The sequence below is a fragment of the Pseudomonas sp. VMV1 genome (genome assembly GCF_056790235.1).
Genome location: NZ_JBXGSE010000003.1, coordinates 1 through 451,718, shown reverse-complemented (window position 1 = coordinate 451,718; position 451,718 = coordinate 1). Strand labels below are relative to the sequence as shown.

General features: G+C 64.4%; 414 protein-coding genes, 3 tRNA genes and 7 pseudogenes. 192 read left to right on the top strand and 232 right to left on the bottom strand.

Annotation, left to right across the window (positions count from 1 at the left end; genetic code table 11):
• The first annotated feature begins 171 nt into the window (after positions 1-171).
• Entirely contained in the window at positions 172-1,269 is a 1,098-nt protein-coding gene (locus ACUCV0_RS12145; RefSeq protein WP_059313043.1) for an FAD-binding oxidoreductase, read from the top strand.
• Positions 1,270-1,396: 127 nt separating this feature from the next.
• Here ACUCV0_RS12145 and ACUCV0_RS12140 read toward each other — a convergent pair whose 3' ends face one another.
• The 8 genes from ACUCV0_RS12140 to ACUCV0_RS12105 form a co-directional block, all read right to left on the bottom strand.
• Complete coding sequence (locus tag ACUCV0_RS12140) at positions 1,397-2,509, bottom strand: hybrid sensor histidine kinase/response regulator (RefSeq protein WP_271653506.1); 1,113 nt, start codon at positions 2,507-2,509, stop codon at positions 1,397-1,399.
• Positions 2,502-4,259, bottom strand: coding sequence for an ATP-binding protein (locus ACUCV0_RS12135; RefSeq protein WP_059313045.1), 1,758 nt, complete (start codon positions 4,257-4,259; stop codon positions 2,502-2,504). Before ACUCV0_RS12135 ends, ACUCV0_RS12140 begins: the two co-directional genes overlap by 8 nt.
• Entirely contained in the window at positions 4,252-5,232 is a 981-nt protein-coding gene (locus tag ACUCV0_RS12130; RefSeq protein WP_059313046.1) for a SpoIIE family protein phosphatase, read from the bottom strand. Before ACUCV0_RS12130 ends, ACUCV0_RS12135 begins: the two co-directional genes overlap by 8 nt.
• Entirely contained in the window at positions 5,229-5,582 is a 354-nt protein-coding gene (locus ACUCV0_RS12125) for an ATP-binding protein (protein WP_059313047.1), read from the bottom strand. Before ACUCV0_RS12125 ends, ACUCV0_RS12130 begins: the two co-directional genes overlap by 4 nt.
• A gap of 4 nt (positions 5,583-5,586) precedes the next feature.
• Positions 5,587-6,009 carry an STAS domain-containing protein gene (locus ACUCV0_RS12120; RefSeq protein WP_271655885.1) on the bottom strand — a complete coding sequence of 141 codons (423 nt, stop codon included), beginning with the start codon at positions 6,007-6,009 and terminating at the stop codon, positions 5,587-5,589.
• Positions 6,010-6,022: 13 nt separating this feature from the next.
• Positions 6,023-6,862, bottom strand: a complete 840-nt coding sequence (locus ACUCV0_RS12115; RefSeq protein WP_482212803.1) for an STAS domain-containing protein — start codon at positions 6,860-6,862, stop codon at positions 6,023-6,025.
• Between the two features lie 112 nt (positions 6,863-6,974).
• A complete protein-coding gene (locus tag ACUCV0_RS12110; protein ID WP_007160186.1) occupies positions 6,975-7,238 on the bottom strand; it encodes a PepSY domain-containing protein in 264 nt (87 codons plus the stop codon).
• Between the two features lie 75 nt (positions 7,239-7,313).
• Positions 7,314-8,279, bottom strand: a complete 966-nt coding sequence (locus ACUCV0_RS12105; RefSeq protein WP_323149000.1) for a CHAD domain-containing protein — start codon at positions 8,277-8,279, stop codon at positions 7,314-7,316.
• A gap of 197 nt (positions 8,280-8,476) precedes the next feature.
• Between ACUCV0_RS12105 and pap the strand changes: the two genes are divergently transcribed.
• Positions 8,477-9,961, top strand: a complete 1,485-nt coding sequence (gene pap / locus ACUCV0_RS12100; protein ID WP_059313051.1) for a polyphosphate:AMP phosphotransferase — start codon at positions 8,477-8,479, stop codon at positions 9,959-9,961.
• A 430-nt stretch (positions 9,962-10,391) separates the two neighbouring features.
• Here pap and ACUCV0_RS12095 read toward each other — a convergent pair whose 3' ends face one another.
• Positions 10,392-10,601: a cold-shock protein gene (locus tag ACUCV0_RS12095; protein ID WP_007160189.1), complete on the bottom strand. Its 210-nt coding sequence runs from the start codon at positions 10,599-10,601 to the stop codon at positions 10,392-10,394.
• A 267-nt stretch (positions 10,602-10,868) separates the two neighbouring features.
• On the opposite strand from ACUCV0_RS12095, the gene ACUCV0_RS12090 reads away from it, so the two are divergent.
• The 4 genes and pseudogenes from ACUCV0_RS12090 (at position 10,869) to ACUCV0_RS12075 (ending at position 17,119) form a co-directional block, all read left to right on the top strand.
• The gene (locus tag ACUCV0_RS12090; protein WP_482212802.1) at positions 10,869-14,375 is read left to right on the top strand and encodes an acyl-[ACP]--phospholipid O-acyltransferase; all 3,507 of its coding nucleotides are present in this window, start codon (positions 10,869-10,871) and stop codon (positions 14,373-14,375) included.
• A gap of 48 nt (positions 14,376-14,423) precedes the next feature.
• Positions 14,424-15,158 (top strand): annotated as a pseudogene (locus tag ACUCV0_RS12085) (MCP four helix bundle domain-containing protein); the annotation flags it as partial.
• A gap of 33 nt (positions 15,159-15,191) precedes the next feature.
• Positions 15,192-16,064, top strand: coding sequence for a methyl-accepting chemotaxis protein (locus ACUCV0_RS12080; protein ID WP_423815120.1), 873 nt, complete (start codon positions 15,192-15,194; stop codon positions 16,062-16,064).
• 59 nt (positions 16,065-16,123) lie between these two features.
• Complete coding sequence (locus tag ACUCV0_RS12075; protein ID WP_482212801.1) at positions 16,124-17,119, top strand: 2-hydroxyacid dehydrogenase; 996 nt, start codon at positions 16,124-16,126, stop codon at positions 17,117-17,119.
• Here ACUCV0_RS12075 and ACUCV0_RS12070 read toward each other — a convergent pair.
• From ACUCV0_RS12070 to ACUCV0_RS12040, 7 genes are all read right to left on the bottom strand, one after another.
• Positions 17,116-18,540, bottom strand: a complete 1,425-nt coding sequence (locus ACUCV0_RS12070) for an MFS transporter (protein ID WP_313649272.1) — start codon at positions 18,538-18,540, stop codon at positions 17,116-17,118. The two genes, ACUCV0_RS12075 and ACUCV0_RS12070, sit on opposite strands and share 4 nt — an antisense overlap.
• 139 nt (positions 18,541-18,679) lie before the next feature.
• Positions 18,680-19,630 (bottom strand): sugar-binding domain-containing protein, encoded by a 951-nt coding sequence (locus tag ACUCV0_RS12065; RefSeq protein WP_313649271.1) that lies wholly within the window; start codon positions 19,628-19,630, stop codon positions 18,680-18,682.
• A gap of 325 nt (positions 19,631-19,955) precedes the next feature.
• The gene (locus ACUCV0_RS12060; RefSeq protein ID WP_271653515.1) at positions 19,956-20,756 is read right to left on the bottom strand and encodes an SDR family oxidoreductase; all 801 of its coding nucleotides are present in this window, start codon (positions 20,754-20,756) and stop codon (positions 19,956-19,958) included.
• A gap of 54 nt (positions 20,757-20,810) precedes the next feature.
• Positions 20,811-21,575, bottom strand: coding sequence for an SDR family oxidoreductase (locus ACUCV0_RS12055; protein ID WP_271653516.1), 765 nt, complete (start codon positions 21,573-21,575; stop codon positions 20,811-20,813).
• Between the two features lie 14 nt (positions 21,576-21,589).
• Complete coding sequence (locus ACUCV0_RS12050) at positions 21,590-23,095, bottom strand: sugar ABC transporter ATP-binding protein (RefSeq protein ID WP_271653517.1); 1,506 nt, start codon at positions 23,093-23,095, stop codon at positions 21,590-21,592.
• A gap of 102 nt (positions 23,096-23,197) precedes the next feature.
• Positions 23,198-24,130: a substrate-binding domain-containing protein gene (locus ACUCV0_RS12045; protein WP_313649269.1), complete on the bottom strand. Its 933-nt coding sequence runs from the start codon at positions 24,128-24,130 to the stop codon at positions 23,198-23,200.
• A gap of 56 nt (positions 24,131-24,186) precedes the next feature.
• Positions 24,187-25,182 carry an ABC transporter permease gene (locus ACUCV0_RS12040; protein WP_434775396.1) on the bottom strand — a complete coding sequence of 332 codons (996 nt, stop codon included), beginning with the start codon at positions 25,180-25,182 and terminating at the stop codon, positions 24,187-24,189.
• Positions 25,183-25,518: 336 nt separating this feature from the next.
• On the opposite strand from ACUCV0_RS12040, the gene ACUCV0_RS12035 reads away from it, so the two are divergent.
• The 3 genes from ACUCV0_RS12035 to ACUCV0_RS12025 are packed head-to-tail and all read left to right on the top strand — an operon-like array spanning position 25,519 to position 28,814.
• Entirely contained in the window at positions 25,519-26,355 is an 837-nt protein-coding gene (locus ACUCV0_RS12035) for a transketolase (RefSeq protein ID WP_482212800.1), read from the top strand.
• Positions 26,345-27,301, top strand: coding sequence for a transketolase C-terminal domain-containing protein (locus tag ACUCV0_RS12030; protein WP_313649268.1), 957 nt, complete (start codon positions 26,345-26,347; stop codon positions 27,299-27,301). Before ACUCV0_RS12035 ends, ACUCV0_RS12030 begins: the two co-directional genes overlap by 11 nt.
• 40 nt (positions 27,302-27,341) lie before the next feature.
• Complete coding sequence (locus ACUCV0_RS12025; protein WP_482212799.1) at positions 27,342-28,814, top strand: FGGY family carbohydrate kinase; 1,473 nt, start codon at positions 27,342-27,344, stop codon at positions 28,812-28,814.
• A 515-nt stretch (positions 28,815-29,329) separates the two neighbouring features.
• Here ACUCV0_RS12025 and ACUCV0_RS12020 read toward each other — a convergent pair.
• The 3 genes and pseudogenes from ACUCV0_RS12020 to algB all read right to left on the bottom strand — a co-directional run.
• Positions 29,330-29,638 (bottom strand): annotated as a pseudogene (locus ACUCV0_RS12020) (sensor histidine kinase); the annotation flags it as partial.
• 165 nt (positions 29,639-29,803) lie between these two features.
• Positions 29,804-31,120 (bottom strand): annotated as a pseudogene (locus tag ACUCV0_RS12015) (KinB sensor domain-containing domain); the annotation flags it as partial.
• The gene (algB, locus tag ACUCV0_RS12010; protein WP_482212798.1) at positions 31,117-32,466 is read right to left on the bottom strand and encodes a sigma-54-dependent response regulator transcription factor AlgB; all 1,350 of its coding nucleotides are present in this window, start codon (positions 32,464-32,466) and stop codon (positions 31,117-31,119) included. The pseudogene ACUCV0_RS12015 and the gene algB, both read right to left, overlap by 4 nt.
• 442 nt (positions 32,467-32,908) lie before the next feature.
• On the opposite strand from algB, the gene ACUCV0_RS12005 reads away from it, so the two are divergent.
• Genes ACUCV0_RS12005 through ACUCV0_RS11995 form a run of 3 tightly spaced genes read left to right on the top strand, consistent with a single transcriptional unit; the run spans position 32,909 to position 33,589 of the window.
• On the top strand, positions 32,909-33,163 hold the full coding sequence (locus ACUCV0_RS12005; RefSeq protein WP_007160204.1) for a hypothetical protein: 255 nt from the start codon (positions 32,909-32,911) through the stop codon (positions 33,161-33,163).
• Between the two features lie 10 nt (positions 33,164-33,173).
• Positions 33,174-33,398, top strand: a complete 225-nt coding sequence (locus tag ACUCV0_RS12000; RefSeq protein WP_174523120.1) for a hypothetical protein — start codon at positions 33,174-33,176, stop codon at positions 33,396-33,398.
• 29 nt (positions 33,399-33,427) lie between these two features.
• The gene (locus tag ACUCV0_RS11995; RefSeq protein WP_007160206.1) at positions 33,428-33,589 is read left to right on the top strand and encodes a DUF1328 domain-containing protein; all 162 of its coding nucleotides are present in this window, start codon (positions 33,428-33,430) and stop codon (positions 33,587-33,589) included.
• A gap of 315 nt (positions 33,590-33,904) precedes the next feature.
• Here the strand turns inward: ACUCV0_RS11995 and ACUCV0_RS11990 are convergent, their stop codons facing one another.
• Genes ACUCV0_RS11990 through ACUCV0_RS11975 form a run of 4 tightly spaced genes read right to left on the bottom strand, consistent with a single transcriptional unit; the run spans position 33,905 to position 38,660 of the window.
• Positions 33,905-34,804, bottom strand: coding sequence for an efflux RND transporter periplasmic adaptor subunit (locus tag ACUCV0_RS11990; protein WP_482212797.1), 900 nt, complete (start codon positions 34,802-34,804; stop codon positions 33,905-33,907).
• Between the two features lie 10 nt (positions 34,805-34,814).
• Positions 34,815-35,015, bottom strand: coding sequence for a DUF1656 domain-containing protein (locus ACUCV0_RS11985; protein ID WP_007160208.1), 201 nt, complete (start codon positions 35,013-35,015; stop codon positions 34,815-34,817).
• Positions 35,005-37,161: an FUSC family protein gene (locus ACUCV0_RS11980; RefSeq protein ID WP_059313069.1), complete on the bottom strand. Its 2,157-nt coding sequence runs from the start codon at positions 37,159-37,161 to the stop codon at positions 35,005-35,007. Before ACUCV0_RS11980 ends, ACUCV0_RS11985 begins: the two co-directional genes overlap by 11 nt.
• Entirely contained in the window at positions 37,158-38,660 is a 1,503-nt protein-coding gene (locus tag ACUCV0_RS11975) for an efflux transporter outer membrane subunit (protein ID WP_482212796.1), read from the bottom strand. Before ACUCV0_RS11975 ends, ACUCV0_RS11980 begins: the two co-directional genes overlap by 4 nt.
• 243 nt (positions 38,661-38,903) lie before the next feature.
• Here ACUCV0_RS11975 and ACUCV0_RS11970 point away from each other — a divergent pair, with 243 nt between their 5' ends.
• Both ACUCV0_RS11970 and ACUCV0_RS11965 read left to right on the top strand, forming a co-directional pair.
• Positions 38,904-39,857 carry a LysR family transcriptional regulator gene (locus ACUCV0_RS11970; RefSeq protein ID WP_059313070.1) on the top strand — a complete coding sequence of 318 codons (954 nt, stop codon included), beginning with the start codon at positions 38,904-38,906 and terminating at the stop codon, positions 39,855-39,857.
• A gap of 242 nt (positions 39,858-40,099) precedes the next feature.
• Positions 40,100-41,089, top strand: coding sequence for a DMT family transporter (locus ACUCV0_RS11965; RefSeq protein ID WP_059313071.1), 990 nt, complete (start codon positions 40,100-40,102; stop codon positions 41,087-41,089).
• On the opposite strand, the gene ubiA is transcribed toward ACUCV0_RS11965, so the two are convergent.
• The 3 genes from ubiA to ACUCV0_RS11950 are packed head-to-tail and all read right to left on the bottom strand — an operon-like array spanning position 41,074 to position 43,207.
• Positions 41,074-42,021 (bottom strand): 4-hydroxybenzoate octaprenyltransferase, encoded by a 948-nt coding sequence (gene ubiA / locus ACUCV0_RS11960; RefSeq protein WP_059313072.1) that lies wholly within the window; start codon positions 42,019-42,021, stop codon positions 41,074-41,076. The genes ACUCV0_RS11965 and ubiA overlap by 16 nt on opposite strands.
• Before the next feature lie 30 nt (positions 42,022-42,051).
• Positions 42,052-42,654 carry a chorismate--pyruvate lyase family protein gene (locus tag ACUCV0_RS11955; protein ID WP_482212795.1) on the bottom strand — a complete coding sequence of 201 codons (603 nt, stop codon included), beginning with the start codon at positions 42,652-42,654 and terminating at the stop codon, positions 42,052-42,054.
• On the bottom strand, positions 42,638-43,207 hold the full coding sequence (locus tag ACUCV0_RS11950) for a DUF2780 domain-containing protein (RefSeq protein WP_482212794.1): 570 nt from the start codon (positions 43,205-43,207) through the stop codon (positions 42,638-42,640). Before ACUCV0_RS11950 ends, ACUCV0_RS11955 begins: the two co-directional genes overlap by 17 nt.
• A 127-nt stretch (positions 43,208-43,334) precedes the next feature.
• On the opposite strand from ACUCV0_RS11950, the gene ACUCV0_RS11945 reads away from it, so the two are divergent.
• Positions 43,335-44,564, top strand: coding sequence for a nucleoside recognition domain-containing protein (locus ACUCV0_RS11945; RefSeq protein WP_482212793.1), 1,230 nt, complete (start codon positions 43,335-43,337; stop codon positions 44,562-44,564).
• Here ACUCV0_RS11945 and ACUCV0_RS11940 read toward each other — a convergent pair.
• Entirely contained in the window at positions 44,546-45,214 is a 669-nt protein-coding gene (locus tag ACUCV0_RS11940; protein WP_482212792.1) for a hypothetical protein, read from the bottom strand. The two genes, ACUCV0_RS11945 and ACUCV0_RS11940, sit on opposite strands and share 19 nt — an antisense overlap.
• Positions 45,215-45,361: 147 nt before the next feature.
• Between ACUCV0_RS11940 and ACUCV0_RS11935 the strand changes: the two genes are divergently transcribed.
• Positions 45,362-45,592 (top strand): DUF1161 domain-containing protein, encoded by a 231-nt coding sequence (locus ACUCV0_RS11935; RefSeq protein WP_059313076.1) that lies wholly within the window; start codon positions 45,362-45,364, stop codon positions 45,590-45,592.
• A 103-nt stretch (positions 45,593-45,695) separates the two neighbouring features.
• A complete protein-coding gene (locus tag ACUCV0_RS11930; RefSeq protein ID WP_167348545.1) occupies positions 45,696-45,872 on the top strand; it encodes a hypothetical protein in 177 nt (58 codons plus the stop codon).
• 46 nt (positions 45,873-45,918) lie between these two features.
• Here the strand turns inward: ACUCV0_RS11930 and ACUCV0_RS11925 are convergent, their stop codons facing one another.
• On the bottom strand, positions 45,919-46,350 hold the full coding sequence (locus ACUCV0_RS11925) for a PA0061/PA0062 family lipoprotein (protein WP_482212791.1): 432 nt from the start codon (positions 46,348-46,350) through the stop codon (positions 45,919-45,921).
• A 34-nt stretch (positions 46,351-46,384) separates the two neighbouring features.
• Positions 46,385-46,807, bottom strand: coding sequence for a PA0061/PA0062 family lipoprotein (locus ACUCV0_RS11920; protein ID WP_271653532.1), 423 nt, complete (start codon positions 46,805-46,807; stop codon positions 46,385-46,387).
• On the opposite strand from ACUCV0_RS11920, the gene ACUCV0_RS11915 reads away from it, so the two are divergent.
• Positions 46,806-47,930 (top strand): aminopeptidase, encoded by a 1,125-nt coding sequence (locus tag ACUCV0_RS11915; protein WP_482212790.1) that lies wholly within the window; start codon positions 46,806-46,808, stop codon positions 47,928-47,930. The genes ACUCV0_RS11920 and ACUCV0_RS11915 overlap by 2 nt on opposite strands.
• Here the strand turns inward: ACUCV0_RS11915 and ACUCV0_RS11910 are convergent.
• From ACUCV0_RS11910 to ACUCV0_RS11900, 3 genes are read right to left on the bottom strand one after another with little or no spacing between them, the layout of a single operon-like run.
• Positions 47,927-48,271, bottom strand: coding sequence for a hypothetical protein (locus tag ACUCV0_RS11910; protein ID WP_482212789.1), 345 nt, complete (start codon positions 48,269-48,271; stop codon positions 47,927-47,929). The genes ACUCV0_RS11915 and ACUCV0_RS11910 overlap by 4 nt on opposite strands.
• A complete protein-coding gene (locus ACUCV0_RS11905) occupies positions 48,223-49,272 on the bottom strand; it encodes an MFS transporter (protein WP_482212788.1) in 1,050 nt (349 codons plus the stop codon). The genes ACUCV0_RS11910 and ACUCV0_RS11905 overlap by 49 nt, the downstream gene beginning before the upstream one ends.
• A complete protein-coding gene (locus tag ACUCV0_RS11900) occupies positions 49,269-50,063 on the bottom strand; it encodes a siderophore-interacting protein (protein ID WP_313649507.1) in 795 nt (264 codons plus the stop codon). The genes ACUCV0_RS11905 and ACUCV0_RS11900 overlap by 4 nt, the downstream gene beginning before the upstream one ends.
• A gap of 54 nt (positions 50,064-50,117) precedes the next feature.
• On the opposite strand from ACUCV0_RS11900, the gene ACUCV0_RS11895 reads away from it, so the two are divergent.
• The 3 genes from ACUCV0_RS11895 (at position 50,118) to ACUCV0_RS11885 (ending at position 51,268) form a co-directional block, all read left to right on the top strand.
• Positions 50,118-50,534, top strand: a complete 417-nt coding sequence (locus ACUCV0_RS11895) for a MarR family transcriptional regulator (protein ID WP_313649508.1) — start codon at positions 50,118-50,120, stop codon at positions 50,532-50,534.
• 65 nt (positions 50,535-50,599) lie between these two features.
• Positions 50,600-50,833, top strand: a complete 234-nt coding sequence (locus ACUCV0_RS11890) for a hypothetical protein (protein ID WP_482212787.1) — start codon at positions 50,600-50,602, stop codon at positions 50,831-50,833.
• A gap of 162 nt (positions 50,834-50,995) precedes the next feature.
• Positions 50,996-51,268, top strand: coding sequence for a cupin (locus ACUCV0_RS11885; RefSeq protein ID WP_313649509.1), 273 nt, complete (start codon positions 50,996-50,998; stop codon positions 51,266-51,268).
• 9 nt (positions 51,269-51,277) lie between these two features.
• Here ACUCV0_RS11885 and ACUCV0_RS11880 read toward each other — a convergent pair whose 3' ends face one another.
• Positions 51,278-51,406, bottom strand: coding sequence for a hypothetical protein (locus tag ACUCV0_RS11880; RefSeq protein ID WP_260175707.1), 129 nt, complete (start codon positions 51,404-51,406; stop codon positions 51,278-51,280).
• Positions 51,407-51,522: 116 nt separating this feature from the next.
• Positions 51,523-51,951: an OsmC family protein gene (locus ACUCV0_RS11875; RefSeq protein WP_017641568.1), complete on the bottom strand. Its 429-nt coding sequence runs from the start codon at positions 51,949-51,951 to the stop codon at positions 51,523-51,525.
• 119 nt (positions 51,952-52,070) lie between these two features.
• Between ACUCV0_RS11875 and ACUCV0_RS11870 the strand changes: the two genes are divergently transcribed.
• Positions 52,071-53,051 (top strand): aldo/keto reductase, encoded by a 981-nt coding sequence (locus ACUCV0_RS11870; protein ID WP_313649511.1) that lies wholly within the window; start codon positions 52,071-52,073, stop codon positions 53,049-53,051.
• A gap of 198 nt (positions 53,052-53,249) precedes the next feature.
• On the opposite strand, the gene ACUCV0_RS11865 is transcribed toward ACUCV0_RS11870, so the two are convergent.
• Complete coding sequence (locus tag ACUCV0_RS11865) at positions 53,250-53,852, bottom strand: NAD(P)H-dependent oxidoreductase (protein WP_313649512.1); 603 nt, start codon at positions 53,850-53,852, stop codon at positions 53,250-53,252.
• A 110-nt stretch (positions 53,853-53,962) separates the two neighbouring features.
• On the opposite strand from ACUCV0_RS11865, the gene ACUCV0_RS11860 reads away from it, so the two are divergent.
• Positions 53,963-54,871, top strand: coding sequence for a LysR family transcriptional regulator (locus ACUCV0_RS11860; RefSeq protein WP_160922183.1), 909 nt, complete (start codon positions 53,963-53,965; stop codon positions 54,869-54,871).
• On the opposite strand, the gene ACUCV0_RS11855 is transcribed toward ACUCV0_RS11860, so the two are convergent.
• From ACUCV0_RS11855 to ACUCV0_RS11845, 3 genes are all read right to left on the bottom strand, one after another.
• Entirely contained in the window at positions 54,868-55,452 is a 585-nt protein-coding gene (locus ACUCV0_RS11855; protein WP_482212786.1) for a LysE family translocator, read from the bottom strand. The two genes, ACUCV0_RS11860 and ACUCV0_RS11855, sit on opposite strands and share 4 nt — an antisense overlap.
• A gap of 45 nt (positions 55,453-55,497) precedes the next feature.
• Positions 55,498-56,337 carry an AraC family transcriptional regulator gene (locus ACUCV0_RS11850; protein WP_482212785.1) on the bottom strand — a complete coding sequence of 280 codons (840 nt, stop codon included), beginning with the start codon at positions 56,335-56,337 and terminating at the stop codon, positions 55,498-55,500.
• A 74-nt stretch (positions 56,338-56,411) separates the two neighbouring features.
• Positions 56,412-57,308 carry a LysR family transcriptional regulator gene (locus ACUCV0_RS11845; RefSeq protein WP_271653544.1) on the bottom strand — a complete coding sequence of 299 codons (897 nt, stop codon included), beginning with the start codon at positions 57,306-57,308 and terminating at the stop codon, positions 56,412-56,414.
• A 105-nt stretch (positions 57,309-57,413) separates the two neighbouring features.
• On the opposite strand from ACUCV0_RS11845, the gene ACUCV0_RS11840 reads away from it, so the two are divergent.
• The 3 genes from ACUCV0_RS11840 (at position 57,414) to ACUCV0_RS11830 (ending at position 60,275) form a co-directional block, all read left to right on the top strand.
• Positions 57,414-58,499 (top strand): tartrate dehydrogenase, encoded by a 1,086-nt coding sequence (locus ACUCV0_RS11840; protein ID WP_482212784.1) that lies wholly within the window; start codon positions 57,414-57,416, stop codon positions 58,497-58,499.
• A gap of 1 nt (position 58,500) precedes the next feature.
• The gene (locus ACUCV0_RS11835; protein ID WP_482212783.1) at positions 58,501-59,379 is read left to right on the top strand and encodes an alpha/beta fold hydrolase; all 879 of its coding nucleotides are present in this window, start codon (positions 58,501-58,503) and stop codon (positions 59,377-59,379) included.
• 104 nt (positions 59,380-59,483) lie between these two features.
• Positions 59,484-60,275: a phosphatase PAP2 family protein gene (locus ACUCV0_RS11830; RefSeq protein ID WP_482212782.1), complete on the top strand. Its 792-nt coding sequence runs from the start codon at positions 59,484-59,486 to the stop codon at positions 60,273-60,275.
• 6 nt (positions 60,276-60,281) lie between these two features.
• Here the strand turns inward: ACUCV0_RS11830 and ACUCV0_RS11825 are convergent, their stop codons facing one another.
• The 6 genes from ACUCV0_RS11825 to choX form a co-directional block, all read right to left on the bottom strand.
• Entirely contained in the window at positions 60,282-60,533 is a 252-nt protein-coding gene (locus tag ACUCV0_RS11825) for a hypothetical protein (RefSeq protein ID WP_093253588.1), read from the bottom strand.
• 266 nt (positions 60,534-60,799) lie between these two features.
• Positions 60,800-61,789: an alpha/beta hydrolase gene (locus ACUCV0_RS11820; RefSeq protein WP_482212781.1), complete on the bottom strand. Its 990-nt coding sequence runs from the start codon at positions 61,787-61,789 to the stop codon at positions 60,800-60,802.
• Positions 61,786-62,256 (bottom strand): thioesterase family protein, encoded by a 471-nt coding sequence (locus tag ACUCV0_RS11815; protein ID WP_482212780.1) that lies wholly within the window; start codon positions 62,254-62,256, stop codon positions 61,786-61,788. The genes ACUCV0_RS11820 and ACUCV0_RS11815 overlap by 4 nt, the downstream gene beginning before the upstream one ends.
• An 8-nt stretch (positions 62,257-62,264) precedes the next feature.
• The gene (locus tag ACUCV0_RS11810) at positions 62,265-63,209 is read right to left on the bottom strand and encodes an L-carnitine dehydrogenase (RefSeq protein WP_482212779.1); all 945 of its coding nucleotides are present in this window, start codon (positions 63,207-63,209) and stop codon (positions 62,265-62,267) included.
• A complete protein-coding gene (cdhC, locus tag ACUCV0_RS11805) occupies positions 63,206-64,093 on the bottom strand; it encodes a 3-dehydrocarnitine:acetyl-CoA trimethylamine transferase CdhC (RefSeq protein WP_017641584.1) in 888 nt (295 codons plus the stop codon). The genes ACUCV0_RS11810 and cdhC overlap by 4 nt, the downstream gene beginning before the upstream one ends.
• Before the next feature lie 19 nt (positions 64,094-64,112).
• Positions 64,113-65,045, bottom strand: a complete 933-nt coding sequence (gene choX, locus ACUCV0_RS11800) for a choline ABC transporter substrate-binding protein (protein WP_482212778.1) — start codon at positions 65,043-65,045, stop codon at positions 64,113-64,115.
• A 155-nt stretch (positions 65,046-65,200) separates the two neighbouring features.
• Between choX and ACUCV0_RS11795 the strand changes: the two genes are divergently transcribed.
• The 7 genes from ACUCV0_RS11795 to etfB all read left to right on the top strand — a co-directional run bounded on the left by ACUCV0_RS11795 (position 65,201) and on the right by etfB (position 74,430).
• The gene (locus ACUCV0_RS11795; protein ID WP_482212777.1) at positions 65,201-66,184 is read left to right on the top strand and encodes a GlxA family transcriptional regulator; all 984 of its coding nucleotides are present in this window, start codon (positions 65,201-65,203) and stop codon (positions 66,182-66,184) included.
• Positions 66,185-66,315: 131 nt separating this feature from the next.
• On the top strand, positions 66,316-67,293 hold the full coding sequence (locus ACUCV0_RS11790) for a dipeptidase (protein ID WP_058791813.1): 978 nt from the start codon (positions 66,316-66,318) through the stop codon (positions 67,291-67,293).
• Positions 67,294-67,381: 88 nt separating this feature from the next.
• Complete coding sequence (locus ACUCV0_RS11785; protein ID WP_059313100.1) at positions 67,382-67,912, top strand: DUF5943 domain-containing protein; 531 nt, start codon at positions 67,382-67,384, stop codon at positions 67,910-67,912.
• Between the two features lie 105 nt (positions 67,913-68,017).
• Entirely contained in the window at positions 68,018-70,078 is a 2,061-nt protein-coding gene (dgcA, locus tag ACUCV0_RS11780) for a dimethylglycine demethylation protein DgcA (RefSeq protein WP_482212776.1), read from the top strand.
• Between the two features lie 165 nt (positions 70,079-70,243).
• The gene (dgcB, locus tag ACUCV0_RS11775) at positions 70,244-72,235 is read left to right on the top strand and encodes a dimethylglycine demethylation protein DgcB (protein WP_482212775.1); all 1,992 of its coding nucleotides are present in this window, start codon (positions 70,244-70,246) and stop codon (positions 72,233-72,235) included.
• A 169-nt stretch (positions 72,236-72,404) separates the two neighbouring features.
• On the top strand, positions 72,405-73,640 hold the full coding sequence (gene etfA / locus ACUCV0_RS11770) for an electron transfer flavoprotein subunit alpha (RefSeq protein WP_482212774.1): 1,236 nt from the start codon (positions 72,405-72,407) through the stop codon (positions 73,638-73,640).
• Positions 73,630-74,430, top strand: coding sequence for an electron transfer flavoprotein subunit beta (gene etfB, locus ACUCV0_RS11765; RefSeq protein ID WP_059313103.1), 801 nt, complete (start codon positions 73,630-73,632; stop codon positions 74,428-74,430). The genes etfA and etfB overlap by 11 nt, the downstream gene beginning before the upstream one ends.
• Before the next feature lie 683 nt (positions 74,431-75,113).
• Here etfB and polA read toward each other — a convergent pair.
• Positions 75,114-77,861, bottom strand: coding sequence for a DNA polymerase I (polA, locus tag ACUCV0_RS11760; RefSeq protein ID WP_482212773.1), 2,748 nt, complete (start codon positions 77,859-77,861; stop codon positions 75,114-75,116).
• A gap of 111 nt (positions 77,862-77,972) precedes the next feature.
• Here polA and ACUCV0_RS11755 point away from each other — a divergent pair, with 111 nt between their 5' ends.
• Positions 77,973-78,263, top strand: a complete 291-nt coding sequence (locus tag ACUCV0_RS11755) for a DUF2782 domain-containing protein (RefSeq protein ID WP_027597317.1) — start codon at positions 77,973-77,975, stop codon at positions 78,261-78,263.
• 62 nt (positions 78,264-78,325) lie between these two features.
• Positions 78,326-79,279: a homoserine kinase gene (locus ACUCV0_RS11750; protein ID WP_434775427.1), complete on the top strand. Its 954-nt coding sequence runs from the start codon at positions 78,326-78,328 to the stop codon at positions 79,277-79,279.
• Between the two features lie 37 nt (positions 79,280-79,316).
• On the opposite strand, the gene ACUCV0_RS11745 is transcribed toward ACUCV0_RS11750, so the two are convergent.
• From ACUCV0_RS11745 to ACUCV0_RS11700, 10 genes are all read right to left on the bottom strand, one after another.
• Positions 79,317-79,649, bottom strand: a complete 333-nt coding sequence (locus ACUCV0_RS11745; RefSeq protein ID WP_482212772.1) for a hypothetical protein — start codon at positions 79,647-79,649, stop codon at positions 79,317-79,319.
• Entirely contained in the window at positions 79,646-80,566 is a 921-nt protein-coding gene (locus tag ACUCV0_RS11740; RefSeq protein ID WP_482212771.1) for a hypothetical protein, read from the bottom strand. The genes ACUCV0_RS11745 and ACUCV0_RS11740 overlap by 4 nt, the downstream gene beginning before the upstream one ends.
• 23 nt (positions 80,567-80,589) lie before the next feature.
• Positions 80,590-81,036 carry a curli fiber surface-exposed nucleator CsgB gene (locus ACUCV0_RS11735; protein ID WP_482212770.1) on the bottom strand — a complete coding sequence of 149 codons (447 nt, stop codon included), beginning with the start codon at positions 81,034-81,036 and terminating at the stop codon, positions 80,590-80,592.
• Between the two features lie 107 nt (positions 81,037-81,143).
• On the bottom strand, positions 81,144-81,983 hold the full coding sequence (locus tag ACUCV0_RS11730) for a CsgG/HfaB family protein (protein WP_017641598.1): 840 nt from the start codon (positions 81,981-81,983) through the stop codon (positions 81,144-81,146).
• 15 nt (positions 81,984-81,998) lie between these two features.
• A complete protein-coding gene (locus tag ACUCV0_RS11725; RefSeq protein ID WP_059313109.1) occupies positions 81,999-82,406 on the bottom strand; it encodes a curli assembly protein CsgF in 408 nt (135 codons plus the stop codon).
• Complete coding sequence (gene csgE, locus ACUCV0_RS11720) at positions 82,403-82,786, bottom strand: curli production assembly/transport protein CsgE (RefSeq protein ID WP_059313110.1); 384 nt, start codon at positions 82,784-82,786, stop codon at positions 82,403-82,405. The genes ACUCV0_RS11725 and csgE overlap by 4 nt, the downstream gene beginning before the upstream one ends.
• Positions 82,783-83,403 carry a helix-turn-helix transcriptional regulator gene (locus ACUCV0_RS11715; protein ID WP_482212769.1) on the bottom strand — a complete coding sequence of 207 codons (621 nt, stop codon included), beginning with the start codon at positions 83,401-83,403 and terminating at the stop codon, positions 82,783-82,785. Before ACUCV0_RS11715 ends, csgE begins: the two co-directional genes overlap by 4 nt.
• 229 nt (positions 83,404-83,632) lie before the next feature.
• Positions 83,633-84,643: an SIS domain-containing protein gene (locus ACUCV0_RS11710; RefSeq protein ID WP_323150283.1), complete on the bottom strand. Its 1,011-nt coding sequence runs from the start codon at positions 84,641-84,643 to the stop codon at positions 83,633-83,635.
• Between the two features lie 100 nt (positions 84,644-84,743).
• Positions 84,744-86,183: a sigma-54-dependent transcriptional regulator gene (locus tag ACUCV0_RS11705; RefSeq protein ID WP_482212768.1), complete on the bottom strand. Its 1,440-nt coding sequence runs from the start codon at positions 86,181-86,183 to the stop codon at positions 84,744-84,746.
• 31 nt (positions 86,184-86,214) lie between these two features.
• Positions 86,215-88,029 (bottom strand): sensor histidine kinase, encoded by a 1,815-nt coding sequence (locus tag ACUCV0_RS11700; protein ID WP_482212767.1) that lies wholly within the window; start codon positions 88,027-88,029, stop codon positions 86,215-86,217.
• A 197-nt stretch (positions 88,030-88,226) separates the two neighbouring features.
• Between ACUCV0_RS11700 and ACUCV0_RS11695 the strand changes: the two genes are divergently transcribed.
• The 4 genes from ACUCV0_RS11695 (at position 88,227) to ACUCV0_RS11680 (ending at position 90,695) form a co-directional block, all read left to right on the top strand.
• The gene (locus ACUCV0_RS11695) at positions 88,227-88,427 is read left to right on the top strand and encodes a hypothetical protein (protein WP_482212766.1); all 201 of its coding nucleotides are present in this window, start codon (positions 88,227-88,229) and stop codon (positions 88,425-88,427) included.
• 70 nt (positions 88,428-88,497) lie between these two features.
• The gene (locus ACUCV0_RS11690) at positions 88,498-88,746 is read left to right on the top strand and encodes a hypothetical protein (RefSeq protein WP_271653564.1); all 249 of its coding nucleotides are present in this window, start codon (positions 88,498-88,500) and stop codon (positions 88,744-88,746) included.
• Between the two features lie 107 nt (positions 88,747-88,853).
• Positions 88,854-90,185, top strand: coding sequence for a 2-oxoadipate dioxygenase/decarboxylase HglS (gene hglS, locus ACUCV0_RS11685; protein WP_482212765.1), 1,332 nt, complete (start codon positions 88,854-88,856; stop codon positions 90,183-90,185).
• A 60-nt stretch (positions 90,186-90,245) separates the two neighbouring features.
• Positions 90,246-90,695, top strand: coding sequence for an AsnC family transcriptional regulator (locus tag ACUCV0_RS11680; protein WP_313649808.1), 450 nt, complete (start codon positions 90,246-90,248; stop codon positions 90,693-90,695).
• Between the two features lie 214 nt (positions 90,696-90,909).
• On the opposite strand, the gene ACUCV0_RS11675 is transcribed toward ACUCV0_RS11680, so the two are convergent.
• The 6 genes from ACUCV0_RS11675 to ACUCV0_RS11650 all read right to left on the bottom strand — a co-directional run bounded on the left by ACUCV0_RS11675 (position 90,910) and on the right by ACUCV0_RS11650 (position 96,270).
• Positions 90,910-91,641 (bottom strand): TraI domain-containing protein, encoded by a 732-nt coding sequence (locus ACUCV0_RS11675; RefSeq protein ID WP_482212764.1) that lies wholly within the window; start codon positions 91,639-91,641, stop codon positions 90,910-90,912.
• An 80-nt stretch (positions 91,642-91,721) separates the two neighbouring features.
• A complete protein-coding gene (locus ACUCV0_RS11670; RefSeq protein ID WP_482212763.1) occupies positions 91,722-93,239 on the bottom strand; it encodes a conjugal transfer protein TraG N-terminal domain-containing protein in 1,518 nt (505 codons plus the stop codon).
• A gap of 13 nt (positions 93,240-93,252) precedes the next feature.
• Positions 93,253-93,600 carry a hypothetical protein gene (locus ACUCV0_RS11665; protein WP_482212762.1) on the bottom strand — a complete coding sequence of 116 codons (348 nt, stop codon included), beginning with the start codon at positions 93,598-93,600 and terminating at the stop codon, positions 93,253-93,255.
• The gene (locus ACUCV0_RS11660) at positions 93,597-94,931 is read right to left on the bottom strand and encodes an integrating conjugative element protein (RefSeq protein WP_482212761.1); all 1,335 of its coding nucleotides are present in this window, start codon (positions 94,929-94,931) and stop codon (positions 93,597-93,599) included. Before ACUCV0_RS11660 ends, ACUCV0_RS11665 begins: the two co-directional genes overlap by 4 nt.
• A 74-nt stretch (positions 94,932-95,005) precedes the next feature.
• Entirely contained in the window at positions 95,006-95,941 is a 936-nt protein-coding gene (locus ACUCV0_RS11655; RefSeq protein WP_482212760.1) for a TIGR03756 family integrating conjugative element protein, read from the bottom strand.
• The gene (locus tag ACUCV0_RS11650; RefSeq protein WP_482212759.1) at positions 95,938-96,270 is read right to left on the bottom strand and encodes a TIGR03757 family integrating conjugative element protein; all 333 of its coding nucleotides are present in this window, start codon (positions 96,268-96,270) and stop codon (positions 95,938-95,940) included. The genes ACUCV0_RS11655 and ACUCV0_RS11650 overlap by 4 nt, the downstream gene beginning before the upstream one ends.
• Positions 96,271-96,693: 423 nt before the next feature.
• Between ACUCV0_RS11650 and ACUCV0_RS11645 the strand changes: the two genes are divergently transcribed.
• Positions 96,694-97,164, top strand: a complete 471-nt coding sequence (locus ACUCV0_RS11645; RefSeq protein ID WP_166655875.1) for an antitoxin Xre/MbcA/ParS toxin-binding domain-containing protein — start codon at positions 96,694-96,696, stop codon at positions 97,162-97,164.
• Positions 97,161-97,664 (top strand): RES family NAD+ phosphorylase, encoded by a 504-nt coding sequence (locus tag ACUCV0_RS11640; RefSeq protein WP_280307770.1) that lies wholly within the window; start codon positions 97,161-97,163, stop codon positions 97,662-97,664. Before ACUCV0_RS11645 ends, ACUCV0_RS11640 begins: the two co-directional genes overlap by 4 nt.
• Positions 97,665-97,931: 267 nt before the next feature.
• On the opposite strand, the gene ACUCV0_RS11635 is transcribed toward ACUCV0_RS11640, so the two are convergent.
• Genes ACUCV0_RS11635 through ACUCV0_RS11595 form a run of 9 tightly spaced genes read right to left on the bottom strand, consistent with a single transcriptional unit; the run spans position 97,932 to position 105,561 of the window.
• Complete coding sequence (locus ACUCV0_RS11635; RefSeq protein ID WP_482212758.1) at positions 97,932-100,799, bottom strand: conjugative transfer ATPase; 2,868 nt, start codon at positions 100,797-100,799, stop codon at positions 97,932-97,934.
• On the bottom strand, positions 100,799-101,227 hold the full coding sequence (locus tag ACUCV0_RS11630) for a TIGR03751 family conjugal transfer lipoprotein (RefSeq protein WP_482212757.1): 429 nt from the start codon (positions 101,225-101,227) through the stop codon (positions 100,799-100,801). The genes ACUCV0_RS11635 and ACUCV0_RS11630 overlap by 1 nt, the downstream gene beginning before the upstream one ends.
• Positions 101,208-102,602: a TIGR03752 family integrating conjugative element protein gene (locus ACUCV0_RS11625; protein ID WP_482212756.1), complete on the bottom strand. Its 1,395-nt coding sequence runs from the start codon at positions 102,600-102,602 to the stop codon at positions 101,208-101,210. The genes ACUCV0_RS11630 and ACUCV0_RS11625 overlap by 20 nt, the downstream gene beginning before the upstream one ends.
• Positions 102,589-103,479, bottom strand: a complete 891-nt coding sequence (locus ACUCV0_RS11620) for a TIGR03749 family integrating conjugative element protein (RefSeq protein ID WP_482212755.1) — start codon at positions 103,477-103,479, stop codon at positions 102,589-102,591. Before ACUCV0_RS11620 ends, ACUCV0_RS11625 begins: the two co-directional genes overlap by 14 nt.
• Entirely contained in the window at positions 103,476-104,144 is a 669-nt protein-coding gene (locus ACUCV0_RS11615) for a PFL_4703 family integrating conjugative element protein (RefSeq protein ID WP_482212754.1), read from the bottom strand. Before ACUCV0_RS11615 ends, ACUCV0_RS11620 begins: the two co-directional genes overlap by 4 nt.
• Complete coding sequence (locus ACUCV0_RS11610; protein WP_482212753.1) at positions 104,141-104,560, bottom strand: TIGR03750 family conjugal transfer protein; 420 nt, start codon at positions 104,558-104,560, stop codon at positions 104,141-104,143. The genes ACUCV0_RS11615 and ACUCV0_RS11610 overlap by 4 nt, the downstream gene beginning before the upstream one ends.
• A gap of 21 nt (positions 104,561-104,581) precedes the next feature.
• Positions 104,582-104,953, bottom strand: a complete 372-nt coding sequence (locus ACUCV0_RS11605) for a TIGR03745 family integrating conjugative element membrane protein (RefSeq protein ID WP_314559867.1) — start codon at positions 104,951-104,953, stop codon at positions 104,582-104,584.
• 12 nt (positions 104,954-104,965) lie between these two features.
• Positions 104,966-105,205, bottom strand: coding sequence for a TIGR03758 family integrating conjugative element protein (locus ACUCV0_RS11600; RefSeq protein ID WP_482212752.1), 240 nt, complete (start codon positions 105,203-105,205; stop codon positions 104,966-104,968).
• A complete protein-coding gene (locus tag ACUCV0_RS11595; protein WP_482212751.1) occupies positions 105,202-105,561 on the bottom strand; it encodes an integrative conjugative element protein, RAQPRD family in 360 nt (119 codons plus the stop codon). Before ACUCV0_RS11595 ends, ACUCV0_RS11600 begins: the two co-directional genes overlap by 4 nt.
• A gap of 504 nt (positions 105,562-106,065) precedes the next feature.
• Between ACUCV0_RS11595 and ACUCV0_RS11590 the strand changes: the two genes are divergently transcribed.
• Positions 106,066-106,323 (top strand): hypothetical protein, encoded by a 258-nt coding sequence (locus ACUCV0_RS11590; protein WP_115946266.1) that lies wholly within the window; start codon positions 106,066-106,068, stop codon positions 106,321-106,323.
• Positions 106,324-106,457: 134 nt separating this feature from the next.
• On the opposite strand, the gene ACUCV0_RS11585 is transcribed toward ACUCV0_RS11590, so the two are convergent.
• Positions 106,458-107,345 (bottom strand): NAD(P)/FAD-dependent oxidoreductase, encoded by an 888-nt coding sequence (locus tag ACUCV0_RS11585; RefSeq protein WP_482212750.1) that lies wholly within the window; start codon positions 107,343-107,345, stop codon positions 106,458-106,460.
• A gap of 118 nt (positions 107,346-107,463) precedes the next feature.
• On the opposite strand from ACUCV0_RS11585, the gene ACUCV0_RS11580 reads away from it, so the two are divergent.
• A complete protein-coding gene (locus ACUCV0_RS11580; RefSeq protein WP_282280848.1) occupies positions 107,464-107,907 on the top strand; it encodes an Rrf2 family transcriptional regulator in 444 nt (147 codons plus the stop codon).
• Positions 107,908-108,175: 268 nt separating this feature from the next.
• Here the strand turns inward: ACUCV0_RS11580 and ACUCV0_RS11575 are convergent, their stop codons facing one another.
• From ACUCV0_RS11575 to hemA, 16 genes and pseudogenes are all read right to left on the bottom strand, one after another.
• Positions 108,176-108,898, bottom strand: a complete 723-nt coding sequence (locus ACUCV0_RS11575) for an IncC plasmid conjugative DNA transfer DtrJ family protein (RefSeq protein ID WP_482212749.1) — start codon at positions 108,896-108,898, stop codon at positions 108,176-108,178.
• Complete coding sequence (traD, locus tag ACUCV0_RS11570) at positions 108,891-110,981, bottom strand: type IV conjugative transfer system coupling protein TraD (RefSeq protein WP_482212748.1); 2,091 nt, start codon at positions 110,979-110,981, stop codon at positions 108,891-108,893. The genes ACUCV0_RS11575 and traD overlap by 8 nt, the downstream gene beginning before the upstream one ends.
• Positions 110,982-110,989: 8 nt before the next feature.
• On the bottom strand, positions 110,990-111,514 hold the full coding sequence (locus ACUCV0_RS11565) for an integrating conjugative element protein (protein ID WP_482212747.1): 525 nt from the start codon (positions 111,512-111,514) through the stop codon (positions 110,990-110,992).
• A complete protein-coding gene (locus ACUCV0_RS11560; RefSeq protein ID WP_482212746.1) occupies positions 111,511-112,110 on the bottom strand; it encodes a transglycosylase SLT domain-containing protein in 600 nt (199 codons plus the stop codon). Before ACUCV0_RS11560 ends, ACUCV0_RS11565 begins: the two co-directional genes overlap by 4 nt.
• Entirely contained in the window at positions 112,095-112,808 is a 714-nt protein-coding gene (locus tag ACUCV0_RS11555) for a TIGR03759 family integrating conjugative element protein (protein ID WP_482212745.1), read from the bottom strand. The genes ACUCV0_RS11560 and ACUCV0_RS11555 overlap by 16 nt, the downstream gene beginning before the upstream one ends.
• Positions 112,805-113,449, bottom strand: coding sequence for a hypothetical protein (locus ACUCV0_RS11550; RefSeq protein ID WP_482212744.1), 645 nt, complete (start codon positions 113,447-113,449; stop codon positions 112,805-112,807). Before ACUCV0_RS11550 ends, ACUCV0_RS11555 begins: the two co-directional genes overlap by 4 nt.
• A 23-nt stretch (positions 113,450-113,472) precedes the next feature.
• Positions 113,473-113,991, bottom strand: coding sequence for a PFGI-1 class ICE element type IV pilus protein PilL2 (pilL2, locus tag ACUCV0_RS11545; RefSeq protein ID WP_482212743.1), 519 nt, complete (start codon positions 113,989-113,991; stop codon positions 113,473-113,475).
• A 510-nt stretch (positions 113,992-114,501) separates the two neighbouring features.
• Positions 114,502-115,722 carry an STY4528 family pathogenicity island replication protein gene (locus ACUCV0_RS11540; RefSeq protein ID WP_482212742.1) on the bottom strand — a complete coding sequence of 407 codons (1,221 nt, stop codon included), beginning with the start codon at positions 115,720-115,722 and terminating at the stop codon, positions 114,502-114,504.
• Between the two features lie 11 nt (positions 115,723-115,733).
• Positions 115,734-116,285, bottom strand: coding sequence for a DUF2857 domain-containing protein (locus ACUCV0_RS11535; RefSeq protein ID WP_482212741.1), 552 nt, complete (start codon positions 116,283-116,285; stop codon positions 115,734-115,736).
• A gap of 533 nt (positions 116,286-116,818) precedes the next feature.
• Positions 116,819-117,883 (bottom strand): annotated as a pseudogene (locus tag ACUCV0_RS11530) (ParB family protein); the annotation flags it as partial.
• A 150-nt stretch (positions 117,884-118,033) separates the two neighbouring features.
• Positions 118,034-118,120: pseudogene (locus ACUCV0_RS11525) on the bottom strand (LysR family transcriptional regulator); the annotation flags it as partial.
• Between the two features lie 16 nt (positions 118,121-118,136).
• The gene (locus ACUCV0_RS11520) at positions 118,137-119,336 is read right to left on the bottom strand and encodes an MFS transporter (protein WP_482212740.1); all 1,200 of its coding nucleotides are present in this window, start codon (positions 119,334-119,336) and stop codon (positions 118,137-118,139) included.
• Between the two features lie 69 nt (positions 119,337-119,405).
• On the bottom strand, positions 119,406-121,262 hold the full coding sequence (gene asnB / locus ACUCV0_RS11515; protein ID WP_482212739.1) for an asparagine synthase (glutamine-hydrolyzing): 1,857 nt from the start codon (positions 121,260-121,262) through the stop codon (positions 119,406-119,408).
• Positions 121,263-121,280: 18 nt separating this feature from the next.
• Positions 121,281-122,351: a Gfo/Idh/MocA family oxidoreductase gene (locus ACUCV0_RS11510; RefSeq protein ID WP_482212738.1), complete on the bottom strand. Its 1,071-nt coding sequence runs from the start codon at positions 122,349-122,351 to the stop codon at positions 121,281-121,283.
• Positions 122,348-122,848 carry an N-acetyltransferase family protein gene (locus ACUCV0_RS11505; protein WP_482212737.1) on the bottom strand — a complete coding sequence of 167 codons (501 nt, stop codon included), beginning with the start codon at positions 122,846-122,848 and terminating at the stop codon, positions 122,348-122,350. Before ACUCV0_RS11505 ends, ACUCV0_RS11510 begins: the two co-directional genes overlap by 4 nt.
• Entirely contained in the window at positions 122,848-124,080 is a 1,233-nt protein-coding gene (gene hemA / locus ACUCV0_RS11500) for a 5-aminolevulinate synthase (RefSeq protein ID WP_482212736.1), read from the bottom strand. The genes ACUCV0_RS11505 and hemA overlap by 1 nt, the downstream gene beginning before the upstream one ends.
• A 153-nt stretch (positions 124,081-124,233) precedes the next feature.
• Here hemA and ACUCV0_RS11495 point away from each other — a divergent pair, with 153 nt between their 5' ends.
• Positions 124,234-125,076 (top strand): helix-turn-helix transcriptional regulator, encoded by an 843-nt coding sequence (locus tag ACUCV0_RS11495; protein ID WP_482212735.1) that lies wholly within the window; start codon positions 124,234-124,236, stop codon positions 125,074-125,076.
• A gap of 971 nt (positions 125,077-126,047) precedes the next feature.
• Here the strand turns inward: ACUCV0_RS11495 and ACUCV0_RS11490 are convergent.
• Positions 126,048-127,616 (bottom strand): cellulase family glycosylhydrolase, encoded by a 1,569-nt coding sequence (locus tag ACUCV0_RS11490; protein ID WP_482212734.1) that lies wholly within the window; start codon positions 127,614-127,616, stop codon positions 126,048-126,050.
• 557 nt (positions 127,617-128,173) lie between these two features.
• Between ACUCV0_RS11490 and ACUCV0_RS11485 the strand changes: the two genes are divergently transcribed.
• From ACUCV0_RS11485 to ACUCV0_RS11455, 7 genes are read left to right on the top strand one after another with little or no spacing between them, the layout of a single operon-like run.
• Complete coding sequence (locus ACUCV0_RS11485; protein ID WP_482212733.1) at positions 128,174-128,968, top strand: ABC transporter permease; 795 nt, start codon at positions 128,174-128,176, stop codon at positions 128,966-128,968.
• On the top strand, positions 128,965-130,182 hold the full coding sequence (locus tag ACUCV0_RS11480) for an ABC transporter ATP-binding protein (protein ID WP_482212732.1): 1,218 nt from the start codon (positions 128,965-128,967) through the stop codon (positions 130,180-130,182). The genes ACUCV0_RS11485 and ACUCV0_RS11480 overlap by 4 nt, the downstream gene beginning before the upstream one ends.
• On the top strand, positions 130,179-131,588 hold the full coding sequence (locus ACUCV0_RS11475; protein ID WP_482212731.1) for a class I SAM-dependent methyltransferase: 1,410 nt from the start codon (positions 130,179-130,181) through the stop codon (positions 131,586-131,588). Before ACUCV0_RS11480 ends, ACUCV0_RS11475 begins: the two co-directional genes overlap by 4 nt.
• Positions 131,588-135,304, top strand: a complete 3,717-nt coding sequence (locus tag ACUCV0_RS11470; RefSeq protein ID WP_482212730.1) for a glycosyltransferase — start codon at positions 131,588-131,590, stop codon at positions 135,302-135,304. Before ACUCV0_RS11475 ends, ACUCV0_RS11470 begins: the two co-directional genes overlap by 1 nt.
• A gap of 57 nt (positions 135,305-135,361) precedes the next feature.
• Entirely contained in the window at positions 135,362-136,393 is a 1,032-nt protein-coding gene (gmd, locus tag ACUCV0_RS11465; RefSeq protein WP_132832635.1) for a GDP-mannose 4,6-dehydratase, read from the top strand.
• A 14-nt stretch (positions 136,394-136,407) separates the two neighbouring features.
• On the top strand, positions 136,408-137,304 hold the full coding sequence (locus ACUCV0_RS11460; protein ID WP_482212729.1) for an NAD-dependent epimerase/dehydratase family protein: 897 nt from the start codon (positions 136,408-136,410) through the stop codon (positions 137,302-137,304).
• A gap of 5 nt (positions 137,305-137,309) precedes the next feature.
• On the top strand, positions 137,310-138,446 hold the full coding sequence (locus ACUCV0_RS11455) for a glycosyltransferase family 4 protein (RefSeq protein ID WP_482212973.1): 1,137 nt from the start codon (positions 137,310-137,312) through the stop codon (positions 138,444-138,446).
• Between the two features lie 8 nt (positions 138,447-138,454).
• On the opposite strand, the gene ACUCV0_RS11450 is transcribed toward ACUCV0_RS11455, so the two are convergent.
• Entirely contained in the window at positions 138,455-139,561 is a 1,107-nt protein-coding gene (locus ACUCV0_RS11450; RefSeq protein WP_482212728.1) for a glycosyltransferase, read from the bottom strand.
• Between the two features lie 322 nt (positions 139,562-139,883).
• Between ACUCV0_RS11450 and ACUCV0_RS11445 the strand changes: the two genes are divergently transcribed.
• The 14 genes from ACUCV0_RS11445 to ACUCV0_RS11380 all read left to right on the top strand — a co-directional run bounded on the left by ACUCV0_RS11445 (position 139,884) and on the right by ACUCV0_RS11380 (position 163,559).
• Complete coding sequence (locus ACUCV0_RS11445) at positions 139,884-140,768, top strand: cell wall-binding repeat 2 family protein (RefSeq protein WP_482212727.1); 885 nt, start codon at positions 139,884-139,886, stop codon at positions 140,766-140,768.
• A 24-nt stretch (positions 140,769-140,792) separates the two neighbouring features.
• On the top strand, positions 140,793-141,905 hold the full coding sequence (locus ACUCV0_RS11440; protein WP_482212726.1) for a DUF4214 domain-containing protein: 1,113 nt from the start codon (positions 140,793-140,795) through the stop codon (positions 141,903-141,905).
• Between the two features lie 107 nt (positions 141,906-142,012).
• Complete coding sequence (locus tag ACUCV0_RS11435) at positions 142,013-144,511, top strand: glycosyltransferase family 2 protein (protein ID WP_482212725.1); 2,499 nt, start codon at positions 142,013-142,015, stop codon at positions 144,509-144,511.
• Positions 144,504-146,879, top strand: coding sequence for a glycosyltransferase family 2 protein (locus ACUCV0_RS11430; protein ID WP_482212724.1), 2,376 nt, complete (start codon positions 144,504-144,506; stop codon positions 146,877-146,879). The genes ACUCV0_RS11435 and ACUCV0_RS11430 overlap by 8 nt, the downstream gene beginning before the upstream one ends.
• A gap of 117 nt (positions 146,880-146,996) precedes the next feature.
• The gene (locus tag ACUCV0_RS11425) at positions 146,997-149,105 is read left to right on the top strand and encodes a hypothetical protein (RefSeq protein WP_482212723.1); all 2,109 of its coding nucleotides are present in this window, start codon (positions 146,997-146,999) and stop codon (positions 149,103-149,105) included.
• A 78-nt stretch (positions 149,106-149,183) separates the two neighbouring features.
• A complete protein-coding gene (locus ACUCV0_RS11420) occupies positions 149,184-152,957 on the top strand; it encodes a glycoside hydrolase family 99-like domain-containing protein (protein WP_482212722.1) in 3,774 nt (1,257 codons plus the stop codon).
• Positions 152,958-152,969: 12 nt separating this feature from the next.
• Positions 152,970-154,325, top strand: a complete 1,356-nt coding sequence (locus tag ACUCV0_RS11415) for an alginate O-acetyltransferase AlgX-related protein (RefSeq protein ID WP_482212721.1) — start codon at positions 152,970-152,972, stop codon at positions 154,323-154,325.
• Positions 154,326-154,383: 58 nt separating this feature from the next.
• Complete coding sequence (locus ACUCV0_RS11410; RefSeq protein ID WP_482212720.1) at positions 154,384-155,202, top strand: class I SAM-dependent methyltransferase; 819 nt, start codon at positions 154,384-154,386, stop codon at positions 155,200-155,202.
• A gap of 132 nt (positions 155,203-155,334) precedes the next feature.
• Complete coding sequence (locus ACUCV0_RS11405; RefSeq protein WP_482212719.1) at positions 155,335-157,101, top strand: type I secretion system permease/ATPase; 1,767 nt, start codon at positions 155,335-155,337, stop codon at positions 157,099-157,101.
• On the top strand, positions 157,098-158,417 hold the full coding sequence (locus ACUCV0_RS11400; RefSeq protein ID WP_482212718.1) for an HlyD family type I secretion periplasmic adaptor subunit: 1,320 nt from the start codon (positions 157,098-157,100) through the stop codon (positions 158,415-158,417). Before ACUCV0_RS11405 ends, ACUCV0_RS11400 begins: the two co-directional genes overlap by 4 nt.
• Positions 158,418-158,424: 7 nt before the next feature.
• Positions 158,425-159,816, top strand: a complete 1,392-nt coding sequence (locus ACUCV0_RS11395) for a TolC family outer membrane protein (RefSeq protein ID WP_482212717.1) — start codon at positions 158,425-158,427, stop codon at positions 159,814-159,816.
• Between the two features lie 171 nt (positions 159,817-159,987).
• Positions 159,988-160,974, top strand: a complete 987-nt coding sequence (locus tag ACUCV0_RS11390; protein ID WP_482212716.1) for a glycosyltransferase family 2 protein — start codon at positions 159,988-159,990, stop codon at positions 160,972-160,974.
• Positions 160,971-161,384 carry a GtrA family protein gene (locus ACUCV0_RS11385; protein WP_482212715.1) on the top strand — a complete coding sequence of 138 codons (414 nt, stop codon included), beginning with the start codon at positions 160,971-160,973 and terminating at the stop codon, positions 161,382-161,384. Before ACUCV0_RS11390 ends, ACUCV0_RS11385 begins: the two co-directional genes overlap by 4 nt.
• Positions 161,385-161,411: 27 nt before the next feature.
• Entirely contained in the window at positions 161,412-163,559 is a 2,148-nt protein-coding gene (locus tag ACUCV0_RS11380; protein ID WP_482212714.1) for a DUF6311 domain-containing protein, read from the top strand.
• A gap of 38 nt (positions 163,560-163,597) precedes the next feature.
• Here the strand turns inward: ACUCV0_RS11380 and ACUCV0_RS11375 are convergent, their stop codons facing one another.
• The 3 genes from ACUCV0_RS11375 to ACUCV0_RS11365 all read right to left on the bottom strand — a co-directional run bounded on the left by ACUCV0_RS11375 (position 163,598) and on the right by ACUCV0_RS11365 (position 167,030).
• Positions 163,598-165,595 (bottom strand): DUF4214 domain-containing protein, encoded by a 1,998-nt coding sequence (locus tag ACUCV0_RS11375; RefSeq protein ID WP_482212713.1) that lies wholly within the window; start codon positions 165,593-165,595, stop codon positions 163,598-163,600.
• Positions 165,596-165,787: 192 nt separating this feature from the next.
• Complete coding sequence (locus tag ACUCV0_RS11370; RefSeq protein WP_482212712.1) at positions 165,788-166,774, bottom strand: acyltransferase family protein; 987 nt, start codon at positions 166,772-166,774, stop codon at positions 165,788-165,790.
• Between the two features lie 180 nt (positions 166,775-166,954).
• A tRNA-Thr gene (locus tag ACUCV0_RS11365) sits at positions 166,955-167,030 on the bottom strand.
• Positions 167,031-167,147: 117 nt separating this feature from the next.
• Between ACUCV0_RS11365 and ACUCV0_RS11360 the strand changes: the two genes are divergently transcribed.
• Positions 167,148-167,492, top strand: a complete 345-nt coding sequence (locus ACUCV0_RS11360) for a hypothetical protein (RefSeq protein ID WP_059313124.1) — start codon at positions 167,148-167,150, stop codon at positions 167,490-167,492.
• 58 nt (positions 167,493-167,550) lie between these two features.
• Here ACUCV0_RS11360 and betA read toward each other — a convergent pair whose 3' ends face one another.
• The 3 genes from betA to betI all read right to left on the bottom strand — a co-directional run bounded on the left by betA (position 167,551) and on the right by betI (position 171,729).
• Positions 167,551-169,293: a choline dehydrogenase gene (gene betA / locus ACUCV0_RS11355; RefSeq protein ID WP_482212711.1), complete on the bottom strand. Its 1,743-nt coding sequence runs from the start codon at positions 169,291-169,293 to the stop codon at positions 167,551-167,553.
• 90 nt (positions 169,294-169,383) lie between these two features.
• Complete coding sequence (betB, locus tag ACUCV0_RS11350) at positions 169,384-170,856, bottom strand: betaine-aldehyde dehydrogenase (RefSeq protein WP_482212710.1); 1,473 nt, start codon at positions 170,854-170,856, stop codon at positions 169,384-169,386.
• A gap of 285 nt (positions 170,857-171,141) precedes the next feature.
• The gene (gene betI / locus ACUCV0_RS11345) at positions 171,142-171,729 is read right to left on the bottom strand and encodes a transcriptional regulator BetI (RefSeq protein ID WP_059313127.1); all 588 of its coding nucleotides are present in this window, start codon (positions 171,727-171,729) and stop codon (positions 171,142-171,144) included.
• 192 nt (positions 171,730-171,921) lie between these two features.
• On the opposite strand from betI, the gene ACUCV0_RS11340 reads away from it, so the two are divergent.
• The 3 genes from ACUCV0_RS11340 (at position 171,922) to ACUCV0_RS11330 (ending at position 175,732) form a co-directional block, all read left to right on the top strand.
• Positions 171,922-172,332: a winged helix-turn-helix transcriptional regulator gene (locus ACUCV0_RS11340; RefSeq protein WP_482212709.1), complete on the top strand. Its 411-nt coding sequence runs from the start codon at positions 171,922-171,924 to the stop codon at positions 172,330-172,332.
• On the top strand, positions 172,316-173,314 hold the full coding sequence (locus ACUCV0_RS11335) for an LLM class flavin-dependent oxidoreductase (protein WP_271653582.1): 999 nt from the start codon (positions 172,316-172,318) through the stop codon (positions 173,312-173,314). Before ACUCV0_RS11340 ends, ACUCV0_RS11335 begins: the two co-directional genes overlap by 17 nt.
• Positions 173,315-173,572: 258 nt before the next feature.
• On the top strand, positions 173,573-175,732 hold the full coding sequence (locus ACUCV0_RS11330; protein ID WP_482212708.1) for an ATP-binding protein: 2,160 nt from the start codon (positions 173,573-173,575) through the stop codon (positions 175,730-175,732).
• Positions 175,733-175,832: 100 nt separating this feature from the next.
• Here the strand turns inward: ACUCV0_RS11330 and nfsB are convergent, their stop codons facing one another.
• Genes nfsB through ACUCV0_RS11315 form a run of 3 tightly spaced genes read right to left on the bottom strand, consistent with a single transcriptional unit; the run spans position 175,833 to position 178,657 of the window.
• Positions 175,833-176,483 (bottom strand): oxygen-insensitive NAD(P)H nitroreductase, encoded by a 651-nt coding sequence (nfsB, locus tag ACUCV0_RS11325; RefSeq protein WP_271653584.1) that lies wholly within the window; start codon positions 176,481-176,483, stop codon positions 175,833-175,835.
• 18 nt (positions 176,484-176,501) lie between these two features.
• A complete protein-coding gene (locus tag ACUCV0_RS11320; RefSeq protein ID WP_482212707.1) occupies positions 176,502-177,650 on the bottom strand; it encodes an L-dopachrome tautomerase-related protein in 1,149 nt (382 codons plus the stop codon).
• Entirely contained in the window at positions 177,650-178,657 is a 1,008-nt protein-coding gene (locus tag ACUCV0_RS11315) for a zinc-binding alcohol dehydrogenase family protein (protein WP_482212706.1), read from the bottom strand. The genes ACUCV0_RS11320 and ACUCV0_RS11315 overlap by 1 nt, the downstream gene beginning before the upstream one ends.
• Positions 178,658-178,761: 104 nt before the next feature.
• Between ACUCV0_RS11315 and ACUCV0_RS11310 the strand changes: the two genes are divergently transcribed.
• Entirely contained in the window at positions 178,762-179,670 is a 909-nt protein-coding gene (locus ACUCV0_RS11310; protein WP_482212705.1) for a LysR family transcriptional regulator, read from the top strand.
• A 47-nt stretch (positions 179,671-179,717) separates the two neighbouring features.
• Here ACUCV0_RS11310 and ACUCV0_RS11305 read toward each other — a convergent pair whose 3' ends face one another.
• Both ACUCV0_RS11305 and ACUCV0_RS11300 read right to left on the bottom strand, forming a co-directional pair.
• Positions 179,718-180,134 (bottom strand): organic hydroperoxide resistance protein, encoded by a 417-nt coding sequence (locus tag ACUCV0_RS11305; RefSeq protein ID WP_313648377.1) that lies wholly within the window; start codon positions 180,132-180,134, stop codon positions 179,718-179,720.
• A 145-nt stretch (positions 180,135-180,279) separates the two neighbouring features.
• Complete coding sequence (locus tag ACUCV0_RS11300) at positions 180,280-180,714, bottom strand: MarR family winged helix-turn-helix transcriptional regulator (protein ID WP_271653589.1); 435 nt, start codon at positions 180,712-180,714, stop codon at positions 180,280-180,282.
• 87 nt (positions 180,715-180,801) lie between these two features.
• Between ACUCV0_RS11300 and ACUCV0_RS11295 the strand changes: the two genes are divergently transcribed.
• Positions 180,802-182,319 carry a sigma-54-dependent transcriptional regulator gene (locus ACUCV0_RS11295; protein ID WP_271653590.1) on the top strand — a complete coding sequence of 506 codons (1,518 nt, stop codon included), beginning with the start codon at positions 180,802-180,804 and terminating at the stop codon, positions 182,317-182,319.
• Positions 182,320-182,337: 18 nt separating this feature from the next.
• Here the strand turns inward: ACUCV0_RS11295 and poxB are convergent, their stop codons facing one another.
• Positions 182,338-184,062 (bottom strand): ubiquinone-dependent pyruvate dehydrogenase, encoded by a 1,725-nt coding sequence (gene poxB / locus ACUCV0_RS11290; RefSeq protein ID WP_271653591.1) that lies wholly within the window; start codon positions 184,060-184,062, stop codon positions 182,338-182,340.
• Positions 184,063-184,354: 292 nt separating this feature from the next.
• Between poxB and vapB the strand changes: the two genes are divergently transcribed.
• The 5 genes from vapB to gcvT all read left to right on the top strand — a co-directional run bounded on the left by vapB (position 184,355) and on the right by gcvT (position 189,898).
• Complete coding sequence (gene vapB, locus ACUCV0_RS11285; RefSeq protein WP_271653592.1) at positions 184,355-184,585, top strand: type II toxin-antitoxin system VapB family antitoxin; 231 nt, start codon at positions 184,355-184,357, stop codon at positions 184,583-184,585.
• Positions 184,585-184,998 carry a type II toxin-antitoxin system tRNA(fMet)-specific endonuclease VapC gene (gene vapC, locus ACUCV0_RS11280; protein WP_323148200.1) on the top strand — a complete coding sequence of 138 codons (414 nt, stop codon included), beginning with the start codon at positions 184,585-184,587 and terminating at the stop codon, positions 184,996-184,998. Before vapB ends, vapC begins: the two co-directional genes overlap by 1 nt.
• Before the next feature lie 301 nt (positions 184,999-185,299).
• Positions 185,300-185,668, top strand: coding sequence for a glycine cleavage system protein GcvH (gene gcvH / locus ACUCV0_RS11275; protein WP_482212704.1), 369 nt, complete (start codon positions 185,300-185,302; stop codon positions 185,666-185,668).
• Positions 185,669-185,675: 7 nt separating this feature from the next.
• Complete coding sequence (gcvP, locus tag ACUCV0_RS11270; RefSeq protein ID WP_482212703.1) at positions 185,676-188,531, top strand: aminomethyl-transferring glycine dehydrogenase; 2,856 nt, start codon at positions 185,676-185,678, stop codon at positions 188,529-188,531.
• A gap of 257 nt (positions 188,532-188,788) precedes the next feature.
• Positions 188,789-189,898 carry a glycine cleavage system aminomethyltransferase GcvT gene (gcvT, locus tag ACUCV0_RS11265; RefSeq protein ID WP_482212702.1) on the top strand — a complete coding sequence of 370 codons (1,110 nt, stop codon included), beginning with the start codon at positions 188,789-188,791 and terminating at the stop codon, positions 189,896-189,898.
• A 143-nt stretch (positions 189,899-190,041) separates the two neighbouring features.
• Here the strand turns inward: gcvT and ACUCV0_RS11260 are convergent, their stop codons facing one another.
• Entirely contained in the window at positions 190,042-190,656 is a 615-nt protein-coding gene (locus ACUCV0_RS11260; protein ID WP_482212701.1) for a glutathione S-transferase, read from the bottom strand.
• Positions 190,657-190,812: 156 nt separating this feature from the next.
• Between ACUCV0_RS11260 and ACUCV0_RS11255 the strand changes: the two genes are divergently transcribed.
• Positions 190,813-191,718 carry a LysR substrate-binding domain-containing protein gene (locus ACUCV0_RS11255; protein ID WP_482212700.1) on the top strand — a complete coding sequence of 302 codons (906 nt, stop codon included), beginning with the start codon at positions 190,813-190,815 and terminating at the stop codon, positions 191,716-191,718.
• Between the two features lie 15 nt (positions 191,719-191,733).
• On the opposite strand, the gene ACUCV0_RS11250 is transcribed toward ACUCV0_RS11255, so the two are convergent.
• Entirely contained in the window at positions 191,734-191,925 is a 192-nt protein-coding gene (locus ACUCV0_RS11250) for a hypothetical protein (RefSeq protein WP_156428920.1), read from the bottom strand.
• Between the two features lie 244 nt (positions 191,926-192,169).
• Here ACUCV0_RS11250 and ACUCV0_RS11245 point away from each other — a divergent pair, with 244 nt between their 5' ends.
• Entirely contained in the window at positions 192,170-194,128 is a 1,959-nt protein-coding gene (locus ACUCV0_RS11245) for a DNA topoisomerase III (protein WP_482212699.1), read from the top strand.
• On the opposite strand, the gene ACUCV0_RS11240 is transcribed toward ACUCV0_RS11245, so the two are convergent.
• From ACUCV0_RS11240 to ACUCV0_RS11220, 5 genes are all read right to left on the bottom strand, one after another.
• Positions 194,115-194,447, bottom strand: coding sequence for an endonuclease domain-containing protein (locus ACUCV0_RS11240; RefSeq protein WP_059313148.1), 333 nt, complete (start codon positions 194,445-194,447; stop codon positions 194,115-194,117). The genes ACUCV0_RS11245 and ACUCV0_RS11240 overlap by 14 nt on opposite strands.
• 728 nt (positions 194,448-195,175) lie before the next feature.
• Positions 195,176-195,484 (bottom strand): hypothetical protein, encoded by a 309-nt coding sequence (locus ACUCV0_RS11235; protein WP_017642364.1) that lies wholly within the window; start codon positions 195,482-195,484, stop codon positions 195,176-195,178.
• Positions 195,485-195,658: 174 nt separating this feature from the next.
• On the bottom strand, positions 195,659-196,966 hold the full coding sequence (locus ACUCV0_RS11230) for an MFS transporter (RefSeq protein WP_059313149.1): 1,308 nt from the start codon (positions 196,964-196,966) through the stop codon (positions 195,659-195,661).
• A gap of 169 nt (positions 196,967-197,135) precedes the next feature.
• The gene (locus ACUCV0_RS11225) at positions 197,136-198,461 is read right to left on the bottom strand and encodes a sigma-54-dependent transcriptional regulator (protein WP_271653599.1); all 1,326 of its coding nucleotides are present in this window, start codon (positions 198,459-198,461) and stop codon (positions 197,136-197,138) included.
• Between the two features lie 124 nt (positions 198,462-198,585).
• Positions 198,586-199,239 (bottom strand): thermostable hemolysin, encoded by a 654-nt coding sequence (locus ACUCV0_RS11220; protein ID WP_482212698.1) that lies wholly within the window; start codon positions 199,237-199,239, stop codon positions 198,586-198,588.
• A 132-nt stretch (positions 199,240-199,371) separates the two neighbouring features.
• Here ACUCV0_RS11220 and ACUCV0_RS11215 point away from each other — a divergent pair, with 132 nt between their 5' ends.
• The gene (locus ACUCV0_RS11215) at positions 199,372-199,587 is read left to right on the top strand and encodes a hypothetical protein (protein WP_059313158.1); all 216 of its coding nucleotides are present in this window, start codon (positions 199,372-199,374) and stop codon (positions 199,585-199,587) included.
• Here ACUCV0_RS11215 and ACUCV0_RS11210 read toward each other — a convergent pair.
• Genes ACUCV0_RS11210 through phoB form a run of 3 tightly spaced genes read right to left on the bottom strand, consistent with a single transcriptional unit; the run spans position 199,584 to position 203,412 of the window.
• Positions 199,584-201,335, bottom strand: a complete 1,752-nt coding sequence (locus ACUCV0_RS11210) for a sensor histidine kinase (RefSeq protein WP_482212697.1) — start codon at positions 201,333-201,335, stop codon at positions 199,584-199,586. The genes ACUCV0_RS11215 and ACUCV0_RS11210 overlap by 4 nt on opposite strands.
• 55 nt (positions 201,336-201,390) lie before the next feature.
• Positions 201,391-202,704 carry a phosphate regulon sensor histidine kinase PhoR gene (phoR, locus tag ACUCV0_RS11205; protein WP_482212696.1) on the bottom strand — a complete coding sequence of 438 codons (1,314 nt, stop codon included), beginning with the start codon at positions 202,702-202,704 and terminating at the stop codon, positions 201,391-201,393.
• 18 nt (positions 202,705-202,722) lie between these two features.
• The gene (phoB, locus tag ACUCV0_RS11200; protein WP_007159925.1) at positions 202,723-203,412 is read right to left on the bottom strand and encodes a phosphate regulon transcriptional regulator PhoB; all 690 of its coding nucleotides are present in this window, start codon (positions 203,410-203,412) and stop codon (positions 202,723-202,725) included.
• 159 nt (positions 203,413-203,571) lie between these two features.
• Between phoB and ACUCV0_RS11195 the strand changes: the two genes are divergently transcribed.
• From ACUCV0_RS11195 to ACUCV0_RS11165, 7 genes are all read left to right on the top strand, one after another.
• Positions 203,572-204,366: an IclR family transcriptional regulator gene (locus ACUCV0_RS11195; RefSeq protein WP_482212695.1), complete on the top strand. Its 795-nt coding sequence runs from the start codon at positions 203,572-203,574 to the stop codon at positions 204,364-204,366.
• Positions 204,363-205,316, top strand: coding sequence for a 2-dehydro-3-deoxygalactonokinase (locus tag ACUCV0_RS11190; protein ID WP_482212694.1), 954 nt, complete (start codon positions 204,363-204,365; stop codon positions 205,314-205,316). Before ACUCV0_RS11195 ends, ACUCV0_RS11190 begins: the two co-directional genes overlap by 4 nt.
• Positions 205,309-205,935, top strand: coding sequence for a 2-dehydro-3-deoxy-6-phosphogalactonate aldolase (locus ACUCV0_RS11185; RefSeq protein WP_271653612.1), 627 nt, complete (start codon positions 205,309-205,311; stop codon positions 205,933-205,935). Before ACUCV0_RS11190 ends, ACUCV0_RS11185 begins: the two co-directional genes overlap by 8 nt.
• 122 nt (positions 205,936-206,057) lie before the next feature.
• Positions 206,058-207,206, top strand: coding sequence for a galactonate dehydratase (gene dgoD / locus ACUCV0_RS11180; RefSeq protein ID WP_017642356.1), 1,149 nt, complete (start codon positions 206,058-206,060; stop codon positions 207,204-207,206).
• Between the two features lie 402 nt (positions 207,207-207,608).
• Complete coding sequence (locus ACUCV0_RS11175) at positions 207,609-208,934, top strand: MFS transporter (protein WP_059313164.1); 1,326 nt, start codon at positions 207,609-207,611, stop codon at positions 208,932-208,934.
• Positions 208,935-209,027: 93 nt separating this feature from the next.
• On the top strand, positions 209,028-210,080 hold the full coding sequence (locus ACUCV0_RS11170; protein WP_017642354.1) for an SMP-30/gluconolactonase/LRE family protein: 1,053 nt from the start codon (positions 209,028-209,030) through the stop codon (positions 210,078-210,080).
• A gap of 109 nt (positions 210,081-210,189) precedes the next feature.
• Entirely contained in the window at positions 210,190-211,590 is a 1,401-nt protein-coding gene (locus tag ACUCV0_RS11165; RefSeq protein WP_059313166.1) for a sugar porter family MFS transporter, read from the top strand.
• Positions 211,591-211,634: 44 nt separating this feature from the next.
• On the opposite strand, the gene ACUCV0_RS11160 is transcribed toward ACUCV0_RS11165, so the two are convergent.
• Complete coding sequence (locus tag ACUCV0_RS11160) at positions 211,635-212,072, bottom strand: YMGG-like glycine zipper-containing protein (protein WP_064309181.1); 438 nt, start codon at positions 212,070-212,072, stop codon at positions 211,635-211,637.
• Positions 212,073-212,304: 232 nt separating this feature from the next.
• Here ACUCV0_RS11160 and ACUCV0_RS11155 point away from each other — a divergent pair, with 232 nt between their 5' ends.
• Positions 212,305-213,513 carry an aldose 1-epimerase family protein gene (locus ACUCV0_RS11155; protein ID WP_482212693.1) on the top strand — a complete coding sequence of 403 codons (1,209 nt, stop codon included), beginning with the start codon at positions 212,305-212,307 and terminating at the stop codon, positions 213,511-213,513.
• 18 nt (positions 213,514-213,531) lie between these two features.
• Here ACUCV0_RS11155 and ACUCV0_RS11150 read toward each other — a convergent pair whose 3' ends face one another.
• A complete protein-coding gene (locus tag ACUCV0_RS11150; protein WP_026083995.1) occupies positions 213,532-213,933 on the bottom strand; it encodes an acyl-CoA thioesterase in 402 nt (133 codons plus the stop codon).
• A gap of 482 nt (positions 213,934-214,415) precedes the next feature.
• Between ACUCV0_RS11150 and ACUCV0_RS11145 the strand changes: the two genes are divergently transcribed.
• From ACUCV0_RS11145 to gltP, 5 genes are all read left to right on the top strand, one after another.
• Positions 214,416-215,729, top strand: coding sequence for an MFS transporter (locus ACUCV0_RS11145; protein WP_059313169.1), 1,314 nt, complete (start codon positions 214,416-214,418; stop codon positions 215,727-215,729).
• A gap of 167 nt (positions 215,730-215,896) precedes the next feature.
• Positions 215,897-217,096 carry a formaldehyde dehydrogenase, glutathione-independent gene (gene fdhA / locus ACUCV0_RS11140; RefSeq protein WP_059313170.1) on the top strand — a complete coding sequence of 400 codons (1,200 nt, stop codon included), beginning with the start codon at positions 215,897-215,899 and terminating at the stop codon, positions 217,094-217,096.
• 144 nt (positions 217,097-217,240) lie between these two features.
• The gene (locus ACUCV0_RS11135) at positions 217,241-217,603 is read left to right on the top strand and encodes a hypothetical protein (protein WP_059313171.1); all 363 of its coding nucleotides are present in this window, start codon (positions 217,241-217,243) and stop codon (positions 217,601-217,603) included.
• A 65-nt stretch (positions 217,604-217,668) separates the two neighbouring features.
• On the top strand, positions 217,669-218,499 hold the full coding sequence (locus ACUCV0_RS11130; RefSeq protein ID WP_059313172.1) for an aldo/keto reductase: 831 nt from the start codon (positions 217,669-217,671) through the stop codon (positions 218,497-218,499).
• Positions 218,500-218,810: 311 nt separating this feature from the next.
• Positions 218,811-220,160 carry a glutamate/aspartate:proton symporter GltP gene (gene gltP / locus ACUCV0_RS11125; RefSeq protein ID WP_133860023.1) on the top strand — a complete coding sequence of 450 codons (1,350 nt, stop codon included), beginning with the start codon at positions 218,811-218,813 and terminating at the stop codon, positions 220,158-220,160.
• Positions 220,161-220,211: 51 nt separating this feature from the next.
• On the opposite strand, the gene ACUCV0_RS11120 is transcribed toward gltP, so the two are convergent.
• Positions 220,212-221,057, bottom strand: coding sequence for an NAD-dependent epimerase/dehydratase family protein (locus ACUCV0_RS11120; protein ID WP_059313174.1), 846 nt, complete (start codon positions 221,055-221,057; stop codon positions 220,212-220,214).
• Between the two features lie 151 nt (positions 221,058-221,208).
• Here ACUCV0_RS11120 and ACUCV0_RS11115 point away from each other — a divergent pair, with 151 nt between their 5' ends.
• The 3 genes from ACUCV0_RS11115 (at position 221,209) to ACUCV0_RS11105 (ending at position 225,683) form a co-directional block, all read left to right on the top strand.
• Positions 221,209-222,141 (top strand): hydrogen peroxide-inducible genes activator, encoded by a 933-nt coding sequence (locus tag ACUCV0_RS11115; RefSeq protein ID WP_059313175.1) that lies wholly within the window; start codon positions 221,209-221,211, stop codon positions 222,139-222,141.
• Complete coding sequence (recG, locus tag ACUCV0_RS11110) at positions 222,138-224,213, top strand: ATP-dependent DNA helicase RecG (RefSeq protein WP_059313176.1); 2,076 nt, start codon at positions 222,138-222,140, stop codon at positions 224,211-224,213. The genes ACUCV0_RS11115 and recG overlap by 4 nt, the downstream gene beginning before the upstream one ends.
• A gap of 75 nt (positions 224,214-224,288) precedes the next feature.
• Entirely contained in the window at positions 224,289-225,683 is a 1,395-nt protein-coding gene (locus ACUCV0_RS11105) for an aminoacyl-tRNA deacylase and HDOD domain-containing protein (RefSeq protein WP_059313177.1), read from the top strand.
• A 98-nt stretch (positions 225,684-225,781) separates the two neighbouring features.
• Here ACUCV0_RS11105 and rpmG read toward each other — a convergent pair whose 3' ends face one another.
• Together rpmG and rpmB are read right to left on the bottom strand one after the other, a co-directional pair.
• Positions 225,782-225,937 (bottom strand): 50S ribosomal protein L33, encoded by a 156-nt coding sequence (gene rpmG, locus ACUCV0_RS11100; RefSeq protein ID WP_007159904.1) that lies wholly within the window; start codon positions 225,935-225,937, stop codon positions 225,782-225,784.
• Between the two features lie 11 nt (positions 225,938-225,948).
• On the bottom strand, positions 225,949-226,185 hold the full coding sequence (gene rpmB / locus ACUCV0_RS11095) for a 50S ribosomal protein L28 (protein WP_007159903.1): 237 nt from the start codon (positions 226,183-226,185) through the stop codon (positions 225,949-225,951).
• Between the two features lie 391 nt (positions 226,186-226,576).
• On the opposite strand from rpmB, the gene ACUCV0_RS11090 reads away from it, so the two are divergent.
• On the top strand, positions 226,577-228,154 hold the full coding sequence (locus tag ACUCV0_RS11090; protein ID WP_482212692.1) for an ABC transporter substrate-binding protein: 1,578 nt from the start codon (positions 226,577-226,579) through the stop codon (positions 228,152-228,154).
• A 49-nt stretch (positions 228,155-228,203) separates the two neighbouring features.
• Here ACUCV0_RS11090 and ACUCV0_RS11085 read toward each other — a convergent pair whose 3' ends face one another.
• The 9 genes from ACUCV0_RS11085 to ACUCV0_RS11045 all read right to left on the bottom strand — a co-directional run bounded on the left by ACUCV0_RS11085 (position 228,204) and on the right by ACUCV0_RS11045 (position 240,346).
• Positions 228,204-228,533, bottom strand: a complete 330-nt coding sequence (locus ACUCV0_RS11085) for a Na+/H+ antiporter subunit G (protein ID WP_482212691.1) — start codon at positions 228,531-228,533, stop codon at positions 228,204-228,206.
• 15 nt (positions 228,534-228,548) lie between these two features.
• Entirely contained in the window at positions 228,549-228,818 is a 270-nt protein-coding gene (locus tag ACUCV0_RS11080) for a K+/H+ antiporter subunit F (protein ID WP_059313179.1), read from the bottom strand.
• Positions 228,803-229,300 carry a Na+/H+ antiporter subunit E gene (locus tag ACUCV0_RS11075; protein WP_271653621.1) on the bottom strand — a complete coding sequence of 166 codons (498 nt, stop codon included), beginning with the start codon at positions 229,298-229,300 and terminating at the stop codon, positions 228,803-228,805. The genes ACUCV0_RS11080 and ACUCV0_RS11075 overlap by 16 nt, the downstream gene beginning before the upstream one ends.
• Entirely contained in the window at positions 229,297-230,796 is a 1,500-nt protein-coding gene (locus ACUCV0_RS11070) for a monovalent cation/H+ antiporter subunit D (protein ID WP_482212690.1), read from the bottom strand. The genes ACUCV0_RS11075 and ACUCV0_RS11070 overlap by 4 nt, the downstream gene beginning before the upstream one ends.
• Positions 230,793-231,122 carry a Na+/H+ antiporter subunit C gene (locus ACUCV0_RS11065; RefSeq protein WP_058791729.1) on the bottom strand — a complete coding sequence of 110 codons (330 nt, stop codon included), beginning with the start codon at positions 231,120-231,122 and terminating at the stop codon, positions 230,793-230,795. Before ACUCV0_RS11065 ends, ACUCV0_RS11070 begins: the two co-directional genes overlap by 4 nt.
• 1 nt (position 231,123) lies before the next feature.
• Positions 231,124-233,931: a monovalent cation/H+ antiporter subunit A gene (locus ACUCV0_RS11060; protein WP_482212689.1), complete on the bottom strand. Its 2,808-nt coding sequence runs from the start codon at positions 233,929-233,931 to the stop codon at positions 231,124-231,126.
• A gap of 431 nt (positions 233,932-234,362) precedes the next feature.
• On the bottom strand, positions 234,363-235,796 hold the full coding sequence (locus ACUCV0_RS11055; protein ID WP_482212688.1) for an efflux transporter outer membrane subunit: 1,434 nt from the start codon (positions 235,794-235,796) through the stop codon (positions 234,363-234,365).
• A complete protein-coding gene (locus tag ACUCV0_RS11050; RefSeq protein WP_482212687.1) occupies positions 235,793-238,969 on the bottom strand; it encodes an efflux RND transporter permease subunit in 3,177 nt (1,058 codons plus the stop codon). The genes ACUCV0_RS11055 and ACUCV0_RS11050 overlap by 4 nt, the downstream gene beginning before the upstream one ends.
• Before the next feature lie 159 nt (positions 238,970-239,128).
• The gene (locus ACUCV0_RS11045; RefSeq protein WP_482212686.1) at positions 239,129-240,346 is read right to left on the bottom strand and encodes an efflux RND transporter periplasmic adaptor subunit; all 1,218 of its coding nucleotides are present in this window, start codon (positions 240,344-240,346) and stop codon (positions 239,129-239,131) included.
• Between the two features lie 280 nt (positions 240,347-240,626).
• On the opposite strand from ACUCV0_RS11045, the gene ACUCV0_RS11040 reads away from it, so the two are divergent.
• Positions 240,627-240,947, top strand: a complete 321-nt coding sequence (locus tag ACUCV0_RS11040) for a hypothetical protein (RefSeq protein WP_482212685.1) — start codon at positions 240,627-240,629, stop codon at positions 240,945-240,947.
• Here the strand turns inward: ACUCV0_RS11040 and ACUCV0_RS11035 are convergent.
• Complete coding sequence (locus tag ACUCV0_RS11035) at positions 240,944-241,864, bottom strand: LysR family transcriptional regulator (RefSeq protein WP_059313187.1); 921 nt, start codon at positions 241,862-241,864, stop codon at positions 240,944-240,946. The genes ACUCV0_RS11040 and ACUCV0_RS11035 overlap by 4 nt on opposite strands.
• Positions 241,865-242,013: 149 nt before the next feature.
• On the opposite strand from ACUCV0_RS11035, the gene ACUCV0_RS11030 reads away from it, so the two are divergent.
• Positions 242,014-243,030, top strand: a complete 1,017-nt coding sequence (locus tag ACUCV0_RS11030) for a zinc-dependent alcohol dehydrogenase family protein (protein ID WP_271653627.1) — start codon at positions 242,014-242,016, stop codon at positions 243,028-243,030.
• 57 nt (positions 243,031-243,087) lie between these two features.
• Here ACUCV0_RS11030 and ACUCV0_RS11025 read toward each other — a convergent pair whose 3' ends face one another.
• Together ACUCV0_RS11025 and ACUCV0_RS11020 are read right to left on the bottom strand one after the other, a co-directional pair.
• Positions 243,088-244,149: an acyltransferase family protein gene (locus ACUCV0_RS11025; RefSeq protein WP_313649520.1), complete on the bottom strand. Its 1,062-nt coding sequence runs from the start codon at positions 244,147-244,149 to the stop codon at positions 243,088-243,090.
• A gap of 300 nt (positions 244,150-244,449) precedes the next feature.
• Positions 244,450-244,746: a YciI family protein gene (locus ACUCV0_RS11020; protein ID WP_027600646.1), complete on the bottom strand. Its 297-nt coding sequence runs from the start codon at positions 244,744-244,746 to the stop codon at positions 244,450-244,452.
• A 195-nt stretch (positions 244,747-244,941) separates the two neighbouring features.
• Between ACUCV0_RS11020 and ACUCV0_RS11015 the strand changes: the two genes are divergently transcribed.
• Positions 244,942-245,898: a sulfonate ABC transporter substrate-binding protein gene (locus ACUCV0_RS11015; protein WP_482212684.1), complete on the top strand. Its 957-nt coding sequence runs from the start codon at positions 244,942-244,944 to the stop codon at positions 245,896-245,898.
• A 5-nt stretch (positions 245,899-245,903) separates the two neighbouring features.
• On the opposite strand, the gene znuB is transcribed toward ACUCV0_RS11015, so the two are convergent.
• Genes znuB through ACUCV0_RS11000 form a run of 3 tightly spaced genes read right to left on the bottom strand, consistent with a single transcriptional unit; the run spans position 245,904 to position 247,934 of the window.
• Positions 245,904-246,689: a zinc ABC transporter permease subunit ZnuB gene (gene znuB, locus ACUCV0_RS11010; RefSeq protein WP_059313191.1), complete on the bottom strand. Its 786-nt coding sequence runs from the start codon at positions 246,687-246,689 to the stop codon at positions 245,904-245,906.
• Positions 246,682-247,452, bottom strand: coding sequence for a zinc ABC transporter ATP-binding protein ZnuC (gene znuC, locus ACUCV0_RS11005; RefSeq protein ID WP_482212683.1), 771 nt, complete (start codon positions 247,450-247,452; stop codon positions 246,682-246,684). Before znuC ends, znuB begins: the two co-directional genes overlap by 8 nt.
• On the bottom strand, positions 247,449-247,934 hold the full coding sequence (locus ACUCV0_RS11000) for a Fur family transcriptional regulator (protein ID WP_059313192.1): 486 nt from the start codon (positions 247,932-247,934) through the stop codon (positions 247,449-247,451). Before ACUCV0_RS11000 ends, znuC begins: the two co-directional genes overlap by 4 nt.
• A gap of 65 nt (positions 247,935-247,999) precedes the next feature.
• Between ACUCV0_RS11000 and znuA the strand changes: the two genes are divergently transcribed.
• From znuA to ACUCV0_RS10980, 4 genes are all read left to right on the top strand, one after another.
• Positions 248,000-249,013 (top strand): zinc ABC transporter substrate-binding protein ZnuA, encoded by a 1,014-nt coding sequence (gene znuA, locus ACUCV0_RS10995; protein ID WP_482212682.1) that lies wholly within the window; start codon positions 248,000-248,002, stop codon positions 249,011-249,013.
• A gap of 517 nt (positions 249,014-249,530) precedes the next feature.
• A complete protein-coding gene (locus tag ACUCV0_RS10990; protein WP_007159882.1) occupies positions 249,531-250,208 on the top strand; it encodes a response regulator transcription factor in 678 nt (225 codons plus the stop codon).
• The gene (locus ACUCV0_RS10985; RefSeq protein ID WP_059313194.1) at positions 250,205-251,599 is read left to right on the top strand and encodes an ATP-binding protein; all 1,395 of its coding nucleotides are present in this window, start codon (positions 250,205-250,207) and stop codon (positions 251,597-251,599) included. Before ACUCV0_RS10990 ends, ACUCV0_RS10985 begins: the two co-directional genes overlap by 4 nt.
• 61 nt (positions 251,600-251,660) lie before the next feature.
• Entirely contained in the window at positions 251,661-252,113 is a 453-nt protein-coding gene (locus ACUCV0_RS10980) for a thioesterase domain-containing protein (RefSeq protein WP_017642321.1), read from the top strand.
• A 252-nt stretch (positions 252,114-252,365) separates the two neighbouring features.
• Here ACUCV0_RS10980 and ACUCV0_RS10975 read toward each other — a convergent pair whose 3' ends face one another.
• A complete protein-coding gene (locus ACUCV0_RS10975) occupies positions 252,366-254,069 on the bottom strand; it encodes a peptidoglycan D,D-transpeptidase FtsI family protein (RefSeq protein WP_271653631.1) in 1,704 nt (567 codons plus the stop codon).
• 129 nt (positions 254,070-254,198) lie between these two features.
• On the opposite strand from ACUCV0_RS10975, the gene ACUCV0_RS10970 reads away from it, so the two are divergent.
• Positions 254,199-254,513 (top strand): YkgJ family cysteine cluster protein, encoded by a 315-nt coding sequence (locus tag ACUCV0_RS10970; protein ID WP_482212681.1) that lies wholly within the window; start codon positions 254,199-254,201, stop codon positions 254,511-254,513.
• Between the two features lie 338 nt (positions 254,514-254,851).
• On the opposite strand, the gene ACUCV0_RS10965 is transcribed toward ACUCV0_RS10970, so the two are convergent.
• Together ACUCV0_RS10965 and ACUCV0_RS10960 are read right to left on the bottom strand one after the other, a co-directional pair.
• The gene (locus tag ACUCV0_RS10965; RefSeq protein WP_059313197.1) at positions 254,852-255,256 is read right to left on the bottom strand and encodes a YkgJ family cysteine cluster protein; all 405 of its coding nucleotides are present in this window, start codon (positions 255,254-255,256) and stop codon (positions 254,852-254,854) included.
• Between the two features lie 3 nt (positions 255,257-255,259).
• Complete coding sequence (locus tag ACUCV0_RS10960; RefSeq protein ID WP_482212680.1) at positions 255,260-255,832, bottom strand: xanthine phosphoribosyltransferase; 573 nt, start codon at positions 255,830-255,832, stop codon at positions 255,260-255,262.
• A 180-nt stretch (positions 255,833-256,012) separates the two neighbouring features.
• Here ACUCV0_RS10960 and ACUCV0_RS10955 point away from each other — a divergent pair, with 180 nt between their 5' ends.
• Positions 256,013-258,070 (top strand): methyl-accepting chemotaxis protein, encoded by a 2,058-nt coding sequence (locus ACUCV0_RS10955; protein WP_482212679.1) that lies wholly within the window; start codon positions 256,013-256,015, stop codon positions 258,068-258,070.
• 52 nt (positions 258,071-258,122) lie between these two features.
• On the opposite strand, the gene ACUCV0_RS10950 is transcribed toward ACUCV0_RS10955, so the two are convergent.
• From ACUCV0_RS10950 to ACUCV0_RS10900, 11 genes are all read right to left on the bottom strand, one after another.
• The gene (locus tag ACUCV0_RS10950; protein ID WP_323149346.1) at positions 258,123-258,389 is read right to left on the bottom strand and encodes a hypothetical protein; all 267 of its coding nucleotides are present in this window, start codon (positions 258,387-258,389) and stop codon (positions 258,123-258,125) included.
• Between the two features lie 89 nt (positions 258,390-258,478).
• Positions 258,479-259,591 carry a curlin gene (locus ACUCV0_RS10945; protein WP_059313201.1) on the bottom strand — a complete coding sequence of 371 codons (1,113 nt, stop codon included), beginning with the start codon at positions 259,589-259,591 and terminating at the stop codon, positions 258,479-258,481.
• A 76-nt stretch (positions 259,592-259,667) separates the two neighbouring features.
• Entirely contained in the window at positions 259,668-260,339 is a 672-nt protein-coding gene (gene bioD / locus ACUCV0_RS10940) for a dethiobiotin synthase (RefSeq protein ID WP_482212678.1), read from the bottom strand.
• A 5-nt stretch (positions 260,340-260,344) separates the two neighbouring features.
• Entirely contained in the window at positions 260,345-261,142 is a 798-nt protein-coding gene (gene bioC, locus ACUCV0_RS10935; RefSeq protein ID WP_482212972.1) for a malonyl-ACP O-methyltransferase BioC, read from the bottom strand.
• A complete protein-coding gene (locus ACUCV0_RS10930) occupies positions 261,123-261,848 on the bottom strand; it encodes an alpha/beta fold hydrolase (RefSeq protein WP_482212677.1) in 726 nt (241 codons plus the stop codon). The genes bioC and ACUCV0_RS10930 overlap by 20 nt, the downstream gene beginning before the upstream one ends.
• 7 nt (positions 261,849-261,855) lie before the next feature.
• Entirely contained in the window at positions 261,856-263,031 is a 1,176-nt protein-coding gene (gene bioF, locus ACUCV0_RS10925; RefSeq protein ID WP_482212676.1) for an 8-amino-7-oxononanoate synthase, read from the bottom strand.
• Between the two features lie 89 nt (positions 263,032-263,120).
• Complete coding sequence (bioB, locus tag ACUCV0_RS10920; protein WP_007159868.1) at positions 263,121-264,170, bottom strand: biotin synthase BioB; 1,050 nt, start codon at positions 264,168-264,170, stop codon at positions 263,121-263,123.
• Between the two features lie 281 nt (positions 264,171-264,451).
• The gene (locus ACUCV0_RS10915; RefSeq protein ID WP_482212675.1) at positions 264,452-266,002 is read right to left on the bottom strand and encodes a phospholipase D-like domain-containing protein; all 1,551 of its coding nucleotides are present in this window, start codon (positions 266,000-266,002) and stop codon (positions 264,452-264,454) included.
• Entirely contained in the window at positions 265,999-267,279 is a 1,281-nt protein-coding gene (locus tag ACUCV0_RS10910; RefSeq protein WP_482212674.1) for an NAD(P)/FAD-dependent oxidoreductase, read from the bottom strand. Before ACUCV0_RS10910 ends, ACUCV0_RS10915 begins: the two co-directional genes overlap by 4 nt.
• Before the next feature lie 189 nt (positions 267,280-267,468).
• On the bottom strand, positions 267,469-268,278 hold the full coding sequence (locus tag ACUCV0_RS10905) for a class I SAM-dependent methyltransferase (protein ID WP_482212673.1): 810 nt from the start codon (positions 268,276-268,278) through the stop codon (positions 267,469-267,471).
• Between the two features lie 71 nt (positions 268,279-268,349).
• Complete coding sequence (locus tag ACUCV0_RS10900) at positions 268,350-268,838, bottom strand: Lrp/AsnC ligand binding domain-containing protein (RefSeq protein WP_007159864.1); 489 nt, start codon at positions 268,836-268,838, stop codon at positions 268,350-268,352.
• 157 nt (positions 268,839-268,995) lie between these two features.
• Here ACUCV0_RS10900 and dadA point away from each other — a divergent pair, with 157 nt between their 5' ends.
• The 4 genes from dadA (at position 268,996) to ACUCV0_RS10880 (ending at position 272,521) form a co-directional block, all read left to right on the top strand.
• On the top strand, positions 268,996-270,294 hold the full coding sequence (dadA, locus tag ACUCV0_RS10895) for a D-amino acid dehydrogenase (protein WP_482212672.1): 1,299 nt from the start codon (positions 268,996-268,998) through the stop codon (positions 270,292-270,294).
• Entirely contained in the window at positions 270,269-270,625 is a 357-nt protein-coding gene (locus tag ACUCV0_RS10890; protein WP_482212671.1) for a RidA family protein, read from the top strand. The genes dadA and ACUCV0_RS10890 overlap by 26 nt, the downstream gene beginning before the upstream one ends.
• A 91-nt stretch (positions 270,626-270,716) precedes the next feature.
• Positions 270,717-271,787, top strand: coding sequence for an alanine racemase (gene alr, locus ACUCV0_RS10885; RefSeq protein WP_482212670.1), 1,071 nt, complete (start codon positions 270,717-270,719; stop codon positions 271,785-271,787).
• A gap of 179 nt (positions 271,788-271,966) precedes the next feature.
• On the top strand, positions 271,967-272,521 hold the full coding sequence (locus tag ACUCV0_RS10880; protein WP_482212669.1) for a cupin domain-containing protein: 555 nt from the start codon (positions 271,967-271,969) through the stop codon (positions 272,519-272,521).
• Between the two features lie 253 nt (positions 272,522-272,774).
• Here ACUCV0_RS10880 and ACUCV0_RS10875 read toward each other — a convergent pair whose 3' ends face one another.
• Complete coding sequence (locus tag ACUCV0_RS10875) at positions 272,775-273,326, bottom strand: DinB family protein (protein WP_482212668.1); 552 nt, start codon at positions 273,324-273,326, stop codon at positions 272,775-272,777.
• 148 nt (positions 273,327-273,474) lie between these two features.
• On the opposite strand from ACUCV0_RS10875, the gene ACUCV0_RS10870 reads away from it, so the two are divergent.
• The 3 genes from ACUCV0_RS10870 to ACUCV0_RS10860 all read left to right on the top strand — a co-directional run bounded on the left by ACUCV0_RS10870 (position 273,475) and on the right by ACUCV0_RS10860 (position 279,134).
• Positions 273,475-274,458, top strand: a complete 984-nt coding sequence (locus ACUCV0_RS10870; protein ID WP_454252305.1) for a glycosyl hydrolase 53 family protein — start codon at positions 273,475-273,477, stop codon at positions 274,456-274,458.
• A gap of 282 nt (positions 274,459-274,740) precedes the next feature.
• Positions 274,741-277,353 carry a cellulase family glycosylhydrolase gene (locus ACUCV0_RS10865; protein WP_482212667.1) on the top strand — a complete coding sequence of 871 codons (2,613 nt, stop codon included), beginning with the start codon at positions 274,741-274,743 and terminating at the stop codon, positions 277,351-277,353.
• Between the two features lie 839 nt (positions 277,354-278,192).
• Positions 278,193-279,134, top strand: coding sequence for a 2-keto-3-deoxygluconate permease (locus ACUCV0_RS10860; protein WP_482212666.1), 942 nt, complete (start codon positions 278,193-278,195; stop codon positions 279,132-279,134).
• 227 nt (positions 279,135-279,361) lie between these two features.
• Here ACUCV0_RS10860 and rep read toward each other — a convergent pair whose 3' ends face one another.
• A complete protein-coding gene (rep, locus tag ACUCV0_RS10855) occupies positions 279,362-281,374 on the bottom strand; it encodes a DNA helicase Rep (protein WP_271653646.1) in 2,013 nt (670 codons plus the stop codon).
• A gap of 59 nt (positions 281,375-281,433) precedes the next feature.
• Entirely contained in the window at positions 281,434-282,126 is a 693-nt protein-coding gene (locus tag ACUCV0_RS10850; RefSeq protein ID WP_482212665.1) for a hypothetical protein, read from the bottom strand.
• Positions 282,127-282,301: 175 nt separating this feature from the next.
• Between ACUCV0_RS10850 and ACUCV0_RS10845 the strand changes: the two genes are divergently transcribed.
• Positions 282,302-282,886 (top strand): flavin reductase family protein, encoded by a 585-nt coding sequence (locus tag ACUCV0_RS10845; protein ID WP_059313219.1) that lies wholly within the window; start codon positions 282,302-282,304, stop codon positions 282,884-282,886.
• Between the two features lie 39 nt (positions 282,887-282,925).
• Here the strand turns inward: ACUCV0_RS10845 and ACUCV0_RS10840 are convergent, their stop codons facing one another.
• From ACUCV0_RS10840 to ACUCV0_RS10815, 6 genes and pseudogenes are all read right to left on the bottom strand, one after another.
• Complete coding sequence (locus tag ACUCV0_RS10840) at positions 282,926-283,651, bottom strand: methyl-accepting chemotaxis protein (RefSeq protein WP_482212971.1); 726 nt, start codon at positions 283,649-283,651, stop codon at positions 282,926-282,928.
• Positions 283,625-284,770 (bottom strand): annotated as a pseudogene (locus tag ACUCV0_RS10835) (methyl-accepting chemotaxis protein); the annotation flags it as partial. The pseudogene ACUCV0_RS10835 and the gene ACUCV0_RS10840, both read right to left, overlap by 27 nt.
• 215 nt (positions 284,771-284,985) lie before the next feature.
• Entirely contained in the window at positions 284,986-285,315 is a 330-nt protein-coding gene (locus ACUCV0_RS10830) for an Arc family DNA-binding protein (RefSeq protein WP_059313221.1), read from the bottom strand.
• Positions 285,316-285,346: 31 nt separating this feature from the next.
• Entirely contained in the window at positions 285,347-285,988 is a 642-nt protein-coding gene (locus tag ACUCV0_RS10825) for a LysE family translocator (protein ID WP_059313222.1), read from the bottom strand.
• A gap of 1 nt (position 285,989) precedes the next feature.
• A complete protein-coding gene (locus tag ACUCV0_RS10820; RefSeq protein ID WP_271653649.1) occupies positions 285,990-286,760 on the bottom strand; it encodes a 2OG-Fe(II) oxygenase family protein in 771 nt (256 codons plus the stop codon).
• Positions 286,761-286,795: 35 nt separating this feature from the next.
• Positions 286,796-287,434 (bottom strand): alanyl-tRNA editing protein, encoded by a 639-nt coding sequence (locus ACUCV0_RS10815; RefSeq protein ID WP_059313224.1) that lies wholly within the window; start codon positions 287,432-287,434, stop codon positions 286,796-286,798.
• A gap of 92 nt (positions 287,435-287,526) precedes the next feature.
• Here ACUCV0_RS10815 and ACUCV0_RS10810 point away from each other — a divergent pair, with 92 nt between their 5' ends.
• The 3 genes from ACUCV0_RS10810 (at position 287,527) to ACUCV0_RS10800 (ending at position 290,677) form a co-directional block, all read left to right on the top strand.
• Positions 287,527-288,510 (top strand): LysR family transcriptional regulator, encoded by a 984-nt coding sequence (locus ACUCV0_RS10810; RefSeq protein ID WP_271653650.1) that lies wholly within the window; start codon positions 287,527-287,529, stop codon positions 288,508-288,510.
• A gap of 199 nt (positions 288,511-288,709) precedes the next feature.
• Positions 288,710-290,110, top strand: coding sequence for a sugar porter family MFS transporter (locus tag ACUCV0_RS10805; RefSeq protein ID WP_271653651.1), 1,401 nt, complete (start codon positions 288,710-288,712; stop codon positions 290,108-290,110).
• Between the two features lie 78 nt (positions 290,111-290,188).
• Entirely contained in the window at positions 290,189-290,677 is a 489-nt protein-coding gene (locus ACUCV0_RS10800; protein ID WP_482212664.1) for a UPF0158 family protein, read from the top strand.
• A gap of 84 nt (positions 290,678-290,761) precedes the next feature.
• Here ACUCV0_RS10800 and ACUCV0_RS10795 read toward each other — a convergent pair whose 3' ends face one another.
• From ACUCV0_RS10795 to ACUCV0_RS10775, 5 genes are all read right to left on the bottom strand, one after another.
• A complete protein-coding gene (locus ACUCV0_RS10795; protein ID WP_482212663.1) occupies positions 290,762-291,286 on the bottom strand; it encodes a glycine cleavage system transcriptional repressor in 525 nt (174 codons plus the stop codon).
• Between the two features lie 59 nt (positions 291,287-291,345).
• Complete coding sequence (locus tag ACUCV0_RS10790; RefSeq protein ID WP_482212662.1) at positions 291,346-292,404, bottom strand: HAD family hydrolase; 1,059 nt, start codon at positions 292,402-292,404, stop codon at positions 291,346-291,348.
• A 136-nt stretch (positions 292,405-292,540) separates the two neighbouring features.
• A complete protein-coding gene (gene tcuC, locus ACUCV0_RS10785) occupies positions 292,541-293,821 on the bottom strand; it encodes an MFS transporter (protein ID WP_059313231.1) in 1,281 nt (426 codons plus the stop codon).
• Between the two features lie 219 nt (positions 293,822-294,040).
• Positions 294,041-295,774 (bottom strand): OPT/YSL family transporter, encoded by a 1,734-nt coding sequence (locus ACUCV0_RS10780; protein ID WP_482212661.1) that lies wholly within the window; start codon positions 295,772-295,774, stop codon positions 294,041-294,043.
• 72 nt (positions 295,775-295,846) lie between these two features.
• Positions 295,847-296,761 carry a LysR family transcriptional regulator gene (locus ACUCV0_RS10775; RefSeq protein ID WP_271653655.1) on the bottom strand — a complete coding sequence of 305 codons (915 nt, stop codon included), beginning with the start codon at positions 296,759-296,761 and terminating at the stop codon, positions 295,847-295,849.
• A 112-nt stretch (positions 296,762-296,873) separates the two neighbouring features.
• On the opposite strand from ACUCV0_RS10775, the gene ACUCV0_RS10770 reads away from it, so the two are divergent.
• Together ACUCV0_RS10770 and ACUCV0_RS10765 are read left to right on the top strand one after the other, a co-directional pair.
• The gene (locus ACUCV0_RS10770) at positions 296,874-297,854 is read left to right on the top strand and encodes an aldo/keto reductase (RefSeq protein WP_482212660.1); all 981 of its coding nucleotides are present in this window, start codon (positions 296,874-296,876) and stop codon (positions 297,852-297,854) included.
• A gap of 65 nt (positions 297,855-297,919) precedes the next feature.
• A complete protein-coding gene (locus ACUCV0_RS10765; protein WP_167348550.1) occupies positions 297,920-298,072 on the top strand; it encodes a hypothetical protein in 153 nt (50 codons plus the stop codon).
• A 99-nt stretch (positions 298,073-298,171) separates the two neighbouring features.
• On the opposite strand, the gene ACUCV0_RS10760 is transcribed toward ACUCV0_RS10765, so the two are convergent.
• From ACUCV0_RS10760 to ACUCV0_RS10750, 3 genes are read right to left on the bottom strand one after another with little or no spacing between them, the layout of a single operon-like run.
• A complete protein-coding gene (locus ACUCV0_RS10760) occupies positions 298,172-299,152 on the bottom strand; it encodes a DUF3618 domain-containing protein (protein ID WP_482212659.1) in 981 nt (326 codons plus the stop codon).
• On the bottom strand, positions 299,149-299,562 hold the full coding sequence (locus ACUCV0_RS10755; RefSeq protein ID WP_059313235.1) for a phage holin family protein: 414 nt from the start codon (positions 299,560-299,562) through the stop codon (positions 299,149-299,151). Before ACUCV0_RS10755 ends, ACUCV0_RS10760 begins: the two co-directional genes overlap by 4 nt.
• On the bottom strand, positions 299,559-300,272 hold the full coding sequence (locus tag ACUCV0_RS10750) for a hypothetical protein (protein WP_271653658.1): 714 nt from the start codon (positions 300,270-300,272) through the stop codon (positions 299,559-299,561). Before ACUCV0_RS10750 ends, ACUCV0_RS10755 begins: the two co-directional genes overlap by 4 nt.
• 372 nt (positions 300,273-300,644) lie before the next feature.
• Between ACUCV0_RS10750 and ACUCV0_RS10745 the strand changes: the two genes are divergently transcribed.
• Positions 300,645-301,175, top strand: a complete 531-nt coding sequence (locus ACUCV0_RS10745) for a Dps family protein (protein WP_059313236.1) — start codon at positions 300,645-300,647, stop codon at positions 301,173-301,175.
• On the opposite strand, the gene ACUCV0_RS10740 is transcribed toward ACUCV0_RS10745, so the two are convergent.
• Positions 301,157-302,410 carry a XylR family transcriptional regulator gene (locus ACUCV0_RS10740; RefSeq protein WP_482212658.1) on the bottom strand — a complete coding sequence of 418 codons (1,254 nt, stop codon included), beginning with the start codon at positions 302,408-302,410 and terminating at the stop codon, positions 301,157-301,159. The genes ACUCV0_RS10745 and ACUCV0_RS10740 overlap by 19 nt on opposite strands.
• A 184-nt stretch (positions 302,411-302,594) precedes the next feature.
• Between ACUCV0_RS10740 and xylA the strand changes: the two genes are divergently transcribed.
• The 4 genes from xylA (at position 302,595) to ACUCV0_RS10720 (ending at position 307,786) form a co-directional block, all read left to right on the top strand.
• The gene (xylA, locus tag ACUCV0_RS10735) at positions 302,595-303,911 is read left to right on the top strand and encodes a xylose isomerase (RefSeq protein ID WP_482212657.1); all 1,317 of its coding nucleotides are present in this window, start codon (positions 302,595-302,597) and stop codon (positions 303,909-303,911) included.
• A gap of 117 nt (positions 303,912-304,028) precedes the next feature.
• Positions 304,029-305,030: a D-xylose ABC transporter substrate-binding protein gene (xylF, locus tag ACUCV0_RS10730; protein ID WP_059313239.1), complete on the top strand. Its 1,002-nt coding sequence runs from the start codon at positions 304,029-304,031 to the stop codon at positions 305,028-305,030.
• Positions 305,031-305,093: 63 nt separating this feature from the next.
• Positions 305,094-306,650, top strand: a complete 1,557-nt coding sequence (gene xylG, locus ACUCV0_RS10725; RefSeq protein ID WP_271653661.1) for a D-xylose ABC transporter ATP-binding protein — start codon at positions 305,094-305,096, stop codon at positions 306,648-306,650.
• Positions 306,650-307,786 carry a sugar ABC transporter permease gene (locus tag ACUCV0_RS10720; RefSeq protein WP_482212656.1) on the top strand — a complete coding sequence of 379 codons (1,137 nt, stop codon included), beginning with the start codon at positions 306,650-306,652 and terminating at the stop codon, positions 307,784-307,786. The genes xylG and ACUCV0_RS10720 overlap by 1 nt, the downstream gene beginning before the upstream one ends.
• 267 nt (positions 307,787-308,053) lie before the next feature.
• On the opposite strand, the gene ACUCV0_RS10715 is transcribed toward ACUCV0_RS10720, so the two are convergent.
• A complete protein-coding gene (locus ACUCV0_RS10715; protein WP_271653662.1) occupies positions 308,054-308,338 on the bottom strand; it encodes a hypothetical protein in 285 nt (94 codons plus the stop codon).
• 269 nt (positions 308,339-308,607) lie between these two features.
• On the opposite strand from ACUCV0_RS10715, the gene ACUCV0_RS10710 reads away from it, so the two are divergent.
• Both ACUCV0_RS10710 and ACUCV0_RS10705 read left to right on the top strand, forming a co-directional pair.
• Positions 308,608-309,927 carry a Na+/H+ antiporter family protein gene (locus ACUCV0_RS10710; protein ID WP_482212655.1) on the top strand — a complete coding sequence of 440 codons (1,320 nt, stop codon included), beginning with the start codon at positions 308,608-308,610 and terminating at the stop codon, positions 309,925-309,927.
• Positions 309,928-309,996: 69 nt separating this feature from the next.
• Positions 309,997-310,938: a GNAT family N-acetyltransferase gene (locus ACUCV0_RS10705; protein ID WP_482212654.1), complete on the top strand. Its 942-nt coding sequence runs from the start codon at positions 309,997-309,999 to the stop codon at positions 310,936-310,938.
• Here ACUCV0_RS10705 and ACUCV0_RS10700 read toward each other — a convergent pair.
• The 5 genes from ACUCV0_RS10700 to ACUCV0_RS10680 form a co-directional block, all read right to left on the bottom strand.
• The gene (locus tag ACUCV0_RS10700; protein ID WP_482212653.1) at positions 310,935-311,165 is read right to left on the bottom strand and encodes a DUF2934 domain-containing protein; all 231 of its coding nucleotides are present in this window, start codon (positions 311,163-311,165) and stop codon (positions 310,935-310,937) included. The two genes, ACUCV0_RS10705 and ACUCV0_RS10700, sit on opposite strands and share 4 nt — an antisense overlap.
• A gap of 177 nt (positions 311,166-311,342) precedes the next feature.
• Positions 311,343-312,170, bottom strand: a complete 828-nt coding sequence (locus ACUCV0_RS10695) for a helix-turn-helix domain-containing protein (protein WP_482212652.1) — start codon at positions 312,168-312,170, stop codon at positions 311,343-311,345.
• Positions 312,171-312,232: 62 nt separating this feature from the next.
• On the bottom strand, positions 312,233-312,544 hold the full coding sequence (locus tag ACUCV0_RS10690; protein ID WP_313649661.1) for an AzlD domain-containing protein: 312 nt from the start codon (positions 312,542-312,544) through the stop codon (positions 312,233-312,235).
• A complete protein-coding gene (locus ACUCV0_RS10685; protein WP_482212651.1) occupies positions 312,541-313,233 on the bottom strand; it encodes an AzlC family ABC transporter permease in 693 nt (230 codons plus the stop codon). The genes ACUCV0_RS10690 and ACUCV0_RS10685 overlap by 4 nt, the downstream gene beginning before the upstream one ends.
• 81 nt (positions 313,234-313,314) lie before the next feature.
• Positions 313,315-314,073 (bottom strand): ParA family protein, encoded by a 759-nt coding sequence (locus ACUCV0_RS10680; protein WP_482212970.1) that lies wholly within the window; start codon positions 314,071-314,073, stop codon positions 313,315-313,317.
• A 229-nt stretch (positions 314,074-314,302) separates the two neighbouring features.
• Between ACUCV0_RS10680 and ACUCV0_RS10675 the strand changes: the two genes are divergently transcribed.
• Both ACUCV0_RS10675 and ACUCV0_RS10670 read left to right on the top strand, forming a co-directional pair.
• On the top strand, positions 314,303-315,097 hold the full coding sequence (locus ACUCV0_RS10675) for an OBAP family protein (RefSeq protein WP_271653669.1): 795 nt from the start codon (positions 314,303-314,305) through the stop codon (positions 315,095-315,097).
• A gap of 42 nt (positions 315,098-315,139) precedes the next feature.
• Positions 315,140-315,694: a GNAT family N-acetyltransferase gene (locus ACUCV0_RS10670; RefSeq protein ID WP_482212650.1), complete on the top strand. Its 555-nt coding sequence runs from the start codon at positions 315,140-315,142 to the stop codon at positions 315,692-315,694.
• Here the strand turns inward: ACUCV0_RS10670 and ACUCV0_RS10665 are convergent.
• Both ACUCV0_RS10665 and ACUCV0_RS10660 read right to left on the bottom strand, forming a co-directional pair.
• The gene (locus ACUCV0_RS10665; RefSeq protein ID WP_482212649.1) at positions 315,691-316,740 is read right to left on the bottom strand and encodes a double zinc ribbon domain-containing protein; all 1,050 of its coding nucleotides are present in this window, start codon (positions 316,738-316,740) and stop codon (positions 315,691-315,693) included. The two genes, ACUCV0_RS10670 and ACUCV0_RS10665, sit on opposite strands and share 4 nt — an antisense overlap.
• Before the next feature lie 54 nt (positions 316,741-316,794).
• Positions 316,795-317,640 carry an EamA family transporter gene (locus ACUCV0_RS10660; RefSeq protein ID WP_482212648.1) on the bottom strand — a complete coding sequence of 282 codons (846 nt, stop codon included), beginning with the start codon at positions 317,638-317,640 and terminating at the stop codon, positions 316,795-316,797.
• 127 nt (positions 317,641-317,767) lie between these two features.
• Here ACUCV0_RS10660 and ACUCV0_RS10655 point away from each other — a divergent pair, with 127 nt between their 5' ends.
• Positions 317,768-318,457, top strand: coding sequence for a YoaK family protein (locus ACUCV0_RS10655; RefSeq protein WP_482212647.1), 690 nt, complete (start codon positions 317,768-317,770; stop codon positions 318,455-318,457).
• A complete protein-coding gene (locus ACUCV0_RS10650) occupies positions 318,454-320,085 on the top strand; it encodes an ATP-binding response regulator (protein WP_434775577.1) in 1,632 nt (543 codons plus the stop codon). The genes ACUCV0_RS10655 and ACUCV0_RS10650 overlap by 4 nt, the downstream gene beginning before the upstream one ends.
• Here the strand turns inward: ACUCV0_RS10650 and ACUCV0_RS10645 are convergent.
• Together ACUCV0_RS10645 and ACUCV0_RS10640 are read right to left on the bottom strand one after the other, a co-directional pair.
• Entirely contained in the window at positions 320,078-320,719 is a 642-nt protein-coding gene (locus tag ACUCV0_RS10645; RefSeq protein ID WP_434775578.1) for a LuxR C-terminal-related transcriptional regulator, read from the bottom strand. The two genes, ACUCV0_RS10650 and ACUCV0_RS10645, sit on opposite strands and share 8 nt — an antisense overlap.
• A gap of 57 nt (positions 320,720-320,776) precedes the next feature.
• A complete protein-coding gene (locus ACUCV0_RS10640) occupies positions 320,777-322,165 on the bottom strand; it encodes a NorM family multidrug efflux MATE transporter (RefSeq protein WP_434775579.1) in 1,389 nt (462 codons plus the stop codon).
• A gap of 116 nt (positions 322,166-322,281) precedes the next feature.
• On the opposite strand from ACUCV0_RS10640, the gene ACUCV0_RS10635 reads away from it, so the two are divergent.
• The 3 genes from ACUCV0_RS10635 to ACUCV0_RS10625 all read left to right on the top strand — a co-directional run bounded on the left by ACUCV0_RS10635 (position 322,282) and on the right by ACUCV0_RS10625 (position 325,661).
• Positions 322,282-323,211, top strand: coding sequence for a LysR substrate-binding domain-containing protein (locus ACUCV0_RS10635; protein ID WP_434775580.1), 930 nt, complete (start codon positions 322,282-322,284; stop codon positions 323,209-323,211).
• 159 nt (positions 323,212-323,370) lie between these two features.
• Positions 323,371-325,341 (top strand): methyl-accepting chemotaxis protein, encoded by a 1,971-nt coding sequence (locus ACUCV0_RS10630; RefSeq protein ID WP_482212646.1) that lies wholly within the window; start codon positions 323,371-323,373, stop codon positions 325,339-325,341.
• 128 nt (positions 325,342-325,469) lie between these two features.
• Positions 325,470-325,661: a hypothetical protein gene (locus ACUCV0_RS10625; protein WP_482212645.1), complete on the top strand. Its 192-nt coding sequence runs from the start codon at positions 325,470-325,472 to the stop codon at positions 325,659-325,661.
• On the opposite strand, the gene ACUCV0_RS10620 is transcribed toward ACUCV0_RS10625, so the two are convergent.
• Positions 325,658-327,148: a YifB family Mg chelatase-like AAA ATPase gene (locus ACUCV0_RS10620; protein WP_482212644.1), complete on the bottom strand. Its 1,491-nt coding sequence runs from the start codon at positions 327,146-327,148 to the stop codon at positions 325,658-325,660. The genes ACUCV0_RS10625 and ACUCV0_RS10620 overlap by 4 nt on opposite strands.
• 62 nt (positions 327,149-327,210) lie before the next feature.
• Positions 327,211-327,510 (bottom strand): accessory factor UbiK family protein, encoded by a 300-nt coding sequence (locus ACUCV0_RS10615; RefSeq protein ID WP_482212643.1) that lies wholly within the window; start codon positions 327,508-327,510, stop codon positions 327,211-327,213.
• A gap of 390 nt (positions 327,511-327,900) precedes the next feature.
• Between ACUCV0_RS10615 and glnK the strand changes: the two genes are divergently transcribed.
• The 4 genes from glnK (at position 327,901) to sutA (ending at position 330,623) form a co-directional block, all read left to right on the top strand.
• Positions 327,901-328,239: a P-II family nitrogen regulator gene (gene glnK / locus ACUCV0_RS10610; protein ID WP_003096476.1), complete on the top strand. Its 339-nt coding sequence runs from the start codon at positions 327,901-327,903 to the stop codon at positions 328,237-328,239.
• Positions 328,240-328,287: 48 nt separating this feature from the next.
• The gene (locus tag ACUCV0_RS10605) at positions 328,288-329,628 is read left to right on the top strand and encodes an ammonium transporter (RefSeq protein WP_059313262.1); all 1,341 of its coding nucleotides are present in this window, start codon (positions 328,288-328,290) and stop codon (positions 329,626-329,628) included.
• A 172-nt stretch (positions 329,629-329,800) separates the two neighbouring features.
• Complete coding sequence (locus ACUCV0_RS10600) at positions 329,801-330,220, top strand: secondary thiamine-phosphate synthase enzyme YjbQ (RefSeq protein ID WP_059313263.1); 420 nt, start codon at positions 329,801-329,803, stop codon at positions 330,218-330,220.
• A gap of 70 nt (positions 330,221-330,290) precedes the next feature.
• On the top strand, positions 330,291-330,623 hold the full coding sequence (gene sutA, locus ACUCV0_RS10595; protein WP_059313264.1) for a transcriptional regulator SutA: 333 nt from the start codon (positions 330,291-330,293) through the stop codon (positions 330,621-330,623).
• 810 nt (positions 330,624-331,433) lie between these two features.
• Here the strand turns inward: sutA and ACUCV0_RS10590 are convergent.
• The gene (locus tag ACUCV0_RS10590; RefSeq protein WP_482212642.1) at positions 331,434-331,646 is read right to left on the bottom strand and encodes a hypothetical protein; all 213 of its coding nucleotides are present in this window, start codon (positions 331,644-331,646) and stop codon (positions 331,434-331,436) included.
• A gap of 304 nt (positions 331,647-331,950) precedes the next feature.
• Here ACUCV0_RS10590 and ACUCV0_RS10585 point away from each other — a divergent pair, with 304 nt between their 5' ends.
• The gene (locus ACUCV0_RS10585) at positions 331,951-332,289 is read left to right on the top strand and encodes a cupin domain-containing protein (protein WP_482212641.1); all 339 of its coding nucleotides are present in this window, start codon (positions 331,951-331,953) and stop codon (positions 332,287-332,289) included.
• Positions 332,290-332,362: 73 nt separating this feature from the next.
• Here the strand turns inward: ACUCV0_RS10585 and ACUCV0_RS10580 are convergent, their stop codons facing one another.
• The 5 genes from ACUCV0_RS10580 to ACUCV0_RS10560 all read right to left on the bottom strand — a co-directional run bounded on the left by ACUCV0_RS10580 (position 332,363) and on the right by ACUCV0_RS10560 (position 336,918).
• Positions 332,363-332,716: a hypothetical protein gene (locus ACUCV0_RS10580; RefSeq protein ID WP_482212640.1), complete on the bottom strand. Its 354-nt coding sequence runs from the start codon at positions 332,714-332,716 to the stop codon at positions 332,363-332,365.
• Positions 332,717-332,998: 282 nt separating this feature from the next.
• Positions 332,999-333,074, bottom strand: a tRNA-Phe gene (locus tag ACUCV0_RS10575).
• Positions 333,075-333,350: 276 nt separating this feature from the next.
• Entirely contained in the window at positions 333,351-333,635 is a 285-nt protein-coding gene (locus ACUCV0_RS10570; RefSeq protein WP_482212639.1) for an oxidative damage protection protein, read from the bottom strand.
• Positions 333,632-334,696, bottom strand: a complete 1,065-nt coding sequence (mutY, locus tag ACUCV0_RS10565; RefSeq protein ID WP_482212638.1) for an A/G-specific adenine glycosylase — start codon at positions 334,694-334,696, stop codon at positions 333,632-333,634. The genes ACUCV0_RS10570 and mutY overlap by 4 nt, the downstream gene beginning before the upstream one ends.
• Positions 334,693-336,918, bottom strand: coding sequence for an AsmA family protein (locus tag ACUCV0_RS10560; protein ID WP_482212637.1), 2,226 nt, complete (start codon positions 336,916-336,918; stop codon positions 334,693-334,695). Before ACUCV0_RS10560 ends, mutY begins: the two co-directional genes overlap by 4 nt.
• Positions 336,919-337,214: 296 nt before the next feature.
• Between ACUCV0_RS10560 and ACUCV0_RS10555 the strand changes: the two genes are divergently transcribed.
• From ACUCV0_RS10555 to ACUCV0_RS10520, 8 genes are all read left to right on the top strand, one after another.
• On the top strand, positions 337,215-338,879 hold the full coding sequence (locus ACUCV0_RS10555; protein WP_271653681.1) for an OFA family MFS transporter: 1,665 nt from the start codon (positions 337,215-337,217) through the stop codon (positions 338,877-338,879).
• A gap of 143 nt (positions 338,880-339,022) precedes the next feature.
• Positions 339,023-339,616 (top strand): imidazoleglycerol-phosphate dehydratase HisB, encoded by a 594-nt coding sequence (gene hisB / locus ACUCV0_RS10550; RefSeq protein WP_058761454.1) that lies wholly within the window; start codon positions 339,023-339,025, stop codon positions 339,614-339,616.
• Positions 339,616-340,254, top strand: coding sequence for an imidazole glycerol phosphate synthase subunit HisH (hisH, locus tag ACUCV0_RS10545; protein ID WP_059313269.1), 639 nt, complete (start codon positions 339,616-339,618; stop codon positions 340,252-340,254). Before hisB ends, hisH begins: the two co-directional genes overlap by 1 nt.
• Positions 340,254-340,511, top strand: a complete 258-nt coding sequence (locus ACUCV0_RS10540) for a DUF2164 domain-containing protein (protein ID WP_059313270.1) — start codon at positions 340,254-340,256, stop codon at positions 340,509-340,511. The genes hisH and ACUCV0_RS10540 overlap by 1 nt, the downstream gene beginning before the upstream one ends.
• Positions 340,512-340,542: 31 nt before the next feature.
• Positions 340,543-341,280 (top strand): 1-(5-phosphoribosyl)-5-[(5-phosphoribosylamino)methylideneamino]imidazole-4-carboxamide isomerase, encoded by a 738-nt coding sequence (gene hisA / locus ACUCV0_RS10535; RefSeq protein WP_027597481.1) that lies wholly within the window; start codon positions 340,543-340,545, stop codon positions 341,278-341,280.
• Between the two features lie 10 nt (positions 341,281-341,290).
• Positions 341,291-342,073, top strand: a complete 783-nt coding sequence (gene hisF / locus ACUCV0_RS10530; RefSeq protein ID WP_007159785.1) for an imidazole glycerol phosphate synthase subunit HisF — start codon at positions 341,291-341,293, stop codon at positions 342,071-342,073.
• A gap of 83 nt (positions 342,074-342,156) precedes the next feature.
• The gene (locus ACUCV0_RS10525; protein ID WP_271655892.1) at positions 342,157-342,864 is read left to right on the top strand and encodes a substrate-binding periplasmic protein; all 708 of its coding nucleotides are present in this window, start codon (positions 342,157-342,159) and stop codon (positions 342,862-342,864) included.
• Positions 342,865-342,913: 49 nt separating this feature from the next.
• Entirely contained in the window at positions 342,914-343,675 is a 762-nt protein-coding gene (locus tag ACUCV0_RS10520; protein WP_059313271.1) for a substrate-binding periplasmic protein, read from the top strand.
• A gap of 24 nt (positions 343,676-343,699) precedes the next feature.
• Here the strand turns inward: ACUCV0_RS10520 and ACUCV0_RS10515 are convergent, their stop codons facing one another.
• The 4 genes from ACUCV0_RS10515 to ACUCV0_RS10500 form a co-directional block, all read right to left on the bottom strand.
• Entirely contained in the window at positions 343,700-344,461 is a 762-nt protein-coding gene (locus tag ACUCV0_RS10515; protein ID WP_482212636.1) for a divergent polysaccharide deacetylase family protein, read from the bottom strand.
• Complete coding sequence (locus tag ACUCV0_RS10510) at positions 344,458-345,801, bottom strand: S41 family peptidase (protein ID WP_059313273.1); 1,344 nt, start codon at positions 345,799-345,801, stop codon at positions 344,458-344,460. Before ACUCV0_RS10510 ends, ACUCV0_RS10515 begins: the two co-directional genes overlap by 4 nt.
• Before the next feature lie 29 nt (positions 345,802-345,830).
• Entirely contained in the window at positions 345,831-347,114 is a 1,284-nt protein-coding gene (locus ACUCV0_RS10505; RefSeq protein WP_271653685.1) for a murein hydrolase activator EnvC family protein, read from the bottom strand.
• Between the two features lie 133 nt (positions 347,115-347,247).
• Positions 347,248-347,859, bottom strand: coding sequence for an NAD(P)-dependent oxidoreductase (locus ACUCV0_RS10500; RefSeq protein ID WP_482212634.1), 612 nt, complete (start codon positions 347,857-347,859; stop codon positions 347,248-347,250).
• A gap of 182 nt (positions 347,860-348,041) precedes the next feature.
• Between ACUCV0_RS10500 and ACUCV0_RS10495 the strand changes: the two genes are divergently transcribed.
• The 3 genes from ACUCV0_RS10495 to secB are packed head-to-tail and all read left to right on the top strand — an operon-like array spanning position 348,042 to position 349,248.
• A complete protein-coding gene (locus ACUCV0_RS10495; protein ID WP_059313276.1) occupies positions 348,042-348,461 on the top strand; it encodes a rhodanese-like domain-containing protein in 420 nt (139 codons plus the stop codon).
• A 40-nt stretch (positions 348,462-348,501) separates the two neighbouring features.
• Complete coding sequence (grxC, locus tag ACUCV0_RS10490; protein ID WP_059313277.1) at positions 348,502-348,756, top strand: glutaredoxin 3; 255 nt, start codon at positions 348,502-348,504, stop codon at positions 348,754-348,756.
• Between the two features lie 27 nt (positions 348,757-348,783).
• Complete coding sequence (secB, locus tag ACUCV0_RS10485; protein ID WP_059313278.1) at positions 348,784-349,248, top strand: protein-export chaperone SecB; 465 nt, start codon at positions 348,784-348,786, stop codon at positions 349,246-349,248.
• A gap of 72 nt (positions 349,249-349,320) precedes the next feature.
• Here secB and rarD read toward each other — a convergent pair whose 3' ends face one another.
• From rarD to ACUCV0_RS10460, 5 genes are all read right to left on the bottom strand, one after another.
• Positions 349,321-350,241, bottom strand: a complete 921-nt coding sequence (rarD, locus tag ACUCV0_RS10480) for an EamA family transporter RarD (protein ID WP_059313279.1) — start codon at positions 350,239-350,241, stop codon at positions 349,321-349,323.
• Between the two features lie 386 nt (positions 350,242-350,627).
• Positions 350,628-351,602, bottom strand: a complete 975-nt coding sequence (locus ACUCV0_RS10475; RefSeq protein WP_059313280.1) for a serine/threonine protein kinase — start codon at positions 351,600-351,602, stop codon at positions 350,628-350,630.
• 110 nt (positions 351,603-351,712) lie between these two features.
• Positions 351,713-353,602, bottom strand: coding sequence for a PhoX family protein (locus tag ACUCV0_RS10470; RefSeq protein ID WP_482212633.1), 1,890 nt, complete (start codon positions 353,600-353,602; stop codon positions 351,713-351,715).
• Positions 353,603-353,668: 66 nt separating this feature from the next.
• The gene (locus ACUCV0_RS10465) at positions 353,669-354,406 is read right to left on the bottom strand and encodes a phosphoribosyltransferase family protein (protein WP_482212632.1); all 738 of its coding nucleotides are present in this window, start codon (positions 354,404-354,406) and stop codon (positions 353,669-353,671) included.
• Between the two features lie 58 nt (positions 354,407-354,464).
• A complete protein-coding gene (locus ACUCV0_RS10460; protein WP_059313282.1) occupies positions 354,465-354,761 on the bottom strand; it encodes a hypothetical protein in 297 nt (98 codons plus the stop codon).
• 112 nt (positions 354,762-354,873) lie between these two features.
• On the opposite strand from ACUCV0_RS10460, the gene ACUCV0_RS10455 reads away from it, so the two are divergent.
• Positions 354,874-355,575 carry an alpha/beta fold hydrolase gene (locus ACUCV0_RS10455; protein WP_482212631.1) on the top strand — a complete coding sequence of 234 codons (702 nt, stop codon included), beginning with the start codon at positions 354,874-354,876 and terminating at the stop codon, positions 355,573-355,575.
• A gap of 69 nt (positions 355,576-355,644) precedes the next feature.
• On the top strand, positions 355,645-356,232 hold the full coding sequence (locus ACUCV0_RS10450) for a cupin domain-containing protein (protein WP_482212630.1): 588 nt from the start codon (positions 355,645-355,647) through the stop codon (positions 356,230-356,232).
• Here ACUCV0_RS10450 and ACUCV0_RS10445 read toward each other — a convergent pair.
• Positions 356,229-356,651, bottom strand: coding sequence for a DUF1810 domain-containing protein (locus tag ACUCV0_RS10445; protein ID WP_434775613.1), 423 nt, complete (start codon positions 356,649-356,651; stop codon positions 356,229-356,231). The two genes, ACUCV0_RS10450 and ACUCV0_RS10445, sit on opposite strands and share 4 nt — an antisense overlap.
• Positions 356,652-356,721: 70 nt before the next feature.
• On the bottom strand, positions 356,722-358,056 hold the full coding sequence (locus ACUCV0_RS10440; RefSeq protein ID WP_323148383.1) for an MFS transporter: 1,335 nt from the start codon (positions 358,054-358,056) through the stop codon (positions 356,722-356,724).
• A 164-nt stretch (positions 358,057-358,220) separates the two neighbouring features.
• Here ACUCV0_RS10440 and ACUCV0_RS10435 point away from each other — a divergent pair, with 164 nt between their 5' ends.
• From ACUCV0_RS10435 to ACUCV0_RS10380, 12 genes are all read left to right on the top strand, one after another.
• Positions 358,221-358,544 (top strand): thioredoxin family protein, encoded by a 324-nt coding sequence (locus ACUCV0_RS10435; RefSeq protein ID WP_482212629.1) that lies wholly within the window; start codon positions 358,221-358,223, stop codon positions 358,542-358,544.
• A 145-nt stretch (positions 358,545-358,689) separates the two neighbouring features.
• Positions 358,690-360,495 carry a phenylacyl-CoA dehydrogenase gene (locus ACUCV0_RS10430; protein ID WP_482212628.1) on the top strand — a complete coding sequence of 602 codons (1,806 nt, stop codon included), beginning with the start codon at positions 358,690-358,692 and terminating at the stop codon, positions 360,493-360,495.
• Between the two features lie 186 nt (positions 360,496-360,681).
• Positions 360,682-362,451, top strand: coding sequence for an acyl-CoA dehydrogenase C-terminal domain-containing protein (locus ACUCV0_RS10425; RefSeq protein ID WP_482212627.1), 1,770 nt, complete (start codon positions 360,682-360,684; stop codon positions 362,449-362,451).
• 359 nt (positions 362,452-362,810) lie between these two features.
• Positions 362,811-362,969 (top strand): YqaE/Pmp3 family membrane protein, encoded by a 159-nt coding sequence (locus ACUCV0_RS10420; protein WP_007159763.1) that lies wholly within the window; start codon positions 362,811-362,813, stop codon positions 362,967-362,969.
• 258 nt (positions 362,970-363,227) lie between these two features.
• Positions 363,228-366,761 carry a response regulator gene (locus ACUCV0_RS10415; RefSeq protein WP_482212626.1) on the top strand — a complete coding sequence of 1,178 codons (3,534 nt, stop codon included), beginning with the start codon at positions 363,228-363,230 and terminating at the stop codon, positions 366,759-366,761.
• A 3-nt stretch (positions 366,762-366,764) separates the two neighbouring features.
• The gene (locus tag ACUCV0_RS10410; RefSeq protein ID WP_482212625.1) at positions 366,765-367,583 is read left to right on the top strand and encodes a CheR family methyltransferase; all 819 of its coding nucleotides are present in this window, start codon (positions 366,765-366,767) and stop codon (positions 367,581-367,583) included.
• A gap of 1 nt (position 367,584) precedes the next feature.
• Positions 367,585-368,172 carry a chemotaxis protein CheB gene (locus ACUCV0_RS10405; RefSeq protein WP_482212624.1) on the top strand — a complete coding sequence of 196 codons (588 nt, stop codon included), beginning with the start codon at positions 367,585-367,587 and terminating at the stop codon, positions 368,170-368,172.
• Positions 368,165-369,361, top strand: a complete 1,197-nt coding sequence (locus ACUCV0_RS10400) for a hybrid sensor histidine kinase/response regulator (protein ID WP_059313292.1) — start codon at positions 368,165-368,167, stop codon at positions 369,359-369,361. The genes ACUCV0_RS10405 and ACUCV0_RS10400 overlap by 8 nt, the downstream gene beginning before the upstream one ends.
• 96 nt (positions 369,362-369,457) lie before the next feature.
• Positions 369,458-370,276, top strand: a complete 819-nt coding sequence (locus tag ACUCV0_RS10395; protein ID WP_059313293.1) for an NAD-dependent epimerase/dehydratase family protein — start codon at positions 369,458-369,460, stop codon at positions 370,274-370,276.
• An 11-nt stretch (positions 370,277-370,287) separates the two neighbouring features.
• Complete coding sequence (locus tag ACUCV0_RS10390) at positions 370,288-371,166, top strand: SMP-30/gluconolactonase/LRE family protein (protein WP_323148976.1); 879 nt, start codon at positions 370,288-370,290, stop codon at positions 371,164-371,166.
• 172 nt (positions 371,167-371,338) lie between these two features.
• Positions 371,339-372,598 (top strand): acyltransferase family protein, encoded by a 1,260-nt coding sequence (locus ACUCV0_RS10385; RefSeq protein ID WP_174523121.1) that lies wholly within the window; start codon positions 371,339-371,341, stop codon positions 372,596-372,598.
• Between the two features lie 58 nt (positions 372,599-372,656).
• On the top strand, positions 372,657-373,238 hold the full coding sequence (locus tag ACUCV0_RS10380) for a DUF4337 domain-containing protein (protein ID WP_482212623.1): 582 nt from the start codon (positions 372,657-372,659) through the stop codon (positions 373,236-373,238).
• Positions 373,239-373,254: 16 nt separating this feature from the next.
• Here ACUCV0_RS10380 and ACUCV0_RS10375 read toward each other — a convergent pair whose 3' ends face one another.
• From ACUCV0_RS10375 to rpsU, 9 genes and pseudogenes are all read right to left on the bottom strand, one after another.
• Complete coding sequence (locus ACUCV0_RS10375) at positions 373,255-374,022, bottom strand: nuclease-related domain-containing protein (protein ID WP_482212622.1); 768 nt, start codon at positions 374,020-374,022, stop codon at positions 373,255-373,257.
• Positions 374,023-374,083: 61 nt separating this feature from the next.
• Positions 374,084-375,631, bottom strand: a complete 1,548-nt coding sequence (locus ACUCV0_RS10370; RefSeq protein WP_482212621.1) for a DNA/RNA helicase domain-containing protein — start codon at positions 375,629-375,631, stop codon at positions 374,084-374,086.
• Between the two features lie 203 nt (positions 375,632-375,834).
• Positions 375,835-376,830, bottom strand: coding sequence for an HNH endonuclease (locus ACUCV0_RS10365; protein WP_482212620.1), 996 nt, complete (start codon positions 376,828-376,830; stop codon positions 375,835-375,837).
• 3 nt (positions 376,831-376,833) lie between these two features.
• The gene (locus ACUCV0_RS10360; protein ID WP_482212619.1) at positions 376,834-377,205 is read right to left on the bottom strand and encodes a nucleotide pyrophosphohydrolase; all 372 of its coding nucleotides are present in this window, start codon (positions 377,203-377,205) and stop codon (positions 376,834-376,836) included.
• Between the two features lie 329 nt (positions 377,206-377,534).
• Positions 377,535-377,879: pseudogene (locus tag ACUCV0_RS10355) on the bottom strand (site-specific integrase); the annotation flags it as partial.
• A 127-nt stretch (positions 377,880-378,006) separates the two neighbouring features.
• Positions 378,007-378,083: transfer RNA gene (locus ACUCV0_RS10350), tRNA-Ile, on the bottom strand.
• 105 nt (positions 378,084-378,188) lie between these two features.
• Positions 378,189-380,042, bottom strand: a complete 1,854-nt coding sequence (gene rpoD / locus ACUCV0_RS10345; protein ID WP_482212618.1) for an RNA polymerase sigma factor RpoD — start codon at positions 380,040-380,042, stop codon at positions 378,189-378,191.
• A gap of 76 nt (positions 380,043-380,118) precedes the next feature.
• A complete protein-coding gene (dnaG, locus tag ACUCV0_RS10340) occupies positions 380,119-382,026 on the bottom strand; it encodes a DNA primase (protein WP_059313298.1) in 1,908 nt (635 codons plus the stop codon).
• 151 nt (positions 382,027-382,177) lie between these two features.
• Positions 382,178-382,393 (bottom strand): 30S ribosomal protein S21, encoded by a 216-nt coding sequence (rpsU, locus tag ACUCV0_RS10335; protein ID WP_007159750.1) that lies wholly within the window; start codon positions 382,391-382,393, stop codon positions 382,178-382,180.
• A 205-nt stretch (positions 382,394-382,598) separates the two neighbouring features.
• Here rpsU and tsaD point away from each other — a divergent pair, with 205 nt between their 5' ends.
• The gene (tsaD, locus tag ACUCV0_RS10330; RefSeq protein ID WP_482212617.1) at positions 382,599-383,624 is read left to right on the top strand and encodes a tRNA (adenosine(37)-N6)-threonylcarbamoyltransferase complex transferase subunit TsaD; all 1,026 of its coding nucleotides are present in this window, start codon (positions 382,599-382,601) and stop codon (positions 383,622-383,624) included.
• Positions 383,625-383,669: 45 nt separating this feature from the next.
• Here the strand turns inward: tsaD and plsY are convergent, their stop codons facing one another.
• Positions 383,670-384,239, bottom strand: a complete 570-nt coding sequence (gene plsY / locus ACUCV0_RS10325) for a glycerol-3-phosphate 1-O-acyltransferase PlsY (protein ID WP_059313300.1) — start codon at positions 384,237-384,239, stop codon at positions 383,670-383,672.
• A gap of 110 nt (positions 384,240-384,349) precedes the next feature.
• On the opposite strand from plsY, the gene folB reads away from it, so the two are divergent.
• The gene (folB, locus tag ACUCV0_RS10320; protein ID WP_059313301.1) at positions 384,350-384,703 is read left to right on the top strand and encodes a dihydroneopterin aldolase; all 354 of its coding nucleotides are present in this window, start codon (positions 384,350-384,352) and stop codon (positions 384,701-384,703) included.
• The gene (gene folK, locus ACUCV0_RS10315; protein ID WP_482212616.1) at positions 384,700-385,233 is read left to right on the top strand and encodes a 2-amino-4-hydroxy-6-hydroxymethyldihydropteridine diphosphokinase; all 534 of its coding nucleotides are present in this window, start codon (positions 384,700-384,702) and stop codon (positions 385,231-385,233) included. The genes folB and folK (ACUCV0_RS10315) overlap by 4 nt, the downstream gene beginning before the upstream one ends.
• Before the next feature lie 129 nt (positions 385,234-385,362).
• Here the strand turns inward: folK (ACUCV0_RS10315) and ACUCV0_RS10310 are convergent, their stop codons facing one another.
• The 11 genes from ACUCV0_RS10310 to ACUCV0_RS10260 all read right to left on the bottom strand — a co-directional run bounded on the left by ACUCV0_RS10310 (position 385,363) and on the right by ACUCV0_RS10260 (position 399,663).
• Positions 385,363-386,490, bottom strand: coding sequence for a multifunctional CCA addition/repair protein (locus ACUCV0_RS10310; protein ID WP_482212615.1), 1,128 nt, complete (start codon positions 386,488-386,490; stop codon positions 385,363-385,365).
• A 52-nt stretch (positions 386,491-386,542) separates the two neighbouring features.
• Positions 386,543-388,084, bottom strand: a complete 1,542-nt coding sequence (locus ACUCV0_RS10305; RefSeq protein ID WP_059313304.1) for a SpoVR family protein — start codon at positions 388,082-388,084, stop codon at positions 386,543-386,545.
• On the bottom strand, positions 388,081-389,352 hold the full coding sequence (locus ACUCV0_RS10300; RefSeq protein WP_059313305.1) for a YeaH/YhbH family protein: 1,272 nt from the start codon (positions 389,350-389,352) through the stop codon (positions 388,081-388,083). The genes ACUCV0_RS10305 and ACUCV0_RS10300 overlap by 4 nt, the downstream gene beginning before the upstream one ends.
• 76 nt (positions 389,353-389,428) lie before the next feature.
• Complete coding sequence (locus tag ACUCV0_RS10295) at positions 389,429-391,351, bottom strand: PrkA family serine protein kinase (protein WP_059313306.1); 1,923 nt, start codon at positions 391,349-391,351, stop codon at positions 389,429-389,431.
• A gap of 364 nt (positions 391,352-391,715) precedes the next feature.
• A complete protein-coding gene (gene glpE, locus ACUCV0_RS10290; RefSeq protein ID WP_271653704.1) occupies positions 391,716-392,045 on the bottom strand; it encodes a thiosulfate sulfurtransferase GlpE in 330 nt (109 codons plus the stop codon).
• Entirely contained in the window at positions 392,042-392,863 is an 822-nt protein-coding gene (locus ACUCV0_RS10285; RefSeq protein WP_059313308.1) for a symmetrical bis(5'-nucleosyl)-tetraphosphatase, read from the bottom strand. Before ACUCV0_RS10285 ends, glpE begins: the two co-directional genes overlap by 4 nt.
• Before the next feature lie 171 nt (positions 392,864-393,034).
• On the bottom strand, positions 393,035-393,421 hold the full coding sequence (gene apaG, locus ACUCV0_RS10280) for a Co2+/Mg2+ efflux protein ApaG (protein ID WP_059313309.1): 387 nt from the start codon (positions 393,419-393,421) through the stop codon (positions 393,035-393,037).
• 35 nt (positions 393,422-393,456) lie between these two features.
• Positions 393,457-394,248, bottom strand: coding sequence for a 16S rRNA (adenine(1518)-N(6)/adenine(1519)-N(6))-dimethyltransferase RsmA (gene rsmA, locus ACUCV0_RS10275; RefSeq protein WP_271653706.1), 792 nt, complete (start codon positions 394,246-394,248; stop codon positions 393,457-393,459).
• 288 nt (positions 394,249-394,536) lie between these two features.
• The gene (pdxA, locus tag ACUCV0_RS10270; RefSeq protein ID WP_482212614.1) at positions 394,537-395,532 is read right to left on the bottom strand and encodes a 4-hydroxythreonine-4-phosphate dehydrogenase PdxA; all 996 of its coding nucleotides are present in this window, start codon (positions 395,530-395,532) and stop codon (positions 394,537-394,539) included.
• Between the two features lie 50 nt (positions 395,533-395,582).
• Positions 395,583-396,878 carry a peptidylprolyl isomerase gene (locus tag ACUCV0_RS10265; RefSeq protein WP_059313312.1) on the bottom strand — a complete coding sequence of 432 codons (1,296 nt, stop codon included), beginning with the start codon at positions 396,876-396,878 and terminating at the stop codon, positions 395,583-395,585.
• Positions 396,859-399,663 (bottom strand): LPS assembly protein LptD, encoded by a 2,805-nt coding sequence (locus ACUCV0_RS10260; protein ID WP_313648045.1) that lies wholly within the window; start codon positions 399,661-399,663, stop codon positions 396,859-396,861. Before ACUCV0_RS10260 ends, ACUCV0_RS10265 begins: the two co-directional genes overlap by 20 nt.
• Before the next feature lie 119 nt (positions 399,664-399,782).
• Between ACUCV0_RS10260 and ACUCV0_RS10255 the strand changes: the two genes are divergently transcribed.
• Genes ACUCV0_RS10255 through ACUCV0_RS10245 form a run of 3 tightly spaced genes read left to right on the top strand, consistent with a single transcriptional unit; the run spans position 399,783 to position 402,228 of the window.
• Positions 399,783-400,805 carry an aminoglycoside phosphotransferase family protein gene (locus tag ACUCV0_RS10255; RefSeq protein ID WP_482212613.1) on the top strand — a complete coding sequence of 341 codons (1,023 nt, stop codon included), beginning with the start codon at positions 399,783-399,785 and terminating at the stop codon, positions 400,803-400,805.
• Positions 400,802-401,467: an N-acetylmuramate alpha-1-phosphate uridylyltransferase MurU gene (gene murU / locus ACUCV0_RS10250; protein ID WP_482212612.1), complete on the top strand. Its 666-nt coding sequence runs from the start codon at positions 400,802-400,804 to the stop codon at positions 401,465-401,467. Before ACUCV0_RS10255 ends, murU begins: the two co-directional genes overlap by 4 nt.
• On the top strand, positions 401,464-402,228 hold the full coding sequence (locus ACUCV0_RS10245; protein WP_482212611.1) for a DnaJ domain-containing protein: 765 nt from the start codon (positions 401,464-401,466) through the stop codon (positions 402,226-402,228). The genes murU and ACUCV0_RS10245 overlap by 4 nt, the downstream gene beginning before the upstream one ends.
• Here the strand turns inward: ACUCV0_RS10245 and ACUCV0_RS10240 are convergent.
• The gene (locus tag ACUCV0_RS10240) at positions 402,203-403,210 is read right to left on the bottom strand and encodes a DUF3530 family protein (protein ID WP_482212610.1); all 1,008 of its coding nucleotides are present in this window, start codon (positions 403,208-403,210) and stop codon (positions 402,203-402,205) included. The two genes, ACUCV0_RS10245 and ACUCV0_RS10240, sit on opposite strands and share 26 nt — an antisense overlap.
• A gap of 136 nt (positions 403,211-403,346) precedes the next feature.
• Between ACUCV0_RS10240 and rpe the strand changes: the two genes are divergently transcribed.
• The 7 genes from rpe to ACUCV0_RS10205 all read left to right on the top strand — a co-directional run bounded on the left by rpe (position 403,347) and on the right by ACUCV0_RS10205 (position 410,954).
• On the top strand, positions 403,347-404,024 hold the full coding sequence (gene rpe, locus ACUCV0_RS10235; RefSeq protein ID WP_482212609.1) for a ribulose-phosphate 3-epimerase: 678 nt from the start codon (positions 403,347-403,349) through the stop codon (positions 404,022-404,024).
• Positions 404,021-404,701 (top strand): phosphoglycolate phosphatase, encoded by a 681-nt coding sequence (locus tag ACUCV0_RS10230; RefSeq protein ID WP_482212608.1) that lies wholly within the window; start codon positions 404,021-404,023, stop codon positions 404,699-404,701. Before rpe ends, ACUCV0_RS10230 begins: the two co-directional genes overlap by 4 nt.
• 242 nt (positions 404,702-404,943) lie before the next feature.
• Entirely contained in the window at positions 404,944-406,422 is a 1,479-nt protein-coding gene (trpE, locus tag ACUCV0_RS10225) for an anthranilate synthase component I (protein ID WP_482212607.1), read from the top strand.
• 10 nt (positions 406,423-406,432) lie between these two features.
• Positions 406,433-407,026: an anthranilate synthase component II gene (locus tag ACUCV0_RS10220; RefSeq protein WP_482212606.1), complete on the top strand. Its 594-nt coding sequence runs from the start codon at positions 406,433-406,435 to the stop codon at positions 407,024-407,026.
• The gene (gene trpD / locus ACUCV0_RS10215; RefSeq protein ID WP_059313320.1) at positions 407,027-408,076 is read left to right on the top strand and encodes an anthranilate phosphoribosyltransferase; all 1,050 of its coding nucleotides are present in this window, start codon (positions 407,027-407,029) and stop codon (positions 408,074-408,076) included. It abuts the gene before it with no gap.
• On the top strand, positions 408,073-408,900 hold the full coding sequence (gene trpC / locus ACUCV0_RS10210) for an indole-3-glycerol phosphate synthase TrpC (protein WP_482212605.1): 828 nt from the start codon (positions 408,073-408,075) through the stop codon (positions 408,898-408,900). Before trpD ends, trpC begins: the two co-directional genes overlap by 4 nt.
• 272 nt (positions 408,901-409,172) lie before the next feature.
• Positions 409,173-410,954 carry a BCCT family transporter gene (locus ACUCV0_RS10205; protein ID WP_482212604.1) on the top strand — a complete coding sequence of 594 codons (1,782 nt, stop codon included), beginning with the start codon at positions 409,173-409,175 and terminating at the stop codon, positions 410,952-410,954.
• Positions 410,955-411,012: 58 nt separating this feature from the next.
• On the opposite strand, the gene crp is transcribed toward ACUCV0_RS10205, so the two are convergent.
• Entirely contained in the window at positions 411,013-411,657 is a 645-nt protein-coding gene (gene crp / locus ACUCV0_RS10200; protein WP_017640369.1) for a cAMP-activated global transcriptional regulator CRP, read from the bottom strand.
• A 209-nt stretch (positions 411,658-411,866) separates the two neighbouring features.
• Here crp and ACUCV0_RS10195 point away from each other — a divergent pair, with 209 nt between their 5' ends.
• Positions 411,867-412,289: an OsmC family protein gene (locus tag ACUCV0_RS10195; protein ID WP_271653717.1), complete on the top strand. Its 423-nt coding sequence runs from the start codon at positions 411,867-411,869 to the stop codon at positions 412,287-412,289.
• Positions 412,290-412,554: 265 nt separating this feature from the next.
• Entirely contained in the window at positions 412,555-413,349 is a 795-nt protein-coding gene (gene speD, locus ACUCV0_RS10190; RefSeq protein WP_482212603.1) for an adenosylmethionine decarboxylase, read from the top strand.
• Between the two features lie 56 nt (positions 413,350-413,405).
• On the opposite strand, the gene ACUCV0_RS10185 is transcribed toward speD, so the two are convergent.
• The 3 genes from ACUCV0_RS10185 to ACUCV0_RS10175 form a co-directional block, all read right to left on the bottom strand.
• On the bottom strand, positions 413,406-414,665 hold the full coding sequence (locus ACUCV0_RS10185) for a cation:proton antiporter (RefSeq protein ID WP_482212602.1): 1,260 nt from the start codon (positions 414,663-414,665) through the stop codon (positions 413,406-413,408).
• A 198-nt stretch (positions 414,666-414,863) separates the two neighbouring features.
• A complete protein-coding gene (locus tag ACUCV0_RS10180; RefSeq protein ID WP_323148442.1) occupies positions 414,864-415,055 on the bottom strand; it encodes a hypothetical protein in 192 nt (63 codons plus the stop codon).
• A gap of 88 nt (positions 415,056-415,143) precedes the next feature.
• Entirely contained in the window at positions 415,144-418,650 is a 3,507-nt protein-coding gene (locus tag ACUCV0_RS10175) for a bifunctional diguanylate cyclase/phosphodiesterase (protein ID WP_482212601.1), read from the bottom strand.
• A 370-nt stretch (positions 418,651-419,020) separates the two neighbouring features.
• Here ACUCV0_RS10175 and ACUCV0_RS10170 point away from each other — a divergent pair, with 370 nt between their 5' ends.
• Positions 419,021-419,380 carry a BON domain-containing protein gene (locus ACUCV0_RS10170; protein ID WP_323148440.1) on the top strand — a complete coding sequence of 120 codons (360 nt, stop codon included), beginning with the start codon at positions 419,021-419,023 and terminating at the stop codon, positions 419,378-419,380.
• A 77-nt stretch (positions 419,381-419,457) separates the two neighbouring features.
• Entirely contained in the window at positions 419,458-419,910 is a 453-nt protein-coding gene (locus tag ACUCV0_RS10165; RefSeq protein WP_271653721.1) for a PA2169 family four-helix-bundle protein, read from the top strand.
• A gap of 54 nt (positions 419,911-419,964) precedes the next feature.
• Here the strand turns inward: ACUCV0_RS10165 and acs are convergent, their stop codons facing one another.
• The 9 genes from acs to ACUCV0_RS10120 all read right to left on the bottom strand — a co-directional run bounded on the left by acs (position 419,965) and on the right by ACUCV0_RS10120 (position 432,894).
• A complete protein-coding gene (gene acs / locus ACUCV0_RS10160; protein WP_482212600.1) occupies positions 419,965-421,908 on the bottom strand; it encodes an acetate--CoA ligase in 1,944 nt (647 codons plus the stop codon).
• Positions 421,909-422,031: 123 nt separating this feature from the next.
• The gene (gene pgi, locus ACUCV0_RS10155) at positions 422,032-423,696 is read right to left on the bottom strand and encodes a glucose-6-phosphate isomerase (protein WP_059313329.1); all 1,665 of its coding nucleotides are present in this window, start codon (positions 423,694-423,696) and stop codon (positions 422,032-422,034) included.
• A 181-nt stretch (positions 423,697-423,877) separates the two neighbouring features.
• Complete coding sequence (gene panC / locus ACUCV0_RS10150) at positions 423,878-424,735, bottom strand: pantoate--beta-alanine ligase (protein ID WP_482212599.1); 858 nt, start codon at positions 424,733-424,735, stop codon at positions 423,878-423,880.
• A complete protein-coding gene (gene panB, locus ACUCV0_RS10145) occupies positions 424,732-425,532 on the bottom strand; it encodes a 3-methyl-2-oxobutanoate hydroxymethyltransferase (protein WP_313648434.1) in 801 nt (266 codons plus the stop codon). The genes panC and panB overlap by 4 nt, the downstream gene beginning before the upstream one ends.
• A 127-nt stretch (positions 425,533-425,659) precedes the next feature.
• Positions 425,660-426,160, bottom strand: coding sequence for a 2-amino-4-hydroxy-6-hydroxymethyldihydropteridine diphosphokinase (gene folK / locus ACUCV0_RS10140; protein ID WP_313648435.1), 501 nt, complete (start codon positions 426,158-426,160; stop codon positions 425,660-425,662).
• A complete protein-coding gene (locus tag ACUCV0_RS10135) occupies positions 426,160-427,551 on the bottom strand; it encodes a polynucleotide adenylyltransferase PcnB (RefSeq protein ID WP_482212598.1) in 1,392 nt (463 codons plus the stop codon). Before ACUCV0_RS10135 ends, folK (ACUCV0_RS10140) begins: the two co-directional genes overlap by 1 nt.
• A gap of 703 nt (positions 427,552-428,254) precedes the next feature.
• A complete protein-coding gene (locus ACUCV0_RS10130; protein ID WP_271653727.1) occupies positions 428,255-429,670 on the bottom strand; it encodes a sigma-54-dependent transcriptional regulator in 1,416 nt (471 codons plus the stop codon).
• A 115-nt stretch (positions 429,671-429,785) separates the two neighbouring features.
• Positions 429,786-432,734 carry a sensor histidine kinase gene (locus ACUCV0_RS10125; protein ID WP_271653728.1) on the bottom strand — a complete coding sequence of 983 codons (2,949 nt, stop codon included), beginning with the start codon at positions 432,732-432,734 and terminating at the stop codon, positions 429,786-429,788.
• Complete coding sequence (locus ACUCV0_RS10120) at positions 432,718-432,894, bottom strand: hypothetical protein (protein WP_007159707.1); 177 nt, start codon at positions 432,892-432,894, stop codon at positions 432,718-432,720. The genes ACUCV0_RS10125 and ACUCV0_RS10120 overlap by 17 nt, the downstream gene beginning before the upstream one ends.
• A gap of 104 nt (positions 432,895-432,998) precedes the next feature.
• Here ACUCV0_RS10120 and ACUCV0_RS10115 point away from each other — a divergent pair, with 104 nt between their 5' ends.
• Positions 432,999-433,415, top strand: a complete 417-nt coding sequence (locus ACUCV0_RS10115; protein ID WP_482212597.1) for a VOC family protein — start codon at positions 432,999-433,001, stop codon at positions 433,413-433,415.
• Here ACUCV0_RS10115 and gluQRS read toward each other — a convergent pair.
• Positions 433,412-434,302: a tRNA glutamyl-Q(34) synthetase GluQRS gene (gene gluQRS / locus ACUCV0_RS10110; protein ID WP_313648438.1), complete on the bottom strand. Its 891-nt coding sequence runs from the start codon at positions 434,300-434,302 to the stop codon at positions 433,412-433,414. The two genes, ACUCV0_RS10115 and gluQRS, sit on opposite strands and share 4 nt — an antisense overlap.
• Positions 434,303-434,370: 68 nt before the next feature.
• Complete coding sequence (gene dksA / locus ACUCV0_RS10105; protein WP_059313338.1) at positions 434,371-434,814, bottom strand: RNA polymerase-binding protein DksA; 444 nt, start codon at positions 434,812-434,814, stop codon at positions 434,371-434,373.
• Between the two features lie 303 nt (positions 434,815-435,117).
• On the opposite strand from dksA, the gene ACUCV0_RS10100 reads away from it, so the two are divergent.
• The 5 genes from ACUCV0_RS10100 to deoA all read left to right on the top strand — a co-directional run bounded on the left by ACUCV0_RS10100 (position 435,118) and on the right by deoA (position 440,173).
• Positions 435,118-436,293, top strand: coding sequence for a pyridoxal phosphate-dependent aminotransferase (locus ACUCV0_RS10100; protein ID WP_482212596.1), 1,176 nt, complete (start codon positions 435,118-435,120; stop codon positions 436,291-436,293).
• Positions 436,290-436,997: a DNA/RNA nuclease SfsA gene (gene sfsA, locus ACUCV0_RS10095; RefSeq protein ID WP_482212595.1), complete on the top strand. Its 708-nt coding sequence runs from the start codon at positions 436,290-436,292 to the stop codon at positions 436,995-436,997. Before ACUCV0_RS10100 ends, sfsA begins: the two co-directional genes overlap by 4 nt.
• 106 nt (positions 436,998-437,103) lie before the next feature.
• The gene (locus ACUCV0_RS10090) at positions 437,104-438,366 is read left to right on the top strand and encodes a NupC/NupG family nucleoside CNT transporter (RefSeq protein ID WP_482212594.1); all 1,263 of its coding nucleotides are present in this window, start codon (positions 437,104-437,106) and stop codon (positions 438,364-438,366) included.
• 71 nt (positions 438,367-438,437) lie between these two features.
• Positions 438,438-438,851, top strand: coding sequence for a cytidine deaminase (locus tag ACUCV0_RS10085; protein WP_482212593.1), 414 nt, complete (start codon positions 438,438-438,440; stop codon positions 438,849-438,851).
• A gap of 11 nt (positions 438,852-438,862) precedes the next feature.
• Positions 438,863-440,173, top strand: a complete 1,311-nt coding sequence (deoA, locus tag ACUCV0_RS10080) for a thymidine phosphorylase (protein WP_482212592.1) — start codon at positions 438,863-438,865, stop codon at positions 440,171-440,173.
• A 180-nt stretch (positions 440,174-440,353) separates the two neighbouring features.
• On the opposite strand, the gene ACUCV0_RS10075 is transcribed toward deoA, so the two are convergent.
• Both ACUCV0_RS10075 and ACUCV0_RS10070 read right to left on the bottom strand, forming a co-directional pair.
• Entirely contained in the window at positions 440,354-441,166 is an 813-nt protein-coding gene (locus ACUCV0_RS10075; RefSeq protein WP_482212591.1) for a cyclic nucleotide-binding domain-containing protein, read from the bottom strand.
• A gap of 130 nt (positions 441,167-441,296) precedes the next feature.
• Positions 441,297-442,844 carry a bifunctional aminoglycoside phosphotransferase/ATP-binding protein gene (locus tag ACUCV0_RS10070; RefSeq protein ID WP_271653736.1) on the bottom strand — a complete coding sequence of 516 codons (1,548 nt, stop codon included), beginning with the start codon at positions 442,842-442,844 and terminating at the stop codon, positions 441,297-441,299.
• Between the two features lie 152 nt (positions 442,845-442,996).
• Between ACUCV0_RS10070 and mrcB the strand changes: the two genes are divergently transcribed.
• From mrcB to ACUCV0_RS10055, 3 genes are read left to right on the top strand one after another with little or no spacing between them, the layout of a single operon-like run.
• Positions 442,997-445,339, top strand: coding sequence for a penicillin-binding protein 1B (mrcB, locus tag ACUCV0_RS10065; protein WP_271653737.1), 2,343 nt, complete (start codon positions 442,997-442,999; stop codon positions 445,337-445,339).
• Positions 445,340-445,350: 11 nt separating this feature from the next.
• Complete coding sequence (locus tag ACUCV0_RS10060; RefSeq protein ID WP_059313347.1) at positions 445,351-446,127, top strand: tetratricopeptide repeat protein; 777 nt, start codon at positions 445,351-445,353, stop codon at positions 446,125-446,127.
• Positions 446,127-446,453: a YqcC family protein gene (locus tag ACUCV0_RS10055; protein WP_059313348.1), complete on the top strand. Its 327-nt coding sequence runs from the start codon at positions 446,127-446,129 to the stop codon at positions 446,451-446,453. Before ACUCV0_RS10060 ends, ACUCV0_RS10055 begins: the two co-directional genes overlap by 1 nt.
• Before the next feature lies 1 nt (position 446,454).
• Here the strand turns inward: ACUCV0_RS10055 and ACUCV0_RS10050 are convergent, their stop codons facing one another.
• Positions 446,455-446,919, bottom strand: a complete 465-nt coding sequence (locus ACUCV0_RS10050; RefSeq protein WP_059313349.1) for a DUF4124 domain-containing protein — start codon at positions 446,917-446,919, stop codon at positions 446,455-446,457.
• 397 nt (positions 446,920-447,316) lie between these two features.
• Between ACUCV0_RS10050 and ACUCV0_RS10045 the strand changes: the two genes are divergently transcribed.
• The 4 genes from ACUCV0_RS10045 to pssA all read left to right on the top strand — a co-directional run bounded on the left by ACUCV0_RS10045 (position 447,317) and on the right by pssA (position 451,597).
• Complete coding sequence (locus tag ACUCV0_RS10045; RefSeq protein ID WP_059313350.1) at positions 447,317-449,041, top strand: acetolactate synthase 3 large subunit; 1,725 nt, start codon at positions 447,317-447,319, stop codon at positions 449,039-449,041.
• 2 nt (positions 449,042-449,043) lie between these two features.
• Positions 449,044-449,535, top strand: a complete 492-nt coding sequence (gene ilvN, locus ACUCV0_RS10040) for an acetolactate synthase small subunit (protein WP_007159690.1) — start codon at positions 449,044-449,046, stop codon at positions 449,533-449,535.
• A gap of 26 nt (positions 449,536-449,561) precedes the next feature.
• Positions 449,562-450,578, top strand: coding sequence for a ketol-acid reductoisomerase (ilvC, locus tag ACUCV0_RS10035; protein WP_007159689.1), 1,017 nt, complete (start codon positions 449,562-449,564; stop codon positions 450,576-450,578).
• Positions 450,579-450,742: 164 nt separating this feature from the next.
• Positions 450,743-451,597: a CDP-diacylglycerol--serine O-phosphatidyltransferase gene (gene pssA / locus ACUCV0_RS10030; protein ID WP_271653739.1), complete on the top strand. Its 855-nt coding sequence runs from the start codon at positions 450,743-450,745 to the stop codon at positions 451,595-451,597.
• Positions 451,598-451,718 lie beyond the last annotated feature (121 nt).

Genomic DNA, 451,718 nt, shown 5'->3' with positions numbered 1-451,718 from the left:
GGAGAGGGCCTTGCTCATGGGCGACATGGCCGACGCTGTTCACGACGCCCCAGCCCTTGCCGTTGCTGGGCCGGTCGCCATCGGCATGTGGATGTCGCGATTGGGAAAGTGGCGGTCGTGGGGCCCTCACAGAATCGCCGCCAATAGCCCCAGTGGCAGTCGAGGTGCGCCATGAACACTTTCATCAACCCTGTTACCACCCAGACCTGGACCAATGGCCGCCATCCCGTGCGCTGCGTCAAGGTGATCCAGGAAACCTGGGACGTGCGCACCTTCTGCTTCACGGCCGAAATTCCGCTGATGTACTTCTTCAAGCCGGGCCAGTTCGTGACCCTGGAACTGGAGATCGATGGCAAGCAGGTGATGCGTTCCTACACCATCTCCAGTTCACCTTCGGTGCCCTACAGCTTCTCCATCACCGTCAAGCGCGTGCCGGGCGGCCTGGTGTCCAACTGGCTGCACGACAACCTCAAGGTCGGTGAGAACCTGGCCGTGCATGGCCCGGTCGGCCTGTTCAACGCCATCGACTACCCGGCCGACAAGGTGCTCTACCTCTCCGGCGGCGTCGGTATCACCCCGGTGATGTCCATGGCGCGCTGGTTCTACGACACCAACGCCAGCGTCGACATGGTCTTCGTACACAGCGCCCGCACCCCGCGCGACATCATCTACCAGGGCGAGCTGGAGCACATGGCTGCCCGGATCGACAACTTCGCCCTGAACCTGGTGTGCGAGCGTACCGAGCACGGCGAATCCTGGGCCGGCTTCCGTGGCTACTTCGATCGCCGCATGCTGGAGCTGATGGCGCCGGACTTCCGCGAGCGCGAGATCTTCTGCTGCGGCCCCACGCCCTACATGAACGCCGTCAAGGCCATGCTCCGCGAGCTGGACTTCGACATGACCCGCTACCACGAGGAATCCTTCGGTGCGACGCCGCCGGAAGCCAAGGTCGAGGCCGCCGAACAGGCCGAAGCCGCCGCCGACCTGCCGCCGATTCCCCTGGAAGCCCAGTGCCTGATCTCCTTCACCGAGAGCGACAAGAGCATCAACATCGGCCCCGGCGAGACCATCCACGGCGCCGCGGCCAAGCTTGGCCTGCACATTCCCAAGGCCTGCGGCATGGGCATCTGCGGGACCTGCAAGGTACTCAAGAAGAGCGGCGAGGTGGTCATGGACCACAATGGTGGCATCACCGAGGAAGATGAAGCCGAAGGCTACATCCTGTCCTGCTGCAGCATTCCGAAGGGGGATGTGCAGATCGAGTTCTGAGGGCAAGGGTAGGTTGGGCTGAGACAGCTTCATTGTCGAAGCCCAACAAGGCAGGGTGCCGTGGTGGTGTTGGGCTTCGCTGCGCTCAGCCCAACCTACAACTAGCGGTACCGCGTCCCGAAAACCGCTAGGCCAGCCGCAACGGCAGGTGCAGGGTGATGATCACCTCGCCCGCGCCGTTGGCGAAGCGCGCCTCGCCACCAAAGCTTTCGCTGAGCGCCTTGACGATGGGCAGGCCCAGACCCCAGCCGCGTTTGTCGCTGCGGGTGGAGATGAAATAGGGCGTGGCCAGATTGGCCAGGACCTCGTCGGGGAACTGGCCGAGGTTGCGCAATTCCAGTACCACCCGCTCCCCGATCCGCTGCTGGCGCACCTGGATCGGCGTACCGCTCTGGCCATGCTTGGCGGCGTTGAGCACCAGGTTGTCGAAGATACGCAGGAAGGCGTACCTGTCCCAGAGCACCTCCAGCTCGGGCGTCTCCAGCCGAAGGTCGAGCGCATTGCTGAATTGCAGGCGCAGATTGGCCGCCGCCTCTTCCAGCAGTGGCCCCAGCACCAGGGGATCGCCGTTGAGGCGGACGCCGCCGCCCAGACTCATGTGACTGATGTCCAGCACGTCGGTGATCATCTGGTTCATCCGCTGCAGATTGTCGTGCAGCGTCTGCAGGAGATCGTCGGTACGCCGCGCCGGACTGCGCTGCATCAGGTTGACCACCATGGTGGCGGCGGTGAGCGGTGAGCGCAGGTCATGGTTGAGCGATCTCATGAAGCGTTCGAGCATGACCTTTTCCGCCTGCAGGTTCTCGCTGCGGGCGATGGCCGAATTGCGCTGCTGCTCCATGTGTCCGACCCGGGAACTGGCCTTGAGCAGGGCACCGACGGTGGCCAGCACCTCTTCCGGACTGATCGGATGGGTCAGATAGGCCTGGGCGCCGGTATTGAAGCCCTGCGCCCGGTCGAGGCCGGACACGAAGGTGGCCGAGATGTTGATGATGGCGGGCAGGCGACCCCAGCCCAGCTTGTGCTCGATGGCCTGGATCAGTTCGAAGCCGGTGGTGTCCGGCAGGTTGACGTCGATGATCACCAGCTCGACCGACGCGTCGATCAGCGCCAGCCCGGCGGTGCCGCTGGCCGCTTCGAGCACCTGGTAGTGCGGCTGACCTTCCAGGATCTTGCGCAGCACATAGCGATTGGCCTCGGTGTCATCGATGATGAGGATACGCCGCACAGGGCTAGTCATCGGTCAGGCTCCGCGCCAGGGCGCAGACTTCGGCGAGCAACCGTTCGGCATGATCGGGGGCGTGCTTGAACAGGATGGCGCGGCAATAGTCCTGCAGCCGCAGGCGACCGGCCTCGTCCAGTGGCTGGGCGGTGTTGATCAGCACCCGGCGATGCATGCTCCAGTCCATGCTGGCGAGCAGGTCTTCGCCGTTGATGTCCGGCAGATCGAGGTCGAGGATGATGATGTCCGGGCGCACGGCATTGAGGCGATCCAAGCTGCTACGGGCGCTGTCGGCCTCCAGCAGGACCGGGTTGAGGCGTTCGAGGGTGCGACGGACCAGATAGCGATCGCCTTCGTTGTCTTCGATCACCAGCACGGTCAGGTTGCTGAGATCCAGCTCCTGTCCGGCCTCCGCGTCACTGACGTAGCGACGGGGCAGCCGCAGGGTGAAGCGACTGCCCCGTCCGACCAGGCTGTCGAGGGACAACTCGCCCTTGAGCAGCACGGCCAGGCGCTGGGCCAGGGGCAGGCCCAGGCCTGTGCCTTCGATATGGGTCAGGTGCGGCGAGCGGATGCGCTCGAACTCCTCGAAGATCTTCTGCTGGTCTTCCTCGGCGATGCCGATCCCGCTGTCTTCCACCAGGAATTCCAGGGTGGCGTCGTCCGGCTGGAACACCTGGATGCGCACCTGCCCCTGGGGGGTGTACTTGAAGGCGTTGGAGATCAGATTGCGCAGCACCTGGAACAGCCGGCTCTCGTCGGTTTCCAGCAGCACCTCCGCCGGCGGCGGGGCGACGCTGAAGCTGACTTGAGGATAGCGCGGCGCCAGGGCCATGGCGAACTGGTCGAGGCGCTCGATGAAGGCGCCCAGCTGGAACGGCTGGGGCACGATGGTCAGGCGGCCGGACTGCACCTCGGCCAGCGCCAGCAACTCGCTGACCAGATTGGCCAGCTCCAGCGCAGCGTCGCTGATGAAGCGTACCTGGCGCTGCTGCTCGGCATTGAGCGCGCCATCCACACCACTGGCGAGCAGCTTGGCGACGTTCTCGATGATGTTGATCGGGGTACGGAATTCATGGGTCATGTTGGAGAAGAAACGCGTCTTCGCCTCGCTGGCCTCCTTGAGTTCCTGGGTAGCTTTTTCCAGTTCCGAATACAGCGCCACCACGCCCTGATTGGTGTTTTCCAGCTCCTTGTTGGTGACCTCCAGCTCCGACTGGCGCAATTGCAGCTCGGTGTTGGTCAGCAGCAGCTCTTCGCTCTGCAGGCGGATCTGCTGATAGGGATCGGGCGGCGTACTGCCTTGCAATTCGACGACCAGGGCGCGTAGCACGTCCTGCTCGGGCCAGGGCCGCGGCGCCTGGTACTTACAGGCGGTGATCCGGGTGCCGGCAGGGGAGGTCTGGAGATCGAACTCGTCGAACAGCCGCTGGGCGCCGCGCAGGCCGATGCCCATGCCGGTGCTGGAGCGATAGCTGCCATCGCGGATGGCCTCCAGCTCGGCGATACCCGGGCCCTGGTCGAGGGCGCGGACCTGTAGCCCACGTAGCCGCTGGTCGTCGCCGCACAGCAGGGCGAAGTCGAAATGGCCGCTGCCCGCGTACTGATGAATGTTGCGCGCCAGCTCCGAGACCGCGGTAGCCAGGCGGATCTGCTCCAGTACCGGCCATTCCAGGGCCGCGGCCAGGCGTTTGGCCGCCTGGCGGCAGTGCACGATGTCCTGCTCGCTGCGCAAGGGAAGGGTCAGCAGGGGCAGGGCGTCAAACATGCTTGAGTACCAAAACGGTGGCATCGTCGGAAAGACGCCGGAAGTCACGATGCAGGAGCGCTGCGATCAGCGCGGGATGGCGCGCCCCGAGCCCGGAGTGCTCGCCCAGGCCGACCTTGGAGGTCAGTCCGTCGGAGTTCAACACCAGCAGGGTGCCTGGCGTCCAAGGGTAGGTGAAGGTCTGGATCCGACCGATCCGGTAGCCCAGGGTGCCATTGTTAGACACCAGACTGCGCGAGGTGTTGCCAAGCAGGCGCCCGGCGATGTTGCCGATGCCACAGAAGCTCACCTGACCCTGATCGGGGTCCAGCTCGGCGAGGGCCAGGGCCGCGCCGCGGGTTTCCATCAGGGCCTGATGCAGATTTTCCATCAGCCGCTGCAGGGGCAGGTGCGTGCCCTGGCGCAGGAACAGCTCCCGCGCCCGGCGACTGGCCGCGGCGGCCTGCTGGCCGTGTCCCAGGCCATCGCATACCAGCAGGCGACGCCCGCTGACCGCCCAGGTGTCGCCACAGACCTGCTCCTCGGGGTGCGGCGTGCAGAGGGCACCATGCTGCAGCCGGGTACTGGGTGCCCCAGCGAGATGAAAGCGCGCCAGCACCACGGTCCCTTGACCCGGTCGCGAGTGGATATCGAAGACATCGGATTGCCGGCGGATCGCTCCGAGACCTGCCCCCAGGGTGGCCGCGGTGCTGTAGTGATCGGTCAGGCAGCGGGCGACGTCGTGCATGCCTGGGCCGCGATCAACCGCCAGGACATCGAGCACGCCTTCGGCGCCCAGCGTCGCGAAAAGCTCGCCGTGACCAGCATGGCGGATCAGGTTATAACCCAGTTCCTGAGCGACGATGGTCAGCCGCCCGAGCAGGGTTTCGTCGGTGGTGACGGTGCCCGCCAGCCGCACCAGGGCGCGCCGCGCGGCATCGACATGGACCGTGCTGGTCACCGGCAGCACCAGGCTGCACGGCTGCTCGTTCATCGCCACTTCCACAATTCGACGGTCGTGCCCTGGCCGGGCTGGCTATCGATATGGAAGTCGTCCACCAGCCGTCGCGAACCGGACAGCCCCAGACCCAGGCCCTTGCCCGAGGTGTAGCCATCGACCATGGCGCGGTCGAGGTCGGCGATGCCCGGACCGTTGTCGCGGATCACCAGACGGATCGCCGGCTTGCCGGCCCGCACCGTCTCCTCGATCAGGCACTCGCCGCCCAGGCCGTAGACCAGGCCATTACGCGCGATCTCGCTGGCCGCGGTGACGATCTTGGTCTGGGAGATCAGCCCCAGACGGATGGCTTCGGCGACCTTGCGCACCTGCTGACGGATCAGCACGATGTCAGTCTCCTGGCGGAGTGGAAGCGTCTGCATCTTCGCCACTCTCTGACTCCTCCAGCGATTCGTCGTCGGCGACCATGGCTTCCAAGCGGCGCATGCCCTTTTCCATGTTCAGCGCCGTGGCGATGCCCTCCAGCGACAGCCCCAGTTCCACCAGGGTGATGGCCACCGCCGGCTGCATGCCGACCACGATCACCTTGGCATCGAGGATGCGCGACACCTGGGCGATATGGGACAGCATCCGGCCAATGAAGGAATCGACGATTTCCAGGGCCGAGATGTCGATGAGCACGCCCTTGGCCTTGTGCCGGACGATCTGCTCGGTGAGGTCTTCCTGCAGGTCCAGCGCCAGCTGGTCGTGCATGTCCACCTGGATGCTCAGCAACAGGAAGGGACCCAGTTTGAGGATGGGAATCCGGTCGATCATGGCGGGCTCCTCAGCGCGCGACCGGGGCGGCCAGGCGCACGCCCTGCTGGCGCAAGGCCAGGCGGAAGGCATCGGCCAGGGACGCCTTGGTGATCACATCGCCCAGTTCCACGCCCAGGTGGACGATGGTGGCGGCGATCTGCGGGCGGATGCCGCTGATGATGCACTGGGCGCCCATCAGCCGTGCGGCGGTCACGGTCTTGAGTAGATGCTGAGCGACCATGGTGTCCACCGTGGGCACACCGGTGATGTCGATGATGGCGATGTCGGATTCGGTCTGGACGATCTTTTCCAGCAGCGACTCCATCACCACCTGGGTGCGGTTGCTGTCCAGCGCGCCGATCAACGGAATGGCCAGGATGCCGTCCCACAGCTCCACCACGGGGGTGGACAGCTCCAGCATGCTTTCCTGCTGCTCGCGGATCACCGTCTCGCGACCCGTCATGTAGCTTTCCATGCTGTACAGGCCGAGGTCGTCGATCAGCCGGGTGGCGGCCCAGATTTCGGCGAGGGGATCGTCACACTCGTTCTGGATCAGGGTGAACAGCGGTTCCTTGAGCGAGAAGACGAAGGTCGCCGTCTGCGAAGGTGTCAGGCCCGCCCGGCTCTGGTCGAAGGAGAAGCGCTCCAGCAGCGCCCGAACCGGCTGCCAGTGCGGCTCGCGCAGGTCCCCGAGACCCTGGGCCGCGGCTACCGTGATCCGCCGCAGGAACTCGGCGGAATTGGCCAGGATGGTGGTTTCGTCGAGCAGGTCGACGCGCATGCCGGCGGCGCGCTGGGCGCCGATCCAGGCGTCGAGCAGCGCCCGCTCGTGGGTGCGCAGCAGCTCGACCAAAGCGGTACTGTACATGGAGGTTCCTAGGTGAAGAAAGGTGGCTCAGGACGGGCCGACCGGACGAAGAGTGTGCGGGAGGAGATGGTAGGGCGAAGGGGACCTGGCCGTCTGGCCAGATCCCGAGAGATCACATGTCCATCTTTTCCTTGGTGATCTTGCCGGTCTTGGCGTCGGCATGGAAGTCGTACTTCATACCATCTTTCTTCATGCCTTCGCCTTCCCACTGACCGTCATCGGCTTCGATCTTGGTGATCGAGGTATAGCCCTGCTCCATGAGCTTGGACTTGACGTCGTTCATGGGCATCCAGTCAGCACCGGGCTGGTCGGCCAGGGCCGCGGTGCTGGCCAGGACGGAACAGGCAAACAGGGAAGCGAGCAGCTTGGATTTCATCGCGCGAGACCTCGTCGTGGTGGTATGTCCTGGCTTGGACCACCACCACGGGCGACAAATCCCCCGAGCAGGCCCTCAGGTACGGGATTCTTCGACCAGATGCGGCAGCAATCCAGCCGGTGCCGCCTTGGATTTGCCCTTGGCCTTGCGGGGTGCATAAGGGTGGCTAGCCAGGCGCCAGAGATCGCGCCAGCGCTCGGCGAGGGTAGTGGGCTTGTCGAGGTAGAGGCGCAGGCCCAGGGAAAAGGCTTTCACCCGCAGGCGCTCGCGTTGCAGGGCCAGGCTTTCGCCGATGGCCTGGCGGGTGTTGCTGGCGCCGAACAGCGTCGGCTCGCTTTCCAGCAGCTGCTGCATCACCGCCAGGTCGTGGTCGTCGCCCAGGTATTCCGAGAGGCGCTTGAGGCTCTTCTGGCGCGTCTTGAATTCCGCCGGCCAGGCCGCGGCGAGCAACTGGGTGTGATACCAGTGATCCTTCACCCGCTTGCGCCAGTCGTGCAGGGTCTCGTCGGTGGGCTTGTCGCGAGCGGTCTTGAGCGCCTGGCGCCCGGCCTTGTAGTTATCTTCCAGTCCTCGGGTGAAGAGGGCGAAGCCCTTTCCGGAGAGCTTCCAGCCGGCTACCTCCTCGCGCAGGGCCGCCAGTTCGTCGAGCAGTTCAGGATGACCGCTGGCCGCGGCGATCTGCTGGTCGGCGCGCTCCTGCAGCCGCTGGCGCACGCGCTTCATGGCGGGCGAGGCGAAACGCTTGCGATCGGACTCGCCCAGCTTGTCCCAGCTCTCCACCAGGGCGGCGCTGTCGCGCAGCGAAGAGAGCTCGCGGCCCAGGTCGCGCAGGCGCCGGTTGCGACTGGCGAAGGCCCGCTTGCCGAGGGCGCCGTGCAGCAGACGCAGCAGGGCACGCAATTCCTTGAGGCGCTTGCGCGTCTCGTGCACTCCCTTGGGGGTCCCGCTCGCCAGCGACGCTTCAGCCTGGACCAGACGATCCGTCACCACTCGGCGGACTTCCTCGTCAGCCGGTTGCCGCGCATCGAAACGAAAGGCCATCGAACTCTCCTCAATAGATAGACTGCAGCACCCGCTAGCGCGGGAGCGTAATGGTGTGAAGACCACTGCAACAGCCGTAGATGCCAAATTTCATTTAATCGTCATATTGCCGTCATGGAAATCCGCGCCGGGCACGGTCTGCTGCAGAGCCGGTCAGAAGGGCTATAGTTGCCCGACCACCTAGCGAGGAGATCCGGATGTTCGAAGCCGCCGAGAACGAACACCTGCTCGACGAGGCCACCTACGATGCCAAGCTGCCCAAGCTGCGCGAGGCACTGCTGGCCGCCCAGTACGAACTCAAGGCGCAGGGGCGTTTCCCGGTGATCGTGCTGATCAATGGCATCGAGGGCGCCGGCAAGGGCGAGACGGTCAAGCTGCTCAACGAGTGGATGGATCCGCGCCTGATCCGGGTCGAGACTTTTCTGCAGCCCACCGTCGAGGAGCGCCAGCATCCGCCTGCCTGGCGTTACTGGCAGCGGCTGCCGGGCAAGGGCCGGACCGGTGTCTTCTTCGGCAACTGGTACAGCCAGATGCTGCATGCGCGGGTCAACAAGGAGCTCAGCCGCTTCGAGCTGGACGCCGCCATCGACCAGGCGGAGCGCTTCGAGCGGATGCTGGCGGACGAAGGCGCGCTGATCCTCAAGTTCTGGTTCCATCTGTCCAAGAGCCAGCTCAAGCAACGTCTGAAGCACCTCAAGAACGATCCCCGCCTAGGTTGGAAGCTCAGTCCGCTGGACTGGCGCCAGGCCCGGGTCTACGACCGCTTCGTCAAGCAGGGCGAACGCGTGGTGCGCCGCACCCATCACGACTACGCCCCCTGGCACGTGGTGCCCGGCTTCGACGAGCGCTTTCGCAGCCTGACCGTCGGCACCGTGCTGCTCAAGGCCTTGCAGCGCGCCCTGGCCAACAAGCCGCGCAAGCAGCGCCGGGCCGCCGCCGTGGTGTCGCCGCCGGTGGATGGTCGCGGTGTGCTGGAGGCCATGGACCTGACCCAGCGCCTGGACAAGGCCGACTACAACGATCAACTGCTCGCCGAACAGGCGCGCCTGGCCCGATTGCTGCGCGACAAGAAGTATCGCCGCCACGCCCTGGTGGCGGCCTTCGAGGGCAATGACGCCGCTGGCAAGGGCAGTGCCATCCGCCGTGTCACCGGCGCCCTGGACCCCCGCCAGTACCGCATCGTCCCGGTCGCCGCGCCCAGCGACGAGGAACTGGCCCAGCCCTATCTCTGGCGCTTCTGGCGGCATATTCCGCGGCAGGGCAACTTCACCATCTTCGATCGTTCCTGGTACGGCCGGGTACTGGTGGAACGGGTGGAAGAGCTGACGCCCATGGCCGATTGGCAGCGCGCCTATGGCGAGATCAACGAATTCGAGGAACAGCTCCACGACGCTGGCATCGTGCTGGCCAAGTTCTGGCTGGCCATCGACCAGGACACCCAGCTGGAGCGTTTCCGCGCTCGCGAGGAAACGCCCTTCAAGCGATTCAAGATCACCGAGGACGACTGGCGCAATCGCGACAAGTGGGACCTCTACAGCCAGGCCGTCAACGACATGGTGGTGCAGACCAGCACGGCTATCGCGCCCTGGACGCTGGTGGAGGCCAACGACAAGCGATTCGCGCGGGTCAAGGTGCTAAGGACACTCAACGAGGCGCTAGAAAGGGCGTATGACAAGGGCTGAGGTAAGCCCGGCTTTCGGTAAAAACGGTTGCTCAGCTCGTTATCGTGCTTTGGGGATACTTTTGTTTCGCCCCGCCGGGCGACTCACTTTTTTCAATCGCGGCTGCGCGCCCCGCACAAAAGTAAGCAAAAACGCTTGCCCCGCCATCCGGCCCCGGTTGCGCCGGGGTCCGCTCTCTCCATCGTCGCTCCAGGGGCCCGCCGCGAAGGGCCTTCCCTGGCCGTCGCGACTCTCGCTGCATCCATGCCGCTTGACCCCTTGCGCAACGATTGCGTTCGCCCTGCTGGAAGGGGCGTTATGCGCGCCTGAGGCTTGGGCGGTTAGGAGGGTATCGTCTTTGTGGCGGAGCGATGGACCATCCTGCAAAACCCAAACCCCAGAAACGAAAAAGCCCCGCCGAAGCGGGGCCTTTCTGCAACCGGATCAGTCGTTAGACGACTTGAACCTGGTCAGCTTGCATACCCTTCTGGCCTTTGACAGCCACGAAAGTGACCTTCTGGCCTTCGCTCAGGCTCTTGAAGCCGGCGCTTTCGATGGAGCGGTAGTGCACGAACAGGTCGGCGCCGCTTTCCGGGGTGATGAAGCCGTAGCCTTTCTCATCGTTGAACCACTTGACGGTGCCATTTTCACGATTGGACATGAGTATCTCCAGGTGTAGGGGGAACAACCACGTTAGCGAGACATTCGCTAGCGGGACTGTAATGCGAGAGTGAGACGAGCCAGGAGATGAAAATGAAGCAACATCAAGCAGGTATCGAGTAACTATTGCAGTAGCAGTGCCCACACCATACTCGCTTTCACGAGCTTGTATAGCCCTGATTCGCATATTTGTTGACCAATGGCGCTGCTTGCGCTGCCAGGGCGTCTCACTCAGGCTACGGATTCCCCTGCTCGAAAGAGACTCCGCATGGACAAGCTGCACCGGATCAAGGGGGCCTGGCCCTACCTGATCGCCGTCTTTCTCAACGCCTTCGTCGATCTTGGCCACAAGATCGTCATCCAGAACACCGTGTTCAAGGTCTATGACGGTTCCACCCAGGTGGTGCTGACCGCCCTGGTCAACGGCATGATGCTGTTGCCCTTCATCCTGCTGTTCAGTCCTTCCGGCCATGTGGCCGATCGCTTCGCCAAGGTCAGGGTATTGCGCCTTGGCGGTTGGGCGGCGGTGGCCATTACCCTCGGCATCACCCTGGCCTATTACGCCGGGCTGTTCGAGCTGGCCTTCGCCATGACGCTCTTGCTGGCCATCCAGGCGACCTTCTATTCGCCGGCCAAGTACGGCTATATCAAGGCGCTGTTCGGCAAGCAGCGGCTGGCCGAGGGCAACGGCCTGGTGCAGGCCAATTCCATCATCGCCATCCTGGCCGGCACCGTGGTCTTCACCGCTTTCTTCCAGCTGCACCTGGGCGAAGACCACGCCACGCCCCACGCCATCCTGCAGGACATCGCCCCGCTGGGCTGGCTGCTGGTGCTTTGCAGCCTGGCCGAGGTGGCGCTGCTCTATCGTCTGCCGATCCTGGAAGAACCCAAGGCGCGGCAGCCGTTCGACTGGCACGCCTATGTGCGGCTGCGCAGTGCCCGACGCAATCTGGCGGTGATCGGCGAGAATCCGGTGATCCGCCTGTCGATCATCGGCCTGGCGGTGTTCTGGTCGGTGGGCCAGGTGCTGCTGGCGAGCTTTCCGGCCTATGCCAAGGATCACCTGGGCATCGACAACGTGCTGCTGTTGCAGGGCATCCTGGCCTGCGCCGGGATCGGCATCGCCATCGGCTCGTCCCTGGCCAGCCGGGCCTCGCGTGGGCGCATCGAGACCGGGCTGATTCCGGTAGGCGCCCTGGGCATCGCCCTTGGCCTGTGGTGGCTGCCGGCGCCCAGTTCGGCCCTGGCGCATGCGCTCAATTTCGTCTTCATCGGCCTGATGGGCGGCCTGTTCATCGTTCCGCTCAATGCCCTGATCCAGTTCCATGCCCGCGAAGACCAGCTCGGTACGGTGCTGGCGGCCAACAACTGGGTGCAGAACGTGGCCATGCTGAGCTTTCTGGTACTCACCGCGGTGATTGCCCTGCTCGGCCTGGACAGTCGCTGGCTGCTCCTGCTGATCGCGGCCGTGGCCATGATCGGCGGGGCCTACACGGTGTGGAAGCTGCCCCAGAGTCTGGTGCGCTTCCTGCTCGGCCTGATGGTCACCCGTCACTACCGCATCCAGGTCCAGGGGCTGCAGAACCTGCCGGCGCAGGGCGGGGTGCTGCTGTTGGGCAACCACATCAGCTGGGTCGACTGGGCCATGGTGCAGATCGCCAGTCCGCGGCCGGTGCGCTTCGTGATGCTCAGGTCGATCTATGAGCGCTGGTACCTGAAGCCCTTCCTCAAGGCGATGGGGTGCCTGCCCATCGCCCAGGGCAGCGGCGCCGGCGCGGCGCTGGAACAGGTGGCTGGCCTGCTGAGTGCGGGGGAGGTGGTCTGCCTGTTCCCCGAAGGCGCCATCAGCCGTACCGGCCAGCTCGGCGAATTCCGCCGTGGCTACGAAAAGGCTTGCGAGCGGGTCGGCCCGGAGGTGCAGATCGTGCCCTTCTACCTGCGCGGCCTCTGGGGCAGCCAGTTCTCGCGTTCTTCGAGCAAGCTCAAGGAGCTGCGCGACAGCCCGCTGCACCGCGAGGTGGTGGTGGCCTTCGGCAGGGCGCTGCCCAAGGACACCCCGGCCGATGTGCTCAAGCGCCGCATCTTCGAATTGTCGATCCGCTCCTGGGAGCGCTATATGCAGGGCCTGCCGTCGCTGGCCGACGCCTGGGTCGCCAGTGTCAAGCGGCGACCCAACGGCCTGGCCCTGGTGGACGACCTGGGGGCGCCGCTCAAGGCCGCCCAGGCGCTCACCGGCGCCGCCTGCCTGGCGCGGCGGATGCGCAAGCGCCCCGATGCAAATCTTGGCCTGCTGCTGCCGACCAGCAGCGGCGGCATGCTGGCCAACATGGCGGTGCTGCTGGCTGGCAAGACGCTGGTCAACCTCAATTACACCGCCACGCCCGAGGCGCTGCGCTCCGGGCTGGATCAGGCCGGTATCCGTACCGTCTACACCTCCAAGCGGTTTCTCGAACGTCTGAAGAAACGCGGCCTGCCGGTGGATGAGTTGCTCAGTGGACGTGAGGTGGTGGATCTGGAGGAGCTTCGCGCCGGTATCGGCAAGGCCGAGTTGCTGGCCAACTGGCTGGCGGTGCGGCTGCTGCCCACCGCCATGCTGCAGGTGCTGGTGAGCCGCGCCCATGACCCCGAGGCCACCGCCGCCATCCTCTTCTCCAGTGGCAGCGAGGGCACGCCCAAGGGGGTGATGCTCAGCCATAGAAACATCATGGCCAACCTCAAGCAGACCTCGGACGTGCTCAACACCCAGGACGACGACGTCTTCATGGCGTCGCTGCCGCTGTTCCACGCCTTTGGTCTCACCGTGACCCAGTTCCTGCCGCTGATCGAAGGGCTGCCGGTGGCCTGCCAGGCCGATCCGACCGACGTGGCCGGCATCGCCAAGGCGGTAGCGACCCACCGCGCCACGGTGCTTTGCGGCACCTCCACCTTCCTGCGACTGTTCGTGCGCAACGCCAAGGTGCATCCGCTGATGCTGGAGAGTTTGCGCATCGTGGTGGCCGGTGCCGAGCGGCTGGATCCGGCGGTACGCGAGGCCTTCAAACTCAAGTTCAATCAGGACATCTACGAGGGGTACGGCGCTACCGAGACCGCCCCGGTGGCCTCGGTCAACCTGCCCGACGCCCTGGACGTCAGCTATCTGCAGGTGCAGCGCGGCGGCAAGCTCGGCACCGTGGGCATGCCCCTGCCGGGAACCGGACTCAAGATCGTCGATCCCCAGACCTTCGCCGAATTGCCCACTGGCGAGGCCGGCATGGTGCTGATCGGCGGGCCGCAGCTGATGCAGGGCTATCTGAACGATCCCGAACGCACCGCCAAGGCCATCCGTGAAATCGACGGCGAGCGCTGGTACGTGACGGGCGACCAGGGCCGGCTGGATGAAGATGGCTTTCTCACCATCGTCGATCGCTATTCGCGCTTCGCCAAGATCGGCGGCGAGATGGTCAGCCTGGGCGCTGTGGAGCAGGCCCTGGCCAAGGCGGTGGCCGATCCGGAGATCGAGCTGCTGGCGGTCAATCTGCCCGATGCCAGGAAGGGTGAGCGCATCGTGGTGCTGCACACCGGTGAGCTGGACGGCGCCACGGTAGAGAAGACCTTGCTGGCCCAGGGGGTGGGTGGACTGCTGTTGCCCTCGGTCTGGCTGGCGGTGGACAGCCTGCCGAAACTGGGCACCGGCAAGGCCGATGTGGCTGGCGCGAAACGCCTGGCGCAGACACTGTTGAGCGATGTGGGACAGGATCAGGAGGTAAATCGTTCGCCAGGTACCAGCGAACCCTAAAGCCTGGCGCCGTTCGGCCGATCATGAGGGGGCTAATCATCTTTTGAGGTGTCTCCGGTGAAGCTACGCTCCCTCAACATCGCCCCGCGCGCCCTGGTCGCCTTTGGCTTCTTCGCCTTGCTGGTGATCGGCCTCGGCCTGTTTTCCCTCGGTCAGAATCGTGTCATCAAGGAGGGCGAGGAGCAGATCGTCGGCAACGTGATTCCCAGCGTCCAGACCATCGGCGAGATTCGCGCCGATCTGCTGAGTCTGCGCATGCACAACCAGGCGTTGATGCTGGCCAGCTCCCAGGCCGAGACCCAGGCCGTGCACCAAAATATCGAGACGGCCAAGGCCGCCCTGGAAAAGCATGTGCGCCAATTCGAAGGCCTGCTGCTCACCGACCGGGGACGTGAGGTCTATAGCCGCATGACCAGCCAGCTGGCCACCTACCTGAACAACCAGGCCCGCTACCTGAAGGCACTGGACGACCAGAATGACACCGAGCTGCTCAAGCTCAGTGGCCAGGACGGCGAGATGGCCCACAGCGGCAACGCCCTGAGCGCCACCGTCAACGAGCTCGCCGGCCTGGTCGATGGCAAGGTCACGCGCCTGGCTGCCGCCTCCATGGCCACCTATCGCACCACCATCGCCATCACTGTGGCCGTGATGCTGGCAGCCCTGGCTGGCACCCTGCTGCTGGCCTGGCGCTTCACCCGCAGCCTCACCGGGCCGCTGGAAAAAGCCCTGGCGGTGGCTGAGCGGATCGCCGCCAACGACCTCAGCCGGTCGGTGGAGCAGGACGGGCGCGACGAACCCGGACGGCTGCTCGCCGCCATGGCGCGGATGCAGGACAACCTGCGCGGGACCCTGGAGCGGCTGACCCTGTCGTCCAACACCCTGGCATCCACCTCCGAGGAGATGTCGGCAGTCACCGAGACCGGCCTGCGCGGCATTCAGCGGCAGAACGACGAACTGGCCCAGGCCGCCACCGCGGTCAACCAGATGACCACCGCCGTAGAGGAGGTGGCGCGCAATGCCTCTGCCGCCAGCGCCGCTGCGCAGGACAGCCGCAGCTCCGCCGATCTGGGGCAGCGCCGGGTCGAGGAGACCCTGACCACCATCCACGCCCTGCACGCGGCCGTGGCCTCCAGCAGCGGCGAGATCGATGGCCTGGCCGCTCAGGTGCAGCGCATCAGCGGGGTGCTCGACGTCATCCGCGGCATCGCCGAGCAGACCAATCTGCTGGCGCTCAACGCTGCCATCGAAGCCGCCCGCGCGGGCGAGGCAGGCCGTGGCTTTGCCGTGGTGGCCGACGAGGTGCGGGCCCTGGCGGCCCGTACCCAGCAGTCCACCGGCGAGATCGAAGACATGATCGGCGCCATCCAGGGCGGCGCGGGCAAGGCGGTGGACGCCATGGCCACCAGCAATCAGCAGGCCGCTGCCTGCCTGGAGGTGGCTGCCGCCGCTGGCGAGGCCCTGGCCGAGATCGGCCGTCACATCGTGCAGATCACCGAACGCAACCTGAGCATCTCCGCCGCCACCGAAGAGCAGGCCCAGGTGGCCCGCGAGGTGGATCGCAACCTCACCAGCATTCGCGACCTGTCCACCCAGAACGCCGCAGGGGCCAGCCAGACCGCTACCGCCAGCACCGACCTGGCCCGCCTGGCCGGTGAGCTGAATGGCGCGGTGCGGCAATTCCGTCTCTGACCGCCAGGCGTGCGTCGGCCATACTTGAGGGCACTCCTGGCCGAACAGAGGTACCCGCGATGCGCCTGACCGTCTTCAGTACCCAGCCCTACGACCGCGACTCCCTGGAGGCGGTCGCCCGGGAGCGCCTGGCAGGGCGGGACGTGACCCTGGTCCACCAGCCGGTCGCCCTGTCGCTGTCCACCGCGATCCTGGCCGAAGGCAGCCAGGCGGTATGTGTCTTCGTCAACGACTGCCTCGACGCCGCCGTGCTGGAAGCCCTCCAGGGCCTGGGCGTACAGGCCGTGCTGCTGCGCTGCGCCGGCTACAACAACCTGGACCTGGCTGCGGCGCGCCGCCTCGGTCTGTTCGTGGCCCGGGTGCCGGCCTATTCGCCCGAAGCCGTGGCCGAACACGCCCTGGCGCTGCTGATGACCCTCAACCGCAAGACCCACCGTGCCTACAACCGGGTACGAGAGGGCAATTTCGCGCTGGACGGCCTGCTTGGCAGCACCCTGAATGGCAAGACCGTAGGGCTGGTCGGCCTCGGCCAGATCGGCCTGGCCACGGCGCGTATCTTCCATGGCCTGGGCTGCCGGGTACTGGGCCATGATCCGCAGCCGCCGGCCGCTTTCGCTGCCTATGGCGATGCCGTAGCGCTGGACGCCCTGCTGAATGAGGCGGATGTCATCAGCCTGCATTGCCCGTTGCTGGAGAGTACCCGCTACCTGATCGACGCCGTGGCCCTGGCGCGGATGAAGCCCGGGGCGGTACTGATCAATACCTCACGGGGCGCCCTGATCGACACCGAGGCGGTGATCCAGGCGCTCAAGCGCCGGCAGCTGGGCGGACTGGCCATTGACGTCTACGAGCAGGAGAGCGAGCTGTTCTTCCAGGATCGCTCCCACGACTACATCGACGATGATCTCTTCGTGCGCCTGATGACCTTTCCCAATGTACTGATCACCGGTCACCAGGGCTTCTTCACCGCCGAGGCCCTGCGCGAGATCGCCCTGGTCACTCTCGGCAACCTGGCAGACTTCCTCGACGGTCACGCCTGCCCCAATGCGCTCTAGCGGGCGATGTCCTCCAGTGCCCGGTTGCGGGTGCGCGGGCCGAACAGGCCAATGGTCAGCACCACGATCAGCATGCTGGCGACGATGAAGGCCAGCACGCCCGGCGTGCCCAGGCGCTCCAGCAGGGCGCCGATCAGCAGGCTGCTGAACACTGTGGACAACCGGCTGAAGGAATAGCAGAAGCCCACCGCCCGGGCGCGGATGGCGGTGGGAAACAGCTCGGCCTGGTAGGAGTGGAAGGCGAAGGTCAGCCAGGCGTTGCAGAAGGTGATGCCCACGCCGCAGAGGATCAGCCCCAGGGCGCCCTGCTGCAGGGCGAACAGGCCACCGAACACCACGGTGCCCAGGGCGGAACCGACGATCTGCCACTTGTTCTCGAAGCGATTGGCGATGCGCACGAACAGCAGCGGGCCCAGCGGATAGGCGAGGGTGATGACGAAGGCGTAGCCCAGGCTGTGGGTCAGGCTCACGCCCTGGCCGGAGAGCAGCGCCGGCAGCCAGTTGCCGAAGCCGAAGAAGCCAATGGCCTGGAACAGGTTGAAGACGATCAGCATCACCACCCGCCGCCGATAGGGTGGCTGCCAGAGGGCGGCGAAGCGGGCGCTTACCGCTCGTTCTTCCACTACCTCTGCAGGTGGCGGCAGCGGCTGGCCGCTATCGGCCTGGCAGGCGGCTTCCAGGCGCTCCACGCCGTGCTCGGCTTCATCCAGCCGCCCCTGTTGCGCCAGCCAGCGTGGCGATTCGGGCAGACGCTGGCGCAGCCACCAGATGAACAGGGCGAAGAGGGCGCTGGACAGCACCACCCAGCGCCAGCCGGAGATGCCCAGTGGCGCCTGGGGCACCAGCCACCAGGACAGCAGCGCCACGGCCGGCACTGACAGGAACTGGATGGCGAAGGCGAACGCGAAGGCCGAGGTACGCATGGCCTTGGGTACCAGCTCCGACAGATAGGCGTCGATGGTGACCAGCTCCAGGCCCAGGCCGATGCCGACCACGAAGCGCAAGGCGATCAGTCCCAGGGCGGTGGTCTGCAGACCCATGGCGAGGGTCGCCAGGGTGTAGCCGACCAGTGCCCAGGTAAAGATCGCCCGGCGCCCATAGCGGTCGGCAATAGGGCTGAGCAGGCTGGCACCGACGAACAGGCCGAGAAAGGTAGCCGCGGCGAAGGCCGCCTGATCGGAGATACCGAATACCCCGGCGGCACCAGTGTGAAAGACGCCGTCGCGCAGCAGACCTGGGCTGATGTAGGCGGTCTGGAACAGATCGTAGAGTTCGAAGAAGCCGCCGATGGACAGGAGCGCGACCAGCCGCCAGAGCGTGCGGGTGGCCGGCAGGCGATCGAGGCGCGCCGACAGGGTGGCAGCTCGGGAAGCGCCGGGCAGGGCGGCGGTGCTGGTGAAAACTGGTTGAGCAGAAGGCATGGGACGCTATCCAGAGAACAGTCGTCCTACAGCTTACGGAGCAACCCCCGCTGAATGTTGCCAAATATTTCCTTTTTACAAGGGGTATTTGGCAGGATCTAGCGCCTGAATGCCTGATTCTGGCAGTAACGTGTGCGGATCAAGGTACCAGCGCCAGTGCGGTGCGCAAGTCGACCACCAATACATCCAGATAGCCGCCCTGCAGGGCGCCACGGATGGCGTTGACCTTGCGCAGGCCGCCGGCGAGGCCGACGACGCGGTCGATCTTCAGCAACTGCGGCAGGCTCACCGAGACCACGGTTTCTTCGCTGTCGTCCAGCACCGGGCGGCCCTGGGCGTCAAAATACCTCAGGCAGATGTCGCCCACTGCGCCCCGCGCGGCGAGCACCTCCAGCATGGCTTCGCCATGGTAGTTGCCGCTGTTGCGTAGCAGCTGCGAGGGCTCCAGCTCGCCGATGCCGACCAGGGCCACGGTAAGTCGGGCGAAGCGCTCGGTGACCTCGCGCACCTCGTCCAGCTGCAGGATGCGCTGACGACTTTCCGGTGAGTGCTCGATGCTCTGCGACGGCAGCAGATAGGCGGGACAGCCCAGCAGATTGGCCAGCTGCTGGGTCAGCAGGGTGGCCTCGAAGGCGCCCTTGTTGCCGACGCCGCCCAGCAGCTGCACCACTTCGGTCGCGCCCTGGCGACTGCTGCCACGGTGCATGTGGCCCACCATGGCGCGGATCGTGGAGCTCCAGGAGGAGATACCGATATGGTCGCGCTCGGTGACGCTGGTTTCCAGGTAGTGGGCGGCGGCCGAGCCGATGGCCTGCTTGATGGCTTCTTCGTCGTCGCCAGTGGGCTCAACCACGATAGCCTGGCGAATACCGTAGCGCTGCTGCAGCTGACGTTCCAGTTCGAGATGGAAGTTGCGCGGCCGCTGTACCGAGATACGGACGATGCCCTCCTTGAGCGCTCGACTCAAGGCGCGGCTGACGAAGGATTGCGATAGGTCGAGCTGAGCGGAGATCTGCGACTGCTTGAGCCCTTCTTCATAGTAGAGCGAGGCGATTTTGGTCAGCAGGCGTTGTTCTTCGAGGTTACTCATCCAGATTCCCGGTACCAGCGGATACGCCGCACTCGCGGCTGCCGGCCCGAACCGAGAGGTCCTCGGGTCGCGACGAACCACCGAAAAGCAGGCACGTACCTGTTAGAAAGGCGCATTTTCCCGCTATTTTTGCTCAGCCTGCCCTTCAGCGCCAAGGCTTTTGCAGCCCAGGCGCTGGAGAAACGTCGCAGGCCTGCTCATTAGCTTGCGAGCGAGTGTCGAACAGAATGAAAAGACCCAAGGAGGCAGCGTTTGTGAAGGGTAAGGTGCATCCGAACGGCCTCTAAGAGCTGTTTGACTGGCCGCAGCCCTTATCAACCGGTGCTCAGGACATGATCAGGCCACCATCCACATTGATGGCCTGGCCGGTGATATAGGCCGCGTCTGCCGAAGCCAGAAAGGCCACCAGGCCGGCCACGTCGGCCGGGGTACCGGCGCGCTTCATGGGGATGTTGCCGACCCATTCGGTCATCAGTTCGCCCTGACCATAGCGCTTTTCCGGGGTGGAGAGGATCTCGCCCCAGACCCGGTCGTTGTAGTCCCACATCTCGCTTTCGATGATGCCTGGGCAGAAGGCATTGACCGTGATGCCATGGCGCGCCAGTTCGTGGGCCAGGCTCTGGGTGATGCCAATGACGCCCATCTTGCTCGCCGCATAGTGAGGCGTGTAGATGAAGCCCTGGCGACCCTGGCCGGAGCTGGTGTTGATCAGCCGCCCGCCATGGCCAGCGGCGACCATGCGCTTGGCCGCTTCGCGGCAGCACAGCCAGACGCCGGTGGTGTTGACCTGCAGGACGCGGTCGAAGTCCTCGCGCGGCATGCGGTCGAAGGCATCGATGGTAATGATGCCGGCGTTTTGCACCGAGACGTCGATGCGCCCGAAGCGGGCTTCGGCCTGGGCATAGAGGTCGGCCACCGCCGCCTCGTCGGTGATGTCCACCACCAGCGGCAGGACCTCGGCGCCGGTATCGGCCACCAGCCGTGCAGCGGTCTCATGCACCCGCTCGGCATTGGACACCAGCACCAGATTGGCACCCTCACGACCGAAGCGTTCGGCGATACCCTCGCCGATGCCCCGGCAACCGCCGGTTATCACTACGGTTTGACCAGCGAAGCGACGTTCCACGTGAAACCTCCTAGAGCGGCTGGCGATCCGGCGCGCGTGATCGCCAGCGGGTTGTTACCAGCAGACGAAACCGCCATCGACGATCAGGTCGACGCCGGTACAGAAGGACGCGGCAGGGCTGCACAGGAAGATCGCTGGGCCGACCATTTCTTCCACCTCGGCCATGCGGCCCAGCGGGGTGGTCTGCTCGAAGATCTTGACCTGGTCGGCCACCTCCGGACGGGTATTCATGGGGGTGGCGGTGTAGCCGGGGCTGATGCAGTTGACCCGGATGCCGCGCTCGGCCCATTCCATGGCCAGGCTCTTGGTCAGGTGGATGACCCCGGCCTTGGAGGTGTTGTAATGGGCCTGCAAGAGGCCACGGTTGACGATGCTGCCGGACATGGAGGCGATGTTGACGATGGCACCCTTGCCGCGCGGCAACATGACCCGCGCCTGGGCCTGGCAGCTGAGCATCACGCCGGTGAGGTTGATGTCGAGCATGCGCTGCCAGCGCTCCAGCTCCAGCTCCTCGGCCGCTTGGGCGTTGGCGATGCCGGCGCTGTTGACGGCCAGGCTCAGGGGGCCGAGTTCGACTTCGGTGCGGGCCACGGCGGCTTCCAGGTCAGCGGCGCTGGTCACCGAGCCTTCCAGGGCCAGGGCGCGGCGGCCATGGGCCTGGATGCGCTCGACGGTGCCGGCAAGGTCGCGGCTACCGGGCAGGTCGAAGCAGGCCACGTTGGCGCCGGCCTCGGCGAGCCCGACGGCGATGGCCTGGCCGATGCCGCTGCCGGCACCGGTGACGAAGGCGGTCTGGCCGCCGAGATCGAAGAGACGCATTGGAGAACTCCTAGTCAGGCGGTAGCCAGTTCCATCACGGCCACGGGTGTGGCCTGTTCACGTTCGAGAATGCCCATCTGCTGGCCACGGCTCATCACCATGACCCGGTGCGACAGGCCGAGTACCTCGTCCAGATCCGAGCTGACCACGATCACCGCCATGCCAGTGGCGGCCAGTTCGGCGATCACCTGGTAGATGGCGGCCCGGGCGCCGACGTCGATGCCGCGGGTGGGCTCGTCAAGGATGAAGACCTTGGGATTGCGCGCCAGCCACTTGGCGATGATCACCTTTTGCTGGTTGCCACCGGAGAGGGCGGCGATGGCCTGCTCCGGCTGACCCTTGACACCGAGGCGCGCCACCGCCTTGCGGGCGAAGGCACGCAGGCCGCTGGGAGAGACCCAGCCACCACCGGAGAGCAGGTCGGTATTGCCATAGATGAGGTTTTCCTCGATGGCATGGTCGACCACCACACCCTGCTGCTTGCGATCCTCGGGGACCAGTACGATGCCGGCGCGGATGGCGTCGAAGGGCGAGGCGAAGCGGCAGGTCTGGCCTTCCAGCGCCAGCTCGCCGGTGACCTGTTCGGCGGCGCCGGCTATGGCGCGGACCAGCTCGGTACGACCGGCGCCGACTACCCCGGCCACGCCAAACACCTCGCCGGCACGCACGCTGAAATCGATGTCCTTGAGCGGCATTTCGCGGCAGCTCAGGCCTTTCACCCGGAGCACCTCGCGGGCGGCGGGCGCCGCCATGGCCGGAAAGATGCGCTCCACGCTGCGCCCGACCATCTCTTCCACCAGTTGCCGCACCGGTACCTGGGCGGTGGCGTGCAGGGCGATCTGGCGCCCGTCGCGCAACACCAGCACCCGGTCGGCGATCCGCGCGATTTCTTCCAGGCGATGGCTGATGTAAATGAAGGAGACGCCTTCGGCCTTGAGCCGCTCGACTTGGGCGAACAGCAGTTCGGTCTCTTCGCCGCCGAGCGCTGCGGTGGGTTCGTCGAGGATCAGCAGGCGCGCCTTGAGGGTCAGCGCCTTGGCGATTTCCACCAGCTGCTGGGCGGCCACGCTGAGGCCGGCCACGGTGCGTGTAGCGGGTACCTTCAGCCCCAGGCGATCCAGCTGCCGCTGGGCCTCGGTCTCCATGAAGGTGCGATCGATGCGGCCGCCGCGCATGGGCAGGCGGCCAACGAACATGTTTTCGGCGATGGTCAGCTCCGGCAGCAGGCGGATCTCCTGGTGGATCAGGCCGATGCCCGCAGCCAGGGCGGCGCCGGGGGAATCCGGAGCGTAGTCCCGACCCAGCCAGGTCATGCGACCACCTGCTTCCGGCGGCACCAGGCCGGCGATGATGGAGGACAGGGTGGACTTGCCAGCGCCGTTCTCGCCGAGCAGGGCCAGGACTTCACCGGGCTGGATGTCGACGTCTACCCCCGCCAGCACCTCGATGCCGGCGTATTTCTTGCCGATGTTTCTCAGGCTGAGGGCGGCGGGCTGTTCCAGGGGCATGACGGCGGACATGGGGCCTCCGAAGGGGGGAGCTGAACCGGTGCCTCCATTGCAAGGCACATAAGGCATGGGCTGGATGCGGCGGGCGCTGCCCGCCACTGGCCAGTCCCACCGTTACGGATGGTTCTCGATGAAGGGGGCGACGTTGTCCTTGGTGGTCAGGATCGCCTCCTGCAACTGCTCCTTGGGCAGCTGCTTGCCTTCCTTGAGCGCTACCGCCGATTCCAGTGCCATGCGACCCATCTTGCGGGTCTGCTGGGTCATGGTGGCGGACAGGGTGCCGGCGGCCACCGCCTTGAGACCGGCCACGTCGCCGTCGAAGCCGACGATGGTCACCGGATGATCGAGGTTGGCCACCTTGACCGCCTGGGCAGCGCCAAGGGCCATGGCGTCGGCGCGACCAAAGAAGACGTTGATGTTGGGATCACGCTGGAGCATGTCCTGAGCCACGGCGAAGCCCTTGTCCTGGGCCCACTCGGCAGGCTGCTGGGCAACCACCTTCAACTCGGGAAACTTGGCCAGGCCTTCGGAAAAGCCCTTGGCGCGATCGTTTTCCGGCGTGGTGCCGATCTGGCCCTGGAGGATGGCTACGCGGCCCTTGCCTTCGGTGACCTTGCCGACGTATTCGGCCAGGGTGCGGGCGGCGGCGACGCTGTCGCTGGCGATGAAGGTGTCACCGGGGGCGTCGGGGGCATTACGGTCCACTGCCACCACCGGGATGCCGGCGGCCTTGGCCGCCTTGACCGGGACGCCGGCGGCGGTAGCGCCGGCCGGAATGTAGATCAGGGCGTCTACCTGGCGGGTGATCAGGTCCTGGATCTGGTTGACCTGGGTCGCCGAGTTGCCCTGGGCGTCCACGGTGATCACCTTGATGCCCTTGGCCTTGCCCTCGGCTTCGACGGCCTGCTTGATCTGGTTGAAGAAGTCGGCCTGCAGGTTGGCCACGGCCAGGCCCACGGTGAGTTCCTTGGCCTGGGCATTGAGGGCACCGGCACAGGTTATGGCGGCGAACAGGGTACCGAGCAATAGCTTCTTGGGGGTCAGCATGGATTGCACTCCGTTGTTATTGTTGTACTGCGGTGTCTACGCGAAGCAGAGCTAACTCAGCGCTGCCCGTTACGGCGGCGCAAGGTGTCCAGGGTGACGGCCAGGGCGATGACGATGCCGATGATCACCTGCTGCACGAAGGGCGAGACCCCCAGCAGATTCAGGCCATTGCGTAGCACGCCGATGATGAGCACGCCCACCAGGGTGCCGCCGACACTGCCCACGCCGCCGCTGAGGCTGGCGCCGCCGATCACCACCGCGGCGATGGCATCCAGCTCCATGGACAGGCCGGCGCTGGGCTGGGATGAATCCAGCCGCGCGGCCATGGCCACCGCGGCCAGCCCGGCCAGGGCACCGCTTAGGGCATAGATCCAGATGGTGAGGGTGCGTACCTTGATGCCCGACAACCGTGCCACCTCGGCGCTGCCGCCCATGGCATAGAGGTTGCGGCCACCGGCGCGAAAGCGCAGGAAGACCCAGGCCACCAGCAGCATCAGCAGGAACAGCCCGACGGTGACCGAGAGGAAGCCGAAGTGCCGCACCGTGGCCAGGTTGGTGAACCAGTCCGGGAAGCCGACGATCTGGCGGCCGTCGGTAAGGATGTTGGCCAGGCCCCGAGCCACCGACATCATGGTCAGGGTGGCGATGAAGGCGGGCAGCCGTGCCTTGGCGATCAACAATCCTGATACCAGGCCGCACACCAGGCCGCCGAGGATGGCGGCAGGAATCGCCAGGCCTAGCGACCAGCCCATGTCCTGGTAGAGCCAGCCCAGCAGCATCATCGCGAAGGCCAGCACCGAGCCCACCGAGAGGTCGATGCCACCGATGACGATGACTAGGGTCATGCCGATGGCCAGGATGCCGAGCACGGTCACCTGGTCGAGGATGTTGAGGGCGTTGCGCAGGGAGAAGAAGTACTCCGAGGCAAAGGAGAACACGGCGATCAGCAGCGCCAGTCCGATCAACGGACCACCGACGTTGCGCGGCAGGCGCAGTGCCAGGCGGGCCAGGGGCTTGGCGGGTGGCGAGGCGGTCGGGGCTTTGGCGTCCACGAGCTTCTCCTGGGGTTATTGTTCTTGTGTATGGCTCGCTTGAATATTTATGCGTGCCTGATTTTTAATTCAGACTCCCCCTGTTCTGGGTGGAAGTCAAGCGGCTTTTCATTGCCGCTTTCTTAACGCGATGGCCTCGGCAATCCCGCATACAGCCGCGCATCCTATCGGCTCCGCCCGACGATAACGTCGCTCCGTCGCTATTGACGGCCCCCTGGATTGAGGTCTAAATGATAAATATATTTTCAGTGACGAATAAATATTCATAAGACGCCCACTGAAACCTTGGCAGGCGTCTGCTCTATCGCAGCTTCGGATACCCGAGGGGGTCGCCTGATGAATCCGTTCCAGTACGACGTCGCGCAGATTCGCGAAAAGGCCCGGCTGATCCGCCGGCGCGTCATCCAGCTCAACGCCGCCTCGCCGGCCGGCGGCCATACCGGGGCCGACCTGTCGGAGACCGACATCCTCGCCACGCTCTATTTCCGGTTGCTCGACGTCGCTCCGGAACGCCTCGCCGATCCTCAGCGCGACATCTATATCCAGAGCAAGGGCCACGGCGTCGGCGGCCTCTACTGCTGCCTGGCCGAAGCTGGCTACTTTCCGCCGGAATGGCTCGACACCTACCAGCACTTCGATTCCCACCTGCCGGGTCATCCGGTGCGGCAGAAGACCCCCGGCATCGAACTCAACACCGGCGCCCTCGGTCATGGCCTGCCGGTAGCCACCGGTATCGCCCTGGCCGCCCAGCGCGACGGCAGTCCGCGCCGCGTCTATGTGCTGACCGGCGATGGCGAGCTGGGCGAGGGCTCCAACTGGGAGTCGGCGCTGACCGCCGCCAAGTATCGGCTGGACAACCTGACGGTGATCGTCGACCACAACCGCCTGCAACTGGCCGGCCCTACCGCCGAGATCCTGCCGCTGGAGCCGCTGCCCGAGAAGTGGCGCGCCTTCGGCTTCCATGTGGTCGAGTGCGACGGCAACGACGTCGCCCAGCTGGTGGAGGCCCTGGAAGCCCTACGCGAACACCGCGGGCAGCCCCAGGTACTGATCGCCAATACCGTGAAAGGCAAGGGGGTTTCCTTTATCGAAGGCAAACCCGAATGGCACCACCGGGTGCCCAAGGGCGACGAGATCGCCGCTGCACTGGAGGAGCTCGACCATGGCCACTGATACCCAGACCCCGGGCGAAGCCCATCTCGCCAGCGTCATGGTCGAGGCCTTCATCGCCGCGGTGGACGCCGGCGTCGACCTGGTGCCGGTGGTGAGCGATTCCACCTCCACGGCCAAGATCGGCCCCTTCGTCAAACGCTTCCCCGAGCGCCTGGTCAACGTCGGCATCGCCGAGCAGACCCTGGTCGGGGTGGCGGCTGGCCTGGGTCTCGCCGGCAAGGTAGCAGTGACCTGCAACGCCGCGCCCTTCCTGATCTCTCGTGCCAACGAGCAGGTCAAGGTGGACGTCTGCTACAACAGGGCCAACGTCAAGATGTTCGGCCTCAACGCCGGGGCCAGCTACGGTCCCCTGGCCAGCACCCACCACAGCCTCGACGACATCGCCGTGATGCGCGGCTTCGGTAATGTGGAAATCTATGCCCCGGCCGATGGCGCCGAGTGCCGGCAGATCGTCGAGCATGCCCTGGCCCATGACGGCCCGGTCTATATCCGCCTGGATGGCAAGGCGCTGCCGGATCTGCACGGACCCGACTATCGCTTCGCCCCCGGTCAGGTGGATGTCTTGCTACCCGGGCATGACGTCAGTCTGGTGGCCCTGGGCTCGGTGGTCCACGAGGCGGTGGAGGCCGCCCGGTTGCTGGCCGAGCAGGGCATCAGCGCCCAGGTGATCAACCTGTCGTCGATCCGTCCGCTGCGGCGCGAGGCGCTGCTCGAAGCCCTCTGCGCCACTCGCACGGGCGTCGTCACGGTGGAAGAGCACAATGCCAACGGCGGGGTGGGCAGCCTGGTGGCCGAGGTCATGGCCGAGGCCGCCCTGGGCGTGCCGCTGATCCGCCTGGGCATCGCCGATGGCGAGTATGCTGCCGCCGGGGCTCGCGGGCCGACCCGCGCCAAACATGGCATCGATGCCGCCGGCATTGTTGCGGCGGTGCAGCGCCTGAGCTGAACCTCAGGCGTGCGGAACTAGAAGAACAACAGGAGCTGCCATGGCCGCCGAGCCGCTGATCCTCGCCCTCGACGAGGGCACCACCAATGCCAAGGCGATCCTGGTGGATCGTGCCGGTCGGGTCGTGGCCCGCGGTTCCCGGCCGCTCACGGTCCAGCATCCGCAGGCGGGTTATGCCGAGCAGGATCCCCTGGCCATCTGGCAGGCCCTGCAGGGTGCCATCGGTGACTGCCTGGCCCAGGTGGACGCACCCCTGGCGGCTATCGCCATCAGCAACCAGCGCGAATCCGCCCTGGCCTGGGAGCGCCGTAGCGGCCAGTTGCTCGGTCCGCTGGTGAGCTGGCAGTGCAAGAGATCCCAGCCGCAGTGCGAGGCCCTGCATGCTGCCGGTCACGGCGAGGCGATCCTGCAGCGCAGCGGTCTGGCGCTGGACCCGATGTTTTCCGCCGGCAAGTGGCGCTGGCTACTCGATCAGATCCCCGACGGCACGGCCCGCGCCGCCGCGGGCGAAATCTGCCTGGGCACCGTGGACAGCTGGCTGCTCTGGCAACTCAGCGGTGGCACGAGCTTTCTCATCGACGCGGCCAATGCGGCCCGTACCCAGTTGCTCGACCTGCGAGGCGGCGACTGGGACCCGCAGCTGCTGAGCCTCTTCGACATTCCCCGGGCGGCGCTGCCGGAGATCCGACCCAGTGCCGGCTACTTTGGCGAGACCCGCGCCCAGGGCCCCCTGCCAGCCGGTCTGCCGATCCTGGCGATGATCGGCGATTCCCATGCGGCCCTGTTCGGTCAGGGCGGTTTCGTCCCGGGCAAGGTCAAGGCCACCCTGGGTACCGGTTCTTCGCTGATGACACCCATCGCCGAGCCGGTGGTGTCCGCCCATGGCCTGGCCACCACCCTGGCCTGGCGCCTGGGGGATACTCCGACCTTTGCCTTGGAAGGCAACATCGTCCACACCGGCGCCGCGGTCGGCTGGACGGCTCGCCTGCTGGGCAGTGCAGGGGACCTGGATGTGCTGGCCGCCGAAGCCGCGGCGCTGCCGGACAACGGTGGCGTCTACTTCGTCCCGGCCCTGGGTGGCCTTGGCGCCCCGCACTGGCGGGCCGAAGCCCGTGGACTGTTCTGCGGTCTGGGTGAGAACTGCGGGCGGGCGCACCTGATGCGCGCGGCCCTGGAAGCCATCGCCTACCAGATCCGCGATGTCTTCGACGCCATGCAGCAGGACAGTCCGACGCCCCTGGAAGAACTCCGGGTGGATGGCGGCGCCACGCGCAACGAATGGCTGCTGCAATTCCAGGCCGATCTCCTGCAGCGTCCGGTGATCTGCAGCCTGTCGCCGGAGGTCTCGGCGCTGGGCGCCGCTCATCTGGCCGGTCATGCCCTCGGCTGGTGGCAGGACGCCGCGGCACTGGGGGATCTGGAACGCCCGCGGCGGCGCTACGAGCCCCGTGCCAATGCCGTGCCCGAGCTGTACGCCGGCTGGCGCCAGGCCCTGGCGCGAACGCTGCTGTAAACAAGGCCGCAGGTTGGGTTGAGGCGGCTCCATTGGCGAAGCTCAACAATGCGGATTCGACCTGGGCACCGTTGGGCTTCGCTGCGCTCAACCCAACCTACGAGCGGGTACGTCGTGCCGAGGGGCGACCTCACCCCAACCCTTTGCCAAAAGGAGAGGGGCTAGACCGTAGGTTGAGGCGGCTCCATCGCCGAAGCCCAACAACGCGGATTCGACCTGGGCACCGTTGGGCTTCGCTGGGCTCAACCCAACCTACGAGCAGGTACGTCGTGCCGAGGGGCGTCCTCACCCCAACCCTTTCCAAAAAGGAGAGGGGGCTAGATCGTAGGTTGGGTCGAGGCGGCTCTATCGTCGAAGCCCAACAACGCGGATTCGATCGGGACACCGTTGGGCTTCGCTGCGCTCAGCCCAACCTACCGGCCACCGTAGCGTGGAAAACGGCGCAGCCTTTTCCACTGGGGCATCGTGACGAGGTGCTGCCTTCACCCCAACCTACGGCCATCCATGGGGGTGGCTCAGGTCGGCAGGGTCATGAAGATCTGGGTGCCCTGACCGGGGCGGGAGACCACGCCGATGCGGCCACCGTGCTGGCGGATGATTTCCTTGCACAGGGCCAGGCCCAAGCCGGCGCCGCCCTTCTGGCTGCCGATCTGTACGAAGGGCTCGAACACCCGGCCCTGCTGGGCATAGGCGATACCTTCACCATTGTCCTGCACCGCCATCAGCAGCTGGTCGTTCTGGCGCAAGGCCTGGATGACGATGCGCCCGCCCGCCGGGGTATGGCGCAGAGCATTGCTCAGCAGGTTGTCGAACACCCGGCCCAGTTGCTTGGGATCCAGGCTGACCCGTGGTAGCGGCGTATGCAGCAACTCGACGGCCAGCTCGACATCGCGCTCGCGGGCCTCGTCGGCATGGCGGCCGCGGGCCTCTTCGAGCAATTCGGCGATTTCGCTCGGCAGCTTTTCCGGGCGCTGCAGGCCGCTCTGGTGACGGGAGTAGTCCAGCAGGTCGTTGATCAGCTGCACCAGCCGATGGGTCTCCTCGTCCACCGTCTGCAGCAGATAGGCCTCGCGTGACTCCGGTGCCACCTTGAGGCGCTCGCGCAGGAGACCGAAGGCCATGTGCATGCCGGTGACCGGGGTGCGCAATTCGTGGGAGGCGCGCAGGACGAACTCGTTGCGTACCCGATCGAAGGCCCGCTGTTCGGTGACATCGCGCAGCACCATGAGCGCACCCACGCTGCGGCCATCGGCGTGGTTCACCGGCGTCAGACTCCAGGCCAGCAGCCGAACCTCGTCGTCGACCCGGATCTCCAGGTCTTCCGGGGCGGCATTCAGCGCGCCACCGGCCAATACCCGCTGCACGCTGGCCTCGATCTCCGGCCGTTCCAGGGCGGCGATCAGGGATTCGCCCAGGTGGTTCTCGTTCCAGCCCAGCTGGCGGCAGGCCACCGGATTGGCGTGCTCGATGTTGCCCTGGGGATCGAGGATCACCAGGCCGTAGTCGATGCTGTCGAGCACCGCCTGCAGGCGCCGCTGCCCGGCCACCAGGGCCTCGACATTGGTCTGGCTGAGGCGGTGCAGGGCCTGGGCCATGTTGCCGAAGCGACGGCTGAGCAGGGTGAATTCGGCGATCTGGGAGGTGGGGAGCTGGACGTCGAAATTGCCCTGGCTGATGCGCTCCGCGGCCTTGGCCAGGCCGTCGATGGGACCGGTGAAGCGCTTGGCGATGCCGTTGGCGGTCACCACCCCGGTGACCAGGATGGCCACGCCGATCAGCGCCAGCAGCATGGCGATGATCACCGCCCGATCATGGGCTTCGTCCTGCATGCGCTCCAGGGTCACCACATAGCTTTTCTGCAGGTCGTAGATCCTATTGCGCAGAGCGTCGAGGGTCTGCTGGAAACCCGGATCGGCGCGCAACTGGTTGTAACCGCCCGGCGGCGACCGCAGGTAATCGGCAAAGCGCTCATAGCGACGCTTGACGTCTTCCAGCACGGCCAGCTGCTCGGGCTTGTGCATCTCGCCCTGGACCAGCTGCAGGTTCTGCTCGAAGCGTTGCTGGGCGGCGACCAGGGATTGCGGATCCGGAGCGCCATCGAGCATCTGGAACAGGCTGTTGCTCAGCTCCTGGCGCATGTTCAGCGTCAGGTTGATGAAGTCCAGGTTGCTGCGGGTCTGGACGCTCTGCTCGCGAGCCAGGTGCAGGACGCTGACCAGTCCCACCAGCAGCCCGATGAGGGCCACGGCGATCAGCGCGGAAATGCTGAGGAAGAGGCGGGTGTGCAGCTTGATCGGCAGTTTCATAGCCCGTACTGCTTACGTTTTCGATAGAGCGTGGAGGCATCGATGCCCAGGGTCCTGGCGGCTTGGTCGAGGGTCTCGCTGGTAGCCATCACCGCAGCGATGTGGGCCCGTTCCAGGGCTTCCAGGCTCAGCGCCTCGCCGACCCGCGGGGCGCTGGCGGCGCCACTGTTGGCCGGGCTGTCACCCATGCCCAGGTGGCTGACGTCCACCAGATCCTGGCCGCAGATGATGCTGGCGCGTTCGATGACGTTGCGCAGCTCACGGACGTTGCCCGGCCAGCCATAGTTGCGCAGGGCTTCCAGGGCCGCCTCGCTGAAGCCGTGGGCAGGACGGTTGTAATCCTTGACGAAGCGGGCGAGGAATCGCTCGGCGAGATCGACGATGTCTTCCTTGCGTTCGCGTAGTGGCGGCAGGGTGAGCACGATGACATTGAGACGATAGAGCAGGTCTTCGCGGAATTCGTTTTCCGCCACCATCTGTTCCAGGTTGCGGTTGGTGGCGGCAAGGATGCGCACGTCGGCACGGCGTGTCACCGGATCGCCAACGCGTTCGTATTCCTTGTCCTGGATGAAGCGCAGCAGCTTGGGCTGCAGGGCCAGGGGGAAGTCACCGATCTCGTCGAGAAAGAGGGTGCCGCCATCGGCCTGGCTGACCCGGCCGAGGGTGCTCTCGCTGGCCCCGGTGAAGGCACCGCGGGTGTGGCCGAACATTTCGCTTTCCATCAGATCGGCGGACAGCGACGGGCAGTTGATGGTGACGAAGGTCTTCTTGGCGCGCCGACTCCAGGCGTGGATGGCCCGGGACAGTTCGCCCTTGCCAGAGCCGGATTCACCGAGGATCAGCACGTTGGCATCGGTGGTGGCGACCTGCCGGGCGGTCTCCAGGATGCTCATCATCGCCGGACTGCGCGAGTCCAGGCCGGCGCTGGACTTGCGCACCTCGCCTTCGAGGGCTTCCAGGCGCGCCGAGAGCTGACGGAATTCGAGCTGCTTGGCCGCGGCCATGCGCAGCTGATCGGGGCTGCAGGGTTTCACCAGGTAGTCGGCGGCGCCGGCCTGCATGGCATCCACGGCGGTATCGATGGCCGAGTGGGCGGTGACGATCACCACCCGCATCCAGGGCGCCTGGATGCGCATCTGCTGCAGGACGTCCAGACCGTTGTCCGCGCCCAGGCGCAGATCGAGAAAGCAGAGATCATAGACCTGCCGCAAGAGCAGGGCCTCGGCCTGGGCCGCGCTGTTGGCCGTGGCGACGCTATAGCCGGCGTCTTCCAGGCAGAAACGAAAGGTACGCAGGATGGCGGCTTCGTCGTCCACGAGCAGGATGCGACCGCTGGTTTGTTCCATGACGGGAGAACTCCGGGCCAAAGGGCCGAAACGCACTAAAGGACAGGGCTGGCAGTTAGTCCATGATACATCGTGCAAGTTGCAATCCGCAGGGCTACTGGATGATCCATTTGCGGTCTTGTAGCCATCGTGCAGATCGCAACCCGAAGGGGCGAGAACAACAAAAAGGCTGTTTTTATGACAGCCCAACGTGCTTTTGCGATGACCGTTGCCGTTGCGCCTGGCAGGGAACAGGCCAGGCGCCCTCCCGTTACCCTCTGGCCATCATGCAAAACGCAATGCGTCAGGCGTTGCACCTTGCAAGGTGCATGTGCGAAGAGCATGGGTTGAAAACATAAGTTATTGTTTTTAAAGGTAAAAACGATTTTTAAAAAGCTGGCACGTAGTCTGCAATCTTCTTGGCAAGCCGGCCTTAGGGCCAACGGACTGCAGGAGAGACCCGATGATCAGCCAGACCCTTCGCAAGCACTTGGTAGGTACTGCGCTCTTCGCTTGCTTCGCTAGCGCCGCCGTCGCTGCCCCCCAGGGCCAGGACGTCAGCCGCGAACAGGCACTCATCGCCTCCACCCGCATTGCTGCCCAGGCCATGGTGCCCGCAGCCAAGCCGCTGGCCAGTCAAGGTCGTGGGGAACTCAAGGCCATCCCGGCACAGTCCAATGGTGACCGCCTGGTGAAGCAGACCCGCTGGGTATTCTGAGGTCATGGCCATGATGTGGATGCTGCTGATGATTCTGTTGTTCGCTGCAGCGGCGGTCGTGAGCATCGGTATGTTGCTCAGTGCTTTGATGATGGGTCGTGCGCTCAATCAGACGCACAACCTCAACGGTTTGGATCTCGATCTGACCGATGTGGAACCACGGATGGCGAGTCTGGATACCCAGGATTTCGCTAATAAAACCAATGCTCGCTGGACAGGTGCTGTCGTCCGCTGAGTGCACTTGCAATACATAGGAGAAACACCATGCTGAGCTGGGCTATCACTTTCCTGATCATCGCGATCATCGCAGGCGTCCTGGGTTTCGGTGGCATCGCCGGTACCGCCACCAGTATCGCCAAGATCTTGTTCGTGCTGTTCCTGGTGCTGTTCGTGGTGTCGTTCTTCATGGGCCGTCGTCGTCCCTGACGCCAGACTCATGAGCGAGACAAGCTGCCGGTCGTGACGACCGGTGGCTGAGGCTCTGTCATCGGATTGCAGCTTTAAGCCGATTCAATGGACATCCTCGAAGTCGTCTCCCAACCGGAGACGCATGGGCCACATGGTCGGGACGCTCTGCAGTAGGGGAGGGTTCCAAGAGTACAGGGAGTACTTTCGCACTCGTAGCGGACTGGGCTGGTTACGACCATACCCCTGAATTCGACCGGTTTCGTCTGTTATCGAAACCTGCCGACGTCAGGGGTATTGTCGTTCTAGGGCCAGTCATCCGAGTTGCGATGGCGCTCAACCCTGCCAGAAGGCATCCCACCAGGACCGTTCGCCCCGAACGTCTTCCAGGACCACCGTGCAGGTGGTTCCAGCCGCGAGCAGCAGGCCCTCCGGTAACGGGTCCAGAGCGATGCGTACCGGTACCCGTTGGGCCAACCGTACCCAGTTGAAGGTGGGATTCACGTCGGCCGTGAGTTCGCGGCTCTGGGGATTGTCACGGTCGTAGATGCCACGGGCGATGCTTTCCACATGGCCATGCAGCGTCTGGCCGCTCATCAGCCGCATCTCGGCGGCCGCGCCCACCCGTACATAGGGCAGCTTGGTCTCTTCGAAATAGCCATAGACCCAGAACGAGTGGGCGTCGATGACGGCCAGCTTGGGCGCGCCAGCAGCGGCGTAGTCACCCTTGAACACCGACAGGTTGGTCACATAGCCGTCGACCGGCGCCAGGACGCGGGTGCGCTTGAGGTTGAGGCGTGCCGATTCCAGCTGGGCCTGGGCCTGGCGCAGATCCGCTTCGGCGGCCAGGGCAGCGGCACTGGCGTCTTCGCGGTTCTCGCGGGAGACCACCAGGCTGTCGATGTCGGCACGGCGCCGGGCATTCTGCTGGCGCATGGCGAGAGTCGCCTTGCGGGCAGCGACCGAGGCCTCGGCCTGATGCACGGCGATTTCGTAGTGCTCTGGATCGATCTGCAGCAGCAGGTCGCCCTTGTTGACCCACTGGTTATCGCGCACGGCGATCTCGGTCACCAGACCCGCCACGTCGGGCGCGATGGTGATGACCTCGGCGCGCACCCGGCCGTCACGGGTCCAGGGATCGTTCATGTAGTGCACCCAGAGCAGCCGCCCGAGGATCAGCGCTAGGCAGACCACCAGCAGGGTAAAGAGCACGCCGAAGAGTTTCTTGAGAATCATGGCAGGAGTCCTAGCGATAGACGCACAGCGCCAGGGCGCAGTAGAGGCAGATGAACAGGGCCAGGCGCAGCAGCGCCGGATGCCAGACGACGTGATAGAGGCCGACCGCGGCCAGCACTCGGTCCAGCGCCCAGGCGAGCAGGGCGGCGACCAGGAACAGCACCGTCACGGTGGGCAGATAGAGGCCATGGAAGGCGATTTCACGGGGCATGGAGGATCTCGTGATAGCGGGCCAGCGGACCCTGGGGATCGAGCAGGGCGCTGCGGATGAAGTGCAGATCGCTCTGCACCTGGCGCAGGGGCGACTCGTCATAGGGCAATTCCGGCGGTTCGACCACGGCCGCGACGGCGGCCAGGGCAGCGTCCACGGCAGCCAGGGCCCGACGCAGGTTTTCCGCTCCGGGCTTGAGGAAGAGGCGCACCAGGGCGCGACCGAGGACGCGGATGGCCTGGCGCCAGGCGCTGTGCTCGGCATAGCGGGGTGCCCCAGGCAGGCGTAGCTGCAGCTGGCGCAGCTCGATCACCGCGTGACCGATTTCCAGTACGCAAAAGGCCCAGCCGATCAGGCGCCGCTGAGCCTCGCCCTGGCCGGCGCTGACGCCATAGGCCTGGTTAAGCAGGTCGCGGGTCTGGCCTTCGAAGGCCGGCGCCAGGTGCGGCAGCGGGGCGCTCACTGCGCGCACCAGCTGCCGACGCAGGTCACGCTCCAGGCGCCGCCATAGCCAGGGGCTGTTGGGCGGCAGCAGCACCGCCGAGACCGCTGCGGTGATCACCATCGACAGCACCACGGCGATGCCGTTGTTGATGAAGGCGTAGGCATCGTAGACCGGCGGATTGTCGGGCAGCGAGGTAAAGCAGAAGAACACCAGGCAGCCCAGGCCATAGCCCATCCAGCCCGGCCGCAGGGAGATCCAAGTGCCGAGCATGAACACTGGCGCCAGGGTCAGCAGCAGCAGCGGTAGACCGGCGATCCAGGGAAAGACGAAGAAGGTCAGGAAGAAGCCCAGCAGGACGCCACCGCTGGCGCCAATGGCCATCTGCAGCGCCGTGCGCTTGGGATCGGGCGAGGCCGAGGCCAGCGCCGAGACGGCGGCGGCGTTGAGCGCCAGCATGCCGCCACTGGGATAGGCGCTGGCGATCCAGAAGGCGCCCAGCACCAACACCAGGAAGGCGCTACGGATGCCAGTGACCGCTGCGCCCAGGGCGTTGGCCTTGGCCACGAAGCGCGGCTTCCACTGCTCGCGACTGTGCCGCGGCGCCGCCAGGGAAGCATGGGTCTGCAGGTAGTCATGCCATTCGCCGGTGAAGCGGAAGAGCAGCTCTACGGCCGTCTCGAAGTCCCGCCGGTCCAGCTCGCTCAGGGGCGGCAGCTCGGCGCGCAGGGCGCGAATGCGCGGTCGCAGGGCCTGGTGCAGGGCGTCCAGCCGGGCGGCGGCGGCGGGCGCGGCGCTGTCGCTGAGGGACTGGCCCCGCCACTCCTCGAAGAGGTCGATCAGCGGTGCCCAGAGGCGTTCCAGCGCCACCAACGGCGCCGCGGCTTCACGCTCGCGCAGCCGCATCAGCAAGCGGCTCAGCGCATGCAGGCGGGTGGTGAGGCCCATGAATTCGGCATTCAGCCGCGCCAGGCGTCCGCTGCGCATGCGCATGTGCGGATCTTCGAAGGCCGAGGCGCTGCGCAGGCTTTCCAGCCCTACCGCCTCGGCGGCCAGACGCACGCCGGCGGCCTCCAGGGTGGCGCGGTCGAGGCGGCCACGCAGCACGTCGGCCGCCAGGCCGGCAAAGCCGCCCATGCGTCTATAGAGGGCCGCGCGCATGGCCGTGGCGCTGGTCTGCGGAAAGACCGCGGCGCTCACCGCGCCGCTGCAGAGCACGCCCAGGGTGATGGCCAGTACCCGCATCACCGCCGACATGAAGGCGGTATCGGCGTTCAGGGCGGCGGGAATGCCGATCAGCGCGGCGGTATAGCCGGCCAGCATGCAGGCATAGCTGCGGAAGTCGCGGTAGCGCGCCGATCCGGCCACGCACAGCCCGATCCACAAGGCCAGAAAGATCAGGAAGGGCACCCGCTCCTGGGCGAACAGGGCGATCAAGACCAGCATCACCGCCAGCCCCAGCAGGGTGCCCATCACCCGGTAGAAGCTCTTGGCCAGAACCTGACCGCTCTGCGGCTGCATGACGATGAAGACGGTGATCACCGCCGAACTCGGATGCGGCAGTTGCAGGCGCATGGCCAGCCACAGGGTCAGGCTGGCGGCGAGCAGCACCTTGGCCTGGTACAGCCAGAGGCTGCCATCGCTGCGCGCCCAGGCGCCCAGGGCCTGGCGCAATGGCGAGTGGGTGGCCGCGTGGGTACTCACCGCGCGGCCCGCTCGACGGCCACGCGGGCCGGCACCAGATCCTGGTCGTCCGGCCCGCGTTCGAGGTCCGCGCCGCCGCCGAGGGCGACCAGGGCGCCGGCCTGGGCGGCCAGGCGCAGGGCGTGTACCTGGGCGGTGACGCGCTGCTGGGCGAACAGCCGGGTCTGGGCGTCGAGCACGTGCAGGTAGTCGGTCAGGCCGCGGCGGAAGGCCTCGCGGGCGATGTCATAGGTGCGCTGGGCCTCCTGGCTGGCCTGGTCGGCGAGGGTGGCCTGCTTGGCGGCCGAGTCGGCCTTGATCAGGGCATCGGAGATGTCCTTGAGCGCATCCACCAGGGTCTGGTTGTAGGCGCTGACCGCCAGGTCGTAGGCCGCCGATTCCGCGCCGAGGCGACTGCGCAGGGCGCCACCGTCGTAGATCGGCAGAGAGAACGCCGGGCCTATGAAGGAGCCGGTCTTGGCGTGAGTCAGCATCTCGCTGAGGCGGCCCAGAGTCAGGAACTGGCCGACGTTGGCCACCAGGTCGATGTTGGGATAGAAGCTGGCCCGGGCCACGTCGACGCCCTTGGCCGCGGCCGCGATCTGCCAGCGACGCGCCACCACATCGGGCCGCTTGCCGACCAGTTCCAGCGGCAGGCGGCTGGGCAGCCGCGGGGCCGCGCCCAGGGTCAGCCGCGGTCGTTGCAGGCGGGCGCCAGCACCCGGGCCCTTGCCGGCCAGGGCGGCCAGTTGGTTGCGATCCAGTGCCAGGGTCTCGTCCAGGGCTTCCAGCTGGCGCTCGGTCTCGGGCAGCAGGGCGCGCGCCTGGCTGACCTCGAACTGGGTGCCGAGACCGCCGTCCAGTTGCCGCTGGGCCAGGTCGGCCAGCTGCCGCTGCTGCTCCAGGGTGGCGGCGAGGATGTCGCGCTGGTCATGGTGCAGAGCGAAGCCGATATAGCTGCGGACGATGTTGCCGGTCAGCTCCAGCTCGGCGGCGCGCACCTCGGCGGCGGCCTGGTGGGCCTGGTCCAGGGCCTGGGCGCTGGCGTCGCGCTCGCGACCCCAGAAGTCCAGCGCATAGCTCAGGCGCAGCTCGGTATTGTTGTTCCAGGTGGTGCGATCGGACAGCTCGCCCGGGCCATAGAAGCCGTCGGTGGGCCAGCTGTAGCGCTTGAAGGCACCCTTGGCCTCCACCTGCAGTGCTTCGCGGGATTCGGCCAGGCCCGCCAGGGATTCGGCGCGGCGCACCCGGGCGGCGGCCGTGGCCAGGCGCGGGTTGTCCGCCAGGGCGCCGGTGATCCAGGCATTCAGCTGGGGATCGCCATAGGCGCGCCACCACTGGCGCTCGGGCCAGGCGGCCTGCCCGGCGGCGGCGCGGATGGCGGCGTCGGTGGCCAGTGCCTGGTCGTCGAGACGCTGCGCCTGGGGGGCATTGTGACCGGTACCGATACAGCCGGCCAGCAGGGTCGCGAGGGCGACCACCGTGAGCGCAGGCCAGACTCTGCAAGAGGAAGGCGACACGTGGGGATCCATTTGCAACAGGGCCATACCCGCGCGGGGCGTCGAGAAGCGCAGCGAGGGTGGCGAGATGAGCTGGAACTGAAGAGGACGCCAGCGAACGGGACGGTCGATGGACGTTACCATTAGGCTGCTAACGATTCTATAAAATTCCAGGGGAGCCGATTAGCGCGCCAACTGGCGAATCTTTGTTTCACATACTGAAATAATATGGAGAATGGCGCTTTTCCAGACTGTCGAGGCGGCATGGACACCCTGCACAACATGCGCGTTTTCGTCGCCGTGGTGGAAAGCGGCAGCTTCACCGGTGCGGCCCAGACGTTGCAGACCACCACCGCCCATGTCTCCCGGGCGGTGGCCCATCTCGAAACCCATCTGCGCACCCGGCTGCTGCACCGCACCACCCGGCGCATCGCCCTGACCGAGGCCGGTCAGCGCTACCTGGCGCGCTGTGAGCAGATCCTCGCCTATGTCGAGGAAGCCGAAGCCGAGGCCGGGCATGCCCAGGCACGCCCGGAAGGGCGGTTGCGGGTGCACAGCATGACCGGCATCGGTCAGCACTACGTGATCCGCGCCATCGCCGGCTATCGCGCCCTGCACCCCGAGGTACGCTTCGACCTGACCATGGCCAACCGTATCCCCGATCTGCTGGAGGAGGGCTTCGACCTGGCCATCGTGGTAGCCGTGGAGCTGCCCGACTCCGGTTTCGTCTCCCAGCAGATCGGCCAGACCTACAGCATCCTCTGCGCCTCGCCTGCCTATCTGCAGGAGCACGGCCAGCCGCAGACCCCGGCGGAGCTGGCCGATCACGCCTGCCTGAGATTCATCAGTCCCGTGGTCTCCTTCGACCGCTGGCACTTCGAGGGTCCCAACGGTCCGGAAACCTTTCGCATCGGCGAGACGCCCTTCCAGGTCAATGTCGGCGACGCCATGACCGAGGCTCTGCGCCAGGGCCTGGGCATCGGCGTGCTGCCGCTCTACTCGGCGGTGGACGGCCTGCGCGACGGCAGCCTGGTACGGGTGCTGCCGGCCTATCGCCTGCAGCGGCTCAACGCCTATGCCCTCTATGCTTCGCGGCAGTACCTGGACGCCAAGATCAGAACCTGGGTCGCCTATCTGCGCGAGGAGATCCCCGGGGCGCTGGAAGCGGACGAAGCCTTCGTACGCGCCGCCAGTAAAGTCGTCGGCCCAGCGCATTGAGATCGGCAGGGTGCTTGGACTAAGCTCGGGAAGACCGCGCCCCATGCGCGGTCATAGTTAGTAGGCTATTGAAATATCGCCCGGTATCGCGGTCCTGAGGGCGACAGGACGGCTTCCTCCCGGCACGCTTGCGTGTCGCCGAGGTCCATGTCCCGAGTCGGTGGCGACGCCGACGGACCGCCGTGCAGGACGGCCGGATCATGCAGGCGGTCAGGGACCGCCGTCAGCGCCACAGGAGTCCAATGAGCGCCACAGCAGGACCCACTTTGAGATTCGCCGACCAGCCGCTCAAGGGCATCGCCCTGATCTGCCTTGCCGTCTGGCTGTTCGCCTCCCACGACGCCCTCTCCAAATACCTCTCCGGCTTCTATCCGGTGGTCATGGTGGTCTGGGCCCGCTATCTGTCCCACACCCTGCTGATGATGGGGATCTTCATCCCGCGCTCGGGCCTGGCGGTGATTCGCACCAAACGCCCGGGATTGCAGGTGCTCAGAGCCCTGTGCCTGATCGGCTGCAGCCTGTTCTTCACCACCGGGCTGCGCTACCTGCCGATGGCCGAAGCCACGGCGGTCAACTTTCTCGCCCCGCTGATGGTGACGGCGCTGTCGGTACCGCTGCTCAAGGAGAGTGTCACCCGCAGCCAGTGGGCGGCGGTGCTGGCGGGCTTCGTCGGGGTGCTGATCATCGTGCGGCCGGGCGGCCAGCTGTTCACCCCGGCGGTGCTGCTGCCGGTCTGCTCGGCGGTGTGCTTCGGCCTCTACCAGCTGCTGACGCGGCTGCTCAGCGGCATCGACAGCCCCACCACCAGCAACTTCCTCACCGGCATCATCAACACTCTGGTGCTGAGCAGCGTGGTGCCCTTCTTCTGGGAGATCCCCACCCTGACCCACGGCTTCATGCTGGCCTTGCTCGGCCTCTTCGGCATGTCGGGCCATCTGCTGCTGACCCAGGCCTTCCGCTATGCGCCGCCAGCGCTGCTGGCACCCTTCAGCTATGGCCAGATCGTCACCGCCGGCATTATCGGCTACCTCGTCTTCGGCCATGTGCCGGACAGCGGCGCGCTGATCGGCATCCTGATCATCTGCGCCAGCGGCCTGGCGGTGGCCTGGCAGCAGAGCCGCAAGGCGTCCAAAGCCAAGAAGGCTCGGGCGGTGCCGGCAGCGCAACCCGAGGCGCTGCCAGAGGTGGTGGCCGATGCCGCCGCGGGCACCCCGGCTCAGCGCAGCCCGTAGTCGGCGATGATCCCGACGAGGATCGCCAGCCCGGCCCAGTGGTTGTGCAGGAAGGCCTTGAAGCACACCAGGGGGTCGCGGTCGCGGGTGACGTGGAATTCCCAGGCGAAGCAGCCGGCCGCCACCACCAGGCCCAGGTAGAAGGGCAGGCCCAGGCCGAAGCGGCCACCGGCCAACGCCAGGCAGAGCAGGGTCAGGCCCTGCAGGGTGGCGATGATCACCCGGTCGGCGTCGCCGAACAGGATGGCGGTGGACTTCACCCCGATCTTGAGATCGTCCTCGCGGTCGGCCATGGCGTAGTAGGTGTCGTAGCCCACCGTCCAGATCACGTTGGCGACGAACAGCAGCCAGGCCGCGGCCGGCAGCTCGCCGGTCTCGGCGGTGAAGGCCATGAGCATGCCCCAGGAAAAGGCCGCACCCAGCACCGCCTGCGGGTAGTAGGTGTATCTCTTCATGAAGGGATAGAGCGCGGCCACGCCGAGGGCGCCGAAAGATAGCCAGACGGTGGTGGCGTTGGTGCAGAGCACCAGGCCGAAGCTGATCAGCACCAGCACGGCAAAGAACAGCAGGGCCTCCTTGGGCGAGATGCGTCCGGTGGCCAGGGGGCGATTCTTGGTGCGGGCGACGTGGCCGTCGAAGTTGCGGTCGGCGAAGTCGTTGATCACGCAGCCGGCCGATCTCATCAGCACCACGCCGAGCACGAAGATCACCAGGTTCTTCAGGCTCGGCACGCCCTCGGCGGCGATCCACAGCGCCCAGAGGGTGGGCCAGAGCAACAGATAGATGCCGATGGGTCGGTCCAGCCGGGTGAGCTGGACGAAGTCGCGGATGCGCTCGCTACGAGGGCGCGTGGCGATGACCCGGGCACTGGGCTCGGGGCCGCGGGGCGCGGCAGGACGGCGATCGAGGGGGCGGGAAGCGTTCTTTTTCATCGGGCGGCTGCTTGGCAAAGGGCCCGGCGATTATAAGGGCCCTGTCGTGTCGCCGCTGCCGTCCTGACGGATCAGCGCCTGTTCGTGTTCGGCATGGGGCCAGAAGGCCGGCAGGAAGACTTCGCCCACCAGGATGGCCAGCAACCCGCGGCTGAACACCGAACGACGCGCCCAGCAGGCCGTGGACGCCGCGCCGTCGGGCAGCCAGGCCAGCGGATAACGGCAGGCTTCCAGGGGGCCGCGGACAAAGGCCGGTGCCTGGAACAGCCAGTGGCCGAGCGGTCGATCACCGAGCGCCGCCAGGTCGAAATCGGCGGCTTCCAGGGCCTTGCGCGCCGCCACGCTGCGGGCAAAGACCCAGGCTTCGCCATCGCCGCGCAGCCAGACCTCACGCACCCAGCCAGGGCTGCTGGGCGGGACGTCCAGCGCCTGGCACTCGTCCGGACGCAATGGTTGCCAGCCCTGGGTGATCACCTCGACGGCGAAGCGTCCGCCCGCGAGGGCGGTGAGTCGCTCGGTGAGGGAGCCGCGGTCGGCGTAGAGCCAGCCGAGAGGCGCCTCCCGGTAATCCGGCGCCTGGCTGGCCGCCGCCTGGGTCAGCCAGCGCGGGGAGCCATCACAGCCCCCAGACATTGCCCAGGGTGCTCAGCAGGGAGGGCTGGGTACCTTGCTTGCCGAGATAACCCAGGATCACCTGGGCGAACTGGCTGGTCATGCCGCTGTTCATGCCCAGGGCATTGAAGGTCTTGTCGACGTCCTGGCGACTGTCGACATTGCCCAGCAGGCTGCCCAGCGGATTCTGCTTGGCGTCCTTGCCACCACCGCCGAGCAGACTGCCCAGGCCACCGAGTTGCGCCAGGCCACCGGTGGCATTGGCGCCGGCCAGCTGGTCCAGCCCTGGCACGGCCTTGGCCAACTGGCGGTAGTCGGTGCCGACCAGCTGGTTCTTGGCCAGGCCCAGCAGGGCACCGGTGCCGCCCACCGCCTGTTGCGGGGTGACGTTGAGCTGGCTGGTCAGCGCCTGCAGCAGGCCCTGCGCCTGGGGCGTGGCGGCCGCCGCGGCGGTGGCCTTGGCGTTGCTATTGCCGTTGGCGCCGTTGTAGGCGTTGACGGCGTCGTTGAGGTTGAAGGCGAACACCGGGCTGGCGGCGAGCACCAGCGGCAGGGCGAGAACGGACAGACGCATGGGCAGACTCCAGCGATTTGCGTGAAAGGTCAGAGGATAACCCGCTGGCGATGACCACAGACTGAACGGCGTCCCTGCGCGGACCCGACGCTGCGGTTATCATCGCCGTTTTGCCGGGAGAACACCGATGCTCAACGGGTTGTGGCTGGGCTTCTTCATCGTCGCCGGGATCAGTGCCTTCGGCCAGTGGCTGGTGGCCGGCAACGCCGGGGTCTTCGCCGCCATGGTGGAGAGCCTGTTCGCCATGGCCAAGCTGTCGGTGGAGGTCATGGTGCTGCTGTTCGGCACCCTGACTCTCTGGCTCGGCATCCTGCGCATCGCCGAGAAGGCCGGGCTGGTGGACGCCCTGTCACGACTGCTCGGGCCGCTGTTCGCCCGGCTGATGCCCGAGGTGCCGCGCGGCCATCCGGCGCTGGGGCTGATCACCCTCAACTTCGCCGCCAACGGCCTGGGCCTGGACAACGCCGCCACGCCCATCGGCCTCAAGGCCATGCGGGCCCTGCAGGAGCTCAACCCCAGCAGCACCACGGCGAGCAATGCGCAGATCCTCTTCCTGGTACTCAACGCCTCCTCGCTGACGTTGTTGCCGGTAACGGTGTTCATGTACCGCGCCCAGCAGGGCGCCACCGATCCGACCCTGGTGTTCCTGCCGATCCTGCTGGCCCACACCTGCGCCAACTTGGTCGGGCTGTTCTCGGTGGCCTTCATGCAGCGGCTGAAACTCTGGGACCCGGTGGTGCTGGCCTGGATCGGCGGGGGCGCCCTGGCCTTTGGCGCCTTCGTCGCCTTTCTCTTCACCCTGACCGCCACGGCGCTGTCCGGGCTGTCGTCGCTGCTCGGCAACCTGACCCTGTTCGGCATCATCCTGGCATTCATGATCCTTGGCGCCTTGCGCAAGGTGCCGGTCTACGAAGCCTTCATCGAAGGTGCCAAGGAGGGTTTCGACGTCGCCAAGTCGCTGTTGCCCTACCTGGTGGCCATGCTCTGCGCGGTGGGCGTGCTACGCGCCTCCGGCGCCCTGGAATTCATCCTCGAAGGCGTTCGCCATGCGGTGACCTTCTTTGGCTGGGACACCCGATTCGTCGAGGCCCTGCCCACCGCCCTGGTCAAGCCCTTCTCCGGCAGCGCCGCCCGCGCCCTGCTGATCGAGACCATGCAGACCCACGGCGTGGACAGCTTTCCGGCCCTGGTGGCGGCCACCATCCAGGGCAGTACCGAGACCACCTTCTATGTGCTGGCGGTGTACTTCGGCGCGGTGGGCATCCAGCGCGCGCGCCATGCGGTGGGCTGCGCCTTGCTGGCGGAATTCACCGGGGTCACGGCGTCGATCCTGATCTGCTACTGGTTCTTCGGCTGAGCCTTGGGTTCCAGGTCGAGCATCCAGTCGTTCTGCACCATGCGTCTTTGACGACGGGAGGTGAGCTGCTGGGTCTGCCAGTCCTCGGCGATCAGGGCGCAGTAGTTGCCGTCGTGCTGCCCGAGGCGAAAGCGCCGGCGCACCCCGATCGGATCGTGATCCGAGCCATAGAAGGCCACCGCACGGATCTCCAGGCCCTCGAACACCCAGCCCTCGGGTGGTCGGTGGCTGTCCATGGTCAGGCCGTTGTGCTCGGCGGCGCGGCGGATCAGGCCCTGGAAGGTGCCGATGTGGGTAAAGTCACCGGTATTGAGCGGCCCCTGGTGGGTCGCCTCGCCCAGCACCAGTTCGGGATCGAAGTCATCCTGACCACTCTCGCGGATGTCTGTGACATCGGTGTAGAGCGTCTCGCGATTGGTCTTGAGGATCACCGTGAGCTGGTTGATGAACACCGGCTCGGCGCTCATGTTCGACAGCAGGCACAGGGCGCCCACGCCCTTGCCGGCGCCCCGGTTGATGATCAGCCGCGGCTGGCGCTGGCGCTTGTAGTTGTTGAGCAGCAATTGGGCATAGAGCACCCAGACGCCCAGGGTGCAGCACTGGGCGAAGAGCGTGAGGACTTGGGAGTTGTCTTTCAACCACTGGAACATAGGGGCACTTCGCTGGAAAGAATGACTATCGGAAAGACCGTTCGGGTTCCAGGTTCCACCGCTTCGCTGACCAATGGGTCGCGCTGAGAACATCGCCACAGCTCGGGCGTCCAAGCCTGAGAGGTCATCATGCCAAGGAAAATCGCCATGCTGCGTCTATCGCTACTCTGCTGTACCGCCCTGTTGAGCACGGCTGCGCTGGCCGAACCCCTCTCCTGCGACCAGCTCAAGGCCGAGATCGAGGTCAAGATCCAGTCCGCCGGGGTGACCGCCTATACCCTCGAAGCGGTACCCAATGCCGAGGTGACCGATCCCAATATGGTGGTGGGCAGCTGCGCCAACGGCACCCACAAGATCCTCTACCAGCGCAACGACTGAACCTCGGGCAGGGCGACAGACCGTTCATCCGCTGGATGCTTGTACAGTTCTCTCTGGCTTAGTACTGTTTGCGCATACAGTATTTAGCCAAGAGGGTAATGCCATGTCGCCGTTCGCTCGGATTCGCCAAGCTCTATCCCTTGTCCAGCCTGCACCGCGCTGGATGGAACGCGAGGATTTCCTGCGCCTGAGTCGCCAGCTGCGCGAGCAGAAAGGGCGCCCTGCACCGGTCCGTGCCCCGAGCCGGGATCAGGACGACTGGCTCAGCGTGCCTGCCTAGGGACTTGCAGCCTGGTCGAGCACGCGTCTTTGCGGGTAGCGGTCGGTTAGAAGGGCGAGCAGATGCCTCGCTCCGAGGTCACCAGCTCACGCTGATCTTCGTAGAGCGTGATCTCGCCCCGGCCGAAGGTGTGCTCGGCCTCCAGTCGATAGCGCCGGCCAGCCTGGAAGTCGCCGTAGTCCAGTTCCAGATAGCACTGGATCTGCAAGGGCTCGTTCCAGCCAAAGCGCGGACCGAAGCCGCCCCCGCCATAGAGTTCGTAGCGATAGCTCACCTTGAGGCTGTGGCTGCCGGGGGTGAGCTGGAAGTAGCGGCCGTCGTCGAGACGTCGACCGTCCTGGGATTCGGCCAGCAGCGAGGCGCCTACCGCGGGTTCGCGCAGCACCAGATCGACCCACGCCTGGTTGGGGTCGACGGGAGGCAGCGGTGTAGTGCAGCCACCGAGCAGCAGCAGAAGAGCCAGCAGGCGCAGACGCATGGACGGCGACTCGCGACAGGGAGATCAGCCGAGTCTACACGTCGCCGCAACGACTGGCATTGCTGCGCGCCACTTCCTGGTTGCGCTCGTCATAGAGGCGCGCCCAGGGCCGCCAGCCGGTCTGGCCGGCCTCCAGGCGATAGCGCTCGCCCGCGGTGAAGGCCTTGTAGTTGAGGGTCACCAGGCAGGTGCGTGCCAGCGGATCGGCCACCTGCGCGCCGATATTGGTGGGCTGCACCTCGAACTGGTAGCGTACCTGCAGATCGTGGCTCCCTGGCCAGACCTGGAAGTAGCGTTTGTCTTCGAGTTCCTTGCGGTCGGCACGCAGGGCTTCCAGCTTGGCCTTGCCGTCGCTGTCCAGATCGATCCAGGCCTGTGCCGGATCCGGTTTGGGCAACGGCCATAGGGAACAGCCACTCAGGAACAGCACAGGCAACAGCAGGCACAGTCTACGCATGACGGCTACAACTCCGGGCAGGGAAGGGCGCGCCACCCAGTCAGGCACCCTGCCTGCGCAACGCGCGGGCCGCTGGCTGGCGCTGCTGTCCCTGGCGATCGGACTGGGCGGTTGTACCTCGGTCGGGTACTACGGTCAGATGGTACAGGGCCAGTGGGTGCTGATCCGTGATCGCGAGCCCATTGCGACGGTCGTCGCCGATCCCGCGCGCCCCGTCGCCCTGCGCGAACGCCTTGCCGCTGCCGCGGCCGCGCGGCGCTTCGCCAGTGCCGAACTGGCCTTGCCGGACAACGCCAGCTATCGCAGTTTCGTCGAACTCAAGCGCCCCTTCGTGCTGTGGAACGTCTTCGCCACCGCCGAGTTTTCCACCCGGCCCACCACCCACTGCTTTCCCGTCGCCGGTTGCGTGGCCTATCGCGGTTACTACCAGGAGGCCGCAGCCCGGGCAGCGGCGCAGGCGTTGCAACGGCAGGGCCAGGACACCTACGTCGGCGGCGTACCGGCCTATTCGACGCTGGGCTGGTTCAGTGATCCGCTGCTAAGCAGCATGCTGCGCTGGGACGATGACCAGGTGGCCGCGACCATCTTCCACGAGCTGGCCCACCAGCGCTTTTACCTGCCGGGCGATACTGCCTTCAATGAATCCTACGCTACCTTCGTCGAGGGGGAAGGGCTGCGGCAATGGCGCGCCAGTCGTGGCCTGCCGCCGCCGGACGCGGGGCGCGAGGCCCGCTACCAGCAATTTCGCGCCCTGCTGCTGACCACCCGCGAAGACCTGGCGCGGCTCTATGCCCAGCCGCGGACGCCCACGGCCAAGCGCGCGGCCAAGGCCCGGCGTTTCGCCCAGTTGCGCGCTGACTATCAGCGCCTGCGCGCCACCCCGGCCTGGCGTGACGAGCGTCGCTTCGATGGCTGGATGAGCCAGCCACTCAACAATGCGCGGCTGGTGCCCTATGGGCTGTACGAACAGTGGGTACCAGCCTTCGCGGCGCTCTATGCACAACACCCGGGCAATTGGCCGGCCTTCTTCCACCGGGTACGGCTATTGGGCGAGCGCCCGGCGGCCGAACGCGAGCAGGCGCTCCAGGCGCTGCTCGGCCAGGCGACAACACCGCAGCCCTAGCGCGGCGCTCGCCAGTTGGACCAGGCAGCGACCAGGCCCAGCCCGGCCGCCAGGGCCAGTCCCAGGCGCGGGGCCAGCCCGGCATCTAGATGCAGCAGCAGCGCCAGGGCCGCGGCGCCCAGTGCCATGCCGGTCTGCCGCGCGGTCGCCTGGACGCCGCCGGTGGCGCCGTTGCGACCGAGCGGGGCAGCGGTCAGCATGATCCTGTTGTTGGGCACCTGGAAAAAGCCGAAGCCGATGCCACCGACGATCAGGCACGGAACCAGCAGCGTGGTGGACTGCTCCAGCGGCATCACCGCGGCAGCCGCCAGGCCCAGGGCGATCCCCAGGCCGCCGAGCATGCACAGTCGCTGGGGGGATAGCGATCGGCCAGGCGCCCGGCCACCTGTGCCGACACGGCCACGGTGAGCGGCCAGGCCAGCATCAGCAGGGCAATCTGCAGGGGTACCAGGCCCAGCTGGTGCTGCAGGTAGAAGGGCAGGGCGAGAAAGCAGAGCATCTGCGCGGCGAAGGAGCAGACCGAGGCCAGCACCGAGTGACGCATGGCGGGCAGCCCCAGCAGATCGACGGGCAGCAACGGCGCCGCCAGCCCGCGTTCGCGACGCACCAGCAGCACCAGACTGGCCGCGGCCAGCAGCAGCAGGACCACTCCCTGCAGGGGCGCGCCGCCAAGACGCTCCAGGCCGCCGATGCCGGCGCAGAACAGCAGGGCGTTGAGCAGCACGCTGACCGGATCGAGACGGCGTTGCGCGCGGGGGCTGTCGGGCAGGTTGCGCACCAGCAGGCCGACCAGGATAGCCAGGGGTACGTTGATCGCGAACAGCCAGGGCCAGCCGCCCAGCGCCAGGATGGCCGCGCCCAGGCTGGGCGCGGCTGCCGAACCCAGGGCCACGCAGAGGGCGTTGATGGCGATGCCGCGACCCAGGCGCGCCCGTGGATAGGACAGCCGCACGATGCCGGCACTGACGCACATGATGGCGGCGGCGCCCACGCCTTGCAGCGCTCGGGCGGTGACCAGGCTGGCAAGATCCGGGGCTAGGGCGCAGCCCAGGGAGGCCAGGCCGAAGATGCCGACGCCGGTGGCGAACACCGGACGCAGGCCCAGCCGCTCGGCCACCGCGGACAACGGAAACAGCAGGGCGACCAGGCTCAGCTGGTAGGCGCTGACGATCCACACCGCCGCAGCGGCGGACACATCCAGGGCCTCGGCGATGCTGGGCAGGGCCAGGTTGGCGATGCCACTGTCCAGCACCGTCATGCTGATGGCCAGGAGCAGGGCGGCAACAGCACGGTAGCGGCGCGGGCGCGGCAGTCCGTCGGCGACGCAGGCAGTGGCGCTCAATCGTCGACCTTCACGTGTTGGTCACTCTCGCCAAGCTTCCAATAGCCGGCCGCCTTCACCCAGTCCCGTGGCAGACCCTTGGCCAGCAGCACCTGGCGTGCGGCGCGTGCCTGCGCAGCCTCACCGGCGATCCAGGCATAGCCTTCGCCCGCGGGCAGCTCCAGGGCTTCCAGCGCCTGCACCAGGGCGTCTGCCCGGGCCTCTCGGTAGACCCAGCGGACCTCGGCGACGGCGGCGGTGGGCAATGCGATTTCCAGGCCGGGGCGGGCCACTTCGGCGATGACCTGCACCTTCACCCCTGCGGCCAGTTGTTCGAGGCGCCGGGCGATGGCGGGGAGGGCGGTCTCGTCACCGGCCAGCAGGTACCAGTCGAAATCCTCCGGTGGCACCAGGGCACCCTTGGGCCCGCCGATGATCAGCTCGGCACCGGGCTGCGCCTGGCGCGCCCAGGTGGTCAGTACACCCGCTTCGTGCAGGAAGAAATCGATGGCCAGTTCGCCGCGGGTGGCATCGTAGTAGCGGGGGGTGTAGTGCCGCCCAGCGAGTTGCTCGGGGCTGGCAGCGCGGATGGGGGTGGCATCGATTGGCACGAAGAGCTTCACGTGTTCGTCGAAGGCGGCGCTCTGGAAGTCGGCCAGGTCGCTGCCACCGAAGGTCAGGCGCAACAGATCGCCGCCGAGCGCTTCGCGGCGGACGACGGTCGCCCAACGTCGCTTGAGGTCGAAGCGCACACGCTGGAAAAGGTGGCGGGCACTGGCATCGCCCTCTTGGCTGTGAAAAGATGTCGCCATTGCGGAGGTACCATTCATTGAGGTTCCTCACTATATTCGAGGTAAGAATCGTTCATGTCAACCGCCGCTGCCATCGCCGAAGCCTTGCTGGATCTGAAACGGCAGATGCGCCAACAACTGGATGAGACGCTCAAGGCGTCCGGTCTTTCCTTCGCCCGCTACAAGGTGCTGATGGTGCTGGAGCGGCTGGGCCCCTGTCGTCCGGGTGAGGTCGCCGAACAGCTGCGCCACGCGCCGCGCACCCTGACCGATGCTTTCGACGCCCTGGAGCGCGATGGCCTGGTGCGTCGCGAACCCCATCCCCAGGACAGGCGCGCCTTGCTGGTCCATCTGACCGAGCAGGGGCGTCAGGCGCTGGCTCATGCCCAGGTGCCTCGTACCCAGGCGCTGGAAGCGGTCTTTGCACCGCTGGACGCAGCGGAGCAGGCGCAACTGCTGGCCTATCTGGAGCGGGTCCGCAGCCGTAGTTGAGCAGCGGGAGAACTCCGTGCGGGTTGGCACGCTCGAAAGAGTGAGCCTACCGAGGAGAGCCTTTCATGAGCGACCAGCGTTCCGATGCCCACTTGGGCAAGACCCCGCCAAACGAACCCGCGCTCGATGAGGCGGGACGTCCGGTGGATGTGGTGAAAAAGGATATGGAGCAGTCGGAAGTGACGCCGACCGATGGCATCGACAAGGTCATCACGCCTACCGATATCAAGACCAAGGAGCAGGAAGCCGAAGAGCTCAAGCGCAAGACCGCCGAGGTCGAACGCAAGCTGGACCGTTGATGCTCCACGTGAAACCTCGGGTTCCCGAGGTTTCACCTTCCTTTCGTTACCTTGGTGGCCATAGCCGGAGTGATGCCGCGCTATAGCAGCGTTGTACTAACTGCTTGGCGGGCGCGTCGCTAGTCTTGGCGCCGTCTATTCCCCTGCCGCAAAGGAGCTTCCATGGGCCAGTCCGCCTTCACCATCCAACTTGCCGAGGAAGGGTTTCAGCCGCCGGTACTGGTCACGCGCGAAGCCCATGGCACTCTGGACGCCCATGCTCATCCTTTCGACGCCAAGGTGCTGGTCATCGAAGGCGAGTTGCGTATTCGGACGGCGGCGGGCGAACGTCATTATGGCGTGGGCGAGATCTTCCAGTTGGCTGCCCATGAGCCGCACTCGGAAGTCTTCGGTGCCCAGGGCGTACGTTATCTGGCGGGGCGACGACCGGCTTAGCGGCCTGGCCTAGCCTTCGCTGTCGTTCTTCTCGATATCCTTGCGCTGGCGGTTGAGGATCACGCAACCGTAGACACCGCCGCCCAGCAGCAACAGGGCGAGGATGGAAAACAGGGTCATGAAGATGGAGTCGTTCATCGTGCTCTCCGAAAGCGGGGTCGGAGCAGTCTAGCGAGTCGCGAAGTTCCCGGCGAACGAGCTCTGGAACAGGGTGTTGCCGATGCCTGGGCGGCACCGGCAGGCACCTGTGACCCTTAACCTTCGAGCGTGGCGTTCAGGTTGATCTTGGCACCCTTGAGCACCTTGGACACCGGGCAGCCTTCCTTCGCCTGATTGGCGATGGTGGTGAACTGCTCCTGGGTGGCACCGGGGATCTTGGCCTTCATGGTCAGATCGATGGTGGTGATCTCGAAGCCGTCGCCGACCTTGTCCAGGGTCACATCCGCCTTGGTCTCGATCCGCTCGGGGGTCAGACCGTTCTGGCCCAGCAGCATGGAGAAGGCCATGGAGAAGCAGCCAGCATGGGCCGCGCCGATCAATTCTTCGGGGTTAGTGCCTGGCGTGCCTTCGAAACGGGTGTTGAAGCCGTAGGCATTGTCCTTGAGCGCGCCGCTCTCGGTGGAGATATGGCCTTTGCCATCCTTCAGACCGCCTTGCCAGACCGCGGAAGCATATTTCTTCATGGAGCATCTCCGGTTGTTAGGTACGAATCCATCTAGAACAAGCCAGCAGCCGGTAAGTTCGTTGCAGTCGATCCGGGACCGCCATGGTCAACTCTTTTCGACCACCCCTGGAGGCCCCCATGAACTACCGCAATCTAGGCCGTACCGGTCTGAAGATATCGCCCCTCTGCCTCGGCTGCATGACCTACGGCGTCCCCGAGCGCGGCAATCACCCCTGGACCCTGCCGGAAGACCAGAGCCAGCCGCTGCTGAAGAAGGCGCTGGATCTCGGCATCAACTTCTTCGACACCGCCAACAGCTACTCCGACGGCACCAGCGAAGAGATCGTCGGCCGCTTCCTCAAGGCCAACGCCGTGCGCGAGGAGATCGTGCTGGCGACCAAGGTGTACTTCCCGCTACGGGATAGGCCCAACGTCGGCGGCCTGTCGCGCAAGGCCATCTTCGCCGCCATCGACGCCAGTCTGCAGCGCCTGGGCACCGACTACGTCGATCTCTACCAGATCCATCGCTGGGACTATCACACGCCCATCGAGGAGACCCTGGAAGCCCTGCACGACGTGGTCAAGGCCGGCAAGGCGCTGCACATCGGCGCCAGCAGCATGTACGCCTGGCAATTCGCCAAGGCACTGCACACCGCCGAACGCCATGGCTGGACTCGCTTCGCCACCATGCAGAATCACCTCAACCTGCTCAATCGCGAAGAGGAGCGGGAGATGCTGCCGCTGTGCCGCGATGCCGGTATTGGCGTGATCCCCTGGAGTCCGCTGGCCCGTGGCCGCCTGACCCGCGACTGGGACGCCAGCACGGCGCGCACCGAAAGCGATGCCTTCGGCAAGACGCTCTATACCGCCAGCGAGGAATCCGACCGGCAGATCGTGGCTGCCGTGGCCCGCATCGCCGAGGCCCGCGGCGTACCGCGCGCCCAGGTGGCGCTAGCCTGGCTGCTGCAGAAGCCGGGCATCGACGCGCCCATCGTCGGCGCCTCCAAGCCGCAGCATCTGGAGGATGCGGTGGCGGCGCTGGAATTGCGCCTGAGCGAAGAAGAGATCGCCGCCCTGGAAGCGCCCTACGTCCCGCATCCGGTAGTGGGATTCAGCTGAGGAGCCGTGTTGCCCTCACCCCGGCCCTCTCCCGAGGGGCGAGGGGGAAGAGCGGGATGGAGTGCTGGCTGAGGTCCAATCCCCCGGACCCTGCGCATCCCCTTTCACTCCTCACTCCTGGGGCTAGGACCAAGTGCGAGGACTGTTCTGCTCCCCTCTCCCTCAGGGAGAGGGGCCGGGGGGTGAGGGCGTCCGGACTCAGGCGTACTGATCGGCGATCTGCCGTTCGGCACTGGCCAGGGCAGCGCCCTTGGCTTCGTCGCCATAGGCCAGGCCTTCGGCGCGAACGATCTGGATGTCGGTGATGCCCAGGAAGGCCAGCAGCAATTTCAGATAGTCCTCATGGGCGATGCCAGTGGGCTTGCCGGCATGGATGCCGCCCGCCGTAGCGACGATGATCGCCTTCTTGTCGCCACACAGGCCTTCCGGACCGGCTTCGCTGTAGCGGAAGGTGGTGCCGGCCACGGTGATGCGGTCGATCCAGGCCTTGAGCTGGGTCGGAATGGTGAAGTTGTACATGGGGGCACCCAACACCAGCACGTCGGCGGCGAGGAATTCCTGCAGGGCGCGAGCATTGCGCTCGGCTTCGTCACGCTGTTCGGCGGTGCGCTGCTCGGCCGGGGTGGCGCCAGCGGCCAGACTGGCACCGGAGAAGTGCCCCAGGGAGTCGTGGGCGAGGTCATGGTAGGTGACCTCCAGACCCGGCGTGGCGGCCTTGAGGGCGGCGACGACCTTGGCGCTCAGGGCGCGGGAAGCGGAGTGATCGCCGAGGATGCTGGAGTCGATGTGCAGGAGTTTCATGGCGGTGGTCCTGTAGGGTCTTGAGAGATGAGCCCAGACTACCGATAAGACGATCAGTTGATTAGTCGCCTAAAATGCGATGCTTCGTCCCATGGATAGGACAATCGCCCATGCAAGACCTCAATGACCTCGCCTATTTCGCCAAGGTGGTGGAGGCCGGTGGCTTCGCCGCGGCCGGCCGCCTGCTGGGCATTCCCAAGTCGCGGCTGTCGCGGCGCATCGCCGAGCTGGAGACGCGTCTGGGCGCCCGCCTGCTGCAGCGCACCACCCGCACCCTGACGCTCACCACCCTGGGTGAGCGCTATCTGGTGCACTGCCAGGCGCTGCTGCGCGAAGCGGAGAGCGCCGCCGAGACCGCCGCCAGCCTGTCCAGCGAGCCGCGGGGGCCGCTGCGGGTATCCTGCCCGGTGGCCCTGGCCCAGCAATACCTTCCCGAGGTGGTGACGCGGTTTCTTACCCGCTATCCCCAGGTGCAGCTGGACATGCTGCTGGTCAACCGGCGGGTGGACATCATCAACGAAGGGGTGGACGTCGCCATGCGCGTGCGGGACGTCGACGACGAAGAACCGGGCCTGGTGGTGCGGCGGCTGCGCCAGGCTTCCGTGGTGCTGGTGGCGGCTCCCGAACTGCTCGCCGGGCGACGGCTGGATACACCGGAGGCCTTGCTGGGCCTGCCCTTGCTGGGCGCGTTGGAGGTGGATCGCAAGGTACACTTGCGTCTCGCAGGACCTCAGGGCGAACGTCGCGAACTGATTTTGGAAGCACGCCTGGGCATCGATGACTTCGGCGTACGCAAGGCCGCCGCCCTGGCGGGTCTCGGCTATACCCTCCTGCCACTGATCTATTGTCAGGCCGAGCTGGCCGAGGGCCGCCTGCAACGCCTGCTGCCGGACTGGTCGATCCCCGGTGGCCATCTCCAGGCCGCCTATGCGCACCGCCGTGGCCAACTGCCGGCGGTGCGCGCCTGGCTGGAGCACCTGGAAGAGAACTTCCGCGATCAGGGCAGTGCGCCGGTCTAGACCACCGTCGCCCAGGCCGAGACGAGCAACAGCGCCGCCATCCCCAGGTTGAAACCACGCCAGGCGCGCTGCGATCTCAGGCTGCGCGCCGCGACCCGGCCGAGCAGCGCCCAGAGGCCCAGACAGGGTACGGACACCAGCAGGAACACCAGGGCCAGGACCAGCACCTGCCGCCAGAGGTCGGCGCCGGGCTCGGCATAGACCGTGACCACCGCCAGCGCCATGCTCCAGCTCTTGGGGTTGAGCACTTGCAGGCCGGCGGTGCCGCCGAAGCCCAGGCGGGCGCTGTCATCCTTGACCGCGGGCGCGCCGGCACGGGCCAGTTGCCAGGCCAGCCAGCTCAGCCAGAGCACGCCGGCCCAGGCCAGGCTGCGCTGCCAGTCGGGATGTCGGGCCAGGGTCTGGCCGAGACCGAAACCCACCACCAGGACCAGGGCCACCGCGCCCAGGCTGCCGCCCAGCACCAGCGGCAGACTGGCCCGGGCGCCGTGGCGAGCGCTGTGGCCGAGGATGAGCACATTGGTCGGCCCGGGGGTGATGGAGGCGACCAGGGCGAACAGCAGGAAGGGCAGCAGGGACATGGGAGACTCCCGGTTTGGAGGAGCCCCAGGGTCGCAAGCCTGCCGCTAGCGGTCTGGAAGATTCGAGCAGCGCGCGCGATAGGCCGCCGGGGTCAGGCCATAGGCGCGGCGAAACCAGCGGCCCAGATGACTCTGGTCGGCGAAGCCCAGGGCCGCGGCGGTCTCTGCCGGCGACAGGCCGTCGGCCAGCAGGCGGCGTGCCCGCGACAACCGCAGCTGCACCAGATAGGCATGCGGTGCCAGACCAAAGGCCGCCTTGAAGGCACGGGTCAGGCGGAATCTGTCCACGCCACAGGCCTGGGCCAGTTCTTCCAGGCCGAGGTCTTCCTGATGATGGGCATGCAGGAAGTCCCGGGCGCGCAGAGCGACCTGGGGCAGGTGCGGATCGCCCGTCTGGGGCGCCCGCCATTGCAGTTGCGGCAAGAGGCGCAGCAACAGGGCGTCCAGGGCGCTCTGGCGGACGATGCGCAGCTCTGGCCGACTCAAGACGTCATGGGCCCAGGCCACCGCGCGGTGCAGTTCGGCCTGGTCCACCAGGGTCCGGGCGAAGCCCGGTTCGCCCAGCGGCCGGGCCTCACCGTGCAGGCCCTGCAGCTCGCGCGCCAGCCACTGGGGATCAAGGTAGAGCATGGAATAGGTGAAGCCCTCGGCTTCCGGCGCCTGGCCGTCGTGCAACTCGCCAGGCTCCAGCAGGAAGACCTGCCCCGGGGTACTCAGGTGGCGCTGGCCACGGCAGTGGAATTGCTGGACGCCCTGCTCGGTGTAGCCCACCAGATAGGCGTCGTGCCAGTGCGGGTCATAGGCATGGCCCTCGAAATGGGCGCGCAGGGTCTCGATGCCGGTGTCGGCGTCCTGTTGCAGCTGGATCCAGTGATCGTCGGCCATGGCGAGAAAAGGGGATCTGCGGGCTTTCCAGTCTAGCTACGGACCCGGCGCCGGTCTGGAAGATTCGTGCAACTTCAGCGACCCAGACGTGCGGGCAGCTCCCGTGCCAGATGGCGGATCAGCTCGGAGAGGCGGCGCGGCACATGGCGCTGTTGGCGGTGCACCGCATAGATGGCCGCTGCTGGCGCCTCGTGATCGGTCAGCAGCGGCACCAGGGCGCCGCTGGCGAGCAGCTCGGCCACGTCCCATTCCGATCTCAGGATCAGCCCATGGCCCTCCAGCGCCAGGCGCACTACCACCTCGCCATCGTTGCTGCTGAGGCTGCCGCGCACCTTCTGGGCGAAATGCTGGCCAGCCTTGGTGAAGCGCCAGACGGCATAGTCGCCCGCGTCCTGGCGCAGCACCAGGCAATTGTGCCGCGCCAGGTCCGCCACGCTTTCCGGCACGCCGGCCCGGGCCAGGTAGGCGGGGGCGGCGCAGAGCAGGCGGCGGTTATCCAGCAGGCGATGGGCGATGACCCGGGCGTCGGGTGGCTCGCCGACACGGATATCCAGGTCGAAGGGCCCTTCCAGCAGGTTCACCGGATGGCTGGAGAGATGCAGGTTGAGCTCCAGCCCGGGATGGCGGCGGGCGAAGTCCGACAGCAGCGGTGCCAGGTGGCGGCGGCCGAAGCCGAAGGTGGCATTGAGATTGAGCACCCCGCTCAGGGGCGCGTCGGGCCGGCCGACTGCGGCCTCCAGGTCTTCCAGCTGGGTCAGCAGCGGACGGGCGCCTTCCAGGTAGCGCAGGCCCTCCGGCGTCAGGTCCAGCCGCCGGGTAGTCCGGCGGATCAATTGCACGCCCAGGCGGCGCTCCAGGGCAGTGAGTCGTTTGCTGACCGCCGCCAGGGACAGCCCCAGCTCCCGGGCAGCGGCGGTCAGGCTGGGGTGGCCGGCCAGGCGGACAAAGAAGGCGAGGTCGTCAGCGGACAAGATTCTTGATCCCAGGTTAAGAATGGCTTTCCCTGAGACGGGATTGTACGCCTCCGGCGCGAGACTACACTGGGTCCATCCCACCCAGACTGCCGGAGAAAAGCCATGCAAGCGTCCAAGCCCTACAAGATCGCGGTCATCGCCGGTGACGGCATCGGCAAGGAAGTCATGCCTGAAGGCATCCGCGTGCTGGACGCCGCTGCCCAGCGCTTCGGCATCGCCTTGCAGTGGGATCACTTCGACTTCGCCAGCGCCGAGTACTACCAGGCCCACGGCAAGATGCTGCCGGACGACTGGTTCGAGACGCTCAAGGACTACGATGCACTCTACTTCGGCGCCGTCGGCTGGCCGGACGTGGTGCCCGACCACATCTCCCTCTGGGGCTCGCTGCTGCAGTTCCGCCGCCGCTTCGACCAGTACGTCAACCTGCGCCCCTGCCGCCTGATGCCTGGCGTCAAGGCGCCCCTGGCCAATCGTCAGCCGGGCGACATCGACTTCTATGTGGTGCGCGAGAACACCGAGGGCGAGTACTCCAGCGTCGGCGGCATCATGTTCGAAGGCACCGAGCGCGAGGTGGTGATCCAGGAAACGGTCATGACCCGCCATGGCACCGACCGCATCCTCAAGTTCGCCTTCGACCTGGCCCAGCAGCGGCCGCGCAAGAAACTGACCTCGGCCACCAAGTCCAATGGCATCGCCATCACCATGCCCTGGTGGGACAAGCGCGTGGAGGAGATGGGCAAGGCCTATCCGGACGTGGCGGTGGACAAGTTCCACATCGACATCCTCACCGCCAACTTCGTCCTGCACCCGGACTGGTTCGACGTGGTGGTCGCCAGCAACCTGTTCGGTGACATCCTTTCCGACCTGGGCCCGGCCTGCACCGGCACCATTGGCATCGCCCCCTCGGCCAACATCAATCCGGAGCGCAATTTCCCCAGCCTGTTCGAGCCGGTGCATGGCTCGGCGCCGGACATCGCTGGCCGGGGCATCGCCAATCCCATCGGCCAGATCTGGTGTGGCGCCATGATGCTCGAACATCTGGGCCATGCCGACGCCGGCGCGGCGGTGGTCGCGGCCATCGAAGCGGTGCTGCGCCAGGGGGCCGAGCAGGCGCCCCTGACCCGTGACCTCGGCGGCCAGGGCACCACCGAAAGCCTGGGTCAGGCCATCGCCGCGGCCCTGGCCTGAGATGGACGGCCTCTTTCCGGGATTCGAGCAGCGGCGGCTGGACGTCGATGGCGTCGAGCTCAATTGCCGCGTCGGCGGCCAGGGCCCGGCGCTGCTCCTGCTCCACGGCCATCCCCAGACCCATGTCATGTGGCACAGGGTGGCGCCGCGGCTGGCCGAGCGTTTCACCCTGGTGGTCGCCGACCTGCGTGGCTATGGCGACAGCGCCAAGCCCGACGCGGGCACGGAGGCCTACAGCAAGCGCACCCTGGCGCGGGACAACGTCGAGCTGATGCGCCTGCTGGGCCACCAGCGCTTCGCGGTGCTGGCCCACGACCGTGGCGCCCGCGTCGCCCATCGCCTGGCGCTGGATCACCCGGAGTCGGTGGAGCGGCTCATGCTGCTGGACATCGCCCCGACCCTGGCCATGTATCGGCAGACCGACGAGGCCTTCGCCCGGGCCTATTGGCACTGGTTCTTCCTGATTCGCCCGGCGCCGTTGCCGGAGCGGCTGATCGAAGCCGATCCGGAAGGCTATCTCAAGGGCGTGATGGGCACGCGCAGCGCGGGCTTGGCGCCCTTTCCACCCGAGGTGCTGGCCGAATACCTGCGCTGCCTGAGCTTGCCTGGCACAGCTCGCGGCATTTGCGAGGATTACCGCGCCAGCGCCGGTATCGACCTGGCGCACGACCAGGCCGATCTGGACACCGGGCGCCGACTGGAGCTGCCGCTGCGGGTGCTCTGGGGCGCCGAAGGCACCGTCGGGCGCTGCTTCGATCCGTTGGCCGAATGGCGTCAGGTGGCCACTCAGGTCAGTGGTCGCGCCCTGCCAGGCGGTCATTACCTGGCGGAAGAAGTGCCGGACCTGGTGCTGGAAGAGGCCCTGTCCTTTCTGGGTTGAATCGGCTGCCGCAAAGGAGTGTTGCGTCTTCTGTCGGTAACAAAGTGTGACGCCATCGAGGTGGAATCGGTCTATTCGTGAAATTTTCGTGAAAAGAGACCTCGATGAACGCTCCACTCTTCACCGCCACCTGGCAGTGGCGCCGACTGGCGCTCTCCCAGGGACTCGCCCTGGGCCTGCTCGTGCTCTGGCTCATTCCCGCCGTTCGGATCCAGTTGCTGGCGTTCGATGCCGGGCTGTTCCATGCCCTCAACGCGCCCCTGGCGCACTCCACCGCCTGGCTCTATCTCTGGACCTTCTTCAGCCTGCGACCGGTGGATGCCCTGGTCGGGCTGGTGCTGCTGGCCTTGCTGGTTCGCGGCGGCTGGGCTTATCCGACCCATCAGGTACGACCGGCGCTGGCGACCTTCATCGGCCTGCTGGTGATCCTGCTGATCGTGCGCACCCTGCTGACCAAGGGCATCGAAGCCTGGGGCCTGCAGCATTCCAGCCCGTCCGACGTGCTCCCGGGCGCCTATCTGCTCAGCGATCGCTTTCCTGGGCTGGAGCATGGTTGGGAATTGAAGGACAGGTCCGGCGCCAGCTTTCCTGGCGACCATGCCTCGGTGCTGCTGCTCTGGGCACTGTTCATGGCGCACTTCACCCGCGGCGGACGCCGCCTGGTGGTGGCCGCGCTGGCGGTGCTGTTCATGCTGCCGCGCCTGGTGGCCGGCGCCCACTGGGGTTCGGATGACTACATCGGCGGCCTGGCGCTGGCCCTGGGCGTCATCAGCCTGGGCCTGCACACGCCGCTGGCCGCCGTCTTCGCCCGCCAGGGTGAGCGCTTGCTGGCACCACCCCTGCGTGGCCTGGGACGGCTACCGGTGCTGGGCCGCCTGAGTCTGCTGCGACCCTAGCATCCGCTAGGCACGCGTCGGGGCCAGGGCCGGCAGCAATTGCTGGTCGATGGCCTGGCGCACCGCCGGCAGCAGCGCCGCGCTGCCGGACAGCAATTCCTGGATCAGCTGGCGCAGGGCCTGGGCACGCTCCTGGTTGAGCCCGGTCACGGCCTGGCGACAGGCTTCGTCCGCGGTTGCCGCGGGCGTCACGTTGAAACCCAGCGCACGCAGGCGGTCGCGGAAGTCGTCCTGGTCGATCAAGTCGGCGATCATCATGGCACTGCCCTCTCAGGTGGAATGCCTGGATTCTCCCATTGGCGTCGCAGACGGCAAGCCGGGCTGGCGTCGCCGCATAGCCCGATGTCGTTTTTGGAAAGCGCCTCGCCGGCCAGCCAGGCAATGTAGGTTTATTACGACGCCCTGCCTGGACAATCTGCCGCAGGGTCAAAACCGACGTTCGCCGTTAGAATGCGCCCTATCCACGATATTTTGCGGTTGTTCGCTTCCAGAGCGAGCAATCCACGGTTACACACTGAGGCCCATCAGGGCGTTTGAACCTCTTCCGTCTCCAGCGGTTGAGGTTTTTTTTTGTCTTTTGACAGGTTGGCCGCGGGTACCAAGCCCAGTTCGCCGCCGAGAAAGCGCTCCAGGGCGCAGCGCAGGGCTTCGGCGCGCCGGCCTTGGGCGCGCAGTGCACCGTGCAGCAGGCCGGCGCCCTCCCACAGCCGACAGGAGTTACCCGCCGCGCGCAGGGCGGCAGCATAGGCGCGGCCGTGGTCAGCCAGAGGATCGCGCCGCGCCACGGCGACCAGGGCGGGTGCCAGCCCGCTGAAAGCGTCAGCCTGCAGCGGCAAGGCGAGGGGATCCCGGCGATCTTCCGGGCGGGGCAGATAGGTATCCAGACAAGCCCGCCAGTCGGTCGCGCTCAGCAGCGGTGCCTGGGCCTGATGGCGCTCGCTGGGCAGCACCCGATCCGTCAGCGCGGGATAGATCAGTACCTGGGCCCGAGGCTGGGCACGACCCTGTTGGCGCAGCGCCAGGCACAGGGCCGCGGCGAGATTGCCGCCGGCACTGTCACCGGCCACCGCCAGCCGGCGCTCGTCCAACCCCAGTGCCTGAGCCTCACGTTGCAGCCAGTCCCAGGCCCGCCGGGCATCGTCCAGGGCCGCAGGATAGGGATGCTCCGGCGCCAGGCGATAGTCCACCAGCAGCACCGCCAGCCCCAGTCGCCGCGTCAGGCGCGCCGCGAGAAAGCCGTGGGAATCCAGGTCGCCGAGCATCCAGCCACCGCCGTGCAGATAGAGCAGGGCGGGGTGGTTGGCGCGGGCGTTCAGTGGCGCCACCAGCCGCAGCGGTACCCCATCGGCACGGTGATCGCTGATCGCCAGCCCCTGGTAGTCCGCTGGCGCCAGGGCCGCGCAGAGCCGGGCATAGGCCTGGCGCTGGACGGTGATGTCCGGATCCTGGGTGGCGAAGGCCTGGCTGGCCGCGACGAAGGCGGCCATGTCCGTGGACAGCGGCGGTGTTCTCATCGCCGGGACGGGGGCAGGCCGATGACCCGCCCGACGTGCTCCGGCCAGGGCTCCTCCCGCTGCGCCGCCAGCCGGGTCGCCAGCCAGTCGTGCACCCGTGGCGCGAAGGGCGCGGAGCGGGGACCGTCCAGGTGGACGTGCAGGAGCAGCTGCTCGGAGGCGGCCAGCAGCTCGGCCTGCCCCTGGTGATGGAGGCCGAAGTGCAGGTGCAGGCGCTTGGCGTCCAGGGCCAGGAACCTCACCCGCACCTCCAGCTGGGCGTCCGCCTTCACCTCGTGGAGGAAGTTGAGGTGGCATTCCAGCGTGAACAGCGAGTGTCCGCTGGCCGCGCGACCGGCGGCGTCCAGGCCCATGGCGTCCATCAGGGCGTCGCTGGCATGGCTGAAGATCAGCAGGTAGTAGGCGTCGCGCAGGTGGCCGTTGTAGTCGACCCACTCGGAGGCGACCGAAGTACGGTGGATGATCATGGCCGCTCCTAATCCAAGATGCCGTGGCGCGCCTTGCACCCGGCGATGGCCGCCTGCACCGCCAGCAGGCAGTCGTCGCGATAGCGCTCCAGCGCCGCCAGTTCCAGGTCGCCCTGCTGGGCCTGGGTCCCCTCGACCACGGCGTCGATCAGGCCGTCGGTCAGCTCCGGAGCTTCCAGGTAGGTCCAGGGCAGCTTCAGCGCCGGGCCGAATTGCTGCATGAAGTGGCGCATGCCCGCCGGCCCGCCGGCCAGGGTGTAGGTAAGGAAGGTGCCCATGAACGACCAGCGCAGGCCGGCGCCGTAGCGGATGGCGTCGTCGATCTCGCCGGTGGTGGCGACCCCGTCGTTGACTAGGTGCAGGGCCTCGCGCCACAGGGCTTCGAGCAGGCGGTCGGCAATGAAGCCAGGCACCTCCTTGCGCACCCGCAGCGGCCGCATGCCCAGCTCGCGATAGAAGGCCTCGGCGCGCGCCAGGTTGGCCGTCGAGGTCTGGCTGCCGCCCACCACCTCCACCAGCGGCAGCAGATAGACCGGATTGAACGGGTGGCCCACCAGGCAGCGCTCGGGGTGCAGGGCTTCGGCATAGAAATCGCTGGGCAGCAGCCCCGAGGTGCTGGAGCAGATCAGGGCGTCGGGTCGCGCCGCACGGCTGACCCGGGCATGCAGTTCGCGCTTGAGCTCCAGGCGTTCGGGGGCGCTTTCCTGGATGACGTCGGCAGTGGCGACCGCGGCGTCCAGATCGGTATGGAACGTCAGGCGGTCCAGGCTGGCACCGGGCGCCAGGCCCTGGGCCTCCAGCGCCGGCCAGGCATTGGCCAGGCGGGTGCGCAGGGCGGCTTCGGCGCCGGGTGCCGGGTCCCAGGCGCGCACCTCCAGGCCGTGGGCCAGGGCCCGGGCGATCCAGCCGGCGCCGATCACGCCGGTCCCAAGGGCGGCGAAGACGTCGCTCATCGCGCACCTCCCAGCTGCATTTTCGTCCGGCCCTCGGCGGGGCTCAGGGCGCGCCCGCCCAGGCGTTCGATGATCTGGATGACCCGCTCCACCAGGCTGCCGTTGGTGGCGTGGACGCCCCGGTCCAGCCAGAGATTGTCTTCCAGGCCGACGCGCACGTTGCCGCCCAGCAGCATGGCCTGGGCGGCCATGGGCATCTGCATCCGGCCGATGCCGAAGCCGGCCCAGCAGGCGCCCGGCGGCAGGTTGTCGACCATGGCCTTCATGGTGGCGGTGTCGGCCGGGGCGCCCCAGGGAATGCCCAGGCACAGCTGGAACAGCGGGTCCTGCAGCAGGCCTTCCTTGAGCAACTGCTTGGCGAACCAGAGATGGCCGGTGTCGAAGATCTCCAGTTCCGCCTTCACTCCCAGTTCGGTGATGCGCCTGGCCCCCGCGCGCAGTTGCGCGGGCGTGGAGACATAGATGAAGTCGCCGTCGCCGAAGTTGAGGGTGCCGCAATCCAGGGTACAGATGTCCGGGCGCAACTCTTCGATGTGCAGCAGGCGGGTGAGGGGACCGACCAGGTCCGAGCCGGGGCCGAAGTCGGTGGGTGTCTCGCCTGGCCCTATCTCCAGGTCACCGCCCATGCCGGCGGTGAGGTTGACGATGATGTCGACGTCCGCCTCGCGGATGCGCTCGACCACCTCGCGATAGAGGGCCACGTCGCGGCTGGGCTTGCCGGTGGCGGGGTCGCGCACATGGGCATGCACCACGGTGGCGCCGGCGCGGGCGGCCTCCAGGGCGGCGGCGGCGATCTCTGCCGGGGTGACGGGAACATGGGGATTGCGGCCTACGGTATCACCGGCACCGGTCAGGGCGCAGGTGACGATGACATCGGTGTTCATGGGGTCTGTCCTTGGGCGATCAGAGCTTGATGGCGGCGGGTTGGCCAGCGCGGGTGGTCACGCCCTGGAGGAAGGCGTCGAGGCGTTGCGGGTTGTTCTTGAGCCAGGCGCGCGCAGCGTCCTTGGGTGCGGTGCGCTCCAGGATGGGGGCCATCACGGCGCTGACCTCGGCGCTGTCCATGTGCAGGTTGGCGAGCAGGCGCTGGACATTGGGGCAGCGCTGCGGATAGTCGGCGGTGGTCACCACCGAGACCGTGGCCTGGCCTTCGTTGGGGCCGAAGACATCCTCGCTGCCGGTCAGGTAGCGCATCTTGATCTGCAGATTCATGGGGTGCGGCTTCCAGCCGAAGAACACGATCCACTCCTTGCGCTTCTCGGCCCGGCGCACGGCGGTGAGCATGCCCGCCTCGCTGGATTCCACCAGCTGGAAGTCCTTGAGGCCGAAGCGATCGGTCTTGATCATTTCGGCGGTGCCGCGATTGGCGCCACTACCCGGCTCGATGCCGTAGATCTTGCCGCCGAGCTTGTCCTTGAAGCGGGCGATGTCGGCAAAGGTCTTCAGGCCGGCCTGGTAGACGTACTCGGGTACCGCGAAGGTGGACTGGGCATCGGCCAGCAACGGCGGGGTCAGCACCTTGACCTGGCCCTTGTCGACGAAGGGCTGCACCACCGGCTGCATGGTGGGCTGCCAGTAGCCGAGGAAGACATCCAGGTTCTTGTCGCCCATGGCCGCCATGATGATCTGTTGCGAGGCGGTGGTCGGCTTGACCCCGTAGCCGAGGCCTTCGAGCATGACCTCGGCCAGGGCGCTGGTGGCGACCACGTCGGTCCAGCCGACGACGCCCAGGCGCACGGTCTGGCAGCTGTCGGGATCGGCGGCGCGGGCGCTGCCTAGGGTGGCGGCGAGGAGGCCGCAGGCGAGGAAGGTGGCATGAAAGGTCTTGTTAGGCATGGCGAACTCCCTGGGTCGGCGGGCCGAGGATGACTGCCGGTGCCTTCTACCCTAGGCGCCTTGCCGGAGCGGCATGCGCAGCCCGACGACCGGAATTTGCACCCTGGCGACCTTCTTGCTTGCCAAAGCGGATCGTTACCGAGGACGCCCCACCCATGCCGCAGTCCTTTGCCTTTCTCCTGCTGCCCGGCTTTTCCGCCCTGGGCTTCATCGCCACCCTGGAACCCCTGCGGGTGGCCAATCGCTTCCGTCCGGGCAGCTATGACTGGCGCATCCTCGGACGTGACGGGGCGGCGGTGACGGCCAGCAACGGCATGTCGGTCAATGTCGACGGCGGCCTGGACGCGCTGGCGCCGGGTACCACCCTGTTCGTGGTGGCCGGTTTCGAGCCCCTGGCCCATTACGACGATGGCCTCGCCGGCTGGCTGCGTCAGGTCGCCCGCCACGGCCATCCCCTGGGCGGCATCGACACCGGCGCCCTGGTGCTGGCCCGTGCCGGGCTGCTGGACGGCCACCGGATCACCCTGCACTGGGAGGCGGTGGCGGCCTTTCGCGAAGCCTGGCCGCAGCTGGCGGTGACCGGCGAGCTGTTCGAGATCGACCGCGGCCGCATCACCTGCGCCGGCGGCACGGCCAGTCTCGATCTGCTGCTGGAGCTGATCGGCCGCAGCCACGGCAGCGAGCTGGCGGTGCAGGTCTCCGAGCAATTCGTGCTGGGCCGCATCCGCCCGCCGCGAGAGCACCAGCGGCTCCAGGTGGCCCAGCGTTATGGCATCGCCAACTCCAAGCTGATCCGCGTGGTGGAGCGCATGGAGCGCCACACCGAGACGCCCCTGGGCACCCTGGAGCTGGCCGCCGGCATCCAGGTGACCCGCCGCCAGCTGGAGCGGCTGTTCCGGCTCTACTTGCAGACGACGCCCTCCACCTTCTATCTGCAGCTGCGTCTGGACCGGGCGCGCCAGCTCCTGCAGCAGGGCGAGGCCAGCGTGCTGGACGTGGCTCTGGCCTGCGGCTTCGAGTCCGCCTCCTATTTCTCCCGCTGCTACCGGCAGCGCTTCGGCCTGAGTCCGCGGGAGGATCGGCCCCGCCGCGAGGGCCGGCTGTCGGCGGACGAGCTCGCCACGGTCGCTGACCGCTAGCGCGCGCTCAGGCCTGACGCTTCTGGTGATACCCCTGTCGTTTTTGCATCCGGTCGGCCGGAACCCCGGGGCTATGCTGGCCTCGAATCGCCGGCACCCGTTCCGGCGCGAGACCTACGCCGGAGCCCGTCATGAATGCCACCGAACTCCACGCCGACAGCATCGTCATCGACGGGCTGATCATCGCCAAGTGGAACCGCGAACTCTTCGAAGACATGCGCAAGGGTGGCCTGACCGCCGCCAACTGCACCGTCTCGGTATGGGAGGGCTTCCAGGCGACGGTCAACAACATCGCCGCCAGCCAGAAGCTGATCCGCGAGTGCAGCGACCTGGTGGTCCAGGTGCGCACCACCGCCGAGATCCGCCAGGCCAAGGCCCAGGGCAAGACCGGCATCCTGTTCGGCTTCCAGAATGCCCATGCCTTCGAAGACCAGATCGGCTACGTCGAGATCTTCAAGCAGCTCGGCGTGGGCATCGTGCAGATGTGCTACAACACCCAGAACCTGGTGGGCACCGGCTGCTACGAGCGTGACGGCGGCCTGTCCGGCTTCGGCCGCGAGATCGTCGCCGAGATGAACCGCGTCGGCATCATGTGCGACCTCTCCCACGTCGGCTCCAAGACCAGCGAGGAAGTCATCCTCGAATCCAAGAAGCCGGTCTGCTACTCCCACTGCCTGCCCTCCGGCCTCAAGGAGCATCCGCGCAACAAGTCGGACGAAGAACTCAAGTTCATCGCCGATCACGGCGGCTTCGTCGGCGTGACCATGTTCGCTCCCTTCCTGGCCAAGGGCATCGACTCGACCATCGACGACTACGCCGAAGCCATCGAGTACGTGATGAACCTGGTCGGCGAAGACTCCATCGGCATCGGCACCGACTTCACCCAGGGCCACGGCCATGACTTCTTCGAGTGGCTGACCCACGACAAGGGTTACGCCCGCCGCCTGACCAACTTCGGCAAGATCGTGAACCCGCTGGGCATCCGCACCGTGGGCGAATTCCCCAACCTGACCGAGACCCTGCTCAAGCGCGGCATGCCCGAGCGCACCGTGCGCAAGGTCATGGGCGAGAACTGGATGCGCATCCTCGGCGAAGTCTGGGGCGAATGATCCCGACGAACCCTTTCCACCCCTTTGTGATCGTCGGGCTTCGCTAGCGCTCAACCCGACCTACGACCCTCTGTTCTGGAGTATCCGCATGGCCAGCCACGCCCCCGAAATGCCCATCCAGGTCGACGACGAAACCGGCGTCTGGACCACCGACGCCCTGCCGATGCTGTACGTACCTCGGCACTTCTTCGTCAACAACCACATGGGCATCGAAGAAGTCCTGGGCGCCGACAAGTACGCCGAGATCCTCTACAAGGCCGGCTACAAGTCGGCCTGGCACTGGTGCGAAAAGGAAGCCGAATGCCATGGCATCAACGGCGCCGCGGTATTCGAGCACTACATGAAACGCCTGTCGCAGCGCGGCTGGGGCCTGTTCGAAACCCAGAAGCTCGACCTGGAAACCGGCTACGCCGAGGTCAAGCTCAAGCATTCCGCCTTCGTCTACGTCTACGGCAAGGTCAATCGCAAGGTGGACTACATGTTCACCGGCTGGTTCTCCGGTGCCATCGACCAGATCCTGGCCGCCAAGGGCAGTGCCATCCGCACCGTCACCGTGCAGGAATACAGCGGCTCCGAAGAAGGCCATGACGACGGCCTGTTCGTCACCCGTCCGAAGTAACGTCACTCCAGCGGGTGGGGGGCGACCCGGTCGCCACCACCCCCGCGACACCCAAGAGCAAGAGCGCGGCTCAAGACCGCGCACCAGCCGATCGAGGAGAAGGTCATGGCCTTCGAAGCAATGTTCCAGCCGATCCAGATCGGCAAGCTCACCATCCGTAACCGCGTGCTCTCCACGGCTCACGCCGAGGTCTACGCCACCGACGGCGGCATGACCACCGACAGATACGTCAAGTATTACGAAGAAAAGGCCAAGGGCGGCATCGGCCTGGCCATCTGCGGGGGCTCCTCGGTGGTCGCCATCGACAGCCCGCAGCACTGGTGGAGTTCGGTCAATCTGGCCACCGACCGCATCATTCCGCACTTCCAGAATCTGGCCGATGCCATGCACAAGCATGGCGCCAAGATCATGATCCAGATTACCCACATGGGGCGCCGCTCGCGCTGGGATGGCGGCCACTGGCCGACCCTGATGTCGCCGTCGGGCATCCGCGAGCCCGTGCACCGCGCCACCTGCAAGACCATCGAGCCGGAAGAGATCTGGCGGGTGATCGGCAACTTCGCCCAGGCCGCGCGCCGGGCCAAGGCCGGTGGCCTGGACGGCGTCGAGCTGTCCGCCGTGCACCAGCACATGATCGACCAGTTCTGGTCGCCGCGCGTCAACAAGCGTACCGACGAGTGGGGCGGTAGCTTTGAGAACCGCATGAGATTCGGCCTGGAGGTGCTCAAGGCCGTACGCGCCGAGGTCGGTGACGACTTCTGCGTCGGCATGCGCATCACCGGGGATGAATTCCACCCGGACGGCCTGTCCCACGACGACATGAAGCAGATCGCCAAGTACTACAGCGACACCGGCATGCTCGACTTCATCGGCGTGGTCGGCTCGGGTTGCGACACCCACAACACCCTGGCCAACGTCATCCCCAACATGACCTATCCGCCGGAGCCCTTCCTGCACCTGGCCGCGGGCATCAAGGAAGTGGTCGATGTCCCGGTGCTGCACGCCCAGAACATCAAGGACCCCAACCAGGCCACCCGCATCCTGGAAGGCGGCTATGTCGACATGGTCGGCATGACCCGTGCGCACATGGCCGACCCGCACCTGATCACCAAGATCAAGATGGGCCAGATCGACCAGATCCGTCAGTGCGTCGGCGCCAACTACTGCATCGACCGCCAGTACAACGGCCTGGACGTGCTGTGCATCCAGAACGCCGCCACCAGCCGCGAATACATGGGCCTGCCGCACATCATCGAGAAGTCCACCGGGCCCAAGCGCAAGGTGGTCGTCGTTGGCGGCGGTCCCGCCGGCATGGAGGCCGCCCGCGTCTCGGCCGAGCGCGGCCATGACGTCACCCTGTTCGAGAAGCAGGAGCAGCTCGGTGGCCAGATCACCCTGGCCTCCCGCGCCCCGCAGCGCGACCAGATCGCCGGCATCACCCGCTGGTACCAGCTGGAGCTGACGCGCCTGGGCATCGACCTGCGCCTGGGCACCGCTGCCGATCCGGCGACCATCCTCGACCTGCGACCGGATATCGTCATCCTGGCCAACGGCGGCCACCCCTTCCTGGAGCAGGTCGATCACTGGCATGCCGCCGAGGGCCTGGTCGTCAGCAGCTGGGACATCCTCTCGGGCAAGGTCGAGCCGGGCAAGAACGTGCTGGTGTACGACACCATCTGCGAATTCACCGGGATGTCCGTGGCCGACTATCTGGCCGACAAGGGCGCCCAGGTGGAAATCGTCACCGACGACATCAAGCCGGGCGTGGCCATCGGCGGGACCACCTTCCCGACCTACTACCGCAGCCTCTATCCCAAGGAAGTGATCATGACCGGCGACCTGATGCTGGAAAAGGTCTACGCCGAGGGCGACAAGAAGATCGCGGTGCTGGAGAACGAATACACCGGCGCCCGCGAGGAGCGCGTGGTCGACCAGGTCGTCATCGAGAACGGCGTACGGCCGGACGAGGGGCTCTACTACGCCCTCAAGGAAGACTCGCGCAACAAGGGCCAGATGGACATCGAGGCGCTGTTCGCCATCGAGCCGCAGCCTGCGCTCGGCGAGGCCGGCAACGGCTACCTGCTCTACCGGATCGGTGACTGCGTGGCCCAGCGCAACACCCACGCCGCCATCTACGACGCCCTGCGCCTGTGCAAGGACTTCTAAGACGGCCTAATCGCTGCTCGAAAATTCGCGGCCATGGGCCGCTCCTACAGGCTCCGAACGTCCCTCGTAGGAGCGGCCCATGGCCGCGATAGCTCACCTTCTGCGGCCCCCGGCGCTTCGCTACCCCGGCCGCGCCTGCGGGGCCCGCCCTGTGAGGATAGATCGATGTTGAACACCATCCTCCCCATCCTGCTCTTCGCCGCCCTGGCCCTCACCGTGATCGGCGCCGTGCGGCGTTTCAGTCTCTGGCGGCAAGGGCGTCCGGCCGAGGTCGACTGGCTCGGCGGGCTGTTGAAGATGCCGCGGCGCTACCTGGTGGATCTGCACCACGTGGTCGACCGCGACAAGTACATCTCCAAGACCCACGTGGCCACTGCTGGCGGCTTCGTCCTGGCTGCCCTGCTGGCCATCCTGGTGCACGGCTTCGGCCTGCACAGCCGCATCCTCGGCTGGGCGCTGCTGGCGGCCACTGCCTGCATGTTCACCGGCGCCCTGTTCGTTGCCAAGCGCCGTCGCGATCCGCCGGCGCGGCTGTCCAAGGGCCCCTGGATGCGTCTGCCCAAGAGCCTGCTGGCCTTTGCCGCAAGCTTCTTCATCGCCACCCTGCCGGTCGCCGGTATCCTCCCGGAAGGCTTTGGCGGCTGGATTCTGGCCGCGGTCCTGGCGGTCGGTGTGGCCTGGGGCGTATCCGAGATGTTCCTCGGCATGACCTGGGGCGGCCCCATCAAGCACGCCTTCGCCGGTGCCCTGCACCTGGCCTGGCACCGTCGCGCCGAGCGCTTCAGCACGCCACACAACGCCAGCGCCGCCCGCTCCAGTGGCCTCAAGGCCCTGAACCTGCACGATCCCAAGGCGCCGCTGGGCGTGGAAAAGCCCGCTGACTTCACCTGGAATCAGCTGCTCGGTTTCGACGCCTGCGTCCAGTGCGGTCGCTGCGAGGCCATGTGCCCGGCCTTCGCCGCCGGCCAGCCGCTCAACCCCAAGAAGCTGATCCAGGACATGGTGGTCGGCCTCAAGGGCGGCAGCGATGCCCATTACTTCGGCTCGCCCTATCCGGGCAAGCCGGTCGGCGAGCACGCGGGTGGTCCGCACCTGCCCATCGTCGCGCGTCAGGGCAAGGCCCTGGTGGACGCCGAGACCCTCTGGTCCTGCACCACCTGCCGTGCCTGCGTCGAGGAATGCCCGATGATGATCGAGCACGTCGATGCCATCGTCGACATGCGCCGTCACCTGACCCTGGAGCGCGGCGAGACGCCGAACAAGGGCGCCGAGGTGCTGGAGAATCTCATCGCCACCGACAACCCCGGCGGCTTCGCCCCCGGTGGTCGCCTGAACTGGGCCGCCGACCTGGACCTGCCGCTGATGAAGGACAAGGGCCAGGCCGAGGTACTGTTCTGGGTTGGCGACGGCGCCTTCGACATGCGCAACCAGCGCACCCTGCGCGCCTTCGTCAAGGTGCTCAAGGCGGCCAAGGTGGACTTCGCCGTGCTCGGCCTGGAAGAGCGCGACAGCGGCGACGTGGCCCGCCGTCTGGGTGACGAGGCCACCTTCCAGCAACTGGCCAAGCGCAACATCGAGACCCTGAGCCAGTATCGCTTCCAGACCATCGTCTCCTGCGATCCCCACAGCTTCCACATGCTCAAGAACGAATACGGCGATCTGGGCGGCCACTACCAGGTGCAGCACCACAGCACCTTCATCGAGACCCTGCTCAGCCGTGGCTCCCTGCATCTCGGGCAGCATGCGCTGGCCGAGCAGGGCGCCACCATCACCTATCACGATCCCTGCTACCTGGGCCGCTACAACGGCGAGTACGAGGCGCCGCGCGCGGTGCTCAAGGCGCTGGGCATCGCGGTCAAGGAGATGGAGCGTTCCGGCTTCCGTTCGCGCTGCTGCGGCGGTGGCGGCGGAGCGCCCATCACCGATATCCCCGGCAAGCAGCGGATTCCCGACATGCGCATGGCCGACATCATGGAAACCGGCGCCGAGCTGGTGGCCGTGGGCTGTCCTCAGTGCACCCTGATGCTGGAAGGCGTGGTCGCCCCGCGTCCGGAGATCAAGGACATCGCCGAGCTGGTGGCCGAAGCCATCGTCGAGGCACCAGTGGACAGCAAGCCGGCCGCCGCGCGGCGGCCGGTGGCGGAGGCCTTGTCGTGAGTGCGACTGGTGGTCCCCTCACCCTGACCCTCTCCCCGGGGGGAGAGGGGATGGCTACCTGCGTCCGGGCAGTCCAGTCGCTTTTCACCCCCTCTCCCCTCAGGGGAGAGGGCTGGGGTGAGGGGGCCACCACGCCCATCGCCCAACATTCCCACACGGAGCGCACAGCATGAGCATCATTCGTCGCGACCCGCGCCGCGAGTGGATCGCGCGCAACCGTCTGCATCCGCTGCACGCAAGTATCGCCAGCAGTGCCGATGCCGAAAGCCGCTGGATGGGCCCCAATGGCCTGGTCCGCAAGAATCCCCACGCCGCTGCCGCCGGCTTCGTTGGCCCCCAGGGCGTCAAGCGTATCGACCGCAGTGGCGCCCAGCAGGGCGGCGGCCGTCGTGGCGCTGCCCAGGCAGTGGAAGAACAGCTGCCCCTGCACCGGATCGCCGAGCCGGCCTTCTACATCGCCGTGGTGCCGGACCTGGTCAGCGGTCGCCTGACCGCCCACGACCGCGACCTGCTGGGCCTGGCCCGGCAGCTGGCCGGCGCCGAGGGCGCGGTGCTGGCGGTGGTCTTTGGTGAGGTCAAGGAAACCGTCTTCGACACCGCCGGGGTGGATCGCCTGCTGCATCTGGAAGGCGAGCAATTCCAGGGCTATGCCCCCGAACAGCGGGTACTCGCGCTGCGCGCGGTCAACAACGAACTGCAGCCGCGCCACTGGCTGCTGCCCGACAGCCGCAGTGGTGGCGGTGAACTGGGTCGGCGCCTCGGCGCGGCCCTGCACGAGCGTCCTGCTACCCGTGTCTGGCAGGTCAAGGACGGCCTGGTCACCGGCCGCGCCGGTGCCGGTCGCCAGGATCTGCAGCAGCCGCTGCCGCGCCTGGTCCTGGCCCTGCCGGAGTGCGCGGAGCCGGTCGGCGAGACCCGCCACGAAGTCATGCCCGTGCAGCTGGAAGGCAACATCGCCCGTCACCTGTCGCGCATCGAGGATCTCGGCCCGGTGGCGGTCGATCCCATGCAGATCCCCCTGGGCGAAGCCGAATTCATTCTCTCCGGCGGCAACGGCATCCGCGACTGGGAGCTGTTCCACAGCACCGCCGCGCTACTGGGTGCCACCGAGGGCGCCTCGCGGGTGGCGGTGGACGATGGCCATATGCCGCGCAACCGCCAGGTCGGCGCCACCGGTACCTGGGTCACCGCCCGGGTCTATCTGGCCGTGGGCATCTCCGGCGCCGTGCAGCACCTGCAGGGCATCGCCAGCTGTGACAAGGTCATCGCCATCAACACCAATCCGGGCTGCGACATGGTCAAGCGTGCCGATCTGTCGGTGATCGGCAACGGTGACGCCATCCTGGCCGCCCTGGCGCGGCTGGTCGAACAACAGCGGGCAGAGGAGTTGCAGGATGTCGCTTGAGCAGAAGCTGCCGTCGCTGGACGGCGTCAATGTCGTGGCCCTGGTCTCCGTTGGTGCTCACCCGACCTCCGGGCGGGCACGGCGGGCGGAACAGGATGCCCGCGCGGTGGAACTCGGCCTGCGCCTGGTCGGCGAACGTCTGCGCGTGCTGCATGCCGGTAACCCCGCCGAAGAGGCCCTGCGCGGCTATCTGGGCATGGGCGTGCCGGCTCTGCACGTGCTGGAACAGCCGGCGGGCGCCGATGCCCTGCCGGCGCTCGGCGATACCCTGCGTGACGTCGGTGCCGGCCTGGTGCTGACGGGCAGCCAGGCGGAAACCGGTGAGGGCTCCGGCCTGTTGCCCTATTTGCTGGCCGAAACCCTCGGCTGGCCCCTGGTGGTCGGCCTCGCCGCGGTGGAAGCCGTGGAAGGCGGCCAGGCGACCGTGCTCCAGGCCCTGCCGCGTGGTCAGCGGCGGCGGCTGCGGGTGCGTCTGCCCTTCGTCGCCAGCGTCGACAGCGCCGCGCCCTCGCCCCGCCAGAGCGCCTTCGGCCCCGCCCGCCGTGGCGAGCTGCAGGTGGAGACCACCGAGGTGGTACAGGACAGCCTGTTCGCAAGCGGCGAACTGCAACCCGCCAAGGCCCGCCCCAAGCGTCTCAAGGTAATCAAGGCCAAGACCGCCGCCGACCGCTTCAAGGCCGCGACGGCCAAGGCCTCGGGCGATGGCGGCCAGGTCCTCAAGGACCTGACCCCGGAAGCGGCAGCAGCCGCCATCTTCAAGGTGTTGCGCGAGGAAGGGGTAGTACGCTGAAGCTGTACCTCGCTCTCCCTCGGGGAGAGGGCACCCTTCGCACCTGAGTTTCAGGTGGAAAAGGCTGCGCCGTTTTCCACGCTACGTGGCTACGGTGCCAAGGCCGCGCTCCGAAATACCCCCTCTCCCTCTGGGAGAGGGCTGGGGTGAGGGAGACCCCGGCACCCAATCCTCACGTGGAAAAGGCTGCGCCGTTTTCCACGCTACGTGGCTACGGTGCCAAGGCCGCGCTCCGAAATACCCCCTCTCCCCCTGGGAGAGGGCTGGGGTGAGGGAGACCCCGGCACCTAATCCTCAGGTGGAAAAGGCTGCGCCGTTTTCCACGCTACGTGGCTACGATGCCAAGGCCGCGCTCCGAAATATCCCCTCTCCCTCTGGGAGAGGGCTGGGGTGAGGGAAACCCCGGCACCCAATCCTCAGGTGGAAAAGGCTGCGCCGCTTTCCACGCTACGTGGCTACGGCGGCCAAGGTCGCGCTCCGAAATACTCCCTCTCCCTCTGGGAGAGGGCTGGGGTGAGGGAAACCCCGGCACCTGAGCCTAAGGTGGAAAAGGCTGCGCCGTTTTCCACACTACGGTGCCTATATCGCGGCCATGGGCATCCGCCGATGCGGTCGCTCCCACAGGTACTTCGAACCGCTGTAGGAGCGGCCCGTGGCCGCGATCAAGCTCAGCCAGGCGACCGTCAGTGCGCCTCATCCCAATTGCCACCTACCCCAGACTCCACCAGCAGCGGCACGTCCAGCTCGCCGGCACCGCTCATCAGCGGTAGCAGGCCTTCGCGCAGGCGCTCCACCTGGTCCTCGCGTACCTCCAGCACCAGTTCGTCGTGTACCTGCAGGATCACCCGGGCGTCCAGCTCAGGGGTCGACTGCAGCCAGGCGTCCACCGCGATCATGGCGCGCTTGATGATGTCCGCCGCGGTGCCCTGCATGGGGGCATTGATCGCCGCCCGCTCGGCTGCCCGACGCAGGCCCTGGTTCTTGGAGTGGATGTCCGGCAGGTACAGCCGGCGACCGTAGAGGGTTTCCACGTAGCCCTGGTCCACCACCTGGGCGCGGGTGCGTTCCATGTAGGCCAGCACGCCGGGATAGCGCTGGAAATAGCGATCGATATAGGCCTGGGCCTCGGCCCGGCCGACGCCGATCTGCTTGGCCAGGCCGAAGGCGCTCATGCCATAGATCAGGCCGAAGTTGATGGCCTTGGCGCGGCGGCGATCCTCGTTGCTGACCTCTTCCAGCGGTACACCCATCACCTCGGCGGCAGTGGCGCGGTGCACGTCCAGGTCGTTCTGGAAGGCGTGCAGCAGGCCTTCGTCCTGGGCCAGGTGGGCCATGATGCGCAGTTCGATCTGCGAATAGTCCGCCGCCAGCAGGCGATAGCCCTGGGGCGCGACGAAGGCCTGGCGGATGCGCCGGCCCTCGGCGGTACGGATCGGGATGTTCTGCAGGTTCGGGTCGCTGGAAGACAGCCGGCCGGTGGCCGTCACCGCCTGGTGATAACTGGTATGGATGCGCCCGGTACGCGGATTGATCTGCTGCGGCAGCTTGTCGGTGTAGGTGCTCTTGAGCTTGCTCATCTGCCGGTACTGCATCAGCACCTTGGGCAGCGGGAAGTCCTGGTCGGCCAGTTCCTGCAACACCGCCTCGGCGGTGGAGGGCTGGCCGGAGGCGGTCTTGCTGACCACCGGCAGGCCCAGCTTGACGAAGAGGATCTCGCCCAGCTGCTTGGGCGAACCCAGGTTGAATTCCTGGCCAGCCAGCTCATAGGCCTCCTTTTCCAGGGCGATCATCTTCTCGCCCAGCTCGCGGCTCTGTACCCCGAGCAGCGCCGAATCCACCAGGGCGCCGTTGCGCTCGATGCGCGCCAGTGCCGGCACCAGCGGTATCTCGATGTCACGCAGCACCCCAGCCAGGCCGGGGATGGCTTCCAGCTTGGGCCAGAGGGTCTCGTGCAGGCGTAGGGTGACGTCGGCATCCTCGGCGGCATAGGGCCCGGCCTGCTCGATGGCGATCTGGTCAAAAGTCAGCTGTTTGGCGCCCTTGCCGGCGATGTCCTCGAAACGGATGGTGCTGTGGCCCAGGTACTTGAGTGCCAGGCTGTCCATGTCGTGACGGGTGGCGGTGGCATCCAGCACATAGGATTCGAGCATGGTGTCGAAGGCGATGCCCTGGATCGTGATGCCGTAGCGGGTCAGCACATTGAGGTCGTACTTGCCGTGCTGCATGACCTTGAGCTTGGCCGGGTCCTCCAGCAGCGGCTTGAGCGCCGCCAGCACCGGCTCCAGTGCGAGCTGGGCTGGCGCGCCCATGTAGCTGTGGGCCAGGGGCACATAGGCGGCCTGGCCCGGCGCCACGGCAAAGGACAGCCCTACCAGCTCGGCGCGCTGGGCGTCGATGCTGGTGGTCTCGGTGTCGAAGGCGAAGCAGTCGGCGGCCTGCAGCCGCGCCAGCCAGGCGTCGAAGTCGGCCTGTTCCAGCACGGTGTCATAGTGGGTTTCCACCTGGGTGGTGGCGGCATCCTCGGCCAGCGGCAGGGGCGCGCCCTGGCGCTTGGTGTCGCGGATCAGGTCATCCAGCCAGGACTTGAATTCCAGCTCCTGGTAGAGCGCCATCAGGGCTTCCACATGGGGCTCGCCGACTTTGAGCTCGTCGAAGGTCAGCTCCAGCGGCACGTCCAGTTTGATGGTGGCCAGCTGGTAGGACAGGTAGGCCTGCTCGCGATGCTGGTCCAGCTTGGCGGCCAGCGACTTGGCGCCGCGCAGGGGCAGGGCGGCCACGGCGTCGAGGTTGGCATAGAGGGTATCCAGGCCACCACCGATGCCATTGAGCAGCCCGGCGGCGGTCTTTTCGCCCACCCCCGGCACTCCGGGGATGTTGTCGATCTTGTCGCCCATCAGCGCCAGGTAGTCGATGATCAGCTCGGGGCCCACGCCAAACTTGGTCTTGACCCCTTCCACGTCCAGCACGCTACCGCTCATGGTGTTGACCAGGGTGACATAGGGGCAGACCAGCTGGGCCATGTCCTTATCGCCGGTGGAGATCACCACCGGGCGCTCGGCGCTGGCGCAATGGCGGGCGAGGGTGCCGATGACGTCGTCGGCCTCCACCCCTTCGATGGCCAGCAGCGGCAGGCCCAGGGCGCGAATACAGGCGTGCAGCGGCTCGACCTGGCCGCGCAGGTCATCGGGCATGGCCGGGCGCTGGGCCTTGTAGTCGGCGAAGAGGGCGTCGCGGAAGGTCGGCCCCTTGGCGTCGAAGACCACCGCGAAGAGGCTGTCCGGATACTGGCGCCGCAGCGAGAGCAGCATGTTGAGCACGCCCTTCACCGCGCCGGTCGGCTTGCCGGTGGAAGTCATCAGCGGCGGCAGGGCGTGGAAGGCGCGATACAGATAGGAGGAACCGTCCACCAGGACGAGAGGGGCGTGGCTCATGGTCTAGACCTTTGTCGTGGCGTGTGCGGCGTCTGTCCGGCCAGTCTCGACGACGGCAAGGCCGGGTTCTAGAATCGACCACTCGCTCCGTTCAAAAGGTCAAAGGTTACCATGGGTGCTCGTCGCTTCCTCTTCGCCGCGTTGCTGCTGGCCCCGCTGGTGCAGGCTGCGGAACCGCTGCCGCCGGGGGAAAAGCCCCTGCCTGACGAGATCAAGGTGATCCGCTACCAGGCCGGCGACCAGACCATCGAGGAGACGCGGATCCGTGGCGTGCTGCAGTCCACCCGGGTCATCCCCAAGCACGGCGCACCCTACGAGCTGGTACCCGCCGATGGCAGCAGCACCGCCGCCAACGACAAGCCGACCCTGCACGTCCCCAGCTGGCGACTGTTCAGCTGGTAGGCGCAGGGCGCCTGGACCGGTAAACTGCGCGCCGCTCGCACACTCTCCCGCCAGGCCTCGTCATGTCCGTCTTCACGCCCCTCGATCGTCCCACCCTCGAAGCCTTTCTCGCGCCCTATGGCCTGGGTCGGCTGCGGGATTTCCGGGGCATCGCCGAGGGCTCGGAAAACACCAACTACTTCATCAGCCTGGAAGGCGGCGAATTCGTCCTGACCCTGGTGGAGCGCGGCCCGGTGGCGGAAATGCCGTTCTTCATCGAGCTGCTCGACGTCCTCCACGACGCCGATCTGCCGGTGCCCTATGCCGTGCGCACCCAGGATGGTCAGGCGCTGCGCCAGCTGGCGGGCAAGCCGGCGCTGCTGCAGCCGCGCCTGGCCGGTCGCCACGAGCGTGCGCCCAATCCCCATCACTGCAGCGAAGTTGGCCACCTGCTGGGGCATCTGCACCGGGCCACCGCCGGCGAGCGGCGCATCGAGCGCGCCAGTGACCGTGGCCTGGCCTGGATGCTGGCCGAAGGCGAGCGCTTGGCGCCGAGCCTGGACGCCACGGCTCAGCCGCTGCTTGAGCGCACCCTGGGGGAAATCCGCAGCCTGCTGGCCGAGCAGCCGCCGTTGCCCGAGGCCAACCTGCACGGCGATCTGTTCCGCGACAACGTGATGTTCGATGGTCCGCAGCTGTCGGGCGTCATCGACTTCTACAACGCCAGTTCCGGCTGGATGCTCTATGACCTCGCCATCACGGTGAACGACTGGTGCTCCACCGCGGATGGCGCGCTGGACCTGCCGCGCGCTCGGGCGCTGCTGGCAGCCTATGCCGCCGACCGCCATTTCACGCCCCGTGAAGCCGAACTGTGGCCGGTGCTCCTGCGAGTCGCCTGCGTGCGTTTCTGGCTGTCCCGGTTGATCGCCGCCCAGGCCTTCGCCGGTCAGGACGTGCTGATTCACGACCCGGCCGAATTCCAGCAGCGCCTGGCGGCGCGCCAGCAGACCCTGCTGGAATTGCCGCTGACCCTGTAAGCCGGGTTCCACGTGGAACCTGTCGGCTGGCCGCTCGCTACAGCTGCAGCCGCCGCTCGATGACCGGCTGCGCCTGCCCTTGGCGTTGCCAGGTCAGGGTCGCGCGGATCAGGCTGCCTGGCGCCGCGCCCAGGCGATTGGCCAGCGGACAGCTGTCGCCCTCGGCGTCACCCGCTTGCCGGGTACGGGCGACGCCAGCGGGTCCATGCAGTTCGACGACCAGCTCATAGCGGAGCGGCGCGCTCTCGTGGACGAAGCACAGCTGGACCCGAGCGCCATCTCCCTGGGCTTGCAGCTCCAACTTGACGCTGGCAGCGACGCCTCCCGCCAGTGGCAGGAGGACAGGCAGCAGCCAGGTAGCGCGGTTCACCGCTGGTTGATGGTGGCGTTGTTGCCGAAGCCGTTCTGCGAGATCCGCGCGCTGTCGTTGTAGCTGTTGAAGTTGGCCGAAGTCTGCAGAATGCTCGCGTGGTTGCTGTTGCCGACCTGGTCGATGGTGGCCGTGCTGTAGGCGCTGGTGGTGTCGAGGCGTGCCTCGTTGCCATTGCCGTTCTGCACGATGCTGGTGGTGTTGCTGTCGCCCTGGACGTTGAAGGTGGCCAGGTTGTCGTCGCCCGTGGAGCTGCCGGTGGTGTGGTTGCCACGGCCCGACTGGTCGACCTTCAGTTCGTTGCGATTGCCATCCTGGGTAAAGGCCAGCTCGTTGAACTTGCCAGACGACGAGGCCGTGATGCTATTGCCCTGACCCCGCTGGGTCAGCTCGGCAGTGCCGCCGGGATAGCCGATCTGGGTCAGCTCCATGCGGTTGTCGCTGCCGACCTGGGTGAGGGTGGCCACGGCGCCGTCGCCGCTCTGGTCGACCCGCACTTGGTTGTTGTCGCCATTCTGGTCCAGGGTCAGCTGGGCGCTGGAGGCCGACTGGACCAGGGTGCCGCTGTTGCTGCCCACCGAGGTGATGGCGGCCTGGTTGCCGAAGCCGTCCTGGGTCAGGGTATGGACGCTGCTGCCGCCTTCCTGGCGCAGGGTCGCCACGTTGCCTTGGGCATAGCCGTAGATATCACCGCCCTGGGTGATGGTGGCGCTGCTGGCGCCGGTCTGGACCACATTGATCTCGTTGCTTTCACCCTGCAGCTGATAGAGGGCCGCGCTGTTGCCGGCGCCGCTCTGGTCCAGGGTGATGGTGCCGCTGTTGCCATTCTGCTGGACGGTGGCGGTGCTGTTCTCGGCGAGGGCGTTACCGGCGACGAGGGCCAGCGTCAGGGCGGCCAGGGGCCTGAGTAGAAACATCTGTCTGATCTCCATGAGGGTCATCAGCGGTACTGCCGTACCACCGTGTTCTGGTTGCTTCCGTACTGGACGATGCGGCTGGACAGACCCGAGCCGTGTTGTTCGATGCGGGCGTTGCCCTGGACGCCGAGCTGAAGGATGTCCGCCTGGTTGCCACTGCCGACCTGCTCGATACGCGCGACGTTGCCGTAGCCGCCTTGCAGGATGACCGCGCTCAGCTCGGAGCCGTCCTGCAGGATCGAGGCCTCCTGGGCCGCGCCGCTCTGGACGATCTGGCCCCTTAGCGCGGTGCCACGCTGGTCGATGAGCGCCTGATTGTTCACGCCGAGTTGACGGATGGCGGCGTCGTGCTGGGCCGCCGGCGCCTGACCCAGATCGCCGGTTTCCATGAGATCGGCGGCCGATGCAGTAGCCGTGAAGCCGAGTGCCAGGGTGAGGATCACGGCCAGGCCGCGGGGTAGGCTGCACATCTCTATCACCGTCATTGCCTGAATTCTCCGTCCGGCATTGTCCGGAGCCGCCTGGCCCATCGCTATCGCTCCAGGGAGCGAAACCCCGGGGGGTGGCGGCTTAATCCCTAGCGCCGGGTCGGCTCCAGGTACTTGGTCAGGGCCGGGTCACGGGGATCGCGTCCGTCCGCCACCAGCCATAGCCGCCGCTCGACGCCCTGGGCAACCAGGTGAGCGACGGCCGCCTCGATGGCCGAGAGCACGCACAGCTGCGCCGGCTCGTTGGTGGTGTAGCCGGACTCGGCTTCGAGCAGCTTCTTGAATTCGATGAATTTGAAGACGCCGGCCTGGCGACCGATGGAATAGATGGTCTTGGAGGTCATGACATTGGCCAGCACCCGGCCGCTGCGGGTATCGATGGCGCGCAGATTGACCGTGACCTGATCCACCCGATACTCCTCGGACAGGCCGATGCCCAGGTAGCGGGCTCCCTCGCCGCCGCTGCGCACATTGGTGTCATAGGCCACCACGCCGCCTTCGAGCAGCAGGTTGGCCGCCTGCAGCGACGGCAGTGCCTGCTGCAGGTTTTCCGGCAGATCCGGCTTGTTCTGGGTGGCGCGGATGATCTTGCGCTCGGTCAGCAGGTTCTGCAGCCCCTCGCGCTCGAGCACCACGAACCAGCCGCTGGCCTGCAGGGCGTCCACCAGCATGCTGCCGGCCCCCTGGGTCACAGCGGTGGAAAAGGAACTGGCCGGGTTGGGCTTGTACTGTCCGGTCTGGTCGCGGAAGCCGTAGACGGCGGCTACCAGCGGTCCCTTGGGTGGCGGCAGCGCCAGCAGGTCGTAGTAGGTGGAGGCGCGCGGCGTCAGGGTTGGGGCGGCGTTCTGCTCGGCGGGCATGGGGTCGCGTACGCAGCCGGTCAGGACGAGAGCAGCGGTCAGGGCCGCCGCCAGGGAAAAGGCGTTCATGGGTGGCGTCCGTGCTCAGGGTTGGTTGAAGCCGTTGACGGAGATTTCCGAAATCTCCCCGGTACCGCGGTCGGTGATCTGCACGGTGAGGTTGCCGGAGTCGTCGACGATGTTGACGATGAACTGGTCGGTGGACAGCGTGCCCGAGTTGCCATCCTTGATGTCGGTCAGCACTTGGGACAGCAGCCGCGATTCCAGCTGGCTGGTGAAGCGCTCCAGCGCCGACTGGCTGTTGGCGCTGCTGCGCAGGTCCGGATCCTTGTGGCGATCCTGGGCGGTGGCGTTGTTCAGCAGGTAGGTGCCATTGAGTGGATTGCCGCCAAAGGACGGATTCACCGGCGAGTAGACCAGCTCGGTCGCCGCGGCCGAGGCGATTCCCAGGGTCCAGAACAGGGGCAGGACCTTCCAGGCGTGCGCGTTCATAATTCGTCCTTATCCATGTCGAAAGTGTCCTGCAGCAGGTTTTCCAGGCGCCGCCGGGTGATGCCCTCGTGAACCTGATCCGCGGCGGCGTAGGCCGCATCCTTGAGTTCGCTGTTGTTCGGCGGAATGAACTGGCGATAGAGCAGCCGCTGCTCGTACTCGACCCAGACCAGGCTGCCCCAGCGCGCCGAGGGCCGTTCGCGCACCACCAGGTTGAAGTCCAGGTCGGTGGTGTCGGTCAGGCGATCGGAAAAGTGGCGATAGAAGTCGTGGCCGAAGCGGGAGATGGTGTTGTCCACCAGCAGTCCCTGGATCAGATCGCCTTCGGCTCGCAGCGGTCCGGCCAGCAGCAGGCCGAACAGCAGCCAGACCGCCTTCATCCCGGCAGGTCCTGCCCGGCATGGAAGCGCAGCGCCGCCTCGGCGCGATTGGCGGCGCCGGTCTTGCGGAGCAGGTTGTGCATGTGGCTCTTGACCGTGTGGGTGCTCAGGCACAGCGCCTGGCCGATGGCGGCGTTGGAGAGTCCCCGGCCGACCAGCCGCAGGATCTCGCGCTCGCGGCGGGTCAGGCCGTCGGCGGCAAGACTGGGTCGCTCGCGGGAACGGCGCAGCAGGTGGGCCAGGACGGCGCGGGGCAGCCAGTCCTCGCCGGCCAGCAGCGCGCCCAGTCCTTGCAGCAGTTGCTCCCGGCTGGCCTGGGGCGCGAACACGCCCTGGATGGCGGGAAAGCGCTCGACCCAGGGCAGCGCCTGTTCGACGCTGGCGTTGAGAAAGGCCACGGTGACCGCCGCTGGCAGGCTGGCCAGCCAGCGTTCGAGCGGCGCCTCGGGCACGCTGCCGAGATCGACCAGCACCAGGCTTGCGTCCCCCGCCTCATCCAGCTCGCGGGCACAGCCCAGCTCGATCCCGTGGCGTTCTTCCAGAAAGGGTTTGAGCAGTTCCGCCAGGAGGACGTTTCCCGTCGTCAGGCGGACCTTGTTCGCAAGTATCGTGCTCATGTCCATATGTGCTGCCTCATCATCCGTTGCGCGAACGCTGAGACAAATCGCCGGGAGCGACAAGAAAAAAGTGACCGATTTCCAGCGACTTACCGGCTCTGTGGACCGCTTGGCAGATTGTTGCCCGGCAGGCACCCACCGACTAGATCGAAAGAGCTAGCTCCAAGGGTGGGGTAGGGCCGGGAGGGCGTCGGCGTCCCATCTTGGGACGCCTGGGTGAAGGGGCGGCTCAGCGAGTCAGGGTGACCTTGCGCAGATGGCGGGGCTGGTCCGGGTCCTGGCCACGCGCCTCGGCCAGCAGCGCGGCCATGCGGTAGAAACTCTGGATCGCCAGCAGGCCGTCCAGGTCCGGGTGGCCGGCGACGGCGAGCGGCAGATCGCGCTCGGCGACGTCGTCCGGGGCCGCCAGCAGCACTCGGGCACCGCGTCCGCGCAGATCTCGCGCCAGCTGCAACAGACCGGGCTGCTCGGGCCCGCGCAGGGCGAAGATCAACAGCGGATAGCCGCGTTCCACCAGCGCCAGGGGGCCATGCTGCAATTCCGCGCCGCTGAAGGCCTCGCCCTGCAGCGCCGAAGTTTCCTTGAGCTTGAGTGCGGCTTCCTGGGCAATGGCGAAGCCGGGACCACGGCCGACCACCATGCAGCGCTCGGCGTCGCGCAGTACGGGCAGCGCGGGCGCCCAGCTCAGTTCGGCTGCCCGGTCCAGGGCTTCCGGCAGGGCCACGCCGGCGGCGAGTAGCGTCTCGTCCTGCTGCCAATGGGCGATCAGGCGGGCGGCGGCGGCCAGGGTAGCGATGAAGCTCTTGGTAGCCGCGACGCTGCGTTCAGGACCGGCCTGCACTCCGATGGCGTGGCGACAGGCCAGCGCCAGGGGGGAATCGATCTCGTTGACCAGGGCGGCGGTGCGGGCGCCATAGCGATCCAGCGCGCTGAGCGTCTCGATCAGATCGGGACTGCGCCCGGACTGGGAAAAGCCCAGGGCGAGCTGGCCTTCGACGCGCAGCGGTGCCTGGCGCAGGGTCACCAGCGAGGGCGGCAGGGACAGCACCGGCAGGCCTAGGTGGGCCATGGCCAGGTAGGCGAAATAGCTGGCGGCGTGGTCCGAGCTGCCGCGGGCCACGGTCAGGGCGAGCTGCGGCGGCTGGGCTCTGAGGTCGTCGGCCAGAGCCGCCAGGGCCTGGTCGATGGTCGCCAGTTGGCGAGTGACCGCCGCACCGCTGGCGGCGGCTTCTTCGAGCATGAGCGAGGTCAAGAGGATCTCCTTGCGCGAACGCCTGTTGCATGACGCCTGATTCCCGCACTCTGCCACTCCTGGACAGGCGCGACCAGCCGACCTTGGCCTAGTCGCCTTCGTCCGCCGCACCGCCGGTGAATTGCAGGTCGTGCTTGCGCAGCTTGTCGGACAGCGTCTTGCGTGGCAGGCCCAGGGCCTCGGCGAGGCTGCGCAGGGAGGCATGGGGTCGGGCCAGTTCACGCTGGATGAGGTCGCGCTCGAAGGCCTCGACCTGCTCGCCCAGCCCGGCGGCCAGGCCGGCCGAGGACGGCGCCGCGACGACCGCTGCCGCGGCGGCCACGGGGGCGGCGCTCATCGGTGCCAGGGGCGCGAAGGCACTGCTGTCCAACGCCAGGTCCAGGCCCAGGGCGAAGCGCTCGGCGGCGTTCTGCAATTCCCGCACGTTACCGGGCCAGCTGTGGGCGATCAGGGCCGCGCGCTGCTCGGCATCGGGCTCGCGCCCCGGGGTGCCATGGCGCTCGGCGGCGGCCCGGGCGAAGTGGTGGAACAGCGGCAGGATGTCTTCGCTGCGCTCGCGCAGGGCGGGGATGCGCAAGGTGGCGACATTGAGCCGGTAATAGAGATCGGCGCGAAAACGGCCCTGGTCGGCGGCCTGGCGCAGGTCTTCCTTTGTCGCGGCGACCACCCGGATATCCAGCGGGATCTGCTGGTTGGACCCGAGTCGCTCGACCTTGCGCTCCTGCAGCAGGCGCAGCAGCTTGACCTGGACGTCCAGGCTCATGCTCTCGATCTCGTCGAGAAAGAGGGTGCCACCGCTGGCGTATTCGAACTTGCCGATGCGGCGCTTCTGGGCGCCGGTGAAGGCGCCCTGTTCGTGACCGAAGAGTTCGCTTTCCACCACGGATTCGGCCAGGGCGCCGGCGTTAATGGCGACGAAGGGGCCGTCGCGGCGATTCGACAGGTCGTGCAGGGCGCGGGCGACCACTTCCTTGCCGGCACCGGTTTCGCCGTGGATCAGCACATCGGCCTGGGTGGCCGCCAGGGCGCCGATCTGATCGCGCAGCCGGGCCATGCCCGGGGTCTGGCCGATCAGCCGGGTCTGCAGTTCATGGCGCTCGGCCAGGGCCAGGCGCAGGCTGCGGTTTTCCAGGACCAGATGGCGAGCCCCCAGCGCACGCCGCACGCTGTCGATCAGGGCGTCGTTGGCGAAGGGCTTCTCCAGGAAATCATAGGCGCCGGCGCGCATGGCCTGCACCGCCAGGGGCACGTCGCCATGGCCGGTGATCAGCACCACCGGCAACTCGGCGTCGCGCTGATGCAACTGGGCCAGCAGCTCCAGGCCGTCGATGCCGGGCATGCGGATGTCACTGACTACCACGCCGGGCCAATCGCGCACTGCGGCCATCTCCAGCTCGCGGGCGTCAGCCAGGGTCGTCACCTTGAAGCCGGCCAGGTCCAGGGTCTGGCTCAGCGCCAGGCGCAGGTGGGCGTCGTCGTCGATCAGCAGGATCTGGCTGGCGGGATCGAAGGGGGGCAGGGCACTCATGACAAAGACCTAAGGTAGAGGGGCTTGGCGGTCATCCGCGGACTTCTTCCTGGGGCACCGAGGCAACCCCCGGCTTGCCGTGCTGCAGGTAGAGGCGTACCTCGGCCCCGCCCTCGGCGTGGTTGGACAGGTGCAGGTGGCCACCCAGGGTCCGCAACAGGTTATCGCAGATCGCCAGGCCCAGGCCGAGCCCCTGGGCGGTGGCCTTGGTGGTGAAGAAGGGTTCGTGGGCACGGGCCAGGGCTTCGCTGGAAAACCCCGGTCCATTGTCTCTCAGGATCAGGGTCACACCGCGCTCATCGAGGCTGGTGGTCAGCCATAGTCTGCGGGCGCTGGTCTTTTCCGCCAGGGCGTCGAGGGCATTGCTCAGCAGGTTGCTGATGATCTGTCGCAGCCGGGTCTCACCGGCCTGCACCCACAGGGGCGCATCGGGCAGGTCGCGAATCAGCTCCACCTGCATGGCGCGGCGGCGGGCGGCGACCATGGCCAGGGCGTCTTCCAGGGCGCCCTGCAAGACCACGCTTTCCGGCGCGCGGCGGGCGCCGCGAGCATAGGCCTTGAGGTGGGCGATGATGTTGGCCATCCGCGTGGTCAGCTCGCCGATCAGCTTAAGGTTGCCACGGGCATCGTCCCGCCGGTCATGGTCGAGCAGCACGACGGCGTTTTCCGTGTAGCTGCGGATGGCCGCCAGGGGCTGGTTGAGTTCGTGACTGATGCTGGCGGACATGGTCCCCAGGGCCGACAGCTTGCCGGCCTGCACGGCTTCGTCCTGGGCGCGCATGAGTTCGCGCTGGGCCTGTTCACGGTCGTGCACCTCCTGCTGCAGGCGCGCGTTGAGCGTCTGCAGGTCACGGGTGCGTTCCTCCACGTTCAGCTCCAGGTCGCGCTTGGCCCGGGCATCCAGCGCCAGGCGCTCGATGAAGTGCCGCCGCCGCAGGGTCATGACCACCAGCAGCAGGAGCAACGCCAGCAGGGTCGCGGCTCCCACGTAAAGGGCGCTGCGTACCTGACGCTCGACCATCTCCCGCGGTGCCAGGATCTGCGCCGTCCAGCCCACCTCGTCGAGATTGCGGGTCTGGGTCAGCCAGTCGTCAGGGACCAGCGTCAGGGGCGCGGGGTTGGTGGTGGGGTAGGGACGGTTGGCATTGACCTGCTCGCGTTGGCGCTCGTCCAGCGGATGGGTCGCGCGAAAGCGCCAGGCGTCGTGGGAGGTGAGGATGACCACGCCGAGGTCGTCGGTGACCAGCAACTGCTCGGGGGCGTTGCCCCAGAGCCTTTCCGCGCTGTCCAGATCGACCTTGACCACCACCACGCCGGTGGCGCGCTCGCCGTCGCGCACCGCGGCGGCGAAATAGTAGCCGCGCTTGCTCGACGTGGTACCGAGGCCGAAGAACCGACCTGGTTGCCCCTGCATGGCCGCCTTGTAATAGGGCCGGAAGGAGAAGTCGCGACCGACGAAGCTGTCTGGCTGGCGATAGTTGGAGCTGGCCAGGCAGGTGCCGTCGCCCTGCATCAGGTAGATGACATCCGCCCCGGTACGCTGCCGGATGTCTTCCAGCATCTGGCTGGCAGCGTCCTGGGCGCTGCCGTCACCCTGGCGCGCCAGGGCGTTACGCAGCACCGGCAGGTCGCCCAGCAGGTCGGGCAGCACCTCGTAGCGCCTCAGGGTGCCGAGCAGGTTGGCGACATAGAGGTCCAGGGTCTGGCCGTTCTGCTCGGCCAATTGCGCCTCGTAGAAATGCTGGGCTGCATAGCGTAGCGGAATCAGCAGCAGCGTCAGGCCTAGGGCCAGTAGCAGCAGGCTGCTCCAGCGGGGGCGCTTGGGAAGGTGAGGGCTCTTGGGCATGCGCGGCAACGGTAGGGGGCGTCCCGGCATTATGCCCAAGCTGGGACCCTGGCGAAGGGGGCGGCAGACTGTTAACGCTTTAGCAGTCGGATGAAATATCTTGTTACTAGTGACCCTGGCTGTGGAAGAGGACACGGTTTTGCCTGGCGAAAGCCGGCTAACTGACGCTGCAATCAGCCACCGAAGGAGTGACTTCCATGAAAAGCACCACCCTCTGCCTGACCCTCGCCGGCCTCCTGGCCACCTCTGCCGCCTTCGCTCAGACGGCGCCGACCGATCCCGCTACGCCGCCCGCGGCTACCACCAGCAGCCCTGCCAAGACCGGCAAGCAGGCTACCACCCACCACAAGAAGGTGGCGCACAAGAAAGCCCACAAGGCCAGCACAGGCGGCAGCTGACCCATGGCGCGGCACCTCCCCGCGCGGGAGGTGCCTAAACGGGAGTGAATCCGTCCAGAGGAGTCCTCCCATGCGCAAGTCCCTGCTGCTTCCCACCTTGATCCTGGGCCTCGGCCTGTCCAGCGCCGCCCTGGCCCAGACCAGCCCGACCAATCCTCCCGCTACCCCCGCGCGTCCCGATCCCACCAGCACCCATGGCATGGAAAAGGCGCCCAGCACCGGTGTGGGCGCGGCCGACAACGGCTCCAGCGGCGGTTCGGGTAGCGATACCGGCGCCGATCACGTCAAGAAGCCAAAGACCCAGCACAAGGATCACTAGGGCTTCCACCCATTCCCCCGGGGAATGATCCGATGAGCAAAGATCGCTTGAGCAGCGCGCGGGGGCGTGTCGAAATCGACGCCTAGCCTGAGCCAGGAGCCGCTCCCATGACCGCCGCGTCGCTGCTTTCCCCGGACCTGATCCGTACCCGCTTTTCCCAGGCCATGTCGGTAATGTACCGCCAGGAGGTACCGCAATACGGCACCCTGCTGGAGCTGGTCGCCGAGGTGAATGCCGGGCAGCCGGGTTTCTCCCGGGATTCTGCGGAGCGTCTGGATCTGGAGCGCCATGGCGCCATCCGTGTCGGCACGACTGACGAGTTGGCCACCCTGCGCCGCCTGTTCGCCGTGATGGGCATGCAGCCGGTCGGCTACTACGACCTCAGCGTGGCGGGTGTCCCGGTGCATTCCACCGCCTTCCGCCCGGTCGAGCCGGCGGCCCTGCAGGCCAATCCCTTTCGCGTCTTCACCTCGCTGCTGCGCCTGGAGCTGATCGAGGACGCCGAGCTGCGCCAGCTGGCTGAAAAGGTCCTGAACGAGCGCCGCATCTTCACCCCGGGTGCGCTGGAGCTGATCGAGCGCGCCGAGGCCCAGGGCGGTCTCACCGACGCGGAGGCCGATGCCTTCGTGCAAGAGGCGCTGGAGACCTTTCGCTGGCACCGCGAGGCCAACGTCGATGCTGGCCTCTACGGGCGCCTGCACGATACCCACCGGCTGATCGCCGACGTGGTCTGCTTCAAGGGCCCGCACATCAATCACCTGACGCCGCGCACCCTCGACATCGATGCCGTCCAGGCTCGCATGCCCGCCCGCGGCATCGCGCCCAAGGAAACCATCGAGGGCCCGCCTCGCCGCCAGTGCCCCATCCTGCTGCGCCAGACCAGCTTCAAGGCGCTGGAAGAACCCATCCTGTTCCAAGGCGAGGTCCAGGGTTCGCACACGGCGCGCTTCGGTGAGATCGAACAGCGCGGCGTGGCCCTCACCCCGGCCGGCCGGCAGCGCTACGACGAACTTCTGCAAGAGGTCCGCCAGCGCAGCAAAACGGCAGGCAGCGACTATGCGACCGTACTGGCCGAGGTGTTCCAGGCACTGCCAGATACGTGGGACGAACTGCGCCGCCAGGGCCTGGCCTGGTTCCGCTATCGTGCCGCCGAGGGCACTGGGTCAGGCGTCGAGACCACGGATACCGAAGCCCTGATCGCCGCCGGCCAGCTCATCGCCGATCCCATTACCTACGAAGACTTCCTGCCGGTCAGTGCCGCGGGCATCTTCCAGTCCAACCTGGGTGCCGGTAGCCAGCAGGAGTACCAGAGCGGCGGCAATCGCGCCGCCTTCGAAGCGGCCCTGGGTGCGCCGGTCCTCGACGAGATGGCGCTGTACGAGCGTCAGCAGCGCGAATCCCTGACAGCTGCCCTGGCTGCCCTTGGCCGCCCCGCCTAGAATGTCGGCTCTCGCGTCGGTGGCCTCTGCCCCCGACGCCCGCCCCTGGCAGGCAGCCTGATGTTCACCAAACTCGATCCGACCGACTGGCAGCTCATCCACCTGCTGCAACAGAACGCCCGCGCTTCCAACGCCACTCTGGCCCGCCAGCTGGGCCTGGCCCGCACCACCGTGGTCACCCGCCTGGCCCGCCTGGAGCGCGACGGCATCATTCAGGGCTACGGCCTGCGCCTGGGCTCCGAACTGGAACAGGCTGCCGTGCGTGCCTACTGCGCCATCAGCGTCCTGCCGCGCAGCACCGCTGGCGTCATCCGCGCTCTGGAAAAGATGGTCGAAGTCGAGGAAGTCTCCTCGGTCAGCGGTCAGTTCGACTACCTGGCCTTCCTGCGCTGCACCACCCACGAAAAGCTAGACGACCTGCTCGACCGCATCGGCAACCTGGACGGGGTGAAGCAGACCCAGACCTCGATCATCTTGAATCGGAAGATTGACCGGCGCAGTGGCACTTAACAACTTTTTCAGGTGGGAATTATTAGCGGTTTGGATAATGGTAGTTCGTGGAAGGTCTGGTTTGTTGTCAACTCATGTAGACGTACCACGACAGTTCACTGCTGGTATCTGCGGTGTTTGTCCTGTAGGCATTTAGCGCCTGGTGAGCGCTAGATTATGGTGCCCAAGGCCACCTGTCTGAATCGTGAAGCGTGCGCGCCGATTAGCGCCCGATTCAACAGGCGGCTTGGTCCATGACCGCCTGTGCGGCCTGAAAGGTCAGGTCGCCCAGGATGCCGGCCTGCGCTTCCTGTCCGCTAATCATGAAAAGCAGGTTCGTCCATAGCGTTTCATAGCCACAGAGCCAAGCGAGCAGGTCTGCATCCAGGACGTGGCTGTACATTAGGGCAGTGGCGGCGCTGTGGAGGCGATAGGGCTGTTCAGGCGGGTAGTAATAGCGGTAGGACCGACGCAGCGGACCCTGCCAGGGGTACCACGGTGTACCATCGTCATGCTCTACAGAGAGATCGACCACCAACTTGCCAAGGTCCTGCAGGAGCGCTGCATAGGCAACGCCCGCCGTCCAGGCTTCAGCTTGCGCTGCCTGCTCCTCGGGCGGCGCACCGATTGGTAGCAAGCAAGCCTGACGCAGACGCAGCGCATAGCAGACCCGGTACAGGGCGTGGTCAAGCATGCCGCCTGCATAGCGGTACGGCCCGTCCAGGGATACTGGAAAGGCCTGGACCAACTCGGCGTAGCGCTGCAGTGGCGTCCGGTACAAGCGATCAAATTGCTCACGGGATACGGCGGTTCGCTGCCAGATCTGGTCCATCAACGTCTGGCGTTCGGGGCGTTCCAGTAATTCCGCGCCGGGTAGAGGGTGATGCAAGCCATCACTCGCTAAGGCTGGGGTATCAGAGGCCGACGATACGGCCGTATGGAAGTGGCGACGCCAACGCATAAACATGGTGAGCGCTCCTGGGGTGTAATAGATCTGAGCCGCTTGCTTGCGGAGTCTGTTTGACGTAATGGCAGGTCCAATGGCCATCAGCGCATCCCCTGCCGAACGGCGTCCGTCCCTCTGGCGCCAGCGCCGCGCGCATCCTGGGTACCGCTCGCCAGGGCCTGAAGGGCCGCGCCGACGCGCAGGCCAACCCAGGTCAACGCGGTCATCCAGAACGTCGGGAAGGCGATGAACATCGTGGCCATGATGAAATTCAGCAAGAGGTCACCGAAGGCGTTGTTCAGGCCGATCAAAGGATCGAAATTTCGGTGCGGACGTCCGGCGCCAAAGCCCCAACCATAGAGGGCGTCCAGGATGGTGCTGTCGAGCCAACGGGCCAGCTGAAACCAGAACTCCACGAAGAAGAGCGCGAACTGCACGGTGCTGAGCGTCAGCGTGGTCTTGAGGTCGTAGGTGCCTATGACCAGCAGCAAGGGAAGGCCAATCACCAGCGCCATTTTTAGCAGCGACAGCACCATCGGCAGTGCCTGACGCACGACGTCCATAGCGGGAAAGAACCCCAGGGATCCCAAGGCCAATCCCGTGTCTCCGGCCAAACGGGCGGCCATGTTAGGCAGCGACATATCCACCTGGCCGCCATAGTCGGTGTAGACCTGACCCTGATTCAGCTTCTGCTGGCGCGGCGCGACGACAGCGCGTATGACCGCATCATCTACGGTCTGCCGGGAAACAAAGCCTGCCCACTGCGCCAAGCGGTTCAGCAGGCCGGCATCAACCTGTGTCAGCAATCGCTCGCGCAGCCCACGTCCTGGATCGGACCACCATTGGCGACAGAGTGGGTAGCCCGCGCCAGTGGGACCCGGTGTCAGGCCTGCATCACGCGTCGCTTCGTAAGGCCAAGCGGCGCGTGGGGTACGCGCCCGGTCAATGTCATAAAAGCCAGGTGAGTTAAGAAAATAGCGAGAGCCGATCCAGGTGACGTCATAGCGCTGATCCGCAGCCAGGCCAGGGCGCTGCATGAACAGCCGGGCGCGCGAGGGGCCGTAGCACTCACGGGTAAAGTCGGCTACTTCCTGCGCGAGCAGTGGATCGGCAATGCGTGTGGCATCAAGCTCCATACGGATCTGCCGCAAGTCAGTGCCGCAGGGAATGGCCGCAATGGCTGCGCCGGTCACAGCCTTTGATAGGGCGTGCACAAAGAACCACCAGACCGGTATCAGGGCCTGCTGCCCGTTGAGTTGGGTATAGCTCAAGGCCCAGCCTGTCTTGGCAGGGGCCGCGACATCGACCTGGCATTGGCGGGAACGGCTCATGTCAAACTGAAGGGTGTTCAGCGATACCGGGATCATGGGAATCGCCGCAAAGGCAATGACGCCGATCGCCAGGAGCATGCGGCTTTCGATGCGCCGGCTGGACAGTAGGCTCTGCTGGCTTTCATCCGTACTGACGGTACGGGCGTGTAGCCATTCCTGGACCACGATCAGCAGAAAGGGCAGCGCAAAGAGACCGCTGGCCAGCAATAGATTCCAGATGCCGTTATGGATAAGCCAGCCGACCAGGGTGAGGTAGTACTCGAGGTAGTCCGTGGTGTAAAGCGTCATGGCGTGGGTGTCCTCACTGCACGGCGTGGGCCCAAAGGCGCCATTCCGCAACCGTCAGCGTCGACAGGGCGAGGCCTTCCAGCAGATACAGGCGTACCACGCCGCGCGATGACCCTTCGCGGGCGCGTACCCGTTGGTGCAGCCCATACCAGCCCCACACCGTGAGGCCATACAGGCACAGCCGCCACAACAACAGGAGCATCGCGTGCGCCTCCAGCCAAGCGGTCCAGACCTGTAGTCGGTCTAGGGAAGGTTGGCCGAATTGCGGTGCCAGGAGGAGCACCACCAGGAGCACCAGCGCGGCCAGTGAGCGACGCCGCAGGCATTGTTTGCGGACCGCACGCCAAATAAGTTGCCTCATGGCGCATCCTCCTGAGGGGCCTGAATCACATCCAGGCGGCGGGGCGCGGCATCACCCTGGAAGATGCCGCTTGAGCGAGCGGCGCGTTCGCGTTGGCGATCGACCACACGCGACGCCGCATTGGTCGTCAGCGTCCTGCGCAGCTCCAGCTCGGTCTTCAGGTTACCGACCTCCTGGGTCAGGGTTTCCTGCTCGGTACGAAGGGTGCGCGTGGCGATCTCATTTGCGGCGACGTTGGGCTCCTTGAGACCGGTCAGCAGCAACCGCTGGAGCAACAGCGCTTGCTCCACGACGCGTGACAAGGCCACCTCGGAGGCAAGACGCTCGCTTAGTACATCTCGGTCCGGCTCATCGCGTAAGGCCTCGATGACACCTCGGGTGACGGGCAATGCGCGGCTACCCGCAGCGGCAAGCTGCTCGGAGGTGGTGGGCGTGGTGCCTGCCACGAGGTCGCGCAGCGCGCGCAGGACCTTGTCGTACTCCTCCTGGATCAGCGGCGTCAGGCCTACGCCGGGTGTGGTTTGGGTCTTGGTGCACTGCGTACAGGTTCTAAGTTCGCGCTCTCCTAAGACTCGATTGGCCCAGGCTGTCGCGGCGTGGGGCGACGGCCAGACCTGACAGATCAACCGGTCGTGGCACTGCGCGGGGTCCAGGTCGGTGGTCTCTTGAGCACTTCGCCCGTTGAGCAGGTTGTAGCCTGCCCGGGTCACATCGCTGATCAGGCGAATTGGGGGTTGATCACGTCCTCCTGCTGGCGCGCCGGCCACCCACGGCACGCCCTGCTGACCCCCGCGCGTTTCAGCCTGCTCGACCGCGGACACTCCGTCGCGACTGGCAAGGGTTTGCTTGAGCGCCATGCCTTCGGCTAGCTGATCCCATCCGGCGCTTCCGCCTGCGAGATCTGCCATGCGACCGGCCAGGGCGCGGCAACTGGCCTTGGAGCGATCAAAGTCCAGGCGCGCCTGCAGGATGCCGTTGGTGAGGAGGTTATACAGGGCAGGATCTGCCCGTTGGATGATGAGCGCGGGCAGTGAGGCCACTGCCCTGGTGGCGTTCTGGATGACGTTGTTCATCAGGCTGTGAAAGCCGTTGGTGACGCCATTGAGCTGATTTTGCACCGTGGTCGACAGGCTCATGTCGCCACAGACCAGGTTGCTGTTCCAGCCAACGCCCACACCCAAGCTCTCCATGTTGCCCGCCGGGCTCATGGACACCGCCCGGCCGCCGCCAATGCTGTAGAACACCTCGTCACTGAAGACCGGTCCGCTGAGGTTGATACCTGTGTTATCCAGGCGAAGTGATTGCGCGCCACTGTTGGTGAGCAGCAGCATGCCTGTGACGAGGTGCAGAGCCCGCCAAAGGCCCATTCGATGAGGAGGGGTCATGGAGATACCTACTGAGATCGCTACAGAAAGTCCTGGCTGCCCAGCAGCACCTGGCCCTGGCGCTCACAGCAGGCATAGGGGCGCCACAACGCCCAGGCGTAGTCGCCCTGCATGGCCTGTGGCCCTGCTTGGTCATGCGGGAACACCACGCAGGTGGACGAAAGCCGAGGCGCCAAGGGCTGCCACCTACCGGTTTGGGCATCGCCCTCTTTGAGCGGGCCGGCGGGCCAGTAACCCCATTGCGGCTGCGCCCGCAGCGGCTGGTAGACGTGGGGCTGTCCCTCGCGTGTGACGATATCGCCTGCGCGCTGGGCGATGACGGCAGCGCCCTTGTAGTCATCGGCTTGATGCACAAAGCCGGTCCGGGGATAGACGGTGCCCCAGAGGTTGGCTTGCGCGCGGGTGCCAATCTCCCGTAGGCCGGGCGACACCGCTTCAGGATAGGCGCGCTCGGGTACGCCATATCGCCAGGCCAGGGTATCGAGGGTGCTGAGCAAATAGGGTTTGAACGGCGTCCCGGCGCCACCGCAGGTGTAGCCAAACTGGCCGGCATACTGACCCAGGGCGGCAGCGCCGGGATGACCGATCACATCCGCATTCTTGAACAGGGCGAGGTTGTTTTCATGCACCTCGGCGCTGGTTCCTGCGCCGCCTGAGCGCGCCATGGCAGTCGCCGGACTCAGCGCACGCAGGGCGTGCCACGGGTTTTCACCGGTGTTCGAATAGCTGGCAACGACGGCGTCCGGAACGTAATGCCTGACCTTGAGCGAGGTGCGGACGCTACAGCCGCCTAAGGTGCAGTAAAGCCAGTAGCAGATGCCGACAACGCGGTACTGCAGGCAGTCGGGTGAGGCCACCGAAGCCACGATCGCCGAGGTATCCAGTGCCAAAGCCGCGGTCGTGCTGGCAAGGGTTCCGGCTAGCAGCACAGGACGCAGGCGAGCAGAACGCTTCATGGCCGGCGGCCCTGCTGGCGTTCGATACGTGCCACGGCCCGGGCCACCTCCGTATCGCCATAGACGACATAACGTTGATCAACCACTACGGCCGGCAGGTGAGTAAGGCCCAGATGCCAGGCCTGTAGGAGGTCTTGGTAGGCATTGGCCAGTTGCGGGGCGAGGGCCGGCGTCTGTTCCAGACGATAGCGAACCCTTTGTTCAGCAGTCGCGAGGTCGGGTGGTAGGTCTCGAGAAAGCTCTCCTTGCAGCCACGAGGCCTCGTCGAGCAGAACGACACGGGCACCTTGAGTCTGGGTAAGTGGATGGTGGCGGTCCGTATAGGCCACAACGTCCACAGCCTCTGCGCGAAGGCAGGCTAGCCCCAGGACCAAGGGTCCCAGACAGGTAGGGCGATACCGGGCATTACGATGGGTCATGGCGGCAGTCGTCTCCAGGCGCGGGGATATGCCTAGTTCAAAAGACGACGAAGCCGAGTACCAGAAAGAATAGAGAAGCGGGCCTTACCGGATTTTTTAGCGACGTTTTTGCTTGAGCGCGCATGCGGCCAGCACCGGAGAACACCCTTTGTGAGCTGCAGTGATCGACGCTCAACGAAAATTCAACTGGCAGCGGGTCTGGACCTCATTGCCCCATGCTGCGTTGTAAGGCTCAAGTGAGCGCCAGGCCAGCGCGCAATCGCTCGTAGGTATAGTGCGTTATGCGCCAAATGGCAGTAATGTATACGCCAAATGACGCTAGAGGGTTTTGTCATGACTACTGTCACCAGCCGGTCGACCAAAGACTACAACCTAGCCAAGCCGACATGGTTTCTCATCCATGTTGATGCTGGCCAGCTTAGTGATTACGACATCTACAAACGCACTACAGAGGGCTTTCACCGTCACGACGTAGATGCATTGATTTCGGCATATCAGCCTCTGGCGCACAAAAAGATCACCAGCCGCATCATTGGCAAATCGATCCGTACGCTGCAACGCCAGAACAGTGCAGGCCGTTCCGAAAGGTTGGATGCTCTTCAAAGCGCTGTCGCGTTCCAGTACGCCAAGGTGCTAGAGGACGCGATCAATGTGTTCGGTGACCAGCAGCTTGCAGAGCAGTGGTTGAGTCGGCCCTGTAAGTATCTCGACGGAGACATTCCTTTAGATGTCATCCATAACCCGATGGGGTTTCAGGCGGTCGAAGATTATCTAGAGCGGATTAAGTACGGGGTCTATCAGTGAATGCTTTGCCTTGGTCGGGAGCGTGGCATGCCTGGCGCCTCGACCGTGCTGAGTTTGCGGACACATGGGACAAAGGAATCGGAGCTCATAAGGTGGGTGGCCGATGGAATCCGCCGGGGCGCCACGTTGTGTACGCGGCTGCGGATCCTGCTACCGCGATCTTGGAAGTCGCGGTCCACACCGGGTTTGACCTGCTGGACATCGTCCCGCATGTGCTGACTTGCTTCACTGTGCTTGATCCAGACCTGATCAAGGTCGTGCAACCCGAGGACGTTCCTAACCCCAATTGGTTAACAGGTGCCCGGCCTTCCCCGAATCAGTGTCAGTTCGGGGACAACCTGTTAGCTAATTGTCCGTTTGTCCTCATCCCCTCCACGGTGTCTCGACACTCGTGGAATCTGCTCATGAGCTGCGATTTGGCAGAAGGCTCATACCGGTTGGAAAGCCAGGAGCGGTTTGGCCTCGATACGAGATTGGTTAAAAAAGTGAGCGAAGAGTAGAAAGATCAAAAGCTTGCTAACGCGAACCCATTACTCTGATTTGCGTTTCGCGTGCTTTCGGGAGGACTTTCCAGCGTGAAACCAGCCTTACGGATATGAAGGACCGCTCCCGCTGACGGTAGATTACCGCCTCGCTTTGATAAATTTGGCCACGCTTGGGTGGAGCATGCAGATTGGGGTATGCGTTTTCTATAAAGCTTATGGCAGTGCGGTGACTGATCATCCCTGCGGATAACGCGCGACATGCTTGCCTGAGCGGCCGCTCGTTCAGTTAGGCTGCGGCCTAGGAGGGTCAAGGAGGGCCGTGGTAATGCCACGCTGCTGGTCAAGCGCCTCTGCCATTTTGAACGCTGCGTCCAACTCGCTGATCCCGTCCTGTTGCATATAGCGGTAGCGCTCAGCTTTTTCTTCCGGGTCGGTCATGGCCAAGGCCAGAACGAGGCTAGGCGGTACCACGCGAAAGAGCGTTTCCATCGACTTGGACAGGATAACCCCTTCGCTAAACTTGCCCGCTTCCTTGCGCGCCGAGCGCATCAAGGCCTTCTGCGCCGGCGTCAGCTCGCGAAAGCGAGCGATCTTCTCGACTTCGTCGGGAGGCATCGACAGGCAGATCCACCACTCGATCATGTTGAGCATGGGTTCGGCCGCTGCTGGCAAGTCGTCCAGATTCTGAGTGGCCAGCCAGAACCAGGCGCCGAGCTTTCGCCACATCTTGGTGATCTTGACCACATAGGGTGCCAGCAGTGGGTTCTTGGTGATGATGTGTCCTTCGTCGGTGACATTGATCAAAGGGCGTCCCAGGAACTGATCGCGCTCAGCCAGGTTGTTCACGGCGTTGATGAGGCTGACGTAGGCCACGGCAAGCTGCGCGCCATAGCCCTCCCGGGCAAAGGTCGCCAGATCCACCAGGGTGATGTCAGCCTCAGGCCACGGGGTGCCAGGGCGATCAAAGAGTTCGCCGTCGCTGCCCTGACAAAACAGGCTCATGGCTTCGGCCATTTCCAAGAGGCGTGCGCGTCGGGGTTCGGGAAGGGCGTCGTCGCGCGCCTGCTCGCGTAACGTGGCGCAGAGATCGCGGGTCAGCACGGGCTGTCCCTGCGCGACACAACGTTCCGCGGTCGCCAACAGGCACTGACGCAGCAGGCTTCGGTCTGCGCGGGTCATGCGTGCGTCCTCGCGTGGATCACCGCCGGTGATCATTAGGCGCGCGATGATCTCCAGTTCGCCCAAGACATCACGTTGCTCATCCGACGCCTCCGAATGCTCACCCTCTGTACTGTCGAGCGCTTCGGTCATGGTTGGTGTGACCAGTCGCCAAGCATCGGCAAAGGGGGCCAGGCTGATGCCGCTGCCCGGTGTGAGGGTTACGCGGTGAACGGACAACCCCAGGCGGGCGGCGAAGTCGGCAAACAGCCCAAAGGAGTTACCGGCCTCGACGATGAATAATCGAGGTCGGTACAGCGCGGTCACCTGCTGCAGCAGGTAATTCAAGGTCGCGCTCTTGCCCGACCCGGTTGGACCGAACAGAAACAGGTGGGCGTTCATCTGGCGATCAAGGCGGCTCAGCGGGTCGAAGGTCACCAGACCCCCACCTCGATTGAAGAAGGTGATGCCGGGATGACCCGTTCCCGTACTACGGCCCCAGACAGGGGCCAGGTTCGCGGCGTGCTGCACGAACATCAACTGGGTATACCAATGCCGGCGGTCGGCCGCAGGATCAAAGACGGCGGGTAGCCAACGAAGGTAGCTGTTAAGCGGCGCCACTTCCGCGTCTTCGCGTACCACCTGCAGGCCTGCCGTCAGCAGCGCGTTGTTAAGTGTGTGGCAGCGTTGGCGCAGACTCTCCATTGCCGGTGCGCGCACATAAAACGCCAGCGCGCCTCGATACAACTTGTGCTGTCCGCCAATCAGGGCCCGGGCCTGCTCGACGTCCTGGCGGGTGTGCAGGGAGGCGAGGGTGTCGCCCACGGCCTTGCGTGCCAGGGTATTGAGCTGCGCTTCCAATCCATCCTGTGGCGTTGCGACCACCGTCAAGCACATCACCGTACCCTCTGGCAGCTGATCCATTACCGCATTGAGGGCCTCACCATGCCGCATCTCACCGCTCAGGTGGCCTGCTTCCGGAGGCTGACGCAGTCGATCAACCACCAAGACGCGATGAGGTTGATCGTCGAAGTACCACACCCCGGTGGTTCGGTCTGAGCGAGGTGGCGTGAAGAAAAGGCGTTGCGCAAAATCGGTCCCGCTGGCCAATTCCAGGGCGTCGGGTGGTGTCGTGTCCGGATAGCGGGTCAGGGCATAGAAGCGTGCCTTGTCGGCGTCGGTATGGCCCAGGTGAGTGGGATCGGGATTGAACCAGCGCAGCAGCCAATCATGGATGGCGGCAGCGTCCAGGCGTGTGCTGGACACACCCGCGCTGGTAAGCGCTGCAGTAAGGCGGTCGCAGGTTGCATTCAGATCCTGCTCAGGCGCTGAGACAGGGCTGCGGCGTGCGGTGGCGGGAAGGCGCCGGTAGACGACCATCCGGGTACGGCGGTGCTGCCCACGCCAGGGCAACTGGGTCACGGTGGTGTCGTCGAACAGTCCGCCAGGCGTGCTGACCGCCTGCAGGTGGCGGGCGGTCAGACGCAGGTAGTAGTCCGTGAAGATGCTGTGACGCGCGAGAGGGCGGACGTAGTCGGACAGTGTGTTGAGGTAAGCCTCGAAGGTGGGCTCGTCCTGGGCATAGAACTGTACGACCCAGGGGCTCTCGTCGTGCTCATCGAGTGTTTCCTGCAGGGCGGTTTCTACGGCGTCGCGCGCTTGCGCGAACCAGTCAGGCTCGCGTCCTTCTGTCGCCAGTGGTTGCAACTCGAAGAAGGCTGCCACCGAGCGGCCATCGTCCAAGAGCATGCACTGCGCGTCAGGCAGGTATTCCACCCACGGCAAAAGATCGACGAACGAGGGCGCCTGGGCGTACAGCCTGTCCTGATCCGCCTGGGTAGCAGGCCGGCGTTTGGACGGGTCCAGGCAGGCGCCCGGGGCGGCCAGCCCGTGCTTGGCTAGCCGCATGACATGGGCCTGCCAGGCATCCGATGACTGCGGATCCGGTGTCGTCTGGCGCAGGCGCGGCCAGCGGAGCCAAGCGCTGCGCATCAGTAGTCCTCCACTCGCTCACCGGGCAGGGCGTAGGGTACGTGTCGATAGAGCGGAAATACTGTGCTGTAGCCTGGTACCGGAACCGACTCCTCGCCGGCCAAATGCGGGAAGACATACATCACCAGGTCAGGGTTGGGCAGGCGGGGAAACTGCTGGTTGAGGGAATGAGCGCGCTGGCGCAGGTCCGCACGCGGGCCGCTGGAGGGAGGCTCATCTCCGACGGACAACGGACGACGCACCTGCTGCCGGGCCTCGCTCAGGCGAGCCTCGGCGCCCTGGACACTGCTCGTGTGGACACGCCAGAGGTCGAGCATGCTGTGATCACCGGGCGGCAGTAGGGTGTCCTTGCTGGCGCAGCCTGCCAGCGCAAGGGTCAGCAGCGGGGTGGCAAGCGAGAGCGTCGTATTAGTCCAAGGGCGCTGCATGGAGTCCTCCGGTCAGGTGATGAACGCGTCGCCCCTGGGGGGCGTAATCCAACGTGCCAGGCCGCTCCAGGTGAACCGCGACCTGGGCGCCGGGTTTGACGTACACCGCCGCGAAGGCTTGGCCATAGAACCGATTGACCCACTGCGACAGGTCTTGCATGCCACTGGCCAGGATTTGGTTGAGCGCCCCCTGTCCGGACGTGCTGGTGGTGCCGAACGTGCCGGCGCCGCTGAAGACGGCATGTGTGCTCTTGTCGGCTGAAAGCAGCGATGCCGCGCCGGCACCTGCGGCGGTGATCAAGGCCTGCGAGCCCAGGTACTGGGCCGCATTGCTACGCCGTTCACCCGCTACGCAGGGAATGCCCTGGTCATCGCTGATCCAACCCAGGGCGTTGTCCGCCGACTCACCTCGCCGGCCCTGGCCGCTGGGCGGGTCATCGTCAGGTAGGGTGCGGATCGTGCCGTCGGTAAAGACAAAAGTCAGGCTGCGGATCTGTCCGCGGACGCAAGACAGGGTCCAGTCGCCGGAGGCCGTTCCGCTAACCACGGCGCCGGCCACGTCGGGTAATTCGATGCCGTTGGCGGTCAGGTTGTCCGGGCCGATCAGCACCTTGAAGGGGTAGGGGTCATTCACCGTGCCATCGACAGGGACCCGTCCGATCAAGGCCGTCATGGCGACCGAGCCCACCAGGGTGGCATTGGCTGGCAAAGTATAGACCGGTTTGGCCGGAGCATCAGGTGCATGGCTTATTCGGTCGTCAGGGACTGCGGCGGGTGGCGACTCAGGGGCTAATCCCAGCTGCAGTGGGTGCGCCTGGCTCTTGCTGGACGCAGCGTCAGGCGGCACATCGCTTGGCTCAATCCAGCGCAGTGGTACTTCAGTCGACGCCTCTTGGGTGGGCTCCAGGCCGAGTCCTACCGGCAGCTCCGTGGCATCGTCCGGTGCGGGGGTGTGCAGGCGCTGCTTGACGTCGTTGAGCAGTTGTTCGGTCTGCTGCCGTTCACGCGCCAGCTGCTCCTGAGCCTGCTGCCGCTGCGCCCGCTCAGCCTGCAGGGCGTGTTCGATTCGCTGATCGACTAGCGCGGTTGCATCCTCTGGACGGCCGGGCGCATGACGTGAGTGCTGCACATCGCGCGTTGCAGTCTCAAGCTCCTGACGCAGCTGCTTGACCTGAGCTACCAGGGTCGCGACGGTGTCCCGAGGGGAGTCGCCTTCAACCCCCAAAGCGGCGCGTTCCTCTTGGGTCAGCGCATGAGCGGTTTCGGGCTCAACATCAGACGTACTGGAGGACCCGGTGCATCGCGTAAGGCCAACGGCAGTCATCATTCCGGCCAGGGGAATGGCCGCCCATTTGAGTAGGCTACTGGTCTTCATCGACATTACCGTGGCGCAGCGCGGGCAAGACAGGAGGGCGAGGTGCGACGTCTGGGAAGGGCGTGACCTTGGGGAGCAAGGCGCCCCGCAGTCCCTGGTGGCGAGTGACGAGATAGACCACTGTGGTGTCGGTGGCCTGACCGGACGGGCCAAGGTCGGGATGCTGGAAGGTGGCAGCCACAAAGTCGCCCTGTAGTGCTTCGGGCACCAACGCGATAGGATGTGCGCTTTGATTGCTCAGGCGAACTGCGGTGACCCGCAGGTGCTGCAGTTGCCAGGCGGCGAGGGCGCGCGCCCTAACCGGTAGCCCCGGCAAAAGGCTGTCCAAGGGCAGCTCTTTCTCCACCGCGGCGGAGCGAATGCCGTCGACTGGCTCAAGGGTGCGTAAGGGTGCATAGAGACGCTGGGCGGCATAGCGGGTCAGGGTCATCGCCAGGGCCGCGTCCGGAGCGCTCTGCGCAGTACCGGCTTCAGGCGTAGTCGGCGCAGGCCGCGACTCTTCGTCTGGCGCATCCAGGACGATACGAATCGGCTCTGCCGCTGGTTGCCCCGATTTTGCCGGCTCCGCGGCGACGTCGAGCAGGATGATCATGCCCGTTTGCACATCCTGTACCTGCAGCCGCGTGGGCGGAAGCACGGTGCTGGCGCGTAGGTACAGCGCGCCGCCGGTGCTTTGGATACGCAAGCGATCACTCAGGGCTGTAGGGACGCCAACGCGCACCTTGCGGTCAAGGAACACGACACGTTCCTGGCCTACCGTGAGCGGCACTGCGAGAGGCAGGCGTTTCCAGTGCAGGATCTGTGTGGCATGACCGGGTGCTGCCACACCGAGCCCAAGGAACAGCGCGGCGAGCAGGGATAGGGGCTGACGAGTCATGTGGCGGCTCCTGGGGCTTGAGCAGGCATCAGGTCCGGATGGGTGTCGATGCGTTGTGGCGGCTGGGCATAGCAGTCCAGCGCAAGGCCGAACGGGTTGTGCTCTGGATCTTGATCCAGCCGTACGACCTTGAGCTGGTAGCGCACCAGCGCCCGCTTGATCTGCTCGCTGCTGTAGTACTCATCCGCCGTCAGATCCAGCGTGACGATCCAGTCGCGAGCCGAGATCACCTTGACCCGGCGCGCGGGATCCTCGCCGTAGCCGCGCCCTGGGATCTCGTAGACGCCCCGGACGCGTAACCGCAGCTCGCCGTTGGCGCGGCGACGCTGATAGTCCTGCTCGAGGAAGGCCTGGCAGGCGGGCGTGAGGTAGGCCGAGAGGGTTTTGAGGTTGCGCGGGTAATCCGCCTCGCCATCGCTGGGCCAGCGTTGTAGCTGCTGCCAGATGTAGAAGGCGAAGGCATAGACGTTTTCGGGCGGTACGTCCCACCAACTTCGCGTGCTGCCTGAACGCAGGTCAGGCGGGATGTGGATGGTCAAATCTCGCGGTGCGCTCCACCAGCCAAGGCCCAGTAGCAATGCCAGTAGGGCCAGGGCACCGGCGGCCAGGCGAAGGGTGCGTATGTGCGTCTGCAGATGCACGATTTCGTGGCGAAAGCGGCTCATGACCAGCGCTCCCCTTCACGCAGGACCGCCCGGGAACGTCGTGTGCTCCAGGTGCCTGAGCGCAGAATCAACCGCTGTGCGCCGACCCAGGCGGCCAGGAGGGGTAGGCGGGTTGCTACCTGCCATTGCAGGTGCCGATGCAGCCAGGTATCAGGTCGTCCGCGCTTGAGGGTCTGCAGCACTCCGCTGCTCAGGTAGAGCCCAACCGCCAAGGTAATGAGGATGCCGGTGGGCAGCACCGCCAGCTGCCCAACCACAACCGCCAGCGGCAGACTCAGCCCTGACCCGATCAACGCAAACAGCGTGGTGGCAAACCAGAGCTCGTCCGCGGTCAGCCCTCGGACAACGGCCGGTTGGCGATTGAGTCGGTGGGGCAGGAACAGAACCTGGCCGTCTTCGGCGCGTACGGTCTCCATGGTGAGGGGCAGCTTCGCGTGTCAGAGCACACCGATGGCGGTGGTCAGCAGCCAGATCCCCACGACCAACAGCATGGCGCCAACGGCCACGGTGAGACCAAATTGCCCCCAGGTGGCGCGACCGGTGTGGATCTCGGAGTAGCGGGTATAGGCGTGGTAGCACACGCCAATAAACATGGACGCCACAACCAGCAGGGCGACCAGCATGACGATGTCGTAGCCGTAGTTTTGCAGGGTTTGCAGGATGCCGGTGCCCTGCCCACGGGTGGGTGCTTCCATCTTGGGCAAGCCAGCGGCGTGGGCGCCTTCAATCAGCCCGATACCACTGACGGTCGTCAGGGATTGAGCAAGACGGCGAGGGCAGATGCGCAGCAGCGACGTAGACACGTTCAGATCCTCCATAGGTCAGGAGAGCAGTAGAAAAATCAGGGCCAGGTACAAGAAGAAAAAACGCACCGCGATACCCAGCAGTTGGCGTTGGGTCATGCGGTGTTCGGCCCAGCTCACGAAGGCCGTGCGCAGGGCCCAGACGCCCCAGAGCTGAAAGACGGCAAAGACCAGGCTCAGCACCACCGTGGAGACGGCAGCAGGGGTGAAGCCACCGCTGGCCTGAAAGGCTGTGCTCTGTGCGGCGGAGAGGGTCATGGCGAGGACGCCTCATGTGGATCGACCTCGCGGGCGTAGTCACCTGCCAGCGGCTGCAGATCCCTGGGCTGGGCCCGAGATGGCGTCAGGTAGTGTTCGATGCCCTGGCGGATGCGCTGCAGGTCTTGCTGCAGGAGGGCATAGTCGAAGTGGTAGCGGGTGCCTGCAGGGGCTGCGTGCGCAGCGGTCTGAACGGCCAGGTGTTCAGTGATCGTCAGCTGCCGGATGACGGCGGCTAGCTGCTCACGTTCAGCGTCACTGTCGCCCGCCTGCGCTTGGGGGGCACTTAGGGCAACCAAGAGCGGTGTGAGGAGGATTGGCCAGTGAGGTAGGGCAGAGCCTTTGCGCGTTGCCATCTTGCTCGCGTCCTGAGCGATTCGATGGCGCGAAGGTGCCGTTTACGGGAGCGTCACGCCGCAGAAAATCCGATTCAGCGCGTACCCGGTTTTTTGTAGACGGCGGCCTCACCGAGAAAGCGGAGCGCACGCCAGCCGGTTTGTTGGTTGCAACCGGTAACCGCGAACGTTAGATTTTGGCTGTCGTGGTCAATCCCGCGACCGGGCGTGAGAACCTGGAAGTTGTCCAAGGCGCGGTAGCGTCATAGTGCTTAGCCAGTATTTGCATGCTGCGCTAATGCTCCTCTATGGCGGGCCGTGTGAGGCAGGCTTTTGCCTGGCCGGTTCCCTTGGACGCCGGATTCTCACCCTTGCACGGTCCGCCTCCTATGCTCGTGAGAAGGCTGGTAGGCGGTTCCTTAACCTGTCCAAGGAGTAAAAGGAAAATGCCTCGTCCTCCTTTCAAGCCCGGGCTCCGCCTGACACATCCGACTACGTGTCTTACCTCTCGCATGGAGGTGCGCCATGACTAGTCGCACTAGCACCATAGTCCCTTTTCCAACGCCTCTGCTTCGAGCGCGCCAGCCAGACTTCGAGTCGGATACGCCGGAAGCCGAAGCTGAGTTGCATGTTTCAGTGCTGAACGATCTGCTTGATCAGTTGGCGTCTGAGTCGGTAGAGAACGGAGAACTTCGTCAGCAACTGCTTGCGTCGATGATGCGCGAGTTGCTTAACGATGTTGTCGTGCTTTACCGCCAAGCCCTGACAGAAGCACGACGTTAACAACCCTCTTGAGCAATAACGCTGCACCTGTCAGATAAGGTAGAGCTGGCAGGTGCGCTACTGTCCTTGCCAAGAAGACAGGTTAATACGTGCTAGTGCTTTGGTAGAAAGCCGGCGGCCTGAAGTTGCTTCGCTCAGCGAAAGATCAACGACTGGTGAGCTGCGCCACCTGTGCGAGCACCGTCGCCGACCGCGATCGCCACGTTACCGGCAGCCACTGCCGCATCTCCGCAGGCAAACACGCCTGCCACGCTGGTTTCCCGCATCTGATCTACTGTCAGGAAATCGCCTAAGGGACCGCTTTCAACGGCAAGACCCAACTGCTTGATCAGGGGGTTGTTCAGATGCGTGCGTGGTTGGACGAACAGTCCTGCAAGCGTAATCACATGACCACTGGCCAGTGTCACTTCCAACCGCTCCCCACCAATAGAAACAACCTGCTCTTGCTCGAGCAAAACGCCACGCTGTGCAAGCTTCTTGCTTTGCTCTGCATCGGGCTGGAAGGCGCCGTTGAGGAACAAGGTTGTTGCTCCCCAATCAGGCAGCATCAGGGCCTGATGGATAGCGAGTGATGAGCTGGCCAGGACACCGATGTTTCCTTTGTCCAGCTCATACCCATGGCAGTAAGGGCAGTGGAAGACCTGTCGCCCCCAGCGCTCAGCCAAGCCAGGAATATCTGGCAGCTCATCGGTGACGCCGGAAGCCAGAATCAGCCGACGGGCATTGAAGGTGAGGCCATCGCTTGTAGCGATAGAGATCACATCGGCCTGTTTCTCTGCTGCAACCGCAGACGCGTCATGCCAGGTGACGGATGGGTAGGCGAGTAGTTGCCGACGTGCTTGGTCAGCAATTGCATCTGGGCTGTTGCCGTCTTGCCCCAAGAACCCATGAGACGTGGCAGCGAATCGATTACGGCGTTGCGCAGCATCAATCACCAACACAGAACGGCGCGCCCTAGCCAGTTGCATGGCAGCGGACACACCGGCGTAGCTGCCACCCACAACGATCACATCGTAGATCATGGAATTTCCCTCTTGAATTTCAGGAAACAACATAAGTTACGTGATGTGCGAAAGTCTAGCTCTTGTAACTTTTCCTGTGTCGAGAGATGCTGGCCGGCTTGAATGAGGCTTTTGAGCTATGAGAAATGACACGCGCCTATCGCGGATGCTGCATACGCTGATTCACATGGCTCGCCATGAACAGCCTGCGACGTCTGACACCTTGGCGCAGATGCTGAGTACCAATCCGGTGGTCGTGCGCAGGACGATGGCCCTGCTCAAGGAGCAGGGGTACGTTCGTTCTGAAAAGGGTCATCGAGGAGGGTGGATGCTGGCAAAGCCCCTTGCACAGATCACACTGCTAGATATCCATCAGGCGCTCGGGTCGTCGTCGATTTTCGCCATAGGTTTGGCGACCGATCATCCTGAATGTCTGGTTGAGCGAGCCGTAAACAATGCGCTGACCGAGGCGTTCGATGCCGCGCAGGCTTTGCTGCTGACGCGCCTGCGAAGTATCACACTGCAGCAGCTAGCGGATGACTTCGAACAGCATGCTGAGCTACTCGAGACGACCAGAGCGTAACGTCTTCATGAGATCCCGGTTGATCCCTAAAGCCCTGTCTGGAAGCAGCTTCTATCCTCAGGTGATGAAGTAAAAGGACCGCTCGTTGGGCGGCTTATCGTGCTTGGTTCGATGAGCGAATAGCTGGAAAACTGCTAAGGCGATATGCGGACTCGCACGATCAAAAGGGCTAAGACACAGAACAGCGTTCCACGTGAAACGTGTCGTAGCCAAGCTGGCGATCATTGCTCTAGAGGTCTTGCTTAGATGGAATAGCCGAAGCTTTTCGTCAGAGATGTTTCTTAAACGACCCAACGGCGATTGCGGCCATCAGGCCTGACAGGATCGCACTCACAATCGCAAAGCTGCCAACGGACACGCTGATGGGCAGCACGAGGTACAAGAATCCTGGCAGCAGCGTGAGTGGGAGGAAGAGGGCCTTCGCGCGGTGATGGAGATAGCCCGATTCACGTTGTACGTTCAAGCGGCGCACGTGCCGTTGGACCAGGCCGTCTACGATACCAACGAGCACACTCAGTATCAGCAAAGGCATAGCCTGAAGCAGCAGTAGGCTCCGTATACCAACGCTCAGCACGCTGTGCCGGGCTGCAGATAAAGCCTCTTTTACCCCTGAGCGTTCTTTTGCCCAAGGCAACCGCGGCGTCTCATGGCCCCGGATGCTGGGTACGGCTTCGAGCCTGCTCTGCAGTTCGATCCATGGGTTAGATAGCGCCGTAAGCTGTACTGAGCGCTTGGTATCTAGCCACGTACAGGAAATCGACTGCCATCGATCCGCCCAGGGTGTGCGGGCGAGATCGCGTCGATCCTGCTCGTAAAGCATTTGCGCATGCTGGCTGCGATTATCCGGCCAAACGAACAGCATGCCAAAGCCTTCCAGTAAGAGCCGAAGGAGCAGCGCGGCGCACAGCAGGCCCAGGACTGTGAAGGGCAGCAACAGAAGCTGAGTAAACCCTCCGTCACGACGCGGCCGGGTGTCTACGGCTTCATTCATGAAGAGATGCCTCCGCAGTCGAAGTCACCGGTGGCTCTGGGACGGTCTGGAGTGGTGCGTCTGGTTCGCCAGATTGCTCAGCCGTCTTGGGGCCGAACGGGTGCTGGCGCAAGGCAGCGGTCAGCGCGCGAAGATCTGCTGGTAAATCATCATCAGCGTCTGGTAGCGGTAAGGGCATGCGCACCTTCCACAGCGCACCGCCTTCAAGCAGCGCAAAGCACTGCCCCTTGGGCAACGCGACGAGATGGACAGGCTCGATGAGAGGCCGGCGGCTGCCCACGAGCTGATCTTGGGTGCTGGAGGTGAAGGCGCTGGCGGCCGCTGGATCAGAGGTGTCGGTGACGCTACTGGATTGCGTGGGTGTATAGACGTCGACCTGCGGGAGTTGGCGGGTTAACAGCTCCGCCGTGGCTGTTTCGCGTACCCGCAGCATGAACAGGTTGTTGAAGTTGCCAATCACCTGGCCGGCCTTGGCGCGATTGCCTAGCCGCGCCTCGATATCCGACAGGGTCTGGGTGTAGGCCGTCACCTGAACGCCAGCGCCGCCGCCCTTGTTGACCAGGGGGATAAACTCATCACCCATCAGTTCGTTGAACTCATCGGCGTGCAGATTAATGGTGGGCTTGGTGCCTGGCTTGCCACCGGGTAATCCGCTGTCGACGCCGAACTTGTAGAGGTGTCCCGCCACCGAAACCAGATCCGCGAACATGGAATTGCCTACGGCTGCGGCGACCTCGGCATCGGACAGGGCATCCAGGCCCACATAAACAATGGCGCGTTGGCGAACGACTTGCATCCAGTCGAAGATCGGCCGCGAATCTTGCAAATCCTCGTAGTCCGGCGAGAGCAACTGGACGATTTTGCCCGTGGTGAGCTTCTCCAGCAGGGGCAGAAGGGAAGCCACGATCTTGTCGAAGAAGCTGCGCTCGTAGCGTACGGCGCTGCGCAGGCCATCGAGCACCGGATCGAAGTGATGCGTATTGGAAAGGTACTGCTCGAGGGCAACGACCCGGATCTCTCGCCCAATCATGTGTCGCGGCAGATTACGGTTGTTCAGTCCCGCCTCAAGCTTGAGGATCGCCTCCCACGCCTCGGGTTCGCGTGTGGCGAAGTAATGTTCGGCGTACTGAATAAACAGCGCATCAATGTTGATGACATAGCGCTGGATCAACCGATAGTCAGGGCGCTGACCTAGCTCCACCAGAGCGCGAGCGATGATGTTGACGAAGCGCCAGGCAAACTCGCGAAAGGCGGCGCTATCGCCTTCACCGGAGAGTTGCCCGGCAAGACGAGTAGCCACCTCGGAGATACGGCCAAAACGGCCGACGGCGTTGTACCGAGCCGAGCTGTCTGGCCAGCCCAGATGGAACACCAAAAACTCCTGCTCACGGCCGGCGCGCTTGGCTTCGGCGTACATCCGCTTGAGCAGATCTGCATCGCCTTTGGGATCGAACACGATGACCACCTCATGCTCGCCCTGCGCATTGCGGCGGCGGATGTCCTGCGCGATGAAGAGCTCGGCCAGCCGCGTCTTGCCGACCCGCGTGGTACCCAGTACCAGCGTATGGCCCACACGCTCGTTCAAGGGTAGGCAGACGTCTTGTTCATCAGGCTCGACGCCATGCAGTCGAGGCAAGCCGCCAATGGCGGCTTGAGCCAGGTGAGCGCGCCGCGAAGGCTGTTTGAAAAGGTGTTGGATAAGGCGTTCGTACCGGCTTGGCTCGACATAGCGGCGGCACTGCGGCAAATAGGTCTCGAGCAAGCGTTGGGTATGCCGCGCCTCCCAGCGAAACCCACGGCCGATGAACAGCGTCTGCGTACTGACCGGTATCGCAGCGCTGGACAAGGTGTAGGCAGGCAGCCGCCGGAGATTGCGTCGGTAGCGCAGGATGCGATGAGCCTGATACAGCCGTGCGGCGCCGAGGCATAGGAATGCCATTGTGGCGAACGAGGCCATTGGGGTCGAGAGCCCCAGCGTTTCGGGGATGAGTGCAACAAGGCCAGCCGCTAGCATGCAGGCGACAACGCTGTAGAACTCCACGGCTGGGCGAAGCCAGCGCTCATAGCCGGTCGGATGGGACATGGCCTGCGCTACCTATCATCCGCCATTGGCAGGAGCAGCACAGGGTAGTGGTGCAGCCCCAGGAGTTGGGCGAGGTCATCCCCCGAGGTTGGAATGAGAGTGAGGTCGGGGGCCAGGCGCCGAAGTTCGGCCAAGGCCGCGGCAGTGTCGACATTAACCACCAGGCCGATAGCCTGCTGCTCCTTCAAACGACGCCGCTGCTGGCGCAGCCAATGACGTGAGTACTCATCATCACCGATGAGAAACAGCGGGCTAAGCCCAGGTGCCTGGAGCGCTCGTGTCGAAGCTTCGCCTGGAGTCAGACTTTGTGACCGCACCGGTAGCATGGCGGCCTCAGCCTCATAAGCATCGGCAGGAAAAGGGGGCACAGTGGCCGTGCGTGGTGAAGCTATCCGCTTGAACGGCTCGAAGTACGGCTGGGTGGACACACCTCCCTCGAGACCTACCACGATGAGTGGGTCCGCCACTGCTTGCAGGGATAGCCATCCCGTACCGAGTACGAACAGCGAGCGTCTTCCGAACCCAGGTCTCACGGCAGCTCTCCCACCTGCAGCCCCTTGGCTACCTGACCCCGTAGGCGATCCAGATGCGCTTGGACGAGGCGCTGATAGCGTGCGGCAAGGGCGCCGCCGGCCGGGCGGTGGTAGCGGCCGATAGCGGCTGGCCAGTCAGGTACAGCTGCACGCTGCTCGACGAGGATTGCAGCGGCAATGGCAAGGTTTAGATAGGGGTCTAGCAAGTCACAAGGACGGCTGACGCGATGGCGGTGGTAACCCAGGTTGATCTGGCCGAGACCCACGTCGATTTTGCGGTCTGGAGTAGTGTCCATGGCCTGAAGCAGGCTGGTGCACGCCGTATGGCGATTGGCAAACCGCTTGGCCTCGCCAGCCACGTTCAGGGTCCAGGGCCACGGCACTGACCGTCCTTGCCAGCGTCGGCCGCTTTCCTGCAGTGCTATGGCGTACAGAACCAGAGAGGGAACGCCGGCTTGCTGGGCTGCAAGCTGATAGGCCGGAGGCGGCAGCTGAGGTTGCGCCCAGGTGGCGACGCTGACCATAGCCGACAACAAAAACGCCAGGCCAGCGAGGACTCGACGGCGCCTTGTTGGCGTGGCTACTGTCGCTGCCATTGTCCATTCACCCGCTGTGCGACGACGGGCAATTCGCCGGCAAGACCTAGTGACTGAAAGCGGCCATTGTCATGGTTGAGGGTGATGGTCCGCTGCTGAACCCGCGTGGGATCCAGGCGCGCCTGACGCGCCCAACGCCGTAGTCGTGCGTCATCGCCTTTACTATCCACCAGGTACAGGTCGAAGGCCCGACCTTGTGCCTGCAACTGCCGGACACGTTCAAGGCAGGGCGGGCAGTCCGCTTTGACGAACACGGAAAGGCGCGCTTCGTCTGCCACGTTGGCGTCCTCGAGCGTGACCCGCTGCAAGTCAGGTGCAAGGCGCTGCCAGGCAGCGTCGTAGGCGCGCTGATAGGTCAGCAGTTTCTCGACGCGTCGGGCCTCGGCTCTGACCTGCAACTCCGCATAGCGCGCACGCTCTTCGTCACTGCGTGCCTCGATACCCAGGGCGGTCAGCGGGTCCAGGTTCGGCGCGTAGATACCTAGCGGCCCCTGCATCAGCTCGCGATAGCGGACCCAGTCACTGGCCTGCAGACCCCAGGCCCGGGCCTGTGCGTCCTCGCTCAGCATGAGTTGGCTGTGTTGGGTATCGCTCCAACGCGTCTGTTCGTGGGAGGCGGGCGCAGGAGATGCCTGAACAGCCTGAAGAGAGCTAAGGATCAGGCTGAGCAACGCGGTAGTGGGTAACCATTGCGTCATCGCGTGTCTCCTCCAGGTAGCGGCAGACGCCGCACCTGGCCATCCACCCGAAATGTCGCGGTGTCCTGGGTCAAGCCGGTGAGCTGCCATTGGCCAAAGGACTCGCCCACGCGGAGCAGCGTGACGGCGTTGAGCCCTTTTTGATGAGCAGGTAACAGGGACAGAAAGGTGTGGCCGCCACGTTGCTCTGCACCGAGTAGCTGAAAGGGCGGTTTGGACGCCTTGGTCTTTGGCGCAGGTCGTGCCGGTGTTTGGCGCTTTTCGCGAGGTGCCGTTGCTTGGTGCATCAGGGTCTGCAACCGAGCTTCAAGTCGGTCAGTGCGTTGTTGCAAGGTCAGCATGTCCGCAGCCTGGGCATGCTTTTCCTGTTGCTGGACAACGGCAGCCAGGCTGGCTTCAAGGTCCTCGCGTACCGCGCTCAGCTCGGTCGGGCTGACCAGGCGCTCTGGCGTTGGCAGGGCATCCAGTCGGGCGCTGAGGGTAACCATGTCCGCCTGCAGTGCATGAAGGTCCGGCTGGTCATCGTGTTGCGCTAGTTGCTGACGCAGGCGCGATTGGCCCATGTGGTCATGCACGATCAGGATGCTGAGTGCGAGTAACCAGGCGGCGCCGCCCAGGCGTTGTAGATGATCAGCACGCATGGCCAGAAAAGACGTTCGCACCCTCACGATGGCCGGCCCTCGGTTGGATGGGTGGGCGCAGGTGCAAAGCACACACGCCGAGCGAGCGAATCAACCTGTAGCGTCCAGGCAGGGCCTGCCAGGGTCTGCAGGGCGTCACGCAGCGGCAGCGGTCCCAACTGCAGGTGTGCGGCCGGCAAGGGCAGCGCATAGAGCAGAGCCGCCTCTTGCGTCTCGCACAGCGAAAAGCCGGAGCGGATCAGCACGTAGCGCAGGGCATCGCCCACGGTACGGTCGGCGCCGGTGGGAATGGAAACGTCCACTACCTGACGCATCAGGTTGCGTTGAGCGAGTTCAGGTCCTTGCTCGACCAGGGTGTAGCGTCCCTGGCGGACAACCAAAACATCCTGTTCCGGTACGGGCGCTGGCGAGCGCACAGGAGGGGTGTCGGACAGCGCGCTTTCTGGGTCGGATGGCAGTGGGGTACAGCCTTGGACCAGTAGGCCTAGGGCCGCCCCTGCGCAGGCGGGTATGAGGCAAGCGGTGGCGTAGGGTGCGCGCATGGAAGACTCCCGAGAAGGCGAGTCGCTACTTTCCAATGCAGAGCCGTCTTGAGGCTGCGATTAAGGCGTACTGGGGCTTAACCCGTTTTCGCTAAGTGTTAGCTAAACGCGTCGGTTGCGAGCCGTGTGATAGCTATCCCCTGGGGATAGCTTCGGGAAAAGCCTCACTGAGCTAGGCGACATTGATCCAAGACGTGTGATTTATCTTGAGTCCCGCCACCTATCCCCAGGGGATAGATCAGGTCCGCGACTGCACGGCAGCCCATGCAGGAAGCCAAGATAGTGAGAGGTCTACATCCAGCATGAGTCCTGAAGCTATCCCCAGGGAATAGCTTCCAAAGGACAATGGCGCTGAGTTGAGTACCGTAGATCCCGTTACCACGACCCCTTCTGGGAGTTCTCGAGCTATCCCCTGGGGATAGCTCAGCAAGGAGGCGCGTGGTCGGTCATGTCAGGACCGTTTTGTTGATCTGCCCATATGCGGGATGACCTGTGCCCTTGGTCGATGAGCTATCCCCTAGGGATAGCGTCCCGCGGAGGAAGGCGCAGCGCTGATCGCAGTTGGTCCAAGTGAGCCCGACCTACCTCAGGATTTCGTGACGTTTGGCGCGCGCGTGCCGGTGACGATTCGGCAGAAATGATCGGGGTCGGCTCAGGCGGCAGTGGTGGTGGGGTTGGGGTTGGAGTTGGGGTGGGCGCTGCAGCGCGGTTGAATTCGCCACGCAGGGCTTTCTGGATGATGCCGAACAGGTAGCCTGCTGGATTGCGAACCGCGGAGCGCTCGCAGCGGGCCGCCCATTCATCAAGAATCGCCTGTCGCTGTGCAGGCTCCACTGGCTTGAGGGCCGCCAGGGCGCCGGACTGTTGTTCACGGTCAAGAGCAAGAAAGCGTGGGGGGAGTACGAGGTCGTTAGACACAGTCCTCTTCGTACGTACTAATTCTTTATCTACTTTACGTACAGTACGGTCTGCCTTCGGATTCCGAAGGGCGTCGTCAGAATCAGGGATTGCACCTGCTTCGGAATCCGAAGGCGGTGTGGATGTACTGTCTTCGGATTTTGGGATTTCAGGGTCCGTTACCGCCAGTACGCCTTTGTCCGTCCAACCCTGCTGAGCGAGACGTTGAGCAATGATCTGCAGGCGAGTGGGAAGGCTCCGCTGGATCACCTGCGGATCTTCAGTCACCTCCTTCAGCACCTGTCGCGCAACCACTTGCACTGCCTTCGCCGCGTGGCTCAGCGCTTGGCTCACCAGCTTCAGATAGTCCGGATCCAGCTGGATTGCTTCGAACGGCGTGAGAGGCTCATCGTGCAGGACATAGAGGTTGCCCTGGATACGGCCGGTGTGAGGATCACGTTGTCGCCTGACGAGGCTCAGCCAGCGCGTCAGTCGGAGGAGGGCCAGAGCGCGCGCTACGGTTTCATTGGACGCTTGCGCGGCGCAAGGCATGACCGCCAAGTACGGACGGAGCCGCTCGTAGGTCGGAAAGGCTGTCAGGCCGCTGCGATCCAGCAGCACGTGCAAAACCTGCCAGGCGTTGCGCTCTAGCGGCGTCAGGCGCCGATCAAGCAGGAGCGCGCGCGGTAGGCTGTCGTGGCGGTTACCGCTGTAGAGGAAACCATCCTGGGGCGTGCCGTCCGCCTTTGGGGATGGTTTGAGGGTGCGCAGGACGTCATTGAAGACAGCTGTCAGGGGCGCGGGAGTCGCGCGCCGCAACGCCTCGTGGGCCATGCCTACGCTCCCTATTGACCGGTCCAGCGACGAACCGACGACCATAGAACGGCCAGCGGTACTTCATGCGCCTCAGCGAGCTCCATGGCCAGCTCAAGCATGGCGGTCTCGTCGTCGGTTGATAGCCCTCGCTGCGCTACCTTGGTTTTCCATTGCCGCCAGAGTGCGGCGTCCTGCGCATCGTCCAGCGCAGGATAACGGCCTTTGCGCTTGGGTAAGCCCAGCACCTTGCGGCGTAAGGCAACCTCTTGGTGGGTGAGCCCGAAGCGATGACTGACCATCTCGCTGCTACTGCCCAGACACAGCATGCGATCAATCTGCGCGATTTCCTGACTCACATCGGCAGATTGTCCAAGCAGACGTTTGATCACGTCGCGATTGATCGACACCGTGCACCATGAGACTGGCGCGTTTACCAGAAGGCTGACCAGGTCTGGCTGCTTCAGGGCGGCCAGCTCCTCCTCGTCAAATCCCATCGCTTGGCAGCGGCGAAGCTCGCCGTGATGTAAGTGATGCAGGGCTTGGGTCAGTACGGCTTGGTTCAGAGGGTGGCTGGTCGGCATGACAGAGGTTCTCGGAACATTGCACAGGATCAAGAGAAAGAACCGGCCTCTAGGCGGTTGAGGCGACGGGTGTGGCGGATGAGCCGGAATAGCAGTGAGAGCGAAGGTGCACTTAGTGGGGCGATCTCGCCCGCCTGACCCTGCAAGAGCGCGCCGAGTCCATCGGCAAGGGCTGCACGGTCGACCAGGGGTAGCGCCTGAGCGGTGCCAGTGAGCGCGTGGAGCAGGATCAACACGGTACGCGCGGTGGGCTGCAGGGCATGAGCATCGCTCGGCCACGTACAGGAGAAGCCCAGGTGACTTGTCTGGTCGCTCACGTAGGGCTCGACACCTGCGTTTCGAGCCAGCTGCTGCGCAAGGTGTGCAATTTGCTCCCGCAAGCGCTCAGCTTGAGGCCGCACTGATTCAACGCACGTCAAAGAGTGACTGGACTCATCTCTGCCTAGAGAAGGTTGAGCCATGTGAGACGTGTTTCCCGGCTGCGCGAAGGGCTCATCGGTATGGCGGGCAATCAACTGTTGAATGGCCATGAGCCGTGGAGTAGTACCCGAACCGGTCTCATTGGGTGTCTGTCCCGGCACATGCGGAGTGAGCGGTGGCGTTTGCGAGAGCGCACGTTGGCGCGTTTCCTGTTGATCGATGTCCAGTGCCAGCGCCTCGTAATGCATCCCGAGCGCTGCTGCCATTTGTGCGATCAGCTCGTCCTGTACGCGTCGTGGGCAAAAGTGCTCGCCCGTGGAATCAAACTGCGCCAATACGTGTTGGAACAATTCGGCAAAGGTGTGACGTTCGCGGTGGTTTGCCAGACGCTGCCAGGTGCGTTCGCACGCCCGTCTTAGAATCGCAAGGCGTTCCACTTGATGCCGTCCAAGGCCGGCGTACAGCACGGTGGGTATGGCAGGGAGCAGATAGCGCAACGCTTCCTGCATACGACTGATGTGGGATTGGCGAACGGGATAGCCATCCGAGTTGAGGCGCCGCGAGAGTTCGGATTGGGAGAGGGTGCGTCCGGCTTCTTGCTCGTAAAGCGCTTGCGCCCGTTGGATGGCTTTGGCGCGTTCGATGAAGGTCAGGCTGCCACGGAGTTCATTCTCGGCCAGGTGGCCCGTCAGTGCCTCCAACTCGCCACGCTCGGTCCACGGACGATACCGGCAAGTCAGCCGGAAAAAGCGCTCCTCACCGGTTTCGGCATAGAGCTCGCGCAGGATCGACAGGCGCGTATTACCTCCGCTGTAGATGATGTAGTGAGACTCGCCAGTACGCCGCGTGATGACAGGTACGCTGTCCAGACCACGCTCGCGGATCGAGGCCTTGATCTCGTCATAGGCCGGATTCCTTACCGTACGGGGGTTATGATCAAAGGGACGCAGTTCGTCGAGGGTGACAATCCGGAGTGACTCGTAGGCCGCTCCTGCCTTGTACGTTTCAGGCTCCAGGCGAGAATCTTCTACCTGGCCATCTTGCTGAGCCTTAGCGGGCGCACCCTGTCGAGAGGAATGGGATTCGGCATCGCCGGAAACTGATCGGGCCAGCGGGTCAAGCGAGTCAGGTTTGACCGGCTCGTCAGAGCCGGCGGCTTCATGAGGATACGTGTGCATGGCAGACGTAAGGTCAATTGAGTTGGAGTGAATAGGTCCGGTCTCCGTGGCGCCTGCAAACGGTGCCACCGTCGGTGGAAACGCCCTCATAGCGCACGACCAACAGGAGATACCAGGGTTAAATCGCTTCTGGCGCTCTCCCTAAACCGACTGCTCGATATGCAGTCGTGCCGCTGCCCAGGCAAAATGACGTTCTTCTGCTACGGCGATGAAACAGCGTAAGTGGCGCAGCTCCACCGCCTTTCTCCTTTGGTCAGTGTTTAGAATCGAGATAGGTGTGTTTGGATGCCGTGTCTTTCTGGCGTAGCAGGAACAGTTGGGCAATGGCGCCAAGTGCGGCTACGCCGGCAGCGTAGAGCGCGAGATTCCCGACCGGTTGTTCGAGCAGTAGAACGAACCCGCCTGCAGCCGCACCAAGAGCGCTACCCACGTACAAGGCTGATTCATTCAAGGCCACTGCAAGGTTGCCATCACCATGGTGTTGGCGCGCCTGGATCAGCTCGTTGTTCTGCGGTACCTGCAGGGCCCAGCCGACCGCGCCCCAAGCGGCAATGGGCAGCATGACAAGCCACTGATTCCACTGTGCGGTTTGAGGAAGAAAAAGCAGAGACAGTGCCAGAACGACCATGATCCCTAGGGTCAGCACCGCATCACGAACGCGATCAACCAGGGGGCCAATCAGGAAACTTCCTAGTACACCGCCGATACCCCATACCCAGAGGTAGGGCGTGACAGAGTGGATACCACCGTAGGCAGGGTCGGACAGCAGAGGGGCGATGAAGGTATACATGCCGAGGCTGGATACGGCCGCTAGAAACGACACGAGCAAAATGGTCAGGACTCGGCCATCGCTGAGCATGGCGAGTTTTTGGCCAAGGGAGCTGGCGGTCGCCTTGGGTAGCGCTGGCAGACGCAGGTAAAGGCCCGCCCAGCTCACAGCGCCCAGGAGCGTGATCAACCATAGAGCTGCTTGCCAGCCCCATTGGTCAGCCAATAGCAAACTCAGCGGTACACCAAGGACCACACCGCTGGCCATGCCGCCCAAAATTACGGCGATACCTTTGCCGCGGCGCTCCGGAGTAGAGAGCGATGCGGCGGCAGCAATGCCCATGGCGAGGTAGACACCGGCACCAATACCGGCGATTGCGCGGCAAACTACAAGCGTCAGAAAGCTATCAGAAAGGGCGCTTCCTGCGTTTGCCAGTACGAAGACCAGTAGGGCGAGTAACAGTCCAGCACGTTGCCGGTTGGGCGGCACAAGGGCGACGAACACAGGCGAGCCGATGCCATAAGCAAGGGTAAAGGCGGTAACCAATTGGGCCGCCATGGCTACTGATACTGAGAGGGAGCTTTGGATGAGCGGGATGAGCCCTGCTGTCACATAGGAGGCCATCCCAAGGGCGAAGGCGCCCAGGGCGATGAGATAGGTGGGTGAAGTACGATTTGAAGGCATGACAAAGTCCTCACGGAGGTGAGTCGGTAACTAGGAAGTGAAGGGGCGACGCGGCGGTCGCCCAAGTAGCTAGAAAAGCTCGACGCTGACGTCGTACTCCCGCAGCCAAGTATCAAGCCCGACAGCGAGTTCCATACCCATGCGGTCATACATAGGCGAGTGGGCGCCAAGGGGCCTTTCTAACGCTGCCTCTACACGGGTGAAGTCGAGGAAGGGGCGGACGGGCGCATTCGAGTCATCCCGGATAGCGGCTAGGGCTCTGCGTAGCCCCTGCTCGTAAGCGGGATCTTGCGTCGAGGGGTAGGGGCTCTTCACGCGCTCGACGATGGACGCTGGCAGAAGGTCGCGTGTCGCCGCGCGCAGAATGCTCTTTTCTCTACCGTCGAAGGCCTTCATCTGCCAGGGGATGTTGAACGCATATTCGACCAAGCGGTGGTCACAGAATGGCACCCTTACTTCCAGTCCAACCGCCATGCTCATCCGGTCCTTGCGATCTAGTAGCGTCTGTACAAAACGGGTCAGGTTGACGTAGCTCATCTCCCGCATCCGACGATCACCGGCGGCCTCGCTCGGCAAGCCAGGCGCCTCAGCAATAGCCTGCGAATAGCTATCCTGTAGGAAACTCTGCATATCCAGATGGTTTAGTAAGCCTGGATCGAACAACGTCTTGCCGTCGAAATATTTCTCCGTCACGGACGTCAGCCAGGGAAAAGTATGCGCTTGGATAGCAGCTGGATCGTGGAACCAGCGATAGCCGCCGAACACTTCGTCTGCGCTTTCCCCGGACAAAGCGACAGTAGAATGCTGTCGGACCTCTTTAAAGAGTCGATAGAGCGACGGCCACATATCGCCCCAATAGGCAGGGGGTAGGTCCAATGCCTGGATAACCTGCGCCCGCAGCTGCGGATCGGCAAGTTCCCGACTGTCTAGGACGACCTCACCATGGTGGGACTGGATCTGCTGCACTAAGTCCTTCACAAAGGGTGCATCGGGCGTGCCTCGAACAGCATCGCTTGCGAAGCCCTGGCCATGATCAGCGAAATCCAACGAGAAAGAGCGGATGTTCTCTTTTCCCGCTGCAAGCAGCTTGCGCGATGCCAGCGCTGTGATGATAGAGGAGTCGAGTCCGCCTGAAAGCAGACTACACAAGGGCACATCCGAAACGACCTGACGCTCAACTATGTCTTCGAGTAGATCACGCGTATGGCCGATGGTCTGGTCCAACGAGTGCTCGTGCTCCCGTGCTTCAAGCTTCCAGTAACGCTGCCGTTGCAGACCATTGCGGGCAATCCTGATCCATTCGCCGGGTAGCACTTCGCGCATGCCAGCAAAGATGGCCTGCCCTGGGGTTTTCACCATCTCAAGAATTTCACGCAGACCGTCTGCTTGAATCTTGCGAGGTACCAGAGGGTTCGCCAGCAAGGCTTTGGGCGCGGAGCCAAAAATCACGCCATCGGCAGTTGGAAAGTAATAGAGTGGCTTGACCCCCATCCGGTCACGGACCAGTAGCAGTTCTTGCTTGCGTCTGTTCCAGATCGCGAAGGCGTACATGCCATTGAGTCGTTCGACGAAGTCATAGCCCCACTCCAGATAGGCGTGCAGGACGACCTCGGTGTCGCTGCGGGTTTCGAACTGATGTCCGAGTACTTGCAGATCACGCCGGAGGTCCTGGAAGTTATAGACCTCGCCACTGTAGGTGATGGCTACCGCCTCAGGGTCGCAGCCGAAGGCCGCCGTCATTGGCTGGCGACCGCCTTCGAGGTCAATGATGGAGAGGCGTCGATGTCCGAGTCCAATTGGTCCATCAATCCACAGACCGCCTGCGTCAGGTCCTCGGCGCGTCATCGTTTCGGTCATGCGCTCCAAGGTAGAACGCTGGAGGTTAAGATCTTGGCTGAAAGACAGCCAGCCAGTAATGCCACACATTGGCAATCTCCTTTGAAGTCAGCCCAAAGTTTCCAAGTCACTCATTTCCGGCAGCAGGCTGCGGTTCCCGTAAGGGGCATAGCAGGCTGGAGCAGGGCAACGGGCTGAGGTTTCAATCAGGTTAAGCTGGTGCTGTAGAGCGATAGCCGTTTGCAGGTCTGCAAAGGGCTGTGAGGGCATCTCGCGAAGGGATACCCATCGCACTACGTGGCGGCAGAGGCGACTCAGCTTGTGTAGGGTTTCGAGTCCGGGTTGGGCAGGGCTAAAACACTGTTCATCGATCAGTTGCTCCCGCCCTTGATCATTGCGCGTCCAAATTCGCAGATAATCCTGATCCCAGGATGGCGTATCGAAGACCAGGCGCGCCTGAATGACTCGCTGTTCTTGATCGATGAAGCTGAAGTCCACCGTGCGCTGACGCATGATGTTCACGAAGCTGGCATAGCCTGCGAGTGTGGCCTGGCCCAACGTTCCGGTGAGAGAGACGGTATCCAACACGGAATGTCCGGAAATCGAGAAGTCCGAACGTACTCCGAGCACATCTTGAATATGCAAAGGATCAGCAGAGGAGCAGATCCACGACACCAGATCCAGCGCATGGATGACTTCACTGGTGACACCGCAGGTAGGGCGGTAGTCATTGAGCCGGTCCTTACCCCAGTGAAAGCTGGCCCTCACCAGCGACCAACCCTGTGCGCTGATCTGCCGACGCAGAGATTGTGTGGCGGGTGAGTACCGTTCTACCAAATCCAAGGCAAAACCACTCACCTGACTTAGCTGCTCGGCAATGGGTGTCAGATCGTCAGCGGGAGTAACGAGTGGTTTCTCGCACAGCACGAAGCCGCGATATCCGCTTAGCTCTGCCAAGATTCGTGCATGACTTTCATCGTTGACGCTGACCACAACGATGTGGGGCTCGAAGTGATGAAGCGCGGACGCCACCGTAGGAAAGAATGGCAGCTCTGGTGCCTTGGGTTTCCGATCAACATACGCCAAGCGCAAGGGCATGCCAGTACTGACGGACAGGTGTTCAAAGGCACGCCAAAAACGGTGACCGGCATAGCCCAGGCCGATGATCAGGACGTTCATGGCCGGCCCTCCGCACGTACCAATAGGGCTTCGCCAGTCGAGGCGAATCCGAGCATCTGGTAGAGCGAGGTAGCAGCAGGCGTAGTTTGTAGAGCGACTGAGTTCACTTGGCGCGTCCTGAACCAGTCTAGAAGCCGCTGCATGAGTGCCTTTGCGATACCGCAGCGGCGTAGCTCAGGCGCTACGGCAACCGATTGAACCCAACCCGATCGTCCATTAAGACAGTCGGGAGCCGGGGCGCGGTCATCAATGATGCCTGTGGCGCAGCCAAGTATGGCTTTGGTGTACTTATGCTCAGCGCACAGGATGAGTACCCGATCTGACCCTTCAAGACGGGTGGCCAGCCAAAGCGGGTAGGCCCTGCGCCAACGCTCAGTGTCTGCGGGTGTACGGCTGGCGTAAGGCGCTCCGCCGGCATCGAGTAGATGGGCTCTAAGCTCGATAAGAGCAGGAATGTCGTCAGGCGTAGCACGACGGATGCCGTAAGAGATGCTCATCAGGCAACCTCCGCACCAATCCGTTGGGAGGCAAAAGGAATGGCGAAATGCTCGAAGGTTTCTCGTAAGGCAAGAGCCAATTGCTCGATCTGCTCATCGCTATGATTGGGCGTTGCGTTAACGCGGAAACGTTCCGTGCCTACGGCGACCGAAGGAAAATTGATCGGCTGCAGATAAATGTGATGGGTTTGCAGAAGGTGTCCTGCAGCCGCTTTGCAACGCTCGGCATCGCCGATTAGTACCGGCAAGATGTGGGTGCGTGAGCAGGGCATGACGGGGATGTCCTGTTCCAGAAGCTTGCCGCGCAGCTTGGCGGTATGCGCGTGCAGTCGCTGCCGTTCTGCGTCACTGTCCTTGAGGTGTTCGATACTCTTAAGGCAGCCCGCCGTTACCGCGGGCGGCAGGGACGTGGTGAAGATGAAGCCCGTTGCAAAGGAACGTACAGCATCGATGATGACGGAGCTTGCGGCGATATAGCCACCGATGACACCAATGGCTTTAGCCATAGTGCCTTGGATAATGTCTACCTGCTCCGCAATGCCTAGTTCAGCCGCAACACCGGCACCCCTAGGCCCATACATCCCTACCGCATGTACTTCGTCGAGGTAGCTTAGAGCGTTGTATCGCTTGGCCAGTGCAACAATTTCCTTAACAGGTGCGACATCGCCGTCCATGGAGTAAATCGACTCGAAGACAATGATTTTGGGCCGGTCATGGGGGTAGGTCTGTAGCAGTTGCTCCAAATGCTCGAGATCGTTGTGCCGGAAGATATGGCGCTCATTTGAGGTTGAGCGGATGCCGTTGATGATCGAGGCATGGTTACGCTCATCACTGATCACCACGCATTCGGGCAGCTCCCGCAGCAGACACTGCAGGGTGGCCTCGTTAGACCCGAAGCCGGTAGGAAACACCAATGCCGCTTCCTTACCGTGCCAGTCGGCCAAGCTTTGCTCTAATTGTCCGTACAACGCATGTGAGCCCCCAATGTTGCGCGAACCTCCCGAGCCGGCACCGTAGGCATCCAAGGCCTCGTGCATGGCGCTCCGTACCTTGGAATGCTGGGACATGCCCAGGTAGTCATTGCTGCACCACATCACGATTGGTAATTGCGAGCCGTCGGCAAGGCGAGCCAGAGGGTAGCGACCACACAGGCGGTTCAAGGTCGTAAAGGTACGGTACTGGTTGGCCTGTTTGAGGGCTTCCAACTTCTGATGCAAGAGCGTGTTGTACATCCGTTTGACTCCTAGACAGTAATAGCAAGCGCGTCTGTTCCTCCTCGCGCGACAGCCCTGACATAAGGCACTCGGCGCCAGGACGCGCTATTCTTCGCACCCTTTTAAGCCTGTTACAATTTGGCTGCTTATACTGTTACTAGGAGTAATGGCATGCCGGCGGCACGGTCTTTGGAGCGTTCTCGGATTGAGCTTGCAGAGTTTCTAAGAAGCCGCCGGGAGCGGCTGACGCCTGAAGAGGTTGGGTTGCCGTCCGGTGGGCGGCGACGGACACCTGGGTTACGGCGTGAAGAGGTAGCGACGCTGGCACGAGTGGGTCTCAGTTGGTACACCTGGCTCGAACAAGGCCGAGAAATCAGCGTGTCCTCGACTTTTCTGGACAATCTATCCCGTGCACTCAAGCTCGATGCCACGGAGCGTCGTCATCTCTATCTACTCGCCCAACAGCGGCCACCGTGTGAGCCCGGCAGGACGTGGTGCGTGGTTCCGCCCCTGATTATCCGGTTGATAGAGGATCTGGATGCCCGCCCGTCCTACGTCTTGAACCTGCGCTGGGATGTGTTGGCTTGGAATGACGCGGCCGACCGACTGTTTGGCTTTTCGGAGCAGATCCCTGAGCGACGTAATTTGCTCTGGATGCTGTTTACGTCCAAGCGGCTACGCCAGCTTCTCGACCCATGGGAGGATCAGGCAGTCCAGATGTTTTCGAGCTTCCGGCGCGATTTTGTTCAGGGAACCCAGGACGCAGACATCGTGGGACTGGTAAAGGACCTAGAGCGGGTAGCCCCAGAATTTTGTGACTGGTGGAATCGCCAGGACATCCATGGGCCCTGCCAAGGGATTCGATACTTCCGGCTCGATGGAATAGGCCAGATGGTTTTTGAACACACGACGCTTACAGTCGATGTGGACCGCCATCTACGGCTGGTTTACTACGCTCCACAGCTGGATGGAGCACAGGGCGCGACGTTCGAGCGCTGGCTGAAGGAAGGGTAGAAAGAAGCTCAAGTCACGAAGCCAAGTGACCTGGCTGCGGAGTATCCATGGCCAGGTCGCGTCTCGACTACAGATTTGCAGCCTACGCTGATGAACAAGCGGTGGTAGCGGCCTTAGAGAAATTCCTCGCCAAAGCCCATAGGCTTTTCTAGCCGTCACAATCTCATGGACAGCTGAGCGCCACACGAGCGACGCTCAGCGGTCTCCTCCCCTAGGGGTGACGAGCCTCTGATAGCGCTCTGCGATAGAGCGTCACCATTTCATCGAGTAGATCTCGAGCCATATAGGCCGAAATTCGCTGACGTAGGTCTGTTGGGCTATCCGCGTTGCCCTGATCGTTGGCTAGGCGATCCAACAGGTCGCTGAGCATTGAAGCCCGTATATCCGCGTCTGTCTCTGGCGACTCCCGGGTGAACTCAGGCTGTCGTAACAAGGCTGGGCTGACGGGGAAGGGAAGGATCGCACCTTTCGTCTCAGCCATTGCTCACCTCCACAATGGAGGTACAACGCAACGAGGTAAGGCAAGGGAGGGGCGCGAGCTTAAAAGGAAGACGATGCATGTTCATGCTGCTCCTTGGTTCGGTTAAGGAGCCGCCACCACCGTTGCTACGCGGTATGGAGGCGGACCGTACGGGGGTAGCAAACCGGGAACCAAGGGAACCGGCCAGGCCGAAGCCTGCCCCGCACGGCCCGCCATAGGATGCGCACAACCAGATGCTGAGCATTGGCTGTGGGCTATGACGCTGCCGCGCCTTGGTTTGTCAGGTTGCTACACCCGGCCATGGGATTGACCATGGCTACCGAAATTTAACGCTCTGAGGCTGCTACTGCAACTGGGACTCAGCAGTCCTCAAAGGTGGCGCAGATGCCCTTTTCAGAATGGTCAGCGTATCGAGCTCAAACCAATGGCAAGCGCTCGGCATTTGAAAGCATCGCCGATAGGCGTGACGCTACTCATATCAATTTGGCCGCTAGTGCTGACGCAATCTATATTCCTCACTGCTCTTCATCGCAGCGATAGCGTTATCCAACGTGGCGTTTCCATCGGTGATCTGCTGTACCCAATAATTCATGCCGCTACCATCCGGCTCTCTGCCCAGATAGGTACGATAGGCCTGGACCACGCCGTCCCGTGCCACACTCATGGCTTCGTCGCTATGCAAAATAGCGGACTTCACCTGTTCACGCGTCATCGTGCCGGAGTTAAGCAGTCCGGCCCAGTAGGCCAGTCCGGCTTGATCGGCTATGCGGCCCATGTAGCTGTTATAGAGCTGCCATACATAACTGCGGTTTTGGTATTCGCCACTATTGAAAAACGAGTTGATCACGGATGCCAGCGACATGGTCCCGCTGTCCAGCAGGCCGGTCCAATAGCTTAGGCCAGCGGGTTCCGCCTCTCTTCCTAGGTAGTCAATATAGAGCTGCTTCACCGTGCCGGCGTAAGCACTGTTCGCGTTTGGTTTAGCGATCGCGCCCTGGGTTATTTGAACAGGTCCGATGCCCGTGCAACTGGTGTCATCGAGGTATTTCTTAAGGGTTGGCCACTGCGGTCGTTCTACCCCGTTTACTGGTTCTACCGATAGGTTGTAGTTGGCCCAGCCAGGACCCGCCGCCCAGTAAATGGCCGGCATGCAATTTTGCTTCAGATAGGCCAACATGTTGCCCATGATGACGTTCCAGCGACCATCCGAGTCCGGTACGCCAAACTCACCGATCATGCCTCGCTTACCATTCTTCTTGAGCCATTCGACGAATGGCTTGACCCGCTCCACGCCAAAATTATCTCCGTAGGCCGCGGCGCTTGTGTTGGTGTAGTTGCCCCCGCCGCCTACACCGTCGAAGTACACGTGGGCCTGATAAATCAGGTTGTTTGCCGGGTCTTTGAGCCCCAGCAACGTATCGTTCCATTGTGGCCAGCGAGTGGCCTCGGCCCAGCCGTTGCCCTCGATCATGATGGGGCGAACCGAATCGATGGATCGAACGCCGTCGATACCGTACTGCGCCGCAGTGGCCCATTGAGCCACCGCATCATGGGGCTCGTTCATGATGTCGTAGGCGTACAGCGACGACTGGGTGCTCCAGCGTTGAGCGATGCGAACGAGCACATCCTTGTAGTGCATATAGGACACGTTGCCTGTGCCTATCACTACACCGCGATAGCGCATGTAGTTATGCAGGTCCAGGATGATCTTGATGTCGTACTTTTGCGCGTAGTTGAAGGTGCGATCGATCAGTGCCGCATAGGTAGGGTCCAGTGGGCCGCCTAGCACGGGTTGTAGCCGTTCCCAGAGAATGGGGAAGCGAATCAGCTTAACCCCTCGGCCGCTCCACTGACTGAAGTAGCTTTCCGTGGGAAAAATGTAGTGGGTGCCGTTCACCCCCGGCAGGACCTGCGAAGCAAACCCAGCTCCCGATAGGTTCAGTCCCAGCAGGCTGACCCGCTCCGCCCGTGCAGGGCCGGCCATGAAGGCTGACAGCATGGCTAAGATCAGAGCTGTCCTGAGCCGGAAGATGTTCGAGCAGAAGAAAGAAGATGCCATGAAAGATCGCCCGGGTATCGTCTCGGCGGTACGCGGATTGCCGAGCCGGTTGGCAGTGGAGATAGCATTCCCCTGCGGAGCCGTACCGCGTGACCAGGCATCCCCGGGGAGCCTAGGCGTATCTGACGTTAGATCGAACTTCTTTAATCCGAGGCGATGAGCGGTTACTGCCGGCACGAGGAGGGGGCGAGGCGGGAGGTCGGAAACGCTGGGCTGGGACGACGCAGAAAAAAGCTACTTAAGCTGAAACCCTTCGCAAAACGCGATAGTCAGAGGTCGCTGGATTTTGAAACCGCGGTGTTTGGGCCCCTTGGCCCCAGCGCTGGGTTAACATACGGCGCGCTAAAACTCCTACTGGGCCAGACGGTTTCATGGCACTGCGCCACCTTCTTATAGGTCCGCGTTGGATTCTCTGTACCAATGGGCACCTGCTGCCGCGACCAGCACAGCAGACCTCTGGCTCAGAGAAGGTAGGGAGCAGCGGCTCACGAGAGTCCTGCCGACACGTTATGCCGTAGTGTGATCGGCGCTGCGCTCTGTAATTCGAAGGGAAGACCATGCTATCGATGTTGTTGAGCCTGTGGAGATACCGGGGATTCGTTCTCTCCTCCATTCGCAACGAGTTCTCGACACGCTTCGCCCGTAGTCGCCTAGGTGGGCTGTGGATGATCATCAATCCGCTGGCTCAGGTTGCCATCTATGCACTGATCCTTTCCAACGTCTTGGCAACCAAACTGCCTGGGCTGAACAACAGCTACGCCTATGCGCTCTACCTGATGGCCGGCATGTTAGGTTGGAGTCTTTTCTCTGAAGTCATCAACCGCTGCCTGAGCCTGTTTGTCGATCAAGGCAACCTGCTGAAGAAGATGAGTTTTCCTCGGATCACTCTGCCTGTGATCGTGATGGGATCAAGCCTGCTCAACTACGTACTGCTCTTCGGTGCGTTGCTGGTGGTGTTCGCTTTTTTCGGCAAATTTCCTGATCTGCTCATGTTGTGGCTCATACCACTGACCCTTGCCATCTTGGCGCTTGCTGTCGGAATTGGTCTGATTCTTGGTGTGCTCAACGTGTTCGTACGTGATGTCGGCCAGGTCGTGCCCATCGTGCTCCAGGTATGGTTCTGGTTCACCCCGATCGTCTATCCCGCCAACATAATCCCTGAATATCTCAAGGGCTTCATGGGTAACAATCCCTTGTTTCCTATCATCACGGGTTATCATGACGTATTGGTTTACGCGCGTGCACCCGATTTCCTCCAGATATATCCCTCCTGCCTGATCGCTTGCGGCCTCCTTCTGCTCGGTCTACTGATGTTTCGTCGCGCGGCGCCGGAAATGGCGGATGTACTATGAGCTTGCTCAATGTTTCCGGCCTCGGAAAATCCTATCGTTCCTACCGCTCTGAGTGGCTCCGCTTCGCGCGCTGGCTCTACCTTCCAATCAAGCCAAGTGCCGAGAAGTGGATCATTCGGCACATCAATTTCTCGATAGAGCCTGGTGAGGCTATCGGAATCGTCGGACAGAACGGTGCCGGCAAGTCCACGCTGCTAAAGATGATTACCGGTACGCTTCAACCCAGTGAGGGGACGGTGACATGTCGTGGGCGAATTGCGGCCATTCTCGAACTGGGTATGGGCTTCAACCCCGAGCTGACGGGCCGGCAGAACGCCTACCATGCGGCCGGCCTAATGGGATTCAGCAAGGAGCAGATTGATTCAGTTATCGACTGGATTGATAACTTTGCCGAAATTGGATCCTATTTCGATGAGCCCGTCCGTACCTATTCGAGCGGTATGCAGATGCGAGTGGCCTTTGCCGTGGCCACTGCCTTTAGGCCGGAAATCCTCATCATCGACGAGGCCTTGTCAGTCGGCGACGGCTATTTCCAGCACAAGAGTTTCGACCGCATCCGCGAATTTCAGCAACAAGGCACCACACTGCTGATTGTCTCTCACGATCGTAGTGCGATTCAGGCTCTATGCAGCCGTGCTGTTTTGCTCGACAAGGGGACCATCATCAAGGATGGGAATCCTGAAGAAGTAATGGATTTCTATAACGCGCTGATTGCCGAAAAGGAAGGTACCAGCGTCACCGTGCAACACCTCGACAATGGCCGGGTACAGACGCGCTCTGGCAGTGGCGAGGCTAGCATCCTTGCAGTCGAGGTATTCAATTCCGCCGAGCAGCCGGCGGAATTCATCCGGGTGGGCGAGATCGCTTCATTGCGCATCAAGGTAGGGGTCTCGGTAGCTCTCCCCGAGTTGGTGGTGGGCTACATGATCAAGGATCGTCTCGGGCAATCCGTCTATGGCACCAATACCCATCACCTGGGCTGCAAACTCGAAGCGCTCGAAGCGGATACCGAGATCGAGTATCGCTTCACCTTTGCAATGAATCTCGGGGTTGGCTCCTATTCGATTGCCGTTGCCCTCCATACGGCCGATACCCATCTGGCGCAAAACTACGAGTGGCGCGATTTGGCCGCGGTGTTCAACGTCGTCAATATGGACCGCGAGGAATTCGTCGGGCTGACCTGGATGCCACCTGAAGTGGAGCTCGTGCGATGAGCGGAAATTTTTACCGTGCTTTCGAAGATCGACATCGCGGCTCTCGTGCGCTGATCAAGCAACGCCTTCGCGTATATGAACCCTTTCTGCAGGCGCTTAAGGAAGCCGATGAAGCCTGTCCGGCACTCGACATTGGCTGTGGTCGTGGCGAGTGGCTTGAACTGCTGATCGAACAGGGCTTCCAGGCCCAGGGGGTCGACCTCGACGACGGTATGCTCCAGGCCTGTCGCGACAGAGGACTGCCAGCGGTTCAGGGCGATGCCTTGAGTGCATTGCAAGCGCTGCCGGCAGAGAGTCAGATCCTTATTTCTGGTTTCCACATCGTCGAGCACATACCGTTCTCGGTGCTTCAAGGTGTGGTAAGCGAAGCGCTGCGCGCCCTCAAGCCTGGAGGGCTGCTGATTCTTGAGACGCCGAATGCGGAAAATCTGGTAGTGGGGACCAACAGCTTCTATCTCGACCCTACCCACGAGCGACCGCTTCCTCATCAATTGCTCGAGTTTCTTGTCGAATACAGTGGCTTCGCTCGCCAGAAAATCCTGCGCTTGCAGGAAGCTCCTCAAGTGAGAGAGACGGACCAACTGCAGTTGCTGGATGTCCTGGGTGGATCCAGCCCTGACTATGCGGTGGTGGCGCAGAAGCACGCTGACAATGACCGCTATGACGTCTTGACGTCGGCTTTCGATAAGGATTTTGGGGTTTCCCTAGGGACGTTGGCACAGCGCTACGAGCAGCAACTTCAACATCGCTTTTGGGAAAGCCGAACTGAGCTGCAGGCCGTACGTAGCGAGATCCACGCCCTGAGTCAGCAGTTGCATGACGCCAGTCGTTGGTCGAGCATCTTTGCGGAGCCGGTGGCCTTGCTCAGTCGTGAGCTCGAGGCCGTGCAAAGCGCACGGCGGCAAGCGGATGAACAGCGGCAACACGCTGAGGACGCCCGGCAGCAAGTGCACCGCGAGCTGGAATCCCTACGACACGAGCTACAGGCTGCTCATCAAAGTGCTCACTACTGGCACACTCAGGCCGATACGCTGCAAGGGCAGAACAGCGCTTTGCTGAGCAGCACGTCCTGGCGACTGACCGCACCTCTTCGAGCGGTTGCGTCGCGCGTAGGGCAAGGGCGCCGAGGCGCTCGGCCTAATCCAGTAGCTCTGGCACGACGGGTCCTCAAACTCGGTATCCGGCCGCTGCTCAAATATCCGTGGTTCGTACGGCGGTTGAATATTCTTGTTGCTCGTTATCCAGGCCTCGCTAAGCGGATGCGTGAGGATCGGCAGGCTGTTGTAGTAGAACGCGCCGCCACCGCGCCGCATCAGAGCATGCCGATTGATGCCGCAGAACTGTCAGCGCGCTCGAAGAAGCTCTACGCCGCTTTCGTTAAACAGGATATGGAGAATCGTCCCTGATGCGCATCGTTATTGATCTGCAGGGTGCGCAGGCTGAAAATCGCAAACGGGGAATAGGTCGCTACTCGTTGTCTCTGGCCAAGGCCATCGTGGCCCAGCGTGGAGAAGCCGAGGTACTTATCGTCCTGTCGGACGCTTTTCCAGACACCATCGAACCCCTGCGCGCCGAATTCGCTGGCCTGCTCCTACCGGAGCAGATCAAGGTCTGGAGCTGTCCGCCTCAAACGCGTCAGCTCGGTTCGGCGAATTCCTGGGATCGAGAAGCGGCCGAGCTGCTGCGAGAGGCTTTCATCGCCAATCTCAATCCCAGCGTTGTTTTGGTCTGCAGCTTGTTCGAAGGTCTGGTGGACGAGGCGGTAACCAGCATCGGCCGACTATCGCAAAGGGTTCCCACCGCGATGGTCCTCTACGATCTCATTCCGATCATCTACCGCGATCTTTACCTGAAAGAGTGGGCGGTGGACAGGTGGTATGAGAACAAGCTCGGACACCTGCGCCGGGCTGACCTGTTGCTGGCCATTTCCCACTCTTCTGGCAACGAAGCCCAAACTTACTTGGGGCTGCCTGCCGAGCGTATCGTGACGATCTCTACGGCCGCCGATAGCCACTTCCAGGAGAGGGTGATACCCGAGCAGGAACGCGCTGAGTTGCAGGCTCGAATCGGGCTGACCGGTGACTTCGTGCTCTATACCGGCGGCATTGATCACCGTAAGAACATCGAAGGTCTGATCCGTGGCTATAGTCTGCTGTCACCGAAGTTGCGTCAGTCCCTTCAGCTTGCGATTGTCTGTTCTGTTCAACCCGCGGAGCGTGAGCGCCTTGAGGCATTAGTCCGTAGCCAGGGACTCAAGCCCCATGAGGTCGTCTTTACCAGCTTCGTTTCTGAAGACGACCTGTTGCGGCTCTATAACAGCTGCAAGGTATTCGTTTTTCCGTCTTGGCACGAAGGTTTTGGGCTGCCCGCCCTAGAGGCAATGAGTTGTGGTCGGGCGGTAATCGCTTCAAACAGTTCAAGCCTGCCAGAGGTCATCGGTAACGAGGCCGCTTTGTTCGATCCGCGTAGCGACGAAGCCCTCGCCGACAAGTTAGACCAAGTTCTGACTGATGATGTATTTCGGGCGCAATTGCAAACTCATGCTCGCCAGCAGTCGCGTCGCTTCTCCTGGCAGCATTGTGCCGAACAGACGCTAACTGCTTTACACGCACTGGTGGCGCAGGGCAAACCCAGCCAGCCAAAGACGCGCCCTCGACTAGCCTACGTTTCGCCCTTGCCGCCGCTTCGTAGCGGTATCAGCGACTATAGTGCCGAGCTGCTGCCCGAACTGTGTCGTTACTATGAAGTGGAGGTGATCGCCGCACAGGATGAAGTGACGTCAGCTTGTATCGCCGGTAATTGTGCCGTGCGCGATGTCTCCTGGTTTAGACGCAATGCAGACCGCTACGATCGCGTCCTCTATCATTTTGGCAACTCTGTATTTCATGAGCACATGTTTGCGCTGCTGGAAGAAATACCGGGCACAGTGGTGCTCCATGACTTCTTTCTTTCCGGCATTCTTGCGCATCTGGAGTGCCATGGCTTGCAGCAAGGCGTCTGGGTAAACGCGCTTTATGAAAGCCATGGCTACGCCGCTGTCATCGAGCGTCTGCAGGCTGAAGATACGGCTGACATCGTTTGGAAGTACCCCTGCAACTATCCTGTGATCGCCAACGCCGAAGGCGTGATCGTCCATTCACAGAGCTCCCAACGAATGGCCGATGCCTGGTACGGCAGTACCGTTGCGCAGGACTGGACCTGCATTCCACTCCTACGTGTGCCCGATCTGCAGCTGAAACAGGACCGGGCGCTGATCCGCAAGAAACTGGGGCTTAAAAGCAGCGACTTCGTGGTTTGCAGCTTTGGTTTGCTTGGCCCCAGCAAGATGAACGACCGCCTGCTGAGCGCCTGGCTACAATCGCCCCTTGCCCAAGACGACAACAACGTTCTGATTTTTGTGGGTGAAAATGACCAAGGCATCTATGGCGAAAAAATCCAGCGTGAGATTGCTGCCAGTGGTCGCAAGCGTCATATCCGTATCACAGGCTGGACCGACGCCGAGGCGTTTGGTGATTATCTAGCTATCGCCGACGTCGGTGTTCAGCTACGCACTCGGTCACGAGGCGAGACGTCAGCTGCGGTGCTGGACTGCATGAAGTATGGTTTGCCCACCATTGTGAATGCCAATGGCAGCATGGCGGACTTACCGGCGGGTAGTGTTCTGATGCTGGACGATCAGTTCGCCAACGTTGACCTGGTACGTGCCTTGGAGCAGCTGCACCGTGATGCCGGATTGCGGCATGAGCTCGGTAAGCGTGCTCGCTCTACTATCCTTACCCAGCATGCGCCGCGCCTATGTGCTGAGCAGTATCACAAGGCAATCGAGGCCTTTTACGACAAGGCGAGTATCGGTGCGCCGGCGTTGGTTCGCCGCATCATGGCCGCTGGGGCTGAGCAGGTAGAAGGCGCCAGCTATCGCCAGCTCGCCCGAGCACTGGATCTTTCCCTGCCGCCGCCCTGTCATCAGCGGCAGATCCTGGTGGATGTCTCAGAGTTGGTGCAGCGCGATGCCCGCAGCGGTATCCAGCGTGTCGTACGCAGCGTGCTCCGCGAATGGTTGGAAAAGCCAGTTGAAGGCTATCGCATCGAACCCGTTTACGCGGTCGCCGGTACCGCAGGCTATCGCTATGCGCGGCGATTCGCACTGGAATTCCTCGGTGGTCAACCAGTCCTGCAAGACGAGCCCATCACCTTCCGGGCTGGTGACATTTTCTTTGCATTGGATCTGCAGCCCGCTGTGGTGGCTGAACAGGCCGACCAGCTCAGACAAATGAAATTGATGGGAGTCAGGACCTATTTCCTGATCTACGACCTCATTCCCGTTCTACACCCACAGTACTTTCCGGAAGGCGCTCAGCCATTGTTTGATCGCTGGTTCTCGACGGTCATACAGGCTGATGGTGCTGTCTGTATTTCGCAGGCGACGGCTGATGCAGTTCGAATGCTCGTGCAGCAGCGTCGTCCAAACGCAGCCTTCGCGCTTCGGGTATCGCATATCGGCGCCGACATCGAGGCGTCGTTGCCCACCATCGGTCTACCGGATGAGGCTAATGCTGTGCTGAACCAGCTGACGGATAGTCCCAGCTTCCTGATGGTTGGTACCATTGAGCCGCGTAAAGGTCACCGGCACGTACTGGATGCCTTCGAGCAGCTCTGGCAGCAAGGTGAGAAGGTCAACCTGGTTATCGTCGGCAAGCAGGGATGGTTGGTGGAAGATGTCGTAGCACGGCTGACAGACCATCCTCAAGCAAATCAGCGTCTGTTCTGGCTACAAGGGATCAGCGACGAGTACCTGGAGCGCCTCTATGGCGTCAGTGTGTGTCTGATCGCCGCCTCTTACGAGGAAGGCTTTGGTCTGCCACTGATTGAGGCCGCGCAGAAGGGTCTGCCAGTGCTTGCCCGTGATATCCCGGTTTTTCGCGAGGTCGCCAAGGACAGTGCCTACTATTTTGCTGTCGCAGACGGCCCCGGTTTGGCTGCTGACATTCAGGCTTGGCTTGCGCTTTATCGTGCAGGCACGCATCCGGACTCCCGCACCATGCCTTGGCTGACCTGGGCGGAAAGCGCGCGTACTACCCAAGAACTCATCATCGACATGTCTACGGAAAGCCGTGCGACATAATCACGGTCCGGCGGCTGGCAGTGCAGCCCAAGGGTCCAACGGAGAACGAAGAACCTCATGAAAGCTATCATCACCGGAATCACGGGTCAGGACGGCGCCTACCTGGCCCAACTGCTGCTGGAGAAAGGCTATACCGTCTACGGTACCTATCGCCGTACCAGCTCGGTCAACTTCTGGCGCATCGAAGAAGTGGGTGTCGCCGGCCATCCTAATCTGCACCTGGTCGAGTACGACCTGACCGATCTGTCCGCTAGCATCCGTCTGCTGCAGACCACCGAGGCGACCGAGGTGTACAACCTCGCTGCCCAGAGCTTCGTGGGTGTTTCCTTCGACCAGCCGGTAACCACCGCTGAAATCACCGGCGTCGGTCCGGTGAACCTGCTCGAAGCCATCCGCATCGTCAATCCGAAGATCCGCTTCTATCAGGCATCCACTTCGGAGATGTTCGGTAAGGTCCAGGCGATTCCGCAGATCGAGAGCACGCCTTTCTATCCGCGCAGCCCCTACGGCGTGGCCAAGCTCTATGCCCACTGGATGACCATCAACTACCGCGAGTCCTACGGCATCTTCGGCACCAGCGGCATTCTCTTCAACCACGAATCCCCGCTGCGCGGTCGCGAGTTCGTGACCCGCAAGATCACCGACAGCATCGCCAAGATCAAGCTGGGCAAGCTGGACGTACTGGAGCTGGGCAACCTCGACGCCAAGCGCGACTGGGGCTTCGCCAAGGAGTATGTCGAGGGCATGTGGCGCATGCTGCAGGCCGACAAGCCGGACACCTATGTACTGGCCACCAACCGCACCGAGACCGTGCGTGACTTCGTCAGCCTGGCGGCCAAGGCCGTAGATATCCAGCTGGAGTGGAAGGGCGAAGCTGACAAGGAAGAAGGCTACTGCACCCGTAGCGGCAAGAAGGTCGTGGCCGTGAATCCGAAATTCCACCGTCCCGCTGAAGTGGATCTGCTGATCGGCGATCCCGAGAAGGCCAAGCGCGAGCTGGGTTGGGAGCCCAAGACCACCCTGGAGCAGCTCTGCCAGATGATGGTCGAGGCTGACCTGCGTCGCAACGAACAAGGCTTCTCGTTCTAACTAAGGGGATAGGCATGCCAACCGCTCTGGTTACAGGCGCATCGGGCTTTACAGGACGCTATCTGATCCAGGCGCTCAAGGCGCGGGGATTCAAGGTAGTCGGATTCGGTAGTGGTACTACCGATGCGGATGTCACCCTGGCATGCGATCTCACCGACAAGGCAGCGGTCGTCGCTGCCGTAGCTCAGGTGCAACCGGACTGGGTCATCCATCTGGCGGCGCTGGCCTTTGTCGGGCATGCCGACCAGGAAGCCTTCTATCGGGTGAACCTGTTCGGCACCCTGAATTTGCTCGAGGCGCTGGGCACTCTCGAGCGTCAACCTCAGCGGGTGCTGATCGCCAGCAGCGCCAACGTCTATGGAACTCCGGGCATCGAAGTGATCGATGAGTCGGTCTGTCCGGCGCCGGTCAATCACTACGCCTGTAGCAAGCTGGCCATGGAGCATATGGTCGCTACCTGGTACGACCGTCTGCCCATCGTCGTCACTCGGCCATTCAACTACACCGGGCCAGGCCAGGACGAGCGCTTTCTTATCCCCAAGATCGTTGGCCATTTTGCCCGCAGCGAACGCGTGATCGAGCTGGGTAACCTGGACGTGAGTCGGGACTTCTCCGATGTTCGTGACCTTGCGCAGGCTTACCTGGGGCTGCTAGACAGCGACCATCGCTCCAGTCCCATCAACGTCTGCTCGGGCAGGGCAACGGCGCTACGCGCCATAATCGAGATGATGGAGCGTATCGCCGGTTACTCGATAGAGGTCCGGGTCAACCCGGCTTTCGTTCGGGCTAACGAGATTCCGACGCTCCGTGGCAGTGACGCATACCTGCGCAAGATCGTGGGGGCCAGGGAGCTGATCTCGCTGGAGCGGACGCTTGAAGATCTGTACCGGTCTTTGAGGAGCGTCCGTTGACGGCATTGAAAGTCGGACTGGGCAGCACGGTCTGGTCTTCTGGGGTAGCCAAGGGGCATCTCGATGGGATCGGCATCTATACCCAGTCCTTGTCCCAAGCGTTCACAAGCCGCTCAGACGTCCGGATTCGTCCCTACACCTTTAGCGTAGACACCCCGCCTCTGGATTGCGGCGTACCTGTCAGCCTGGCACCGCACTTCCCCAAGTTCGTCCTGAAGAACGCGCTGCTGGGTGCTGATCGCCAGGTCGACCAGCACCTGGCGAACGAAGTCGATATCTTCCACGCGCCTGATCATCACATTCCTCGGCTCAAGAATGTGGCGATGGTGGCCAGCGTGATGGACCTGATTCCGCAGATTCATCCCGAGTGGGTCACGCTCAAGCTGCGCAGATTAAAGAACTGGCTGTTCAACCAGAGCGTGGGCTGGGCCGATCAGGTCATCACCATCTCGGAGTACAGCAAGAGAGACATCGTCAGACTGCTGGGCATTGCGGAAGAGCGGGTCCATGTCACGCCACTCGGCGTGGACGGGCACTACTTCAGCCGGCAATCCGACGTTGCGCGCCATGAGGTACTGCGCAAGCATGGTCTGGCGCCTGGCTTTTTCCTCTTCGTCGGCACCCTGCAACCGCGCAAGAATCTTGCGGCTGTTCTCGCGGCTCATGCCCAGCTACCCGAGGCGCTGCGCAAGCGGCATCCCCTGGTCGTGGTTGGTCGCAACGGCTGGCGCGCCGAGACCCTGGTCGAGGAACTGCGTGTTCTGGAAGCTAGAGGGGAAGGTAAATGGCTGGAGTATCTGCCCCAGGATGAAGTCATCGCCTTGCTGCAGAGTGCGGCGGCCCTAGTGTTCATGTCGTTGTTCGAAGGCTTCGGACTGCCAGCCATCGAAGCCTTCGCCGCACGGTGTCCCGTGATCTGCTCCAACACGACGTCGCTGCCGGAAGTGGTGGGCGATGCGGCCTTGCAGGCCGATCCACGCGACTCTAAGGCCATAACCCAGGCCATGCTGGAAGTCCTCGACGATCCCCTGGCTGTTAGCCAGCGCGTGGAAGCAGGCGAGCGTCGCGCTCGCGACTACACCTGGGGCGCCTGCGCTGCTCGGACGCTAGAGGTGTATCGCCTCGCCCTGCAGGGTCGCTAGGCTGCCACTCAGGCCAGGGCCTCGCGATAGACCTCGATAAGCTTGCTGGCCATGATCTCGCTGCGAAAATGCGTCTCGAAGCGTGCCCGGGCTGCTTGACCGTACCGGGAACGTAGCTCGGCATCCTCCCACAGTGTCATCAGTCCCTCGCGCAAAGCCGCAGGCTCCGGTGGCACGCCGATCCCTGTCTGCCCATTGAGATTGATCTCGCTCATGCCCGAGCCGATTTCGCAGCTGAGCATAGGCTTGCCGTACATGGCCGCTTCCAGCAACGCCATGCCAAAGGCCTCGGAACGTAGATGGGAGGGGAAGACGAAGCTCTCACAGCCGGCGTAGAGCGCTGCCAGATCTTCTTCGCTCTGACGTCCCAGGAAATGGCAATTTCTGAGGCCCAGCCGCTCGCACTGCGCACGCAGCGCCTCGCCTTCCGGGCCGGCACCCACGATCGCCAGGGGGTAATCCAGCCCCTGAAGCGCTTCGAGCAATAGATGCAGACCTTTGTAATAGCGCAACACCCCTACGAACAGCAGATAGCGCGGTCCGAGGCGCTGGCGCCAGCTCGCAAGCCGCTGCAGATCTGCCTCCGGATAGCTGGCAGGATCGAGGCCATAGGGAATCACCCGGACCTTGGTGCCCAGACGCTGCAGGGTAGGGCTGGATTGGCGATAGGGTTCGGTGGCCGCGATGACGCAGGTTGCGTTGCCCAGGAAGCGTTGCATCAGGGGCGTATACAGCTTGAGCAGATGGCGTTGCTTGACGATGTCCGAGTGATAGCTCACCACATAGGGTTTGCCGGGTCGCGTCAGCAGCTGCAAGACATCCATGAAAGGCCAGGGGAAATGGAAATGCACCAGGTCGGCAGCGCGGGCTTCCTCGGAGAAGGCTCGAAAAGCGGTCAAGGAGAGACCCGTAGAAGCCAGGTCGACATCCTGTTTGACGCGCCGGACAGGAATGCCATCCACCTCCAGGCACTCCGGGGCAGGATGCTTGCTGAGCGTCAGGATTCGGTGATCGATTCCAAAGCTCCTCGTGGCCAGGCACATCTGGCGAATGACGTGTTCTATTCCGCCATGGGTGTCAGGTAGATAGGTCTTGAAGACATGCAGAATGCGCACGATCGATCTGGGCTCAAAAGAACGCACCCTAGCACAGGTGTCTAGTATGCAGTTTCCGGTTCTAGTGATAGGGATTTCAAACTTGTGGGGCGGCACACCCTTTTTTATGGCTTTTTGCTATCAAAGCCATTGAACTTTTCTACCGAACGGTAGTGGCTGGCATACGAATTGACATTGAGATTTAACGAAATTGGCCTATTCTGACCTCGTCAAGAAGCTGGCGCTGTCACACAAAAGGTGTGATATGGTTGGCACTTGACCAAGGCTCGGATGCACCTATCCGGGACTGCTAAGGAAATCGGTCACGGGCATTATGGATCAAATGGACGATTCACCCTTCACCTTCAAGACTCGGCTGCTCACCCTCGAGCCCGGTATGTATATCGTGAGATACGCATCCCAGGAGATTGCCGAGGAGCCTTGCCTCATCAGCCTGCAGCCTGCCCCCATCGGCAAGAGCTCGGTCGATTTCTTTCCAGGCGAAACCGTCGTCCGTAATACCCTTTCCCGTCTCGGTGACACGCTGATCGTGCGGGTCAAGAACGGCGCTGGAACCCTGCTCATTACCGAATACCAGCGTGCCGATCTGCCGGTGCGCCAGGTCGATCTGCGTGTCGATCGCATCGATACTTCCGCTGACATCATTCGCTCCGAACAGCAGCGCAAGGCTCCGGTCGTGGCCAATAAGGCTCTTAAAGCTGCTGCTCGTGCTGAGCGCCATGGCAGCCCAGTGGTACTCAAGCTGATTGGGCATGTTCAGGCTCAAGGTGATGTGACGGCCGACGAATGGGTGGGTAACCTCGATCAAGAGGCCCGTCTTGAGGGGTTCGCCATCGTCTGGCCCAACAAGCCTCAGGGCGTTGACGTCGCCTATAGCTGCAAGGTCGCCGATGTCCTGCAACCCGCTGTCCTCAGCGGCAATTTCTCGGGCTCGCGCGGCAAGCGCGCACCCATCACCGCGGTGGCCATGGCTCTGGTCGGGCCGCGCCGTGCCGAATACGTTCTGGACGCCCAGGCGGTCTTTGCCGGATGCCCTCCGCAGGACCTCGTGGACGGCCAGGAAGTTACTGCCCAACAGGGGCAGGCCAAGCTAGTTGCTCTACATGTATCGATCACCCCCCGCATCGAGATGAACGCTGCCCGCTACCAGTCTCCCAGGGAAGATCTCACCCAAGCCCCGCTTCATTCCGCGCAAATCACAAATTGACGCGCGACCCAGGAGATTCTTTTCATGCAATACGATGCCGCCATTACCGCTTCTGCTCTGAACACCACCCTGACCTCCAACGCCGCTCTGAGCAGCAGCACTGTCGATGCCATTTCGACCATTCTGAACCTGAGCAACACGACCGCCACCCTGCCGGTTGCAACTTCTACCGGTAGCAATCTGTCGGTCAACTTCGATGCCAGCGGTCAGATCGTCGCTCCGAAAGTGACCTTCTTCAGCGACCTGGGCGCCGCTGGTACTGATGTCACCGTGAGCATTCCCTCGGTTGTCGCCAACAGCTCGGCTATCCTGTTCAACACCTCGGCCAACGTGACTGCCGTCATTGGCAACTCCGCTGCCGTCACCCCGACTGCTGCCGTCGAAGGTTCGGATGCCACTCGCGTTGTCGTGAGCGGTTCGGGCAACGACACCATCACCATCACCGATAACGTCAATACCTTCGTCGATGCTGGCGCTGGCAATGACAAGATCACCACTGCCGGTGGCAATGACACCGTTGTCCTGAACGGCGGCAACAACACTGTCAGCACCGGTGCTGGCAATGATGTGATCTACGCAGGTAACGGCGTCGACAAGATCGATGGCGGCGCGGGCTATGACGTTGTCAACGTCGGCAACCTGGCCAACTACACCGTCTCCGTATCCAACGGCAGCGTCGTGCTGAACAGCACCACCAGCGGTCAAGCAACCCTGACCAACGTTCAGTTCGTCGCCAGCGTCACCGGCAACGAAAGCCTCGCTATCGTCAACTCGCAGGCTGAAGGTATCGCCCTGCGTATGTTTGATGCAGTGCTGGGTCGTGACGCTGATGCCGGCGGCGCGCAGTTCTACACCCAGCAAGTCAACGGTGGTACCAGCCTGTCCACCATCGCTAACAACTTCATCAACTCTGCTGAATACACCGCAGCTCACGGTAGCAATGTGTCTGATGCCAAGTTCATTCAGGACATCTACCAAGGCGCCCTGGGCCGTACCGCCGATGCGGAAGGTCTGGTGTTCTGGGCACAGCAGCTGGTAACCGGTCACACCCGTGCCGACGTAGTTGTGGGGATCGTAGGCTCTGCCGAATCCCAGGCTCACGACACCGGCGTCATCGTGGTCACCGGTCAGGTCTAACAGCGTTTCGCTGACCTGAGACAGGACTTCCGGCCCTAGGGCCGGAAGTCCTTTTTTTAAAACGGCAGTACTCTGATCCACCTGGCTTTTCGCGGAGACCAATGCCCATGAGCCAATCGACACTCATGGAGCACTATCAGGCTCTGCTCCATGCCGGACAGTCAGGCGAGGCTCAAAATTGTCTCGAACTGGCACTTCAAATTCCCGACCAGCGCCCGGTAGCGTTGGTCTCCGCCGGTCTTGCGGCGCTCAATAGAGGCGTGCTGGATCAGGCTTTCCTGGCCTTGGCCGAAGCCAATACCAGTCTGGCCCGGCAGGGCGAAACGGCTGCGTTGCTCGCTCATGTGCTCCTGCAAAAGGGCGAGGCCCAAGCCGCCTACGATTTTCTCGCCGACCCGGCCAATCCTGCCCGTAATACCCCTGCAGTTCGACTATTGCGTTTGCGTGCGCTCATCGCGCTACCGGGCGTCAAACCCGCGCAGCTGGTCGAGCAGCTGCCCTACGTCAATAGCGCCGACGAACTGGCCGTGCTGTTGCAGCAGCTGTCGCCACGGCGCTGGGGACACGTCGAATTCGATCCGGCCAGCCAGGAAATTCGCGGTTGGGCGCTGGATACCCGGCATCCGCAGACCCCGGTCAAGCTCACCTTGAAACTGGGCGATCGCCAACAGATCATCGTCGCCAACCTGCCCAGTCCTTTGCTGGCCAAGGCGGTCAATGGCGGGCGTCATGGTGGCATTCGCATCCGTCTGCCTGCTCCCCTCGGACGTGTGCGCCTGTGTTGGGCGGATGGCAGTGAGGTTCTGGGCAGTCCCCTGGCGGCCGTCGAGCCCTTGCGGCCCATACCGGTTGAAACCCCGGTAGCGTCCATCGAACCGCTCGTGGATGTGCTCATTCCCATCTACCGCGGACGTGAGGCTTCGCTCGCCTGTATCCAGGGCGTGCTCGATAGCCTGGACGCCAACCGGACCCCGATGAACGTAGTGGTGCTGGACGATGAAAGCCCCGAGCCGGAGTTGAGTCAGGCGCTGCGAGAACTGGCCGAGGCGGGCAGGATCGAGCTCTATCGCAGCCCGGCCAACTTGGGCTTCATCCGCAATATGAATCGGGGTATGGCGCTGCATCCCGCACGCGATGTGGTGTGGTTGAACGCTGATGCGCGCGTCTGCGATGACTGGCTGGACAGGCTCCGCGAGGCAGCCTACTCCGCAGCCGATGTAGCCACCGCCACCCCTTTCAGCAATAACGGCGAGCTGCTCAGCTTCCCGGAAAGCCGCAAGAGCCACGTCATGCCCACGCTGGACGAACAGCGTGCCCTGCATCGCCAGGCAGCCAGTGATCTGTCGGCGCCGCCCGAGATCGAGGTGGGTTGTGGCTTCTGCTTCTATATCAAGCGTCGCGCGCTGGAGCAGGTCGGCCTGCTTGACGAGATCCAGCTCAAGCGAGGTTATGGCGAAGAAACCGATTGGTGCCTGAGGGCCAAGGCCCAGGGTTGGCGGCACGTGGCAGCACAGCGAGCTTTCGTTGCCCACCGTGGTGGTGTTTCCTTCGGCGCGGAAAAGCTCGAGCGGGTAGCCTTCAACAACGCCATTCTTCGCTTGCGTTATCCCGGTGCAGAGCGCGCCTTCGAGCGCTTCTATCGTCATGATCCGCTCAAGCCCTACCGCCAGCGCCTGCAGCGCGAGCGACTGGCTGAGCTCGGCGCACAGCTGGTGACAGTCAACATTGGCGCAGCCATCATCGCGGCTGATCGACTGGATCTTCTTACGGCGCTGGGCGGCGACGGGCCTGCCTTTGTACTGGCCTTTCGGCAGACGGACGCCGCGCTGGAGGTCAGCCTTCAGGTTCATGGCCAGGGGTTGCCGGTGCTCCTGGACTATCGTCTACCTGAAGACCTGGAGCAGCTGATCGCAGACCTGCAGCGGTTGCGGCCGAGCGTTCTGGACTACATTCAACCGGAGCGCTGTCCCACCTTGCTGCAGACCCTGGCTGCACGGATCGGGGTACCCTATCGCCTGATCGATCCAGTCGCTGGTGATTCCTCCGAAGCTGCTGGCTTCCACGAGGCAGCTGGCGAGCAGCATCTGACCTTCGCCGCGCTCGCCACCACGTTGCTGATGAGCAATCCCCAAGTTCCTGTTGCGGCGGGCGCACCTTTTGCGTCGCTCGACCAGCCACCCACTCAACGCCTGGGCAATATCCTGATCGCCGATTCCCTGGCCGATCAACGCCTGGCCCAGGCCTGGTTGCAGCTGGTTCGCCTGAGCCGGCGGCAGGGCCTGGCCTGCCGCTTCCTGCTTCTCGAGCGCACGCCCTGGGAAAAGAGCCTGCTCGCCAGCGGTAATGTCAGTCCGTTGATCGAGCTTCCTGGTGTTTCCCGATCTCGGATACCTGCCCTGGCTGGCTGTACCCTGGCCTTGAGTCTCGAGGCCGCACCAGCCAGTGCCTGGTTTGCCCCTCAGATTGCCGGGCATACCGCTTTGCCCCTCTATGCACCCGCAGGTGCGGTCGCGACCGAAGCGGGCGCCCATCCCCTCAGCCTGCTGCCCGCGCCCCTGAATGCCCTGCTAGGCGACGCCCTTCCCGACAGGTTTCTCCATGACTGAACTCTCTCAAGCTCCCGCCCTGGTCACTGTGCAAGGTCAGATTCAAGGCCTTCACGGCAATGTACTGGAGGGCTGGGCCTTCGATCCTGCGCAGCCTGATCTGCGTCTGGCACTGGAGGTCGTCATCGATGGGGCTTTCGTTGCCCTGGTACGTGCGGACACCTATCAGCACGATCCACTGGTTGGTGACGGCTTTCACGGCTTCGCTCTCCAGCTGCAGCCGGCCTGGCTCAGCGGGGCTCGGCGTATCGCCGTGCGGTTGGCCAACGAAGGCCCGTGGATCGGTGAGCCCCTGGAGTTGCCCAGCGAGAAGCCGCGCAAGGCCGAGGCTCAGGTACCGGGCAGTCAGGTCTGGTATGGCGGTGGCCTGGCCGTGGGTGGGTGGGTCTGGGATGACACCACTCCGGGACGTCATGTCGAGGTGAGGGCGCGCCTGGGCGATCAGATCGTCGCCCGTTGCCTGGCCGACCTGCACCATCCCGCACTCATCTATCGCGCTGACGCCGATCATGGCTACAGCCTGGAGCTACCCTGGCAATTCGGGGACGGCGAGCGTCGCGAAGTGCATATCGAGGACGACCAGGGCCGCCCCTTGCAGGGTAGCCCCATCACCGTGTGTTGCCACGCCGAGGGGCTCGGCGCACTGGTAGCCGCCCACTGGCCGGAGCAGGCCGACCCGGCACCTCGCGACCTTCTCATCCGCCTGGCGCGCGATTACGATCAGCGCTGCCCACGTAGCGCCGGCTTCGGTCATTATCCTCAGTGGTTCGCTCATTACCAGCGCGCACCTCAATACCCAGAAGCCGTGACCGGTAGCCGGATCGCCGTTCTGCTCCATGGCGACGCCGGTGAAACCGAGCGGCAGGCTTGCCTGGATAGCCTGAGCCAGCAACGCCTGCGACCCTTCACCCAGGTCTTCGCCGATCCCGCTGATGTGTCTACCTCCTTGCAGTTGCTGCTGGAGGAGGGGGCCGAAGCCGTGCTGCTCCAGCCACTCGATAGTCGGCTGCAGCCTCACGCCCTCGACCAACTTGCGCTGGCTCTGCAACCGAAGGAGGCAGGCAAGCAAGCGGCCTGGGCCTTCGCTGATAGCGATCAGGACGGAGCGGATGGCCAGCGTAGCAACCCCTGGTTCAAGCCGAGCTGGGATCTGGACCTCTACCTGGGCGCCGATCTCTTCACCGCGGGTGCCCTGTTTGGCCGCGGCATCATCCAGCGCGCCGTCCGACTGCTGAATGCAGCGCCCGAGCTGCCGAGCGATCACGAAGGTGTACTCGCCGCCCTTATCCTAGCCACCGAGCAAGACAACCTGGGTGTCGCCCGCGTGACCCAGGTGCTCAGTCATCGCAGTGCCAACAGTCCCGCAACGCCGGCTGCCTGCGATGCCGTCAAGCCGCAGCGTCTAGAGCGCTTGGCCTGGCTGGTGAACAAACTGCGTCCGGGTACCCGTCTGAGCCGCCAGTCCAAATTGCCCGGTGCGCTACGCACCCTCTGGCCATTGCCCGAGCGACTGCCCAAGGTCAGCTTGATCATTCCCACCCGGGATGCCTACAAGCTCCTGCATGCCTGCATGGAAGGTCTGCTGACCCAGACCGACTATCCGGACCTGGAACTCATCATCGTCGACAACCAGACCAGCGATCCCCAGACCCTGGAGTACTTCGACGAACTGAAGACCCGTGGTGTGCGCATCCTGCCGCACCCCTATCCCTTCAACTACGCCACCCTTAACAATGTCGGTGTCGAGTTCGCCACGGGTGAATACATAGGGCTCATCAACAACGACATCGAGATCCTGCATCCCGACTGGCTCAAGGAAATGCTGAGCCTGGCCGTACGTCCCGACGTCGGCGCGGTGGGCGCCAAGCTGCTGTGGAAGAACGACATGGTCCAGCACGCCGGTGTCGTCATTGGCATCAACGGCCTGGCCGCCCACACGGGCAACAACTGGTTGCGCAATGATCCGGGCTACCTGGGCTTCAATCACCTTGTCCGACGTCAGAGCGCCTGCACCACCGCCTGCCTGATCCTGCGTCGTGATCTCTATCTGCAGATCGAGGGCATGGACGAGGTCCGCCACCCTGTCGCCTTCAACGACGTGGACATGTGCCTGCGCATCAATGAGCTCGGCCTGAAGATTCTCTGGACGCCGTTCGCCGAGTTGATTCATGCGGAGTCGGCGAGTAGAGGAAAAGACACCTCCAGAGATAAGGAATCCCGAGCGATTCGCGAACAAAGGATGCTCCTCTCTAGATGGGGCGAGAAGTATCGATTTGATCCTTTTTATAGCTGTAATTTAAATAGTGATTGGGCATTGGGCACATATGCAGGTCTAAATCGACTTAAAAATTTCAGAGCCCAACAATAACTTTCCATCAAAAGTCTCATGTGGATTTAAATAATTATGAATGGAATATGTGTTACAGGTAGTACACAAAAAGTTTTAGATAAATGTTCGAAGATTCTCATGTCGGTGGGAGCCAAAATGGCTGCTGCTACTAAAGGAGCGGATAGAGTTACCGTAAAAAAATGGCACGAAAGTGTTTTACTGAGAAATTCCCCTGATCAGGAGCAGCTCAGCTATCCTGTTTTGGTAGGAAAGATGTGGGAACATCAAGCTTTCGAAATACTCCTGACAAATTATGAGCAACCAGTTTGGCATTGGGCAGAGGAAGGCAGTGCGCTCCTGTTGAACTTTTGGAAAGGCATTGATCATAATCTTCTCTTTTTATTAGTATATACGTCACCTCAAGATTTTTTAAAAGAATTAATATTCCAAAAAAATTATAATAATAAACAACTAGATTTGGCTCTTAGGAAATGGGTGGATCAGACTAATAGTCTAATTGAATTTAAAATAAAAAATGTGAATTCGTCTATCTTTTTGAGCGACATTAGTATTTTCTCCGACAGCAAATCATTTATCACCTTACTGAAATCAAAATGGGATTTGCCGTTGTCTTTAGAAGGCAAGTTCTCACCTCCAGTTACTCATGAGAGAAGCTTGGGGGATTTGTTCTTGGAGAACTATCTGCACAGCTATCCAGAGGTTTTATCTCTCCATGTCAAAGCTTTGGAGTTAATTTGTGCAGAAAACAGTTTAGCCACGCCCTACGATGGACTGAAGGATAAGGAAGAGTTTTTAAATTTTCTCAAAGACAACAGTGCTATTTTCAATAACATTACGCTTTTCCATAATGCGACGACGAAATCGATTGAGGAAGATTTTGGAAACGCTTTTCCGAATCAGACTCTAATCTCGCCAAATGCGTCTGAAGCAGACCAGCACCTTTTCAATACGCCCATAGACTGCAACTCTATGAAGAGCGAAGGATCGCAGCATCCAACTGAAAATGACAATTTCATTAGGAGGTTACACGAAGTGCAAGAGGCGTTGGAGGCCTCATTAGTAGAGACTGAAATTTGCAGGGCTGCGGATCAAGAGGCGAGGATTTCGTTATCGAAGGCATATATAGTTCAAAACTCCTTGAAGTCTGAACTAGAATTGGCCGTTGACGAAAATAAAGAGATAACATCCCACTTGCATTTTGTTCAGGAGCGCTTGGAGAAGAACATATATTTGCAGTCAGAACTAGATTACTACAAAACACGCTTTAGGCGTTTTCTTGTAAAGAATCCTGATTATTGGGAATTTGAAGGCTTCGAGTTAGACAAAAATGATAATGGGCAAAAAAAAGAGTGGAGTTTGCATTTTACTGATGTGTTAATTGGGGAAAGGCTCATCCCCTCACTACACGTCAGGACTTTTTTAGAAGGTAATACTGTAGGTTTCAGTATCGGCCGCGATGAGGCAAAGGCGCCCAAAGCAAATTTAACTCGATGGCCTGTCCGTCATCGGGAGCTGATGGAGCTAACCATTGAGATCAAAGAAGGAAAGTTTTTGGATAGCTCCCAGTCGATTGTTCGAAGTTTCAGCACTTCAGACTGGTTGTTTGTCGGCGAGCTAATAAGAAGATTGATCAGATTTTTGAGCCAGTATAATCAGCCGAAAAAATCCCATTCGGATAACGAAGATAAGGGTATGGTTGATGGGCTCAAGAAAGTGCAAAAAGCTTTGTCAGAATATCCGGCTATATTTAGATTTGACAAAGTTGATATCAAAGTTGACAAGCTGGAAGGCGGCTATAGTTCCTTGGAATTCTGCCTAAATAATGTCTCCCTTTTGGGTAATAATTGGCCGGAATTCAAGTTCTTTTTAAGCACTGTTCACGGTGATAGCGGGAATTTCCATGAAAACCCCAGGCTAGAATTTTATCAAGACTGCCAATCAGTTTTGAAAAGTTGGTTTGCTGAAAGCGTCACAGAGCGAGGGCCAAAGTTGGAATTAAGGTTCGCGTTGCCAAAAGTAATGGATACCAATGTTTGGAATTCCATTAACGACGAGGATCGTTTGTTTTTATCAGCGCTAATAGCGAATTTACCAGACCTAATTCTGGAATCGGGAAAGACCTTATCTAACGATCAGATAAATGGTGCTGGCAATGAAAGCTGGAATCAGTGGATTGAGCTATCAAGGATAGTTCAGTCAATACTAATTAGAAATATTGTTGGCGATAATGCAGTAAAAAACTAACTTCGGTGGGCTTTGAGATTCGTCAGATATGAAAATCTCGCCTGCAAAATTTTAACGGTTTATTAGGCTGAAATTTGAATGGAACATAAGACGATTTTGTCACTTGCTAACGATAATTTTCGAGCAGGAAAATACGAAGAAGCTATACGCCTGTATAATCAAGCAAAGCTTCAAAATGAAAGTTTAGCCAAAATTGTAGAATTTAATATAGATCTATCGAAAAGAAGAATAAAGAAGCAGATATTTCCTCGGGAGACAGCACAAGAAAAGCTGTTCAAGAAAGTAGCTAGTAGTCGGCCCGCTATACTGGAAGCCATACGCTCCGCGATCCAAAGTAAAAAACTAACTCTAGAGGTATTAAGAAGAACCGTTGGAGCTGATGATAGTTTCCGAGATGAAATCTATAAAGCCGTTTATCCCGATATCGAAGAAGCTGTGAGAGGTGAGGAATTTGATTCGGCTTATCAGCATTATGAAATGTTCGGAAAAGCTGAGGAAAGGATACACTCATTTAATAGCTACCTTAAAAAGGTGCAAGTCGATATAGAGGTTTTGAATAAAAAATTCGATCAGTTTAAGTCTCTATTTAGCAATGAGCTATGGCCGAATACGGCTGTCGATAGCAATGCATTCAATGTTACGCCAATTCCTTTTTATTTAAATAACTCTAGTAATATCGATTTCGCTAGCGCCGGAAGAAAGATTTCCATCGCCGTACACTTGCATCTGTACTATGTTGATATGCTTGACGAGATGATTAACCACTTGGATAGCATACCGGATACTTTTGACCTATTTGTATCAACGCCGCACTCTATAAATGAGAAAGACATAGTTTTCTTACTGGAAAATAATATTGAAAACTTAGGTAGCGTAGTTATTAAAAGGGTGCCTAATAAAGGAAGAGACCTAGGGCCCTTTATAATAGAATTTGGAGAGAGTTTGCAGTTCTATGATGCTGTCTGCCACGTTCATACCAAAAAAAGTGAACACACCAGCCAGCTCCAAGCATGGGGTCGTGACATTCTAAACAGCCTTCTTGGAACAAAAGAAAGCGTCGAAAAGATTCTGGCATTGTTGAAAACCGGTGCCAAGTTTATCTACCCAGAAGGACAGGATCATTATATTAAAGATCCCACCGGGTGGGCCGGGAATTATCAGATAGCGAAGGACCTACTAGCTAGCCACTTCGAGCTAGATATAGCTAATTTTCCCGCGGTAGAGTTTCCAGAAGGCTCAATGTTCTGGGCCAGTGGGGAAGCTATATCGCCTTTTCTAAACATGCCTTTAGAATGGGCTGACTTCCAAAATGAACCAATTCCAACGGATGGTACCTTAGCGCATGCGCTGGAAAGAATAATATTGATTAGCGGAGGGTCTGCTGTCGGTAAAATATTTAAGTTGATGAAAAATGACTACCTAGACGGTAAGTTATTCTTTGAGCCCCAGAAGAACTATCAAGATAGAATAAAAGAAAAAGATATAAAAATATTATCTTTCTACCTGCCACAATTCCATCCTATTCCCGAAAACGATGAGTGGCATGGTAAAGGTTTTACAGAATGGACTAAGGTCTCTGCATCCACTCCTTTATTCAAAGGGCATTATCAACAGCATATACCGCATCCTGATATAGGATACTATCTACTAGATTCGCCGGTAACTCTCCAAAAGCAAGCCATGCTAATGGATAATGCAGGCGTTTACGGGCAAATTTTCTATCATTATTGGTTTTCGGGAAAGCTTATCCTCGAAGAGCCCGCGCAGATGCTGCTGGAAAATTCCAGTATTGATATGCCATTTTGCTTCTGCTGGGCAAATGAGAACTGGACTAAAAGATGGGACGGCAACGAATCAGAAGTTCTACTTTCGCAGACTTATTCGCGTGAAGACGCTAGGGCATTTATTACTTATCTAATACCGTTCTTTAAAGATCCAAGGTACGTTAAAGTAGATGGTCGTCCATTATTATACGTTTATAGGCCATCTTCTATTCCGGATCCGCAAGAATATATCGAAGTATGGGGTGAGATCTGCAGGTTACACGGAGTAAATGTCCCGTACGTCACGGCAATATTAACGAGAGGAGCTCAGGATCCGCGGGACTATGGAATGGATGGTGCTCTGGAAAGAGTTTTGCATGACTGGACTGATGGAAATGTCAAAGAAATAAAAGATGAGCTCCAGCATTTTTGGCCGGTAAATGGTAGCGTTATAAAATACGCCGATGTGGCTGATTATTACGTTGGTCAAAATGAAGCGAAGAACTTCGAGTACTTTAGAAGCCTTGTCCCTATGTGGGATAATACTGCCAGGTATGGTACAGAAGCTCATATTGTTCATGATAGCACTCCGGAAAAATTTCAATATTGGCTGGAAAATTCCATCGAATATACGAAAGCGCATCTACCTAAAGACCGACAAATAGTTGTTATCAATGCTTGGAACGAATGGGCGGAAGGTGCTCATCTTGAGCCTGATACATGCTTTGGCTACGCCTATCTCAACTCGATTGGTCGTGCACTATCTCGAATTAGCTATCAAGATATTGAGGATAGCTGTACTGCTCACAAAAAAAACATGGTCATAGAGCTAGACATTCCGGATTATATAATAAATAACCTCTGTGCAGATAGTTTCTTAAAACTCAAATTCTTCCGCCACCTAGCGGAGTCTATCAAACAGCTCAAAAGCAAAATAGTAGTTAAAAACAAAGCCGTATTTGATGAGCTAAAGAGCTTAAGATGCTCGATTGTAAGGGTTAGTGATACGGATGCAGATATTACCCTTCAATTTCGCAAAATAGCGTTAGTAGGTGAGACCTGTCTTGCAGCTATGGAAAGTGCGCACCTTAGATTTCCTGGTGCGGTTATTATCGCTAACGAATACGGGAAAGCTCAAAAATTACAAGAGTATAAGGGGCACGACTCTGTTGCCCCTGAGAGCGCCTATGATAACTCGTTGATTTTGATCCCCAAAGAAAGGACATCAAAGAGCTTTAAAATTGCACACAGAGCAAGGACATTTGTAACTCAACCTTCAGTTGTAAATAGTCCATACGAAGTCACAACCATAATAAGATTTCATAAAAATGACAGATTTAATGAACTAAAAAACTCTTTGCTGAGTCTTGCGGCAGTACACTCTTGTATCGTAAGGCCAATTATCTGCGCTCAAGACCTATCAGCTGATCAGTTTAAAGCGCTTTCAGAAATTTGTTCGAGTTTCGACTACAAGTCATACAGCAAAGTAGAAGTTATCAAATTCTTCTCCAAAAACAAGGCTGGAGACATCAGATCGAAATTGTTATTTGATGGCCTACATGCTGCTAAAACTGAATATGTAGCATTTCTAGATCATGATGATCTTATGCTTACAGACTCATACTCTTACCTGATTGGGCGGATGGTCAAGACCGGTAAAGCCGTGAGTTTTGGTCGCGTATACGATACTACGTATGAGTCCAATACAGAGAAGTTACTTAAAAGAAATAAGACCTATGAGTATGGTTATAGTTATGAAGAGTTCTTAGAGGTTAATCATGCCCCTTTACACAGTTTCCTGATAAATAAGAATAAGATTGACCTTTCGTCACTTGCGCATTTTGAGGATCAAAAATTCATGGAGGATTACTATATGACCTTGCAGATGTTTGGCCGGGATAATACAGACTGGGCTTCTCTAAGAGAAAATTTTTACGTAGGAGACTATGTTCACTGCATAGACAGGACTCACACGCTAGCCATTTCCGACGATAAATCTAGAAATGCTGTATTGAAAAATTCGGAATATGAGAAGTGCGAGCAGCGAGTACTCGACCTGAAAAAAAGAATTACAAGTCGAAATTTGTAAGCGAGGAATGTTATGGATAGGGCGTATAAATTTGTACCGCAAAAAAAGGATTGTTTTAGTGGGCCAGTTAAGGCTTGGAACATTGAAGAGCCGGAAGTTCAGTTTTTGAGCTCTGATGCTAGTCTTGTTATAAGTGGTTGGGTAGTTGGCCACTCATCTATTCCAGAAGTTGTAGTGAAAATTTCAGGGCTAGATTACCGAGCCTCGGTGGATCTCAGCAGACCTGACGTTTCAAAGGCTGTATTCGGGGAGAGTACTGAGCAGCCTGACGAGAATCACCTTTATGGCTTCCGGATTGACACCGGTTTGGCGCTTAACTCGGTCATTTCTTTCGAGCTAGGTTTTGTGGCCGAAAACGGAGTTTTTTGGCTAGGTACATACATCTTTGAAGAAAATACAAAAGTTCTTAAAGGTAAAGATGAGTGGCTATTTTTAGAGAACGATACTAACGATAGTGTTGGTCAGTACACGGGGCGCGTTGAAATAGCATTCGATGAGCGGAGTGCTTGGAAGCTTCACTTAGCTACATTAGAAAATTTATCAGCAGCTGAAGGATTTAGCTGGTCTTTTCTGATCTCCCCGGCAAAGGAATATGTGCTGCGCGATTACTATCCCTACGATATTGCTAAAAATAATGTTCCTGCGCAGTTTTTGGAGATGTTCGATGGCAATAGAAAGATAATCTATCCAATTAAAATTCTTACAGATAACAAAGAGTTTGCTTATTGGAGGGGAGATACTCACTGGACCGATTACGGTGCTTATCTCGCTTTTAAAGAAGTAATAAAAAGCTTTGATTTAGACCTTTCTGAGTTTGAAAGTAAAAATGAAATACAGTACCAGATTATAAGTGCCGAAGGAGATCTTTCAGAAAAGCTAACTCCGCCAAAAATTTTTCCTAACATTAAGTTGGCAAGTACTTTAAGATACAAAAATATGGTTTATGATAATTGTGTTAGGTATGGTGGTAATATAGCAATATACGAAAATGAAAGCCCAGTAAGTCAATCAACGATTGTTATCTTTGGAAGTTCCTCTAGCTACGTTTTGGGCCACTATTTAAGTTTGTATTTTAAGCGCGTTATTAGGGTTCATTCAGCGGCGTCCGTAGATCTTGAGATTTTGAAGCTCGAACGCCCTGAATATGTGTTGCTGCAATCTAACTCAAGGTTTCTTATAACGGCGCCAGAGAGCATTGGCAACTATTCAGTTAGGCTTGTTATATCTGAAAAACTTAATAGCCTTGGGAATATTGAGTTAGGAAAGCTTAGTGAAGATTTGAAGCATTATAATTCGAATGTAAAGTTTGAACATATGAATTCATATAGCTCGATGACTGAAATGCTCCATAAACATGGAGATTTGTAACCCATAGCGGTTATCGAGCCGCTCGGTGTTATAAACTGATTAAGTCTGGAGTAAGGTGATGACCCTTTTCGAACTGTACAATAGCCATAATCGTTTAGTCTCGGATAAGTGGTTGTCATATCTTCAAGAGTATGAAAATATTTTTTGCAATTACAAATCGCTTTCGTTGGATTTACTAGAAATAGGGGTCCAAAATGGTGGTTCCTTAGAAATATGGTCAAAGTACTTTAGTAGTGATTCTCGAATTATTGGTTGCGATATTAATCCAGCTTGTGAAAAGTTGATCTTTGAGTCGGAAAATATAGATGTTGTCGTTGGTAGCATTATAGACCCTATAGTGCAAAAAAGAATTTTTGAGTTAACTGAGTCTTTTGACATCATCATCGATGACGGTTCGCATATTAGTTCGGATATTGTGAATGCCTTTTGCTCCTTATTTTCCCGTGTTAAGCCTGGTGGGATTTATATAGTAGAAGATTTGCATTGTAGCTATTGGTCACAGTGGGGTGGTGGTCTCTATGAATCTAAATCCGCAATTGTTTTTTTCAAACAGATAGTCGATATTATAAATTATGAACACTGGGGTGTTGAGGTAAGTAGAAGCGCTTTTTTAAAATGCTTCGCCGAAGCCGGAGCGCTGCTCGATTCTGTTCTTTCTGAAATACATTCTATTAAGTTTAATAACTCAATGTGCTCTATCGTTAAGCGACCTGCAGATGAAAATTTGCTAGGAAAGCGGTTGGTTGCTGGTCAGATTGAGCCTGTCTGTTGCGTGAAACATAGCGATGGTAAGTACTCATCAACACCTGAGCAGTCCAGCGAACATATACGATATTCGATTGATGAGTTGCGAGATAAAAAAACACCTAAACTATAAACTTGCGATAGTGAACTTGAGAATAGAAAGGTTAGCTTCAGATATCAAATGTCGAACATATAAGCTATTTGTAATCTCTTGCAGCTTTGGCGTTCGAAAAAATAGTTTAACTATCTTAATTGTTGGTGAGTAATGAGAAGGCGCCCCGTATCTGATCTTGAAAGAGCCTTGCTTGAATGCAAAAAAAGTTTTGCAGTAGTGGGTTTTTTTAGTCTTTTTGTAAATTTGCTGTTGTTAGCTCCTTCTTTTTATATGCTTGAAGTCTACGATCGAGTCGTCAGTAGCCGCAGCGTTACTACCTTGATTATGCTGACATTGATTGTGGTTTTACTGATGTCCGTGTACGGGATGCTTGAATGGATTCGTTCTCGGATGATGATTCGTATATCTACAAGACTCGATCTCATGCTTGGCGAACGAGTTTTCAACGCAAGCTTTAAACAGGCATTAGTTACTCAAGGTATAGGTACGTCTGGCCAGCCAATGGGAGACCTTGCAGGGCTTAGGCAATTTCTTACGGGAAGTGGTTTATTTGCCTTTTTTGATGTTCCTTGGATCCCAATATATGTAGGGATAATGTTCTATTTCCATTTTTGGTTTGGCTGGTTAACTGTAGTAGGAGCAATAATTGCTGTAATTTTTGCTTTTGCCAACGAATGGGCTACCAGTAAGCAGCTTCTAGAGGCAAATCGTGAGAATGGTGCTGCCCTGGGAATGGTAAATGCAAGTCTGCGAAATGCTGAAGTGATCAACTCCATGGGTATGCTACCCAGCTTGCTCAAGCGGTGGAAAGTTCGTGGGTACAGAGTGCTTTCTTTGCAGGCTCGCGCTAGCGAAAAAGGTGGTGCTATATCGAACGCTTCACGTACATGGCGGATGCTACTTCAATCCTTCATACTCGGATTGGGAGCCTATCTTGTTATAAATAACGAAATCACGCCTGGTTTGATGACTGCAGCTTCCATTTTGGTCGGTCGGGCTTTGGCACCCATTGATCAGATGATAGGAAACTGGCGTGGATTCATTGCTGCTCGTGGTCAATATGCCCGCCTGAATGAAGTGCTCCAGCAGATACCGGCAGATCCTGAACGTATGCCGCTGCCTGTTCCGAAAGGCGACCTTTCCGTGGAGCAGATCGTCGTCACTCCACCTGGTGCCCATTCGCCCGTTATCAAGGGCATCAGCTTCCGCGCGCCGCCTGGTGCCTCTGTAGGAGTGCTCGGGGCTAGTGCCGCCGGTAAATCGACTCTCGCACGTGCTCTATTGGGCATCTGGCCTGCACAAAGCGGCAAGGTTCGATTGGACGGTGCGGATATGTTCCACTTGGACCGCGCTGCTGTAGGTCCGCATCTTGGTTACTTGCCACAGGACATTGAACTCTTCGAGGGGTCCATCGCCGAGAATATCGCCCGCTTTGGTGAGGTAGACGCGACCAAGGTCGTAGAGGCCGCACAGGTTGCAGGTGTTCACGATATGATTTTGCGTCTACCCCAGGGCTACGACACCGTAATTGGTGCCCATGGCGGTGCGTTGTCCGGTGGGCAGCGGCAGCGGATAGGCCTTGCACGTGCCATTTATGGCGATCCTAAGCTAGTGATCCTCGATGAGCCTAATTCAAATCTTGACGATGCGGGTGAGCGAGCACTAGGCGAAGCCCTCATCAAGCTCAAGCAGAAGGGTACTACGCTCTTCATCATTACACACAGGGTCAGCGCCCTGGCCTATGTGGATAACCTCTTGGTACTTAGCGAAGGCCAGATCGTGATGTCTGGAGCTCGTGATCAGGTGCTTGCCCAGCTCAAGGCTCAGCAGTCTAGGGCGCCCCAACCGGTAGCTAATCCTGCCTCGGTTACTCCTTTGCCTCCCAAACCCGGTAGTGCAGGAGGATCCCCTGTATGAAAGATGTCTACTTGGAAGCCGAGGCCGCAGGCCTGAAGGTAAACGATGCCCCTGTGCGTCGACTGGGCTTTATTATTCTCTTCGTGGTATTTGGAATCGGCGGCGGTTGGGCAGCTCTGGCGCCGCTCAACAGTGCCGCTGTCGCTACTGGCTTAGTGGCCGTAGATAGCTACCGCAAATCAGTCCAGCATCTTGAAGGCGGTATCGTCCGTGAAGTGCGCGTACATGACGGCGATGACGTCAAGGCCGGGGACGTACTGATCGTGCTGGACAGCACTCAGGCGGGTTCGGAGCTGGAGGCGACCCGTAGTCAGCTGATTGCCGCCCAGGCGCAGGAGGCCCGGCTCATCGCCGAGCGCGATGACGCCAATGACATCACCTTTGGCGCGAGCGACTTTCCAACCGCGGACAAGCGTGTCCAAGAGGCCAGGGCCAGCGAACGTCAAATATTCCTGTCGGGGCGCGATGCGCGCCGCGGTGAGATCGACGTACTGAAGAATCGTGCTGCAGAGCTCGAACAGCAGATTCGTGGCTATAACGAAGTCATCGCGAGCAAGGAGAGCCTGGCCAAATCCTATGCCAGCGAGATCAAGGATCTGACCGGGCTGTTGAAGGAAGGCTTCGTCAGCAATGAGCGCTTGCGCGATCAGGAGCGCAATCTGTCCCGCCTGCAGGCGGAGATTGCAGATCAGCGTTCCGCTATCGCCCGGGCCAAGGTCCAGATCGGCGAGACGCGATTGCAAGTCCTGCAGACCACGCAGAAATTCAAATCAGATGTCGCCAGTCGTCTGGCTGATGCTCAGTCCCGAATCTACGAGTCACGGGAGCGGCTGGGGGCTCTGCAAGACAAGTACAACCGGACCGAGGTCAAGGCACCGGTCAGCGGCATGGTGATGAACCTGGCGGTGCATACCATCGGGGGCGTCGTGCAATCCGGCACCAATCTGCTCGATATCGTGCCGGACGCGGCCAAGCTCATCGTCGAGGTGCACATCGAACCCAAGGATATCGACCGGGTGGAATTGGGGACCAAGGCCGAGGTTCGTTTCAGTGCCTTCAGCAACGCCACCACGCCCATCATCGAGGGTGAACTGGTCTATGTATCGGCCGACCGCATCACCAATGAGCGCGACGGTACGCCTTACTACCTGGGCCGGGTAAAGCTGACCGAACAGGGCAAGAAGGATCTCGGGCATCGGGAACTGGTCGCGGGCATGCCTGCCGACGTGCTGATCAACACCGGTTCGCGCACCATGCTGCAATACCTGCTCAAGCCAGCGCGCAATGCCATGGCTCGCTCGATGATCGAGGAGTAGAGCAGACATGAACGCCAAGTTTCTTGCACTGGTGGCCGTGTTGGGTTGCTCTGGCTGGGTACAGGCACAGACGCCCGTCGCGCCCAGGTCACAGGATTACGTAGACCTCTGGAAGCTCTATCAGGACAGCGCGGTGTCGGACCCCCGTATTCGGGGGGCCGAGGCCCAGGTGAAGAATCTGGAGGGCCAGGAGCGCGCCGCCTTCGGCCAGGTGCTGCCGCAGTTGAGCGGTGGGGCTTCGACCAGTCGGGTTCGACGCGAGGAGGGTATGCAGACTCTCAACTACAACGGCGAGAGCTACAACCTGACCCTGAGCCAGGCGCTCTACAACGCTGCCGCCTGGCGCGGCTTCAAGCGCTATGAGCAACTGACCGAGCAGTACCGTGCCCAATACGAGGATGCCAAGACCCAGTCGGCCGCAGACCTCGTCCAGCGCTATTTCGCCGCCTTGGCGGCTGAAGATACGCTCGAGCTGGTCACCGCCGAGCGCAAGGCGACGCAGCGCAACCTGGATCGTGCCCAGGCGCTGTTCAACAAGCAGATGAGCACCGTCACCGACGTCCTGCAGATCTCCGCCAAGGTGGACAGCCTGAAAACCCAGGAGATCGAAGCACGCAACCAGATCCAAGTGACCCGCGAAGCCCTGGGTGAGCTGATTGGCCGTCCGGTCTATCAGCCGCTCAAACGTCTTAACGAAAAAGCTCAATTGGCCATGCCGCAAGGTGACGAAGAACAGTGGGTGACTTCGGCAGTGGCGAACAACCCCGCACTGGAGGCCAAGCAGCGCGCCGTAGAAGCCGCCAACTACGGTATCTCCGAGGCCAAGGCAGGTCATCTGCCGACCTTGAGTTTCAACCTGGGCGCACAGCGCAGCGACTTCGCCTATGACAACGTCATCGCCTCCTCCGCGATCAACACCTACTCAGCCACCATCAGCGTGCAGATCCCGCTCTATAGCGGCGGCTCGACCAGCGCCCGGGTCGCCAGCTCCTATGGCTCGCGCGATGCCGCGGAGCAGGAGTACGAATCTATCCGCCGTCAGGTGGTGAAGGAAACGCGCACGGCCTACATGAAGAGCGCTGCGGACCTGGCCAAGATCGGTTCTTCGCGTAACGCCCTGGACTCGGCGATCAAGTCCCGCGCCGCCAGTGAGCGATCGCTCAGCCTGGGCGTGGCGACCGCCGTGGATGTGCTCAACGCGGTGCAGCAGGAATACAGCGCACGACGGGATTATCTGCAGGCGCAATACGACTTCGTCACCAACCAGCTGGTGCTGCTGCGCTGGAGTGGCGGTTTCCGCGATACCGATATCCAGAAGATCAACGGCTGGCTGGCGGTGCCTACACCCGGTGAAGAGCGCAAGACTGGCGTCAAGGAAGGAGAGGTCGCCAAGGGATGAGCGGAAGGCAATAGGGTTTGCATCCGCGCCGCCCACCCCCTATCGTCTGCCCCCTATTGGGGGCAGACGTTTTTCTATCTGAAAGAATTGCCCTGATTACAGTATTCACTACGAGGTAGACAGGTTCGCGGTGTTATCAGGCGAAGCCAGGTCTAGTCCAAAGGAGATAGGTTGAACAGCTACGACCTCGGGCCACGCGCCACGGACACGCCGGTACTACTAACCCTCGTAATACCGGTATTCAACGAGACGGAAGCCATTCCTTTCTTCCTGGAGCGAGTAGGGGCCGTCTTTGCGACACAGAATGGAATCGACCTGGAGTTTCTGTTCATCAACGATGGCAGTACCGATGCGACCTTGCAGACGCTATTGGAATGCCAGCGGCGTGAGCCACGAATCCGGGTGCTGGATCTGAGCCGCAACTTCGGCAAGGAAGCGGCCATGACCGCCGGTCTCGAAGAAGCCCGCGGTCAGCTGATCGTGCCGATTGACGTCGATCTCCAGGATCCACCCGAGGTGATTCTGGAGATGATTGCCAAATGGCGCGAGGGCTATGAGGTCGTTCTCGGACGACGCCTAAATCGCGACTCGGATTCCTGGGCCAAGCGTGCCTCGGCCAACTGGTTCTATCGTCTGCACAACAAGATTGCCGATCCCCAATTGCCGGAGAATGTTGGCGATTTCCGCCTAATGGATCGTTGCGTGGTGGAGGCGCTCAAGGAACTCCCGGAGTCACGCCGCTTCATGAAGGGGTTGTTCGCCTGGGTGGGCTTTCGCACCGCCTACGTGGACTATGCGCGCCCTGAGCGGATCGCCGGTTCGACCAAATTCAACGGCTGGCGGCTGTGGAACTTCGCCTTGGAAGGCGTCACCAGCTTCAGCACTGATCCCTTGAAGGTCTGGACCTATCTGGGATCAGCAGTCTCCCTGGTGTCCTTCCTATTCGCCATATCTATCGCCCTGAAAGTGTTGATCAAGGGTGTGGATGTGCCCGGTTATGCCTCCATCATCGTCTCGGTCACGTTCTTGGGAGGTCTGCAGCTCATGGGAATAGGCATCCTTGGCGAGTATCTGGGGCGAACCTATATCGAAGCCAAGCGCCGTCCGGTCTATGTGGTGCGCAAGAATTACACAGTGACCGATCGGGTCGAGTCATGATCACCAGGCTCAGGGCACTGCGCGAAGGCCGCGCCTTTGGCGAGCTATTGGTAGCGAGTCGCTTTGGTTTGGTAGGACTCGCCGCCACAGCTGTGCACCTTGCCATTGTCACCCTGTTGATTCGAGCTGGCTTGGCGCCGTTGCTAGCCAATCTGCTGGCCTTCCTGTGTGCCTTCGGCGTGTCCTTCTGCGGACATTACTTTTGGACTTTCCGCAGTTCAGCCGGCATCGCCAGTGCTGTCCTTCGTTTCTTCCTTATCGCGGTGGGTGGCTTTTTCATCAACAGTGCGCTGCTGGCGATGCTATTGCGCTGGACCACATTGGAAAATACCACCTGCGCGCTGATCGCCGTCCTGATCGTGCCTGTCTTGTCGTTTTTCGCTAGCAGGCTCTGGGGATTTAAGGCGTGAGTGCGGTTCTCTCTTTAGGAAATTAAGATGTCAGATCTGAAGCGCACGCGCGGAATCGCGGTTGGTAGGGATCTAGCTTGGGCGACCTTGCTTGGCGTACTCGCCTTCCTGGCAATACTCGGTCCCCGCGTACTTAATCCTGCGAACATTGGCTGGTTGCAGGCAGGCGACTTTGCCCAGTACTACTTGGGCTGGCGTTTTTTTGAGCAGGCACCTTGGAGCTTTCCAGTTGGCCTAAATCCTGGTTTTGGCCTCGAATTAGGTAATTCCATCGTTTACACCGACTCTACGCCACTGTTGGCGATTTTCTTTAAATTGCTTTCCCCCCTGCTGCCCGAAACTTTTCAGTACGCCGGAATCTGGTGGCTCTTCTGCTTCATATTGCAGGCCTTCTTCGCTTGGAAGATCATCGGTCTGTTTTCACGGAATCTGGCTATCCAGATTCCGGCCGTAATGTTATTTCTCTTTGCACCGCCGTTTCTCTGGCGCTTGCAGTGTCACGTAAGTCTGACCGGACATTTCTTGATTTTGGCAGGCATCTATCTCGTGCTTCGCCGCGACCAACGCCACCGTATTCTCTATTGGTGCTTACTGTTTGGAACCATCGCTCTGGTTCATGCCTACTTCTTCCCCATGGTTGGCGCGCTGTGGGCGGCAGACTTAGGTTGGCGTACAGCGAAGCGTACTCAAACAATTCGCCTTGCCATTGTCGAGACAATAGCCGTAGCCCTGACTATACTTTTCTGCTGTTGGCAGGCCGGCTATTTCGCTGTACAGAATGGCTTGAGCGCAACTGGCTATGGTCAGCTCGGCCTTAATCTGCTTTCAATTTTCGATTCTGCAGACACCTGGGCGCACAGTCCCACATCGCGTTGGTCCTACGTATTGCAGGATCTTCCTGAGATTCCAGGTAACTATGAGGGCTTTAATTACCTTGGCTTGGGTACCATCGTGCTGTTGATCCTAGGTGTACCTACCCTAGTGAGTGGCAAGGTGAGCCTGATTTCAGTGGTTCGTCGCAATCCATTGCTGGTCCTAGCCGTACTGGCACTTACGTTGTTCGCCATTACAAACAAGGTCGGTATCGGCTCCTATTCCTTTCAGTTTCCCATCGGCGCTCACCTAGAACGATTAGCCAACGTCTTTCGAGCTTCGGGAAGGATCTTCTGGCCCGTATACTACCTGATTATTATTATGGGGCTCTATCTGCTGGTAAGAGGCCACACTGCTCGAGTTGCAGCAGTATTGCTTGTCGGCGTTGCAGTTATTCAGATGGTGGATATGAATCTCTTCCGTATTGGTATGCGCGAAAAGATGATGGCGACCCCAGTAGATACTTGGTCTACGCCACTTAATAGCCCTTTCTGGAGCCAAGCTGCTCATCGCTATCAGCAGGTGCGAAGCTTGTCGCCAATGAACGAAAACAAGAATTGGCGTATATTTGCTAGCTACGCTGCGCAGTACAAGCTGGGAACCGATATCGTGTACTTAGCGCGCATGGATCAGCATGCACTTGAGCTGGAAAAGCATGCGGCTGGCAGAACACTGCTGATAGGTGGCTATGACCGCAATACTCTGTACATTTTGGAGGACGACCAAGTAGAACAAGCGCGTAGCAGCCTTCAACCCAATGATCTCCTCGCACTTGTAGATGGTTTCTATGTGCTTGCTCCAGACTGGGAGCGTTGCGATACGTGTACCACTAGGGCTTACCAGTCGCTGGCAGCCGTGCCGGGGGCCTTTGGTGGGCAATTAGGCCAAACCCTGGAGCTCGCAAAGGACAAACCTTTACCGGCGCATCTGGACAAAGGCTGGTCGCAGCGGGAATCTTGGGGTGTCTGGTCCAACGGTTCCGAATCCGAGCTAGACGTAGCAACTGCTACCAGCCCTACTAGCGTAACTCTGAAGTTTGACGCTTTCATTTCCTCAGTTAGCCCTATCCAGCGGATAGTAATTAAAGTGAATGACCAGCCGGCTGGTGAATACGAGGTTTCTAAGCGCACGGATAACGTTCTAAGTTTTGAGATTCCTGCTGCGGCACGAGACTCTATTATCCAAAGCAGACTGGTCCGCTTGAGCTTGAGCTATCCCAATGCGCTAATTCCCAAGGCGGCTGGCATAAGCGGAGAAGATCGTATGCTCGCTATTGGCTTGAAAAGCTTGATCTTGCAATGAGGACAGCTAAGGTAATTCTATAAAGAATGGCCTTGGCTTCATGCCCAGTCCGTCTGGCCCACCAACTGAATGAAGCCCGAGCTACCTTCGGTGAGTTGCTGGTTTTCCGGGGACTCGGTGAAATGCAGCATCACGTTGGCGCGGCTCATGCCGTGCTCAAGCTGAGTAGCCCAGTAGCTCAGGCCGCTGGCTTCGCCTTCGCGGCCTAGAACGGTGCGATAGAGGGTGTTGGTGAAGCCAACATTGTCTTGGCTGCCATACCAGGTGGCAAACTCGGGCGAAGCAGTGAAATTGCTGGCGATGTCGTCAAAGCTGCGACCAAGGGCGTGCTGGTGCATCCAATACTCGATGCCCTGATACTCCGGCACCCGATCGAAGGCGGTATAGAGACGCGCGATCTGCGCCTCTTGCTGATCCAAGACGAAGATATCTCGGTCCTGAAAGCGCAGCACGTTCACATCGTGAACTTCCAGCGCAACACTGCCGTTGTTAGCCGTCAATACCAGGGTACTGGGCGCTGTGGCGGTACGCCCAAAATCCGCTACGGTTCCTTGCACGGAAAGGACATCATTTCCCTGGCCACCAAAGACCCGGATGGTGTGGCCAAAATCGGCAACCATTTCGCTTTGTAGGAGGCTGTCTCCGTAGCTGCTGCCGAAAGCGACACCCTTTTGGATGACTACATCCGCATTCGTCCAGGCGACCCGGTCAACGATCTTGATGTAGCCCGCAGAGCCTTCCGTAAGGCGCTCACTTTCCGGTGAATTGGTGAAGTGAGTCATGACGTCCAGGCGATTCATGCCCTGATCCATCAAGGTCGTCCAGTAATTCAGGCCATCGTCATCTCCTGCACGATCAAGCACACGCTCGTATAGCAAGGAGGCAAACTGGCTATTGGTACTGGTGCCATAGTGAGCGATGAATTCAGCAGAGTTGGCAAAGCTCCGACTGATATCGGTAAAGCTCATGCCATGGGCCTGCAGGTCGGTCCAATAGGCTAGCCCGGCAAGATCAGGCACACGATCAAATACCGTATAAAGCCTTGCCAGCTGAGCTTGGTTTTCCGTCATGACAAAAATAGTCTTGTCAGAAAAGTCGAGCGCGTTGACGTCGTGCAGGTTCAGCGTCTGCCCATTAACGTTGTCCTTTACCTGCAATAGGCTCGGATCATCGGTAGCCGTCGTCAGCTGATAAGACCAGGAAGAGCCGCGCATAATGAGCGCGTCCGCTCCTCGATAGCCGTAGACCTGGGCGGTGCCTGTTGTGTCGTATGACAGCCGGGCCTGGATAAGAATATCGTCGGCATCACTGCCACTGGCTACGCCAAGACCGCTTGGTCGATAGGCGCTACTGGCATCCAGTAGGTCATCGTTGGCAGTGCTCGCCTTGGCTACCCAGGCTGCGTTAGCACCGGTCAGGGCGGCATAGAGAGAGAAGGTATTGGCGTTGTCCCCGGCGGACAGCACGCCACGGATGCTTGCAGTTGCACCAGAGCCATCCAGCAGTGGTCCCCCCGAGGCGCCTGAGCCCAGGCCAGTACCTACGAAGTAAAGCGGATAGTCAGCTACATAGGATGCCGCAGCGGTGTCTTGCATCAATCCGGTACCGCGCACGGGATACCCTAGTACCGTGCCAGTCAGATCCGAGCCGGTGGTGGAAATGCCCAGGATGCCGGTAGTCGCCCCGATATTCGTGTCGAGACTGATCAGCGCCAGGTCATGCCCAACCTCTTCATAACTCGGGACATGATCACCGTTTTTGTCCCAGTTGCTGGAATAGCCAGTCCAGCTGTGGGCCGCATAGGTACCTAAAGGCGCTGAAAAAGAAGTGGAATTGATGTACGCACCCGGTGTAACCGTGACACTGACTGCTTTTCCGCCATATCGATCGTCGTAGATCACATGGAGCGCTGTAAGCACGTCATTGTTGCCAACGACCGTTCCTGAGCCCCGGGCTACAGTGCCATCAGGAAAAATACTCTGGATGAACGCGATTTCGCGATAGGGGGAGGTCGAGCGATCATTTACCTGAAACACGGCGCGCACCATAGCAGCTGGCAGATCAGCTAATGTTAGCTCAGCCGACTAATGATGAGGTCTATGCACGCTGCACGTGGTCCATCGAAAGCGACCACCTGGCGAGACAGTGCGTATAAGTCCAGAATCGCTGCCAAAACCGAGGTCATTTAGCTAAAAAGCGAAGACTGTAGGCGCTATTACCGATTGCCGTTATGAGGGTTGTGTCCCAGCGTTTGCCACTCTATTCCGCTGCCTGATGATATGCCGCATTTTAAGTATGGGTCTCTCCACTAAGCGGTAGGAGAACAGGCTCGTTAATATGGATAGTAATAGGATGGTTGTTGCTGAGGTGGTCGTTAGTTCAAGGTGTCCCAATGTTTGAGCGAGATAGATATAAATAAAATGATTTAAAAAAACACCATAACTTATATTCCCTAGAAACTCGTCCATTTTGCTGTAGCTTAGGCTAGATAACCAGCGAACGGCAGGGATGGCAAATGCAACGCCCGCAGTAACTTCCGTATTGAAAGGCGCGCGTGGAATGATTCCTAAAAATATGAGTAAAAATGTTACGAATGCAAAAAGGCTGGTGGCCCAAATCACTATCTGCTGCCGCCGGCTATTGTCGTAAAGATAGCTACCGCACAAAAAGATAAATAGTACGCCTGGCAATAGTCGATAGCCCCAGAAATCCGTATGCAGGTAGCCTAGGCATGCAGCTATAAAGACGAGTATAGACAGGGTAAGGCACAATCCTCGAATCTTTAGAGCTAATAAAAAGGGAATAAGTAAGTAGAAGAACAGTTCTAGACCAAGTGACCAAGCTGGAGGTAGAATGTCAGGCTGTGTTATACCAAACATCCAAAAATTCAAGGGGAATATTGCCAGGCTGAGCAATATGTTTTCTGGATTAAGAGCTCGCGCGTAAAGGCTATTTGGTAAGAATGTATGAATAATCGCTATAGATACCAAAAAGTAAAAAAGAAACTGAGGGTAAATCCTTAATGCACGATCCGTGTAGAAGGAAGTTATGCCCTGCTTGTTAGGATAATTTCTTCTAATTAAGGCAGTCGTAACAAAGCCACTGATAACGAAAAATGATATGACTGCGAAGACGCCAGGATTATAGCTGTAAACACTTACACCCATATGAGAAAGTGCAACTAGGATCGCTAAAATTAGTCGATAGGCACCCATTTCGTATCCCTAAGCTATGACCTACAAAATATATCTGTCGGAATGAGTGCCGGGCGACAACGCCTTATTGGCTCTGGCTGATAGCGAATGTGGGTATCGAGGTTTGGCTATCGATACTGGAAGGGCTATCCAGAATGAGCAGGATACCTTCACACGTTAGCAACAGGATCACGGAAAAGATGGTGCCGGCACCAGGAGTCGAACCCGGGACCTACTGATTACAAGTCAGTTGCTCTACCAGCTGAGCTATACCGGCAAGGGGGAGGCCATTATAGCCATGGAAAAGCCCTTGTAAACCAAGGATGTGCGCGAGTTAAGGCTGGCGTAAGCCAGCTGAGGCTAAAATGGGGCAAAGAGCTTGCAGGAGCCACTGATGAGAACGAAGACCCTGGCCGTGCTGGCCGCTGCGCTGGCTGGCTGCACCAGTCAGGCGAACCTTGAGCGCAATCCACCGATGGAGCTGCGTACCGGCAAGAGCGCCGACGACTATCGAGCCTGTCTGGTCGCCAAGCTGGAAAAGGGTGGCCGCCATGTGGAGGTGCAATCCCAAGGCAGCGGGCAGCGCGTGCTGGTAGACAGCAAGGTGCCGCCGGCCACGGCAGCCGTCATCGATATCGGCTCCGCATCGCGTGGCACGCGCATCGCGTTGCGTGAACAGATGGCCAACAACCCTCTGCGACCGCGGGATGTGCTCGTGGCCGTCAAAGACTGCCTCTAAAACCGGATCAATGAAAAAGGGCGCCTAGGCGCCCTTTTTCGTGACCGGCTGCGGACTACTAGGCCGCCGGTTGGTCACGACGCTGCGGAACCGGCTCGGCGGCGCGCTGACCGTTGACGTCACGCAGCGGGGTACCCCGTACCGGGGCGCCGTTGGCGACGTAGTAGGCGGCATTGCTGCGCGGCAGCGGAGCGCGGCCACGGATTTTGTCGGCGATCTTTTCGGCGAGCATGATGGTCGGGGCATTGAGGTTGCCCGTCGCGATGATCGGCATGATGGAGGCATCCACCACGCGCAGGCCTTCCAGGCCGTGCACGCGGCCGGCGCCATCGACCACCGCCATGTCGTCGGTACCCATCTTGTTGGAGCAGGACGGGTGGTAGGCGGTCTCGGCGTGGGAGCGCACGAAGGCGTCCAACTGGGCATCGGTCACGCAATCACGGCCCGGGTTGATCTCTTCGCCACGATAGGGATCCAGCGCCGGTTGCTGCATGATCTCGCGGGTCAGGCGGATGCCGTCGCGGAATTCGCGCCAGTCCTGCTCAGTGCTCATGTAGTTGAACAGGATGCTCGGATGCTGGCGCGGATCGCGCGAGGTCAGTTCGATGCGGCCGCGGCTGGGCGAGCGCATGGAGCCGACGTGGGCCTGGAAGCCATGGGCCTCGATGGCATTGGTGCCGTTGTAATTGATGGCGATCGGCAGGAAGTGGTACTGGATGTTGGGCCAGTCGAACTCTTCACTGGAGCGGATGAAGCCGCCCGCCTCGAAGTGGTTGCTGGCGCCCAGGCCGGTGCCCTTGAGCATCCACTCCAGGCCGATCTGCGGCTGGTTGTACCACTTCAGCGCCGGGTACAGCGACACCGGCTGCTTGCACTCGTACTGCAGGTACATTTCCAAGTGATCTTGCAGATTCTGGCCGACGCCGGGCAGGTCGTGGACGACAGGGATGTCGAAGCGACGCAGCAGCGGCGCGGGGCCGACACCGGAGCGCTGCAGGATCTGCGGCGAGGCGATGGCGCCGGCGCAGAGCAGGACTTCACGACGGGCGCGCACGGTGATGGCTTCCAGCGAATCGCCCTTCATGTAGGCGACGCCATTGGCGCGCTTGCCCTCGAAGAGGATGCGATCGGTGGTGGCGTGGGTGACGATGGTCAGGTTCGGGCGACCCTTGGCTTGATCCAGATAGCCACGGGCGGTGCTGGAGCGCCGGCCGTTCGGGGTGACGAAGCGGTCCATCGGACCGAAGCCTTCCTGCTGGTAGCCGTTGAGGTCTTCGGTGCGCGGATAACCCGCCTGGACACCGGCTTCGACCATGGCTTCGAACAAGGGATTGGTGTCTGGCTTGGCGGTAGTCACCGACACCGGGCCCTCACCGCCGTGCCAATCGTTGGCCCCGGCATCGCGCTTCTCGGCCTTGCGGAAGTAGGGCAGGCAGTCGAGGTAGGTCCAGTCGTCCAGGCCATCGAGTTGCGCCCAGTTGTCGTAGTCCAGGGCGTTGCCGCGGATGTAGCACATGCCGTTGATCAGCGAAGAGCCGCCCAGGCCCTTGCCGCGGCCGCATTCCATCCGGCGGTTGTCCATGTGCGGCTCGGGCTCGGTCTGGTAGGCCCAGTTGTACTGCTTGCCCTGCAGCGGATAGGCCAGGGCGGCCGGCATCTGGGTGCGGAAGTCCAGGCGGTAGTCGGGGCCGCCGGCTTCCAGCAGCAGGACGCTGACGTCCTTGTCCTCGGTCAGCCGGGTGGCCAGGACGTTGCCGGCCGAGCCGGCGCCTATGACGATGTAATCGAATTCGTGTGCCATGAAAAAGTCTCCTCCTGACGGCGGGTGGGGTCTGGCCCCAGCCCCGGGCCCTCTCCAGCGGAGAGGGGAGAAAAGCGCTGCCTGAGCGGCCTAGAAGATCGAGGCGTAGTCGCCCAGCTCGACCTGCACCGACTTGATGCGGGTGTAGTGGCCGAGGGTGGTGAGGCCGTTTTCGCGACCGACGCCGGAGTGCTTGTAGCCACCCACCGGCATCTCGGCGGGGGATTCGCCCCAGGTGTTGATCCAGCAGATGCCGGCTTCCAAGCGATGGATCATGCGGTGGGCGCGGGCCAGGTCACGGGTGACCACGCCGGCCGCCAGGCCGTACTCGGTGTCGTTGGCGCGGCGCACCACTTCGTCCTCGTCGGCATAGGCGAGGATGCTCATGACCGGGCCGAAGATCTCTTCGCGGGCAATGGCCATGTCGTCACGGCAATCGGTGAAGACGGTGGGGGCGACGAAGTTGCCCTCGGCCAGATCGCCCTGGGTAACGCGCTCGCCACCAATGAGCAGGCGGGCGCCTTCGGCCTGGCCCTGGGCGATGTAGCCCAGCACCTTTTCCATGTGTGGGGTGCTGACCAGCGGACCGAAGTTGGTCTCGGCGGCCAGGGGATCGCCCAGCTTGATGCGCTTGACCCGCTCCACCACCTTGGCCTCGAAGTCGGCCTTGAGCGCCTGGGGCACGAACACCCGGGTGCCGTTGGTGCAGACCTGGCCGGAGCTGAAGAAGTTGGCCATGACGGCGATGTCGGCGGCGCGATCCAGGTCGGCGTCGTCACAGACGATCAGCGGCGACTTGCCACCCAGTTCCATGGTGACTTCCTTGAGCGTCGAGCCGGCGGCGCTGGCCATGACCTTCTTGCCGGTAGCGACGCCGCCGGTAAAGGAGATCTTCTCGATGCCGGGATGCTCGGTCAGGGCCACACCGACTTCCGGGCCGACGCCATTGACCACGTTGAAAACGCCATCGGGCAGGCCGGCTTCGGTGTAGATCTCGGCCAGCTTCAGCGCGGTCAGCGGGGTGACTTCGCTGGGCTTGAAGATCATGGCGTTGCCCGCGGCCAGGGCCGGGGCGGACTTCCACAGGGCGATCTGGATCGGGTAGTTCCAGGCACCGATGCCGGCGACCACGCCCAGGGGTTCGCGGCGGGTATAGACGAAGGAAGTCTCGCGCAGCGGGATCTGCTCGCCTTCCAGGGCGGGAACGAGCCCGGCGTAGTACTCGAGCACGTCGGCGCCGGTAACGATGTCCACGGCCTGGGTCTCGGACAGGGCCTTGCCGGTGTCCAGGGTTTCCAGCAGCGCCAGCTCGTCGTTGCGTGCGCGGAGGATGTCCACGGCCTTGCGCAGGATGCGCGAGCGCTGCATGGCGGTCATGGCGGCCCAGACCTTCTGGCCTTCGGCAGCGGCTGCCACCGCCTTGTCCACGTCGGCGCGGCTGGCGCTCTGCACCACGGCAAGCACCTCGCCGGTAGCGGGATTCAGGGTTTCGAAGGTGGCGCCACCGGTGGCGGCGACGTAGCGGCCACCAATGTACAGCTGCTGTTCGGCGAAACGGGCCATGGACGATCTCCCAAGACGGGGCGGGCGCCGTGGCACCCGCAAGGAACACAGGGGGAGCGAAAGAAGGGCTCTTTGCTCCAGCGATGAATCCAGTCTACTTAATTTTTATTGAACGTTCAATCAATGAAAAATTCGTGGCCGAGGCGAGACGAGCCAAGGGGCCGCCTAGAGCGGATCGGTCCGGGGCGGGTGATTAGCCAGGGGGAGAGGAGGGAGGTTGGGGAGGGAGCAACTGAAGACGCCCTGTCGGTGCTGACCGGCAGGGCGGGGGCGATCAGGTGAGCGTCAGGCCTTGGCCAGTTGCAGGTCCAGGTAGTCGTAGGCGATCTGCAGGGCCTGCTGGGTGTTGAAGGCGTCACCGGAGAGGGCGCCGCGCAGCCAGAGGCCGTCGATGATGGCGGCCAGGCCGCGAGCGGCGGCGCGAGCCTGGTCGCGCGGCAGCAGGCGCCGGAATTGCCAGCAGAGGTTGGAATACAGGCGCAGGTCGTTGATGCGCTGCAGGCGGCGCAGGTTGGGCTGGTGCATGCTGGTGGCCCAGAAGGCCAGCCAGGTCTTCATGGCTGGTCCGCTGACCTGGGTGTCATCGAAGTTGCCCTGGATGATGGCGCGCAGGTTGGCGGCGGGATCGTCCCCGGGCAGCGCCGCGCGGCGCTCGCGCACGGCCTGGCGCAGGGCATTCATCAGATGCCGCATGGTGGCTTCGAGCAGGCCGTTCTTGTCTTGGAAGTAGTGGCTGATGATGCCGTTGGAGACACCGGCCTTGCGGGCGATGAAGGCGATACTGGCGTCGCCCATGCCAACTTCGTCGACGGCTTCGAGGGTCGCGGCGATGAGCTGCGAACGGCGGATGGGCTGCATCCCGACCTTGGGCACGGAGCATCTCCTGAACAGAGGAAAGAGCTTCCGAGGGTAACTATTTTTTATTGAACGTTCAATCAATAAAAACGATCACGACCTCCTGGATTGTGCCTTGGCCGGAGCAGCAGTACCAGCCGCGACAGGTGGTTACTTTTAATAACCGCCCAGAAGGCGTAGGCTGGAGTCAGTTCTGCTTCGAGGATCGCCATGGACGCCGTGGTCAGTCGTATCTCCAGTCGCCGCCGCCTGCATGCCCATGCCTGTCCGATCAGGGACGTGCTGGATCGGATCGGTGATGCCTGGTCCTTGCTCACGCTCTTCACCCTGGAAGCCGGCCCGTTGCGCTTCAATGAGTTGCGTCGTCGGGTCGACGGCATTTCCCAGCGCATGCTCAGCGTGACCTTGCGTCAGCTGGAGCGCGACGGCCTGGTGTCCCGCACGGTGACCCCGACCAAGCCGCCCCAGGTGGAATACGCGCTCACCGCCCTGGGCCAGAGCCTGATGGTGCCAGTGGGTGCCCTGGCCGCCTGGGCCGCCGCGAAGCAGCCTCTCATTCAGCGCCACAGGGCGGCCTACGATCAGGCCGCCGAGGAGATCCCTGATGACCCGTCTTTCTAAGACCGCCCTATCGGTCCTTGACCTCGCTCCCATCCGCGACGATGGCGACGCCGCCCAGGCGCTGCACAACGCGCTGGACCTGGCGCGCCATGTCGAACAGCTCGGGTTCTCCCGCTACTGGGTCGCCGAACACCACAACATGGACGGCATCGCCAGCTCGGCGACCGCCGTGCTGCTGGGCTATCTGGCCGGTGGCACCAGCACCCTGCGCCTGGGTTCAGGTGGGATCATGCTGCCCAACCACGCGCCGCTGGTGGTGGCCGAGCAGTTCGGCACCCTGGCCTCGTTGTATCCGGGCCGTATCGAACTCGGTCTGGGTCGCGCACCGGGTTCGGATCAGCGCACCGCCTATGCCCTGCGCCGTGATCGCCTGGGCAGTTCCGACGACTTTCCGCGGGACGTGGAGGAGCTGCAGCATTACTTCGGGCCACAGCAACCGGGGCAGGGCGTGATCGCTATGCCTGGGGCAGGTACCGAGGTGCCGATCTGGCTGCTGGGTTCGAGCCTGTTTAGTGCCCAGCTGGCCGCGGCCAAGGGCTTGCCCTATGCCTTCGCGTCGCATTTCGCGCCGCGCTACGTGCACGAGGCGATCCGCCTGTACCGCGAAAACTTCAAGCCATCCAAGGTCCTCGACCGGCCCTACGTGATGCTCGGCGTGCCCCTGGTGGCCGCCGACAGCGACGATGAGGCCAACTACCTGGCCACCACCGTCTACCAGCGCATCCTGGCCCTATTCCGCGGTGACAGCCTGCGCCTGCAACCGCCGGTGCGCAGCATGGAGGGCGTCTGGTTGCCGCACGAGAAGGAGTCGGTATCGAGCTTCCTCGGCATGGCAGTGATCGGTGGCCCGGACAAGGTCCGTGAGCGCCTGGAGCTGCTGCTGGAGAAGACCGACGCCGACGAGCTGATCTTTACGTGCGACGTCTACGAGCAGGCGGATCGCTTGCGGGCGTTCTCGATCCTGGCGGATCTGAAGGGTTAAGGCGGTCGAGGTCTTTTCAACGTCGCGGTTGGTACGGCGGTGCGCGCTCTCGCACCGCCGCCGCCGAGGCGGTTCCTGACGGACCACTCTCCAGTTTCATCCGCTCCCCGGTCCCACGCAGCAGGCGCTTTATCGCAAAAGCCTGACCTTGCTGGAACCCCATCGTAAGAAACCGTGCCTGTAGCTTTATACATAAAGCCTGGCGGTTGGTACGTCGTTATTCGATCGACGCCCTTGTCAGGCAAGGATCGGTTACTGATGTCTTCTGTGCACGTACTCCTTCGTCAACGAACGGCACTGGCAAAGTTTGGAGAGCTTGCACTCAAGGGAAACGACCTTGATGAAATCCTCCATCAAGCCTGTTACCTCGTCAGTGAGGCACTGGATACACCGCTGGCGAAGGTCATGGAGCTCCAGGCCGATGGTAGGAATCTACTTGTCCGCAGTGGCGTCGGTTGGAAACCCGGCGTAGTCGGGCACGAACTCGTGCCTGCTAAAGAGCGTTCGTCCGAAGGTTTCGCGCTACAAACGGGTGAGCCGGTGGTATCGACGGACATCACCACCGAGGATCGTTTCGATTACCCGCAGTTCTTGAAGGATCACGGCGTGCGGGCGCTGGTGAACGTCATCATCCTGGGGCCGGAAGGCCAGCCGCCCTTTGGCTTGCTGGAGGTGGATAGCCCCGTCGAGCGCGAATTCTCACCAGACGACATCGACTTCCTGCGGACCTACGCCAACCTGCTGGGGGCGACCGTGGATCGCCTCAATAAAGTCCAGGCGCTCGAGCATTCCGAAGCCGAGTTGCGTGAGCGCGAGGCCCAGTATTGCGCCGCGACCGTCCTCAATCCGCAGATTCCCTGGACAGCCGATGCGCAAGGATTCATCGATTCCTTCGATGACCGCTGGCTGACGCTTACCGGCCGCTCTCGTGAGGAGCTGTTGGGCGAAGGCTGGTTGCAGGTGCCTCATCCTGACTACCGGGAGCGTATGCAGCAGGCCTGGCGACACTCCCTGGCAACTGGCGCCGCCTACGATATTCGAACCTGTCTCCAGACGGCCAGCGGCGGCTACGGCTGGTACCGCGTCAGGGCCTTCGCTCAAACGGACGAACAGGGCCAGCGTCAGCGCTGGTACGGCACCATCGAAGATATTCAGGAGCGAATGGATCTCGAGTCGGCGCTGGTCCATTGGAACGAGACGCTGGAAGAGCGGGTACGTGACCGCACCGCGGCGTTGGAGCAGGAGCAAGCAGAGCGGGCGGTCACGGAGGAGAAGCTGCGCCAGAGCCAGAAGATGGAAGCGGTCGGCCAGCTCACGGGCGGGATCGCGCATGACTTCAACAACATGTTGGCCGGGGTGATTTCCAGTCTGGAATTACTGCAGCTACGTATCGCCAGAGGCCGTTTGGATGATCTGGACCGCTACATCATCCTGGCCTTGACCTCTGCGAATCGCGCCGCAGGCCTTACGCACCGGCTTCTGGCCTTTTCTCGTCAGCAGCGCCTCGAGCCAAAGAACCTGCAAGCCAGTCTGCTGGTCAGCGAACTGGAGGATCTGATCCGGCGCACGGTCGGGCCCGGGATCCGTTTTGAAATCCTGATCGGAGACACGGGCGTCATCCATTGCGATCCCAACCAGCTCGAAAATGCGCTGCTGAATCTCGCCATCAATGCACGCGATGCGATGCCGGACGGCGGGGTACTGACCCTTGAAACGAAACGGGTGTCAGTCGAGCCCCACTACGGCGAGCTGAGGGATCTGCCAATAGGCGACTATCTCAAGATCAGCCTGACCGATACCGGTATCGGCATGTCGCCGGACACCGTGGCGCGGGTCTTCGAACCCTTCTTCACGACCAAGCCACTGGGGGAAGGCACCGGGCTAGGTCTGTCCATGGTCTTTGGCTTCATGGAGCAGTCCGGCGGGCAGATCCGGGTGCATAGTCAGCTGGGCGCAGGCACCTCTGTCAGCCTGTTTTTCCCCAGGGGCAGCAAGGGCATCGAACAAATCGATGAGTTGGCCAGTGCCGAGCCCGATGCCTGCCCTACCGGTAATGGCGAACGGGTCCTGGTGGTCGATGACGAGCCGGTGGTTCGCAAGACCATGGCGGCCGCCCTGAAAGAGCTTGGTTACCAGGTGATGGAGGCGGCAGATGGTGCCTCGGCGCTCGCCAGGTTCAAGGCGTCGCCGGATATCCAGGTGTTGGTGACCGACATCGGCTTGGCGGGTGGAATGACCGGCAAGGTCCTGTACAGCCAATTGATCGCCTTGGATCCCCAGCTCCGGGTGCTGTTCGTCAGCGGCTTTGCCGGCCCGCTGTTCGAAGAGGGCCTGCCAAGCCAGGCGCTGTTGCTGTCCAAGCCGTTCACGATGAATGAGTTCAGTCGCTGCGTAAGCCAGCTGGTTCGCTCGCCATGAATACAGCCGCGGTTGAGATCCCTGCCTTGGCGGGTAGTGTGCCAGGTGAGGGACGCCTGTGCTGGCGCCCTCTCCTGACAGTTACCAGACTGCCTCGGCTTCAATCGAGGAAGGTGAAGACCTGCTCGCGGGTCAGGCGCGACTTGGGCAGAGCGGCGTTGAAATCACTTTCGCCACGATAGCCCAGGCCGACTACCACCAGCGCGGTGTAACCCTGTTCGCGCAGGCCCAGTTCCTGGTCCAGGCTGTTGGCGTCGAAGCCTTCCATGGGGGTGGCATCGATGCCCAGCGCGGCAGCGCCGAGCAGTAGGGTGCCTAGCGCCAGGTAGGTCTGCTTCTCCATCCAGTGCTGCACATCCTGGCGCTCATGACGATGCAGGTCGACGAAGTGACGGCGGGTACCGTCCTGGGTGGCGCGTGCTTCGGGCTTGGCGAAGCGGCCGTCCTGGGCTTCCTGCTCCAGCACCTGGGCCAGATGGCCTTCGGTCATCTCCAGGCGGGTGCAGAGCACGATGACGTGGGAGGCCGGCAACACCTTGGGTTCGTTGTAGGGGCTCTGCATGCCACGGGCGATGCGCGCCTTGGCCTCGGCGCTGGCGGCGACCACGAAGTGCCAGGGCTGGGAGTTGACCGAGGAAGGCGCTTGTCGCAGCAGCTCCAGCAGTTCTTCGACCTGTTCGGCCGGGATGCTGCGGGAGCCGTCGAAGGCCTTGGTGGTGTAACGGGTACGGGCGATCTGGGACAGCTGCATGGATAACTCCTGATCGGATCAGTGGGTGGGGGCAGGCTGGGCGTCGATCTTGACGCGGAACAGGCTGTAGGGCTTCTCGCGCAGGTCCTGGCCACCGTGGAACTGGGCCTGGCGATGGAGCTGGTTGGCGGTGAAATAGAGATAGCCGTCCGGGCCGATGCTGAAGGTATCGGGCCAGAGCACGCGCGGATCGTGGACCAGGGTCTTCCAGCTGCCATCGGCCTGGCGCTGGCGCACGGCATTGTGCTCGTAGTCACCGGCATAGACGCGGCCCTGGGCATCGGCTTCGAGGCCGTCGGAAGCGCCTTTCTCGCCGAGATCCTGCACCCCGGCGCGCACCTGGGCCTCGCTGGCGCTGGGGTCGCGCAGCAGGGCGGTGGGCACGGCATAGAGGTGCCGACTGGACAGCGGGCTGAAGTAGAGGGTGCCGCCGTCCGGCGACAGGGCGATGCCATCGCTGGCGATGGCCGGGCGGACCTTGCTGCCATCGGGACGCTGCATCAGCAGCGGCTCGCCTTCCACCACCGGCACGAAGCTGGGATCGACATTGGCCTGGGGCGCACCGGTCAGGCGGCGCTGCGCCTGACCGGTGGCGAGGTCGAGGATGATCAGCCCGCCTGGAGGTGCCGAATCGGTGACATAGGCCACCCCGGCGCGACCGACGCGAAAGTCGAAGCGCACATCGTTGACGTAGCTGTTGGGTTCGAGCACCGAGGCGGGGAAGACCAGGGTCCTGGCGACCTTGTTGGTCTTGAGGTCGATGGCCACCAGCTTGACGCCACCGGCCTTGGGCGGAGCGAAGCCGGGGGCGGCGGTGTCCAGCACCCAGAGGTGCCCGCGACCATCGGCGACCACGCTCTGCACACTGATGAAGCCCTTGCCCGGCTGGCCGGGGGTTTCCACGTTGAGCGCGGCGTCCGGGTAGGGGATGGCCTTGCCGTCCTTGAGTTCGGCGACGGTGAAGGGCACCTCGTCGCCCCAGCGCGGATAGTTGACGAAGATCCGGCCGGTCTCGCTGACGGTGACCCCGGTGGGCATGGCGTCGCGGAAGGCGAAGACCTGCTCCAGCTGGCCGAGCGTGCGCTTCTGCGGCAGCGGCGCCGCCTGGGCGGTCAGGCTACCCATCGCCAGAGCGACGGCGAGGGTCAGGGCGGAGAGCCTGGCCATCAGAAGCCCTCCAGTACGAGCTTGCCGCGGGCCTGGTGGCTTTCCAGCTGGGCATGGGCGCGGCGCAGGTTGGCCGCATCGATACGACCCAGGTGTTCACCCAGGGTGGTCTTGAGGGTGCCCTGGTCGATCAGCTCGGCCACGCGTTCGAGGATCTCGTGCTGGCGCACCTTGTCCGGGGTCTGGAACAGCGAGCGGGTGAACATCAGTTCCCAGTGCAGCGACAGCGACTTGGCCTTCATCGGCACCACGTCGAGTTGCGCCGGATCGTCGATCACGCCGAGACGGCCCTGGGGCCGCAGGACGTCCACCAGCTGGGTGAAGTGCTCATCGGTGTGGGTGAGGCTGGCCACCAGGGTCACGCCGTCCAGGCCCAGGGCTTCGAGCTGGGGCCGCAGCGGCTGGTGATGATCGATGACGTGATGGGCACCCAGCTGGCGCACCCAGTCCTGGGTTTCCTGGCGCGAGGCGGTACCGATCACGGTCAGCTCGGTGAGCTGGCGGGCCAGTTGCACCAGCACGGAACCGACGCCGCCCGCCGCGCCCATCACCAGCAGCTGCTGGCCGGCGCCGCCGCCTTCGGTCGCGCCGAGACGGTCGAACAGCAGTTCCCAGGCGGTGATGGCGGTCAGCGGCAGCGCCGCGGCCTGGGCGTGGTCGAGGCTCCTGGGCTTGTGCCCGGCCAGGTGTTCGTCCACCAGGTGCAGTTCGCTGTTGCAGCCGGGGCGGAACAGCTCGCCGGCATAGTAGACCTCGTCACCCACGGCGAAGCGGCTGACGGCGCTGCCCACGGCGCGAACCACGCCGGAGACGTCCCAGCCCAGCACCTTGGAGTCGCGCTGCACCAGGCCCTGGCGCACCTTGGTATCCACCGGATTGACCGACACGGCACGGACTTCTACCAGCAGGTCATGGGCCTCGGGCGTGGGATCGGGCAGCACGGCGTCCTGCAGGGCGCGGGGATCGCTGGCGGGCAGGGTGGCGTCACCGTGGATGATGGCTTTCATGAGCGGATTCCTTTGTACGATGAGAAACGTGAGGCCATGGTCGTCTTCATTGTCGGTCGGAAAAAGCGGCAGAATCGGATAGCACCTTCACTGCAGGAAAGAAAATGATCCGCTTCGACGACCTCGGCCTCTTCGTGCGCTCCGCCGCCCTGGGCAGCTTTTCCCGCGCCGCCCGCGAGGCAGACCTCTTGCCAGGTCAGGTGAGTGCCGCCATCGGGCGGCTGGAGCGGGAGCTGGGCATTCGCCTGTTCGCTCGCTCGACGCGCAGTCTGAGGCCCACCGCCGAGGGCGAGGCCTATCTGCCCTATGCCCGGGAGGTGCTGGAGACCTTGCGCGAAGGACGTGAGCGGCTGCAGGGGGAAAGCCCCGAGCTGCGCGGCGTGCTGCAGGTGGCGGCGCCTTCGGATCTGGGGCGCAATCTCTTGCTGCCCTGGCTGGCGGAATTTCGCCAGCGGCATCCCGGCCTGACCCTCAGGCTCTACGTCTCGGACCAGCAGGCCGATGTCTATCGCGATCCGGTGGATATCGCCATCCGCTATGGCCGCAGCCAGGACGACAGCCTGGTCGCCCTGCCACTGGCGCCCGACAATCACCGGCTGCTGGCCGCGGCGCCGGCCTACCTGGCGCGCCATGGCACGCCACGCCGCCTGGATGACCTGGTCGAGCATGCCTGCCTGCTCTACCAGCTGCACGGTCGCACCTATGACAAATGGAGCTTTCCGCTGGCCGAGGGTGGCCAGCGGCAAGTCGGCGTCAGCGGGCCGCTGCAGAGCGATGATGCCGAGGTGGTGCGGCGCTGGGCGGTGGCCGGGGAGGGCATCGTCTACAAGTCCTGGCTGGACATGCGCGACGATCTCGAGACCGGGCGGCTGGTGCGGGTGCTGCCCGACCAGCCTGGCGAACCCCTGCCGTTGCAGCTGTTCTGTCCACACCGGCGCCAGTTCTCGCCGGCGGTCCGGCAACTGCATGGCTGGCTGGCGGAACGCTTCGCGGGCCTGACGGGCCAGCCATAGAAAAGGGCGCGTCCCCGAGGAGGCGCGCCCTTGGACGTTCCCTGGTGTCAGGCCAGGGTCAGACGCACGTCCACGTTGCCGCGGGTGGCATTGGAGTAGGGGCACACCTGGTGGGCTTTCTCGACCAGGTCCTCGGCCACCGCGCGCTCCAGGCCTGGCAGGCTGATGGTCAGCTCGACATCCAGGGCGAAGCCGGTGGGGATCGGGCCTATGCCGACCTGGGCGGTCACGCTGACGTCAGCCGGTACGGCGATCTTTTCCTTGGCGCCCACGAACTTGAGCGCGCCGATGAAGCAGGCCGAGTAGCCGGCGGCGAACAGTTGCTCGGGGTTGGTGCCGGCACCACCGGCGCCGCCCAGCTCCTTGGGCGTGGACAGCTGCACGTCCAGGGCCTTGTCGCTGCTGATGGAACGGCCGTCACGGCCACCGGTGCTGGTTGCGGACGCGGTATAGAGGATGTTCATGGCGTGCTCCTGTTTTAGGTATTGCGATAACTGTTTGGCCGGACGTTGACCGTGAGAACCGACAAGGTATGGACTTAAGTTATCGCGATACCTGTTATCGCGCAAATATATTTTCGGGAGCAGGCGACCAGTGGCACTGAGCCGGTTAGCGCGTCAGCTTGGCGCGCAGTGCCATCAGGTGTTCGCGCAGCTCGGACATCTGGGCATCTCCCAGCGCACAGTAGCCGCTGATGGTGCCGTTGATCTCCCGTGCCCGCTCTCGCAGGGCACGGCCGCCCTCGGTGAGTTCGATGGACAGGTTGCGTTCGTCTTCGGCATTGCGTTGCCGGGTCACGTAGCCCTCGGCCTCCAGGCGCTTGAGCACCGGGGTCAGGGCGCCAGAGTCCTGGTGCAGACGGCGCGCCAGCTCCTTGAGTGGCAGGTGATCGTTTTCCCAGAGCACCAGCATCATCAGGTACTGCGGGTAGGTCAGGCCCACCTCTTCGAGCAGCGGCTTGTACACCTTGGTCATGGCCAGGGAGGTCGAGTACAGCGCGAAGCAAAGCTGCTGATCGAGAAGAAGGGGGTCTTTGGTGGTCATGGCGGTCCCGCCTCGGTAAATGAGAAGTGATTCTACCCCGAGCATTTGGGTAGCATTAGCCTTTCGCTTTCAGACCCTGCGGTTTCCATGCGTATCCATGTCTCCTTCATCGATCGGGTCGGCATCACCCAGGAAGTCCTGGCGTTGCTCGGTGCCCGCAATCTGAACCTCGATGCCGTGGAGATGGTGCCGCCCAACGTCTACATCGACGCGCCGACCCTGAGCGCGGCGGTGTTGGAGGAATTGCGCGCCGCCCTGCTGACCGTGGTGGGGGTCGAGGCGGTCCGGGTGGTGGACATCCTGCCCGGCCAGCGTCGCAGCCTGCAGCTCGATGCCCTGCTTGCCGCCATGGCCGATCCGGTGCTGGCGGTGGACGGCGAAGGCCGCATCCTGCTGGCCAATCCGGCCTTCGCCGCGCTGGCCGGCGAGGGTGCCGGCACGACCCTCGCCGACCTCTTCAATGACAGCGAGCTGCCAGCCGAGCTGCTGGCCCAGGGCTTTCGTCTGCCCCTGCGCGAGGTGGTACTGCGCGGCCAGGCCCTGTTGCTGGACGCCACCCCCATCGGCGAGCCGGTAGGTGGGCTAGCCGGGGGGCTCCTGACGCTCTATGCACCCAGCCGCATCGGCGGTCGGCTGTCAGCGCTACGCCATGACACTCCCGAGGGCTTCGATTCCCTGCTGGGCGATTGCGCGGCGATCCGTACGCTCAAGGCCCGCGCCCAGCGCCTGGCGGCCCTGGAGGCCCCGCTGTTGATCCTGGGTGAGACCGGCACTGGCAAGGAGCTCGTCGCGCGGGCCTGTCATGCCGCCAGTGCCCGGCGCGATGCGCCCTTCCTCGCGTTGAACTGCGCCGCCCTGCCCGAGAGCCTGGCCGAGAGCGAACTGTTCGGCTATGCCCCGGGCGCCTTCACCGGTGCGCAGCGTGGCGGCAAGCCGGGTCTGCTGGAGCTGGCCGACCAGGGCACGGTGTTTCTCGACGAGGTCGGCGAGATGTCGCCCTATCTGCAGGCCAAGCTGCTGCGGTTTCTTTCCGACGGCACCTTCCGCCGCGTCGGTGGGGCCCACGAGAGCCAGGTCAACGTACGCATCCTGGCTGCGACTCACCGCGACCTGCAGGCCATGGTGGCCGCAGGAAGCTTTCGCGAAGACCTCTTCTATCGTCTCAATGTGCTCAGCCTGCAGGTCCCGGCGCTGCGCGAGCGCGGCCAGGACATCCTGCTGCTGGCACGACACTTCCTGCAGCAGGCCTGTGCCCAGATCGGCCGGCCGCCGTGCCGCCTGGCACCGGCCACCTACGGTGTGCTGCTGGGTAACGCCTGGCCAGGCAACGTTCGCCAGTTGCAGAACATCCTCTTTCGCGCCGCCGCCATCAGTGAAAGCGGCCAGATCGATGTCGAGGACCTGGATCTGGCCGGTACTGCAATGGCTGGGCAGGTGGAAACCGAGGTCAGCACCCTGGAAGCCGCCGTCCAGGGCTACGAGGCGGCGCTGCTGGAACGGCTCTATCCGCAGTATCCGTCCAGCCGCCAGCTGGCCGCACGCCTGCAGACCTCGCATTCGGCCATTGCCATGCGCCTGCGGCGCTACGGCATTCCGCGGCGCTGAGCGCCGCAGGCGCCTGGATCAACGCAGCACGTTGGTCTTGGCCAGATCCACGACTTCGCTGCCACGGCCACTCATCACCGCGCGCAGCATGTAGAGACTGAAACCCTTGGCCTGGGCAGCCTCGATCTTCGGTGGCAGCGACAGCTCCTGCTTGGCGATGCGCACGTCCACCAGCGCCGGGCCGGGGTGGGCGAAGGCCTCTTCCAGGGTGGCGTCGAGCAGACTGGCCGATTCCACCTTCCAGCCGCGCACGCCGCATGCCTCGGCCACCCGGGCGAAATCGACCTCACCCAGATCGGTGGTCTCGTCGATCATGCCGGCGGCCTTCATCTCCATGGCGACGAAGCCCAGGGTGGCGTTATCGTAGACGATGACCTTGACCGGTAGCTTTTCGCTGGCGAGGGTCGCCAGTTCGCCCAGCAGCATGGACAGCCCACCGTCGCCAGCCAGGGCGACCACCTGGCGGTCGGGATAGGCCGCCTGCAGGCCCATGGCCTGGGGCAGGGCGTTGGCCATGGAGCCGTGGCTGAAGGAGCCGGCCAGCTTGCGTTCGAAGTTCATCGCCAGGTAACGCGCGGCCCACACCGTGGGGGTGCCGACGTCGCAGGTAAAGAGGGCGTCCGCTGCGGCCAGTTCGCTGACCCGGGTGGTGAGGTACTGCGGATGCAGGGGTTCACCGTCGGCGGTGGCGGTGGCCAGCTCGTCCAGCTCGGCGCGGGTCTTGCGATAGTGCTGCTGGGCCTTTTCCAGGAAGCGGCTGTGGCTGTTGGGCTTGAGCCGCGGCAACAGGGCGTCCAGGGTGGCGCGGACATCGCCCACCAGGCCTTTGAGCAGGGGGGTGCGCACGCCCAGATGAGCCCCACGTATGTCGATCTGCACCACCCGGCCATGGTCCGGGAAGAAGTTGCGATAGGGGAGGTTGCTCCCCAGCATCAGCAGCAGGTCGCATTCCTTGAGCGCGTGATAGCCGGACGAAAAGCCGATCAGACCGGTCATGCCCACGCCATAGGGATTCGAATACTCGATATGGGCCTTGCCGCGCAGCGCATGAACCACCGGTGCCTGCAGCCGCTCGGCCAGGGCTACCACCTGGGCATGGGCACCGGCGCAACCGGCGCCGCAGAGCAGGGTGATGCGCTTTTCGCCGGCCAGGAGTTCGGCCAGAGCGTCCAGCTCGGCCTCCGGCGGGACCACCACCGGACGCACCGGCTCGCTCCACTGGGCTTGCTTGATCGGCGCCTCGGCCAGGGCCACGTCGCCCGGGATCACCACCACCGACACCGAGCGATTGAGGATGGCCGAGCGCATGGCGGTTTCCAGGATGCGCGGCAGCTGCTCGGGATGGGACACCACCTCGCAGAAGTCGCTGCAATCACGGAACAGGCGCTCCGGGTGGGTCTCCTGGAAATAGCCAAGGCCGATCTCGCTGGAGGGAATCTGGGCGGCGATGGCCAGGACCGGCGCACCGCTGCGCTGGGCGTCGAACAGGCCGTTGATCAGATGCAGATTGCCCGGACCGCAGGAGCCGGCGCAGACCGCCAGGCGCCCGCTGGTGTCGGCGGCGGCACTGGCCGCGAAGGCCGCGGCTTCTTCATGACGCACGCCACGCCAGCGGATGCGATCACGCGTGCGCAGGCTTTCGGTGAGGCCGTTGAGCGAATCGCCCGGCAAGCCCCAGATGGTATCCACACCAGCGGCTTCGAGGGTGGCGACGAGCAGATCGGCAACGGTTTTCACAGCCATGACAAAGACTCCAGGCAAGGGTGGGGGAGGGCAAAGCCGCTTGGCAGAGGTCTTGTTGTGCCTTCTTGGTCCGACGAAGCGGGGCGGAAGTTCGCGCTGGTACTCTTTCCGGAATCCGGCCGGAGGTTCCAGAGTTTTCCGCCTCCAGCATTCTTGCAAGGTCTAGCAAGTGCCATGACTAAGAAGATTCTTATCTGGCGGTATCGCCCGATGCCGAGAGATAGCTGAATTGACACATCCAACCCCATCATTATTATGGGATATACATTTGACATATCCCAGGAGGTTGGTCGTGGAACAAGGTGCTGTATTTCAGAGTAATCGCAGTCAGGCGGTGAGACTGCCGAAGGCGGTTGCCCTGCCCGAAGACGTGAAGCGAGTCGACGTAGTCGTTGTCGGCCGCGCGAGAATCATTACCCCGACCGGGGAATCTTGGAATTCTTGGTTTGAGGGAGAGGGCGTCACCGCGGATTTCATGGCAGAACGTGATCAGCCTGCCGAGCAGGACCGTGAGGGCTTCTAATGCTCAAGTTCATGCTCGACACCAACACCTGTATCTTCACCATCAAAAATCGGCCGGAATCGGTTCGTGAGGCCTTCACAAGGCACCATGGCCAGTTGTGCATCAGTACGGTCACCCTGATGGAGCTGATCTACGGTGCGGAAAAATCTTCTAGCCCGGAGCGCAATCTGGCTGTGATCGAGGGCTTCGCCGCTCGCTTGGAGGTCTTGAAATACGGTCTCGAAGCAGCGGCACATACCGGACAACTGCGTGCCGAGTTGGCCAGGGCGGGTCAGCAAATTGGCCCCTATGATCAGATGATTGCGGGGCATGCGCGATCCCTAGGCCTGATCGTGGTTACTAATAACCGCCGCGAGTTTGATCGGGTGCCGGGCTTGCGCGTTGAAGACTGGGTTACCGCTGAAAAAGGTTAGCGAGTAAAAGGGTACTTAACCTGCCTTTGTCCGCATTGCATAGATAAGAGATGAACTCTTTATAGCTGATAGCCTGTCTGTCGGACCCAGGAGCTCAGCTAATTTCGTATCGATTACGATACGGTGTACTTGAATCGATACGTCCGTTGCAGGCTCCTTCTCAGATCGTAACGATTTCGCTACAGGCGGAATCTGCTGATCTAGCTAAGCCGCTGAAATCATTGAATTTTATTCCTGGCACTAGCCTTGCAGCAGCAGATTCCATCTATCCATCAGGACCAAGGTCCGCAGGAGTCTGGCAATGAGTCTGCGCTATACCGAAGAACACGAATGGCTGCGTCAGGAAGCCGATGGCAGCATCACCGTCGGCATCACCGACTATGCTCAGGACTCGCTGGGTGACCTGGTCTTCGTGCAACTGCCGGAGCTGCGTAGCTATGCCCAGGGTGATGAGGTCGCGGTGTTGGAGTCGGTCAAGGCCGCCAGCAATATCACCATGCCGCTGGACGGCGAGGTCCTGGCGGTCAACGAGGCGCTGAACGACGCGCCCGAGACCATCAACAGTGATCCGCTGAACGCCGGCTGGTTCTTCCGCTTCCAGCCCACCGATGCCGCGGCCTTCGCCGCGCTGCTCGATGAAGCCGCCTATCAGCAACTGATCAAGGGGTAAGACCGCCATGTCGCTGCACGATACCCTCAGCACCGCCGACGAATTCGTCCCGCGCCACATCGGCCCGCGCGAGCTGGACGAGATCGCCATGCTCGACCTGCTCGGCTACGAATCCCTGGACGCCATGACCGCCCAGGTGATCCCCGAGAGCATCAAGGGCACCAGCGTGCTGGACCTGCCCGCCGGGCTGTCCGAAGCCGATGCCCTCGCTGAATTGCGCGCCATCGCCGGCAAGAATCGCCTGCTCAAGAGCCTGATCGGCCAGGGCTACTACAACACCCATACCCCGGCGCCGATCCTGCGCAACCTGCTGGAAAATCCGGCCTGGTACACCGCCTACACCCCCTACCAGCCGGAGATTTCCCAGGGTCGCCTGGAAGCCCTGCTCAACTTCCAGACGCTGATCGGCGACCTCACCGGCATGCCGGTGGCCAATGCCTCGCTGCTGGACGAAGGCACTGCCGCCGCCGAGGCCATGACCTTCTGCAAGCGCCTGGCGAAAAACAAGGCCAGCGCCTTCTTCGCCTCCGTGCACTGCCATCCGCAGACCCTCGACGTCCTGCGCACCCGCGCCGAGCCGTTGGGTATCGAGGTAGTGGTGGGGGTGGAAACCGAGATCGAGGACCACGGCCGCTTCTTCGGCGCCCTGTTCCAGTACCCGATGACCACCGGTGAGATCCGTGATTACCGGGAGAGCATCCAGGCCTTCCAGGCGGCCGGTGCTCTGGTGGCCATGGCCGCCGACCTGCTGGCCCTGACCCTGCTCACCCCGCCCGGCGAACTGGGTGCGGACGTGGCCATCGGCACCGCCCAGCGTTTCGGCGTGCCGCTCGGTTTCGGCGGCCCGCACGCCGCGTATTTCGCCACCCAGGACAAGTACAAGCGCGACATGCCCGGGCGGGTCGTCGGCGTCTCCATCGACCGCCACGGCCACCCCGCCTATCGCCTGGCCCTGCAGACCCGCGAGCAGCACATTCGCCGCGAGAAGGCCACCAGCAACATTTGCACCGCCCAGGTACTGCTGGCCAACATCGCCAGCATGTACGCGGTCTACCATGGTCCCGAAGGCCTGGTCCGTATCGCCACCCGAGTGCAGCGTCTCACCAGCCTGCTGGCCGCCGGCCTGCAGCGCCTGGGCCACCAGACCCAGCACACCGCCTTCGACACCCTGACCCTGGTGTTCGGCGAGCGCACCGCCGCCCTGCACGAGGCCGCGCGTGCCCGCGGCTACAACCTGCGCGACGTCAGCGCCGAGGCCCTGGGCGTCGCCCTGGACGAGACCAGTACCCTGGCCGATGTCCAGGCGCTGCTGGAGATCTTCGCCGACGGCAAGGCCGCGCCCCAGGTCGCCGAACTGGGTGAAGCGGAGGGCGTCGAGCTGCCCGAGGCGCTACGGCGCCAGTCGGCCTTCCTGACCCATCCGGTGTTCGCCAGCCATAGATCCGAGACCGAGCTGATGCGCTACCTGCGCAAGCTGGCGGACAAGGACCTAGCCCTGGATCGCACCATGATCCCGCTGGGCTCCTGCACCATGAAGCTCAACGCCGCCAGCGAGATGATCCCGGTCACCTGGGCCGAATTCGGCAGCATCCATCCCTTCGCGCCGGCCGACCAAGCCGAGGGCTATGCCCAGCTCACCACCGAGCTGGAGGCCATGCTCTGCGCCGCCACCGGCTACGACGCCGTCTCCCTGCAGCCCAACGCCGGCTCCCAGGGCGAGTACGCGGGTCTCTTGGCCATTCGTGCCTATCACCAGAGCCGCGGCCAGGGCGAGCGCGACGTCTGCCTGATCCCGGCGTCGGCCCACGGCACCAACCCCGCTACCGCCAGCATGGTCGACATGCGCGTGGTGGTGGTGGCCTGCGACAAGCGCGGCAATGTCGACCTCGATGACCTGCGCGCCAAGGCCGAGCAGCACAGCGAGCGCCTGGCCGCGCTGATGATCACCTACCCGTCCACCCACGGGGTGTTCGAGGAAGCCATCCGCGAGATCTGCCAGGTGGTCCACGACCATGGCGGCCAGGTCTACATCGACGGCGCCAACATGAACGCCATGGTCGGCCTCTGCGCCCCGGGTCAGTTCGGCGGTGACGTCTCCCACCTCAACCTGCACAAGACCTTCTGCATCCCCCATGGCGGCGGCGGTCCGGGCGTCGGCCCAATCGGCGTCAAGGCGCACCTGGCGCCCTTCCTGCCTGGCCATGCCCGGCTGGAACGCAAGGAAGGTGCGGTCTGCGCGGCGCCCTACGGCAGCGCCAGCATCCTGCCGATCTCCTGGATGTACCTGAAGATGATGGGCAGCGCCGGTCTGACCCGCGCCTCCCAGATCGCCATCCTCAGCGCCAACTACATCGCCCGCCGGCTGGAAGAGCACTATCCGGTGCTCTACAGCGGCACTGGCGGTCTGGTGGCCCACGAGTGCATCCTCGACCTGCGTCCGCTCAAGGACAGCAGCGGCGTGACCGTGGACGACGTGGCCAAGCGCCTGATCGACTTCGGCTTCCATGCCCCGACCATGTCATTCCCGGTGGCCGGCACCCTGATGATCGAGCCTACCGAGAGCGAGTCCAAGCAGGAGCTGGATCGCTTCTGCGACGCCATGATCGCCATCCGTGAAGAGATTCGTGCCCTGGAGGCCGGCACCCTGGATCCCCAGGACAATCCGCTGAAGAACGCGCCCCATACCGCGCGTGAGCTGGCAGGCGAGTGGACTCATCCCTACAGCCGCGAGCAGGCGGTATTCCCGCTGGCGACCCTGGTGGACGGCAAGTACTGGCCGCCGGTGGCGCGCATCGACAACGTCTATGGCGATCGCAACCTGGTCTGTTCCTGCCCGCCGATCGAGGCGTACGGCGAGGCCTGACCCTCACCCCCGGCCCCTCTCCGGGAGGAGAGGGGAGCAAAGCCGCGGCACTCCGATAGCTCTGCAGCCGTTGTGCAGGGTGTCCGAGCGAAGCACCGCTCGTCCCCTCTCCCTCAGGGAGAGGGCCGGGGTGAGGGAAATCCGAAGCACCGAGGTCGCGTCTCGCTCGTCAGCGGCAGGCACGACCCACTCAGATAACAGCTTCCTGCTCTGGAGGACCGGAGTGCGGAAGCCGCCACCCGACACGGAGCCCCACCATGTCCCTGCTCAAGACTTCTCTGCACGCCCTGCACCAGGAACTCGGTGCCCGCATGGTGCCCTTCGCCGGCTACGAGATGCCGGTGCAATACCCGCTCGGCGTGCTCAAGGAGCACCAGCACACCCGTGCCCAGGCCGGGTTGTTCGATGTCTCCCACATGGGCCAGGTCATGCTCGAAGGCGAGGAAGCCGCCGAGGCCCTGGAGACCCTGGTCCCGGTCGACATCATCGACCTGCCCAGCGGCATGCAGCGCTATGCCCTGCTGACCGACGACAACGGCGGCATCCTCGACGACCTCATGGTCGCCAACCTGGGCGACTGCCTCTATCTGGTGGTCAACGCCGCCTGCAAGGAAGCCGACCTCGCCCACCTGGAAAAGCACCTGGGCGATCGCTGCCAGGTGCTGCCGCAATTCGATCGCGCCCTGCTGGCCCTGCAGGGGCCTGCAGCCGCTACGGTCCTGTCGCGCCTGGCGCCGGAAGTGGCCGAGCTGACCTTCATGCAGGTGCGTCGCGTGAAGCTGCTGGACCAGCCCTGCATCGTCAGCCGCAGTGGCTACACCGGTGAAGACGGCTACGAGATCTCGGTGCCGAGCGCCGCCGCCGAGGCCCTGGCCCGCCGTCTGCTGGCCGAGCCGGAAGTCGAGGCCATCGGTCTGGGTGCCCGGGATTCCCTGCGTCTGGAAGCGGGCCTCTGCCTCTATGGTCACGACATGGATGCCGGTACCACGCCGGTCATGGCCAACCTCGGCTGGGCCTTGTCCAAGGTGCGCCGTGAAGGCAATGGCCGCGCCGGCGGTTTCCCCGGCGCCGAGCGTATCTTCACCGAGCAGCGCGACGGCGTGAGCCGCAAGCGCGTGGGGCTGCTGGTGCAGGAGCGGGTACCGGTACGCGAGGGGGCGGAGCTGGTGGATGCCAATGGCGCCAGCATCGGTCGCGTGACCAGTGGCGGCTTTGGCCCGACCCTGGGCGCTCCGGTGGCCATGGGGTATGTCGACAGTGCTTTCGCCGCCGTCGATACCCCGCTGTTCGCCGTGGTGCGTGGCAAGCAGGTCCCGGTCAAGGTCGCCAAGACCCCCTTCGTGCCGCAGCGGTATTACCGTGGGTAAGTAGTCGCCAAGAGCATCGCGGCCATGGCGGTCCGCCGATGCGGCTAATCCTGCGGGACTCTGGTGCTTTGTTGATCGCGGCCATGGGCCGCTCCTACAGGTACGGACGTTACCGTAGGAGCGGCCCATGGCCGCGATGCTTTTTAGGCCACCGGATAATCTCGAAACACCGACAGCGCCTCCGCCTCGGCGGTCAGGGCCTCCAGCATCGGGTAATTGCGCCGCTCAATTAGCTCCGGCAGGGCGAAGTGCAGGAAGGTCCAGGCCACGGCGGTGTCGATGGCGTCCTGGCCGATGCTGTCCTCACCCAGCGGCGGACGCGGGCCCAGCCAGGCCTTGTCCAAGGCGCCACAGGCCGCGCGCAACTGCCCTTCCACCCTTTGCTGCCAGGGCGCATGGCGCTTGTCTGCCGGCCGCAGGTCGCGCTCGTACAGCAGCTGTACCGCCTTCTCGGATAGGGCCAGCGCCAGGCCGCTTCGACTGAGCGCGGTCGCCCGCGCGGCATGGCCACTGGGCAGCAATTGCCGGCTGCCGCAGGCGAGGTGCTGGGCGTAGTCCAGAATCAGTGACGAATCCATCAGCCGCTGGCCATCCAGGCAGATCAGCGTGGGCGCCTTGAGTACCGGATTGAAGCTGCGAAAGCGCTCGACCTCACGGAAGAGCGATATCTGGCGCAGTTCGAAGGGCAGAACCAGCAGGCGAAGGGAGATCGCGACCCGCCGCACATAGGGGGAGTCGAGCATGCCGATGAGTTGCATGGGAGGCGTCCTGTCAGAAAGGGTGAATCCTGTTTCACGTGGAACGTCATCCGCATAACGTGTTTCACACTGGATGCCGCTCTGGACAAGACATTAGGGCTTGGGCGAAGCTGCTTCCAGCGAGGAAATCTGACTGAATCGTTAAGGAAAGCTTACATGTCACGGGTGCCACCGCTGAATGCCCTGCGTTGTTTCGAAGCGGTAGCGCGGCTGAGCAGCGTGACCCGGGCGGCAGCCGAGTTGCACCTGACCCATGCCGCGGTCAGCCAGCAGGTGAAGGGGCTGGAACATCAACTGGGCATGGTGCTGTTCGAGCGTCAGGGGCGCGGGATAGAGGTCACCGGTGACGGTCGCGTCTATGCCGAGCAGGTCCGCCAGTTGCTCGAGGATCTGGGCGAAGCCACACGGCGGCTGCAGGCCCGACCGCGCCGTAACGAACTGGTGTTCGCCACCTTTCCGTCCTTCGCCGCGCACTGGCTGCTGCCGAGGCTGCCCCGCTTCAGCGCCCTGCACCCGGAGTACCGTATCCGCCTCCAGACCAGCCTGGATTTCCAGGATCTGCGCCAGGGCATGGTGGATATCGGCGTACGCATGGGCGAGGGGCAATGGGATGGTCTGACGGCGCTACGACTGTTCCAGGACGATGTGCTGCTGGTGGCTGCGCCTGGCTACAACGGTGGGCAGCTGCCGCGTAATCTGGACGAAGCCCTCGCACAGCCGCTGATGCATACGGAGGAAACCTGGCTGCACTGGGGCGAGACGGCGGGTCTGGGCGAGGCGGCGCCCAATCGCGGTATCACCGTGAACGATTCCAACGTGGTGCTGGAGGCGCTGCGCCTCGGTCAGGCGCTGGCGCTGGAACGGCGTAGCCTGGTGCAGGCGGCGCTGAACGAGGGGCGCCTGGTCCAGCTCAGTCCGGTGGTGGCGCCCTATCCCTACGCCTACTGGCTGGTCTGGCCGGAGCGTGCCGAATCGGCGGAAAAGCAGGAGCGCTTCACCGCCTGGATCCAGGCCGAGGTCGCGACCTATGTGGCCGCGATCAAGACTCGGGCGCCCGGCTAGGGCGCCAGGGACGTCTTAGCGCAGCAGCAGCTTGCGACGGCCGTCCGGCCAGACTTCCCAGAGTTGATCGTTGATACGCTGCACCTGGCTGGTGGTGCGGCGCATGGTGGTGATCGCGGCCCGCAGCGCCTGGCTGCTGGCGGTATCCACGTGATTACCGGCGCCGGTGCTCTCGGCCTTGGCGCGATCCATAGCTACAGTGTTCATTGACGCCTCCCAGAGCTCGGCTAAAGACGGCGAAAATGCCGTAGCCCAAGGACCGGCCGTCACGGGCAAGATTCCGCTCCCCCCGTAGCAGCCGTTCAAGCTGTGATCCACGTCCTACGGGCGCTGTGGCCTGTTGGGCGAATTTGCGCAAAGACCGCTTTCTGTACGGATATACAGATTAGTCCTTGCGCTGCCCGGCGCCGCTTTGCATCCTGTGGCGATTCCCTCCGGTACGACGCCCGCCATGCAGCTGTATCTCTGCGAAAAACCCTCCCAGGCCAAGGACATCGCCCGTGTCCTCGGTGCCAATCGCCGTGGCGAGGGCTGCCTGCAGGGGCAGGGCGTGACCGTCACCTGGTGCATCGGCCACCTGCTCGAGACAGCACCACCGGACGCCTACGACGCCCGCTACAAGCGCTGGTCGCTGGACGACCTGCCCATCGTGCCCGAGCAATGGAAGCTACAGGTCAAGAAGACCACCGGCAGCCAGTTCAAGGCGGTCAAGCGCCTGCTGGGCGAGGCCAGTGAGCTGGTGATCGCCACCGACGCCGATCGCGAAGGCGAGATGATCGCCCGCGAGCTGGTGGAGCATTGCCGTTATCGTGGGCCGATTCGCCGGCTGTGGCTGTCGGCGCTGGATGATGTCTCCATTCGCCGCGCCCTGGCCGCGCTCAAGCCCGGTGCCGAAACCTATGGGCTGTATCAGTCTGCGCTAGGTCGCTCGCGCGCCGATTGGCTGATCGGCATGAACATGAGCCGGCTGTTCACCCTGCTGGGGCGCCGTTCGGGTTACCAGGGCGTGCTCTCGGTAGGGCGGGTGCAGACCCCGACCCTGCGCCTGGTGGTGGACCGCGACCGCGCCATCGCCGCCTTCGTGCCGGTGCCTTTCTGGACCGTGGAGGCGACCCTGGAGGCCTCTGGCGGACGCTTTCAGGCGCAGTGGCAGCCCCCGGAGGCCGTCTGCGACGACCAGGGTCGCTGCCTCAAGCCCGAGGTGGCCCAGGCCGCGGCCCGGGCTATCGAGGCGGCCGGGCAGGCCCGACTGCTCAAGCTCAAGACCGAGCGTATCCGCGAGGCGGCGCCCTTGCCCTTCGACCTGGGCACCCTGCAGGAGGTGTGCTCCAAGCGATTGAATCTCGGCGCCCAGCAGACCCTGGACGTCGCCCAGGCGCTCTACGAGACCCACAAGCTGATCACCTACCCGCGCAGCGATTGCGGCTACCTGCCGCTCTCCCAGCACGCCGAGGCCCCGGCGCTGCTCGCCGCCTTGCTGGGCGCCGATGCGAGCCTGGCACCGCTGCGCGAGCATCTGGACGCCAGTCGTCGCTCGCGGGCCTGGAACGACGCCAAGGTCAGCGCCCACCACGGCATCATCCCGACCCTGGTCACCCGCGACCTGGGCCGCCTGAGTCTTCAGGAGCGCAATGTCTACGGTCTGATTCGCGCACGCTATCTGGCGCAGTTCCTGCCGCAGCATGAGTTCGACCGTACCCAGGCCGACTTCGAGGCCGGTGGCGAACGCCTGCGCGCCACGGGCAAACGCCTGGTGGAGCCGGGCTGGCGCCGCGCCTTGCCCGAGTCGCTCACGCCGCCCAAGGGCCGCGAGGCACCGCCGCCCCAGGCGCTGCCCGAGTTGCGCGAGGGAGAGCACTACCCCGTGGTCGAGGTGCGCTGCCGGGATCAGCTGACCCAGCCGCCCAAGCCCTTCACCGAGGGCGATCTGATCAAGGCGATGAAGAATGTCGCCAAGCTGGTGGAGGATCCGGCCCTCAAGCAGAAGCTCAAGGACACCACCGGCATCGGCACCGAGGCGACCCGCGCCGGCATCATCCAGGGCCTGCTGGATCGCGGCTACCTGGTGAAACAGGGCAAGGCCCTGGCGGCGACGCCAGCGGCCTTTGGCCTGATCGACGCCGTACCCCGGGCCATCGCCGATCCAGGCACCACGGCGCTCTGGGAACAGGCGCTGGATCGGGTGCAGGAGGGCGAACTGAGCCTTGCGGAATTCGTCACCAAGCAGTCGGCCTGGATGGGCAAGCAGGTGGAGCGCTGCCTTGGCCTGACCCTGACCATCAGCGGCCCGCCGCCGGCGGGCAAGGGCGCGCCTTGGAAGAAGAAGCGGCGTACCGGCGGGACCAAGGCCAAAGCCAAGCCGGGTGGCGCACCGACGCGCGCGCGCAAGCCCAAGGTCAAGCCTGGCTGAGTACGGCGTACAGGCGTTCGAGCACGGCGTCGGGCTGGGTCAGGACGTCATGGTTCCAGAAACGCAGGGTCTGGAAGCCCTGGGTCTCCAACCAGGCATCGCGTTCACGGTCATTGGCGCTGCCTTGATGCTGGCCGCCATCCAGCTCGATCACCAGCCGTGCTTCCAGGCAGACGAAGTCAAGGATGTAGCGGCCGTAGGGGTGCTGGCGGCGGAATTTATGGCCTTGCAGACGCTTGCCGCGCAGGTGGTACCAGAGCAGGCGCTCGGCATCGGTCTGGCCTCGGCGCAGGGCGCGGGCATGGGTGATGAGGGGCATGGGAATCCTTTCCCTTGGTGTATGGGCGGCCCTCACCCCAACCCTCTCCCGGAGGGAGAGGGGGCGGTACGGAGTGAGGGGTGATCTGGGGAGTATCGCCTGGAACAGTGGAGTTCGCGAGGCGCTGAGACGGCGCTTTGCGCGATGTTCGAGATGGCGGAGAAGGGCGCAGCTGAGGCGCTTGGGACCGTGGCGATAGCGCGGCCCTCACCCCAACCCTCTCCCGGAGGGAGAGGAAGCTGTACGGAGTGAGGGGTGATCTGGAGAGTATCGCCTGGAACAGTGGAGTTCGCGAGGCGCTGAGACGGCGCTTTGCGCGATGTTCGAGATGGCGCAGCTGAGGCGCCTGGGACCGTGGCGATAGCGTGGCCCTTACCCAGCCCTCTCCCAAAGGGAGATGGGGTGATACCGATCGAAGAGGGCTATGGAGTGACCGAGGAGATCAAAAGGTAGGCAACACGGCCAGGATCGCTATCGCAGTAACACCGAAACGACACTGAAGCTCTTGTCTGGAGGGGAAGCCCTTCGCCGCTCCAGGCCGCCCCCTCTCCCTGGGGGAGAGGGTTGGGGTGAGGACGGCAGGACCAGGTATCGTGAATCGCTATCGCAGTAACACCGAAACGAAATCGAGGCTCTTGTCTGAAGGGGAAGCCCTTCACCGCTCCAGACCGCCCCCTCTCCCGGCGGGAGAGGGTTGGGGTGAGGGCGCAAAGCCCCGTGCCCGCGTCTTATTTCTTCTCGAACGCCGCTGCGGCGGTGGCGTAGGCCGCTTCGTGGTAATCGAATTCGGCGGACTGGACCAGCAGGGTTTCCTCGTCCTCGGTGAAGGCGATCACCGGGCGATAGGAGAGGCCGTCGGCCTTGATCTCGGCTTCGTCGATGAGCTTGGAGAGATCGAAGGCGAAGTCACCGCAGATGGCCTTGGCCTGGGCGTCGGTGATGCCGTGTTTCTTCAGGGCATCGCGCAGCAGGGTGCTCCACTGGTATTGAAACTGGATACCCAGTTTGGCGTAGCTGGGACCGTAGTCGATTTCCATGAGTGTGTAACCGGGGCTTGGGAGGAGGGGGCGAACTCGCCACAGCGGCCTGCGAAATGACCGTTGTGAACGCTGCCGGTGGCCCTACGATGGCGTGCCCCAAAGCCCAGGCAAAGGGGGGCGGGCCGGACGGCCAAATCTAATGACCGAGAGGCCCGCACCACGGACGAGCGGTTATTCGTGCACGATACGCGAGTGGTCGCGGGTGTCCTTCATGAAGACGTAGACCAGCAGCGAGCAGGCGATGCAGCCGGTCACGTACCAGTAGTAGCCGCTCTCCATGCCGATGCTCTTGAACCACAGTGCCAGGTATTCAGCGGTGCCGCCGAAGATGGATACGGTCAGGGCATAGGGTAGGCCGACGCCCAGGGCGCGGATCTCGGTAGGGAACAGCTCGGCCTTCACCACGGCGTTGATCGAGGTGTAGAAGCTGACGATCACCAGCGCCACCATGATCAGGCCGAAGGCGCCCCACCAACTGGTGACGCTGCCCAGGGCCGTGAGGATCGGATAGGTGAACAGGGTGCCCAGCACACCGAAGGCGATCAGCACCGGACGCCGGCCGATGCGGTCGGAGAGCGCGCCGACGACAGGCTGCAGCAGCATGAACAGGAACAGGGTCGCCGCCGAGATGGAGGTGGCGTCGGTCTTGCTCATGCCCACCGAGTTGACCAGGTACTTCTGCATGTAGGTGGTGTAGGTGTAGAACGCCAGGGTGCCGCCCATGGTCAGGCCGACCACGGTGAGGAACTCCTTGGGATGCCGCGCCAGGGTGCGCATCAGCGATTCCTTGGGCTTCTCGGCCTTTTTGAAGGAGCTGGTCTCCTCCATGCCACGCCGCAGATAGAGCGCGGTCACGGCACAGCCGGCGCCGATCAGGAAGGGAATCCGCCAGCCCCAGCTTTCCAGCTGTTCGACGCTCAGAGTCTGCTGCAGCACGATCAGGGTGGCCAGGGCCAGGAGCTGGCCGGAGATCAGGGTGACGTACTGGAAGCTGGAGTAGAAGCCGCGACTTTCCTTGGTCGCCATCTCGCTCAGGTAGGTGGCGGAGGTGCCGTATTCACCGCCTACCGAGAGGCCCTGCAGCAGGCGCGCCAGGACCAGCATGATGGGCGCGGCGACGCCGATGGTGGTGTAGCTGGGGGTGAGGGCGATGATCAGGGAGCCGGCGCACATCATGATCACCGAGACCATCAGCGCGGACTTGCGTCCGGCCTTGTCGGCGTAGAGACCCATCAGCCAGCCGCCGATGGGACGCATGAGAAAGCCCACGGCAAAGATGGCGGCGACGTTGAGCAACTGGGCGGTCTGGTCGCCCTTGGGGAAGAAGGCCTTGGCGAAGTACAGCGAGAAGGCGGCGTAGACGTACCAGTCGTACCATTCGACCAGGTTGCCGACGGAGCCGCTGAAGATGGACTTGATGCGCTGCGAGGTGGTCTTGGGCGCGGTCTGGCCGGCCGCGAGGGTAGCGGTGCTATCCACAGGGTGTTCCTCTTGTCATTGTTATTAGGGCGCTCGGGGCGTCGACAAGAGTGATTGCAGGGGGCGTGCCAGGCCGCGAAACCGCGCCCTGTCTACCTTTGCGGGTAGTGGATCGGCGAAAGGCCGCCGAATGCCCGGTGGCGATGAGCGGATTTCCGCCTATGGCGGATCAGTCGCCCTCACGGAAATCGGCGCGGAGCAGGCCGTGGCGCTGCATCTTCTCGTTGAGGGTGCGTCGTGGCAGTTGCAGCTCGTCCATCACCGCCTTGATCTCGCCCCCGTGGCGAGCCAGGGCGGCGCGCAGGCACTGGGCCTCGAAGGCTTCCAGCTGATCGGCGAGGGAGTGGCCGGCGGCCTGGGTCGGGGTGCCGAGGCCCAGGACTTCGCGCTCGGCCGCATTGGCCAGCTCGCGCACGTTGCCCGGCCAGCCATGGCCGAGCAGCTGGGCCAGCCGCGTCGCGCTGGGCGGAGTGACCGGGCGCCCCAGGCGGGCACTGGCCTCGGCGAGGAAGTGGTCGAACAGCAGCGGGATGTCCTCGCGCCGGGCCCGCAGCGGCGGCAGGTGCAGTTCGGCGACGTTGAGGCGATAGGCCAGGTCTTCGCGAAAACGCCCGGCGCGTGCCTCTTCCAGGAGATCCGGCTTGGTCGCGGCGACGATGCGCAGGTCCAGGGCGATGCTCTGGTTGGAGCCCAGGCGCTCCAGCCGCTGCTCCTGCAGCACACGCAGCAGCTTGACCTGCTGCGCCAGGGGCATGCTTTCGATCTCGTCGAGAAACAGGGTGCCGCCGTTGGCGTATTCCAGCTTGCCGATGCGCTTGCCCTGGGCGCCGGTGAAGGCGCCGCTCTCGTGACCGAACAATTCGCTTTCGAACAGTTGCTCGGGGATGGCCGCGCAGTTGAGGGCGACGAAGGCCTTGCCGGCGCGCGGCCCGACGTCGTGCAGGCAGCGGGCGACCAGCTCCTTGCCGCTGCCGGTCTCGCCGCGCAGGAGGACGTTCACGGGCGTTGGCGCCAGGTCGAGGATCTGCTGGCGCAGGCGGACGATACCCGGCGAGACGCCCAGCAGCCGGCGGGCGAGGACGCTCTGGTCGTCCACCCGGCGGTGCAGCTGGCGGTTCTCCAGGACCAGCCGACGCTTTTCCAGGGCGCGGCCGAGATCGCCCAGCAGCGCCTCGGGGCTGAAGGGTTTTTCCAGGAAATCGTAGGCGCCCTGGCGCATGGCGGTCACCGCCAGGGCGACGTCGCCGTGGGCGGTGAGCAGGATCACCGGCAGATCGCGATCCAGGGCCTGCAGTCGTTCCAGCAGGGCCAGGCCGTCCATGCCGGGCATGCGCACATCGCTGACCACCACCCCGGCGAAGTCCGGCGTAACCGCCGCCAGGCACTCCTCGGCGCGGGCGAACAGCCGCACCTGATGCCCCGACAGCTCCAGCCACTGGCGTACCGCCTCGCGGATGCTGGCTTCGTCATCGACCAGATAGACCTGGGCTTGCATGGGGCGTCCTCTCGCGGCCGGTGCGTCGCTACCTTGCCCGAAGGCCGGCGACGGGTCGAGCCCCTAGCCGGGTCCTGGCAGCACCGGCAGGCCGAGACGGGCGCAGGCGCCGCCCTCGGGACGGTTACTCAGTTCGATGCGGCCATCCAGGTGCTGGGATGCCGGCTTGCAGCAGCTGGTGATAGCCCTGGCGGATATCGCCGGCACACACCTGGGGGGCGTTGGCATAGTAGGAACTCCAGCTCTCGCGCTCGGCGCCCAGGCAGGCCGGATCGGCTGCGCCGAGCACCTGGGGCGCGAGGCCGAGCCGATGGAAGCTGTTGATCAGGCGGGTAGCCCCGGTAAAGGTCACCCAGCGCAGGCCGCTCCGGGCCAGCAGCCAGGTGGTGACGATGATCAGCAGTCGGGCCTGGCCGGCGCAGAGGGTCGCCAGGTTGCCGACCTCCACCACCTCCGTCCGGTCGATGGGCTGGCCGAGCGCAGTGGCCAGGTGGTGTTCCACCGGCCGGGGCAGATAGCGTTCGAGAAACAGCGGCTGGTCCAGGGCGAGGCGGATCCCCGCCGCTGCCTGCAGCGCCCCTGCGGCATCGCGCAGGGAGAGCAGCAGCGGCAGGAAGTGGGCGATGTGGGCGCCGTGTTCCAGGGCGAAGCGGGTGCGGATGAAGGCCTCGGTCGCCAGGCGTCCGGGTGCCTCGGCCGGCTCCAGGCTGGCCAGCAGCGCGCCGCTGCGGTCGGCCAGGGTAAAGCAGGTAGGGGACTGCCAAGTCACGTCGAGCATCGCGACCTCTCCAGGGGAATGCGAGGTTGCAGTCTTGGCGGTCAAGCTGAAGGCAATCTGAAGTGCCGCTTCATCGCAGCTTCAGCTTGCCGGGCTAGGGTCGCGCTCCATATCCCCCGGTGGAGTTCTGCCATGTCCGAAGAAGAAGTGCTCACCGCCGAGGAGACCGCCGACGGCCACTGGCCACTGGCCAGGATCCTCGCCGGCATCCTCGCCAGTGCCTTGATCGGTGGCGTCGGGCTGCCCTTGCTGGATGCCACCCGTGGCTGTTGGGATGCGCTGAGCCTGCTGGTGACCGGGGTGCTCGGCTGGGGCTTCGCCCTGCTGGTGACGCTGTGCGTACGTTAAGTCGACGTCTCGACGGCGGCGGGCAGGCGTAGGGTAAAGACCGCCCCTTCCGCGCCGTTGGCGGCGCTCAGGCTGCCGCCCTGGGCCTGGATGATCGCCGAGGACACGGCCAGCCCCAGGCCCAGGCCTTCGCCCACCGGCTTGGTGGTGAAGAAGGGGTCGAACACCTGGCCCAGGTGCTCGCTGGCAATGCCGCCGCCGTTGTCCGCCACCTCCAGCTGCCAGCGCTCGCCGTCACGCTGCAGCCTGACCCTGACTTGGGGTGTCGGGCGTTCGGCCACGGCGTCCAGGGCGTTGCGCAGCAGATTGACCAGCACCTGCTCCAGGCGGATGGGGTCGCCCAGCAGCCAGGCCGGGCGTCGCAGGTCAAGGATCAGCTCGGCGCCCACTTCGGCGCGGCGCGCTTCCAGCAGCTCCAGCGCCTGCTCCACCACCAGCGCCAGGTCGACCCGCTCGCGCAGGCCGGCGGGCGTCTTGCGCGCATAGGTCTTGAGGTGGGCGGTGAGGCCGCTCATGCGGGTGAGCAGGCCGTCGAGGCGTTCCAGGGCGGCGCGGGCTTCATCCAGCCGACCGTGATCCAGCAGCAGCCGCAGACTCGCCAGGTGCATGCGCTGGGCGGTGAGCGGCTGGTTGAGTTCGTGGACCAGGGCCGCCGACATCTGCCCCAGGGCAGCCAGCTTGGCGGCCTGCACCAGGCCATCCTGAGCGGTGCGCAGCTCGGCGGTACGGGCCTCCACCAGTTGCTCCAGCTCCAGTCGACTGCGCTGGCGCAGGCGCTGCAGCCGCCGTCGCTGAACCAGCAGGAGGGCGGCGCAGACCAGCAGCAACCAGGCACAGCCAGCGGCCAGGGCCGCGCCCAGGCCGCCACCCTGCAGCTCCCGGGTCGGTCTGAGCAGGTGCAGGGTCCAGCCTTCGCTGGGCAGCGGCAGGCTGTCCCAGAGGTAGTCGGCGGTGCCTTCCGGTGCCTCGATACGGGCCACCTGGCGCTGATCGCCCAGGACTATCCGCTGACTGTGAGGCAGCGGTTGCAGGGTGCGTCTGTCGTACTGCCGGGTGATGGCCAGTTCGGCGTGCTCGGCTGGGGTCAGCTCACGCAGCAGGCGATAGCGCCAGGCCGGCCGGTTGGCGGCGAAGACCACGCCGCGGGCATCGCTCACCAGCAAGACCTCGGGATGATCGCCCCAGCGCGCCTCGATGGCGGGGAATTCCAGCTTGACCACCACCGCGCCGAGAAAGCGCCTCTCGGCGTCCAGCACCGCATGGGAGAGGAAGTAGCCGGGAATGCCGGTGGTGACGCCCACGGCATAGAAGCGGCCGCTGCCGCCCGCGAGGGTCTCGCGGAAATAGGGACGAAAGCCATAGTTGTGGCCGACGTAGCTGCTGGGCAGCCGCCAGTTGCTGGCGCCGATGGCTAGTCCGCTGCGGTCCAGCACCTCCAGGGTCGAGGACTGGGCGGCGGCATTGAGTTTTTCCAGCTTGAGATTGAGGCGCTCGGTGGCGACGGCATCGGGCGGGGTGGTGAGGGCGGCGATCAGCTCGGGATCCTGGGCCAGCACCGCGGGCAGGGCGCGAAAGCGGTCGATCAGGGTCTGCAGGCTGCTGGCATGCAGGCGCAACTGTTCCTGGCCGAGCAGGCTGGCCTCGGCCAGGGTCCCCCGTTCGGCACGCTGCCAGGCCAGCACGCTGACCAGCAGACCGCCGAGCAGGGCGAGCAACAGGACCGGCAACAGGCGCAGGGCAGGGGGCATGGCGGGAGACCGTGGCAGGAGTGGCCGGACGATAGCACGGCGGGGAGGGGGTAGTTCAGGCCAAGGCAGCGGTGCGCGTGGCGATCTGCTCGGGTTGGAAATGGCAGGTGAAGCAACTGCCCTCGCCGGGCACGCTGTGGATGTCCAGGCCGCCGCGGTGGCGGATCAGCACGTGCTTGACGATGGCCAGGCCCAGCCCGGTGCCACCGGTGCTGGACGCGCGGCTGGCGTCGATGCGATAGAAGCGTTCGGTCAGGCGCGGCAGGTGGCGGGCATCGATACCGGGCCCGGTGTCCTGCACGGCGACATGGGCCCCCTCGGCATCCTGCCAGGCGCGGACCCGCACCTCGCCACCCTCGGGGCTGTACTTGACCGCGTTGAACACCAGGTTGGAAAAGCAGCTGCGCAGTTCCGTCTCGCTACCCAGCAGCGCCAGGTCAGGTGCGCAGTCCAGGCTCAGGCGGTGGCCGATGGCGCCGGACAGGGCGCGGCCGTCCTGCAGGATGGAGGCGAGCAGTGGCTCCAGGGCTACCGGGCGATTGTCAGCGGGATAGTCGGTGGCTTCCAGGCGCGCCAGCAGCAGCAGGTCGTCGATGGTGTGCTGCATCCGGCCGGCTTGCTGCTGCATCTGTCCCAGTGCCCGGCGCCAGCGCGGGGTGGCGTGCTCGGCGTTGTCCAGCAGGGTTTCCAGGTAGCCGGTGATCACCGTCAGCGGGGTGCGCAATTCGTGGGAGACGTTGGCGACGAAATCCTTGCGCATCTGTTCCAGCTGGTGGAGGCGGGTGACGTCACGCACCAGCAGCAGGCGATCGCCCTCGCCGAAGCGGGTGACCAAGATGTGCAGGTACTGGTCGTCGTTGAGCGGTGACGCCAACTCCAGCGGTTCACCGTAGTCGCCACCGAGAAAGTAGTCGGAAAAGCGCGGATGGCGCACCAGGTTGGTGATGGGTTGGCCGAGGTCCTGGGGCTGGCGCAGACCCAGCAGGGTTTCCGCGGCGCGGTTCCACCATTCCAGGTTGCCATAGCGGTCCACCAGGATGATGGCGTCGCGCAGGGCCTCGGTGGAGGCCTGGGCGCGGCCGATGACGGCGAGCAATTCTTCACGCTGGCGCTGCTCGTGGCGCTGGCGGCGATAGAGCCGGTCCAGCACATCGCCCCACAGCCCTTCGGCCTCGGGCGGTGCGCCCGGGGCATCGCTCAGCAGCCAGGCATGCAGCCGCAGCAGGTGTTTCAGGGTGACCGCCAGATAGACCGCCAGTCCCAGAGCCACCGCCAGCCCGACATGGCCGAAGGGCCAGCCGGCCAGGGCGCAGCTGCCGACCACGGTCGACAGCTGGGTGGCCAGACGGGAGCGCCAGTTGATGTTCACGGCGGCGGTGATCCCGCGTCAGAGTTTGGTGGAAAAGCGATACCCGGTGCCGCGCACCGTCTGTACCAGGTTCTCGTAGGTCTCGCCCAGGGCCTTGCGCAGGCGACGGATGTGCACGTCCACGGTGCGCTCCTCGACATAGACGTTGCCGCCCCAGACCTGGTCGAGCAACTGGCCGCGGGTGTAGGCGCGCTCCTGGTGGGTCATGAAGAACTGCAGCAGGCGGTACTCGGTGGGCCCCATCTCGGCGGGAGCGCCATCGATGGTCACCCGGTGGCTGATCGGATCCAGGATCAGGCCGTTGACCTCCAGCGGACCGTCGTTCTCCAGGTGGCCGGTACGGCGCAGCACGGCTTTCAGGCGCGCCACCAGCTCGCGGGGCGAGAAGGGCTTGGTGATGTAGTCGTCGGCGCCGGTTTCCAGGCCCTGGACCTTGTTGTCCTCGTCACCCTTGGCGGTGAGCATGATGATGGGAATGGCATCGGTCAGCTCGTCGCGCTTGAGGCGCCGAGCCAGCTCCAGGCCGGAGGTGCCGGGCAGCATCCAGTCGAGCAGGATGAGATCGGGCTTGCGATCGACGATCAGGGCGTGGGCGTCCTTGCTGTTGTCCGCCTCCAGGCATTCATAGCCCGCCATTTCCAGGGCCACGGCGATCATTTCGCGAATGGGGGCCTCATCGTCGACGATCAGGATGGATTTACCCGTCATGGAGCGCTCTGCCTCTCGAGTCCTTGCAATGTGCCGTGCATTAGATAGCGCCAATATTGCAGCTATGTGACAAGGCTGTCATATCTAACTTTAATCCCACAATATGGGATGACGTATCACATATTGAGATTTGCCAGCGAGGCTTCTAGAGTGAAGGCCATGAACGACAACAATTCCAACAAGGGCGAAGCGCCCAGCGGGGCTCAGGCGCTGTTTCGCGGCCTGGCCGTGCTCGAAGCCGTGGCCGCCGGAGCCGACAACCTGGCTCAGGTCGGCGCCGCCATCGGCTGTACCCGCAGCACCACCCACCGCCTGGTCGCCGCCCTGACCCAGGCCGGCTACCTGCGCAGCGACGGGGGGCGGTTGATCCTGGGCAGCCACCTCATCGCCCTCGGCTACCAGGCTCGCGAACAGCTGCCGCTGACCGGCGTGGCCCGACCCCATCTGCAACGCCTGGCCCAGCACTGCGGCGACACCGTGCACCTCGGTGTGCGCGAGGGTGGCGATGTCCTTTATCTGGACAAGCTGCCCGGCAGCCGGGGCCTGGAGATGAGATCCCGAGTCGGCCTGCGCATGCCGCTGGCGCTGACCGGCGTCGGCAAGGCGCTGATGCTGGATCTCCCTGAAGAGGAGTGGGAAGCCCTCTACGGCGAAGGCGTGGCCCGGCGTACCGGGCAGCCCGGCCTGCGCGAGGACTTCCTGCCCTGGGCCGACTATCGCGCGCGCCTGCGCCGCCATGCTGCCGAAGGCTATGCCCTGGATCTGGAAGAGAATGAACTGGGCATCCGCTGCGTGGCCGCACCCATCCGTGGCGCCGACGGCGCCATCGTCGCGGCCCTGAGTGTCGCCAGTGCCATCCCCTACATGCCCGAGGCGCGGCTGCACGAATTGCAGCCCGAGGTCACTGCCTGCGCCCGGGCCATTTCCCGCGAACTTGGCTGGAGCCCCGCATGACCGCCACCCCGCACCTTATCGGCCTCGACTGGGGCACCTCGTCCCTGCGGGCCCAGCTGTTCGACGCCCAGGGTGCCGTGCTGGAAACCCGCAGCCGCCCCTGGGGCATCATGCATGTGCCGGAGGGCGACTTCGCCGCGGCCTATCGCACCTTGGTGGGCGACTGGCACGATGCTCAGCCGGACCTGCCCGCCATCGCCTGCGGCATGGTCGGCAGTCGCGGTGGCTGGCGCGAGGTGCCCTATGCCGAGTGTCCAGCCGATGTCCACAGCCTGGCCGCCGGTCTCCTGCGCCTGGACAGCGGCTGCGGCGATCTACACCTGGTGCCCGGCGTGATGCAGCGCGGTGCCTTGCCCAACGTGCTGCGTGGCGAGGAAACCCAGGTGTTCGGCGCCCTCGAACTGGAGCCGGACCTGGCCGCCGAAGCGCTGCTGGTATTGCCCGGTACCCACAGCAAGTGGGTGCGGGTGCGTGACGGTCGCCTCACTGATTTTGCCACCTACATGACCGGCGAGCTGTTCGCCGTCTTGCGGGAACACTCCATCCTGGGGCGCCCGGCCACCGAGGCCGGTCCCGAAGCCAGTGCCGAGGCCTTCCGCCTGGGCCTGGTCACCGCCCGCGACGCTGGGGCCGAGGGCCTGTTCGGCCGCCTCTTCACCGCCCGCAGCCGCGTGCTGGCCGGTGAGCTGACCGCCGCGCACAGCCTCGACTACCTGTCCGGGCTGCTGATCGGCGAAGAATTGCGCAGCCAGGTCGCCGCCCTCGCGGGCTCGGCCTGCCCGCCCCTGGTGCTGATCGGCGACGCCGCGCTCTGCCAGCGCTATCGCGACGCCCTGGCACTGTTCGATATCCACCAGGTTCGCCTGCTGGAGCAGGCCACCCGGGCCGGGCTCTGGCGCCTGGCCCAGGCCGCCGGCCTGCTCCCCACCTCTGGAGGCTCCCATGCTTGATACCTACCTCAAGGACCTGCCGCTGATCGCCATCCTGCGCGGCGTTACCCCGGACGAGATCGTCCCGGTCGGTCGTGCCCTGTACGACGCCGGCTTTCGCGTCATCGAGATCCCGCTTAACTCGCCGCAGCCCTTTGAGAGCATCCGCCGGCTGACCGCTGAGTTGGGTGAAAGCTGCCTGATCGGCGCCGGCACCGTGCTCACCGAGGCCCAGGTGGCCGAAGTGGACGCCGCGGGCGGCCGGCTGATCGTCTCGCCCAATGCCAACCTGGCGGTGATCCGTGCCAGCAAGGCCGCTGGCCTGGTCAGCGCCCCAGGCGTCGCCACCCCGTCGGAAGGCTTCGCCGCCCTCGACGCCGGCGCCGACAGCCTCAAGCTGTTTCCGGCCGAGCAACTCGGCCCGGCCGTGGTCAAGGCCTGGCGCGCGGTCTTCCCCAAGGAGCTGGCGCTCCTGCCGGTGGGTGGCATCACCCCGGACAACATGGGTCCCTACGTGGCAGCCGGCGCCAACGGCTTCGGCCTCGGCTCGGCGCTGTACAAGCCGGGTCTGACCGCGGCCCAGGTCAGCGCCAATGCCCAGGCCTTCGCGGCGGGATGGCAAGTAGCCAAAGGTTCCTGATTATCGCGGTCATGGCGGTTCGCCGCTGCGACCGCTCCTACGGATACCCCTGTAGGAGCGGTCCATGACCGCGAGCTGCCCAATCCCTCGATCCCAATAATTACAGTCGAGATTTCCACACCATGAAAATCACCAAACTCACCACCTACGTCGTCCCGCCGCGCTGGTGCTTTCTCAAGATCGAGACCGACGAGGGCATCCACGGCTGGGGCGAACCCGTGCTGGAAGGGCGCGCCCACAGCGTGGCGGCGGCGGTCGAGGAACTGGCCGACTACCTGATCGGCAAGGACCCGCGCAATATCGAGGACCACTGGACGGTGCTCTACCGAGGCGGCTTCTATCGCGGCGGCGGCATCCATATGAGCGCCCTGGCCGGCATCGACCAGGCCCTGTGGGACATCAAGGGCAAGGCCCTGGGCGTACCGGTGCACGAGCTGCTGGGCGGCCAGGTACGCGACAGCATTCGCGTCTATTCCTGGATCGGCGGCGACCGCCCGGCGGAGACCGCGGCCCAGGCCCTGGAGCGCCAGGCCAAGGGCTTCACCGCGATCAAGATGAACGCCAGCGAAGAGATGCAGTTCGTCGACACCTACGACAAGGTCGACCAGGTGATCGCCAACGTCGCCGCCATTCGCGATGCCTGTGGTCCGCACTTCGGCATCGGCGTGGACTTCCACGGCCGGGTGCACAAGCCCATGGCCAAGGTGCTGGTCAAGGAACTGGAGCAGTTCCGCCTGATGTTCATCGAGGAGCCGGTGCTCAGCGAGCACCATGAAGCGCTCAAGGAAATCGCTCTGATGAGCAACACGCCCATCGCCCTGGGCGAGCGGCTGTACTCGCGCTGGGACTTCAAACGCATCCTCCAGGAAGGCTACGTCGACATCCTGCAGCCCGATCCGTCCCACGCTGGCGGCATCACCGAAACACGCAAGATCGCCAACATGGCCGAGGCCTATGACGTGGCCATCGCCCTGCATTGCCCGCTCGGCCCCATCGCCCTGGCGGTCAACCTGCAGCTGGACGCCAACTGTTACAACGCCTTCATCCAGGAGCAGAGCCTGGGCATCCACTACAACCAGGGCAACGACCTGCTGGACTACATCAAGAATCCCGAGGTGTTCGACTACGCGGATGGCCACGTGAAGATTCCTCAGGGGCCAGGACTGGGCGTCGAGGTCAACGAGGAGTTTGTCAAGGAACAAGCCGCCATTGGCCATCGCTGGCGCAACCCGATCTGGCGGCACAAGGACGGCAGTTTCGCGGAGTGGTGATTAGCGCCCTCACCCCAACCCTCTCCCGAGGGGAGAGGGGGCAAAAGCGGGAGCTCCGGTCCCGACGCTCACACTGACCGTCCCCTCTCCCTCTGGGAGAGGGCCAGGGTGAGGGAAAAGCGGCGCCACCGTTAATGGCCAGGCACACCGCTGACCCCTCACCCCAACCCTCTCCCCAGGGGAGAGGGGGCAAGAGCAGGGGAGCGGGGCTCGACTACCGCACCGACCATCTCCTCTTCCTTTGGGAGAGGGGGCAAAAGCAGCAACCGGAGCGCTGATCTCGACCTCCGCACCGACCATCCCCTCTCCCTCTGGGAGAGGGCCAGGGTGAGGGCCGCTCCAGCGCCCTGACCCCCAGACATCGACAACGCTCGCCACAACGTCAATTACAGGACCCGAGCCATGCCCACTCCCACCCAGGCCTCTCCGGCGACGGCTGCGGCCGCCCCGACTCTGGCCAAGCCCAGCCGGGCGCGCTTCTTCATCATGACGCTGCTGTTCGTCACCGTGGTGATCAACTACCTCGACCGCAGCAACCTCTCCATCGCCGCCCCGCACCTGGCCCAGGACCTGGGCATCGAACCGGTGCACATGGGGCTGATCCTCTCGGCCTTCGGCTGGACCTACGCCGCCATGCAGATCCCCGGCGGCTGGCTGGTGGACAAGGTCGCCCCGCGCATCCTCTATCCCGTGGCCATCGCGCTCTGGTCGCTGGCCACCATCGGCCTGGGTTTCGTTGGCAGCTTCATCGGCCTGATCATCCTGCGGCTTGCCGTGGGCGCCCTGGAGGCACCGGCCTATCCGATCAACAACCGGGTGGTCACCACCTGGTTTCCCGAGCGTGAGCGGGCTACCGCCATTGGCTTCTACACCTCCGGCCAGTTCGTCGGCCTGGCCTTTCTCACCCCGGTGCTGATCTACCTGCAGCAGACCTTTGGCTGGCACATGGTCTTTGTCGTCACTGGCGGTGTCGGCATCCTCTGGGCGGCCGTCTGGTACCTCGTCTATCGCGAGCCCAAGGATTTCCGCGGCGCCAACGCCGCCGAGGTCGCGCTGATCCAGGAAGGTGGCGGTCTGGTCGATCTGGAGCAGAAGAATCGCAGCCGCGCCGCCTTCCAGTGGCGTGACCTCTGGAGCGTGCTCAACAAGCGCAAGCTCTGGGGCATCTACATCGGGCAGTTCTGCCTCAACTCCACCCTCTGGTTCTTCCTTACCTGGTTCCCCACCTACCTGGTGAAATACCGCGGCATGGACTTCATCAAGGCCGGCTTCCTTGCCTCGCTGCCGTTCCTGGCCGCCTTCCTCGGCGTGATCTGCTCGGGCCTGCTGTCGGACTGGCTGGTCCGCCGCGGCGCCTCCGTGGGCCTGGCGCGCAAGCTGCCGATCATTGGCGGCCTGCTGATCTCCACCAGCATCGTCGGCGCCAACTTCGTCGACTCCCCGGCGCTGATCATCGCCTGCCTGGCACTGGCCTTCTTTGGCAACGGCCTGGCTTCCATCACCTGGTCGATGGTCTCGGCCATGGCGCCGGAGCGGCTGATCGGCCTCACCGGCGGGATGTTCAACTTCATCGGCAACCTCTCGGCCATCTGCGTGCCCATCGTCATCGGCTTCCTGGTCAAGGACGGCAGCTTCGCCCCGGCCATCGCCTTCATCGGCGTGACCGCGCTGGTCGGTGCGCTCTGCTATGGCTTGGTGGTGGGCAAGGTGGAACGTCTGCCCGAATAAGGGCGCCTAAGGAAGCGCTGCGTGCCTGTCCTGGCACGCGGTGCTCTGCCACCGGCCTTGCCGGACCTATAACGACAACAAAGGAGTTTCCTCATGCCTCTCGCCCGTCGCACCTTTCTTGGCGTGTCCCTGGCCGCCTCGGCCGGTCTGGTCGCCAGTCGCGCCCTGGCCGACGACAAGTTCGGCCTTACCCGTAACTGGGAAGGCAAGCCGCCCATCGTCATGCCCGATCCGGCCTGGGAGATCCACGACCAGGCCTTCAAGGGCCGCCTGGGTAACGCCTTCGTCGAGCGCCTCTGGTCCGGTGGTCTGTGGACCGAAGGGCCGGTGTGGATGGCCGACTGGCGCTGCCTGCTGTTCAGCGACATCCCCAATGCCCGGGTGATGCGCTGGAGCGCCGATGACGGCCACGTCAGCGTCTATGACGACCAGTCCCACAACGCCAATGGCCACACCCGTGACCGCGAGGGTCGGCTGATCAGCTGCGAGCACGACAGTCGCCGCGTCACCCGCCGCGAGTTGAACGGCAGCGTCACGGTGCTGCTCGACCGCTTCGACGGCAAGCCGCTGAACGCCCCCAACGACGTGGTGGTCGGGGCCGATGGTGCCATCTGGTTCACCGATCCCGGCTACGGCATCCTCGGTGCCTACGAGGGCCACAAGGCCGAATTCGAGCTGCCCACCAACGTCTATCGCATCGACCCCCAGGGCAAGGCCACGGTGGCGGCGGGCGACTTCGGCCGGCCCAACGGCCTGGCCTTCGCCCCCGATGGCAAGCGGCTCTACATCAGCGACACCGCTGGCGGCGGCAATCCCGGCAAGCCCAACCACCTGCGTGCCTTCACCCTCAAGGACGACGGCACCCTGGGCGGCGGCGAGGTGCTGATCGATGCCAAGGACCAGGGCGTGATCGACGGCTTCCGCGTCGACAGCGACGGCAACCTCTGGTGCAGCTGGGCCGGTTCCGCCGAGCAGAACAGCGTGCGCGTGTTCAATCCGAGCGGCCAGCCGCTGGCCACTCTGCACCTGCCGGAAACCGTCTCCAATGTCGAATTCGGCGGTCTCAAGGGTAATCGCCTGTTCATCACTGGCGGTGGTTCGCTCTATGCCACCTATGTGAACGCCCAGCCCGCGCGGCTCTGGTAAGGGCCTCTTACCGGCCGAACCAAGGGTCGTTAGACAGGTCTGTAACAAGCGGATACGGAACGACCCGCGACAACAAGATCGCCCACAAGGCGAGCGAGGAGCCTCAGTCATGAGCAACACCACAACCAACGCCGACGGTCACGTCACCGAAAAGGCCCAGCCCAAGGCGATCTTCGCCTGCCTGATGGCCGCCCTGGCCGGTCTGATGTTCGGCCTCGACATCGGCGTCATTTCCGGCGCCACCAAATTCATCCAGCAGGAATTCCAGATCTCCGATCAGATGATCGAGTGGATCGTCTCCAGCATGATGGCCGGCGCTGCCCTGGGTGCCCTGGGCGCAGGCTCGCTGTCGGCCAAGCTGGGCCGCAAGAAGTCGCTGATGCTGGGCGCCGTGCTGTTCGTCGTGGGCTCGGTGCTCTGTGGCCTGGCCACCTCGCCGACCATGCTGATCTTTGCCCGCTTCCTGCTCGGCCTGGCCATCGGTATCGCCTCCTTTACCGCGCCGCTGTACCTGGCCGAAGTCGCTCCGGAAAACATCCGCGGCTCGATGATCTCGCTGTACCAGCTGATGATCACCGCCGGCATCCTGCTCGCCTTCCTGTCCAACACCGCCTTCAGCTACTACGAGGCCTGGCGCTGGATGCTCGGCATCATCGCCATTCCCGGCGTACTGTTCCTGATCGGCGTCTTCGCGCTACCCGACAGTCCGCGCTGGCTGATCATGGCGGGTCGCCGCGAGGAGGCCATCAAGGTCCTGCACAAGCTGCGCGGTGACGAAAAGGTCATCCAGCAGGAAGTCGCGGAAATCGAAGAGCAGCTCAAGGTGCCGCAGAAGGGCTGGTCGCTGTTCAAGGAAAACGCCAACTTCCGCCGCTCGGTGGGCCTGGGCGTGCTCCTGCAGGTGGTGCAGCAGTTCACCGGCATGAACGTGGTGATGTACTACGCGCCGCGCATCTTCGAAGGCATGGGCTACGATACCGCCGCCCAGATGTGGTTTACCGCCGCGGTCGGCCTGACTAACGTGCTGGCCACCTTCATCGCCATCTTCCTGGTCGACAAGTGGGGCCGCAAACCCATCCTCTACACCGGTTTCGTGGTCATGGCCGTGGGCCTGGGCGTGGTCGGCAGCATGCTGGGCGCCGGTAACCTGAGCCATGGCCAGCAGACCTTCACCGTGGTCATGTTGCTGATCTTCATCGTCGGCTTCGCCATGTCGGCCGGTCCGCTGATCTGGACCCTGTGCTCGGAAGTGCAGCCGCTCAAGGGCCGCGACTTCGGCATCGGCTGCTCCACCTTTACCAACTGGATCGCCAACATGATCGTCGGCGCCACCTTCCTGACCATGCTGGGCACCCTGGGGCAGGGCACCACCTTCTGGATCTATGCCGGTCTGAACGTGGTGTTCATCTTCCTGGTATTCCTGCTGGTGCCGGAAACCAAGGGCGTCACCCTGGAGCGCATCGAACGCAATCTGATGCAGGGCAAGCGCCTACGCGACCTCGGCCAGTAGCCTCTAGCGCAAAAGAAAACGCCCGGCTCTGCCGGGCGTTTTCATTAGCGGTGCCAATGCTTGTGTCTGTGCTTGGCGTGCTTCCAGCCCTTGCCGGGATGGTCGCGATAGCGACGGTCGTCGCGACCGCTGTCGCCCAGGTTATTACCCAGGGCACTGCCGGCACCGCCACCCAGGGCCGCGCCGACCAGGCCCCCGGTGCTGCCACCGACCCGATTGCCGATCACGTTGCCGCCCGCAGCGCCCAGGCCACCGCCGATGGCGGCCTCGGTACGATTGCGACGGTCCGCGCCCAGTACACCACCTGCTGCACCACCCACGCCGGCACCGATGGCCGCACCGGTACTGCCGCCGACCTGCTGGCCGACCAGGGTACCAAGCACACCACCCACGGCGCCGCCGAGTCCGGCTTCGGTATTGCCCGCATAGGCCGGGGCAACGCCTGCCAGGGCAAGCAACAAGAACAGGGCTGAAGGTTTCATGGAGTCCACTCCGTGGTAGAGACGAGTCGATCCTCGGCAAAAATCGCTGCCCTGGCAAGTACCGAACAGGTGTTTGAATGGTAAAGGTTGTCTTTACCCATTCCTTTGATTTCGCTGAACAAACCTATACAGGGCAAGCCGGTCTCAGCCCCTTGGCCGGCGCGGAAGCAGGGTCTGCAACCCGGCGCACGGTGGTCTAGACTCAAGTCGACCGCGATGCCTAGGGCACTCCATGATCCACGCTCGTCTGTTGTCTGGCTGTCTCCTGTTCCTTGCAAATGCCAGTGCCTCGGCCTGGGAATACACCCTTATCGCCCCCGACAAGCCGGTGCAGAACTGGAGCATCAGCAGTGATCGCCTGGGCCTGCGCGATGGACTGGCCTTCGCGGTCGGCGTGCATCACCTGAGTGGCGGTCGCCAGGAGGGCTCGGTGCTGATCGAGATCGATACCGGCGCCCTGCAGCTCACCGTGGTGGCTACCCGCGGCATGAATGTCCTGCGCGCCCAGGCCGGCACCCTGCGGCTGGGCTGGGATTCACCGGTGCGCGAAGTGGTCAATCCGGCTTTCGTCAACCTGGAGAGCCGCAATGGACTCGGCTGGCTGGAGGGCTTCAACGAACTGGTGGCCCGCGCCGGCTTCGAGTGGGTCGGCCATCCGGGGATGGACAAGGGGCAACTCCTGACCTTGCACGGGCGGGCCAGCTACTTGCCGGCCAGCCAGGTGGTACTGACCATCGACGAACAGCCGCCGCACCGCATCAGCCTCAAGGGCGTGCTGCACGAAGAGGCCTTCAAGCAAGCCAACTTTCGCATCGACACCGAGCTGGTCACCCATGCCGGGGCTACCGGCTTCACCCTGCATGACCGCCTGACCAATCAGGGGGCGCACGCCGCCGAGTACCAGGCGCTCTATCACAGCAATTTCGGTCCGCCGCTGCTCGGCGAGGGCTCAGGATTCGCCGCTCCGGTGCGCGAAGTGTCACCCTTCGATGCGCGTGCACGGCAGGAACTGGGCGAGTGGCAGACCTATCGCGCGCCCACGCCGGGCTATGGCGAGACGGTCTACAACCTCTATCCCTGGGGCGACGATCAGGGGCGTAGCCTGGCGGTGCTGCACGATCGCAGTGCTCATCAGGGGGTGGCGCTGGCATTCAACGTGCGGGAACTGCCGGTCTTTACCCTGTGGAAGAACACCGATGCCAAGGCCCAGGGCTATGTCACCGGGCTGGAGCCGGGTACCAGCTTTTCCTACAACCGCGGCCAGCAGCGGGCGCTGGGGCTGGTGCCGCGCATCGAGGCGGGCGGCACACGCGATTTCACCCTCGAATACCGCTTGCTGGCCACCGCTGCCGAGGTCCGGCAGGCACTGGAGCAGGTCGAGGGTATCCGGCACGGGCGGCCGACCCAGGTGCGCGAGACGCCGCTCGCCCAGGATCCGTAGCGGTCCGGCAAGCGGCCTCTAACGCCGCGCCGGCAACGGGCGGGTGCGGCCGCTGCCGTCGATGGCGACAAAGACGAACACCGCCTCGGTCACCTTGCTCCACTCGCTGGACAGCGGATCGTCGCTCCAGACCTCGATGAGGATCTGGATGGAGCTGCGGCCGACTTCCAGGGTGTTGGTATAGAAGGAGAGCTGTGCGCCCACGGGCACCGGGGTCATGAAGGCCATGCGGTCGATGGCCACCGTGGCGACGCGTCCGGCGGCCAGGCGACTGGCCATGGCGCTGCCGGCCAGGTCCATCTGGGCCACCAGCCAGCCGCCGTAGATGTCGCCAAACCCGTTGGTTTCACGGGGCAGGGCAGTGATCTGCATGGCCAGGTCGCCCTGGGGGATGGGATCTTCTTGTTCGAGCTCTTCGATCATGACAGGGCCCTCGGGAGCCCGGATAGGTAGGTAACGTTCAGCATCCGCACGCAAGAATGCTGCCAATCTCTTTGAGGAGATCGTTAGGGGGCTACAGTATAACGCTTGGGGCAGAGCGCCTCGACCGCTTTCGCACCAGAAAGGCATAGCCATGGCTCGTCAGATAGCCGCTGAATACAGCCTGAATGAATAGCGGAAATTCCTTGCAGATTTGCTATCGTGGGCACCGTGCGTGGCCAGGCAATCCAGAGGGTCGCGTACGTCCGATGATCAGGTAATGATCGGTAGACCTGCTGCCGCCGTGCTCCACAAGAGCGCAGGTGGCGCGGTGCAGGTCCGGCGCCCATCCGGCGATCCGCCCGATCCCTGCCAGCCGCCCCAAGGCGGAGGGTCACTCGGGGCCGCGTCTTGTCCGCTACACCCGGAAGGATGCCAGAGGCCGAATTTCCTTTGCGCTCCTCTCTTGTCCGGGATCATCGATGAAACTGCAATCCGCCTCCGCGCCGCTCACGTCGCGTCCTCTGGGCCGCAACGACTACAAGACCCTCTCGCTGTCCGCCCTGGGTGGCGCGCTGGAGTTCTACGACTTCGTCATCTTCGTCTTCTTCGCCGCGGTGGTGGGGAAGCTGTTCTTTCCCGTCGACATGCCCGACTGGCTGCGGCAGATGCAGACCTTCGGCATCTTCGCCGCGGGCTACCTGGCGCGACCGCTGGGCGGCATCATCATGGCCCACTTCGGCGACCTGCTCGGGCGCAAGAAGATGTTCACCCTGAGCATCTTCATGATGGCGCTGCCCACCCTGGGCATGGGCCTGATGCCCACCTACGCCCAGATCGGCGTGGCCGCGCCCATCCTGCTGCTGGTGCTGCGCATCATCCAGGGGGCGGCCATCGGCGGCGAGGTGCCCGGCGCCTGGGTGTTCGTCTCGGAACACGTCCCCGGCAAGCACGTCGGCTATGCCTGCGGCACCCTGACCGCCGGCCTCACCTTTGGCATCCTGCTCGGGTCGCTGATGGCGACCCTGATCAATACCGTCTTCACGCCGGTGGAAGTGGCCGACTACGCCTGGCGCTTCCCCTTCATCATCGGCGGTGTCTTTGGCCTGTTCTCGGTCTACCTGCGCCGCTGGCTGCACGAGACGCCGGTGTTCGCCGAACTGGCGATCCACAAGTCGCTGGCCGAGGAAGTACCGCTCAAGGCGGTGCTGCGCGACCATCGCAGCAGTGTGATCCTGTCCATGCTGCTGACCTGGATGCTCACCGCCGGCATCGTGGTGGTCATCCTCATGACCCCGACCCTGCTGCAGACCCAGTACGGTTTCTCCGCCGCCCTGGCGCTCAAGGCCAACAGCCTGGCCATCGTCTTCCTGACCCTGGGCTGCATCCTCTCCGGCGCCCTGTCCGATCGCTTCGGCAGCGGCCCGGTGTTCATCGTCGGCGGCCTGATCCTGGCGGTGGCCAGCTGGGCGCTCTATGCCGGTCTGAAGGTTCATCCGGAGTGGCTGTTCCCCCTCTATGCGCTGGCCGGCGCAGCGGTCGGTGTCATCGGCGGCGTGCCGCGGGTGATGGTGCTGGCCTTCCCGCCCAAGGTGCGCTTCTCGGGCCTGTCCTTCTCCTACAACGTCGCCTACGCCATCTTTGGCGGCCTGACGCCCATGGTCGTCACCCTGATGCTCAAGGAGCATCCGCTGGGTCCGGCCTGGTACGTCATGGGGCTGGCACTGCTGGGGGTAGGCATCGGTTTCTACCTGCTCAGCCGCGAGCGCCGCGCCGCCGCACTCGCGCCCGCCTGACCCGGGCCGTTCACGCCGTCCGCTCCGGCGGCGTGAACGGGTTCGCCAAGACGACCCGTCAGGGCGACCTCGGCATGGTCAAAAACGCCATCCCCACAGACGCCGCGCTTCGCGAGGACTAGGCTCGAACCCCTAGAGCCAGTCCAACAACAACAGCGAGGTGCAACATGTCCGGTAATCGTGGCGTCGTCTATCTGGGCGCGGGCAAGGTCGAGGTGCAGACCATCCCCTATCCGAAGATGGAAACCCCGCAGGGCAAGCGTATCGACCACGGCGTGATCCTGCGCGTGGTATCCACCAACATCTGTGGTTCCGACCAGCACATGGTGCGCGGCCGGACCACCGCACCCGAAGGCCTGGTGCTCGGCCACGAGATCACCGGCGAAGTCATCGAAGCGGGCCGTGACGTCGAAACCCTCAAGGTCGGCGACCTGGTCTCGGTGCCCTTCAACGTCGCGTGCGGCCGCTGCCGCACCTGTAAGGAGCAGGACACCGGGGTCTGCCTGACCGTCAACCCGTCGCGCGCCGGTGGCGCCTATGGCTACGTCGACATGGGCGGCTGGGTCGGTGGCCAGGCCGAATACGTGCTGGTCCCCTACGCCGACTTCAACCTGCTCAGATTGCCGAATCGCGATGCGGCCATGGAAAAGATCCGTGACCTCACCTGCCTGTCCGACATCCTGCCTACCGGCTACCACGGCGCCGTTACCGCCGGCGTTGGCCCGGGCACCAGCGTCTATGTCGCCGGTGCCGGCCCCGTGGGTCTGGCGGCTGCCGCCTCGGCCCGCCTGCTGGGCGCCGCGGTGGTCATCGTCGGCGACGTCAACCCGGTGCGCCTGGCCCACGCCAAGGCCCAGGGCTTCGAGATCGCCGACCTGTCCCAGGACACCCCGCTGCACGAGCAGATCGCCGCGTTGCTGGGTACGCCGGAAGTAGATTGCGCCGTCGATGCCGTAGGCTTCGAGGCCCGTGGCCATGGTCACGAAGGCGCCAAGAGCGAGGCCCCGGCCACGGTGCTGAACTCGCTGATGGGCGTCGTGCGGGTAGCCGGCAAGATCGGCATCCCCGGCCTGTACGTGACCGACGACCCGGGTGCGGTGGATTCCGCGGCCAAGGAGGGTGCCCTGAGCATCCGCTTCGGTCTGGGCTGGGCCAAGTCCCACAGCTTCCATACCGGCCAGACCCCGGTGATGAAGTACAACCGCCAGCTGATGCAGGCGATCATGTGGGATCGCATCAAGATCGCCGACATCGTCGGCGTGCAGGTGATCACCCTGGACGAGGCACCCCGCGGCTACAGCGAATTCGATTCGGGCGTACCGAAGAAATTCGTCATCGATCCGCACAAGCTGTTCAGCGCGGCCTGAGCATCGCGCTAAGGGTTTTGTCCGGGAATGCTGGCCATTTGGCATTCCTGGGCAAACCCTGCAGTCGTTTGCCACACCAAGGGGTCTACCCTCGCAGCGTCCGGTTCGGGCGCTGTTTTTTTTGGTGCTACAGACGAGGCCAGCATGACCCCGAATGTCCTTTCGACCCTTCGCCGTATCGTTCCCGCGCTGCTCGTGGCGTCTTTGCTGCTGCTCGGCAGTACCGCCGCTCGCGCCGAGGGCGGCGTGTCCTTTCGCTTCGCCGAAGAGGGACAGGGCTGGCTGCTGCGCGGCCCGGTCGATGTCCTCAAGTGGCCCTTCGTTTACGACCGCAGTCGTGAGCGCGCGCGCAACACCCTCGTCCGTCTCTCCGGTGATACCCAGGTGCGGGTGATCGAGACCCGTTCCTTCCAGCGCTGGAAGCGCATCGAGCTGCAGCAGGATGGCCATACCGTGCTGGGCTGGGTGGAAAGCTACAGCGTGCCCGAGGCCATGCGCCTCGACTGATCGGGAGCAAAAGGCCACCGCCACCAGTCACACCTCTGACACCATCCATTCCAGAGGAGCGACGCATGTCCGCGATCACCCGTCTTCAGCTCAACGACGGTCACCATATCCCGCAGTTCGGCCTGGGGGTCTGGCAGACCCCGGCCGACGAGACCGCCCAGGTGGTCAAGACGGCCCTCGACCTGGGCTATCGCCACATAGATACCGCCGCCATCTACGGCAACGAGGAGGGCGTCGGCCAGGCCATCGCCCAGGCTGGTCTGCCGCGCGATGAGCTGTTCATCACCACCAAGCTGTGGAATGCCGACCAGGGCTACGACAGCGCTCTGCGTGCCTTCGACACAAGCCTGGCCAAGCTGGGGCTGGAGCATGTCGACCTCTACCTGATCCATTGGCCGCTGCCGGAAAAGGGCCTGTTCCTCGACAGCTGGAAGGCCTTGATCGAATTGCGCAACCAGGGCCGGGTGAAGTCCATTGGCGTCTCCAACTTCCGCCAGGCCGACATCGAGACCCTGCTGACCGAGACCGGCGTGGTGCCGGTGGTCAACCAGATCGAGTGCCATCCGTTGCTGCAACAGCAGGAGCTGCGCGACTTCAACACCTACAAGGGCATCGCCACCGAAGCCTGGAGTCCGCTGGCCCAGGGCGGCGAGCTGCTGGGCAGCCCGATCCTGCAACAGCTGGCGGCCAAGCACGGCAAGACGCCGGCCCAGGTGGTGCTGCGTTGGCACATCCAGCTCGGCAATATCATCTTCCCTAAATCCAAGACGCCCAAGCGCATCGAAGAGAACATGCAAATCTTCGACTTCGCCCTGGATGACGAGGACCTGCGGCAGATCGCCGGGCTGAATCAGGACAAGCGGCTGGGCCCGGACCCTTCCACCTTCAACGGCTGACGATCACGGGGCGCCGCGATGAGCGGCGCCTCCGTATGCCTGGCGTGCAAGGCGCCAGTGCCTGTATGCTGCGCGGCCCTTTCGGGACACCTCATGCCGGAACGGCATAGGGCAGGCGACAGCGGCATTAGACATACCCCGTTACCCTCTGGCAAAAGTGTGACGCCTTGGTGCTCCTCGTCCTTTTCGAGCACCGTTTCCGCAGCCTGAACGCACCCTCCCTGTTGGCGTTGCATGCGCTTTGCGCATCACGATCCGGCGCGGTGACGTTCGTCCCGAACTCCATCCAAATAGAACAAAGGTGTCGGTACATGACCAAGCCCAAGCTCAGCCTCGCATGGCAGATTCTCATCGGCCTCGTGCTGGGGATCGCCGTCGGCGCACTGCTCAATCACTTCAGCGCCGAGAAGGCCTGGTGGATCTCGAACGTTCTCAAGCCGGCCGGCGACATCTTCATCCGGCTGATCAAGATGATCGTGGTGCCCATCGTCATCGCCACCCTGGTGGTCGGCATCGCCGGCGTCGGCGACTCCAAGAAGCTCGGTCGTATCGGCCTCAAGACCATCCTCTACTTCGAGATCGTCACCACCCTGGCCATCGTCGTCGGCCTGTTCTTCGCCGACAGCGTGCAACCCGGTGCCGGCATCGACATGAGCACCCTGGGCACCACCGACATCTCCCAGTACCAGAAGACCACCGCGGAAGTGCAGCATGACCACGCCTTCATCGCGACCATCCTCAACCTGATCCCGTCCAACGTCTTCGCCGCCGTCGCCCGCGGCGAGATGCTGCCGATCATCTTCTTCGCCGTGATGTTCGGTCTGGGCCTGGGCGCTCTGCCGGAAGCCACCCGCGAGCCGGTGGTACGGGTCTTCCAGGGCATTTCCGAGGCCATGTTCAAGGTCACCCACATGATCATGAACTACGCTCCCATCGGCGTCTTCGCGCTGATCGCAGTGACCGTAGCCAACTTCGGCTTCGCTTCCCTGCTGCCGCTGGCCAAGCTGGTGGTGCTGGTCTACGTGGCCATCGGCTTCTTCGCCCTCGGCGTGCTGGGCCTGGTGGCCAAGCTGTTCGGCTTCTCGATCTTCCGCATCATCCGCATCCTCAAGGACGAGCTGATCCTGGCCTATTCCACCGCCAGCTCGGAAACCGTGCTGCCGCGCATCATCGAGAAGATGGAGGCCTATGGCGCGCCCAAGGCCATCACCAGCTTCGTGGTACCCACCGGCTACTCCTTCAACCTCGACGGCTCCACCCTCTACCAGAGCATCGCGGCGCTGTTCATCGCCCAGCTCTATGGCATCGACCTGTCGCTGAGCCAGCAGCTGCTGCTGGTGCTGACCCTGATGGTCACCTCCAAGGGTATCGCTGGCGTGCCGGGGGTCTCCTTCGTGGTGCTGCTGGCCACCCTGGGCAGCGTCGGCATTCCGCTGGAAGGCCTGGCCTTCATCGCCGGCGTGGACCGCATCATGGACATGGCGCGCACCGCCCTGAACGTGATCGGCAACGCCCTGGCCGCCCTGGTCATCGCCAAGTGGGAAGGCCTCTACGATGCCGAGAAGGGCGCCGCCTACTGGGCTGCCCTGCCGCACCTGAAGAGCACCGCCAAGGTCGAGGAGCGTCCTCAGGCCACGCGCGGTGAAGCCCTGCGTGACTGAGTGGCTAGCTAGCTGAGAACGGAGCCCGGCCTTGTGTCGGGCTCTGTCGTTTCAGCGGTCGAGAATGGCCGCATAGCCTTCGCGATAGCTGGGGTAGCGGGGCGTCCAGCCCAACGCCCTGGCGCGGGCATTGCTGCATCTCTTGCTGCCGGCGCGGCGCAGTTGGGCGTCGTCCGACCAGGTGGTGATGCCCAGGCGGGCGCGTAGCCAGTCGACCACCTCGTCCAGCGGCGCCGGATCGTCGTCCACGCCCAGGTAGAGATCATCCAGGGCGACCCCTTCACGATCACGCTGCAACAGCAGCGCCAGCAGGCCGGCGGCGTCCTCGACATGGATGCGATTGCCATACAGCGGCGGCTCGCGGGTCACCCGGGAGCCCTCGCGGACCTGCCGCAGCAGCGCTTCGCGTCCCGGGCCATAGATGCCCGTCAAGCGCACCACGCTGGCAGGGATGCCACTGCCGAGCGCGACCTCTTCCGCCTCGCGCAGGAGGCGTCCGGAAAAGCGCTCGGGTTCGGCGGGGGCGGTCTCGTCGACCCAGGCGCCGTCCTGCTGGGCGTAGACCCCGCTGCTGGAGACGAACAGCAGGCGCCGTGGGCGTTGGCCGCAGGCGGCCAGCCAGCCCAGCAGGTGGCGCAGGCCATCGACATAGGCGGCGCGGTAGCCGGCTTCGTCATGGTGGGTCGCGGCGGTGGCATAGACCACCTGATCCAGGGGCTCGCGGGGCCAGTCCGCGGGTGGCTGGACCTCGGCCAGGTCGCCCGCCACGGGCAGCAGGGTGGCGGGCAGGGCGGCGACATTGCGCCTGAGGCCGAAGACGCGGTGACCCTGGGCCACCAGTTGCAGGCCAAGGCGGCTGCCGACATCGCCACAACCGGCGATCAGGATGGTGCTCATCGGTGTTTCCTTCTGCAAAGGCCTGGACAGACGGCCAGGGTAGCCTGAGCCTGGGCGAGGTCCAACCGGATAGGCCGGGCACCTGCCCGTCTTGGGTGGCCGTTGATAGAGACAGCCGCTAAGATTGACCGGCAACCCATGGAATTTGACTATGACCCTGACTGAACTGCGCTATATCGTCACGCTCGCCCAGGAACAGCACTTTGGCCGAGCCGCCGAGCGTTGCCACGTCAGCCAGCCGACGCTGTCGGTCGGCGTCAAGAAGCTTGAGGACGAGCTGGGCATTCTGATCTTCGAGCGCAGCAAGAGTGCCGTGCGCCTCACCCCCACCGGTGAGGGCATCGTCGCCCAGGCGCAAAAGGTGCTGGAGCAGGCGCAGGGTATCCGCGAGCTGGCCCAGGCCGGCAAGAACCAGCTCACGGCGCCGCTGAAGATCGGCGCCATCTATACCATCGGGCCCTATCTCTTTCCGCATCTCATTCCGCAACTCAACCGGGTGGCGCCGGAGATGCCGTTGTACATCGAGGAAAACTTCACTCATATACTGCGCGACAAGCTGCGCACCGGTGAACTGGACGCCATCATCCTCGCCCTGCCGTTCAACGAGCCGGACGTCCTGACCCTGCCGCTGTATGACGAGCCCTTCTACGTGATGATGCCGGCGCGGCACCCCTGGACCAAGCTCAAGACCATCCCGCAGAACCAGCTCAGCGACAAGAGCCTGCTGCTGCTGGGTGAAGGTCACTGCTTCCGCGACCAGGTCCTCGAAGCCTGTCCGACGGTGCGCAAGCACGAGGAAAACAAGAATTCCACGGTGGAGTCCTCGTCCCTGGAAACCATCCGCCACATGGTGGCCTCGGGCCTGGGCGTCTCGGTACTGCCGTTCTCGGCGGTGGAAAGTCACCACTATGCGCCTGGGATCATCGAGGTGCGGCCCTTCGAGCGGCCGGTGCCCTATCGCACCGTGGCCATCGCCTGGCGTGCCAGTTTCCCACGGCCCAAGGCCATCGAGGTGCTGGCCGATTCGGTGCGGTTGTGCTCCGTGGCCCGCCCCGAAGCCAAGGGCATCGTGCAGCCCGCATGAGCGAACTGGCCGCGACGCCGGTCACCGCGCTCAAGGGGGTAGGCGCGGCCCTGCAGGAAAAGCTCGCACGGGTGGGCCTGGAAACCCTGCAGGACGTGCTCTTCCACCTGCCGCTGCGCTATCAGGACCGTACCCGCATCGTACCTATCGGCGCCCTGCGGCCTGGCCAGGACGCCGTGGTGGAAGGCATGGTCGCCTCCGCTGAAGTGCTCATGGGACGGCGGCGCAGCCTGCTGGTGCGGCTGCAGGATGGCAGCGGTACCCTTTCGCTGAGATTCTTCCACTTCAGCCAGGCGCAAAAGGATGGCATGGCCCGCGGCACCCTGCTGCGCTGCTATGGCGAGGTGCGTCCCGGTGCCTCCGGCCTGGAGATCTACCACCCCGAATACCGCGCCCAGGACGAAAGCGCGCCCGCCCCGGTCGAGCAGACGCTGACGCCCATCTATCCGACCACCGAAGGCCTCACCCAGCTGCGCCTGCGCCAGCTCAGCGCCCAGGCCCTGGAGCGGCTGGGGCCCGAGTCCCTGCCGGACTGGCTGCCGCCGGAGATGGCCGAGCACTATCGCCTGGGGCCGCTGGCCGATGCCTTGCGCTATCTGCACCGGCCGCCGCCGGATGCGGATCTGGAAGAGCTGGCCGAGGGCCGTCACTGGGCCCAGGAGCGGCTGGTCTTCGAGGAATTACTGACCCATCAGCTGTCGTTGCAGCGACTGCGCGAAACCCTGCGCGCCCAGCGCGCGGTGCCCCTGCCAGCCGCCCGCCGGCTGCCGCAGCTGTATCTGGATAACCTTGGCTTCACACCTACCGGTGCCCAGCAGCGCGTCGGGCGCGAGATCGCCTACGACCTGGCCCAGGCCGAACCCATGCTGCGGCTGGTGCAGGGCGATGTGGGCGCGGGCAAGACGGTAGTGGCGGCCCTGGCCGCCTTGCAGGCCATCGAGGCCGGCTATCAGGTGGCCCTGATGGCGCCCACCGAAATCCTCGCCGAGCAGCACTTCCTCAACTTCCAGCGCTGGTTCGCTGCCCTGGACATCGAGGTGGCCTGGCTGGCCGGCAAGCTCAAGGGCAAGGCCCGCGTCAGCTCGCTGGAACGCATCGCCGCCGGGGCACCCATGGTGGTGGGCACCCATGCGCTGTTCCAGGAGGAGGTGCGCTTCGCTCGGCTGGCGCTGGTGGTGATCGACGAACAGCACCGCTTCGGCGTGCAGCAGCGTCTGGCGCTGCGCCAGAAGGGTGTCGATGGCCGCCTGGCGCCGCATCAGCTGATCATGACCGCCACGCCCATCCCGCGGACCCTGGCCATGAGCGCCTATGCCGATCTGGATACCTCGGTGCTTGACGAATTGCCACCAGGGCGAACGCCGGTCAACACCGTGAGCGTGACCGACAGCCGCCGCGAGGAAGTGGTGGAGCGGGTCCGCGCCGCCTGCCATGAGGGGCGCCAGGCCTACTGGGTCTGCACCCTGATCGAGGAATCCGAGGAGCTCACCTGCCAGGCGGCCGAGACCACCTACGAGGAATTGCAGCTGGCCTTGGCCGAACTGCACGTGGGGTTGATCCACGGGCGCATGAAGCCGGCGGAAAAGGCCGCGGTGATGGCCGAGTTCAAGGCCGGCAATCTGCAGCTGCTGGTGGCTACCACGGTGATCGAGGTGGGCGTGGACGTGCCCAACGCCAGCCTGATGATCATCGAGAATCCCGAGCGACTGGGCCTGGCCCAGCTGCACCAGTTGCGTGGCCGGGTCGGGCGGGGCAGTGCGGTCAGCCATTGCGTGCTGCTGTTCCATCCCCCGCTGTCGCAAATTGGTCGCGAACGCCTGGCCATCATGCGCGAGACCAACGACGGCTTCATCATCGCCGAGAAGGACCTGGAATTGCGTGGCCCTGGCGAGATGCTCGGCACCCGCCAGACCGGCCTGTTGCAATTCAAGGTGGCCGATCTGATGCGCGATGCCCACTGGCTGCCGGCGGTACGCGATGCGGCCCAGGAACTGCTCGCGCGCTGGCCGAGTCATGCCGGCCCACTACTGGAGCGCTGGCTGCGCCACGGACAGCAATATGGTCAGGTATGACAAAGCCTATACAGACGACGCTACCTACAGAGCCGAATGGTTATACTCCAGGGCGTACGTGAGGATGAATATGCCATGACCGATGTAGCGCTCGCTTCGCCCCTTCCCGAAGTCCCCTCTTCGATCCAGCAATTGCTCGCCCAGTTGAGCCTGGCTTATCGGCCGGTGTCGGCGACGGCGCGTCAGCCGCAGGCGAACCGGGTGCACACGGTACTGCTCAGCGACAGCGTCGGCATGTTGCTGGTGCTCCTGCCCGAGGATCAGCTGCTGGATCTGCGCCGGCTGGTGGAGTTCACCGGTCGCCAGCTGACGGTGGTGGCACCGGATCGTCTGGCGCGCACCCTGGAGCGTTATGAGCTGGATGTCCTGCCAGGGCTGCCGTCTCTGACCAATTCCCCCTGCCTGTATGACGAGCGTCTGCTGGAGGCGCCGCGTCTGCTGCTGGAGTCCGGCGAGCACTCGTTGCTGCTCGAAGTGGAAACGTCTGACTATCGCCGTCTGCTGAGCCAGGCGACTGCGGGCAGCTTCGGTATTCCGGCCGCCGGCATCCAGCCGAACCTGCGCCAGCCGGAACGCGACCAGGCGGAAATCCTCCATGCGGCCACCGCCTTTACCGCGCGGCGTATCCGCCAGCGCCTGGACGAGACCCTGGAAATCCCGCCGCTGTCCAAGACCGCGGAAAAGGTCATCAAGCTGCGGGTCGATCCCGATGCCACGGTGGACGACCTGGCCAACGTGGTGGAGACCGATCCGGCCCTGGCCGCCCAGGTGATCAGCTGGGCGGCATCGCCCTACTATGCCGCGCCCGGCAAGATCCGCTCGGTGGAGGACGCCATCGTTCGGGTGCTGGGCTTCGATCTGGTGATCAACCTGGCTCTCGGCTTGGCCCTGGGCAAGACCCTGAGCCTGCCCAGCGATCAGGCCGAGCAGGAAACCCCCTACTGGAAGCAGGCCATCTACACCGCTGCCCTGATCGAGGGCCTGGCGCGCGCCATGCCGCGAGCGGAGCGGCCGGAAATGGGCCTGGCCTATCTGGGCGGGCTGCTGCACAACTTCGGCTACCTGGTGCTGGCCCACGTCTTTCCGCCGCACTTCACGCTGATCTGCCGCCATCTGGAGGCCAACCGCCAGCTGGATCACCAGGTGATCGAGCATCACCTGCTGGGCATCACCCGCGAGCAGATCGGCGCCGCCCTGATGCGCTGCTGGGAGATGCCCGAAGAGGTGGTCACCGCGCTGCGCTTCCAGGGTGATCCCGAGTATCGCGGCGAGCAGGCGGTCTATCCCAACCTGATCTTTCTCGCGGTGCAGCTGCTGCGTGGCGAAGGCATCGGCAACGGCCCGGCCCAGGCCATTCCCGACGATCTCTATACGCGGCTGAACATAGATCCGACCAAGGCGCGGGAGTGCATGCAGAAGATCCTCGGTGCCGAAGCCGCCCTGCGCGAGCTGACCGGTCAGTTCAAGTGACCGTCTGACTGGCCTCCGGCGCTCCCGGCGCCGGAGCCGCCAAACGCCAGGCAACAAAAAACCCGCCGAGGCGGGTTTCTTGTTCAAGGGGCGATCAATTACTTGATCTTGCCTTCCTTGTACATGACATGCTTGCGCACGACCGGATCGAATTTCTTGATTTCGATCTTTTCGGGCTTGGTGCGCTTGTTCTTGTCAGTGGTGTAGAAGTGACCGGTACCGGCACTGGAAATCAAACGGATCAATTCACGCATGACGAATCCCCTTAGAATTTTTCGCCGCGGCTACGCAGCTCGGACAGGACGGTTTCGATACCGCGCTTGTCGATGATACGCATGCCCTTGGCAGAAACGCGCAGACGCACGAAGCGCTTCTCGGATTCTACCCAGAAACGGTGATGCTGCAGGTTCGGCAGGAAACGACGACGGGTTTTGTTGTTAGCGTGGGAAACGTTGTTCCCAGTAATCGGACCCTTACCGGTTACTTGGCAAACTCTCGACATGGCTCAGCCCTCATAAACCTCATGCCAAACCCGGCATGGGTTGGCCGCTTGTAACTGTATTGATTCCTGTTTTGACGGGGAGAGCCGGCAAATGCCGGGGACCTGAAGCGGCCATACCCCGAAAAAAGAGCGCTGTTTTATACCAGAAGCACCCTGGGATAACAAGGTGGGGCGACGGATGATATGCCTGCGAACCCCGCACCGTGTGGGCCTGGCCGGAATGTCAACCGTTCGTCGGTCAGAAGCATTGTGACGGACGGACGGGTGGTCTAGTTTAGAACGAACGACATAAGCCATCCACGTCCGCCAGACGACCGCCCGCAGCGCTCCTTTGGCCGCTGTCAGCCAGGCGCTCCCTGTCTGCCCACCTCGGATCTACAAGGAATCGTCCATGCGTTTCGCCGCCTTGCCTCTGCTCTTCGCGCCCCTGCTGGCTCAGGCCGCCACGCTCAGCGTCTGCACCGAAGCCAGTCCGGATGGATTCGACGTGGTGCAATACAACTCCCTGACCACCACCAACGCCTCGGCCGATGTGCTGATGAATCGGTTGGTGGAGTACGACGCTGGCGAAGGCAAGCTGGTACCGAGCCTGGCGCAAAGCTGGACGGTGTCCAACGATGGCCTGACCTACGACTTCGCCCTGCGCCCGGACGTGAAGTTTCACCACACCGACTACTTCACCCCCAGCCGCACCCTGACGGCCGATGACGTGGTGTTCAGCTTCCAGCGCATGCTGGACAAGGATCATCCCTGGCATGCGGTGGCCAAGAGCGGTTACCCCCATGCCCAGTCGATGCAGTGGCCCAAGCTGATCAAGCGCGTGGAAAAGACCAGCGATCTCGGCGTGCGCATCGTGCTCAACAGCCCGGACGCCACTTTCCTGCCGACCCTGAGCATGGGCTTCGCCTCCATCTACTCCGCCGAATACGCCGACCAGCTGCTCAAGGCCGGCAAGACCGCTCAGCTCAACGACGAGCCCATCGGTACCGGGCCCTTCGTCTTCAAGCGCTACCAGAAGGACGCCGTGGTGCGCTATGCCGCCAATCCGGACTATTTCGCCGGCAAGCCCAAGCTGGATGGCCTGATCTACGCCATCACCCCGGACTCGGCGGTACGGCTGCAGCGGCTCAAGCGTGGCGAGTGCCAGGTCGCCCTGTCGCCCAAGCCCCAGGATCTGCAGAGCGCCCGGGAAGACAAGAGCCTGCAGGTGCTGCAGACGCCGGCCTTCATGACCGCCTTCGTCGGCATCAACACCACCCATCCGCCGCTGGACAACATCAAGGTGCGCCAGGCCATCAACCTGGCCTTCGACAAGCAGAGCTATCTCAAGGCGGTGTTCCAGGACACCGCGGTGGCCGCCGACAACATCTATCCGCCCACCACCTGGGGCTACGCCAAGGATGTGCCGGCCTATCCCTATGATCCGGCCAAGGCCAAGGCCCTGCTGGCCCAGGCGGGCGTCAAGGAGGGCTTCAAGACCACCATCTGGACGCGACCCAGCGGCAGCCTGCTCAATCCCAATCCGCAACTGGGCGCCCAGATGCTGCAGGCCGACCTGAAGAAGATCGGTGTCGATGCCCAGATCCAGGTGATCGAGTGGGGCGAGCTGATCCGCCGCGCCAAGACCGGCGAGCACGATCTGCTGTTCATGGGCTGGGCCGGGGACAACGGTGATCCGGACAACTACCTGACGCCGCAATTCTCCTGCGCCTCGGTGCAATCGGGGCTGAATTTCGCGCGCTATTGCGACAAGACCCTGGATGGCGCCATCAGCAAGGGCAAGACCCTGGCCGACCAGATGGCGCGGGCCACGGTGTACCACCAGGCACAGCGCATCATCCACGATCAGGCGTTGTGGCTGCCGTTGGCCCATCCGACGGTGACGGTACTGGCCAAGACCACTGTCGAGGGCTATCAGCCCAATCCCTTCGGTCGCCAGGACTTCAGCAAGGTCAGCGGCGGTCGCTAGGACCGCCAGCGACTCGCCAGCCCGCGCTGGCGAGTTGTCGAATCCTGGTTCAGCGCCACGGCTGGCCGTCGGTGCGCTGCACCTGCTTGACCTTCTGCTGGATGGCGGCGCGCGCCAGCATGTGGGCGCTGACTGGCGCGGTGATGAAGATGAACAGGGCGATCAGCAGTTCGTGCAGGCTCAGGCCATCGCCCTGGACGCTGAAGAACAGCATGGAGGCGACGATGGTGCTGCCCACGCCCAGGGTGGTGGCCTTGGTCGGGCCATGCAGGCGCATGAAGAAGTCCGGCAGCCGGTACAGGCCAACGGCGCCGATGAGGGCGAAGCTGCTGCCGATGAGCAGCAGGATGCAGATCAGGAGTTCGAGCCAGAAGGGCATGGGGTAGCTCCTACGTCAGTCGATGATTTCGCCATGGAGCATGTGCTTGCCCAGCGCCACGGTGCCGACGAAGCCGGTCACGGCAATGAGCAGCGCCGCTTCGAAGAAGACGTCGGTGGCCAGCCAGATCCCGAACAGGATGATGATCGCCAGGACGTTGATATAGAGCGTATCCAGCGCCAGTACCCGATCGGGCATGTCGGGGCCCTTGACCAGCCGATAGACGTTGAGTACGGCGGCTATGCCCATCATCCCCAGGCACAGCAGGGTCACGTAGGTGAGCATTCGAAGATCTCCTTGAGCGGGGCTTCATAGCGGGTCTTGACCTGGAGGATCATCGCTTCCTTGTCCTCGACGTCCAGCCCGTGCAGCAGCAGGGTCTTGCGATCGCCGCTGAGGCCAGAGGACACAGTGCCGGGGGTAAGGGAAACCACGCAGGCCAGCAGGGTGAGGAGGAATTCGTCCTCGATGTCGATGGGCACCTCGATGAAGGCCGGCCGGAGGGCCTCGGGGCGGCCCAGCACCAGGCGGGCGACGTGCAGGTTGGCGACGACGATGTCATACATCACCATCAGCATGTAGCGCAGCAGCAGGCCAGGACGCCGCAGGCGCGGGGCGGTGAGCAGGAAGTCCCGGCAGAGCAGCGGGATCCCCCAGCCGAACAGCAGACCCAGCAGCAACTGGCCCAGGCTCAGGCTGTTGTTGAGCAGCAGCCAGGCCAGGGTCAGCAGCCCGGTGAGCAGTGGGTGCGGTAGCCAGCGCTTCATGGGCCAACCCCCCGGACGATGTCGAAGTAGGCGGAGACATCCAGCAGTTGCCGGGCGGTCTCCAGGGTGTAGCTATGCAGCGGAGCCGCCGCAGCCATCAGCAGGGGGCTGCCCAGCAGCAGGCCGAGGGTCGCGGCGAGCTGGATGCGATCGAGGCGCACCTCCAGGGCCACGTTGTTGGCGCGCCAGAACAACGTCGTGCCGGCGCGGGACAGGGCGATGATCATGCCCAGCCCACCCAGCAGCACTACCGGCCAGATGATCAGTGCCGGCCAGGCGGTACCGGTGGCCTGCAGGAGCATCACCTTGCCGAGAAAGCCGGGGAAGGGCGGCAGTCCGGCGACGGAGACCGCGCCAAGAAAGAACAGTCCGCCCAACAGACGCGGATGACGCAGCTCGGGCCCGCTTTTGAGGATGTCGCCCTGGAGGCCGCGCTGCTGGGCGATGAGGTCGGCCAGCAGGAACAGGGCGCCGGCGATCCAGGTGCTGTGCACCAGGTAGAAGAAGGCAGCGGCCAGGCCCGCGACGCTGCCCAGGGCGACGCCGGTGAGCAGCATGCCGACCGAGATGACCACCAGGTAGCCGAGCAGCGCCTTGAGGTGGTGGGCGGCCAGGGCGCCGAATACCCCGGCGGCCAGGGTGACCGCCGCCAGCGGCCAGAGCCAGGGCAGCACATAGTGGGCAAGCGGCCCAGCCGCGGCGCCGAACACCAGCAGGAAGACGCGGACGATGGCGTAGAGTCCGACCTTGGTCATGATGGCGAACAGCGCGGCGACTGGCGCGCTGGCCGTGGAATAGGCGCTGGGCAGCCAGAAGTACAGCGGCAGGATGGCGCCCTTGAGGCCAAAGACCACCAGCAGCAGGAAGCCTGCAGCGGCCAACAGGGGCGCGCGCTCGGGGTCGGCGCTAGCTACCTTCAGGCCCAGGTCGGCCATGTTCAGGGTGCCGAGCAGGCCGTAGAGCAGGCCGATGCCGATCAGGAACAGCGCCGAGCCCACCAGGTTGAGCACCACGTAGTGCAGACCGGCGCGTATCCGGTCCGGTCCGGCGCCGTGCACCAGCAGGGCATAGGAGGCGATCAGCAGGATCTCGAAGAAGACGAAGAGATTGAACAGGTCGCCAGTGAGGAAGGCGCCGTTGATGCCCAGCAGCTGAAACTGGAACAGCGCATGGAAGTCCGGGCCGCGAGCATCGTCGCCGCGGCAGGCGTAGAGCACCGCGCCAGCGGCCAGCACCGCCACGGTGAGCAGCATCAGCGCGGCCAGGCGATCCAGCAGCAGGACGATTCCGAAGGGCGCCGCCCAGTCGCCCAGGGCGTAGACCTCCAGCTGACCGCTACTGGCCCGCTGCAGGAGCAGCACCGCTAGCGGCAGCAGGGCCCAGGTGGCGAGCAGCGACAGCCCGCGCGAGGCCCTGGCGGATAGCCGTGGGCGCATCAGCAGGAAGCCGCCGGTAAACAAGGGGACGAGGATGGGCAGGATGATCAGGTGGTTCATCGGCGTGGCTCCTCGCCATCCACGTGGTCGGTGCGCAATTCGCCCAGGGCGCGCAGCGACAGGGCCACCACGAAGGCGGTCATGGCAAAGCCGATGACGATGGCGGTCAGCACCAGCGCCTGGGGCACCGGATCGGCATGCTCGGCGGCCTTGCCGATCACCGCCGGCACGCCGGTGCGCAACCGACCCATGGCGAACAGGAAGAGATTGACCGCATAGGAGAGCAGGGTGAGGCCCAGCACCACCGGATAGAGGCGAGCTCTGAGCAGCAGGTAGACGCCGGTGGCGACGAGGACCCCGAGGGTCGTGCAGAACAGGATCTCCATGTCAGAGCACCTCCTGGCTGGATCCGTCGGTGTCCGTCTCGTCGCGGCTGACGTGGCCCAGGTTGGAAAGGATCAGCAGCGTGGCGCCGACTACCGCCAGATAGACGCCAAGGTCGAAGATCAGGGCGGTAGCCAGTTCGGTCTTGCCGATCAGCGGAATGGCGAAGTAGTCGAAGGCGGTGGTGAGGAAGGGGCGGCCAAAGACCAGCGACCCCAGGCCGGTGAGGGCGGCGATCAATACCCCGACACCGCAGATGGTGTGGTAGCTGATCGGCAGGCGGCGCTGGGTCCAGGCCACGCCATGGGCCACATACTGCAGGATCAGGGCGATGGCGGTTACCAGGCCGGCGATGAAACCGCCACCGGGCAGGTTGTGCCCGCGCACGAAAATGAAGGCCGACACCAGCAGGGCCAGGGGCAGCAGTACCCGGGCCACGTTGTTGAGGATCATCGGGTGACTGTCGCGCGACCAGGGGGTGCCCTTGGGGTCGACCAGCGGATGCGGCAGGTGCAGGTGCTTGAGCAGACCGTAGATCCCGGCGGCGGCGATGGCCAGCACGGTCACCTCGCCGAGGGTATCGAAGCCGCGGAAGTCCACTAGGATGACGTTGACCACGTTGTAGCCACCGCCGCCGGACACCGAGTTGGCCAGGAAGAAGTCGCCGATGTGCTCATAGGGGCGGGTCAGCACGGCATAGGCCAGCAGCGCCACCATCAGCCCCAGGCCACTGGCCAGCAGCACGTCGCGCAGGCCGCGCAGGCTGCTGGACTCGATGGGCGTGCGATCCGGCATGAAGAACAGCGCCAGCACCAGCAGGATGACGGTCACCACCTCCACCGACAGCTGCGTCAGTGCCAGGTCCGGTGCCGAATAGCGGGCGAACAGCAGGGCGACGATCAGGCCCACGGTGCTCAGGGCCATGAGTGCCTTGAGCCGGTTGCGGTGGAAATACACCGTCAGCACCGCGGTCAGCATCAGGATGCCCAGGCCCAGGGCGGTGAGCGGATCGAAGGGCGCCAGGGCCACGGGGCCGGTGAGGCTGTCCAGGCCCGACAGCGCCGCCACCAGCAGCACGAGCGTCGCCAGCAGCATCAGGGTGATGTAGCGCTGCAGCGACCCGCTTTCCAGGCAGAGGGTCAGGCGCTGGGCGAAGCCGACCAGACGATTCATGGCGTGCTCGAAGACCTGGCGGGCGTCGATGTCGGGCAGGCCCTCTTGCCAGCGGAACAGCGGCTGGCGGAAGGCGTAGACCAGCACCCCGCCGATCATCGCCAGGATGCTCATCATCAGGGCGGTATTGAAGCCGTGCCAGATGGCCAGGCTGTACTCTGGCAGGCTGCCGCCCAGGGCGGCGCTGGCGCTGGCGGCCAGCAGCGGCGCCACGGTATAGCCCGGCACCACGCCTACCAGCAGGCACAGCAACACCAGGATCTCCACCGGGATCTTCATGTAGCGCGGTGGCTCATGGGGCGGATAGTGGGGCAGGTCGCGCGGCTCGCCATTGAAGAAGACGTCGTGGATGAAGCGCAGTGAGTAGGCGATCGAGAAGACGCCATAGAGCACCGCCACCGCCGGCACTATCCAGCTGAAGCTGCCGAACAGGCCGTGATGAAGGGTCTCGTTGAAGAACATCTCCTTGCTCAGGAAGCCGTTGAGCAGCGGCACGCCGCCCATGGCGGCGGCGGCGACCATGGCTAGCGCCGCCGTATGCGGCATGTAGCGACCGAGCCCGGCGAGGCGGCGCATGTCGCGGCTGCCGGTTTCGTGGTCGATGATGCCGGCAGCCATGAACAGCGAGGCCTTGAAGGTCGCGTGGTTGAGGATGTGGAACACGGCCGCCACGGTGGACAGCTGGGTGTCGAGGCCGAACAGCAGGGTGATCAGGCCCAGGTGACTGATCGTGGAATAGGCCAGCAGGCCTTTGAGGTCATGCTGGAACAGCGCCAGGATGGCGCCCACCACCAGGGTGGTGAGCCCGGTGAGGGTGACGATGTAGAACCACCACTCCGAATCGGCCAGCGCCGGATAGAGGCGCGCCAGGAGAAAGACCCCGGCCTTGACCATGGTCGCCGAGTGCAGATAGGCCGAGACCGGCGTCGGCGCGGCCATGGCCTGGGGTAGCCAGAAGTGGAAGGGAAATTGGGCGGACTTGGTGAAGACGCCCAGCAGCACCAGGATCAGCGCCAGTGGATAGAGGGCATGGCCGGTGATCAGCGGGCCGGCGGCGAGTACGTCGGTCAACTCGAAGCTGCCGACGATATGGCCGATCAGCAGGACGCCGGCGAGCAGCGCGAGACCGCCGCCGCCGGTGACGGTCAGGGCCATGCGCGCGCCCTGGCGGGCTTCCTTGCTGTGGCTCCAGAAGCCGATCAGCAGAAAGGACGACAGGCTGGTCAGCTCCCAGAACACCATCAGCAGCAGCAGGTTTTCCGCCAGCACCACGCCCAGCATGGCGCCCATGAACAGCAGCAGGTAGGCGAAGAAGCGGCCGACCGACTCGTCCTTGCCCAGGTAATAGGTGGCATAGAGGATCACCAGCAGGCCCATGACCAGGATCATCAGGGCGAACATCAGGCCCAGGCCGTCCAGGCGCAGGCTGAGGTTCAGGCCCAGGGCCGGCAGCCAGTCCAGTCGCTGCAGCAGCACGGCGCCGTCGAGCACGGCCGGCAGTTGCGCGGCCAGCAGGGCCAGGGCTAAGGCAGGCGCTATGGCGGTACCCAGGGCACAGGCACGCCGCCCGAAGCGATCAGTCGCCAGCGATAGCAGTGTTCCTAGAAAGGGCAACGCGATGATCAGCGCCAATACCATGCCTGCATCCTTTAGCTGAGCGCCTCACGGCGGTGGATAGATGGGGCTCCCTCGAGACCTCGAGCGGCATTCGATCCGTCCACGCAGAGATCGCCAAGACGGCGAGAGGTGGAGGAATCGATCTTCGAGTTTCGTACAAGAACCGAAGGTTTAATAACCTAAGGTGATAATAAAAGAGAGACCACAAAATCCTAGCCCTGTCTCCCTTACAAAATATTAGGAAACAGGCCGGCAGCGTCCAGCAGAGGATTCAACCGCCTGGCAGCCGCCGTTCGGGTCTCACTGAGACCTCTGGAACGGGCTTTTGCTCAGGTTGGCAAGGAGAGGATGTACCCGGCGCTTCGGTGGGGCGAAGCGCCGGGACAGGGAAGAAAAAACCCGACACGCCAAAGGAGCAAGAGAACACGCGTGCCGGGGGTAAGCGCCAGCGGTCAGAGCGCCGACGCGGGGGAAGCTTGGCCTTGGGCGAGGCGGGCCGGTTGGACCTCCCAGCCACCCCCCAGGGCCTTGTAGAGGGCGACGATGCCGCGATAGAGCTCGATCTCGCCTTGGGCCTGCTGGTCTTCGGCGGCCAGGCGTTCGCGCTGGGCATCGAGCAGTACCAGGAAGTCGGTGCCGCCTTCGCGGTAGCGGATCTCGGCCTGGTCGGCGGCGGCGCGACTGGCCACCGACTGGCGGATCAGCGCCTGCAGGCGCTCCTGGCGTCGCCCGTAGTCGCTGAAGGCATTGGCGCTCTCTTCCAGGGCGGTCAGCACCTGCTGCTCGTAGTTGGCCAGGGCCTCGTCGGAGCCGGCACGGGCGCCGCGCAAGCGGGCGCGCACGCTGCCCAGGTCGAAGGCCGCCCAGCTGATGCTCGGTCCCAGACCCCAGGCGCGGGCGGCACTGCTGCCGATCTGCGAGCCGCGCCCGGCGGTGAAGCCGAGAAAGCCGGAGAGACTGACCCGCGGGAAGAGGTCGGCGGTGGCCACCCCGACGTCGGCGGTGGCGGCAGCCAGGCGGCGCTCGGCGGCGGCCACGTCCGGGCGCCGACGTAGCAGGGCACCGGGATCGCCGATGGGCAGACGCTTGGCGATGGCCGGCAGGGCCTTGGGTGAGAGGTCCACGCTCAGGGCATCCGGGCGTTGGCCGAGCAGAGTGGCGATGCGGTTGCGCGCACGGCTGGCCTGGGCCTGGAATTCCGGCAGGCTGGCTTCGGTGGCGGCCAGGCGCGCTTCGCTGCGCTGCACGTCCAGGTCGCTGCCCATGCCCTCGTCTCTGAGGGTCACGGTCAGGCGGCGCGCCTCGCGCTGGTTGCCCAGGTTGTCGCGGGCGATGCGTTCGCGCAGCTGGGCGCCGCGCAGGTCGCCATAGGCGTCCACCAGTTCGGCGATCAGGCTGACCTGCAGTCCGGCAAGATCCGAGGCCGCGGCTTCCGCGCGGGCATCGCTGGCTTCCAGGGTATGGCGGACGCGACCGAACAGGTCCAGCTCCCAGGCCATGTCCAGGCCCAGGTCATAGCGCTCGCTGTTGACTCGCTGCTCGGTCAGCCCGGGCTGCTGGGCCTTGCCCAGCTGGCTGCTGGCGCGACTGGTGACCGTCGGATAGAGGTCGTTGGCATCGTCGTCCCGCAGGGCGCGGGCAGCGCGTAGCCGAGCGAAGGCGGCGCGCAATTGGCGGTTGCCGTCCAGGCTGCTGGCGACCAGGGCGTTGAGGGTCGGGTCCTCGAACTGGCGCCACCAGAGCGCCTCGAAACGACCCTGGTCGTAGACGTTGGGCTGCTGGCTCGCCTTGAGTTGCGCAGGCGCGGGTGCGGGCGTCTGGTAGTGCGGGCCGACGGCGCAGGCGGAAACCGCCAGCGCCAGTAGCAGGGGAGCGAAGACCTTCATGCCTGGGCCTCCTGAGCAAGGGCGGATCGGGCCTGGCGACGCTCCACGAAGGCACGTACCAGGACATAGAAGAGCGGCGTGAGCAGCAGCCCGAAGAAGGTCACCCCGAGCATCCCGGAGAACACCGCGACACCCATGGCATGGCGCATCTCGGCACCGGCGCCGGTGGAGGTCACCAGGGGCACCACGCCCATGATGAAGGCGAAGCTGGTCATCAGGATGGGTCTCAGGCGCAGGCGGCAGGCCTCCAGCACCGCGGCGACGCGGTCCTTGCCGGTGGCCTGCTGATCCTTGGCGAACTCGACGATGAGGATGGCGTTCTTGCACGCCAGGCCCACCAATACGATCAGGCCGATCTGGGTGAAGATGTTGTTGTCGCTGCCGGCCAGGAGCACCCCGGTGATGGCCGAGAGCAGGGTCATGGGCACGATCAGGATCACCGCCAGCGGCAGACTCCAGCTCTCGTACTGGGCTGCCAGCACCAGGAAGGCCAGCAGCACGCAGAGCGGGAACACCAGCAGGGCGGTATTGCCGGAGAGGATCTGCTGGTAGGTCAGCTCGGTCCATTCGAAGGTCATGCCGTTGGGCAGCTCCTGCTTGAGCAGCCCCTCGATGGCCGCCTGGGCCTGGCCGGAGCTGTAGCCCGGGGCCGGCGCGCCGTTGATCTCGGCGGTGAGGAAGCCGTTGTAGTGCATCACCCGGTCGGGGCCGGCGGTATCGCCGATCTTGACGAAAGTGGACAGGGGCACCATCTCGCCGCGGTCGTTGCGCACCTTGAGCTGGCCGATCTGCTCGGGTTCCAGGCGGAAGCGCTGGTCGGCCTGGACGTTGACCTGGAAGGTACGGCCGAAACGGTTGAAGTCGTTGGCGTAGACCGAGCCCAGGTAGGCCTGCAGGGTGTCGAAGATGGCGTCGATGGGCACGCCGAGGGTCTTGGCCTTCTCGCGGTCGATGTGGGCATCGATCTGCGGCACGTTGACCTGGTAGCTGGTGAACAGCGACTCCGGGGCCAGTTCCGGCAGCTGCCGGGCCTTGGCCAGCACGCTCTGGGTCTGGGCGTAGAGCTCCTCGTAACCCAGGTTGCCACGGTCTTCCACCTGCAGGCGGAAGCCGCCGATGCTACCCAGCCCCTGCACTGGCGGTGGCGGGAAGATGGCGATGATGGATTCCTGGATGGCGGCGAATTCGCCGTTCAGCTGGGCGGCGATGGCGCCGGCCGACAGCGAGGGATCACGGCGCTCCTCGAAGGGCTTCAGGGTCACGAAGACGATGCCGCTGTTGGGGCTGTTGGTGAAGCCGTTAATGGACAGGCCCGGGAAGGCCACGGTGCTTTCCACGCCGGGGTGCTTGAGGGCGATGGCCGACATGCGGCGGATGACCTCTTCGCTGCGATCCAGGGTGGCGGCGTCGGGCAACTGGGCGAAGGCCACCAGGTACTGCTTGTCCTGGGGTGGCACGAAGCCGGTCGGCGTCTTCACCAGGCCCAGACCGGTCAGGCCCAGCAGCACCACATAGAGCACCAGCACGATGGAGCTACCGCGCAGCACCCGGCGCACGGCGCCGACGTAGCCGTGGCTGGCCTTTTCGAAGAAGCGGTTGAAGGGGGCGAACAGCCAGCCGCCGAACAACCGGTCGAGCAGCCGCGAGAAACGGTCCTTGGGCGCGTCATGGGCCTTGAGCAGCACCGCGGCCAAGGCCGGCGACAGGGTCAGGGAGTTGAAGGCCGAGATCACCGTGGAAATGGCGATGGTCAGGGCGAATTGCCGATAGAACTGCCCGGTGAGGCCCGAGATGAAGGCGGTCGGCACGAACACCGCGCAGAGCACCAGGGCGGTGGCGATGATGGGCCCGGTCACTTCACTCATGGCGCGCCGGGTGGCCGCCACCGGTTCCAGACCCAGGCCGATGTTTCGCTCGACGTTTTCCACCACCACGATGGCGTCATCCACCACGATGCCGATGGCCAGCACCAGCCCGAACAGCGACAGCGCATTGAGCGAGAAGCCAAAGGCGTGCATCACCGCGAAGGTGCCGATCAGTGACACCGGCACTGCCACCAGGGGAATGATGGAGGCGCGCCAGGTCTGCAGGAACAGGATCACCACCAGCACCACCAGGATGATGGCTTCGAACAGGGTGTGCACCACGGCCTCGATGGAGCCGCGCACGAAGATGGTCGGGTCGTAGACGATCTCGTAGTCCATGCCCTGGGGGAAGCTCTGCTTGAGCTCGGCCATCTTGGCGCGCACCTGGTTGGACAGGTCGATGGCGTTGCTGCCGGGGCGCTGGAAGATCGGGATGGCCACCGCCGGCTGATTGTTCAGCAGGGATCTCAGGGCGTACTGGTTGGAGCCCAGTTCGATGCGGGCGATGTCGCGCAGTCGGGTGATCTGGCCGTCGCTGCCGGCGCGCACGATGATGTTGGCGAATTCTTCCTCATCCACCAGGCGGCCCTGGGTGTTGATGGCCAGCTGGAAACTGGTGCTGCCCGGCGCGGGTGGCGCGCCGAGGGCGCCCGCCGCCACCTGGCGATTCTGCTCGCGAATGGCGGCGACCACGTCGCTGGCGGTCAGGCCGCGCGAGGCGACCTTGTCCGGGTCGAGCCAGACGCGCAGGGAATAGTCGCCCATGCCGAACAGCTGGACGTCGCCCACGCCGTCCAGCCGCGCCAGCTCGTCCTTGACGTTGATCAGGGCGTAGTTGGACAGATAGAGCATGTCGTAGCGCTGGTCCGGCGAGGTCAGGTGCACCACCATCGCCAGGTCCGGCGAGGCCTTGTCAGCGGTCACGCCGAGACGCTGCACCTCTTCCGGCAGCTTGGGCAGGGTACGGGTGACACGGTTCTGCACCTGCACCTGGGCGGTATCCAGGTTGGTGCCCAGGGCGAAGGTGATGGTCAGGGTCAGCTTGCCGTCGGCGGTGGACTGGGACGACAGGTAGAGCATGTGCTCCACGCCGTTCATGGCCTGCTCCAGGGGCGCGGCCACGGTCTCGCCGATCACCTTGGGGTTGGCGCCGGGGAAGGTGGCGCGCACCACCACGGTGGGCGGCACCACCTCGGGGTATTCGCTGATCGGAAGCTGGAACAGCGAGATGGCCCCGCCGATCAGGATGATCAGCGAGAGCACGGCGGCGAAGATCGGCCGGCGGATGAAGAACTGGGAGAAGTTCATCGGAGCAGTCCTTGAGCGAAAGGCGTGCAGAGGCGCAGCCATCGCGGCCATGGGCCGCTCCTACAGGCACGGAAGCCACCGTAGGAGCGGTCCATGACCGCGATACCGCGATGCCTGGACGGGTGAAAGTCTGAAACGGGACGGGGTGGAGCCTGGGGCCTAGCGACTACCCACCTTGAGTGGCTGGGTGGGCGCCGGCAGGCTGGCCAAAACCGCATCGCGCTGGCGCTTGAGGGCGGCCAGGGTGGTGGCATCGGCCATGGGCACCGACTGGACGTCGACGGTCATGCCCGGACGCACCCGCTGCAGGCCGTTGACCACGATGCGGTCGCCGGCTTCCAGCCCCTTGCGCACGATGCGCAGGCCTTCCAGGCGCGGACCCAGTTCAATGGTGCGATAGGCGGCCTTGTTCTGGCCGTCCACCACCAGCACGAATTTCTTGCCTAGGTCGGTGCCCACGGCGGCGTCCTGGATCAGGGTGCCGTCGTAGGTGCCGCTGCCCACCAGGCGCAGCCGGGCATAGAGCCCCGGGGTGAAGCGACCGTCGGCGTTGTCGAACACGGCGCGACCATGGATGGTGCCGGTGCGCGGATCGAGCTGGTTGTCCATGAAGTCCATGTGGCCTTCGTGGGAGAAGTCGTTCTCGTCGGACAGCGCCATATAGACCGGGCTGGCGGCACCGCGCTGACCCTGGCGGGCGAGGGTCTGCTGCTTGAGGAAGACGCGCTCGTCGGCGTCGAAGTAGGCATAGACCTTGTCGGTGGAGACCAGGGTGGTGAGGCGGGTATCACCGGCGTTGACCAGGTTGCCGGCCGTCACCTCGGCACGTCCGACGCGACCGTCGATGGCGGCGCGGACCTCGGTGAAGCCCAGATTCAGGCGCGCGGCGTCCAGTTGCGCCTGGGCAGCGGCGACGCTGGCCTTGGCTTCCTGGGCAGCGCTGCGACGGGCCTCGACGATTTCCGCGGAGATGGCGTTGCTGCTGCGCAGGCGCTCGCCCCGGGCGGCTTCGTCGGCGGTGCGGCTGGCGCTGGCACGGGCCTGTTGCAGTTCGGCTTCGAGGCGCTTGACCTCGGCCTGGAAGGGCCGCGGATCGATCTGCAGCAAGAGGTCGCCGCGCTTGACCCGGGTCCCCTCGTGGAAGAGGACGCGGTCGACGTAGCCCGACACGCGGGGGCGGACCACCACGGATTCCGGGGCTTCCAGCCGGCCGGTCACCTCGTCCCACTCCACCACCGGCTGGCGCAGCACCTCGGCGGCGCTCACCTTGGGCGCGGGCGGCGCGGCGCTGGCCTGGGGATGGGAATCGCCACAGGCGGCGAGCAGTAGCGTGGAGGTCAGGGCCAGGGGGCCGAGGGTTTTCGCGAAGAGGTCCATGTTCGAGTCCGCCCGAGGTGGAAAGAGGTCAGGGAGGCGAGTCTGCCGCCGGGGAAGGGCGACGACGAATCGAAGGGCTCGAACTTATTTATCGATGACGGTGATGGTTTTGCCGTAGGTATCGCTGGCGGTGATGGCGGTCGGCGCAAAGCCGCGTTCTTGAGCGCTTCAATTTGGCATTCGTCCTGAGCTAGATTGGCAAGACTCCAGGTCCTGTCTTTTCCATGCGAACAGCGGCGGTCTCGATGCTCCAGCCGAGATCTGCTGCAGGAGGATGAAGATGTCTCGATCCATCCATGGGCTGGTGGTGGCCGCTGCTCTGCTGGCCAGCGCTGCGGTCGCCGCCCAGCCGGTTATGCCCGAATTCTCGCTCCCGCGATCTGAACACCTGTTAGTGGCCGGTAACGGCGGTGCTGGCGGCGCGGGTGGAGCAGGCGGTAGCGGCGTGATACCGGGCAAGGGTGGTAGCGGTGGTCAGGGCGGTGCCGCCGGGCCCGGCGGCGTTCAGGGCGCCAGGGGTAGGGACGGTGCCGAGGGAACCGTCATTCCCAGTCGCCCGGCTAACCAGGGTAGCCAGAGACGCGGTGCTGACCAGACCTAGAGACTGTCCGGGTCGCCAATGAACATCTGGATGCGCGACCTCAGCCAGCGTTCGCCGAGGTCGTGATCCTGGGCGCCGCTCCAGGCCATGGGCAGTTCATGGCCGCCGTCGCGCAGCTCCTCGGGTGGGTCCTCGTAGCGGAGGCCGCCGGTGCTGGCCAGCAGGCGCGCGGTGTAGTCCGGCACCATCACCAGCAGGTCGGTTTCCGCCAGCAGCGATCCCAGGCCGTTGAACTGGGGTACCGCCAGCACCACCCGGCGCTGGCGGCCAAGTTTGTCCAGCAACTCGTCGACATAGCCGGTGAGGTCGCCCGCGTAGGACACCAGGGCATGGGGGCGGGCGCAGTATTCGTCCAGGGTCAGGCGGCCGGGCTTGCTGTCGGCGCGCAGGACCTTGAAGCCGAAGCGACGCACCGGGCGGCGTTTGGCATTGGCCGGCAGTTCCTCGGTGTAGCCCACCGCCACGGTGATCTCGCCGGAGGCCAGCATGCCGGCGGCGGTCAGGTAGTTCATGCGCCGCACCACCAGGGTGGTCCCCGGCGCTTCGATGCGGATTCTTCTGAGCAGCGGTGGGAGCAGGGCGAATTCGACATCGTCGGACAGGCCGACGCGAAACACCCGGTCGGCGCTGGCCGGCTCGAAGCTCTGGGTCCGGCTCACCGCGCTGGAGATCTGGTCCAGGGCCGGTGACAGCAGGGCGGCGATCTCCTGCGCGCGCGGCGTGGGTTCCATGCTGCGCCCGGTACGCACGAACAGCGGATCGTCGAACAGCGTACGCAGCCGCGCCAGGGCGGCGCTGATGGCCGGCTGGCCGAGAAACAGCTTTTCCGCGGCACGAGTGACGCTGCGTTCGAGCATCAGGGTCTCGAACACGATGAGCAGGTTGAGGTCGACGCGGCGCAGATCGGTACGGTTCATTCGGGCCCCGATAGGGAGTGGATCGATACCCCCGATGTCCATTATCGATGGGGATGCATAGAATCCTAAGGTAAGGCTGGTTAGAGTCCTAGTCATAGCAGTCCGCCTCGGCAACCGTTCCGGGGTCGGCATCAACGCGAGGTAGTGCCATGTCCCGCCTGATCCAGTTCACCGAATTCGGCCCGCCGGAGGTGCTCACCTGCATCGACCGGCCCACGCCTGTGGCCGGGCCTGGCGAGGTGCTGGTGCGTGTGCAGGCCATCGGTGTGAGCTGGTACGACGTGCTCTGGCGGCAGAATCTGGCCCCCGAGCAGGCGATACCGCCATCAGGTCTTGGCTGCGAGCTGGCCGGAATAGTGACCGCCCTGGGCGAGGGTGTCGCCGACCTGGCGATAGGTGATCCGGTGGCCAGTTTTCTCGGCCACGACATCAACCGCTATCCGGCCTATGGCGATGACTTGGTCTATCCGGCCACCTCCCTGGTGCGCTATCCAGACGTGCTTTCGCCCGCGGAGGCCGCGGTGCACTACAACCCGCTGCTCACCATCTATACCGGTCTGGTGCACCAGGCGCGTCTGCAAGCCGGTGAATGGGTACTGATCACCGATGCCAGCCGCTGCTGCGGACCGGCATCCATCCAGCTGGCCAAGGCCCTGGGCGGCCGTGTCATCGCCAGTACCCATGACGCGGCGGATCGCGACTATCTGCGTGAACTGGGCGCGGAACGGGTCATCGCCGCCGAGGAAGAGGATCTGGTCAGTCGCATCGCCAGCATCACCGATGGCGTTGGCGTGCATGTGGCCCTGGATGCCCTGGGCGGTCCGCAATTGGCGCTGCTTGGCGAAGCCATGGCGCCCCGCGGTCGGTTGCTGCTCTACGGCCTCAACGGTGGCAACCAGACCCCGCTGCCGGCCTGCGCGGCCTTCAAGAAGAAATTCAAGCTATACATCCACTGTGTGCAGGACTTCACCGGCCAGCCGGAGATGGGCCTGGAGGCCGATTGCGCCGCGGTGCGCGAAGCCCTGCAGCACATCGACCAGCTGACCCGCGATCGGCTGCTCAAGGCGCAGATCAAGCAGGTCTTTCCCTTCGAGCAGTTCGTCGAGGCCCACCGCTGCATGGAGCAGTGCCCTACCAGGGGCCGCGTCGTCCTCAGCGTCGACTGATGTGCCAGGAAATAAAAAACCCACGCCAAGGCGTGGGTTTTTTCATGGCCGGTCGCCTCAGGCGGTGGCTTTCTTCTGCAGCGGCGGGGTGGCGCGATTGACGCGTGTCTTGGCGCCAAAGAAGGCGACACTGAGGAAGTGCAGCGGGCTGATCCGCTCCAGCACTACCTTGAGCGCCACCGGCAGGAACAGCCCCAGGATCATGCTGACGGTAAAGACCACCCAGATGTCATGTACCTGCAGCTTGTTCAGCACGATGCGGGCCCCCGCGGTGCCGAACACGTGGAACAGGTAGATCTCGAAGGAGAAGTAGCCCAGCCAGGCCAGCGGCTTGAAGTAGAAGCGGCGGGCGATCAGCAGGCTGATGGCGGCAAGGCCCAGGGCAGTGCCCACCACGGCCATGTCGCCTTCGTCGAGGTCGACCAGTTCGAACAGATAGGCCTGGTCGATCGCCACCAGGATCACCAGGGCTACCGCCATCGTCATGATATTGCGACGAGTGATGAGCTGCTCGCTGAAGCGGTAGAGACCCAGGCCCAACAGGAAGAAGGGGAACAACTGCACCGCCTTGTAGAGGCTGAACAGGTCCGGGAAGCTCTCCCAGGCGAAGGACGCCGCCAGGGCGACGGCGAACACCAGCCCGAAGTTGCGCAGGGTCAGCAGCAGGCCGGCCTTCTCCAGCAGGGCGATCACCACGAAGACGCAGAAGATCGACTGCAGGAACCAGAAGTGCGCGTAGCTGAAGAAGTAGATGCTGAAGATGTCGGTCAGCTGCGGCTTGTAGTTGGTGTTGGGGACGGCCATCTGCAAGGCGAAGAACAGCGTCGAGACCACCAGTAGGGGAATGCCGATGCGTTTGAACTTGCCCTGGTAGAAGCGCGACAGGTCGCTGCCAGTGTTGACCGGACGCAAGGCATAGACATAGCCGGAAATGGCGGTGAACAGCGGCATCCGGACGTAAACGAGAGAATCGTAGAGATAGCGCAGCACGGATTCGTCGGGCACCTTCAGGCCCAGGGTGGACGAACTACCGATGACATGGCCCGCTACCATCAGAAACAGCGCCAGTCCGCGGATCGTCTCTATGCGCAGATCCTTTTCAGGCGTGGTCTTGGTCATGCTGAGTCCTCTGTACTAGCTAAGCGAGACAGCGTTTCCACAGGAGTAGGGAAAGGATGTCGGCGCATCAGATCATCTGAGCCCGGTGAGCTTAGGCTAGTTCGTTAGCTTCCTTGCGGTAAGGACGGGAAAAGCCCAGCTTTTCTTGCGCTGCATCACTTTTCTGTGAAGCGATTCTTGAAAGTGTGAACTTGCAACGTCAGCGAACGGCATTGATCGAGATGGCATTGTGCCAGTTTTAAGGCTTTCTTAAGCCAGATGGCGTAAGCACGGCGGCCGTACCGGCCGCCGGTTCGATCTTCAGACGAATGCCTTGCCGTCCAGAATCGCCTTGCGCCAGCGGGTGATACGCACCTCGCCCGGCAGGCCGGCGGAAGTGAAGGGATCACGGGCGATAAAGGCTTCGGCCTCGGCGCGGGTTTCCACATCGACGATGTAGACACTGCCCGTGGCGGTCTCGCCGTCGTCGCTGAGCTTAGCGCCGCAGGCCAGCAGGGCGGCGGCATTCTCGCGCAGGAAGTCCAGATGGGCCGGGCGATGCTGCTGGCGCAGGGCCAGGCTGTCCGGCTTGTCGAAGGTCTCGATCAGAAAAGGCATGGCAGGCTCCCATAGGGGCGGCCCCGGTGGCCGCCGCTGGCGCAGGGTGGCGCGATCCTGGGGGCAGCGTCAATCGGACCTTGGCCGGCTGTCTTCCCTGCAGGCTGGGCATAGGCATAGCAGTGAAACGTATTAAACATTTGGATCTAAACGGTTCAGGCTGACCTTTCTCAATGGAATATAAGGAAAGGTCCCATGTCGCTCCTGCCTCTCCCACGTCTCGCGCCTTTGCTCATGACCCTTTTGATGACGCTCAGCGTATGGGTGCCCGTGCAGGCCGCCGACCAAGCCCTGCGCGTCGGCTATCAAAAGGGCGGCGGTCTGCTGGCCGTGCTCAAGGCCCAGGGCACCCTGGAACGGGCCCTCGCCGCCCAGGGCTATCACCTGAGCTGGCGTGAATTCCAGGCTGGTCCTCAGCTGCTGGAGGCCCTCAACGCCGGCAGCATCGATGTCGGCTATACCGGCTCGCCGCCGCCGATCTTCGCTCAGGCCGCTGGAATCGATCTGGTCTATCTGGGCGCCGAGCCGGCCAGTGAGGCGGTCGAGGCCATCCTGGTGCCGGACGCCTCGCCGATCCACGACGTGGCCGGGCTCAAGGGCAGGAAGGTGGCGGTACAGAAGGGGTCGAGCGCCAACTTCCTGCTGGTCGCGGCCCTGGAAAAGGCCGGACTCGGCTTCAAGGACATCCAGCCGGTCTATCTGCCGCCGGCCGATGCCCGCGCTGCCTTTGCCAGTGGTTCGGTGGATGCCTGGGTGGTCTGGGATCCCTACCTGGCTGCTATCCAGCAGAGCCAGCCGGTGCGGGTGCTCGCCGACTATAAAGGCCTGCTGCACGCCAACAGCTTCTATGAGGGCTCGCGCCGCTTCGCCGACGCCCATCCCGAGGCGATCCGGCTACTGCTCGCGGAACTGGCCCAGGCCGGTGCCTGGGCCAATGCCCACAAGCCGGAGGTGAGTCGCATCCTGGCCGCACAGATCGGTTTGCCAGAGGCGGTGATCGCTACCTGGCAGGCGCGCACCCGCTACGGCGCGACGGCGCTGACGCCGGAGATCATCGCCGTCCAGCAACAGACCGCCGACATCTTCCATGCCCAGGGGCTAATTCCCCGGGCAGTGGACGTCAGCCAAGCGGTCTGGCAGGTGCCGCGCTAGAGCGTCTAGGCGCGGCGGGGCAGCAGATAGCCCAGCAGAAACATCCCGGCGGCGGCCACCACGACCGAGGGTCCGGCCGGGGTGTCCTGGTACCAGGACAGGGTCAACCCCAGGCACACGGCGGCCATGCCCAGCAGGCTGGCGCCGCAGGCCATCTGCTCGGGACTGCGAGCGTGGCGCTGGGCCGTGGCGGCGGGGATGATCAGCAGCGAGGTGATCAGCAGCACCCCGACGATCTTCATGGCCACGGCGATGACGATGGCCACCAGCAGCATCAGTGCCAGGCGGATCCAGGTCACCGGCAGGCCTTCGACCTGGGCCAGTTCCTCGTGCACGGTGATGGCCAGCAGCGGTCGCCACAGCCAGACCAGGGCCGCCAGCACCAGGGCGCTGCCGCCAAGGATCCAGCGCAGATCACTGGGTCCCACGGCCAGCAGATCACCGAACAGATAGCTCATCAGGTCGATCCGCACCTCGTGCATGAACGACAGCGCCACCAGACCCAGGGACAGGGTGCTGTGGGCGAGGATGCCCAGCAGGGTATCGGCGGCCAGGCCCCGGCGGCGCTGCAGTACCACCAGTACCACGGCCAGCGCCAGGCAGCCGACGGTGACGGTCAGGGTCGGGCTGACATCCAGCAGAAAGCCCACGGCCACTCCGAGCAGGGCGGCGTGGGACAGGGTGTCGCCGAAGTAGGCCATGCGCCGCCAGACCACGAAGGAGCCCAGGGGACCGGCGACGAGGGCAAGGGCGAGACCGGCGAGCAGGGCATACAGCAGGAAATCAGCCATGCTTGCAGTGGGCTCCATGGACATGCGGGGTCTTGACCACGCCGCCGTGCAGGTCGTGAGCGTGATCGTGGTGATGGTGGTAGACGGCGAGATTGCGCGCGCTCTGGCCAAACAGCGCCTGGTAGGCCGGATCGCCGCTGACCTGCTCGGGGTGGCCGGAGCAGCAGACGTGGCGATTCAGGCAGATCACCTGGTCGGTGGCGCCCATCACCAGATGCAGGTCGTGGGAGACCATCAGCACGCCGCAACCATGACGCTCGCGCAGCTGGCCGATCAGCCGATACAGCTCGCTCTGGCCGCTGATGTCGACGCCCTGCACGGGTTCGTCGAGGACCAGCAGCTCGGGTTGGCGAAGCAGGGCGCGCGCCAGCAGCACCCGTTGCAGCTCGCCGCCGGAGACGCTCTGCAGGGGGCTGTCGATGACCCCTTCGGCGCCCACTTCACCCAGGGCGGCCAGGGCACTGGCGCGGGTGACGCCCGGCACCAGGCGCAGGAAGCGCAGCACCGACAGCGGCAGGGTGGCATCCACCTGCAGTTTCTGCGGCATGTAGCCGATGCGCAGGCGCGGCCGGCGCCAGACACTGCCGCGATCCGGGATGAGCAGGCCGAGCACGCTGCGCACCAGGGTGGTCTTGCCGGCCCCGTTGGGGCCGATGAGGGTGACGATGCGGCCGGGATCCAGACTCAGGCTGACTTGGTCGAGCACCGGCTGGCCGCCAAAGGTCACGCTGACATCCTGCAGCCGGATCAGCGCCTCGCTCATGCTCGCTTCCGGCAGGCGGCGCATTGGCCGACCACTTCCACGGTCTGGCCTTCCACCTGAAAGCCCACGGCCTTGGCGCCGTCGAGAATCGCCTGGTGGACCGCCGGCTGTTCCAGTTCGATGCTCATCTGGCAGGTGCGGCAGATCAGGAACTGGCCCTGGTGGGCTTCGCCGGGATGGTTGCAGCCGACGAAGGCGTTGAGCGAGGCGATACGGTGCACCAGGCCGTTTTCCACCAGGAAATCCAGCGCCCGGTAGACGGTGGGCGGCGCCGCGCGGCGGCCGTCCTGCTCGCTGAGCACGGCCAGGATGTCGTAGGCGCCGAGCGGTTTGTGGCTTTGCCAGACCAGCTCCAGCACCCGCTTGCGGAGGTCGGTGAGGCGCACGCCGGCGCGACTGCAGAGGTCATCGGCCTCGGCCAGGGCGTGGGCGACGCAGCGCGAATGATCATGGGGCCGAAAGGCCAGGGGGGCGTCGGACATGGAACGATACCTTGAGAGCCAGAACGTTATTATATTGCACCTCTCTTAAGAATCGGGATTTTCACGTGCCACGCCTCCTACCCCTCGTCGCCTCCCTACTGCTCACCGTAACCCTGCTGCCCGCCCAGGCCGAAGTGAAGGTCCTCACCAGCATCAAGCCCCTGCAACTGATCGCCGCGGCCATTCAGGACGGCACCGGCCAGCCTGCCGTGCTCCTGCCGCCAGGCGCCTCTCCCCATCACTACGCCTTGCGGCCCTCGGACCTGCGCCAGGTGCGCGAGGCCAACCTGGTCTACTGGATCGGCCCGGATCTGGAAACCTTCCTGCCGGCGGTGCTCAAGGAGCGCCAGGGCCCCAGCGTGGCGGTGCAGGAACTGCCCGGTCTGCACCTGCGCCGCTTCGGTGCCGAGCATGCCCATGAGCATGGCGAGGACGCTCACGACGAGGCGCATGCCCACGGTGATGAACATGAACATGAACATGAACATGAACATGAACATGAACATGAACAGGGTGCCGCGCCCGAATACGCCCATGACCACGATCATCGCCCGGGTAGCCTTGATGCGCATCTCTGGCTGGCCCCGGCCAATGCTCGGGTGATCGCCGCCCGCCTGGCCGCCGACCTAAGTCAGGCCGATCCGGCCAATGCGTCGCGCTACGCCGCCAACCTCAAGACCTTCGACGCCGCCCTGGCCACCAAGGACCAGGCCGTGCGCGCCCAGCTGGCGCCGCTGGCGAGCAAGCCCTACTTCGTCTTCCACGAAGCCTTCGACTATTTCGAGGAAGCCTATGGCCTGAGCCATCGCGGCGTCTTCGCCCTCGGCGCCGATGTCCAGCCCGGTGCCCGCCACGTGGCCGCCATGCGTGAAGAACTCAAGGCCGCAGGGCCGACCTGTGTCTTCACCGAGCCGCCCTTGCAGCCCAAGATCGCCACCACCCTGAGCAGTGGCCTGCCGGTAACCCTGGTAGAGCTCGATCCCCTGGGCGCCCGCATCCCGGCCAATGCCGGCGGTTATGCCCAGCTGCTGCAGAACGTGACCGACACGCTCAGCGGCTGCCTGAGCAAGCTGCCCTGAGGCCCTGGGGTGACGGCCAGGCTGACGCTACCGTCCGTCGCCCTTGACCTGCCCTGGTGATCGTTCAGCTGGCGTTCAGGACGAGTTCAGGCAGCGTTCAGGGCCATTGGCCTAATCTGCAACTGTCAGATCAGCAACGCCGAGGTCGCCCGGATATGTTCACCCTAGCGCAGCTCCCGCTAAGGCAGATCGTCCGGACACTTCGACCCGACCTGGCGATGTTCATCCTTGTAACTCCACTGCAGGGTCACCAAGTCAGCTCTGGTCCTCTGTAGCCGTCTCACGACGGAGCCGTCCCCCAACGGCAGTTTCCGATCCCCATGAAGTGCTCCTTACCTCTCCAACTGGAGAGGTTTTTTTTGCCTGGAATAAAGTAAGTGTTCCCATCCATTCGCTCCCCGCTCTCGCCGCCAGCCCGCTCCAGGCGCCATAATCGACGTCAGGACGTAGCTGCGCGAAGCCAACGACAGGCGCAGTCGCGGCCGGAGAGTGCCTCTTTAGCTGTTCAGGAGTCTGCATGAAGATCCTCGTCGTCGAAGACGAAAACCTGCTGCGCCACCACCTCAAGGTGCGTCTGGGTGAAGCGGGTCATGTCGTCAATGCCGTGGCCGATGCGGAAGAAGCGCTCTACAGCGCCCGCGAATTCCATCACGACCTCGCCATCATCGATCTGGGCCTGCCCGGCATGAGTGGGCTCGATCTGATCCGCCAGCTGCGTAACCAGGGCGCCACCCTGCCGATCCTCATCCTCACCGCCCGCGGCAGTTGGCAGGACAAGGTCGAGGGCCTGGGTGCCGGGGCGGACGATTATGTGGTCAAGCCCTTCCAGTTCGAAGAACTGGAGGCTCGCCTGAATGTGTTGCTGCGGCGCTCGGCGGGTTTCGTCCAGCCGAGCATCCGTGCCGGTTCGCTCAAGCTGGACCTGGGTCGCCAGCAGGCCTTCAACGAAGAACAGCCGCTGCAGCTCACCGCCTACGAGTACCGCCTGCTGGAATACCTGATGCGCAACCATCAGCAGGTGATCACCAAGGAGCGGCTCATGGAGCAGCTCTATGACGATGACGGCGAGCACGACAGCAACGTCATCGAGGTGCTGGTGGGCCGCCTGAGGCGCAAGCTGGAAGCCAGCTGCCAGATGCAACCCATAGAAACGGTCCGTGGCCGCGGCTATCTGTTCACCGAGCGCTGCCAGTGATCCGTTCCTTTCGCGTGCGGCTGCTGCTCAGCGCGGCCCTGCTGGTGATCGTCTGCCTGGCGCTGATCGTGCCGGCGATCCGCAATGCCTTCGACCGCACCGTGGAAAACTTCGTGGCCGCCCGCCTGGAGGCCAACGCCAATACCCTGATCGGCGCGGCGCGGGCCATCGACGGGCGTCTGGCGATGCCGGAGATGATCGCCGAAGAGGTCTTCGACCGTCCCGGCTCGCCCATCCTGGGCTATGTCTACGACCAGAATGGCCGTCTGCTCTGGCGTTCGCGCTCGGCGATCAAGGAGCGACCGAACTATCGACCGACCTTTGACGGCGGTGGGGTCAAGCTGGTCAAGGCCACCGACGACCAGGGCCAGGGTTTCTTCGTCTTCGATCGCGAGGTGTTGCTGGGCAATCCGCCGGTCGCGGGCTTCAGCGTGGTCACCATGCAGCCGGCCGAGGAATACGAGCGGCTGCGCGCGACCTTCGTGCACCAGGTGATCCTCTGGCTGGTCGGGGTGCTGGGTGCCCTGCTGGTGCTGTTGGCCCTGGTCATGCAGTGGAGCCTGAGACCGCTGCGCCGCCTTAGTCAGCAGCTGGACGCGGTGGAAACCGATCAACGCGAGCTGCTCGACGAAAAGAACGTGCCCAGCGAGATCAGTCGCCTGATCCGTTCGCTCAACCGCCTGCTCGACCATGAGCGTCTGCAGCGCGAGCGCTACCGCGATACCCTCGGCGATCTCGCCCACAGCCTGAAGACGCCGCTGGCGGTGCTGCAGGGCGTGACCGAGGAATTGCGCCGCCGACCGCAGCTGGACCAGGAGGTCGGCACCCTGCAGACCCAGATCGAGCGGATGAACCAGCAGGTGATGTACCAGCTGCAAAGGGCCACGCGCCAGGGCGGTGCGGTGCTCAGCCGGCCGCTAGAGCTGGCGCCGCTAGTGGAGTCGCTGTTCAGTACCCTGGACAAGGTCTATGCCGAGAAGCGCGTCCAGACCGAACTCGACCTGCCGCTCAACCTGCGGGTGCAGGCCGAAGAGGCCGCCATGCTGGAGGTCTTCGGCAATCTGCTGGAAAACGCCTATCGCCTCTGCCTGACCCAGGTGCGGGTCAGCGCTTGGCGCCATACCGAGCACTGGATCGTCGACATCGAGGACGATGGCCCCGGCATCCCCGCCGAGCGCCGCGAAAGCGTGCTGCGCCGCGGCATGCGCATGGACAGCCGACACCCCGGGCAGGGCATCGGCCTGGCGGTGGTGCAGGACATCCTCGAAGGCTATCGCAGCAGCCTGACCATCGATGAATCGAGCCTGGGTGGTGCCCGTTTCCGCTTTCGCCTGCCGGCGGCGATTTCCCCGGAGCGGCCTTCCTTGGTGCACAATGGCGCCAGGACGTGACCCATGGGTCATGGCTTGCGTCTGCTCCTGATAGTGAAATTCTGTCTGTAAGGACCCCGGCATGAGCCGCGACTGCCGTCACCTCGAATCCCTGCTCCACCACGATATTCCCATCACCAAGGCCCTGGGCCTGGAAGTCCGCGACTGGAGCGAGCAGCGCCTGCAGCTGCACGCGCCGCTGGATGCCAACATCAACCACGCCAGCACCATGTTCGGCGGCAGCCTCTACTGCGTGGCCGTGCTGGCCGGCTGGGGCTGGCTGTACCTGCGCCTGCGCGAAGCCGGCATCGAGGAAGGCCACATCCTCATCCAGGAAGGCCAGATCAGCTATCCGCGGCCCATCACCGCCGATGCCCTGGCCTATGGCGAGCCGCCCGAGGCACGGGCCTGGGAGCGCTTCGAGACCACCTTCCGCCGCCGTGGGCGCGCCCGCATCACCCTGCAGTCGCGCATCGTCACCGAGAGCGGCGAAGACGGGGTGCGCTTCACTGGTCAGTACGTGCTGCATCGCTGAAAGCTTGTCCAAAGTCTGCTGCGCGTCGGCCAAACTGCGTTGAAAAGACCCTGGGCCGCCAGCCCGGTCGGAATGCTCATTTACCACTCGTAAACTCGCGCGCGAGTCCGATCCGCCTCCTCAGGTCTTTTAGCAGGGCCGCCCAGGCCTTGCCTGGCTCTAGCTCGCGAGCCTTTGAACAAGCTTTGGCCAGGTAGCGCAGCATGGAAAAGGGCGACCCTGGGGTCGCCCTTTTCCATGTTCGGCCTACGGCTAGCCGTGGGAGTGAGACTCGGCCTTCCCCTGCTGGGCGGTGTCGGTCTCGGGCAGGTTGTCGGGCGGTACCGCCAGGGCGCGCAGGGCGCCGGACATGATCTCGCTGAAGGTCGGCGCCGAGACCAGGCCGCCGAAGTAGCCTTCCTTGGTCGGGCTGTCGAGCATGACCGCCAGCACCAGCTTGGGATCCGCCGCCGGCGCCATGCCGACGAACAGCGAGCGGTAGGCGTGCTCGGTGTAGCTGCCGGAACCTGCCTTGCGCGCGGTACCCGACTTGCCGGCCACGTGATAACCGGGCACCCGGGCGCGATACACGCCGCCTTCGTCTTCCACCACGTGGTTGAGCATGCCGCGGATGCGCCGGGCGATGTTCGGGTCCATGGCCTGGATGCTCTGCTGCTTCTGGTCCTTGAGCAGGGTCAGGGGCGTAAGCTTGCCATCGTTGGCGATCACCGAGTAGGCCTGGGCCAGCTCAGCGACGTTCACCGCCAGGCTGTAACCAAAGGACATACTGGCCGTGGCGATCTGCGACCACTTGGTATGCCCGGGCAGATAACCTGCGTTCTCGCCAGGAAAGCCCAGCGACATGGGGTTGCCGAAGCCGACTCGGCTGAGTTGCTCGTAGATGGGCAGCGGGCCGATCTGCAAGGCCACCTTGCTCATGCCGATGTTGGAGGAGTTGAGCAGCACGCCAGTCATGGTCAGGACGCCGCGCCGGGCCACGTCGTGGATGGTATGACCGTCGATGGTCATCCAGCCCGGCGCCACGTCCACGGTGCTGTTCTCGTTGAATTTGCCCGAGGCCAGCGCCGCCGACATGCTGAACGGCTTGATCACCGAGCCGGGCTCGAAGGCGTCGGTCAGGGTGCGGTTGCGCATGTTGGGGATCTGCAGGGTGGCGCGGTTGTTGGGGTTGTAGGAGGGGAAGTTGGTCATCGCCAGGATCTGTCCGGTCTTGGGGTCGACCAGCACCGCGGACCCGGACTGGGCGCCGAACTTCTCCACGGCTGTCTGCAGCGCGCGGTAGGCGATGAACTGCAGGCGCAGGTCGAGGGACAGGGCCACCTCCCGACTCGGCTGCGGCTGGCGCACCACGCGGATGTTCTTGACCACCGAGCCGCGCGGATTGATCAGCACCTCGCGTACGCCGCTCCGGCCCGCCAGCCAGTCCTCGAAGCCCAGTTCCAGGCCTTCCTGGCCGTGTCCATCAATGTTGACCATGCCGATCACCTGGGCCACCAGGTCGGAGCTCGGGTAGTAGCGCTTGTATTCCTTGATCTGGCGAACGCCAGGCACGCCGAGGGCCATGATGTTCTCGCCATCGATGGGCGACAGGGCGCGGGCCAGATAGAGGAAGTGCTTTTCCGGATGCCCGAGGATCAGGTTGCGCAGCTCGGCCTCGGGCTTGTGGATGGCCTGGGCCAGGCGCCCCAGCTGGTCGGCGCTGTCCTGCATTTCCGCAGGATTGCACCAGATGGTCACCACCTCGGTGGAAACCGCCAGGGGCGCACCGTTGCGATCGGTGATCATGCCGCGGGTGACCGGGATGGGAATGTGGCGCACCGAACGACGGTCGCCCTGATCGCCGAGGAATTCGGCGTCGAACAGCTTGAGGTAGGTGATGCGTCCGGCGACCACGCAGGTCAACAGGACCAGCACGGCGACCACGACATAGAAGCGATAGCGGGGTGCGGCCGTCATGGCGGCTCCTGCGCGAGAAGAGGGCTTGGGCATGGTCACAACTGGTTACAACCATCGGGGACGCGCATGGTAACTGCTCCAGCCATCGGCCGGAAACCGCTGAGCGGCCGGGAGCGTTACACTGCACCCATGAGCGACATTCCTCTGCACCACCTTTCCACCCCTACCGTGACCTGCGAGAGCTGTCAGGCCTGGTGCTGCCGCCAGGAAGTGCTGCTGTTCGACGATGCCGGCGTGCCCGCCCGCTACATCGAGGAAGACTGGACCGGTACCCGCATGAGGCGTCTCGACGACGGCTGGTGCGCGGCCCTGGATCGCGAACAGATGAACTGCAGCATCTATGAGGTAAGGCCCTGGGTCTGCCGGATCTTCGACATGGCCGGTCCCGAATGCCTGGAAGAACGCGCGGACATGAAGCGGGCGATGGAAAGCGGCGAGTTCTGAGGCATTCGCCTGAAAGGTGTACCGTCCGGGTGGTCCCATCGCGGCCATGGGCCGCTCCTACGGAGCCATCGACCCCCGTAGGAGCGGCCCCATGGCCGCGAACAGCTACGTAGGGTGGCTAACGGCGCCAGCCTTGTCCACCTTGCAATGGCGCGGCCCTGTGGAAAACGCTGCGCGGTTTTCCAGGCTACAGGGGCGCTAGCGTCCTATCGCGGCCTGGAACGCGATAGACCGTAGGTCGGGTTAAGACGGCTCTCTCGTCGAAGCCCAACGCGCGGGACCGAGCCCGCCCCGTTGGGCTTCGCTGGCGCTCAACCCAACCTACGCCGGCCCTTTGTCTAGCGCAGCTTCTGCGGCTTGTAGGCGCAATAGCCGGGTCGCGGGCCGACGCGCGGGTGGTTGCGGCAGGTGTCCGGGCGCTGGTCGTAGATGGTGCACAGCCGCGTCTTCGGATGCAGGTAGAGGCAGTCGTTGTTGGACAGCCGCACCAGGGTGAACAGCCCGGTCTTGGCGTTGAGACGTTCGACGACGCCGTCCTTCTTGAGCCGCTTGGCGATGTCCTTGAGCGGCTCGCCCTTCTCGAACTCGTCCACTACGCCCATGCGGATCAGATCGGACAGGCGGGCTTCCACCGGCAGGGTGCAGCAACTGGACGCGCAGTCCAGGCACATGGCCTTGTCGTAGCGGATCCAGGTTTCGGTGCGATCGAGGTCGGCACCGAGAATGCGCAGTATCTGAGCCATGACTTACTCGGCGAAGGTGACCTGACCGTCGGCCAGGGAGGCGACGCGGGCCAGGGATTCGACGCGATAGCCCTGGGCGTCGAGTTCGGCGCGGCCGACCTGGAAGGACTTCTCGATGACGATGCCGAGTCCGGCGACCTGGGCACCGGCCTGACCGATGATGGAGATCAGCGCCTTGGCTGCCTTACCGTTGGCGAGGAAGTCGTCAATGATAAGCACCCGGTCGTCGGACGCCAGATGCATGGTCGAGACGGCTATGGTGCTCTCGGTCTGCTTGGTAAAGGAATAGACACTCGCGACCAGTAGATTGTCGGTAAGCGTCAGTGACTGATGCTTGCGCGCGAAGATCACCGGTACGCCCAGCTCCAGACCGGTCATCACCGCCGGGGCGATGCCCGAGGCTTCGATGGTCACGATCTTGGTGATGCCGGCATCGGCGAAGCGGCGGGCGAACTCCTGACCGATGTCCCGCATCAGCGCCGGGTCGATCTGGTGGTTGAGGAAGGCATCGACCTTGAGCACCTGCTCGGAGAGTACTTGGCCTTCGGTGCGAATCTTGGCTTTGAGGCGTTCCACGCGGACGATCCTTTAACGGCAACGCCCGGGCCTGAGTGCAGGACCGGGTCTGGGAATACGGGAGGGCGGCGATTGTGCCCTATCTTTCAAGAAAGTCGTTAGTTTGCCGACAAATCGCCTTATAGATACCCGCAACGGGTAGCGGCGTTTGCCAGCGGAAGGGCAGAGGAGCGGTCATCGATGGACGTTTTGTTGTCACCAGGGATTCGCGTGCTGAGCCGCTTCGGCTTCGCGCGCAAGTTTGCACTGCTCCTCGTGCTGTTCATTCTGCCACTCACGGTCAGCCTCTGGCTGCTCGGTGCGGATTTCCAGGCCAAGCTGGCGACGGTCAGCGGCGAACGCAGTGGCGTCCGGCTCTTGCAACGCCTGGATGTGCTGGAGGCCGAACTCAACGCCCAGCGCAACCTCACCGCGCGCTGGAAGGCGATCGACACCGCTCGGCAACCGACCCCGGCGGTGCAGGCCGCCATCGCCGCCTTGGAGGGCCGCAGTGACAGCGGTCGCGCGCGCCTCGCCGCGCTACAGCAGCAACTGGCGGCCGAGACCCTGGGCAGTGGCGTGCAGCAACGCTTCCAGGAGCTCCAGCAGGCCGTGGCCGGCCTCGACGTCAAGGATCTGCGCAATCTGGGCTGGTGGCCGGACGGCTACGACAGATTCACCGCGGCCCTGGGGGCCGTCCAGGCGTTGCGCGAGGAGATCGCCCTCGACAGCGGCCTGATCCTCGATCCCTGGCTGGAAACCTATCTGCTGATGCAGATCAGCACCACCCAGTCGGTCGAGCTGTACGAGCGACTCGGACGCCTGGCCAGTGTCGGTCAGGCCAGCGTGGTGTCCGGTCAGTTCAGCCTGCAGAGCCGACTGCAACTACGCGACCTGCGCGCGCGCGTTGGCGACTCCCACGAGAGCCTGACCAAGGTCGGCGCCCTGCTCAGCAGCAAGCTACCCGCCGACCTGGCCGGCTGGAAGAACGACTACCAAAAGGTCAACAGCCAGCTGGAGGCCAGCCTCAAGACCCTCGACCAGGGCATCTTCAGTAGCGAGATCACCCTCAAGCCGGAGCAGTTCGAAGCCACCCTGGACGGCGTCCTGCAAGGGCTGCAGGCCTTCCGCCAGCAGACCCTCAAAAGCCTGGATCAGCGGCTGCAGTTCTATCGCGCCGATGCCGTCCACCGTTTCGGCTTCATCGTCGCCGGCTTCGGGCTGCTGCTGGTGGTGACCTGTTATCTGCTGCTGTGCATGCAGGCGGCCATCCGCGGCAGCGCGCGGGGCATCACTACCCTGGCCGAAGGCTTGCGTGACGGCGATCTGACCCGCACGGCCCAGGTGAACGGACGCGACGAGCTGGCGGAAATCGGGCGGGCACTGGACCTGGCCGTGGTGCAGCTGCGGGCCAGCCTGCAGACGGTCGATCGGGAGAGTCGCCAGGTGGGCATGGCGTCGGGTGAACTGGGACAGCAGGCCGAGGCGGCTTTGGGCGCGGTGGAAGCCCAGCGCCAGCAGATCACCCAGATCGCTACTGCGGCGACCGAGCTGGCCGCGACCGCCCAGGGCGTGGCCCGGAGTTGCGAGGAGGCCGCCGGGCGCGCCGAACAGATGCGCGGCATCGCTCAGGTCAGCCAGCGCGATAGTCGCCAGACCACCGCCAGCATCCAGCGCCTCAATCAGCGGCTGGACGAGACCGCCGCCGCCATGGCCCAGGTCAACACCCAGGCCGGGGAGATCCAGCAGGTGGTGGACGTCATCCGTGGCATCGCCGAACAGACCAATCTGCTGGCCCTCAACGCCGCCATCGAAGCGGCACGCGCCGGTGATCAGGGCCGAGGGTTCGCCGTGGTCGCCGACGAGGTACGTTCATTGTCGCAGCGCACCCAGGCCTCCACGGCACAGATCGCCGGCACTGTCGGCAGTCTGAGCAGCACCGTGGCCCAGGCCGTGTCGCTGATGCAGGAGGCCTGTGGTCAGGCGGCCAGCGACGCCCAGTCGGTCACCGGCCTGGGGCAGCGTCTGGAAGAGATCGCCGAATCGGTGCAGGGGGTGTCCGATACCCTGGTGCAGATCGCCACGGCGGCTGAACAGCAGGCGGTCACCGCCGATCAGGTCAGCGGCAATATCCAGCAGATCGATGGCGCCGCCGCCGAGCTGCTCGGCAATGCGCGCACGGTGCAGAGCACGGCGGTCGGCCTGGAGGCGGGCAGCCGCACCCTGGCGGCCAACACCACGCGTTTCCGCCTGGGCTAGAACGCAGAAGGGGCGCCGGTCAGGGCGCCCCTTCCACTCAAAGAACCGCTGATCAGGCCCGGGTATCGAGCAGCCGGCCCAGGGTTTCCTGAGAGGCCTGCATGACCTTGGTACCGGCCAGCGCCTGGTACTTGCCGACATCCAGATTGACCAGTTGGCTCGCCATGTCAGCCTGGCTGTTGGTGGTCGCGCCCAGGGCTTGCTGCTCGTTGCGCGCGGTCTGGGAGGCGAGGGCGACACCGGCCTTTTCGACCGTGCGGCTGCCGTTCTGGTAGGCCTGCACCCCTGCGTAGAGGGTATTGCTTGAAGTCACGTTCATGGACAGCGTCCTCGACGGTGATGTCAAAGGGCTATTGAAGCAGCTTTGACGTCAAAGAACCAGCATGCCGTGTCACCGCTTGTGTCCTGCTACTGTTGAATCGTCGCCCGGTTGCCCTGACCGCTCTGGCTCAGGTTGACGGCGTTGCCAGCGCTCGCCTGGCTGACTGAGGCATATTGGCTAGCGCCCTGCTGGCTGGCGCTGACCTGGGCGTCGCTGCCCAGGCCTGCATGGAAGGAATGACCATCGCCCAGCTGCTCGATGCCGAGCTCGACGTTGTCGCCGATCCAGATCGCGCTGAACTCGTTGTCGTTGCCCTGGGAGACCAGGGTCAGACGGGAGTCGTCCCCGCCGATCAGGACGCCGGCGCTGTTGCGATTGCCCACTTGTTGCAGATCGAGGTGGTTGCCATCGCCCGTCAGGATCACCTGGGCGGCATTGTCGTCGCCAAGCTGGCGCGTGTTGACGGCCTGCGGTCTGTTTTCAAGGCCGTTCTGCTGCACCGCCGCGCTGTTGCGATTGCCGATCTGGATCAGCTGAACGTCTTGCTGCCGCGTGCCCTGGCGGGCCCCGGCCTGGTTGTCGTCACCGCGTTGCTCGACCACGGCCCGGTTGGCGTCGCCGCCCTGCAACAGGTCAACCTCGTTGCGCGCGCCCAGGGTCAGCACATCCTGCACATGATCATCGCCCACCTGCTTGAGTCGCGAGCGGCTACCGCTGTCGCGGCCGTCCTGAAACAGGCTCAGTTGATTGCGTGCGCCCTGCTGCTCGATGAGCATCCGCTGGTCGTAGCCACCCTGGCGCACCAGGGCTTCGTTCTGCAGACCGCTCTGGAGGATGTCCACCCCATCGCGCTGGCCGTGGCCCTGGTAGACATAGGCATGGCTCTGGCTGGCCTCGCGCTGGTCGATGACGATCTCGCGCGCGCCGCCGGCGGCCTGAGTGACATTGGTGAAGTTGCCGACACCGCCCTGCTCGACGCGGGTACGGTCGCCCTGGGAGTCGCGCTGGGTGAGATAGGCCTTGCTGGCGCGACCGGTCTGGACGACTTCCAGGCTGCCCTGGCGGCTATCGGGTTCCTGGGTGAGGAAGGCGCCGAGGCGCTCGCCGCGCTGATCCACGAGGGTCTGGTTGTCCAGCGCCCAGGCGGTGCTGGTCAGGCCAAGCAGGCCCAGGCAGGTCAGGAACGTGGAAGTGGGCACGGGGCGAATCCGGTAGCGGCAGACAGGGCAGTCTGCCGCCGGCCTGGCTCTGCGGCCATCGCCCGAAAGACTGATATCAGCCCGGCAGGCGCAGGTGCACCGCGACCGCGGCGGGAGTGGCCGCAGCCAGGTGCGGCACCGTGCCCAGGCAGGGCGCCGGCAGGCGCTCGTGCAGGGTGGCGAGGTTGTCGTCCAGGCGCAGGGTGGCCGGGGCTACCAGATTGGCTACCCAGCCGGCCAGCGGCAGGCCGTCGGCGAGGATGGCCTCTGCGCTGAGCAGGGCGTGGTTGATGCAGCCCAGGCGCACCCCGACCACCAGGATCACCGGCAGGCCCAGTTCGCGGGCGAGGTCGGAGAGCGACTCGCGGCCGGCCAGGGGCACGCGCCAGCCACCGGCGCCTTCTACCAGGGTGAAGTCGGCCTGCAGCGCCAGGATCCGGCGCACCGGCGCGGCCAGGGCGGCGACGCTGAGGTCGATACCCGCCTCGCGGGCGGCCAGGTGCGGCGCGATGGCCGGTTCCAGGGCGATGGGATTGATGTCGGCATAGCCGAGCGGCAGCGAGGTTTCGCCCAGCAGCGCCAGGGCATCACCGTTGCGCAGGCCGTCGGCGGTGCGTTCGCAACCGGAGGCCACCGGCTTGACCCCGGCGGTGGCGAGGCCCTGCAGGCGCGCCTGGTGCAGCAGGCCGGCGGCGATGGTGGTCTTGCCGATCTCGGTATCGGTGCCGGTGACGAAATAGGCGGGCATGGCGGTCATTCCTTGCGGAGCAGAACGTGGATCACCTGATAGGTGGCCGGCAGGCCGGCGGGCTGGCGCAGGCTTTCATAGGCGCGGGTAAAGGCCGCCAGCCGCTGGCGTCCGGTGAGGCCCTGGGGGCGACCCTGGTTGAGGTTGTGGGCACCGATGGCCTTGAGGTGCTGGGTCAGGGCGCGCAGGTCAGGGAAGTGCAGGCGCTCGGGCTCGACGTCCAGCCCCAGCACCTGCAGGCCACTGGCCGCGGCGGCGTCGGCATAGGCCGCCTGGCGGCGGAAGCGATTGACGTGCACCTGGTCGTCCACCTGGGCCCAGCTCTGGCGCAATTCGTCGAGGGTGCCCTCGACCAGGCTGCTGAAGGCCAGTACACCGCCTGGCCGCAGGATGCGCCGCGCTTCGGCGAGCACGGCGGGCAGGTCCGGGCACCACTGCAGGGCCAGGCTGGACAGGATGAGGTCGCAGCAGTCCGCGCGCAGTGGCAGGCGCTCGGCGTCGGCGGTCAGGTAGTGGCGGGCGCCGGCACCTTGCTCGCGGGCGTGGCGGAGCATGCCGAGGGCCAGGTCCAGGGCCAGGCCTTCGGCGTGCGGATGGCGCCGGGCCAGGGCCCGACTGCAATAGCCGGTGCCGCTGCCTAGGTCCAGCCAGCGTTGCGGAGCCTGGAGGGGCAGCCGATTGAGTAGGCGATCGGCGACCCGGCGTTGCAGGAGGGCGGCACCGTCGTACTGCGCGGCGGCGCGGGAAAAGGACAGCGCCACCTGGCGCTTGTCGGGCAATACGTCAGCCATCTCGTCCTGCATAGATGAATTCACGGATACGGGTGGCCACCTCGTCCGGGCGCTCCAGCGGCAGGCCATGGCTGGCATGTTCCAGCACCTCGACCTGGGCGGTGGGCAGCTCGTCGCCCAAGGCCTGGGCGGCGGTAGCCGGGACCAGGGCGTCATGGGCACCGAACAGGTGCAGCTGGGGACCGCTGAAGGCCTGCAGGGCGGCGCGGGTGTCCAGGCGTGCGAGCAGCTCCAGGCCGGCGATGACCGCCTCGGGATCGACCTCGGGCAGGGTCACCTGCAACTGGCGGGCGAGGGTGCGGCTGTCGCGCGCGCCCTGGGCCACCAGCAGGGTGAAGCGCTTGAGGGTCAGCTCGGCGTCCAGCGAGCAGGCCTCGAAGAAATCGGTGAAGACGCTGCGCGCCATGGCGGTCTGCCAGCCGGCGCGGGCGACGAAGCAGGGATTGCTGGCCAGGGTGATGAGGCCGTGCACGCCCTCGGGGCGGCGCAGGGTGAATTCGCTGGCGAGCATGCCGCCCAGCGACCAGCCACCCAGCCAGACGCCCTCGGCGATGCGGGCTTCCAGGTCGGTGAACCAGTCCTGGGTGTCGGCCAGGGTCGGCAGTGGCTCGATCAGGACGTCGAGAAAGGGTTCCTGCTCGACGAGTTCGTCACGCAGGGGCTCCAGCGGAGCGTTGCCCAGGCCCCAGCCGGGCAGCAAGATCAGGGTATCGCGCATTGGTCGGTCACTTATCCGCGTCGGGCGGTAATTCGGCCATGGCCTGGGCCAGAGCGTCGAGCAAGAGGTCCACGTGCGCTTCGCGATGGGCCGCCGTCAGGGTCACCCGCAGGCGGGCACTGCCGGCCGGTACGGTGGGCGGTCGGATGGCGGTGACCAGGATCCCGCGTCGGCGCAGGGCGGCGGAGAGTGCGAGGGCGCGCGCGCTGTCGCCGACCAGGATCGGCTGGATCGGCGTGGCGCTGAGCATAAGGTCCAGGCCGAGGGCCGTCGCGCCCCTGCGGAATCTCTGGATCAAAGTGTGCAGAAGCTCACGGCGCCAGCCCTCTTCGCGGACGAGCTGCAGGGCGGCCAGGGTGGCACAGGCCACCGCCGGCGGCTGGCTGGTGGTGTAGATGTAGGGGCGGGCGAACTGGATCAGCGTCTCGATCAGCTCCTCGCTGCCGGCGACGAAGGCCCCGGCGGTGCCGCAGGCCTTGCCCAGGGTGCCGACCAGTACCGGGACCTGGCGCTGGTCCAGGCCGAAATGCTCGACGATGCCGCCGCCGGTGGCGCCCAGGGTGCCGATGCCATGGGCATCGTCCACCAGGGTCCAGGCGCCGTGGCGCTGGGCGACCTGGCAGAGTTCGGGCAGGGCGGCGAGGTCGCCGTCCATGCTGAAGACGCCGTCGGTGACCACCAGGGTGTCGCCCGTGGTCTTGGCCAGGCGCGCGGCCAGGCTGGCGGGATCGTTGTGCAGGTAGCGGGCGAAGCGCGCGCCGCTGAGCAGGCCGGCGTCGAGCAAGGAGGCGTGGTTGAGGCGGTCTTCCAGCACGGTGTCACCACGGCCGACCAGGGCGGTGACCGCCGCCAGGTTGGCCATGTAGCCGGTGGAGAAAAGCAGCGCGCGCGGCCGGCCGGTGAGGTCGGCCAGGGCCTCTTCGACCTGATGGTGCGGGCCGCTGTGGCCGATCACCAGGTGCGAGGCGCCACCGCCCACCCCCCAGCGTTCGGCCCCGGCGCGCAGGGCGGCGATCACCTGGGGATGGTTGGCCAGGCCCAGGTAGTCGTTGCTGCAGAACGCCAGCAGCGACTCGCCATCCACCACCACCTCGGGACCCTGGGGCGCCTCCAGCAGGGGCCGGCGCCGATAGAGGTGCTCGGCGTGACGCTGAGCCAGGCGGGCGGCGAGGTCGAAGGCCATTGGGATTCTCGGTAGCGGTGGTTGCAGATTGTGCCCTCACCCCGGCCCTCTCCAGGGGGAGAGGGGGAGGAGCGGGGAGGGGCGCGGGATCAGGCGGTGGCGGCGTCGTAGAAGAGCTCGCTGTTGCGCTGCTCCACCAGGGCCTGCTCGATGGCGGCCTGGTGCACCTCGTCGGCATGCTCTTCGCGGGCTTCGGGCTGGATGCCGAGGCGGGCGAACAGCTGCATGTCCTTGTCGGCCTGGGGGTTGCCGGTGGTCAGCAGTTTCTCGCCGTAGAAGATGGAATTGGCGCCGGCCAGGAAGGCCAGGGACTGCATCTGCTCATTCATCTGCTCGCGACCGGCGGAGAGGCGCACGTGGGACTTGGGCATGAGGATGCGTGCCACCGCCAGGGTGCGGATGAAGTCGAAGGGGTCGACGTCCTTTTCCTCGGCCAACGGGGTGCCCTGGACCTTGACCAACATGTTGATCGGCACCGACTCGGGGTGCTCGGGCAGGTTGGCCAACTGGATCAAGAGGCCGGCGCGGTCATCCACCGATTCGCCCATGCCGAGGATGCCACCGGAGCAGATCTTCATCCCGGCTTCGCGGACGTAGGCCAGGGTCTGCAGGCGCTCGCCGTAGGTGCGGGTGGTGATGATGTTGCCGTAGAACTCCGGCGAGGTGTCCAGGTTGTGGTTGTAGTAGTCCAGGCCGGCGTCGGCCAGGGCACGGGTCTGCTCCTGGTCGAGGCGGCCCAGGGTCATGCAGGTCTCCAGGCCCAGGGCCTTCACGCCCTGCACCATCTGCAGGACATAGGGCATGTCCTTGGCGGAGGGGTGCTTCCAGGCGGCGCCCATGCAGAAGCGCGTCGAGCCGATGGCCTTGGCCTCGGCGGCCGCCTCCAGCACCTTCTGCACCTCCATCAGCTTTTCCTTTTCCAGGCCGGTGTTGTAGTGGCCGGACTGGGGGCAGTACTTGCAGTCTTCCGGGCAGGCGCCGGTCTTGATCGACAGCAGGGTGGAGACCTGCACGCGATTGGGATCGAAGTGCTGGCGATGCACGCCTTGGGCCTGGAACAGCAGGTCGTTGAAGGGCTGCTGGAACAGGGCGCGGACTTCGGCGAGAGTCCAGTCGTGACGCAGGGCGGTAGCGCTCATGGGAGATCCTCGATGCATTGAAACGGCCGGGTGCCGAAGCGGGGCCTTTGAATGCGGTCGACCTTAGCCGAAGTGTAGGTCGACTACTGTTCATAAAACGACCAATTGCCGGATTTTTTGCAGGGGGATTGACCAAGTCGTAGGTTGGGTTGAGCACGAGCGAAACCCAACAGGGTTGGCACGGTGCCTGTTGTTGGGCTTCGACGATGGAGCCGTCTCAGCCCAACCTACGATCCAACCCCCTCTCCCTCTGGGAGAGGGGGTTGGGGTGAGGGCGAAGCCTAGAGCATCCGCTCCAGTCCTACCGCCTTGACCACCCAGGCGTTGAAGCGACGCCTGGCGCTACCGGGTTCGTGGTGCAGCACCCGGGGCTCGCCATTGCGCTCGCTGACCCACTCCAGCCGCACCTGCCCCCGATCCTCGACACGCTTGACCGCGTAGGAGACGCTGGGGTCCATGCCCTGCAGCATCAGCTGCCGCAGGCGACCGGTGAGGGCCGGGCTGTCCACCAGCACCCCGACCTCGGTGTTCCACAGCACCGAGCGCGGATCGAAGTTGAAGGAGCCGATGAAGGACCAGCGCCCGTCGATGGCCATGGCCTTGCTGTGCAGGCTGGATTCGGATTCGCCGAAGCTGTAGGGCAGGGCGGATCGCTTCTGGTCCGGACGGGCGCGCAGCTCGAAGAGCTTGACGCCCTGGGCCAGCAGGGCCGCGCGATAGGGCGCGTAGCCGGCATGCACGGCGGGCACGTCGGTGGCTTCCAGGGCGTTGGTCAGCACCCGCACGTCCACGCCACGGGCGGCCAGGCCTCCCAGGTAGGCGACCCCCTGATTCATGGGCACGAAGTAGGAGGAGACCAGCAGCAGCTCGTGCTGGGCGCCATCCAGGATCGGTTGCAGCTGGCGGGTCAGCAGCAGCTGCCAGTCCGGCTCGTCGTCGGCCAGCACCTTGCGCGGTGCATCCCAGAACGCCTGGGCGTGGGCCCAGGTCAGCTCCTGCAGCCAGCCGTCGAGTTGCGGGGCGGTGGCGTAGCGACGCAGGCGGTTGTACAGCGCCAGGTCGCGGGTGCGTTCGCTGTCGAGATAGTGGTGCAGCCGTGCGCGCAGCCGCACCAGGGCGGAGGACGAGGGAGCGAACCAGCGTAGCCGCCGGGCCGGCTGGCTCAGGGGGCTGTTCCAGTACTGGTCGAAGCTGGTACCCAGTTGCCGCGCCACTGGGCCAGCGGCGAGCAGGTCGAGATCGGTGAAGTTCATCTCCGGGCGGGCATCGAAGTACTCGTCGCCCAGGTTGCGGCCGCCGACGATGGCTACGCTGTCGTCGGCCAGCCACAGCTTGTTGTGCATGCGTCGATGCTGGTGGTTGAGATCCACCAGGCGGCCCAGGGCTCGGGTCGGGCCGGTGCTGCGGCCCAGGTGCAGCGGATTGAAGACACGGATCTGCACGTTGGGGTGGGCGGCCAGCACAGCGATCTGATAGTCGTTGCCGTCGCTGCTGGTGTCATCGATGAGAAAGCGGATGCGCACGCCGCGATCCGCCGCCTTGAGCAGCTCGTTGACCAGCAGGCGCGTGGTCAGGCCGTCGTGGACGATGTAGTACTGGATGTCCAGGCTGCGTTGGGCCTTGCGGATCAGCTCGGCGCGGGCAGTGAAGGCATCGGTGCTGGTTTCCAGCAGGCGCAGGCCCGACAGGCCGGGATGGGCGGCGCCGGCCGCGCGTACCTGGCTGTCCAGGGCGGTGCCGGCGACCGGCAACACCTGGGAGGCCTGGCGCGGGATCGGCGTGGCGCAGCCGGCCAGCAGCGCCAGCAGCAGCGGAACGACCAGGCGGATCACAGGCTGTCCTTGAGGCGATACCAGAGCATGCCCAGGGCCAGCAGCGGCGAGCGCAGGTGGCGACCGCCGGGGAAGCGCGCATGGGGCACCTGGGCGAAGAGGTCGAAACCGGCCGACTGGGCCAGAATCGCCTCGGCCAGCAGATGGCCGGCCAGGTGGGTGGCGTTGACGCCGTGGCCGGCATAGGCCTGGGCGTGGAAGACGTTGGGATGCTCGCGCAGCCGGCCGATCTGCGGCAGGCGATTGGCGCCGATGCCGATCATGCCGCCCCAGGCGTAGTCCACCCGGACGTCCGCGAGTTCGGGGAAGACCTCCAGCATCTTCGGCCTCATGTAGCCGGCGATGTCCTTGGGATCGCGTCCGGAATAGTGGCAGGCACCGCCGAACAGCAGGCGACGGTCGGCGGAGAGACGGAAGTAATCCACCGCCACGTTCTGGTCACAGACCGCCCGGTTGCCTGGCAGCAGGCGCGCGGCGCGTTCGGCCGAGAGCGGTTCGGTGGCGATCACGTAGCTGCCGGCCGGCAGGACCTGGGCGGCGAGGTCAGGCTGCAGCTCATTGATGTAGGCGTTGCAGCAGAGCACCAGGGTATCGGCGGAGACCCGGCCGCGGGCTGTATGCACCTGCACCTTGGGGCCGTATTCCAGGCGGGTGACCTGGCTGTCCTCGAAGAGCTGCACGCCCAGGGCCTGGGCCGCGACAGCCTCGCCCAGGGCCAGGTTGAGCGGATGCAGGTGGCCGGAACCCTCGTCCACCAGGGCGCCTTCGTAGCGCTGGGAGCCAACCACCTCGGCTAGTTGGTCCTTGGGCACCAGGCGCAGTGGATGGGGATAGCCCAGGGCCTGGAGCGCGGCCTGCTCTTCCTGCAGGTGCCGCCAGTGACGCGGCTTGTTGGCCAGGTCGGCGAAGCCCCAGCGGAGATCGCACTGGATGTCGTGGCGGGCGATACGCTGGCGGACCAGATCCACCGCCTCGAAGCCCAGGCGCTTGAGTTCGCGTACCCCCTCGGCGCCTATGACCGATTCGAACTGCTCGACGTCGTGGCCGACGCCGCGGATCAGTTGACCGCCATTGCGTCCGCTGGCTCCCCAGCCGATACGCCGGGCTTCCAGCAGCACCACCCGCGCGCCGCGCTCGGCCAGTTCCAGGGCGGTGTTGAGCCCGGAGAAGCCACCGCCCACCACGCAGACATCGGTCTGGATCTCACCTTCCAGGGGCGGAAAACTCAGTGTCTGGTTGGCGGTGGCGGCGTAGTAGGAGGGCGCGTGGGGCTGCATAGGCGGCGTCTGATTTTGCGGGTGAAAGGGACAAGAGCCTGTTCAACGTCTTGCGAGCTGGAGCCAGGCAAGGAGAACAGACTCGAGGAAGCGGATCGGACTCGCGCTCGAGTTTACACAGAGTAAATGAGCATTCCGAACGTCTGTTCGACGCGGTTTGGCCGACGCGCCGCTGACTTTGAATAGGTTCTAAGCCGTCGGCCGTTGTGCCACCAGGGTAAAGCTCATCGGCAACTGGGCGGCCTGGCCCTGATAGCGGTCGTAGTCGACCTCGCGATTGGAGTGTGGATGCTCCTCCAGCCGTTGCAGGATCAGGCCTGCGTCCAGGCAGGCGGTCACGATGGCGCCCAGGGTGTGGATATGCCAGTAACTCGCTGCGCCCTGCCCATGAGATTCGCCGTCATAGGCGATGAGCGCCTCGCTGACCAGGGGCTCACGGCGGAAGTAGCTGTAGTGGGGCAGCAGCGGCTGGTCCGCGTGGGGCTCGAACATCTCCAGGAACGGATGGGTCTCGTAGATCACCAGGCGCCCACCCGGGGCCAGCAGACCGGTCACGGCGGCGAAGAAGGCGGGCAGGTCCGGCATCCAGTTCAGCACGCCGATGGTGATCAGCACCAGGTCATGCTGGCCGAGATCCTCGGGCAGCGCATAGATGTCGGCCGCTACCAGCCGGGGTGTCAGGCCTGCTGCCGCGGCCAGTTGCTCGCCTTGGGCGAGGAAGGCCGGCGCCTGATCGATGCCCAGCGCGGGCCGCGCGCCGAAGGCGGCCAGGGAGAGCAATTCGCGGGCATTGTTGCAGCCGACCTGGGCACAGCTCAGGCCGCGGATGTCCAGGTCGCCGAGGGTGGCGGTCAGGCAGCCATCGAGGACCGAAAAGCCCGGTTGCCGGGCCTGTTCCAGCAGGCGCTGCCAGTCCTCACCCTGGGCGTGGAGCGGGGCCGACACCTCCCAGGCCTGGCGATTGGCGGCGGTGATGAGCTGACGCTGACATGGATCCATGGGCAGGCCTCCTTGGCCATCCTGCGAAAGACCGCAGCCTAGACGCCCGGTGCCGGGATCGCCAGGCAGCACTAGTCCGGCACCGGCAGGCTCAGGGTCTCCTTGATCTCTTCCATCACGATGTAGCTCTTGGATTCGCGCACATGGGGCAGCTTGAGCAGGATGTCACCCAGCAGCTTGCGATAGGAGGCCATCTCCGAGATGCGCGCCTTGACCAGGTAGTCGAATTCGCCGGAGACCAGGTGGCATTCCAGCACCTGGGGCAGCTTGAGCACGGCGCGGCGGAATTCCTCGAAGGTGTCGCCGGACTTGTAGTCCAGGCTCAGTTCGACGAACACCAGCAGGCCGGCCTTAAGGTGCTGCGGATTGAGGCGGGCGTTGTAGCCCTGGATGATGCCCTCGCGCTCCAGGCGGCGGACGCGTTCGGTGCAGGGCGTGGTGGACAGTCCCACGCGCTCGCCCAGCTCGGTGAAGGAGATGCGGCCATCGTCCTGGAGGATGCGCAGGATGTTGCGGTCGATCTTGTCCAGCTCGCGTCTGGCCTGGTGATGAGTACGCATCGCGGGGGTCTCTGCCAAAGGGGGCTTTACCGGAAAATTACTCCGAATATAGGCAATTCTTCAGTGATTAGCACTGCAAGCGCCTTTCTATACTTGCCGTATCTGCCTTCATTCCGACGAAAGCCGGCGAAATCCTCTCACCGGCCAGGAGCTAGCGATGCGTGTACTGGTTTTGGGTAGCGGCGTCATCGGTACGACCAGCGCCTACTATCTGGCCCGCCAGGGTTTCGAGGTGGTCGTGGTCGATCGCCAGGCCGGTCCCGCCCTGGAGACCAGCCATGCCAACGCCGGTCAGGTCTCGCCTGGCTATGCCTCGCCCTGGGCCGCGCCCGGCGTACCGCTCAAGGCATTGAAGTGGCTGTTCCAGAAGCATGCGCCCCTGGCCATCCGCCTGACCGGTGACAGCAACCAATACCTGTGGATGGCGCAGATGCTGCGCAACTGTACGGCTGCGCGCTATGCGGTGAACAAGGAGCGCATGGTGCGGCTGTCCGAATACAGCCGCGACTGCCTCGACGAGTTGCGTGAGGACACCGGCATCGCCTACGAAGGCCGCCAGCTGGGCACCACCCAGATCTTCCGCACCCAGCAGCAGGTGGATGCCGCGGCCAAGGACATCGCCGTGCTGGAGCGCTCCGGTGTGCCCTTCGAGCTGCTCGACCGTGATGGCGTGGCGCGGGTCGAACCGGCGCTGGCGGCGGTCAAGCACAAGCTGGCCGGTGGCCTGCGCCTGCCCAACGACCAGACCGGCGACTGCTTCCTGTTCACCAATCGCCTGGCCGCGGAGGCTCGCCGCCTGGGCGTGGAATTCCGCTTCGGCGCGGAGATCCAGCAACTCAGCGCCAACGGTGATCGCCTCGACGGCGTCCGCGTCGATGGCGAGCTGCTCACCGCCGATTACTACGTCCTGGCCCTGGGCAGCTACTCGCCGCAACTGCTGGCGCCCCTGGGCATCCGGGCCCCGGTCTATCCGCTCAAGGGCTATTCGCTGACGGTGCCCATCGTCGATGCCAGCATGGCGCCGGCCTCGACCATCCTCGACGAAACCTACAAGGTCGCCATCACCCGCTTCGACGACCGTATCCGTGTCGGTGGCATGGCCGAGATCTGCGGCTTCGACCTGAACCTGGATCCGCGTCGCCGTGCGACCCTGGAAATGATCACCGGGGACCTCTATCCTCGTGGCGGCGACCTGGCCCAGGCCAGTTTCTGGACCGGTCTGCGACCCGCCACCCCGGACGGGACCCCCATCGTCGGCGCCACCCGCTATCGCAACCTGTTCCTCAACACCGGACACGGGACGCTGGGCTGGACCATGGCCTGTGGCTCCGGCCGCCTGCTGGCCGACCTGATCGCCCGCAAGCAGCCGCAAATCAGTGCCGAGGGTCTCGACATCTCCCGCTATTCCGCCACCCAGGAGTCCCCGCGCAATGCCCGTACAGCGTCTGCACACTGATCGCCGCCTGAGCGAAATCAACATCCATAACGGCACCGTCTACCTGGCCGGCCAGCTGGCCGACGACTTTTCCGGCGATATCTACCAGCAGACCCGGGAAACCCTGGCCAACATCGACAAGTTTCTCGCCGAAGCCGGCAGCGACAAGCAGAACATCCTGGTGGTGACCATCTTCCTGCGCGACATCGCCCTGCACTTCGAGGGCATGAACCGCGCCTGGGATGAGTGGGCCGCCCAGGGCGCCACCCCGGGTCGCACCACCGTCGAAGCCAAGCTGGCCAAGCCGGACATCCTGGTGGAGATGAACGTCATCGCCGCCGTCAAGGCGTAAGACCGCCATTCTCCCTCTCCCTCTGGGAGAGGGCCGGGGTGAGGGTGTTTCACGCCCCCCCAAACTTTCCCTCTCTCTGCCGAGACCTCCCATGCGTCCCGCTCGCGCCGTCATCGACCTCGCCGCCCTGCGCCAGAACTACCGTCTGGCGCGTGAACTCTCCGATGCCCGCGCCCTGGCGGTGATCAAGGCCGATGCCTATGGGCACGGCGCGGTGGCAGTGGCCAAGGCCCTGGCCAGCGAGGCCGACGGTTTTGCCGTGGCCTGCATCGAGGAGGCGCTGGAGCTGCGCGCCGCGGGGATCCGCGCGCCCATCCTGCTGCTGGAGGGCTTCTTCGGCGTCGACGAATTGCCGCTGATCGTCGAGCACGATCTCTGGACGGTGATCCATGCCGATTGGCAACTGGAGGCCCTGGAGCGGGCCACCCTGGCGCGTCCGGTGCAGGTCTGGCTGAAGCTGGATTCGGGCATGCACCGAGTCGGTTTCTTCCCTGAGGATTACGCTGCCGCGTATCACCGGCTGCTGGCCAGCGGCAAGGTCAGCGGCATCGTCAAACTGACCCACTTCGCCCGCGCCGACGAACCGGACAGCCCCGCCACCAAGGCGCAGATCGCCACCTTCCGCGCCACCACCGAGGGACTGCCCGGCCCCACCAGCCTGCGCAACTCCCCGGCGACCCTGGGCTGGCCCCAGGCGGCCGGCGACTGGGTGCGCCCGGGGCTGATGCTCTATGGCATCTCGCCCTTCGCTGCGTCCCAGCCCGCCGCCGAGCGGCTGCGACCGGTGATGACCCTGACCTCCCGGGTGATCGCCGTGCGCGAACTGCCGACCGGCGAGCCGGTGGGTTATGGCGCGCGCTTCGTCACCTCCGGGCCGACCCGGGTCGGCGTGGTCGCCTTGGGTTATGCCGACGGCTATCCGCGCCATGCGCCCGACGGCACCCCGGTGGCCATCGACGGCCGCCCCGGACGGCTGATCGGCCGCGTCTCCATGGACATGCTCACCGTCGACCTGACCGACCACCCCCAGGCAGGCGTGGGCAGCGAGGTGGAATTTTGGGGCCGGCAGGTATCGGTGGCTGACCTGGCCGCACGCTGCGACACCATCCCCTACCAGTTGCTGTGCAACCTCAAGCGGGTGCCGCGCAGCTATCGCGACTGAGTCCAGGCGGATCGCCTGCCCGTTGGCGAACATGGGCGAGCGCAGCCAGGCCCGCACGTCCGCCCTGGTGTTGTAAATCTCGAACAGCGTTGCCATGATGCCGAACACCGTGCCGTGGCACGCCTTCAGCGCGTGGCCTGGCCACGTCTCCCCCGCCTGCTCGAGGAGTCTTTCCCACCTTGGACGTCGGTGCCCGCCTGCAAACCATCCGTACCCTCAAGGGCCTGTCCCAGCGCGAGCTCGCCAAGCGTGCCGGGGTGACCAACAGCACCATCTCGATGATCGAGAAGAACAGTGTCAGTCCCTCCATCAGCTCGCTGAAAAAGGTGCTGGCCGGCATTCCCATGTCCCTGGTGGAGTTCTTTTCCCTGGACCTGGAACAGGACGCGCCGACCCAGGTGGTCTATCGCGCGGGCGAACTCATCGATATCTCCAGTGGCGCCCACACCGTGCGCATGCGCCTGGTCGGTCGTGCCCATCCCAGCCGGGCCCTGGCCTTTCTCGACGAGACCTATCCGCCGGGCGCCGATACCGGCGAAGAGATGTACGCCCATGAGGGCGAGGAGGCCGGCCTGGTGGTGGAAGGCCGGCTGGAGCTGACCGTCGGCGGCGAGGTGCACGTACTCGAACCGGGCGACAGCTACTATTTCGAAAGCAGCCGACCGCACCGCTTCCGCAATCCCTTCGAGACCCCCGCCCGACTGATCAGCGCGACCACGCCAGCGAATTTCTGAGCACCCGCAGCACGGCGGTTGCAGGGTGGAAAACGGCGCAGCCCTTTCCCTCTGGAAGCCTGTGCCGGCGGCGCCGTCACCCCAAGCCTCTCCCGGAGGGAGAGGGGGCTGTCCGAGTGGACGCTCGAGTTCCTCGGTCCGGGTAGATTCGTGAGCAGACCGCAGGTTGGGCTGAAACAGCTCCATCGTCGAAGCCCAACATTGCCACCACGCTGAGGTAAGGCCCGCTGGGCTTCGCTGCGCTCAACCCTACCTACAGGGCGATTCCCCACAACTCCTCTTCGTCGATCCCCAGCAAAGCCAGCTCCGCCCGGCGTAGCGGTTCGTCCTGAGCGAGAAAGAATTCGTCCAGTTGCGGGGGCGCCACGCCGCTCGCCAGGAGCAGGGCATGGGCCTGACCGCGATGATGCAGCTGGTGTACGAAGAGATGCTGCAGGACCCGCCCGGCCTGTTCGCGGACAGGACCGCTGGCGCGAGGCAGGGTAAGGGTCTGCGCCAGGCGCGCCGGATCGAGATCGCGGCACAGGGTCATCAGGCGCAAGTCGCTGGCGGCCTGGGCTTCGCTCAGCGTCGCTAGGTCCGGCCAGGCGTGGTCACGATAGGAGCGCGGCTGATGATGCAGGGCGTCCAGGTAGAAAAGATCCACGTCGAGTAGATGGCCAAGCAGGGCCCAGAGCGAGCCGAAAAAGGCCGCGGGCTGGGGCGCGCGCAAGGCATCGGTGGACAAGCCGGCACAGGCCGTGAGCAGTCGGTGATTGGACCAGCGATTGTTGCAGGCCTGGGCCAGCAGCAGGGAGGCAGTCATGGGCAGATCCTTGGCGGGACGCGCGGACACTCACTGTAACCTGTGCAGATGTGCGGGGCGTCGCAGGCTGGCCAGCCTTGGCGTTGAGACCGTGGCGGCGCTTTGCCATGCTCGCGCGCTGGAACTCCTCTTTGCAAGGATGCGCATGATGCCTAGCGTTTCGCCCTGGTACGGCCTTGGTCTGGTCGCGGCCCTGTTGTGGGGGGGCACGGTGCAGGCCAACGATCCCGTGGCCCTGCCCGAATTGCCCTTCATTCCCCTGGGTGTGGTCGGGCACGACAACAATGCCGCCTATCCCGAGGCGCAGATGGAGCAGCGGCTGCAGCTACTCGACCGCTACAACCTGCGCAGCTATCGCTCCGGCGAATTTCTGCTGCTGGATCCCCCGCGGATGGATCGCCTGGTCGCCCTGGCCCGCCAGTACAACATCACCCTGCGTCCGGTGATCACCCGGCAGCTGACCCAGGCCCAGGCCTATGCCCTGGCCAAGCGCTATGCCAACGACATCAAGATCTGGGAGATCGGCAACGAGCAGGACTATTCGCGGGTAGGCGCCAGTATTCGCATCAGTCGGCTGGTGGACATCTACCGCGGTATCCGCCGGGCTTCAGACGAACTGAACGCAGGCCTCGAGACCACCATCAACGTGATGTCCTGCAATCCTGGCGAGAAGGGTCCCAAGGCACGCTGCCCCGGGGATCGGCTGGGCTCCATGTGGTTTCTCGACCAGGCCAAGGCGGCCGGCTTCGACTTCGACTACATCAGCTTCCACTACTACCCGCACTACCACGATCGTGGCCACTGGATGGATCTCTACCTGGGCCAGATGCGCGCCATGGCGGAAAAGTACCGCACGCGGATCTTCTTCAATGAGGTCAACTGCGGCGAGATCTACAAGGGCACCACCGATGGGGGACGACCAGGTGATCGCAGCTGCCATGACAGCCTTGAGGCCATCCTGTCCGAACTCAATGGGCGCTATCGCGACATCGTGCGCGAGATCAACGTCTACGAACTGCTCGATGAGCCGACCCACTCGATTCCCCACGAGCGGCACTTTGGGCTCATGTATGACCTGGACCGCCCCAAACCGGTCATGGAACTCATCCGTCGCTATGCCGGAGCGCCCTAGGGCGTCAGAAAGCGGACAAGTCTGACTTCAAGCGAGGATAGCCTCATCGCGTGACCGGGTAGTCACAGGAAATTGGTAGGGAAAGTGCCATCATCGGCACCGTACATCTGGCAAAACACCGCGTTCACCCCTGCCTGATGATGGCACGGGTTCTTATTGGTCTAGCGCTTGCACTAGGCTTTGCGGGTGCCGGGTAAACGATCTTCCCTGGCAGTTTTCCTGCTGTACCGAGGTGGGATGCACGGATCGAATCGCGCACCTCGGCCTATCTGGTTCCACTGCATGACTATCCTGAGCTCTATCTCCCGCCGCCTGCCGCGTCAGGCGCTGCTGTTGCCTGCCCTGTTCGCCACCGCTTCGCTTGCCACCTCCGCCCAGGCCGTTGACCTGGTCGGTCTCAACTTCTCCGGCGCCACCTTCGCGGCCCAAGTACTGCCCGGTGTCAACGACCGCAACTTCATCTTCCCGGCCGAGAGCCATTTCCAGCAGTGGAGCGCCAAGGGCGTGAAGCTGGTGCGCTTCCCCATTCTCTGGGAGCGCCTGCAACCGTCCATGGGGGTCAATCTCGACCCGGCCTATGCGGCACTGGTCGATCGCACCCTGGGCTATGCCCAGAAGTACGGGGTCAAGGTCATCCTCGATCTGCACAACTACGCCCGCTACCAGGGCAAGGTCATCGGCGCGGGCGAAGTGCCCTACGAGGCCTTCCAGAACCTGATGACCCGCATCGCGCAGCGCTGGGGCACTCATCAGGCGCTCTATGGCTACGACATCATGAACGAGCCCCATGACGCCGTGAGCAACTGGCCGATCGCCGCCCAGTACGGCATCAACGGTGTCCGTGCGGTCGATTCGACCCATCCCATCTTCATCGAGGGCAATGGCTGGGCCGATACCACCCGCTGGCCGCAGTGGAACGACGCCCTGCTCAAGCTGAACGATCCGGCCAACAACCTGATCTTCATGGCCCAGGCCTTCTTCGATACCAACCTGAACGTGGCCAGCCTGGCGCCCAACTATGGCGTCGAGCGCCTCAAGCCTTTCGTCACCTGGCTCAAGGCCAACAACAAGCGTGGCTTCATCGGTGGCTTCGGCGTACCTGACACAGATGCGCGCTGGTTGCCCATTCTCGACAGCATGCTCGCCTATCTGAAGCAGAACTGCATTCCGGCCACCTACTGGGCTGCCGGTCCCGGCTGGGGCACCTACAACCAGGCGGTCGAGCCCATCAATGGCAAGGAGCGTCCCCAGTGGGCGGTGCTGGCCAAGTACCTCGACAAGGACAGCTGCGCGGGCATCGGCCCCCAGGTAACGCCGACCGCCGCTACCCCGGCCAAGCCCCAGGCTGCGACCGGCGGGGCAACCGCCGGCAACACCGGTGGTACCGGTGCTACCGGCACCGCCGGGGCGACCACCGGCACGACCGCCGGCACCCTCACGGGCGCCGCCCCGGCCGCGGGCACCACCACTCCTGCAGGTAGCACGGCCACTACCGGGGCGACCACCGGAGCAGCCACTGGCACCGCGGGCAATGCCGCCAATGCCTCCAAGCTGACCACCGTCGAGCAGCTCTACCTGGCCTACTACGGCCGGGCGGCCGATGCCGGCGGGCTGAACTACTGGGCCTCCCGCCTGGCCGGCGACATGAGCGTCGAACAGCTGGCGGCCACCTTCGCCGGCAATGGCGAAGCCACTACCCTCTATGGCTCGCTGAGTGGCGCCGCTCTGGTCAACAAGGTCTATCAGAACCTCTATGGCCGCAGCGCCGACAGCAGTGGCAGCGCCTACTGGAGCAGCCGTCTGGCCAATGGCGTGACCTCGCGTGCCAACCTGCCGCTGGAAGTCCTGCGCGCTGCCGCTGGTGACGACAAGGCCTTCTTCGACAAGAAGGTGAGCACGGCGCTGGCCCAGGGCACCACCACCACGCCGGCCCCCGCGGCCAGCGTGCAACCGGTGCAGAACGTGGTCCTGCCGGTCGCCAGCGGTCTGGTCGCCTCAACGCCGTTGACCGGCTACAAGAACATCCCCCTAGGGGTGGTCGGCCACGACAACAGCGCAGCCTATCCGCCTGCCGAGATGGAGGCCCGCCTGCAGCTACTGGCGGCGCGCAATCTGCGCACCTATCGCTCCGGCGAGTATCTGGTGACCAACCTGCCCGAGCTGGATCGGCTGGTGTCCCTGGCCCGCAAGTACAACATCACCCTGCGGCCGGTGATCACCCACAAGCTGACCCAGGCGCAGGCCTATACCCTGGCCAAGCGCTACGCCAACGACATCAAGATCTGGGAGATCGGCAACGAGCAGGACTACGCCAAGGCCGGTGCGCAGGATCGCATCAACACCCTGGTCGGGATCTATCGCGGCATCAAGCAGGCCTCGGACGAGCTGGGCGCCAACCTCAAGACCACCATCAACGTGATGGCGTGCAACTCGGATGATCGCACCACCACCTCGCGTTGCCCGGGTGATCGCAATGGGGCCATGTGGTTCCTCGACCAGGCCAAGGCGTCGGGCTTCAACTTCGACTACATCAGCTTCCACTACTACCCCTATGTCGACGACAAGGGCTACTGGATGGACATGTACCTGGGCCAGATACGCGCCATGGCCAACAAGTACAAGACCAAGGTGTTCTTCAACGAGATGAACTGCGGCAACGTCTACCAGGGCAACACCGATGGCGGCCGTGACGGCGATCGGGCCTGCTACGACAGCGTCAAGCAGATGCTCACGGTGCTCAACACCAGCTACCGGGATGTGGTGGCCGAGATCAACGTCTACGAACTGCTCGACGAGCCGAGCCTCTCGGTGGTCCACGAGCGGCACTTCGGGATGATGTATGACCTCAAGCGTCCCAAGCCGATCTTCGACATGGTGACCAGCTTCGCCAAGTAAGACCTGAACACGGCGATCGCCCCGCCCCCACGGCCTGTATGGCGTGGGGGCGGTGTCGTTTGGGGCGTGTCAGTTTGGAACGGGGTGGGCCCTCACCCTAACCCTCTCCCAGGGGGAGAGGGGATCGATCGGCGCAGAGTGAAGCTTGGGGGTATCGCCCGAGCCTGGGATGGCTTGCCCAAGCCTGTCCTTACTAGCCCTCACCAAGTAGGACCTGAGCACGGCAATCGCTCCGCCCCCATGGCCTGTATGGCGTGGGGGCGGTGTCGTTTGGGGCGTGTCAGTCTGAAGCGGGGTGGGCCCTCACCCTAACCCTCTCCCAGAGGGAGAGGGGATCGATCGGTGCAGAGTGAAGCTGTGTATCGCCCGAGCCAGGAAGATCGTGCCCAAGTCCGAGGCTGCACCTGCTAGCCCCCTCTCCCTCCGGGAGAGGGCTGGGGTGAGGGCGATCCCGCCAAGGACCCCGCTTGAGCATCGCCCGTATCGCAGCCAGGGCATCGCTGCCGCGGGTGGTCTTCTGTTCCTGAGGCCTCTTCCAGACCAATAACCTGGGCCAGGCGCGGCAAATGGCCGGCACAGGGCGCCGAGCAGCCGGCGATTGCGGCAGGCTTGGTGAGGAAAGGGCAGCGGTGAGCGCTTCATTGTCAGCCCTGGCTGCCGCGCTTGCGCCTGCCTCTCTTTTGATCTTGGACTTTTGGCAAAGTAGCTTCCTAGAGCCTTTTCTCGTGGTCGGGAGCGGGTCCGCCCGCTCTCCAGGATGAATGTCCACTTCGGTGACGCCATGAAAATCAAAGCGACGATCGAGCGTATCCCGGGCGGCCTGATGCTGGTGCCAGCTCTTGCTGGGGGCAGTGCTGCATACCAGTTGGCCAGGAATCGGTCCTTACTTCGGCTCCTTCACCCAGGGTCTCATCACCGGCATCGTGCCCATCCTGGCGGTCTGGCTGTTCTGCCTGGGCGCCGCCATTCCCCTGCGAACGACCGGTACCCTGCTGCGCAAATCGGGCACCCTGATCCTGACCAAGATCGGTACCGCCTGGCTGGTGGCCGTGCTGCTCGTGCAGCTGTTGCCCAGCGGTGGGGTGACGTCCGGATTCTTCGTTGGCTTGTCGGTACTCGCCGTCGTGGCGGCCTTGGACATGACCAATGCCGGGCTCTATGCCTCGCTCATGGAGGAATACGGCACCCGCGAGGAAGCCGGCGCCACGGTCTTGATGGGCCTGGAGTCCGGGCCCCTGGTGACCATGCTGATCCTCGGCTCGACCGGGCTGGCGAGCTTCGAGCCGCGCCTGCTGGTCGGCGTCGTCATGCCTTTCCTGGCAGGCTTCGCGCTCGGCAATCTCGATCCGGAGCTGCGTGATTTCCTGTCGCGGGCGCCACGTATCCTGGTGCCCTTCTTCGCCTTCGCCCTGGGCAACACCATCGACCTGCGGGTGCTCATGACCACGGGGCTGCTCGGGGTGCTGCTGGCCCTGGCGGTGGTGCTGGTGTCGGGCAGCGCCCTGGTGGCGGCGGACATCCTGATAGGCGGCGGGCGCGGCACGGCCGGTATCGCGGCCTCCAGCACCGCCGGTGCGGCGGTCGCCACGCCGCACCTGGTAGCCCAGGCGGCACCGACCTTCGCCGCCGAAGCCCCGGCCGCCACAGCGCTAGTGGCCGTCTGCGTAGTGCTCACGGCGGCCCTGACCCCCATCGCCACCAGCCTCTGGGCTACCCATGTGGCGCCCAAGATACGCCCGGCTCAGGCGCGTCCGGCAGGGGACGGCCAGGGGGTGGGATGATGGCTCGATGTTGCCAATAGCCTAGGCGCTGTCGGAAAGGTACCCAGGCTTGACCAGGCGGTGTGGAGCGCACGCCCTATCCGCTTCCTCACCGATTCCGCCTTGCCTGCGCTCGACGACTTTTCGTACCAAACCTGGGAAACCACCAGGCGCCGCCACCGGCAGCGATAGCCAGGGTCAGCGGCGCCAGTAGCCAGGGCGCGACGGCCCGGTTCCTGCGCCCTACGCTAGCCCTTCTTCAGCATCGCCCGCATCGCCGCCAGGGCGTCGTTGCCGCGGGCGGCCTTCTGTTCCTGGGGGGCCTCTTCCAGCCCTTCCCATTGCAGGTCCTCGGGAGGCAATTCGTCGAGGAAGCGGCTGGGGGTGCAGTCGATCAGCTCGCCGTACTGCTTGCGCCGGGTGGCGTAGGTAAAGGCCAGGGTCTGGCGCGCGCGGGTAATGCCCACGTAGGCCAGGCGGCGCTCCTCTTCGATGGTGTCGGCCTCGATGCTGGAGCGGTGCGGGAGGATCTCTTCCTCCATGCCCATGATGAACACATAGGGAAATTCCAGGCCCTTGGAAGCGTGCAGGGTCATCATCTGCACCCCGTCGGCGCCTTCCTCTTCCTCCTGCTGGCGTTCGAGCATGTCGCGCAGGACCAGCTTGGCGATGGCATCCTCGATGGTCATCTGGCCTTCCTCGTCCTTTTCCAGGATGTTCTTCAGCGCATCCATGAGGAACCAGACGTTGCCCATGCGGAAGTCGGCGACCTTGTCGGAGCTGGCGTTCTGCCGAATCCAGTTCTCGTAGTCGATGTCCATCACCATGCTGCGCAGGGCGCCGATGGGATCTTCGCCGGCGCAGTTCTTGCGCACGCCATCCATCCAGCGCTTGAAGCGCCCCAGGCGCTCGGTGAAGCGGGCATCCAGGTGCTCGCCCAGACCGATCTCGTCGGCCGCGGCATACATCGACAGGTCGCGGCTGCCGGCATAGTTGCCGAGCTTTTCCAGGGTGGTGGAGCCGATCTCCCGGCGCGGCACGTTGATCACCCGCAGGAAGGCGTTGTCGTCGTCCGGATTCACCAGCAGGCGCAGGTAGGACATCACGTCCTTGACCTCCTGACGGGCAAAGAAGCTGGTACCGCCGGAGAGTCGGTAGGGGATCTGATGGTGCTGCAGCTTGAGCTCCATCAGCTTGGCCTGGTGGTTGCCACGATAGAGGATGGCGAAGTCCGCGTAGGGTCGCTGGGTCTTGAGGTGCAGGGTGAGGATTTCCAGGGCGATGCGCTCGGCCTCGCCGTCCTCGTTCTTGCAGCGCAGCACCCGGATCGGGTCGCCATGCCCCATCTCGCTCCACAGCTGCTTCTCGAACACGTGGGGGTTGTTGGCGATGAGCACATTGGCGCACTTGAGGATGCGGCTGGTGGAGCGATAGTTCTGCTCCAGCATCACCACCTTGAGCGAAGGGAAGTCGTCTTTGAGCTGCATCAGGTTTTCCGGCCGCGCCCCGCGCCAGGCGTAGATCGACTGGTCGTCGTCGCCCACCACGGTGAACTGGGCGCGCTCCTGCACCAGCATCTTCACCAGCAGGTACTGGCTGGTGTTGGTGTCCTGGTATTCGTCCACCAGCATGTAGCGGATGCGATTGCGCCAGCGCTCCAGCACCTCGGGGTGCTCCTGGAACAGCTTCACCGGCATCAGGATGAGGTCGTCGAAGTCGACCGCGTTATAGGCCTTGAGGGTGCGCTGGTAGTGCAGGTAGACCACCGCGGCGGTCTGCTCCTTGGGCGTGCGCGCCTTTTCCAGGGCTTCCTCCGGCAGGATGAGGTCGTTCTTCCAGTTGCCGATGTAGTTCTTGATCTCGTCCAGGCCGTCGTCGCCCTGGTATTCCTTCTGCATGATGTCGGTGAGCAGCGCCTTGATGTCGCCCTCGTCGAAGATCGAGAAGCCCGGCTTGTAGCCCAGGTGCACGTACTCGCGGCGGATGATGTTCAACCCGAGGTTGTGGAAGGTGGAGACGGTCAGGCCGCGGCCTTCGCCGGCCTTGAGCAGGCTGGCCACCCGCGCCTTCATCTCCCGCGCCGCCTTGTTGGTGAAGGTCACGGCGCAGATGTACTGGGCGCGGATACCGCACTGCTGTACGAGGTAGGCGATCTTGCGGGTGATGACGCTGGTCTTGCCGGAGCCGGCACCGGCCAGCACCAGCAGGGGGCCGCTGATGTAGGCCACGGCTTCGGCCTGGCGGGGATTGAGCTTGGACATGGCGGACCGGTGGGACGACGCTGGGCGGGGGATTCTACCAGCGCCGGTCCGCCCCGGTCTCAGGGCTTGGGCGGTGGCGCGACGAAGGTCAGCTGGCGCGGATAACCGTACTTCTCTCCGGGCAGCGCCGGACTGTCGAGAAATACCGCCATGCTGCGGCCGAATTCGTTGACGTAGGTGACGGCATAGTCCTGGCCGTCGGCCAGGCGGACGATGGCGCCGGTCTTGAATTCTTCGCGATTACGCTCGGTGACCGGAATGGAGATGCCGGCGGCCTTGCGGTAGACGCCCTTGAGCCAGTCCTGGTTGGTGAAGTCGTTGATCGGGGTGCTGAAGCGCCCCGGCAGGCGCTGCAGATGACGACCGGTGCCGGGGGCGTCATCCACCGCCAGGCGCCGGGGATAGCCTACGGCCTCGGCGTCCAGCGGGGTACCGTCGAGGAACACCGCCAGATTGTCGCCGACGCGCTGCACCTCGGTGATGGCACGCCATTCACCATCGCCCAGCTGGACCTGACGCCCACTGATGAAGCCCTCGACGTTGGCTGGCGTGGCCGGAATGGTCAGCCCCGCGACCCGTCGCAGCACGCCCCGATCCCAGTCTTCGTTGGTGAAGTCGTTGATGGAGCTGGAGAGGAGTGGCTGGGTAGCGGAAGTCTCGTGCGATGGGCTGGCGGTCTGGGCATGGGCCAGCGGCAGACCGAGATAACAGGCGCAGAACAGCAGGGCGGAGAGAGCCAGGCGAGTGGGCATAGAGGTCATCCTTAACGCAGGTTTCTTGTCGGTCCCATACCGGGAGTGGGCGATAGACCCTGGATGTCTCCCGGCGTTTAGGCCATGGCGGCGCAAAGCGGCATTTTTTTACCCGTGCGGCGCCGAATGGCAACCGCTGCGTTACCCTGAGGGCTTTTCCCGCTGGAGTGTGTCCATGAATTCGACCCTCGCCGCCGTCCCCCTGGCCAAGGCCTATCGCCTGCTCAACCACGGACCCACGGTACTGGTCAGCGCCGCCCACGACGGCCGGCGCAACGTCATGGCCGCGGCCTGGGCCATGGCGGTGGATTTCGAGCCGTGCAAGGTGGCGGTGGTGCTGGACAAGCAGACCTGGACCCGTGAGCTCTTGGAAGCCGAGGGCAGCTTCGTGCTCAACGTGCCTTGCGTGGCCCAGGTGGATCTGGTGCAGACGGTCGGCAATACCACCGGGCGCGAGCTCGACAAGTTCGCCGCCTATGGCATCGAGACCCTGGCGGGTGAACGGATCGCGGCGCCGCGGATCGCCGGGTGTGTGGCCTGGCTGGAATGCCGGCTGCTGCCCGAGCCGCACAACCAGCAGGGTTACGACCTGTTCCTCGGCGAGGTGGTCGCTGCCCAGGCCGATACTCGGGTGTTTCGTGATGGCCGTTGGGACTTCAGCGGCCAGGATCCCTTGCGCACCCTGCACCACGTCGCCGGTGGCCACTTCCTGGTGATCGGCGACGGCATTCAGGGGCAGTTGCTGACGCCCCGGGGGTAGGACGGACGACACCAGCGCCTGGCGTCGTCCGGGCAGTGGTCAGACGCGGAAGCGCGCCACCATCTGCTGGAGGTCGCCGCCCAGCCGCGCCAGTTCGCTGACCGACGCCGCGGCATGGGCATTGGCGTTGGCGGATTCCTCGGCCAGGCCGCTGACCTTGACCACGTTGCCGTTGATCTCCTCGGCCACCAGGCTCTGCTCTTCCACGGCGGTGGCGATCTGCTGGTTGAGGCTCTGGATTTCCGCCACCGTTTGGTAGATGACGTCCAGGGCGCGTTCGGCGTCCTGGGCCAGGGTCACGGTGCCCAGGGTGCGGTCACGGCTGGCCTGCATCCGCGTGCTGGCTTCGGTGGTGCCCTGTTGCAAGGTGGCGATGAGTTCGCCGATTTCCTGGGTGGACTCCTGGGTCCGCTGCGCCAGGGACCGGACCTCGTCGGCCACCACGGCGAAGCCACGACCCTGCTCGCCCGCGCGGGCGGCTTCGATGGCGGCGTTGAGCGCCAGCAAGTTGGTCTGCTCGGCGATCGCCTTGATCACGTCGATGACGCTGCCGATGCGACCGCTGGCGGCATCCAGGCGCTCCATGGCGGCGCCCAGGCCCTGAACCTCTTCGGCCGCCAGGGTGATTTCCTGGGCTGCGCGCTTGACCGTGCGGCTGCCCTCACGGGCCATGCTATCGGCGTTCTGCGCGGCGATGGAGGCGTTGGCGGTATTTTGCGCCACGTTGTGCACCGTGGCCGCCATCTCGTTCATGGCGGTGGCCACCTGGTGCATCTCGTCGCGTTGCTGGGTGGCGCCGCGGCTGGTCTGGACGCCAAAGGCCGAGAGTTCGTCGGCCGCGCTGCTGAGCTGCCCCACGCCATTGGCGATGCCACCGACCAGCTGGCGCAGATCGGCGGCCATGGCCTGGGTGGTGCGCTGCAGTTCGCCGAGTTCGTCACGGCGGGTCACCGCATCGCTCGGGGTCAGGTCGCCGGCGGCGACGCGCTTGAGCATGGCCATGGCGGTCGCCAGCGGCTGGGTGATCTGGCGGGCGATCAGCCAGGCGGCGGCGATGCCGATGAGCAGGGCGACCAGGCTGGTCAGCAGCAGCTTGAGCAGGGCGGCCTGACGTTCGGCGGCAGCGGACTTGAGCTGACCCTCGCCCAGCTGATCCAGCAACTGCACCAGCTTGTTGCCCTGGTCCTGCAGGCTGGCGACCGCGGCTTGGGCCTGGCGATTCTGGGCGACGATGGACTCGAAGAAGGCGCGGTAGCGGGTCACGTCCTGGGTGGTGCTGTAGAGGCGCGCGGCGGTGTCGCCATCGATCTGCTTCTGGGCGGTCGCCAGGGTCTTGAGCAGGTCGTCGATGACCTTCAGGGTCGCCTGGGACTTGCTGTCATCGGGAGTCCCGAGGAAGCGGCGGATGGCCAGGCGCACGCCGACCATCTGCGCCTTCATCTCGGCCACTGCCTTGAGGTCGGCGGTGCTGTAGCTGCCACCCGGAGCAAAGACCCGCTCGAACAGCTGATCGAAGGTCTCGGTGACGGTATCGGAGACCTTGGTCAGCTCCTTCTGCGCCTCGGCGCTGGTCTGGCTGGACTGCTGCAGGGCAGCGAAGCGTTCCTGGTAGGTCTTCATCTCCTGCTGGATGTTGTGCAGGATGGCGACGTTGGCCGGGTTGCTCAGCAGAATCAGGCCCTTGGCGACATCTTCCGCGACCACGGCCAGATCGGCCTGTTGCTTGGTGACGCTGGCGGCACTGGGATCGAGTAGGTAGTTCTTCTCGTCGATACGGACGGTGAGGATATGGGCCTTGAGCTCCCCGCTGTAGCGCGTCTTGGTGATGCGGTCGAGCAGGGTGTTGGCGGTGAGATAGCCGAACAGGGCCACCACCGTCACCATGACCAGCAGGGCACCAAAGCCCAGGGCCAGCTTCTTGGAAATGCCGAGATTGCTCAGCCAGGAGGCTTTGGAAGCAGACATGGGAATACCGAGAGAGAGTTCGAAGACTCCCTTCATCGGCCATCCCCGTCGATACTTGAAAGCCGACTGTCAGCGCCCTCAAGACAGCCTGGCGACGCTGACGGCTGGCTCCTGGGCAGGCGCGGTCGATCTGCTCAGGCGGTTTCCCGGCTGGCCATGGGCACCGGCAACTCCAGCTCCAGCACGGAGATCAGCGCCCTCTGCTGGCGCTCGTTGAGTTGGCGAAAGCGTTGTAGCAACAGCTGTTCATTGCCATTGAGCAGATCGTCGTCCTCGTCGATCTGCTGCTGCTCCAGCACCCCGTCCTGCACCAGGCTGCGCTCCAGCCAGGCGACGATCTCGGTATTCATGCTATGGCGATGGGAGCGCGCCACGGCGGCGATGCGCTCACGCATGCCATCGGGTAGGCGGACGACAAACTTTTCCGTGGGAATTCCAGCGGGAGCGCGGTGAACGTAAGGCATGGCGAACCTCCAAAGAACGGGGTGGCTGACGTCAAAGCGCCGACAACAGCAGTCGACCGGCGAAGAAGACCAAGACCAGGCCCATGGTTCTTTCGAACCAGTGGCCCAGGCGGAGAAAGGTCCGGCGAACGCGCGGACTGGAAAACAACAGGCTGACCAGGGCGAACCAGGCGGCATTGACCGCGCACATCCACAATCCATAGAGACCCTGTACGGTCAGCGGCGTGCTGGCGCTGACCACGGTGGTGAATATGGCCAGGAAGAACAGCGTGGCCTTGGGGTTGGTGGCGTTGGTCAAAAAGCCGGTCAGGAAGGCCTTGCCGGGCGACTGGCGCTCCAGGTCGGCGGCCTGCCACTGGCTGTCGTCCAGCGGCGCGGCGGTAGGCTTGCTGCGGATGAGGTTGAAGCCCAGCCAGAGGATGTAGGCGCCGCCGACGATCTTGGCGACCCCCAGCAGCCAGGGCGTGGCGTGCATCAGGGCGCCGATGCCCAGCAAGGTATAGAGCACGTGCACCGAGATGCCGGCGCCGATGCCCAGGGCGGTGCACAGACCGATCAGGCGGCCGAATCTCACGCTCTGACGTACGGTCACGGCGAAATCCGGGCCGGGTGCCAGTACCGCGAGAAAGTGGATGGTCGCCAGGGCGAGGAATTCGCTCAGGTAGGGGGACATGTCAGCTCCAGTACGTCAGGGGTTCGGCAGCCCCGCGATAACCGACGAAGCACGACAGCGACAGGCGCGGCTGATCGTTGCCGGGGGTCACGGCGTGCATGCGGCGGGAATTGAAAAGGATCAGGTCGCCCGGGTCGGGGCGGATGGTCAGGCAGGGCGGGCCAAGGCGATCGGGTTCGATGCCGTAGCTGTCGCCGCGCATGGCGTCGAAGGCCTCCGGGGACAGTTCCCGCGACCAGAGCTGCAGTTCGCCGCCGCTGCTGGGCATGGTCAGGTAGACGTTGCAGGCCAGCTGGGTCACCAGGCTTTCGGCCTCTTCGCTGCCCGGGGCGTCCTTGGCGAAGATGTCGTGGTGGGCGAGAAAGCGTACCCCCGGCTTCACCACCCGCGACAGACCGACGTACATCTTGCGGCCCCAGAGGGTCTGCAGCTGGGCCCCCGCGGGCCAGACCTCATCGAGGGTGCAGCGCACCAGATCGATGGGGTTGAGATAGGGGCGACAGCGTCGACGCAATTCTTCCAGGTTGCTGGTGACGCTGGCGAAGTAGTCGTCCATCTGCGCACGCTGGTGCTCCGCTTCGTAGAAGGCCATGCCGATGCGGCCAATGCTGGGCGCGTTGATGTAGGTGGCAAAGCCGTTGCCGAGGATCTGCTGACCCAGGTCATTGGCCAAGGAACGTGGCACGAACTGGCGAATGCGCACGGCCAGCAGGTCTTCAGCGGTGAGGCGGAGCAGGCTCTCGGTGTCGAGAGCGTCGAGTTCGAGCAGCATGGCGCTTCCTTTCTGGGGGTAGGGTGGGCGGTTGATCAGGCGCCAGCCATGTCGTAGCTCACCAGCAGGCGTCCCTTCTTTTCCTTGACGCCCAAGGCGCTCAGGGCGCCGACCGCGCGCAGCGACCGCACGTGGGTCCCGCCGCAGGCATAGCGCGCCACATCCTCGCCAAAGCGCACCTGGCGCTGGCCGTCGGCCTGCACCTCGATCTGCAGCGGCAGGTCTTCTTCCACCAGGGCGTCGAAGTGCGCCTGCAGGGATTCGGCGTCCAGGGCGACGGTTTCCTCCCCCGGGACGAATTCGATACGGCCTTCACCCGGCCAGTGATGGGCCTTGACCGGCTTCCAGCCATGGGTCTCGCCGATGTGGCCGAGCAGATGCCCGGCCGAATGCAGCCGCGAGTGCAGCTGGCGGCGCGCTTCATCGACCCGCGCCAGCACGCGACCCGGCGGCAGGGCACGGTTGGTGTGGTGCAGGATGCGCTCGCCGTCCTGGACCACCCGGGTCACCTCGGCAGTGCCGATCCAGCCGGTGTCGCTGGGTTGACCACCGCCCTGGGGATGGAAGGGCGTGGCGCGCAGTTCGACGACATAACCTTCTTCGGCGGCGCTACAGGCGTGGACCTCGACCTCGGCGATCAGGCTGTCGCTCAGGAAATACAGGCGCTCGGTCATACGTCTACTACCTAGAAAACGAGAAACATCCTCATTTTAAAGAGTGCACACAAGGGTGATAATCCATCTTCTCTCCAAAGGAATTTTGCGCTGTGAGCATAAATCTCCCCCTGCCGCTGCTCAGCGAGATGGCCATCTTCGTGCGAGTGGTGGAGAGCGGCAGCTTCTCTGCGGCGGCCCGCCAGCTGGGGCTGACTCCCTCGTCCACCAGTCGCAGCGTGGCGCGCCTGGAGAAGGCCCTGGGCACTCGACTGCTCAATCGCAGCACGCGCAAGCTGCGGTTGTCGGAGGCGGGGGAGGAGGTCTATCGGCGCTGCAGCGACATGGTCGGCGCGGCGCGGGCGGTGCTGGAGGTCAGCGGCCAGTTCAATCAGGCGCCGGCCGGCGTCGTGCGGCTGTCGGTGCCCAAGGCGGTGGGCAGCACGGTGATCCATCCGCACATGGCCGACTTCCTGCGTCGCTATCCGGCAGTGGACGTGCAGCTGCTGTTGGAAGACCGCCATGTCGACCTGATCGACGAGAACGTCGATCTGGCCATTCGCATCACCGATAGACCGCCGCCGGGACTGGTCGGGCGCCAGTTGCTCACCATCGACCACCTACTCTGCGCCACGCCGGCCTATCTGGCCGAGCACGGCAATCCAGCACACCCGCGTGATCTGGCCCTGCACAGCTGCATCTACCTGGCCGAGGAGCCGGCCGACTCGCGCTGGAAATTTCGCCAGGGCGCTAAGGTGGTCCACGTCAGCGTCCGGGGTCGCTACGCCGCCAATCACACCGGGGTGCGCCTGGACGCGGTGCTCAACCATATCGGCATCGGCAGTCTGCCGCTGTTCACCGCCGAGGCGGCCCTGGCCCGTGGCGAGATCGTCCAGGTGCTGCCGGAATGGTCCTTTCTGCCGCATTACCATGGCGGCGCCTGGCTGCTCTATCCCGCCACTCGCCATCTGCCGCCCAAGCTCAAGGTATTCATCGACTTCCTCGTCGAGCGTCTGGGCGATCAGCCGCTGCGCCCGGGGCAGGGCGCCGCCGCACTGCCGGAACAGCGCTTTCAGGAGTTGACCATCGGCAGCTAGAACCGGGTTGATCGTGCATTCGTGATGCTTTTCACAAGTTCTGTTACAACTGGCATCATTAGGTGAAACGATTCACCTAACGTTTCTCTGCCCTGAACACCGTGGTTTGCCCTGGGTCATGCTCACCGAGACCCGCCCGCGCGGGTGGATCAGGTCGTCGCCGCGATCCCTGCCCTGGCAAAACAAGAAAGGATTTCCCATGCTCGCTTCATCACCCTCGCTCGCCACTCCCGTGGCGGCCACCCCGCGCAAGGGGCTGGTCGTGCTCATTGCCGTGATCGCCGCCCTGGGTGGCCTGCTGTTCGGTTACGACACCGGCATCATCGGCGTCGCCCTGCTCGGCCTTGGCCGCGAATTCGCCATGGACGACACCGTCAAGCAGCTGGTGACCGGCGCCATCATCTTTGGCGCCCTGTTCGGCTGCCTCGGCACCGGCCCGATCTCCGATCGGCTCGGCCGGCGCAAGACCATCATCGGCGTGGCCCTGGTGTTCGCCCTGGGGTCGGTGCTCTCGGCACTGTCGCCCAACGTCACCCTGCTGATCCTGTCGCGCTTCCTGCTCGGCCTGTCGGCTGGCAGTTCCACCCAGATCATCCCGGTCTATATCGCCGAGGTGGCGCCACCGGAGCACCGTGGCAAGCTGGTGGTGCTGTTCCAGTTCATGGTGGTGTTCGGTATCACCGTGGCCTATTTCACCGGTTTCGCCCTGGACGAGCACTGGCGCTGGATGTTCGGTCTCGGCCTGGTGCCGGCGCTGATCCTGCTGGCGGGCATGGCGGTGCTGCCGGAGAGTCCGCGCTGGCTGCTGGTCAAGGGTCGTGAACAGGATGCCCTGGCGGTGCTGGAACGGGTGCGGGGTGGCAGGACCGCGGCCGAGGCCGAACTGGCCGAGATCAAGACCGTGAGCAACGCGCCGGAAGGCAACTGGAGCGATCTGTTCTCGCCGTGGGTTCGGCCGGCCCTGCTGGTGGGCGCCGGCATCGCCATGTTCTCGCAGATCACCGGCAACAATGCCCTGATCTACTACGCACCGACCATCCTCACCCAGGCCGGTTTCTCCGACCAGACCGCGGTGCTGGCCACCGGCTGCAGCACCATCCTGGTGGTGATCATGACGGTGGTGGGCAGCTTCCTGGTGGATCGCATCGGTCGTCGTCGCTACCTGCTGACGCTGATCCCCGGTTCCATCATCGCCCTGGCGATCATGGGTTACCTGTTCCAGGGTGCCGGTCCCCAGACCGATGTCGAGCGCTGGACGGTGGTGGCCTGCCTGGCCGCCTACCTGATGCTCAACTGCGGCGGCTTCGGCGTCTGCATCTGGCTGATCAACGCCGAGGTCTATCCGTTGTTCGTGCGCGGCAAGGGCGCCAGCGTCGGCGCCTTCAGCCACTGGGGTTTCGACCTGCTGGTGACCCTCACCACCCTGAGCCTGGTGACCAAGCTGGGCGCCGCCCATACCTTCTGGCTCTACGCCGGCATTTCCCTGGTGGCCCTGCTGTTCATCTGGCGCCTGGTGCCGGAGACCAAGGGCAAGAGCCTGGAGCAGATCGAGCACGACCTGCGCGAACGGCGCTTCTTTCCCTATCAGCGGAAGGGCTGAACGCCAGCTCCGGTGCTAGGGTCGCAACAGGAGCGGAGATAGAGCTCCGCTCCTGTTCGCCTGTGCCGGAGTCCTGCCATGCGCCCCCTCACCCTCGACCTCGATCTGCTGGCTGCCGCCCTCGACAGCCGGGAGCGAGGTACCCACTTCCTCGATCTCGAAAGCGGCGCCCTGCGTCTGCTCGACCCGGACGACCTCAGTCTGGAAGAGCGCGAGGAGCTGGAAGATCCCGAACGCTACCTGCCGCTGCCGCGGCTGACCCAGGACGACCGCCTGGAGCTGCGCGAAGCCTTTCTGCACCAGTTGCGCCATCCCCACGCCCAGCCACTCTTGCGCGCTGCCCTGGAGAGCCGGCGGCCGATCCGCACCTTCGACTACGAGCTGGAGCTCTTCCCCTCGGTACGCGACGCCTGGCAGGCCTTCGCCCTGAGTCGCCTCAAGGAAGAGCTGCTGGTGCTGCTGGACGAAGCCGGCCTGGAGGCCCTGTCGGCGGATGGCCGGCTGCCACTGCCGGACGATATGCCCGAAGGCATCCGGCGGCGGTTGGAGAAGGGACGAGAACGGTGAGCGGCATCCCAGTGTGAGTTCACCGGAGCACGCTTTAAAGTCGATTAAAGACCTTTATAGATCTTTATAGATCGGTCTATGAAGCTAATCGTGCCCGTGCCGATAGAGCTTGAGCTCCACCATCAGGTCGTCGGTGAGGGTTTCCAGATGGGCCTGCAGGGTTTCGAGGGCCAGGTCCGCCGGTAATGCCAGCAGGGCGGTGGCATGGAACAGCACCTCGCTGCTCATGGGCGCCGGGCGCGTCTCGGTGGACAGGCGTTCGACATTGACGCCGACCTGATGCAGCGCCCGGGTGATGTCGCGGACGATGCCGACGCGGTCGTTGCCCAGGAGGTCGAGCTGCACCAGCGGTGCACCCAACGCAGCCGGCTGGCCCGGCTCGCCCACCAGGATGCGCAGGCCGGGAATGGCCAGCTGCTGCAGGGTCTCCACCAGACCGTTGCGCAATTCCGGCTCGACTTCCACCGAGAGGATCCCGGCGAACTGCCCGGCCAGATGGGCCATGCGACTCTCCAGCCAGTTGCCGCCCTGGGCGGCTACGCAGTCGGCCAGGGCTTCCACCAGACCGGGACGATCAGGGGCGATGACGGTCAGGACCAGGTGTTCCATGGTGGGCTCCAAGGCAGGCGAGGGGTGCCTGCAGTCTAGCCCGCCAGGCGGACGCTGGCCTACTGGATATCCTCGGGTTTGACGATCACCCAGTGCTTGTCGGCGTTGACCGCCACACCGCTCTTGGCCTGACCCTCGGCGTTGCTCTTCATCATCGCCTCGATCTGGGTGCGGTACTTGGCCTTGCGATCGATCCACAGGTGGATGCCATCCTTGGCGCCGTCCACGCCCTGGAACAGCATGGGGCCGTCGCTGACCGGGGTGTCACCGCCCACCAGGATGGGTTTCTTCCAGGGATCTATGTAGGTGAGGATGGCCGCGTACTTGCCGGCGAACCAGGTGGCCGGGGTCCACAGATAGGGCGTGACCTGCAGCCTGAGGTTGGCCTTGGGATCGTACTTGCCTTCGGCGATCTGCTTGCGGGCGGTGGTCAGCTGGCCGCTGACGGGGTCCTTGAGCAGGGTGCTGACGCCAATGACGTTTTCCGGCTTCACGCCATAGCCGTAGCGCGGATCGGCAGCGATCATACGCACCAGCTCTTCGTGGGCGGCGCTGATCACATAGACCTCGATGCCGTTCTCCATCAGCTTGTGATAGAGCTCCTGCTGGCCGGTGAAGGGCTTGGGCGGATTGACCTCCACCGTCTCGACCTTGTCGTCCTTGCCGTAGTAGGTGGCCGGGATCGGCTTGCCGTAGGCCATCAGTTCGTCGACATAGCCCTTGAGCTGCTGCAGGGTGAAGCCGGAGAACACCTGGGCGACCCAGGGATAGCAGACCAGGTCGTCGATCTCGCAGAGCCGGTAGTAGTAGCTGTTGAGGCTTTCCTGGTGGCCGCCGACGTCCTTGAAGGGGATCAGCTTGAGCGAAGGATCCAGGGTCTCGCGGGTCAGCACGCCCTTCATTTCCAGGAATGGTAGCAGGGCCTCTTCCAGGTCATAGCGGTAGCTGGTGTTGTCCATGTCGAACACCGCGTAGTTGCCCTGGTTGGCATTGGCGGTGATCAGGGCATCGAGCTGGCGGGCGGCATCGGCCGGCCAGTGGGTCAGCTCGGTGGCAGCGGCGGTAAGCGACAGCAGGCCGCCGGCCAGACCGGCGAGAAGGCGGGGAAGGGAAGACATCGGTGGGCTCCGGCACAGCGACCACCCAGTGCGGTCGCCTGGCTGCAACCCTAGCAAAAGGCTGTTACAGATCCGTGTGAGAGACGACCCGTGCGAATGCGAGAGCGGCAGGACCTGCCGCTCTGCGACAGGGCTGTCAGGCGGTCACGGTCTTGAAGCGCGGCTCGGTGTTGCCCTTGAACAGTGTCAGGGTCGCGACCAGGCCGAGGACGGCGGCCAGGGTCAGCCACATGCCGGGGGCGGCCTTGTTGCCGGTCTCCTGGATCAGCCAGGTGCAGACCATCGGGGTGAAGCCGCCGAAGGTCGCGGTGGCCAGGCTGTAGGCCAGGGAGAAGCCGGTGGTGCGCACATGGGCGGGCATCACCTCGGTCAGGGCGACCACCATGCCACCGTTATAGGTGCCATAGAGGAAGGACAGCCACAGCTCGACCATCAGCAGGCGCGAGAAGCCCGGGGCGTGGGTCAGCCAGATCATCGCCGGGTAGGCGGTGAGGATGGCCAGGACCGTGGCGAAGATCAGCAGCGGACGACGGCCGACGCGATCGCTCAGGGCGCCCATCACCGGCAGCCAGATGAAGTTGGACACGCCCACGCAGGCGGTCACGATCAGGCTGTCCAGGGCGGTCAGGTTCAGCTCATGCTTGCCGAAGGTCGGGGTGTAGGCGGTGATCAGGTAGAAGGAGGCGGTGGTCATGGAGACCATGGCCACGCCGGCCAGCACCACGCCGAAGTTCTGGCGGATGGAGGTCATGGTCTCGCGGAAGGTCGGGCGATGCTTGCGCGCCTCGAATTCCGGGCTCTCTTCCAGGGAGCGACGGATCATGAACAGGAAGGGCACGATCAGGCAGCCGATCAGGAAGGGAATGCGCCAGCCCCATTCACCCATCTCGGCGGGCGACAGCCAGTGGTTGAGCAGCGCGCCCAGCACGCCGGCGAAGACCACCGCGACCTGCTGGCTGGCGGACTGCCAGGAGACGAAGAAGCCCTTGCGCCCGGGGGTGGCGATTTCCGACAGGTAGACGGACACGCCACCCAGCTCCACGCCAGCGGAGAAGCCCTGCAACAGGCGGCCCAGCAGCACCAGCAGCGGCGCGGCGACGCCCAGGGTGGCATAGCCCGGCACCACGGCGATCAGCAGGGTGCCCAGGGCCATCAGCATCAGGGTCACGATCAGGCCGTGACGGCGACCGTGCCGGTCGATATAGGCACCAAGGAAGATGGCGCCCAGCGGCCGCATCAGGAAGCCGGCGCCAAAGGTGGCCAGCGACAGCATCAGGGAGGCGAGTTCGTTGTCGCCGGGAAAGAAGGTCTTGGCGATGGCCGTGGCATAGAAGCCATAGACCATGAAATCGTACATTTCGAGGAAGTTTCCGCTGACGACGCGGAACACGGATTTGGCTTTCGAGGTGGTGGCCATGACTGCTAGCTCGATTGGGTTTGTTATGGAGACAGCTCGCGCAAAGGGCGCCCAGGCCTCTGTGGGTGGGTCGCGCTATTTGTAACCATATGTGTTGCAAAACTGCGCTGGCAAGCTGAATCGGACTGGAACCCCCGAAATTGCTGACTTTGAAAGGTTGCTGAAAGATTCGAGACATTACGTCTGGAAATTATTGTCCAGTTGACAAGATGTCGCAGCTCAGCTGAAGAACATCTGCCAGAACGCCGCGCCCACGCCGGCCAGGCTTTCTCCCGCGATGAGACCCGCGGCGGCCGCCAGGGCGAAGCGCTCGGCCACGCCTGGTGCTCGCCAACGCACCAATGCAGTGAGCAGGGCGCCCAGGGTCATCATCAGCGACACCGAGGCCGGCAGGATGAAGGCCAGGCCCAGGGCCGCAGAGCTGGGCAGCCAATGGGCGCGCCGCGCTGGCAGCAGGGCTTCGGCCAGGCCCAGCAGCAAGCCGGCCAGGGCGCCGAGGACGATGCCCAGCCGCATGGCGCCATCCAGTGCACCCAGGCCCTGGGTCAGGGTTTCCGCCACTGCCTTCCACTGGGCCACCGCTGGCGCTGGCCAGGCGGCACTGAGCAGCAGTGCCTGGGGATCGGGAATCAGCACCTGGTAGGTGAGCACCCCGGTCACCGCGCCCAGGGCGATGCCCAGGCACTGGGCGACCACCTGCTTGGCCGGGGTGGCGCCGATGGCCTTGCCGACCTTGAAGTCGTTCATCAGGTCGGTGCTCTGGCCGGCCGCGCCACCGGCGGTGTTGGCGCCCATCAGGTTGATGTTGACCTGGCCAGGGGCGGCCAGGCCGAAGGTCAGCTGCGACAGCTGGCCAATGGCACCGATGGGCGGGATGCCAGTGGCACCTACCACCCGCGCGGCCATGGCGGCGAGAAAGAGCGCCAGTGGCAGGGCGATCAGGGCGAGCCAGGGATCGATGCCGAACAAGCGGACCTGAAGCGTCACCACCAACAGCGCGGCGACCACCAGCAGCGCCAGCGGCCAGGCCCGTGGCCGGCGCCAACCCCGGCGCTGCCGCTCACCGCGAGGCAGCGTGATCAGGCGTACCGCCAGCGAGGCCAGGGTGGCGCTGACCATCAGACTCACCCCCGGCCAGAGCAGCCATTGCACCAGGAATCCATATTGCGGACCGCTGGCGTCCGCCGGCAGGTCGGCAACGCCGCTGGCCAGCAGCCAGGGCGCCACGCCCGCCCAGGCCAGCAGCGTACCGAGCAATAGCGACAGCCCGACGCGCAGACCGATGATGCCGCCGAAGCCGAGCAGCAGCAGGGAGGGATCGAAGCTGAAGGTCAGTCGCTCCAGCGCGGGCGAGGGCGCTGCCCGCGGCAGTGCCCAGGCGAAGGTATCCACCAGCTTGACGGCTGCCGACAGCGCCAGCGCGCCCAGCAGTACCCGTAGCCGGGCCAGGGCCTCGGCGCCGCTGGCATAGACCTGGCGCAGCGCTTCCAGGGTGGCCAGGCCCTCGGGAAATTTCAAACTGGCATCGGCCAGCAGCAGGGGACGCAGATACCAGGCCACCCAGATGCCGAGAAAACTCACCGCGAACACCCAGCCCATGAGCGGCAGGGTCGGCAATTGCTGGCCGGTCAGCAGGGTATAGGCGGGGATGGGCGCCACCAGCCCGCCCGAGACGATGCTGGCGGCCGCCGAGGCCACGGTCTGGTTGATGTTGCTCTCGTGCAGCGTCCAGCCCGGTTGCTGCAGCCGTCGCCCGAGGCGATGCCAGAGGCCATAGCTCACCAGCAGGGCGATGATCGACATGTTGAACGACCAGCCGATCTTGAGCCCGGCATAGACGTTGGCGGGTGTCAGCAGAATGCCCAGCAGCGCACCGGTAAGCAGCGCCCGGGGGCTGAGCTCGCGGGTCACTGGCTGGGGCTGATCGAGCGGGGCGGCGGTGGCGTCGGACACGACGGGCTCCTTGGTCGTGGAATCAACGGACGTCGTCAGGGGACCCCTGGGCGCGCCGGTTGGTTCGCCCGCTCAAGGGTGGCGCTCGGTCCAGGTCTGGCGCAGGGCCTCGATCAGCTGGCGCAAGCCTGGCGGGGGCTGGCGTCGACTCGGATAGTAGATGCACAGCGGCGCGCCGGGGGAAGCCCAGTCTGGCAGCACCTGCTCCAGGCGCCCGTCGCGCAGTTCCCCGGCCACTCGCCATTCCAGGCAGTAGGCCAGCGCCAGGCCGTCGAGGGCGGCCTGGATCGAAGTCTCGGTCTCGTTGACCGTGAGAGGCCCTGGCACGTCGAGGGTCCGGGTCGTGACGCCGCTGCCCAGCTCCCAGCGATAGAGGGTGCCATTGCCCAGTCGCAGGCGTACGCAGCGATGCTCGGCGAGATCCTCCGGCTGTCTGGGCCGACCGTGGCTGGCCAGATAAGAGGGCGCGCCCACCACGATCCAGCGCAGTTCGTCGGTGAGCGGCAGGGCGACCATGTCCTGGGGCACGGTGTCGCCATAGCGGATGCCGGCGTCGAGGCCATCGGCGACGATGTCCACCGGGCGATCTTCGACGCTGATGTCCAGTTGCAGTTGCGGATAGGCCGCCAGCAGCCGGGGCAGGGTAGGGGTCACCAGCAGACGCGCCGCATCCCGCGGCACGCTCAGCCGCAGCCGGCCCACCGGGGCGTCGCGGTGCTGGTCCAGCTCGCCCAGGGCATCGCCGATGAGGGCGAAACCCTGCTCCAGCTTTTCCGCCAGCGCAGCGCCCGCCAGGGTGGGCACTACCGAGCGACTGGTGCGGTTGAGCAGCTTGACCCCCAGGCGGGTCTCCAGCTGACGTAGTGCATGACTCAGCGCCGAGGTGGTCACTCCCAGTTCGATGGCGGCCTGGCGGAAGCTGCGGCGGCGGACCAGGGCGACGAAGACGTTGAGATCGGCCAGTTCGCCGCGATTGAGGGTCGGCATGAGCGAGACTCGCGCGATAAGGGTCAAGAGTTCGTTGAGCCCCATTCAACGCCTTTTGAATTAGCCTCACAAGGTTAATCCTTCCGACTGGCGTCTTCGCCTGGAGATCTCTATGAGTGAAACCCTGCGCATCCCGGGTATCGACACCCCCGTTTCCCGCATCGGCCTTGGCACCTGGGCCATCGGTGGCTGGATGTGGGGCGGCACTGACGAGGCCCGTTCCATCGAGACCATTCGTGGCGCCGTGCATGGCGGCATCAACCTTATCGACACGGCTCCGGTGTACGGCTTCGGTCGTTCCGAGGAAATCGTCGGCAAGGCCCTGGAAGGTATCCGTGACCAGGCGGTGATCGCCACCAAGGTCGCCCTGGAATGGCCGGACGAACAGGTGCGTCGTAATGCCAGCGCGGCACGCATCCGCCAGGAGGTGGAGGATTCACTGCGCCGCCTGCGGACCGATCGCATCGACCTCTACCAGGTGCACTGGCCCGATCCCCAGGTGCCCCATGAAGAAACCGCTCGCGAACTGGAGCGGTTGCGGCAGGAGGGCAAGATCCTCGCCATCGGCGTGAGCAACTATTCGCCCGAGCAGCTGGAGGCCTTCCGCCAGTTCGCCAACCTTTCCACGGTGCAGCCGCCCTATAACCTGTTCGAGCGTGCCATCGAGGCCGATGTCCTGCCCTATGCCCAGCGTCACGGCCTGGTGGTGCTGGCCTATGGCGCCCTGTGCCGCGGGCTGTTGTCCGGTCGCATGAACGCGGAGACCCGCTTCGACGGCGACGACCTGCGCCAGGGCGATCCCAAGTTCCGGCCGCCGCGCTTCGCCCAGTACCTGGCAGCCGTGGAGGCCCTGACCGCCTTTGCCCGCGAGCGCCATGGCAAATCGGTGCTGGCCCTGGCGGTGCGCTGGATCCTCGATCAGGGACCGACCATCGCGCTCTGGGGCGCCCGCAAACCCGAGCAGTTGCAGGGGTTGGACGAGGCCTTCGGCTGGCAGCTGTCCACCGAGGACCTGGCCGCCATCGACGCCATCCTCACCGAGCACGTCAAGGACCCCGTGGGGCCGGAATTCATGGCGCCGCCCTTGCGTTGACCTGCGGTAGGGCACCCTGGCCCCGCCCCGTTGCCTAAAGGATTCAGCCACAAGAGGTGAGCATCATGGCCAAGCGCGACGATCTCGACCACAAGCCGGAAAACGCTGGCAAGGTCGGCGAGACCCACAAGGAACTTAATCAGGGCGGCGAAGAACAGCGTCCGGAAAATCACCAGCGGCCCGAGCAGTCCAAGGAAAATCCGGATCCGGGCTACTAAGACCGCGATGATCGACACAACAAAGGCGCACCGATCCAGACCGGTGCGCCTTTGCTTTTGGTGCTGGGGTCGTTCCCTGACCCCGACGGTGTCGTCTTGTTAGAGGCTACGCGGGGTGGCCATGCCGCTTTCGTCGCCCACCGCACCCGGTGTATTGCCGGTGGCTGCCGTCCGCCCGACGTTCATGCCCGCCGTGGCCTGGGTAGCGCCCAGGGTGCTGCCGGTGCCTGCCGCCGGTGAGCCGGCCATGGATTCGACTCCGGCATCGGGATCGTTGCCCAGGTTCCTGGGTTTGGCCTGGTCGCCATCGTCATGATTACCCTGACGAGCCCCGTCGGCCACTTCCCGGCCGGTGGCCTTGACCTGCTCGTAGCCACTGCTGGCCGCCTTCTTCGCCTTCGACGTGAGCTTGTCACTGTGTTTGCCCAGGGCGCGGTTTTCAGTCTCGGTCCGCGGCAGCGAGGCACCTAGTAGAGCACCGAGCGCGATGCCCAGGGCCCCTACCACCAGGGGCTGTTCACGCAGCAGGGTATCGAAGGTGCCCTTGAGCTGTTGCGCCTGGGCGCCAAGGGCATCCTTGGTCTGCGCCGCCGTATCGGCCAGTCGCTCGCCGGTCTCGAAAGCCTTAGCCGACACCTGATCACTCAGACCGGCGACCTTGTCGCGTGCATCATGACTGCCCCGATTCAACGAATCGCGGGTATGCCCGGCGCCCTCGGCGACCGACCCCATGGCTCGGCCCAGGCTTTCACTGGCACCGGCCAGCTTGTCCTTGAGCGGACTACCCGCGCTGGCCGGGGCCGGACTACGGTTCTGCCCAAGCGCCAGCCACAGGAGGCCCACCGAGGTGAGCACCGCCGGTACGGGATTGGCCTTGAGGGTATTGCCCAGGTTATGGGCGAATTCGCCGCTGTGGCCCTTGGTGTAGGACAGTGCCTGATCGAACAGCTGGCCGGGTGAGAGCCGGCTTTCCAGCGCTCCTACCAGGTCTTCTATATGCCCGCGCTTCTGATCGATTTCCCGTTCAAGTTCTTCGGGATTCTTTTGGGACTCGTGGTCGACTTGATTGGCGATGCTCATTGCGCGGCTCTCCGTACGGCGTCCTTGTCCTTCTGCAGGCTGTTGACGGTGCGATCAGGGGTGAAGTGGGCCGGCTCGAACTGCTTCTTGCCCGATTGCAGCATGATGAAGCCGATCACCATGACCACGGCGCCCACCAGCAGGGCGGCAGCCCAGGGCGTCAGGTACTGGGAGAGGAAGTAGACGACGCCCATGAGCAGGACGATGAAGCCGGCCAGCAACACGATGGCACCGGCCGCCACGCCGGCGACGCCGGCCTTGGTGGTGCGCAGGGATTCGCCCAGTTCGGCCTTGGCCAGCGCCAGTTCCTTGGTGAACAGCGCCGGGACCTCTTGGACCAGTTGCTTGACCAGGCCGACGACCGAGGTATCGCCCTCGGTGGGCCGCGGAGTGGGATTCTCGTTGATCATGGCTGCTTGTCTCCGCTCAGAGTGGGGCGATCCAGTTGGCTGGATGCGGTACCGGTGGTCAGGCTGCTGTCGCTACGGGCCGGGTTGATCGCCGCGCCGCCAATGGGGTCGCCGCCGCGCGTCGTGGTTGGCGTATGGACGTCAGGACCCTTGGGAATATTGCTGGTATGGATGACATCGGCACCGGCTGCCGGCTCCACCAGTTCGTTTTCCGCTGCCACTGACGGCGTGGTCAGCGAAGGTACCTCGTCCGGACCGCTGGTGCGGTGAGTACTGCCGGTGTCCGGCTGGCTGGAGGCCTTGAGAAAGCGCGACAGGCCAAAGCCGATGGCGATGCTGCTGGTGAGAAACAGGGCCGGGTTGTCCCGGGCCAGGGTGCCGGCCTGATGCAGCAACTGCTCGGCGCTCTTGCCCCGGAGGTCTTCCGCCAGTCCAGTCAAGCTCTGCGCCATGTCACTGACATAGTGCGCCAGGCCCAGGGTGTCCTTGTCTTCGAGTTCCTCGGCGGCGGCCTGAGCGCTCTGGGCGATCGCACCAAGCTGATCGGCTGCGGTATCGCGGTAGTGTTCATAGTGCGCGGCGCCTTCTTGCTTGGCGTCCTGCACCGTGTCCCGAGCGACATCTTTCAGGTCGTGCAGATGGGCTTCGGCCGAAGAGCCTTCCGTGGCCTGGGAACGGGATCCATTCGGCGTATCGAGGGGATTCGTCATAATTGGGTACCTGTTGCAGAACCTTGTAGTGGCCGGCAGAGAACTCTCGGCGACCGTTCGTGTGCCTTACCTTTAAGGTGACCGGGCGGAAGGACGCGCAGTTCGCGCCAGGTGGTCGTTTAATGGCACAACGGACAAACGGCTTTACCTACAGGGCTAGCTACAAGCGTAGCGGCAAGCCCCAGCGTGGCCTCTAGGGCGGACAATGAAACGCAGTCGCAACGGTGGCGACCATTCGTCTTGCCCATGATGGCGATACAGGAATTCGATGAACGATTTTTCCATTGCCGGGGTCGATTTCCACAGACGTTGATGTTCGCGCCACTACCGCGAACCCCCTTTTTTCTTTCACGTCCTGACAGGAGATCTCTCATGGCCGTTGCCAATGCCAAGCAAGAACTCAAGACCGTTTCTAACGTCAAACAGAAGGCCCATCAGGGCGAAGACGCCACCCTGCAGAACCAGCAGGCCGTAGGTGAAGCCCTGGCCGTGCTGCTGTCCGATGTCTTCGCGCTGTACATCAAGACCAAGAACTACCACTGGCACATGAAGGGCTCGCACTTCCGCGACTACCATCTGCTGCTGGAAGAGCAGGCCACCCAGCTGTATGGCATCACCGACCTGATCGCCGAGCGTGCGCGCAAGATCGGTCAGCCCACCGTGCGCTCCCTGGAGCAGATGGTGCAGCTCAAGCGCCTGGCCAGCAGCGACGCCACCGACCTGTCGGCCGATCAGATGCTGACCGAGCTGCATGATGACAACCAGTCGCTGGCGGCCTACATGCGCACCACCCACACCCTGACCGACGACGCCAACGACGTCTCCACCACCAGCCTGCTGGAAGAGTGGATCGACCAGGCCGAAGAGCGTGCCTGGTTCCTGGGTCAGACCGTCGGCAAATAAGCCACGGTCCCTTCCTGAAAGCCCGTCTCCGGACGGGCTTTTTCATGGGCGTCTTTCAGCGCCACGGGGCGCTGCTGATACTGTCGCGGCGTACAGCCGAATTCGCGGCGAAACACCGAGTGCAGGTACTGCGCCGAGGTGAAGCCGCAGCGCCGGGCGACCTCGGCCAGGCTCGGCGCCCCTTCCTGCAGGGCGACCGCGGCCGCGGCCAGCTTGAAGCCGAGAATTTCGTCATGGACGCTGCGGCCCAGCTCGCGGCGAAAGGACATCTCCAGCGCTGACCGGGAGATGCCCACGTAGCTGGCCACCTGGGCGGTCTTGATGCCCTGGCAGGCGTATTGGCGAATGAAGTGCAGGGCGCGCATCACCTGGGGATGGCGCACCGCCTGATGACGACTGGAGGCCTGGATGTTGATTCCTTCGGGCGGGATCAGCACCCGTGGTGCGCCGAGTTCGACGCCGTGCAGCCGCTGATGCAGCAGTCGCGCTGCCTCGCGGCCGATGGCCTCGGTGCCCTGGATCACCGAAGTCAGGGGCACCCGGGTCAGGGTCCGGGCCAGCGGGTCATTGTCGATACCCACCAGCGCCACCTGTTCCGGTACCGGGATGTTTGCCGTGAGGCAGGCCTGCAGGAGCTGCCGGGCCCGGGCATCGGTGACGGCCAGGATGCCCACCGGCTTGGGCAGCGCCTGCAGCCAGGCGATCAATTGTTCCACGGCCGTGTCCCACAGCGGGGCACTGGTTTCCAGGCCGCGATAGATTTCCACCGGCAGGCCATCGCGGCGGAGCAGGGCGGCAAAGGCCGCCTCGCGTTCGCCGGCCCAGCGATTGGTGTCGGCAGCCGGCAGGCTGAAGCAGGCGAAGCGGGTCAGCCCGGCTTCGATCAGGTGATCGTAGGCCAGCCGCACCAGGGCGGCGTTGTCGGTGGCGACATAGGGAATGCCGGGCGGGTAGTCGCCTGGCGCGGCATAGGAGCCGCCCACGGCCACCACCGGCAGCGCGCTGTTCGCCAGGGCGGCGCTCACCGCCGGGTCGTCGAAGTCGGCGATGATGCCGTCGCCCTGCCAACGCTCGATGCCCTTGAGCCGGCAGAGGAAATCCTCCTCCAGGAACAGATCCCAGCGCGCGCGGGTGCCGCTCAGGTAGTTGCCAATGCCGGCCAGGATGCCGCGATCGTAGATCTTGCTGCCGTTGAACAGCAGGGCGACACGGTGCACGGGCGGCTGGCTGGGCATGGCGGATTTCCGGCAGGAAGCGCGGGTGGGGCTCCAGACTACGACCGGCGAGCCCGCCCCTCAAGCAGCAAAATCGCACCTGGCCCTGGTGATTTTCACAATAGGCAGCCCAGGTGGCGGCGCTACCATCGACGCAAACCGGTACGCCGTATCGGGTGCGCTAGATAAGAACAAGGACAACGCCATGGCTTATTTCCCCAATGTCGAGAAGGTCCGCTACGCCGGGCCCGACAGCGATTCCCCGCTTGCCTTCCGCCACTACGAGGCCGACCGCCTGGTCATGGGCAAACCCATGCGCGAGCACCTGCGGATGGCGGTCTGCTACTGGCACACCTTCGTCTGGCCGGGTAGCGATGTCTTTGGTCAGGGCACCTTCCAGCGGCCCTGGCAGGCGGCGGGTTCGCCCCTGGAACAGGCGCGCGCCAAGGCCGCCGCGGCCTTCGAATTCTTCAGCAAGCTGGGCGTGGACTACTACTGCTTCCACGACACCGACGTCGCCCCCGAAGGCGCCAACTTCACCGAGTACCGCGAGAACTTCGCCCGCCTGGTGGACGAGCTGGAGCGGCACCAGAGCGAGTCCGGCCTCAAGCTGCTGTGGGGCACCGCCAACTGCTTCAGCCATCCGCGCTACGCCGCCGGCGCTGCCAGCAACCCCGATCCGGAAGTCTTCGCCTGCGCGGCCACCCAGGTCTGCACCGCGATGAACGCCACCCACCGCCTGGGCGGCGAGAACTATGTGCTCTGGGGCGGCCGCGAAGGCTACGAGACCCTGCTCAACACCGACCTTGCGCGCGAGCGCGAGCAACTCGGCCGCTTCATGCAGATGGTGGTGGAACACAAGCACCGCATCGGCTTCCAGGGCGATCTGCTGATCGAGCCCAAGCCCCAGGAGCCCACCAAGCACCAGTACGACTACGATGTGGCCACCGTCTTCGGCTTCCTGCAGCAGTTCGGGCTGGAGAAGGAGATCAAGGTCAACATCGAGGCCAACCACGCCACCCTGGCCGGCCACAGCTTCCAGCACGAGATCGCCAGCGCCGTGGCCCTGGGCGTCTTCGGCAGCATCGATGCCAATCGCGGCGATCCGCAGAACGGCTGGGACACCGACCAGTTCCCCAACAGCGTCGAGGAGATGACCCTGGCGATCTACGAGATCCTCAAGGGCGGCGGCTTCACCCGCGGCGGTTTCAACTTCGACGCCAAGGTGCGCCGCCAGAGCCTGGACGAGGTGGACCTGTTCCACGGCCACGTAGCCGCCATGGATACCCTGGCCCTGTCCCTGGAGCGCGCCGCAGCACTGCTGCAGGACGACCCCCTGGGCAAGTTCAAGGCCGAGCGCTATGCCGGCTGGGAGCAGTCCCTCGGCCAACGCATCCTGGGTGGCCAGCTGAACCTGGAACAACTCGCCGAACACACCTTCAGCCAGGGCCTGGCGCCCCAGCCGGTGAGCGGTCGCCAGGAAATGCTCGAAGGCGTCGTCAACCGCTATCTGTATCGCTAGCGGCCGCGAGAGCGGGTCGGCAGAAATGCCTGCCCGACCCGCTTGTGCAAGACCGCTGAATCGTTACACTCGAACCCGTTCGCCTGCTCCACAACAACAATAACCAAGGACGCCATCATGAACTTCAAGACGACCCTGCTCGCCGGTCTGCTCGCCCTGTGCACCACCGGTTTCGCCCAGGCCGATGCCCAGCATCCCAAGATCGGTTTTTCCATCGACGACCTGCGTCTGGAGCGCTGGGCCCGGGACCGCGACTATTTCGTCGCCGCCGCCGAGCAACTCGGGGCCAAGGTCTATGTGCAATCCGCCGACGCCAACGAGCAGCGCCAGCTGTCGCAGATCGAGAACCTGATCTCCCGCGGCGTGGACGCCATCGTCATCGTGCCCTTCAACGCCACGGTGCTGAACAACGTGGTGGCCGAGGCCAAGAAGGCCGGGGTCAAGGTGATCTCCTATGACCGCCTGATCCTCAACGCCGACATCGACGCCTATATTTCCTTCGATAACGAGAAGGTCGGCGAGATGCAGGCCAATGGCGTGCTCAAGGCCCAGCCCAAGGGCAACTTCTTCCTGCTCGGCGGCGCGCCCACCGACAACAACGCCAAGATCCTCCGCCAGGGCCAGATGAAGGTCCTGCAGCCGGCTATCGACAAGGGCGACGTCAAGGTCGTCGGCCAGCAGTGGGTCAAGGAGTGGAACCCGACCGAAGCCCTGGCCATCGTCGAGAACGCCCTGACCGCCAACGACAACAAGATCGACGGCATCGTCGCCTCCAACGACGCCACCGCCGGCGGCGCCATCCAGGCTCTGGCCGCGCAGAAGCTGGCCGGCAAGGTGGCCGTGTCCGGCCAGGACGCCGACCTCGCCGCCATCAAGCGGGTGATCGCCGGGACCCAGACCATGACCGTCTACAAGCCGCTCAAGCTGATCGCCTCCGAGGCGGCCAAGCTGTCGGTGCAACTGGTGCGCAACGAGAAGCCGGCCTTCAACTCCAGCTACGACAACGGCACCAAGAAGGTCGACACCCTGCTGCTCACGCCCACCGAGCTGACCAAGGACAACGTCGACCTGCTGGTCAAGGACGGCTTCTACACCCAGGCCCAGATCGACGGCAAATAACCACTGGCCACCGGCTGGTCGCCTGACGCCTGGCGTCGGGCGGCCCCTGGGCAAGGAGCGGCCATGGCCGACTATCTGTTGGAAATGCACGGCATCGCCAAGAGCTTTGGCGGGGTGCGGGCGCTGGACGGCATCGATCTCAAGGTGCGTCCGGGCGAATGCGTAGGGCTGTGCGGCGAGAATGGCGCCGGCAAGTCCACCCTGATGAAGGTGCTCTCGGCGGTCTACCCCCACGGCACTTGGGAAGGCGAGATCCGCTGGGACGGGCGGCCCCTGGAGGCCCAGTCCATCGCCGAATCCGAGGCAGCCGGCATCGTCATCATCCACCAGGAACTGACCCTGGTGCCCGATCTGTCCGTGGCCGAGAACATCTTCATGGGCCACGAACCGCGCCGCTTCGGCGGGCGGCTGGACTATCCCACCATGTTGCAGCGCTCGGCCGAGCTGATGCGCCGGCTCAAGGTGCCGGACATGAACGTGGCCCTGCCGGTGTCCCAGTACGGGGGCGGCCTGCAGCAACTGGTGGAGATCGCCAAGGCGCTGAACAAGAACGCCCGGCTGCTGATCCTCGACGAACCGACCTCGGCGCTCACCACCTCCGAGATCGCCGTGCTGCTGGACATCATCCGCGACCTCAAGGCCCAGGGCGTGGCCTGCGTCTACATCTCGCACAAGCTCGACGAGGTGGCGGCCATCTGCGACACCATCACGGTGATCCGCGACGGCAAGCACATCGCCACCACGCCCATGGCCGAGATGGACATCGACCGCATCATCACCCAGATGGTCGGCCGCGCCATGACCAATCTCTATCCACAGATTCCCCATGAAATCGGCGAGGTGATCTTCGAGGCGCGCCGCTTCACCTGCCTGGATGTCGACAATCCCCAGCGCAAGCGCGTCGACGACGTCTCCTTCGCCGTGCGCGCCGGTGAGATCCTCGGCATCGCCGGGCTGGTGGGCGCCGGGCGCACCGAGCTGGTCTCGGCCATCTTCGGTGCCTACGACGGCCGCTACGAGGGCGAGGTCTGGCTCAATGGCCAGCGCATCGACACCCGCACCCCACTGAAATCCATTCGCGCCGGCCTCTGCCTGGTACCGGAGGATCGCAAGCGCCAGGGCATCATTCCCGACCTGGGGGTGGGCTCCAACATCACCCTCACGGTGCTGGACAGATTCGCCCACCTGAGTCGCATCGACAGCGAGGCGGAACTGTCCTGCATCGACACCGAGATCGCCCGGCTGCAACTCAAGACCAGCAGCCCCTTCCTGCCCATCACCGGCCTCTCCGGCGGCAACCAGCAGAAGGCGGTGCTCGCCAAGATGCTGCTGGCGCGACCCAAGGTGCTGATCCTCGACGAGCCCACCCGCGGCGTCGACGTCGGCGCCAAGTTCGAGATCTACCGGCTGATCGGCCTGCTCGCGGCGGAGGGCGTGGCCATCGTCATGGTCTCCTCGGAGCTGGCCGAGGTGCTCGGCGTCTCCGACCGGGTGCTGGTGCTCGGCGAAGGCCGGCTGCGCGGCGATTTCCCCAATGAGAATCTGACCCAGGAGCGGGTACTGGCCGCGGCCCTGGGCACCACCGAACGGGCGGTCGCCCAAGCCCGGGAGCACTTCTGATGCGCGCCGTGAAACAGCTGTTCACCCGTTACAAGATGCTCGCCCTGCTGATCGCCGTGGCCCTGATCTGGCTGTTCTTCAGCTGGCAGACCGAAGGCGGCTTCGTCACCCCGCGCAACCTCTCCAACCTGCTGCGGCAGATGTCCATCACCGGCATCCTCGCCTGCGGCATGGTGCTGGTGATCATCGCCGGCGAGATCGACCTGTCGGTGGGCTCGCAACTCGGCCTGCTCGGCGGGGTGGCGGCGATACTCGACGTCACCTACCACGTGCCCCTGCCGATCACCCTGCTGGCGGTGGCCGCCGGCGGTCTGCTGATCGGCCTGATCAACGGCTACCTCAGTGCCTATCGGGGGATACCGTCCTTCATCGTCGGCCTCGGCGGCATGCTGGCCTTTCGCGGGGTGCTGCTCGGTCTCACCGGCGGCGTCACCGTCGCCCCGGTGTCGCCGGAACTGGTCTACCTCGGCCAGGGCTATCTGCCGCCGGTGGTGGGCAGCGTCCTGGGCGTGCTGCTGTTCGCGGTGGCCGTGGTGCTGACCTGGCGCCAGCGCAGCAAGCGCAAGACCCTCGGCCTCGCCCTGGCGCCGCTGTGGCGCGACGTGCTGCGGGTGGTGGTGATCGGCGTGGTGCTGGTGGCCTTCATCCAGACCCTCAACCGCTACGACGGCATCCCGGTGCCGGTGCTGATCCTGCTGGTGCTGCTCGGGGTATTCAGCTACATCACCAGCCAGACGGTATTCGGCCGGCGCATCTATGCGGTGGGCAGCAACCTGGAAGCCACGCGGCTGTCGGGCATCAACGTCCAGGCGATCAAGCTCGGCATCTTTGGCCTGATGGGCGTGATGTGCGCCCTGGCCGGTCTGGTCAACACCGCCCGCCTGGCCGCCGGCTCGCCCTCGGCCGGCACCATGGGCGAACTGGACGCCATCGCCGCCTGCTTCATCGGCGGCACCTCCATGCGCGGCGGCTCCGGCACCGTCTACGGCGCCCTGCTCGGCGCCCTGGTGATCGCCAGCCTGGACAACGGCATGTCCATGCTCGACGTGGACAGCTACTGGCAGATGATCGTCAAGGGCAGCATTCTGGTCCTGGCCGTCTGGGTCGACGTCAGCACCCGCACCAGCCGGCGCTGAGCGGGATGGCCAGCGGTGGATGAGGCTGCGCCGTCATCCACCCTAGGGCAGGCTAGCTATTGCTTCGAATGACCCCCTCTTCCCTTGGGAGAGGACCGGGGTGAGAGCCGACGCCTCATGGATCGCGGCCATGGGCCGCTCCTACAGGGGAGGCATCCCGCAATCACTCATCTGTCTGCCTCGCACTGTGTTGCCCCCCTCTCCCTCCGGGAGAGGGTTGGGGTAAGGGTGGCTCGACAGGTGCTTGATCCCACCTGCGACCTCCGCTCAGCTCTCGAACCGCTGCACCCGTGGGCCGCGTTGGCGCAGGTCGGCGAGGCTTTCCGGGCTCAGGGTGCCGATCGCACGATCGAGGTCGCGCTGCAGGTCCTTGATCACAGTGGCCAGGGTGGTGTTGCATTCCAGGTTGCACAGGGGAATGGCCTTGGTGACCGTGACCGCGCGGGCCGTGTCGGTGACGGTGAACAGCAGGGTGCGGTCGGCGCGGCGCGGGACGGCCAGGCAGGAATGCGGGCTGAACGCGGTAATCAGCATATCAATGGCGTTTTGCATGGGCAGCTCGTCCTTGTTGTGACCGTGAAAGCGTGCGACTCAGACGTCCCTGCGCGCTGAAAGGTTCAGTCCAGAGCGATTGCGCGATGCCCCTTTCATCCTATGAGACTGCTCCGGCACCTGGTCGGTATTGGTCGCTGACGCAGGTGCAGGCAGCTGGCGCCTCCATGCCCAGGGGTGAGCCAGGCGCCGCGCCATCCATCCCTGGCCTTTGACGCCCGCGCCGCGCTGCGGCAGAGTGCGCGCCCTTTCGTGGTGCGGAGCTGGCGATGAACGCGGTGGTGGTGGCGGTAGGGCTCATGCTGGTCTTGAGCCTGGCCCGGGTGCACGTGGTGGTGGCGATGATCGCCGGTGCGGTGGCCGGTGGCCTGGTGGGTGGCCTGGGTTTGGAAGGCACCCTGCTGGCCTTCAATGCCGGCCTGGGCAACGGCGCCAAGGTGGCGCTCTCCTATGCGCTACTGGGCGCCTTCGCCGTGGCCATCAGCCAGTCGGGACTGGCGCACATGCTCGCCGATCGGGCGCTGGCGCTGATGGAGCGTCAGGCCGCCCAGGGCGGGCGTTCGCTGCGCTGGGCGCTACTAGGTCTGCTGCTGGCGGTGTCCATCGCCTCGCAGAACATCCTGCCCATCCACATCGCCTTCATCCCGCTGCTGGTGCCGCCGCTGCTCTATGTGCTGACGCGCCTGGAACTGGATCGCCGGCGGCTGTCCTGCGTCATGACCTTTGGCCTGATCGCCCCCTACATGTTCCTGCCGGTGGGCTTTGGCAGTCTCTACCTGCACGACATCCTGCTGGCCAGCGTGGCCCGCGCCGGGGTGGACGTCAGCGGCGTCGACCCCAGCCGCGCCATGCTCTTGCCGGCGCTAGGCATGGTGGTCGGCTTGCTGCTGGCGGCGTGCGTCAGCTACCGCCGGCCACGTCGCTACGATCTGGCCCTGGTGGCGCGTACCGAGCGGTCCGACCGCCCCTACAACGGCCGGACCCTGGCGGTGGCCCTGATCGCCGTGGTCGCGGCCTTCGGCGTGCAGCTCTGGCTGGATTCCATGATCCTCGGCGCCCTGGTCGGCTTCGTGGTCTTTACCGCCACCGGGGTGGTGCGCTGGCGGGAGGCGGACGATCTGTTCAGCGAGGGCGTGAAGATGATGGCGGTGATCGGCTTCATCATGCTGACCGCCGGTGGCTTCGCCGAGGTGCTGACCGCCACCGGCCAGATCAACGACCTGGCCGCCACCGCCGCTGCCCTGATCGGCGACAATCGCGCCCTGGGCGCGCTGCTGCTCCTGCTGCTGGGCATGGTGGTGACCCTGGGCATCGGCTCGTCCTTTTCCAGCGTGCCCATCCTGGCCGCCATCCTCGGTCCGCTGTGCCTGCACCTGGGCTTTTCGCCGCTGGCCATCGTCTGTTTGATCGGTACCGCCGGCGCCCTGGGCGATTCGGGCTCGCCGGCCTCGGATTCCACCCTGGGGCCCACCTCCGGTCTCAACGTGGACGGCCAGCACAGCCATATCTGGGACACCGTGGTGCCATCCTTCCTGCACTTCAGCCTGCCAATGATGCTGTTTGGCTGGGCAGCGGTGCTGCTGCTGTAACCGGCAGTTGCCGCTCGGGCGCAAAGCGTCGGCCGGGCGGGTCCAAGGCGTATAGCCCAGGAGCCGCCCATGTCCACCCCCGCCATCCGTATCGAACCTCTCACCGAAACCGACCTGCCCGCCGCCACCGAAGTGGTCCGCCTGGCCTTCGCCACCTGGATGGGCGCCGCCGAACCCGGAGAATTCTGGAACGATCGCGACTATGTGCGCAGTCGTTTCGCCGCGCCTCATACCGCCTGGTTCAAGGCGTTGGATGCCGGGCGACTGGTCGGCGCGGTCTGCGTCACCCGCTGGGGCCGTCACGGCATCCTCGGGCCGCTGGCGGTACATCCTGACTACTGGGACGCCAAGGTGGCCAAGGCGCTGATGGGCGCCGCGGTGGAGCAGCTCGATGCCTGGCAACTGGTGCATGCCGGACTCTTCACCTTTCCCGACAGTCCGCGCCACCTGGGGCTCTACCAGGGCTTCGGCTTCTGGCCGCGTACCCTGACCGCGGTGATGGCGCGTCCGGTGCAGACACAACCGGCACCGCTAGCGCTCAGATTTTCCCTGGCGGCCACGCTTGATCGACTGCTGGCCGCCTGCGCCGAACTGGGCCGGGCCAATGCTCCGGGTCTGGATGTGTCCGCCGAAATGGCCGCCGTGCGCGAGCAGGGGCTGGGCGAGAGTCTGGTGCTGGAAGACGAGGCGGGACGGATGGAAAGCTTCGCCGTCTGCCATTTCGGTCCACGCAGTGAGGCGGGGAGCGGCGTCTGCTATGTGAAGTGCGCTGCTGTCCTGCCGGGAGTGGGGACGGAGGCGCGCTTCGCCCGATTGATCGCCGCCTGCGACGGCCTCGCCCGGGACCATGGCCAGCAGCGGCTGTTGGCTGGCGTCAACACCGCGCGCCAGGGTGCCTACCAGTGGCTGCTGGCCCAGGGCTTTCGCAGCGAGATCCTCGGCATCACCCTGCACCGGGGCGAAGCCCATTACGACCATCCCGAGGTCTGGCTGCTGGACGACTGGCGTTAGGCCTTGGTGCTGTCCTCAGAGGTCTTCTTGCGCGACCGACTGCGGGGCTTGGGCGCTGGTGGCGCGACGCTGCTCTGGATGCCGCCGACCTGGGTCAGGTTGTCGTCGGGCTGGTCTTCCAGTTCGCGGTTGGCCTGAAACCAGTGTTCGAAATCCTGGCCATGGGGACGGCCTTCGCGCTCCCAGATTTCATAGGCGCGCTGGCGGATGCGTTCTTCAAGATTCATGCAAAGGACCTCTGGTAGAAGGGCAGGGAAGCGCGGCCAAAGGGTCCGGCGCTCATCCTGACTAGGCCCGGTCAGGCGTTGAAAAGTTCTTTCCAGTTAGTGTGGCCCGGATAGCGTTGCCGCTTGCCAGGCTCTGGCACAGGGTTCTGCACGGAAAGACCGTTCGTCGAGGTATGGCTAGGTATGCCAGGCACGGCGATAGGCGCCCGGGGCTACGCCATAGGCCTGCTTGAACTGGCGAGTGAGGTGGCTCTGGTCGGCGAAGCCCAACTGCAGGGCCACGTCCAGGGGCGCCCAGCCGGCGCGCAGCAGCCCCTGGGCGCGGGTCAGGCGCTGTTGCTTGAGCCAGGCGTGAGGCGGCAGGCCGGTCGCGCGGCGGAATACCCGCAGGAAGTGAAAGGGTGACAGCCCCACGGCCTGGGCCAGTTCTTCGAGACTCGGTGGTTGTTGCAGGCGCTGGCCGAGCAGCTCCCGGGCGCGCCGTACCGCCAGGGGTTCACGGCCCGGTTCGGCGACGGCCCCCAGGCGGGCATGGCGCCCGAACAGCAACAGCAGCGCCTCGCGCCAGGCGGTCTGCTGCTCCAGGGCCTCGGCACCCTGGTCGGCCAGCTGATGCAGCTGGCTGAAGGCCGCGCTCACCTGGGCATCCTGCAACACGCTGGTGGTGAAGGCCGGGATGGCATCGAGCGGGCGTCCCAGTTCGGTGAAGACCGGTGCCAGTTGCGCCAGCGTCGGATAGAAACCGCGGTACTGCCAGCCTTCCTCGACCGCCGTGGCGCCGGTGTGCAGTTCGTCCGGGTTGATCAGCACCATGCTGCCCGCCGCGGCCAGGTGCTCGGCGCCCCGATGGCGAAAGCGCTGGGCGCCGCGCTCGATCACGGTGAACACATAGCCTTCGTGCACGTGGGGAGCGAAACGCTGCCGGCGATACCTGGCGTGCAGCAACTCGACGCCGCCCAGGCCGTAGGCCGACCAGAGACGGGCGCTTTCCTGTGGTTCCTTCATGGCGCTCTCGTGGTGCGACCGAACAGTGGGCCCGGTCTCACCTTAGCAAAACTCGGCCGTGCCTAGAGCAGCCAGCGCAGCAGATAGAACACTCCCATGCTGAGCACCACCGTGGTCAGCACCCGCCGTGTCCACAGCATCAGTCCTACCGCGGCCAGACCTGCCAGCAGATAGGGATCGACCAGGGTGGCCGCCAGGGATTTCTCGCCGGCGAACAGGATGGGGCCGCAGATGGCGGTGAGCATTCCCGGGACGGCGAATTCGAGAAAGGTGCGCAGGTTGCGTCCCAGGCGCAGCGGCAGGCGCGGTTCGAGAAAGAGATAGCGATTCAAGAACACCAGGGCAGCCATGCCGAGCAGGGTAGCGAGGATCATGACCGCCGCTCCCGCAGGCGACGCACCCCGAAGCCCACGCACATGCCGGCCAGCCCGCCCAGCACCAGGGCGCCCTGCCATTGCAGGTGATGCAGCCAGACCGACACCAGCAGCGCCGTGAGCACGCAGGCGACCGTGGCCAGATCCCGTACCAGCGGCACCACCAGGGCGATGAAGGTGGCAGCGATGGAGAAGTCCAGGCCCAGGGCGCCCAGGTTCGGCAGCACCCGCCCCAGCAGCAGGCCGGCCAGGGTGAAGAGATTCCACAGCAGGTAGAAGCTCAACCCCATGCCCAGGGCGCGCCAGCGGTCGAAGCCCGCCGGTTGTTCGGCATGGTTCAGGGCGAAGAACTCGTCGGTGAGCAGAAAGCCGAAGCCCAGTCGCCAGGGCAGCGGCTGGGGCGCCAGCACCCGGCGCATGTGCAGGCCATAGAGCAGGTGTTGGGAGGTCAGTAGCAGGGTGGTCAGCAGGATGGCGGCCAGGCCCGCGCCGGCCTTGAGCATGCCCAGGGCCACGAGTTGAGCCGCGCCGGCGAACACCAGCAGGGAGAAGGCCTGGCCCTCCAGCACGCTGAGGCCGGTCTCGATGGCCAGGGCGCCGACCAGGATGCCCCAGGGCGCGCAGGCCAGCGACAGCGGCATGATCTGCCAGGCGCCCTGGACGAAGGCGCGGCGGCGGGAAGCGGTCATCGGCAAGCTCCGGAGGGCAGGGGATACCCAGGATGCCGTGCCGCGTCGCTGCCGTCTTGAACGTTCTTGCGCTGGATGGCCCTAGTCTTCCAGCAGGGCGAACAGCTCCAGGTACTGCCGGGTCAGCTTGTGGCCCGGGTCCAGATGGATCAAGGGGCGATGCTGCTGGTGGGATTCGCGCATCTTCACCGAGGCCATCAGCGGCGCCGCCAGCACCGGCAGGTCGCGCGCCTGGAGTTCCTCAATCAGCTGGCGCGGGGTACTGGCCTGGGCGTGGTACTGGTTGATGACGATGCCCTCGACCACAAGCTTTTCGTTGTAGTCCTCGCGGATCTCGTCCAGCTCCTCGATCAGGTCGTACAGCGCCTGCTGGGCGAAGACATCGCAGTCGAAGGGGATCAGGCAGCGGTCGGCCGCGATCAGTGCCGAGATGCTGTAGAAGTTCAGCGCCGGCGGGGTATCCAGGTAGATGCGGTCATAGTCTTCGCCGAGCTTGTCGAGGTACTTGGCGAGCTTCTGGATCTTGTACTTGGATTCGAGCTTGAACTGCAGCTCGGTCAGCTCGCCGGAGGCGGCGATCAGATCCAGATTCGGCCAGGCCGTGGCATGGATGTTGGCCTGGGCCTTCTTGCCGCCGCTCAGGGTCTGCTTGAAGAAGTCGGCGATGCCATGGGGCAGGTCGTCGCCCACCAGGCCGGTGAGGTACTGGCTGGAGTTGGCCTGGGGATCGAGGTCCACCAGCAGGGTGCGATAGCCCTCGTGGGCGCTGATGGCCGCCAGGTTGCAGGCGATGCTGGACTTGCCGACACCGCCCTTCTTGTTGAAGACCACGCGGCGCAGGGCATGACCAGAGGGAGAGCTGTGTGCGTTCATTGAGTCGTCCCGACAGAAATGGAAAGCCAGAGGCACAAGGCCCGATCGACCGTTTCGCTTATACCGAAACGCCACGCTCGGACGATGACGAATTTATGGCCATTGCATGACAGCTGTATGACGAGACTAGCGCAACGGTGGAACCTTGGCGCCTGCTCACCCTTCGAACTCGGCAAGCTCCCGCCGAGAATCCACCATGAATACCCGTCGACTTTCCGCCTTGCTGCTGCTCGCCTGTGCCCCCCTGGCCCAGGCCGCCAACGACACCCAGTCGCCGGTACCGGTACCGGGTGCCCCTGCCCAGACCGATACCCGGGTGCTCGAAGCCGGCGCCGATGTCTTGCAGCGCAAGCCACCCATCGCCGCCCTCAACACCTACCTGGACGGCTTCCATTTCTACAATGGCCATCCCCACGGCCAGATGGAAGCCCACCACTATTGCAGCGTCCTGGGCGAGGAGATGTTCCAGTGCGTGATCTACGACGGCAACGTGGCCGACGCCAAGTTGATGGGCGTGGAGTACATCATCAGCGAGCGGCTGTTCAAGACCCTGCCCGAGGCCGAGAAGGCGCTCTGGCACAGTCACGTACACGAGGTGAAATCCGGCCAGCTGATCGCCCCCGGCGTCCCTCAGGTGGCCGAGCACCGGCTGATGGACAAGCTGGTGCACACCTATGGCAAGACCTGGCACACCTGGCACACCGACCAGGACCTGAAGCTGCCCCTGGGCGTCCCCCAGCTGATGATGGGCTTCACCGCCGACGGCCAGCTCGATCCCAAGCTGCTCGCCGAGCGTGATCGCCGCCTGGGTGTCTCCAGCGCCGAAACCAAGGCCGCCCGCGCCGACCTGCCGACGCCCGCAGTCGCCCCCGGCGCCGACGCCTGGCAGCAGGGCAAGGTCATCCAGCTGCAGGACCCCACCGGCCAGCTGCATGACCACGACAGCGAGCACACCGAGAAGGGCGTCAACGCCAGCTCGAACAAGCCCTGAGGGTAGGTTAGGCTCCGGTCAGGAACCCGACTGGAGCCCACCATGCCGTTGCCCGTGCTGCAGACGCCCCGCCTGCTGCTACGTCCCCTGCAGTTGGGGGATGCTGAGGCGATCCAGCGGATCTTTCCGCAGTGGGAGATCGTGCGGTACATGGCCGCTCATATTCCCTGGCCCTATCCGGAAGACGGCGCTCGGCGTTTCTTGCAGGACATCGCCTTGCCAGCCATGGCGCGGGGTATTGAATGGCACTGGTCGCTGCGCCTGCGCAGCGATCCAGAGGTGCTGATCGGCGTCATCAGCCTGCATGACGAGCCCGATAACAATCGGGGTTTCTGGCTTTCCCCGGCTTTTTGGCGCCAGGGACTCATGGGCGAGGCCTGCGCGGCGGTGAATACCTTCTGGTTCGAGGACCTGCGGCGCCCGTGCATGCGTGTACCCAAGGCCGCCTTGAACGAGGGGTCGCGGCGTCTGTCGCAGCGCGAGGGGATGCGCCTCATCGCACAAGGCGAATCCGACTACGTCTGTGGCAAATTACCCTCAGAGTTATGGGCGCTGAGTCGGGAAGCCTGGCGGCTGACCCACAAGGATCATGCCTAGGCGCCTTGAACGCGTTGCGCGGCCGCCCCACAGCGCTGGCAGAAGCGCGCGAAGGCACTCTTGCGCGCCTGGCAGCCCTGGCAGTGGTCGTGCAGCCCGATGCCACAATGGGGGCAGAAGTCGACGCTGGCGTCCTTGAGCTCCACCGGTCGCTCGCAGCCCGGACAGACGCCCTTGGCCAGGCGCGCCAGGGCGGTATCGTAGTGCAGCTCTTCGCGCCGTACCGTATCGGGTTGGGCTTCCTTGAGGGCCAGGCGAGCGCGATAGTCCTGCAGGGCGCGGATGGCATGGCGTCCACCCAGCACGGTAAGCAGGATCCCGACCAGATAGCGCACATAGCCGCCATAGCTGGGCAGATAGGGCACCAGCTCGACGAAGAAGGCGAACAGTGCGAAGAAGATGAAGCCCCAGACGAAGGGCCACCAGGTGCTCTGGCGCTGCTTCACGAACAGCCAGGCGGCGACGGCCAGCAAGGGTAGTGTCAGCGCCAGGCGATAGAGGAAGACCCGCAACTCGGCCTGCTGCTGGGCATCGAGCCAGGCCTCCTGGGCCGCGTCGCTCAGGTCGGTCAGGCTGCGCGCGGCGGCAGCCGAGCGCTGTTCGGCGGCGAGCAGGGCCTGCTGCTGGCGTTCGACCTCCTGTTCGGCCCCGCGCTCGCCGGCCTTGAGGTCGTCCAGCGCGCGACTGCGGGCGATCAGTTCGCCATCCTGCTCGGGACGCTGGGTGGTCTGGCGGGTGGCCAACCAGTTGTCGAAGGTCTCGCGATTGGCCTGGTAGCTGCGCGCCGCGGCTGCTTGCTGCAGCTGGGCCTGGTCGAGGGCGTCCTGGGCGTCGCGCCTGGCCCGATTGGCCTGGCGCTGGACGTCACGCGCCGCGGCGGTGGCGGCCGGATCCATGAAGTCTTCCAGACTCTGCTGGCGTTCCACCTGGGGCAGGTCGCCGACCAGGGTGCCACCCAGACCGATCAGAAAGCTGGCGAACACCAGCGCCAACAGCCAGAGGCCGCGGTTGAACCATTTTTCCGATAGCCGCAGCGATTTGCCCATGGATCCCTCCTGGTCGAAAGAAGGCTCAGCTTAGCCGTTCCCTGAGCGATCCGCTCAGGCCAGCTTGATCGCCACCACGCCGGCGACGATGGCCAGGCCGGCGCAGATTCGCCCCAGCGGTAGCGTCTCGTGCAGCCAGAAGACCCCGATCAGCAGGGCGAAGAGCACGCTGGTCTCGCGCAGCGCCGAGACCAGGCCGATGGGCGCCTGGGTAGTGGCGACGATCACCAGGCTGTAGGCCAGCATCGACATCACCCCGCCCGCCAGGCCGGCGCGCCAGTGCGGGCCGAGACCGGCAAAGGCCGTCACGCCGCGGGTCAGCCGCAGCACCAGGGCCGCCACTACGCCGTTCACCGCGAACAGCCAAAGGGCATAGGCCACGGCGTTGCCGCTGGCTCGTGCGCCGAGGGCATCGGCCAGGGTATAGGCGGCGATGAAGGTGCCGGTGGTGAAGGCGCACACCAGCAGCGCCAGGCTGGGCGGTGTGCCGCGGCGGGCACCGAGCAGCGCCATCAGCGCCAGGCCGGTCACCAGCAGGCCCAGGCCGAGCAGGGCCGGTGGCGAGAGCACTTCGCCCAGGGCGAGAAAGGCTACCGCGCTGACCAGCAGCGGCGCGCTGCCGCGCGAGAGGGGATAGACCTGGCCCAGGTCGCCATAGCGATAGGCGCGGGCGAGAAAGGCGTTGTAGCCGATGTGCAGCAGGGCGGAGAGGGCGATCCAGGGCCAGGCGGCCGCTGGGGGCAGGGCGACTAAGGGCAGCGCCAGCAGCGCGGCGAGGCCGGCGCCGATCTGGATCAGGCTGGCGGTGAGAAAGCGGTCGAGGCCGATCTTGAGCAGGGCGTTCCAGCCGGCGTGCAGCAGGGCGGCGAGCAGTACCAGGGCGAACAGGGGCGTGGTCACGAGGCCTCCGGCCAGGCGGGTCCATCAGTCTAGCCCAGGGAGCCTTCCGGAGCGTTGCCCATGGCGTCGGGCCGTTGTACGCCGCACACTGGCAGCCGTCCCTTCTCGTCCGGCCAGGATGGCTGCCATGACTTCCTCTTCTTCCGTTCCGCCGGCCATGCCGCCCGCGACCCCGCGCCACGGTGCGGTCGGTCTGGCGCTGGTCGCCGGACTGTCGCTGCTGGCCGGCATGACCGACGCCATCGGCTTTCTCGCCACGGGCGATTTCGTTTCCTTCATGAGCGGTAATACCACCCGTCTAGCGACCGACGTGGCCGCCGGCCGCTGGGCCGCCGCGGCGCACCTGGCGCTGGCCATCGGCACCTTCGTGCTGGGCAATGCCGGTGGGGTGTTGCTGCAGCGCCTGACGCGGCAACGGGCCTGCCTGCTGCTCGGGCTGCTGGCCCTGCTGCTGGTGCTGGCGGCCAGCCTGCCCGCCGGGCGCCTGGCACTGCTGACCGGGGTATTCGCCATGGGCATGGTCAATGCCGTGGTGGAGCAAGTCTATGGCCTGCCCATCGGCCTTACCTATGTCACCGGCGCCCTGTCGCGTTTCGGGCGGGGCCTGGGGCACTGGCTGCTGGGTGAACGTCGGCGCGGCTGGAGCATCCAGTTGGTGCCCTGGCTGGGCATGCTGCTTGGCGGAGTGCTGGGGGCTGCCCTGGAAGCACGGCTGGGCCTGGCGGCCTGGTACGCCAGCGCCGCCCTGGCGGCGGCGTTGGCAGTGGTGTTCCGTCTGGTGCCGCGGGCCTGGCAGCTGGGGTATCTGGCGTCATGAGCGAAGCACCGCAAGCCCTGGGTGTCGGCGCCCGCGATCCCGAGCTGGGGCAGACCAAGGTCCGCCTGGCCTTCATCCTGCCGGCCTCGGCCTACATCGTTGGCGCCTGGGCCTGGGGGCTGTTCGGCGATGCCATCCTGCTGGCCAATTTGGCGTGCTACGGCCTGTTTTCCCTGGTGGCCATCGGACTCTTCTTCGAGGTGCGCCGTCGGCCTGGGGTGAAGCCCTGGCGACGCTTCCTGGCCATGTGCCTGGACTTCAGCGCCATCACCTTTTCCTCCATCACCAGCGGCGAGGCCTTGATGCCGCTGTTCGGCGTGCTGCTCTGGGTCACCGTAGGCAATGGTCTGCGCTATGGCCGTGGCTACCTGCTGCTGGCGACCGGGCTGTCGCTGACCGCCCTGAGCGCCATCATCGCCGAGATGCCCTTCCTGCAGCGCTATCCCACGGTCGCCCTGATGATGCTGGTGACCGCGCTGCTGGTACCCGGCTACGTCTATTTCCTGCTGACCCGCATCCAGGATTCGCTGCGCGAGACCCAGGCGGCCAACCTGGCCAAGGCGCGCTTCCTGGCCCAGGCCAGCCATGACCTGCGTCAGCCGATCCACTCCATCGGCCTGTTCACCGCCTGCCTGCGCGACGGTCAGCTGAGCGCGGACCAGGGGCGGCTAGTGGACAACATCGACCGCTCCCTGCTGGGCGTCGAGCAGCTGTTTCGCTCGTTGCTGGACATCTACACCCTGGATCAGAAGCAGGTCAGCCCCCGGCGCACGGTGGTCGACCTGGATACCCTGTTCGACGACCTGGTCCGGCAGAACGCCGAGGCCGCGCGCTGGGCCGGGGTGGAGATCCGCTGGCGCCCCTGCCGGCTGCAGGTCTACAGCGATCCGGCACTGCTGCTCACCTCGCTGCAGAACCTGCTGTCCAACGCCCTCAAGTACGCCCCGGGACGACCGCTACTGCTGGCGGTACGGCGGCGCCAGGGCCGGCTCGCCCTGGTGGTGTACGACCAGGGCCCGGGCATCGCGGCGGAGCACCTGCCGCATCTGTGCGAGGAATTCTATCGGGTACGGGAGGCGCGGGATCGCGACATCGAAGGGGTCGGCCTGGGGCTGTCCATCGTGCAGCGCATCGCCCGGTTGCTCGATCTGGAACTGCGCATCCGCTCACGGCCCGGCCATGGCACCGCGGTCAGTCTGCAGGGCCTGCCGCTGGCCGCCGTACCGCCGGAGCCCCGGGTGCGGGCGGCGAGCGGACCCCAGCACCTGCTCGCCGGCTGGCGGGTGCTGCTCATCGAAGACGACGCCAACGTCCTGCTCGCCACCGCGACCCTGCTGCGCAGCTGGGGCTGCGAGGTCACGACGGCAACCAGCATTCCCACCGGCGCGGTGGCCTGCGATCTGGTGATCACCGATTTCGATCTGGATCGCAGCGCCTCGGGTGCCGACTGCATCGCCTATCTCAATCGCTTGCAGGGACGGCGCATTCCGGCCGTCGTGGTGACCGGGCACGACATTCCCCAGGTCCAGCAGGCGTTGGGCGATCCCGAGATTCCAGTGCTGGCCAAGCCGGTGCGTCCGGCGGAATTGCGTGCCCTGCTGCTAGCCTTTCGCGTCGCCGCTAGCTGAGCGAGGGCTGGGCGCCGAGGCCGGCCTTGGCGCCAAAGGCGGCCGCGGCGGCACGGGTGCCAACGCCCAGGGTACGCAGCAGCGCGGATACGTGGATACGCACGGTAAAGGGCGAGATGGCCAGGATCCGCGCGATCTCCTTGTTGCTCAGGCCCTGGGTGATCAGACCGAGCACCTCCAGCTGCCTGGGCGTTAGCGCCTGCACCCGGTGGTCGGGGGCCAGGGCCGTCGGCGCCAGGGTCGCCGTGGCGTAGCGCACCACGGGTTGCCCGGCCAGGCAGTCGGCGATGGCGGCGGCCATGGCGGCCGGAGGCAGGGCCTTGCCGATGAAGCCATCCACGCCGGCGGCCAGGATGTGCTCGATCACGGTGGCGTCTTCGAGCATCGAGACCACGATCAGGGTGCTGCGCTTGAATTCCTGGCGCAGGGCGCGCAGTGAAAAGCTCAGGTCCTGACCGGGGTAGAGCAGGTCCAGCAGCAGGCCGGTGGGCGGCTCGCCCTGGCGCGCCAAGTCCAGCACCTGCTGCAGGCTGTCGGCCTGTTCCACCTGCGCGTCGGGCTGCAGCTGGCGCAGGATGCGGACCAGGCCTTCGCGAAACAGGGGGTGATCGTCGGCGACGATGAAACGTTGCATCTGTGGCTATCCTGGGGCCTAGGACACCGGTCGCAACCCCGGGGCGGCCCAAAACTTTTAGTCTAGCGCAGCGGCGGAGGGTGGACCATTGGTAATACTCCCGGCCGTGCCCAGCTGCCGCCGCATCAGCCACTCGAAGGCACCGGTCAGCAGCACGGCCGCGCAAGCCAGGCCCAGCGCCAGCCCCCACCAGACCCCGTGCGGACCGAAGCCTGCATGCACCCCCAGCAGCCAGGCGCTGCTGGCCCCGATCAGGCAATAGCAGAGCAGGCCGCCGTAGAAGCCAAGACGCGCCTGGCGGATGCCACGCAAGGCGCCCTGGGCGATGCTCTGGGTGCCGTCGAAGATGACGAACAGCGCGGCGATCAACACCAGCTGGCGTGCCAGCTCCGTGACCGGACTACGCTCGTCCGGCAGAAACAACCCCACCAGCCAGCCAGGAAAGCACCAGAACAGCAGGGCGATGCCCAGCATCACCAGAGCCCCGCCGCCGATGGCCAGCCGCCCGACCAGCAGCGCCTCGCGTGGCCGTCCGGCACCCTGGTGCTGGCCGATGCGGATGCTGGTCGCATAGGACAGTCCCGCCGGCAGCATGAACACCAGATACACCAGCTGGTTGGCGATCTGGTTGGCCGCCAGGGCCGTGGTGCCCAGGGCGCCCATGCACAGCGCCGCCGCGAGAAACAGGCAGGCTTCCACCGCATAGGTGCCGCTGATCGCCAGGCCCTGGCCAAGGGTGTCGGCCAGGGCGCGGCGGTCCGGCCGGCGCAGATAGCGACGCAGGGGATAGGCGGCATAGGCCGGATGACGACTGATATACAGCGCCAGGCCCAGGGCCGCGCCGTTCATCACCACGGCGGTCACCGCGCCGACGCCTGGCAACCCGGGTTGCGGCAGGCCGCCCCAGCCGTGCAGCAGGGCCAGATTGAGAAGGGCATTGAGCACCGCCGCGCCCAGCACGATGGTCAGGACCGGTCCGGGGCGCTCCAGGGCGCTGGTGAAGCCGCGCAGGGTCATGAACAGCAGGTGGCCGGGCAGGGCGAAGGCCAGGCAGCGCAGGAACACCCCCGCGGCCTGGCGGCTTTCCTCCGGCTGGCCGGCCAGGGCCAGCAGCGGCTCGATGTGCCACAGCAGGGTGCCGGCCAGCAGCGCCAGCACCCCGGCGATCCAGATCCCCGCCGCGGTCACCGCCGCCACCCCTTCGGTATCCCCCGCCCCCCGGCGCAGGGCCGCCAGATTGGCCACCGCAGTGATCACCCCCACGCAGATCACCGAAACGAAGGAATAGACCGCGGCCCCCAGGCCACCACCGGCCAGCGCCGCCGGCCCCAGGCGGCCCATCATCAGGGTGTCGGTGAAGACCATGGCGACATAGGCCAGCTGGGCACCGATCAAGGGCAGGGCGAGACGCAACAGCGCGAGCAATTCGTGACGCGGCAGAGACATGGAGGGCTCTCGCTGAACAGATGGCCAAGCGGCCGGGTTTTGACAAGAACTCATTGTTGGATCCTGCCGCGCCGCCCACAATCGGAAAATAGCCATGCCATCCATGAGTCTGAGTCATGCCTGAACACGCCTCGCGCCTGCCGCCCCTGTATGCCCTGCGCGCCTTCGAGGCTGCGGCGCGGCATGGCTCCTTCACCCGGGCTGCCGGGGAGTTGTCGCTCACCCAGAGCGCGGTCAGCCGCCATGTGCGAACCCTGGAGGAAACCTTTGGCTGTCGCCTGTTCGAGCGGGCCGGTCGCCAGCTGGTGCTGACCGAGGCGGGCAAGCTGCTGTTGCCCGGCCTGAGCGAAGGCTTCGAAGCCCTGGCGCGCGCGTGCGGCAATCTGGCCGTGGACGAAGGCACCCTGAGGCTCAAGGCGCCCACCACCCTGTCGTTGCGCTGGTTGCTGGCCCGGCTGGCGCGCTTTCGCCAGCTCAGTCCGCAACTCGACATCCAGCTCACCAGCGTCTGGATGGCCAGCGACCGGGTCGATTTCGTCCATGAACCCTTCGACTGTGCGGTGCTGCTGGGCGACGGTCGCTTTCCGGCCGACTGGGAGGTGGTACCGCTGTTCGAGGAGTGGCTGGTGCCGGTCTGCTCGCCGACCGCCGCCCGCAGCGGTGACTGGGATGTGGCGCGCCTGCAGCGGGAAGAACTGCTGCATCCCACTTTCGACCGCCGCGACTGGCGCCGCTGGCTGCAGGCCATGGGGTTGGCCCAGGCGGTGCCCCTGAGTGGCGGCCAGGTGTTCGACACCCTGGAGTTGGGCATGGCAGCTGCGGCGCGCGGCTACGGAGTCTCCATCGGCGATCTGGTGATGCTCGCCGAGGACGTGGCGGCTGGTCTCATCGCGCTGCCCTGGCCGGCAGCGGTAGCCAGCGGCGACGCCTACTACCTGGTCTGGCCACGCAATCGGCGGGGGCAGGCGCGCTTTCGCCAGCTGGGTGATTTCCTGCAGCAGGAAGTGGCATCCCAGAGCCTTCCAGAGGTCATTCGCCACAAATAAGGCGCCAGACATCTGTCATTCGCTTTAGTTCGTAACGCTACAGCCGATAAACTACCCGTTCATCGCTAAGAAGACCGTCATAGAGCGGTTCGTTTCTGATGTAGCCTTGCCCTCAACTTTGTACTGCCCTACAGGGATGTAGGCGCTTTGGAGCACTCTATGGTCATTTCCCCACGTCGCAGTATCGCCCGACAACTTGCCTTGGCCCTCAGTCTGGTACTGGTTGTCGTCATTGCCGGCAGTTGCCTGTTCGCCCTCCACGCCCTCAGCCTGTCCATCGAAGACACCCAGCGCAAGCACCTGGGCAGTGAGGCCCGGCTGCTCTCCGATCAGCAGCAGACCTTCCTGGGCACCCTCAAGGTCAGTACCCAGCGTCTCGCCAATCTGTTCGAGCGCCGCTTCGATGGCGGCCTCTCCCGCAGCAGCGACCGCACCGTCGTCGCCGGCACCGACACCCCGGTGCTGCTCTACAAGGGCGCGGCCCTGAACAACGACTTCACCCAGGTCGATGACTTCACCCGTCTTACCGGCGGTACGGCCACCATCTTCGTCCGTGATGGTGACGATTTCATCCGCATCACCACTTCGCTGAAGAAGCAGGACGGCAGCCGCGCCATCGGCACCCGTCTGGACCGCAAGCATCCCGGCTACGCCGGCCTGCTCCAGGGCCAGACCTATGTCGGTCGCGCTCAGCTGTTCGGCCGCTCCTACATGACCCAGTACAGCCCGGTGCGCGATGCCCAGGGCCAGATCATCGCCGTGCTCTATGTGGGGTTCGACTACACCGACGCCCAGGCCCAGCAACTGGCTCAACTGACCCAGCTGCGCATCGGTGAGACCGGCTCCCTGGCCCTGCTCGACGAGCAAGGCAACTGGTTGGTTGCCCCGGCCAACGCCAAGAAGACCGACGAGTTGCTGGCCGAACTCAAGAAGGATCCCAAGCGGTATGAACACAGCTGGCAGGATGGCAACGAGGACTTCGTCAGCGTCAGCGCGCCGGTTGCCGGCGAAGGCTGGACCGTGGTCGCCACCTTGCCCAAGGCCGAGCTGGACGCTCCGGTGCACGCCGTTGGCCTGCGCCTGGCCATCGGCAGCCTGATCGCCCTGCTGCTGGCCGTGGCCGCTTCGGTGCTGCTGCTGCGGCGCAAGCTCAGCCCGCTGGCTCAGCTGGTGGAACGCGCCCAGGCCCTGGGTCGCGGTCAGCTCAGCGTACGCGTCGACGCCCGCAGCAACGACGAGATCGGCGAGCTCGCCCACAGCTTCAACCAGATGGCCGATGCGCTGGCGTCCACCGTCGAGCAGGTACGGGGTTCCTCGCGCGCGGTCACCGATCGCTCCCAGCAACTGAGCGAGCTCTCCGACCAGACCCTGCGTCGTTCCGCCGAGCAGTCCAGCCAGATCGACAGCATGGCCAGCGCCGTGGAGGAATTCAGCGCCACCGCCCAGAACATCGCCGACGGCATGCAGCGCACCGAGCGTCTGGTGCAGGAGAACGCCCAGCAGACCCGCACCGGCACCCAGGCCATGCAGGGCGCCTCGGGCGCGCTGGAGCAGATCGCCGACTCCCTGGCCAGCACGGCCGAGCTCATCAAGGGGCTGGATAATCGCTCCCAGCAGATTGGCGGCATCATCGGCGTCATCAGCGGGATCGCCGAGCAGACCAACCTGCTGGCGCTCAACGCGGCCATCGAAGCCGCCCGGGCCGGTGAGCAGGGCCGCGGCTTCGCCGTGGTCGCCGACGAGGTGCGTCAGCTGGCCGGTCGTACCAGCGAGGCCACCCGCGAGATCTCCCAGATGATCGGTGCGGTACAGGGCGAAACCCAGCGTGCCATGGGCGCCATCGATGAGGGCAACCGCCTCATGGAGCAGGGGCTGGCGCGCAACGCCGATGTCGCCCAGGCGCTACGCAGCATCGACCAGCAGGTCGCCGATGCGGTCGAGCAGTTCTCTGGCATCGCCCAGGCCACGGCCGAGCAGAGCACCACCGCCACGGCGTTGAGTCGCAACATCCAGGCCATCGCCGTGGACAACGCCGCCCAGCGCGATGCCGCCGAGGTGCTGGCCGGTACCGCGGGCGAACTGCGTCACCTGGCCGAGGAGCTGAGCGCCGAAGTGGGTCGTTTCAGCTAGTCAGACTGTTCTAGCGCAAGCGAAAGGGAGGCTCAGGCCTCCCTTTTTCATTCCCGCTCGCCATAGCCCTTGCCTGGCCGCAATACTCTGACTACTGTATGCAAATACAGTATAAAAGGAAGGGTGACATGGGCGTATCCAACGAAGCGGTGCAAGCCGTCGAATGCATGCTGACCACGCTGCGCGCGGAGCGTGACGACTATCGCGAGCTCGCCCATCAGTGGCGGGCCATGTGTTTCGAATTGGCGCAGGAAAACCAGGCGTTACGGGACCGCCTGCAGGAGCCGCCTCGGCATTATGGCCCGCCGGCCAACGCCTAGTGAGCGGCCCGATACTGCAGCGCTTCGGCCAGGTGCGCGCGCTGGATGTCGGTGTCGCCGGCCAGGTCGGCCAGGGTGCGAGCCACCTTGATGACCCGGTGCAGGGCGCGCAGGGATAGATTCAGGCGCTCGCCAGCGCCTTCCAGCCAACGCTGATCCGCGTCGCTCAGGGCGCAGACCTGGTGCAACTGGTCGAGGCCGAGCAGGGCGTTGGGGCGCCCCTGGCGAGCCATCTGGAGGGCACGGGCCGCAGCCACCTGGCCGGCCGCCTCGGCAGTCGAGAGTTCGGCGGCCGACGAGGCGCCCAGACGCAGATGCTCGCGCGCCACGGTCAGGTGCAGATCGATGCGGTCCAGCAGCGGGCCGGACAGCTTGCCGCGATAGCGCTGGATCTGCTCCGGGCTGCAACGACAGCGCCCACTGGGATCGCCCAGGTAGCCACAAGGACAGGGATTCATCGCCGCCACCAGCTGGAAGCGCGCTGGAAAGCGCACCCGCTCCCGTGCCCGGGCGATGACGATCTCGCCGCTTTCCAGGGGCTCGCGCAGCACCTCCAGCACCTTGCGATCGAATTCGGGCAACTCATCGAGAAACAGCACGCCACGGTGGGCCAGGGTGATCTCGCCCGGCCCAGGGCGGCTGCCACCGCCTACCAGCGCCGGACCCGACGCCGAATGGTGCGGCTGGCGAAAGGGTCGCTGCGGCCAGTGTTCCAGTGGCTCGGGCCCGGCTACCGAATGAATGGCGGCCACCTGCAACGCCTCTTCTTCGTCCAGCGGCGGCAGCAGCCCTGGCAAACGGCTGGCGAGCAGGGTCTTGCCGGTACCGGGTGGCCCGGCGAGCAGCAGGTTGTGGGCACCTGCCGCGGCTACTACGAGGGCACGCTTGGCCGCTTGCTGACCCTGGACCTCGGCCAGGTCGGGATAGGGGAGGGGCGTACGCAGCAGTCCACTAGGCTGGTAGGGCGTCAGCGGGGCCTGGCCACTCAGGTGACCGGCGAACTCCAGCAGGTGATCGACCGCCAGCACGGCGAGGCCACTGGCCAGGCAGGCCTCCTCGGCGTTGGCCCGCGGTACCACCAGGGTGCGTCCGGCGGTTCGGGCGGCAAGCGCTGCCGGCAGCACGCCGCGGACTGGCCGTACCGCACCCGACAGCGCCAGTTCACCCAGGCATTCGTAGCTTTCAAGACCCTGGGCCGGCAACTGCCCGCTCGCGGCCAGGATGCCGATGGCCAGGGCGAGGTCGAAGCGACCGCCATCCTTGGGCAGATCGGCAGGCGCGAGATTGAGGGTGATGCGGCGGCTGGGAAACTCGAAGCCGGCATTGAGGATGGCACTGCGGACCCGGTCCTTGGCTTCGCGGACGGCGGTTTCCGGCAAACCCACCAGGGTGAGGGCAGGCAGGCCATTGGCCAGGTGAGCCTCGACGACCTCGGGCGGGGCTTCCACGCCCACCTGGGCGCGGGTGTGAACGAGGGCAAGCGACATGATCTCTCCTTGATCGTGTTTCGCTAGACAGCAGGCTGCACCATCCTGGCGCGCCTTTACGGTCAGTCGGCGGCGGCGACATCCGTGGCCGGGATAACCGGCGGCTTGACGTCCTGGGGCTGGACGTTCTCCAGCTCGGTCAGGCGCACCTCGAGGGCTTCCAGACGTGCGCGGGTGCGTGCCAGCACTACCATCTGCGCATCGAACTCATCGCGGCTGACCACGTCGAGTTTACTCAGCGCGCCCTGGAGCAAAGCCTTGAACTGGCTTTCGATCTCGGCCTTGGGAAGCGGCGAGTCCTGACCGAACAGCCGGCTGGCCTGCTGGGTCAGGGAATCGAACAGCGAACGGGTCGTGGACATGGTTATCCCCTGCCTGTAATCAAAGCCCGAGTGTAGCACAGCGGGTTCTGTGCCCCGGATGCCGCTCTTGCACCGCTTTGGTGCCAGGCCCGGGCCAGAGCTGTTCGCTGTTGGTGCAAAGTTCTGCTCCACGACCGCTGGTCTGCCCTGTCAGGAGGCGCGGCAGGCCCGGCGACCCCTGTAATACGGACCCCTTCACGAACCTGGCAAGCTTTCTGCTACAGCCGATGCAGAGACGGGCGTCGAGTGCGCCTGGGGCAGAGGCGCCCGCTGGCCGCTTCTGCCGTGACCGCGGCGATTGATACGCCGACGGTTATACAGACGGTCACTGCGCTAGACTTGGCCGGGGTTTGTTTTCCTGGGGCAAGTCAACTCAATCGGGAGAAGTTCATGAAACTAGTCACCGCCATCATCAAGCCGTTCAAGCTCGACGACGTGCGTGAGTCGCTGTCCGAGATCGGTGTGCAAGGCATCACCGTTACCGAGGTCAAGGGCTTCGGGCGCCAGAAGGGCCATACCGAGCTCTATCGCGGCGCCGAATACGTCGTCGACTTCCTGCCCAAGGTCAAGATCGACGTCGCCATCGCCGACGATCAACTCGACCGCGTCATCGAGGCCATCACCAAGGCTGCCAACACCGGCAAGATCGGCGACGGCAAGATCTTCGTGGTGAATCTCGAGCAGGCCATCCGCATCCGTACTGGCGAAACCGACACAGACGCCATCTGACGATTTAACCGACAGCCCAACCCCACACGAGCCCCAGGAGAAACAACGATGACTCTGCGCACCTACGCAGGGCTAGGAGCCCTCATGTCTTTCGTAGCGCTGCCGGGCCTGGCCATGGCCCAGGAAGCGGCTGCGGCACCGGCCATCAACAGCGGGGACACGGCCTGGATGCTGATCTCGACGGCACTCGTGCTGTTCATGACCATCCCGGGCCTCGCGCTGTTCTACGGCGGTATGGTGCGTGCCAAGAACGTCCTGTCGGTGATGATGCAATGCTTCGCCATCACCGGTCTCATCAGCATCCTGTGGATGGTCTATGGCTACAGCCTGGCCTTCGACACCACCGGCATGGAAAAGGGCGTCACCAACTTCAATTCCTTCATCGGCGGTCTGGGTAAAGCCTTCCTGTCCACGCTGCAGCATGATGCCGTGACCTCGGCGACCGCCCTGTTCCCGGAAAGCGTCTTCGTCACCTTCCAGATGACCTTCGCCATCATCACTCCCGCGCTGATCGTCGGTGCCTTCGCCGAGCGCATGAAGTTCTCCGCCATGCTGATCTTCACCGGCCTGTGGTTCACCTTCGTCTATGCACCCATCGCCCACATGGTCTGGAGCGGTGACGGCGGCCTGATGTGGGACTGGGGCGTACTGGACTTCGCGGGCGGCACCGTGGTGCACATCAACGCCGGTGTGGCCGGTCTGGTCGCGGCCATCGTCCTGGGCAAGCGCAAGGGCTATCCGACTACCCCCATGGCCCCGCACAACCTGGGCTACACCCTGGTCGGCGCCGCCATGCTGTGGGTCGGCTGGTTCGGTTTCAACGCCGGGTCCGCCGCAGCCGCCAATGGCACCGCCGGCATGGCCATGCTGACCACCCAGATCGCCACCGCTGCCGCGGCCCTGGGCTGGATGTTCGCCGAGTGGATCACCCATGGTAAGCCGAGCGCCCTGGGCATCGCCTCCGGCGTGGTCGCCGGTCTGGTAGCCATCACCCCGGCCGCCGGTACCGCCGGCCCCATGGGCGCCCTGATCATCGGCCTGGTCTCCGGCGTGGTGTGCTTCTTCACCGCCACCAGCCTCAAGCGCAAGCTGGGCTATGACGACTCCCTGGACGCCTTTGGCGTGCACGGTATCGGCGGCATCGTCGGCGCCCTGCTGACCGGCGTCTTCGCCGCGCCGGCCCTGGGTGGCTTCGGTACCGTGACCGATATCGGCGCCCAGCTCTTCATCCAGTTCAAGGGCGTGGCCTTCACCATCGTCTACACCGGTATCGTCACCTTCGTGATCCTCAAGGTGCTGGACGTAGTCATGGGCCTGAGAGTCAACGAGGAAGAGGAAACCGTGGGCCTGGACCTCACCCTGCACAACGAGCGTGGCTACAACCTGTAAGCTGCCGCTCTCGAAAAAGGCGCCGCGAGGCGCCTTTTTCATGTCTGCCCTACGGCTGGAACAACCGCCGTCCTGCTGTGTCTAGACTGCACGCCGGTGGTGTGCAATCACCGCTTTGCTTTTCCGATCGTCGCGCTAGAATGCGCGCCCAGTCAGTCGGCGGGGGTATTTCATGTGGCTGCAGCGGACCTTTTCCCTGCGCGCTCGAGCGCGTGGTTTTCATCTCGTCACCGATGAGGTGCTGGATCAGCTGCCTGAGCTGGCTGAGTGTCGCGTCGGCCTGCTGCACCTCTGGCTGCAGCACACCTCGGCCTCGCTGACCATCAACGAGAATGCCGATGGGGCCGTGCGGCGCGACTTCGAGCGGTTCTTCAACCAGCTGGTCCCCCAGGGGCAGGCCGGTTACGAGCATGACTACGAAGGGCCGGACGACCTGCCCGCGCACTTCAAGAGCAGTCTGCTCGGGTGCAGCCTGAGCCTGCCGATCCAGGCGGGCCAACTGGCGCTGGGGACCTGGCAGGGCATCTACCTGGGCGAACACCGTGACCAGGGTGGCGCGCGACGTTTGATCGCGACGCTGCAGGGCGAATAGCCAGGAATTTTTTGTAGGAGACCGCGTCAAAACGCGCGGTCCGATTTTGCCAAAATGTTGGAGGCGGTTTATGAGCGACGAAGATCTGGAACAGGACGACCTGGAAACAGGTGCGGAGGAAGAGGGCGATAACGAAGAGTTTGCCGCCGCAACCGACGACGCCGAGCAAGAGGAAGGCAGCGAAAGCGAAGCGCCAGCGTCCGGCAGCAAGGCCAAGAAGAAGCGCGAGCCCGAGCCGGAAGAGCTGCCATCGGTGGAAGCCAAGCAGCGCGAGCGGGATGCGCTGGAAAAAGCCATGCAGGACTTCTTGTCGCGTGGAGGCAAGGTGCAGGAGATCGACGCCAACGTGGTCGCCGATCCGCCCAAGAAGCCTGACAGCAAATATGGCAGTCGTCCCATCTAGGACCGTGCCATACCGCCTTCGAAACCCCGCTTCGGCGGGGTTTCGTCTATCTAGCGGTCACAGCAGCGCCATCACCATGATGAAGCCGGTAAAGGCCGCAGCCATGGTCGCAAGGCAGGCCATGCAGATTACATCATCTCTCTCATACATGTTGGCAACGCCTTAGTAGCCCTAATGGGTGATGGCATTTTGCTCTCCTGGCAAAGACTTCCCTGTGCGACTCATCGCAAAAGGCCACTATCTCGCCCTGGCGATGCCAAGCAGTTCACCAATGGCGGGGCGGCGGCCCATAATAGGGCCGTGGTTCGTAGGCTGGCTGGTAGGGGTAGTAGCCCGGCGGGACGGGGCGCCAGTGCGGTGCCGCATAGCCCGTTTGGGGGTAGGGGCGGTAATAGTTATAGGGGTAGCCATCCCGGCGGTAATAGGAATGGTGTCGATGATGCCGCCGGTACTCGCCCACCGGCAGGAAGCCTGCTTCCTCGACGGCCATACCGGGGGCCCCTGCCCAGGGCTGCCCCCGATCGGGTCCTCCGTGCGCTGCGGCCATACCGCTGGCGGCAAGGGCGGCGGTCACTAGCAGAATCAACGACGCTCGCGATGTCATGGTGTTCTCCTCGCGGCGCTCGATAGGCCGCGTCACCATGAAACACCTTTGGCCGTCAGCGGGCGTCAGGCCAGGTAAAGGTCTGGTAAGGCCGCTGGGTCAGTCCCAGTCCAGGCCTTGCATGCCCGCGGCGACGATGAGGGCCAGCGAAAGCAGCCCGATGCCACACATCAGGATCGTCAACTCCAGTTGGTCCAGCCGCCGCTTCACCCCTGCCACCAATGCCAGAGGGTGAAGCCGATCAGTGCCATGACCAGGCCGAGAAACAGGCGATTCAGCCACAGGCTGGCGCTGCTCAGCAGGGTGAACCAGAGCGGTGTGCCTGGCTCGCTCGGTGCGATGGCGGGCTGCCCGCTGGCTTCTTGTGGCAGGACGTCGGGAAGGGGGGTAGTGATGAGGGGGATCGAGCGAATGGGCATAAGCGAGCGCCTCCGTGCGCCTTGTGCGAGGTATGACCGACCGCAGGCGAAAAGGCAGCGGCAGGCCATGGCCGAGCGACGGTAGTGAAGGGCGCCGCTCGTGCAACGGATGATCACCGAAATTTCTGCCGCCCGGGCGATGGGCCGCTGAAAAGGTCGGGCGGTTCCCACTCTTGGCGGCAGATAGCGGCATCGCTGGGGCCCTCAGGGCGACGCCTGAGGCGAAAAGGAGCCGGTGGGCTTGAATGGGCGAGCTGGCGGGTACAGCCTCATGGTCCTGATGCCGGACGCTGGGAGAAACGTCATGACCAATCTGCTTCGCGACCTGCCCGATGCCTCCGCGGCGGAGGTATTCACGCCCCTGCTGGAGCGGCCTGGCTGCCGCATCGAACGGATCGTCTCCCTGGGTCAAACCACCCCGGCGGAGGCGCCTTATCGGCAGGCTCATGACGAATGGGTGATGCTGCTGCAGGGCGCGGCCCGGGTTGCCCTGGAGGGGCGGGAGGTGGTGCTGGAGCCGGGCGCTGCGCTGTTCATTCCGGCGCGGACCGAACACTGGGTGACCTATACCGATCCCCTCGTCGCCACCGTGTGGCTGGCGATCCACCTGGGAGAGGCCTTGGCAGCCCCGGCGTCGGTCTGAGGCGAAGCGTGCTGCCTATGCCGCGGCGCCAGGGGCGTCAAGGCAGCGCGCCTGAGCCTTGGTGTCCTGGGTCCTAGCGGACCAGGGTCACCGGGCCGTGATCGTCGCAATGGCCGTCATGGACGTGATGCAGGCGGCCATCCACCAGGTAGTCGACGTGGTCACCGTGGGGAACGGCCTCGTGGCCGCAGTCAGGACCATGGACATGATCGGGCGCATGGCCACTGCTCTGACCGTGAGTGCAGTGATCGGGATTGATGGCGCCGACCTCCAGCACATGCTCGTCCACGTGATCGCCATGCATATGATGCAGATGCCCATCGTGGAGATAGTCGACATGGCCGTCATGCTCGATGGCGGTGTGGCCGCAGTTCGGACCGTGCTGATGGCTGTGATTCGCGTGATGCTTTTCGCTGCAGGTGGTCATGATACTGACTCCGAAAAGGGTGGCTGTCTGGTGACGCCACGCCATTAAAAAGTCTGAAGTGGGTAGAGAGTCAAGGAAGTCGGGCGGAGTTTTTCCGGGCACCAAGGCGTCTAGGGCGCGCCTTGGAGTTCTTCTCGCGGGTGTGGCAGGACAGCACGGGGGGAGTGGCGGATGGGCAGCGGACCCAGGGGATGAGGCCTGGATATATTGCAGGCACAAAAAAACCGGCACTAGGCCGGTTTCTCTGATCTCCAGATCCCGCAGGAGCTTGGAGGTTTGTCTTGGTGCCCAGGGACGGAATCGAACCGCCGACACGGGGATTTTCAATCCCCTGCTCTACCAACTGAGCTACCTGGGCAACGGGGCGCATTAAAAGCGTTTCTCGACCCTGTGTCAACAGTGAGCCCAAAAAAATTTAGATTTTTCGGGCGCTTAGGGTCTGTTCAATGCCTCGCGAGCTAGAGACAAACAAGGCCTGGGTGGCCCCGCGAAGATAGCTGACGAAGCGGATCGGACTCGCGCTCGAGTTTGCAAAGGGTAAATGAGCGTTCCGACGGGGCCACCCAGGCCGGGCTGACGACCCAGGCCATCCTCAACGCCCTTTGGCCGACGCGCAGCAGGCTTTGAATAGGTCCTAAGCCGTCGACTCAGGCGCTGGGGGCACGTAGCCTTCAGCCTGGGCGTAGTCTTCACCGGACAGGAACTTGTCCATCTCGGCCTGCAGGAACTTGCGATCCTCGGCGTTCATCATGTTCAGCCGACGCTCGTTGATGAGCATGGTCTGGTGCTTCTGCCACTCTTCCCAGGCCTGCTTGGAGACGTGCTGATAGATGTCTTCGCCCTTGGCGCCGGGGTAGGGCGGGCGATCCAGGGCGGGCAGCTCCTGCTTGTGCTTGCGGCACATCACGGTGCGGGTCATGCGGGTTCTCCTTTGAGCGCCTGCTCGGCGCGCTTTAGCAGTTTCTGCACCGGGGCGGCGAGGCCCAGGCGCGGCGGGGACGCGAGGTTATACCAAAGCCAGTCGCCCTCGGCCACGCGCTGGTGGCGATGGTCCACCTGCACCAGCCAGGGCTCGATGGCCAGCTGGAAATGGCTGAAGGTGTGCACCAGGCCGGGCAGCGCCTGCCGCTCGTCGATGGCGAGGCCCTGGCGTTCGGCGAGGGCTTCGAGCTCGGCCACGTCGGCGACCTCCGGCGGTCCCCAGAGGCCGCCCCAGAGGCCGGTGGACGGCCGGCGCTGCAAGAGCACGGCATTGGCATCGTTGACGAACAGCGGCATCAGGGTGCTGCGCTGCGGCAGTGTCTTGCGTGGCTTGGCGGCGGGAAAGTCGGTTTCCTGGCCTAGCAGGTGGGCGCGACAACCCGGCTTGACCGGGCACAGCAGGCAGCTGGGCTTGCTGCGGGTACAGAGGGTGGCGCCCAGGTCCATCATCGCCTGGGTGTAGTGGCCGACCCGCTCGTGGGGCATCAGTCGTTCCGCGACCTCCCACAGGCGTCGGGCCATGGCAGGCTCGCCGGGATAGCCGGGTGTGGCGGTATAGCGCGCCAGCACCCGCTTGACGTTGCCGTCGAGGATGGGGGCGCGGATGTCCATGCTCAGGCTGGCGATGGCCCCGGCGGTGGAGCGGCCGATACCGGGTAACTCGGCGAGGGCCTCGACACTGCGGGGAAATTCGCCGCCGTGCTGCTCGACCACGGTCTTGGCGGCCTTGTGCAGATTGCGCGCGCGGCTGTAGTAACCGAGGCCCGTCCAGAGGTGCAGGACCTCGTCTTCCGGTGCGGCAGCCAGGGCCTCGACGGTGGGTAGCGCCTGCATGAAGCGGTCGAAGTAGCCCAGTACCGTGGCCACCTGGGTCTGCTGGAGCATGATCTCCGAGACCCAGACGCGGTAGGGGGTCACGGCCTGTTGCCAGGGCAGGTCCTTGCGACCGTGCAGGTCGTACCAGGCCAGTACGGCGGTACCAAAGGCGTCGTCAGTCATCGGCGTTGCAGCAGTCCCCGGATGGCGTTCTGGATGTCAGGGCTGATCTTATCACCCAGCTTCTCTTCGATTTTTTCGTTCAGACGATTGCCGGCCGCGCGGGCGATGATCTGGCCCATGGCCTCGCGATCCAGGCGGCAGGCCTTGGCGCCCAGTTCCATGGGGCCGCGGCAGTGCAGCGGCCATTCGATGTCGGCGTAGCGCTCGCCGACCTGGCAGCCCGGATCGGCGGCGGCGTTGGTATCGCCTTGCACGGTGATGCCCAGGCGGTAGTCCAGGCCGAGGGTGCGCAGATCGATGTCGCCATCGCCCTTCACCGCCAGGCCCGGCACGCTGACGCTCAGATCCTGGTTGCGGGCCACGCCGTTGACGATGGTGAGGCTGCCGCTCAACTGGCGGAAGGGCGTGTTCTGGCCGCCATGGGGCAATTCCAGCGGCTTGCGGTTGAGCAGGGAGATGCCCTGGCACAGCTGGCTTTCGACGTTGGCGTCGATCAACTGGCCATTGCGCAGGGCGAAGCGCGCGGTGCCGTCGAGGTTGTCGATCAGGGTGCGCTGGCTGGCGCCGGTGCTGCGCAGGTCGGCGTCCAGGTCGAGCAGGCCTTCCACTGGCGGCTTCTGGCCCTGGGCCTGGAGGATGCGCTCCACCGGCACGGCCTTGATGCGTTCCCGGGCGGTGAGTTGCGGTTGGGCACCGCGCACGTCGAGGGCGCCGTTGGCTTCGAAGCGACCACCGAACAGCTCGCCTTCCAGGGCGCTGAGCTGCAGCTGGCCGTCAGCGGCCTTGGCCTTGAGGCTGGCGCCTTCGAAGGGCAGGCGATTGAGGGTGAGGTGTTGCAGGCTCAGGTCGACATCGGCGTCCAGGCTGCGCAGGCGTTCCACCGGCAGCAGGGTTTCCTGGCTCCAGGCGTGCTGGGTCGGGGCTTCCGGTAGCGGCGAGTTGCCTTGGGTGGCGACGGCGTCGACCTGGGCGACCTCTTCCTGGCGTGCGCCATTGGCCTGGCGCGCGGCGGTGGCCTTGGCCGGCAGATAGCGATCCAGGTCCAGGGTGTCGCCGCTGAGCTGGATACGCAGGGCGCGGCGGGCGATGTCGGCGACGGCGACGCGGCCCTTGAGGGTGCTGTCGTCCAGCTGGAAGTTGAAGTCGTCCAGCGCCAGCGCGTTGCGGCTGGCCTGCACCTGGGCATTCATCTCGAAGCGCTGCAGGGTCTTGGCATCGGCCATGGCCGGTAATTCGACGCCGATACTGTCGAGGAAGGCGCGCAGGTCGAGACGGGCGATGGACACGCGACCGGCCAGCTGTGGATCGGTTTCCAGGCCGGTGAGCTTGAGGTCGCCCAGCGCCTTGAGGTCATTGGCAGTGAGCTTGAGGCTGGTCCATTCGGCGGTCTGGGCGCGGCGGTCGACGGCGAGCTGGCCGCTGGCGGAATAATTGACCACCTTGCCGTTGAAGGGCTCGCCGCTGGCGTCGCCGGTGAGCTTGAGGTTGTCCAGCGCGTACTGCTGGCTGGCCGGATCGAAATGGAATTCGCCATTGAGCAGCACGGTGGCATTCACCGGCGGCTGGGTGGTGCTGGCGGTACCGGCGAGCTTGAGCGGAATGGGCGTGCCGGCGTAGATGGCGCCGGTCTCCAGGTCGATGCCTTCGAAGGCATAGTGGGCACCGCTGCGGGCATCGCTGTATTCGATCCGGGAGTTGCGCACGGTCAGGCTTTCGACATTGAGCTTGAGCGGCTGGTGCGGGCTGGTCGACTCACCGGAGCCGGAGGAGTCGGCAGGCGCCTTGGCCGGGGCGTCGCTCTGGTCCGCCTTGGGTGCGGGGCGACCGATCTCGGCCCAGTTGGTGCGGCCCTGGTCATCGCGGCTGGCGGTGAGGTCCAGGCCGTCGATCTTGACGTCGCTCATCTCCAGGTCGCGGCGCAGCAACAGGGGCAGCAGTCGGACCGACAGGATCAGCCGCTGTACCTGGGCCAGCTGGCGATCAGGGGTGGCCGCGCTGGCCAGGGTGGCATCGTGTAATTCGACGCCCAGCCAGGGGAACAAACTCCAGCCGATGTCGCCCTTGAGCTGCAGATCGACGTTGGCCTTGTCGCGCGCGAGCTGGCGAATCTCGTCCTTGTAGTCGTTGGGATCGACCAGGTGGGTGAGGGCGAAGCCTACGGCGACCAGCAGGAGCAGCAGGCCGACGAGGACGATACCCAGCACTTTGGCGAAAGCTTTCATGGCGAGGAAATTCCTGTTCCGGCGGGCGATGGCGCGACTGGCCAGTATAAGGGCTTGGGCTGGCCGCGATGACATCGAGGTGTCGGCCCTGTGACAGCGGTGGTAAACGCCCGTTTCGTCGGCGGTCTTGCACCGCCCGTACCCTGGCAAATGAGTAGGGGTGGCAGTAGGCCAGGGTGCGCTTTAATGTCGCGCACCTCTGGTCGGTTGACGCCGTTTCTTTGACTCGTTTATGGGGAAGCGTGCAGGGAATGTCCACCGGCCTGGACGCTATACATCAGAAAGGGGCTAAACCCATGAGCACTACTCTCACCGCTGGCGGCGCCGCTTCGGCTCGTCCGGCTTTTCTTTCCAAGGAGCGCATCGTCGCCCGGCCCGGCTTCAACCGCTGGCTGGTACCGCCGGCCGCCCTGGCCATCCATCTGTGCATCGGCATGGCCTACGGCTTCTCGGTGTTCTGGCTGCCGCTGTCCAAGGCGATCGGCATCACCGCCGCCGTGGCCTGCCCGGTGGAGATGGGCTTCTTCGAGCAGATCTTCAGTGCTACCTGTGACTGGAAGATCTCCCAGCTCGGCTGGATCTACACCCTGTTCTTCATCTTCCTCGGCTGCTCGGCCGCCCTGTTCGGTGGCTGGCTGGAACACGCCGGTCCGCGCAAGGCCGGTGTCGTCTCGGCGCTGTGCTGGTGCGGCGGTCTGCTGATCTCCGCCCTGGGCATCTACACCCACCAGATCTGGATGCTGTGGCTGGGTTCGGGCGTGATCGGCGGTATCGGGCTGGGCCTGGGCTACATCTCGCCGGTGTCGACCCTGATCAAGTGGTTCCCGGACAAGCGCGGCATGGCGACCGGCATGGCCATCATGGGCTTTGGTGGCGGCGCCATGGTGGGTGCGCCCCTGGCCGATGCCCTGATGCGTCACTTCGCCTCGGCCACCGAAATCGGTGTCTGGCAGACCTTCCTGGTCATGGCGGTGATCTATTTCGTGTTCATGATGAGCGGTGCCCTGGGCTACCGCGTACCGCCGACCGGCTGGAAGCCCGCCGGCTGGACGCCTTCCACCAAGAAGGCTAGCAGCGGCATGATCACCAACCGCCACGTCCATGTGAGCAAGATCTGGGGCATTCCGCAGTTCTGGCTGGTCTGGGCCGTGCTGTGCCTGAACGTCACCGCTGGCATCGGCATCATCGGCATGGCATCGCCGCTGTTGCAGGAAGTCTTTGGTGGCCGCTTGCTGGGCAACGGTCTGCCCTATGGTGAACTCAGCGCCGATCAGCTCAAGCAGATCGCCGCCATCGCCGCCGGCTTCACCGGTCTGCTGAGCCTGTTCAACATTGGCGGTCGCTTCTTCTGGGCATCCTTCTCCGATTACATCGGCCGCAAGATGACCTACTTCGTCTTCTTCACCCTGGGCTTCGTGCTCTATGCCATCGTGCCCTGGACCGGTCATCTGGGCAGCGTGGCGCTGTTCGTCTTCGCCTTCTGCCTGATCCTGTCCATGTACGGCGGTGGTTTCTCCACCGTGCCGGCCTACCTCGCCGACCTGTTCGGTACCCAGATGGTCGGCGCCATTCACGGTCGCCTGCTCACCGCCTGGGCCGCCGCCGGCGTCTTCGGTCCGGTGCTGGTCAACTACCTGCGCGAGTACCAGCTGAGCATGGGCATCCCCCGCGCCCAGGTGTACGACATCACCCTGTACATCCTGGCCGGCTTGCTGGTGCTGGGCTTCCTCTGCAACCTGATGGTGCGCCCGGTAGCCGACAAGCACTTCATGACCGAGGCCGAACTCGCCGTCGAGCGCGCCAATGGCCATGACAGCAATGTCGGCAGCGCCCAGGTACTGGAGTGGAGTGCCGATCCCAAGACCAAGCCGCTGGCCATCGCCGCCTGGCTGGCCGTGGGCATCCCGCTGGCCTGGGGTATCTGGATCACCCTGCAAAAGACCGCTGCGTTGTTCAGCTAAGCTACCGCTCAGCCTCGCGACAACAGGGCGCCCCGGGTGGGGCGCCCTTGCGGTGGGACGCTCCGTCCCGCCGCGCTTTCGATCCAGCCCCCACGCCCCTATAATATCGGCCCTTTCGCCCACCGATTTTCGCGGAGCAGGCTATGGCCGAACGCAAGGCAACCGTCGAGCGCAACACCCTGGAAACCCAGGTCAAGGTATCCCTGGATCTGGACGGCACGGGCGCGGCGCGCTTCGACACCGGGGTCCCCTTCCTCGAGCACATGCTCGACCAGATCGCCCGCCATGGGCTGATCGACCTCGATATCCACTGCCGCGGCGACCTGCACATCGATGACCACCACACGGTGGAAGACATCGGCATCACCCTCGGCCAGGCCTTCGCCAAGGCCGTCGGCGACAAGAAGGGCATCCAGCGCTATGGCCATGCTTATGTGCCCCTGGACGAGGCCCTGTCGCGCGTCGTCATCGACTTCTCCGGCCGGCCCGGCCTGCACTGGAACGTGCCCTTCACCCGCGCCACCGTGGGCCGCATGGACGTCGATCTGTTCCTCGAATTCTTCCAGGGCTTCACCAACCATGCCCAGGTCACCCTGCACATCGACAACCTGCGCGGGGTCAACAGCCACCACCAGATCGAAACGGTGTTCAAGGCCTTTGGCCGCGCCCTGCGCATGGCCCTCAGCGAAGACCCGCGCATGGCCGGCGTCATGCCCTCCACCAAGGGGTGCCTGTAATGCAGACGGTAGCCGTCATCGACTACGGCATGGGCAACCTGCACTCCGTGGCCAAGGCCCTGGAGCATGCTGGTAGCCATCAGGTGCTGGTGACCGGCGATCCCGCGGTGATCCGCGAGGCGGACCGTATCGTCCTGCCCGGCGTCGGCGCCATCCGCGACTGCATGGCCGAGATCCGCCGCCAGGGCATCGATGAGCTGGTACGTGAAGTCAGCCAGGACCGGCCCTTCCTCGGCGTCTGCGTCGGCATGCAGGCGCTGATGCAGCGCAGCGAAGAGAATGGCGGGGTGGACTGCATCGGCCTGTTCCCCGGCGCCGTACGGCGCTTCCCGGGCGGCATGCAGGAAGAGGGTGAGACCCTCAAGGTGCCGCACATGGGCTGGAACGAGGTCAGCCACGTGCTCGACCATCCGCTCTGGCACAGCATCCCCGATCGCGCCCGTTTCTATTTCGTGCACAGCTTCTATGTCGAGGCCGGCAGCCCGCGCCAGGTGGTCGGTCGCGGCCACTACGGCCTGGACTTCGCCGCGGCCCTGGCCGACGGCTCGCGCTTCGCCACCCAGTTCCACCCCGAGAAGAGCGCCGACTGCGGTCTGCAGCTCTATGCCAACTTCCTCGCCTGGGACGGCCGCTGGTAATGGCGCGCAAGCCGTCCGCGCCGCTGGTCAGGCTCGAACCCGAGCAGACCCAGCGCGTGGTCACGGCGTTGCAGACCCTGCTGGACGATCGCTTCGAGGTCCGCCTGGGGCGTTTCGAAGTCGAGGAACTGCTGGATTTCTTCGCCCGCGAGTGCGGGCCGCTGTACTACAACAAGGCGGTTGCCGACGTGCAGGCCCTGCTCAGGGAGCGTGTCGACAGCCTGGAAAGCGACATCTGGGCGCTGGAAAAGCCCTAGACCGCCCTCACCCCCGAGCCAAGGTATTGCCATGCTGATCATCCCCGCCATCGACCTCAAGGACGGTGCCTGCGTCCGCCTGCGCCAAGGGCGCATGGAAGACTCCACCGTGTTCTCCGACGATCCCGTGGCCATGGCCGCCCAGTGGGTCGACGGCGGCTGCCGCCGGCTGCATCTGGTGGATCTCAACGGCGCCTTCGAGGGCCAGCCGGTCAATGGCGAGGTGGTCACCGCCATCGCCAAGCGCTATCCCGGCCTGCCGATCCAGATCGGTGGCGGCATCCGCTCGCTGGAGACCATCGAGCACTATGTGCGCGCCGGCGTCAGCTACGTGATCATCGGCACCAAGGCGGTCAAGCAGCCGGAATTCGTCGCTGAGGCCTGCCGCGCCTTCCCCGGCAAGGTCATCGTCGGCCTGGACGCCAAGGACGGCTTCGTCGCCACCGACGGCTGGGCCGAGGTCAGCGAATTGCAGGTCACCGACCTGGCCCGCCGCTTCGAGGCCGACGGCGTCAGCGCCATCGTCTACACCGATATCGCCCGCGACGGCATGATGCAGGGCTGCAACGTCCCGGCCACCCGCGCCCTGGCCGAAGCCACCAGCATCCCGGTGATCGCCTCCGGCGGCATCCATAACCTGGGTGATATCCAGAACCTGCTCGACGCCCGCAGCCCGGGCATCATCGGCGCCATCACCGGCCGGGCGATCTACGAGGGCACCCTCGACGTCGCCGAGGCCCAGGCGCTGTGCGACAACTTCAAGGTCTGAGGACTCAGTCATGGCGCTGGCGAAACGCATCATCCCCTGCCTGGACGTGGACAATGGCCGCGTGGTCAAGGGCGTCAAGTTCGAGAACATCCGCGATGCCGGTGATCCGGTGGAGATCGCCCGTCGCTACAACGAACAGGGCGCTGACGAGATCACCTTTCTCGACATCACCGCCAGTCACCAGGGCCGCGACACCACCCTGCACACCGTGGAACGCATGGCCAGCCAGGTGTTCATCCCGCTGACCGTGGGCGGTGGCGTGCGCACCGTGCAGGACATCCGCAACCTGCTCAACGCCGGTGCGGACAAGGTCTCGATCAACACCGCGGCGGTCTTCACCCCGGAATTCGTCGGCGAAGCCGCGGCGCGCTTCGGCTCCCAGTGCATCGTGGTGGCCATCGACGCCAAGCGCGTCAGCGGCCCCGGCGAGACCCCGCGCTGGGAGATCTTCACCCATGGCGGGCGCAAGCCCACCGGGCTCGATGCCGTGGCCTGGGCGCAGAAGATGGAAGGTCTGGGTGCCGGCGAGATCCTGCTCACCAGCATGGATCAGGACGGCATGAAGAACGGCTTCGACCTGGGCGTGACCCGCGCCGTCAGCGAGGCGGTGGGTATCCCGGTGATCGCCTCCGGGGGCGTTGGCAACCTGCAGCATCTGGCCGACGGCATCCTCGAAGGCAAGGCCTCGGCAGTGCTCGCCGCCAGCATCTTCCATTTCGGCGAATGCACCATTCCCGAGGCTAAACGGTACCTGGCCGAAAAAGGGATTGTGATACGCTCCACAAAATCTTAAGCACCGGCAGGGCCGGCAGGGAGAGGGGCGTGCGCAAGGGATTCTGGGCCTGCTTGGCGGGTTTGCTGCTGGTATCGACGACCATGGTCAGGGCGGAGATCCCGGCGGGTTATCAGCTCACGCTGCTGACGGAAAACTTTCCCCCCTACAACTTCTCCACCGACGGCAAGAACTTCGCCCGCGAGGACGATCTCAAGGGCATCGCCGTCGACATGGTGCGCGAGATGTGTCAGCGCGCCGGCATCTCCTACAACCTTACCTTGAGATTCCCCTGGGAGCGGATCTACGGCATGGCCCTGGATCAGCGCGACCACGGCGTCTTCGTTACCGCCCGGCTGCCCGAGCGCGAAGCCCTGTTCAAGTGGGTCGGCCCCATAGGCCCCGACGACTGGGTCCTGCTCGGTCGCGCCGACAGCCATCTGCAACTACGCAGCCTGGACGACGTTCGCCAGCAGCAGCTCAAGATTGGCGCCTACAAGGGTGACGCCATCGCCGAGAGTCTCGTCCAGCAGGGCTTCCAGCCGGATCTCGCGCTGCGTGATCAGGAAAACGTACAGCGCCTGCTCAAGGGGCAGATCGACGTCTGGGCCACCGGCGATCCCGCCGGCCGCTATCTGGCGCGCCAGGAAGAGGTGACCGGCCTCAAGATGCTGCTGCGCTTCAACACCGGCGAGCTGTTCCTGGCCCTGAACAAGCAGACGCCCGACGAGGTGGTACAGAAGCTGCAAAAGGCCCTGGACGAGATGCGCCAGAGCGGCGCGGTCCAGACCATCTTCAACCGTTATCTGTAACCCCGATGGGCCGAGCGCTCGGCTCGGACGGTTGGGCGAGGAGAGAGCAATGCGCAAGTTGTGGCTGCCTATCGCTAGCGTGCTGTTGAGCTGCGCCCTGGGCATGGGAACGGCCCAGGCGGAGTTGCCACCCGGCTATCGCGTCGTGCTGCTGACCGAGAATTTCCCGCCCTTCAACATGGCGGTGGATGACAAGAACTTCGCCCGCGACGAGGCCATCGACGGCATCAGCACCGATCTGGTCCGTGAGATGTTCAAGCGTGCCGGGATCGACTACAGCCTGTCGCTGCGCTTTCCCTGGGATCGCCTCTACAACCTGACCCTGGAAAGCCCCAACTACGGGCTGTTCTCCGTTTCCCGCACCGAGGCGCGGGGCCCCTTGTTCAAGTGGGTCGGACCGCTGGGCAAGACCCGCAAGGTGCTCATGGCGCTACCGGGCAGCACGATCCGGGTCCCCGATCTCGCCGCGGCTGCCAAGCTGCGCGTTGGCGCCTACAAGAATTCCGCGGTCAGCCAGATGCTCAAGGACAAGGGTGTCGTCGCCAGTGAAGTCCTGCGCGATCAAGAGAACATCGCCCGGCTGCAGAAGAACGAGATCGACGTCTGGGCTACCACCGATGTGGTGGGGCGCTATCTGGCCAAGCAGCAGGGCGTCAGCAATCTGCAGACACTGCTCAGCTTTCAGGAGTCCGACCTCTATCTGGCCCTCAACAAGGACACCCCTGATGAGGTGGTGACCCGCTTGCAGCAGGCCCTGGACGCCATGCGCCAGGAAGGCGTGGTCGACAGCATCACCCGCAACTACCTCTGACGCCTGGGTGACAGGTGCCGGGCGCTAGCGGTAGCGCCCGTCGCGACCGTGCCCGGCCATGGCACGATTGGCCCGCAGGGCGATCATCTGTGGCAGGTCGATGACTTCCACGCCCTGGGCCTTGAGCTGTGGCAGCTGCTGGGCCAGCACCGCCAGGGTTGCCGGGTGTGGATGGCCGATCAATACGGCGCTGCCCTGCCGCTGGGCGAGGCGTACTCCCTCGGCCAGCTGTGCGGCCACCGCCGCCGGGGTCGCCTCGTTGTCGAGAAAGACATCGCGCGAGACGCTGGCCAGGCCGATCTTCTGGGCTTCCGCCGCGGCCACGGTGGCGGCGCTGGTGCGGCTGTCGAGAAACAGCAAATGGCGTTCCCGCAAGACCTGCATCAGCTCGGCCATGGCCGGCCGGTCAGCGGTCATGCGACTGCCTTCGTGGTTGTTCACCCCGTCCGCCTCGGGCACCCGTTCCAGCGCCCGGTCGAGGCGTTGCAGGCGTTCGGCGGAAGACATCTCCGGATGCCAGGCATAGGGCCCGCCAGCCGGGTCCATGGGCAGGTGCAGCAGCACCGTACGGCCGGCGCGATGGGCCTGGGCGGCCAGTTCGGCGGCGTAACGAGTCTCGGGGATAATGGCCAGCACTACCGGTGCGGGCAGGGCCAGCACCTGGCGATCCCGCGCCGGATTCTGGCCGAGGTCATCGATGACGATGGTCAGGTGCGCGGTAGCCGCCTGGGCGAGTCCGCTGGCCAGGGCGAGCGCCCCGGCCAGCAGCCAGTGTCTACCCCTCACGGGGTATGGGTGACGTTGAGTCCCTTGAGCAGCGACAGCGCCTGGGAGAGCTGGAAGTCGTCATCCTGCGGACGCGTACTCTGGTTGGGCGCCTTGCTGCCGGTTGGCCGATCGGCGCCGCCATTGCCATTGCCCAGGTGGCCGGCCAGATCCGCCTCGCGGAAGTATTCGTCGCCACCGCTTTGCGGCGTGACCTTGGCGGGGGCCACGGGGATGTCCGGGGTAATGCCCTGGGCCTGGATGGAGCGGCCATTGGGCGTGTAGTAGAGCGCCGTGGTGAGCTTGAGCGCCCGGTCATTGTTGAGCGGCAGCACCGTCTGTACCGAACCCTTGCCGAAACTGTCGGTGCCCATGAGGATGCCGCGCTTGGAGTCCTGCAGGGCGCCGGCGACGATTTCCGCGGCCGAGGCACTGCCGCCGTTGATCAGCACCACCAGGGGCACCTTCTCGCTGGGATCGGCGGCATCGGCCGAGAAGCGCAGCTCGGAATTGGGTAGACGGCCCTTGGTGTAGACGATCAGGCCGTGGGTCATGAAGGCATCGGCCACCTCGACCGCCGACTGCAGGACGCCCCCCGGATTGTTTCTCAGGTCGAGGATCAGGCCCTTGAGCTTGCCCTTGTTTTCCTGGCGCAGCTTGCCGAGCGCCTTGACCGTCTCTTCGCCGGTATTCACCTGGAACTGCGAGATGCGCAGCAGGCCGTAGCCGGATTCGAGCAACTGGCTCTTGACGCTGTTGACCTTGATCACCGCCCGCGCCAGCTTGACGTCGAACGGCTGGGCGCCGCCGCGCACGATGGTAAGGGTAATGGGGCTGCCCGGCTTGCCGCGCATCTTGTCGACGGCTTCGTTGATGGCCTGGCCCTTGGTCGGCTGGCCGTCGATCTTGACGATCAGATCCCCGGGTTGCAGATGGGCCTTGGCCGCCGGGGTGTCGTCGATGGGCGAGACCACCTTGATGAAGCCGTTTTCCTGGCCGACTTCCAGGCCCAGGCCGCCGAACTCACCACTGGTGGTTTCCTGCAGTTCGGCGAAGTCCTTGGGTTCGAGATAGGCGGAGTGCGGATCCAGGTTGCTGAGCATGCCCTTGATGGCATTCTCCAGCAGGACCTTGTCCGACACCGGCTCCACATAGGCAGCCTTGATGCGGTCGAACACCTCGGCAAAGGTGCGCAGCTCGTCCAGGGGCAGCGGAGCGCTGGCCGGGGCAGCAGGAGCGGTACCCGGAGCGACCGGCGTTACCGCGGCTGGCGTGCTTTGCGGCGATTGCGCCTGGACAGCTCCGACGCCACCGAACAACAGGGCGAGGACCAGGACGGTGGGACGAAAGCGATGCGGCATGTGCAGCTCCTAAACCGAGGTGTGTCGCACTATCCCTGAGCACGGCACCAGATGACGGGGTCCGTCGGGCGGCCCTGTTGGCGGATGGCGAAGTACAAGGCGGATGCTTCCTGACCGCCGCTGGCGCCGACGGTCGCGATGGCATCCCCGGCCTTGACCACGTCACCTGCAGCCTTCAGCAGGCTCTGATTATGTCCGTACAGGCTGAGATAGCCATTCCCATGATCGATGATAACCAGCTGCCCGGCGCCTCTTAGCCAGTCGGCGAAGACTACCCGACCGCCGTGGACCGCCTTGACTCTGGTGCCGGCACCGGCGGCGATCAGGACGCCATCCCATTTCGCCCGAGGGTCGTCGCCACGGGCACTGCCGAAGCGCGCCACCAGGCGACCGTCGACTGGCCAGGGCAGCTTGCCACGGGCACTGGCGAAGGCGCCGCCATACGCAGGTGCTGCACTAGACACCGCAAGCTCCGGGGCGTTCGAGGGGCGGGGGGCTTTCGTATCGCTTTGCGCCTGGCGTCGCGCCGCTTCCCGCGCCTGGGCGGCACGGGCCTCGGCGAGCTGCCGCTGGCGGGCTTCCTCGGCTTCGCGGGCCTGGCGGGCGAGGGTTTCCTCGATGGTCTTGAGCACCTTGTTGAGGGCTGCCTGATCCTGCTCGCGGCTCTCGATCTCGCGACTCTTGTCGCGGTAGTCCGAGTTGATCTTGGCCAGCGCCGCCTGACGCTCCTTGCGCACCTCGGCCAGGTCCGCCTGACGCTTCTCCAGGTCTTCGCGACGGGCGACCAGTTCGCTCTGCTCCTGCTGGATGCCCTGTTCCACGTCGCGCAATTCGCGCAGGGTGTCGTTGAAGGCGGCCAGCTGATCCAGGCGGGTGCGATTGAGGTAGTTGTAGTAGGTGAGGGTGCGGCTGACCTTTTCCGGATGCTCCTGATTGAGCAACAGCTTGAGGTATTCCTGGCGGCCACTCTGGTAGGCGGCGCGGACCTGCACGGCGATCAGCTTCTGTTGTTCAGCGCGAGACTGGTCGAGCTTCTGCTTGCGCCCGTCCAGCTCTTGCAGCTTTTTTTCGCCACTCTCCAGCTGCTTCTGCAGCGAATCCACCTGCTTTTCCAGCTCGCCCATTTGGGTCTCGGTACTCTGCAGCTGCTTTTGCACGCCAGACTTCTCGGCCTGCACCTGCTTGAGCACCTTCTGCATTTCCTGGATGTCCCGACGGGCTTGCTCGATCTGCCGCTGGGTATCGGCGCGGTCGTCGGCCAAGGCAGGAGCGAGAACGCTGGCGAAGAGGAGAAGGGCGAGAACACGGCGCATGCGAAGTCGTACGTTTCGAGGGCGAAGCGCCTAGTATGCCCGTCACATCCGGCAAAAAAAACGGCAAGGCACGCCGTTCAGCGTTCACAGCCCGACCAGGCGGCCAGGCTGCGAACGAAGGGGCACTTCTGCCTCAATAGCCAATTGTGAAACGGGTGCGATGGTGAGCGGGCCGTTCGACCTCGTCCAGCAGGGCCACGGCGAAGTCCTCGTAGGAGATCCGGCTGTCCCCGGCGGCGTCGAACAGCAGGGCATCGCGGCCCAGACGGAAATGACCGGTGCGCTCGCCAGGAGCGAAGATCATCTGCGGGCTGACGAAGACCCAGTCGAGGTCGCTGACCTCGCGAAGCGCTTCCAGAGTGGCGATGCCGGCACCGGCTTCGTGGCGATACTCCGCCGGAAAGGCCGGCGCATCGAAAAGGCGCGAGCCATCCGGCAGGCTGAGGCTGGCGGCGCCACCGACGATCAGCAGGCGCGGGATGCCCGCGGCTCGGGCGAAGTCGAGGAGGGCGGTCGGTGCCATGTCGGCGAATCTCAGACTGCTGAGCAATACTTCGCAACCGGCCAGGGCCTGGGCGGTTTCCGGTCTGGCGACATCGCCGGCAACCACGGTGAGGCCGGTCCGCGGAGCGAGTCGAGCGGGATCGCGCACCAGCGCGGTGACCTGATGGCCACGGGAAAGGGCTTCGTCGAGCAGGCGGCTGCCCACATTGCCGGTAGCGCCGAGCAGGGCGATGGAGGTCATGGCGAGGTTCCTTGAAAATGACGGGAAGCCAAGCCTAGGCAGAGTCGCGAAAACCGCCAAGAAGGCAGCTTGAGGTGTGCTGGTTACCTGCCGATAACCCACGGTCGTCGAGGGTATGGCGCTACCGGGGGGCTGTGTATACTGGCCGGCATTTTTAGCCCTTCTTGGATAGCTCTTTCATTATGGAATTTATCGGTCGGTTGGTCGAATTCGCCACCCATCATCCGCTGCTCGTCGCCGCCTTCCTGGCCATCGTCGCCCTGATGCTGTTCAACGAAACCCGTCGGGGCGGTCGCAGCCTGTCCACCGGCGAGCTCACCAACCTGCTCAACCGCGAGCAGGGTGTAGTCCTCGATATCCGTCCGAGCAAGGACTTCGCCGCCGGGCATATCGTCGGCGCGTTGAACATCGCTCAGGAGAAAGTCGCCAGCAGCCTGTCTCTACTGGAGAAGCACAAGGCCAAGACCTTGATCGTGGTGGACAGCGCCGGCCAGCAAGCCGGTGCCGTGTGCGGCGATCTGCAGAAGGCCGGCTTCACCGCCGCTCGCCTGAACGGCGGCATCGCCACCTGGCGTGCAGAGAATCTGCCGCTGGTGAAGTGACCCCTAGCGTGGCCGCCCCATCGGCCACTGGAGACTGCGCATGACCGACGTCGTCATCTATACCAGTGCCTGGTGCCCCTACTGCCATCGTGCCAAGCACCTGCTCGATCGCAAGAACGTGGCCTACCGGGAGATCTCCGTCGACGGCCAGCCGGCGCTGCGCACCGAGATGGCCCGCAAGGCCGGCCGCACCAGCGTGCCGCAGATCTGGGTCGGCAGCACTCACGTCGGTGGTTGCGATGAGCTCTATGCCCTAGACCGAAGCGGGCGTCTCGATCCGCTGCTGTCCGCCTGACCAACACTCATAACTCAAGGCCCTACCATGACCGATCAAGCCAACGGCGCCCAGGAAGACGGCGCTCAGTTCTCCCTTCAGCGCATCTACATCCGCGACCTGTCGTTCGAGGCGCCCAAGAGCCCCGAGATCTTCCGCCAGGAGTGGCAGCCCAACGTCAACCTGGACCTGGCCACCCGCCAGAAGACCCTGGGCGACGACTTCCACGAAGTGGTGCTGACCCTGACCGTCACCGTCAAGAACAACGAAGAGACCGCCTTCATCGCAGAAGTGCAGCAGGGTGGCATCTTCCTGATCAAGGGCCTGGACGCCGCGTCCATGGCCCATGCCCTGGGCGCCTTCTGCCCCAACATCCTGTTCCCCTACGCCCGTGAGGCGCTGGACAACATGGTGGTACGTGGCTCCTTCCCCGCGCTGATGCTGCAGCCGGTGAACTTCGACGCCCTCTACGCCCAGGAACTGGCGCGCATGCAGACCGCTGGCGAAGCCTGATCGGCTCGCTGCGGTACCGGACGCCCCTTGCGAGGGGCGTTCTGCTGTCTGGCCCCAGGTCTTTTCGAGGGGCTAGGCCTTGCCGGTCTCCCGCTCACGCGCCTTTGCACTGGCTCTGAGCTTGCGGCTGGCACGCCAGAGATCGAAGCTGAACACCGCAAGGCCAGCCCAGATGCAGATAAAGGCGAACAGTCGCTCGCGGGGAAAAGGCTCGCCAAAGAGCCAGACCGCCTGGATCAACACCAGGGTCGGGGCGAGGTACTGCAGAAAGCCCAGGGTCGAATAGGGCAGCTTGCGCGCCGCGGCGTTGAAGCACAGCAGCGGTATCAGGGTGACGGGACCGGCCAGCACGATCAGCAGGCCCAGGGAGGACTGCCAGACCTCCGCCTGCAGGCTTACGCCCGGGGTCAGCAGCGGCAGCGCGATCAGGGCGATCGGCACCAGCATCCAGCTTTCCACCACCATGCCCGGCAGCGCAGCCACGGGCGTCTGTCGCCGCACCAGGCCATAGAAGGCGAAGCTCAGGGCCAAGGCCAGCGACACCCAGGGCAGTTGCCCAAGGGTCCATAGCTGCTGGGCCACACCCAGCACTGCCAGGCCCACGGCGATCCACTGCAGCGGGCGCAGCCGCTCGCCAAGGATCACCAGGGCGAGCAGGATGTTGACCAGCGGGTTGATGTAGTAACCCAGGCTGGCCTCGACCACATGGGCGTTATTGACCGCCCAGATGTAGACCAGCCAGTTGCAGGCCACCAGCGCGCCGGACACGGCCAGCCAGAACAGCCGCCGGGGATGGGCGCGCAACTCCGCCCACCAGCCGCGATGGCGCCAGACCACCAGTAGCAGCGCGCTGAACAGGGCGGACCAGAGGATGCGCTGGAACAGGATCTCGGTCGCCGGGAGGGCCGCCAGCAGTTTGAAGAACAACGGAAACAAGCCCCACAGCACATAGGCGGTGAGGCCCAGGGCATAACCCTGGCGCAAGGCAGACATGAGAAATCCTTAGGCAGGCAACTTTCTTGTCCGGGCAGGATAGCTCAAGGGGCGGCGGGATGTGGGCGTGAGTGGCGCTCCCTGTCGTTATTCCTGAGCAGGCTGGCATCCCGTAACCGCGGTCGTGGCAGTGCGCCGATGCGACCGCTTCGCAGGCCACAGGCATTGTTTGATCGCGGCCATGGGCCGCTCCTACGGATCAGGTTGCTGTAGGAGCGGCCCATGGCCGCGATCAGTGTCGTAGCGTGGAAAACGGCGCAGCCTTTTCCACTAAAGAGTTCATCGCGGGGCCTACCCTCACCCCGGCCCTCTCCCAAGGGGAGAGGGAGCATTGGCGCCTGTAGCGTGGAAAACGGCGCAGCCTTTTCCACTGAGTCGCACAAAGGCTAGAACAGTCGCAGCGGCGCCTCGTCCAGGGCGGCGCGTTGCTCGCGCAGGGTGAGGATCTGGTCACCCCAGTAGCGTTCGCTGCCGAACCAAGGAAAGCTCTTGGGAAAGGCCGGATCGTCCCAGCGGCGCGCCAGCCAGGCGCTGTAGTGCATCAGGCGCAGGGTGCGCAGCCCCTCGATCAGGGCTAGTTCGCGCGGCTGGAAGTCATGGAATTCCTCATAGCCGTCCATGAGTTCGGACAGCTGTGTCAGCCGCTCCTGGCGATCGCCGGCCAGGAGCATCCAGAGATCCTGCATGGCCGGGCCATGGCGGCAGTCGTCGAGGTCGACGATATGGTAGGCCTCATCGCGACAGAGCAGGTTGCCCGGGTGGCAGTCGCCGTGCAGGCGGATGACGTCGTAGCTGACGCTCTCGAAGAGTTCGTCGAGGCGCAGGAGCAGGTCGCGCGCCACGGATTCATAGGCGGGCAGCAGGCTCTTGGGAATGAAGTCGCCGGTGAGCAGGGTGTCCAGGGAGGCATGGCCGTAGCCCTGGACGTCCAGCGTCTCGCGGTGCTGGAAGGGCCGGCTTGCACCCACCGCATGCAGGCGGCCGAGCAGCTGGCCCAGACGATGCAACTGGTTGAGATCGCCCGGCTCCGGCGCGCGACCGCCACGGCGGGGAAAGAGTGCGAAGCGAAAGCCGGCATGGGTGAACAGCGTCTGGCCGTCGCGCTGCAAGGGTGCGACCACGGGCACCTCGCGCTCTTCCAGTTCGGCGGAAAAGGCGTGCTCTTCGAGAATGGCGGCATCCGTCCAACGATCCGGACGGTAGAACTTGGCAATCAGCGGGGTCTCGGCTTCGATGCCGATCTGATAGACGCGATTCTCGTAGCTGTTGAGGGCCAGCACCCGGGCATCGCTGAGATAGCCCAGGCTTTCGATGGCGTCGATGACGAGGTCGGGACTCAGATTTTCGAACGGATGAGACATGGCGCGCTCCTCGGTCACGGGGGACGATGGCGATTGCCACCCTGCATCCGAGAGATGCTAGCGCATGCCCGAGCCCCTTGGCGAAGGCTCGAGCGCTATCCGCTCGCCGGTCAGGCGCCTATCACTCCGCCGTCTTCCCGGGTGATGACCATCACCGAGGAGCGGGGCTGACCATCCGGTCGTTGCTCCGGGAACTGGGAGCCGCCTTCCTCGCCGGGGTGCTGGATGCCGACGAACATGGTCTTGTAGTCCGGCGAGAAAGCCAGACCCGTAACCTCGCACCCGACTGGGCCGACCAGGAAGCGGCGCATCTCGCCACTGCGCGGATCGGCGCAGAGCATCTGGTTGTTGCCCATGCCCTCGTAGTCGCCCTTGTTGCTGTACTTGCCGTCGGTGAGTACCCAAAGCCGGCCGGCGGCGTCGAAGCCCAGGCCGTCAGGACTGTTGAACATGTTCTCGGCGTTGATCTGCGGGGAGCCGGCTTCGGGCGTGCCCGGATGCACCTTGGGGTTGCCGGCGATGACGAACAGGTCCCAGTCGAAGGCCAGGGCGGCGGCATCGTCACCGCTCTCGCGCCAGCGCACGATCTGCCCATAGCGGTTGTTGGCGCGGGGATTGGGGCCGCCTACCGGCATGCCGTCCTCGGCGCGCTTGGTGTTGTTGGTCAGGGTGCAATAGACCTGGCCGTCCTTGGGGCTGACGGCGATCCATTCGGGGCGGTCCATGCGCGTAGCGCCGACCTGGCTGCCGGCCTGGCGGGCATGGATGAGCACCTCGGCCTGGCTGGCGAAGCCATTGGCGGCGGTCAGGCCGTGCTCGCCGTGCACCAGCGGCAGCCACTGGCCGCGACCCTTGGGCCGGTTGGGGTCGCGGTCGCCTTCGTCGAAGCGGGCGACGTAAAGAGTGCCGTGATCGAGCAGGTCGCGATTGGCCTTGGGATCGTCCTGCAGGCGGTCGCGGCTGACGAACTTGTAGATGAACTCGCCGCGTTCGTCGTCGCCCATGTAGACCACCACACGGCCGTCGCGGGTGCGGGTGAGGGCGGCGTTCTCGTGCTTGAAGCGACCCAGGGCGGTGCGCTTGACCGGCTTGCGCTGGGGATCGAAGGGATCGATCTCGGTGATCCAGCCGTGGCGGTTGAGTTCGTTGGGATTCTGCGCCAGGTCGAAGCGATCGTCGTGCAGGTGCCAGTCGTTCTCCACGCTGGCGTGCTTGACGCTGTAGCGCTTCTGGGCCGCATCGAATTTCAGGTTGGCGTCGCGGCTGCCAAAGACGTCGGTGAAGTTCTCTTCGCAGGTCAGGTAGGTGTGCCAGGGGGTGGCGCCGCTGGAGCAGTTCTGGAAGGTACCCAGTACTTCGCGTCCGGCCGGGTCGGCGGCGGTCTTGAGCAGGTCGTGGCCAACAGCCGGACCGCTGACGGCGATGGGCGTATTGCCATGCACCCGGCGGTTGTAGGGCGAGCCCTGGACGAAGTGCCATTGGCCATCCACGCGCTTCACCTCGATCACCGAGACGCCCTCGGCGGCCTGGGCCTTGCGGGTGTCTTCCAGGGACTTGGGCGGGGTGTTGTGGCTGAGCAGGTAGCGGTAGTTGGTGTATTCGTTGTTGATCGCCATCAGCGCCCGGTCCGGATCGTCCGGGAAGGGAAAGAAGGCCATACCATCGTTGTTGTCGCCGAATTGCACGGCCTGGTCGGCGGCGCTGGGGCTGCCATCGGGGCGGAAGGCCGGGCCATCGGTGTGCAGCGGCTGGCCCCAGCTGATGAGCACGCTGGCGCGATAGCCGGGCGGCACCACCAGGGTGTCGGCGGTGGAAGCCGGGATGTTGGCGAAGCCGATCAGGAGATTGCCCGTGGCCTCGCTGACGGCGTCGGCCAGGGCGCTCCGCCCGAGCAGGCCACCACCGAGGAACATGGCGGCTCCCGCCAGGGCGCCAGCGCCAATGAAGCGTCGACGGCTGAGATGGACAAGGCGTTCGAGATCGGTCTGTTCGTTGTGCATGTTGATGGCTCCCTCACGGTGTGCAGGCGAGGCTAGTCAGGCTAAATGACGTTTTGGTGACAGCCGCTAGTCGCCGGGTGGTGGTGTCCGCGCCAGGCAATAGACGTCGACCCGCCTGGCGCCAGCGCGCTTGAGCAGGCGTGCCAGGCTATCGGCAGTGGCGCCGGTGGTCAGGACGTCGTCTACCAGTGCCACATGGCGACCCTCCAGTGCAGCGTCTTTCACCAGGGCGAAGGCCTGCTTGAGATTGCGCCGTCGCTCGCTGGCGCTCAGCCCTTGCTGGCTGTGGTGTTCCTGAACCCGCTGCAGCAGCTCGACCTCGACCGGCAGGTGCAGGGTTTTGCCGAGCCAGCCGGCCAGCAGGGCAGCCTGGTTGAAGCCGCGCTGGCGCAGGCGCAGGGGAGAAAGAGGTACTGGCAGCAGCAGCTCCGGGCGTGGCTGGCCTTCGTCGAACAGGTGCAGCAGATGCCGCGCCAGCAGCGCCCCGGCCAGGCGACCGAGGCTGCCCTGGTCACGATGCTTGAATCTGTTGATCAGGGTGTCGACCGGAAAGGCATAGCGCCAGGGGGTCAGCACCTGGTCGAAGGCCGGTGGCCTGGCCAGGCAGCCGCCGCACAGCAGGCCGTCCACCGGCAGTGGCAGGGCGCAGCACCGGCAATGAGGGCCGAGCCAGGGCAATTCGCTGTCGCAGCCTTCGCACAGCGGCAGTCCGGCAGGTAGCCAGCGGGCGCAGAGGGCGCAACTGGTGCCAGGCTGCAGGCGTTGCCACTGGCGCTTCAGGGTGTGGGAGAAAGGAAGGGTCATGGCGGCATCCGTGCCGATAGAGAGCCCTACTGTGCCAGGCAGCGGGCCTGGCGACCAGTCAGCCGCGAATCAGCCAGCCCATCACCATCAGGCCCAGGATCAGCCAGATGACGCCGCCCACTATCGAGCGGGCCATGAAGGCTCGTACCGCGGCGTAGAGCAGCAACAGGCCGACGGCCAGGACCACGAAGCTGATATAGGAGTCGTCCATGCCGATGGAGCGCGCCATGCCATGGAGGAAGTCGTGCACGGCATCGGCGATGCCGCCCAGGACCGAGCCGAACAGGTCGATGATGAAACGGATGACTTGGCCGAGCGCCGCGCCGAGCCAGTCGAAGAAGCCTTCAGTACGCATGGATGTTTCCAGATCCTTGGCAATGTTCCTTGGAACCCGCGAAGCCCGCCGGGTTCGCTGGTGATCCGCGCTACACTGCGCGTTTTCCGCAGTGTCTCTCAAGTTCTTAGTGATGACAGCTACCGACGCGCTACCCCTGATCCTGCTTCCCGGCCTGCTTTGTGACCAGCGTCTCTGGGCCACCCAGGCTGCCGACCTGGCCGACACCTGCCCGGTGTTCATCCCCGACCTCACCCGCGACGCCGGCATCGCCGCGCTGGCCCACCGGGTCCTGACCGAGGCGCCGCCGCGTTTCGCCCTGGGCGCCCTGTCCATGGGCGGCTATGTGGCCTTCGAGATCCTGCGCCAGGCGCCGGAGCGAGTGGCGCGCCTGGCGCTGTTCGACACCATGGCCAGCCCGGATACCCCCGAGCGTGCCACCCAGCGTCGCGCCATGCTCGACCTGGCCGAACGCGGTCGCTTTCTCGGCATCAGTCCGCAACTGCTGCCACGCCTGATCCATGCCTCGCGCCTGGGCACGCCGGTGGCCGATACCGTGCTGGCCATGGGCAAGGCGGTGGGCAAGGAGGCCTTCCTGCGCCAGCAACAGTCGATCATCGACCGTCCCGATTCGCGGCCCACCCTGGCGCAGATCCAGGTGCCCACCCTCATCGTGGTCGGCGCCCAGGATCAGCTCACCCCGCCCGCCGAAGCCGAACTCATGCAGGCCGGCATCCAGGGCTCGCGTCTGGTGGTGCTGGACGACTGCGGCCACCTGCCGCCACTGGAGCTGCCGGAACGGACCACGGCGCTGTTGCGGGAATGGCTGGCCTGACCCCTCGTCGCGGACGCTGAACCCCGGCGTCAGGTGGGCCTCCATTGGCAAAGCCCCCTGGAGTCCCGCATGTCGCATCGCCCATCACTCTCCATCCTCTCCCTGGTGCTGGGTCTCGCCCCCACCACCGTGGCTCTGGCCGCGCCAGTAGGGGCCGGTCAGCCCGAGCAGCTGCATTTCGCCGACGACGGAGTCATTCCCAATAGCCGCCTGCCCGTGCTGCTCTATCGCCAGGTGCCGCTGGAAGGGACCGACCGCGCGGCGGCGCTGGAGCGACTGTTCGCCGACAACGCCTGGCCGTCGCAATGGCGCTACGGCGTCTATAGCTACCATCACTATCATCCCAACGCCCATGAAGTCCTGGGCGTGGCGCGTGGTCAGGCTACCCTGCGCTTGGGCGGCGAGCAGGGGCAGGATGTGGCGGTGACCGCAGGTGATGTGGTGGTACTGCCGGCGGGCACCGGGCACCGCAATCTGGAGTCCAGTGCGGACTTCCTGGTGGTGGGTGCCTACCCACCCGATCAGCAGGACTTCATCACCCAGCGCGCCGATCCAACGGCCCATGGGCGTTCGCTCGAACTCATCGCCCAGGTACCGGTGCCGACAACCGATCCGGTCACGGGGCGCGCAGGCGCGCTGCCGGGGCTCTGGCGCTAGCAGAGTCGCGTCAGGGTGGCCTCGTCCGGCTGGCCGGCGAAAAAGGTCTTGAGCGCCTCGCGAAAGGGCTCGGGGTCTTCGGCCACGGCGGCGAAAAGGGTGAGGCTGGAGTGGAACTTGAGATCGTCCGGCTGTCCGAACAGCGCGGTCGCGGACAGCCCCGGATGCTCCAGCGCCGCCGTGGTGATCTCCCGCAGGCGCGGTCCCAGTACGGGATGCGCCAGGTAGGCGCTAGCCTCGTCACGGGAGGCAATGGCGTAGTGCTGGGCGGTCTCGCTGCGCCCTAGCCCCTGGATCTGCGGAAAGATGAACCACATCCAGTGGCTGCGCTTGCGCCCGGCGCGGATCTCCGCGAGGGCGGTGGCATAGGTGGTCGCCTGGGCATCGACGAAGCGTTGCAGATCGTGATCGACGGGCATGGGAAAACTCCGGGCCTTTTGCCTATCGGCAGGCCGGCCCGGAGGAAGTGCCGCTCACGAGACGAGCGGTTTAGCCGCGCACCGTGCGATAGCTGACCTCGCCGCCTTCGCTGACGTCGTCCAGGTCGATCCGGGAGGTCTCCGGCAGGCTCAGGCCACCGACCAGACCCAGCAGGGCGACCAGGATCAGGTAGAGCGCGGGCGAGAGATTGCTGCCGGTGGCGCCGATCAGCCAGGTCGCCATCAGCGGGGCAGTGCCGCCGAAGATGGTATAGGCCAGGTTGTAGGTGATGGCGCCGGCGGTGTAGCGCGTGCGAGTCGGGAAGACCTCACTGAGCAGCGGTGCCGTCACCACGTTGCACAGGACTGCCCCGGCGCCCAGCAGCAGGGAACCCAGCAGGGCGCTGCCGAACTGGCCGCTGCTGGCCAGCAGCAGCGCCGGATAGACGCCTGCAGCCAGTACCAGGCTGGCCAGCACCGTGGTCATGCGTCGACCGATGCGGTCGGTGACGCGCCCCAGCACCGGGCAGGCGGCCGCGGCGGCGAACAGGGTGATCAGGCTGATGGCCAGCGCCGCGGCCCGGTCGAAGCCGCCGGCCAGCTGCAGGTAGGTGGAGAAGTAGGTGGTGAACATATAGAAGGACAGCGCCGTCAGCGAGATGAAGGCGCCCAGGCGCAGGATGGAGCGACCCTGCAGCCGCAGCGTCTCGCCCAGCGGTGAATGGCTGACCTCATGGTCGGCTTCCAGGGCCTGGAAGGCCGGTGTCTCATCCAGCTTCAGGCGCAGGTAGAGGCCGATCAGACCCAGGGGGGCGGCGGCCAGGAAGGGAATGCGCCAGCCCCAGTCGGCCATGGTGGCGGCGCCCAGCAGTCGTTCCAGGCCCCAGGCGGTCAGGGCCGCGCTGGCGAATGCGAGAAAGGTCGAGACCGGCACGAAGCTGCCGTAGCGACCGCGGCGATCGCGCGGCGAATGCTCCATCACGTAGGCGCAGGCACCGGCGTACTCACCGCCGGCGGAAAAGCCCTGGGCGCAGCGGATCAGCGTCAGCAGGATCGGGGCCCAGATGCCGATGGTGGCGTAGCTGGGCAGGATACCGATCAGGGCGGTGGCGCCGGCCATGATCAGGATGGTCAGGGCCAGGACCCGTTTACGGCCGATGCGGTCACCCAGCAAGCCGAAGACGATGCCGCCCAGCGGCCGGAAGGCGAAGGCCACGGCGAATACGGCAAAGGTCTTGAGCAGCCCGGCAGTGGCGTCGCCACTGGGAAAGAAGTGCGCGGCGATCAAGGTGGCGAGAAAGCCGTAGAGGGCGAAGTCGAACCATTCGACGAAGTTGCCGATGGACGCGGCGGAGATGACCTTGCGCAGGGTGGCGGGTGAAACGGAAGTCGCTGTCTGGCTCATGGCGGGCCTCAAGAAAGGGCGGAGACGGAGGCAGAAATGGAGCGCCTTGTTTTATTGTCGGGAGATCGGGGCGTACCGCAGCTTCGACCCTAATCCTTTTTCCGTGACCGAGCAGTCCCGCCAGCGACTTGTCCACCGTTGGAACCGACTTCAGGAGCCTCGCGATGACCTTTACCACCACCTATGCAACCCAGGAGCCCGCCCGGGCCGATGTCGACGCGCTACCGGGGGTGACCCTGCTGGAATTCGGCGCGCCCTGGTGCGGGCACTGTCGCGCCGCCCAGCCGCTGCTTGCGACGGCCTTGGCAGAGCATCCCACCGTGCGCCATCTCAAGATCGAGGATGGCTCCGGGCGGCGCCTGGGACGCTCCTTCCGCGTCAAGCTCTGGCCGACCTTGATCGTCTTCAAGGATGGCCAGGAACTGACGCGGGTGGTGCGCCCGACCGGGGCGGCAGAGCTGAGCGAAGCCCTGGTCCTGGCGGACTGACCGGTCGTTCCGCTCGTCCTCGCCGCGCTTGACAAGGTCAGGGCTAGAACATAAGTTTCAAACAACTGTTTAAACGCCCTGGCGGAAGGTCCGCAGCGACGCTGCCGCCCCCTCGACAACAAGCATTCGCAAAGAGGTAACAGTCATGCCCGAATACAAGGCTCCCCTGCGGGACATCCGCTTCGTTCGCGACGAACTGCTGGGCTATGACGCGCACTACCAGAGCCTGCCCGGCTGCGGTGATGCCACCCCGGACATGGTCTCCGCCATCCTCGAAGAAGGCGCCAAGTTCTGCGAGCAGGTCCTGGCCCCGCTCAATCGCATCGGTGACCAGCAGGGCTGCACCTGGAGCGAAGAGGGTGTGAAGACCCCCGATGGCTTCAAGGAAGCCTATGCCCAGTTCGTCGAGGGCGGCTGGCCGAGCCTGGCGCACAACCCGGCCCATGGTGGCCAGGGCCTGCCCGAATCCCTCGGCATCTCCCTGTCGGAAATGGTTGGCCAGGCCAACTGGTCCTGGGGCATGTACCCCGGCCTGTCCCATGGCGCCATGAACACCCTGGAACAGCACGGCACCGACGAGCAGAAGCACACCTACCTGGAAAAGCTGGTGACCGGCGAGTGGACCGGCACCATGTGCCTGACCGAGCCGCACTGCGGTTCCGACCTGGGCATGCTGCGCACCAAGGCCGAGCCGCGTGCGGACGGCAGCTACGCCATCACCGGCACCAAGATCTTCATCTCCGCCGGTGAACACGACATGGCCGAGAACATCGTTCATATCGTGCTGGCCCGCCTGCCCGATGCCCCTGCCGGCACCAAGGGCATCTCGCTGTTCATCGTGCCCAAGCACCTGCCCGACGCCAGCGGCGCGGCTGGTGAACGCAATGCCGTGCATTGCGGTTCCCTCGAACACAAGATGGGCATCCACGGCAACGCCACCTGCGTGATGAACTTCGATGGCGCCACCGGCTTCCTGATCGGCCCGCCGAATCGCGGTCTGAACTGTATGTTCACCTTCATGAACTTCGCTCGCGTCGGCACTGCCCTGCAGGGTCTGGCCCATGCCGAGGTAGCCTTCCAGGGTGGTCTGAAGTACGCCCGCGAGCGTCTGCAGATGAGATCCCTGACCGGTCCCAAGGCGCCCGAGAAGCCCGCCGATCCGATCATCGTGCACCCCGACGTTCGCCGCATGCTGCTGACCATCAAGGCCTTCGCCGAAGGCAGCCGGGCGATGATCTACTACACCGCCAAGCTGGTGGACATTCTCAAGTACAGCCAGGACGAAGAGCAGAAGCAGCAGGCCGAGACCCAGATGGCCTTCCTCACCCCCATTGCCAAGGCCTTCATGACCGAGGTCGGCTTCGAGGCGGCGAGCCACGGCGTGCAGATCTATGGCGGCCACGGCTATATCGCTGAGTGGGGCATGGAGCAGAACCTGCGCGATGCGCGCATCGCCATGCTCTACGAGGGCACCACCGGCATCCAGGCCATCGACCTGCTGGGTCGCAAGGTACTGATGACCCAGGGTGAGTCGCTCAAGGCCTTCACCAAGGTGGTGCACAAGTTTTGCCAGGCCCAGGCCGAGAATGCCGAGCTCAAGGCCTTCGTCGAGCCGCTGGCCAAGCTGAACAAGGAGTGGGGCGAGATCACCCTCAAGGTCGGCATGGCCGCCATGAAGGATCGCGAGGAGGTGGGTGCCGCCGCCGTCGACTATCTGATGTACTCCGGCTATGTCTGCCTGGCCTTCTTCTGGGCCGACATGGCCCGGGTCGCCGCCGAGAAGCTGGCCGCCGGTACCGACGAGGCAGCCTTCTACCAGGCCAAGCTGGCCACCGCGCGCTTCTACTACGAGCGCCTGCTGCCCCGTACCCGTGCCCATGCCGAGGCGCTGCTGGCCGGTGCCGGCAGCCTGATGGCCCTGGCCGAGGAAGACTTCGCGCTCGGTTACTAAGCGCACGAAGCTCCTCTGAAAACCCCGCCCTGGCGGGGTTTTCGCTTTTTCACGCATGCGAAAAAGCCAGCGGCGCGGACCTCCGATCGGCTGACCGTCAGGTCAGATCATGAACCTATGTCTCCCTTCCGGTTCGGTCTTACACTCGAGTTATACCGACAAGACCACCTTCCGAGGAGACTCGACATGGCTGACTACACCCCGCCGCTTCGCGATATCCGTTTCGTGCTGGATGCCGTCCTCAAGGTCAAGGATCGCTGGAGTCAGTGGCCCGCGCTGGCCGAGGTGGTGGATGGCGAGACCGCCGATGCCATCCTCGAAGAAGCCGGCAAGCTGTGCGCCCAGGAACTGGCGCCGCTCAATCGCAATTCCGATGAAGAAGGCTGCCACTGGCAGAACGGCGAGGTCGCCACGCCGCAGGGCTTCCGCCAGGCCTATCAGGCCTTCGCCGAAGGCGGCTGGGTCGGCGTCGGTGGCGACCCCGAATACGGCGGCATGGGCATGCCCAAGGTGCTCACCGCCCAGGTCGAGGAAATGATGCACGCCAGCTGCCTGGCCTTTGGTCTCTATCCGATGCTCAGCGCCGGTGCCTGCCTGGCCCTGCATGCCCACGGCAGCGAGGCACTCAAGCAGGCCTATCTGCCCAATCTCTACAGCGGCCAGTGGGCCGGCTCCATGTGCCTGACCGAGCCCCACGCCGGTACCGACCTGGGTCTGATCCGCACCCGCGCCGAACCCCAGGCCGATGGCAGCTACCGCGTCACCGGCACCAAGATCTTCATCACCGCCGGCGAGCACGACCTCACCGAGAACATCATCCACCTGGTGCTGGCCAAGCTGCCCGATGCACCGGCCGGCTCTCGGGGCATCTCGCTGTTCCTGGTGCCCAAGATCCTGGTGGACGAGGCGGGCGCCCTGAGCGAGCGCAACGCCGTGGCCTGCGGCTCGCTGGAACACAAGATGGGCATCAAGGGCGCCGCCACCTGCGTGATGAACTTCGACGGCGCGGTCGGCTATCTGGTGGGCGAGGTCAACAAGGGCCTGGCCGCCATGTTCACCATGATGAACTACGAGCGCCTGGGCGTTGGCATCCAGGGCCTGGGGTCGAGCGAGCGCTCCTACCAGAATGCCCTGGCCTATGCCCGCGAGCGCCTGCAGAGCCGCTCGCCTGCCGGTGTTCAACAGGCCGCCAAGAACGCCGATCCGATCATCGTGCACCCTGACGTGCGTCGCATGCTGCTGACCATGAAGGCGCTGAACGAAGGCGGGCGGTTGTTCTCCAGCTATGTCGCCCTGCAACTCGACACCGCCAAGTACAGCCCCGAGCCCGCCGAGCGCGAACGCGCCGAAGCCCTGGTGGCGCTGCTCACCCCGGTGGCCAAGGGCTTCCTCACGGATCTTGGCCTGGACCTTTGCGTGATCGGCCAGCAGGTGTTCGGTGGCCATGGCTACATCCGCGAGTGGGGGCAGGAGCAACTGGTGCGCGACGTGCGCATCACCCAGATCTACGAGGGCACCAACGGTATCCAGGCGCTCGACCTGGTCGGCCGCAAGCTGGCCGGTAGCCGCGGGGCGCTCTATCGACCCTTCAGCGAAGAGGTCCACGGCTATCTCGCCGGCCTCCCGGCGGACAACGAATTCGCCGCGCCCCTGCGCCAGGCGCTGGAGCGGTTGGATGGAGTGACCGAATGGCTGCTGCAGGCCGGTGCCAGCGATCCCCACCAGCTCGGCGCGGCCTCGGTGGACTACCTGCACCTGTTCGGCTATGTCGCCTATGGCTATCTCTGGGCGCGTGCCGCTGCCGCGGCGGCGGATCAGGACGCGGCCTTCGCCGAGGCCAAGCTCGCCACCGCACGGTTTTATTTCACCCGTCTGCTGCCCCGTACCCTGAGCCTGGAGGCAGCCGTGCGCAGTGGCGCGCAGCCGCTCTACGCCATGGCTGAGGAGGCTTTCTAAGCTGTTGACTGGCAAGCTAAAAAGCCATGCCGTGTAAGCTTTGGCTTACATGACGTCGCCGCGATAAGCCATCGCCTAGTCCAGGGGAGCTGCGTAATCTACACCCATCGGATCGCGGTACAGGATGTACCCAGCGCTCCAGGTGATTTCAAGGAAATATGGCCAGGATGGCCCCCCGGCACGGATGTCGGGCAGAGACTCTCAAGGATAGATGGCCAAGGATTGGCGGCCCGACAAGGATGTTGGGTTAAGTCTACGAAACCCCGCTCCGGCGGGGTTTTTTATTGCCTGCCGGAACCTGATTCGGGGCCTGCCAGTCTTAGAGGCATCTTCTTGCCTGCCCACTACTGGAGCCTGAAATGGACCTTATCCGTCTGATCTTCGCCATCATCCTGCCTCCCGTGGGCGTCTTCCTGCAGGTCGGCTTTGGCGGCGCCTTCTGGCTGAACATCCTGCTGACGCTGCTGGGCTATATTCCGGGTATCATCCATGCCGTCTGGGTAATCGCCCGTCGCTGATGTGAAACACGGACGCAGGCTGCGTCCGGAGTCGATCGGCGAGGTTGGGAGTCGGCGCCAGCCAGGGCGACAGCCTTAGCGAGCGGGCGTCTCTGTCCTGGCGAGCGTGCACTCCCCAGGCGGTTTCGCGAGGGGCCGGCCAAGGCGCGCCAGGTCCCCGAGCGGTGCCCGGCCGTGACTTCCTGGTGACGGCCTACCCCGTAGGCAGAGGCTTTGCCGTCGCCGATCGTTTCGTCCCGTACAAGGCTTTCAGACCCCATGAATCGCGAGTCGCCCCTCGATCAGAAGCACTTCAGCAAGATCCTCAAACGCAATCTCTCGCTGCCTCTGAGCATCGGCGTCTTCAGCGCGATCTTTTTCATCGCCATCATCTATTACCTGCTGCGGGTCACCCAGTGGGTCGAGCACACCGACCGCGTCATCAGCGAGGCCAACGCCAACTTCCGGCTGGTGGTCGATCTGGAAACCGGGATGCGTGGCTACCTGCTGAGCGGCAACACCAGTTTCCTGCAGCCCTATGAGCGGGCCCTGCCCGACGTCGAGCCACAGCTCGATGAACTCAAGAATCTGGTCAGCGACAGCGCCGTACAGATTCGCCGGCTGGAGCGGATCGCGGCGGTGCACCGTGAGTGGCGCCAGTATGCGAGCCAGGTGATCGAAGCGCGGCGGCTGGGTGGCGACTTCCAGACACCGCTGAGTGACGGCCAGGGCAAGAACCGCATCGACAGCATCCGCCGCGACTACACCGATTTCATCGCCTACGAAGAGCAGATGCGCGCCGAGCGCACCGAGACGGCCAGCCGCATGACGGTGGTGTTCGTCGCCGCCTTCCTGATCGTCAGCCTGCTGCTGTCGGGCATCATGGCCTTCTTTGGTCGCCGCGAACTCATGCGGCTCTCCGCCACCTATACCGGCCTGCTCGACCAGCAGGCCGAGCACACCGAGAATCTGGAGCGGCAGAGCTGGTTCCGCTCGGGCCAGAATCAGCTGTCGGAGGCCGTCATTGGCCAGGCGGCGCTGGCGCCCTTGGGGCAGAGCATCCTGCAATTCCTGGCGCGCTACCTGGGCGCCGCCGCTGGCGCTCTCTATGTCCGCCTCGATGACGGCACCCTGGAGCGGGTAGCCGACTATGCCCTGGATGACGAGGGGCGTCGCCGTCGCCAGCGGCTGGCACCGGGCGAAGGCCTGGCGGGCCAGGCCGTACTGGAAGGGCGCGCGGTGGCGCTGGACCAGCTGCCCGCTGACTACCTCAAGGTCAATTCGGCCCTGGGGGAGCGCCAGGCCAGCGCCGCGCTCATCGTGCCCATCGAGAACGACGGTCGGGTGAATGGCGTGCTCGAACTGGGCTTCCTGCGCGCCCTGCAGCCACAGGACAAGGAGTTGCTGACGCTGATCGCCGACTCCATCGGCTCCTCCGTGGAGGCGGCCCGTTATCGCCAGCGCCTGCAGCAGGTGCTGGCGGAAACCCAGCAGCTCAACGAAGAACTGCAGGTGCAGCAGGAAGAACTGCGCACGGCCAACGAAGAGCTGGAGGAGCAGTCCCAGGCGCTCAAGGAATCCCAGGTTCATCTGGAGCAGCAGCAGGCCGAGCTGGAGCAGACCAACGAGCAGCTGTCCGAGCAGGCCCAGGAACTGCTGCAACAGCGCGATGTGCTGGATGACCGCAACAATCGCCTGAACGAGGCCCAGCAATTGCTGGAGGACCGTGCGCGCGAGCTGGAGCGGGCCAGTCAGTACAAGTCCGAATTCCTGGCGAACATGTCCCACGAGCTGCGCACACCGCTGAACAGCTCGCTGATCCTGTCCAAGTTGCTGGCGGACAACCCGGCCGGCAACCTGAGCGGCGAGCAGGTGCGCTACGCCGAGTCCATCTATTCGGCGGGCAACGATCTGCTCACCCTGATCAACGACATTCTCGACATCTCCAAGGTCGAGGCCGGCATGCTGGAGATCCGCCCGGAGCAGATGTCCGTGCGCCGCCTGGTGGAAGCCCTGAAGACCGCCTTCGAGCCAGTGGCCCAGAACAAGGGCGTCGGCTTTGAGGTGGAGCTGGACGCGCAGATGCCAACGTCCTTCTTCAGCGATCGGCAACGGGTCGAGCAGATCCTCAAGAACCTCCTGTCCAACGCCTTCAAGTTCACCGAACACGGCCAGGTCACCCTGCGCCTGTCCCTGGAGGATGGCCAGCCCAGCTTTGCCGTCAGGGATACCGGCATCGGCATCGCCGCCGAGCAGCAGGAGCTGATCTTCGAAGCCTTCCGCCAGGCGGACGGCGCCATCACCCGTCGCTATGGCGGTACCGGGCTCGGATTGTCGATCTCCCGCGATCTGGCGCTGTTGCTGGGCGGTACGCTGAGCGTCACCAGCCAGCCGGGCGAGGGCAGTACCTTCACCCTGCGTCTGCCGCTGGAATACCAGGAAGCCGCTGCGCCCACTCTGCCAGTGACGCCGGTGAGCGCGCCTGCCGTGGCTGCTGCCCCGGTGTCCGCGCCCACGCCCCTGGCGACCCTGGCCGCTACACCGCGTCCCGCGCCGGCGCCGGTCACCGAGGCGGCGGCACCCGTGGGTGCGGCCTTCGCCGACGACCGAGACAACTGGCCCTATCCGGATCGCCGGGTACTGGTGATCGAGGACGAAGTGCCCTTCGCCCAGATCCTCTTCGATCTCGCCCATGAGCTGAAGTACAGCTGCCTGGTCGCCCATCGTGCCGAGGAAGGCTTCGCCATCGCCCTGGAATACCGCCCCGACGCCATCCTGCTGGACATGGGGCTGCCGGATCATTCCGGCCTCACGGTGCTGGAGCGGCTCAAGGAAAATCCGCTGACCCGCCACATCCCGGTGCACGTGGTCTCGGCCTCGGACCGCGTCGAGACCGCCATGCACATGGGCGCGGTCGGCTATGCCATCAAGCCCACCACCCGTGACGAACTCCGCGAAGCCTTCACCCGCCTGGAGTCCAAGTTCGCCGCTGGCATCAAGCGCGTGCTGCTGGTGGAAGACGACGCCCTGCAGCGCGACAGCATCGCCAAGCTGATCGGCGACGTCGACGTGGAGATCACCGCGGTGGAGATGGGCAGTCAGGCCCTGGAACTGCTGCGCGACGAGGTCTACGACTGCATGGTCATCGACCTCAAGCTCCCCGACATGGAAGGCGGCGAGCTGCTCGAACGCATGGCCAGCGAAGACATCTGCTCCTTCCCGCCGGTCATCGTCTACACCGGTCGCAGCCTGTCGCGTGACGAAGAAGCCACGCTGCTCAAGTATTCGCGCTCCATCATCATCAAGGGCGCTCGCTCACCGGAGCGGCTGCTCGACGAGGTGACCCTGTTCCTGCACAAGATCGAGGCCGACATGCCGCTCGATCGTCAGCGCATGCTGGAGAGTGCCCGCAGCCGCGAGAAGGCCTTCGACGGCCGCACCTTGCTGCTGGTGGACGACGACGTGCGTAACATCTTCGCCCTCACCAGCGCCCTGGAGCAGAAGGGTGCCAAGGTGGAGATCGCCCGCAACGGCCTGGAAGCCCTGGAAAAGCTCGACAACAGCGACACCATCGACCTGGTGCTGATGGACATCATGATGCCGATGATGGACGGCTACGAAGCCATGCGCGAGATCCGCAAGCGACCGCACATGAAGAAGCTGCCGATCATCGCCATCACCGCCAAGGCGATGAAGGACGACCAGGAGCGCTGCCTCGCCGCAGGTGCCAGCGACTACCTGGCCAAGCCCATCGACCTGGATCGGCTGTTCTCGCTGATCCGTGTCTGGATGCCCTCGCTGGAGCGCCTGTAAGTCATGAGCGAACGGCTGCAGGACATCGAGCTGAGGTTGCTGCTGGAAGGCGTCTTCCTGAGATACAGCCACGATTTTCGCAATTATTCCAAGGCCTCGCTCAAGCGCCGGGTGCTGCAGGCGCTGACACGCTTCGACTGCCCGAGCATCTCGGCGCTGCAGGAGCGGGTGCTGCGCGATCCGGCGCTGTTCGCCGAGCTGCTGCAATTCATCACCATCCCGGTGAGCGAGATGTTTCGCGATCCGGGCTATTTCCTCGCCCTGCGCCAACAGGTCGTGCCGGTGCTGCGCACCTATCCCTCGCTCAAGGTGTGGATCGCCGGTTGCAGCACCGGCGAAGAAGTCTTCTCGATGGCCATCCTGTTCCAGGAAGAGGGGCTGCTCGACCGTACCCTGTTCTATGCCACCGACATCAATCCGCGCTCCATGGAGAAGGCCCGCCAGGGCATCTTTCCGCTGGAGCGGATGCGCGCCTATACCGCCAGCTATCAGAAAGCGGGCGGCACCCGGGCCTTCTCCGACTACTACACCGCGGCCTACGACGGTGCCCTGTTCGACAAGTCGCTGATCGCCAACGTGACCTTCGCCGACCATAGCCTGGCCACCGACAGCGTCTTTTCCGAGACCCAGCTGGTGTCCTGCCGCAACGTGCTCATCTACTTCAACAAGAGTCTGCAGAACCGGGCGCTCGGCCTGTTCCACGAGTCCCTGAGTCACCGCGGCTTTCTCGGCCTGGGCAGCAAGGAGTCGCTGGACTTCTCCGCCTATGCCAGCCACTTCGAGCCGGTGGTGAAGCAGGAACGCCTGTTCCGCAGGCTCTAGCATGTTCCCACCCGTGAAGCCGTTGCGCCTCATCGTCATCGGAGCCTCTGCCGGCGGGCTGCAGGTGCTGCTGCGTCTGTTCTCGACGCTGCCAGCCAGCTTCCGCCTGCCGCTGGCCGTGGTCCTGCACCTGCCGGACGACCGCAATTCGCGCCTGGCCGAGCTGTTCCAGGCGCGGCTCGCCCTGCAGGTGCGTGAAGCCGAGGACAAGGACGCTATACTGCCGGGCACTCTGTATTTCGCGCCGCCGGGTTATCACCTGCTGGTGGAAGACGACTTCACCCTGTCGCTCTCGCGCGACGAGCCGGTGCAGTTTTCCCGGCCGTCCATTGATGTGCTGTTCGAAAGCGCGGCCGATGCCCTGGGTGAACAGGTTTGCGGCATCCTGCTCACCGGTGCCAACCATGACGGGGCCAGTGGCCTGCACGCCCTGGCTCAGAACGGCGCGGTGACCGTCGTCCAGTCGCCGCAATCGGCCGAGGTGCCGACCATGCCCGAGGCGGCGTTGAAGAGATTCCACCCGGATTTCGTGCTGGATGTGCCGGGCATCCATCTATTGCTCATCGAGCTGGAACGCGACCATGGCTGAAGTACCCGTCGAGCAGGCGAAGATCCTGCTCGTAGACGACCTGCCGGAGAATCTCCTGGCACTGGAAGCCTTGCTGCGTAGCGAGGCGCTGGAGATCTTCCAGGCCACCTCCGCCGAAGCGGCGCTGGAGCTCCTGCTGATGCACGAATTCGCCCTGGCGATCCTCGATGTGCAGATGCCCGGCATGAACGGCTTCGAACTGGCGGAAATGATGCGCGGCCTGGAAAAGACCCGGCACATCCCCATCGTCTTCGTCAGCGCCGCCGGTCGCGATCTCAACTATGCCTTCAAGGGTTACGAGAGCGGTGCGGTGGATTTCCTGCACAAGCCCCTCGATGTCCATGCGGTCAAGAGCAAGACCCGGGTCTTCGTCGACCTCTACTGGCACCGCAAGCGCCTGGCCGAGCAGCTGGTGGCCCTGGAACAGAGCCGTCAGGAGCAGGAGATCCTGCTGGCCGAGCTGCGCCAGACCCAGGTAGAGCTGCAGCAGGCGGTGCGTACCCGGGACGACTTCATGTCCATGGTATCCCACGAACTCAAGACGCCGCTCAACACCCTGATGCTCGAAGCCCAGCTGCGCCGCATGTACCTGGACAAGGGCAAGCTGGAAGCCTTCACCCCCGACAAGCTGGCTGGCATGGCCGAGCGTGACGAGCGCCAGATCCAGCGCCTGGTGCACCTGATCGACGACATGCTCGACATCTCGCGCATCCGCACCGGCAAGCTGTCCATCCGCCCCTCGCAGTGCGATCTCGCTGCCCTGGTGAACACCGTGGTGGACAGCTTCGCCTCGCAATTCGCCGCCGCCGGCTGTCCCGTGGAGCTGCACGCCGAAGGTCCGGCGCCCGGGTTCTGGGACGAATTCCGCATCGAGCAGGTGATCACCAACCTGCTGACCAACGCCATGAGATACGGCGCCGGTCGGCCCGTGGAAATCTCCCTGCGCAGCGACGGGGCCGAGGTGGAGCTGAGCGTCAAGGACCACGGCATCGGCATCCCGGTGGAGCACCAGGCACTGATCTTCCGCCAGTTCGAGCGCGCCAGCGGTACCGAGAACATCGCCGGCCTGGGCCTGGGGCTCTACATCGCCGACCAGATCGTCAAGGCGCACCGCGGCAGTCTGCACGTGGAAAGCATCGCCGGACAGGGCGCGACATTCAGGCTAAGGCTGCCCTGCCTGTCCGCTTAGGTAGCATTGACAGGACCCTGGGCGCTCGCGAGAATCGTGAAAAGAGGTGGGATGTCGTACCTCTTGCCAGATAACTCCATAAGAAGGCACCCAGTCATGTCCGAAGCCCGCTCATCCCATTTCCACCGTCTGTTGCTGACCGGCGCCGCCGGCGGTCTGGGCAAGGAGCTGCGTCAGCGGCTCAAGCCCCACGCCGAGATCCTGCGCCTGTCCGATATCGCCCCGATGGATGCCGCCCAGGGGCCGGCGGAAGAGGTGGTGACCTGCGACCTGGCGGACAAGGCTGGCGTCCATGCCCTGGTGGAAGGCGTCGATGCCATTCTGCACTTCGGTGGCATCTCCACCGAGCATGCCTTCGAGCCCATCCTCGAAGCCAACATCCGCGGCACCTTCAACCTCTATGAGGCTGCGCGACGCCACGGGGTGAAGCGCATCATCTTCGCCAGCTCCAACCATGTCATCGGCTTCTATCGCCAGGATCAGCGCATCGACGCCAGCGTGCCCCAGCGTCCGGACAGCTACTACGGCCTGTCCAAGGCCTTTGGCGAAGACCTGGCGACCTTCTATTTCGACCGCTATGGCATCGAGACGGTGAGCATCCGCATCGGCTCCTCATTCCCCGAGGCGCAGAACCGCCGCATGCTCGCGACCTGGCTGAGCTACGAAGACCTGACCGACCTCATCCTGCGCAGCCTGACCACCCCCGATGTCGGCCACACCATCGTCTATGGCGCCTCCGACAACCGCGACAGCTGGTGGGACAACCGCCTGGCCGCGCACCTGGGCTTCCAGCCCAAGGACAGCTCCGAGCAATTCCGCGCCAAGGTCGAGGCCCAGCCCATGCCGGCGGCGGACGATCCGTCGAGGGTCTACCAGGGTGGTGCCTTCGTCGCCACCGGTCCCTTCGACGACTGAGGAGGGCCGCCATGACTGCCGAATTGCTCGTCGATGCCCGCAACGCCACTGGGGAGTGCCCGGTCTGGCACGTTGCCGAACAGGCGCTCTACTGGGTCGATATCCCGGCCAAACGGCTGCATCGCTGGACCCCGGCGGGTGCGCTGGACAGCTGGAGCGCACCGGAAATGCTCGCCTGCATCGCCGCGCGCGAGGGCGGCGGCTGGCTCGCCGGCCTGGAAAGCGGTCTCTTCACCCTGCAGACCCAAGCCACCGGTCAATTGACCGGCGAACGCCTGGTCGCCCTCGATCATGCCCAGTCGGCCATGAGATGCAACGATGGTCGCTGCGATCGCCAGGGCCGTTTCCTGGTGGGCACCATGGTGCAGGACATGGCCCAGGGCGCGACTGCGGGGCGCCTCTACAGCCACACGGCAGGTGAGGGCGCCAGGTTGCTGCTGGACGACCTCATCGTCCCCAACGGCCTGGCCCTGAGTCCCGATGGCCGCACCCTCTACCTGTCCGACTCCCATCCCAGCCGCCAGCTGATCTGGGCCTTCGACTACGATCCCGATACGGGAACCCCCAGCAATCGGCGACTGTTCGTCGACATGAACGCCCATCCCGGCCGGCCCGACGGCGCCGCGGTGGATGTGGACGGCTGCTACTGGATCTGCGGCAACGACGCCGGTCTGATCCACCGCTTCACCCCTGATGGCCGCCTGGATCGCTCCCTGGCTGTGCCAGTCAAGAAGCCCGCCATGTGCGCCTTCGGTGGGCGCAACCTGGACACCCTGTTCGTCACCTCCATCCGCCCAGGCGGGGATCTCGCCGACCAGCCACTGGCCGGCGGGCTGTTCGCCCTGGATCCCGGGGTGCAGGGATTGCCCGAGCCCGCCTTCGCGGGCTGAGCGGCAGTCGAGCTCAGCTGCAGCAGGACTCCTGGCGGAGGGGTCCTGGCTCGCCCTCTGACCAACGCCTGGTAATCCCAGGACACCGGTTGTCATGCTTTTGTCATGAGTAGCGGCAAGAGGCGAGCCCGGGCGGCTTATAATCACGCTCTACCTGCCGTAAAGCGCCGCCATGACCCCCTCACCCGCACTCCGCCCCACCGCCCGTTACTACGGCCTGGAATGGCTGAGATTCCTCATGGCGCTGTACATGGTCGTCTACCACCTGGGCGGGCTCTATAGCGATCTGCCGGACGCCTTCCGCCGCCTGGCCGGCATGGGCTTCTTCGCCACCAGCACCTTCTTTCTGCTCTCCGGCTTTCTGCTGGCCCACGTCAGCCTGGATCGCCAGGGCGCGCTCAAGGGCAGCTCGCGCGGCTTCGTGCTGCGCCGACTGTGCAACCTCTATCCCATCCATTTGCTCACTCTGCTGGTGGCGCTAGGCCTGTCCTACTGGCTGTCCCAGGACTCCTGGCTGGAGCACGGGGTGCCGGTCTACTACAACCAGCATCCTTATCTGCAGCTGGAGGAGGGCAGCGAGCTGGACGAAATGCTGCCGCTGACCTGGCTGGCCGCTACCACCCATGTGCTCCTGCAACTGCTTCTGCTGCAATCCTGGGAACCGCGCTTTCTCTGGCTCAACGGCGCCGCCTGGTCGATCTCGGCACTGCTGTTCTTCTACCTGCTGTTCCCGCTGCTGGGCCCGCGACTGATGCGCCTGCGCCGCTGGGCCCTGGCTGCCGCCGTGCTCTGGGGGCTCTATCTGCTCGGACCGCTGGTGGCCACCTGGGCCCAGGCCTTCGATACCGTCACCGTGGGCGTCATCCATCGCAATCCGCTGATCCGCCTGCCGGAGTTCCTGCTCGGCATCCTGCTCTATCGCGCCGTGCAGGAGCCCTGGGTGGCCGAGACGACCCAGCGCCTGCGCGTACCTCTGCTGCTGTTCGGCCTCACCGGCCTGTGGCTGGGCGCCCTGCTGCTGGAAGGCGATGGCCGCCGCTGGTTCTACCTGGTCCACAACGGCCTGCTGACGCCCTTCCAGGCCGCCGTGCTGCTGGCCTGCGCCACCTTCGGCGAGCCCGGCCGCGCCGGCGTGCGCCGCCTGGCCCAACGCCTCGGCGAGGCCTCACTGTGCATCTTCGCCGTCCACACCCCGCTGATCGGCGTGCTCGAACCCTGGACCCGCACCCTGCTGGGCTGGATGCACCTGGCCGGCGACAGCCTCGAAGACCTGGCAGAAGACGTCGGCGAGGTGCTGGCGCTGCCCATCCCCATCCCCGGTTGGATGCTGCCGCTGCACCTGGTGCTCATCGTCCTGCTCGGCCTGGCCATGCAGCGCTGGGTAGCCGGCCCGCTAAGGCGCTGGCTGCAGGCACGCTTGCCCAACTCTTAAGAAGGCCTTAAGCCAGCCCGACTAGCCTCGCCGCAGGAATCCGCAGCGGAGCTGAACCTTGTCCAGCGAATACGAAGTCCACGGCCCCCACGACCACGAAGTGGAACACGCCGCTCACAGCGCCCATCGCCGCGACAGCCTCACCGGCCGCATCGCCGTCACCACCGCCATCCTCGCGACGCTAGGCGCGCTCTGCGCCTACCAGGGCGGCAACGCCGAGAGCCTGGCGCTCTACTACAAGAACGAAGAAGCCATCGCCAAGACCGAAGCCGCCAACCAGTGGGGCTACTACCAGGCCAAGGGCGAAAAGCAGAACCTCGCCGACCTCGGCGCCGCCCTCGCGACCAACCCCGACACCGCCCAGCGCTTCACCCAGGACAGCCAACGCTACGCCCAGCAAAAGGCCGAGATCCGCACCAAGGCCGAAGCCCTGGAAGTGAAGGTGCAAGCCAACGAAGCCCTGAGCGAAACCCAACTCCACCGCCACCACCGCTGGGCCCAGGCCACCATGCTGATGCAGGTCGCCATCTCACTGGCTGCCATCACCCTGCTGACGCGGCGGCGCTGGTTGCAGGCGGCGGTTTATGGGGTGGCGGGGGGAGGGGTAGTGGTTGGGGTGCTGGCGCTTCTGCACGTCTGAGTGCCAAGACCTGGCTTCAAAGGCATTGCATCGTCCGACATTTGGGAAATGCCGAGCAGCCCCAGAATTGCTGTCCGGCCTTTGTTCCCGATTTCACCGTACGTATCAGCAGCGCACTGCCACATGTGGGGCATTGCCGCTCTGCCGTTTGATCGCTTCTGCGCTTGAGAGTCTGCACATGCGCGCGGTGGGTAGCGAGTGTCGGTGCGCGACGACCGGTTTGCAGGGCATGCAGCATCTTTTCAACGTCAGCGGCGCTGAACACCGGTTGCTGGAATGACCGGATATAGCGAATGAAGCCGATGCCCTGGGTCACGTTGGCCGGCATCTCGGTCTTGAAAGCACTGCTGCCCACAAAGGTGATGACTGAATGGAGATGCTCTGGGCTGAGGCCTAGGATCGCTTCCAGCGCCTTGAGGTGCTTGTAGTTCTGCCGCAGCGGATTCTGAAATTTGAAGGTGCGCTTGTAAAGCTTTTGCGTCCACTGCGCCTGGCGTTCGCTGCCAAAGATCCAGCCACTCATGTTCTTCGTCTCCACGACGAAGATGCCGTAGCGCGACAAGTAGATATGATCGATTTGCGTGGTGCCATCGGGCATAGGCAGGGTCACATTGTGCAGACGACGATAGGTCTGTTTGTCGAGCTGCCAATGGGCAAAAAGGCGTACTAGCAGCTCACCTAGATACCCTTTCACCCAGGGTGACTTGAGCAGGCCGATGGCGAAGGCGAGTGGCAGCAGCCAGAAAAGCGTAGGCGCGAAGGGCGCCAGAAGGGAGAAGTCCATTTCCCAAGTCCTGCAGGTGACAAGGAATCGCCTTGAGATAGCTGACGGAACCAAAGCCTATTCAGCGAAATCGGTCGACATTGGTACGCAGAAATTCCTGCAGCGCTGGGTTGACTGCATATAGCCAAATACCTTTCTTGGCCCTTGTGAGCAAAACATAGTAAATGTTTCGGATTGCCTGGTCTCTTAGTGCTGGGTCTATCCATTTGCTGAGCAGTGGCTTGTCCGCATTCTGGCTGTGCTCGACTTCAATCCGTCCATTTCTTAAGACGAAGTCCGGCCCAAGAATTACGCCTACATAGTCGTATTCGAATCCTTGCACCGTGTAGATCGCGCCGACTTCTTCATTGAACCCCAAGGGCGTGTTCCATGCCTTGAACTCCATTTTTCGATTCCAGCGAGCCTGCCAAGACCCGATATGAATGTCTTTGCCTGTTCCAGGAGTATTTTTCGTTACCCAATTCCAGCAATAGCCCGCCACGATCCGGCAGGTGTTATTGCCATGTCCCAGGGCACGAAGCGATGCCTCCATGGCTTGTGGGGAGGAGGCGACTTTCACTGGAAATGCAGACTTGGATAAGTAGGATTGGGCCAGTCCCTGGATTGCAAGCTTGTGTACCCAAGCGACATAGTCATCGGCGCCACCACAGCGAAGCTGTTCGTTGAGTTCATGCTCGACCAGATGAAAATCACCTTGCTCCGCAGCCGTCCTGATGTCATCGACGCGGCACGTTTCTGCAGGGCCTATCCATTGGCAATCATCGATCAGAAAGACGATGAGGTGCTTGTCTTTCATTAGCGATGCGGCTTTTTCTTTCGTTAGGCGATGAGCTTCGTCGATTACGAGATAGGAGGTGTCAGCTCTGCCGTTTGACGCAAAAGAGAGGTCTTTAATACATTGTCCAATTGCGGCGGACTTTACGTAGTATTTTGGATTTTTACCAATCTGCATCAGGTACTGAACCAGTTTCATAGCTAGAACGGTTTTCCCTGTACCAACCAGCCCTTTGACGATCACGCACGTTCGCTTTTCAACGTTCTGTATTAACGGAGCGATCTTCCGAAATGCCGAAACCTGCTTTTCGGTCGCTTTAAACAGAGCGCTACAGTTCAGCTTTTCACTAAAATTGACGATGAATGAGTCGGAGTATCGCAACCGAGGCATGGTTAGCTGTGTCAATGCGTCGGTTTCCGCCTTTAGCCGGGATAAAAGGGCCGTCGCGTCCGATCTGGAATGGCTTTTAGACAATAGCAATGAGCTGGCCAAAGATGTTCGGTATGTCTCTGAGCGCAGCAGCTCTCCTTCCAACCGCTCCTCATAGTTGTGAAGGAAGGCTAGGGAATGGAATGTAGGCGAAACATCGCCAAAATCCAGAGCATGTTCTAGTGCTGTTCGGTAGACATTCACCTGCTCGCAAGGGTGTATCGTCGTATAGGAAGGAGATGCATTAACGTACAGCCAGGAGACACCTAGGTTGTCTCTAAAGGTCACTGATCCCTGCGTCCACTGCTTCAGCTCAACTACGACCACCTGCGGGCCGTCTACGTCTTCACCTGCAAGAATGCAATCGGCACGCATTGAACCAATCGGCATTGGGTACTCGATCAAGATGTGCCCTCTAGGAAGCAACTCCTGAGCTTTGAGTAGGGAAGCGAGTGCAGGAAGCGAGTATTTCCACGACCGAATTTCAGCATCGGAAAGCGTCGAGTCAGGAAATATTAGGGGGTAATCGGCACATAATCTGTCGGTAAATTCTGATGTGTCTGCGACGTCGCAAAACTTTTCTATGCTCAGGGTAGCCAACGCCGCCATCATAGCACCATGCTGAATTTCATCCCCAAAGCGGCCTTATCAGGGACATGCTTTGGATCTTTCGGAAGTCGTATCTTCCGACCATGTAGGGACTGGTAGTCGGAACCGAGAAGCGCCTCATGAAGGTGTATTGAGCCGTGCTCGTCTACCTTTAGATAGCCGAGATCGTAGAGGGTATGGATATCCGCCCGTAGTAGTAGACCATTCTGTACCGCATTTGAGTTTGCCCCGTCGTAGGCTTTGATGTGTGCAGCTTCTAACACTGACTCAATGCCACAATCAGTCACGGCACATCGATAGTCATACGCCTCCAGTAGGCGACTGCGAAACCTTGGTTGCCCCTGACGGCTCACCACAGCGCGAAGAATCTTTTTACGGCCATCTATCTCGCTGCTCGCGTCAAAAACGTCGTAGTGACCTACTTCCTCTCTGAGCTGTGCTACCTCGTTCTGAATTGCTGAGAGCGGGACATGAGCCTTTAGCTCCTGTTCAACGAAAGCATCCAAGCTACCGTAATCGAGACGGATACGCTCTGTTCTCGCATCGGAAATCTTTACGAAACCCCTGTAGGCCCGATTGAGGTACGAAGCGAAAGGTTCTTCAGTTATCTGCCCTGAAATAGTCTGAGGGGGACTAAGGAAATACATGTATTCCCAGGTATTGCCCTTGCCATCCACCCCCCAAACGCGTTGGGCGATAGACCTGCTGTGGAGCTTACCGACCACGGTCGCGAAATAGTGGTACCGATTGTCAAAAGCCGTCAGCACCAGATCTCCCACTTGCATTGATTTCCAAGTGGGAACGTTACGAGCTCCGGGAACGGCCCCCCATGCGAAGAAGCCAGCCTGATCGGGCATCAGGGATTTGAAGTAATCTGCTTCTTGGCTGGGTAATTCCTCCTCCAGGAGGGTGAAGGGTGCTGGGTTGGTAATCGAGTCATCCAAGTGTTTCCGCGCTTCCTTGTCACCTGCGGTGAACACAAATATCTGGCGCATCCTTCAATACTCCGTGTACTTCATGGACTTCCCTCGCACCAACGCCGACGGGTATTTGCTCGCATTCAGCTCTAGTTTCTCCTCAGCGGCAGCCAAGGGATCGATGCCAGTGACGGAGCAGAACCTCATCAGGTATATGAAGACATCAGCTATCTCATGCTCCACTGCAGTCTTTTTCTCTGCAGAGAGCGTTGCATAGTCTTCGCTACCGTCTTGCCACTGGAAGATCTCCATGAGCTCAGCTGCCTCTATGCTCATCGCCATGCTCAGGTTTTTTGGGGAGTGGAATTTCCCCCAGTCACGCTCCTGAGAAAACTGATCGATCTTATGTCGCAGCCTATCAAGTAGATCTGTCGATTTGGTCGGTTCTGACATGAGTGTACGGTCTCTTAAGATTCTCGATTCCGTTGGAATGTATCAATTCTGTAGGCTGAGCAATAGGCTCAGCGCTGGACGAGTAGTTTCTATTGCCCTCGCCCGGCCGTCCTCCCGCGGGAATATCTAAATAGGTTCTTTATGGCACGTGGATGGACTGAGGAAGAGCTAACAGCTGCGGTGGAAGCCTATCGAAGCATGGTTCGGATGGATGCTAGCCGCGAGAGATTCTCAAAAGCTCGCATCTATAGGGCGCTGGCTGAAAGGTTCGGGCGAAGCAGCAAGGCGTTCGAGTACCGCATGCAAAATATCTCAGCGCTCTATCATCAGCGGGTATCGCGGTAGGTGGCGATGATCTCGGTGGAGAGGGCGGCCATGGAGTATTTGCCCAGGTGGCTGATTAGCTGCTGGGCTTTGGTGGCTTCGGCGCGCTGGGTGGTCGGCTTCTTGGTGGGGCTGATTTCGCTAAGGTAGCGCTTCAGGGCCACTTCCAATGTCATGCGCTCGGAGCCGCTGCGCTGGATGTACATGCCTCTGACCATTTCGTCTTCCGTACGACCTGCCCAATCTTCTGCATCGCGCTTGGTGCGAAATGTTTTCGTATTAGTTGGCCAGCCGGATTTACGTACCAGAGCCTTCCAAGTACCTGCAGGGGTTTTGACGATTGTGGCCATATTGAGCGAGCTCCAAGGAGTACAGGCGAACCGGCACCGTACTGAATTTGTACCTTGGGACTATAGGACTGACTGCTCCGCGTTTCCATCGCGCAAGAAAAAGCCGCGCAGTGCGCGGCTTTCAAGGTGGTGGGCCCACACGGACTCGAACCGTGGACCAAAGGATTATGAGTCCTCTGCTCTAACCAACTGAGCTATAGGCCCTATAGCGCGGTGGAGTATACCGGGGTGGGGGAGGATCGCCAAACCCGTGTCGGGCATAAAAAAACCGGAGCCTGGGCTCCGGTTTTCTGGTGCAGCGGGGGCGCCTTACTCGTCGAGGAAGGAGCGCAGGTGTTCGCTGCGGGACGGGTGGCGCAGCTTGCGCAAGGCCTTGGCTTCGATCTGGCGGATACGCTCGCGGGTGACGTCGAACTGCTTGCCCACTTCCTCGAGGGTGTGGTCGGTGTTCATGTCGATGCCGAAACGCATGCGCAGGACCTTGGCTTCACGGGCGGTGAGGCCGGAGAGCACGTCGCGGGTGGCTTCCTTGAGGCTTTCGCTGGTGGCCACTTCAATCGGGGACTGCATGGTGCTGTCCTCGATGAAATCGCCCAGGTGCGAATCCTCGTCGTCGCCGATGGGCGTCTCCATGGAGATCGGTTCCTTGGCGATCTTGAGCACCTTGCGGATCTTGTCCTCGGGCATCTCCATGCGCTCGCCCAGCTCTTCCGGGGTCGGCTCGCGACCCATCTCCTGCAGCATCTGGCGGGAGATCCGGTTCAGCTTGTTGATCGTCTCGATCATGTGCACCGGAATCCGGATGGTGCGCGCCTGGTCGGCGATGGAGCGGGTGATAGCCTGGCGAATCCACCAGGTGGCATAGGTGGAGAACTTGTAGCCACGGCGGTATTCGAACTTGTCCACCGCCTTCATCAGGCCGATGTTGCCTTCCTGGATCAGATCGAGGAATTGCAGACCGCGGTTGGTGTACTTCTTGGCGATGGAGATCACCAGACGCAGGTTGGCCTCGACCATTTCCTTCTTGGCGCGGCGGGCCTTGGCCTCGCCAATGGACATGGCGCGGTTGATGTCCTTGATCTGCGAGACTTTCAGCTCGTAGGTACGCTCAAGTTCAGCCAACTGGGCCTGCTTGGCCTGGATGTCGGCCTGGAAGCGCTCGAGACCTTCGGCGTACTTGGGCTTGCCCTTGAGCAGGCCGGCGGTCCACTCGGTGTTGGTCTCGTTGCCGGGGAAGTGGCGCAGGAAGTCGGCACGCGGCATACGCGCATCGCGCACGGCGAGTTGCATGATGGCGCGCTCGAGGCCACGGACGCGTTCCAGGGACTCGCGCACGCGGATCACCAGGGCTTCGTACTGCTTGGGCACCAGCTTGATCGGCGAGAACAGCAGGGCCAGGGCGACGAATTCTTCCACGGCGTGGTCGTTATCGCGGCCGTGCTTCTTCAGCACCTTCTTGGTCTTTTCCAGCTGCTCGGCGACCGCGCCGAAACGCAGGCGAGCCTCTTCCGGATCCGGACCGCCGTCGCCTTCTTCCTCGTCGGCGTCGTCGCTTTCTTCTTCCTCGTCCTTCTCGTCGTCCACGGCCTTGGCATCGGTGGCCTTGTTCGGGACGGGCAGCTCATTGCTCTCGTTCGGCAGGGTGCCGTCGTCGGGATCGATGTAGCCGGCGAGGACGTCGGACAGGCGACCGCCTTCGGTGGTGACGCGGGTGTATTCGCTGAGGATGTAGTCGACGGTACCCGGGAACTGGGCGATGGCGCCCATGACTTCGCGGATGCCTTCCTCGATGCGCTTGGCGATCTCGATCTCACCTTCGCGGGTCAGGAGCTCCACGGTGCCCATTTCACGCATGTACATGCGCACCGGGTCGGTGGTGCGGCCGACATCGCTCTCCACCGCGGCCAGGGCGGCAGCGGCTTCTTCGGCGGCGGCTTCGTCGGTATCCGTCTCGGCCAGCAGCAGGGCATCGGCGTCCGGCGCGGTTTCGAATACGTTGATCCCCATGTCATTGATCATGCGGATGATGTCTTCCACCTGTTCCGGATCTGAAATATCCTCCGGTAGGTGGTCATTGACCTCCGCGTAAGTCAGGTAACCCTGCTCACGACCGCGGGCGATCAATTCTTTCAGACGGGATTGCTGTTGCGCTTTTCCGGACATAGGTACCCTTCCACTGAAGGCTTAGGCGGGCAAAAATAGCTGAACATTATAGCCGGTTAGACGGTGGTCGTGCCAGTTAGGTCACGGACCCCGCCGGACGGCTGAGGAGTTCGCGTAGGCGGTCCTTGTCTTCGGAGCTCAGCTCGCTCTGTCGCGCCTTGCGTAGGAGTTGCTCCAGCGAGCGATCACGCTGGCTGGCGGCTAACCTCGTTATGGTGTCGAAAAACTGTTGTTCAAGGTTGTCGCCGGCAATCAGCCATTCTTTTTCCGCCAGGGCGCGCAGCAGTCGGCCCTGTTCGGTGCCGTGCCAGCGGGCGATGAGCGCCAGGGTGCTTTGCCCCGGTTTCTTCTGCAGCGCCTCGACCAGGGCGACCAGCAGCTGGGCGTACTGATCGCTTTCCTCGGCCAGGTTGCGGGCGTCCTGTACCGCCTGGGCCAGGGTCGGGTGGTGCAGCAGGCTGCGCAGCGCGGCCAGTACCGGCGTCTCCACCTTGACCGGGGGCTGACGTGGAATGCGCTCGCCGCCACCCTTGCCGTTGAAATCCTTTTTCCAACCCTTGCCATCGCGCCCGCCCTTGCCGTCGCGGCGTGGCGTCCACTGCTGCTGTGCGGGGGCTTCTTCGGCATGGGCATAGGCATAGTCGCCATAGTCCATGGGAGGAGCGTCCTGCGGCGGCGCGGCGGGTGCCAGCTGGCTCAAGGCGTCGTTGCCCAGGCCAGTGAGTTCGCTCAGGCGCTGGCGCATCAGCAGCCGCAGGTTGTTGCCAGGGATCTTCTCGATCAGCGGCGCCGCCAAGGTGGCCAAGTGCGCCTTGCCCTCCAGGGTGGCCGGATCCGCCTCGATCATGAGTTGCTGGAAGAAGTACTCGGCCAGCGGCTGGGCCTGCTGGACAAAGCGCGCCTGGAAGGCATCCGCGCCTTCGGCACGGACCAGGGTATCCGGGTCTTCGCCTTCGGGCAGGAACAGGAAGCGCACCCGAAAGCCGTCCTTGAGCACCGGTAGTGCCGATTCCAGGGCGCGCCAGGCGGCGCTACGGCCAGCCTGGTCGCCGTCGAAGCAGAACAGGATGCTCGGCACGATGCGGAACAGTCGCTTGATGTGCTCTTCGCTGGTGGCGGTGCCCAGGGTGGCCACGGCATTGCGGATGCCTTGCTGGGCCAGGGCGATGACGTCCATGTAGCCTTCCACGACCAGGATCTCGTCCAGGTCACGGTTGTGCTTGCGCGCCTCGAACAGGCCGTAGAGTTCCTGGCCCTTGTGGAACACCGGGGTCTCCGGCGAGTTGAGGTACTTGGGCTTGTCGTCGCCCAGCACGCGGCCGCCAAAGGCGATGACCCGACCACGGCTGTCGCGGATGGGGAAGATCACCCGGTCGCGAAAGCGGTCGTAGCGCTTGCCGCTCTCAGCGTTTTCCACCAGCAGGCCGGCATCGAGCATGGCCTTCTGCTGGAGGTCATCGCCGCCCAGGTGCTTGCCCAGGTTGTCCCAGCCGGGCGGGGCGAAGCCCAGACCGAAGTCACGGGCGATCTCGCCGGTCAGGCCACGCTTCTTCAGGTAGTCCACCGCCGCCTGGCGCTTGGGGTGGTTGCGCAGCGCCAGGCGATAGAACTCGGCGGCTGCGGCCAGCAAGGGGTAGAGCGGGGAATCCGTGGGTTGTCGCGGCTTGCGCCGGCCGCCGCTCTCTTCGCGTGGTACTTCCACGCCGGCGCGCTTGGCCAGCTCCTCGACCGCCTCGGGAAATTCGAGGTTGTCGTGGTCCATGATGAAGCCCAGGGCATTGCCACCCGCGCCGCAGCCAAAGCAGTAGTAGAACTGCTTGTCAGGGCTGACGCTGAAGGAGGGCGTCTTCTCGTTATGGAAGGGGCAGCAGGCCATCCAGTTCTTGCCGGCCTTCTTGAGCTTCACCCGTGCGCCCACCACCTCGACGATGTCGGTGCGATTGAGCAGGTCGTCGATGAAGCCTTGCGGGATGAGTCCGGCCATGGTCAGCGTCTGGATAGAAGGGCGAAGAGCGGAGGGTGGAGCGAGGAGGGCAGTCTAGCGCCAGAGGGCGCCAGGGCGAAACGGGAAGGCCAGAAACAAACAACCCGACCAGAGGTCGGGTTGTCTTATAACGCCAGAGGAGCGCTGTAACTCAGTACAGGCGCTCGCGACGGCGCTGCTCGCGCTGTACTTTCTTGGCGTGACGCTTGACCGCGGCGGCAGCTTTACGCTTGCGCTCAGCGGTGGGCTTTTCGTAGAACTCGCGGCTACGAACTTCGGCCAGTACACCGGCCTTCTCGCAGGAACGCTTGAAACGACGCAGCGCTACGTCGAAGGGTTCGTTTTCTTTGACTTTGACGTTGGGCATCCAGGTCGTACCTTCAAATTTACCGAGGTTTAATCCAACGCTAGCGGCAAAAGGGCACGGGAAGCGTCGGTTTTTAAGGGTTGCGGATAGTAACTCTTCAACTGCCTTGCTGCCAAGCCCCGGCGGACGAAAAGCGCTGGCCGGTGCTGGAAGCGGCGCTTATCATGCGCAGCCTGACATCTTATACCCTCGAAGGCTTATCTCCATGCGTGTTCTGGGACTGGAAACGTCCTGCGATGAAACCGGCGTCGCCCTCTACGACAGCGAGCGCGGCCTGCTGGCCGATGCGCTGTTCAGCCAGATCGATCTGCACCGCGTCTACGGTGGCGTGGTGCCGGAGCTCGCTTCGCGCGACCACGTCAAGCGCATGCTGCCGCTGATCCGCGAAGTGCTGGACGAGGCGGGCAGCCGCCCTGAAGACGTGGACGCCATCGCCTATACCGCCGGTCCCGGTCTGGTCGGCGCCCTGCTGGTGGGCGCGGCCTGCGCCCAGGCATTGGCGCTGGCCTGGGGCGTGCCCGCCTTGGGCGTCCACCATATGGAAGGTCATCTGCTGGCGCCCATGCTCGAAGAGCAGCCGCCGCAGTTTCCCTTCGTCGCCCTGCTGGTCTCCGGTGGCCACACCCAGCTGGTACAGGTGGATGGCATCGGTCGCTATACGGTGCTGGGCGAGTCCCTGGACGACGCTGCCGGCGAGGCCTTCGACAAGACCGCCAAGCTGTTGGGCCTGAGCTATCCGGGCGGACCGGAAATCGCGCGCCTGGCCGAGCGTGGCGTCCCAGGCCGCTTCGTCTTCCCGCGACCGATGACCGATCGGCCGGGGCTGGAATTCAGCTTCAGTGGTCTCAAGACGTTCACCCTCACCACCTGGCAGCGTTGCAAGGCCGCCGGTGACGATGGCGAGCAGACCCGCTGCGACGTCGCCCTGGCCTTCCAGACGGCGGTGGTCGAGACCCTGACGATCAAGTGCAAGAGAGCGCTGAAGCAGGCCGGTCTGAAGTCACTGGTGATCGCCGGTGGCGTCAGTGCCAACCAGGCGCTGCGCCAGACGCTGGAGCAGATGCTTGGCGAGCTGGGTGGTCACGTCTTCTATGCTCGGCCGCGCTTCTGCACCGACAATGGCGCCATGATCGCCTATGCCGGTTGCCAGCGGTTGCTGGCTGGTCAGCAGGAGGGTCCGGCCATTGCCGTCAAGGCGCGCTGGCCCATGGAGCAGCTGGCGGCGCTCTGAGACGGGCGGAAGGCGTCGCTGGGCAATCCCCGTGCGGCGCCAGGGTCAAAAATGGCGCTCGGTCCCCTGACGCAGGGCGCGCAGATTGTGTCTATGGCGAATCAGGATGAGCAGCGCGAGCAGCAGCATCGGCGCCAGCAGGTCCGGGCGCTGCCAGGCAAACAGCGGCAGGATGCCGAGCAGCGCCACCAGCGACGCCAGGGAGGCGATCCGGAGCGTGGCGAACACCGTGGCCCAAAGGGCGAGCCCCAGCAGGGCAGCGGGTGGATAGACCCCCAGCAGCAGACCGGCGGCCGTGGCGACGCCCTTGCCGCCTCTGAAGTGGAAGTACAGCGGATAGAGATGACCGACCACGGCAGCCAGGCCAATCCAGGCCTGCTGCAGCGGCGAGAGTCCCAGCTGCTGAGCGATGAGCACGGGAATCAGGCTCTTGCTCAGGTCGCCGGCCAGGGTCAGCAGCGCCAGCTTGCGTCCGGCCAGACGCAGCATGTTGCTGGCGCCGGGATTGCCGGAGCCGTCGTGACGCGGGTCGCGAGTGCCGAACAGGCGACTGAGCAGCACGGCGAAGGAGAGCGAGCCCAGCAGGTAGGCCAGCAGGAGCAGCAGCCAGAACATGGTAGGGTTCCGCGCCAGGAGAAGGCTCGATTCTACCGACAGCCCGCCGCCCGACGATAGGCCGGCGGCGACGATCAAACAGAGCACGGCAAAGGTGCGAGGCAAAGGCAGTGGACAAGGTTTTCATCGAGGGGCTCGAGGTCGACACCGTGATAGGGGTGTACGACTGGGAGCGTGACATCCGCCAGTGCCTGCGCATCGATCTCACCATGGGCTGGGACATCCAGGCGGCGGCCGAGAACGACGAGCTCGAGCACACTTTGAATTACGCAGCGGTGGCCGAGCGCATCACCACCTTCGCCCACGAGACCGCCTTCGAACTGGTCGAGACCTTTGCCGAGCGCCTGGCCGCCTTGCTGCAGGCGGAGTTCAAGTTGCCCTGGCTGCGCTTGCGCATCACCAAGCCCGGCGCGGTGCCGACCGCCCGTGGCGTGGGTGTGGAGATCGAGCGGGGGCAGGCGTGACCCGGGTCTATCTGGGGCTGGGCAGTAACATCCAGCGCGAGCAGCATCTGGGTATGGCCCTGGACGAACTCGCGATGCTGCTGACCGATATGCAGTGCTCGCCGGTGTTCGAAAGCGAGGCCGTGGGTATCCGCAGTGCGCCTTTCTTCAATCTGGTGGTGGCGGGTAACACCGACCTCGATCCCACGGCCCTGAGTCAGAGACTCAAGGCCATCGAAACCCGCAGTGGCCGCTATGCGCCGGATCGCCAGGGCTTGCCGCTGGACATCGACATCTTGCTGCATGGCGATCTGACCGGCGAGTTCGAGGGCCTGACGCTGCCGCGCGCCGAGATCCTGCGCAATGCCTTCGTGCTCTGGCCGCTGGCCTTGCTGGTGGGCGAGCGGCGGCATCCGGACAATGGGCGTAGCTTCAACGAGCTGTGGCAGGAAATGCGTGCCCAGACCAACCAGGTGTTGCGGCCGGTGTCTTTCGGTTGGAAGGGGATCGAGCTCACCCCAGAGACACTGCTTGGCACCAAGCTAGCGTAGCGCGGTAGTTGTTGGGCTTCGCTGCGCTCAGCGCCAACCTACGGGAGTGCCACTTGTCTCCCTCTACCGCTGGGAGAGGGCTGGGGTGAAAAGGCTCGGGTGCGAGGGCTCCACTGCGCTCAGCCCAACCTACGAAAGCTGTGCCAGGGCGTCGATGCGGGCCTGCTTGAGGGCCTCGCCCAGGGCCGCGCCCTTGAAGCCCTGGGCCACCAGCGGCTGTACCTCCACCCCGCGCAATACTTCGGCAGCCTGGCGCAGCAAGGCCAGCGGCGGCTCGCCCTCGTCGGTCCTGACCGTCGCCGCACAGGCGCAGGCCTGGAGGAATTCTTCGAAGCGCGCCGGACGCCGCAGCACATCGAACCCTTGCAGCAGCTCGAACCAGGCTTCCGGTGTCAGCTGCCGAGCCTGCAGGGCCGTGGGCCAGTGGCGAGCCAGCAACAGTGCCAGTTCGGCGGGTTCGCGCGGGACCTTGAGGCGGGCGCTGATCGCAGCGTGCTGCTCTTCGGGTACGTCCATCAGCAGACAGGCCCAGCGCACATTCAGCGACGCCTGTACCTCTGCCGTCTGGCGCAGGGTGGCATAGAGCCGGGCACCCGGTTCAGGCCGATCGGCTACGAAGCGTGCCACGACTTCCGGCAAGAGCACGGCCAGGGCACCGCAATCGTGCAGTACCCGAATGAAGACATCGGGGCGCTCTTCGAGCAGGGCGCGGGAGATTTCCTTCCACAGCCGTTCGGCGGTCAGGGCATCCAGCTCGCCGCTGGCGACCATCTCCTGCATCAGCAGCAGCGTCTCGGGCGCCACCTGAAACCCCAGGGTGCAATAGCGGGCGGCGAAGCGGGCTACGCGCAGCACACGCAGGGGATCTTCGGCGAAGGCCGGGGAGACGTGGCGCAACAGGCGCGCCTGGAGATCGGCGCGCCCGCCATAGGGGTCTATGACATGCCCCTCGTCATCCTCGGCCATGGCATTGACGGTAAGGTCGCGGCGGATCAGATCCTGTTCGAGGGTGACGTCGGGTGCGGCATGAAAGGTAAAGCCGCCATAGCCGCGCCCGCTCTTGCGTTCGGTACGGGCCAGGGCGTACTCCTCACCCGTCTCGGGATGCAGGAAGACCGGAAAGTCGGCCCCTACCGGGCGAAAGCCCTGGGCGGCCAGGGCCTCGGCGGTGGCACCCACCACGACCCAGTCCACTTCGGTGACCGGTCGGCCGAGCAGGCGATCGCGTACAGCGCCGCCTACCTTGTAGATTTGCATAGAAAAAGACCTCCTTGCGGAGGCCTAGGATAGCGTGAAAGACCAGGTCGACTCAGATCGGCGAGGCCAGATCCAGACGGCGGTCTTGGTCGCGACTCTCGTGGCGGGGTGGAACAAGGAAGCTCTGGGCGACGTCTTCGCCCCTCATGCTTTCCAGGCGGATGTCGAAACCCCAGAGCCGGTGCAGGTGCTTGAGCACCTCGTCCGTGGAATTGCCCAGCGGCTTGCGATCATGCTGGAAGTGGCGAAGGGTGAGCGAGCGATCACCCCGCCGGTCGACGTTCCAGATCTGCACATTGGGCTCGCGATTGCCCAGGTTGTACTGGGCCGCAAGTTGCTCGCGGATCAGGCGATAACCAGCGTCGTCATGGATGGCCGCTACCTCCAGTTCGTCGCGCTGATCGTCATCGAGAATGCTGAACAGCTTGAGGTCGCGGATCACCTTGGGCGAAAGGTACTGCAGGATGAAGCTCTCGTCCTTGAAGCTCTTCATGGCGAAGGTGACGGTGGCCAGCCAGTCGCTGCCAGCGATGTCGGGGAACCAGCGGCGGTCTTCTTCCGTAGGGTCCTCGCAGATGCGCCGGATGTCGCGGAACATGGCGAAACCCAGGGTGTAGGGGTTGATGCCGCTGTAGTAGGGGCTGTCGAAGCCCGGCTGGTAGATCACCCCGGCGTGGGATTGCAGGAATTCGAACATGAAGCCTTCGGTCACCAGGCCCTCGTCGTAGAGATCGTTGAGCAGGGTGTAGTGCCAGAAGGTAGCCCAGCCCTCGTTCATCACCTGGGTTTGGCGCTGGGGATAGAAGTACTGGGCGATCTTGCGCACGATGCGGATCACCTCGCGCTGCCAAGGCTCCAGCAGCGGGGCATGCTTTTCCAGGAAATAGAGGATGTTTTCCTGGGGTTCGGCGGGAAAGCGCGCGCCCTCGTCATGCAGCTCCTTGCCGGCCATCTTGGGAATGGTCCGCCAGAGATCGTTGACCTGGCGTTGCAGCTGCTCTTCGCGTTCCTTCTGCCGCTGGCGTTCCTCGGCGGCGGAGATCGGATAGGGCCGCTTGTAGCGATCCACGCCGTAGTTCATCAGGGCATGGCAGGAATCCAGCAGCTCTTCCACTGCATCGATGCCATGGCGTTCCTCGCACTGGGTGATGTACTGCTTGGCGAACACCAGGTAGTCGATGATGGAACTGGCATCGGTCCAGGTGCGGAACAGGTAGTTGCCCTTGAAGAAGCTGTTGTGGCCATAGCAGGCATGGGCGATCACCAGTGCCTGCATGGTCATGGTGTTCTCTTCCATGAGGTAGGCGATGCAGGGATCGGAATTGATCACGATCTCGTAGGCCAGGCCCATCTGGCCGCGGCTGTAGTGCTTCTCGGTATGCAGGAAGTGCTTGCCGTAGGACCAGTGGTTGTAGCCGATGGGCATGCCGACGGAAGCATAGGCATCCATCATCTGCTCGGCGGTGATCACCTCGATCTGGTTGGGGTAGGTGTCCAGCGCATAGCGCTTGGCGATCCGGGCGATCTCCCGGTCGTAGGTCTGGATCAGCTCGAAGGTCCATTCCGAACCGGTAGAGATGGGCTCACGCTTCATGACACGAGTCTCCGCTGGAACAGTTCGCGGAACACGGGATAGATATCTCCCGCCGAGACGATCTGCTGCTGCGAGAAGGAATCCGGGAACGCACCGCGAACGTTCTCGTACTCGTACCACAGCGCCTGGTGTTCGCGCGGGGTGATCTCCACGTAGGTGTAGTACTGCATGAAGGGCAGGATCTGCTTGGTCAGGATCTCCCGGCAGATGGGCGAGTCGTCATTCCAGTTGTCGCCGTCGGAGGCCTGGGCGGCATAGAGATTCCACTCGTTGACCGGGTAGCGCTCGGCCATGACTTCCTGCATGAGCTTGAGGGCGCTGGAGACGATGGTGCCGCCGGTTTCGCGGGAGTAGAAGAACTCTTCCTCGTCCACTTCCTTGGCGCTGGTGTGGTGACGGATGAACACCACCTCGATGCGCTCGTAATTCCGCTTGAGAAACAGGTAGAGCAGGATGTAGAAGCGCTTGGCGATGTCCTTGGTGGCCTGGGTCATGGAACCGGAGACGTCCATCAGGCAGAACATCACCGCTTTCGAGCTGGGGCTGGGCTGCTTGGAGAGCAGGTTGTACTTGAGGTCGAAGGTGTCTAGGAAGGGCACCTTGTCGATGCGCGCGCGCAGTCGCTCGATCTCGACCTCCAGCGCCTGGATGTCGCCCAGGTTGTCGGGTTCCTCCACGCGCAGCCGCGCCAGTTCCGCCTTGGCTTCGCGCAGCTTGTTGCGGCTGCCGCCGGAGAGGGCGATGCGCCGGGCATGGGAGGCGCGCAGGGTGCGGATGATATTGATGCGGGCCGGATTGCCCTCGTTGCTGATGCCGGCGCGTACCGTCTTGAAGGTGTCGGTGCCGGTCAGTTGCTTCTTGACCAGATTGGGCAGCTCCAGGTCTTCGAACATGAAGTCGAGGAACTCGTCCTGGGTGATCTGGAAGGCGAATTCGTCCATGCCTTCGCCGCTGTTGCTGGCCTTGCCCTGGCCCTGACCACCGCCGCCGCCCTGGGGGCGCGGGATGCGTTCGCCGCTGACGAATTCCTTGTTGCCCGGATGGACGATGGTCTGGCGTCCGCCCTTGCCCTGATAGAGGGCGGGCTCGTCGATATCGCGAGCAGGAATGCTGATCTGCTCGCCGTGTTCCATGTCGGTGATGGAGCGCCGGCTCACGGCTTCCTCGACCGCCTTCTTGATGTGCTCACGGTAACGCCGCAGGAAACGCGTGCGGTTCACCGTGCTCTTGTTCTTGCCGTTTAGACGCCGGTCGATGACATAACTCATACAGGCCCTCCGGGCTATTGCAGGACGCCACGACGACGCGGCTGGCGCGTCGTCGCGGGTTCAGCCTCAGGCTGCCTTACTGCGACTTGCGTACCCGTGAATACCACTCGGACAGCAGTCGCACCTGCTTCTCGGTGTACCCACGCTCTACCATGCGGGTCACGAAGTCGCTGTGCTTCTGCTGGTCTTCCTTGCTGGCCTTGGCATTGAAGCTGATGACCGGCAGGAGCTCCTCGGTGTTGGAGAACATCTTCTTCTCGATCACCGCCCGCAGCTTCTCGTACGACAGCCAGCTCGGATTCTTGCCGTTATTGTTGGCCCGGGCGCGCAACACGAAGTTGACGATCTCGTTACGGAAATCCTTCGGGTTGCTGATGCCGGCCGGCTTCTCGATCTTCTCCAACTCCTCGTTGAGGGAGGCGCGATTGAGGATCTCGCCGGTTTCCGGGTCGCGGTATTCCTGGTCCTGGATCCAGAAGTCCGCATAGAGCACGTAGCGGTCGAAGATGTTCTGGCCGTACTCGCTGTAGGACTCGAGATAGGCCGTCTGGATCTCCTTGCCGATGAACTCCACGTAGCGCGGCGCCAGGTATTCCTTGATGAATCTCATGTAGCGCTCGCGGGTCTCGGCCGGGAACTGCTCGGCTTCGATCTGCTGCTCCAGCACGTAGAGCAGGTGCACCGGGTTGGCGGCGATCTCGTTGGCGTCGAAGTTGAACACTCGCGAGAGGATCTTGAAGGCGAAGCGCGTGGACAGGCCGTTCATGCCTTCGTCGACGCCCGCGCTATCGCGGTATTCCTGGATCGACTTGGCCTTGGGATCGGTGTCCTTGAGGTTTTCGCCGTCGTAGACGCGCATCTTCGAATAGATGTTGGAATTTTCCGGCTCCTTGAGACGCGAGAGCACGGAGAACTGGGCCAGCATCTTGAGGGTATCCGGCGCGCAGTGGGCGTTGGCCAGGGAGCTGTTGACCAGCAACTTGTCGTAGATATGGATCTCGTCGGAGACGCGCAGGCAGTAGGGCACCTTGACGATGTAGATCCGGTCGATGAAGGCTTCGTTGTTCTTGTTGTTGCGGAAGGTGTGCCACTCGGATTCGTTGGAGTGGGCCAGGATGATGCCGCTGTAGGGCAGGGCGCCGAGGCCCTCGGTGCTGTTGTAGTTGCCTTCCTGGGTCGCGGTCAGCAGCGGGTGCAGGACCTTGATCGGGGCCTTGAACATCTCCACGAATTCCATCATGCCCTGGTTCGCGCGGCACAGGGCGCCGGAATAGCTGTAGGCATCCGCATCGTTCTGCGGGTATTCCTCCAGCTTGCGGATGTCCACCTTGCCCACCAGGGCGGAGATGTCCTGGTTGTTCTCGTCGCCCGGTTCGGTCTTGGCGATGGCGATCTGATTGAGGATGGAAGGGTAGAGCTTGACCACCCGGAACTTGCTGATGTCGCCGCCGAATTCCTGCAGGCGCTTGGCCGCCCAGGGCGACATGATGCTGCGCAGGTAATGGCGGGGGATGCCGTAGTCCTCTTCGAGGATCTGGCCGTCCTCGTCGGGGTTGAACAGCCCCAGGGGCGATTCGAACACCGGCGAGCCCTTGATGGCGTAGAAGGGGACCTTCTCGATCAGGTGCTTGAGTTTTTCTGCGAGGGACGACTTGCCGCCGCCCACCGGGCCAAGCAGATAGAGGATCTGCTTCTTCTCTTCCAGGCCCTGCGCCGCATGGCGGAAGTAGGACACGATCTGCTCGATGCAGTCTTCCATGCCATGGAAGTCGGCAAAGGCCGGGTAGCGGCGGATGACCTTGTTGGAAAAGATGCGTGATAGGCGTGAGTCACTGGTGGTGTCCACCAGTTCGGGTTCGCCGATGGCCATGAGCATGCGCTCGGCGGCACTGGCAAAGGCGGTACGATCCTTCTTGCAGATCTCAAGGTATTCCTGAAGGGAATACTCTTCCTGGCGAGTCGCTTCGAAACGCCCCTGGAAGTGACTGAAAATGCTCATGACGTCTCCTCGCTGGATACCCTGGACCAGCTTGGAATCGATGCCTGGAGCCTTGCCTTGCTGCCGGTGGGGAGCGGTCATGCCGGGCGACGAAAGATAACGTCTCTAATACCTTCGCGGTCGTCTTGCCTAATCGATCCTTCACGCCTGCAGAAGTAGGGTTGGGTTTCGAGAGACGCACGAGGAGACCGATGGAAACGGTCCCCCTGGAATTCCCCCGAATCTCCAGTGGTTACACCGATGGTCCAAAGCCGGTTATCGAGCCCGCCGTTTCCGGAGGGCCTGATTCCAGAATAGTCCTATCTGCGAGATGTGGAAGAGCCAATTCGGTTTATTCTTGTAACGACAGCGTCAACCCGCTGTGTTAAACGGCCTGCCCGCTTTCGGTCTGCTCGGGATAGAGGGTGCGCCAGTTTTCGAAGCCGCCGTCGACGCTGTAGACCTGGCTAAAGCCCTGGCCGGCAAAGAAGGCCGCCGCGCTTTGGCTGGAATGGCCGTGGTAGCAGAACACCAGCAGCGGCGCGTCCAGATCGGCGGCGGCGATGAAGTCGTGGATGTTCTGGTTGTCGACCCGTTGGGCACCGGCGACGTGCAGGGTGGCGTAGCTGTGCGGATCGCGGATGTCGACGATCCGGGCGCCCTCACTGCGCAATTCCAAGGCCCGTTCGGGGGAGATACAGGTGAATTCGCTCATTTCTTCTCCTTGCAACTGCAGAGATGACGGCGGTTGCCGTCGACGTCGAGTAGAGTCATGTCGCCGCCCCAGACGCAGCCGCTGTCGAGCGCCTCGACATTGGGCGCAGCGCATTGCCCCTTGAGCGCGGCCCAATGGCCGAACAGAATCCGCACGTCTTGAGTCAAGCGATGGCCATGGCTGAACCAGGGGGCGAAGCCGGCCGGCGCACTGTCCAGGCCTTCCTTGCTCTTGAACTCCAGACGCCCTTCCGGGCTGCAGAATCTCATACGCGTCAGGTAATTGGTGATCAGGCGCAGGCGGTCCTGGCCCTCGAGATCATCTTGCCAGAGCGTCGGCTCATTGCCATACATCTGCTCCAGAAAGGGCACGTACGCCGCTTCATCACGCAACACGGCCTCTACCTCGCCGGCCAGGCTCAGCGCCTGGGCCAGCGTCCACTGTGGCGGCAGGCCGGCGTGGACGAGTACGCAATTGCGCTCGGCGTCGTGCTGGATCAGCGGCAGCTGGCGCAGCCAGAACAACAGTTCATCGCGGTCGGGCGCGGCGAGGATGTCGCTCAGGGTGTCCTGCTTCTTCAGCTTGGCGCCGCCGAAAGCGACCGCCAGCAGGTGCAGATCGTGATTGCCCAGGACACTGACTACCGAGTCGCGCATGGCGTAAAGGTATCTCAGGGTTTCCAGGGATTGCGGTCCGCGATTGACCAGGTCACCCACCAGCCAGAGGCGGTCCTTGGCGGGATCGAAGCGGACCTCGTCGAGCAGACACTTGAGCGGGTCGAGGCAACCTTGCAGGTCGCCAACGGCGTACAGCGTCATCGGGACTCCTGGTGTGGGGGGTTAGAAGTTGGCGCAAGAGCTGGCGAGTGATTTTCTGGTCTGGACCTGGCGACGCGTCATGGCAAGGCTATGGCGAGGCGAGGCGTGGCAACGCAGCTCAGACTTAAAAAGCGCTGCCAAACGTGTGTAGGTGCCGTCTGAAACACCAACCTAGTGTAGCGAGCCGGGTACGGCCAGGCGGAAAGTGGGAATGGCGGCCTCGAAGCTGTGGCCGTCACTGGCGACCATCTGGTAGCTGCCCCTCATGCTGCCCACCTGGGTCGGCATCAGGGTGCCGCTGGAATAGCTATGGGTCTCGCCTGGCGCGATCAGCGGTTGTTCACCGACCACACCGGGCCCGCGGACTTCCTGCGCCTCGCCATTGCCATCGGTGATGATCCAGTGACGGCTGAGCAGCTGCGCCGGCAGCTGACCGTCGTTGCGGATGCTCACGTCGTAGGCGAAGGCGTAGCGCTCCTGGCTGGCGCTGGACTGTTCAGGCAGGTAGCGGGTGGTGACCTGCACGGTGATGAGGTAGCGCGGATCGGGCTCGGTCACGAAAAGGATCTCTGCAGAGGCGGGATGAAAGGGCGTCAGTTAGACGCCAGCTGATTGGCCAGACGCACATAGGCTGCCAGGTCCAGCTGCTCGGGACGCAGTCCCGGATCGACGTCGGCCGCTTCGATGGCGGCGCTGTCCAGGGTGCCCTTGAGGGTGTTCCTGAGTGTCTTGCGCCGCTGGCCGAAGGCTTCGCGGACGACGCGTTCGAGCAGGGCTGGATCGCGGGCCACATGGGGTCTTTCGGTATGGGGCACCAGGCGGACGATGGCCGAGTCCACCTTGGGCGGTGGATTGAAGGCGCCCGGACCTACGTTGAACAGGTGCTCCACGCGGCAGTGGTACTGCACCATGATCGACAATCGGCCCCAGTCGCCATTGCCAGGCACCGCGGCCAGGCGTTCCACCACTTCCTTCTGCAACATGAAGTGCATGTCGGCGATGATGTCGGCGAAGCTGAGCAGGTGGAAGATCAGCGGCGTGGAGATGTTGTAGGGCAGATTGCCCACGACCCTTAGCCGATCGCCTGCGGCGATGCTGGAGAGGTCGTACTTCATGGCGTCGCCCTGGTGCAGGGTGAACAGCGGGTTGAGACCGAACTTGAGCTTGAGCAGCGGGATCAGGTCCTGGTCCAGTTCGATGACGTCGAGCTGGGCTCCGCTGGTCAGCAGACCCTCGGTCAGGGCACCCTGGCCCGGGCCGATCTCCAGCAGCCGCTCGCCGGGCCGCCCATGGATGGCGCGCAGGATGCGATGGATCACCCCGGCGTCGTGCAGGAAATTCTGGCCGAACCTCTTGCGGGCGCGGTGTTGGTAGAGCTCGGTCATCTGGTGCTCCGGCGCAGGCGCAAGGCCTGCGATTTCAAGACGGCAAAGACCCACCAGTTTAGCAGACCCTTGGCCACCTCCGGAGCGCTCGGAGCCTCTTCATAACCTGCTGCGCGTCGGCCAGGCGGTGTTGAAAAGCCTCTGGGAGATCAGCCCGCCTAGGTGGCCCTACTGCAATACCCTTTACCACGCATGAACTCGCATGTGCGTCCGCTCCGCTTCCTTGAGTCTTTTCGCGGGTGCGGCCTCGGCCTTTCGGCTTTGGCTCGCGACGCCATGAACAGGCGCTTAGGTCACCGAACGGCGATGGCCCGCCATGGTGTAGGCGGTGTCGAGAGCGACCTTCAGGCTGCCGGTATCGATCCGTCCGCTGCCGGCCAGGTCCAGGGCGGTACCGTGATCGACCGAGGTGCGAATGATCGGCAGGCCCAGGGTCACATTGACCGCGGCGCCGAAACCCTTGTGCTTGAGCACTGGCAGGCCCTGGTCGTGATACATGGCCAGGACCGCATCGCAGTGATCGAGGTGCTTGGGGGTGAAGAGGGTATCGGCAGGCAGCGGCCCGACGAGGTCGAGGCCCTCGGCGCGCAGGCTGTCCAGTGCCGGCTCGATGATCTCGATCTCTTCGCGGCCCAGGTGACCGCCTTCGCCGGCATGGGGGTTGAGGCCACAGACCAGGATGCGGGGTTGGGCGACGCCGAAATAGCGTTGCAGGTCGTCGTGCAGGATGCGGGTGACCTGGAGCAGCGTCTGGCGATCGATGGCATCGGCCACTTCGCGCAGCGGCAGGTGGGTGGTGACCAGGGCGACCCGCAGTCCGGCGGTCGCCAGTAGCATCACCACCTGAGGGGTCTTGGTCAGCTCGGCGAGGAATTCGGTATGGCCGGAAAAGGCCACGCCGCCGTCGTTGATCACGCCCTTGTGCACCGGTGCGGTGATCATGCCGGCGAAGGTGCCGTCCAGGCAGCCCTGGCCGGCACGGGTCAGGGTCTGCAGCACATAATGGGCGTTGGCGGTATCGAGCTGGCCCGTGACGACAGGCGCACCCAGCGGGGTATCCCAGACATAGAGGGTACCCGCCGGTGCCGGCGTTTCCGGCCAAGCCGCCGGCGCCACCTCAAGCAGGTCGATGGAGAGTCCCAGTTCGACGGCGCGTGCGGTCAGCAGAGCGCGGCTGGCAATGGCGATCAGGGGGTAGGGCTGAGCCTCCCGGGCCAGCAGCAGGCAGAGGTCGGGACCGATACCGGCGGGTTCACCGGGGGTAAGGGCGAAGCGCAGGGCCATGCACAGCTCCGGAAACAGAAAGGCCGCAGGGGGTGCCTGCGGCCTTGGGGTTACTGCTTGATCTCGACGTAGGCTTCGTCGCGGATCTGGCGCAACCAGGTCTGCAGCTCCTGGTCGTACTTGCGACTGCGCAGGAGGTTCAGGGCCTGCTGTTCGCGCGCCTGCTGGGTGTTATCGGTGGCCCGACGCCCCAGGACTTCCAGGATGTGCCAGCCGAACGGCGTGTGGAAGGGTTGCGACAGCTGGTTGACCGGGGCGCTGTTCATGACCTCGCGGAATTCCGGTACCAGGGATTCCGGGTTGATCCAGCCCAGGTCGCCGCCATTGAGCGCCGAGCCCGGATCTTCCGAGAAGCTCTTGGCCAGGGTGGCGAAGCTTTCGCCGTTCTGGATGCGCTCGCGCAGGCGTGCGGCCAGTCGCTGGGTCTCGGCATCGCTGCGCACGGCATTGGGCTTGAGCAGGATGTGGCGCACATGCACCTCATCGACGATGCTCGCCTCGCCACCGCGCTTCTCTTCCACCTTGAGGATCACGAAGCCGCCGGGGACCCGCACGGGCTGGGTGATACCGCCGACACCGACGCTACCGATCAGGCGATCGAAGGGCGGGGGCAGCTGGGCGGCTTTGCGCCAGCCGATCTCGCCGCCATCGAGGGCGTTGTCGCCGGCCGAGCGGGCGATGGCCAGCTGGTTGAAGTCGGCGCCCTGGCGTAGCTGGTTGTAGGTGTCCTGGGCCTGGCGTGCGGCGGCATCGAGACCGGCAGTGCCGGCGTTGTCGGCTGCCGGGATCAGGATATTGGCCAGGCGATACTCTTCGGACAGCTGCAGCTTGCCGAGGTCGGACGCGAGGAAGTTCTGCACTTCCTGCTGGGTAACCTGTACCCGCTGGCCAACCTGGCGCTGGCGTACCCGACTGATCATCATCTCGCGACGGACCTGCTCGCGGGCGGCGTCGTAGGAGAGACCGTCGCGAGCCAGGGCCTGACGGAATTCAGCCACGCTCAGGCCATTGCGCTGAGCGATGGTGGCCACGGCCTGGTTGAGCTCCTCGTCGGAGATCTTCACGCCCATGCGTCCAGCCAGCTGCATCTGGATGTCTTCCAGGATCAGGCGCTCTAGCACCTGCTGACGCAGCTCGCTTTCCGGCGGCGCCGCGGCGCCGCGGCGGGTGATGTTCTGCTTGACCTCATTGAGTCGCTGATCGAGCTGGCTCTGCATGACCACGTCGTTGTCGACGATGGCCACAACCTTGTCCAGCGGTACCACGGCAGCCTGAGCCAGAGGGGTGAGGGCGAGCGCCGCGCCCAGGGCGAGCGGGCGCAGGGCGTTACATAGCTTGGTCTTCACGTTCACGATAGCCTTGAATGCCTCTGTCCAGGAAGCCTTCGGTCTTGCCGCCGAAGACGTTGCCGAGTCCCTTGAGCACGATCTGCAGGAAGATCCCGCGATCGGCTTCGGAGCTCTGGGCGGTGTAGAAGACGTCGTCTTCGCTCTTGAGCCAGTAGCGGCTGATCAGGCGCAGCTTCCAGCAGCAGTTGTCGTACTCGAAGCCACCGAAGGCTTCCAGGGTACGGCTCTTGTTGTAGTCGAACTGCCAACGGGCAATGGCGGACCACTGGGGCACGATCGGCCAGATGAAGGAGATGTCGTGCTGGTCGACCTTGTAGTCGTCGCTGTTGTAGGTGAAGCGGCCGAAGTTCGGATCGAACACCCGGACATTGTCACGATAGCGATAGCCGACGTTGAGGATCTTGCCCGGCTCGGCTTCCGGCTGATAGTGGAACATCACGCTGCCGGAGTCGGTCTGGTGCAGGGCCGGATCCCAGTTGAATTCACCGTTCACGCGCCAGTCGCGGTTGAAGCGATACATGCCGGCCAGGGCATAGGGCGAGCGCGAGGTGGTGGCCTGGGGATTGTCGATGTTCTGCCCGAGGCTGCGGGCGTAGGCCAGGTCGTCCTTGGTCAGGCCAGGCAGCTGCACTTCACGATCACGGAAGTAGAACAGCTGGCCAAAGCTTACGTTGGCCCGCTCGAAGCCATTGGGCTCGATGAAGCGGCTGGTCGCACCCAGAGCCAGCTGGTTGGCATCGCCGATGCGGTCGCGACCAGTGAAGCGGTTGTCGCGCCACAGCGAGCTATAGCTGAAAGTGTATTCACCGGTATCGAACACCGGCAGGTCGTCCTGGTCGCGATTGGGTACATAGAGGTACTTGGCGCGGGGTTCGAAGGTCTGCTTGCCACCTTCGCCGAACAGATTCGAGGTGCGATCGAAGTACAGGCCGCCATCGAGGCTGAAGATGGGGACCGAACGGGTGGGGCTGTCGTTGAAGCTGGTCACGCTGGAGCCAGCTGACGCACGACGGCTGCTGCCCACCAGTGGCGAAGCCAGATCGTTTTGGCCGGTGCTGTCCAGATCCAGGTCATAGCGGGTGTAGGCATAGCGCAGCGAGGGCGTCAGGAAGCCCCAGGAGGCGGTCATGGGCCGCGCGATACCCGGCTCGACATGGTAGCGATTGCCTTCGGCACGGGTCAGGCCGAAGAGATTGACGTCAGGGCGGTTGCGCACGTTGGTGCGGTTGCCATTGTCATCCAGGTCGAAGTAGGTGTTGTCGTCGAAGCTGCGGGTGAAGCGTACCGCCTCGGTGTCGTAGGTGAAGTCCAAACCGCCCGGGTTGTAGGGCAGGGCACCGCTCAGGGTCAACTGCGGCAGGCGGTTGTAGGGCGTCACGTCGGAGACGGTGGCCAGCTGGTAGGCCTGAGCATTGAGGCCTGCGACGAAGGTATCGCCACGGTAGGTCAGACGACCCTGCTGGTTCACGTAGGTCGGCTTGTTGATGCCGAGATCGGTGTCTAGGTCTTGGAAGTAGTAGGGATCGCTGATGCGGGTGTAGTCCACCTCGGCCATCAGGCGCGAATCCAGGCCGCTGCGATTCTTCCAGCCGTACAGCCAGCGGCTGTCGGTGGCTTCCGGTTCGCCCTCGTGTTCCGGATCGGTGTCCTTGAGGTAGGAGCCGTAGACTTCGCCTTCACTGCTGCGGGTCAGATAGCGGAAGTCACCCTCGGTCTGCAGGCCGTGCTTGGCCATGTAGCGCGGATAGAGGGTGGCGTCGTAGTTGGGCGCCAGGTTGAAGTAGTAGGGCGTGGTAATCGCGAAGCCGGTGTCGCTGGACGTACTGATCGAGGGCGCCAGGAAACCGGACTGCCGGCGGTCGTCGATCGGGAAATAGATGAACGGCGTGTAGAGGACCGGAATGTCCTTGACCCGCAGGGTGGCATTGGTCGCATAACCCAGGCCGGTAGCGGGGTTCAGGGTGACGGTATTGCCCTTGACCTGCCAGGCGTTGCTGCCCGGTTCGCAGGTGGTGTAGGTGCCATCCTTGAGGCGGATGATGGCGTCGTCGCCGCGCTTGGCGTAGAGCGCGCTGCCGCGGGCACGGCTCTGGTGCATGACGAATTCGGCGTTGTCGACCTGGACCTGGCCGTTGTCCAGCTGCATGTCGGCCTTGTCGCCGACCATCAGCAGGCCGTTGTCGCGGAATTTGACGTTGCCCTTGAGCTCGCCGCGATTTTCCAGCTGGTGCAGGTTGGCCTCCTGGGACTCCACCTGCATGCCGCCCTGGCGCAAGACCACGTCACCGGCGAGGGTGGCGACCTGCTGCTCCTGCTCGTAGCGCGAGGTCTTGGCGGAGACGTAGGTCGGAGCCTTGGCAGTCGGGGTGTCGTCGTACATGCCCGGACGCTGCGGCTCGACATAGGCGCCGCTGCAGTAGGGGCCGGTCTCGGCCAATTGGGCCGGGGTCAGCTGATCGCGCGGGACCCAGTCCAGGTGGCTGTAGTCGGCGCTGCGGGACTTGAGGGCGCGACCCTTGCTCTCGGTCACCAGGACGGCATCGTCGCCCTTGCGCGCGGCGGGCTGCGCCGCGACGCCCTGGGTCTCACCCTGGCTGGGGCGGGGCGGAATGGCCGCCGTCGGCGCCTGGGTGTTGCACGACCAGCCACCGCCGGCCCCGGCGCTGCAGCTGAACTGCTCGGCGGGCGCGGCGATGAGGGCGGTGACCGGCTGCATGGCGAGCAGGCTGCCGGTTACCAAGAGGGGAAATTTTCTGCGAAACGCGGGGGTTTTCACGGCCATCCTTAAAGTCGTCCTGCACGCCGGCCATTAAGGGGCCGCGGCCTCTCGATGGGCTCAAAAAGATAGCGGATAATAAAACATGACCTGCGCATCGGCTAGGGCCGGGGGATCCGCTGCAAATGACTGAAGATGTTCGCTTGAACCAGATAGAAGACTGGCTGACTACCGTTTTACCGGAAATTTTCCGGGCGCAGGCCTGGGGCGAGGTGCCCGTGGGCACCCTGACCGCGGCCAGCAGCGATGCCAGCTTTCGCCGTTATTTCCGCTGGGCGGCCGAAGGGCGCAGCCTGATCGTGATGGATGCGCCGCCGCCGCAGGAGGACTGCCGTCCGTTCGTCCAGGTGGCGGGCCTGCTGGACGCCGCCGGGGTCCATGTACCGCGCATCCTGGCCCAGGATCTGGAACGGGGCTTCCTGCTGCTGAGCGACCTCGGCCAGCTTACCTACCTGGAGGTGATCAATGCGACGAATGCCGACGAGTATTTCCAGGCGGCCATCGACGCGCTTCTGGCTTTCCAGCGCAAGCAGCCGACGAACGGCAGCCTGCCGCTCTACGATGAGGCTCTGCTCGCCCGCGAGCTGGGGCTGTTTCCGGAGTGGTATGTCGGGCGTGAACTGGACCTGACCTTGAGTGCCTCTCAACTCGAACGCTGGCAGGCCGTCTGCCGGCTGCTGATCGACAGTGCCTTGGCGCAGCCCCAGGTGCTGGTCCATCGGGACTTCATGCCGCGCAACCTGATGCTCAGCACGCCCAATCCGGGCGTACTGGACTTCCAGGACGCCGTCATGGGGCCGGTCACCTATGACATCACCAGTCTGTTCAAGGACGCATTCCTGAGCTGGCCGGAGCCGTTCGTCCAGCGCTGGCTGCTGGGTTATTGGGAGCAGGCACGGGCTGCCGGGATACCGGTGCAGGCCGACTTCGCCGACTTCCAGCGGGCCTCGGACCTGATGGGAGTGCAGCGCCATCTCAAGGTGATGGGTATCTTCGCCCGCATCTGGCACCGCGATGGCAAGCCACGCTACGTCGCCGACACGCCTCGCTTTCTGGCCTATATCCGCACCGTGGTGGCTCGCCGGCCCGAGCTCGCCGACCTGGGCGCCCTGCTGGACGAGTTGCACGCCGAGCGAGCCCATCCATGAAGGCCATGATCCTGGCGGCGGGCAAGGGCGAACGGATGCGTCCGCTGACGCTGACGCGCCCCAAGCCACTGATCGAAGTGAACGGTCGTCCGCTCATCGAGCACCATATCCAGGCGTTGGCCGCCGCTGGTATCACCGACTTGGTGATCAACCACGCCTGGCTGGGCGACCAGCTGGAAGCCGTCCTGGGCGACGGCAGTCGCTTGGGTGTCTCCATTCGCTTTTCCGCCGAAGGTGAGCCGCTGGAGACCGGGGGCGGTATCTTTCGGGCGCTGCCATTGCTGGGTAGTGAACCCTTCATGCTGATCAATGGCGACATCCGCACCGATGTCGACTTCGCGGCCCTGGCACTGCCCGCCGGCTGCCTGGCGCACCTGGTGCTGGTCGACAATCCCGTTCATCACCCCAGCGGCGATTTCGGCCTGGTGGATGGGCGGATCACCCTGGAGGCCTTGGAAAAGCTCACCTACAGCGGCATCGCCGTGCTGCACCCGCAGCTCTTCTCCGACTGCACGGTAGGAGCCTTCAAACTGGTCGATGTGCTGCGACCGGCCATTGTCGCTGGGCAGGTCTCGGGCCAGCGGTTGGCGGGACGCTGGGTGGACGTAGGCACCCTGGAGCGCCTGGCCGAGGCTGAGCAACTGTTCGGGACGGCTTCTTGAAGCTCTGGTTCTGGCCGCTGACGCTGCTGGGCTTCCTGGCCGGCTGGGCGGTGGCCAGTATTCCCGGCGCCCTGCTGGTGGCACTGCTTGCCCATGCCGGCGAGCGCCAGCTGGGGCTGACCTCCCTGGCAGGCTGGAAGGCGCGCTGGCAAGGACGTCCCGGCCGCTTCGAGCACCAGGCGCAATTCCAGATGCTCGGGCGCCTGGCCAAGCGTGGTGGCCGGGTACTCACCGCCCATATCCGCCAGGCCGAAGGCGAGATCGAACGGCTGGGGCTGGGGGCGGACGACCGCAAGAAAGCCATCGCCGCCTTCGAGCAGGGCAAGGGTGGCGCCCTGCCGTCAGCGGCAGACCTGCACCGACTCAGCGAGCGCAGTGAGCTGATTCTGCGCGCCTGCTGGCGCATGGTCTGGATCAGCGGCAGCGTACGCCCCGGTGATCGCGATGAAATCCTGGGCTGGGGGCAGGCCATGGGGCTGGCCGAAGCCCAGGTGCTGGCCCTGCAGCCGCCCGTGCAGGCGGCGCCGCGGCAGCCCAGCAACGAAGAGAAATACCGCAAGGCCCTGCAATTGCTCGGCGTCACCGACGATGCCGACGCGGCCACGGTCAAGCAGGCCTATCGCCGATTGCTCTCGCGTCACCATCCCGACAAGAAGGCCGGTGCCGGAGCGGGCCAGTCGGCGGTCTATGCCGCTGCCCAGCGTACCGCCGAGTTGCACGCGGCCTACCAGGTGATCAAGAAGCGGCGGGGCTTTCGCTAGGGGCCGACGGCAGGCGCTCCAGCCAGGCGCGCAGGCGGCGAACGGTCTGCTCCTGCTCTGCGGCCCGGTCGCCCGGGATGACCGGCAATTCGATCTGCCGATAGCCCTTGTTGGCCTTTTGCGCCGCGCGCTCCTTGCGCTGCTGTGCGGGCTGGCCGGGGGCGTGCACCAGATCGGCGATCTGCAGGTCGGTCTTGCCCATGGTGGCGTCCAGTCGCGGCGGCATGCCCTGCGGCGCGCGGGCATCGATGAGTACCAGTTGCTTGACCTCGGCTGGCTCCTTTTCCGCCAGGTAGCGCGCCGCCCAGTAGGCGCCGGTCCCGTGACCGGCCAGCACAATGGGATTGGCGCCCTGTTGCAGCGCCAGGTCGATGCCAGCGGCGATGCGTGCCAGCACCCGGGCGGCCTGGGCGTTGGCCGCGGCTTCGGGATCGGCGGGCGTGACCGCTGCCTGAGCTGGCTCGCCGCTGCCCGCCTCGGCCTGCGTTGGAGCGGCCGGCGCCGTGCCACTGCCGCCGGTGACCGGCGGTGCCTTCTGTTCGCTGTTGGCCTGGGCGTCGGTGTCCACGGGAGCCGTGTCCCGTTCGATCGCCACCACGGGGTCATAGGGATCGGGCAGGGTGAGGCTGATGGTCTGCCACCCGTAAGTAGGCAGCTCCTGACGCACCGGGGCTATCACATTGGGCCAGTCGGCCGATTCGCCATCGCCCGGTACTAGCACCACCGTCCCGGCGGTCTTGGCGCGGGCGCTGGGCAACAGCAAGGCGAGAAAGGACTCATCGCCGGCCTGCAGGGTCTTCTGCTGCTCGGTGGGCAGCTGCCGCATGAGTGCCTGTTGCTGCTCCTGGCTGCGCGTCAACGCTGGCGCCAGGCGTTCGGTCGGCGCCTGGGGCGCTGGCGTGGACGCCTCTTCAGCCAGGACCGGCGTGGTCAAGCCAAGTAGCAGTAGGAGGCAGAGCGGCAGCGGGGCAGGCAACGACATCGGGCGGAATCCTCAAAGGAGACGGTTGACCCTGACGAGCCTACCGCCGTTCGCCTGGTCGGGGCAGCGGGAACGCCTTAGCGCCAGACGGATCTCCGTTACAATGCCGCCACTTAACCTTCGCCGAGGCTATCCCATGCAACCCTTCGCCATCGCCCCCTCGATCCTGTCCGCCGATTTCGCCCGCCTGGGCGAGGAAGTCGACAAGGTCCTCGCCGCCGGTGCCGACATGGTCCATTTCGACGTGATGGACAATCACTATGTGCCCAACCTCACCATCGGCCCCATGGTCTGCAAGGCGTTGCGCAACTACGGGGTGACCGCGCCCATCGACGTGCACCTGATGGTCAAGCCGGTGGATCGCATCATCGGCGACTTCATCGAGGCCGGCGCCACCGACATCACCTTCCATCCCGAGGCCTCCGAGCACATCGACCGCTCGCTGCAACTGATCAGGGATGGCGGCTGCCGGGCCGGCCTGGTATTCAATCCGGCCACTTCGCTGGACGTGCTCAAGTACGTAATGGACAAGGTCGACATGGTGCTGCTGATGAGCGTCAACCCCGGCTTTGGCGGCCAGAAATTCATTCCTGGCACCCTGGACAAGCTTCGCGAGGCGCGTGCCCTGATCGACGCCTCGGGCCGGCCGATCCGCCTGGAAATCGATGGCGGCGTCAACGTCAAGAACATCGGCGAGATCGCCCGCGCAGGTGCCGACACCTTCGTTGCCGGCTCGGCCATCTTCGGCCAGTCGGACTACGCCGCGGTGATCCAGGCGATGCGCGCCGAGCTGGCCAAGGCCCAGTCGGTATGAGCGCCCTGGTGCAGCTCGGCGGCGGGCATCCGCCCGCGCTGGTGATGTTCGACCTCGACGGCACGCTGCTGGATTCCGCGCCCGATCTGGCCGTGGCAGTGGACGCCATGCTCGAACGCCTGGGCCGTGCGCCGGCGGGTCTGGACAAGGTGCGCCTGTGGATCGGCAATGGCGCCCGGGTGCTGGTGCGCCGCGCCCTGGCCGATGGCATGGAGCACGGCGCCGTGGACGATGCCGCTGCCGATGGCGCCCTGGCACTGTTCATGGAGCTCTATGGCGGCAGCCATGCCCTGACCCGCGTCTATCCGGGCGTGCTGGACAGTCTGGCGCTGCTGCGTACCCTGGGCGTGCGCCTGGCGGTGATCACCAACAAGCCGGAGCGCTTCGTCGCGCCGCTGCTGGCTGACATGGGCCTGGGCGATTTCGACTGGATCGTCGGTGGCGATACCCTGCCACAGCAGAAACCTGATCCGGCCGGCTTGCTCTGGGTGATGGAGCAGGCGGGGGTGGCCGCCGATCGCGCCCTGTTCATCGGCGACTCACGCAACGATATCCGTGCCGCCCGCGCCGCCGGGGTACGCTGCGTGGCCCTGAGCTACGGCTACAACCACGGCGAGCCCATCGCCAACGAGGCGCCGGATCTGGTCGTCGACGATCTGCGCGAGCTGTTCATCTAGCACGCCGACATGGCCGGCCGGTTGCCATGCCGCGCCGGCTAGGCTAACGTGGCCCTTCAATCCCCGCCTCAAGAGCAAGAGATCGCATCGTGGTGGTCACCCGCACAGGCTCCTCGCGAGCATGGATGAAAGTCATCAAGGCCCTGGCCCGTTGGCGCTGGCGCGCCTGACTTTGTCCTGGCCGGTATCAGACCGGCGCGCTGTGCACTTGACCTTTCGTTTTCCTCGCCACGAGGCTGATCATGACCCGCGACGATTTTCTGCGCCTGGCCGCTCAAGGCTATAACCGCATTCCCCTGGCCTTCGAAACCCTGGCCGACTTCGACACCCCTCTGTCCATCTATTTGAAACTGGCCGACGGTCCCAATTCCTATCTGCTGGAATCGGTGCAGGGCGGTGAGAAATGGGGGCGTTACTCCATCATCGGTCTGCCTTGCAGTCGCGTGCTGCGTGTCCATGGCCATCGGGTGGTGGTCAGCGATGCTGGCCAGGAGATTGAGGTGATCGAGCACTGCGACGATCCCCTGGCCTTCGTCGAAGCCTTCAAGGCGCGGTACCACGTACCGACCCTGGAGGGCTTGCCGCGCTTCAACGGTGGCCTGGTGGGCTACTTCGGCTACGACAGTGTGCGTTATGTGGAGCACCGGCTGGCGGCCTGCCCCAATCCCGACCCCCTGGGCACGCCTGACATCCTGCTGATGGTGTCCGACGCCGTGGTGGTGTTCGACAACCTGGCTGGCAAGATCCACGCCATCGTGCTGGCCGATCCGGAGGAAGCCGAGGCCTTCGATGCTGCCCAGGTGCGTCTGGCCGACATCCTCGAACGGCTGCGGCAACCCATCGTCCCGCGCCGTGGCCTGGATCTCTCCGCCCCGGTCGGTCCGGAGCCGACTTTCAGATCCAGCTTCAGCCGTGAGGACTTCGAAGGCGCGGTGCAGCGTATCAAGGACTACATTCTGGCCGGCGATTGCATGCAGGTCGTGCCGTCGCAGCGCATGTCCATCGCCTTCCAGGCGGCGCCCATCGACCTCTACCGGGCGCTGCGCTGCTTCAATCCCACGCCCTACATGTATTTCTTCAACTTCGGTGACTTCCACGTGGTCGGCAGTTCGCCCGAGGTGCTGGTGCGGGTGGAGGACGGCGAGATCACCGTGCGTCCCATCGCCGGTACCCGCCCGCGGGGGGCCACTGAGGAGGCCGACCTGGCGCTGGAGCGCGATCTGCTGGCCGATGCCAAGGAGCTGGCCGAGCACCTGATGCTGATCGACCTGGGCCGCAACGACGTGGGCCGGGTATCCGCCACCGGCAGCGTGAGCCTCACCGAGAAGATGGTCATCGAGCGCTATTCAAACGTGATGCACATCGTCAGCAACGTCACCGGCCGGCTCAAGCCCGAGCTGAGCGCCATGGACGCCCTGCGCGCCATCCTGCCGGCCGGGACCCTGTCCGGGGCACCAAAGATCCGCGCCATGGAGATCATCGACGAACTGGAGCCGGTCAAGCGCGGCATCTATGGCGGCGCTGTGGGCTATCTGGCCTGGAACGGCAACATGGACACCGCCATCGCCATCCGCACTGCAGTGATCAAGGACGGCGAGCTGCACGTGCAGGCCGGTGCGGGGATCGTCGCCGACTCGGTACCGGCGCTGGAGTGGGAAGAGACCCTCAATAAGCGTCGCGCCATGTTCCGCGCCGTCACCCTTGCCGAACAGTCCGTCTGAGGAGCCTGCCATGTTGCTGATGCTGGATAACTACGATTCCTTCACCTACAACCTGGTGCAGTACCTGGGCGAGCTGGGTGCCGAGGTCAAGGTGGTACGTAACGACGAGATGCCGGTCGAGGCGATCGAGGAACTGGCTCCGGAGCGCATCGTCGTCTCCCCCGGCCCCTGCACGCCCAACGAGGCGGGTATCTCCCTGGCTACCCTGGAGCGCTTCGCCGGCAAGCTGCCGGTCCTGGGCGTCTGCCTGGGCCACCAGAGCCTGGGCCAGGCCTTTGGCGGTGAAGTCGTGCGGGCGCGCGAGCCGATGCACGGCAAGACCAGCCCGGTCCATCACAATGGCGAAGGCGTCTTCGCTGGCCTGCCCAACCCCTTCACCGTGACCCGCTATCACTCGCTGGTGGTCAAGCGCGAGACCCTGCCGGACTGCCTGGAGATCACCGCCTGGACCCAGCACCCGGACGGCAGCCTGGACGAGATCATGGGGCTGCGGCACCGCGAATTCATGATCGAAGGAGTGCAGTTCCACCCCGAGTCGATCCTCACCGAGCATGGGCACGATCTGCTGGCCAACTTTCTCCAACAGCAGGGAGGGCGCCGCTAGATGGACATCAAGCAAGCCCTGGATCGCATCAGCGGGCAACTCGACCTCAACGTGGCCGAGATGCAGGCGGTGATGCGCCAGATCATGACCGGTGGCGCCGACGAAGCGCAGATCGGTGCCTTCCTCATGGGCATGCGCATCAAGAGCGAGACCATCGACGAGATCTGCGGCGCGGTCAGCGTGATGCGCGAACTGGTCACCCCGGTGGCGCTGCCGAGCCTCGACCACGTGGTCGACGTGGTAGGCACCGGCGGCGACGGCGCCAATATCTTCAACGTCTCCTCGGCCTCGGTGTTCGTGGTGGCGGCGGCAGGCGGCAAGGTGGCCAAGCACGGTAATCGTGCGGTCTCCGGCAAGAGCGGCAGCGCCGACCTGCTGGAGGCGGCCGGCATCTACCTGGAGCTGACGCCTGCGCAGATTGCCCGCTGCGTCGAGCAGGTGGGCGTCGGCTTCATGTTCGCCCAGTCGCACCACAGTGCCATGCGCCATGCCGCCGGCCCGCGCCGTTCGCTGGGGTTGCGCACCCTGTTCAACATGCTTGGCCCCCTGACCAATCCGGCCGGTGTCCGTCACCAGGTGGTCGGGGTGTTCAGTGCCGCGCTGTGCCGGCCCCTGGCCGAGGTGCTGCAGCGGCTGGGAAGCCAGCATGTGCTGGTGGTGCATTCCCGCGATGGCCTGGACGAATTCAGCCTGGCCGCCGCGACCCAGGTGGCCGAACTCAAGGACGGCAGCATCAGCGAATACCAGGTGCTGCCGGAGGACCTGGGCATCAAGAGCCAGACCCTGGTCGGCCTGACCGTGGACAGCCCCGCGGCCTCCCTGGCGCTGATCCGCGATGCCCTCGGTCGACGCAAGACCGAAGCAGGGCAAAAGGCCGCCGACATGATCGTGCTCAACGCCGGCGCGGCGCTCTACGCCGCGGATCTCGCCCACAGCCTGCATGAAGGGGTACTCTTGGCTCACGACGCGCTCTACAGCGGCCTGGCCCGGGAAAAGCTGGATGAGCTCGCCCATTTCACATCCGTCTATCGAGAGGAGGGTCGACTGTGAGTGTGCCAACCGTGTTGCAGAAGATTCTGGCCCGCAAGGCCGAGGAAATCGCCCAGCTCAAGTCCCGTATCACCCTGGCCGAACTCGAGGCCCAGGCCCGGGCCGCCGATGCACCGCGCGGCTTCGCCCGTGCCCTGCAGGCCCAGGTGGCGCGCAAGGAAGCGGCGATCATCGCCGAGGTGAAGAAGGCTTCGCCAAGCAAGGGCGTGATCCGTGAGCACTTCGTGCCAGCCGAGATCGCCCACAGCTACGCCCTGGGCGGGGCCACCTGCCTGAGCGTGCTGACCGACGTTGACTTCTTCCAGGGCGGCAATGCCTATCTGCAGGAGGCGCGCGCCGCCTGCGAGCTACCGGTGATCCGCAAGGACTTCCTGGTCGATCCCTTCCAGGTGGTGGAGGCTCGAGCCATCGGTGCCGACTGCATCCTCCTGATCGTCGCCGCGCTGGACGATGGCCTGATGGGTGAGCTGGCCGCCACGGCCAAGGATGTCGGCCTGGACGTGCTGGTCGAGGTCCACGACGGTGCCGAGCTGGAGCGTGCGCTCAAGGTGCTGGATACCCCGCTGGTGGGCGTCAACAACCGCAACCTGCACACCTTCGAGGTCAGCCTCGAGACCACTCTGGACCTGTTGCCGAGCATTCCTCAGGATCGCCTGGTGATCACCGAGAGCGGCATTCTCAATCGCGCCGATGTGGAGCTGATGGAGATCAACGAAGTGCGCGCCTTCCTGGTGGGCGAAGCCTTCATGCGCGCCGACGAGCCAGGCCAGGAGCTGCAGCGGCTGTTCTTCCCGGAACGGCGCTTCCCACTCATGGACGCCTAACTGTTCAGGTGCTTGCACAAGGCCTCGGTGGCTACCTCCGAGGCCTTTTTTTATCTCGCAAGGTGACCCAGGTCGACTCGCGCCTACCCCAAACGGCGGGAACGACCTCCGTGTATCCGCTGCCGACGAGGGGCTTTGTTTCCGCGCTGGTAAACCGGGTTAATGGGCTCCAACTCGCTGAACCGTGGCGAGTCGGGGAGTCGGCTGGCTGTCGCTGGACGTGCCACCGCTTCGCCGCATCAGGCCATCCATAACCAGGGCAAGCAAGAACCATGGCAACGGAAGAAAAAAGCGAAACACTTGATATCAGCGTCACCGACCCTTCCCGGACTGAGGAGTCGCGACGCGACCGCCGCCTCGCCGGCACTACCGACTGGGTGGTCTTCGGCGTCACCAGCATCGCTGCGCTGGCGTTCGTGATCTGGGGATTCGTCAGTCAGGCCAGTCTGGCGCTCAGCGCCTCGACCGCCCAAGGCTGGGTGATCACCCACTTCGGCTGGCTGTTCGTGCTCACCTCCACCGGCTTCGTGGTGTTCGTGATCTGGCTGGCTGCCAGTCGCTATGGCCGGATTCCTCTGGGACGCGACGATGAGCAGCCGGAATTCCGTACCCTGTCATGGGTGGCGATGATGTTCAGCGCTGGCATGGGCATCGGTCTGATGTTCTTTGGCGTCGCCGAGCCGCTTTCGCACTACCTCAATCCGCCGCCCGGCGGCGCTGCAGGGCAGAGCAGTGCTGCCCTGCAGGTGGCCATGGCCACCACGCTGTTCCACTGGACGCTGCATCCCTGGGCGATCTACGCCGTCGTCGGTCTGGCCATCGCCTATGGCACCTATCGCCGCGGGCGCTGCCAGCTGATCTCGGTGGCCTTTCGTCCGCTGATCGGCGAGTACGCCAATGGCCCCCTCGGCCGCGTCATCGACATGATGGCGATATTCGCCACCCTGTTCGGCTCGGCTGCCTCCCTTGGCCTGGGCGCCCTGCAGATCGCCGGTGGCCTTGAACACAACGGCTGGATCGAGCAACCGGGCAAGCTGCTCTACATCAGCATCATCACCGTGTTGACGGTCGCCTTCGTCATCTCCGCCGTGTCCGGTGTCGAGAAGGGCATCCAGTGGCTGTCCAACACCAACATGGTGCTGGCGGTGGCCCTGGCGCTGTTCGTCTTCATCGTCGGCCCGAGTCTGCTGATGCTCAACCTGCTGCCTACTGCCATCGGCGACTATATCGACCTGCTGCCGGAGATGATGGCCCGCACCAGTGCCAGCGGCGGCGAAGCCATGGGCAACTGGCTGTCCAGCTGGACGGTGTTCTACTGGGCCTGGTGGATTTCCTGGACGCCCTTCGTCGGCATGTTCATCGCCCGTATCAGTCGTGGCCGCACCATTCGCCAGTTCGTCACCGGCGTGCTGCTGGTGCCGAGCCTGGTCAGCGTGGTCTGGTTCGTCATCTTTGGCGGCGCCGCGATCGACGCCATGCGTCTGGGCGCCTTTACTCTGGTCGATGGCGCGGTGAACAGCAACTTCGCCCTCTATGATCTGCTGTCCAGCTATCCCTGGGCCTCGGTGACCTCGGTGCTGGTGATGGTGCTGGTGGCGATATTCTTCGTTTCTGGCGCCGATGCCGCTTCCCTGGTGATGGGTACCCTGTCCGAGCGCGGTACCACCGAGCCCTCTCAGCGTACGGTGATCTTCTGGGGCGCCCTCACCGGCGCGGTGGCGGCGATCATGTTGGCCATCGGCGACCCGGGCAATCCGGGTGCGGCTCTGAACGGCCTGCAGAATCTGACCATCGTGGTCTCGCTACCCTTCGTGGTGGTCATGGCGCTGCTGTGCCTGGCGCTCTACCGCGATCTGCGCTGCGATCCGCTGATGCTGCGGCATCTGCGCGGTACCGAGCTGATCGAGAAGGCGGTGCTCTATGGCGCGGTCAAGCACGGTGAAGAATTCCACTTCGTCGTGGGTGAGCCCAAGGCCAAGGGTAACGGCGAGAAGACCGTTGGCGAGAAAGCCACGGTGCGGGTGGAGAAGGTGGAAAAGCAGGTCCAGGTCTGATGCCGGGGCCGGCGGGAGCGTCTGCCCCCGCCGGCTGGCGGAGGCGCGCCGCGAGGGTTCAGCGGGTGCCGAACACCACCATGGTCTTGCCCTTGACGTGGACCAGACCCTGTTCTTCGAGGGACTTCAGCACGCGACCGACCATCTCGCGGGAGCAGCCGACGATACGGCCGATTTCCTGGCGGGTGATCTTGATCTGCATGCCATCCGGGTGGGTCATGGCGTCGGGCTGCTTGCACAGGTCGAGCAGGGTGCGGGCTACGCGACCGGTGACGTCGAGGAAGGCCAGGTCGCCGACCTTGCGGGTGGTCTGGCGCAGCCGCTCGGCCATCTGGCGGCCCAGGGAAAAGAGCATGTCCGGATCATGCTGGCTCAGTTCGCGGAACTGGCCATAGCTGATCTCGGCGACTTCGCACTCGGTACGGGCGCGTACCCAGGCACTGCGCTCGGGTTCGCTACCTTCCTTGGAAAACAGACCCATCTCGCCAAAGAAGTCCCCGGCGTTGAGATAGGCAATGATCATTTCGCGGCCTTCATCGTCCTCGATGAGGATGGTGACCGATCCCTTGAGGATGAAGAACAGGCTCTCGCTGTTGTCGCCAGCGTAGATGATGGTGGTTTTTGCCGTATAGCGACGACGCGAGCAATGCGCTAGCAGCTTGTCGATGTGCTGTAACTTCGCGGGAGGGATGATAGCGGCCATGCTGATTCCTGAGGTTGAAAGCTAACCTGAGTCGGGGGCACCGATGTCCGAACCGGTGCATGCACAGGCTGCGCCGGTTCCAATTCAAAGACCGGATAAGAACACGCGCAGCTTAAATGCGAGCTGAATAACCCTACACTGGTACCCAGTTTACGCCATTCAGCATGTTAAGCTGATCACCATTTGCATATATAAGTAGGACGAAAGCGATGAAAGCGCGCATTCAGTGGACGGGCGAGGCCATGTTCCTCGGCGAGTCTGGCAGTGGCCATGTAGTGGTCATGGATGGCCCGCCGGAAAGCGGCGGTCGCAACCTGGGCGTACGGCCGATGGAGACCGTGCTGATCGGTCTGGGCGGCTGCGCCAGCTACGACGTGGTCAGCATCCTGCGCAAGGCGCGGCAGCCGGTGGAGAGCTGCGAGGCGTTCCTCGAGGCCGAGCGCGCCGATACCGAGCCCAAGGTGTTCACCCGCATCCACTTGAAGTTCGTGGTCAAGGGGCGCGGTCTCAAGGAAGCCCAGGTCAAGCGCGCCATCGAGCTGTCGGCGGAAAAATACTGCTCGGCGTCCATCATGCTTGGCCGTGCAGGCGTCGAGATCAGCCACAGCTACGAACTCGTCGAACTCGCCTGAATCCCTCGCCCGCGACGCCCGTTCAGGCGTCGCTACCCGCGTCATCCTCTTCTCGCCGACATCAATTCATCACCTGAGCCCGGCAGACTCTGGCCCCAGCCGCTGCCGATCTGCATAATGCGCCGCTCTTAAGGGGCATGCCCCGACAAGTACAGCCAATCGCCATCGCGAAGAGGTGTTCGCCGCCCTACGCAGCTTGCGCAATCCGCAACTGACGGGCATTCAGGACCGCGGTCAGAGACCGCACGACGGGAGCTTTACCACCGTGAAAAGCAAACTCAGGCTTCATGGTTTCAACAACCTGACCAAGACCTTGAGCTTCAACATCTACGACATCTGCTATGCCGAGACGTCGGAAGATCAACAGGCCTATGTCCAGTACATCGACGAGGAATACGACGCCGAGCGTCTGACCCAGATACTGACCGACGTGGTCGACATCATCGGGGCCAACATCCTCAACATCGCCCGCCAGGACTACGATCCCCAGGGTGCCAGCGTGACCATCCTGATTTCCGAGCAACCGGTCGAGCCGACCGAGAGCCAGATCGAGGAGTCGCCCGGCCCGCTGCGCGAGACCATCCTGGGCCACCTGGACAAGAGTCACATCACGGTGCATACCTATCCGGAGATTCATCCGGATGACGGCATCGCCACCTTCCGCGTCGACATCGACGTCTCCACCTGTGGCGTGATCTCCCCGCTCAAGGCCCTGAACTACCTGATCCACCAGTTCGACTCGGACATCGTCACCGTGGACTACCGGGTGCGTGGCTTCACTCGCGATATCGAAGGGCGCAAGCACTTCATCGACCACGAGATCAATTCGATTCAGAACTACCTCTCCGAGGATACCCGCGCGGCCTATCAGATGGTCGACGTGAACGTGTACCAGGACAACCTGTTCCACACCAAGATGCTGCTCAAGGAGTTCGAACTGGACAACTACCTGTTCGGCGATGCCTCCCGTAGCCTCTCGGCCGAACAGCGCCAGCAGATCACCCAGCGTCTCAAGCACGAGATGCGCGAGATATTTTCCGGGCGCAACCTGCCGCGTTGACCGTTCTGCTGTTGCTTAAAAAACCCCGCCACGGCGGGGTTTTTCGTTTCCTGGGCTCAGTGAGGCTCGTCGCGCGCGACCGGTGCGGCACCGGTTACGCTCTTGACCACCCGGCCAATGGTCAGACCCTGGCCGAGGATGGAGACCAGTACTACGATATAGGTCAGCGCCAGGATCAGATCCCGTTCCGGACCGGCTGGCAGGCTTAGAGCCAGGGCCACGGAGACACCGCCGCGCAGGGCGCCCCAGGTAAGGATGCGAGCGGTACCTCGGGTCATGTTGCGCCAGTGCGGACTCAGCAGTACCACCGGTGCCACGCTGATCCAGCGGGCGAAGAGAATCGCCAGGGTCACCAGCAACGCCGCGCCCAGGTGGGTCCAGCTGAAGGGCAGCACCAGCAGCTCCATGCCGATCAGGGCGAACAGCAGGGCGTTGAGGATCTCGTCGATCAATTCCCAGAAACCGTCCAGGTAGCGCCGGGTGAAATCGTTCATGGCCTTGGTGCGACCCAGGTTGCCGATGATCAGGCCTGCCACCACCATGGCAATGGGCCCGGAGACGTGCAGGTGGCTGGCCAGGGTCGAGCCGCCGATCACCAGCGCCAGGGACAGCATCACCTCGATCTGGTGCTGCTCGATGCTCAGCATCAGCCAGTAGCAGATGAAGCCGATCACCAGGCCAAAGAGGATGCCGCCGCCGGCTTCTTCGAGAAACAGCCAGAGCGCGGCGTTGATGGTGGGCGTTTCGCCCAGCTGGATCACCCCCAGCAGCACGGAATAGACCACCACGGCCACGCCATCGTTGAACAGCGCTTCGCCGACGATGGTGGTTTCCAGCGACTTGGGCGCGCCGGCCGAGCGCAGGATGCCGAGTACAGCGATGGGGTCGGTGGGGGAGATCAGGGCACCGAAGATCAGGCAGTAGAGCAAATCGATGTGCCAGCCCAGCCAGCCGAAGATCCAGTAGCTGAAATAGCCGATCAGCACCGTCGAGATCACCACGCCCAGGGTGGCCAGGCCGCCGATGGCCCACTTGTAATCGCGCAGGTCCTTGAGATTGACGTGCAGGGCACCGGCGAACAGCAGGAAGCCGAGCATCCAGTTCATCAGCAGGTCGTTGAAGTCGATCTGCCCAAGCAACTCGCCGATGCGGTGCTCGAGGCCGGGAAAGCCCAGCCAGGACAGGCTCTGCAGGCCGACCGAGAAGATCAGCGCGATGACCATGACGCCGATGGTGGGCGGCAGGCCGACGAAGCGGAAGTTGAGGTACGTGAGCAGCGAGGTGAAGCAAATAAAGGCAGCAGCGAGTTCGAGCATGGGCGTTCCAGATCCATCAGACAGCGAGACCCCGCGAACGCGGGAGCTAGGGGTAGGATGGGGCGGAAGCCGCAAAAGTTACATTATCGATAGCCGGCTATCTGAATTCCCGTTGGAAAAAGGGTGCACCGCGCGTTACCCAGGCGGGTAACGCCTGAGCAGGGCAAGGTGCATGACGCAGGACTAACGTCGTCGTGGCTAGAGCGAGGCTGCGACTCCGAGTGCGGTCTCGCGCTGGGGCAGCGGGTGGGGCGCGGCGATACGCGCCTCCAGGGTCGCCACGTAACTACGGGCATCCGCTTCGCTAAGAAAGGTGATGGTCTGCTTGTCGAGGCAGACCTGCCAGGCACTGGTGGTGGACTTGCGCAGGGGACGAACCACGATCTTCATGCTGATACCCTCTGGGACAGACGAAAAGTGGAAACCCGAGTCTAGAGCGGTTTTGATTGCAGAATAGTGACATTCGTCAGTCCGCTGGCTATGCACGTGCGCGTTGCCGCTCGGCATACCAGGCGGCGAACTCCTCGGGAGGCAACGGCGGACTGAACAGGAAACCCTGGCACTGCTGGCAGCCCAGCTTGCGCAGGATGTCCCATTGCTCGGTGGTCTCCACCCCTTCGGCCAGGACGTCCAAGCCCAGGCCTTGACCGAGGGCAACGATGGCGGCGGCGATGGCCTGGCTGCTGTGGGTACCACTGTCGCTGCGCAGTTCGTGCATGAAGCTCTGATCGATCTTGAGCTTGTCGAGCGGAAAGCGGCGCAGGTACGCCAGCGAGGAGTAGCCGGTGCCAAAGTCGTCCACGGCGATACGCACCCCGAGCGTCTTGAGGGTCGCCAGGGACATCAGCGCTTCCTCGACGTTGTCCATCAGGGTGCCTTCGGTGATCTCCAATTCCAGGTTCTCGGCGGGCAGGCGACTGCGCGCCAGGGCGCGAGAGATGGTACTGGCCAAGTCACGCTTGGCAAATTGCCGGGGCGAGATGTTGATTGCCAGGGTCTCCAGTTCGAGTCCCTGCTCCTGCCAGCTGCGCATCTGCTGGCAGGCGCTCTCGATGATCCAGTCGCCCAGCGGCACGATGAGCCCGGTCTCTTCGGCCAGGGGAATGAACTCGGTAGGCGGGATGAGCCCCAGTTCCGGGTCCTGCCAGCGCACCAGGGCCTCCACGCCGATGGTCTGGGCCGAGTTCACGCTCATCAGCGGTTGGTAATGCAGGACGAAATCGCCGCGCTTGAGCGCCGTGCGCAGCCGCGATTCCAGATTCAGCCGTCGCCGTGACTGCTCGGTGAGAGCCTGGGTATAGAAGCGGAAGGTATCGCGGCCCTGATCCTTGGCCTGGTGCATGGCGGTATCGGCATTGCGGATGAGGTCGTCGGCGATTCTGCCATCATCAGGAAACAGGCTGATGCCGATGCTGGCGCTGAGGTAGATGTCGTGATCGCTCAGGTGGAAGGGCTGCTCCAGCTTGTTGAGCATCGCCTGGGCGATCTGGGCGGCGAACTCGGGGCGGTCCAGGCGCTCGATGATGACCAGGTATTCATCACCGCCGATGCGGGCCAGGGTGATGTCCTCGCTGAGCAGGGCGCGCAAGCGAGCGGCGAATTCCACCAGCAGTTCGTCGCCCAGGGCATGGCCATGACTTTCGTTGACCGTGCGGAAGTGATCGAAGTCGAGAATCAGCACGGCGACCAGGTATTCCTGGGGTTCCGCAAGGGCCAGCGCGTGTTCGAGGTGGGTACGCGCCAGCAGGCGGTTGGGCAGGTCGGTCAGCGGATCGTGGTGGGCGAGGTGGCTCAGGCGCGCCTCGCTCTCCCGCAGCCGAGTGGTATCGCTGACCGTGACCGTGTATTGCCGTCTTTCCCGGGGATAGAGGGTGTCGATGGTGGTCCAGGCCGGAAAGGTGCTGCCATCCAGTCGGGGCCAGAGCAGTTCGCCTTCCCAGCGACCCTCGCGGCGTACGGTGCGCCAAAGCTCGCGATAGAAGCGCTGATCCTGCCGGCCCCCGCTGGGCAGCCCGAGACGCTGGCCGAGCAGGGTGCCCTCCTGGGCGCCCAGCAGCCGGGCGAAGGCCGGATTCACCGCCAGAATCCAGCGGCGCTCGTCCAGCAGCAGCAGACCATCGCGACTGTTCTCGAACATCGCCGCGGCTTGGCGCAGGCTCTCCTGCTGCTGTTTGCGCAGGGTGATGTCCTGAGCGGTACTGATGAAATACTGCGGCAGACCCTGATCATCGCGGATCAGCCGGGTGGTGACGTTGGCCCACACCGGCTGGCCGCTGCGATGCAGATAGCGCTTTTCCAGGGTGTAGCGATCCTGGCCGGTATCGATCAGCTGTTTCCGCAACGCGGCGCCGAGGGCACGCTCTTCCGGATGAGTCACCGAGGCGATGTCGCGTTGCAGCAATTCCGGTTGCGAATAGCCGAGCATCTGGCAGAAGTGATGATTGATGCTCAGCCAGTGGCCGTCCAGGTCATTCAGCATGATGCCGGTATAGGCCTGTTCGAAGATGCTGCGGTAGCGAGCTTCGCTGGCTCGCTGGGCCTGGACGGCGCGCTGTTGCCGAATGGCCAGCACCGCCAGGCGGGTGAACTCGGTGATCAGGGTCTGGGTTTCCGGCTCGGGTAGCCGCGCCTCGCCATAGTAGATCCCCAGCGCGCCCACGGCGCGCTGTTGCTCGTCCTGCAGGGGCAGTGCCCAGGCGCCGCGAATGCCCGCCGCCAGGGCTGCCGGCAGCAGGAGCTGCCAGGCCGGATCCAGTTCGATGTGGATGGTGAACACGGGGGCATTGTCGGTGACGGCGGAACAGCAGCCCTGGTCGTGGCGACCGCGGGGGACACCTTCCAGCGCCGCCTGAAAGGCGGGCGGCAGGCTGGGCGCCGCAGCGACGCGCAGGTGCTCGCCCTGATCGTCCAGCAGCAGGGCGACGCGCATCTCGGGATAGATACGTTCCAGTCGCAAGGCGATGCCCTGCTGGATCTCCGCCAACGGCAGGCCGGTGAGCAGGTCGTCGAGCACGTCGCTGCGGGCCTGCTGTAACTGCTGCGCCTGGTAGTCGTGATGAATGTCGGTCAGGGTGCCCTGGATTTCGCCATCGAGGCCGGCGCGCAATTCCATCTGCATCCAGCGGTGGCTTTCCACCGACTGCCGCAGCCGCACCACGCCGTTCCAATGCAGGCGCTGACCCGCCGCGAAATCGGCGACCAGCTGGCGCAGCCGGGCGCCATCTTGGGGATGAAAGGCCTGGTCCAGGGGGTGGTTGAGTTGCTGGGCCGGAGGTTGACCGGTCAGGCTTTCCCACGCGGGATTGAGGAATTGCCAACGGCCGCGGTGGTCACTGGCGAATATCACCAGCGGCAGATGCTGGACCAGTTCGCGATAGCGTCTCTGGCTGTCCTGCAGGGCCTGCTCGGCCAGCTTGTGGCTGGTGATGTCGACCAGGGCACCGCGGGTAACGCCAGCTTCGTCGAAGTCGCTCTGCCAGTTGAGCCAGCGCCAACTGCCTTCGCCGTCATCGAAGTGCGCGGAAAAATTCAGCGGCCCCTGCATGTGCTGCAGGCGTTCGAGCATGCTGCGGACATGGTCGCGATCCTCGGCGCGCGCGCAGGCCACTACCGTGGCGAAATCCAGCGGATCGCTGTCCTTGGGCTGGTGCAGCATCACCAGGGTCCGTTCGGAGCAGAGCAGGCGGCCATCGGGCAGCAACTGCCAGTCGCCGGTATTGGTGAGTCGCTGGATGAAATCCTGGGTACCGCGCTGGGTCTGCAGTTCTTCGATGAACCCTTCGCGATGCCTGACCTGTCGCTGCATCAGTCCATACAGGACCAGCGACAACAGGCTGATGAAGCCCAGGCTTTTCAAGGTATGCCAAGGATAGGCACTGTCCTGATCGCCGACCAGGACATGCAGCAGCCCATCGCTACCGATCACCCAGAGGGCGCTCAGCAACAGATAAATCAGGGCAATGCGCGCAGGAGAAAGAGGCCGCATCCCGGATCCTCAAGGCCCGATCGTAGGTGTCGGGTTCAGTTCAGCATTGACCGGATAAAGGTGCAGCAGTTCTGGTTTGGCCACCCGGCAATCCCTCTTTCTATCGTGCGGCATCGGTCGACGCATCACGTGGGCAACTACCCGGGCTAGACGTCCCACCCAGAGTCGTCTGACCTCGTGCAATTTACCAGACGAATTTTCACCTTTCTTGCATTTTGCCTGCTGGCTAGCAAGATGAAATATATATAAGTTATTGATTTTTAATAACTTTTTATGGGTTTGGAATTCATTGCGACCGTTGCGCTCTACATCTAGGTCGCTGCTGCCAGGACCTGAGCGCAGTACAACCAAGGAAAACAGGAGTCATCTCATGAAAAAGACTTTCGGTACTTTCGCCCTCGCTGCCGTCACCGCTTCCGTACTGAGCCTGCCGCTGGCCGGCGGTGCCTTCGCTGCCACCAGCCAGGACATGACCCTGGCCGCTAATAACACCATGGACAAGACCGAAGAAGCCGCATCCGATACCTGGATCACCAGCAAGGTGAAGGCGTCTTTCCTGGCTGACGAACACATCAAGGGCACCTCGATCAAGGTCGAGACCAACAAGGGCGTCGTCTCCCTGTCCGGCACCGTGGCTACCGAAGCCCAGCGCGACCTGGCGATCAAAGAAGCCAAGGCCATCAAGGGCGTCAAGGCTGTCTCGGCTGACGCGCTGAAAGCCGCTCAGTAAGAACGCCTGGTAACCCCGGCACGATGGCAGCGTCGCACGCTGCCATCACCCTTTGTCCTTCACCCCGGAGAACTGACATGACCAACACGACCGAAACCCTCAACGATCTGATCGAGATCGCCCGTGACGGCAAGAATTTCTACGAGCACGCCCTCACCGAAGTGAAGAATCCCGAACTCAAGGCCCTGTTCACCGAGATCGCCCAGAGCAAGGGCGAGATCATCAGCGCCCTGAGCAGCCAGGTATCGGCCGCTGGTGAAAAGCCCGCCGAGCAAGGCACCTTTGCCGGCAGCTTCCGCAAGTACTACACCGACGTCAAAACCTCCTTTGCCAGCAAGGAAAAGGAAGAGGTCACCTACGTCAGTGAACTGGAAGAACAGGAAGACCGCCTGTTGCACGCGCTGGAACGTGCCGTGAACGAACATGCCACGCCGGATGCCCAGGCCAGCCTGCGCAGCCAGCTCGAAAAGGCTCGTGCGACCCATGATCGCATGCGTGACCTGAAGCACCGGATGCAAGCAGCCCACTAAGGCCGCTGGTAGAAAAAAGCCCCGCCTAGGCGGGGCTTTTCTTTGGGCTGCTGCCTAGCCCTGCGGGGCACGGTTGAGACGAGCGTCGATGAGGCTGTCGACCACAGACGGGTCGGCCAGGGTCGAGGTATCGCCCAGGCTGTCCAGCTCGTCGCAGGCGATCTTGCGCAGGATGCGCCTCATGATCTTGCCGGAGCGAGTCTTGGGCAGCGCCGGCGCCCATTGCAGGAACTCCGGCTTGGCGAAGCTACCGATCTCGTCGGCTACCTGCTGACGCAGCCGAGCCTTGAGTTCATCGCTCGGCGTTACCCCGCCCTTGGTGGTGACGAAGGCGTAGACCGCCTGCCCCTTGACCTCGTGCGGGCAGCCCACCACGGCCGCCTCGGCCACGTCCGCATGCTCGGTGAGCACGCTTTCTACTTCCGCCGTACCGATGCGGTGGCCAGAGACGTTGAGCACGTCGTCCACCCGCCCGGTGATCCAGTAGTAGCCGTCTTCGTCCCGCCGTGCGCCATCGCCAGTGAAGTAGTAGCCCGGATAGGCACTGAAATAGGTGTCGATCAACCGCTGGTGATCGCCATAGACGGTGCGGATCTGACTTGGCCAGCTGGCCTTGATCGCCAGCACGCCGCTGCCGGGACCGTCGATTTCCTTGCCCTGTTCGTCCAGCAGGACCGGCTGGACGCCAAAGAAGGGCAGGGTGGCCGAACCTGGCTTCAGCGCCAGGGCACCGGGAGGCGGCGCGATGAGGATGCTGCCGGTCTCGGTCTGCCACCAGGTGTCGACGATGGGGCAGCGACCTTCGCCCACCACCCGGTGATACCACTCCCAGGCCTCAGGATTGATGGGCTCGCCGACGCTGCCCAGCAGTTGCAGGCTCTGCCGCGAGGTGCGCTGTACCGGCTCGTCGCCCTCCCGCATCAGGGCGCGCAAGGCAGTGGGAGCGGTATAGAAGATATTGACCTGATGCTTGTCCACCACCTGCCAGAGGCGACTGGCGTCGGGATAGCTCGGCACGCCTTCGAACATCAGGGTAGTGGCGCCGTTGGCCAGGGGCCCGTAGACGATGTAGCTGTGGCCGGTCACCCAGCCGACGTCGGCAGTGCACCAGAAGACCTGCCCCTCGTGATAGTCGAACAAATACTTGAAGCTTAAGGTGGCGCCCAGCAGATAGCCCCCGGTGGTGTGCAGCACGCCCTTGGGCTTGCCGGTGGAGCCGGAGGTGTAGAGGATGAACAGCGGATCCTCGGCGTCCATGGGCTCCGCCGGGCAGTCGACGGAGACGTCGGCCACGGCCTGGGCATAGGGCAGGTCGCGACCTTCCTGTCGACCCACCGCGGCGCCGGTACGCTCGACCAGCACCACGGTGTGGACGTCCGGACACTTGGCCAGGGCCTTGTCGACATTGGCCTTGAGCGGGACGCGCTTGCCACCGCGCACGCCCTCGTCGGCGGTGATCACCACCCGGCAGTCGGAGTCGAGGATGCGATCACGCAATGCCTCGGGCGAGAAGCCGCCGAATACCACCGAATGGACCGCACCGATGCGGGCGCAGGCCAGCATGGCGTAGGCCGCCTCGGGGATCATCGGCAGGTACAGGCAGACCCTGTCGCCCTTCTTCACCCCGCGCGCCTTGAGCACATTGGCCAGGCGGCAGACGTGTTCGTGCAGCTGACGATAGGTGATGGTCTGGCTGTCGGCGGGGTCGTCACCTTCCCAGACGATGGCGGTCTGGTCACCGCGGGCGGCGAGGTGGCGATCAATGCAGTTGTAGGCGACGTTGAGCTGACCGCCGCTGAACCAGCGGGTACGCCCCTCGCGCATATCGCCGCTATGGACTTCGTCCCAGGTGCGTGACCAGTCGAGCAGGGCGCTGGCCTGCTCGCTCCAGAAGCGTTCCGGCTGGTCCACCGAACGCTGGTAGAGCTCGCGATAACGGGCTTCATCGAGATGGGTGCGCGCACTCAGGCTCTCGGGCACGGGATAGCGGTGGCTCATGGCCGGCTCCTTCTTGGTGTTGTTGTGCTCCTAGTTTAGGCCCGGATGGCCCGATGGGGTTCAGCGGGACGACAAAACGAAAAAAGCGCCGCAGAGCGGCGCTTTTCGAGAGAGCAGAGGCGATCAGCCGCGGTGACGACCGCGGAAGTAGTCAATCAGGCCCTGGGTCGAACCATCGTCGGCCTTGCCTTCGCTACGGCCGATGATGTGCTGGTAGACGTCCTTGCCCAGCTCCTTGCCCAGTTCGACGCCCCACTGGTCGAAGCAGTTGATGCCCCAGATGACGCTCTGCACGAACACCTTGTGCTCGTACAGCGCCACCAGCGCGCCCAGGCGCCGCGGCGAGATGCGCTCCAGCACCAGGGTGTTGCTCGGGCGGTTGCCCGGAATCACCTTGTGCGGCGCCAGCTTGGCGATCTCGGCTTCGCCCATGCCCTTCTCGCGCAGTTCCTTCTCGGCTTCCTCGCGGGTCTTGCCCAGCATCAGCGCCTGGCTCTGCGACAGGCAGTTGGCATAGAGCCATTGCTGGTGATCGGCCACCGGGTTGTGGCTCACCACCGGCACGATGAAGTCACCAGGGATCAGTTGGGTGCCCTGGTGGAGCAGCTGGTGGTAGGCGTGCTGACCGTTGCAGCCGACGCCGCCCCAGATCACCGGGCCGGTTTCCATGCTCACCGGCGAGCCGTCTTGACGCACGCTCTTGCCGTTGGACTCCATGTCCAGCTGCTGCAGGTGCTTCACGAAGTTACGCAGGTGGTGGTCGTAGGGCAGGATCGCGTGGCTGGTCGCGCCCCAGAAGTTGCCGTACCAGACCCCGAGCAGGCCCAGCAGCACCGGCATGTTCTCTTCGAAGGGCGCGCTGGTGAAATGCTGGTCCATGGCATAGGCGCCGGCCAGCAGGTCCTTGAAGTTGGACATGCCGATGGCCAGGGCGATGGGCAGGCCGATGGCCGACCACAGCGAGTAGCGCCCGCCGACCCAGTCCCACATGGGAAAGATATTCTCTTCGGCGATGCCGAATTCCACCGCCATCTTGACGTTGCTGGAGACGGCGATGAAGTGCTTGTGCAGCTCCGGCTCCGGGCAGCCCTGGGCCAGGCACCAGGCGCGCGCGGCCTGGGCATTCTTCAGCGTCTCCAGGGTACCGAAGGACTTGGAGGAGACGATGAACAGGGTGGTGTCGGCGGCGAGCTTGGAGGTCACCTCGCGGAATTCGCTGCCGTCGATGTTGGCCAGGTAGTGGCAACGTACGCCGCGCTGGGTGAAGGGCACCAGCGCCTCGGACACCAGCTGCGGGCCGAGGAAGGAACCACCGATGCCGATATTGACCACGTCGGTGATCGGCTTCTCGGTGTAGCCGCGCCAGAGGCCGTTGTGGATGCGGGTGACCAGCGCGGTCATCTGGTTCAGGACCCGATGCACCTCGGGCATGATGTCCTGGCCGTCGATCTCGACGCTGTCGCCTACCGGACGGCGCAGTGCGGTGTGCAGCGCGGGGCGGTGTTCGGACGAGTTGACGTAGGCACCGTCGAACAGGGTACGGATGGCGCCTTCCAAGCCCGCTTCGCGGGCCAGGTTCACCAGCAGCTCACGGGTCTGCTCGGTGATGAGATTCTTGGAATAGTCGAGGAACAGACCACTGGTGTTCAGGGAGAACTGCGTGAACCGCTGCGGGTCGGCGGCGAAGGCGTCGCGCATGCGAAAGTTCTGCATGGCCTTGCGGTGCTCTTGCAGCGCTTTCCAGGAGGCGAGCTGGGTCACGTCGAGGGGATGTTGATAGTACTCCATGGGTAGGCTTTTCCTTGGTGGCTCTTGTTTGCTGTTGTGCCCCACAAGCCGGTGGCTTGCAAGGGAAAGTCGGCTGCCGCGCGACGCCTGGCGTGGCGCCGCGCTTCGAGCATGAAAAAGCCCGGTATGTTCCAGGCTTCCAGGGTCTGAGCAGGTTTGGGTGAGCTAACCTTCGGTTGCATCACACTCGGGGCCTGCGGCGAAAGCTCAGGTTGTCGATCAGGCGGGTCTGGCCAAGGTAGGCCGCCACCAGCAGGACCAGCTCGCGGGCGTCTGGTCCGACCGGTTGCAGGCTCGACTGCTCGCGCAACTCCAGGTAGTCGACTTTAAGCCCCTGAGCTTGCAGTTCGGCGACACCCGCGGCCAGGACCGGCTCTATCACGGCGCCAGCGGCAAGCTGATCGGCCAGGCGCCTGAGCAGGCTGTACAGGCAGGGCGCACTGGCGCGCTGACCGTCATCGAGATAGCCGTTGCGCGATGACAGGGCCAAGCCATCGGTGGCCCGTACCGTGGGTTGGGCAACGATCTCGATGGGCATGTCCAGGTCCTGGACCAGCTTGCGGATCACCGCCAGCTGCTGATAGTCCTTTTCGCCAAAGACCGCCACGTCCGGTTGCGCCATCTGGAACAGCTTGGTGACCACGGTGGCCACGCCTTCGAAGTGGCCAGGGCGGCGGGCGCCGCAGAGGCCTTCGGACACGCCCGGCACCCTCACCCGGGTCAGGCCGTCCATGCCATTGGGATACATCTCGCCAACCGCCGGCGCGAACAGCAGGTCGCAATGGGCCTCGTTCAGCTGACGGCTGTCTTCCGCGAGTGTGCGCGGATAGGTGTCCAGATCCTCGCCGGCTCCGAACTGCAGTGGGTTGACGAAGATGCTCGCCACCACGAAGTCGGCGTGCTGGCGGGCGGTATCCACCAGAGCGATGTGGCCAGCGTGCAGGTTGCCCATGGTCGGCACCAGGCCGATGCGCAGACCCTGACGGCGCGCAGTGGCAACGGCGGCGCGCAATTCGCGGACGCTATGGACCGTCTTCATGCGGAAAATCCGTGTTCGGGAGCAGGAAAGCTGCCGTCCTTGACGGCGGCGACATAGGCCGCCAGGGCAGCCTGGATGCTGTCCTGACCGGCCATGAAATTGCGCACGAACTTCGGCGTGCGGCCACGCAGGGCCAGGCCGAGCATGTCGTGTAGCACCAGCACCTGGCCATCGGTAGCGGGACCGGCGCCGATGCCGATCACCGGTACCCGGGCGGCCCGGGTGATTTCCTCGGCCAGCGCCGAAGGCACGCACTCCAGCAGCAGCATGGCCGCGCCGGCTTCTTCCAGCGCGCGAGCGGCATCGCGTAGCTGCTGAGCCCGTAGCGGGTCACGCCCCTGCACCTTGAAGCCACCGAAGACATTCACCGACTGGGGCGTCAGGCCCAGGTGGGCGCAGACCGGTACGCCATTGGCGGCCAGACGGCGAATCGGCTCGGCCAGCCAGGCGTCACCCTCGAGCTTGACCATTTGCGCGCCTGCCTGCATCAGGCGGCCGGCGCTGGTCAGGGTCTGTTCCAGAGTGGCATAGGTCATGAACGACAGGTCGGCGACGATGAAGGCACCGGCGTGGCCACGCTTGACGCAGGCGGTGTGGTAGACCATGTCGTCGAGGGTCACCGGCAGGGTGCTGTCGTGACCCTGCAGCACCATGCCGAGAGAATCGCCGATGAGCAGCATCTCGACGCCGGCTTGGCTGGCGGCCTGGGCGAAGGTGGCATCGTAGGCGGTCAGCATGGCGATCTTTTCGCCACGCTGCTTGAGCCCCTGAAGGGTCGTGAGGCTGATATCAGGCATGCAAGGGTCCTCGTGGGACGGCGCTATGGTTGTTGTCTGGCGCCGCGGGCGCGGGTCGGCCGCGCGAAAACGGCTGCTATAGTCCCGGCGCATCCGGCACAAGTCAATGCTCGGTGTTACTGGTGTGTTACCGGGTAGGTAACGACGCTACCAGTCGCTCCAGACCTTCGAAAGGACAGGCGGACAGCAGGTCTGGCAGGCGGCGGCCGTCGGGAAGTTGCAGCTCGGGCGCAAGGTCTGCCAGCGGATAGAGCACGAAAGCGCGGGCCTGCAGATGGTAATGGGGGACCTGCAGACGTGGCTCGTCGATCAGCCGTTCGCCAAACAGCAGGATGTCGATGTCCAGGGTCCGCGGACCCCAGCGTTCATCCTTGCGCACGCGGCCTTGCTGCTGCTCGATGGCCTGGGTGGCGTCGAGCAGCGCCAGGGGCGCGAGGCAGGTATCCAGGGCCGCGACGGCATTGATATAGCGCGGCTGGTCGGGCGGTCCCAGGGGGTCGCTGGCATAGAAGGCGGAGACCGCGATCAACTGGCTAGCGGGCAGCTGGGCCAGGGCTTCCAGGGCCGCGTCCAGCTGCCGCCGGGGCTCGGCCAGGTTGCTGCCCAGACCGAGATAGACCCGCTCCATCATTCGTCGCCGGCCGTGGGGGCATCCGAGGTGCGCCGCTTGCGATTGCTGCCGCCACGACGACGGCGCTTGGCGGGCGCGCCGTCTTCCCGGCTGAGGTTCTTGATCATCTCGCGCCGCTGGCTGTCGCCGACTTCCTGATAGCGCGTCCACCATTCACCGAGTCCACCGGTTTCCTCACCTGCGCTCTCGCGCAGCAGCAGGAAGTCATAACCGGCGCGGAAGCGCGGATTCTCCAGCAGCTGATCGGCGCGTTTGCCCTGACGGCGGGGCAGGCGTTCCTGCATGTCCCAGATCTCGCGCATGGGCATGGTGAAGCGCTTGGGCACGGCGGTGCGCTGGCACTGCTGCAGGGTCAGGTCGTGAGCGGCTTCCTGCATCGCTGGAATCGGCGGCAGACCACGCTCCTGATGATGACGGACGCGCTCGGGCAGCGCCGGCCAGAGCAGGGCCGCGAACAGGAAGGCCGGAGTGACCGGCTTGCCTTCGCGGATGCGGGTGTCGGTATTGGCCAGTGCCTGCCGGATCAGCGTACCGGCGTACTCCGGATCGCGCTCCAGGGCTTCGCCACTGGCAGGGAACAGTGGAGCGAACAGGCCGTACTGGCAGAGCAACTCGAAGGTGCGCTCCGCCTTGCCGCCAAGCAGCAGCTTGATGATCTCGTCGTACAGCCGCGGCGCCGGAATGTCGCGCAGCAACGGCGCCAGGCGGCTGATGGGCTCGGCGGTAGCCGTCTCGATCTGGAAATCCAGCTTGGCGGCGAAGCGTGCGGCCCTGAGCATCCGCACCGGATCTTCCAGGTAGCGCTGCTCAGGATTGCCGATCAGGCGGATCTGGCGCAGGCGGATGTCCTGGGCGCCGTTGGCGTAGTCTAGGATGCGCTCGCCACTGGCATCGTAGTAGAGCGCGTTGATGGTGAAATCGCGCCGCTCGGCATCCTGTTCCTGGTTGCCGTAGATGTTGTCGCGCAGGATCCGGCCGCTTTCATGGCGTGAGCCCTGGGCCTCGTCCTCGGCGTCGCCGGTGGGATGATTGGCGCGGAAGGTCGCGACCTCGATGATTTCTCGACCGAAATGCACGTGAACCAGCTTGAAGCGGCGGCCGATCACCCGGGCGTTACGGAATTCAGCGCGCACCTGTTCGGGCGTGGCGCTGGTGGCGACATCGAAATCCTTGGGCTCGAAGCCAAGCAGCAGGTCGCGGACGCAGCCGCCGACCAGATAGGCCTGATAACCCGCTTTTTCCAGTCGATCAACGACGCTCAGGGCGTGACGACTGATTCGCTCTCGTTCCAGAGCATGCTGACTGCGGGGCAATTCGATGGGCAAGGCAGGCGCGGACGGAGTACGTCGCAGGGGCGAGCGCAAGGTCTGGATGAGCTTCTTCAGCATGCGAGTTTCTGTTTGGAGAGACGGCTATACGCAATCTGGGCACGAATTGATGCCGTTGCGCAATAGATAAGGAGGGGATCTTGAACGAGGGAGGGGAGGCTGTCAAAGGCACTGGGGGAGCCGAAGCTCCCCCCCAAAGTGGTACGTGCTTTGTTTTTATTGTTTATCCAGACCTTTTGTTTTTCTTGTGTGGTCTGTCCCGTGCGGATACCGGCCGCCGGAAAGGCTCTGAAGTCTAGAGCCAAGAGCAAACGGATTACTTTGGAAGCTGAGGTCGTCAGGATCATTCCTGCAGTGCCTGGTACGGGTGCTGCCTTGGGGCAGTTTTGTTGTTCTCTGTCCTGACATCGCGCGGAGCATCCCGCAAGACGACTCTTCTCCAAAATGATCAGTTAGCTACGCCTCCGCCTGCTTGTTCTTGTTGTGCTGGAGTCGCTACGTCTTGTTTTTGTTATGGAGTGAGATACGTTTTTATTGTTGTTGTGCCAGAACATAAAGCAGATGCCGTGCCAGTTTTTAAAAAGCCTTTAATTTCAGTGGCTTGGAAAAAATGTAGCCCTTTTGCCTAATGGCTACAGGCGGATTTTCGTTACCGCTGAACCCGCTTCCTGTTACGGCGGTAACACATTGCAAAGGATGTGCAGGGGAGAGGAGGAGGTGTTACCGCGGGGCGCCGCGAAGAATCACGCGCCCCTGGCCAGCCTCAGCTGGCGTCGCTGCTGGCGCTGGCCTTGCGCCGGGGGATGCCCAGGCGCTGACGTCGTTCCCACAGGCATTTGCGACTGACACCGAGCTTGCGGGCTAGCTCGGTCTCGGTCATGTGGTCCTGGTGTTCGAGCACGAAGTGCTGGAAGTAGTCTTCCAGCGACAGATCCTCGGTGGGCTCATGGGCGCCGTTGCCGTTGCCCAGGCCAGAGGTGGGTAGCGGATCCAGATAGCTGTCGGCCAGGTCCAGCTCGCCGAGCTCGACATCGATGCCCAGCTGATCGGCATTGATTTCCTGCCCTTCGCTGAGAATCACCGAGCGCTCGATGGCGTTCTCCAGTTCGCGCACGTTTCCCGGCCAGGTGTAATGGCGGATGGCGGCTTCGGCCTCGGCACCGAACTTGAGCCCCGGACGACTCATGCGCGCCGATTGGCGGGCGAGGAATACCCGAGCGATCTCCATGACATCGCCGCCACGCTCGCGCAGGGCGGGCAGCCGCAGGGAGATGACATTGAGGCGATAGAAGAGGTCTTCGCGGAACTGGCCGATCTTGGCCAGGCCCTTGAGGTCCCGGTGGGTCGCAGCGATCAGGCGCACATCGACCTTTTGCGACTGCACCGAGCCGACGCGGCGGATCTCGCCCTCCTGCAACACGCGCAGCAGGCGTGCCTGGGCTTCCAGCGGCAATTCGCCGATCTCGTCGAGAAACAGGGTGCCGCCGTCGGCCGCTTCCACCAGGCCGGTGCGGCTGGCGCTGGCACCGGTGAAGGCGCCTTTCTCGTGGCCGAAGAGTTCGGATTCGATCAGGGTCTCGGGGATGGCCGCGCAGTTGACCGAGATCAGCGGCGCCTTGGCGCGCCGCGACAGGTTGTGCAGGGCGCGCGCCACCAGCTCCTTGCCGGTACCCGATTCGCCCTGGATGAGCACGGTGGAATCGGTGGGGGCGACCTTGCGGATCTTGCCGAAGAGATCCTGCATCGGTGCGCAGTTGCCGATGATGCCGATCTCGCCGGTGGCCGGCGGCGGCGTGACGCTTTCCTCGGCGGTAACCGCTGGGCGCTGCTCACGCTCTACCAGGATGCGTGCTACCGCCTGCAGCATCTCGTCGTGATCGAAGGGCTTGGCGATGTAGTCCACCGCACCCTGCTTCATGGAGTCGACCGCCGATCTCAGGCTGGCGTAGCTGGTCATGATCAGTACCGGCTTGCCCTTGGCGAGATCGATCATCTCGGTGCCGGGCGCGCCAGGGAGACGCAGATCGCTGATGACGAGATCGAAGCTGGGTACGTCGTAGAGGTCCTGGGCTTCCTGCACGGAACCGGCCTCGCTGACGCGGAACTGGTTGCGCTCGAGCAGGCGCCGCAGCGCCGAGCGGATGATCTTCTCGTCTTCGACAATCAGGATATGGGCCATCAAGTGCGCTCTCTTACGGGAAGGCAAGACAACCCACGCCAGGCAGCGTGTCTTGTCGCGGTCGTCTGGACTTCCGAATGCTTTAGCAGATCCATCCAGCAGGCGGATGGGTCCGTCACGGCGCCTCCGGCAACCCGAGATAGCGCGGCAGCAGTACCCGAATGCGGGTGCCCTGGCCGGTCACGGGGTCGGTAGGACTATCGATCATTATCTGACCATAATGCTCTTCTACGATGGAATAGACCAGCGCCAAGCCAAGCCCTGTCCCCTTGCCCGGATCCTTGGTGGTGAAGAAGGGTTCGAACAGGCGACTGATGATGGCTTTGGGGATGCCGCTGCCTTCGTCTTCGACGCTCAGGGTCACGGTCTGGCCATGGGCTTCGCTGCGCACCCGGATCGGCGCACCGGCGGGAGAGGCGTCGCGGGCGTTGGATAGCAGGTTGATCATGACCTGCACCAGGCGCTGTGGATCGCCCTGCACGAAGTGCTCGGGATCGCAGAGGTTGAAGAAGTCGACATCCACGCTCTGCCGGTTGAGCGAGAGCAGTGCGATGGCCTCCTGGGCCGCCTCGGCCACGCAGACCGGTTCGTGCGCCTGCTGGCGCCCGCCGGCATGGGCGAAGCTCATCAGCGACTGGACGATGCGAGTGATGCGGCGGGTCTGCTCGATGATCTGGCTGCTGATCTCGTCGATCTCCTCGTCCGCCTCGCGCTCCTCGCGCAGATTCTGCGCCAAGCAGGCGATGCCGGTGACGGGATTGCCGATCTCGTGGGCCACGCCCGCTGCCAGGCGGCCGATGGAGGCGAGCCGCTCGGAATGGATCAGGCGGTCTTCCAGCAGTTGGGTCTCGCTGATGTCTTCCACCACCAGCACGGTGCCGTTGCTGCCCACCGCCAGGGGTTCGTCGATGGTCGCCTTGTGCAGGTTGAGCCAGCGCTGTTCGTGCTCCTGGGAGAGGCGCTGCTTGTAGAGGTGCTGCTGCGCCGGCTCGGCGAGAAAGCGTTCGAACAGGTCCTGCCAGGGGTTGGGCAGGGCGCTCAGGCGCGAGCCCACCACCCGGGCGCCGTCGATGCCGGTGAGGTCTTCCATGGCACGGTTCCACATGAGGATCTCGCGGTCCCGGGCCAGGGAGCAGACGCCCATGGGCAATTCCTGCAGGGTCTGCCGGTGATAGCGGCGCAGGGCGTCCAGCTCGGCGGCAAGACCGGTCAGGCGTGACTGGTAGTCTTCCAGGCGGTTCTCGATGAAGTGGATGTCCTCGGTGGCATAGGCCTCGCTTTCCGCCTTGAAGGGCAGAAAGGTCTCGACGATGTCCTGGGCGACCCGCGGGCCCATCAGGCCGGACAGGTTGGCCTCGATGCGATCGCGCAGACGGCGCAGGGCATAAGGACGGCGCTCGTCGTAGGGCAGCAGCAGATCGGCCAGGGCCCGCTCGACCTCCTTCTGCGCGGTCTTGGCACCGAGCGGCTTGGCCAGCTGGGCGGCGAAGTCCTGGGGCGAGCTGGCCGCCAGTTCGCGGCGTTGCGGACGGCGGACGTTGTCCACCGCGCAGGCCTCGGCGGCGCTCTTCTCTTCTTCACTGGCTTCGGTGAAGAGCGAGACCAAGGCGAACACCAGCACGTTGACGGTCAGCGAGGCCACCGCGGCGAGGTGCCAGTTGCTGGCGCTGATGCGATAGCTGAAAACGCCGATATGCAGCGGATTGATGTCGGCCACCAGCGGCATGAGCATGCTCAGGAACCACAGGCCCAGGCCGCACAGCAAGCCGGCGATGAAGCCCTTGCGATTGGCCGTCTGCCAGTAGAGCACCGAGAGCGCGCCGGGCAGGAACTGTACGGTGGCGACAAAGGAGACGATGCCCAGGCTGGAGAGATCGCCATGGCCCTGCAGCAGGCGATAGAAGCCGTAGCTGCCAAGGATGATGGCGGCGATCAGCATGCGGCGGGTCATGCGCAGCCAGCGATAGATGTTGCCGTCGGTGGGCGGCTGGTAGAGCGGCAGGACGATGTGGTTGAGCAGCATGCCCGACAGCGCCATGGTCACCACGATGATCAGGCCGCTAGCCGCCGACAGACCACCGACGAAGGCCACCAGCGCCAGCAGCGGATTGTCCAGCGCCAGGCCCACACCGAGGGTGAAGTACTCCGGCGGCGTCGGCGAACCCAGCGCCAGGCCGCCCCAGAGAATCGGTGGTACCGCCAGGCTGATCAGCAGCAGGAACAGCGGCAGGCCCCAGCTGGCGCTGACCAGCGCCTGGGGACTGAGGTTCTCGGTGAAGGCCATGTGGTACATGTGTGGGGTGACGATGGCCGCGGCGAAGAACACCAGCAGCAGGATCCGCCAGGGGCCTTCCTGCAGCGGGGTGTGCAGGGTCGAGAGGGCGCTCTGGTTCTGCTGCAGCCAGGTCTCCAGGCCGTTGGGCCCGCCGAACACGGTATAGAGGGTGACGCCGCCGACGATGCCCAGCGCCAGGAGCTTGACCAGGGATTCGAAGGCGATGGCCACCACCAGGCCTTCGTGACGCTCCTTGGAGTTGATCTGGCGCGCGCCGAAGAGCATGGCGAAGAGGGTGATCAGCAGGCAGAAGCCCAGCGCCGGGGCGTCCTGAGCGCGGGCCTGCACCAGGATCCCGGTGCTGGTGGCCACCGCCTGGATCTGCAGTGCCAGGAGGGGAAGCACCGCGATCAGCATGCCCAGGCTGGTCAGGGCGCCTGCCCAGGTGCTGCGGAAGCGGAAGGCGAAGAGGTCGGCCAAGGACGCCAGCTGGTAGGCGCGGGTCAGCCGCAGGATGGGATAGAGCAGCACCGGCGCCAGCAGAAAGGCGCCGCACAGACCCAGGTAGTAGGCGAGAAAGCCGTAGCCGTAGTCGTAGGCCAGGCCCACGGTGCCATAGAAGGCCCAGGCGCTGGCATAGACCCCCAGCGACAGGGTGTAGATCAGCGGATGGCGCACCAGGCGGCGCGGCACCCAGCCCTTCTCGGTTATCCAGGCGACGCCAAAGAAGATCAGCAGGTAGCCGGCGCTGATCAGGACCAGTTGGGACAGACTAAAGCTCGTCGGCATCGCGCTGGCTCTGCAGGATGAAGGTCACCACGATGAGGATGAGCCACAGCAGGTAGGGGCGATACCAGGCGCCGCTGGGAGCGATCCACCAATCCATGATGGCGGGGGAGAACAGATAGATGCCTACCACGAGGAGCAGGACCAGCCGGTAGATGTACATGCGCGGTTCCCGAACGGCGATGGCGCCATGGTAAAGCAAAAGCGGTGTACCCCGGAGCGTGACGGCTCTACCGTAAAGGCTTCTTTGCTCGCAGGAGAAAGACGATGACCCGACCCCGACTCGCTGCCGTGCTGGAGACCGCGCTCTACGCCGCCGATCTGCCCAAGGCACGGCGCTTCTACGAGGGGGTACTGGGACTGGCCCCGATGTTCGCCGATGAACGCCTGGCCGCCTACGCCGTGGGTGCCAGTGTCTTGCTGCTGTTCCAGCGGGGCACCACCGAGCAACCGGTGAGGCTGCCAGGCGGCTGCATTCCGCCCCATGGCGCCCAGGGCTGCCAGCATCTGGCCCTGGCTATCGCAGCGGAAGAGCTGGAGCCTTGGGTGGTGCAGCTGGAAGCGGCCGGGGTGCCCATTGAGGAGCGCACCCAGTGGCCGCGTGGTGCGGTCAGTCTGTATTTCCGCGATCCGGATGGGCATCTGCTGGAGTTGGCGACCCCCGGACTCTGGCCCAATTACTAGGCGGGCAACTGCGCCTCGGCCAGCTGGGACACCCGCGGGATCAGGCTGGCATCCCAGTGGGCGACGCCCCAGGCGAGTACGCTGGCCGGTGCTTCCTCGGCCAGCGCCGCGTGAGTCGGCTGGCCCAGGGTGCGCAGGGCGCGCACCAGCAGGGCCCCGGCCTGTTCGGGTGGCAGCGGCGGCGAGCGATAGCGCTTGCCCAGCTTGTGCCCATCGGGCTGGATCAGCAGGGGGACGTGCAGATAGCGCGGCGCCGGGTGGCCGAGGAGTTCCTGCAGATAGAGCTGACGTGGCGTGGAGTCCAGCAGGTCGGCGCCGCGCACCACGTCGGTCACGCCCTGCAGGGCGTCGTCCATCACCACGGCCAGCTGATAGGCGATCAGGCCATCGCGCCGCTGGATGACGAAGTCGCCCACCTCGCGGCCCAGGTGCTGGCGGAAGTCGCCCTGCACCCGGTCGGCGAAACGGTATTCCAGCTCGGGTACGCGGATGCGGATGGCGGCGCCCGTCTCTGGCAGGCCGCGATTGCGGCAGTGGCCGGGATAGAGGCCGCCAGTGCCTTCGAGCTGTTTGCGTGAGCAGTCGCAGGCATAGGCCAGGCCACTGGCCAGCCATTGCGCGATGGTGGTGCGATAGGCGTCCAGGCGCTCGCTCTGGCGCAGCACCGGACCGTCCCAGTCGAAGCCATAGGCTTCCAGGGTGGTGAGGATGGCCGCCTGGGCGCCAGGGACCTCACGGGGTGGGTCCAGGTCCTCCATGCGCACCAGCCAGCGGCCACCCGCGGCACGGGCGTCGAGGTAGGAGGCGAGGGCGGCGACCAGGGAGCCGAAGTGCAGATAGCCGCTGGGTGTAGGGGCGAAACGACCGACATAGGGGCGCCTGGACATAGCTCATCCTGTGAATGCCGGAAAGAACAAAGGGCGCCGTAGCGCCCTCGTCGGTGAGACCGTCGGACTCAGGTCCCGGTCTGCTTCTCGCGGATCTCGGCCAGCGTCTTGCAGTCGATGCACAGACTGGCAGTCGGACGGGCTTCCAGGCGACGGATACCGATTTCCACGCCACAGGAGTCGCACCAGCCGTATTCGTTGTCTTCGATCAGCTGCAGCGTCTCGTCGATCTTCTTGATCAGCTTGCGCTCACGGTCGCGGGCACGCAGTTCCAGGCTGAATTCCTCTTCCTGGGTCGCGCGATCGGCGGGGTCGGCGAAGTTGGCCGCTTCTTCCTTCATGTGGTGCACGGTGCGATCGACTTCTTCGCGTAGCTCCTGCTTCCACCTGTTCAGAATGGCGGTGAAGTGGGCGCGCATGCGCTCACTCATGTATTCCTCGCCCTTGGCAGGCTGGTAGGGTTCGTAGCCACGGGCCAGATGATTGTTCTGCTGATTTGCTTCGCTGGGCATGATTGACCCTCTCACTTTCGCTGATCCTGTCCACAGGCTGGATGCGTCTCCAGGCCTCTCCATGATGGAACGCCCGGGGTCTGTGGCTGCCGATGGCGTCCCGCGCATTGCCGACGCCAGGCTGAATATGTTCTCGACTGGCCAGCCGCCCTGCGGATGCAAGCGGGCGAACTTACCAGAAGCTTCCAGGGGGCGCTACTACCGGCCTCCCGCTCCTTGCTGGCGCTCCGCCGGACGCGGCGGATGCCGGCCTGCGAAGCCTTGGTTAGAATCTCGCCTTCGCCACAAGTTCGGACCCCGTCCATGTCCAATTCCTACAGCGCGCGCAGCCGGGCTATCGAGCCCTTCCATGTGATGGCCTTGCTGGAGCGCGCCAACCAGCTCCAGGCCGCCGGGCACGACGTCATCCACCTGGAGATCGGCGAGCCCGATTTCACCACCGCCGCCCCCGTGGTGGCCGCGGGCCAGGCAGCCTTGGCGGCGGGCCAGACCCGCTACACCGCGGCTCGCGGCCTGCCGGAATTGCGTCGCGCCATTGCCGCCTTCTATGGCGAGCGCTATGGCGTCGACCTCGATCCGGAACGGGTGTTGATCACCCCCGGTGGGTCCGGCGCCCTGCTGCTGGCCAGTGCCCTGCTGGTCGATCCCGGTCGCCACTGGCTGCTGGCGGACCCTGGCTACCCCTGCAATCGTCACTTCCTGCGTCTGGTGGAGGGCGCAGCCCAGTTGATCCCGGTCGGGTCCGATACGCGCTATCAGCTCACCCCCGAATTGGTGGCGCAGCACTGGCAGCCGGACAGCGTCGGCGCCCTGGTGGCCTCGCCGGCCAATCCGACCGGCACCCTGCTCGATCGCGACGAACTCGCCGCGCTGTCGGCAGCGCTCAAGGCGCGTGGTGGCCATCTGGTGGTGGACGAGATCTACCACGGCCTGACCTATGGTCTGGACGCCCCCAGCGTGCTGGAAGTGGACGATTCGGCCTTCGTGCTCAACAGCTTCTCCAAGTACTTCGGCATGACCGGCTGGCGGCTCGGCTGGCTGGTGGCGCCGCGCGCGGCCGTGCCGGAGCTGGAAAAGCTGGCGCAGAATCTCTACATCAGTGCCTCCACCGTGGCCCAGCAGGCTGCCCTGGCCTGTTTCACCCCCGCGGCCATGGCCATCTTCGAAGAGCGCCGCGCCGAGTTCGCCCGTCGCCGCGACTACCTGTTGCCGGCGCTACGCGGGCTGGGCTTCGAGATCGCCGTCGAGCCCGAGGGCGCCTTCTATCTCTATGCCGACATCTCCGCCTTCGGTGGCGATGCCTATGCCTTCTGCCAGTTCCTGCTGGAGACCGAGCACGTGGCCATCACCCCCGGCCTGGACTTCGGTCGCCACCGTGCCGACACCCATGTGCGCTTCGCCTACACCCAGTCGCTGCCGCGTCTGGAAGAGGCCGTCGCCCGCATCGCCCAGGGCCTGCAGCGCTGGGGCGCGCGGTGAGGTTCGAGCCGCCGCTGGAAGAAGGGCGCCTGCTGCGCCGCTACAAGCGCTTTCTTGCCGACATCGAGACCGCCGGTGGCGAGGTGCTGACCCTGCACTGCCCCAATACCGGTTCCATGCTTCATTGCCAGCCACCCGGCGCCCGGGTCTGGTTCAGCCGGGCCAGTGGGCCAAAACGCAAACTGCCCGGCACCTGGGAGCTGGTCGAGACGGACCACGGCCGCCTGGCCTGCATCAATACCGCCCGGGCCAATCGCCTGGTGGAAGAAGCCCTGCTGGCCGGCGGCATTGCCGAACTGGCGGGCTTCACCGCCCTGCGCCGGGAGGTGGCCTACGGCCTGGAAAACAGTCGCGCCGATTTCCGTCTGGAATATCCCGCGGGTCCGCTGTACCTGGAGGTGAAGAGTGTCACCCTGGGCTTCGCCGATACTCCGGTCGCCGCCTTTCCCGATGCGGTGACCACCCGCGGTGCCCGCCATCTGCGCGAACTGGCGGCGCTGGCCGCGGCCGGTGAGCGAGCGGTACTGCTCTATTGCGTGCTGCTTGAAGGCATCGAGGCGGTACGCCCGGCGGCGGAAATCGATGCGGCCTATGCCCTGGCCCTGGGCGAGGCCCGCCGTCAGGGCGTGCAGGTGCTGGCTTATGGGGCACGCCTCTCTCCTGCAGGTGTGCAGCTGGACCAACCGCTGCGCCTGGTTGACTGATGAGTCGGCCAAAAGCTGATCGGTCGGACAGGATCTGGCAGGCGCCTTGCTTGCGCTTGTCGCCCATCGATCGCCGCGCTCAGGCGATCCTGTTAGGAGTTTGCTGATGATCTCTGTGTTGGGCATGCTGTTGCTGGTGGCGATCGCCATCGCCTTTTCTCGCCAGCGGCGCGCCATTCGGCTGCGCACCGTGCTCGCGGCCTTTCTGTTGCAGGCCGGTCTCGGCCTGTTCGTGCTCTACATCCCCTGGGGCCAGCAGGTGCTCGGCAGCGTATCCGGCGCCGTCTCGTCGCTGCAGCTCTATGCCGACAAGGGCATCGAATTTCTCTTCGGCGGCCTGGCCGGCCCCAGGATGTTCGAGTACTTCGGTAACGGCGGCTTCGTTTTCGCCGTGCGGGTCCTGCCCCTGATCGTCTTCTTCGGCAGCCTGATCGCGGTGCTCTACTACCTGGGCATCATGGGCTGGATCATCCGCCTAGTAGGCGGCGCGCTGCAGACGCTGCTCGGCACCAGCCGGGTGGAATCCACCACGGTAACCGCCACCCTGTTTCTCGGCCAGTCGGAGATGCCTCTGGTGGTACGGCCCTTCATCGCCGAACTCACCCGCTCGGAGTTGTTCGCCATCATGGTCGGCGGTTTCGCCGCCGTTGCCGGCTCGGTGCTGCTGGGCTACGCCGGCATGGGCGTGGAGCTGAAATACCTGATCGCCGCCAGCTTCATGGCCGCACCGGGCGGGCTGCTGATGGCCAAGCTGATGGAGCCGGAGACCGAACAGCCACGCGACCAGGCCATGAAGACTCTGGGGGAGGGCGAGGAGCGCCCGGCCAACGTCATCGACGCGGCAGCCGAGGGCGCCCAGGTCGGCTTGCGCATTGCCCTGGCGGTCGGCGCCATGCTGCTGGCCTTCATCGCCCTGATCGCCTTGCTCAACGGCATTCTCGGCTGGTGCGGTGCCTGGTTCGGCCTGCCGCAGCTGAGCATGCAGCTGGTGCTGGGCTATCTGCTGGCGCCGGTCGCCTTCCTGATCGGCGTGCCCTGGAGCGAGGCGGTACAAGCCGGCGGCTTCATCGGCCAGAAGCTGGTGCTCAACGAATTCGTCGCCTATGCCGATCTGTCGACCTACCTGGATCCCGTCAAGGCCGCGGCGGCCGGGGCACAACCCCTGTCGGCGCACACCCAGGTCATCGTCACCTTTGCCCTCTGCGGCTTCGCCAATCTGTCGTCCATTGCCATTCAACTCGGCGGCCTGGGCGGCATCGCCCCCCAGCGGCGTCACGAACTGGCCCAGCTGGGCCTGCGCGCCATGCTTGGCGGCACCCTGGCCAACCTGATGAGTGCGGCCCTGGCCGGCTTCTTTGTCAGCCTTTGAGTCGCGGCGGCCCGGTCGTCCGACCGGGCTACACTCACGCTCGCTCTTTTCGCTTTCCCGAGGTACTTCCCATGTCCGCTGTTCCTGCTGAAACCCTTGACCACCTGCTGACCGAGGCCGTCACCGCTTCCCAGCGTGCCTACTGCCCGCATTCCGAATTTCCCGTCGGGGCCGCCCTGCTGACGGCGGAGGGCACAGTCATCCATGGCTGCAACGTGGAAAACATCTCCTATGGCCTGACCAACTGCGCCGAACGCAGCGCTCTGTTCGCCGCCGTCAGCCAAGGCCTGCCGCCACGCAGCTTCACCGCCATGGCCATCCATGCGCCAGGCGTTCCCCTGATCAGCCCCTGCGGTGCCTGTCGCCAGGTGCTGCTGGAGCTGATGGCGCCCGACGCGACCATCGTCTGCAGCGGCAGCGAACCCGGCCGGACCCGCACCTGGACCCTGGCCGAGCTGTTGCCCGGCGCCTTCGAAGACTTCTAAGGAGTCCGCCCATGTGGCTCGCCCAGGAAGTGATCCGCCAGAAGCGCGATGGCCTGGAACTGTCCGCTACGGACCTCCAGCTCCTGGTCCGCGGCATTGCCGACGACAGCCTCAGCGAAGGCCAGATCGCCGCCTTCGCCATGGCTACCCTGCTGCGCGGCATGACCGCCGCCGAACGTACCGCCCTGACCCTGGCCATGCGCGACAGCGGTCAGGTGCTGCACTGGGACCTGCCTGGTCCGGTGGTGGACAAGCACTCCACCGGGGGCGTGGGCGATCTCACCAGCCTGGTGCTGGCGCCCCTGCTCGCCGCCTGCGGCTGCCATGTGCCGATGATTTCCGGACGCGGCCTGGGCCATACCGGTGGCACCCTGGACAAGCTGGAGAGTATCCCCGGCTATCGCATCCGCCCTGGCCTCGCGCGGTTTCGCCAGGTGGTGGCCGAGGTGGGCTGCGCCATCGTCGGTCCCGATGCCGACCTGGCGCCAGCCGATCGCCGGTTGTATGCCATCCGTGATGTCACCGCCACGGTGGAGTCGGTGGATCTGATCACCGCCTCCATCCTGGCCAAGAAACTGGCCGCTGGCCTGGATGTGCTGGTCATGGACGTCAAGACTGGCGGCGGTGCCTTCATGACCGAGACGGCGGCGGCGCAACGCCTGGCCGACAGCCTGGTCGAGGTGGCCGAGGCCGCGGGGGTACGTACCCGTTCGCTCATCACCGACATGAGTCAGCCCCTGGCCCGCAGTGCCGGCAATGCTCTGGAGGTGGAGGAGGCCATCGCCCTGCTGGCCGGCGACGTCCGCAGCGAACGCCTCTGGCGAGTGATCCAGGCCCTGGCCGAGGAGGCGCTGCAGCTGGCCGGACTGGCGGAGGATGCCGCGACGGCCGAGCGCCTGGTGCTGGATGCCTGGCGCAGTGGCGCTGCCCTGGAACGTTTCTCGGCCATGAATCGGGCGCTCGGGGGCCCGCCGGACCTGACCGACCGACCCTGGCAGCATCTGCCCCGGGCGGCAGTGGTGCGGGCCGTCCATCCAGCGCGACCTGGGTGGGTACAGCAGGTCGATACCCGCGCCCTCGGCCTGCTGGTGGTCGAGCTGGGTGGTGGCCGGCAACGCCCCGACGCCGACATAGACCCTGCCGTGGGCCTGGCCGAGTTGGCGCTGCCGGGCGAACGGGTAGGGGAGGAGCGACCGCTGGGCCTGATCCATGCCCAGGATGCCGCCAGCGCGGAGCGGGCCGCCGCGCAGTTACAGGCAGCCTACTCGCTTGGCGAGGAACGGCCGGCAGCCAGCGTGCCGCCCGTGCTGGATCGGCGCTAGGCACCAAATCGCAGACAAAAAAAGACCCGGCAGAGCCGGGTCCAAAACCGTGATTAGCCTGATGAGGAGATAACCCGAAAGACCAACTGCTGGACCTTCAGTTATCGACCGATCTCGCGACCGGCTGAGTTGAATAATAACAATTCTCATTCCATCGTCAAGCGTATTCGAGAATATTTCTTAATTACTGGCGGAAGGCTGTTCCGCAGCGCTGCGCAGGCGGGTGACTTCCTTGTTCAGGGTGTTGATATGGCGCGCCATGTTCTCGATCAGGCTGTGGGCAATGCGCGGGGTGGTTTCCATCAGCGAGACGAACTGGTCCTGGGGAATCACCAGCACCGCGCAGGAGGTCTTGGCGATGACGCTGGCGGTACGGGGCGTATGGGTGAAGACCGCCAGCGCCCCGACGATCTCGTCCTGGCAGACCTCGCCAACCTTGCAGCCATCCACCCAGGCCTCGGCATGCCCCTCGGTGATGACGAAGACATGCTCGGCGGAGTCGCCCTGGCGAATGATGACCTCGCCAGCGGCATAGCGGCGAAAACCGGTCGCCGGCTGGGTGACTGGCGGCTTCAGGCGGATCAGCGCCTGCGCCAGCAGGGATTGCTGGCCGAGCATGTAGCGCAGCAGGGCATCGCGTTGGGCAGGAGTAGCGGTGGCCGCGGTAAGGAAGGCCTCCCGGTCATAGGGTTGCACCAGGGCGTCGGCCTCGCTCTCGTAATTGAGCGTGGGCAGATCCAAGGGGCGCCCCAGGCCGATCAGGTCGCCTTCGTCGAGCTGGAACAGCGCCCGCTGATCCAGGACCACGCGCAATGGCCCGCGCTGGATCAGATAGACCTCATCGTTACGCATCCAGTCCTGCAGCAGCGCCGCCGGACTTAGCTGCAGCGGCTGCCGACTCGGCGCCATACCACTGAGCAGCTGCGCAGGAATGGCTTGCAGCGCCTGGCGCAACTGATCGACATAGGGGGGCTGATCGCCGATGAGGTACATGGTGCCAATTCCTTCTTGTTACGCAGAGGTTGTGACGTGGGTCGCACGATAAGCCGCTCGTCGGCGACCGTAAATCCACAACTCTGCGAGCTGTGACGGAACGCTTGTTCTGCCTTCCAAGAGGTCGCGATCAGGCCTCGGCGCGACCCAGGCGGCGCAGCAGGCGAGCCGGCAGGGCCTCCAGCTGTCCGGCCTGACCCAGCGCCACGATCAGCGCGCGATCCTGCTCGGCAGGCTCCAGCGGATCCTGCGCCTGACGCTGCGCCGCCACAACCGCGAGGGTGGCTTCGGAAGGGTCCGTTCCCTCGGCCTGCCGCTCCTGCAGCCAGTGTGCGATGAGCGCGTCGTCCGCCTGGCAATCGATGAACAACAGCGGGACGCCCTGGGCTTCCGCCAGCGTCTGGGCCGCCGTCCGTTGCACCTGCTTGAGGTAGGTGGCGTCGAGTACCAGCGGATAGCCGGCCGCCAGCACCTGGGCGCCGATCTCGTGCAGGCGGCCATAGGTGGCTTCGCCCGCCGCCGCGCTGTAGCGGGTGGCCTCGTCGCTGTCGGCATAGAGTCGCTTGCGTTCGACGTCGGATCTCAGGCGTATGGCGCCAAGCGCCTCGACCAGGGCCAGGGCCACGGTGCTCTTGCCGATGCCCGAGACCCCGTGCATCACCGCCGCGAAGGGCTGGGGCACCTGGGTATAGCCTTCGGCCAGCGCCGTGTAGCTGCGATAGCTGGCAAGGATCTCGGCGCGCAGGGCCGGCTCCTCGGCCTGGCCCAGGCGGAACAGGGCGATCTTGGCGCGCACCATGGCGCGATAGGCCTTGTAGAAGTCCAGCAAGGCCAAGCCGGCGTAGTCGCCGGTCGCCTCGAAGTAGGCGTTGACGAATCTGTTGCTCAGCGCCGCGAGGCCGCGGTCCTCCAGGTCCATGGCCAGGAAGCCGGCATCGCCCATGGTGTCGGTCAGGCGGAAGGGTTCGTTGAACTCGATGCAGTCGAACAGCACCACCTCGCCATCGAGCAGGGTGGCATTGGCCAGGTGGATGTCGCCGTGGCATTCGCGGATGTAGCCGTCGCGGCAGCGTGCCTCGAACAATGGTAGCAGGCGCGCGTAGCTGGCTTCGGCCCAGGCTTCGAGCTGGTCCAGCTGCCTGAGGTCGGCCGCTTCGCTCAACATGGCGCGGATCTGCTCGAAGTTTTGCCGCACCGGCGCCATGGCGGCATCCGGGGTGCACAGCGGATGCTCGATCGCGACCTGGGGGGCCACCTGATGGAAGCGGGCGATCTGCTCGGCCAGGGCGTCGATGTGCGCCGGGCTCAGCTCTCCGCGCTTCTGCACTTCGCTGAGCAGCTGGCTCTGGGGAAATTCACGCATGCGCAGGGCGTATTCGATGACCGGACCGTCGCCACCTAGCCGGGGGGCGCTTTCAGTGCCGGTGATGGCCACCACGTCTTGGTAGAGATCGCGTGTCAGGCGCTGGTTGAGCCGCAGCTCTTCCCGGCAGAAGTGACCTCGGGCATCCAGGTCGGTGAAGTCCAGAAAACCGAAGTTCACCGGCTTTTTGATCTTGTAGGCGACCTCGCCCGTCAGCACGACCCAGGAAATATGGGTTTCGATGACGCGGAACGCCGAAGTGGGGTGGGGATAGAGCGCCGGGTTCTGCAGGGCGGAAATCAGGAGCTGGCTCACGGGCGGTCCTTGTAGGGAATGGTTGCCGGCATTATCGCTGCCAGGGCTGCCCACGCAAGCCGCGATCCCGCTGGAGGCTCCCTTGAACCGCAGCTGACGAAGCGCTGGCTGGCCTGTGTCGGCTACCGGGCAAGTGCGTATAATGCGCCGCCATGAAGCGACCCCGATCCTCTCGTTCCCGCAAGCGCAAGACCTTTGATTGGCGCCGTCTGTCCGGTTGGGCAGTCAAGCTCGGTCTGGTCGCGCTGGTAGCCCTGGCTGGCGTGTGCATCTATCTGGATGCCGTGGTCCAGGAAAAATTCTCTGGCAAACGCTGGACCATTCCGGCCAAGGTCTATGCCCGGCCGCTGGAGTTGTTCAATGGCGTCAAGCTCAGCCGCGACGACTTCCTCACCGAACTCGATGCCCTCGGCTATCGCCGCGAAAAGACTGTGGACGGCCCTGGCAGCGTCTCCGTGGGCGCCTCCACGGTCGATCTGAATACCCGTGGGTTCCAGTTCTATGAAGGAATGGAGCCGCCCCGAGCGATCCGGGTCCGCTTCGCCGGTGGCACCGTTTCGGGTGTCAGTGCCCTGGACGGCAGCAACCTCGCCGTGGCTCGTCTGGAGCCGCTGATGATCGGTGGCATCTATCCGGCGCACAACGAAGACCGCATTCTCATCAAGCTCGACCAGGCCCCACCGCACCTGGTCGATGGCTTGGTAGCCGTGGAAGACCGGGAGTTCTGGCATCACCATGGTGTCTCGCCCAAGTCCATCGCGCGCGCCGTCTGGGTCAACGCCACCAGCGGTCAGGTACGCCAGGGCGGCAGCACCCTGACCCAGCAGCTGGTCAAGAACTTCTATCTCACCAACGAGCGCAGCATCACCCGCAAGGGCACCGAAGCGCTGATGGCCCTGCTCCTGGAGCTGCACTACAGCAAGCAGGAAATCCTCGAGGCCTATCTCAACGAGGTGTTCCTCGGCCAGGACGGTTCGCGCGCCATCCATGGCTTCGGTCTGGCCGCGCAGTACTTCTTCGGGCAGCCCTTCAGCGAGCTGAAGCTGCATCAGGTCGCCCTGCTGGTCGGCCTGGTGAAGGGCCCGTCCTACTACAATCCGCGCCGCTACCCCGAGCGCGCCACGACCCGCCGCAACCTGGTACTCGACCTCATGGCCGAGCAGGGCGTGGTCAGCGCCACCGAAGCCGAGGCGGCCAAGGCTCGGCCACTGGGCATCACCAAGGCCGGCAGCCTGACAAACAGCTCCTTCCCGGCCTTCGTCGACCTGGTCAAGCGCCAGCTCAAGCAGGACTACCGCGACGAAGACCTCACCGAGGAAGGCCTGCGCATCTTCACCAGCTTCGACCCCATCCTGCAGACCAAGGCCGAGGCGGCCATGGCCGAGTCCATGAAGCGCATCGACGGCCGCAAGGGCGCGGAAAACGTCGAGTCGGCCATGGTGGTGACCAATCCGGAAACCGGTGAGGTCCAGGCCCTGCTCGGCGGTCGCGATCCGCGCTTCGCCGGCTACAACCGGGCACTCGATGCGGTCCGTCAGGTTGGCTCGCTGATCAAGCCGGCGGTCTATCTCACTGCCCTGGAGCGGCCCAGCAAGTACACCCTGACCACCCTGATCCAGGACGAGCCCTTCTCGGTAAAGGGTGCTGACGGCCAGGTCTGGCGGCCGCAGAACTATGAGCACAAGGCGCACGGCACCATCTTCCTCTACCAGGGGCTGGCGCACTCCTACAACCTGTCCACGGCCCGCCTGGGCCTGGACCTGGGGCTGCCCGAGGTGCTCAAGACCGTCGAGCGCCTGGGTGTGAGTCGCGCCTTGCCGCCTTATCCGGCGACCCTGCTCGGTGCCGGCGCCCTGACGCCCATGGAAGTGGCGACCATGTACCAGACGCTGGCCAATGGTGGCTTCAATACCCCGCTGCGCAGTATCCGCAGCGTGCTCGATGCCAATGGCGAGCCGCTCAAGCGCTATCCCTTCCAGATCGAGCAGCGCTTCGATACCGGCGCCATCTATCTGGTGCAGTACGCCATGCAGCGGGTGATGCGCGAGGGCACCGGGCGTTCGGTCTACAACCAGATTCCCACCAGCGTGAATCTGGCGGGCAAGACCGGCACCACCAACGATTCCCGCGACAGCTGGTTCTCCGGCTTCAGCCAGGATCTGCTGGCAGTGGTCTGGCTGGGGCGTGACGACAACGGCAAGACGCCGCTGACCGGCGCCACTGGCGCCCTGCAGGTCTGGAGCAACTTCATGCGCCGTGCCGATCCCGTGTCGCTGGACATGCCGGTGCCGGACAACATCGTCCAGGCCTGGGTGGATGCCACCACCGGCCGCGGCACGGACCCCTCGTGTCCCAATGCCGTGCAGATGCCTTATATTCGCGGCAGTGAGCCGCCGCCCGGTGTTGCCTGTGGCGCGCCGGCTGCGCCTGCTGCCAGCGGGAACGGCAACGGCGGCAATCCGGTCATGGACTGGGTCAAGGGTTGGTTGAATTGAGAGGTTCCAAGGTGACGAAAGCAGTCTGGCCGGTAGTGATCGCCGGTGTTCTTCTCGCCGGTTGCGCCGCGCCGCAGCGTGGTGCCATCCCGGTAGTCGATTCCGGCGGCCCGGTGTCCAACGGCGAGCTCTATCGCCAGGGCAACAATCGCCCCTTGCCGGCTCAGCGCCAGGCACCGGTGGCTGCGGCGCCTAGCGCCCCGGCCGATTCCGGGGTGACGGTCATGGTGCCGGGCGGCAGTTCCGCGCCATTGGAGACCTATGCCGCGCCCGCCGCCTCCGCGCCGCTGATCACCTCGTCCAGCCCCAATGCGCCGGCCGCCCAGGCGCCGGTGCAGTCCGGCTACGCTCAGCCGGTCTATCCCCCTGCCAGTCAGGCTGGCTCCCCGGCCACCCGTACGGCGCCCACCGGCATACCCTCCGCAAGCAACACCAGTGGTGGTGGCCTGGCGGCCGACGAGCAGCTCGATGGTCCGGTGCTGGCCTTGCTGACCACCGCGCAGCAGCAGCAGAGCGGTGGCGATCTCAACGGCGCGTCCTCGAGTCTTGAGCGTGCCCAGCGAATCGCGCCTCGCGAGCCTCAGGTGCTCTATCGCCTGGCCCAGGTGCGTCTGGCCCAGAACGACCCCGCCCAGGGTGAGCAGCTGGCGCGCCGCGCCCTGAGCTACGCCAATGGCCGGCCGGCTCTGCAGGCCAGTCTCTGGCAGCTGATCGCCCAGGCCCGAGAGGCCCAGGGCGATGCGTCCGGCGCCGCCCTGGCCCGGCAGAAGGCCCAGGTGGGTACCTGATGGACGAGCGCCTGCCTGCCCTGGCCGATCAACTGCTGCACATCGAGCGTGAATTGCGCCTGCTTGGCTGGTGGTCGGCGCAGGCGCCCAGCGCCGAGGCCCTGGCCAGTCAGGAGCCTTTCTGCGTCGATACCCTAAGCTTCGCCCAGTGGTTGCAGTGGATCTTCCTGCCGCGGATGAAGCTGATCATCGAAAGCGACGCGGTACTGCCAGCGCGGTCGAGCATCCGGCCGATGGCCGAGATGGTTTACCAGGGCAACCTCGATCCGGTGTTGCCCCTGCTCGCTTCCCTGGCCGAATTCGATCGGCTCATCGAAAGCGTCTGAGTTATTTGCCGCAATTCTGCTCGATGGACAACTGGGTGTCGGCCAGTCGCTGCTGACGCTCTTCCTCGCTCAGCCGCCGCGTCTCGCCGCGACCGGACTGAACCAGGATGCGCGGGTTGTTGCGCAGCTGTGCCAGATTCTGGCGCGCCTGATCGCACTGCTCCTTGAGCTTGTTCTGCTCCTCGCGCACCTGCGCCTTCACCCGGCGATCCAGCTCCTGTTGCTGGGCATCATTGGACACCGACGGCTGCTGGGCGCCATTGGGCATCTTGTAGGTGGGTGCGCTGCCACTGCCATTGATCTGCGGCGCCGTCTTCACGTCCACCTCGTTGGCCTTCTGGCCTTCGGGTGGCTGGGCACTGAAATGGGTGACGCCCTTGTCGTCGGTCCACTTGTAGACCTGAGCGGCCTGGGCGGACAGGCTGCAGGCGAAAGCCAGAGCGGATAGCCAGAAGATCGAGCGCATGGGAATCCTGGAAGGGGAGAGGACAGGACTTCACTATAAGAGGTGGCGTCGTCCTTTTCATCAGCCTTGATCGCCGACAGCCGATTGCGCCTGGTTGCACCTTTCGGCTTGACTTGCACCGGTCGAATGCGAACAATCCAAAGTTCGCTGTAGCGAGTCGGCCCAAAGCTGACTGCTCGGCAGACCATGAGGTGCCTACCCGCGCCGCCACAGTCAAATACCCTGCACCGCGTTACCTCGCGTCGGGTGGAAGCTCCAGCATTCATCGGAATCTTCCAACAAGGCTTTCTAGGCAGCTGAATCGTCGGTGACCACCGTCGCCCATGCTCTGCCTTGCAGTCAACCGAACCTTGAGCGTCCCCGATGGGCGCTCGCCATGCGTGGAATGAGGTGATACGTGGAGCTATTAACTGGCGCTGAGATGGTCGTCCGCTTCTTGCGCGACGAGGGCGTGAAACACATCTACGGGTACCCGGGCGGTGCCCTGCTGCACATCTACGACGCCCTGTTCAAGGAACCGGCGCTCAACCACATCCTGGTTCGCCACGAACAGGCCGCCACCCACATGGCCGATGGCTATGCTCGTGCCACCGGCAAGGCTGGCGTGGTCCTGGTGACCTCGGGTCCCGGGGCGACCAACGCCGTCACCGGTATCGCCACCGCCTACATGGACTCCATCCCCATGGTGGTCCTGTCCGGTCAGGTACCGAGCAACATGGTGGGCACCGATGCCTTCCAGGAAACTGACATGGTCGGTATCTCCCGGCCGATCGTGAAGCACAGCTTCATCATCAAGCACCCTTCCGAGATCCCCGAAGTCCTCAAGAAGGCCTTCTATCTCGCCGAGTCCGGCCGCCCCGGTCCGGTAGTGGTCGACATTCCCAAGGACATGGGCGATCCGACCAAGAAATTCGAATACGTCTATCCCAAGAAGATCAAGCTGCGCTCCTACAATCCGGCGCAACGCGGCCACTCCGGACAGATCCGCAAGGCGGTCGAGATGCTCGTGGCAGCCAAGCGGCCGATCCTCTATGCCGGTGGCGGCGTCATCCTGGGCGGTGCCTCGGGCGCCCTCACCGAGCTGGCACGCCTGCTCAACCTGCCGGTCACCAATACCCTGATGGGATTGGGCGCCTACCCGGGCAGCGATCGCCAGTTCCTCGGCATGCTCGGCATGCACGGCAGTTACCCGGCCAACCTGGCCATGCACCACAGCGACGTCATCCTCGCCGTCGGTGCGCGCTTCGATGACCGCGTCATCAACGGCGCCAAACGTTTTTGCCCGAATGCCAAGATCATCCACGTCGACATCGATCCGGCGTCCATCTCCAAGACCATCAAGGCCGATGTACCCATTGTCGGTCCGGTGGACAGCGTTCTCGCCGAGATGGTCGCCGTGGTGCGCGAGCTGAGCGAGAAGCCGCACGCCGAGAGCCAGGCTACCTGGTGGAAGCAGATCGAAGAATGGCGCGGTAACCGTGGCATGTTCCCCTACGACAAGGGCGACGGCAGCATCATCAAGCCGCAGACTGTCATCGAGACCCTGTACGACGTGACCGCGGGCGATGCCTACATCACCTCCGATGTCGGCCAGCACCAGATGTTCGCCGCCCAGTACTACCTGTACGACAAGCCCAATCGCTGGATCAACTCCGGTGGCCTGGGCACCATGGGCTTCGGCTTCCCGGCGGCCATGGGCGTCAAGCTCAACTTCCCGGACGCCGACGTCGCCTGCGTTACCGGCGAAGGCAGCGTGCAGATGAACATCCAGGAGCTCTCCACCTGCATGCAGTACGACCTGCCGGTGAAGATCATCTGCCTCAACAATGGCGCCCTGGGCATGGTCCGCCAGTGGCAGGACATGCAGTACAGCAGCCGCTACTCCCACTCCTACATGGAATCCCTGCCGGACTTCGTCAAGCTGGCCGAGGCCTATGGCCACGTCGGCATGCGCATCCAGCGTCTGGAAGACCTCAAGCCGATGATGGCCGAAGCCTTCGCCATGAAGGATCGCCTGGTCTTCCTCGACATCGCCGTGGACAACACCGAACACGTCTACCCGATGCAGATCAAGGATGGTGCGATGCGCGACATGTGGCTGAGCAAGACGGAGCGGACCTGAACATGAGACACATCATCTCCCTGCTGCTGGAAAACGAGCCTGGCGCCCTGTCCCGTGTGGTCGGCCTGTTCTCCCAGCGCAACTACAACATCGAAAGTCTCACGGTTGCCGCGACCGAGGATCCGACCCTGTCGCGCCTGACCCTGACCACCATCGGCCAGGAAGAGACGGTCGAGCAGATCACCAAGAACCTCAACAAGCTCATCGAGGTGGTGAAGCTGGTCAACCTGTCCGAGAGCGCTCACATCGAGCGTGAACTCCTGCTGATCAAGGTCAAGGCCACCGGTGCCCAGCGTGCCGAGGTCAAGCGCACCACCGATATCTTTCGCGGCCAGATCGTCGATGTCGGCAGTAGCGTGTATACCATTCAGCTGGCGGGCACCAGCGAGAAGATCGACAGCTTCATCCAGGCGATCGGCGCCGCGTCCATCCTCGAGGTGGTACGTAGCGGCGTGACCGGAATTTCCCGTGGCGACAAAGCCCTGAGCATCTGATACCCCCTTTTCCAGGAGAACCTGCAATGCGCGTTTACTACGATAAAGACTGTGACCTTTCCATCATCCAGGGCAAGAAGGTCGCCATCATCGGCTACGGCTCCCAGGGCCACGCCCACGCCTGCAACCTGAAAGACTCCGGCGTCGATGTCGTCGTTGGTCTGCGCAGCGGCTCGGCCACTGTCGCCAAGGCCGAAGCCCATGGCCTGACCGTCAAGCCGGTAAAGGACGCCGTGGCTTCCGCCGACGTGGTCATGATCCTGACCCCCGACGAATTCCAGTCCAAGCTGTACAAGGACGAGATCGAGCCGAACCTGAAGCAGGGTGCCACCCTGGCTTTCGCTCACGGTTTCGCCATCCACTACAACCAGGTCGTGCCCCGCGCTGATCTGGACGTCATCATGATCGCCCCCAAGGCCCCGGGTCACACCGTGCGCTCCGAGTTCGTCAAAGGCGGTGGCATTCCTGATCTGGTCGCCGTCCACCAGGACGCCTCCGGTAATGCCAAGAACGTCGCCCTGTCCTACGCCTGCGGCGTCGGCGGCGGCCGTACCGGCATCATCGAAACCACCTTCAAGGACGAGACCGAAACCGACCTGTTCGGCGAGCAGGCCGTGCTGTGCGGTGGTGCGGTCGAGCTGGTCAAGGCCGGTTTCGAAACCCTGGTCGAAGCGGGTTATGCCCCTGAAATGGCCTACTTCGAGTGCCTGCATGAACTGAAGCTGATCGTTGACCTCATGTACGAAGGCGGTATCGCCAACATGAACTACTCGATCTCCAACAATGCCGAGTACGGCGAGTACGTGACCGGCCCCGAGGTGATCAACGCCGAGTCGCGCGCTGCCATGAAGAATGCGCTCAAGCGCATCCAGAACGGCGAATACGCCAAGATGTTCGTGGCCGAGGGTGCGTCCAACTACGCTTCCATGACCGCCTACCGTCGCAACAACGCGGCTCACCCGATCGAACAGGTCGGCGAGAAGCTGCGTGCCATGATGCCTTGGATCGCGTCGAACAAGATCGTCGACAAGACCAAGAACTGATCGAGCAGGGCGCCAGCCCTGTAACGAACTGTAAAGACGCGGCCTCGGCCGCGTTTTTTATTGCACTGCCCACGACCCCGGCAATGCCTTAGCATGAGAGGTTAGGCTGAACCCTATCCTCAAGAGGTCAGTCCAACCCGTCAGGTAATGCCCAAGGAAAATCCATGAGCGAGCGTCCCGAAGAAACCCCGTCCAATACCACCACCGATGGCCTCATCCCCGTGGATGAGCACATCGAGGAGACGCAGGACGCCCAGGGTCGCAAGATCAGACGCCGTGGCGTTTACCTGCTGCCCAATCTCTTCACCACTGCGGCCCTCTTTGCCGGTCTCTATTCGATCATCAAGGGTGTCGCGGCTCAGACCGCCTTTATCCAGGGGCAATACGAGATCGCCTCCGCCGGCTTCTCCGCCGCCGCCGCCGCCATCTTCATTGCCATGGTGCTCGATGGCCTGGATGGCCGGGTCGCCCGCATGACCAACACCCAGAGCGCCTTCGGCGAGCAGTACGATTCGCTTTCCGACATGGTCGCCTTCGGCGTGGCTCCAGCCATCTTGGCCTTCCAGTGGGCCCTGAGCGGCCTGGGTAATGTCGGCTGGGCCGTCGCCTTCATCTATGTAGCGGGTGCCGCGTTGCGCCTTGCCCGTTTCAATACCCAGATCGGCTCGGTGGACAAGCGCTACTTCATCGGCCTGGCCAGTCCTTCCGCGGCGGCCCTGGTGGCTGGTACCGTCTGGTGCTTCAGTGACTTCGGCATTCAGGGCTCCAAGCTGTCCCTGCTGGTAGCCCTGATGGTCGCCGCGGCTGGCATGCTCATGGTCAGCAACTTCAAGTACTGGAGCTTCAAGACCCTAGGCCTGAAAGGGCGGGTGCCCTTCGTGGTCATCCTGATCGCCGTGCTGGTCTTTGCCGTGGTCTTCACCGACCCGCCGCGCGTTCTGTTGTTGGGCTTCCTGGCCTATGCCGTCTCCGGCCCCTTCACCACCCTCTGGCGCAATCGTCGTGTCGGTCGCGGCTAGCCGCACGAGAGGTCTATAGGAAAGGGGGCTGCGTAAGCAGCCCCCTTTCTTTTTTGGCCTTTGTGAAAATAACCTGTTGACCTGTCCTGAAACTCCCCTATAATGCGCCCCACTTCCGGCA

Bases quoted from the DNA above. Each gene is read 5' to 3' on its own strand.
- ACUCV0_RS11020 (WP_027600646.1), bottom strand. From the start codon at position 244,746: ATGCCTTTTCTGATCGAGACCTTCGACAAGCCGGACAGCCTGGCCCTG.
- gmd (WP_132832635.1), top strand. From the start codon at position 135,362: ATGAAAGCTATCATCACCGGAATCACGGGTCAGGACGGCGCCTACCTG.
- murU (WP_482212612.1), top strand. From the start codon at position 400,802: ATGAAGGCCATGATCCTGGCGGCGGGCAAGGGCGAACGGATGCGTCCG.
- ACUCV0_RS11360 (WP_059313124.1), top strand. From the start codon at position 167,148: ATGAGAACGAAGACCCTGGCCGTGCTGGCCGCTGCGCTGGCTGGCTGC.
- mrcB (WP_271653737.1), top strand. From the start codon at position 442,997: ATGAAGCGACCCCGATCCTCTCGTTCCCGCAAGCGCAAGACCTTTGAT.
- ACUCV0_RS11660 (WP_482212761.1), bottom strand. From the start codon at position 94,931: ATGCTGCTGCTCACCAACAGTGGCGCGCAATCACTTCGCCTGGATAAC.
- ACUCV0_RS11135 (WP_059313171.1), top strand. From the start codon at position 217,241: ATGACCCCGAATGTCCTTTCGACCCTTCGCCGTATCGTTCCCGCGCTG.
- ACUCV0_RS11555 (WP_482212745.1), bottom strand. From the start codon at position 112,808: ATGACGCAATGGTTACCCACTACCGCGTTGCTCAGCCTGATCCTTAGC.
- gcvP (WP_482212703.1), top strand. From the start codon at position 185,676: ATGTCGCTGCACGATACCCTCAGCACCGCCGACGAATTCGTCCCGCGC.
- ACUCV0_RS10435 (WP_482212629.1), top strand. From the start codon at position 358,221: ATGACCTTTACCACCACCTATGCAACCCAGGAGCCCGCCCGGGCCGAT.
- ACUCV0_RS11670 (WP_482212763.1), bottom strand. From the start codon at position 93,239: ATGACGCTTTACACCACGGACTACCTCGAGTACTACCTCACCCTGGTC.
- hisH (WP_059313269.1), top strand. From the start codon at position 339,616: ATGCAGACGGTAGCCGTCATCGACTACGGCATGGGCAACCTGCACTCC.
- trpD (WP_059313320.1), top strand. From the start codon at position 407,027: ATGGACATCAAGCAAGCCCTGGATCGCATCAGCGGGCAACTCGACCTC.
- dgoD (WP_017642356.1), top strand. From the start codon at position 206,058: ATGAAAATCACCAAACTCACCACCTACGTCGTCCCGCCGCGCTGGTGC.
- ACUCV0_RS10255 (WP_482212613.1), top strand. From the start codon at position 399,783: ATGACTGAAGATGTTCGCTTGAACCAGATAGAAGACTGGCTGACTACC.
- ACUCV0_RS11490 (WP_482212734.1), bottom strand. From the start codon at position 127,616: ATGGCATCTTCTTTCTTCTGCTCGAACATCTTCCGGCTCAGGACAGCT.
- ACUCV0_RS11075 (WP_271653621.1), bottom strand. From the start codon at position 229,300: ATGAAGCGCTGGCTACCGCACCCACTGCTCACCGGGCTGCTGACCCTG.
- ACUCV0_RS11630 (WP_482212757.1), bottom strand. From the start codon at position 101,227: ATGCAGCGCCCTTGGACTAATACGACGCTCTCGCTTGCCACCCCGCTG.
- ACUCV0_RS10695 (WP_482212652.1), bottom strand. From the start codon at position 312,170: ATGAAGGAACCACAGGAAAGCGCCCGTCTCTGGTCGGCCTACGGCCTG.
- ACUCV0_RS11735 (WP_482212770.1), bottom strand. From the start codon at position 81,036: ATGTGCAGCCTACCCCGCGGCCTGGCCGTGATCCTCACCCTGGCACTC.
- ACUCV0_RS11820 (WP_482212781.1), bottom strand. From the start codon at position 61,789: ATGAGAACACCGCCGCTGTCCACGGACATGGCCGCCTTCGTCGCGGCC.
- ACUCV0_RS10745 (WP_059313236.1), top strand. From the start codon at position 300,645: ATGGCCGTTGCCAATGCCAAGCAAGAACTCAAGACCGTTTCTAACGTC.
- ACUCV0_RS11600 (WP_482212752.1), bottom strand. From the start codon at position 105,205: ATGACCCTCTCCGCCGCACAGAGCACAGCCTTTCAGGCCAGCGGTGGC.
- ACUCV0_RS11635 (WP_482212758.1), bottom strand. From the start codon at position 100,799: ATGCGCAGCGCTTGGCTCCGCTGGCCGCGCCTGCGCCAGACGACACCG.
- ACUCV0_RS11675 (WP_482212764.1), bottom strand. From the start codon at position 91,641: ATGTTTATGCGTTGGCGTCGCCACTTCCATACGGCCGTATCGTCGGCC.
- ACUCV0_RS10795 (WP_482212663.1), bottom strand. From the start codon at position 291,286: ATGGAACACCTGGTCCTGACCGTCATCGCCCCTGATCGTCCCGGTCTG.
- ACUCV0_RS10805 (WP_271653651.1), top strand. From the start codon at position 288,710: ATGCTCGCTTCATCACCCTCGCTCGCCACTCCCGTGGCGGCCACCCCG.
- ACUCV0_RS11835 (WP_482212783.1), top strand. From the start codon at position 58,501: ATGGACGGCCTCTTTCCGGGATTCGAGCAGCGGCGGCTGGACGTCGAT.
- ACUCV0_RS10665 (WP_482212649.1), bottom strand. From the start codon at position 316,740: ATGGGCAAATCGCTGCGGCTATCGGAAAAATGGTTCAACCGCGGCCTC.
- ACUCV0_RS11380 (WP_482212714.1), top strand. From the start codon at position 161,412: ATGTCAGATCTGAAGCGCACGCGCGGAATCGCGGTTGGTAGGGATCTA.
- ACUCV0_RS10975 (WP_271653631.1), bottom strand. From the start codon at position 254,069: ATGACGGCCGCACCCCGCTATCGCTTCTATGTCGTGGTCGCCGTGCTG.
- ACUCV0_RS11300 (WP_271653589.1), bottom strand. From the start codon at position 180,714: ATGACCACCAAAGACCCCCTTCTTCTCGATCAGCAGCTTTGCTTCGCG.
- ACUCV0_RS11330 (WP_482212708.1), top strand. From the start codon at position 173,573: ATGTCTTCTGTGCACGTACTCCTTCGTCAACGAACGGCACTGGCAAAG.
- ACUCV0_RS11250 (WP_156428920.1), bottom strand. From the start codon at position 191,925: ATGAACACTGTAGCTATGGATCGCGCCAAGGCCGAGAGCACCGGCGCC.
- ACUCV0_RS11385 (WP_482212715.1), top strand. From the start codon at position 160,971: ATGATCACCAGGCTCAGGGCACTGCGCGAAGGCCGCGCCTTTGGCGAG.
- phoB (WP_007159925.1), bottom strand. From the start codon at position 203,412: ATGACGGGTAAATCCATCCTGATCGTCGACGATGAGGCCCCCATTCGC.
- ACUCV0_RS10230 (WP_482212608.1), top strand. From the start codon at position 404,021: ATGAGCGCCCTGGTGCAGCTCGGCGGCGGGCATCCGCCCGCGCTGGTG.
- ACUCV0_RS11840 (WP_482212784.1), top strand. From the start codon at position 57,414: ATGCAAGCGTCCAAGCCCTACAAGATCGCGGTCATCGCCGGTGACGGC.
- ACUCV0_RS11255 (WP_482212700.1), top strand. From the start codon at position 190,813: ATGTCACGGGTGCCACCGCTGAATGCCCTGCGTTGTTTCGAAGCGGTA.
- trpE (WP_482212607.1), top strand. From the start codon at position 404,944: ATGACCCGCGACGATTTTCTGCGCCTGGCCGCTCAAGGCTATAACCGC.
- pilL2 (WP_482212743.1), bottom strand. From the start codon at position 113,991: ATGCGCGCACCCTACGCCACCGCTTGCCTCATACCCGCCTGCGCAGGG.
- ACUCV0_RS12065 (WP_313649271.1), bottom strand. From the start codon at position 19,630: ATGAGTAACCTCGAAGAACAACGCCTGCTGACCAAAATCGCCTCGCTC.
- recG (WP_059313176.1), top strand. From the start codon at position 222,138: ATGAGCGAACTGGCCGCGACGCCGGTCACCGCGCTCAAGGGGGTAGGC.
- ACUCV0_RS11550 (WP_482212744.1), bottom strand. From the start codon at position 113,449: ATGCGTGCTGATCATCTACAACGCCTGGGCGGCGCCGCCTGGTTACTC.
- ACUCV0_RS11000 (WP_059313192.1), bottom strand. From the start codon at position 247,934: ATGTCCGACGCCCCCCTGGCCTTTCGGCCCCATGATCATTCGCGCTGC.
- ACUCV0_RS10120 (WP_007159707.1), bottom strand. From the start codon at position 432,894: ATGTACATCTACCGGCTGGTCCTGCTCCTCGTGGTAGGCATCTATCTG.
- ACUCV0_RS10300 (WP_059313305.1), bottom strand. From the start codon at position 389,352: ATGAGTTATGTCATCGACCGGCGTCTAAACGGCAAGAACAAGAGCACG.
- glpE (WP_271653704.1), bottom strand. From the start codon at position 392,045: ATGAGCGAATTCACCTGTATCTCCCCCGAACGGGCCTTGGAATTGCGC.
- ACUCV0_RS10405 (WP_482212624.1), top strand. From the start codon at position 367,585: ATGTTCCCACCCGTGAAGCCGTTGCGCCTCATCGTCATCGGAGCCTCT.
- ACUCV0_RS11700 (WP_482212767.1), bottom strand. From the start codon at position 88,029: ATGCCCAAGAGCCCTCACCTTCCCAAGCGCCCCCGCTGGAGCAGCCTG.
- ACUCV0_RS11115 (WP_059313175.1), top strand. From the start codon at position 221,209: ATGACCCTGACTGAACTGCGCTATATCGTCACGCTCGCCCAGGAACAG.
- znuC (WP_482212683.1), bottom strand. From the start codon at position 247,452: ATGAGCGAGGCGCTGATCCGGCTGCAGGATGTCAGCGTGACCTTTGGC.
- ACUCV0_RS10650 (WP_434775577.1), top strand. From the start codon at position 318,454: ATGAGCGAAGCACCGCAAGCCCTGGGTGTCGGCGCCCGCGATCCCGAG.
- ACUCV0_RS12130 (WP_059313046.1), bottom strand. From the start codon at position 5,232: ATGAACGAGCAGCCGTGCAGCCTGGTGCTGCCGGTGACCAGCACGGTC.
- ACUCV0_RS10965 (WP_059313197.1), bottom strand. From the start codon at position 255,256: ATGGCTCAGATACTGCGCATTCTCGGTGCCGACCTCGATCGCACCGAA.
- ACUCV0_RS10495 (WP_059313276.1), top strand. From the start codon at position 348,042: ATGGAATTTATCGGTCGGTTGGTCGAATTCGCCACCCATCATCCGCTG.
- ACUCV0_RS10440 (WP_323148383.1), bottom strand. From the start codon at position 358,056: ATGAGCCAGACAGCGACTTCCGTTTCACCCGCCACCCTGCGCAAGGTC.
- ACUCV0_RS10175 (WP_482212601.1), bottom strand. From the start codon at position 418,650: ATGCGGCCTCTTTCTCCTGCGCGCATTGCCCTGATTTATCTGTTGCTG.
- hisB (WP_058761454.1), top strand. From the start codon at position 339,023: ATGGCCGAACGCAAGGCAACCGTCGAGCGCAACACCCTGGAAACCCAG.
- ACUCV0_RS10655 (WP_482212647.1), top strand. From the start codon at position 317,768: ATGACTTCCTCTTCTTCCGTTCCGCCGGCCATGCCGCCCGCGACCCCG.
- ilvC (WP_007159689.1), top strand. From the start codon at position 449,562: ATGCGCGTTTACTACGATAAAGACTGTGACCTTTCCATCATCCAGGGC.
- ACUCV0_RS10600 (WP_059313263.1), top strand. From the start codon at position 329,801: ATGTGGCTGCAGCGGACCTTTTCCCTGCGCGCTCGAGCGCGTGGTTTT.
- ACUCV0_RS11880 (WP_260175707.1), bottom strand. From the start codon at position 51,406: ATGAACGACTCCATCTTCATGACCCTGTTTTCCATCCTCGCCCTGTTG.
- ACUCV0_RS10365 (WP_482212620.1), bottom strand. From the start codon at position 376,830: ATGCGCCAGATATTTGTGTTCACCGCAGGTGACAAGGAAGCGCGGAAA.
- ilvN (WP_007159690.1), top strand. From the start codon at position 449,044: ATGAGACACATCATCTCCCTGCTGCTGGAAAACGAGCCTGGCGCCCTG.
- dgcA (WP_482212776.1), top strand. From the start codon at position 68,018: ATGGCCTTCGAAGCAATGTTCCAGCCGATCCAGATCGGCAAGCTCACC.
- ACUCV0_RS11260 (WP_482212701.1), bottom strand. From the start codon at position 190,656: ATGCAACTCATCGGCATGCTCGACTCCCCCTATGTGCGGCGGGTCGCG.
- ACUCV0_RS10950 (WP_323149346.1), bottom strand. From the start codon at position 258,389: ATGAACGTGACTTCAAGCAATACCCTCTACGCAGGGGTGCAGGCCTAC.
- ACUCV0_RS11195 (WP_482212695.1), top strand. From the start codon at position 203,572: ATGAACGACAACAATTCCAACAAGGGCGAAGCGCCCAGCGGGGCTCAG.
- ACUCV0_RS11990 (WP_482212797.1), bottom strand. From the start codon at position 34,804: ATGATTCTCAAGAAACTCTTCGGCGTGCTCTTTACCCTGCTGGTGGTC.
- ACUCV0_RS10525 (WP_271655892.1), top strand. From the start codon at position 342,157: ATGGTCAGGGCGGAGATCCCGGCGGGTTATCAGCTCACGCTGCTGACG.
- ACUCV0_RS10260 (WP_313648045.1), bottom strand. From the start codon at position 399,663: ATGGCCGTGAAAACCCCCGCGTTTCGCAGAAAATTTCCCCTCTTGGTA.
- ACUCV0_RS10905 (WP_482212673.1), bottom strand. From the start codon at position 268,278: ATGGATCCATGTCAGCGTCAGCTCATCACCGCCGCCAATCGCCAGGCC.
- traD (WP_482212748.1), bottom strand. From the start codon at position 110,981: ATGTCCCATCCGACCGGCTATGAGCGCTGGCTTCGCCCAGCCGTGGAG.
- ACUCV0_RS10590 (WP_482212642.1), bottom strand. From the start codon at position 331,646: ATGCCCATTCGCTCGATCCCCCTCATCACTACCCCCCTTCCCGACGTC.
- ACUCV0_RS11085 (WP_482212691.1), bottom strand. From the start codon at position 228,533: ATGCCCTTCTGGCTCGAACTCCTGATCTGCATCCTGCTGCTCATCGGC.
- ACUCV0_RS11890 (WP_482212787.1), top strand. From the start codon at position 50,600: ATGAGCGACCAGCGTTCCGATGCCCACTTGGGCAAGACCCCGCCAAAC.
- gluQRS (WP_313648438.1), bottom strand. From the start codon at position 434,302: ATGTCCAGGCGCCCCTATGTCGGTCGTTTCGCCCCTACACCCAGCGGC.
- ACUCV0_RS10305 (WP_059313304.1), bottom strand. From the start codon at position 388,084: ATGAAGCGTGAGCCCATCTCTACCGGTTCGGAATGGACCTTCGAGCTG.
- ACUCV0_RS11055 (WP_482212688.1), bottom strand. From the start codon at position 235,796: ATGAAGGTCTTCGCTCCCCTGCTACTGGCGCTGGCGGTTTCCGCCTGC.
- ACUCV0_RS11395 (WP_482212717.1), top strand. From the start codon at position 158,425: ATGAACGCCAAGTTTCTTGCACTGGTGGCCGTGTTGGGTTGCTCTGGC.
- ACUCV0_RS11730 (WP_017641598.1), bottom strand. From the start codon at position 81,983: ATGAACGCCTTTTCCCTGGCGGCGGCCCTGACCGCTGCTCTCGTCCTG.
- alr (WP_482212670.1), top strand. From the start codon at position 270,717: ATGCGTCCCGCTCGCGCCGTCATCGACCTCGCCGCCCTGCGCCAGAAC.
- ACUCV0_RS11015 (WP_482212684.1), top strand. From the start codon at position 244,942: ATGTCGCTCCTGCCTCTCCCACGTCTCGCGCCTTTGCTCATGACCCTT.
- ACUCV0_RS11540 (WP_482212742.1), bottom strand. From the start codon at position 115,722: ATGGCCCACGAGGCGTTGCGGCGCGCGACTCCCGCGCCCCTGACAGCT.
- ACUCV0_RS10425 (WP_482212627.1), top strand. From the start codon at position 360,682: ATGGCTGACTACACCCCGCCGCTTCGCGATATCCGTTTCGTGCTGGAT.
- ACUCV0_RS10075 (WP_482212591.1), bottom strand. From the start codon at position 441,166: ATGTACCTCATCGGCGATCAGCCCCCCTATGTCGATCAGTTGCGCCAG.
- ACUCV0_RS10705 (WP_482212654.1), top strand. From the start codon at position 309,997: ATGTCCACCCCCGCCATCCGTATCGAACCTCTCACCGAAACCGACCTG.
- ACUCV0_RS11445 (WP_482212727.1), top strand. From the start codon at position 139,884: ATGGACGATTCACCCTTCACCTTCAAGACTCGGCTGCTCACCCTCGAG.
- ACUCV0_RS12115 (WP_482212803.1), bottom strand. From the start codon at position 6,862: ATGTACAGTACCGCTTTGGTCGAGCTGCTGCGCACCCACGAGCGGGCG.
- ACUCV0_RS11950 (WP_482212794.1), bottom strand. From the start codon at position 43,207: ATGCGTCTGTCCGTTCTCGCCCTGCCGCTGGTGCTCGCCGCCAGCCCG.
- ACUCV0_RS10825 (WP_059313222.1), bottom strand. From the start codon at position 285,988: ATGTCCCCCTACCTGAGCGAATTCCTCGCCCTGGCGACCATCCACTTT.
- rsmA (WP_271653706.1), bottom strand. From the start codon at position 394,248: ATGACCGAGCTCTACCAACACCGCGCCCGCAAGAGGTTCGGCCAGAAT.
- ACUCV0_RS10500 (WP_482212634.1), bottom strand. From the start codon at position 347,859: ATGACCTCCATCGCCCTGCTCGGCGCTACCGGCAATGTGGGCAGCCGC.
- ACUCV0_RS11575 (WP_482212749.1), bottom strand. From the start codon at position 108,898: ATGAATGAAGCCGTAGACACCCGGCCGCGTCGTGACGGAGGGTTTACT.
- ACUCV0_RS10165 (WP_271653721.1), top strand. From the start codon at position 419,458: ATGACCAACACGACCGAAACCCTCAACGATCTGATCGAGATCGCCCGT.
- ACUCV0_RS11865 (WP_313649512.1), bottom strand. From the start codon at position 53,852: ATGAAACTCCTGCACATCGACTCCAGCATCCTCGGCGATCACTCCGCT.
- ACUCV0_RS11995 (WP_007160206.1), top strand. From the start codon at position 33,428: ATGCTGAGCTGGGCTATCACTTTCCTGATCATCGCGATCATCGCAGGC.
- ACUCV0_RS10170 (WP_323148440.1), top strand. From the start codon at position 419,021: ATGAAAAAGACTTTCGGTACTTTCGCCCTCGCTGCCGTCACCGCTTCC.
- ACUCV0_RS11790 (WP_058791813.1), top strand. From the start codon at position 66,316: ATGAATGCCACCGAACTCCACGCCGACAGCATCGTCATCGACGGGCTG.
- asnB (WP_482212739.1), bottom strand. From the start codon at position 121,262: ATGTGTGGCATTACTGGCTGGCTGTCTTTCAGCCAAGATCTTAACCTC.
- ACUCV0_RS11405 (WP_482212719.1), top strand. From the start codon at position 155,335: ATGAGAAGGCGCCCCGTATCTGATCTTGAAAGAGCCTTGCTTGAATGC.
- ACUCV0_RS10815 (WP_059313224.1), bottom strand. From the start codon at position 287,434: ATGACCGAGCGCCTGTATTTCCTGAGCGACAGCCTGATCGCCGAGGTC.
- ACUCV0_RS10755 (WP_059313235.1), bottom strand. From the start codon at position 299,562: ATGATCAACGAGAATCCCACTCCGCGGCCCACCGAGGGCGATACCTCG.
- ACUCV0_RS10800 (WP_482212664.1), top strand. From the start codon at position 290,189: ATGCGCCCCCTCACCCTCGACCTCGATCTGCTGGCTGCCGCCCTCGAC.
- ACUCV0_RS10955 (WP_482212679.1), top strand. From the start codon at position 256,013: ATGGACGTTTTGTTGTCACCAGGGATTCGCGTGCTGAGCCGCTTCGGC.
- ACUCV0_RS11155 (WP_482212693.1), top strand. From the start codon at position 212,305: ATGATCCACGCTCGTCTGTTGTCTGGCTGTCTCCTGTTCCTTGCAAAT.
- ACUCV0_RS11680 (WP_313649808.1), top strand. From the start codon at position 90,246: ATGTTCACCAAACTCGATCCGACCGACTGGCAGCTCATCCACCTGCTG.
- ACUCV0_RS11645 (WP_166655875.1), top strand. From the start codon at position 96,694: ATGACTACTGTCACCAGCCGGTCGACCAAAGACTACAACCTAGCCAAG.
- ACUCV0_RS10055 (WP_059313348.1), top strand. From the start codon at position 446,127: ATGGACGAGCGCCTGCCTGCCCTGGCCGATCAACTGCTGCACATCGAG.
- ACUCV0_RS10115 (WP_482212597.1), top strand. From the start codon at position 432,999: ATGACCCGACCCCGACTCGCTGCCGTGCTGGAGACCGCGCTCTACGCC.
- ACUCV0_RS11825 (WP_093253588.1), bottom strand. From the start codon at position 60,533: ATGATGATCGCCGACTTGATCGACCAGGACGACTTCCGCGACCGCCTG.
- ACUCV0_RS12025 (WP_482212799.1), top strand. From the start codon at position 27,342: ATGGCCGCCGAGCCGCTGATCCTCGCCCTCGACGAGGGCACCACCAAT.
- tsaD (WP_482212617.1), top strand. From the start codon at position 382,599: ATGCGTGTTCTGGGACTGGAAACGTCCTGCGATGAAACCGGCGTCGCC.
- ACUCV0_RS11160 (WP_064309181.1), bottom strand. From the start codon at position 212,072: ATGAAACCTTCAGCCCTGTTCTTGTTGCTTGCCCTGGCAGGCGTTGCC.
- ACUCV0_RS10470 (WP_482212633.1), bottom strand. From the start codon at position 353,602: ATGCACAACGAACAGACCGATCTCGAACGCCTTGTCCATCTCAGCCGT.
- bioF (WP_482212676.1), bottom strand. From the start codon at position 263,031: ATGGCCTTCGACCTCGCCGCCCGCCTGGCTCAGCGTCACGCCGAGCAC.
- poxB (WP_271653591.1), bottom strand. From the start codon at position 184,062: ATGGCTGTGAAAACCGTTGCCGATCTGCTCGTCGCCACCCTCGAAGCC.
- ACUCV0_RS10360 (WP_482212619.1), bottom strand. From the start codon at position 377,205: ATGTCAGAACCGACCAAATCGACAGATCTACTTGATAGGCTGCGACAT.
- gcvT (WP_482212702.1), top strand. From the start codon at position 188,789: ATGTCCCTGCTCAAGACTTCTCTGCACGCCCTGCACCAGGAACTCGGT.
- ACUCV0_RS10620 (WP_482212644.1), bottom strand. From the start codon at position 327,148: ATGTCGCTTGCCCTCGTTCACACCCGCGCCCAGGTGGGCGTGGAAGCC.
- ACUCV0_RS12090 (WP_482212802.1), top strand. From the start codon at position 10,869: ATGGACAAGCTGCACCGGATCAAGGGGGCCTGGCCCTACCTGATCGCC.
- crp (WP_017640369.1), bottom strand. From the start codon at position 411,657: ATGGCCGCTATCATCCCTCCCGCGAAGTTACAGCACATCGACAAGCTG.
- ACUCV0_RS11830 (WP_482212782.1), top strand. From the start codon at position 59,484: ATGAACGCTCCACTCTTCACCGCCACCTGGCAGTGGCGCCGACTGGCG.
- tcuC (WP_059313231.1), bottom strand. From the start codon at position 293,821: ATGGCCACCACCTCGAAAGCCAAATCCGTGTTCCGCGTCGTCAGCGGA.
- ACUCV0_RS12030 (WP_313649268.1), top strand. From the start codon at position 26,345: ATGGCCACTGATACCCAGACCCCGGGCGAAGCCCATCTCGCCAGCGTC.
- ACUCV0_RS11610 (WP_482212753.1), bottom strand. From the start codon at position 104,560: ATGGAGACCGTACGCGCCGAAGACGGCCAGGTTCTGTTCCTGCCCCAC.
- ACUCV0_RS11595 (WP_482212751.1), bottom strand. From the start codon at position 105,561: ATGGCAACGCGCAAAGGCTCTGCCCTACCTCACTGGCCAATCCTCCTC.
- ACUCV0_RS11695 (WP_482212766.1), top strand. From the start codon at position 88,227: ATGAAAAGCACCACCCTCTGCCTGACCCTCGCCGGCCTCCTGGCCACC.
- ACUCV0_RS10445 (WP_434775613.1), bottom strand. From the start codon at position 356,651: ATGCCCGTCGATCACGATCTGCAACGCTTCGTCGATGCCCAGGCGACC.
- vapC (WP_323148200.1), top strand. From the start codon at position 184,585: ATGCTCAAGTTCATGCTCGACACCAACACCTGTATCTTCACCATCAAA.
- ACUCV0_RS10900 (WP_007159864.1), bottom strand. From the start codon at position 268,838: ATGCGTACTCATCACCAGGCCAGACGCGAGCTGGACAAGATCGACCGC.
- ACUCV0_RS11690 (WP_271653564.1), top strand. From the start codon at position 88,498: ATGCGCAAGTCCCTGCTGCTTCCCACCTTGATCCTGGGCCTCGGCCTG.
- deoA (WP_482212592.1), top strand. From the start codon at position 438,863: ATGTGGCTCGCCCAGGAAGTGATCCGCCAGAAGCGCGATGGCCTGGAA.
- ACUCV0_RS11495 (WP_482212735.1), top strand. From the start codon at position 124,234: ATGCCGGCGGCACGGTCTTTGGAGCGTTCTCGGATTGAGCTTGCAGAG.
- ACUCV0_RS10505 (WP_271653685.1), bottom strand. From the start codon at position 347,114: ATGCGCCGTGTTCTCGCCCTTCTCCTCTTCGCCAGCGTTCTCGCTCCT.
- ACUCV0_RS10970 (WP_482212681.1), top strand. From the start codon at position 254,199: ATGAGCGACATTCCTCTGCACCACCTTTCCACCCCTACCGTGACCTGC.
- ACUCV0_RS12055 (WP_271653516.1), bottom strand. From the start codon at position 21,575: ATGCGTCTCTTCGATCTCGGCGGCCAGACCGCCTTCGTCACCGGTGCC.
- ACUCV0_RS10845 (WP_059313219.1), top strand. From the start codon at position 282,302: ATGAATTCGACCCTCGCCGCCGTCCCCCTGGCCAAGGCCTATCGCCTG.
- ACUCV0_RS10385 (WP_174523121.1), top strand. From the start codon at position 371,339: ATGACCCCCTCACCCGCACTCCGCCCCACCGCCCGTTACTACGGCCTG.
- ACUCV0_RS11855 (WP_482212786.1), bottom strand. From the start codon at position 55,452: ATGTCCCTGCTGCCCTTCCTGCTGTTCGCCCTGGTCGCCTCCATCACC.
- ACUCV0_RS11970 (WP_059313070.1), top strand. From the start codon at position 38,904: ATGGACACCCTGCACAACATGCGCGTTTTCGTCGCCGTGGTGGAAAGC.
- algB (WP_482212798.1), bottom strand. From the start codon at position 32,466: ATGGAACAAACCAGCGGTCGCATCCTGCTCGTGGACGACGAAGCCGCC.
- pap (WP_059313051.1), top strand. From the start codon at position 8,477: ATGTTCGAAGCCGCCGAGAACGAACACCTGCTCGACGAGGCCACCTAC.
- ACUCV0_RS11930 (WP_167348545.1), top strand. From the start codon at position 45,696: ATGTCGCCGTTCGCTCGGATTCGCCAAGCTCTATCCCTTGTCCAGCCT.
- ACUCV0_RS11430 (WP_482212724.1), top strand. From the start codon at position 144,504: ATGACTGAACTCTCTCAAGCTCCCGCCCTGGTCACTGTGCAAGGTCAG.
- ACUCV0_RS11615 (WP_482212754.1), bottom strand. From the start codon at position 104,144: ATGAGCCGCTTTCGCCACGAAATCGTGCATCTGCAGACGCACATACGC.
- csgE (WP_059313110.1), bottom strand. From the start codon at position 82,786: ATGAAGGCGGTCTGGCTGCTGTTCGGCCTGCTGCTGGCCGGACCGCTG.
- ACUCV0_RS10605 (WP_059313262.1), top strand. From the start codon at position 328,288: ATGACTCTGCGCACCTACGCAGGGCTAGGAGCCCTCATGTCTTTCGTA.
- ACUCV0_RS11885 (WP_313649509.1), top strand. From the start codon at position 50,996: ATGGGCCAGTCCGCCTTCACCATCCAACTTGCCGAGGAAGGGTTTCAG.
- ACUCV0_RS11785 (WP_059313100.1), top strand. From the start codon at position 67,382: ATGGCCAGCCACGCCCCCGAAATGCCCATCCAGGTCGACGACGAAACC.
- ACUCV0_RS11045 (WP_482212686.1), bottom strand. From the start codon at position 240,346: ATGGACCTCTTCGCGAAAACCCTCGGCCCCCTGGCCCTGACCTCCACG.
- pgi (WP_059313329.1), bottom strand. From the start codon at position 423,696: ATGGAGTACTATCAACATCCCCTCGACGTGACCCAGCTCGCCTCCTGG.
- ACUCV0_RS10180 (WP_323148442.1), bottom strand. From the start codon at position 415,055: ATGAAGATCGTGGTTCGTCCCCTGCGCAAGTCCACCACCAGTGCCTGG.
- ACUCV0_RS11060 (WP_482212689.1), bottom strand. From the start codon at position 233,931: ATGGTATTGGCGCTGATCATCGCGTTGCCCTTTCTAGGAACACTGCTA.
- ACUCV0_RS12075 (WP_482212801.1), top strand. From the start codon at position 16,124: ATGCGCCTGACCGTCTTCAGTACCCAGCCCTACGACCGCGACTCCCTG.
- ACUCV0_RS11655 (WP_482212760.1), bottom strand. From the start codon at position 95,941: ATGAAGCGTTCTGCTCGCCTGCGTCCTGTGCTGCTAGCCGGAACCCTT.
- ACUCV0_RS10720 (WP_482212656.1), top strand. From the start codon at position 306,650: ATGCGCGCCGTGAAACAGCTGTTCACCCGTTACAAGATGCTCGCCCTG.
- ACUCV0_RS11070 (WP_482212690.1), bottom strand. From the start codon at position 230,796: ATGAACCACCTGATCATCCTGCCCATCCTCGTCCCCTTGTTTACCGGC.
- ACUCV0_RS10205 (WP_482212604.1), top strand. From the start codon at position 409,173: ATGGCAACGGAAGAAAAAAGCGAAACACTTGATATCAGCGTCACCGAC.
- ACUCV0_RS12145 (WP_059313043.1), top strand. From the start codon at position 172: ATGAACACTTTCATCAACCCTGTTACCACCCAGACCTGGACCAATGGC.
- ACUCV0_RS11425 (WP_482212723.1), top strand. From the start codon at position 146,997: ATGGCTGCTGCTACTAAAGGAGCGGATAGAGTTACCGTAAAAAAATGG.
- ACUCV0_RS10285 (WP_059313308.1), bottom strand. From the start codon at position 392,863: ATGACGCTGTACGCCGTTGGCGACCTGCAAGGTTGCCTCGACCCGCTC.
- bioB (WP_007159868.1), bottom strand. From the start codon at position 264,170: ATGAGCGCTACCGCCCTGCGTCACGACTGGACTCTCGCCGAAGTCCGC.
- ACUCV0_RS12045 (WP_313649269.1), bottom strand. From the start codon at position 24,130: ATGCTGACCCCCAAGAAGCTATTGCTCGGTACCCTGTTCGCCGCCATA.
- ACUCV0_RS10765 (WP_167348550.1), top strand. From the start codon at position 297,920: ATGGCCAAGCGCGACGATCTCGACCACAAGCCGGAAAACGCTGGCAAG.
- ACUCV0_RS12050 (WP_271653517.1), bottom strand. From the start codon at position 23,095: ATGTCCGCCGTCATGCCCCTGGAACAGCCCGCCGCCCTCAGCCTGAGA.
- etfA (WP_482212774.1), top strand. From the start codon at position 72,405: ATGAGCATCATTCGTCGCGACCCGCGCCGCGAGTGGATCGCGCGCAAC.
- dadA (WP_482212672.1), top strand. From the start codon at position 268,996: ATGCGTGTACTGGTTTTGGGTAGCGGCGTCATCGGTACGACCAGCGCC.
- ACUCV0_RS11295 (WP_271653590.1), top strand. From the start codon at position 180,802: ATGCGTATCCATGTCTCCTTCATCGATCGGGTCGGCATCACCCAGGAA.
- ACUCV0_RS10710 (WP_482212655.1), top strand. From the start codon at position 308,608: ATGAACGCGGTGGTGGTGGCGGTAGGGCTCATGCTGGTCTTGAGCCTG.
- ACUCV0_RS11335 (WP_271653582.1), top strand. From the start codon at position 172,316: ATGACCCGTCTTTCTAAGACCGCCCTATCGGTCCTTGACCTCGCTCCC.
- ACUCV0_RS10775 (WP_271653655.1), bottom strand. From the start codon at position 296,761: ATGCCGACCCTCAATCGCGGCGAACTGGCCGATCTCAACGTCTTCGTC.
- dnaG (WP_059313298.1), bottom strand. From the start codon at position 382,026: ATGGCCGGACTCATCCCGCAAGGCTTCATCGACGACCTGCTCAATCGC.
- ACUCV0_RS10770 (WP_482212660.1), top strand. From the start codon at position 296,874: ATGAGTGAAACCCTGCGCATCCCGGGTATCGACACCCCCGTTTCCCGC.
- ACUCV0_RS10555 (WP_271653681.1), top strand. From the start codon at position 337,215: ATGAGCACTACTCTCACCGCTGGCGGCGCCGCTTCGGCTCGTCCGGCT.
- ACUCV0_RS10930 (WP_482212677.1), bottom strand. From the start codon at position 261,848: ATGCGCGATACCCTGATCTTGCTGCCCGGCTGGGGCCTGGGCAACGCT.
- ACUCV0_RS11030 (WP_271653627.1), top strand. From the start codon at position 242,014: ATGTCCCGCCTGATCCAGTTCACCGAATTCGGCCCGCCGGAGGTGCTC.
- ACUCV0_RS11225 (WP_271653599.1), bottom strand. From the start codon at position 198,461: ATGCAAGCCCAGGTCTATCTGGTCGATGACGAAGCCAGCATCCGCGAG.
- folK (WP_313648435.1), bottom strand. From the start codon at position 426,160: ATGGAGCGGGTCTATCTCGGTCTGGGCAGCAACCTGGCCGAGCCCCGG.
- ACUCV0_RS10415 (WP_482212626.1), top strand. From the start codon at position 363,228: ATGAATCGCGAGTCGCCCCTCGATCAGAAGCACTTCAGCAAGATCCTC.
- ACUCV0_RS11310 (WP_482212705.1), top strand. From the start codon at position 178,762: ATGATCCGCTTCGACGACCTCGGCCTCTTCGTGCGCTCCGCCGCCCTG.
- ACUCV0_RS10050 (WP_059313349.1), bottom strand. From the start codon at position 446,919: ATGCGCTCGATCTTCTGGCTATCCGCTCTGGCTTTCGCCTGCAGCCTG.
- ACUCV0_RS10685 (WP_482212651.1), bottom strand. From the start codon at position 313,233: ATGACCGCTTCCCGCCGCCGCGCCTTCGTCCAGGGCGCCTGGCAGATC.
- ACUCV0_RS10700 (WP_482212653.1), bottom strand. From the start codon at position 311,165: ATGAATCTTGAAGAACGCATCCGCCAGCGCGCCTATGAAATCTGGGAG.
- ACUCV0_RS10520 (WP_059313271.1), top strand. From the start codon at position 342,914: ATGCGCAAGTTGTGGCTGCCTATCGCTAGCGTGCTGTTGAGCTGCGCC.
- ACUCV0_RS11740 (WP_482212771.1), bottom strand. From the start codon at position 80,566: ATGTTTCTACTCAGGCCCCTGGCCGCCCTGACGCTGGCCCTCGTCGCC.
- secB (WP_059313278.1), top strand. From the start codon at position 348,784: ATGACCGATCAAGCCAACGGCGCCCAGGAAGACGGCGCTCAGTTCTCC.
- ACUCV0_RS10090 (WP_482212594.1), top strand. From the start codon at position 437,104: ATGATCTCTGTGTTGGGCATGCTGTTGCTGGTGGCGATCGCCATCGCC.
- ACUCV0_RS10195 (WP_271653717.1), top strand. From the start codon at position 411,867: ATGAAAGCGCGCATTCAGTGGACGGGCGAGGCCATGTTCCTCGGCGAG.
- ACUCV0_RS10645 (WP_434775578.1), bottom strand. From the start codon at position 320,719: ATGCAACGTTTCATCGTCGCCGACGATCACCCCCTGTTTCGCGAAGGC.
- ACUCV0_RS11795 (WP_482212777.1), top strand. From the start codon at position 65,201: ATGCCGCAGTCCTTTGCCTTTCTCCTGCTGCCCGGCTTTTCCGCCCTG.
- ACUCV0_RS10475 (WP_059313280.1), bottom strand. From the start codon at position 351,602: ATGTCTCATCCGTTCGAAAATCTGAGTCCCGACCTCGTCATCGACGCC.
- rarD (WP_059313279.1), bottom strand. From the start codon at position 350,241: ATGTCTGCCTTGCGCCAGGGTTATGCCCTGGGCCTCACCGCCTATGTG.
- hisF (WP_007159785.1), top strand. From the start codon at position 341,291: ATGGCGCTGGCGAAACGCATCATCCCCTGCCTGGACGTGGACAATGGC.
- ACUCV0_RS11215 (WP_059313158.1), top strand. From the start codon at position 199,372: ATGTCCGAAGAAGAAGTGCTCACCGCCGAGGAGACCGCCGACGGCCAC.
- betB (WP_482212710.1), bottom strand. From the start codon at position 170,856: ATGGCCCGTTTCGCCGAACAGCAGCTGTACATTGGTGGCCGCTACGTC.
- ACUCV0_RS10740 (WP_482212658.1), bottom strand. From the start codon at position 302,410: ATGCCCAGCCAGCCGCCCGTGCACCGTGTCGCCCTGCTGTTCAACGGC.
- ACUCV0_RS10390 (WP_323148976.1), top strand. From the start codon at position 370,288: ATGACTGCCGAATTGCTCGTCGATGCCCGCAACGCCACTGGGGAGTGC.
- ACUCV0_RS12080 (WP_423815120.1), top strand. From the start codon at position 15,192: ATGGCGCGGATGCAGGACAACCTGCGCGGGACCCTGGAGCGGCTGACC.
- ACUCV0_RS10615 (WP_482212643.1), bottom strand. From the start codon at position 327,510: ATGTCCACGACCCGTTCGCTGTTCGATTCCCTGACCCAGCAGGCCAGC.
- gltP (WP_133860023.1), top strand. From the start codon at position 218,811: ATGACCAAGCCCAAGCTCAGCCTCGCATGGCAGATTCTCATCGGCCTC.
- betA (WP_482212711.1), bottom strand. From the start codon at position 169,293: ATGGCACACGAATTCGATTACATCGTCATAGGCGCCGGCTCGGCCGGC.
- ACUCV0_RS11065 (WP_058791729.1), bottom strand. From the start codon at position 231,122: ATGGAGATCCTGTTCTGCACGACCCTCGGGGTCCTCGTCGCCACCGGC.
- panB (WP_313648434.1), bottom strand. From the start codon at position 425,532: ATGCCTGATATCAGCCTCACGACCCTTCAGGGGCTCAAGCAGCGTGGC.
- ACUCV0_RS11620 (WP_482212755.1), bottom strand. From the start codon at position 103,479: ATGACTCGTCAGCCCCTATCCCTGCTCGCCGCGCTGTTCCTTGGGCTC.
- ACUCV0_RS11210 (WP_482212697.1), bottom strand. From the start codon at position 201,335: ATGCCCCCTGCCCTGCGCCTGTTGCCGGTCCTGTTGCTCGCCCTGCTC.
- bioC (WP_482212972.1), bottom strand. From the start codon at position 261,142: ATGCAGGACGAGATGGCTGACGTATTGCCCGACAAGCGCCAGGTGGCG.
- ACUCV0_RS11435 (WP_482212725.1), top strand. From the start codon at position 142,013: ATGAGCCAATCGACACTCATGGAGCACTATCAGGCTCTGCTCCATGCC.
- ACUCV0_RS11410 (WP_482212720.1), top strand. From the start codon at position 154,384: ATGACCCTTTTCGAACTGTACAATAGCCATAATCGTTTAGTCTCGGAT.
- ACUCV0_RS12135 (WP_059313045.1), bottom strand. From the start codon at position 4,259: ATGTTTGACGCCCTGCCCCTGCTGACCCTTCCCTTGCGCAGCGAGCAG.
- ACUCV0_RS10790 (WP_482212662.1), bottom strand. From the start codon at position 292,404: ATGTCTTCCCTTCCCCGCCTTCTCGCCGGTCTGGCCGGCGGCCTGCTG.
- ACUCV0_RS11040 (WP_482212685.1), top strand. From the start codon at position 240,627: ATGTCTCGATCCATCCATGGGCTGGTGGTGGCCGCTGCTCTGCTGGCC.
- ACUCV0_RS11175 (WP_059313164.1), top strand. From the start codon at position 207,609: ATGCCCACTCCCACCCAGGCCTCTCCGGCGACGGCTGCGGCCGCCCCG.
- ACUCV0_RS11025 (WP_313649520.1), bottom strand. From the start codon at position 244,149: ATGACCAAGACCACGCCTGAAAAGGATCTGCGCATAGAGACGATCCGC.
- ACUCV0_RS11080 (WP_059313179.1), bottom strand. From the start codon at position 228,818: ATGCTCACCTACGTGACCCTGCTGTGCCTGGGGATGATGGGCATAGCC.
- ACUCV0_RS11625 (WP_482212756.1), bottom strand. From the start codon at position 102,602: ATGAAGACCAGTAGCCTACTCAAATGGGCGGCCATTCCCCTGGCCGGA.
- polA (WP_482212773.1), bottom strand. From the start codon at position 77,861: ATGAGCCACGCCCCTCTCGTCCTGGTGGACGGTTCCTCCTATCTGTAT.
- ACUCV0_RS11485 (WP_482212733.1), top strand. From the start codon at position 128,174: ATGCTATCGATGTTGTTGAGCCTGTGGAGATACCGGGGATTCGTTCTC.
- ACUCV0_RS10395 (WP_059313293.1), top strand. From the start codon at position 369,458: ATGTCCGAAGCCCGCTCATCCCATTTCCACCGTCTGTTGCTGACCGGC.
- ACUCV0_RS11870 (WP_313649511.1), top strand. From the start codon at position 52,071: ATGAACTACCGCAATCTAGGCCGTACCGGTCTGAAGATATCGCCCCTC.
- ACUCV0_RS11535 (WP_482212741.1), bottom strand. From the start codon at position 116,285: ATGCCGACCAGCCACCCTCTGAACCAAGCCGTACTGACCCAAGCCCTG.
- ACUCV0_RS11245 (WP_482212699.1), top strand. From the start codon at position 192,170: ATGCAGCTGTATCTCTGCGAAAAACCCTCCCAGGCCAAGGACATCGCC.
- ACUCV0_RS10185 (WP_482212602.1), bottom strand. From the start codon at position 414,665: ATGCTCGAACTCGCTGCTGCCTTTATTTGCTTCACCTCGCTGCTCACG.
- ACUCV0_RS11220 (WP_482212698.1), bottom strand. From the start codon at position 199,239: ATGCTCGACGTGACTTGGCAGTCCCCTACCTGCTTTACCCTGGCCGAC.
- ACUCV0_RS11965 (WP_059313071.1), top strand. From the start codon at position 40,100: ATGAGCGCCACAGCAGGACCCACTTTGAGATTCGCCGACCAGCCGCTC.
- ACUCV0_RS10220 (WP_482212606.1), top strand. From the start codon at position 406,433: ATGTTGCTGATGCTGGATAACTACGATTCCTTCACCTACAACCTGGTG.
- ACUCV0_RS10865 (WP_482212667.1), top strand. From the start codon at position 274,741: ATGACTATCCTGAGCTCTATCTCCCGCCGCCTGCCGCGTCAGGCGCTG.
- ACUCV0_RS10410 (WP_482212625.1), top strand. From the start codon at position 366,765: ATGAGCGAACGGCTGCAGGACATCGAGCTGAGGTTGCTGCTGGAAGGC.
- plsY (WP_059313300.1), bottom strand. From the start codon at position 384,239: ATGTTCTGGCTGCTGCTCCTGCTGGCCTACCTGCTGGGCTCGCTCTCC.
- ACUCV0_RS10890 (WP_482212671.1), top strand. From the start codon at position 270,269: ATGCCCGTACAGCGTCTGCACACTGATCGCCGCCTGAGCGAAATCAAC.
- etfB (WP_059313103.1), top strand. From the start codon at position 73,630: ATGTCGCTTGAGCAGAAGCTGCCGTCGCTGGACGGCGTCAATGTCGTG.
- ACUCV0_RS10870 (WP_454252305.1), top strand. From the start codon at position 273,475: ATGCCTAGCGTTTCGCCCTGGTACGGCCTTGGTCTGGTCGCGGCCCTG.
- ACUCV0_RS10450 (WP_482212630.1), top strand. From the start codon at position 355,645: ATGTCGCATCGCCCATCACTCTCCATCCTCTCCCTGGTGCTGGGTCTC.
- ACUCV0_RS11710 (WP_323150283.1), bottom strand. From the start codon at position 84,643: ATGCTCGAAGAAGCCGCCGCCAGCGGTGCGGCGGTCACTCGCCAACTG.
- ACUCV0_RS10630 (WP_482212646.1), top strand. From the start codon at position 323,371: ATGGTCATTTCCCCACGTCGCAGTATCGCCCGACAACTTGCCTTGGCC.
- ACUCV0_RS11440 (WP_482212726.1), top strand. From the start codon at position 140,793: ATGCAATACGATGCCGCCATTACCGCTTCTGCTCTGAACACCACCCTG.
- nfsB (WP_271653584.1), bottom strand. From the start codon at position 176,483: ATGCAGCTGTCCCAGATCGCCCGTACCCGTTACACCACCAAGGCCTTC.
- ACUCV0_RS10830 (WP_059313221.1), bottom strand. From the start codon at position 285,315: ATGCCTTACGTTCACCGCGCTCCCGCTGGAATTCCCACGGAAAAGTTT.
- ACUCV0_RS11945 (WP_482212793.1), top strand. From the start codon at position 43,335: ATGCTCAACGGGTTGTGGCTGGGCTTCTTCATCGTCGCCGGGATCAGT.
- ACUCV0_RS12000 (WP_174523120.1), top strand. From the start codon at position 33,174: ATGATGTGGATGCTGCTGATGATTCTGTTGTTCGCTGCAGCGGCGGTC.
- ACUCV0_RS10820 (WP_271653649.1), bottom strand. From the start codon at position 286,760: ATGCTGCTCGAACTCGACGCTCTCGACACCGAGAGCCTGCTCCGCCTC.
- ACUCV0_RS11505 (WP_482212737.1), bottom strand. From the start codon at position 122,848: ATGAGCATCTCTTACGGCATCCGTCGTGCTACGCCTGACGACATTCCT.
- pssA (WP_271653739.1), top strand. From the start codon at position 450,743: ATGAGCGAGCGTCCCGAAGAAACCCCGTCCAATACCACCACCGATGGC.
- ACUCV0_RS11875 (WP_017641568.1), bottom strand. From the start codon at position 51,951: ATGAAGAAATATGCTTCCGCGGTCTGGCAAGGCGGTCTGAAGGATGGC.
- ACUCV0_RS11985 (WP_007160208.1), bottom strand. From the start codon at position 35,015: ATGCCCCGTGAAATCGCCTTCCATGGCCTCTATCTGCCCACCGTGACG.
- ACUCV0_RS11940 (WP_482212792.1), bottom strand. From the start codon at position 45,214: ATGTTCCAGTGGTTGAAAGACAACTCCCAAGTCCTCACGCTCTTCGCC.
- ACUCV0_RS11955 (WP_482212795.1), bottom strand. From the start codon at position 42,654: ATGTCTGGGGGCTGTGATGGCTCCCCGCGCTGGCTGACCCAGGCGGCG.
- ACUCV0_RS11460 (WP_482212729.1), top strand. From the start codon at position 136,408: ATGCCAACCGCTCTGGTTACAGGCGCATCGGGCTTTACAGGACGCTAT.
- xylF (WP_059313239.1), top strand. From the start codon at position 304,029: ATGAACTTCAAGACGACCCTGCTCGCCGGTCTGCTCGCCCTGTGCACC.
- ACUCV0_RS11590 (WP_115946266.1), top strand. From the start codon at position 106,066: ATGACTAGTCGCACTAGCACCATAGTCCCTTTTCCAACGCCTCTGCTT.
- ACUCV0_RS11560 (WP_482212746.1), bottom strand. From the start codon at position 112,110: ATGGCAGCGACAGTAGCCACGCCAACAAGGCGCCGTCGAGTCCTCGCT.
- ACUCV0_RS10510 (WP_059313273.1), bottom strand. From the start codon at position 345,801: ATGCCGCATCGCTTTCGTCCCACCGTCCTGGTCCTCGCCCTGTTGTTC.
- ACUCV0_RS10420 (WP_007159763.1), top strand. From the start codon at position 362,811: ATGGACCTTATCCGTCTGATCTTCGCCATCATCCTGCCTCCCGTGGGC.
- ACUCV0_RS11935 (WP_059313076.1), top strand. From the start codon at position 45,362: ATGCTGCGTCTATCGCTACTCTGCTGTACCGCCCTGTTGAGCACGGCT.
- ACUCV0_RS11895 (WP_313649508.1), top strand. From the start codon at position 50,118: ATGTCAACCGCCGCTGCCATCGCCGAAGCCTTGCTGGATCTGAAACGG.
- ACUCV0_RS11920 (WP_271653532.1), bottom strand. From the start codon at position 46,807: ATGCGTAGACTGTGCCTGCTGTTGCCTGTGCTGTTCCTGAGTGGCTGT.
- acs (WP_482212600.1), bottom strand. From the start codon at position 421,908: ATGAGCCACCGCTATCCCGTGCCCGAGAGCCTGAGTGCGCGCACCCAT.
- ACUCV0_RS11755 (WP_027597317.1), top strand. From the start codon at position 77,973: ATGGGTGCTCGTCGCTTCCTCTTCGCCGCGTTGCTGCTGGCCCCGCTG.
- ACUCV0_RS11520 (WP_482212740.1), bottom strand. From the start codon at position 119,336: ATGCCTTCAAATCGTACTTCACCCACCTATCTCATCGCCCTGGGCGCC.
- ACUCV0_RS11900 (WP_313649507.1), bottom strand. From the start codon at position 50,063: ATGGCGACATCTTTTCACAGCCAAGAGGGCGATGCCAGTGCCCGCCAC.
- ACUCV0_RS11105 (WP_059313177.1), top strand. From the start codon at position 224,289: ATGACCGATGTAGCGCTCGCTTCGCCCCTTCCCGAAGTCCCCTCTTCG.
- ACUCV0_RS11665 (WP_482212762.1), bottom strand. From the start codon at position 93,600: ATGAGGCAACTTATTTGGCGTGCGGTCCGCAAACAATGCCTGCGGCGT.
- ACUCV0_RS10675 (WP_271653669.1), top strand. From the start codon at position 314,303: ATGAATACCCGTCGACTTTCCGCCTTGCTGCTGCTCGCCTGTGCCCCC.
- ACUCV0_RS10850 (WP_482212665.1), bottom strand. From the start codon at position 282,126: ATGCCCACTCGCCTGGCTCTCTCCGCCCTGCTGTTCTGCGCCTGTTAT.
- rpe (WP_482212609.1), top strand. From the start codon at position 403,347: ATGCAACCCTTCGCCATCGCCCCCTCGATCCTGTCCGCCGATTTCGCC.
- ACUCV0_RS10585 (WP_482212641.1), top strand. From the start codon at position 331,951: ATGACCAATCTGCTTCGCGACCTGCCCGATGCCTCCGCGGCGGAGGTA.
- ACUCV0_RS10875 (WP_482212668.1), bottom strand. From the start codon at position 273,326: ATGACTGCCTCCCTGCTGCTGGCCCAGGCCTGCAACAATCGCTGGTCC.
- rep (WP_271653646.1), bottom strand. From the start codon at position 281,374: ATGTCCAAGCTCAATCCCCGCCAGGCCGAAGCCGTGGCCTACATCAGC.
- panC (WP_482212599.1), bottom strand. From the start codon at position 424,735: ATGAAGACGGTCCATAGCGTCCGCGAATTGCGCGCCGCCGTTGCCACT.
- ACUCV0_RS11910 (WP_482212789.1), bottom strand. From the start codon at position 48,271: ATGCTCGGCGGCCTGGGGATCGCCCTGGGCCTGGCGGCTGCCGCGGTG.
- ACUCV0_RS10430 (WP_482212628.1), top strand. From the start codon at position 358,690: ATGCCCGAATACAAGGCTCCCCTGCGGGACATCCGCTTCGTTCGCGAC.
- ACUCV0_RS10570 (WP_482212639.1), bottom strand. From the start codon at position 333,635: ATGACCCGCACCGTGATGTGCCGCAAGCACAAGCAGGAGCTGCCCGCC.
- ACUCV0_RS11475 (WP_482212731.1), top strand. From the start codon at position 130,179: ATGAGCGGAAATTTTTACCGTGCTTTCGAAGATCGACATCGCGGCTCT.
- ACUCV0_RS10715 (WP_271653662.1), bottom strand. From the start codon at position 308,338: ATGCAAAACGCCATTGATATGCTGATTACCGCGTTCAGCCCGCATTCC.
- ACUCV0_RS12095 (WP_007160189.1), bottom strand. From the start codon at position 10,601: ATGTCCAATCGTGAAAATGGCACCGTCAAGTGGTTCAACGATGAGAAA.
- ACUCV0_RS10295 (WP_059313306.1), bottom strand. From the start codon at position 391,351: ATGAGCATTTTCAGTCACTTCCAGGGGCGTTTCGAAGCGACTCGCCAG.
- ACUCV0_RS11415 (WP_482212721.1), top strand. From the start codon at position 152,970: ATGGATAGGGCGTATAAATTTGTACCGCAAAAAAAGGATTGTTTTAGT.
- ACUCV0_RS10130 (WP_271653727.1), bottom strand. From the start codon at position 429,670: ATGGCCCATATCCTGATTGTCGAAGACGAGAAGATCATCCGCTCGGCG.
- ACUCV0_RS10455 (WP_482212631.1), top strand. From the start codon at position 354,874: ATGACAGCTACCGACGCGCTACCCCTGATCCTGCTTCCCGGCCTGCTT.
- xylG (WP_271653661.1), top strand. From the start codon at position 305,094: ATGGCCGACTATCTGTTGGAAATGCACGGCATCGCCAAGAGCTTTGGC.
- ACUCV0_RS10085 (WP_482212593.1), top strand. From the start codon at position 438,438: ATGTCCGCTGTTCCTGCTGAAACCCTTGACCACCTGCTGACCGAGGCC.
- ACUCV0_RS11130 (WP_059313172.1), top strand. From the start codon at position 217,669: ATGTCCGCGATCACCCGTCTTCAGCTCAACGACGGTCACCATATCCCG.
- cdhC (WP_017641584.1), bottom strand. From the start codon at position 64,093: ATGAACACCGATGTCATCGTCACCTGCGCCCTGACCGGTGCCGGTGAT.
- ubiA (WP_059313072.1), bottom strand. From the start codon at position 42,021: ATGAAAAAGAACGCTTCCCGCCCCCTCGATCGCCGTCCTGCCGCGCCC.
- ACUCV0_RS12110 (WP_007160186.1), bottom strand. From the start codon at position 7,238: ATGAAATCCAAGCTGCTCGCTTCCCTGTTTGCCTGTTCCGTCCTGGCC.
- ACUCV0_RS11925 (WP_482212791.1), bottom strand. From the start codon at position 46,350: ATGCGTCTGCGCCTGCTGGCTCTTCTGCTGCTGCTCGGTGGCTGCACT.
- ACUCV0_RS11810 (WP_482212779.1), bottom strand. From the start codon at position 63,209: ATGAGCGACGTCTTCGCCGCCCTTGGGACCGGCGTGATCGGCGCCGGC.
- ACUCV0_RS11815 (WP_482212780.1), bottom strand. From the start codon at position 62,256: ATGATCATCCACCGTACTTCGGTCGCCTCCGAGTGGGTCGACTACAAC.
- ACUCV0_RS11145 (WP_059313169.1), top strand. From the start codon at position 214,416: ATGAAACTGCAATCCGCCTCCGCGCCGCTCACGTCGCGTCCTCTGGGC.
- fdhA (WP_059313170.1), top strand. From the start codon at position 215,897: ATGTCCGGTAATCGTGGCGTCGTCTATCTGGGCGCGGGCAAGGTCGAG.
- ACUCV0_RS11370 (WP_482212712.1), bottom strand. From the start codon at position 166,774: ATGGGTGCCTATCGACTAATTTTAGCGATCCTAGTTGCACTTTCTCAT.
- ACUCV0_RS11185 (WP_271653612.1), top strand. From the start codon at position 205,309: ATGCTTGATACCTACCTCAAGGACCTGCCGCTGATCGCCATCCTGCGC.
- ACUCV0_RS11035 (WP_059313187.1), bottom strand. From the start codon at position 241,864: ATGAACCGTACCGATCTGCGCCGCGTCGACCTCAACCTGCTCATCGTG.
- ACUCV0_RS10990 (WP_007159882.1), top strand. From the start codon at position 249,531: ATGAAGATCCTCGTCGTCGAAGACGAAAACCTGCTGCGCCACCACCTC.
- ACUCV0_RS11585 (WP_482212750.1), bottom strand. From the start codon at position 107,345: ATGATCTACGATGTGATCGTTGTGGGTGGCAGCTACGCCGGTGTGTCC.
- ACUCV0_RS10310 (WP_482212615.1), bottom strand. From the start codon at position 386,490: ATGCAAATCTACAAGGTAGGCGGCGCTGTACGCGATCGCCTGCTCGGC.
- ACUCV0_RS11320 (WP_482212707.1), bottom strand. From the start codon at position 177,650: ATGGCCAGGCTCTCCGCCCTGACCCTCGCCGTCGCTCTGGCGATGGGT.
- dgcB (WP_482212775.1), top strand. From the start codon at position 70,244: ATGTTGAACACCATCCTCCCCATCCTGCTCTTCGCCGCCCTGGCCCTC.
- ACUCV0_RS11715 (WP_482212769.1), bottom strand. From the start codon at position 83,403: ATGAGCACGATACTTGCGAACAAGGTCCGCCTGACGACGGGAAACGTC.
- ACUCV0_RS12140 (WP_271653506.1), bottom strand. From the start codon at position 2,509: ATGACTAGCCCTGTGCGGCGTATCCTCATCATCGATGACACCGAGGCC.
- pdxA (WP_482212614.1), bottom strand. From the start codon at position 395,532: ATGGCCCTGCGCTTCGCCCTTACCCCCGGTGAACCCGCCGGTATCGGT.
- dksA (WP_059313338.1), bottom strand. From the start codon at position 434,814: ATGCCCAGCGAAGCAAATCAGCAGAACAATCATCTGGCCCGTGGCTAC.
- ACUCV0_RS10635 (WP_434775580.1), top strand. From the start codon at position 322,282: ATGCCTGAACACGCCTCGCGCCTGCCGCCCCTGTATGCCCTGCGCGCC.
- ACUCV0_RS11235 (WP_017642364.1), bottom strand. From the start codon at position 195,484: ATGGAAATCGACTACGGTCCCAGCTACGCCAAACTGGGTATCCAGTTT.
- ACUCV0_RS11750 (WP_434775427.1), top strand. From the start codon at position 78,326: ATGTCCGTCTTCACGCCCCTCGATCGTCCCACCCTCGAAGCCTTTCTC.
- ACUCV0_RS10560 (WP_482212637.1), bottom strand. From the start codon at position 336,918: ATGAAAGCTTTCGCCAAAGTGCTGGGTATCGTCCTCGTCGGCCTGCTG.
- ACUCV0_RS10760 (WP_482212659.1), bottom strand. From the start codon at position 299,152: ATGAGCATCGCCAATCAAGTCGACCACGAGTCCCAAAAGAATCCCGAA.
- ACUCV0_RS10640 (WP_434775579.1), bottom strand. From the start codon at position 322,165: ATGTCTCTGCCGCGTCACGAATTGCTCGCGCTGTTGCGTCTCGCCCTG.
- hisA (WP_027597481.1), top strand. From the start codon at position 340,543: ATGCTGATCATCCCCGCCATCGACCTCAAGGACGGTGCCTGCGTCCGC.
- xylA (WP_482212657.1), top strand. From the start codon at position 302,595: ATGGCTTATTTCCCCAATGTCGAGAAGGTCCGCTACGCCGGGCCCGAC.
- ACUCV0_RS10690 (WP_313649661.1), bottom strand. From the start codon at position 312,544: ATGATCCTCGCTACCCTGCTCGGCATGGCTGCCCTGGTGTTCTTGAAT.
- ACUCV0_RS11050 (WP_482212687.1), bottom strand. From the start codon at position 238,969: ATGAACTTCTCCCAGTTCTTCATCCGCCGGCCGATCTTCGCCGCCGTG.
- sutA (WP_059313264.1), top strand. From the start codon at position 330,291: ATGAGCGACGAAGATCTGGAACAGGACGACCTGGAAACAGGTGCGGAG.
- ACUCV0_RS11340 (WP_482212709.1), top strand. From the start codon at position 171,922: ATGGACGCCGTGGTCAGTCGTATCTCCAGTCGCCGCCGCCTGCATGCC.
- ACUCV0_RS11725 (WP_059313109.1), bottom strand. From the start codon at position 82,406: ATGAACGCGCACGCCTGGAAGGTCCTGCCCCTGTTCTGGACCCTGGGA.
- ACUCV0_RS11305 (WP_313648377.1), bottom strand. From the start codon at position 180,134: ATGAACATCCTCTATACCGCGTCCGCAACCAGCACCGGTGGCCGTGAC.
- ACUCV0_RS11915 (WP_482212790.1), top strand. From the start codon at position 46,806: ATGACGGCTACAACTCCGGGCAGGGAAGGGCGCGCCACCCAGTCAGGC.
- ACUCV0_RS11120 (WP_059313174.1), bottom strand. From the start codon at position 221,057: ATGAGCACCATCCTGATCGCCGGTTGTGGCGATGTCGGCAGCCGCCTT.
- rpsU (WP_007159750.1), bottom strand. From the start codon at position 382,393: ATGCCCAACGTCAAAGTCAAAGAAAACGAACCCTTCGACGTAGCGCTG.
- gcvH (WP_482212704.1), top strand. From the start codon at position 185,300: ATGAGTCTGCGCTATACCGAAGAACACGAATGGCTGCGTCAGGAAGCC.
- ACUCV0_RS10100 (WP_482212596.1), top strand. From the start codon at position 435,118: ATGTCCAATTCCTACAGCGCGCGCAGCCGGGCTATCGAGCCCTTCCAT.
- ACUCV0_RS12070 (WP_313649272.1), bottom strand. From the start codon at position 18,540: ATGCCTTCTGCTCAACCAGTTTTCACCAGCACCGCCGCCCTGCCCGGC.
- mutY (WP_482212638.1), bottom strand. From the start codon at position 334,696: ATGACTGACGACGCCTTTGGTACCGCCGTACTGGCCTGGTACGACCTG.
- ACUCV0_RS10580 (WP_482212640.1), bottom strand. From the start codon at position 332,716: ATGACCACCTGCAGCGAAAAGCATCACGCGAATCACAGCCATCAGCAC.
- ACUCV0_RS11470 (WP_482212730.1), top strand. From the start codon at position 131,588: ATGCGCATCGTTATTGATCTGCAGGGTGCGCAGGCTGAAAATCGCAAA.
- choX (WP_482212778.1), bottom strand. From the start codon at position 65,045: ATGCCTAACAAGACCTTTCATGCCACCTTCCTCGCCTGCGGCCTCCTC.
- rpmG (WP_007159904.1), bottom strand. From the start codon at position 225,937: ATGCGTGAATTGATCCGTTTGATTTCCAGTGCCGGTACCGGTCACTTC.
- ACUCV0_RS11315 (WP_482212706.1), bottom strand. From the start codon at position 178,657: ATGAAAGCCATCATCCACGGTGACGCCACCCTGCCCGCCAGCGATCCC.
- ACUCV0_RS10980 (WP_017642321.1), top strand. From the start codon at position 251,661: ATGAGCCGCGACTGCCGTCACCTCGAATCCCTGCTCCACCACGATATT.
- glnK (WP_003096476.1), top strand. From the start codon at position 327,901: ATGAAACTAGTCACCGCCATCATCAAGCCGTTCAAGCTCGACGACGTG.
- ACUCV0_RS11510 (WP_482212738.1), bottom strand. From the start codon at position 122,351: ATGAACGTCCTGATCATCGGCCTGGGCTATGCCGGTCACCGTTTTTGG.
- ACUCV0_RS11400 (WP_482212718.1), top strand. From the start codon at position 157,098: ATGAAAGATGTCTACTTGGAAGCCGAGGCCGCAGGCCTGAAGGTAAAC.
- ACUCV0_RS11090 (WP_482212692.1), top strand. From the start codon at position 226,577: ATGCGTTTCGCCGCCTTGCCTCTGCTCTTCGCGCCCCTGCTGGCTCAG.
- ACUCV0_RS10135 (WP_482212598.1), bottom strand. From the start codon at position 427,551: ATGCTGAAGAAGCTCATCCAGACCTTGCGCTCGCCCCTGCGACGTACT.
- ACUCV0_RS10465 (WP_482212632.1), bottom strand. From the start codon at position 354,406: ATGACCCTTCCTTTCTCCCACACCCTGAAGCGCCAGTGGCAACGCCTG.
- hglS (WP_482212765.1), top strand. From the start codon at position 88,854: ATGACCGCCGCGTCGCTGCTTTCCCCGGACCTGATCCGTACCCGCTTT.
- ACUCV0_RS10125 (WP_271653728.1), bottom strand. From the start codon at position 432,734: ATGCCGACGAGCTTTAGTCTGTCCCAACTGGTCCTGATCAGCGCCGGC.
- ACUCV0_RS11190 (WP_482212694.1), top strand. From the start codon at position 204,363: ATGACCGCCACCCCGCACCTTATCGGCCTCGACTGGGGCACCTCGTCC.
- grxC (WP_059313277.1), top strand. From the start codon at position 348,502: ATGACCGACGTCGTCATCTATACCAGTGCCTGGTGCCCCTACTGCCAT.
- ACUCV0_RS10460 (WP_059313282.1), bottom strand. From the start codon at position 354,761: ATGCGTACTGAAGGCTTCTTCGACTGGCTCGGCGCGGCGCTCGGCCAA.
- znuB (WP_059313191.1), bottom strand. From the start codon at position 246,689: ATGGCTGATTTCCTGCTGTATGCCCTGCTCGCCGGTCTCGCCCTTGCC.
- ACUCV0_RS11170 (WP_017642354.1), top strand. From the start codon at position 209,028: ATGCCTCTCGCCCGTCGCACCTTTCTTGGCGTGTCCCTGGCCGCCTCG.
- rpoD (WP_482212618.1), bottom strand. From the start codon at position 380,042: ATGTCCGGAAAAGCGCAACAGCAATCCCGTCTGAAAGAATTGATCGCC.
- ACUCV0_RS10670 (WP_482212650.1), top strand. From the start codon at position 315,140: ATGCCGTTGCCCGTGCTGCAGACGCCCCGCCTGCTGCTACGTCCCCTG.
- ACUCV0_RS11580 (WP_282280848.1), top strand. From the start codon at position 107,464: ATGAGAAATGACACGCGCCTATCGCGGATGCTGCATACGCTGATTCAC.
- hemA (WP_482212736.1), bottom strand. From the start codon at position 124,080: ATGTACAACACGCTCTTGCATCAGAAGTTGGAAGCCCTCAAACAGGCC.
- ACUCV0_RS10240 (WP_482212610.1), bottom strand. From the start codon at position 403,210: ATGTCGTTGCCTGCCCCGCTGCCGCTCTGCCTCCTACTGCTACTTGGC.
- rpmB (WP_007159903.1), bottom strand. From the start codon at position 226,185: ATGTCGAGAGTTTGCCAAGTAACCGGTAAGGGTCCGATTACTGGGAAC.
- ACUCV0_RS11860 (WP_160922183.1), top strand. From the start codon at position 53,963: ATGCAAGACCTCAATGACCTCGCCTATTTCGCCAAGGTGGTGGAGGCC.
- ACUCV0_RS10750 (WP_271653658.1), bottom strand. From the start codon at position 300,272: ATGACGAATCCCCTCGATACGCCGAATGGATCCCGTTCCCAGGCCACG.
- ACUCV0_RS12035 (WP_482212800.1), top strand. From the start codon at position 25,519: ATGAATCCGTTCCAGTACGACGTCGCGCAGATTCGCGAAAAGGCCCGG.
- ACUCV0_RS10375 (WP_482212622.1), bottom strand. From the start codon at position 374,022: ATGGACTTCTCCCTTCTGGCGCCCTTCGCGCCTACGCTTTTCTGGCTG.
- ACUCV0_RS12105 (WP_323149000.1), bottom strand. From the start codon at position 8,279: ATGGCCTTTCGTTTCGATGCGCGGCAACCGGCTGACGAGGAAGTCCGC.
- ACUCV0_RS10400 (WP_059313292.1), top strand. From the start codon at position 368,165: ATGGCTGAAGTACCCGTCGAGCAGGCGAAGATCCTGCTCGTAGACGAC.
- ACUCV0_RS10540 (WP_059313270.1), top strand. From the start codon at position 340,254: ATGGCGCGCAAGCCGTCCGCGCCGCTGGTCAGGCTCGAACCCGAGCAG.
- ACUCV0_RS10910 (WP_482212674.1), bottom strand. From the start codon at position 267,279: ATGCAGCCCCACGCGCCCTCCTACTACGCCGCCACCGCCAACCAGACA.
- ACUCV0_RS11420 (WP_482212722.1), top strand. From the start codon at position 149,184: ATGGAACATAAGACGATTTTGTCACTTGCTAACGATAATTTTCGAGCA.
- ACUCV0_RS12005 (WP_007160204.1), top strand. From the start codon at position 32,909: ATGATCAGCCAGACCCTTCGCAAGCACTTGGTAGGTACTGCGCTCTTC.
- ACUCV0_RS11850 (WP_482212785.1), bottom strand. From the start codon at position 56,337: ATGGCCGACGATCACTGGATCCAGCTGCAACAGGACGCCGACACCGGC.
- ACUCV0_RS11480 (WP_482212732.1), top strand. From the start codon at position 128,965: ATGAGCTTGCTCAATGTTTCCGGCCTCGGAAAATCCTATCGTTCCTAC.
- ACUCV0_RS11240 (WP_059313148.1), bottom strand. From the start codon at position 194,447: ATGCCCCTCATCACCCATGCCCGCGCCCTGCGCCGAGGCCAGACCGAT.
- bioD (WP_482212678.1), bottom strand. From the start codon at position 260,339: ATGCCCGCCTATTTCGTCACCGGCACCGATACCGAGATCGGCAAGACC.
- ACUCV0_RS11705 (WP_482212768.1), bottom strand. From the start codon at position 86,183: ATGAGTGCCCTGCCCCCCTTCGATCCCGCCAGCCAGATCCTGCTGATC.
- ACUCV0_RS10625 (WP_482212645.1), top strand. From the start codon at position 325,470: ATGGGCGTATCCAACGAAGCGGTGCAAGCCGTCGAATGCATGCTGACC.
- ACUCV0_RS11165 (WP_059313166.1), top strand. From the start codon at position 210,190: ATGAGCAACACCACAACCAACGCCGACGGTCACGTCACCGAAAAGGCC.